Annotated in this window: 400 protein-coding genes, 2 tRNA genes, 2 other RNA genes and 4 pseudogenes (1 of these 408 only partly in view); 218 read left to right on the top strand and 190 right to left on the bottom strand. The window is 60.0% G+C overall.

Annotated features, from left to right (window positions below; translation table 11 throughout):
* The first annotated feature begins 362 nt into the window (after window positions 1-362).
* From RGCCGE502_RS14195 to RGCCGE502_RS14165, 7 genes are all read left to right on the top strand, one after another.
* Window positions 363-818 carry a MarR family winged helix-turn-helix transcriptional regulator gene (locus RGCCGE502_RS14195; protein WP_176705697.1) on the top strand — a complete coding sequence of 152 codons (456 nt, stop codon included), beginning with the start codon at window positions 363-365 and terminating at the stop codon, window positions 816-818.
* Window positions 808-2898: an FUSC family protein gene (locus RGCCGE502_RS14190; protein WP_016554862.1), complete on the top strand. Its 2091-nt coding sequence runs from the start codon at window positions 808-810 to the stop codon at window positions 2896-2898. Before RGCCGE502_RS14195 ends, RGCCGE502_RS14190 begins: the two co-directional genes overlap by 11 nt.
* A complete protein-coding gene (locus RGCCGE502_RS14185) occupies window positions 2895-3104 on the top strand; it encodes a DUF1656 domain-containing protein (RefSeq protein ID WP_016554861.1) in 210 nt (69 codons plus the stop codon). The genes RGCCGE502_RS14190 and RGCCGE502_RS14185 overlap by 4 nt, the downstream gene beginning before the upstream one ends.
* Entirely contained in the window at window positions 3101-3967 is an 867-nt protein-coding gene (locus RGCCGE502_RS14180) for an efflux RND transporter periplasmic adaptor subunit (RefSeq protein ID WP_016554860.1), read from the top strand. The genes RGCCGE502_RS14185 and RGCCGE502_RS14180 overlap by 4 nt, the downstream gene beginning before the upstream one ends.
* Window positions 3968-4092: 125 nt before the next feature.
* Window positions 4093-5301: an adenylate/guanylate cyclase domain-containing protein gene (locus RGCCGE502_RS14175; protein ID WP_016554859.1), complete on the top strand. Its 1209-nt coding sequence runs from the start codon at window positions 4093-4095 to the stop codon at window positions 5299-5301.
* 198 nt (window positions 5302-5499) lie between these two features.
* The gene (locus RGCCGE502_RS14170) at window positions 5500-5790 is read left to right on the top strand and encodes a hypothetical protein (protein ID WP_016554858.1); all 291 of its coding nucleotides are present in this window, start codon (window positions 5500-5502) and stop codon (window positions 5788-5790) included.
* A gap of 133 nt (window positions 5791-5923) precedes the next feature.
* A complete protein-coding gene (locus RGCCGE502_RS14165) occupies window positions 5924-7654 on the top strand; it encodes a tetratricopeptide repeat protein (RefSeq protein ID WP_040674595.1) in 1731 nt (576 codons plus the stop codon).
* Window positions 7655-7783: 129 nt separating this feature from the next.
* Here RGCCGE502_RS14165 and RGCCGE502_RS14160 read toward each other — a convergent pair whose 3' ends face one another.
* The 12 genes from RGCCGE502_RS14160 to RGCCGE502_RS14105 form a co-directional block, all read right to left on the bottom strand.
* A complete protein-coding gene (locus RGCCGE502_RS14160) occupies window positions 7784-8806 on the bottom strand; it encodes an Lnb N-terminal periplasmic domain-containing protein (RefSeq protein ID WP_016554856.1) in 1023 nt (340 codons plus the stop codon).
* Between the two features lie 121 nt (window positions 8807-8927).
* Entirely contained in the window at window positions 8928-9458 is a 531-nt protein-coding gene (locus RGCCGE502_RS14155) for a DUF1269 domain-containing protein (protein ID WP_016554855.1), read from the bottom strand.
* 69 nt (window positions 9459-9527) lie between these two features.
* Window positions 9528-10505: an HAD family hydrolase gene (locus RGCCGE502_RS14150; RefSeq protein WP_016554854.1), complete on the bottom strand. Its 978-nt coding sequence runs from the start codon at window positions 10503-10505 to the stop codon at window positions 9528-9530.
* Window positions 10506-10519: 14 nt separating this feature from the next.
* Complete coding sequence (locus RGCCGE502_RS14145) at window positions 10520-11494, bottom strand: formylglycine-generating enzyme family protein (RefSeq protein ID WP_019279957.1); 975 nt, start codon at window positions 11492-11494, stop codon at window positions 10520-10522.
* Window positions 11495-11608: 114 nt separating this feature from the next.
* A complete protein-coding gene (locus RGCCGE502_RS14140) occupies window positions 11609-12919 on the bottom strand; it encodes a BatD family protein (protein WP_016554852.1) in 1311 nt (436 codons plus the stop codon).
* The gene (locus RGCCGE502_RS14135) at window positions 12916-14475 is read right to left on the bottom strand and encodes a VWA domain-containing protein (protein WP_016554851.1); all 1560 of its coding nucleotides are present in this window, start codon (window positions 14473-14475) and stop codon (window positions 12916-12918) included. The genes RGCCGE502_RS14140 and RGCCGE502_RS14135 overlap by 4 nt, the downstream gene beginning before the upstream one ends.
* A complete protein-coding gene (locus RGCCGE502_RS14130) occupies window positions 14472-15458 on the bottom strand; it encodes a vWA domain-containing protein (RefSeq protein WP_016554850.1) in 987 nt (328 codons plus the stop codon). The genes RGCCGE502_RS14135 and RGCCGE502_RS14130 overlap by 4 nt, the downstream gene beginning before the upstream one ends.
* Complete coding sequence (locus RGCCGE502_RS14125; RefSeq protein WP_016554849.1) at window positions 15445-15975, bottom strand: DUF4381 domain-containing protein; 531 nt, start codon at window positions 15973-15975, stop codon at window positions 15445-15447. Before RGCCGE502_RS14125 ends, RGCCGE502_RS14130 begins: the two co-directional genes overlap by 14 nt.
* Window positions 15972-16922, bottom strand: coding sequence for a DUF58 domain-containing protein (locus RGCCGE502_RS14120; RefSeq protein ID WP_016554848.1), 951 nt, complete (start codon window positions 16920-16922; stop codon window positions 15972-15974). Before RGCCGE502_RS14120 ends, RGCCGE502_RS14125 begins: the two co-directional genes overlap by 4 nt.
* A gap of 10 nt (window positions 16923-16932) precedes the next feature.
* Entirely contained in the window at window positions 16933-17910 is a 978-nt protein-coding gene (locus RGCCGE502_RS14115) for an AAA family ATPase (protein ID WP_016554847.1), read from the bottom strand.
* A gap of 63 nt (window positions 17911-17973) precedes the next feature.
* Window positions 17974-19587 (bottom strand): arylsulfatase, encoded by a 1614-nt coding sequence (locus tag RGCCGE502_RS14110; protein ID WP_016554846.1) that lies wholly within the window; start codon window positions 19585-19587, stop codon window positions 17974-17976.
* Window positions 19588-19783: 196 nt separating this feature from the next.
* Window positions 19784-20926, bottom strand: a complete 1143-nt coding sequence (locus RGCCGE502_RS14105; RefSeq protein ID WP_081647252.1) for an alpha/beta hydrolase — start codon at window positions 20924-20926, stop codon at window positions 19784-19786.
* A gap of 431 nt (window positions 20927-21357) precedes the next feature.
* Between RGCCGE502_RS14105 and RGCCGE502_RS14100 the strand changes: the two genes are divergently transcribed.
* The 5 genes from RGCCGE502_RS14100 to RGCCGE502_RS14080 all read left to right on the top strand — a co-directional run bounded on the left by RGCCGE502_RS14100 (window position 21358) and on the right by RGCCGE502_RS14080 (window position 28087).
* Complete coding sequence (locus RGCCGE502_RS14100) at window positions 21358-22551, top strand: MFS transporter (RefSeq protein ID WP_016554844.1); 1194 nt, start codon at window positions 21358-21360, stop codon at window positions 22549-22551.
* Window positions 22552-22855: 304 nt separating this feature from the next.
* Window positions 22856-23197, top strand: coding sequence for a hypothetical protein (locus tag RGCCGE502_RS14095; protein ID WP_016554843.1), 342 nt, complete (start codon window positions 22856-22858; stop codon window positions 23195-23197).
* A gap of 67 nt (window positions 23198-23264) precedes the next feature.
* Window positions 23265-23540: a DUF982 domain-containing protein gene (locus RGCCGE502_RS35295; RefSeq protein ID WP_341875031.1), complete on the top strand. Its 276-nt coding sequence runs from the start codon at window positions 23265-23267 to the stop codon at window positions 23538-23540.
* A 618-nt stretch (window positions 23541-24158) separates the two neighbouring features.
* Window positions 24159-26606, top strand: a complete 2448-nt coding sequence (locus RGCCGE502_RS14085) for a phosphoketolase family protein (protein ID WP_016554841.1) — start codon at window positions 24159-24161, stop codon at window positions 26604-26606.
* A gap of 161 nt (window positions 26607-26767) precedes the next feature.
* Window positions 26768-28087, top strand: coding sequence for a glucoamylase family protein (locus tag RGCCGE502_RS14080; protein WP_016554840.1), 1320 nt, complete (start codon window positions 26768-26770; stop codon window positions 28085-28087).
* 77 nt (window positions 28088-28164) lie between these two features.
* Here the strand turns inward: RGCCGE502_RS14080 and RGCCGE502_RS14075 are convergent, their stop codons facing one another.
* A complete protein-coding gene (locus tag RGCCGE502_RS14075; RefSeq protein WP_019279954.1) occupies window positions 28165-28455 on the bottom strand; it encodes a hypothetical protein in 291 nt (96 codons plus the stop codon).
* 329 nt (window positions 28456-28784) lie between these two features.
* Here RGCCGE502_RS14075 and RGCCGE502_RS14070 point away from each other — a divergent pair, with 329 nt between their 5' ends.
* A complete protein-coding gene (locus RGCCGE502_RS14070; protein WP_040674585.1) occupies window positions 28785-29978 on the top strand; it encodes a M14 family metallopeptidase in 1194 nt (397 codons plus the stop codon).
* 166 nt (window positions 29979-30144) lie between these two features.
* Here RGCCGE502_RS14070 and RGCCGE502_RS14065 read toward each other — a convergent pair.
* The 4 genes from RGCCGE502_RS14065 to xylF all read right to left on the bottom strand — a co-directional run bounded on the left by RGCCGE502_RS14065 (window position 30145) and on the right by xylF (window position 33750).
* A tRNA-Arg gene (locus RGCCGE502_RS14065) sits at window positions 30145-30221 on the bottom strand.
* A 128-nt stretch (window positions 30222-30349) separates the two neighbouring features.
* Entirely contained in the window at window positions 30350-31132 is a 783-nt protein-coding gene (locus tag RGCCGE502_RS14060; protein WP_016554837.1) for an ATP-binding cassette domain-containing protein, read from the bottom strand.
* A 14-nt stretch (window positions 31133-31146) separates the two neighbouring features.
* A complete protein-coding gene (locus RGCCGE502_RS14055) occupies window positions 31147-32457 on the bottom strand; it encodes a sugar ABC transporter permease (protein WP_016554836.1) in 1311 nt (436 codons plus the stop codon).
* A 252-nt stretch (window positions 32458-32709) separates the two neighbouring features.
* The gene (xylF, locus tag RGCCGE502_RS14050; RefSeq protein ID WP_016554835.1) at window positions 32710-33750 is read right to left on the bottom strand and encodes a D-xylose ABC transporter substrate-binding protein; all 1041 of its coding nucleotides are present in this window, start codon (window positions 33748-33750) and stop codon (window positions 32710-32712) included.
* Window positions 33751-33978: 228 nt separating this feature from the next.
* Between xylF and RGCCGE502_RS14045 the strand changes: the two genes are divergently transcribed.
* Complete coding sequence (locus tag RGCCGE502_RS14045) at window positions 33979-35202, top strand: ROK family transcriptional regulator (RefSeq protein ID WP_016554834.1); 1224 nt, start codon at window positions 33979-33981, stop codon at window positions 35200-35202.
* Between the two features lie 92 nt (window positions 35203-35294).
* On the opposite strand, the gene iolG is transcribed toward RGCCGE502_RS14045, so the two are convergent.
* On the bottom strand, window positions 35295-36287 hold the full coding sequence (gene iolG, locus RGCCGE502_RS14040) for an inositol 2-dehydrogenase (RefSeq protein WP_016554833.1): 993 nt from the start codon (window positions 36285-36287) through the stop codon (window positions 35295-35297).
* A gap of 154 nt (window positions 36288-36441) precedes the next feature.
* Between iolG and RGCCGE502_RS14035 the strand changes: the two genes are divergently transcribed.
* Window positions 36442-36705, top strand: a complete 264-nt coding sequence (locus RGCCGE502_RS14035; RefSeq protein WP_016554832.1) for a hypothetical protein — start codon at window positions 36442-36444, stop codon at window positions 36703-36705.
* Here the strand turns inward: RGCCGE502_RS14035 and RGCCGE502_RS14030 are convergent, their stop codons facing one another.
* Both RGCCGE502_RS14030 and RGCCGE502_RS14025 read right to left on the bottom strand, forming a co-directional pair.
* The gene (locus tag RGCCGE502_RS14030; protein ID WP_016554831.1) at window positions 36706-37182 is read right to left on the bottom strand and encodes a hypothetical protein; all 477 of its coding nucleotides are present in this window, start codon (window positions 37180-37182) and stop codon (window positions 36706-36708) included.
* Between the two features lie 54 nt (window positions 37183-37236).
* A complete protein-coding gene (locus RGCCGE502_RS14025) occupies window positions 37237-38244 on the bottom strand; it encodes a LysR family transcriptional regulator (RefSeq protein WP_016554830.1) in 1008 nt (335 codons plus the stop codon).
* Between the two features lie 273 nt (window positions 38245-38517).
* Between RGCCGE502_RS14025 and chvE the strand changes: the two genes are divergently transcribed.
* The 5 genes from chvE (at window position 38518) to RGCCGE502_RS14000 (ending at window position 45041) form a co-directional block, all read left to right on the top strand.
* The gene (gene chvE, locus RGCCGE502_RS14020) at window positions 38518-39582 is read left to right on the top strand and encodes a multiple monosaccharide ABC transporter substrate-binding protein (protein WP_016554829.1); all 1065 of its coding nucleotides are present in this window, start codon (window positions 38518-38520) and stop codon (window positions 39580-39582) included.
* A gap of 99 nt (window positions 39583-39681) precedes the next feature.
* The gene (mmsA, locus tag RGCCGE502_RS14015) at window positions 39682-41220 is read left to right on the top strand and encodes a multiple monosaccharide ABC transporter ATP-binding protein (RefSeq protein WP_016554828.1); all 1539 of its coding nucleotides are present in this window, start codon (window positions 39682-39684) and stop codon (window positions 41218-41220) included.
* Window positions 41217-42425 (top strand): multiple monosaccharide ABC transporter permease, encoded by a 1209-nt coding sequence (mmsB, locus tag RGCCGE502_RS14010; protein ID WP_016554827.1) that lies wholly within the window; start codon window positions 41217-41219, stop codon window positions 42423-42425. Before mmsA ends, mmsB begins: the two co-directional genes overlap by 4 nt.
* Window positions 42426-42537: 112 nt before the next feature.
* Window positions 42538-43533, top strand: coding sequence for an AraD1 family protein (gene araD1 / locus RGCCGE502_RS14005; protein WP_016554826.1), 996 nt, complete (start codon window positions 42538-42540; stop codon window positions 43531-43533).
* A 74-nt stretch (window positions 43534-43607) separates the two neighbouring features.
* The gene (locus tag RGCCGE502_RS14000) at window positions 43608-45041 is read left to right on the top strand and encodes an aldehyde dehydrogenase family protein (RefSeq protein WP_016554825.1); all 1434 of its coding nucleotides are present in this window, start codon (window positions 43608-43610) and stop codon (window positions 45039-45041) included.
* A gap of 66 nt (window positions 45042-45107) precedes the next feature.
* On the opposite strand, the gene RGCCGE502_RS13995 is transcribed toward RGCCGE502_RS14000, so the two are convergent.
* The 3 genes from RGCCGE502_RS13995 to RGCCGE502_RS13985 are packed head-to-tail and all read right to left on the bottom strand — an operon-like array spanning window position 45108 to window position 48294.
* Window positions 45108-45932: a transglutaminase family protein gene (locus RGCCGE502_RS13995; protein WP_016554824.1), complete on the bottom strand. Its 825-nt coding sequence runs from the start codon at window positions 45930-45932 to the stop codon at window positions 45108-45110.
* Between the two features lie 11 nt (window positions 45933-45943).
* Entirely contained in the window at window positions 45944-46885 is a 942-nt protein-coding gene (locus tag RGCCGE502_RS13990; protein ID WP_016554823.1) for an alpha-E domain-containing protein, read from the bottom strand.
* Window positions 46885-48294 carry a circularly permuted type 2 ATP-grasp protein gene (locus tag RGCCGE502_RS13985; RefSeq protein ID WP_016554822.1) on the bottom strand — a complete coding sequence of 470 codons (1410 nt, stop codon included), beginning with the start codon at window positions 48292-48294 and terminating at the stop codon, window positions 46885-46887. Before RGCCGE502_RS13985 ends, RGCCGE502_RS13990 begins: the two co-directional genes overlap by 1 nt.
* 355 nt (window positions 48295-48649) lie before the next feature.
* Between RGCCGE502_RS13985 and RGCCGE502_RS13980 the strand changes: the two genes are divergently transcribed.
* Window positions 48650-49561, top strand: coding sequence for a DMT family transporter (locus tag RGCCGE502_RS13980; protein WP_016554821.1), 912 nt, complete (start codon window positions 48650-48652; stop codon window positions 49559-49561).
* Here the strand turns inward: RGCCGE502_RS13980 and RGCCGE502_RS13975 are convergent.
* The 3 genes from RGCCGE502_RS13975 to RGCCGE502_RS13965 form a co-directional block, all read right to left on the bottom strand.
* On the bottom strand, window positions 49558-50199 hold the full coding sequence (locus tag RGCCGE502_RS13975) for a bleomycin resistance protein (RefSeq protein WP_016554820.1): 642 nt from the start codon (window positions 50197-50199) through the stop codon (window positions 49558-49560). The genes RGCCGE502_RS13980 and RGCCGE502_RS13975 overlap by 4 nt on opposite strands.
* Window positions 50200-50401: 202 nt before the next feature.
* Window positions 50402-52072: a DEAD/DEAH box helicase gene (locus tag RGCCGE502_RS13970; RefSeq protein WP_016554819.1), complete on the bottom strand. Its 1671-nt coding sequence runs from the start codon at window positions 52070-52072 to the stop codon at window positions 50402-50404.
* A gap of 330 nt (window positions 52073-52402) precedes the next feature.
* On the bottom strand, window positions 52403-52816 hold the full coding sequence (locus RGCCGE502_RS13965) for a hypothetical protein (RefSeq protein WP_016554818.1): 414 nt from the start codon (window positions 52814-52816) through the stop codon (window positions 52403-52405).
* Window positions 52817-53089: 273 nt separating this feature from the next.
* Here RGCCGE502_RS13965 and RGCCGE502_RS13960 point away from each other — a divergent pair, with 273 nt between their 5' ends.
* Window positions 53090-55936, top strand: coding sequence for a response regulator (locus RGCCGE502_RS13960; protein ID WP_016554817.1), 2847 nt, complete (start codon window positions 53090-53092; stop codon window positions 55934-55936).
* Here RGCCGE502_RS13960 and mnmC2 read toward each other — a convergent pair.
* Window positions 55926-56642 carry a tRNA (5-methylaminomethyl-2-thiouridine)(34)-methyltransferase MnmC2 gene (gene mnmC2 / locus RGCCGE502_RS13955; RefSeq protein ID WP_016554816.1) on the bottom strand — a complete coding sequence of 239 codons (717 nt, stop codon included), beginning with the start codon at window positions 56640-56642 and terminating at the stop codon, window positions 55926-55928. The genes RGCCGE502_RS13960 and mnmC2 overlap by 11 nt on opposite strands.
* Here mnmC2 and RGCCGE502_RS13950 point away from each other — a divergent pair.
* From RGCCGE502_RS13950 to uraH, 8 genes are all read left to right on the top strand, one after another.
* Window positions 56641-57819 (top strand): NAD(P)/FAD-dependent oxidoreductase, encoded by a 1179-nt coding sequence (locus tag RGCCGE502_RS13950; RefSeq protein WP_016554815.1) that lies wholly within the window; start codon window positions 56641-56643, stop codon window positions 57817-57819. The two genes, mnmC2 and RGCCGE502_RS13950, sit on opposite strands and share 2 nt — an antisense overlap.
* Window positions 57820-57931: 112 nt before the next feature.
* Window positions 57932-58654, top strand: coding sequence for a DUF1045 domain-containing protein (locus RGCCGE502_RS13945; RefSeq protein WP_016554814.1), 723 nt, complete (start codon window positions 57932-57934; stop codon window positions 58652-58654).
* 99 nt (window positions 58655-58753) lie between these two features.
* Window positions 58754-59677 (top strand): allantoinase PuuE, encoded by a 924-nt coding sequence (puuE, locus tag RGCCGE502_RS13940; RefSeq protein WP_016554813.1) that lies wholly within the window; start codon window positions 58754-58756, stop codon window positions 59675-59677.
* Window positions 59677-60174 (top strand): 2-oxo-4-hydroxy-4-carboxy-5-ureidoimidazoline decarboxylase, encoded by a 498-nt coding sequence (gene uraD / locus RGCCGE502_RS13935; RefSeq protein ID WP_016554812.1) that lies wholly within the window; start codon window positions 59677-59679, stop codon window positions 60172-60174. Before puuE ends, uraD begins: the two co-directional genes overlap by 1 nt.
* 52 nt (window positions 60175-60226) lie before the next feature.
* Window positions 60227-60517, top strand: a complete 291-nt coding sequence (locus RGCCGE502_RS13930; RefSeq protein WP_040674582.1) for a nucleotidyltransferase family protein — start codon at window positions 60227-60229, stop codon at window positions 60515-60517.
* Entirely contained in the window at window positions 60514-60876 is a 363-nt protein-coding gene (locus RGCCGE502_RS13925) for a HepT-like ribonuclease domain-containing protein (protein WP_016554810.1), read from the top strand. Before RGCCGE502_RS13930 ends, RGCCGE502_RS13925 begins: the two co-directional genes overlap by 4 nt.
* A 4-nt stretch (window positions 60877-60880) precedes the next feature.
* Entirely contained in the window at window positions 60881-61381 is a 501-nt protein-coding gene (locus RGCCGE502_RS13920; protein WP_016554809.1) for an ureidoglycolate lyase, read from the top strand.
* Entirely contained in the window at window positions 61378-61734 is a 357-nt protein-coding gene (gene uraH, locus RGCCGE502_RS13915; protein WP_016554808.1) for a hydroxyisourate hydrolase, read from the top strand. The genes RGCCGE502_RS13920 and uraH overlap by 4 nt, the downstream gene beginning before the upstream one ends.
* A gap of 52 nt (window positions 61735-61786) precedes the next feature.
* On the opposite strand, the gene RGCCGE502_RS13910 is transcribed toward uraH, so the two are convergent.
* Window positions 61787-62929, bottom strand: a complete 1143-nt coding sequence (locus RGCCGE502_RS13910; protein ID WP_016554807.1) for an alpha-hydroxy acid oxidase — start codon at window positions 62927-62929, stop codon at window positions 61787-61789.
* A gap of 76 nt (window positions 62930-63005) precedes the next feature.
* Window positions 63006-63974 carry a quinone oxidoreductase family protein gene (locus tag RGCCGE502_RS13905; RefSeq protein WP_016554806.1) on the bottom strand — a complete coding sequence of 323 codons (969 nt, stop codon included), beginning with the start codon at window positions 63972-63974 and terminating at the stop codon, window positions 63006-63008.
* Window positions 63975-64068: 94 nt separating this feature from the next.
* On the opposite strand from RGCCGE502_RS13905, the gene RGCCGE502_RS13900 reads away from it, so the two are divergent.
* The gene (locus tag RGCCGE502_RS13900; protein ID WP_016554805.1) at window positions 64069-64920 is read left to right on the top strand and encodes a LysR family transcriptional regulator; all 852 of its coding nucleotides are present in this window, start codon (window positions 64069-64071) and stop codon (window positions 64918-64920) included.
* A gap of 229 nt (window positions 64921-65149) precedes the next feature.
* Here the strand turns inward: RGCCGE502_RS13900 and RGCCGE502_RS13895 are convergent, their stop codons facing one another.
* Together RGCCGE502_RS13895 and RGCCGE502_RS13890 are read right to left on the bottom strand one after the other, a co-directional pair.
* On the bottom strand, window positions 65150-66139 hold the full coding sequence (locus tag RGCCGE502_RS13895) for an aldo/keto reductase (protein ID WP_016554804.1): 990 nt from the start codon (window positions 66137-66139) through the stop codon (window positions 65150-65152).
* Between the two features lie 14 nt (window positions 66140-66153).
* A pseudogene (locus tag RGCCGE502_RS13890) lies at window positions 66154-66548 on the bottom strand ((R)-mandelonitrile lyase).
* Between the two features lie 123 nt (window positions 66549-66671).
* Here RGCCGE502_RS13890 and RGCCGE502_RS13885 point away from each other — a divergent pair.
* Window positions 66672-67565 carry a LysR family transcriptional regulator gene (locus RGCCGE502_RS13885; protein WP_016554801.1) on the top strand — a complete coding sequence of 298 codons (894 nt, stop codon included), beginning with the start codon at window positions 66672-66674 and terminating at the stop codon, window positions 67563-67565.
* Window positions 67566-67626: 61 nt separating this feature from the next.
* Here the strand turns inward: RGCCGE502_RS13885 and guaD are convergent, their stop codons facing one another.
* From guaD to RGCCGE502_RS13870, 3 genes are read right to left on the bottom strand one after another with little or no spacing between them, the layout of a single operon-like run.
* The gene (gene guaD / locus RGCCGE502_RS13880) at window positions 67627-68934 is read right to left on the bottom strand and encodes a guanine deaminase (RefSeq protein ID WP_016554800.1); all 1308 of its coding nucleotides are present in this window, start codon (window positions 68932-68934) and stop codon (window positions 67627-67629) included.
* A gap of 39 nt (window positions 68935-68973) precedes the next feature.
* Window positions 68974-69405: a COG3650 family protein gene (locus tag RGCCGE502_RS13875; protein WP_016554799.1), complete on the bottom strand. Its 432-nt coding sequence runs from the start codon at window positions 69403-69405 to the stop codon at window positions 68974-68976.
* Complete coding sequence (locus RGCCGE502_RS13870; protein ID WP_016554798.1) at window positions 69402-70640, bottom strand: urate hydroxylase PuuD; 1239 nt, start codon at window positions 70638-70640, stop codon at window positions 69402-69404. The genes RGCCGE502_RS13875 and RGCCGE502_RS13870 overlap by 4 nt, the downstream gene beginning before the upstream one ends.
* 744 nt (window positions 70641-71384) lie before the next feature.
* Here RGCCGE502_RS13870 and RGCCGE502_RS13865 point away from each other — a divergent pair.
* Complete coding sequence (locus RGCCGE502_RS13865) at window positions 71385-71717, top strand: hypothetical protein (protein ID WP_016554797.1); 333 nt, start codon at window positions 71385-71387, stop codon at window positions 71715-71717.
* Here the strand turns inward: RGCCGE502_RS13865 and RGCCGE502_RS13860 are convergent.
* Window positions 71714-72619, bottom strand: a complete 906-nt coding sequence (locus RGCCGE502_RS13860; RefSeq protein ID WP_016554796.1) for a LysR substrate-binding domain-containing protein — start codon at window positions 72617-72619, stop codon at window positions 71714-71716. The genes RGCCGE502_RS13865 and RGCCGE502_RS13860 overlap by 4 nt on opposite strands.
* Before the next feature lie 101 nt (window positions 72620-72720).
* On the opposite strand from RGCCGE502_RS13860, the gene RGCCGE502_RS13855 reads away from it, so the two are divergent.
* Window positions 72721-72924, top strand: coding sequence for a hypothetical protein (locus RGCCGE502_RS13855; RefSeq protein ID WP_016554795.1), 204 nt, complete (start codon window positions 72721-72723; stop codon window positions 72922-72924).
* Window positions 72925-72965: 41 nt separating this feature from the next.
* Here RGCCGE502_RS13855 and xdhB read toward each other — a convergent pair whose 3' ends face one another.
* From xdhB to RGCCGE502_RS13840, 3 genes are read right to left on the bottom strand one after another with little or no spacing between them, the layout of a single operon-like run.
* Window positions 72966-75305, bottom strand: coding sequence for a xanthine dehydrogenase molybdopterin binding subunit (gene xdhB, locus RGCCGE502_RS13850; RefSeq protein ID WP_016554794.1), 2340 nt, complete (start codon window positions 75303-75305; stop codon window positions 72966-72968).
* Entirely contained in the window at window positions 75305-76771 is a 1467-nt protein-coding gene (gene xdhA / locus RGCCGE502_RS13845) for a xanthine dehydrogenase small subunit (protein ID WP_016554793.1), read from the bottom strand. The genes xdhB and xdhA overlap by 1 nt, the downstream gene beginning before the upstream one ends.
* A 33-nt stretch (window positions 76772-76804) precedes the next feature.
* Entirely contained in the window at window positions 76805-77581 is a 777-nt protein-coding gene (locus RGCCGE502_RS13840; RefSeq protein ID WP_016554792.1) for a 3-hydroxybutyrate dehydrogenase, read from the bottom strand.
* 178 nt (window positions 77582-77759) lie between these two features.
* On the opposite strand from RGCCGE502_RS13840, the gene glpK reads away from it, so the two are divergent.
* Complete coding sequence (gene glpK, locus RGCCGE502_RS13835) at window positions 77760-79253, top strand: glycerol kinase GlpK (RefSeq protein ID WP_016554791.1); 1494 nt, start codon at window positions 77760-77762, stop codon at window positions 79251-79253.
* A gap of 36 nt (window positions 79254-79289) precedes the next feature.
* Here the strand turns inward: glpK and RGCCGE502_RS13830 are convergent, their stop codons facing one another.
* Entirely contained in the window at window positions 79290-80372 is a 1083-nt protein-coding gene (locus RGCCGE502_RS13830) for a hypothetical protein (protein WP_019279949.1), read from the bottom strand.
* Window positions 80373-80444: 72 nt separating this feature from the next.
* Between RGCCGE502_RS13830 and RGCCGE502_RS37935 the strand changes: the two are divergent.
* Window positions 80445-80547: pseudogene (locus RGCCGE502_RS37935) on the top strand (OsmC family protein); the annotation flags it as partial.
* 20 nt (window positions 80548-80567) lie between these two features.
* On the opposite strand, the gene RGCCGE502_RS13825 reads toward RGCCGE502_RS37935, so the two are convergent.
* Complete coding sequence (locus RGCCGE502_RS13825) at window positions 80568-81590, bottom strand: acyltransferase family protein (RefSeq protein ID WP_016554789.1); 1023 nt, start codon at window positions 81588-81590, stop codon at window positions 80568-80570.
* 130 nt (window positions 81591-81720) lie between these two features.
* Window positions 81721-82683, bottom strand: a complete 963-nt coding sequence (locus tag RGCCGE502_RS13820) for a hypothetical protein (protein ID WP_016554788.1) — start codon at window positions 82681-82683, stop codon at window positions 81721-81723.
* 218 nt (window positions 82684-82901) lie between these two features.
* Here RGCCGE502_RS13820 and RGCCGE502_RS13815 point away from each other — a divergent pair, with 218 nt between their 5' ends.
* The 8 genes from RGCCGE502_RS13815 to map all read left to right on the top strand — a co-directional run bounded on the left by RGCCGE502_RS13815 (window position 82902) and on the right by map (window position 89754).
* Window positions 82902-83672: an SDR family NAD(P)-dependent oxidoreductase gene (locus RGCCGE502_RS13815; protein WP_016554787.1), complete on the top strand. Its 771-nt coding sequence runs from the start codon at window positions 82902-82904 to the stop codon at window positions 83670-83672.
* Between the two features lie 231 nt (window positions 83673-83903).
* Window positions 83904-84833 carry an MYG1 family protein gene (locus RGCCGE502_RS13810; protein WP_016554786.1) on the top strand — a complete coding sequence of 310 codons (930 nt, stop codon included), beginning with the start codon at window positions 83904-83906 and terminating at the stop codon, window positions 84831-84833.
* 198 nt (window positions 84834-85031) lie between these two features.
* Entirely contained in the window at window positions 85032-85406 is a 375-nt protein-coding gene (locus RGCCGE502_RS13805) for a YciI family protein (protein ID WP_016554785.1), read from the top strand.
* A complete protein-coding gene (locus RGCCGE502_RS13800) occupies window positions 85403-86662 on the top strand; it encodes an RNA polymerase sigma factor (RefSeq protein WP_016554784.1) in 1260 nt (419 codons plus the stop codon). The genes RGCCGE502_RS13805 and RGCCGE502_RS13800 overlap by 4 nt, the downstream gene beginning before the upstream one ends.
* A 101-nt stretch (window positions 86663-86763) precedes the next feature.
* The gene (locus RGCCGE502_RS13795) at window positions 86764-87231 is read left to right on the top strand and encodes an SRPBCC family protein (RefSeq protein WP_016554783.1); all 468 of its coding nucleotides are present in this window, start codon (window positions 86764-86766) and stop codon (window positions 87229-87231) included.
* A gap of 29 nt (window positions 87232-87260) precedes the next feature.
* A complete protein-coding gene (locus RGCCGE502_RS13790; RefSeq protein ID WP_016554782.1) occupies window positions 87261-87677 on the top strand; it encodes a DoxX family protein in 417 nt (138 codons plus the stop codon).
* A 151-nt stretch (window positions 87678-87828) separates the two neighbouring features.
* Window positions 87829-88890 (top strand): LLM class flavin-dependent oxidoreductase, encoded by a 1062-nt coding sequence (locus RGCCGE502_RS13785; protein ID WP_016554781.1) that lies wholly within the window; start codon window positions 87829-87831, stop codon window positions 88888-88890.
* Between the two features lie 105 nt (window positions 88891-88995).
* Window positions 88996-89754 carry a type I methionyl aminopeptidase gene (map, locus tag RGCCGE502_RS13780; RefSeq protein ID WP_016554780.1) on the top strand — a complete coding sequence of 253 codons (759 nt, stop codon included), beginning with the start codon at window positions 88996-88998 and terminating at the stop codon, window positions 89752-89754.
* 4 nt (window positions 89755-89758) lie between these two features.
* On the opposite strand, the gene RGCCGE502_RS13775 is transcribed toward map, so the two are convergent.
* Entirely contained in the window at window positions 89759-90328 is a 570-nt protein-coding gene (locus RGCCGE502_RS13775; protein WP_040674525.1) for a PadR family transcriptional regulator, read from the bottom strand.
* 126 nt (window positions 90329-90454) lie between these two features.
* Between RGCCGE502_RS13775 and RGCCGE502_RS13770 the strand changes: the two genes are divergently transcribed.
* Both RGCCGE502_RS13770 and bacA read left to right on the top strand, forming a co-directional pair.
* Complete coding sequence (locus RGCCGE502_RS13770) at window positions 90455-91663, top strand: YbfB/YjiJ family MFS transporter (protein ID WP_016554778.1); 1209 nt, start codon at window positions 90455-90457, stop codon at window positions 91661-91663.
* Between the two features lie 124 nt (window positions 91664-91787).
* Window positions 91788-93053, top strand: a complete 1266-nt coding sequence (gene bacA / locus RGCCGE502_RS13765) for a bacteroid development protein BacA (RefSeq protein WP_016554777.1) — start codon at window positions 91788-91790, stop codon at window positions 93051-93053.
* A gap of 131 nt (window positions 93054-93184) precedes the next feature.
* Here the strand turns inward: bacA and RGCCGE502_RS13760 are convergent, their stop codons facing one another.
* Both RGCCGE502_RS13760 and RGCCGE502_RS13755 read right to left on the bottom strand, forming a co-directional pair.
* Window positions 93185-93451: a DUF2277 domain-containing protein gene (locus tag RGCCGE502_RS13760; protein ID WP_016554776.1), complete on the bottom strand. Its 267-nt coding sequence runs from the start codon at window positions 93449-93451 to the stop codon at window positions 93185-93187.
* Between the two features lie 211 nt (window positions 93452-93662).
* A complete protein-coding gene (locus RGCCGE502_RS13755) occupies window positions 93663-94607 on the bottom strand; it encodes a polysaccharide deacetylase family protein (RefSeq protein WP_244441700.1) in 945 nt (314 codons plus the stop codon).
* Between RGCCGE502_RS13755 and RGCCGE502_RS37930 the strand changes: the two genes are divergently transcribed.
* From RGCCGE502_RS37930 to der, 4 genes are all read left to right on the top strand, one after another.
* Window positions 94494-94751, top strand: a complete 258-nt coding sequence (locus RGCCGE502_RS37930) for a hypothetical protein (RefSeq protein ID WP_244441701.1) — start codon at window positions 94494-94496, stop codon at window positions 94749-94751. The two genes, RGCCGE502_RS13755 and RGCCGE502_RS37930, sit on opposite strands and share 114 nt — an antisense overlap.
* 27 nt (window positions 94752-94778) lie before the next feature.
* The gene (locus RGCCGE502_RS13750) at window positions 94779-95363 is read left to right on the top strand and encodes an NnrU family protein (RefSeq protein WP_016554774.1); all 585 of its coding nucleotides are present in this window, start codon (window positions 94779-94781) and stop codon (window positions 95361-95363) included.
* A gap of 104 nt (window positions 95364-95467) precedes the next feature.
* Window positions 95468-96151 carry a tetratricopeptide repeat protein gene (locus RGCCGE502_RS13745; protein WP_016554773.1) on the top strand — a complete coding sequence of 228 codons (684 nt, stop codon included), beginning with the start codon at window positions 95468-95470 and terminating at the stop codon, window positions 96149-96151.
* A 15-nt stretch (window positions 96152-96166) separates the two neighbouring features.
* Window positions 96167-97585 carry a ribosome biogenesis GTPase Der gene (gene der / locus RGCCGE502_RS13740; RefSeq protein WP_016554772.1) on the top strand — a complete coding sequence of 473 codons (1419 nt, stop codon included), beginning with the start codon at window positions 96167-96169 and terminating at the stop codon, window positions 97583-97585.
* 7 nt (window positions 97586-97592) lie between these two features.
* Here der and RGCCGE502_RS13735 read toward each other — a convergent pair whose 3' ends face one another.
* Window positions 97593-98030 carry a MarR family winged helix-turn-helix transcriptional regulator gene (locus RGCCGE502_RS13735; RefSeq protein ID WP_016554771.1) on the bottom strand — a complete coding sequence of 146 codons (438 nt, stop codon included), beginning with the start codon at window positions 98028-98030 and terminating at the stop codon, window positions 97593-97595.
* Between the two features lie 161 nt (window positions 98031-98191).
* On the opposite strand from RGCCGE502_RS13735, the gene RGCCGE502_RS13730 reads away from it, so the two are divergent.
* Window positions 98192-99205 carry an alpha/beta hydrolase gene (locus tag RGCCGE502_RS13730; protein ID WP_016554770.1) on the top strand — a complete coding sequence of 338 codons (1014 nt, stop codon included), beginning with the start codon at window positions 98192-98194 and terminating at the stop codon, window positions 99203-99205.
* 5 nt (window positions 99206-99210) lie between these two features.
* Here RGCCGE502_RS13730 and RGCCGE502_RS13725 read toward each other — a convergent pair whose 3' ends face one another.
* Window positions 99211-100377 carry a glycosyltransferase family 4 protein gene (locus RGCCGE502_RS13725; RefSeq protein ID WP_016554769.1) on the bottom strand — a complete coding sequence of 389 codons (1167 nt, stop codon included), beginning with the start codon at window positions 100375-100377 and terminating at the stop codon, window positions 99211-99213.
* A 156-nt stretch (window positions 100378-100533) separates the two neighbouring features.
* Window positions 100534-101454 (bottom strand): sugar kinase, encoded by a 921-nt coding sequence (locus RGCCGE502_RS13720; protein ID WP_016554768.1) that lies wholly within the window; start codon window positions 101452-101454, stop codon window positions 100534-100536.
* A 152-nt stretch (window positions 101455-101606) separates the two neighbouring features.
* On the opposite strand from RGCCGE502_RS13720, the gene RGCCGE502_RS13715 reads away from it, so the two are divergent.
* Together RGCCGE502_RS13715 and bglA are read left to right on the top strand one after the other, a co-directional pair.
* A complete protein-coding gene (locus tag RGCCGE502_RS13715) occupies window positions 101607-101834 on the top strand; it encodes a hypothetical protein (RefSeq protein WP_016554767.1) in 228 nt (75 codons plus the stop codon).
* A 67-nt stretch (window positions 101835-101901) separates the two neighbouring features.
* Entirely contained in the window at window positions 101902-103551 is a 1650-nt protein-coding gene (gene bglA / locus RGCCGE502_RS13710; RefSeq protein WP_016554766.1) for a beta-galactosidase BglA, read from the top strand.
* 3 nt (window positions 103552-103554) lie between these two features.
* Here the strand turns inward: bglA and ade are convergent, their stop codons facing one another.
* The 3 genes from ade to aptA form a co-directional block, all read right to left on the bottom strand.
* Complete coding sequence (gene ade / locus RGCCGE502_RS13705) at window positions 103555-105252, bottom strand: adenine deaminase (RefSeq protein ID WP_016554765.1); 1698 nt, start codon at window positions 105250-105252, stop codon at window positions 103555-103557.
* 137 nt (window positions 105253-105389) lie between these two features.
* The gene (locus RGCCGE502_RS13700) at window positions 105390-106493 is read right to left on the bottom strand and encodes a branched-chain amino acid ABC transporter substrate-binding protein (protein ID WP_016554764.1); all 1104 of its coding nucleotides are present in this window, start codon (window positions 106491-106493) and stop codon (window positions 105390-105392) included.
* Between the two features lie 254 nt (window positions 106494-106747).
* The gene (gene aptA / locus RGCCGE502_RS13695) at window positions 106748-108076 is read right to left on the bottom strand and encodes an omega-aminotransferase AptA (RefSeq protein ID WP_016554763.1); all 1329 of its coding nucleotides are present in this window, start codon (window positions 108074-108076) and stop codon (window positions 106748-106750) included.
* Here aptA and RGCCGE502_RS37250 point away from each other — a divergent pair.
* Complete coding sequence (locus RGCCGE502_RS37250; protein ID WP_019279946.1) at window positions 108075-108227, top strand: hypothetical protein; 153 nt, start codon at window positions 108075-108077, stop codon at window positions 108225-108227. The genes aptA and RGCCGE502_RS37250 overlap by 2 nt on opposite strands.
* 115 nt (window positions 108228-108342) lie before the next feature.
* Here the strand turns inward: RGCCGE502_RS37250 and RGCCGE502_RS13690 are convergent, their stop codons facing one another.
* From RGCCGE502_RS13690 to RGCCGE502_RS13670, 5 genes are all read right to left on the bottom strand, one after another.
* The gene (locus RGCCGE502_RS13690) at window positions 108343-108660 is read right to left on the bottom strand and encodes an ArsR/SmtB family transcription factor (protein WP_016554762.1); all 318 of its coding nucleotides are present in this window, start codon (window positions 108658-108660) and stop codon (window positions 108343-108345) included.
* Window positions 108661-108756: 96 nt separating this feature from the next.
* Window positions 108757-109509: a HugZ family pyridoxamine 5'-phosphate oxidase gene (locus tag RGCCGE502_RS13685; protein ID WP_016554761.1), complete on the bottom strand. Its 753-nt coding sequence runs from the start codon at window positions 109507-109509 to the stop codon at window positions 108757-108759.
* 31 nt (window positions 109510-109540) lie between these two features.
* Window positions 109541-110593 carry a choline ABC transporter ATP-binding protein gene (gene choV / locus RGCCGE502_RS13680; RefSeq protein ID WP_016554760.1) on the bottom strand — a complete coding sequence of 351 codons (1053 nt, stop codon included), beginning with the start codon at window positions 110591-110593 and terminating at the stop codon, window positions 109541-109543.
* The gene (choW, locus tag RGCCGE502_RS13675) at window positions 110590-111435 is read right to left on the bottom strand and encodes a choline ABC transporter permease subunit (protein WP_016554759.1); all 846 of its coding nucleotides are present in this window, start codon (window positions 111433-111435) and stop codon (window positions 110590-110592) included. The genes choV and choW overlap by 4 nt, the downstream gene beginning before the upstream one ends.
* A 75-nt stretch (window positions 111436-111510) precedes the next feature.
* Window positions 111511-112464, bottom strand: coding sequence for a choline ABC transporter substrate-binding protein (locus RGCCGE502_RS13670; RefSeq protein ID WP_016554758.1), 954 nt, complete (start codon window positions 112462-112464; stop codon window positions 111511-111513).
* A gap of 236 nt (window positions 112465-112700) precedes the next feature.
* Here RGCCGE502_RS13670 and RGCCGE502_RS13665 point away from each other — a divergent pair, with 236 nt between their 5' ends.
* From RGCCGE502_RS13665 to RGCCGE502_RS13655, 3 genes are all read left to right on the top strand, one after another.
* Window positions 112701-113303 carry a thymidine kinase gene (locus tag RGCCGE502_RS13665; RefSeq protein ID WP_016554757.1) on the top strand — a complete coding sequence of 201 codons (603 nt, stop codon included), beginning with the start codon at window positions 112701-112703 and terminating at the stop codon, window positions 113301-113303.
* 74 nt (window positions 113304-113377) lie between these two features.
* On the top strand, window positions 113378-114469 hold the full coding sequence (locus RGCCGE502_RS13660) for a hypothetical protein (protein ID WP_016554756.1): 1092 nt from the start codon (window positions 113378-113380) through the stop codon (window positions 114467-114469).
* An 84-nt stretch (window positions 114470-114553) separates the two neighbouring features.
* Window positions 114554-115672 carry a DUF2333 family protein gene (locus RGCCGE502_RS13655; RefSeq protein ID WP_016554755.1) on the top strand — a complete coding sequence of 373 codons (1119 nt, stop codon included), beginning with the start codon at window positions 114554-114556 and terminating at the stop codon, window positions 115670-115672.
* Between the two features lie 10 nt (window positions 115673-115682).
* On the opposite strand, the gene RGCCGE502_RS13650 is transcribed toward RGCCGE502_RS13655, so the two are convergent.
* Both RGCCGE502_RS13650 and RGCCGE502_RS13645 read right to left on the bottom strand, forming a co-directional pair.
* Window positions 115683-116408 (bottom strand): helix-turn-helix transcriptional regulator, encoded by a 726-nt coding sequence (locus RGCCGE502_RS13650; protein ID WP_016554754.1) that lies wholly within the window; start codon window positions 116406-116408, stop codon window positions 115683-115685.
* A gap of 262 nt (window positions 116409-116670) precedes the next feature.
* Entirely contained in the window at window positions 116671-117177 is a 507-nt protein-coding gene (locus tag RGCCGE502_RS13645; protein ID WP_016554753.1) for a TIGR00645 family protein, read from the bottom strand.
* Window positions 117178-117328: 151 nt separating this feature from the next.
* On the opposite strand from RGCCGE502_RS13645, the gene RGCCGE502_RS13640 reads away from it, so the two are divergent.
* Window positions 117329-119008, top strand: coding sequence for a formate--tetrahydrofolate ligase (locus RGCCGE502_RS13640; protein ID WP_016554752.1), 1680 nt, complete (start codon window positions 117329-117331; stop codon window positions 119006-119008).
* A gap of 72 nt (window positions 119009-119080) precedes the next feature.
* Here the strand turns inward: RGCCGE502_RS13640 and RGCCGE502_RS13635 are convergent, their stop codons facing one another.
* A complete protein-coding gene (locus tag RGCCGE502_RS13635) occupies window positions 119081-119932 on the bottom strand; it encodes an extensin-like domain-containing protein (RefSeq protein WP_016554751.1) in 852 nt (283 codons plus the stop codon).
* 264 nt (window positions 119933-120196) lie between these two features.
* Between RGCCGE502_RS13635 and RGCCGE502_RS13630 the strand changes: the two genes are divergently transcribed.
* From RGCCGE502_RS13630 to queF, 9 genes are all read left to right on the top strand, one after another.
* Entirely contained in the window at window positions 120197-122320 is a 2124-nt protein-coding gene (locus tag RGCCGE502_RS13630) for a TonB-dependent receptor domain-containing protein (RefSeq protein ID WP_016554750.1), read from the top strand.
* Window positions 122321-122583: 263 nt separating this feature from the next.
* Complete coding sequence (locus tag RGCCGE502_RS13625; RefSeq protein ID WP_016554749.1) at window positions 122584-124773, top strand: anthranilate synthase; 2190 nt, start codon at window positions 122584-122586, stop codon at window positions 124771-124773.
* A 177-nt stretch (window positions 124774-124950) separates the two neighbouring features.
* The gene (locus RGCCGE502_RS13620) at window positions 124951-125187 is read left to right on the top strand and encodes a hypothetical protein (RefSeq protein WP_016554748.1); all 237 of its coding nucleotides are present in this window, start codon (window positions 124951-124953) and stop codon (window positions 125185-125187) included.
* A gap of 10 nt (window positions 125188-125197) precedes the next feature.
* A complete protein-coding gene (locus tag RGCCGE502_RS13615; protein WP_016554747.1) occupies window positions 125198-125917 on the top strand; it encodes a DUF2161 domain-containing phosphodiesterase in 720 nt (239 codons plus the stop codon).
* Between the two features lie 200 nt (window positions 125918-126117).
* Window positions 126118-126576 (top strand): (2Fe-2S)-binding protein, encoded by a 459-nt coding sequence (locus RGCCGE502_RS13610; protein WP_016554746.1) that lies wholly within the window; start codon window positions 126118-126120, stop codon window positions 126574-126576.
* A 3-nt stretch (window positions 126577-126579) separates the two neighbouring features.
* On the top strand, window positions 126580-128739 hold the full coding sequence (locus RGCCGE502_RS13605; RefSeq protein ID WP_016554745.1) for a xanthine dehydrogenase family protein molybdopterin-binding subunit: 2160 nt from the start codon (window positions 126580-126582) through the stop codon (window positions 128737-128739).
* A 10-nt stretch (window positions 128740-128749) separates the two neighbouring features.
* Window positions 128750-129397 carry a hypothetical protein gene (locus tag RGCCGE502_RS13600; RefSeq protein WP_040674520.1) on the top strand — a complete coding sequence of 216 codons (648 nt, stop codon included), beginning with the start codon at window positions 128750-128752 and terminating at the stop codon, window positions 129395-129397.
* A gap of 238 nt (window positions 129398-129635) precedes the next feature.
* Window positions 129636-130550 (top strand): CDF family cation efflux transporter EmfA, encoded by a 915-nt coding sequence (emfA, locus tag RGCCGE502_RS13595; protein ID WP_016554743.1) that lies wholly within the window; start codon window positions 129636-129638, stop codon window positions 130548-130550.
* Window positions 130551-131015: a preQ(1) synthase gene (gene queF, locus RGCCGE502_RS13590; RefSeq protein WP_016554742.1), complete on the top strand. Its 465-nt coding sequence runs from the start codon at window positions 130551-130553 to the stop codon at window positions 131013-131015. It begins immediately after the preceding gene.
* 24 nt (window positions 131016-131039) lie between these two features.
* Here queF and RGCCGE502_RS13585 read toward each other — a convergent pair whose 3' ends face one another.
* Together RGCCGE502_RS13585 and RGCCGE502_RS13580 are read right to left on the bottom strand one after the other, a co-directional pair.
* Entirely contained in the window at window positions 131040-131843 is an 804-nt protein-coding gene (locus RGCCGE502_RS13585) for a glycosyltransferase family 25 protein (protein WP_040674518.1), read from the bottom strand.
* 180 nt (window positions 131844-132023) lie between these two features.
* On the bottom strand, window positions 132024-132824 hold the full coding sequence (locus tag RGCCGE502_RS13580; protein WP_016554740.1) for a DUF2076 domain-containing protein: 801 nt from the start codon (window positions 132822-132824) through the stop codon (window positions 132024-132026).
* A 214-nt stretch (window positions 132825-133038) separates the two neighbouring features.
* Between RGCCGE502_RS13580 and RGCCGE502_RS13575 the strand changes: the two genes are divergently transcribed.
* The 3 genes from RGCCGE502_RS13575 to leuA all read left to right on the top strand — a co-directional run bounded on the left by RGCCGE502_RS13575 (window position 133039) and on the right by leuA (window position 137072).
* On the top strand, window positions 133039-133626 hold the full coding sequence (locus RGCCGE502_RS13575; protein ID WP_016554739.1) for an ATP-dependent Clp protease proteolytic subunit: 588 nt from the start codon (window positions 133039-133041) through the stop codon (window positions 133624-133626).
* A gap of 215 nt (window positions 133627-133841) precedes the next feature.
* Window positions 133842-135026 carry a benzoate/H(+) symporter BenE family transporter gene (locus RGCCGE502_RS13570; protein ID WP_016554738.1) on the top strand — a complete coding sequence of 395 codons (1185 nt, stop codon included), beginning with the start codon at window positions 133842-133844 and terminating at the stop codon, window positions 135024-135026.
* Window positions 135027-135356: 330 nt separating this feature from the next.
* The gene (leuA, locus tag RGCCGE502_RS13565; protein ID WP_016554737.1) at window positions 135357-137072 is read left to right on the top strand and encodes a 2-isopropylmalate synthase; all 1716 of its coding nucleotides are present in this window, start codon (window positions 135357-135359) and stop codon (window positions 137070-137072) included.
* 104 nt (window positions 137073-137176) lie between these two features.
* On the opposite strand, the gene RGCCGE502_RS13560 is transcribed toward leuA, so the two are convergent.
* The 4 genes from RGCCGE502_RS13560 to RGCCGE502_RS13545 all read right to left on the bottom strand — a co-directional run bounded on the left by RGCCGE502_RS13560 (window position 137177) and on the right by RGCCGE502_RS13545 (window position 140314).
* Window positions 137177-138019 carry an anti-sigma factor family protein gene (locus tag RGCCGE502_RS13560; protein WP_016554736.1) on the bottom strand — a complete coding sequence of 281 codons (843 nt, stop codon included), beginning with the start codon at window positions 138017-138019 and terminating at the stop codon, window positions 137177-137179.
* Window position 138020: 1 nt separating this feature from the next.
* Window positions 138021-138527, bottom strand: coding sequence for an RNA polymerase sigma factor (locus RGCCGE502_RS13555; protein WP_016554735.1), 507 nt, complete (start codon window positions 138525-138527; stop codon window positions 138021-138023).
* Window positions 138528-138695: 168 nt separating this feature from the next.
* Window positions 138696-139256: a tetratricopeptide repeat protein gene (locus RGCCGE502_RS13550; protein ID WP_040674516.1), complete on the bottom strand. Its 561-nt coding sequence runs from the start codon at window positions 139254-139256 to the stop codon at window positions 138696-138698.
* A 149-nt stretch (window positions 139257-139405) separates the two neighbouring features.
* Window positions 139406-140314, bottom strand: coding sequence for a metallophosphoesterase family protein (locus RGCCGE502_RS13545; RefSeq protein ID WP_016554733.1), 909 nt, complete (start codon window positions 140312-140314; stop codon window positions 139406-139408).
* Between the two features lie 113 nt (window positions 140315-140427).
* Between RGCCGE502_RS13545 and RGCCGE502_RS13540 the strand changes: the two genes are divergently transcribed.
* The gene (locus tag RGCCGE502_RS13540; protein WP_051158680.1) at window positions 140428-140865 is read left to right on the top strand and encodes an NUDIX domain-containing protein; all 438 of its coding nucleotides are present in this window, start codon (window positions 140428-140430) and stop codon (window positions 140863-140865) included.
* A 7-nt stretch (window positions 140866-140872) separates the two neighbouring features.
* Here the strand turns inward: RGCCGE502_RS13540 and RGCCGE502_RS13535 are convergent, their stop codons facing one another.
* The gene (locus RGCCGE502_RS13535; protein WP_016554731.1) at window positions 140873-141859 is read right to left on the bottom strand and encodes a glutathione S-transferase family protein; all 987 of its coding nucleotides are present in this window, start codon (window positions 141857-141859) and stop codon (window positions 140873-140875) included.
* Window positions 141860-142129: 270 nt separating this feature from the next.
* Here RGCCGE502_RS13535 and RGCCGE502_RS13530 point away from each other — a divergent pair, with 270 nt between their 5' ends.
* On the top strand, window positions 142130-142630 hold the full coding sequence (locus RGCCGE502_RS13530) for a GNAT family N-acetyltransferase (RefSeq protein WP_019279940.1): 501 nt from the start codon (window positions 142130-142132) through the stop codon (window positions 142628-142630).
* Between the two features lie 73 nt (window positions 142631-142703).
* Window positions 142704-144014 carry an MFS transporter gene (locus tag RGCCGE502_RS13525; RefSeq protein ID WP_016554729.1) on the top strand — a complete coding sequence of 437 codons (1311 nt, stop codon included), beginning with the start codon at window positions 142704-142706 and terminating at the stop codon, window positions 144012-144014.
* On the opposite strand, the gene RGCCGE502_RS13520 is transcribed toward RGCCGE502_RS13525, so the two are convergent.
* The 5 genes from RGCCGE502_RS13520 to RGCCGE502_RS13500 are packed head-to-tail and all read right to left on the bottom strand — an operon-like array spanning window position 144007 to window position 151261.
* Complete coding sequence (locus RGCCGE502_RS13520) at window positions 144007-144435, bottom strand: GNAT family N-acetyltransferase (RefSeq protein ID WP_016554728.1); 429 nt, start codon at window positions 144433-144435, stop codon at window positions 144007-144009. The two genes, RGCCGE502_RS13525 and RGCCGE502_RS13520, sit on opposite strands and share 8 nt — an antisense overlap.
* Window positions 144436-144439: 4 nt before the next feature.
* Window positions 144440-146509 carry a hypothetical protein gene (locus tag RGCCGE502_RS13515; protein ID WP_016554727.1) on the bottom strand — a complete coding sequence of 690 codons (2070 nt, stop codon included), beginning with the start codon at window positions 146507-146509 and terminating at the stop codon, window positions 144440-144442.
* Window position 146510: 1 nt separating this feature from the next.
* Window positions 146511-149321: a DUF4159 domain-containing protein gene (locus tag RGCCGE502_RS13510; protein ID WP_016554726.1), complete on the bottom strand. Its 2811-nt coding sequence runs from the start codon at window positions 149319-149321 to the stop codon at window positions 146511-146513.
* Window positions 149318-150238 carry a DUF58 domain-containing protein gene (locus RGCCGE502_RS13505; protein ID WP_016554725.1) on the bottom strand — a complete coding sequence of 307 codons (921 nt, stop codon included), beginning with the start codon at window positions 150236-150238 and terminating at the stop codon, window positions 149318-149320. The genes RGCCGE502_RS13510 and RGCCGE502_RS13505 overlap by 4 nt, the downstream gene beginning before the upstream one ends.
* 12 nt (window positions 150239-150250) lie before the next feature.
* Window positions 150251-151261, bottom strand: a complete 1011-nt coding sequence (locus tag RGCCGE502_RS13500; protein ID WP_016554724.1) for an AAA family ATPase — start codon at window positions 151259-151261, stop codon at window positions 150251-150253.
* A gap of 158 nt (window positions 151262-151419) precedes the next feature.
* On the opposite strand from RGCCGE502_RS13500, the gene RGCCGE502_RS13495 reads away from it, so the two are divergent.
* The 3 genes from RGCCGE502_RS13495 to RGCCGE502_RS13485 are packed head-to-tail and all read left to right on the top strand — an operon-like array spanning window position 151420 to window position 153940.
* Window positions 151420-152043, top strand: coding sequence for a DUF1285 domain-containing protein (locus tag RGCCGE502_RS13495; protein ID WP_016554723.1), 624 nt, complete (start codon window positions 151420-151422; stop codon window positions 152041-152043).
* Window positions 152040-152690 (top strand): CoA pyrophosphatase, encoded by a 651-nt coding sequence (locus RGCCGE502_RS13490; RefSeq protein ID WP_016554722.1) that lies wholly within the window; start codon window positions 152040-152042, stop codon window positions 152688-152690. The genes RGCCGE502_RS13495 and RGCCGE502_RS13490 overlap by 4 nt, the downstream gene beginning before the upstream one ends.
* Window positions 152687-153940 carry a CCA tRNA nucleotidyltransferase gene (locus RGCCGE502_RS13485; protein ID WP_016554721.1) on the top strand — a complete coding sequence of 418 codons (1254 nt, stop codon included), beginning with the start codon at window positions 152687-152689 and terminating at the stop codon, window positions 153938-153940. The genes RGCCGE502_RS13490 and RGCCGE502_RS13485 overlap by 4 nt, the downstream gene beginning before the upstream one ends.
* A gap of 1 nt (window position 153941) precedes the next feature.
* Here the strand turns inward: RGCCGE502_RS13485 and RGCCGE502_RS13480 are convergent, their stop codons facing one another.
* The 3 genes from RGCCGE502_RS13480 to hemF all read right to left on the bottom strand — a co-directional run bounded on the left by RGCCGE502_RS13480 (window position 153942) and on the right by hemF (window position 155515).
* Window positions 153942-154127, bottom strand: a complete 186-nt coding sequence (locus RGCCGE502_RS13480) for a DUF1059 domain-containing protein (RefSeq protein ID WP_016554720.1) — start codon at window positions 154125-154127, stop codon at window positions 153942-153944.
* 121 nt (window positions 154128-154248) lie between these two features.
* The gene (locus RGCCGE502_RS13475; protein ID WP_016554719.1) at window positions 154249-154509 is read right to left on the bottom strand and encodes a hypothetical protein; all 261 of its coding nucleotides are present in this window, start codon (window positions 154507-154509) and stop codon (window positions 154249-154251) included.
* 91 nt (window positions 154510-154600) lie between these two features.
* Entirely contained in the window at window positions 154601-155515 is a 915-nt protein-coding gene (gene hemF / locus RGCCGE502_RS13470) for an oxygen-dependent coproporphyrinogen oxidase (RefSeq protein WP_016554718.1), read from the bottom strand.
* Window positions 155516-155685: 170 nt separating this feature from the next.
* Here hemF and RGCCGE502_RS13465 point away from each other — a divergent pair, with 170 nt between their 5' ends.
* Window positions 155686-155946: a hypothetical protein gene (locus RGCCGE502_RS13465; RefSeq protein WP_007789934.1), complete on the top strand. Its 261-nt coding sequence runs from the start codon at window positions 155686-155688 to the stop codon at window positions 155944-155946.
* 3 nt (window positions 155947-155949) lie between these two features.
* On the opposite strand, the gene RGCCGE502_RS13460 is transcribed toward RGCCGE502_RS13465, so the two are convergent.
* Both RGCCGE502_RS13460 and RGCCGE502_RS13455 read right to left on the bottom strand, forming a co-directional pair.
* The gene (locus RGCCGE502_RS13460; protein ID WP_016554717.1) at window positions 155950-157596 is read right to left on the bottom strand and encodes a Na/Pi cotransporter family protein; all 1647 of its coding nucleotides are present in this window, start codon (window positions 157594-157596) and stop codon (window positions 155950-155952) included.
* 198 nt (window positions 157597-157794) lie between these two features.
* Complete coding sequence (locus RGCCGE502_RS13455; RefSeq protein WP_016554716.1) at window positions 157795-158256, bottom strand: tRNA (cytidine(34)-2'-O)-methyltransferase; 462 nt, start codon at window positions 158254-158256, stop codon at window positions 157795-157797.
* Between the two features lie 382 nt (window positions 158257-158638).
* Here RGCCGE502_RS13455 and RGCCGE502_RS13450 point away from each other — a divergent pair, with 382 nt between their 5' ends.
* Window positions 158639-160495: an ABC transporter ATP-binding protein gene (locus RGCCGE502_RS13450; protein ID WP_016554715.1), complete on the top strand. Its 1857-nt coding sequence runs from the start codon at window positions 158639-158641 to the stop codon at window positions 160493-160495.
* Window positions 160496-160555: 60 nt separating this feature from the next.
* On the opposite strand, the gene RGCCGE502_RS13445 is transcribed toward RGCCGE502_RS13450, so the two are convergent.
* Entirely contained in the window at window positions 160556-160765 is a 210-nt protein-coding gene (locus RGCCGE502_RS13445) for a hypothetical protein (RefSeq protein ID WP_016554714.1), read from the bottom strand.
* A gap of 182 nt (window positions 160766-160947) precedes the next feature.
* Between RGCCGE502_RS13445 and RGCCGE502_RS13440 the strand changes: the two genes are divergently transcribed.
* On the top strand, window positions 160948-162867 hold the full coding sequence (locus RGCCGE502_RS13440; protein ID WP_016554713.1) for an ABC transporter ATP-binding protein: 1920 nt from the start codon (window positions 160948-160950) through the stop codon (window positions 162865-162867).
* On the opposite strand, the gene RGCCGE502_RS13435 is transcribed toward RGCCGE502_RS13440, so the two are convergent.
* Complete coding sequence (locus RGCCGE502_RS13435) at window positions 162823-163755, bottom strand: endonuclease/exonuclease/phosphatase family protein (RefSeq protein WP_019279939.1); 933 nt, start codon at window positions 163753-163755, stop codon at window positions 162823-162825. The two genes, RGCCGE502_RS13440 and RGCCGE502_RS13435, sit on opposite strands and share 45 nt — an antisense overlap.
* Before the next feature lie 284 nt (window positions 163756-164039).
* Between RGCCGE502_RS13435 and petA the strand changes: the two genes are divergently transcribed.
* The 4 genes from petA to RGCCGE502_RS13415 all read left to right on the top strand — a co-directional run bounded on the left by petA (window position 164040) and on the right by RGCCGE502_RS13415 (window position 167488).
* Complete coding sequence (petA, locus tag RGCCGE502_RS13430; RefSeq protein ID WP_016554711.1) at window positions 164040-164618, top strand: ubiquinol-cytochrome c reductase iron-sulfur subunit; 579 nt, start codon at window positions 164040-164042, stop codon at window positions 164616-164618.
* A 13-nt stretch (window positions 164619-164631) separates the two neighbouring features.
* Entirely contained in the window at window positions 164632-165909 is a 1278-nt protein-coding gene (locus tag RGCCGE502_RS13425) for a cytochrome b (RefSeq protein ID WP_016554710.1), read from the top strand.
* 26 nt (window positions 165910-165935) lie between these two features.
* On the top strand, window positions 165936-166829 hold the full coding sequence (locus tag RGCCGE502_RS13420) for a cytochrome c1 (protein WP_016554709.1): 894 nt from the start codon (window positions 165936-165938) through the stop codon (window positions 166827-166829).
* A 116-nt stretch (window positions 166830-166945) separates the two neighbouring features.
* Entirely contained in the window at window positions 166946-167488 is a 543-nt protein-coding gene (locus RGCCGE502_RS13415; RefSeq protein ID WP_016554708.1) for an adenine phosphoribosyltransferase, read from the top strand.
* Between the two features lie 9 nt (window positions 167489-167497).
* Here the strand turns inward: RGCCGE502_RS13415 and RGCCGE502_RS13410 are convergent, their stop codons facing one another.
* From RGCCGE502_RS13410 to ychF, 3 genes are read right to left on the bottom strand one after another with little or no spacing between them, the layout of a single operon-like run.
* Window positions 167498-167962 carry a MaoC/PaaZ C-terminal domain-containing protein gene (locus RGCCGE502_RS13410; protein WP_016554707.1) on the bottom strand — a complete coding sequence of 155 codons (465 nt, stop codon included), beginning with the start codon at window positions 167960-167962 and terminating at the stop codon, window positions 167498-167500.
* Entirely contained in the window at window positions 167959-168429 is a 471-nt protein-coding gene (locus RGCCGE502_RS13405) for a MaoC family dehydratase (RefSeq protein ID WP_141652323.1), read from the bottom strand. Before RGCCGE502_RS13405 ends, RGCCGE502_RS13410 begins: the two co-directional genes overlap by 4 nt.
* A gap of 19 nt (window positions 168430-168448) precedes the next feature.
* Window positions 168449-169552: a redox-regulated ATPase YchF gene (ychF, locus tag RGCCGE502_RS13400; RefSeq protein WP_016554705.1), complete on the bottom strand. Its 1104-nt coding sequence runs from the start codon at window positions 169550-169552 to the stop codon at window positions 168449-168451.
* A 180-nt stretch (window positions 169553-169732) separates the two neighbouring features.
* Between ychF and clpS the strand changes: the two genes are divergently transcribed.
* Together clpS and RGCCGE502_RS13390 are read left to right on the top strand one after the other, a co-directional pair.
* Complete coding sequence (gene clpS / locus RGCCGE502_RS13395; RefSeq protein ID WP_016554704.1) at window positions 169733-170044, top strand: ATP-dependent Clp protease adapter ClpS; 312 nt, start codon at window positions 169733-169735, stop codon at window positions 170042-170044.
* Between the two features lie 79 nt (window positions 170045-170123).
* Window positions 170124-170507 (top strand): hypothetical protein, encoded by a 384-nt coding sequence (locus RGCCGE502_RS13390; RefSeq protein ID WP_016554703.1) that lies wholly within the window; start codon window positions 170124-170126, stop codon window positions 170505-170507.
* 2 nt (window positions 170508-170509) lie between these two features.
* On the opposite strand, the gene RGCCGE502_RS13385 is transcribed toward RGCCGE502_RS13390, so the two are convergent.
* From RGCCGE502_RS13385 to RGCCGE502_RS13365, 5 genes are all read right to left on the bottom strand, one after another.
* Entirely contained in the window at window positions 170510-170971 is a 462-nt protein-coding gene (locus RGCCGE502_RS13385; RefSeq protein WP_016554702.1) for a GNAT family N-acetyltransferase, read from the bottom strand.
* Window positions 170972-170973: 2 nt separating this feature from the next.
* Complete coding sequence (pth, locus tag RGCCGE502_RS13380; RefSeq protein ID WP_016554701.1) at window positions 170974-171690, bottom strand: aminoacyl-tRNA hydrolase; 717 nt, start codon at window positions 171688-171690, stop codon at window positions 170974-170976.
* Window positions 171691-171781: 91 nt separating this feature from the next.
* Complete coding sequence (locus RGCCGE502_RS13375) at window positions 171782-172501, bottom strand: substrate-binding periplasmic protein (protein ID WP_016554700.1); 720 nt, start codon at window positions 172499-172501, stop codon at window positions 171782-171784.
* A 22-nt stretch (window positions 172502-172523) separates the two neighbouring features.
* Complete coding sequence (locus RGCCGE502_RS13370) at window positions 172524-174884, bottom strand: EAL domain-containing protein (protein WP_016554699.1); 2361 nt, start codon at window positions 174882-174884, stop codon at window positions 172524-172526.
* A gap of 185 nt (window positions 174885-175069) precedes the next feature.
* Window positions 175070-175690, bottom strand: a complete 621-nt coding sequence (locus tag RGCCGE502_RS13365; protein WP_016554698.1) for a 50S ribosomal protein L25/general stress protein Ctc — start codon at window positions 175688-175690, stop codon at window positions 175070-175072.
* A gap of 336 nt (window positions 175691-176026) precedes the next feature.
* Between RGCCGE502_RS13365 and RGCCGE502_RS13360 the strand changes: the two genes are divergently transcribed.
* The 4 genes from RGCCGE502_RS13360 (at window position 176027) to RGCCGE502_RS13345 (ending at window position 183766) form a co-directional block, all read left to right on the top strand.
* Window positions 176027-178093 carry a putative bifunctional diguanylate cyclase/phosphodiesterase gene (locus RGCCGE502_RS13360; RefSeq protein ID WP_019279936.1) on the top strand — a complete coding sequence of 689 codons (2067 nt, stop codon included), beginning with the start codon at window positions 176027-176029 and terminating at the stop codon, window positions 178091-178093.
* A gap of 81 nt (window positions 178094-178174) precedes the next feature.
* Window positions 178175-179629: a hypothetical protein gene (locus RGCCGE502_RS13355; RefSeq protein ID WP_016554696.1), complete on the top strand. Its 1455-nt coding sequence runs from the start codon at window positions 178175-178177 to the stop codon at window positions 179627-179629.
* Between the two features lie 126 nt (window positions 179630-179755).
* Window positions 179756-183001 carry an adenylate/guanylate cyclase domain-containing protein gene (locus RGCCGE502_RS13350; protein WP_016554695.1) on the top strand — a complete coding sequence of 1082 codons (3246 nt, stop codon included), beginning with the start codon at window positions 179756-179758 and terminating at the stop codon, window positions 182999-183001.
* An 87-nt stretch (window positions 183002-183088) separates the two neighbouring features.
* Entirely contained in the window at window positions 183089-183766 is a 678-nt protein-coding gene (locus tag RGCCGE502_RS13345; RefSeq protein ID WP_016554694.1) for a peroxiredoxin-like family protein, read from the top strand.
* 26 nt (window positions 183767-183792) lie between these two features.
* On the opposite strand, the gene RGCCGE502_RS38895 is transcribed toward RGCCGE502_RS13345, so the two are convergent.
* The 7 genes from RGCCGE502_RS38895 to lgt form a co-directional block, all read right to left on the bottom strand.
* Entirely contained in the window at window positions 183793-183951 is a 159-nt protein-coding gene (locus RGCCGE502_RS38895) for a hypothetical protein (RefSeq protein WP_244919814.1), read from the bottom strand.
* 247 nt (window positions 183952-184198) lie between these two features.
* Window positions 184199-185131: a ribose-phosphate pyrophosphokinase gene (locus tag RGCCGE502_RS13340; RefSeq protein WP_016554693.1), complete on the bottom strand. Its 933-nt coding sequence runs from the start codon at window positions 185129-185131 to the stop codon at window positions 184199-184201.
* A gap of 106 nt (window positions 185132-185237) precedes the next feature.
* The gene (locus RGCCGE502_RS13335; RefSeq protein WP_016554692.1) at window positions 185238-186065 is read right to left on the bottom strand and encodes a hypothetical protein; all 828 of its coding nucleotides are present in this window, start codon (window positions 186063-186065) and stop codon (window positions 185238-185240) included.
* Window positions 186066-186213: 148 nt separating this feature from the next.
* Window positions 186214-187365, bottom strand: coding sequence for a M24 family metallopeptidase (locus RGCCGE502_RS13330; protein WP_016554691.1), 1152 nt, complete (start codon window positions 187363-187365; stop codon window positions 186214-186216).
* A gap of 5 nt (window positions 187366-187370) precedes the next feature.
* Window positions 187371-188165 carry a peptidoglycan editing factor PgeF gene (gene pgeF, locus RGCCGE502_RS13325; RefSeq protein WP_016554690.1) on the bottom strand — a complete coding sequence of 265 codons (795 nt, stop codon included), beginning with the start codon at window positions 188163-188165 and terminating at the stop codon, window positions 187371-187373.
* A 90-nt stretch (window positions 188166-188255) separates the two neighbouring features.
* On the bottom strand, window positions 188256-189356 hold the full coding sequence (locus tag RGCCGE502_RS13320) for a class I SAM-dependent methyltransferase (protein ID WP_016554689.1): 1101 nt from the start codon (window positions 189354-189356) through the stop codon (window positions 188256-188258).
* Between the two features lie 25 nt (window positions 189357-189381).
* Window positions 189382-190263: a prolipoprotein diacylglyceryl transferase gene (gene lgt, locus RGCCGE502_RS13315; protein WP_176705695.1), complete on the bottom strand. Its 882-nt coding sequence runs from the start codon at window positions 190261-190263 to the stop codon at window positions 189382-189384.
* A 279-nt stretch (window positions 190264-190542) separates the two neighbouring features.
* Here lgt and RGCCGE502_RS13310 point away from each other — a divergent pair, with 279 nt between their 5' ends.
* From RGCCGE502_RS13310 to RGCCGE502_RS13295, 4 genes are all read left to right on the top strand, one after another.
* On the top strand, window positions 190543-190803 hold the full coding sequence (locus RGCCGE502_RS13310) for an accessory factor UbiK family protein (RefSeq protein ID WP_007534115.1): 261 nt from the start codon (window positions 190543-190545) through the stop codon (window positions 190801-190803).
* Window positions 190804-191195: 392 nt separating this feature from the next.
* The gene (locus RGCCGE502_RS13305; RefSeq protein ID WP_007789996.1) at window positions 191196-191696 is read left to right on the top strand and encodes a type III secretion system chaperone family protein; all 501 of its coding nucleotides are present in this window, start codon (window positions 191196-191198) and stop codon (window positions 191694-191696) included.
* Window positions 191697-192515, top strand: coding sequence for a pyrroline-5-carboxylate reductase (gene proC / locus RGCCGE502_RS13300; RefSeq protein ID WP_016554687.1), 819 nt, complete (start codon window positions 191697-191699; stop codon window positions 192513-192515).
* Window positions 192516-192528: 13 nt separating this feature from the next.
* Window positions 192529-192870: a tRNA-binding protein gene (locus RGCCGE502_RS13295; protein WP_016554686.1), complete on the top strand. Its 342-nt coding sequence runs from the start codon at window positions 192529-192531 to the stop codon at window positions 192868-192870.
* Here RGCCGE502_RS13295 and RGCCGE502_RS13290 read toward each other — a convergent pair whose 3' ends face one another.
* From RGCCGE502_RS13290 to RGCCGE502_RS13265, 6 genes are all read right to left on the bottom strand, one after another.
* Window positions 192871-193446: a DUF1349 domain-containing protein gene (locus tag RGCCGE502_RS13290; RefSeq protein ID WP_016554685.1), complete on the bottom strand. Its 576-nt coding sequence runs from the start codon at window positions 193444-193446 to the stop codon at window positions 192871-192873.
* Between the two features lie 12 nt (window positions 193447-193458).
* Complete coding sequence (locus RGCCGE502_RS13285) at window positions 193459-194838, bottom strand: ATP-binding protein (RefSeq protein ID WP_016554684.1); 1380 nt, start codon at window positions 194836-194838, stop codon at window positions 193459-193461.
* Between the two features lie 28 nt (window positions 194839-194866).
* Window positions 194867-195568 carry a response regulator gene (locus RGCCGE502_RS13280; RefSeq protein ID WP_016554683.1) on the bottom strand — a complete coding sequence of 234 codons (702 nt, stop codon included), beginning with the start codon at window positions 195566-195568 and terminating at the stop codon, window positions 194867-194869.
* Entirely contained in the window at window positions 195569-196066 is a 498-nt protein-coding gene (locus RGCCGE502_RS13275; protein ID WP_016554682.1) for a MarR family winged helix-turn-helix transcriptional regulator, read from the bottom strand.
* Between the two features lie 387 nt (window positions 196067-196453).
* Window positions 196454-196720: a hypothetical protein gene (locus RGCCGE502_RS13270; protein WP_016554681.1), complete on the bottom strand. Its 267-nt coding sequence runs from the start codon at window positions 196718-196720 to the stop codon at window positions 196454-196456.
* A 234-nt stretch (window positions 196721-196954) separates the two neighbouring features.
* Window positions 196955-197563 (bottom strand): DUF1236 domain-containing protein, encoded by a 609-nt coding sequence (locus RGCCGE502_RS13265; RefSeq protein ID WP_016554680.1) that lies wholly within the window; start codon window positions 197561-197563, stop codon window positions 196955-196957.
* A 234-nt stretch (window positions 197564-197797) separates the two neighbouring features.
* Here RGCCGE502_RS13265 and RGCCGE502_RS13260 point away from each other — a divergent pair, with 234 nt between their 5' ends.
* Entirely contained in the window at window positions 197798-198445 is a 648-nt protein-coding gene (locus tag RGCCGE502_RS13260; RefSeq protein WP_016554679.1) for an MBL fold metallo-hydrolase, read from the top strand.
* A gap of 63 nt (window positions 198446-198508) precedes the next feature.
* Here the strand turns inward: RGCCGE502_RS13260 and RGCCGE502_RS13255 are convergent, their stop codons facing one another.
* From RGCCGE502_RS13255 to RGCCGE502_RS13245, 3 genes are all read right to left on the bottom strand, one after another.
* The gene (locus RGCCGE502_RS13255; RefSeq protein WP_016554678.1) at window positions 198509-198919 is read right to left on the bottom strand and encodes a BA14K family protein; all 411 of its coding nucleotides are present in this window, start codon (window positions 198917-198919) and stop codon (window positions 198509-198511) included.
* Window positions 198920-199060: 141 nt separating this feature from the next.
* Entirely contained in the window at window positions 199061-199276 is a 216-nt protein-coding gene (locus RGCCGE502_RS13250) for a cold-shock protein (protein ID WP_007534130.1), read from the bottom strand.
* A 465-nt stretch (window positions 199277-199741) separates the two neighbouring features.
* Window positions 199742-200656: a DMT family transporter gene (locus RGCCGE502_RS13245; RefSeq protein ID WP_016554677.1), complete on the bottom strand. Its 915-nt coding sequence runs from the start codon at window positions 200654-200656 to the stop codon at window positions 199742-199744.
* 105 nt (window positions 200657-200761) lie between these two features.
* Between RGCCGE502_RS13245 and RGCCGE502_RS13240 the strand changes: the two genes are divergently transcribed.
* Entirely contained in the window at window positions 200762-201244 is a 483-nt protein-coding gene (locus tag RGCCGE502_RS13240) for a hypothetical protein (RefSeq protein WP_040674571.1), read from the top strand.
* 8 nt (window positions 201245-201252) lie between these two features.
* Here RGCCGE502_RS13240 and RGCCGE502_RS13235 read toward each other — a convergent pair whose 3' ends face one another.
* Genes RGCCGE502_RS13235 through RGCCGE502_RS13225 form a run of 3 tightly spaced genes read right to left on the bottom strand, consistent with a single transcriptional unit; the run spans window position 201253 to window position 205573 of the window.
* On the bottom strand, window positions 201253-202401 hold the full coding sequence (locus RGCCGE502_RS13235) for a PQQ-dependent sugar dehydrogenase (RefSeq protein WP_016554675.1): 1149 nt from the start codon (window positions 202399-202401) through the stop codon (window positions 201253-201255).
* Window positions 202402-202457: 56 nt separating this feature from the next.
* Window positions 202458-203240, bottom strand: a complete 783-nt coding sequence (locus RGCCGE502_RS13230; protein ID WP_016554674.1) for a class GN sortase — start codon at window positions 203238-203240, stop codon at window positions 202458-202460.
* Complete coding sequence (locus tag RGCCGE502_RS13225; RefSeq protein ID WP_016554673.1) at window positions 203237-205573, bottom strand: marine proteobacterial sortase target protein; 2337 nt, start codon at window positions 205571-205573, stop codon at window positions 203237-203239. Before RGCCGE502_RS13225 ends, RGCCGE502_RS13230 begins: the two co-directional genes overlap by 4 nt.
* 20 nt (window positions 205574-205593) lie before the next feature.
* Between RGCCGE502_RS13225 and RGCCGE502_RS13220 the strand changes: the two genes are divergently transcribed.
* The 3 genes from RGCCGE502_RS13220 (at window position 205594) to RGCCGE502_RS13210 (ending at window position 208442) form a co-directional block, all read left to right on the top strand.
* Entirely contained in the window at window positions 205594-205818 is a 225-nt protein-coding gene (locus tag RGCCGE502_RS13220; RefSeq protein WP_016554672.1) for a hypothetical protein, read from the top strand.
* Between the two features lie 129 nt (window positions 205819-205947).
* A complete protein-coding gene (locus tag RGCCGE502_RS13215; protein ID WP_016554671.1) occupies window positions 205948-207150 on the top strand; it encodes a pyridoxal phosphate-dependent aminotransferase in 1203 nt (400 codons plus the stop codon).
* 137 nt (window positions 207151-207287) lie between these two features.
* Complete coding sequence (locus RGCCGE502_RS13210; RefSeq protein ID WP_016554670.1) at window positions 207288-208442, top strand: GGDEF domain-containing protein; 1155 nt, start codon at window positions 207288-207290, stop codon at window positions 208440-208442.
* A gap of 20 nt (window positions 208443-208462) precedes the next feature.
* Here RGCCGE502_RS13210 and RGCCGE502_RS13205 read toward each other — a convergent pair whose 3' ends face one another.
* Window positions 208463-209560: a calcium:cation antiporter gene (locus tag RGCCGE502_RS13205; RefSeq protein ID WP_040674558.1), complete on the bottom strand. Its 1098-nt coding sequence runs from the start codon at window positions 209558-209560 to the stop codon at window positions 208463-208465.
* A 230-nt stretch (window positions 209561-209790) separates the two neighbouring features.
* Between RGCCGE502_RS13205 and RGCCGE502_RS13200 the strand changes: the two genes are divergently transcribed.
* Complete coding sequence (locus tag RGCCGE502_RS13200) at window positions 209791-210072, top strand: DUF2188 domain-containing protein (RefSeq protein ID WP_016554668.1); 282 nt, start codon at window positions 209791-209793, stop codon at window positions 210070-210072.
* A gap of 27 nt (window positions 210073-210099) precedes the next feature.
* Here RGCCGE502_RS13200 and RGCCGE502_RS13195 read toward each other — a convergent pair whose 3' ends face one another.
* Window positions 210100-211011 carry a LysR family transcriptional regulator gene (locus RGCCGE502_RS13195; protein WP_016554667.1) on the bottom strand — a complete coding sequence of 304 codons (912 nt, stop codon included), beginning with the start codon at window positions 211009-211011 and terminating at the stop codon, window positions 210100-210102.
* A 94-nt stretch (window positions 211012-211105) separates the two neighbouring features.
* Between RGCCGE502_RS13195 and RGCCGE502_RS13190 the strand changes: the two genes are divergently transcribed.
* Window positions 211106-212113 carry an SDR family NAD(P)-dependent oxidoreductase gene (locus RGCCGE502_RS13190; protein WP_040674555.1) on the top strand — a complete coding sequence of 336 codons (1008 nt, stop codon included), beginning with the start codon at window positions 211106-211108 and terminating at the stop codon, window positions 212111-212113.
* 26 nt (window positions 212114-212139) lie between these two features.
* Here RGCCGE502_RS13190 and RGCCGE502_RS13185 read toward each other — a convergent pair whose 3' ends face one another.
* From RGCCGE502_RS13185 to trxB, 5 genes are all read right to left on the bottom strand, one after another.
* Window positions 212140-212943, bottom strand: coding sequence for an aminoglycoside phosphotransferase family protein (locus tag RGCCGE502_RS13185; RefSeq protein WP_016554665.1), 804 nt, complete (start codon window positions 212941-212943; stop codon window positions 212140-212142).
* Window positions 212944-213015: 72 nt separating this feature from the next.
* Window positions 213016-214140, bottom strand: coding sequence for an alkene reductase (locus RGCCGE502_RS13180; RefSeq protein ID WP_016554664.1), 1125 nt, complete (start codon window positions 214138-214140; stop codon window positions 213016-213018).
* Window positions 214141-214339: 199 nt separating this feature from the next.
* Window positions 214340-214633: an ArsR/SmtB family transcription factor gene (locus RGCCGE502_RS13175; protein WP_016554663.1), complete on the bottom strand. Its 294-nt coding sequence runs from the start codon at window positions 214631-214633 to the stop codon at window positions 214340-214342.
* A 540-nt stretch (window positions 214634-215173) separates the two neighbouring features.
* Complete coding sequence (locus tag RGCCGE502_RS13170) at window positions 215174-216070, bottom strand: LysR family transcriptional regulator VtlR (RefSeq protein WP_018857199.1); 897 nt, start codon at window positions 216068-216070, stop codon at window positions 215174-215176.
* A gap of 23 nt (window positions 216071-216093) precedes the next feature.
* Window positions 216094-217068 carry a thioredoxin-disulfide reductase gene (gene trxB / locus RGCCGE502_RS13165; protein WP_016554661.1) on the bottom strand — a complete coding sequence of 325 codons (975 nt, stop codon included), beginning with the start codon at window positions 217066-217068 and terminating at the stop codon, window positions 216094-216096.
* A 234-nt stretch (window positions 217069-217302) separates the two neighbouring features.
* Here trxB and RGCCGE502_RS13160 point away from each other — a divergent pair, with 234 nt between their 5' ends.
* From RGCCGE502_RS13160 to RGCCGE502_RS13145, 4 genes are all read left to right on the top strand, one after another.
* Entirely contained in the window at window positions 217303-217770 is a 468-nt protein-coding gene (locus RGCCGE502_RS13160; RefSeq protein ID WP_007534169.1) for an Lrp/AsnC family transcriptional regulator, read from the top strand.
* Window positions 217771-217862: 92 nt separating this feature from the next.
* Complete coding sequence (locus RGCCGE502_RS13155) at window positions 217863-218672, top strand: glycosyltransferase family 2 protein (protein ID WP_016554660.1); 810 nt, start codon at window positions 217863-217865, stop codon at window positions 218670-218672.
* Window positions 218673-218684: 12 nt separating this feature from the next.
* Complete coding sequence (locus RGCCGE502_RS13150) at window positions 218685-219716, top strand: glycosyltransferase (protein ID WP_016554659.1); 1032 nt, start codon at window positions 218685-218687, stop codon at window positions 219714-219716.
* The gene (locus RGCCGE502_RS13145; protein ID WP_016554658.1) at window positions 219713-220735 is read left to right on the top strand and encodes a glycosyltransferase; all 1023 of its coding nucleotides are present in this window, start codon (window positions 219713-219715) and stop codon (window positions 220733-220735) included. Before RGCCGE502_RS13150 ends, RGCCGE502_RS13145 begins: the two co-directional genes overlap by 4 nt.
* A 9-nt stretch (window positions 220736-220744) precedes the next feature.
* Here the strand turns inward: RGCCGE502_RS13145 and RGCCGE502_RS13140 are convergent, their stop codons facing one another.
* Complete coding sequence (locus RGCCGE502_RS13140) at window positions 220745-221794, bottom strand: glycosyltransferase family 4 protein (RefSeq protein WP_040674553.1); 1050 nt, start codon at window positions 221792-221794, stop codon at window positions 220745-220747.
* Window positions 221795-221825: 31 nt separating this feature from the next.
* On the bottom strand, window positions 221826-222302 hold the full coding sequence (greA, locus tag RGCCGE502_RS13135) for a transcription elongation factor GreA (protein ID WP_016554656.1): 477 nt from the start codon (window positions 222300-222302) through the stop codon (window positions 221826-221828).
* A 223-nt stretch (window positions 222303-222525) separates the two neighbouring features.
* Between greA and RGCCGE502_RS13130 the strand changes: the two genes are divergently transcribed.
* The 3 genes from RGCCGE502_RS13130 to RGCCGE502_RS13120 are packed head-to-tail and all read left to right on the top strand — an operon-like array spanning window position 222526 to window position 226308.
* On the top strand, window positions 222526-223758 hold the full coding sequence (locus RGCCGE502_RS13130; RefSeq protein ID WP_016554655.1) for a putative DNA modification/repair radical SAM protein: 1233 nt from the start codon (window positions 222526-222528) through the stop codon (window positions 223756-223758).
* Window positions 223758-225224, top strand: a complete 1467-nt coding sequence (locus tag RGCCGE502_RS13125) for a UdgX family uracil-DNA binding protein (protein ID WP_016554654.1) — start codon at window positions 223758-223760, stop codon at window positions 225222-225224. Before RGCCGE502_RS13130 ends, RGCCGE502_RS13125 begins: the two co-directional genes overlap by 1 nt.
* A 52-nt stretch (window positions 225225-225276) precedes the next feature.
* On the top strand, window positions 225277-226308 hold the full coding sequence (locus RGCCGE502_RS13120; RefSeq protein ID WP_016554653.1) for an alpha/beta fold hydrolase: 1032 nt from the start codon (window positions 225277-225279) through the stop codon (window positions 226306-226308).
* A gap of 53 nt (window positions 226309-226361) precedes the next feature.
* Here RGCCGE502_RS13120 and carB read toward each other — a convergent pair whose 3' ends face one another.
* Window positions 226362-229847, bottom strand: a complete 3486-nt coding sequence (gene carB, locus RGCCGE502_RS13115) for a carbamoyl-phosphate synthase large subunit (RefSeq protein ID WP_016554652.1) — start codon at window positions 229845-229847, stop codon at window positions 226362-226364.
* Window positions 229848-230018: 171 nt separating this feature from the next.
* Window positions 230019-231047, bottom strand: coding sequence for a zinc-dependent alcohol dehydrogenase family protein (locus RGCCGE502_RS13110; protein ID WP_016554651.1), 1029 nt, complete (start codon window positions 231045-231047; stop codon window positions 230019-230021).
* Between the two features lie 297 nt (window positions 231048-231344).
* Here RGCCGE502_RS13110 and RGCCGE502_RS13105 point away from each other — a divergent pair, with 297 nt between their 5' ends.
* Both RGCCGE502_RS13105 and ypfJ read left to right on the top strand, forming a co-directional pair.
* Window positions 231345-232379 (top strand): phosphatase PAP2 family protein, encoded by a 1035-nt coding sequence (locus RGCCGE502_RS13105; RefSeq protein WP_244441699.1) that lies wholly within the window; start codon window positions 231345-231347, stop codon window positions 232377-232379.
* A gap of 134 nt (window positions 232380-232513) precedes the next feature.
* Window positions 232514-233431: a KPN_02809 family neutral zinc metallopeptidase gene (ypfJ, locus tag RGCCGE502_RS13100; RefSeq protein WP_016554649.1), complete on the top strand. Its 918-nt coding sequence runs from the start codon at window positions 232514-232516 to the stop codon at window positions 233429-233431.
* A gap of 39 nt (window positions 233432-233470) precedes the next feature.
* Here the strand turns inward: ypfJ and RGCCGE502_RS13095 are convergent, their stop codons facing one another.
* On the bottom strand, window positions 233471-234466 hold the full coding sequence (locus tag RGCCGE502_RS13095; protein WP_016554648.1) for an aldo/keto reductase: 996 nt from the start codon (window positions 234464-234466) through the stop codon (window positions 233471-233473).
* Between the two features lie 101 nt (window positions 234467-234567).
* Here RGCCGE502_RS13095 and RGCCGE502_RS13090 point away from each other — a divergent pair, with 101 nt between their 5' ends.
* From RGCCGE502_RS13090 to RGCCGE502_RS13080, 3 genes are all read left to right on the top strand, one after another.
* A complete protein-coding gene (locus tag RGCCGE502_RS13090) occupies window positions 234568-235473 on the top strand; it encodes a LysR family transcriptional regulator (protein ID WP_016554647.1) in 906 nt (301 codons plus the stop codon).
* A gap of 156 nt (window positions 235474-235629) precedes the next feature.
* Window positions 235630-236877, top strand: coding sequence for a TCR/Tet family MFS transporter (locus RGCCGE502_RS13085; protein ID WP_016554646.1), 1248 nt, complete (start codon window positions 235630-235632; stop codon window positions 236875-236877).
* Window positions 236878-237020: 143 nt separating this feature from the next.
* Window positions 237021-238424 (top strand): MATE family efflux transporter, encoded by a 1404-nt coding sequence (locus RGCCGE502_RS13080; protein ID WP_016554645.1) that lies wholly within the window; start codon window positions 237021-237023, stop codon window positions 238422-238424.
* 14 nt (window positions 238425-238438) lie between these two features.
* Here RGCCGE502_RS13080 and RGCCGE502_RS13075 read toward each other — a convergent pair whose 3' ends face one another.
* Complete coding sequence (locus RGCCGE502_RS13075; protein ID WP_016554644.1) at window positions 238439-238759, bottom strand: antibiotic biosynthesis monooxygenase family protein; 321 nt, start codon at window positions 238757-238759, stop codon at window positions 238439-238441.
* 201 nt (window positions 238760-238960) lie between these two features.
* Here RGCCGE502_RS13075 and RGCCGE502_RS13070 point away from each other — a divergent pair, with 201 nt between their 5' ends.
* A complete protein-coding gene (locus tag RGCCGE502_RS13070; RefSeq protein WP_016554643.1) occupies window positions 238961-239491 on the top strand; it encodes a dihydrofolate reductase family protein in 531 nt (176 codons plus the stop codon).
* 53 nt (window positions 239492-239544) lie between these two features.
* Here the strand turns inward: RGCCGE502_RS13070 and RGCCGE502_RS37925 are convergent, their stop codons facing one another.
* Together RGCCGE502_RS37925 and carA are read right to left on the bottom strand one after the other, a co-directional pair.
* Window positions 239545-239838 (bottom strand): hypothetical protein, encoded by a 294-nt coding sequence (locus tag RGCCGE502_RS37925; RefSeq protein ID WP_019279931.1) that lies wholly within the window; start codon window positions 239836-239838, stop codon window positions 239545-239547.
* Window positions 239839-239985: 147 nt separating this feature from the next.
* A complete protein-coding gene (carA, locus tag RGCCGE502_RS13060) occupies window positions 239986-241191 on the bottom strand; it encodes a glutamine-hydrolyzing carbamoyl-phosphate synthase small subunit (protein WP_016554641.1) in 1206 nt (401 codons plus the stop codon).
* Between the two features lie 273 nt (window positions 241192-241464).
* On the opposite strand from carA, the gene RGCCGE502_RS13055 reads away from it, so the two are divergent.
* Window positions 241465-241917, top strand: coding sequence for a GatB/YqeY domain-containing protein (locus RGCCGE502_RS13055; RefSeq protein WP_016554640.1), 453 nt, complete (start codon window positions 241465-241467; stop codon window positions 241915-241917).
* Here RGCCGE502_RS13055 and RGCCGE502_RS13050 read toward each other — a convergent pair whose 3' ends face one another.
* The gene (locus RGCCGE502_RS13050) at window positions 241918-242796 is read right to left on the bottom strand and encodes a hypothetical protein (protein ID WP_016554639.1); all 879 of its coding nucleotides are present in this window, start codon (window positions 242794-242796) and stop codon (window positions 241918-241920) included.
* Window positions 242797-243458: 662 nt separating this feature from the next.
* Here RGCCGE502_RS13050 and dnaG point away from each other — a divergent pair.
* The 15 genes from dnaG to RGCCGE502_RS12980 all read left to right on the top strand — a co-directional run bounded on the left by dnaG (window position 243459) and on the right by RGCCGE502_RS12980 (window position 259014).
* Window positions 243459-245444 (top strand): DNA primase, encoded by a 1986-nt coding sequence (gene dnaG, locus RGCCGE502_RS13045; protein WP_016554638.1) that lies wholly within the window; start codon window positions 243459-243461, stop codon window positions 245442-245444.
* Window positions 245441-247300, top strand: coding sequence for a DNA helicase RecQ (recQ, locus tag RGCCGE502_RS13040; protein ID WP_016554637.1), 1860 nt, complete (start codon window positions 245441-245443; stop codon window positions 247298-247300). The genes dnaG and recQ overlap by 4 nt, the downstream gene beginning before the upstream one ends.
* Before the next feature lie 164 nt (window positions 247301-247464).
* Entirely contained in the window at window positions 247465-248523 is a 1059-nt protein-coding gene (locus tag RGCCGE502_RS13035) for a catalase family peroxidase (RefSeq protein ID WP_016554636.1), read from the top strand.
* Window positions 248520-249056 (top strand): cytochrome b, encoded by a 537-nt coding sequence (locus tag RGCCGE502_RS13030; protein WP_016554635.1) that lies wholly within the window; start codon window positions 248520-248522, stop codon window positions 249054-249056. The genes RGCCGE502_RS13035 and RGCCGE502_RS13030 overlap by 4 nt, the downstream gene beginning before the upstream one ends.
* 99 nt (window positions 249057-249155) lie before the next feature.
* Window positions 249156-249884, top strand: coding sequence for a class I SAM-dependent methyltransferase (locus tag RGCCGE502_RS13025; RefSeq protein WP_016554634.1), 729 nt, complete (start codon window positions 249156-249158; stop codon window positions 249882-249884).
* Window positions 249885-249954: 70 nt separating this feature from the next.
* Window positions 249955-251142 carry a glycine C-acetyltransferase gene (locus RGCCGE502_RS13020; protein ID WP_016554633.1) on the top strand — a complete coding sequence of 396 codons (1188 nt, stop codon included), beginning with the start codon at window positions 249955-249957 and terminating at the stop codon, window positions 251140-251142.
* A gap of 21 nt (window positions 251143-251163) precedes the next feature.
* Window positions 251164-252201, top strand: a complete 1038-nt coding sequence (gene tdh, locus RGCCGE502_RS13015) for an L-threonine 3-dehydrogenase (RefSeq protein WP_019279927.1) — start codon at window positions 251164-251166, stop codon at window positions 252199-252201.
* Between the two features lie 9 nt (window positions 252202-252210).
* The gene (locus tag RGCCGE502_RS13010) at window positions 252211-252558 is read left to right on the top strand and encodes a GFA family protein (protein ID WP_016554631.1); all 348 of its coding nucleotides are present in this window, start codon (window positions 252211-252213) and stop codon (window positions 252556-252558) included.
* Window positions 252537-252854: a hypothetical protein gene (locus RGCCGE502_RS36565; RefSeq protein ID WP_141652322.1), complete on the top strand. Its 318-nt coding sequence runs from the start codon at window positions 252537-252539 to the stop codon at window positions 252852-252854. Before RGCCGE502_RS13010 ends, RGCCGE502_RS36565 begins: the two co-directional genes overlap by 22 nt.
* Before the next feature lie 159 nt (window positions 252855-253013).
* Entirely contained in the window at window positions 253014-255065 is a 2052-nt protein-coding gene (gene rpoD / locus RGCCGE502_RS13000; RefSeq protein ID WP_016554629.1) for an RNA polymerase sigma factor RpoD, read from the top strand.
* Between the two features lie 197 nt (window positions 255066-255262).
* Window positions 255263-255556, top strand: a complete 294-nt coding sequence (locus RGCCGE502_RS12995) for a GYD domain-containing protein (protein WP_016554628.1) — start codon at window positions 255263-255265, stop codon at window positions 255554-255556.
* Window positions 255557-255720: 164 nt separating this feature from the next.
* On the top strand, window positions 255721-256878 hold the full coding sequence (locus RGCCGE502_RS12990; protein WP_016554627.1) for a DUF930 domain-containing protein: 1158 nt from the start codon (window positions 255721-255723) through the stop codon (window positions 256876-256878).
* Window positions 256879-256981: 103 nt separating this feature from the next.
* Window positions 256982-257143: a hypothetical protein gene (locus RGCCGE502_RS37245; RefSeq protein ID WP_016554626.1), complete on the top strand. Its 162-nt coding sequence runs from the start codon at window positions 256982-256984 to the stop codon at window positions 257141-257143.
* A gap of 113 nt (window positions 257144-257256) precedes the next feature.
* On the top strand, window positions 257257-258057 hold the full coding sequence (locus RGCCGE502_RS12985; protein ID WP_016554625.1) for an AraC family transcriptional regulator: 801 nt from the start codon (window positions 257257-257259) through the stop codon (window positions 258055-258057).
* A gap of 69 nt (window positions 258058-258126) precedes the next feature.
* Window positions 258127-259014 carry a DMT family transporter gene (locus RGCCGE502_RS12980; RefSeq protein WP_016554624.1) on the top strand — a complete coding sequence of 296 codons (888 nt, stop codon included), beginning with the start codon at window positions 258127-258129 and terminating at the stop codon, window positions 259012-259014.
* Between the two features lie 18 nt (window positions 259015-259032).
* Here the strand turns inward: RGCCGE502_RS12980 and RGCCGE502_RS12975 are convergent, their stop codons facing one another.
* The gene (locus tag RGCCGE502_RS12975) at window positions 259033-259896 is read right to left on the bottom strand and encodes a helix-turn-helix domain-containing protein (protein ID WP_016554623.1); all 864 of its coding nucleotides are present in this window, start codon (window positions 259894-259896) and stop codon (window positions 259033-259035) included.
* 129 nt (window positions 259897-260025) lie between these two features.
* Between RGCCGE502_RS12975 and RGCCGE502_RS12970 the strand changes: the two genes are divergently transcribed.
* Both RGCCGE502_RS12970 and RGCCGE502_RS12965 read left to right on the top strand, forming a co-directional pair.
* Window positions 260026-260961 (top strand): phytanoyl-CoA dioxygenase family protein, encoded by a 936-nt coding sequence (locus tag RGCCGE502_RS12970; protein WP_016554622.1) that lies wholly within the window; start codon window positions 260026-260028, stop codon window positions 260959-260961.
* An 86-nt stretch (window positions 260962-261047) separates the two neighbouring features.
* The gene (locus RGCCGE502_RS12965) at window positions 261048-261428 is read left to right on the top strand and encodes a DUF427 domain-containing protein (RefSeq protein ID WP_040674550.1); all 381 of its coding nucleotides are present in this window, start codon (window positions 261048-261050) and stop codon (window positions 261426-261428) included.
* A gap of 157 nt (window positions 261429-261585) precedes the next feature.
* Here RGCCGE502_RS12965 and RGCCGE502_RS12960 read toward each other — a convergent pair whose 3' ends face one another.
* Window positions 261586-262611, bottom strand: a complete 1026-nt coding sequence (locus tag RGCCGE502_RS12960; protein ID WP_016554620.1) for a porin — start codon at window positions 262609-262611, stop codon at window positions 261586-261588.
* 486 nt (window positions 262612-263097) lie between these two features.
* On the opposite strand from RGCCGE502_RS12960, the gene RGCCGE502_RS12955 reads away from it, so the two are divergent.
* Entirely contained in the window at window positions 263098-264117 is a 1020-nt protein-coding gene (locus tag RGCCGE502_RS12955; RefSeq protein ID WP_016554619.1) for a LysR substrate-binding domain-containing protein, read from the top strand.
* Here RGCCGE502_RS12955 and RGCCGE502_RS12950 read toward each other — a convergent pair.
* Entirely contained in the window at window positions 264105-264557 is a 453-nt protein-coding gene (locus tag RGCCGE502_RS12950) for a VOC family protein (RefSeq protein WP_016554618.1), read from the bottom strand. The two genes, RGCCGE502_RS12955 and RGCCGE502_RS12950, sit on opposite strands and share 13 nt — an antisense overlap.
* Before the next feature lie 205 nt (window positions 264558-264762).
* Here RGCCGE502_RS12950 and RGCCGE502_RS12945 point away from each other — a divergent pair, with 205 nt between their 5' ends.
* From RGCCGE502_RS12945 to RGCCGE502_RS12930, 4 genes are all read left to right on the top strand, one after another.
* Window positions 264763-265116 carry a DUF1428 domain-containing protein gene (locus RGCCGE502_RS12945; protein WP_016554617.1) on the top strand — a complete coding sequence of 118 codons (354 nt, stop codon included), beginning with the start codon at window positions 264763-264765 and terminating at the stop codon, window positions 265114-265116.
* Window positions 265117-265195: 79 nt separating this feature from the next.
* Window positions 265196-265618, top strand: a complete 423-nt coding sequence (locus tag RGCCGE502_RS12940; RefSeq protein ID WP_016554616.1) for a secondary thiamine-phosphate synthase enzyme YjbQ — start codon at window positions 265196-265198, stop codon at window positions 265616-265618.
* A 103-nt stretch (window positions 265619-265721) separates the two neighbouring features.
* Window positions 265722-266024: a hypothetical protein gene (locus RGCCGE502_RS12935; RefSeq protein ID WP_040674546.1), complete on the top strand. Its 303-nt coding sequence runs from the start codon at window positions 265722-265724 to the stop codon at window positions 266022-266024.
* Between the two features lie 170 nt (window positions 266025-266194).
* A complete protein-coding gene (locus RGCCGE502_RS12930) occupies window positions 266195-266542 on the top strand; it encodes a hypothetical protein (protein ID WP_016554614.1) in 348 nt (115 codons plus the stop codon).
* An 81-nt stretch (window positions 266543-266623) separates the two neighbouring features.
* Here the strand turns inward: RGCCGE502_RS12930 and RGCCGE502_RS12925 are convergent, their stop codons facing one another.
* The 3 genes from RGCCGE502_RS12925 to RGCCGE502_RS12915 all read right to left on the bottom strand — a co-directional run bounded on the left by RGCCGE502_RS12925 (window position 266624) and on the right by RGCCGE502_RS12915 (window position 268531).
* A complete protein-coding gene (locus tag RGCCGE502_RS12925; RefSeq protein WP_016554613.1) occupies window positions 266624-267610 on the bottom strand; it encodes a DMT family transporter in 987 nt (328 codons plus the stop codon).
* Window positions 267611-267723: 113 nt separating this feature from the next.
* Complete coding sequence (locus RGCCGE502_RS12920; protein WP_016554612.1) at window positions 267724-268209, bottom strand: NUDIX hydrolase; 486 nt, start codon at window positions 268207-268209, stop codon at window positions 267724-267726.
* Window positions 268210-268270: 61 nt separating this feature from the next.
* A complete protein-coding gene (locus RGCCGE502_RS12915) occupies window positions 268271-268531 on the bottom strand; it encodes a hypothetical protein (RefSeq protein WP_016554611.1) in 261 nt (86 codons plus the stop codon).
* A 374-nt stretch (window positions 268532-268905) separates the two neighbouring features.
* Here RGCCGE502_RS12915 and RGCCGE502_RS12910 point away from each other — a divergent pair, with 374 nt between their 5' ends.
* Window positions 268906-269394 carry a free L-methionine (R)-S-oxide reductase MsrC gene (locus RGCCGE502_RS12910; protein ID WP_016554610.1) on the top strand — a complete coding sequence of 163 codons (489 nt, stop codon included), beginning with the start codon at window positions 268906-268908 and terminating at the stop codon, window positions 269392-269394.
* 114 nt (window positions 269395-269508) lie between these two features.
* Here RGCCGE502_RS12910 and cydX read toward each other — a convergent pair whose 3' ends face one another.
* The 7 genes from cydX to hemN all read right to left on the bottom strand — a co-directional run bounded on the left by cydX (window position 269509) and on the right by hemN (window position 277904).
* Window positions 269509-269619: a cytochrome bd-I oxidase subunit CydX gene (gene cydX, locus RGCCGE502_RS34935; RefSeq protein ID WP_007790147.1), complete on the bottom strand. Its 111-nt coding sequence runs from the start codon at window positions 269617-269619 to the stop codon at window positions 269509-269511.
* Window positions 269620-269631: 12 nt separating this feature from the next.
* Complete coding sequence (cydB, locus tag RGCCGE502_RS12900; protein WP_016554609.1) at window positions 269632-270786, bottom strand: cytochrome d ubiquinol oxidase subunit II; 1155 nt, start codon at window positions 270784-270786, stop codon at window positions 269632-269634.
* 6 nt (window positions 270787-270792) lie between these two features.
* Window positions 270793-272373 carry a cytochrome ubiquinol oxidase subunit I gene (locus tag RGCCGE502_RS12895; protein WP_016554608.1) on the bottom strand — a complete coding sequence of 527 codons (1581 nt, stop codon included), beginning with the start codon at window positions 272371-272373 and terminating at the stop codon, window positions 270793-270795.
* A gap of 76 nt (window positions 272374-272449) precedes the next feature.
* A complete protein-coding gene (locus RGCCGE502_RS12890; protein ID WP_016554607.1) occupies window positions 272450-274138 on the bottom strand; it encodes an amino acid ABC transporter ATP-binding/permease protein in 1689 nt (562 codons plus the stop codon).
* Window positions 274135-275826: a thiol reductant ABC exporter subunit CydD gene (gene cydD / locus RGCCGE502_RS12885; RefSeq protein WP_016554606.1), complete on the bottom strand. Its 1692-nt coding sequence runs from the start codon at window positions 275824-275826 to the stop codon at window positions 274135-274137. Before cydD ends, RGCCGE502_RS12890 begins: the two co-directional genes overlap by 4 nt.
* Window positions 275827-275830: 4 nt before the next feature.
* Window positions 275831-276409: a GbsR/MarR family transcriptional regulator gene (locus RGCCGE502_RS12880; protein WP_016554605.1), complete on the bottom strand. Its 579-nt coding sequence runs from the start codon at window positions 276407-276409 to the stop codon at window positions 275831-275833.
* A gap of 148 nt (window positions 276410-276557) precedes the next feature.
* Window positions 276558-277904, bottom strand: coding sequence for an oxygen-independent coproporphyrinogen III oxidase (hemN, locus tag RGCCGE502_RS12875; RefSeq protein ID WP_016554604.1), 1347 nt, complete (start codon window positions 277902-277904; stop codon window positions 276558-276560).
* 187 nt (window positions 277905-278091) lie between these two features.
* Here hemN and RGCCGE502_RS12870 point away from each other — a divergent pair, with 187 nt between their 5' ends.
* Both RGCCGE502_RS12870 and RGCCGE502_RS12865 read left to right on the top strand, forming a co-directional pair.
* Window positions 278092-278739, top strand: coding sequence for a Crp/Fnr family transcriptional regulator (locus tag RGCCGE502_RS12870; protein WP_016554603.1), 648 nt, complete (start codon window positions 278092-278094; stop codon window positions 278737-278739).
* A gap of 88 nt (window positions 278740-278827) precedes the next feature.
* The gene (locus RGCCGE502_RS12865; RefSeq protein ID WP_016554602.1) at window positions 278828-279988 is read left to right on the top strand and encodes an aminotransferase; all 1161 of its coding nucleotides are present in this window, start codon (window positions 278828-278830) and stop codon (window positions 279986-279988) included.
* A 58-nt stretch (window positions 279989-280046) separates the two neighbouring features.
* Here RGCCGE502_RS12865 and RGCCGE502_RS12860 read toward each other — a convergent pair whose 3' ends face one another.
* The 6 genes from RGCCGE502_RS12860 to RGCCGE502_RS12835 form a co-directional block, all read right to left on the bottom strand.
* The gene (locus tag RGCCGE502_RS12860; protein WP_016554601.1) at window positions 280047-281153 is read right to left on the bottom strand and encodes a Gfo/Idh/MocA family protein; all 1107 of its coding nucleotides are present in this window, start codon (window positions 281151-281153) and stop codon (window positions 280047-280049) included.
* A gap of 10 nt (window positions 281154-281163) precedes the next feature.
* The gene (locus RGCCGE502_RS12855; protein ID WP_016554600.1) at window positions 281164-281949 is read right to left on the bottom strand and encodes a ThuA domain-containing protein; all 786 of its coding nucleotides are present in this window, start codon (window positions 281947-281949) and stop codon (window positions 281164-281166) included.
* 72 nt (window positions 281950-282021) lie between these two features.
* A complete protein-coding gene (locus tag RGCCGE502_RS12850; protein WP_016554599.1) occupies window positions 282022-283050 on the bottom strand; it encodes an ABC transporter ATP-binding protein in 1029 nt (342 codons plus the stop codon).
* A 12-nt stretch (window positions 283051-283062) separates the two neighbouring features.
* The gene (locus tag RGCCGE502_RS12845) at window positions 283063-283893 is read right to left on the bottom strand and encodes a carbohydrate ABC transporter permease (RefSeq protein WP_016554598.1); all 831 of its coding nucleotides are present in this window, start codon (window positions 283891-283893) and stop codon (window positions 283063-283065) included.
* Window positions 283893-284879: a carbohydrate ABC transporter permease gene (locus RGCCGE502_RS12840; protein WP_016554597.1), complete on the bottom strand. Its 987-nt coding sequence runs from the start codon at window positions 284877-284879 to the stop codon at window positions 283893-283895. Before RGCCGE502_RS12840 ends, RGCCGE502_RS12845 begins: the two co-directional genes overlap by 1 nt.
* A gap of 84 nt (window positions 284880-284963) precedes the next feature.
* The gene (locus tag RGCCGE502_RS12835) at window positions 284964-286229 is read right to left on the bottom strand and encodes an ABC transporter substrate-binding protein (protein WP_016554596.1); all 1266 of its coding nucleotides are present in this window, start codon (window positions 286227-286229) and stop codon (window positions 284964-284966) included.
* 314 nt (window positions 286230-286543) lie between these two features.
* Between RGCCGE502_RS12835 and RGCCGE502_RS12830 the strand changes: the two genes are divergently transcribed.
* The 5 genes from RGCCGE502_RS12830 (at window position 286544) to ligD (ending at window position 292029) form a co-directional block, all read left to right on the top strand.
* The gene (locus RGCCGE502_RS12830; protein WP_016554595.1) at window positions 286544-287569 is read left to right on the top strand and encodes a substrate-binding domain-containing protein; all 1026 of its coding nucleotides are present in this window, start codon (window positions 286544-286546) and stop codon (window positions 287567-287569) included.
* 346 nt (window positions 287570-287915) lie between these two features.
* Window positions 287916-288269, top strand: a complete 354-nt coding sequence (locus RGCCGE502_RS12825) for a hypothetical protein (protein ID WP_016554594.1) — start codon at window positions 287916-287918, stop codon at window positions 288267-288269.
* Window positions 288270-288409: 140 nt separating this feature from the next.
* Window positions 288410-288679 (top strand): hypothetical protein, encoded by a 270-nt coding sequence (locus tag RGCCGE502_RS12820; RefSeq protein WP_040674544.1) that lies wholly within the window; start codon window positions 288410-288412, stop codon window positions 288677-288679.
* A 9-nt stretch (window positions 288680-288688) separates the two neighbouring features.
* Window positions 288689-289513, top strand: coding sequence for a non-homologous end joining protein Ku (gene ku, locus RGCCGE502_RS12815; RefSeq protein WP_016554592.1), 825 nt, complete (start codon window positions 288689-288691; stop codon window positions 289511-289513).
* A 2-nt stretch (window positions 289514-289515) separates the two neighbouring features.
* On the top strand, window positions 289516-292029 hold the full coding sequence (gene ligD / locus RGCCGE502_RS12810) for a DNA ligase D (protein ID WP_016554591.1): 2514 nt from the start codon (window positions 289516-289518) through the stop codon (window positions 292027-292029).
* 21 nt (window positions 292030-292050) lie between these two features.
* On the opposite strand, the gene ku (RGCCGE502_RS12805) is transcribed toward ligD, so the two are convergent.
* The 4 genes from ku (RGCCGE502_RS12805) to RGCCGE502_RS12790 all read right to left on the bottom strand — a co-directional run bounded on the left by ku (RGCCGE502_RS12805) (window position 292051) and on the right by RGCCGE502_RS12790 (window position 295271).
* A complete protein-coding gene (gene ku / locus RGCCGE502_RS12805) occupies window positions 292051-292860 on the bottom strand; it encodes a non-homologous end joining protein Ku (RefSeq protein ID WP_016554590.1) in 810 nt (269 codons plus the stop codon).
* Between the two features lie 127 nt (window positions 292861-292987).
* Window positions 292988-294085, bottom strand: a complete 1098-nt coding sequence (locus RGCCGE502_RS12800) for a DNA topoisomerase IB (RefSeq protein ID WP_016554589.1) — start codon at window positions 294083-294085, stop codon at window positions 292988-292990.
* 77 nt (window positions 294086-294162) lie between these two features.
* Window positions 294163-294492, bottom strand: a complete 330-nt coding sequence (locus tag RGCCGE502_RS12795; RefSeq protein ID WP_016554588.1) for a hypothetical protein — start codon at window positions 294490-294492, stop codon at window positions 294163-294165.
* A complete protein-coding gene (locus RGCCGE502_RS12790) occupies window positions 294489-295271 on the bottom strand; it encodes a DUF2092 domain-containing protein (RefSeq protein ID WP_016554587.1) in 783 nt (260 codons plus the stop codon). Before RGCCGE502_RS12790 ends, RGCCGE502_RS12795 begins: the two co-directional genes overlap by 4 nt.
* A 399-nt stretch (window positions 295272-295670) precedes the next feature.
* On the opposite strand from RGCCGE502_RS12790, the gene RGCCGE502_RS12785 reads away from it, so the two are divergent.
* From RGCCGE502_RS12785 to RGCCGE502_RS12775, 3 genes and pseudogenes are all read left to right on the top strand, one after another.
* A complete protein-coding gene (locus RGCCGE502_RS12785) occupies window positions 295671-296858 on the top strand; it encodes an efflux RND transporter periplasmic adaptor subunit (RefSeq protein ID WP_040674496.1) in 1188 nt (395 codons plus the stop codon).
* Between the two features lie 34 nt (window positions 296859-296892).
* On the top strand, window positions 296893-300045 hold the full coding sequence (locus RGCCGE502_RS12780) for an efflux RND transporter permease subunit (RefSeq protein WP_016554585.1): 3153 nt from the start codon (window positions 296893-296895) through the stop codon (window positions 300043-300045).
* A gap of 320 nt (window positions 300046-300365) precedes the next feature.
* A pseudogene (locus RGCCGE502_RS12775) lies at window positions 300366-300821 on the top strand (hypothetical protein); the annotation flags it as partial.
* Window positions 300822-301204: 383 nt separating this feature from the next.
* On the opposite strand, the gene RGCCGE502_RS12770 reads toward RGCCGE502_RS12775, so the two are convergent.
* The gene (locus RGCCGE502_RS12770; RefSeq protein WP_016554583.1) at window positions 301205-302224 is read right to left on the bottom strand and encodes an alcohol dehydrogenase; all 1020 of its coding nucleotides are present in this window, start codon (window positions 302222-302224) and stop codon (window positions 301205-301207) included.
* A 456-nt stretch (window positions 302225-302680) separates the two neighbouring features.
* Between RGCCGE502_RS12770 and RGCCGE502_RS12765 the strand changes: the two genes are divergently transcribed.
* From RGCCGE502_RS12765 to RGCCGE502_RS12755, 3 genes are all read left to right on the top strand, one after another.
* Window positions 302681-302869: a hypothetical protein gene (locus RGCCGE502_RS12765; RefSeq protein ID WP_016554582.1), complete on the top strand. Its 189-nt coding sequence runs from the start codon at window positions 302681-302683 to the stop codon at window positions 302867-302869.
* Window positions 302870-304153: 1284 nt separating this feature from the next.
* Window positions 304154-304351, top strand: a complete 198-nt coding sequence (locus RGCCGE502_RS12760; protein WP_016554581.1) for a hypothetical protein — start codon at window positions 304154-304156, stop codon at window positions 304349-304351.
* A gap of 97 nt (window positions 304352-304448) precedes the next feature.
* Window positions 304449-304685 carry a hypothetical protein gene (locus RGCCGE502_RS12755; RefSeq protein WP_016554580.1) on the top strand — a complete coding sequence of 79 codons (237 nt, stop codon included), beginning with the start codon at window positions 304449-304451 and terminating at the stop codon, window positions 304683-304685.
* Between the two features lie 175 nt (window positions 304686-304860).
* On the opposite strand, the gene RGCCGE502_RS12750 is transcribed toward RGCCGE502_RS12755, so the two are convergent.
* The gene (locus RGCCGE502_RS12750; RefSeq protein ID WP_016554579.1) at window positions 304861-305703 is read right to left on the bottom strand and encodes an SDR family NAD(P)-dependent oxidoreductase; all 843 of its coding nucleotides are present in this window, start codon (window positions 305701-305703) and stop codon (window positions 304861-304863) included.
* A gap of 188 nt (window positions 305704-305891) precedes the next feature.
* Window positions 305892-305967: transfer RNA gene (locus tag RGCCGE502_RS12745), tRNA-Ile, on the bottom strand.
* A gap of 155 nt (window positions 305968-306122) precedes the next feature.
* Between RGCCGE502_RS12745 and RGCCGE502_RS12740 the strand changes: the two genes are divergently transcribed.
* The 3 genes from RGCCGE502_RS12740 (at window position 306123) to RGCCGE502_RS12730 (ending at window position 308277) form a co-directional block, all read left to right on the top strand.
* Entirely contained in the window at window positions 306123-306866 is a 744-nt protein-coding gene (locus tag RGCCGE502_RS12740) for an SIMPL domain-containing protein (RefSeq protein ID WP_016554578.1), read from the top strand.
* Between the two features lie 249 nt (window positions 306867-307115).
* Window positions 307116-307499 (top strand): BRA0787 family protein, encoded by a 384-nt coding sequence (locus tag RGCCGE502_RS12735; RefSeq protein ID WP_016554577.1) that lies wholly within the window; start codon window positions 307116-307118, stop codon window positions 307497-307499.
* A gap of 286 nt (window positions 307500-307785) precedes the next feature.
* Window positions 307786-308277, top strand: a complete 492-nt coding sequence (locus RGCCGE502_RS12730) for a heme-degrading domain-containing protein (protein WP_016554576.1) — start codon at window positions 307786-307788, stop codon at window positions 308275-308277.
* 110 nt (window positions 308278-308387) lie between these two features.
* Here the strand turns inward: RGCCGE502_RS12730 and RGCCGE502_RS12725 are convergent, their stop codons facing one another.
* Both RGCCGE502_RS12725 and RGCCGE502_RS12720 read right to left on the bottom strand, forming a co-directional pair.
* Window positions 308388-309641 (bottom strand): D-arabinono-1,4-lactone oxidase, encoded by a 1254-nt coding sequence (locus RGCCGE502_RS12725; RefSeq protein ID WP_040674493.1) that lies wholly within the window; start codon window positions 309639-309641, stop codon window positions 308388-308390.
* A 133-nt stretch (window positions 309642-309774) separates the two neighbouring features.
* Window positions 309775-311034, bottom strand: coding sequence for an AGE family epimerase/isomerase (locus tag RGCCGE502_RS12720; RefSeq protein WP_016554574.1), 1260 nt, complete (start codon window positions 311032-311034; stop codon window positions 309775-309777).
* A gap of 172 nt (window positions 311035-311206) precedes the next feature.
* Between RGCCGE502_RS12720 and metH the strand changes: the two genes are divergently transcribed.
* The gene (gene metH / locus RGCCGE502_RS12715) at window positions 311207-314980 is read left to right on the top strand and encodes a methionine synthase (RefSeq protein WP_016554573.1); all 3774 of its coding nucleotides are present in this window, start codon (window positions 311207-311209) and stop codon (window positions 314978-314980) included.
* 89 nt (window positions 314981-315069) lie between these two features.
* Here the strand turns inward: metH and RGCCGE502_RS12710 are convergent, their stop codons facing one another.
* The 3 genes from RGCCGE502_RS12710 to RGCCGE502_RS12700 are packed head-to-tail and all read right to left on the bottom strand — an operon-like array spanning window position 315070 to window position 317640.
* Window positions 315070-315945, bottom strand: a complete 876-nt coding sequence (locus RGCCGE502_RS12710; protein ID WP_016554572.1) for a PP2C family serine/threonine-protein phosphatase — start codon at window positions 315943-315945, stop codon at window positions 315070-315072.
* 49 nt (window positions 315946-315994) lie between these two features.
* Window positions 315995-316759: a GntR family transcriptional regulator gene (locus RGCCGE502_RS12705; protein ID WP_016554571.1), complete on the bottom strand. Its 765-nt coding sequence runs from the start codon at window positions 316757-316759 to the stop codon at window positions 315995-315997.
* Window positions 316756-317640, bottom strand: a complete 885-nt coding sequence (locus tag RGCCGE502_RS12700; protein WP_016554570.1) for a glucosamine kinase nucleotide-binding domain-containing protein — start codon at window positions 317638-317640, stop codon at window positions 316756-316758. Before RGCCGE502_RS12700 ends, RGCCGE502_RS12705 begins: the two co-directional genes overlap by 4 nt.
* Before the next feature lie 528 nt (window positions 317641-318168).
* On the opposite strand from RGCCGE502_RS12700, the gene RGCCGE502_RS12695 reads away from it, so the two are divergent.
* The 5 genes from RGCCGE502_RS12695 to RGCCGE502_RS12675 all read left to right on the top strand — a co-directional run bounded on the left by RGCCGE502_RS12695 (window position 318169) and on the right by RGCCGE502_RS12675 (window position 323508).
* A complete protein-coding gene (locus RGCCGE502_RS12695; protein ID WP_016554569.1) occupies window positions 318169-319428 on the top strand; it encodes an ABC transporter substrate-binding protein in 1260 nt (419 codons plus the stop codon).
* Between the two features lie 186 nt (window positions 319429-319614).
* On the top strand, window positions 319615-320562 hold the full coding sequence (locus RGCCGE502_RS12690; protein WP_016554568.1) for a carbohydrate ABC transporter permease: 948 nt from the start codon (window positions 319615-319617) through the stop codon (window positions 320560-320562).
* A gap of 10 nt (window positions 320563-320572) precedes the next feature.
* On the top strand, window positions 320573-321415 hold the full coding sequence (locus RGCCGE502_RS12685; RefSeq protein ID WP_016554567.1) for a carbohydrate ABC transporter permease: 843 nt from the start codon (window positions 320573-320575) through the stop codon (window positions 321413-321415).
* Window positions 321412-322494 carry a Gfo/Idh/MocA family protein gene (locus RGCCGE502_RS12680; protein ID WP_016554566.1) on the top strand — a complete coding sequence of 361 codons (1083 nt, stop codon included), beginning with the start codon at window positions 321412-321414 and terminating at the stop codon, window positions 322492-322494. The genes RGCCGE502_RS12685 and RGCCGE502_RS12680 overlap by 4 nt, the downstream gene beginning before the upstream one ends.
* Window positions 322495-322506: 12 nt before the next feature.
* Window positions 322507-323508, top strand: coding sequence for an ABC transporter ATP-binding protein (locus RGCCGE502_RS12675; protein WP_016554565.1), 1002 nt, complete (start codon window positions 322507-322509; stop codon window positions 323506-323508).
* Window positions 323509-323565: 57 nt separating this feature from the next.
* Here the strand turns inward: RGCCGE502_RS12675 and RGCCGE502_RS12670 are convergent, their stop codons facing one another.
* The 7 genes from RGCCGE502_RS12670 to RGCCGE502_RS12640 all read right to left on the bottom strand — a co-directional run bounded on the left by RGCCGE502_RS12670 (window position 323566) and on the right by RGCCGE502_RS12640 (window position 330380).
* On the bottom strand, window positions 323566-323871 hold the full coding sequence (locus RGCCGE502_RS12670; protein ID WP_016554564.1) for an NIPSNAP family protein: 306 nt from the start codon (window positions 323869-323871) through the stop codon (window positions 323566-323568).
* A gap of 51 nt (window positions 323872-323922) precedes the next feature.
* The gene (locus RGCCGE502_RS12665; RefSeq protein ID WP_016554563.1) at window positions 323923-325257 is read right to left on the bottom strand and encodes an MFS transporter; all 1335 of its coding nucleotides are present in this window, start codon (window positions 325255-325257) and stop codon (window positions 323923-323925) included.
* Between the two features lie 138 nt (window positions 325258-325395).
* Window positions 325396-326457: an ABC transporter ATP-binding protein gene (locus RGCCGE502_RS12660; RefSeq protein WP_016554562.1), complete on the bottom strand. Its 1062-nt coding sequence runs from the start codon at window positions 326455-326457 to the stop codon at window positions 325396-325398.
* Between the two features lie 14 nt (window positions 326458-326471).
* Entirely contained in the window at window positions 326472-327260 is a 789-nt protein-coding gene (locus RGCCGE502_RS12655; RefSeq protein WP_016554561.1) for an ABC transporter permease, read from the bottom strand.
* Window positions 327257-328150, bottom strand: a complete 894-nt coding sequence (locus tag RGCCGE502_RS12650; protein ID WP_016554560.1) for an ABC transporter permease — start codon at window positions 328148-328150, stop codon at window positions 327257-327259. The genes RGCCGE502_RS12655 and RGCCGE502_RS12650 overlap by 4 nt, the downstream gene beginning before the upstream one ends.
* A gap of 73 nt (window positions 328151-328223) precedes the next feature.
* Window positions 328224-329327 carry an ABC transporter substrate-binding protein gene (locus RGCCGE502_RS12645; RefSeq protein WP_016554559.1) on the bottom strand — a complete coding sequence of 368 codons (1104 nt, stop codon included), beginning with the start codon at window positions 329325-329327 and terminating at the stop codon, window positions 328224-328226.
* Between the two features lie 180 nt (window positions 329328-329507).
* Window positions 329508-330380, bottom strand: coding sequence for a MurR/RpiR family transcriptional regulator (locus RGCCGE502_RS12640; RefSeq protein ID WP_016554558.1), 873 nt, complete (start codon window positions 330378-330380; stop codon window positions 329508-329510).
* Window positions 330381-330556: 176 nt separating this feature from the next.
* On the opposite strand from RGCCGE502_RS12640, the gene RGCCGE502_RS12635 reads away from it, so the two are divergent.
* The 6 genes from RGCCGE502_RS12635 (at window position 330557) to RGCCGE502_RS12610 (ending at window position 338064) form a co-directional block, all read left to right on the top strand.
* Complete coding sequence (locus RGCCGE502_RS12635; protein ID WP_019279918.1) at window positions 330557-331330, top strand: N-formylglutamate amidohydrolase; 774 nt, start codon at window positions 330557-330559, stop codon at window positions 331328-331330.
* Between the two features lie 126 nt (window positions 331331-331456).
* Entirely contained in the window at window positions 331457-333004 is a 1548-nt protein-coding gene (locus tag RGCCGE502_RS12630) for an amino acid permease (RefSeq protein ID WP_016554556.1), read from the top strand.
* Window positions 333005-333149: 145 nt separating this feature from the next.
* Window positions 333150-334517 (top strand): glutamine synthetase family protein, encoded by a 1368-nt coding sequence (locus RGCCGE502_RS12625; protein ID WP_016554555.1) that lies wholly within the window; start codon window positions 333150-333152, stop codon window positions 334515-334517.
* A 105-nt stretch (window positions 334518-334622) separates the two neighbouring features.
* The gene (locus RGCCGE502_RS12620; protein ID WP_016554554.1) at window positions 334623-336008 is read left to right on the top strand and encodes an aldehyde dehydrogenase family protein; all 1386 of its coding nucleotides are present in this window, start codon (window positions 334623-334625) and stop codon (window positions 336006-336008) included.
* Entirely contained in the window at window positions 336005-337150 is a 1146-nt protein-coding gene (locus tag RGCCGE502_RS12615) for an iron-containing alcohol dehydrogenase (protein WP_016554553.1), read from the top strand. Before RGCCGE502_RS12620 ends, RGCCGE502_RS12615 begins: the two co-directional genes overlap by 4 nt.
* A 230-nt stretch (window positions 337151-337380) precedes the next feature.
* Window positions 337381-338064 (top strand): AAA family ATPase, encoded by a 684-nt coding sequence (locus tag RGCCGE502_RS12610; RefSeq protein WP_016554552.1) that lies wholly within the window; start codon window positions 337381-337383, stop codon window positions 338062-338064.
* An 83-nt stretch (window positions 338065-338147) separates the two neighbouring features.
* Here the strand turns inward: RGCCGE502_RS12610 and RGCCGE502_RS12605 are convergent, their stop codons facing one another.
* Complete coding sequence (locus tag RGCCGE502_RS12605) at window positions 338148-339503, bottom strand: L,D-transpeptidase family protein (protein WP_016554551.1); 1356 nt, start codon at window positions 339501-339503, stop codon at window positions 338148-338150.
* A gap of 233 nt (window positions 339504-339736) precedes the next feature.
* On the opposite strand from RGCCGE502_RS12605, the gene RGCCGE502_RS12600 reads away from it, so the two are divergent.
* From RGCCGE502_RS12600 to RGCCGE502_RS12590, 3 genes are all read left to right on the top strand, one after another.
* On the top strand, window positions 339737-340576 hold the full coding sequence (locus RGCCGE502_RS12600; RefSeq protein ID WP_016554550.1) for a DUF4432 family protein: 840 nt from the start codon (window positions 339737-339739) through the stop codon (window positions 340574-340576).
* A 69-nt stretch (window positions 340577-340645) separates the two neighbouring features.
* Window positions 340646-340984, top strand: coding sequence for a protein tyrosine phosphatase family protein (locus RGCCGE502_RS12595; protein WP_016554549.1), 339 nt, complete (start codon window positions 340646-340648; stop codon window positions 340982-340984).
* A 73-nt stretch (window positions 340985-341057) separates the two neighbouring features.
* Window positions 341058-341402 (top strand): RidA family protein, encoded by a 345-nt coding sequence (locus RGCCGE502_RS12590; RefSeq protein WP_016554548.1) that lies wholly within the window; start codon window positions 341058-341060, stop codon window positions 341400-341402.
* A 39-nt stretch (window positions 341403-341441) separates the two neighbouring features.
* Here the strand turns inward: RGCCGE502_RS12590 and RGCCGE502_RS12585 are convergent, their stop codons facing one another.
* The 4 genes from RGCCGE502_RS12585 to RGCCGE502_RS12570 are packed head-to-tail and all read right to left on the bottom strand — an operon-like array spanning window position 341442 to window position 346220.
* Window positions 341442-343100, bottom strand: coding sequence for a thiamine pyrophosphate-binding protein (locus RGCCGE502_RS12585; protein WP_016554547.1), 1659 nt, complete (start codon window positions 343098-343100; stop codon window positions 341442-341444).
* Window positions 343097-344299 carry a succinate--glutarate CoA-transferase gene (caiB, locus tag RGCCGE502_RS12580; RefSeq protein WP_016554546.1) on the bottom strand — a complete coding sequence of 401 codons (1203 nt, stop codon included), beginning with the start codon at window positions 344297-344299 and terminating at the stop codon, window positions 343097-343099. Before caiB ends, RGCCGE502_RS12585 begins: the two co-directional genes overlap by 4 nt.
* An 18-nt stretch (window positions 344300-344317) precedes the next feature.
* Complete coding sequence (locus tag RGCCGE502_RS12575; protein WP_016554545.1) at window positions 344318-345274, bottom strand: DMT family transporter; 957 nt, start codon at window positions 345272-345274, stop codon at window positions 344318-344320.
* Window positions 345275-345290: 16 nt separating this feature from the next.
* Window positions 345291-346220: an alpha/beta hydrolase gene (locus RGCCGE502_RS12570; protein ID WP_016554544.1), complete on the bottom strand. Its 930-nt coding sequence runs from the start codon at window positions 346218-346220 to the stop codon at window positions 345291-345293.
* Window positions 346221-346377: 157 nt separating this feature from the next.
* Here RGCCGE502_RS12570 and RGCCGE502_RS12565 point away from each other — a divergent pair, with 157 nt between their 5' ends.
* The 5 genes from RGCCGE502_RS12565 (at window position 346378) to metF (ending at window position 352867) form a co-directional block, all read left to right on the top strand.
* On the top strand, window positions 346378-347115 hold the full coding sequence (locus RGCCGE502_RS12565; protein ID WP_019279916.1) for a ribonuclease T2 family protein: 738 nt from the start codon (window positions 346378-346380) through the stop codon (window positions 347113-347115).
* Window positions 347116-347188: 73 nt separating this feature from the next.
* Window positions 347189-348994 (top strand): hypothetical protein, encoded by a 1806-nt coding sequence (locus RGCCGE502_RS12560; RefSeq protein WP_016554542.1) that lies wholly within the window; start codon window positions 347189-347191, stop codon window positions 348992-348994.
* 131 nt (window positions 348995-349125) lie between these two features.
* Entirely contained in the window at window positions 349126-350775 is a 1650-nt protein-coding gene (gene ettA / locus RGCCGE502_RS12555) for an energy-dependent translational throttle protein EttA (protein WP_016554541.1), read from the top strand.
* A gap of 165 nt (window positions 350776-350940) precedes the next feature.
* Entirely contained in the window at window positions 350941-351963 is a 1023-nt protein-coding gene (locus tag RGCCGE502_RS12550) for an ArsR/SmtB family transcription factor (protein WP_016554540.1), read from the top strand.
* A gap of 4 nt (window positions 351964-351967) precedes the next feature.
* Window positions 351968-352867: a methylenetetrahydrofolate reductase [NAD(P)H] gene (gene metF, locus RGCCGE502_RS12545; RefSeq protein WP_016554539.1), complete on the top strand. Its 900-nt coding sequence runs from the start codon at window positions 351968-351970 to the stop codon at window positions 352865-352867.
* Window positions 352868-353360: 493 nt separating this feature from the next.
* Here metF and RGCCGE502_RS12540 read toward each other — a convergent pair whose 3' ends face one another.
* The 4 genes from RGCCGE502_RS12540 to RGCCGE502_RS12525 form a co-directional block, all read right to left on the bottom strand.
* Window positions 353361-354593, bottom strand: coding sequence for a lytic murein transglycosylase (locus RGCCGE502_RS12540; RefSeq protein WP_016554538.1), 1233 nt, complete (start codon window positions 354591-354593; stop codon window positions 353361-353363).
* Between the two features lie 83 nt (window positions 354594-354676).
* Window positions 354677-355474 carry a glycoside hydrolase family 25 protein gene (locus RGCCGE502_RS12535; RefSeq protein ID WP_016554537.1) on the bottom strand — a complete coding sequence of 266 codons (798 nt, stop codon included), beginning with the start codon at window positions 355472-355474 and terminating at the stop codon, window positions 354677-354679.
* Window positions 355475-355604: 130 nt separating this feature from the next.
* A complete protein-coding gene (locus RGCCGE502_RS12530; protein ID WP_051158678.1) occupies window positions 355605-356222 on the bottom strand; it encodes a class I SAM-dependent methyltransferase in 618 nt (205 codons plus the stop codon).
* Window positions 356223-356272: 50 nt separating this feature from the next.
* The gene (locus tag RGCCGE502_RS12525) at window positions 356273-357517 is read right to left on the bottom strand and encodes a BtaA family protein (protein ID WP_016554535.1); all 1245 of its coding nucleotides are present in this window, start codon (window positions 357515-357517) and stop codon (window positions 356273-356275) included.
* 169 nt (window positions 357518-357686) lie between these two features.
* Between RGCCGE502_RS12525 and RGCCGE502_RS12520 the strand changes: the two genes are divergently transcribed.
* Window positions 357687-359072: a serine hydrolase domain-containing protein gene (locus RGCCGE502_RS12520; protein ID WP_016554534.1), complete on the top strand. Its 1386-nt coding sequence runs from the start codon at window positions 357687-357689 to the stop codon at window positions 359070-359072.
* On the opposite strand, the gene RGCCGE502_RS12515 is transcribed toward RGCCGE502_RS12520, so the two are convergent.
* From RGCCGE502_RS12515 to RGCCGE502_RS12505, 3 genes are all read right to left on the bottom strand, one after another.
* Complete coding sequence (locus tag RGCCGE502_RS12515) at window positions 359066-360001, bottom strand: lytic transglycosylase domain-containing protein (protein WP_016554533.1); 936 nt, start codon at window positions 359999-360001, stop codon at window positions 359066-359068. The two genes, RGCCGE502_RS12520 and RGCCGE502_RS12515, sit on opposite strands and share 7 nt — an antisense overlap.
* Before the next feature lie 113 nt (window positions 360002-360114).
* Window positions 360115-360750 carry a LysE family translocator gene (locus RGCCGE502_RS12510; protein WP_016554532.1) on the bottom strand — a complete coding sequence of 212 codons (636 nt, stop codon included), beginning with the start codon at window positions 360748-360750 and terminating at the stop codon, window positions 360115-360117.
* Window positions 360751-360808: 58 nt separating this feature from the next.
* A complete protein-coding gene (locus tag RGCCGE502_RS12505; protein WP_016554531.1) occupies window positions 360809-362020 on the bottom strand; it encodes a pyrophosphate--fructose-6-phosphate 1-phosphotransferase in 1212 nt (403 codons plus the stop codon).
* Between the two features lie 412 nt (window positions 362021-362432).
* Here RGCCGE502_RS12505 and RGCCGE502_RS12500 point away from each other — a divergent pair, with 412 nt between their 5' ends.
* The 5 genes from RGCCGE502_RS12500 to rnpB all read left to right on the top strand — a co-directional run bounded on the left by RGCCGE502_RS12500 (window position 362433) and on the right by rnpB (window position 366456).
* Window positions 362433-363140 (top strand): J domain-containing protein, encoded by a 708-nt coding sequence (locus RGCCGE502_RS12500; protein ID WP_016554530.1) that lies wholly within the window; start codon window positions 362433-362435, stop codon window positions 363138-363140.
* Complete coding sequence (locus RGCCGE502_RS12495; RefSeq protein ID WP_016554529.1) at window positions 363137-363901, top strand: N-acetylmuramoyl-L-alanine amidase; 765 nt, start codon at window positions 363137-363139, stop codon at window positions 363899-363901. Before RGCCGE502_RS12500 ends, RGCCGE502_RS12495 begins: the two co-directional genes overlap by 4 nt.
* A gap of 261 nt (window positions 363902-364162) precedes the next feature.
* On the top strand, window positions 364163-364678 hold the full coding sequence (locus tag RGCCGE502_RS12490) for a lytic transglycosylase domain-containing protein (protein WP_016554528.1): 516 nt from the start codon (window positions 364163-364165) through the stop codon (window positions 364676-364678).
* A gap of 101 nt (window positions 364679-364779) precedes the next feature.
* Window positions 364780-365967 carry an FAD-dependent oxidoreductase gene (locus tag RGCCGE502_RS12485; RefSeq protein WP_016554527.1) on the top strand — a complete coding sequence of 396 codons (1188 nt, stop codon included), beginning with the start codon at window positions 364780-364782 and terminating at the stop codon, window positions 365965-365967.
* Between the two features lie 93 nt (window positions 365968-366060).
* Window positions 366061-366456, top strand: an RNA gene (gene rnpB, locus RGCCGE502_RS34480) — RNase P RNA component class A.
* Between the two features lie 42 nt (window positions 366457-366498).
* Here the strand turns inward: rnpB and RGCCGE502_RS12480 are convergent.
* Complete coding sequence (locus RGCCGE502_RS12480; protein WP_016554526.1) at window positions 366499-366693, bottom strand: hypothetical protein; 195 nt, start codon at window positions 366691-366693, stop codon at window positions 366499-366501.
* 579 nt (window positions 366694-367272) lie between these two features.
* On the opposite strand from RGCCGE502_RS12480, the gene mraZ reads away from it, so the two are divergent.
* The 12 genes from mraZ (at window position 367273) to murB (ending at window position 381074) form a co-directional block, all read left to right on the top strand.
* Window positions 367273-367710: a division/cell wall cluster transcriptional repressor MraZ gene (mraZ, locus tag RGCCGE502_RS12475; protein ID WP_016554524.1), complete on the top strand. Its 438-nt coding sequence runs from the start codon at window positions 367273-367275 to the stop codon at window positions 367708-367710.
* Window positions 367711-367727: 17 nt separating this feature from the next.
* Entirely contained in the window at window positions 367728-368753 is a 1026-nt protein-coding gene (gene rsmH / locus RGCCGE502_RS12470) for a 16S rRNA (cytosine(1402)-N(4))-methyltransferase RsmH (protein WP_016554523.1), read from the top strand.
* Between the two features lies 1 nt (window position 368754).
* Window positions 368755-369159: a cell division protein FtsL gene (gene ftsL / locus RGCCGE502_RS12465; RefSeq protein ID WP_016554522.1), complete on the top strand. Its 405-nt coding sequence runs from the start codon at window positions 368755-368757 to the stop codon at window positions 369157-369159.
* A 2-nt stretch (window positions 369160-369161) separates the two neighbouring features.
* Complete coding sequence (locus RGCCGE502_RS12460) at window positions 369162-370904, top strand: peptidoglycan D,D-transpeptidase FtsI family protein (protein WP_016554521.1); 1743 nt, start codon at window positions 369162-369164, stop codon at window positions 370902-370904.
* A 67-nt stretch (window positions 370905-370971) separates the two neighbouring features.
* The gene (locus RGCCGE502_RS12455; protein WP_016554520.1) at window positions 370972-372432 is read left to right on the top strand and encodes a UDP-N-acetylmuramoyl-L-alanyl-D-glutamate--2,6-diaminopimelate ligase; all 1461 of its coding nucleotides are present in this window, start codon (window positions 370972-370974) and stop codon (window positions 372430-372432) included.
* Window positions 372429-373862 (top strand): UDP-N-acetylmuramoylalanyl-D-glutamyl-2,6-diaminopimelate--D-alanyl-D-alanine ligase, encoded by a 1434-nt coding sequence (locus RGCCGE502_RS12450; protein WP_016554519.1) that lies wholly within the window; start codon window positions 372429-372431, stop codon window positions 373860-373862. The genes RGCCGE502_RS12455 and RGCCGE502_RS12450 overlap by 4 nt, the downstream gene beginning before the upstream one ends.
* 22 nt (window positions 373863-373884) lie before the next feature.
* Window positions 373885-374985 (top strand): phospho-N-acetylmuramoyl-pentapeptide-transferase, encoded by a 1101-nt coding sequence (mraY, locus tag RGCCGE502_RS12445; protein WP_016554518.1) that lies wholly within the window; start codon window positions 373885-373887, stop codon window positions 374983-374985.
* 6 nt (window positions 374986-374991) lie between these two features.
* Window positions 374992-376404: a UDP-N-acetylmuramoyl-L-alanine--D-glutamate ligase gene (gene murD / locus RGCCGE502_RS12440; RefSeq protein ID WP_016554517.1), complete on the top strand. Its 1413-nt coding sequence runs from the start codon at window positions 374992-374994 to the stop codon at window positions 376402-376404.
* Window position 376405: 1 nt separating this feature from the next.
* Window positions 376406-377560 carry a putative lipid II flippase FtsW gene (gene ftsW, locus RGCCGE502_RS12435; protein WP_016554516.1) on the top strand — a complete coding sequence of 385 codons (1155 nt, stop codon included), beginning with the start codon at window positions 376406-376408 and terminating at the stop codon, window positions 377558-377560.
* 6 nt (window positions 377561-377566) lie between these two features.
* Window positions 377567-378691 (top strand): undecaprenyldiphospho-muramoylpentapeptide beta-N-acetylglucosaminyltransferase, encoded by a 1125-nt coding sequence (gene murG, locus RGCCGE502_RS12430; protein ID WP_016554515.1) that lies wholly within the window; start codon window positions 377567-377569, stop codon window positions 378689-378691.
* Entirely contained in the window at window positions 378688-380103 is a 1416-nt protein-coding gene (gene murC / locus RGCCGE502_RS12425) for a UDP-N-acetylmuramate--L-alanine ligase (RefSeq protein ID WP_016554514.1), read from the top strand. Before murG ends, murC begins: the two co-directional genes overlap by 4 nt.
* A complete protein-coding gene (murB, locus tag RGCCGE502_RS12420; RefSeq protein WP_016554513.1) occupies window positions 380100-381074 on the top strand; it encodes a UDP-N-acetylmuramate dehydrogenase in 975 nt (324 codons plus the stop codon). Before murC ends, murB begins: the two co-directional genes overlap by 4 nt.
* Window positions 381075-381185: 111 nt before the next feature.
* Here the strand turns inward: murB and RGCCGE502_RS12415 are convergent, their stop codons facing one another.
* Window positions 381186-382490, bottom strand: coding sequence for an MFS transporter (locus tag RGCCGE502_RS12415; protein WP_016554512.1), 1305 nt, complete (start codon window positions 382488-382490; stop codon window positions 381186-381188).
* Between the two features lie 477 nt (window positions 382491-382967).
* On the opposite strand from RGCCGE502_RS12415, the gene RGCCGE502_RS12410 reads away from it, so the two are divergent.
* From RGCCGE502_RS12410 to ligA, 8 genes are all read left to right on the top strand, one after another.
* Complete coding sequence (locus tag RGCCGE502_RS12410; RefSeq protein WP_016554511.1) at window positions 382968-383894, top strand: D-alanine--D-alanine ligase; 927 nt, start codon at window positions 382968-382970, stop codon at window positions 383892-383894.
* Entirely contained in the window at window positions 383882-384814 is a 933-nt protein-coding gene (locus RGCCGE502_RS12405) for a cell division protein FtsQ/DivIB (RefSeq protein ID WP_016554510.1), read from the top strand. The genes RGCCGE502_RS12410 and RGCCGE502_RS12405 overlap by 13 nt, the downstream gene beginning before the upstream one ends.
* Window positions 384811-386142, top strand: coding sequence for a cell division protein FtsA (ftsA, locus tag RGCCGE502_RS12400; protein ID WP_016554509.1), 1332 nt, complete (start codon window positions 384811-384813; stop codon window positions 386140-386142). Before RGCCGE502_RS12405 ends, ftsA begins: the two co-directional genes overlap by 4 nt.
* A 56-nt stretch (window positions 386143-386198) precedes the next feature.
* The gene (ftsZ, locus tag RGCCGE502_RS12395; RefSeq protein ID WP_016554508.1) at window positions 386199-387923 is read left to right on the top strand and encodes a cell division protein FtsZ; all 1725 of its coding nucleotides are present in this window, start codon (window positions 386199-386201) and stop codon (window positions 387921-387923) included.
* A 286-nt stretch (window positions 387924-388209) separates the two neighbouring features.
* On the top strand, window positions 388210-389166 hold the full coding sequence (gene lpxC / locus RGCCGE502_RS12390) for a UDP-3-O-acyl-N-acetylglucosamine deacetylase (protein ID WP_016554507.1): 957 nt from the start codon (window positions 388210-388212) through the stop codon (window positions 389164-389166).
* Between the two features lie 275 nt (window positions 389167-389441).
* Entirely contained in the window at window positions 389442-390311 is an 870-nt protein-coding gene (locus RGCCGE502_RS12385) for an outer membrane protein assembly factor BamD (RefSeq protein WP_016554506.1), read from the top strand.
* A 5-nt stretch (window positions 390312-390316) separates the two neighbouring features.
* Window positions 390317-391990 (top strand): DNA repair protein RecN, encoded by a 1674-nt coding sequence (recN, locus tag RGCCGE502_RS12380; protein WP_016554505.1) that lies wholly within the window; start codon window positions 390317-390319, stop codon window positions 391988-391990.
* A 110-nt stretch (window positions 391991-392100) separates the two neighbouring features.
* On the top strand, window positions 392101-394266 hold the full coding sequence (ligA, locus tag RGCCGE502_RS12375; protein ID WP_016554504.1) for an NAD-dependent DNA ligase LigA: 2166 nt from the start codon (window positions 392101-392103) through the stop codon (window positions 394264-394266).
* 21 nt (window positions 394267-394287) lie between these two features.
* Here ligA and RGCCGE502_RS12370 read toward each other — a convergent pair whose 3' ends face one another.
* Window positions 394288-394815: a GNAT family N-acetyltransferase gene (locus RGCCGE502_RS12370; protein WP_016554503.1), complete on the bottom strand. Its 528-nt coding sequence runs from the start codon at window positions 394813-394815 to the stop codon at window positions 394288-394290.
* Between the two features lie 269 nt (window positions 394816-395084).
* On the opposite strand from RGCCGE502_RS12370, the gene RGCCGE502_RS12365 reads away from it, so the two are divergent.
* The 3 genes from RGCCGE502_RS12365 to RGCCGE502_RS12355 all read left to right on the top strand — a co-directional run bounded on the left by RGCCGE502_RS12365 (window position 395085) and on the right by RGCCGE502_RS12355 (window position 397174).
* Complete coding sequence (locus tag RGCCGE502_RS12365; RefSeq protein WP_016554502.1) at window positions 395085-395675, top strand: 3'-5' exonuclease; 591 nt, start codon at window positions 395085-395087, stop codon at window positions 395673-395675.
* Between the two features lie 62 nt (window positions 395676-395737).
* Window positions 395738-396229: a CreA family protein gene (locus RGCCGE502_RS12360; protein ID WP_016554501.1), complete on the top strand. Its 492-nt coding sequence runs from the start codon at window positions 395738-395740 to the stop codon at window positions 396227-396229.
* A 75-nt stretch (window positions 396230-396304) separates the two neighbouring features.
* The gene (locus tag RGCCGE502_RS12355; RefSeq protein ID WP_016554500.1) at window positions 396305-397174 is read left to right on the top strand and encodes an aldose 1-epimerase family protein; all 870 of its coding nucleotides are present in this window, start codon (window positions 396305-396307) and stop codon (window positions 397172-397174) included.
* Window positions 397175-397288: 114 nt separating this feature from the next.
* Here the strand turns inward: RGCCGE502_RS12355 and RGCCGE502_RS12350 are convergent, their stop codons facing one another.
* Window positions 397289-397759: a chemotaxis protein CheW gene (locus RGCCGE502_RS12350; protein WP_016554499.1), complete on the bottom strand. Its 471-nt coding sequence runs from the start codon at window positions 397757-397759 to the stop codon at window positions 397289-397291.
* A 2-nt stretch (window positions 397760-397761) separates the two neighbouring features.
* Window positions 397762-399726 (bottom strand): methyl-accepting chemotaxis protein, encoded by a 1965-nt coding sequence (locus tag RGCCGE502_RS12345; protein WP_016554498.1) that lies wholly within the window; start codon window positions 399724-399726, stop codon window positions 397762-397764.
* Window positions 399727-400077: 351 nt separating this feature from the next.
* Here RGCCGE502_RS12345 and RGCCGE502_RS12340 point away from each other — a divergent pair, with 351 nt between their 5' ends.
* From RGCCGE502_RS12340 to RGCCGE502_RS12330, 3 genes are read left to right on the top strand one after another with little or no spacing between them, the layout of a single operon-like run.
* Window positions 400078-400680, top strand: a complete 603-nt coding sequence (locus RGCCGE502_RS12340; protein WP_016554497.1) for an SCO family protein — start codon at window positions 400078-400080, stop codon at window positions 400678-400680.
* Between the two features lie 4 nt (window positions 400681-400684).
* Complete coding sequence (locus RGCCGE502_RS12335) at window positions 400685-401812, top strand: FAD-dependent oxidoreductase (RefSeq protein WP_016554496.1); 1128 nt, start codon at window positions 400685-400687, stop codon at window positions 401810-401812.
* A gap of 11 nt (window positions 401813-401823) precedes the next feature.
* Entirely contained in the window at window positions 401824-402702 is an 879-nt protein-coding gene (locus RGCCGE502_RS12330; protein WP_040674484.1) for a 50S ribosomal protein L11 methyltransferase, read from the top strand.
* Window positions 402703-402860: 158 nt separating this feature from the next.
* Here RGCCGE502_RS12330 and RGCCGE502_RS37240 read toward each other — a convergent pair whose 3' ends face one another.
* Complete coding sequence (locus RGCCGE502_RS37240; protein WP_016554494.1) at window positions 402861-403034, bottom strand: hypothetical protein; 174 nt, start codon at window positions 403032-403034, stop codon at window positions 402861-402863.
* A gap of 279 nt (window positions 403035-403313) precedes the next feature.
* On the opposite strand from RGCCGE502_RS37240, the gene RGCCGE502_RS12325 reads away from it, so the two are divergent.
* Complete coding sequence (locus RGCCGE502_RS12325; protein WP_016554493.1) at window positions 403314-405149, top strand: aminopeptidase P family protein; 1836 nt, start codon at window positions 403314-403316, stop codon at window positions 405147-405149.
* Window positions 405150-405164: 15 nt separating this feature from the next.
* On the opposite strand, the gene RGCCGE502_RS12320 is transcribed toward RGCCGE502_RS12325, so the two are convergent.
* Together RGCCGE502_RS12320 and RGCCGE502_RS12315 are read right to left on the bottom strand one after the other, a co-directional pair.
* Entirely contained in the window at window positions 405165-405473 is a 309-nt protein-coding gene (locus tag RGCCGE502_RS12320; protein WP_016554492.1) for an AzlD domain-containing protein, read from the bottom strand.
* Window positions 405474-405475: 2 nt separating this feature from the next.
* Window positions 405476-406192: an AzlC family ABC transporter permease gene (locus RGCCGE502_RS12315; protein WP_016554491.1), complete on the bottom strand. Its 717-nt coding sequence runs from the start codon at window positions 406190-406192 to the stop codon at window positions 405476-405478.
* A 133-nt stretch (window positions 406193-406325) separates the two neighbouring features.
* Between RGCCGE502_RS12315 and RGCCGE502_RS12310 the strand changes: the two genes are divergently transcribed.
* Window positions 406326-406574 carry a DUF2164 domain-containing protein gene (locus RGCCGE502_RS12310; RefSeq protein WP_016554490.1) on the top strand — a complete coding sequence of 83 codons (249 nt, stop codon included), beginning with the start codon at window positions 406326-406328 and terminating at the stop codon, window positions 406572-406574.
* A gap of 13 nt (window positions 406575-406587) precedes the next feature.
* Here the strand turns inward: RGCCGE502_RS12310 and pncA are convergent, their stop codons facing one another.
* The 3 genes and pseudogenes from pncA to RGCCGE502_RS12295 all read right to left on the bottom strand — a co-directional run bounded on the left by pncA (window position 406588) and on the right by RGCCGE502_RS12295 (window position 410197).
* On the bottom strand, window positions 406588-407214 hold the full coding sequence (gene pncA / locus RGCCGE502_RS12305; protein ID WP_016554489.1) for a bifunctional nicotinamidase/pyrazinamidase: 627 nt from the start codon (window positions 407212-407214) through the stop codon (window positions 406588-406590).
* 105 nt (window positions 407215-407319) lie between these two features.
* Entirely contained in the window at window positions 407320-408600 is a 1281-nt protein-coding gene (locus RGCCGE502_RS12300) for a sugar MFS transporter (protein ID WP_016554488.1), read from the bottom strand.
* Window positions 408601-408807: 207 nt separating this feature from the next.
* Window positions 408808-410197, bottom strand: a pseudogene (locus RGCCGE502_RS12295) (sensor domain-containing diguanylate cyclase).
* 199 nt (window positions 410198-410396) lie between these two features.
* Between RGCCGE502_RS12295 and RGCCGE502_RS12290 the strand changes: the two are divergent.
* The 3 genes from RGCCGE502_RS12290 (at window position 410397) to RGCCGE502_RS12280 (ending at window position 412004) form a co-directional block, all read left to right on the top strand.
* On the top strand, window positions 410397-411089 hold the full coding sequence (locus tag RGCCGE502_RS12290) for a methyltransferase family protein (RefSeq protein ID WP_019279907.1): 693 nt from the start codon (window positions 410397-410399) through the stop codon (window positions 411087-411089).
* A 77-nt stretch (window positions 411090-411166) separates the two neighbouring features.
* Window positions 411167-411568 (top strand): DUF488 domain-containing protein, encoded by a 402-nt coding sequence (locus tag RGCCGE502_RS12285; protein ID WP_016554486.1) that lies wholly within the window; start codon window positions 411167-411169, stop codon window positions 411566-411568.
* Window positions 411569-411656: 88 nt separating this feature from the next.
* Entirely contained in the window at window positions 411657-412004 is a 348-nt protein-coding gene (locus tag RGCCGE502_RS12280; protein WP_016554485.1) for a hypothetical protein, read from the top strand.
* Between the two features lie 296 nt (window positions 412005-412300).
* Here the strand turns inward: RGCCGE502_RS12280 and RGCCGE502_RS12275 are convergent, their stop codons facing one another.
* Complete coding sequence (locus tag RGCCGE502_RS12275) at window positions 412301-414784, bottom strand: ATP-dependent helicase (RefSeq protein WP_016554484.1); 2484 nt, start codon at window positions 414782-414784, stop codon at window positions 412301-412303.
* A gap of 410 nt (window positions 414785-415194) precedes the next feature.
* Here RGCCGE502_RS12275 and RGCCGE502_RS12270 point away from each other — a divergent pair, with 410 nt between their 5' ends.
* The 4 genes from RGCCGE502_RS12270 to RGCCGE502_RS12255 all read left to right on the top strand — a co-directional run bounded on the left by RGCCGE502_RS12270 (window position 415195) and on the right by RGCCGE502_RS12255 (window position 421619).
* Window positions 415195-416364 carry an efflux RND transporter periplasmic adaptor subunit gene (locus tag RGCCGE502_RS12270; RefSeq protein ID WP_016554483.1) on the top strand — a complete coding sequence of 390 codons (1170 nt, stop codon included), beginning with the start codon at window positions 415195-415197 and terminating at the stop codon, window positions 416362-416364.
* The gene (locus tag RGCCGE502_RS12265) at window positions 416361-419516 is read left to right on the top strand and encodes an efflux RND transporter permease subunit (protein WP_016554482.1); all 3156 of its coding nucleotides are present in this window, start codon (window positions 416361-416363) and stop codon (window positions 419514-419516) included. The genes RGCCGE502_RS12270 and RGCCGE502_RS12265 overlap by 4 nt, the downstream gene beginning before the upstream one ends.
* A 248-nt stretch (window positions 419517-419764) precedes the next feature.
* Window positions 419765-420760 (top strand): flagellin N-terminal helical domain-containing protein, encoded by a 996-nt coding sequence (locus tag RGCCGE502_RS12260; RefSeq protein ID WP_016554481.1) that lies wholly within the window; start codon window positions 419765-419767, stop codon window positions 420758-420760.
* 193 nt (window positions 420761-420953) lie between these two features.
* Window positions 420954-421619, top strand: coding sequence for a YiaD family glycine zipper/OmpA-like lipoprotein (locus RGCCGE502_RS12255; RefSeq protein WP_016554480.1), 666 nt, complete (start codon window positions 420954-420956; stop codon window positions 421617-421619).
* A gap of 50 nt (window positions 421620-421669) precedes the next feature.
* On the opposite strand, the gene RGCCGE502_RS12250 is transcribed toward RGCCGE502_RS12255, so the two are convergent.
* The gene (locus RGCCGE502_RS12250; RefSeq protein WP_016554479.1) at window positions 421670-422077 is read right to left on the bottom strand and encodes a DUF2000 family protein; all 408 of its coding nucleotides are present in this window, start codon (window positions 422075-422077) and stop codon (window positions 421670-421672) included.
* A gap of 33 nt (window positions 422078-422110) precedes the next feature.
* Here RGCCGE502_RS12250 and RGCCGE502_RS12245 point away from each other — a divergent pair, with 33 nt between their 5' ends.
* On the top strand, window positions 422111-422998 hold the full coding sequence (locus tag RGCCGE502_RS12245; RefSeq protein WP_040674480.1) for an AraC family transcriptional regulator: 888 nt from the start codon (window positions 422111-422113) through the stop codon (window positions 422996-422998).
* Here RGCCGE502_RS12245 and RGCCGE502_RS12240 read toward each other — a convergent pair.
* Together RGCCGE502_RS12240 and RGCCGE502_RS12235 are read right to left on the bottom strand one after the other, a co-directional pair.
* Window positions 422958-424052: an AbrB family transcriptional regulator gene (locus tag RGCCGE502_RS12240; protein ID WP_176705694.1), complete on the bottom strand. Its 1095-nt coding sequence runs from the start codon at window positions 424050-424052 to the stop codon at window positions 422958-422960. The genes RGCCGE502_RS12245 and RGCCGE502_RS12240 overlap by 41 nt on opposite strands.
* Before the next feature lie 160 nt (window positions 424053-424212).
* Window positions 424213-425115, bottom strand: coding sequence for a LysR family transcriptional regulator (locus RGCCGE502_RS12235; RefSeq protein WP_016554476.1), 903 nt, complete (start codon window positions 425113-425115; stop codon window positions 424213-424215).
* 96 nt (window positions 425116-425211) lie between these two features.
* Between RGCCGE502_RS12235 and RGCCGE502_RS12230 the strand changes: the two genes are divergently transcribed.
* The 3 genes from RGCCGE502_RS12230 (at window position 425212) to RGCCGE502_RS12220 (ending at window position 431695) form a co-directional block, all read left to right on the top strand.
* Window positions 425212-426246: an aldo/keto reductase gene (locus tag RGCCGE502_RS12230; RefSeq protein WP_016554475.1), complete on the top strand. Its 1035-nt coding sequence runs from the start codon at window positions 425212-425214 to the stop codon at window positions 426244-426246.
* Between the two features lie 106 nt (window positions 426247-426352).
* Window positions 426353-427765 carry an FAD-binding oxidoreductase gene (locus RGCCGE502_RS12225; RefSeq protein WP_016554474.1) on the top strand — a complete coding sequence of 471 codons (1413 nt, stop codon included), beginning with the start codon at window positions 426353-426355 and terminating at the stop codon, window positions 427763-427765.
* A gap of 183 nt (window positions 427766-427948) precedes the next feature.
* The gene (locus tag RGCCGE502_RS12220; RefSeq protein ID WP_016554473.1) at window positions 427949-431695 is read left to right on the top strand and encodes an AsmA family protein; all 3747 of its coding nucleotides are present in this window, start codon (window positions 427949-427951) and stop codon (window positions 431693-431695) included.
* 149 nt (window positions 431696-431844) lie between these two features.
* Here the strand turns inward: RGCCGE502_RS12220 and RGCCGE502_RS38750 are convergent, their stop codons facing one another.
* The 5 genes from RGCCGE502_RS38750 to ssrA all read right to left on the bottom strand — a co-directional run.
* Window positions 431845-431979, bottom strand: coding sequence for a hypothetical protein (locus tag RGCCGE502_RS38750; RefSeq protein WP_016554472.1), 135 nt, complete (start codon window positions 431977-431979; stop codon window positions 431845-431847).
* Window positions 431980-432017: 38 nt separating this feature from the next.
* Window positions 432018-432233: a ribbon-helix-helix domain-containing protein gene (locus tag RGCCGE502_RS12215; RefSeq protein WP_016554471.1), complete on the bottom strand. Its 216-nt coding sequence runs from the start codon at window positions 432231-432233 to the stop codon at window positions 432018-432020.
* A 97-nt stretch (window positions 432234-432330) separates the two neighbouring features.
* A complete protein-coding gene (locus tag RGCCGE502_RS12210; RefSeq protein WP_016554470.1) occupies window positions 432331-432525 on the bottom strand; it encodes a DUF4169 family protein in 195 nt (64 codons plus the stop codon).
* 50 nt (window positions 432526-432575) lie between these two features.
* A complete protein-coding gene (locus tag RGCCGE502_RS12205) occupies window positions 432576-433085 on the bottom strand; it encodes an SspB family protein (RefSeq protein WP_016554469.1) in 510 nt (169 codons plus the stop codon).
* A 127-nt stretch (window positions 433086-433212) separates the two neighbouring features.
* Window positions 433213-433377: a transfer-messenger RNA gene (ssrA, locus tag RGCCGE502_RS34930) on the bottom strand (it continues 204 nt past the right edge of the window).

Here is a 433377-nt window from a genome sequence, read left to right as displayed (position 1 = left end):
TTGAGACGTCGCCAATGTCCTTGGCGCCACCCTCGCTGAACTTCGCCGGAAGCGGCATCTCCGGAGGAACATGGTCCGGGCCGCTCACACAGCCTGACAGAACAGACAGTGCGGCAAGGATTGCATATCGGCGCATAGGGTCTCCAATGGGATGCTCGCGATTCTCTAACAAACTATTACGGCGCATGGTTAATTTTTCACTTCCTCAATAGGCTTTTCACGGCAGTCCAAAGGGAAAGCGTCATGACCGGCAAGGAGGCGATTGATACCCAACAGGGTCTGCTAGTGACATCATCGCCCCCCAAAAATAATATCATTGTATTCTAATCGATAGGATGTTATCTAATTTCATGACAACGAATCTGAAGCAAACCTGGGCCGAGTTCGCACCCTTGCTTATGATCTGCGGGCGCGGATGGCGTCGGGCTTTGAACGCCGTCCTGACCGATCACAACCTTTCCGACGCCAGCGCAGCGCCGTTGATCGCGCTGCTTCGGCATGGCGACCGGATACCGCAGGGTGTTCTGGCCGAAAGGGTCGGTGTGGAAGGGCCGACCCTCGTGCGGGTTCTCGACAGTTTGGAAAATGACGGCTTGATCTGCAGGGTTCCCGATGAGGCGGACCGCCGCATCAAGCTGGTGCAACTCACCGGAGGAGGCACAGCGGTCGCCGAGCGCGCCGAAAGCTGTGCGGCGGAGCTGCGAGCACAGATCCTAGGCGACCTTGATCCTGAAAAAGTCGAGGCCGCCTTGGAGGTCCTGCGCGCCATCGCGGCGAAAACCGCGGTCCTATCCGGAACACAGGAAAATGACGAATAGAAAGAACGCGACCGATCCCAGCCTGGGAGACGTCGTCTTTTCCATCAAGACCTTCACAGCCGCGATGCTGGCGCTTGGTATTGCGCTTTGCTTCGACCTGCAGAATCCCTATTGGGCGGTTGGTACGGTTTACATCGTGGCTCATCCGCTATCGGGTGCGAGCACATCGAAGGCGCTCTACCGCCTGATCGGCACGGCGCTTGGCGGCGCGGTTACGGTGATCCTGATCCCCAACCTCGTCAATTCGCCTGAAATGCTGACGCTGGCGATCGCGCTGTGGATGGCCTTTTGCCTTGGTGTCAGTCTGCTCGACCGAACACCACGCAGTTACAGTTTCATGCTGGCGGGATATACGACCGCTCTGACCGGCTTCCCGATCGTCGCAAACCCGGATACGGCCTTTACCTACGCAACTGCCCGTGTCGTGGAAATCGCGCTCGGCATCATCTGCGCGGCGGTTGTGAATCGCATCTTCTTTCCGCGACACGCCGGGCCGGTGCTGGCTGCGCGTATCAATGCATGGCTGCGCGACGGCGCTGACCTAGCCATCGGAACCCTGAAGGGTAGGGGCCGCGATCCCGCGCTTCTGGCCGCGGCCCGTCGGCTCGCCGCCGATGCGGTCGATCTCCATAGCTTCACCACCCATGTCGCCTATGACACCTCGGCGCTGCGCGACATCGTCGGTCGCACCCGGACATTGCAGCAGCGCATGGTCGCGATGCTGCCGATCGTTTCGGGGCTAGCGGACGTGTTGCATGCGCTCGAGAAGGCGACAGCGGGCAAGTTCACGCCCGCGATCACGAAGTTGATAGGCGAAGTCACGGCATTGCTCGAAAGCGGTAAGCCGCTTTCCGAGGACAAGCGCCAGCAGCTCCTTGTTCTGATGGTCAAGGCTGAGGAGGAGGGACACGAACAACAGGAGTGGAACGGGCTGCTTGCCCATAACCTCACCGCACGCATCCGAGATCTCGTGCAGATATGGGGAGACTGTCTCAGCCTCAGGCAGGATATCGAATCCGGATCGCATCATGACCTTCGTTGGCGCCGGTTCGGCACGTCCTTCGACCGGGCTCCGATCCACAAGGATTATGGCATGGCCATTCATTCCGGCCTGTCGGTTATGCTGGCGACGTTTATCGCGACAGCCTTCTGGATCTATACGGGTTGGCCCCAGGGCAGCGCGGCTGCGATGATGGCCGGCGTGCTCTGCTGCATCTTCTCGTCGATGGACGATCCGGCGCCGATGATGATCAAGTTCGTGAATGTCGCCATCGTGACCGTCATTGCAGCTTTCGTCTTCGAGTATGGCCTGATGCCGCTGATCCACAGCTACGTCGAACTCGCCGCCGCACTCGGCTTGATGCTGATCCCGGCTGGCCTCTTAATGACGAGGCCGTCCCTTGGTCTTTATGGCATGGGTTTCTGCGTGAATCTGCCGAACATGCTGACCTTGCAGGACCGTCTGAATCTGGATCTCGCCTCTTTCGTCAATTCGAATGCGGCTATGATCATCGGCATGGTGATTGCCTGCGGAACGACGGTCCTCGTTCGCTCGGTCGGCGCTGAGTGGACGGCTTATCGTGTGCTGAGGTCGGGCTGGACCGATATCGTGGCTGCAGCACGTCGCCCCGATGAGGTCGACTTCACGGACTTGCTGTACCGCATGGTTGATCGGCTTGGTCTCGTTGCTCCACGCTTGGCAATGATCCCGGCCGAGTCCGCAGTCGCACAGACCGATATCATGCGTGACCTGCGCAACGGTCTCAACACTCTGGATCTCCAGCGCCACAAGCAATTGGTATCGCGGGACAAACGCGAGCCGATCGAAAACGTGCTTTCGGGTATCGCGGCCCACTATGAGCAGAAGCAGAAGAGCCGGGATGCGCAGCCCAACGAAAACCTGCTGAAGACGCTGGACCAGTCGCTTGCGGCATTCGTAGAGGCGGGCACGTCTTCGGCGATCGAGGGCGCACGCCGCTCGATGACAGCGCTCAGATACACCCTTTACCCTGACGCAGTCTCTCTGCGTGTGGCCGCTGTCGCTGGCGCCGAAGGAACTGCAAAGGAACATGCCGCATGAGGCCTGATATCGACATTTACGGGGTCTTCATCCCGACGCTCGGCGCGATTGCATTCGCAGCCTACCTTCTGAATTCGGTCCTGCGGCGGGTACTGGCGTCCGCCGGCTTCTACCGGTTGGTCTGGCATCGGCCGCTTTTCGACACGGCCATGTATTTCTGCCTGCTTGGCGCCATCGCGCTGTCTCTGAACAAGGTGTCACTATGAAATCGCTTCTCGCTCATTCCGGTCGCTTTGTGCTCACCGGCGTCATGGTTGCCCTGGCGGGAGTGCTCGGCTGGCATCTCTGGGACTACTATATGGACGAGCCCTGGACTCGGGACGGTAAAATTCGTGCGGACGTCGTGCGGCTTGCCGCCGATGTTTCCGGGATCGTCAGCGAAGTGGACGCAAAGGACAATCAGGCCGTCCGGAAAGGCGACGTGATCTTCCGCATCGACCAGGCTCGCTTTTCGCTGGCGCTGCGTCAGGCCGAAGCGCAGATCGAAAGCAGCAAGGCTGCCCTTGATATGGCAAGAAGCGATCTCGAGCTTTATCGCAAATTGGGTGAGAGTTCGGTGACGCGCCAGAAGATCCAGCAAGCTGAAACAACCGTCCAACAGGACGAGGCAGCCTACAGCCAGGCGGTGATCAGCCGCGACACTGCGCAGCTCAACCTCGACCGCTCCGTGGTGAGGGCGCCGGTCAATGGTGTGCTGACCAACTTCTCGATGAAGCCGGGGAACTATGTGACGGCGGGTACCGCGGTTACGGCGTTGATCGATAGCGATTCCTATTACGTCGCGGGCTATTTTGAAGAGAACAAGCTGGACCGCATCCAGGTTGGCGACGCCGCACTCGTTTATCTGATGGGCAGCAAGATACCTCTCAAGGGACACGTCGATGGGGTGGCGGGCGGCATCGAGGATCGGGAGCGAAGCGATACCAGCGCCCAGCTGGCCAACGTAACTCCCACTTTCACATGGGTTCGGCTTGCGCAGCGCGTTCCCGTTCGGGTGGCGCTCGATACGCTGCCTGATGGCACAGCTTTGGTTGCCGGTCGCACGGCAAGCGTCACCATCGTCAATTGATTGGGCGGCTCAAGAGCCGCCTTCGAATACGTCAAGTTCACCGGTCTGGGCGTCCCAGCGATGACTGGGAACGGAGCCGTTCGGCTCGAGAAAAACAAATGGACGCCCGGTTCTAGGAGACAGCCGTGGACGATCGCCACGTCATAGAAATAACCGCTTGGCTCATGCAGAGCGGACTTAAAGGTATGCCGGAAGCAGACCTGCTCGCCGGATTTTGCGAGCGGTGTCGTGCGAATGGACACCCGATCGAGCGTTCCGTCGCGGTCATGGACACGCTTCATCCGGTCTATGAGCGGAGGGCGTTCCGATGGGACAGCCGGGAACCGGTTGAGCGTGTTTCGGAATATGGTTTTTCCGGTCCCGGTGTGACGGCTGACAATTGGCTTCGCTCGGCATTCCATCATCTGGAAACGACGGGGTCCGGAGAGATCCGCAGAAGCCTGACCAAGGAAGATCCTGCCGACTTCTATCTGCTTGACGATCTGAAGGCGGCGGGCTTCACCGACTTCATCGCCATGGCGCATCGGTTCGGCGACACGGGGACGATTGGTGACATCGACTGCTTTTTCTCGCACTTCGCCACCCGATCAAGCGAAGGCTTCGCGGATAGTGACATTGCAGTGTTGCGGGATCTGCTTCCCTGTTTGGCGTTGGCCGTCAAATGCGTGACGATTAGCGGCGTGGCCGGCACGATCGCCAAGGTCTATCTCGGGCAGGATGCAGCAAATCAGGTACTGCACGGCAAGATCACCCGCGGTCAAAGCGACCGCATTTCGGCAGCCCTCTGGTTTTCGGACCTTGCCAATTTCACGCACATCTCGGACACGGTCGATCCAGAGGAAATCATTCCGATGCTCAACGACTACGCCGACGCTGTGATCTCGTCGGTCCAGGAAGCTGGAGGCGAGGTGCTCAAGCTGATGGGCGACGGCACGCTGGCGATCTTCAAGGGCAGGCGATCGAGCGAGGCCTGCTCCGCCGCGCTGACTGCCCGGTCACTGCTCGACAGGCGCCTGCTCGATCTCAATGCGCAACGCCGCATCGAGGGCAGGCCGGTGACTGATGTCTATCTTGGACTTCATCTTGGTGAGGTCTTTTACGGCAACATCGGTAGCGAGGATCGGCTGGACTTCACAGTTATCGGACCCGCGGTTAACGAGGTCAGCCGAATAGTCTCTCTCTGTCGGGCGCTGCAGCGGCGACTTCTGATGTCGGCGAGTTTTGCCGCGATCGTTCCCCCGTCGCAGATCGACAATCTGCATTCGATCGGCCTGCACGTGCTTCGGGGCGTGAACCGTGCCCAGGAACTCTTTACGATGATGCCGGCTGCTTGAACTCTCTTGGCCGCCGAGCACCCAGGCCGAATTCGCAGAATTTCTGTCGATGTCGCGCGGTTGAGCAGCCTAAAACGCCAAGGTAACAAGCAACCAGCGGCAGCCGTTAACGCCGTCTGTTACCGTTACGTACTTCCGTCGTGCCGCCAGCTCGCTAAGATCGCTCAAGCAAAGCCGACTGGAGCCGGGGTGGTCTTCATGGGCAAGGAAAATGATGAGGGCAGAACATCTTCCGATGCAGAGCGGCGAGGGCTGCGTCGCTTGATGCTGAAACTGCCCGCTATCCGCGCACGACTTCAGACGATCGGAGAAAAATCGGAGCCACTTCGCAGCCTCTGTGAAGCGTATGAGGATGCGAGTTCAACGCTCGATCGGCTGAGGAGTGCCGCCGGAGATGAAGACCGCGCCATGGTCCATGAATATGAGATCGTCTGTGCCGAGATCGAGGCCGACGTGATCAAGTACTGTCTCGAGCGCGGTGTCCCGTAACAGGATCGGGTTCGCGCGCATGTTGATCACGTTTTGGTTTTGTTAGCATTTCGTATTGCAACCCCTTGTTTTCTGCGCAATAAACCCATCTGTTCTATTTGGCATTGAGCGTTGCGTAGCAGGGGCGGCAATGATGAAGGCTGAAGAACTGGAAGGCTGGGCTCATGAAATTTCGCGTCCGGAAGCCCGCGCAGAGCTGGAGCGTCTGCTCGCTGACGAGCGGTTCAGAGCGACAGAACGAAGCCGGAGTATTCTCAGATATATCACGAACCAGCAATTCGCCGGTTGTGCCGACGGTGTGAAAGCCTATTCCATCGCCATTGATGTCTTGGGTCGGCAAAGCAGTTTCGATCCGTCGCTCGATCCCATTGTCCGCATCGAGCTGAGCCGATTGCGATCTTCCCTCAGCCAGTATTACGAGGCTTTTGCGGAAGAGGGCGGGGTCACGGTCCAACTCCCGCGAGGGCGCTATATAGCGGTTTTCACGCGGTCTACGGGTGACTTGCCACACACCGGTGATGGAGAACATTCCGCCCCCCCTTCAGCCGTTGCGGCTGAGCAAGCTCCCTCAATGGTTGTGTTGGGCGCCCCAGCGAGGTCCGCGCCGACCTGGTTGCTTGCCACGCTGGCCATGGTGATCGTTGCGGCTGTGGCCGGTGGTGTTGCCGTTTTTGCGTCCCGGCCAGTCACGACCGGCAAGCCTACAGTTGCAGTCACGCTGACTGCGGTCGATGAAGGTTTGCGCGAAGAGGCTTCCGTGACCCGCGACATGCTGCTGACCGCCCTGACGCAATTCCAGACGTTGACGGTTTCCCAGACCCATCGAAATAAAAGGCCGCTCGCCGCGGTGCTTCGTCCGGCGAAATCGAACGCCTACGCAATCGACATGAAATATTATGGGGATGGCGACGATCGCAGCATCTGGTGGCAGATCGTAGACACCGCGACGGGCGACCTTCTCAAGTCCGGCCTCGAAAGGGTCGATACAAGCGGTAAGGCCCCGACGGCGGTTCGGGACGAGCTAGTTGCACAACTCGCGCGCCGCTTCGCAGCGACGCGAGGGGTCATCAACAATATCGAAGCACACGATGCTGCCGAGGATTCGCTTGGCAATGCCTGCGTCCTTCGAGCGGAGTACGAGCTGGATGACGGCCGGGCAGCGGGTGTCGCACGGACAATCAATTGCCTGGAGCGAACGATCGCCGCCAACCGTTATGATGCGGACGCAACCGCAGCGCTGGCGATGTTGCTGGCGGGACAGGCGGAGGCTGCCGACGAGAGCACGATGGCACGAGCCCTCGAGCTTGCCAATCGGGCTGTCCATTTGGCGCCGCTCTCCGACAGTGCATATGTCGCTCTGATGCTGGCGCAATTCTACGGCGGCCGGATTGACGCTGCGCTCGCTGCGGGCAATCGCGCGCTGGCGCTCAGCCCCAACAATCCCGATGTGGCGGCAAAGCTTGGCCTCGTACTGTTTTCGTTAGGCTATTTCGATGCAGGTGTTTCGCTTGCGAGGGACGCCCAAAGGTCCGTCGATGTTGTTCCGCGCGATGCGGTTCTGGTGCTAGCACTCGACGCTTACCGACAAAAGGATTGGTCGGAGGCCTCCCTCCTTGCAGAGCAGGTGACTGACAGAACGTTCCTGATCAACGCCTTGCGGGTGGCGGCACTTGGGCAGCTCGGGTCGAACGAAGCGGGGCAGGGCCTTGCCGAACTTCGGAAACTCACGCCGGAGTTTGAGACAACCTTCCGCCAAAAAATGACACAGCAGCGCTATCAGTCCGCGCTTTCCGCGTCCATCGAAGATGGGCTGGTCAAGGCAGGCGCTCGCTTCAAGATCGAGGGTTTGGCGACTGCGTTTTAGTTGTCGGGTTTAGTCGGTCGCGCCAAGCACGAGATACGTGCGATTGTGAAACTCGTCTTGGCCGGTGCGTCACGCGCCGTTGGCACATGCGTTCCAAGGATACGCACCAAATGGACGCCGTCTGCATTGTCAGCCGCCGTCCGACGTTGATCTAATGACCCTCGAATAGTCACTCGACGTTGGTGCCGCCTGCGCCCGGCTACTGATCTCGGCTTGCTTCCTGATTTCGTCGAGCGGCAGATCGTTTCGGATCAGGTGGCGGTCGTAGAGATAGTCCGGCAGGTAACCGGATACGATGATGCGCCAATCAAGAGGGATGCCGGGATCGATCAGCCGGGCGAGCTTGAAGACGATCGTCGTGCAGTTTGCCGTGATCGTCTGGTAAAATTCGGGCTGTGCCGCCAACGCATTACCCTTATCGAGATAGGACAGAAACAGGGCGCGCGCGACCCGCGGAGAGAGCCGGAGCGGATAAAGCGACACCGTTTCCCGGCGGACGTTGGTTCGCAGGCGAACGATGTCGCTCTCTTCAGCCGCAATCAGAACCAGTTCGAATTCCTTGAAGAAGCCGCCGATCTCCGAGAATGCTTCACCGCGTTCCTTTCGGATTTCGGCCGAAAATACGATGTGGCGGCCATCCGCAAAACCAAAGCTGACGAGCGTGTGGGCGATCGCGGGGTTGCTCCAGACGGAATTCAGGAGGTCTACCGATTGGAGAGAAGAGAGGTCATACTGCTCGGTCTGCCAAACCGGATCGAAGTCTTCTGTCGTCCTCCATTGAAAGTTCCGCACGTTGTGCAGCGTGATCTGATCGCCTGAGATGGTTGCGGTGATGCCATGGGCGACATCGGCGGCCCACTCCCTGTCGTTGCTCGGCTCGATGCTTTTCCACCAAAAGGAAACTGCGAGCATCGTTATCAGCAGCAAAACGCTGGCGAGCAGCGGTCGCCGCCTGACAGCCAGGATGGCGATCAGGCCAACGAAGACGGCGGAGGCTATAATCGGCCATTTCCATCCGGGCGGCGCCTGATAGAAGGCGGCGAGAGCAAACCACCCGACAAAGGCGATGACCACCAATCGGAAAACGAGGCGAGCGGCGACCGCCAGAAAGTGCCATTTCGAGGAGGGAGCCTCGGTGGAGGTGATTGCCATTTTCCGCCCCTCGCAATACGCCCGCTCACCATCAGGAGCGGGCAATATCGCTCAGGCTCACAAGAACCGCAAACGATCGGAGGGGCCGGCGCGATTTTACGATCATCGCGCCGGACATGGATTATGCGGATGCAGCTGTGCTCGAGGAGTCGGAGAGCGCTTTGCGCAACCGCTCCTCCTGTTCCGGGGACAGCGACGTTTTCAGGACGCGACCGCGCAGCCCGTGCAGTTCGGCGAGAACCTTCTCCGGTTGTGCCTTGCGGACAAGGACAAAGAGAGCAGAAGAGGAGTTTGGTATCGTTCCGCCCAGCGACTTGATGAACTCGTCATCGATGCCATAGTCGGCGAGCGAGCCGGAAATCGCGCCGGTGCCGGCCCCAACAAGGCCGCCGATAGCAAAGCCGGCGAGCGGATTGAGGAATAGCAAGCCGACCAGGCCGCCCCAGAGCGAGCCGGACAGCAGGCCGGAGGTGGCGCCGACCGCCGTCAGGTTGAGGCTCTGCTTGAGATGGACCTTGCCGCCCTCGTCGCGAACCACCACGACGGCATCTTCCAGATCGACCAGGTATTCCTTCTTCAGGGTATTCAATTTCAGCAGCACCTTGTCTGCTTCATCCATGGCATCAAAGCCGACAACGATGAGTTCTGACATTGTCCGTTCCTTTCGTTTCACAGCGAGGATATGGAGCGTGACGGCTGGCCGGACGTGTGCCAGCCGGGCCTATTGATCGAATGCGTAGATCTTCTTCCAGTCGGCTTTCATGTCGACGAGTAGCCAATTGCGGGTGGTCGCCTCATCGAGCGCCTTATCCAGCTTCCCGAAGTCCGATTTGCGATCGTAGGCGTATTCCCGATCTGCATCGGTATGATGAACGATCATCGCGAAGTGTGGTCCTTTGCCGGCCATGACCCAGCGCAGCATCTCGTAGTCGCCATCGGAATTGCCGGCTGCAAAGATCGGGCGTCTACCGATGAACTTGTTGATCCCCACCGGCTTGCCGGGGCCATCATCGACGAAATCGATCTTCGGGAGCCGGTTCAGAACAGGCGTATCGCCGACCAGCGCATATTGCGTCGTAATCGTGCTGCCGACCACCTGTTCGGGCGGGATTCCATACGCCTTCTCGGTAATCGGGCGCATGAATTCGACACCGCCGCCGGAGACGATGAAGGTCTTGAAGCCGTTGGCGCGCAAGTAATCCAGAAGCTCGCGCATCGGCAGGAATGTCATCTCGTTATAGGGTTTGCCGGTTTTCGGATGCTTCGCCGTAGCGAACCAGTCGACGACGATCTCGCGGAATTCGTCGGTCGTCATGCCAGCGTGAGTCTCCATCGCCAGTTCGACGATGCCTCGCTCCCCGCTCTTGGCCATGCCCTTGAGGTCGCCGGAAAGGATCGACTTGAAGGGTTCCTTCTCCTTCCATTCAGGATGCTCGGGAGCAAGCGCCTTGACCCGATCCAGAATGAAACCAAGCTGGAAATAGAATGGCTGCTCCGTCCACAGTGTTCCGTCGTTATCGAAGACGGCGATGCGGTCCTCGGGCGCCACGTAGTCGGCGTTTCCCTCGGTCGTCACTTTCTTGACGAATTCGACAATCGCTTGCTTCGACTGGCCGTCATTCCAGGATGGGAGCTCCTGCGCAAATGCGCCCACCGGGAGCAGCAGGAAAAGTAGGAGGAAGCATACACACCGGGACATCGGGACACTCCTGATCAGGTTGCGACACGTTTGATGCAACGAAAGCCGACATGGCTGGTCGAGGTATCTTCCGGCTCGGCGTGACGTGCCGCCGGTCGATAGCGGCGGCAATAATTCGGAGCGCAAAGATGTGAGCCGCCCTTCAGTACGCGCCTCGGAATAAGAATATTCGGCTGGTTGGGATCGTAGCTAGCCTCTCTTGCGCCGCCGCGAGGGTTCTCAGGAATGCAGCAGGCTTTCGCAGCGGGCTCCGGCTGACGTGTTGACCAGTAGTCCGTCGTCCACTCCCAGACATTGCCGATCATGTCATAGGCTCCGTAGCCATTTGGCGGAAAGGTACGTACGGCTGTCGTTCGGTCCTTACCGGCGGGCTTCGTGCTATGGGTCGGAAACGTGCCTTGCCAAGTGTTGGCCATAGCAACACCATCAGGCATCAGTTCGTCTCCCCAGGCAAACTCGGTGTCTTCAAGCCCGCCGCGTGCGGCCAGTTCCCACTCGGCTTCCGTCGGTAGGTCCATGCCGGCCCATTCCGCATAAGCTTTCGCATCGGCATAGGCGACGTGGACGACTGGATGGTCGAGCTTGCCACGAAGATCGCTTAAGCCGCCATACGGACGCCGCCAGTTGGCTCCGAACTTGAATTTCCACCATTGCGAGATGTCGCTACCGGTCACGGATTTGGGCTGCGTGAACACCAGCGACCCGGCTCGCAGCATGTTCGGTAGGGCTCCTGGGTAGTCCTTGGGGTCGGGCGCTTTCTCGGCCACCGTAATGTGGCCGGTCGCTTTGACAAATTCCTGGAACTTGCGGTTTGTCACCGGCGTTGCCTCGATCCAGAAGCCGTCCACGGTAACGGGATGCGCCGGAGCCTCTTCCGGATAGTGGTCGTTGGAACCCATCACAAAAGTCCGTCCGGGTATCCAGACGAGGTCGCCCTGCTCGTGGCCCTGACGTTGCGGCCGGTGTCCGGTATCAAATGCCAATGCCATCATCGCCTCCGAGAGCTTGCCTTGAGTATCGCCGTGCTTTGCCTTTCCCGTAAGTACGTTACGGTAACACGGCTTCCGCAAAACGTTACATTTGCCGGAATCCGATACGTCATCCTATGGGTTCAACTCGGGCAGGGGATGGCCACGCGCAGGGTGCAACGGTTGCACCCGCGCCATCCTGTTTCGGGTAATCGCGGCTGCCAGCGCTGCCCGATCAAGGGTCTCGTTGTGCGAACCGGGCGCGTATAGCAGCCGGTCGAGTTCTTGGACCCGCCGCGAAAGATCGTCGTCGCCGCAGCCTGTTGCCCATGCAGAACCTGTCCGATAGCCGATAGCTCGGCACCAACCATCAAAACAGGCGTAGATGTCCTGCGGGGTCCCGTGCTTGACGGCATCAATGAGCCTGCGGAAAAGCTGCGGTTCGGAAATGGCGCGCATCCGCTGCCGCCGCGCGAACCACTGCTGCACCGGTGGGAACCAATAGCGGATGCCCATGAAGACGGCGCCTAGAGCGATGAGTAACAAGACCGCGACTGCGATCGCGCGCATAGAACGCTGCTGCACGCGGGCTGCGGGATCGCTTGCCTGAACTTGCGGTGCAATGCCCTCGGCCGTTGGCTGCGCGTCGGCTACGGTCACGGCAACGGCAGGCAACGAGGCAGTCTTGGTCGACTTGGCTTCGGTGTCGAACCAATCGAGGGTGATTGGCGGGATCTGAAAGGATCCTGCCGCTGCTGCGACGTAGGTGACAGTCTCCGTTCGCGAGCTTCCCACAGCCCTGTCACGGGTAACCCCATCCCCCAACTGCGGTGATTGCGTATAGGTTTGCAGGCCCGACGCCTGCGCGATCTCCAGCGGCGGGATCATCATCGCCTGAGTGTTTTCAGCAAAGACCACCACGGTTCGCACGATGGCTTCGCCAGCCTTGAGCTTGGCAGGATCACGATCGAAGGATTGGGTGATCGTCACACCGCGGGCGGCGAAAGGTAGTGTGGTGCCGTCGCTGCCGATCGGAGACGCAACCGTAAACTGCGTCGGCGGCAGTTGCGCCGTGCCGCGCACGAACTTGCCGTCATCGGAATAGCTGAATTCGATCTTTGCCGGGGGGAGGGCGAATGTGCCGGCGATCTCGGGCACGATCGCATAGTTTCGTCGAATGCCGGAATATTGCACCCCATCAATCGTTTCGGTGATGTTCTGAGCACGCTCGTCAGGCAGCGTGACGAGTGCGTTCGGAACGTCGAACAGCGGAAACTGCGGCGGTGAGGTGAAGAAATTCGGGGCAAAGACATCGACAGTCACCTGCACCTGTTGTCCCGGCACGATGCTATCGCTGTCGTCGATCGTCACTCGTGCAAAAGGTTCGGCGGCAAGGGCTGCGGATGCCATCGAAGCAAAGGTCAATATAGCCCAGATGATCCTCACGGCTTCTTCTCCTGCACTTCGATCGCGAACTTTCGCGCCATCAAATCGGCGGGGCTAACCTGGAGGTTTTTCATCCACATCTCGGAGGTTTGCTCGGCAACATCGACTTGTCCAGCCTTGCCCTTTTTTCCCTTGTCGTCGAACTTGACCTCGTCCGGCTTCTCGTTCGGATCTTGCTGCTGCTCTTGCTCTTCGTCCTTTTGGGTCGCCAGCAGGTTCTCGGCAATCGCCAGATTGGCCTTCGCCTCCGGCCAATCCTTTCGTTTCTCCAGTGCCTTTTTGTAGGCCGTGACCGCCTCTTCAAACTTCGAAAGAAACAACAGGGAGTTTCCCTGATTGTACCAGCTTTCGGCGCTGTCGACCGCGGCGAACGCATCGACAGCCTCCGCGAATTTGCCGGCGCGATAGAGCGCTACGCCGCGCCACATCGGATCGTGAAAGCGAGTTGCCGCACCATCGTAGTTGCCACGCTCGAACGCAATCCTCCCTTGTTGATCGGGTGTCAACCACATGTCGGCGAAGCCGGCTGCATGTGAAGAAGTCGGCATGAGTACCAGTCTTGCCAAGATAAACGCCGCTCCGAGCCGGACGACCCATCCACTCCGAAAGGTCAGCGCGAAGAGCACCGCTGCCGGTGCAAGCAGCAGCCAGCCGGCATCCTTCCAGCGGTCTCCTTGCTCCGATTTCTTCTGCGCGAAGTTGGTTGCCACCCGCTGCGCGATCCAGCGGACGTCTGCGTCGTCATCGGTGATAGTGGCGACATCAACGCCGGTCAGCGCGTGCAAATTCTTCAGCGCGTCGATATCGAGCTTGGCAAAAACGCGGCTGCCTCCGGTGCCGGTGAGAAAGCCTCCGTCCGCTGTCTTGACAGGACCGCCTTCGGCCGTACCGACGCCGAGGATCAGGATGCCGTTGTCTGATTTCCGCTTGAATGCGTCGAAAGCGTTCTGCTCGACCCCGTCGGTGATGAAGACAACGGTGCCGGCCACGCCACCTTCGGAGAGTGCCTGTTCCGCCGCGGTAAGCGCTGCCGCTGTGTCCTTGCCGTCGACCGGCATTATGCGGGTAGCCAGCGCGTCGGCGTATGTGTCGATCAGTGAGGCGTCGTCGGTCAGCGGGAGGACGAGATGGGCCGATCCGGCATAGGCGATGACGGCAGTCCTGGCGCCCTGCCTCTGGGCGATAATGTCTTTGATTTTCAACTTGGCGCGTTCGAGCCGCGAAGGCGTGAGATCGATCGCGTCCATCGTCGGCGATAGGTCGACGGCGAGCACCAGCGGCGCGGTATCTTCCACAAAGGGTGGTGCCTCGCGCTCCCACGTCGGGCCGGCGACGCCGAACACGGCCAAGGTAAGGACTGCGGAAAGCAACCAAGACGGACGCACGCGAGAGCCCCCAGATGCATCGACGATCAGCTTCTCCAGAAGGTGAGGGGCGATGATATCTTTCCAGCGATTGCGGGCGTTGCCCGAGCGCGAAGCGAGCCACACGATCCCGATCGGTAAGAAGATCGCAAGGAGCCACCAGGGACGAAGGAAATGGAAGTCTTCGATCATGCGGCGGACCTCCGAAGAAGGCCGCCGGCCGCGGCTGCACAGTAATACGGTGCGAGCACTGCGATTGCCGCGCCGAGCGGCCAGTGAAAGAGTTCGATGCGCGGCCGCCACGAGAGGTTCTTCTGATCCTCCGGGGTGATCTTGTCGAGCTCGTCATAGATCGCGGCAAGCTGGCTCTGGTCGCCGCCGAAGAAGTAGCGGCCACCGGTGTCGCTGGCGATCTTTTGCAGGGCTGTGGTGTCCAGTTTTTCTTCGCCGGTTGCGGCCGGATCGCCTATGCCGACCGTATGGATAACCACGCCCTTCTGCTTGGCTATGTCGGCGGCTTTTGCCGGCGGCATCTTGCTGGCCGTGTCGTTGCCGTCGGTCAGGACGATCAGCACTTTTTCAGGCACGGTGGTGTTTTCAAACATCTTGATGGCAAGACCGATCGTATCGCCAAGCGCTGTACGCGGTCCGGCCATCCCGGGTAAGGTTTCGGCAATCATTGCCTGAACCGTACGATGGTCCATCGTGAAGGGGACCAGCGGGTAGGGAGCGTCACCAAAGGCGATCAGGCCGATGCGATCGCCGGGCCTCTTCGCAACGAAATCGGCGACAACGCTCCGGACTGCATCGACGCGCGGATGCGTCGTCCCATCAGGGGCACGGAAGTCGCGGGTATCCATGGATTGCGAAAGATCGAGCGCGAGCATCAGGTCACGCTGCGGTTCGACCTTCTCGATCGGCGGCTCGACGAATTGTGGGCGGGTGAGGGCGAGCACGATAAGGCACCAGGCAAGGGCTTCGGCAATCAGTTGCGGCCAACTGCGCCGGGCGATTACCGAGCCGGAGGTCGGCGTGATGCCGACCGCGCTTGCGACCTGGTCAAAGAAAGGCAAGCGAACGGATGCCGACGTTTCATGGTGGGCGGGCAACAACCACCAGATCATCAGGGGTAGCGGCAGCAACGCCAGCAGCCATGGATGATCAAGCTGATACATGATGACGCTCGATCCAGTTGTGCGCACCGGCAATCAATTCGGCCTCGGTATTCGGTTGCGTCGCGCCGATCCCTTTGCTGGCGTGATATTCGAGATCGTCAAGCACGGCTTGCAGTGCCTGGCTGTTGGTACGATCACCATGGGCTTCGAGAAACTTCACCCAGGCGGCCCCGGCGAGGGATGCAACGTCGGTGCGCGGCCAGCCGGCCAGGGCAACACGCTTTAAGAGCACTGCGAGGTCTTGAACGCCTGACTGCCGTGTTTCGGGATCGCGGATCTTCGCTTCAACGCCGGCAAGCAGCGCCAGCGCCTCGCGCCGGTAGGCGTTGGCGCGATAACGGCGAAGCCAAAGGAGAAACGCCGCGGCAAGGATCAGCGCCAGGATCATCGCTAGGACGGCCCAACCCCATGTCTGAGGCATCCAGGAGACCGCTGGCGGCAAGGCTATGTCCTTGAGCGAGCGGAGCGCGGTTTCGGTCATTGGGTCTAACGGGGTGCCGGCGGGCTCCATGGTCATCGCCTCCTCTGGCGCCAAGCCGTCTGCTCCAGCAGCTTACGAAGTTGCGGGGCTGTCTCCTCCGCCGTCGAGACTGGCAGCATGGGAAGCCCAAGTTCGCGCTGCCATGCGCGCAGTTCCTCACCGCGTTCGCGTGCGAAGCGGTCAATCGCCTGGCGCACGCTGCCCTGCCGAAGTGCGAGTTCCGCCTGGAGGTTGCCGCCGCTGACGACGATGTCGCCGGATTGCGGCAGTTCCAGCATGAAGGGATCGTATACGAGAAGGCAGATGACATCGTTGTGCGCGGAGAGGCGGAGCAGTCTGTCGCGGGTCGCCGCGGTGTGGCCGTCGAAGTCGCTGATAACGATGATAAGATGATCGTGATGTGCGATGCTGGTGACGCGCTCGACAACAGCGTCGAGCGCAGTCGGGGATGATGCTCCGGCAAAATCTGCACTCAACTCGGCATTCTGGGTCGCAATCCGGTCGGCAAAGCCAATCACCGCCTCCCGGCTGCGATGCGGGCGGATTTCATCGATCCGCGTGTCATTAAAGACGAAGCCTCCGACGCGGTCGCCGGAGCCGAGAATGCGCCAGGCGCAGAGCATGGCAGCCTCCGCCGCCGTCACCGACTTCATCGACCGCCGACTGCCGAAGAACATGTTGATGCGCTGATCCACGACGACCAGTGCCGGCCGCTCCTTTTCTTCGGAATAGACGCGGACTGCCGGCTTGGTCGTGCGTGCGGTGACGCGCCAATCGATCGTGCGGATGTCGTCACCCGGCAGATAATCCCGCAATTCCTCGAACGTCAGCCCACGGCCACGCATCGAGGATTGCATGCGACCGGCGAGCAGGCGGTGGCTCTTTGCCTTGTGGACGAAGCTCAGATCACGGGCGCGGCCTTCCAGGGCCACCAACTGGCTGGTAGAGACATGGACACCTTCTGCATCAGGATTTGCCGGCATTGCGCGATCCTCACGAGACGGCCACGAGCTCGACGATGCGATTGATTACCTGGTCAGGCGTCGTGTTCGACGCATGCGCTTCGTAGGATAGAATGAGGCGGTGGCGGAAGACGTCGTTGACGATCGCCTTGACGTCATCGGGCGTCACGTAGTCCCGCCCCTTGAACCAGGCGTAGGATCGCGAAACCTTGTCGAGACCGATGACGCCGCGCGGGCTGATGCCGACCTGCAGCAGCTTCGCCAAGTCCTTGTCGTATTTGTCGGGATAACGCGTCGCGAGCACCAGCGCGACGATGTAAGCCTCGACCGGATCGGAAACCGTAACTGCGCCAATCTCCTTGCGGGCATCGAAGACAGATTGGGGGTTGAGTTTCTGCTGCTCGGCAGGCTTGGTTCCACCGTGCGCTGCATTCTCTTCGTCCCGGTTCAAACGCATGATCGCCGCTTCAGACTTGCCATCGGGGTAGCCGACCTCGACATGCATGAGGAAGCGATCGAGCTGCGCTTCGGGGAGCGGGTAGGTGCCCTCTTGCTCGATCGGGTTCTGCGTTGCCATGACCATGAAGAGGTCAGGCAAGGGATAGCTCTTTCCGCCGACCGTCACCTGCCGCTCCTCCATTGCCTCAAGAAGCGCGGACTGCACCTTGGCCGGTGCGCGATTGACTTCGTCGGCGAGGATCAGGCTGGCGAAGATTGGCCCTTGCTGGAACTTGAACTCACCCTTGCCGCCTTCGCTGAAATAGATCTCCGAGCCGGTAATGTCGGCGGGCAGTAGGTCAGGGGTGAACTGAATACGCGAAAGTTCCGCATCGAGATTCTTTGCCAAGCTCTTGATTGCGCGTGTCTTCGCGAGACCCGGCAAACCTTCGACAAGAAGATGGCCGTTCGCCAGAAGGCCGAGCAACAACCGCTCCACCATCGTCTCCTGGCCAATAATTGACTGCCCGACCCGTTTGCCGAGAGCGAGAATATCGTCGCGTGCCGTCATGACTCCCCCTTACGGACATTGAGCGGGGCCGTTCGAGAGCGACGACCCCGGTCATGATGCCAACTATTTGCCTGCTCCTGGGCTCGCTTCCAGCGAGCTCATGAGAGCGTCGATCATCTGGTCGACGCTGAAGCTTGCTGGCCGCTGACTCGGCGGGTAGTCCTTGAAGGTTTGCAGGAACGGAGCAACCCTCCAGACGCCGTATTGTGCAAGGTACGCATTCTTGGTCATCCAGTCGTAATACTGGTCCGACACGCTGTCGGCGCGTTCGTACGGATCCATCCGGAGATTGAACACCTTGGGGACACGCAGGCTGGTGAAGGGGTTCGCCCAGACCTGGAAGCCGCCCGGTTGGCGTTGTTCCGAGAACACCAGTTTCCAGTCATCCCAGCGATAGGCTACAAGCAGACCGTCGTCGTTGAAGTAGAAGAAGTCACGTCGAGCCGATTTCGGATCCTGTCCAGTCAGATAGGGCAGCTGATTATAGCCGTCCAAATGAACCTTGAACTGGTTTCCGTTGATGGTGGTGCCAGACAACAGCTTGTCCTTCACTTCGCTGTCGCCTGCCGCTGCCAGGAGTGTCGGAAACCAGTCGAGGCCAGACATCATCTGGTTCGAGACTTCACCCGCCTTGATGTGGCCGGGCCACCTGACGATTGCCGGGACACGGAAAGCACCTTCCCAATTCGTATCTTTTTCGCTTCGGAACGGCGTCGTGGCGGCGTCCGGCCATGACCACTGGTTCGGGCCGTTGTCGGTCGTGTACACGACGATCGTGTTGTCCGAGATGTTGAGATCGTCCAGCGCCTTTAGAAGCTTGCCGACGTCGCCATCGTGCTCGAGCATGCCGTCTGCGTAGTCGTTGCCGGCCATGCCGCTTTGACCCTGCATGGACTCACGCACGTGCGTAAATGCGTGCATGCGGGTGGTGTTCATCCAGGTGAAGAAGGGCTTGCCTTCCTTGGTCTGTCGCTGGATGAAATCGATTGCTGCCGCCGTCGTCTCATCGTCGATCGTTTCCATGCGTTTGCGATTGAGGGCGCCGGTGTCGTCGACCCTGCCGTCGGCGAAAGAATGCAACACGCCGCGTGGTGAGTTCGTCTTGACGAACTCCTTGTCATCCTTGGGGTAATAGGGACGCTCGGGTTCCTCTTCGGCATTCAGATGGTAGAGGTTGCCGAAGAACTCGTCGAAGCCGTGCTTTGTAGGCAGGAATTCGTCGCGATCGCCAAGGTGGTTCTTACCGAACTGTCCGGTTGCATAGCCAAGCGGCTTCAGCGCCTGTGCAATGGTAATGTCGCGCGCCTGCAGGCCGACCGTTGCCCCGGGGATGCCGACTTTGCAAAGACCGGTACGAAGGCAAACCTGGCCGGTGATGAATGTGGAGCGACCGGCGGTGCAGCTGTTTTCGGCATAGTAGTCGGTAAACAGCATGCCTTCCTTGGCGATCCTATCGATGTTGGGCGTCTTGTAGCCCATCACGCCCATCGAATAAGCGCTGATGTTCGTTTGACCAATGTCGTCGCCGAAAATGACAAGGATGTTCGGCTTTGCGGTATTCTGGGTCGGCGCCGCCTGCTGCGCATGCGCGGCTGCATAGCTGAGCGAGGTGGAGGCGAGGGCCAAGGCGAGTGCCGCGCCGGCATGCCGAAGTCGCGTGGAGAGAGACGCACTCATCGTGATCTCCCTTGTCTTTTCAGGTCGTTCAACATTTACGCGCTCCTGATCATGGGGCAGGCCGGGCTTTGGCGCTGCAGAAAGCTCGTCGGACTTTTCGACGAGCTTACGTTCCCATTGAAGAGCATCACTCGGTAAGTACGTTACGGTAACAAACGAGCGCCAAAACGTAACAACGAGCGGAAATGCCCCTGGCCTACTGGGTTAAAGGCTGGGGTTTGAGGTCTCCCTGCAGCGTTTCGTCAGCCGGGCGCTTCTTTGCGGTCTGCATTGGCTGCTCGAGAACCGTCACCGGTGCCGCGACCGCTGTGGCTGCGACGGTGCCGATTGTTGTCACAGTGCCTCCGACCACCGCGGTCAGACCCTGGCCGAGAGAGACGTTGGAATCCGTCAGCGTCTGCCCGGTGATGATGCGCTTGCCAATCAGCTGAACGATCTCGGGGCTCTCGGCAAACTTGCCGTGGTTCAGGCCTTCGCCCTTCACCTTGGTAAGATCGATTGCGGTAATGCCCGCAGCTTCCAGTTTGGAGCGATAGGGCTCAACAGTCGGGTCGATCGCGCCCAAACGCGACACCTTGCCGGTGATGAAACTCGAGACGGCAAGCGCCTTGTCATCCTGCGACACGAAGATCGTGAATTTCGGCCTTGGCTCTCCCATCTCGGCAAACTGCTTGGCGAACACCTGGATGTCGATGTCGGGCGAGGCGAGGATGACGTTGTGTATCTTGCTGTTCACGTGTCCGTCGCGGATACCCATCTGCCGCAACGACTCCATGGTCAGCCAGGTGCCCATCGAGTGAGCGAGGATGGTGATGTCCTTGACGTCGGGGTCGGCGGCCAGTGTTCGCAACGCCTGCTCGAACGCCGTGCGTGAGTAGTTGGTGCTTTCCTTGTCGTATTCGTAGGCGGTGAGCTGCGCGCGTGAGGGCCACGTGAAGAGGATGGGGGTCGCGTGCATATCGGAATCGTGGACGATCTGGGCGAGACGGAAAACGGAATCCTCGTATTTGTTATTGAAGCCGTGGACAAAGACGAGTGCGTGCCCGCCCTGGATATTCTGGCGGAACCACGCACGTCCCTGCGGAACGGTGTCGATCTCCTTGACGCTGGTCACGGCAAAGTCGGTCGCCGGATTTGGCGGCAGGCGCTTCGGCCATTGCACCGTGCCGGACTCGCGTTTTGGGGGTATCGAGACATCGACCGCCGTCAAATAGGGCTTTGGACTGCGTTCGCCGTTAAACAGTGTTGCGGGATCGCCGGACGGCTCGCGAGTGGTCGCGACCAGCATGCTGACCTTGGTGGTGTTGGGAGTTGCCGCTGTCAGTGCAACAGGCGTCATGACCCCGTTTGGATGACCACAGCCTGCAAGAAGTGCGGCGACGAGCAACGGTACAAGTGTCCGAACAGTGCGGGCAGCAATCACGTTTCCGGTTCCCTCATTGAAAACGCAAGCACCTTACGGTGACCGGGTTAAAGTGAAAGTACTTTACAGTAACCACACAGATGTTACGTGCAATTCGCGCGAGATGCCCAGACCACGCTAAGAGTTTTGAGCTGGTGTTACCGAACGGCAACGAGCCTTTCGGATTGATCGGTTTCTCAGTGCCTCCGGCCCTCCTTGCGGCCCTGTTTCTTTGTTGTCCTTTCCAGCTTTTGTGAAATCAGTTCACAAATGCATGGAGCAAGTGACTGCTTATCACTTAAGTCCGATGCCTCCATATGTTCGCCAGTCAACCACGCCGGCAGAGCGGCAGTCATTCGAGGCACATCATGCCAATTGCTCTTTTTGCTTTGACGATCGCGGCCTATGCGATCGGAACCACGGAATTCGTCATCGTCGGCCTGTTGCCGACCGTCGCTTCAGATCTCCATATCAGCCTGCCGCTGGCGGGATTGATCGTCAGTGTTTATGCGCTCGGCGTCACGTTCGGGGCACCGGTGCTGACGGCCTTGACCGGACGCATCGAAAGGAAGCCGCTGCTTCTCGGCTTGATGGCGCTGTTCATCATCGGCAACGGCATGGCGGCACTTAGCCCAAGTTATGCACCCTTGCTGGTGGCGCGCGTGCTATCGGCGTTTGCTCACGGTGTCTTCTTCTCGGTCGGATCGACGATCGCGGCCGACCTCGTTCCCGAAAACCGTCGAGCTTCAGCCATTGCGATGATGTTCATGGGATTGACGGTTGCCATCGTCACCGGCGTTCCGCTCGGCACGCTGATTGGCCAGACCTTCGGCTGGCGTGCGACCTTCGCCGCCGTTGCTGGTCTCGGTGCGATCGCCTTCCTCGGGATTGCCGCGCTTTTGCCGTCGAGCCTGAAGAAGGCACCGGCCGCTACCATCGGTGACCAGATCCGCGTGCTTGGAAGCGGACGCCTGCTCATCGTCTTTGCCATGACTGCGCTCGGCTATGGCGGCACCTTCGTTGCCTTTACATTCCTTGCGTCGATCCTGCAGGACATCACCGGCTTTGCGGCCGGCACCGTCAGTCTGATCCTCGTGGTCTACGGTATCGCGATCGCTATCGGCAACATCGCCGGCGGCAGGCTTGCCAACCGCAGCCCAGTTCGCGCTCTGACGGGACTGTTCATCGCCCAGGCGATTGTACTGGTTCTCTTCAGCTTCACGGCCGCATCGCCTTGGCTGGTCGTTCCGACGCTTGCCGCTTTGGGCTTCCTCTCCTTCGCCAATGTGCCAGGCCTGCAAATCTATGTGGTGCAATTGGCAAAGCAGGTTCGCCCTGCCGCTGTCGATGTTGCCTCCGCCCTCAACATTGCGGCCTTCAACCTCGGCATTGCCGCGGGCGCATGGATCGGCGGCATAGTGGTCGAGTCTCCCCTCGGTCTTGGGGCAACACCATGGGTCGGTGCAATCCTGGTTGCCGGCGCCCTTGTTCTCACACTTTGGAGCAGTGCCCTTGATAGCCGCTCCGCACCCGATGCCGTCACTGTGACGCAGGCCGCCTGACCACCGCTGCGGCCCCGCAAATTTCCTTGGAAAGGTGGACGACGCGAGCCTCAATCACGTCGTCCACCGTTGTTTCCTAGGAAGCATCCGGCCCGTCGGGAAGCGCAGTGCGCAGAGCTCGTCAGGTACTTTTGACGAGGCTGCCAAATACTTCTTCTCGCAGTAGAATTTTCTCGCGGGCAAATCACAATTTCCTTGCCTAAAGGCGAGATACTGCGACATACTTATGCAGCTGATACCACCTGAATGCATGCCTCGAAACACCTTGCGATTTCGCACACTTCTCGGAGCTGGGGTTCGATAAATGGTGTATCCGTCGCCTACAACCATCACGTCATTATCCAAGATACTGGCTGCCGCCGCTTTCTGCGCATTTCTGCCGAACCAGGCCGCACAGGCACAAGATCCGCTTGCCGATTTTCCGCTGTTTATCGGGTGCGAGCTGAAGGGCACCTACCATGTGTTCTTTTTGTCCAGGGTGACGAAGGACGGCACCGCCACTTACACTGCTTCGGACCGGATTGCGGGTACGATTACGCTGGATGGCAAGGCAAAGGCCGTAGGGGGAACAGAAGGCGGAGACTGCGTGGGCAAAACCCTCAAGCAACTGCGAGCATCAGGGCAGGCACACGACCTCAAATCTTAGCCCCTCGACATTGAGATTTATGGGCCATGTTGTTTAGCGGACCGGTGAATCGGCCGGAGGCTGATGGGTGCCGTCAATTCAACGGGGGAATTCATGGACGACGTATGTCCTGGCCCTTGGAACGTCTGTGCTCGCGCGCACGGGCAAGAGCGGCGCCCTTGAGTTTATCGGCACGGCCGAGGAGGCGTTGAGGAAACTAAAGAGCGATTGGCCTCGACCTGGGCCGGCGTTCGCGCTGGCGGTGGAAAGCTGTGAGGATGTCGTGCGATCAAAGCGGGGAGGTTCTATCCTACGAGAAGCTTACGATACGACCGGAGCCGGGCGGTTCGCCGTTGTTGCGTGAGCCGACGGTTACCATTCCGCCTCGGACCCGCGTCCTCGTGACCTGCTTACGGGAGGAACAAGGTAGCGCGTTTTTCAGGGCGACCGCGGGCGTTACCTATTCAGGTTCCGGCGGAATTTTACGGTCCGCGGGTAACGGAATACGGTTCCTTCCGCAGCAGTCTTATCTTCCGCCGAGTACGCTTCGACAAGTGATTGTTCCGCCGACGGCGAGCGAAGAAATTCCGAACGAACGAATTTCGATGCTACTTGCCGAATTCGGACTCGATCGCATTTCTAGGGCAGAGGGATTTCAACAAGAAGTGGAATGGCACACGTTTCTGACGCAAAGGGAGCAGCACCTGTTGATGCTGGCGAGCGTATGCGCAGCGAAACCGCGTGTCGTCCTGCTTGAGAGGACTGAGGTTGTGGTGGGCTGGGATCCGCTTTTCCGGATCATCACGCGCTTCGCAGATGACGGTATTGCCTGCGTTCACATCGGGAGCGCCGCCAGCATATCAGCCTATGATGCCATCTTGGACCTCGGCGATAATGGCGCATGGCAGTGGAGGAAACCCGCATAGCCGTCCAAACGGTGGCGGCATGAAAACCGAGACGACAAGTCGATAGGAGGCTGACGATGACGAATGCCGCTCTTTCAACCGACGACAATCAGGCGAAAGCCACTCCGCTGGGAGCCGACGAACTGCGCTTGATGGACGCCTACTGGCGCGCATCGAACTATCTTTCGGTCGGACAGATTTATCTGCTCGACAATCCGCTCCTGAAGGAGCCCCTCAAGCGTGAGCACATTAAGCCAAGGCTGCTTGGCCACTGGGGAACGACGCCGGGCTTGAACATGCTCTACGTGCATTTGAATCGTGTGATCAAACGCGACGACCTCAATATGATCTATGTGATCGGCCCCGGCCATGGTGGGCCGTCACTTGTCGCGCATGCCTATCTGGAAGGGACCTACAGCAAGGTCTACCCGAATATCGGTGAGGACGCGGAAGGGATGAAGGCTCTGTTCAAGCAGTTCAGCTTCCCTGGCGGAATTCCGAGCCATGTCGCTCCCGAAACGCCTGGAAGCATCCACGAGGGTGGCGAACTGGGCTATGCTTTGAGCCACGCCTACGGCGCGGCCTTCGACAATCCCGACCTGATTGTCGCTTGCGTCGTCGGCGACGGCGAGGCGGAAACCGGCCCGCTCGCCACGGGATGGCACGGCAACAAGTTTCTCAATCCGGCCCGCGATGGATGTGTGCTGCCGATCCTGCACCTCAACGGCTACAAGATCGCCAACCCGTGTTTCCTGGCGCGCATTCCCGAGCCCGAACTGAGGAAGTTCTTCGAAGGGATGGGCTATGCGCCGCTGTTCGTCGAGGGGCATGAGCCCGACAAGGTGCAGCAGCAATTGGCGGCCGCCATGGATACAGCCGTCGCCGAGATCAAGCGGATCTGGGCGGAGGCGCGCGACAAAGGCAACCTGAAGCGTCCGGCGTGGCCGATGATCGTCTTCCGGACGCCGAAAGGCTGGACCTGCCCAAGCGAAATCGATGGCAAGAAGTGCGAGGGTTACTGGAGAGCACACCAGGTCCCGATGGGCGAAATGGACAAGCCCGAGCACATCAAGATTCTGCAGCACTGGATGAATACTTACAAGCCAGAGGAACTCTTCGACGAGGGCGGAAAGCTTCGCGCCGAAGTCGCCGCGTTGGCCCCGACGGGTCATCGCCGCATGAGCGACAACCTGCACGCAAACGGTGGGCTGCTGCTGCGAGATCTGAAGATGCCCGACTTCCGCGATTACGCCGTCTCGGTGCCGAGCCCCGGCGCGACAACGACCGAATCCGCGCGAGTCATGGGTAAATTCCTGCGTGACGTCATGAAATTGAACCTGAACAGCAAGAACTTCCGGTTATTCAGCCCCGACGAGAACAACTCCAACCGCTGGCAGGACGTGCTTGAGGTTACGGACCGCTGCTACATGGCGGAGATCTACCCGGAGGACGATCATCTGTCGCCCGACGGGCGCGTCATGGAGGTGTTGAGCGAGCATCAGTGCCAGGGCTGGCTGGAAGGCTACCTCCTGACCGGACGGCACGGCTTCTTCTCCTGCTACGAAGCGTTCATCCACATCATCGATTCGATGTTCAACCAGCACGCTAAGTGGTTGAAGGTCTGCAACGAGATTCCGTGGCGGCGGCCGATCGCGTCGCTCAACTACTTCCTGAGCTCGCATGTCTGGCGCCAGGATCACAATGGCTTCAGCCACCAGGATCCGGGTTTCATCGACCATGTGGTCAACAAGAAAGCCGAAGTGATCCGCGTTTATCTGCCGGCGGACGCCAATACGCTGCTTTCCGTCACTGACCATTGCCTGCGCAGCCGCAACTACGTGAATGTCGTCGTTGCCGGCAAGCAGCCTTCACCGCAGTGGCTGACGATGGATGAGGCGATCAAGCATTGTGCGGAAGGCCTCGGTATCTGGGAATGGGCCAGCTCCGACAAGGGCAGCGAGCCCGATGTCGTCATGGCATGCTGCGGCGACGTCCCGACGCTGGAAACGCTGGCCGCGGTGCAGTTGCTCCGCGAACATTTGCCGGATCTGAAGGTCCGCGTCATCAATGTCGTCAATCTCATGAAGCTGCAGCCGTCGAGCGAGCATCCGCATGGCTTGTCTGACCGCGATTTCGATGCATTCTTCACCAAGGACAAGCCGATCATCTTCGCGTTCCATGGCTATCCCTGGCTGATCCATCGCCTGACCTACCGGCGCACCAACCACGACAATCTGCATGTGCGGGGATACAAGGAGGAGGGTACCACCACGACGCCCTTCGATATGGTCGTCCTGAACGAGCTCGATCGCTTCCACCTCGTTGAGGATGTCATCGATCGATTGCCGCAGCTTGGAGCCAGTGCCGCCTATTTCAAGCAGGCAATCCGCGCGAAGCTGATCGAGCACCGGCAATACATCGAGAAGCATGGCGACGACATGCCCGAAATCAGCGGCTGGAAATGGGGCGTGCGGGGCCAGTCAGCCGGCAAGCAAGGGACGTCGACGGAAGGCGACAATACGTGAGCCGTCAGGCTTGCAAACCTGCCGGAACGCTGACGGGCAGGTTGCGATGAAGCCTACGATATCCAAGCCACTGCCGGCGATGCCGAGGCGATGACTTGAGCTTCGGCAGGGTGCGGCACTGCCAACAAATGGATCGCGAAGCTGTTTCAATAGGTGAAGCTATGGTCGAGGTGCCTTTGACCGCGCCAAATCCGGAAGCCCCTCCGAGCGACGAGGACTTCGAGCGATTGCAGTTCACGACGTTGCTCTACTACCTGCATTGCACCAACCCGGACAACGGGTTGGTGCGCGACAAGACCCAAGACGGCGCACCGGCAAGTATCGCCGCCATTGGCATGGCGCTTGCTACCATTCCCGTCCTGGTGGAATGCGACATCATCATCCGCGAGTTTGCAGCCAAGATCGCCCGACGACGACTGCATTTCTTGATGCGATGCCATCAAGGCCCTGAACCGGATGCGTCGGGCTACAAGGGCTTCTTCTATCATTTCCTTGACATCGAGACGGGGCGGCGGGTCTGGCAGTGCGAATTGTCGACCATCGACTCGGCGTTTCTGTTCGCCGGTGCTCTAACGGCCGCAACCTATTTCGATCGGGACACGGCTGACGAGGCGAAGATCAGGGAGCTTGCGGCGGCGCTCTACGAGCGGGCGGACTGGAACTGGGCGCGTGACCACGGCCCGACGCTGACCCATGGCTGGCGACCGGAAAGCGGCTTCATTCCCTATCGCTGGCGTGGCTACGACGAGGGTCTGCTTCTCTACATACTCGGGCTCGGGTCACCAACGCACCCGCTGCCCCCGGAAAGTTACGCGGCCTATACGGAAAGCTACGAGTGGCGGAACATCTTCGGGCGCGAACTGCTTTATTCCGGTCCACTCTTTACGCACCAGCTTTCACATATGTGGATCGATTTCCGCGACATCCGCGACGAATTCATGCGCGAGCACGGCAGTGACTATTTTCAGAACAGCCGCCAAGCCACGTTTGTGCAGCAGGAATATGCGATCCGAAATCCGATGCAATTCGAGGGCTATGGCGAGCACTGCTGGGGATTTACCGCCTGTGACGGTCCCGGCTGGCGCACCCTTGAAACTGGCGGATATCGCCGAGAGTTCTTCGATTACATAGCGCGCGGGGCACCGTTCGGGCCTGATGACGGGACGGTAGCCCCCTGGGTCGTCGTGGCGTCTCTGCCTTTCGCACCCGAGATCGTCATTCCAACCGTTCGCAATTTCAAGGGCATGCAGCTGGGGATGAGGCGGCTTTACGGTTTCAAGCCATCCTTCAATCAGAGCTTCAAGGACGAAAGCAGTCCGACAGGGTGGTGGATCAGTCCCTATCATTTCGGCATCGACCAGGGGCCGGTGGCCCTGATGATCGAAAACTATCGCACCGGCTTCCTATGGAAACTGATGCGCGATTGCGAGCCGATCGTCCGCGGATTGCGCCGGGCAGGCTTCGACGGTGGCTGGCTGTAACCGGGGGGCATGCGGGGCGGCATTCGGTCTCGAGCGCCTCGTCCGTCGATCATTCACCGTTCGACTGCGGAGCTGGATCAATGGGAGCCGCGGAGCTGATCGTCCTTCAACCAATTTGGGTTGAAGACACTCTTTGCAGCGTCCGTTGCCTCTGATGTGTGGACAATATCGTCCCGCAGCCACCAGTCGATTGACCTGCCGGGTGCCGACAATTCTCCTTGGTCTAGGCTCGCTGTCACGAGGATCGATACCGAGGGGACCCGCGACGATTTCACCGCCGTTTCGGCGGCGGACAATGCGAAGAGCGGCGCGACGATGCCCGTCATGAGCACGGAGGCATAGACTGGGAACGTTTGCGAGTACGACATGACATGCATCCCGCTTGAACTGCAGCGATACTACAATGTCGCAAGTCAAACTCGCAGTCGACTCGGTATTTTGGTGTTGCGCCGAAAGAATGCCTATGACGGAGACAGGAAAGAGACCGTTCTGGCGGCTGTCGGGAGGCCTGCTTTGTGTACTACCTCCGGAATTGCCGAGCGACACAGCAAGTTTGTGTGGTCATCAGAGTTTTGCGGAAATTGTGCAACCTTGCCGGTGCAGCAGCGTACCCTAGTTGAAATCGCGCGGGGTTCTCGCGACCGATGTGCATGCCATTGTTCTAATGCAATTTTTCAAATCACAAAGGGCCTCCATCATGTCGGACAAATCGAAGACAGGCATTGATCGCCGTGATCTCCTAATCGCATCCATTGCCACGGTCGGCGCGTCGGCTGCCCTAGCTGTCAGCGCACGTACCGCGAGTGCCCAGGAGGCAGCGGCGCCTGCTGCTCGTGCCGCATCGGGGACTGTCTATACCGGCGATGTCATCGATGGAAAGAAGGTCGTCAGCGCGCTCGACGTCGATGACCTGGAGCCGGGGCAAAAGCACCTCTTGTATTTTCAGGGGGCACAGATGCCAACGGGGCAGCACTGGCACGTATCCGTAACGGTCGCCAAGGGGGCAAAGCCCGGCAAGCGCGGCGTTCTGACCAGCGGTGTGCATGGCGACGAAATGAGTAACATTCATACTGTCCAGACGGTGATGAACCAGCTCGATCCCGCGCAGATGTCGGGCACGGTGATGGCGGTTACCGACGTGGCGCGCCCGGCCATTGAAGGCATGCAGCGCAGATGGCCCAATCAGGGCAGAGGTATAGATTTGATCGATATGAACCGGGAATGGCCCGGGAATGAGAACGGCGCCACGGCGCCCAGCCGACACGCGGGGCTGCTGTTCAACCGGTTGCTGCGGCCGAACGCCGACTTCGCGATCGACTTTCACACCGGAACAACCGGTTTCGAAGTCACCGCATTCAATATTGGCGGCATGGATGTGCCCGAGGTCAAGGCAATGCTGGAGCTCTATCCCGTCGGCCAGATCTTCGACAACCATGTCTATCCCGGTGTCCTGCACAACGCATTCATGGACGTGGGCATTCCGTCCTTCACGCCGGAGATTGGCGCTGCTCGCGTTCTGGACTTGGAGATGATCGCGCTGTTCGTGGAAGGCACGATGAATGTTCTCAAGCACTACGGCATTGTTGCCGGGGCCATGGGCCGGACGGCCAAGGACGTGAATGTCTTCATCGGCAACAGTGCGTTCCCGATCTTGGCAACCCAGGGCGGGCTCGTCGAGCACTTGGTCAAGCTCAACGACAAGGTTGAACCCGGACAGAAGGTGGCCATTCAGCGCAACAGCTTTGGCGAAGTGGTCGCGGAGTATACAAGCGGCGTGGCTGGAGAGGTAACGGGGCAACGCAGCGATGCAATGTCCGAACCTGGCAATCCTCTGGTATTCATCCTCTTCCACAAAGCGGCGCTGGAGGGCGTTGAGTCCTATCCCGAGTAAGCATCGCACGCGGAATTCTTTGCAAGCCTTAGTGGATTAGCCTTTGTCGCCCGATGTCCGGCCAGCTACATGGCTGAGACACGGGAGTGCGCTCGTCCGCTCAAAAGCGTACCCTGCCTGACTGACTGACTGACGGTACTTTAATCTGAGATGTTGAAGAGATGATTGGCGCACCCGACAGGATTCGAACCTGTGACCTTTGGAATCGGAATCCAACACTCTATCCAGCTGAGCTACGGGTGCATGCCTGAGGCGGGTTGAATCGCCTGTCCGATGGGTGGTTCTTAGCCTAGCTTCTCGCTGGCTTCAATCTACAAAATGAAAAGTCCGCCGTTCTTGAGCGCGGCGGACTTTTATGTCTCACATCCGGATCAGACCTGCATGGCGCCGGGGCCGGGGATGGCCTTTGGTGGCACCTTGCCGAGGATGATCATGCCGAGCACTTCGTCTTTGGTGACGTCCTCGGTGCGGGCGTGGCCGACGACCTGGCCGTTCTTCATCACCGAGACGCGGTCGGCGAGGTCGAAGACGTCGTGGATGTCGTGGCTGATGAGGAAGATGCCGATGCCTTCCTTCTTCAGCTGCTTGATCAGTTCGCCCACTTGCGCCGTTTCCTGGGGACCAAGGGCTGCCGTCGGCTCGTCCATGATCAGGATGCGGGCGTTGAAGAGGATCGCGCGGGCGATCGCCACCGATTGCCGCTGGCCGCCCGAGAGCGCCTTCACCGGCTCCTTGAAACGGCGAAAGTTGGGATTGAGGCGGCCCATTACCTCGCGCGTCGAGGCCTCCATGGCGACATCGTCGAGCGTGCCCCACTTGGTGCGGATCTCGCGGCCCAAATAGAGGTTGGCGGCGGCGTCGACGTTATCGGCGACAGCAAGCGTCTGGTAGATCGTCTCGATGCCGTACTTCTTGGCATCGCGCGGATTGCGGATGTCGGCCGGTTCACCGTTGATCAGGATCTCTCCGCTGTCGCGCTTGTAGGCGCCCGACAGGATCTTGATGAGCGTCGACTTGCCGGCGCCGTTGTGGCCGAGAAGGGCGACGACTTCGCCGGGGTAGAGATCGACCGAAGCGTTGTCCACGGCGTGGATGCCGCCGAAGGAAATCGAGATGTTTTTCAGTTCCACAAGGGGAGCGCGTTGATCAGTCATATCTAGGACTCCTCTTACTTCGACCGCGAGCGATAGACGGTGTCGAGCCAGACGGCAACGACCAGCACGGCGCCCACGACGACATTTTGTATGGGGGTATCGACGTTTGCGAGACCCATGCCCGACTGCAGCGACTGCATGACCAGCGCGCCCAGCATGGCGCCGGCAATCGTGCCGGTGCCGCCGGCAAGCGAGGTGCCGCCGATGACGGCCGCCGCGATGGTATAGAGCTCGTAGGTCGTCCCTTGAGAGTTGGCGGCGGCGTTGAGGCGGGCAGTGGAGATCGCCGCGGCAACGGCGGCCAGGAAGCCCATCAGCGCGAAGATGCGGACCGCGACCCAACGGGTCTTGATGCCGGCGAGTTCTGCCGCTTCAGGGTTGCCGCCGATCGCGAAGACGTAGCGGCCGAAGCGCAGGCGGGTGGCGATGAAGGTCATGACGATACCGACGAGAACGGCGATCAGCACAGGCACGGCGATGCCGTAGGAGATGAACAGCCCCGTTTCCGGCCAGGCGATACCGTTGGCTTCGGCGTATTTCTTGGCGATTGCCACCGGCCAGTAATAGATGGTCGAGACCCAGATGGCGCCGAGCACCAGCGCGCAGCCGAGAATGGCCAGGAAATACTCGGCCCAGAGCGGCCGGCGCGGGAAGTTGAAGCGCTTGCGCTGGTGGCGCGAGCCGATGATGCCGACGATGATCAGCACGCAGGCGACCAGCCCGATGATCCAGCTCCAGGTGGCGCCGACGGAGCCTTCGGCACCGCCGCCCATGATGCGGAAAGTGGTGTCGAGGGGGGCGACCGTCTGGCCCGATGTGACGTACCAGGCAAGACCGCGCCAGGCGAGGAAGCCGCCGAGCGTAACGATGAAGGAGGGGACACCCAGGAAGGCGATGATGACGCCCTGGAAGAGGCCGATCAGCGTTCCGGCGATCAGGCCACAGACCAGCGTGATCAGCCAGGTCCAGGAATTGTCGAAGCCGAGATATTGCGGCAGGAACTTCGCCTGGATGACGCCCATGATCATGGCGACGAGGCCGAGCATCGAGCCGATCGACAGGTCGATGTTGCGGGTGACGATGACGAGCACCATGCCGGTCGCGAGAACCGCGATCTCGGTCGTCTGGACCGAGAGGTTCCAGAGGTTGCGTGGCGTCAGGAAGAGCCCGCCGGTGTAGAGATGAAAGCCGATCCAGATGACGAGAAGTGCTGCGACCATGCCGAGCAGGCGCGTGTCGATCTCGGTTGCGCGCAGGAAGCGCGTGAAAGCGTTGCCCTCTGCCGAGCGCGGATGGCCCGATGAGGATTGCGTGATGTTTGCCATGGGTTTGCCGTTTCCCCCATTGTATGGGCTCTGGCGCGGGTGCCCGAACGCCCTTGCCGAGGTGCCCTGTTCTTCTAATCGACCACCGAGAGACTTCCGAAGCGGCCGCTCGAGAGGCGGCATCGTTGCGGCAGGGAATCAAAGCGTTCGCGGTGCGTTGCGAGGCGGGGAGCGTTCGTGGACGGCTCCATCCGCGTCCGGCGCCGCAGCGTGACCGCTGCGGCGCCGGCATGTTGGTTTACCTGGCGAGGATTAGTCGCAAGCCTTGACGGTGCCAGCCTTGACGCCCTGGCAAGCTTCAGCCTTGGAGATCCAGCCGGCGTCGATGACGACGTTCAGGTTGTCCTTGGTGATTGCTTCCGGCTTCAGGAAGATCGACTGCATCTTCACCTTCTTCGGACCACCTTCGAAGGAAGTTACGCCCTCGATCTTGTCCATCGTCTTGCCGCCAGCGAGGTCGAGCGCGATTTCAGCCGCGCGCTTGCCGAGTTCGCGGCTGTCCTTCCAGACGGAAACCGTCTGCGTGCCGAGCGCGATGCGGTTCAGAGCAGCCTTGTCGGCGTCCTGGCCGGAAACCGGAACGGTGCCAGCCATGCCCTGTGCGTCGAGAGCAGCAACGGCGCCACCGGCGGTGCCGTCGTTGGAAGCAACAACGGCGTCAACCTTGTTGTTGTTGGCGGTCAGGAACTGTTCCATGTTGCGCTGGGCGTTCTGCGGCAGCCAGCCGTCGGTGTAGGCTTCGCCGACATTCTTGATCTTGCCTGCGTCAACAGCAGCCTTCAGGACTTCCATCTGGCCGGCGAACAGGAAGTCCGCGTTCGGGTCGGAAGAAGAGCCCTTGATGAAGACGTAGTTGCCTTCAGGCTTAACCTTGAACACGCCTTCAGCCTGCAGGCGGCCGACTTCCTTGTTGTCGAAGGTGATGTAGAAGGCAGCCGGGTTTTCGATCAGGCGGTCGTAGCCGACGACCGGAATGCCTTCAGCGGCAGCCTTCTCGATGGCAGGACCGATCGCATCCGAGTCCTGAGCGAGAACGATGAGTGCGTTTGCGCCCTGCGAGATCAGCGATTCAACGTCGGTGAGCTGCTTTGCGGCAGACGACTGCGCATCAGCGGAAATGTACTTTGCGCCCTTGGCTTCGAGGGCCTTCTTGATGGCGGCTTCGTCGGTCTTCCAACGCTCTTCCTGGAAATTCGACCAGGAAACGCCGACGACGAGGTCGGCAGCCATTGCGGCGGTATGCACCGACACCAGGATGGCCGCGCCGGCCATCAGCTTCAAAACAGACTTCATAAATATCCTCCCGAGTGAATAGCGGCCAGCCCCAGCCAGTGGTTCCTCCAGCCGCCGCGGTTCGCTGACGAGAAGCTTTGAATTATTTTCTCGACAGTCGAGAAATTTAGTGTCAGAGATTTTTTCAACTGTCAACACTGCACTACCGACGGAATTTTCGTTAGGGAAAACCTGCCGGAGATACAGTGTGAACGAGGGCGGAATGCGAGGGGGAGAGGGCCGGCATATATGCTGACCAAATCGAGCACGGAATTGGTCCGGCAGCGAAATAGCGTCCTCGTGCTCGCCGCGCTTCGAAGGCATGGGGCGTTGGCTCACACCGAAATCGCCGACTTCACCAAGCTGTCCTCCGCCACGATTTCGGCGATCACCGCTGACCTGGAAAAAGCCCAGATCATCGAAAAATCCGAGCACCAGGCAGCAAGCGGACGGGGGCGCCCGCGCGTCTTGTTTCGGCAGCGGCGCGACTGCGGCTACCTCGTCGTCGTGATCATTTCATCGGATGGCGTGCAATATTCGCTGGTCGATTACGCCGGCAAGCTGATCGACCGGTTTAGCGAGGAAAGGTCGCATGATCCCACTGGGGCCGAGCGGTTTGTCGCCTCCATCAAGGAGGGGCTTTTGCGCATTCTGTCGCGCTCAAAGCTTCCCCAGGAAAAGGTGCTGCTGATATCGATCAGTAGCAAGGGGCTCGTGCATCCGACGGAACCGGTGCTGGTTTGGTCGCCGATTTTCGGCAGCAATCAGATCGACTTCGAATCAGCGTTGCGGCCAGATTGGCAAGCCAGGATCCTTCTCGGCAATGAGACGCAGCTTGTTGCAGCGGCCCTCGGTGCGCATGAGGAAAATACGAGGCCGACGGATTTTCGTGCTCTTGCCGCATTGTCGCTCGGACACAGCATCGGCCTTGGCATCGTCCGGCGCACAGGGCAGGGCGAGCGGGAAATCTCCGCACCGAATTTCGGACATATGCTGCACATGCCAAATGGTGGCCTCTGTCGCTGCGGCAGCAGGGGATGCATCGAGGCCTATGCCGGCTTCTACGCCATTTTGCGCATGGCCTTCGAGGTCCCGCTTGATACCATTCCGGCGAAGTTCGTGCCTGTAGCCGAGCTCGATAAGATCGCTGCGCAAGCGCGCCACGGGCATCGCATGTCTGCCTTTGCGTTCAGGCAGGCTGGCATCGCGCTCGGAAACGGACTTTCACGTCTGCTTAGCCTGACGGAGCGCATGCCGATCGCAATCACGGGTCCAGGAACGCGTTACTATGATCTGTTGCGTCAGGGCATCGAGGATGGACTTGGCCAGGCGCATGTCGTGCGGATGGAAGGAATGCCCGAGATTCGCGTTGCGCCTGACGAATCGATCCTTGTCTTCGAGGGGCATCTCGACCGGGCATTGTCCGTGATCGATCAGGAGTTGGTTCTGTCTGGCATTCAGGAGGCGGACTAGCCATGCGGCCAGGGCGACATAAGCGTAAAACGAGAAATGGCCGGGCAGGGACCCGGCCATTTCACAGGTGGCTTTCGGTCGGGAGAGGGCCGTCAGCCAATCTTGATGAGCTTGCCTTCCTTGACGGACTGCACGGCAGCATCTGCCAGCGCCAGAGCAGCGAGACCATCGGCACCCGACGGCGCGATCGTCGCACCCTTTTCGATCGCCGCGATGAAGCTGGCGATCTCATTGGCGTAGGCTTCGGTGTAGCGGGTCATGAAGAAGTCATGCAGCGGCGGGCGGGTGTAGCCGTCGCCGTTGGCAACTTCGATCGAAACAGGGCGCTGATTTTCGGCGGATACCATGCCTTTGGAGCCATGCACTTCGATGCGCTGGTCGTAGCCGTAGGTAGCGCGGCGAGAGTTGGAGATGATCGCCTGCTTGCCGGACGTGGTCTGCAGGATCACCGAAACGCTGTCGTAGTCGCCGGCTTCGCCGATCGCCTTGTCGACAAGGACAGCGGCGGTGGCGCTGACGGCAACCGGCTCTTCGCCGAGCAGGAATCGGGCCATATCGAAGTCGTGGATCGTCATGTCGCGGAAGATGCCGCCCGAACGCTTGATGTAATCAACCGGTGGGGCGCCCGGATCGCGCGAGGTGATCGTGACCATTTCAACGTCGCCGATTCGGCCGTCGTCGATCGTCTTGCGAACGGCCATGAAGTGCGGGTCGAAGCGGCGATTGAAGCCGACCATCAGCTTGCCCTTGGTCTCGTCGACGACCTTGATGCACGCCTTGACGCGGGCAACGTCGAGATCAATCGGCTTTTCGCAGAAGATAGCCTTGCCGGCGCGCGCGAAGCGTTCGATCAGGTCGGCATGGGTATCGGTCGGCGTGCAGATGACCACGGCGTCGATATCCTTGGCGGCTTCGATCGCCTCGATCGTGCGGACCTCGCAGCCATACGCCGAGGCGATGGCTTCGGCCGCCTGCGGGAAGGCGTCGGCGACAGCAACGAGTCTGGCATTGGCATCGCCGCTGACGGCCTTCGCATGAACCTTGCCGATGCGGCCGGCGCCGAGAAGACCAAATCTGACTGTCATGAGAACCTCCCTTGGATTCGGAACAAATGAACCGAATTATGATGCGTGTGGAATTTTCATTCCATTTAATGGTTGCCGCGTCAAGCCCGGCGCCCTTTCACATTTTCAGAATCCATCCTAAAGACATGTGATCGAAATACGGCGCGGGACAATTATGCAGCTTATAGATCCGAACCATCCGGCCTATCGCCCGCTCTGGGCTCGCGTCCTGATCGTGGCCGTTTGCTTCGGCTGGGCACTAGTTGAGATCATCACCGGTGATCCGTTCTGGGCGGTTCTATCGGGCGGTGCGGGCGTCTATGCCGCCTACATGCTGTTCTGGAGCTACAAACCGCAAGCGGTAGAGAGCGTCGCGCCGGCACCTTCCGATGACGATGAAGAAAAAGAAGATCGAGAAGACAAGAAGGACGCCGACTAGTCAGCGACCGAGGCGCCGCAGCGCCTGGTCGATCAGCAAATTCGCGGTCGTCATCCGCTTGGTGGCGTTCTCGCGGAATTGCGGATGAACGCGATCGGGGTGGTTCTTCTTGGCAAAGGCACGACGCTTTTCGCTGAGGCCCTGGGCTGTATCGCGCATGGAAATATCCAGTTCGGCAGCGATATCCTCTGGCGCTACGCGCGTGAGGTGATCTGGCATCACAGGGTCTGGCTCAGGCGAGGTCGGGGGCACGGGTGAGGACTCAGGCGCCGTCTCCGGTGGGGCAAATCCCATTGTCTCCATGTACGCCTGATCGGCCCTGCTTGACTGGGCCGAGATCCCTTCCATGACATCGAAGGCAAGACCGGCGTTGAGGCCGCTCACACGGGCGGTGGGTGCATCCTGCTCGGCTGCCTCATCGTCCTCCGCCTTCAGGCGGTCGAGGACGGACTGGAACACGGATTGGCCAAACAGCATGATTGCCTCCTTAGGAGGCGCGCATTAGACGCGAGCAAGGTGGTGCCGAGCTTGTCAGGCGGCGGCGACTTTTTTGCTCTCGGCCAACACCAGATCATAAAGCAGCCGCGCACTCGGGGGCAGAGCACGGTCCTTCACCGTGATCAGGCTGTACGGCCTGACGTTGATATCGAAGTCGATCGGCAGCACCCGGACATCCGAAGCCTTTGATTTGTGGGACGCCAGGAACTGTGCCACGTCGAGCGCGATCGGTGCGATTGCATCGGTCTGGCAAACTGTCGCGCAGGTAAGCAGCAGCGATGAGGTATTGACGATATTTTCCGGCAGCGACACACCGCGCGCCAGGAACAGGTCCTCGATCGTCCGGCGCAGCAACGTACCTGCAGGCTGGAAGACCCAATCATAACGCGGGAGGTCATCGAGGGACGCCACCTTCTTCTTCAGCAGCGGATGACCGCCCCGGACGATCAGGCAGGCTTTTTCCACGCCGATCTCCTGGACCTGGAACAAGCGCGGATTGAGGTCGTCAGGAATACGGCTGATGATGAAGTCGTGCCGGGCGGCGAGCAGCTCCCGCGCCAGCACGTTGCTCGTTTCGACCTGGATAGTCACCTCGATGCCGGGGAGAGCCGTTCTGACTCGCTTGATCGCCGGCACGACAAGGCTCATTGCCGGCGCCGTAACCGCGCCGATGAAGACCGCGCCGCCCTTGCCCGTCTTCAATTCTGCAATTTCGCGGCCAGCTTCGCGCAGTTCCAGCATGATCTTTCGCGCGCGCCGTGCGAGCGCCTGTCCGAAGGTCGTCAGAACCACACCGCGCGCGATACGCTCATAGAGCGGCGTCTTCACGATCGACTCCATTTCCGACAGGATTCGCGAGGCCGCCGGCTGCGAAATGTTCAGCGCTTCGGCCGCGGCTGAAATTTGACCGCTATCTTCGATTGCGACGATCATCCGCAGGTGATTCAGTTTAAGCCCCGATCTCAGAAGGGCGTCATCACCAAAAATATCGGTGTGAATGTCCACATGGGCATGCGTCTGCGGGTCCGAAATAATCGTCATGGTTGCGGCCTCCCACCCGCGTTCCATCAAAAGTAATACTTTTTAACGATATACCAAAATTGTTATGCACTTTGCCAGTTATTCTATTTGACAGTTATAGGAATCCATACCAGTTTGCCGCCGTGTGCTGGTTGGCACTCAACACGTGTGAGAGCGTGGAGGAGACCTACTTCGTTTCTCACCATCTGAAGTATTATCCAAGACGGAACCTGCCACAGTTTCGGGGCGGGCGATTTTTCGTCCGCGCGTTTATTAACTAAGGGAGAGAGAGATATGAAATCCATTATCTCGTTGATGGCAGCGGCGGCCTTTGGCGTCGCTTCGTTCGTAATGCCGGCTATGGCAGCCGACAAGGGGACTGTCGGCATTGCAATGCCCACGAAGTCGTCCGCTCGCTGGATCGATGACGGTAACAACATCGTCAAGCAGCTCCAGGACGCTGGCTACAGCACCGATTTGCAGTACGCTGACGACGACATTCCGAACCAGCTGTCTCAGATTGAGAACATGGTCACCAAGGGCGTCAAGGTTCTCGTCATCGCCGCTATCGACGGCACGACGCTTTCTGACGTTCTCCAGAAGGCTCACGACGCAGGCATCAAGGTCATCGCTTATGACCGTCTGATCCGCGACTCGGGCAACGTCGACTACTACGCGACGTTCGACAACTTCAAGGTTGGCGTTCTGCAGGCAACCTCCATCGTTGACGCCCTCGGCCTCAAGGATGGCAAGGGCCCGTTCAACATCGAACTCTTCGGCGGTTCGCCTGACGACAACAACGCCTTCTTCTTCTATGACGGCGCAATGTCTGTTCTGCAGCCTTACATCGACAGCGGCAAGCTCGTCGTAAAGTCCGGCCAGACCGGCATGGACAAGGTTGGCACGCTGCGTTGGGACCCGGCCACGGCCCAGGCTCGCATGGACAACCTGCTCTCGGCTAACTACACCGACGCGAAGGTCAATGCAGTTCTGTCGCCTTACGACGGTCTGTCCATCGGCATCATCTCGTCGCTTAAGGGCGTCGGCTACGGCTCTGGCGATCAGCCGCTCCCGGTCGTTTCCGGCCAGGACGCTGAAGTTCCGTCGGTCAAGTCGATCATTGCTGGCGAGCAGCACTCGACGATCTTCAAGGACACCCGTGACCTCGCAAAGGTTACCGTCGGCATGGTCAACGCTCTGATGGAAGGCAAGGAGCCTGAAGTCAACGACACGAAGACCTACGACAACGGCGTCAAGGTCGTTCCGTCCTACCTGCTGACCCCGGTCGCAGTTGACAAGACCAACTACGAGAAGATCCTCGTCGAAGGCGGTTACTACAAGGCTGACCAGCTGAAGTAATAATTGTACCACGTTGGCCGGAACCTGCTGCTTGCGGGTTCCGGTCTTCAATTTTATGATCGCCGCGCCCCTCTCGGCTGCTGGCGCTGGATTTTGACCATGGACAATACAATCCTCGAAATGCGGAACATCACCAAGACGTTCCCAGGCGTAAAGGCGCTTGAGAATGTGAACCTCAAGGTTCGGCAAGGTGAAATCCACGCATTGGTGGGTGAAAACGGGGCCGGAAAGTCGACCCTGATGAAAGTTCTCTCCGGCGTGTACCCGGCCGGAACCTACGACGGTGACATCGTTTATGAAGGCGACGTCCGTCATTTCAAGGCGCTCAAGGACTCCGAGGAAATCGGCATCGTCATCATTCACCAGGAGCTGGCGCTCGTGCCGCTTCTGTCGATCGCCGAAAACATCTTCCTCGGCAACGAGGTCGCCCAGAACGGCATCATCAAGTGGCAGGAAGCCTTCAAGCGCACGAAAGAGCTGCTGAGCAAGGTCGGCCTCAAGGAGTCGCCGGAAACGCTTGTTACCGACATCGGCGTCGGCAAGCAGCAGCTCGTCGAAATCGCCAAGGCGCTTTCGAAGAGCGTGAAGCTGCTCATCCTTGATGAGCCGACAGCGTCGCTCAACGAAAAGGATTCCGATGCGCTGCTCGAGCTCCTCATCGAGTTCCGCAACCAGGGCCTGACGTCGATCATCATCACGCACAAGCTCAACGAGGTGCGCAAGGTCGCCGACCAGATCACGGTTCTGCGCGACGGCATGACGGTCAAGACACTCGACTGTCAGACCGAAGAAATCAGCGAAGACATCATCATCAAGAACATGGTGGGCCGTGAGCTCGCCGATCGTTATCCGCCGCGCTCCGTGCCGATCGGCGAGACGATCCTCGAGGTGAAGAACTGGAACGCTTACCACCAGCATCACCGTGACCGCCAGGTTCTGCACGACATCAACGTCACCGTCCGCAAGGGCGAGGTGGTCGGCATCGCGGGATTGATGGGCGCCGGACGCACTGAATTCGCCATGAGCCTGTTCGGCAAGTCCTACGGTCACAAGATCCACGGCGACGTCTTCATGCACGGCAAGTCCGTCGATGTCAGCACCGTTCGCAGGGCGATCGATGCCGGTCTCGCCTACGTAACCGAGGATCGCAAGCATCTCGGTCTCGTGCTCGGCGAAAACATCGTGCACAACACGACGCTTGCCAATCTGGCTGGCGTATCGAGCGGCACGGTCATCGACACCATCAAGGAATCCAAGATCGCGTCGGACTATCGCTCGAAGCTTCGCATCCGCAGCTCCAGCATCTTCCAGGAGGCGGTCAATCTTTCGGGCGGCAACCAGCAAAAGGTCGTGCTGTCGAAGTGGCTGTTCTCCGATCCCGACGTTTTGATCCTCGACGAGCCCACTCGCGGTATCGATGTCGGTGCAAAATACGAAATCTATACTATCATCAACCAGCTCGCCGCCGATGGCAAAGGCGTTCTGATGATCTCATCGGAAATGCCGGAGCTCCTTGGCACGTGCGACCGCATCTACGTCATGAATGAAGGGCGTATCGTTGCGGAACTGCCAAAGGGAGAGGCGAGCCAAGAAACCATCATGCGCGCTATCATGCGCTCAGGGGAGAAGAAACAATGACCCCGGTCAACCCTTCCGCCACCGAAGAGAGCAACGTCGTTTCCGTTGCGGACTACATCCGCGGTAACATCCGAGAGTACGGCATGCTCATCGCGCTTGTCGCGATCATGGTGTTCTTCCAGTTCTATACAGGCGGCATCCTGTTCAAGCCGGTCAACCTGACGAACCTTGTTCTGCAGAACTCGTTTATCGTCATCATGGCGCTCGGCATGCTGCTTGTCATCGTTGCGGGGCATATCGATCTGTCGGTCGGCTCCATCGTCGCCTTCGTCGGCGCGGTGGCGGCTATCATGACCGTCAACTGGCAGATGAACTTCGTGCTTGCGGGCATTCTCTGCCTGATCATCGGTGGCGCCATCGGCGCCGCGCAGGGCTACTGGATCGCGTATCACCGGATTCCGGCCTTCATCGTCACGCTCGCCGGCATGCTCGTCTTCCGCGGCCTGACGCTGTTCGTTCTCGGCGGCAAGAACATCGGCCCGTTCCCGAAGGATTTCCAGGTCATCTCGACGGGCTTCCTACCGGGCGACATGATCGATATCGGCGGAATTCCGCTGCATTCGACGTCGCTAATCCTGACCGTCCTTGGAACTGTCGTGCTCTTTTATCTCGCCTGGCGTCGCCGCAAGGTCAACGAGAGCCATGGCATCGATGTCGAGCCGATGAGCTTCTTCATCGGTCAGAACCTCATTCTTTCGCTGGCGATCCTGTTCCTCGGCTACCAGCTGTCCAGCTACAAGGGCCTGCCGAACGTTCTCGTCGTCATGCTCGTGCTGATCGCGGCCTACGCCTTCGTGACGCGCCGCACCACCATCGGTCGCCGCATCTACGCCATGGGCGGCAATGAAAAGGCCACCAAGCTTTCGGGCATCAACACCGAGCGCCTGAGCTTCTTCACCTTCGTCAACATGGGCGTTCTGGCCGGTCTCGCCGGCATGATCATCGCGGCCCGCTTGAACTCGGCAACGCCGAAGGCCGGCGTCGGCTTCGAGCTGGACGTTATCGCAGCCTGCTTCATCGGCGGTGCTTCAGCATCCGGCGGCGTTGGCAAGATCACCGGTGCTGTCATCGGCGCGTTCATCATGGGCGTCATGAACAACGGCATGTCGATCGTCGGTCTCGGCATCGACTTCCAGCAGATGGTCAAGGGATTGGTGCTTCTCGCTGCCGTCTTCTTCGACGTCTATAACAAGAACAAGGGCTAAGCGCTTCGGCGCTGCCCAGGCATTCGCAGTCATGTGAACTTACCAATCCGGCGCCTTCAGGGAGCCGGATTGGCGGAGCATTTTCCGCGCAATCGAAAAAAGGATGAAGACCGTGCTCATTTCGCAGATCAAGGGTTCGAACGGAGAGATCGTCGTCGCCGTGCGCGAGCCGGGCGGTACCGCGAAAGCCGTCAAGAATGCCGGCAGTGTCTATGCACTGGCCATGGAAGCCGCAAACGGCGGCAAGTCGCTGCAGCAGGTGATCGAGGCGCATGGCCTCGGCGATGCCGTCGACCTTGAGAAGGCTTATGCTGAAGGCAAGTTTCTGCCGCCGATGACGCATCCTGACGCTGCGCATCTGCACCTGACGGGCACCGGCCTGACGCATCTGGGCTCGGCTGCAACGCGTGACTCCATGCACAAGAAGACCTCCGAGGCGGCTGAAGAAACGCTCACCGACTCAATGAAGATGTTCAAGATGGGTCTTGAGAACGGCAAGCCGAAGGCTGGCGAGAAGGGCGTGCAGCCCGAGTGGTTCTACAAGGGCAATGGTTACGGTTCCGCCGCGCCAGGCACTCCGCTCGTTTCTCCGTCCTTCGCGCTCGATGGCGGCGAAGAGCCTGAGATGGCGGGCATCTACGTCATTGCTGAAGACGGGACGCCTTTCCGGATCGGTTTTGCGCTTTCGAACGAGTTCTCCGACCACGTCACCGAGCGGATCAACTATCTCTACCTCGCGCACTCCAAGCTGCGCCCGGCAAGCTTCGGCCCGGAAATGCGCATCGGCGCCGCGCCGGACGACATCCGCGGCACCTCGCGCATCAAGCGCGGTGACAAGGTGATCTTCGAGAAGCCCTTCCTGTCGGGCGAGGCGAACATGTCGCACACCTTCGCGAACCTCGAATACCACCACTTCAAGTATGGCCTGTTCCGCGTGCCCGGCGACGTCCACGTCCACATGTTCGGCACCGCGACGCTGTCCTTCGCGGAAGGCATCAAGACGGAAGAGGGCGACGTCTTCGAGATCGAAGTCGCCGAGTTCGGCCTGCCGCTGCGGAACCCTCTGAAGATTGCCGCTGAAGAAGAGATTGCGGTCAAGCAGCTCTGATTTCGCAAGGCCCGGCCGCCGCTTCGGCGGCCGGACCGTTTTTCAAAGAACGGTAAGGGAGGCCTCATCGGCCCATGACCATCTATCAAAATCTCATCGCCGGCGAATGGGTCGGCTCGGACGCGACCAAGAACATCAATCCGTCTGACACCAACGAGGTTGTCGGCCTCTATGCTGACGGCACGGCTGAAGACACCAGAAATGCTATCGCGGCCGCCAAGGCAGCCTTTCCTGCCTGGTCGCGCTCCGGCATCTGGGAACGCCACGTCATCCTGAAGAAGGCTGGCGACGAGATCATGGCTCGCAAGGACGAGCTTGGGGCGTTGCTTGCCCGCGAAGAGGGCAAGACGCTTCCGGAAGCGATCGGCGAGACCATCCGCGCCTCACAGATCTTCGAATTCTTTGCAGGCGAGGCGTTGCGGCTTGCAGGCGAGGTTATCCCGTCGGTTCGCCCAAATATCGGCGTCGAGATCACCCGTGATCCGCTCGGCGTGATCGGTATCATCACGCCCTGGAATTTCCCGATCGCCATCCCCGCCTGGAAGATCGCGCCGGCGCTCTGCTATGGCAACACGATCGTCTTCAAGCCGGCCGAACTGGTTCCGGGCTGTTCCTGGGCGATCGTCGACATCCTGCATCGCGCCGGCCTGCCGAAGGGCGTCTTGAACCTCGTCATGGGCAAGGGTTCGTTGGTCGGCCAGGCGATGCTCGACAGCCCCGACGTCACCGGCATCACCTTTACCGGTTCCACCGGAACCGGCCGCCGCGTCGCGAGCGCCTCGATCGAGCATAACCGCAAGTTCCAGCTGGAAATGGGCGGCAAGAACCCGATGGTCGTCCTGGATGACGCCGACCTTGCGGTCGCCGTCGAAGCAGCTGCCAATTCTGGCTTCTTCTCTACCGGCCAGCGCTGCACAGCGTCCTCGCGCCTGATCGTCACCGAAGGCATCCACGACAAGTTCGTCGCGGCGCTGACGGAAAAGCTGAAGACGCTGGTCGTCGACAACGCGATGAAGACGGGCACGCATATCGGCCCTGTCGTCGATGAAAAGCAGCTGAAGACCGATACCGACTACATCGAGATCGGCAGGAAGGAAGGCGCCAAGCTTGCCTTCGGCGGTGAACTCATCACCCGTGAAACGCCTGGCTTCTACCTGCAGCCGACGCTATTTACGGAAGCAACCAACCAGATGCGCATCAGCCGTGAGGAGATCTTCGGACCCGTCGTCTCGCTGATCCGCGTCAAGGACTACGAAGAAGCGCTGGCAACCGCGAACGACACCCCATTCGGCCTGTCAGCCGGTATCGCCACGACGAGCCTTAAGCACGCGACGCATTTCAAGCGTAACTCCGAGGCCGGCATGGTGATGGTCAACCTGCCCACCGCCGGCGTCGACTTCCACGTTCCGTTCGGTGGCCGCAAGGGCTCGTCCTATGGCCCGCGTGAGCAGGGCAAGTACGCAGCCGAGTTCTACACATCGGTCAAGACCGCTTATACGCTGGCGTAGTGATTGCAAGAACGATGCGAGCCGCCATCGGCGGCTCGCATCGTTTACTCTGCCGATTTGAGCCGATCAGCTCTGGCTCTGGCTCTGCATCTGTCCCCGATCCTCTACCTTGACGACGACCGAGAGTTTCTCCCCCGGCGTGCCGATGCGCATGCCCGAAACGGGGGCGGCATCGCGGTAGCAGAGACCGGAGGCGACGCGCACATAGCGTGCATCGGGGCAGATGTTGTTGGCGGGATCGAAGCCTACCCAACCGAGGCCGGCCACGTGCGCCTCGCCCCATGCGTGGGTTGCAGCCTGCTCCACCTTCTCTTCCATCATCAGATAGCCGGAGACGTAGCGAGCCGGCACCCCAAGGCTCCGCGCGGCTGCGACGAAGATATGGGCGTGATCCTGGCAGACACCACTCTTTTTCTCCAGCGCTTGCTCCGCTGTCGTTTCGGTATCGCTGGTGCCGGGTCGGTATGCCACCATTTCGTGGATGCCGGACATCAGCGCGTGCATGCGAGCCAGCTCGTTGTCGCCGCTCACGTTTTTGGTCAGCTCCTTGATCAGCTTTCCAGGCTTCGTCCTTGGCGTCTCGCGCAAGAACAGCCACAGCGGGCAGAAGCCGCTGTGGGGGCCAAGGACGCCGTTTCTATCCTCCGTTTCGACTTCGCCCTCGGCGACGATGCGTGTCGCTTGTTGCTCGCCTTCCAGAGATACGAGGTTGATGTGGTTGCCGAACTGATCATCGTATTCGACCTCCGGCTTGGCGCCTTCGACATGCAGCGACCACTTGAGAACCTTTTGCCCGATCGCGGTCGGCGGTGTCAGTCGCAACCGCTGCAACGAAAAGACGGACGGTTCCTCGTAGTGATATTCGGTAACGTGGCTGATCTTAAGTTTCATGTCGTGCCCGCCTATGCATAGAACCGGTAACCGTCGGATATTTCCATGCCGAGCTGGTTGTTGCGCGTGACGAAATCTTCCAGAAACTCATGCAGGCCCTGATCCATGATCTCCTTGATGGCGCGCGTCTGCAGCGTCCTGCGGATGGCATCTGCCGTGTCGTGTGCCGGTAGCCGCTCGCCGTAGTCCTTGGCGAGATAACCGAGCTCGCTAACGATTTTCTCGTAGCAATAGGCGAGCGAGCGCGGCATCTGGCCGTTGAGGATCAGGAAGTCCGCGATATTCATCGCGCGATACTCGCCGTCATAGGCCCAGCTGTAGGAGCGGTGCGCGGAGACGGAGCGCAGGATTGACTCCCACTGGATGTTGTCGATAGACGTGCCGACAGCGGAGACCGAAGGCAGGAGTACATAGTACTTCACGTCGAGAATGCGGCTCGTATTGTCGGCACGCTCGATGAAGGTGCCGATACGGGCAAAATTGTAGAGCTCGTTTCTGAGCATGGAGCCATGGAAGGCGCCACGGATCAGCCCGGCGCGATGCTTGATGGCATCGATCGCTTCCGGTAGTTCCGCCGCCTTCAGCCGCTTCGACAGAAGGGACTTGAGTTCGATCCAGAACTCGTTCGTCGCTTCCCAGGTTTCCCGGGTCAGTGCCGTGCGCACCATGCGGGCGTTGTTTCGCCCATAGTCGACGCAGGACATGACGCTTGAGGGATTGGAGCGGTCACGCAGCAGGTAGTCGATCGCATCGGCGCTCGTCAGCTTGCTGTGGCCCTCGTCAAAGGTCTCGCGGACTCCGGCGCTTTGCAGGACGCCATCCCAGTCGTCGTCACCGGTCCCGCTTCTGGTCAGCGACATGCGCAGGCCGGCATCGATAAGTCGCGCGATGTTTTCGGCGCGTTCGATGTAACGGAACATCCAGTAGAGTCCGTTTGCAGTTCTTCCGAGCATCAGTCCTCCAATACCCAGGTGTCTTTCGTGCCGCCGCCCTGGCTGGAATTGACTACCAGCGAACCCTCTTTCAGGGCCACGCGCGTCAATCCGCCGGGGATGATCTGCACCTTGTCGGAGACGAGAACATATGGCCGCAAGTCCACGTGGCGCGGCGCAATGCCCTTGTTGACGAGGATCGGCACGGTCGACAGTGAAAGCGTCGGCTGCGCGATATAGTTGGTGGGCTTGGCCTTCAGCTTCTCGGCGAAATCGGCGCGTTCCTTCTTTGTCGCTGTCGGGCCGACCAGCATGCCGTAACCGCCGGAGCCGTGTACCTCCTTGACCACCAGTTCCTCGAGGTGCTCGAGCACGTATTTGAGGCTCTGCGGCTCGGAACAGCGCCAGGTTGGCACGTTTTCGAGGATCGGCTTGCGGCCGGTATAGAACTCCACGATCTCCGGCATGTAGGAGTAGATCGCCTTGTCGTCCGATATGCCGGTGCCAGGCGCATTGGCGATGGTGATGTTGCCGGAACGATAGACGTCCATGATGCCGGGAATGCCGAGCGCTGAATCCGGCCGGAAGGTGAGGGGATCAAGGAAGTCGTCGTCGACCCGGCGGTAGAGCACGTCGATCGCCTCGTAGCCGCGCGTCGTGCGCATCTTCACCTTGCCGTCGATGACGCGCAGATCCGAGCCCTCGACCAGTTCGACGCCCATCGTGTCGGCCAGGAACGAATGCTCGTAATAGGCGGAGTTGTAGATGCCGGGCGTCAGGACAGCGACGCGCGGCTTTCCCTTGCAGCCGGGAGGCGCAAGCGATGCCAGGCTCTGGCGCAGCAGATAGGGATAGTCCTCGACCGGCCGGACCTTGTTGGTATGAAACAGGTCCGGAAACATCTGCATCATCGTTTCCCGGTTCTCCAGCATATAGCTGACACCGGACGGGGTGCGGGCATTGTCTTCCAGCACATAGAATTCATCCTCGCCGGTGCGCACGATATCGGTGCCGACGATGTGGGTGTAAACGCCGCCCGGCGGCCGGAAGCCGATCATTTCGGGCAGGAAAGCATCGTTCCTCTCGATCAGTCCCCGCGGAATACGGCCGGCACGGATGATTTCCTGCTTGTGGTAGATGTCATCGAGGAAGGCGTTGAGAGCGATTACCCGCTGCTCGATCCCCTGGGCGAGCTTGCGCCATTCGCGACCGGAAATGATACGGGGGATGATGTCGAACGGAATGAGCTTTTCGGAGGAGTCTGCGTGTCCGTAGACAGCGAAGGTAATGCCGGTCTTTCGGAAGATGTTCTCCGCGTCCCGGCTCTTGGCGATCAGATGTGCTCGATCTTGGTTACTGTACCACTCAAAGTATTTTTCATATGGCTCTCGCGGGCTTTCGCCCCCGGTGATCATTTCATCAAATGCCAAAGGTGTGGCTCCCCTTTTTTGTTCATTTGAATACAACGCAAATGGCAATGCAAGAACCATGCACAGTTTGAAGGTGAGATTCGTAAACTCCTCGGAGGCGATAAAAAGAGTCGAAAAACTGGGCATTTACGGAAATCGTACTTAGGTCCCGCCGTCATTGATGCCCGGTAGTCGCTCAAAATGTGAGCACCTGGCTATTTTCCGATCGGCGTTCGATTCATTTTCGGCCCGCGCCCGCTCAGCGGCCGACTGCGCGACGATCAACGAAACTTCAGGTAAGCATCAACAGTTCGCTTTTGACGAAGGACCTGTCGGTCGGCTATCAGCGCCCCAATCCATTGCCCCAGGATAACCCATGTCGCTCGATCGCTTCGCTCCCGCCATCTTTGTCCTGCTTTGGTCCACCGGCTGGGTCGTGGCAAAATATGCCGCCATTCATTCGGAGCCCTTCACCTTTCTTGCTGTGCGCTATGCCCTGTCGGGGCTGGCATTCCTCGGGCTTTGTATTGTCATGCGCGCCGTATGGCCGGGCAGGGCGCTCGCCTTTAGAGCGGTCTACTCCGGCCTTTTCCTGCACGGCTTCTATCTGGCAGGCCTCTGGTGGGCGATTGCAAACGGCGTGCCGGCCGGTATCTCGGGCATCATCGCCGCGCTGCAGCCGCTTCTGACGGCGATGGCAGCGCCGTTGCTTGTTGGCGAACGACTGCACGGCATCCAGAAGGCGGGCCTAGTGCTTGGCTTCCTTGGCATCGCTATTGCGATATCGCCGAAGCTCCTCGATCCGGCGACGGCCGATCTCGCCCATGCCGCCGTACCGCTGGCAATCAATCTCATCGCCATGGGCTCCGTCACCTACGGAACGCTTTATCAGAAGAAGCATTTGCAGACCGGCAACCTTCTGCCGATCGCCACGCTGCAATATGTCGGTGCGTTGATCGTCACGTTGCCGCTGATGCTTACCTTCGAGCGCATGCATTTCGACGGATCGGCACAGGCCATCGCGGCGCTCATCTGGTCGGTCTTCGGGCTGTCGATGGGCGGCGTTGGGCTGCTGCTCTATCTCATCCGCCGCGGTCAGGTGTCGCGGGCGGCCTCGCTCATCTATCTGATGCCGCCGACAGTGGCGCTCGAAGCTTTCATCGCCTTCGGCGAGCCGCTGACACTGCCACTGATCCTCGGCACAATCGTTGTCGTGACCGGCGTCTATCTGACGAACCGGCCAGCGAAGGTCCCTCCACACGATACGACCGAGCTGCAGCGGGCCTAGGTAGCCTCGCCTGAAAAAGCGATCAGGTTTCCATCGGGGTCCTGCACGATGAAGGTGCGTGCGCCCCATGGCTCAATCCGCAGAAGCTGATGGAACGCCGCGCCAGAGGCCTGATACTCCAGGAACAACTGCTTCGGATCGTCGACGGTTAACGTTGCGGAGAGGGCGTCGACTTCTCGCGCTCTGAAGCCAGCGTCGAAGACAGGCGGCCCGACCTTTCGCAGGTTCAGGCGTGCACCATCGCGAAACACCTGGGCATAAAATGGCGGCTCTCCGTTCTGGAACGCCACTTCAAACCCCAGTTTCCGAACATAGAACAGGCATGAAACGTTGATATCGGAAACGAAGAGCTGCGGTTCCGCGGAGAGGACGAGCGGATGCCTACTGTCTGATGCTGTCGATTTCGTCATGGTTTCGATCCCTTTGACCAGCGCCGGCCAATCCGCAAAACCATGCTTTCGGGCAACAAGCTCCTGAGCATCGCTGAGCTTGAAGTCGGCGTCCAATATTTCTCGATCGCTTTGATCTCGATATCTGGGCAGGATCCACCTGATCTGCGCCGCAACCGGATAGTACCGTTCGCGATGCCATCGCAGGTATGTCTTGGCTTGCTTTCTGAGGTTTTCGATATTTGGCATGGGCGCGGGCTACGTTTGACTTGTCGTACGTAGGCGGGCAATGCCCCTCCGGCTTGAAGCCGATGCGCCCTACAGCAGCACCAACATTCTAGTGCGAAGGACCAATTGCCACAAGGCGAGATTGTAGGGCCGCGGGATCATTTGGCGTCGTGAGACGCGTATTGCAAAGGGCGGGATTTCTCCCGCCCTTTCTTTTCCTTAATTAGGCGCGTTCACGGCGCTGACCGTTGCCACCGCGCGACGGACCGCCGCGACGGTTTCCGCCGTTGCCTTCGCGACGTTCGCCGCCGCCGTGAGCCTGCGCGCCACGATCTTCGCCGTGCTTGCGGGCCGGGCGGCCGTGCGCATTGCGGGCGCCGCCGCCGGGATGATGGCGGTTCTCGCCGTTGGCATGGTTGCCATGCTGCGGGCGCTGCGGCTTGCGGGCCGGACGGAAGTCCGACGTTGCCGCCAGATCATTATCGGGGCCCGACGTCATCGGCGTAGCCTCGCCACGGCGCTGGCCGCGGAAATCTTCGTTGCGCTGGGTCTGGCGCTCCGGACGGGGACGACGCTCGCGCCGCTCCTCGTTGTTGGCGCGGACTTCGTCGCCAGCCTCAGGGCGCGGACGACGCTCCGGGCGGCCACCTGCACGATGGCCTTCGCCGCCACGACGCTCACCGCCACGGTTTTCACCACCACGACCCTGGCCGCGGTTGCCACCGTTGCCGTTGCCGCGGCGGGGAGCCGCGTTCATGTTGGCCGGGGCCTCACCGCTGGCGACCGCGATGCTGATGTTCATCAGTCGCTCGATGTCACGCAGCAGGCGGGTTTCGTCGGGTGCACAGAAGGCGATTGCGATACCATCGCGACCAGCGCGGGCGGTACGGCCGATGCGGTGGACATAGGCGTCCGGAACTTCCGGCAGGTCGTAGTTGTAGACGTGGCTGACGGCCGGAATGTCGATGCCGCGGGCCGCGACGTCGGTCGCAATCAGCGTCTTGACGTCGCCGTCGCGGAAGGCCTTGAGGGCGCGCTCGCGCTGGCCCTGGCTCTTGTTTCCGTGGATCGAGGTGACTGAATAGCCGACGTGGTCGAGGTGCTTCATCAGCTTCTCCGCGCCGTGCTTGGTGCGCAGGAAGACGATGGCGCGTCCGTCAGGGTTCTCGGTCAGCGACTTCTTCAGGAGATCCGTCTTGTCGTTCTTGCCGTTGACGAAGTGGACGTACTGCTCGACCTTGTCGGCAGCCTTGCCCGGAGGTGTCACTTCGACGGTGACCGGGTCCGTCAGGTATTCGCCGGCGAGGTCGGCGATCGACTTCGGCATGGTTGCCGAAAACAGCATCGTCTGGCGCTTTTTCGGCACCATCTTGGCGATCTTGCGCAGGTCGTGCACGAAGCCGAGGTCGAGCATCTGGTCGGCCTCGTCGAGAACGAGGTAGCGTACGGCGGTGAGGCCGATGGCGCGGCGGGCGACGAGGTCAAGCAGGCGGCCGGGCGTGGCAACGAGAATGTCGGTGCCCTTTTCAAGCTGCAACTGCTGCTTGTTGATCGAGACACCGCCGACGACGACGTTGATGCGCAGGTGCGACTTGCGCAGGAAGTTCTTGAGGTTCTGAGCGATCTGGTTCACCAGTTCGCGGGTCGGGGCGAGGATCAGCGTACGGGTTGTACGGTTGTCCGGACGCCGCTCTTCAGGGATGATCTTTTCGATGATCGGCAGGCCGAAGGCGGCCGTCTTGCCGGTGCCGGTCTGGGCGAGGCCGATAAGGTCGCGGCCTTCGAGAAGAAGCGGAATCGCCTTTTCCTGAATGGGGGTCGGCGTTTCGATGCCGAGCTGGAAAAGTGTGGCGACGATCGGCTTGGAGATCCCAAGCGATTCAAAATTGGTCAAGTCATAACCTTTTTAGGGCGCGCCAAAAAAATCGGCCGGGTCGCAGAGCGCGGCCCGGTGTCATTCTGGCGTCAAGAACCCCGCGTGAAGTGGGAACTTGTCTTGTTGGAAAAAGCTTTCCAGCGCTTCTGCCGCGTCTTGGGGTGCGGTCTATTCGAAATGCGCTTTTGCCCTTCTTCCTGCATCCTATTTACTGGCAGGGGCACGCTCACGCGGCGGCCGGAAGGTGAAAGCTGGCCTGCATTTGGTCTAGTTCAGGGGAAAAGTCAAGGGCACCCGCTCATCGATCATTGGCAGAAGGGGGCGGTGACGCCCCCACCGATGCGGATATCAGTAGCAGACCCTCGTTCTGTAAGCTTCGCCCCAACCGCTGCGACGCCATTCGATATGGCAGCGCGGCGCGTAGTAGGAGTTCGAGTAGTAGGGCCGGTAATAGCTTCTGTAGTAAGGCCTGTAGTACGGGCGGTAGTAAGGCCGGTACCCACCATAATATGCCCCGTACGCGTAGTTAGGCCGATAATACGGTCTGTAGTAGCCGCCGCCGTAGTAGGGGCCGGGGTAGCCGTAGCCGTAATACGGATAGGGCCTGGCGACCTGAGACAGCAGGATGCCGCCAACGGCTCCGGCGGCGACGCCGCCCCAGAAGTCACTGTTGGCGTTTGCAGGCGCTGCCGGGATGACGGGCGCACTCGCCAGGGTCAATGCCATGAAGCCCGCCGCCATGCTTTTATGAAGTACGGACATGATCGTCTCCTTTCGTAGACGAAGCCTATTCTCGAAGCCGTCAGGCGAAACCGTTCGGGTATACGGGCCAACTGAACGAGTTCCTCGTAGAAACGAGTGAAACTATACCACAGTTCCGAGATGTTTGCTTGCCCCGTCCGCATCGGCGGACGACCGGGTTTGGAAAGCTTGCGACCTATTCTCCGCCGCCGGGGAATCATGGTTAATGCGTTGTTAAAGAGGGTGCATCTATTGTCGTTCGATGAATAAGCCACTCTTGACCGGGGAACAGTGTTGACGTCGAACGGGGACCTTCTCGAACTGGCCTGCCGCCGGATCGCGGATCTGGATTGCCCGGCCTACGTCAAGAACAGCGAGCTGCGCTATGTGGCGGTCAACGAGGCCTATGCGTCCTTCTTCGGAAAGGCGATCTCCGATTTCATCGGTCGCCGCAGCCGCGAACTTATCGATACACCGGAGGAGGAGGCTCGCGAGGACAAGGAGAGGCGAGCTCTCGTCTTCGCAAGCGAGGAAAGCGCTGTTTGTTTCGACGCCGGTGGCGTCGAGCACCGGCGTGCGCGGATCGAGAGCTTCTCGCCGTCTGAAGGCCGCGTTTATGTCCTAGGCATCTTCGAAAGGAAGGTTCCACGCAACAATGGCGACCGGTCGATCGCCATTCCGACACCATTGGCATCCGAGGTAGCACGCAGCCAGGCTCTGGCCGAGGACCTGCAAAGCATTCTCCGCGCTCTTCCTGTCGGCGTCATGATCCTCGACGACGCGCGCGATGTTCTCTACGCCAACGACGAGTTCTACGAGGTCTGGGATCTGCCGCGCGACGACCGCTTCGACGGCTGGGCCTTCATCGACGTCATCCGTCGCAACCACCAGCTCGGACGGTACGGTGACAGGCTGACGCCGGAGCAGATTTTTGCCCGACGCGAGGCACATTTTGTCGCTGCGGAACAAGAGCAGCCGGTGGAGCTCGGCTGGGTCAATGGCAAGCGGGTTCTCTTCGAGGGGCGCCGACTTTCCAACGGACGCGTGCTGCTGTCCTATGCCGATGTCACTGCTGTCCGTCAGCGCGAGAAGGAAATCCATGAGACGCGGGCGGCTCTCGCGCGTCTCGGGGACTTGATGGATGATGCGACGAGGGCGATGTCGCAGGGGTTGCTGATTGTTCAGGACGGCAATATCCTGCTTGCCAGCAACCCGCTCAGTGACATCCTTGCCATTCCGCCGGAATACCTTGCCGTTGGCCGGGGATGGATCGATCTCTTCCAGTTCTGCGCCCAGCGAGGAGATTTCCACGGTCAGGAGGACGAGATCCTTACCGGTTGGCGCGACAACATCGCCGCCAAGAAGCCGATCTCTACGCCGTTCCATGTCGCCGGAGAGCGGTGGGTCAATCTGGACGCTACTATCAGCGAGCGGCAGCATTGGATCGCACTGTTCACCGACGTCACCGAAGCGAAGCAGCGCGAGGCCGAGCTCGAGCGTCTGCTGTCTCGTGCTGAGGCTGCCGATCGCGTCAAGTCGGAGTTCCTCGCCAACATGAGCCATGAGATCCGCACGCCGATGAACGGCGTTCTCGGCATGGCTGAATTGCTGGCGAAGACCGATCTCGATACCCGTCAGAAAACCTTTGTCGACATCATCGTCAAATCGGGCAATGCGCTGGTGACGATCATCAATGATATTCTCGACTTCTCGAAGATCGATGCGGGGCAGATGACCCTCCGGCGCACGACGTTCGATCTGGTCGAGGCGATCGAGGACGTCGCGACCCTCCTATCGTCGCCGGCAGCGGAAAAGAACATCGAGCTGTTGGTTCGCGCGGCCCCCGACTTGCCTTCCGCAGTGATTGGCGATGCGGGCCGGTTCCGCCAGATCATCACCAATCTCGTCGGCAACGCAGTGAAATTCACCGAGCGCGGCCACGTTCTGGTGGACGTAGGCTTCGTACTGGGCGCTGAAGACGAAATCATGGCGTGTGTTCGGATCGAGGATACCGGCATCGGCATTCCGCGCGATAAGCTGGAGTCCATTTTCGACAAGTTCTCGCAGATCGATTCATCCTCGACACGACGCCACGAAGGAACCGGACTCGGACTTGCGATCACCGCAGGGCTGGTCGACCTGTTCGGCGGCTATCTCGAGGTCGACAGTCAGCCAGGGGAGGGGTCGGTCTTTACCGTGAACCTGCCTTTCGTCGTCGCTGCGGCGCGACTGGCTCCCAAACCCCTGCCTGTGAATGTCAGGGGAGCACGCGTCCTCCTCGTGGACGACAACACGGTCAATCGCCAGATATTGACCGAGCAATTGGCTCTCTGGGGTTTCGATGGCGCCGCTGCCGAAGATGGTCCAGGAGCATTTGCCGTTCTCGATATGGCGGATGAGCTTGGCATCGAGATCGATGCGGTCGTGCTTGATTACCAGATCCCCGGTATGAACGGCGCTGAGATCGCACGAAAGCTACGGACCGATCGCCGCTTCGAACGTCTGCCGATCATCTTTCTCACCTCGATGGACATTTCCGGCACCGAGAAAGAGTTCGCGGCCCTTAACGGCCAGGCTTATCTGATGAAGCCAGCGCGGGCCAATGTGATGCGGAACACCCTCGTCGACGTCGTGCGTGCGAGCCGGACGAAGAAGATCCCGGCGGCGGCTATTTTGGCTGCCGGGCAGGAGATCGCTACGCCGATGCGCCCTGTGGCGGAAGAAAGAACGCTGGCGGAGTTTATCGACGTGCTGGTCGCGGAAGACAATGAAGTGAACCAGATTGTCTTCACGCAGATATTGCAGGAAACCGGCCTCAGCTTTCTCGTCGTCAATAACGGCCAAGAGGCCGTGGAGGCCTGGGGCCGCCTTTCGCCGCGGATCATCATGATGGACGTTTCGATGCCCGTGATGAACGGCCATGATGCGACGCGCGCGATACGCGAACGAGAGGGCGGCAAGAGCCATCGCGTGCCGATCATCGGGGTGACGGCGCATGCGCTGGACGCCGACCGCGAGCGTTGCATCGATGCAGGCATGGATGATTACCTATCGAAGCCGATCAGCCCCGAGTTGCTCCAAGAGAAATTGGAATTGTGGCTGGGCAAGAACGAGCGAGAGGCGGGTTACTCTAGGACTTGATGCCGCAGAGCATCTCGCGCTTTCCCGCAAAGCCGCTGCGGCGTTCGACGGTGAAGCCCGCCGCGATTAGGTTGCGCCGGACGAAACCGGCGGCCGCATAAGTCGCAAAGGTTCCGTTGATCCTTGACTTTTCATAGACGAGGCGCATCAGTTCCGCAGACCACATGTCGGCATTGCGCGATGGGGCGAAGCCGTCAAGATACCACGCATCGAAGCCTGCCTGAGCAGCTCCGACCTCGTCGAGGGCATTGCCGCGGACGACGCTGAGTGACGTCTGTTCATCCAGTCGTAAGGAGACGGTTGCCGTTGGTGTTTCCGGCCAGGCCGCGGTCAAGGCCAGCCGTTCGGCATCGATTTCGCCCCAGTGCGAAAGCGCGCGGTCGATTTCCCGCCGCCGCATCGGATAGAGTTCGAACGACATGAAGTGCAGTCGCTGCCCGTCGAGCCGGTTGAGTTTCCACTGCCGCCATGTCTCAGCAAAGTTCAGACCCGTACCAAAGCCGAGCTCACCGATCAGGAAATGGCTTTGGTCCTGCCAACGCTGCGGCAGGCCGTTGCCGGCGAGGAAGACGTGTCCACATTCCAGCCGGCCGTCGGTCTGGCAATAAAAGTGGTCGCCAAAGGCCGGTGAATAGGGCATATCGCCGTCGCGCCATTCAAGCGGCTGATGGGCGCCAGCACTGTGTTCAGGATCCGTATCTGTCATGCCACAAGCCGATAGTCCGGCCTTGCCTTCCGGTCAATCATCGACCGCGCTGCTGATCATCGGCGGTGGGATCATGGGGTTGTGGGCGGCGGTTCAGGCGGAGCGTCTGGGCATCGATACATTGCTCATCGATGCCGGAAGGCTTGGCCAAGGCGCCAGTGGCGGCCTGCTCGGCGCGCTGATGCCGCATATGCCGGACAAATGGAATGCGAAGAAGCAGTTTCAGTTCGATTCCCTGGTTTCATTGGAAGCCGAGATCGCGGTTCTGGAACAGCAGACCGGCCTTTCCGCCGGCTACCGACGCTCGGGGCGCCTCATCCCACTGCCGAAGCCGCACCTGCGCGAAATCGCTCTTGGCCATTCGCGGGACGCGGAAGCGCGCTGGATAGCGGGGGAGCGGCATTTCCACTGGCATGTGCTCGACAGGCCTCCCCAGGAGACCTGGATCGATACCGCGGCTGGCGAAAGCGGCTTTGTCTATGACACGCTTGCCGCCAGAGTAGCCCCACGCTCCCTCATCGCGGTCCTGGCGGCCGCGTTGCGCGATGCTCGGCATGTGCGGATTGTCGAGCACCTTGCGGTCGATGATCTCGATCTTGACCGCAACGCAGCAGTGACCCCCAGAGGTGAGATTGCTTTCGGCCGCTGCATTGTCGCAGCCGGCCATCAATCCTTTCCGTTGCTGGGGCGCCGCTCCCACGGTCTTGCGAAACCGCTTGGCCAGCCGGTCAAGGGGCAGGCGGCGCTCTTGAAGGTCGATGTTGATCCGTCCATGCCGACGATTTTTCGTGATGGATTGTATGTCGTTGCGCACGAGGGCGGTCACGTCGCGGTCGGTAGTACGAGCGAGAATCGCTTCGACGAGCCGTTCTCGACCGATGGACAGCTTGATGGGTTGCTTGAAGCGGCTGGACAACTGGTGCCGGCCTTGCAAGGAGCGCCTGTGCTTGAACGTTGGGCCGGCTTGCGACCGAAGGCGATCGATCGCGATCCGATGATCGGCGTACACCTCGACCACGGTAGTCTGATCGCACTGACTGGTGGCTTCAAGGTCAGCTTCGGCCTGGCGCACCGTCTGGCGGGGGCTGCCGTCCATCTCGCGGCCGACCTGCAGCCGCCCTTTGCGCTGCCTGAAAGCTTCCTGCTTGCCCATCACATTCATGTGGCTTCACGCTAAACGTGAATTAGCATTTCCTGCCTTTCGTCAATCTGTCACGCAAATCACCTATCAGCTAGCGCAATCGCGGTGCCGACGGAGGGCGGCGCGGTTTGTCTACGGAGGAGATTTGATGCGCTACGCCATTTGCTTTACGCCCGCTGCGAGCGATCCGCTCTCGCATGTGGCCGCAAATTGGTTGGGTCGGAACGTGTTTTCCGGCGAGGTGGTTGAGCCAACCGCGATTCGCGGCCTGAGTATTCACGAAATCGCCTTCCATACGGCGATGCCTCGCCGCTACGGCTTTCATGGCGTCCTGAAGGCCCCCTTCCGCCTGGCCGCTGATTTGACGGAGGCGCAACTTCTGCGTGATCTTATGCGCTTCTGCGGCACGTTGACACCATTTCACATCAATCGGCTGGAGGTGGCGCGGCTCGGTTCATTCTACAGTCTCGCTCCGTCGCTGCCCTGCGAGCACGTCCACTACCTTGCCTCTTCGGTTATTCAGCAGTTTGACCGCTTCCGCGCGCCGCTGAGTGAAGCCGAGATCGAGCGGACGGATCCGGGCGGTCTGTCGGCGGCGCAGTTCGCTAATCTGCACCGCTGGGGAAGCCCCTATGTGATGGACGAGTTTCGGTTTCACATGCCGCTGACCGGCCCTGTCAGTCATTGCGATATCCCACGGGTCGAACACGCGCTTCGCAACGTCTTCGAGCCAGTGCTTGCCGATCCCGTCAAGGTTGCCAACGTTGCCTTGATGATCGAAGAGGGGAATGGCGGACCGTTTCGGGTGCATTCGTTGCACCCGATGGGCAAAGTCAGCGCCCGGAGGGATCGTGTTCCGGCGCTGGCCTAAGGCTTTGTGCCGCAATGGCAAAACTCTGTTGCGTACTTTCCGTCTCGACATTCCGTCTCCGGATGCTACCGTTTCGCCGACGTTCAGGAAGGTGATTTCATGGTATCCGAGACTTATCCGCGCAATCTCGTCGGCTATGGACGCAATACGCCCGATCCGAAGTGGCCGGGCGATGCGCGTGTGGCAGTCCAGTTTGTCATCAACTACGAGGAGGGCGGCGAAAGCTGCATTCTCGATGGCGATCCGGCCTCTGAAAATTTGTTGTCGGAAATCGTCGGCGCCGCCGCTTGGCCGAGCCAGCGCAACCTGAACATGGAATCGATCTATGAGTATGGCTCGCGCGCCGGTTTTTGGCGCCTGTGGCGGATGTTCACGGAACTCAAGGTTCAGGCGACCGTCTATGGCGTAACACTTGCCATGGCCCGCAACCCGGAGGCGGTCGCGGCCATGAAGGAGGCTGGCTGGGAGATCGCCAGCCACGGGTACCGCTGGCTGGAATACAAGGACTTTCAGGAAGACGTCGAACGCAAGCATATCCAGGAAGCCGTGCGCCTGCACACGGAGTTGACCGGCGAGCGCCCCTACGGGATGTACCAAGGCAAGCCCTCCGACAACACGCTGCGCCTCGTCATGGAGGAGGGCGGTTTTCTTTATTCCTCCGACTCTTACGCCGACGACCTGCCGTTCTGGGTGAAAGGTGTCGATGACGAGCCGTTCCTGATCATCCCTTATACGCTCGAGACCAATGACATGCGTTTCGCGACGCCCCAAGGCTTCAACTCGGGCGATCAGTTCTTCACCTACCTCAAGGATGCCTTCGATACGCTCTATGAAGAAGGCAAGGCCGGCAGCCCGAAGATGATGTCCGTCGGTCTGCATTGCCGCCTCGTTGGTCGTCCTGGCCGCGCTGCGGCGCTGAAGCGCTTCATGGAGTACGTGCTGAAGCACGATAAGGTGTGGATCCCCAGGCGTCTCGAGATCGCGCAACATTGGCATGCCCACCATAAGCCGGAGACGATCTGATGCTTTCGCGTGACGAGTTCGTATCGCGCTATGGCGGTGTTTTTGAACATTCGCCATTCATTGCCGAACGTGCCTATGATGATGGCTTCGTCGGTGACGAATTGACGGTTGATCGTGTCCACACGGCGCTCGTTGCCATCTTCCGGGCGGCGAGCCCGGAGGAGCGGCTGGGAGTGCTGCGTGCCCATCCCGATCTTGCAGGACGCCTCGCGATCGCAGGTGAATTGACCGAGGACAGCAAGAAGGAGCAGGCGGGTGCCGGGCTCGACCGGCTGAATGCGCAGGAGCACGACCGTTTCACTGAGCTTAATACCGCGTATGTCGAGAAGTTCGGCTTTCCGTTCATCATTGCTGTGAAGGGCTTGAACAAGGACGATATTCTGGCGGCGTTCGAAAAGCGCATCGGCAATACGAGCGACGAGGAGTTCGAAACGGCCACCGCTCAGGTCGAGCGCATCGCGTTCCTGCGGCTGGAAACTATGCTGCCGGGACGCTGACGCAAGATTCCTGGTGCTTTTCTCTTTTGCATCCGTGACTTATAGTTGCGTCATGAAACCTTCGGAAGTGCTGGAGAAGAACAGGCAGGCGATCCGCGAAGCCACGAAGCGCTTCAACGCGGCGAACCCGCGTGTCTTCGGTTCGGTCGCGCGCGGTGAGGATCGGCCGGACAGCGATCTGGATATTCTGGTCGATACGTTGCCCGGCACAACTCTATTCGATCTTGGTGGGTTGCTGGAGGAATTGAAGGAAAAGCTCGGTTTAGAGGTCGATCTTGTAACACCCGGAGGGCTGCCGGACAGCATACGCGAACGCGTTCTCTCGGAAGCGATCGTGGTATGACGGTAGAACGGCTGGTGGAGTACGTCGATCGTATGCAGGAGGCGGCCGAGCAGGCACGTACGCTAACCGACGATATGACCGAAAGCGCCTTTCTGACGGATGTCAGAACCCAACTCGCTGTGACAATGTCGCTGGTTCTCTTGGGTGAGGCGGCGGCTCGTATTGGCATGAGCCACCCAGATTTCATTCGCGATCATCCCGAACTTCCTTGGTCAAAGATAAAGGGAATGCGGAATCTAATTGTGCACGGCTACTACTGTGCCGATCTTTCTGCCATTTGGGGTACGGTCAGACGCGATCTGGCGGACCTTATCTCCCAGCTTCAGTCGATACGCCATTGGCGCATCCAAGGCGAATAACGACATGCCTCAATTCCTCGACATCCTTGCCCTAACCAAATCCGCCTTTTCGCCGTTCGGTGATGTGGTCGAAGCCGATCCGGCGACGATGCGTTATATCAACAACGGCACGACGGAACGTTTCCATGCGCTCGCGGCCGCCGAAGCCGTCGGCGAGGGCGCGCGCGTCATCATCAATCTCTTTCGGGGTCAACCGCGAGCGTTTCCGTATGAAATCGGCATGATGGAGCGGCATCCGTTCGGCAGTCAGAGCTTTTCGCCGATCTCGGGTCGGCCCTACCTCGTCGTCGCCTCTGAGGACGAGGGCGGAAGGCCCGGTCGTCCCCGCGTGTTCCTCGCGCGTGGCGATCAGGGCGTGAACTATCGCCGCAATGTCTGGCACCATCCGTTGATGTCGCTCGGCGCCGCCAGCGATTTCCTCGTCGTCGACCGCGACGGCCCGGGCAACAATCTGGAAGAGTACTTTTTCGAAACCCCGTATATTATCAGCGAGCCGAGCCTATGACCGGACTGACCACGCACGTTCTCGATACTGCTTCCGGTAGGCCGGCAGAGGGATTGCGGATCGATCTTTTCCAGCTGGACGGCGATTTTCGCCACCACATCAAGACCGTGCGGACCAATTCCGACGGCCGCGTCGACGGCGGCCCGATCCTGGTTGGCGATGGCTTCAAGGTGGGAACCTACGAATTGCTCTTCCACGCCGGCGACTATCTGCGCGCGATGGGCGTCGCGTTGCCGCACCCGGCGTTTCTGGATCTCGTGCCGATCCGCTTCGGCATCGCCGACCTCAGCGCGCATTATCATGTGCCGCTGTTGATCTCACCCTATGGCTATTCGACCTATCGCGGTAGCTAGGGCGACGCGCCTTGCGCCGTCAGGTTTGTTCGGATGCGACCCGAATGGGTTCTTATTGACGGCCTAGCAGGATCGACGAGTTGACCTCGTTGATGTCGCGCTTGCCGCAGAGTGCCATGGTGATGTCCATCTCCTTGCGGAGGATGCCAAGCGCCAGCGTCACGCCTTCCTTGCCCATGGCGCCGAGGCCGTAGAGGAAGGGGCGGCCTATATAGGTGCCCTTGGCGCCGAGGGCGATTGCCTTCAGCACGTCCTGACCGGAGCGGATGCCGCCGTCCAGATGCACTTCGATCTTGTGGCCGACGGCATCGACGATCGGCTCCAGCATGCTGATCGAGGAGGGAGCGCCGTCAAGCTGGCGACCGCCATGGTTGGAGACGATAATGGCGTCGGCACCGGTCTCTGCTGCGGCCTTGGCGTCCTCGACGTCACAGATGCCTTTGATGATCAGCGGGCCGCCCCATTGCTCCTTGATCCAGGCGACGTCGGCCCAGGAGAGCTGCGGGTCGAACTGTTCAGCCGTCCAAGAGGAGAGCGAGGAGAGGTCGGAGACGTTCTTGGCATGGCCGACGATGTTGCCGAAAGTGCGGCGCTTCGTCTGCAACATGTCCAGGCACCAGAAGGGGCGCGTTGCCATCTGCCAGATATGCTTCGGCGTAAACTTCGGCGGCGCCGAGAGGCCGTTTCGCAGATCCTTGTGGCGCTGGCCGAGGATCTGCAGGTCGGCGGTCAGCACCAGGGCCGAGCACTTTGCCGCCTTGGCGCGGTTGATCAGGTTCAGCACGAAATCCTTGTCGCGCATCACGTAGAGCTGGAACCAGAAGGGTCTTGTCGTGACCGAGGCGACGTCCTCGATCGAGCAGATGCTCATCGTCGACAGGGTGAACGGAACGCCCGCTTCTTCCGCTGCACGAGCGGCCAACATCTCGCCGTCAGCATGCTGCATGCCCGTCAAACCTGTGGGCGCAAGGGCGACGGGCATCGAAACCTTCTGGCCGATCATTGTCGTCTCCAGCGTGCGGTTCGTCATGTCGACGAGCACGCGCTGGCGCAGCTTGATCTTGGCAAAATCGCTCTCATTCGCCTGGTAGGTCGACTCCGTCCAGGCGCCGGAATCCGCATAGTCGAAAAACATCTTCGGGACACGGCGCTGGGCGAGGGTTTTCAGGTCGGCGATCGTGAGAGGCGTGGCCATGGATAAGACTTTCACATCTGAGTAACGCCATGGCCCTTAACATGATTTCCGAGGCTTTGTGTATCTCTTTCCTCGCCTATGGAACAAGAATCAGGCTGCCTGCGGCACGTCCCGCTTCGAGGAATTGCTGAGCTTCTGCAGCCTCCTCCAGCGCGTATTCGCGGGCGATCGTTGCGGTGATGCCAGCTGCCAGCATTTCGACGACGACCTCGGTCGCCGCCAGGTACGCGGACGTGTCGGTGATGTAGGCCATGATGCTTGGATGCGTCAGCGATTTTCCGGGGCGAAGCGCGTCGACGGCGACAGGCGGGATCGGCCCGCCCGCCTGTCCGATCGTCGCCACGACGCCGAACGGACGGACGGATGCGATGGATTTTGCAAGCATGTCGGCGCCGATGCCGTCATAGGCGACGTCGACGCCGCCGTTTTTGGTGAGCGCCTTAACCGCAGCGACGACATCGGCGTCGCGACCGACGATCAGATGGTCCGCGCCGTAGCTGCGGGCGAGATCGGCCTTCTCCTCCGAGCTTACGGTTCCGATGACGGTGGCGCCGAGATGCTTTGCCCATCGCACGAGAATGCTTCCAAGCCCGCCGGCCGCGGCGTGGATCAGCACGATGGTTCCCGGCTCGATACGATAGGTTTTCGTCAGCAGCATGTAGGCCGTCAGCCCCTTCAGCATGGACGCGGCCGCGACCTTTGACGGGACGCTAGCGGGCAGGCGAACGGCGCGGGATACCGGCAGGAGGCGTGTTGCAGCATAGGCGCCAACCGGTGCGCCGGCATAGGCGACGCGGTCGCCGGGCTTCAGGCCGGCGACTGCGCTCCCCACGGCTTCGACGGTGCCGGCGCCTTCTACGCCGAGTATTGCGGGATAGGCCGGCAAGGCGTAGAGCCCGCGCCGGTGGTAGATATCGAGGAAGTTCATGCCGATCGCGTCATGGCGGATGCGGATCTCGTCTGCACCGGGCGCCTGGGGCGCCTGTTCCGAAACCTGCAAGTGTTCGATGCCGCCTGGGGCGAGAAGCGTAACGACCTTATCCATGGGTACTCTCCGATTGCTGTTGCAGGCATCATCGCGCATGGCGTAGTGATCAAAAATTCCCTATTGCTTCTCATCGAATGGGAAAAAATGAACAATGATCGATTGGGAAAGCCTCCGTTATTTCGCAGCGCTCGCTCGCGCCGAAACGTTGCTCGGGGCCGCGCGCGCCCTCGGCGTGGAGCACGCGACCGTCGCCCGCCGGGTTGCGGGCCTCGAGGATCAGATGGGCGTGAAGCTGGTCGACCGGCGCGGGCGCCGTATCGTGCTGACACCGGAGGGTGAGCGGGTCGCCGGGATGGCGGAGCGAATGGGGTTGGAGGCTCAGGCCGTCGAAAGGCTGGGGCTAGCTGCCGGCGCGACGCTTGCCGGAGAGGTCAGGATCAGCGCGCCACCGACACTTGCGGCGGCAAAGCTGCCGACAGCGCTGGTCGCCTTGCGGGTCCGGCATCCTGATATCGGTATCACCATCGTCGGCGAGACGCGCTACGCCTCGCTCGACAGGCGGGAGGCGGATATTGCGGTTCGCATGACGAAGCCGGAGCAGGGCAATTTCGTCATCAGCAAGCTCGGAGATATCGGCTTCGGCTTCTACGCCACGGCCGACTATCTGGCCGCGACGCCCGAGGCGCAGAGAACCTTCATCGCCTATGACGAAACGATGGCAAGCGCACCGCAGTCAATCCAGCTTGCCGAGGCAACCGAGGGGAGGAAGGTGGCGTTAAGAGCCACGACGCTGGAATTTCAGCTGGCGGCGGCGCGCGCCGGCGGTGGCATCGCCATGCTGCCGAACTTCATGCTCGCCGGTGTCGATGATCTCGTCGAGGCGATCCCGCAGCCGCAGCCTCTGATGCGGGAGCTGTGGCTGGTCGTGCACGCCGATATCCGCAACGTGCCGATCATCCGGGTTGTCATGGAGGCGTTGAAATCGATCTCGTGGTCGGGTTGACACCCTTTCGCATTTTGCGGACGGGTTGCGCGGGCGGACGGCGTCACCGTTGAGCTCTTTGCCAGCACGTGCGATAGGCTCGTCTCTGGCCTTGGTGGAGGGATCGAAGGCCGTCGCCGTGTTCGCGGTGCCTTTGGAGCTCGCGGATTAGTGGACTGATCTCGTTGCTGGCCCCGACGGAAAGGCAATCTCCATTGTTACCCTTACCTTCCGCTCGCTTGGTCGCCGCTCAGCGGTCGACCCTTGCCTGGAGATGTGCCGGATAGCGGTCGCCTTCGACCTTTATGCCGGCGAGTGCTGTTTCGATGGCCGCAAGGTCGGCAGCCGTCAGCTGCACGGCGGCGGCGCCGATGTTTTCTTCCAGGCGGTGCATCTTCGTCGTGCCGGGGATCGGAACGATCCAGGGCTTGCGAGCCAGAAGCCAGGCAAGCGCGATCTGCGCCGGCGTCGCGCCCTTTTCGCGGGCGATCTCGCCCAGTCGATCGACGAGCGCCTGATTGGCCTTGCGGGCTTCGGCGGAAAAGCGCGGAACGACGTTGCGGAAGTCCTTGCTGTCGAAGGTGGTCTGCTCGTTGATCGCGCCGGTCAGGAAGCCCTTGCCGAGCGGGCTGAAGGGAACGAAGCCGATGCCAAGCTCCTCGAGCGTTGGCAGGATGTCCTGTTCCGGCTCGCGCCACCACAGCGAATATTCGCTTTGGAGGGCGGCGACCGGCTGCACCGCATGCGCACGGCGGATCGTTCTGGCGCCCGCTTCCGAAAGGCCGAAATGCTTGACCTTGCCCTCGCTGATCAGATCCTTGACCGTGCCGGCGACATCCTCGATCGGTACATCAGGATCGACACGGTGCTGGTAGAAGAGGTCGATCACGTCGGTGTTGAGGCGTTTCAGCGCCGCATCGGCGACCTCCCTGATATGAGCGGGGCGGCTGTTCATGCCGCTTTGGCCACCATCCGGGCCGAAGTTGAAGCCGAACTTGGTGGCTATCACAACCTTGTCGCGGAACGGCGCCAGCGCCTCGCCGAGCAGGGCTTCGTTCTTGTAGGGACCGTAGGCTTCCGCGGTGTCGAACAAGGTGACGCCGCGTTCGAAGGCGGCGCGGATCAACTTGATCGCATCCGCGGTGTCCGTTGCCGGGCCGTAGCCGTAGCTCAGGCCCATGCATCCGAGGCCGAGGGCGGATACTTCGAGGCCGCTTTTTCCGAGTGTGCGCTTCTGCATGGAATTTTCCTTTCCTAGCCCTGGTATTGTTCGTCTGTGACCTTTTCCATCCAGTCGACCACCTTGCCGTCGAGGGCTTCGGCGATCGCGATATGGGTCATGGCTGTCGTTGCGGATGCGCCGTGCCAGTGTTTCTCACCCGGTTCGAACCAGACGATGTCGCCGGTGCGGATGTCTTCGACAGGTCCGCCTTCGCGCTGCGCGCGACCGCTGCCGGAGAGGATGATCAGCGTCTGACCGAGCGGATGGGTATGCCATGCGGTGCGAGCGCCGGGCTCGAAGGTTACCGTTGCACCGCCGACACGCGCCGGTGCCGTCCCGTTGAACGGCGCATCGATGCGGACCGTTCCGGTGAAATAATCCGCCGGTCCTTGGCGGATGGATCGGAGCCGTTTCGCTTGATTTTCATCTTTCGTCCTTTCGTGAGCTCAGGAGCATGGTGCTCGGCTGACGTTCGGAAGAAGATCTAGTGCGGATGCTTTCCTGCGATTAGATGGTATAAACGGTATAAGCTTATGAGTGAGATTCATGAATGACGCGGCAATCGATCAACGACCTCATCGCCTTTCTGGCTGTGGCGCGGGAGAGAAGCTTCACGAAAGCGGCGGCCAAGCTCGGCGTGTCGCAATCGGCGCTCAGCCATACGATCCGCGGCCTTGAAACACGCCTCGGCCTGCGGCTGCTGACGCGCACGACACGCAGCGTGTCGCCGACGGAGGCAGGCGAGCGCCTGCTGAACTCGATAGGGCCGCGTTTCGACGAGATCGAGAGCGAGTTGGCAGCGCTCAGCGAATTTCGCGAGAAGCCTGCTGGTACGATCCGCATCACTGCGGGAGAGCACGCCGCTGACGCTGTACTCTGGCCGGCGCTGGAAAAGCTGCTGCCTGATTATCCCGATATCAATGTCGAGATCATCGTCGATTATGGGCTGACCGACATTGTCGCCGAGCGTTACGATGCCGGGGTGCGGCTTGGCGAGCAGGTGGCGAAGGACATGATCGCCGTACGCATCGGGCCTGACATGCGGATGGCTGTCGTTGGAGCGCCCGTCTATTTCGAGCGGCGACCGAAGCCGCTGATTCCTGCCGATCTCACCGACCACAACTGCATCAACCTGCGCCTGCCGACCTATGGCGGGGTCTATGCCTGGGAGTTCGAGAAGGACGGGCGCGAAGTGAAGGTGCGCGTGGAAGGACAGCTGGTGTTCAACAACGTACAGCTACGGCTGAACGCAGCACTTTCGGGGCTCGGTCTGGCGTTCGTGCCGGAAGTGCTGGTGCGACAGCCTCTGTCCGATGGGCGGCTTACTCGCGTGCTTGAGGATTGGTGCGCGCCGTTCCCCGGATACCACCTCTATTATCCGAGCCGGCGGCAGACCTCACCGGCCTTCGCCTTGCTGGTCAATGCGCTTCGCTACCGGGGGTGATGCGCGCGAAATCCGTCCACTGTTTTTGGGCGGACTGTCGACTTCGGATTATCTCTGAATCTCAGATCGCGCTTTTCGCTGCGACGCCCGCGACGTAGGTCTCCACGATCGCGCGGTCATCACCCATGGTCTGCAGCAGGAAGAGTTCTTCCGGCAGCGTTTTCACGACCTCCATCTTCAGCGCCATGGCGGGCGTCGCGGCGGCGTTGACGACGACGATATCGGCGTCAGAGCCGACATCGAGCGTGCCGATCCGATCGGCAAGCGACAGCGAGCGGGCGTTGCCCAATGTCATGTGGTAGTAGCTTTCCAGCGGGTTCAGGCGTTCGCCGAGCAACTGCTGGATCTTGTAGGCCTCGTCCATGGTGCGCAGCATCGAATAGCTGGAGCCACCGCCGATATCTGTGGCAACGCCGATCCGAACCGGCTTTTCGCGGCGAACGAGTGCCTTCAGCGGGAAGAGACCGGAACCGAGGAAGAGGTTGGATGTCGGGCAATGGACCGCGACCGAGCCCGCCTCGCTCATCGCATCCGCCTCGCGATCCGAGAGATGGATGCAATGGCCGAAAAGCGTCTTGTCGCCGAGCAGACCGTAGCGGGCGTAAATATCGGTGTAGTCGATCGCCTCGGGATAGAGCTCGCAGGTAAACTTGATTTCGTCGTGATTCTCCGAGAGATGCGTCTGGATGTGCAGGTCGGGAAATTCGCGGGCAAGAGCCTGGGTCGCCTCCATCTGTGCCGGTGTCGAGGTAATCGCGAAGCGCGGGGTGATGGCGACGTGGTTGCGGCCCTTGCCGTGCCATTCGGCGATGATCTGGCGGGTCTCGTCGTAGCCCATCTGCGGTGTGTCGAGCAGGCCCTGCGGGGCGTTGCGGTCCATCATCACCTTGCCGCCGATCATACGCATGTTGCGCTTCAGCGCCTCGGCGAAAAAGGCGTCGGCGGAGGTCTTGTGGACGGAGCAGTAGGCGACCGCCGTCGTCGTGCCGTGGCGGATCAGTTCGTCGTAGAAATGCGTGGCGATACGCTCGGCATGTGCGCCTTCGACGAAGCGGCACTCCTCTGGGAAGGTATAGGTGTTCAGCCATTCCAGCAGGTTTGCCGCATAGGAGGCGATCACCTGCATCTGTGGGAAATGCAGGTGCATGTCGATGAAGCCAGGCATGATGAGGTGCGGGCGATGATCGAAGGTCACGGTATCGACTGGGGCTTGCGCGCTGATTTGGTCATAGGGGCCGCGCGCAATGATCAGGCCGTCCTTGATCAGAAGCGCGCCATCGCTTTCGTAGAGATAGCTTCCGGTATCGCCAAGGTCATCAGGCGCACGCAGGAAGGAAAGCAGCCGGCCGCGGAAGAGTGTGTGTGTCATGGCGTTCTGCCTCGATTGTCTTGTCAAGCGGCGTTCGCGTCAGGGCGCCGGCTGGGCGGCAATGGCCGCCGGAGTGTCGGCGCAGCCGTACATGGTCTTGTCTCCGAATACCAGAACCGCGTTCAGTGTGTAGTGGCGATCGGACATGCCGTCCGAGCACTCCCCTTTGGTCAGGGTCAGCTTGAAGGGTGCCGGCCCGTCGGCGATTGTCCAGGTGGCGCGATCGTTCTCTATGACCGGACCGGGGTTGGCGCTTTTGACGTCCTCGATACGTGGACGACTGAACGTGAGCCCGTCGGTGCGGATCTTGATCGCCCAGAAGGGTTCGGTGCCAAGTGCGTTGAGACCGCCGGAAAAATTGCCAGCAGGCGGTTTCGCGCCGCCCTCCGATCCCGAAGCATCCGCACCACTCTGCCCGCAGGCGGTCAGGGTGGAGGCGAGGAGCAGGGCGCGAAGGGCGGCTGAGATCATTCCTGTTTGCCTTCGACTGCGCTTTCGAACCAGGCGACGAGCAGCTTACGCTCGTCCGGCGTGATATCGGTCACGTTGCCGGGCGGCATGGCGTGGCTGCGGCCTGCCTGTATATAGATCTCGCGCGCATGAGCGGCAATTTCGGCATCGGTTTCCAGAACGACATCCTTCGGCGGTCGCGCCAACCCCTCATAGACGGGCTCGGCGGCATGGCACATGGAACAGCGCGTGCCGACAAGCTGCTTGACTGCGGGGAAATGCGCGTCGCCGGCGAATTGCAGGAACGCGGGCGCAACGGCCTGTGCGTCCTTCTCGCCGGTCAGCACCTTCGGCACCGTCGACAGCCACATGATCAGGATGAAGAGGATGACGGTGACGATCCAGGTCCAGGTCGGGCGGCCCTTGCGAGCATGCGTCGTGTTGAACCAGTGGCGGATTGTGACGCCCATCAGGAAGACGAGAGCCGCGATCACCCAGCTATAGGCGGTGCCGAAGGCCAGCGGGTAGTGGTTCGACAACATGAAGAAGATGACGGGCAGCGTCAGGTAGTTGTTGTGAAGCGAGCGCTGTTTGGCAATGGCGCCGTATTTGGCATCAGGCGTGCGCCCGGCGATCAGGTCGGCGACGACGATCTTCTGGTTCGGGATGATGATCATGAAGACGTTGGCCGACATGATCGTTGCCGTAAAAGCGCCGAGATGCAGGAAGGCTGCGCGGCCGGTAAAGAGCTGCGTATAGCCCCAGCCCATGAAGACGATCACGGCGTACAGCACCGCCATCAAGCCCCAGGTGTTCTTGCCGAGCGGCGATTTGCACAAGAGGTCGTAGGCGATCCAACCGACGGCGAGCGAGGCAAGCGAGATCAGGATCGCCAAAGGCGCGCTGATGTCGAGCACATGGCGGTCGATGAGGAAGAGGTCGGCACCACCATAGTAGACGATACAGAGCATCAGGAAGCCGGAGAGCCAGGTGAAATAGCTCTCGTACTTGAACCAGGTGAGGTGTTCCGGCATCTGCGCCGGGGCCACGAGATACTTCTGGATGTGGTAGAAGCCGCCACCGTGCACCTGCCACTCCTCGCCGTAGGCACCGGGCGGAAGATGCGGCCGTTTCACCAAGCCGAGGTCGAGCGCAATAAAATAAAAGGACGAGCCGATCCAGGCAATCGCGGTAATGACGTGGAACCAGCGGGCCGCAAAGGCCAACCATTCCCACGCGATGGCATATTCATACATTGAGTTCCCCTGTACTTCCCTCGACTCATCACATTGCAGAAAGTGGTGTCCTGAGGAAAGGGGATATGCGTCGATCAAGCATCAACAGTAAGCGTCCAGCATCCCTCGCAGTAACGAACTTGTGAAAATGTGCCGCACGGATCGAGTACACACGCAAAGCTCGCAGCGTCCGAGGCACCCACCACTTGCTCGGCGTTCAGGTCCTCCCACCATTCTCACCGTGTTCATTTGCGCCTAGAGACCCAAACAGCACTCGGCGCCCGTCGCCTCCGGCGGCTTGAGGCAGGCATCGGGCCGCTGTCCTACTCCCGGATCAGGCCGAAGGGCCAAGCTTGATCGGCGTTGTAATATGCAAACCTTATCAAGACCCTTGGATTAACCGCTTAGGTGGCGAGCCCGTCGCCATCTTTCGCCCCCAAAAGCCTTTTTCGGGAACAAGTGTTCCTGCACTCCGGGCGGGAGCACGTCAAAAGAATATGTGCCAAGCCAAGATGTCGACGCTTTTGCATCGGATGCTCTCCTGATGGTCGTGATCTCGTCGATCACGAAGCGGGCTTGTGGGCCACCGTTCGCAAGCACGCGGAATGGTAAAGCGCCGTTCAATGTGCGTGTGTCGACGCCGCTTGCAGCATGGAAAGTGGCTTGAAATGTCACGGATCGATTACAATTTCAGTTTTGAGGCCGTCGGAATGAGGTGAGAATCACACCATTCCGACGGCGCATTCATCGACGGAGATGATGCCAATGCGCAGCATTCTTGTGTGTGTGATGATTGCATTTGCATCCTGTGCCTACGCGCACGATGCGCCGTCGGGTTGGAGCTATGAGCCCTTTTGTTGCAATGGCGACAGCGAGAACGGGGACTGCCAGATGATTCCTCCCAAGAGCGTCGCGATCACGCCGCACGGCTATCGGGTCACGCTGCTACCGGGTGATCATAGGCTTGTTACACACGCACATGTCTTCCTTCTTCCCATGGGCAAGGCAATGCGTTCCGGTGATGGCGACTATCACCTTTGTCTGTTCCCGAACGAGGACACGCCGCGCTGCTTCTACGCGCCTCAGATGGGTTATTAGCTGCCGCCGGTCCCGGCGACGTTCATTTCAGCAAGAATCCAGTTTCGGAATGCCTTGATCTTAGGGACGTTGCGGCGGTTCTCCGGATAAGCCAGCCAGTAGCCGCGGCCATCGGTGCATTGAAGCTCGAATGGGCGGATCAGCTTCCCGCTCGCGAGTTCCTCCGGATAGAAGTCAGGTGTCAGGATCGCAACACCCTGGCCGGCCACCGCGGCTGCGGCCTCATAGGCCTGGGCGCCATAAAAGCTCGTGCTTCTCTTCTCGAAGCTGGGAATCGGTACGCCCGCAGCTTCGAGCCATTGGTGCCACCAAGGATCGGTGGGATCGAAAATCCGAAGCGTCAAGAGGTCGGCAGGCTCATGAATCCCGCCAATGCTTTCCGCCAGTGCCGGGCTCAGCATGGGCGTGAAATAGACGTCCATCAGTTTGTCCGCCCGCAGCCCCGGCCATTCGCCCCTGCCTGAGCGGATGCCGACATCGACAGCTTCGCGGCCGAAATCGACCAGCGAATCCGTGGTGCTGAGCCGCACGGCGATATTCGGATTGGCGAGTTGAAAATTGCCGAGCTTGCGCGCAAGCCATTGGGACGCGAACGTCGCCAGGCAGGTGATCTGTAGGGTTACCTCTGTTTCCCCACGCGCCTCGGCCATGGCGAGTTGCAGCATTTCGAAAGCTTCGGTCACCTGCGGGGCCAGCCGTTCTCCGGTCTCGGTCAGACTGATGTGGCGTGGACGACGCAGGAACAGCGGCTCGCCGACATTCTCCTCCAGTAGTTTTACCTGGTAGCTAACGGCGGTCTGCGTCATGCCGAGTTCTTCGCCTGCGCGCGTAAAGCTGCCGAGCCGCGCCACGGCCTCGAAGACCCGCAGGGCGTTCAAAGGAAACTGCTTCGACAGCTTCATGGATAAGTTCTCTTTATGTGTTACGGCAATCGTTCGATTGGAATTCCAGCATTTATTGGCGCAATCTGCAACCCAACGGATCAGATTATTGAGGTGATGTTATGGATTGCACCGTTATCGAGCACGAGAGCCATGTGAGGGTTCCCGAGACTTCCAATTGGCTCTCAGCCCTTGGCCGCAGGCTGCTGCGGCGGGTTTCGGAATGGGACCGGTTGGACCTCGAAGGCATGCCGGATCGCGTCAAGCGCGACCTCGGTTTCCTGGACGGGCGGGAGCCACGTTTCGACAAGGAGTTCTGGCAGTAGGCGTCAACTGAGAAAAGGCAGCACTTGAGTGCTGCCTTTTCTCAGGCCTGCTTCATTCGCTCGACGGCCATCAGCACGCGCTCGGGTGTTGCCGGCGCGTCGAGCCGAGGGCAAACCTTATAGTTCGCAACACTGGCAACAGCCATCGAGAGTGCTTCCAGCACCGAAATCGCCAGCATGAACGGTGGTTCGCCCACTGCCTTTGAGCGGCCGATGGTGGCTTCCGTATTTTCCGACCATTCCGCCAGCCGGACGTTGAAGCTCTTCGGGCGATCGGAGGCGAGGGGAATCTTGTAAGTCGAGGGCGCGTGTGTGCGCAGCCTGCCTTTTTCGTCCCACCACAACTCTTCGGTCGTCAGCCAGCCCATGCCCTGCACGAACGCACCTTCGACCTGGCCGATATCGATCGCCGGGTTCAGCGAGCGCCCGACATCGTGCAGGATATCGACGCGTTCAATCATGTATTCGCCGGTCAGCGTGTCGATCGACACTTCCGAGCAGGCGGCGCCGTAGGAGTAGTAGTAGAACGGAGTGCCTCGGCCAGCCGCGCGATCCCAATGGATCTTAGGCGTCTTGTAAAAGCCCGCAGCGGAAAGCTGAACGCGGGCAAAATATGCCTGCTTGATGAAGTCAGGGAAGGCGAATTCCTTGTCGCCGACCCGGACACGGTTCGGCAGGAAGACGACATCCTTTGGCGGCACCGCCCATTTCTCGGCGGCAAAGGCGACCAGCCGCTCCTTGATCTGGCGGGCGGCATCGTAAGCTGCCATGCCGTTCAGATCCGATCCGGACGACGCCGCCGTTGCCGAGGTATTCGGCACCTTGCCTGTGGTCGTGGCTGTGATCTTCACCCGCTCGATGTCGACCTGGAAGCTGTCGGCCAGCACCTGCGCCACCTTTGTGTAGAGGCCCTGGCCCATCTCTGTGCCACCATGGTTCAGGTGGATCGAGCCATCCTGATAGACATGAACAAGAGCGCCTGCCTGGTTGAAAGCGGTCAGCGTGAAGGAGATGCCGAACTTCACCGGCGTCAGTGCAATGCCCTTGCGGATATAGCGGCTGTTGCGGTTGAACTCGACGATTGCGTTGCGGCGCACCTGATAGTCCGCGCTTTCCTCCAACTCACTGACGATGCGGCCGATGATGTTGTCTTCGACCTCCTGGTGATAGGGGGTGAGCGTGCGACCCGAGCCGGGTTGTCCGTAGAAATTCAGTTTGCGGATCTCGAGCGGATCCTTGCCGACGGCGTAGGCAATTTCTTCAATGAAGCGTTCCGCACCGAGCATGCCTTGCGGGCCGCCGAAGCCGCGGAAGGCGGTGTTCGAGACGGTGTGAGTTTTCAGCGGCTTCGAAGCCAGGTGAACATGCGGATAGAAGTAGCTGGAATCCGCGTGAAACAGCGCGCGGTCGGTCACCGGCCCGGAGAGATCGGAAGAGAAGCCGCAGCGGGCGGCGTAGGTGGCGTCAACGGCGTGGATCCGGCCATCGTCGTCGAAGCCAAGCTCGTAATCGACAAGAAAATCGTGGCGCTTGCCGGTGGCAGCCATATCCTCGTCGCGGTCCGGCCGGAACTTGATGGCACGCTTCAGCTTCTTGGCGGCGATCGCAGCAAGGGCTGCGAACTGGTTGCCCTGCGTTTCCTTGCCGCCGAAGCCGCCACCCATGCGGCGAACGTTCACCGTCACCGCATTCGATGGGATATCGAGGACGTGGCCGACGATGTGCTGGATCTCGCTAGGATGCTGGGTTGACGACCAGACGGTAACCTCGTCGTCCTCGCCCGGGATCGCCATCGCGACATGGCTTTCCAGATAGAAATGCTCCTGGCCGCCGATCCGCATCTGGCCCTTCAGGCGCCGCGCCGCGTTTTCCATTTCCGTTTTCGCATCGCCGCGCTGAAGGGTCATCGGCGTGATGACGAGCGGGCTGCCGTTGGCAAGCGCGCCGTCGATATCGCTCCAATGCGGCAGATCGCGGTACTCGATCTTCGCCTTGCGCGCCGCTCGCCGGGCAATCTCGCGCGTCTCGGCAATAACGGCGAAGATCGGCTGGTTGTGGAATTCGACCTTCTGTTCGGCGAGCAACGGTTCGTCGTGGCTGCCGTTCGAACTGACGTCGTTGACGCCCGGGACGTCCTTGCCGGTGAACACCCAGATGACGCCTGGTGTGGCTTCGACCTCCGAGAGGTCCATGCTGACGATCTCGGCATGCGCCCGGTCTGACAGGCCCAAAGCGCCGTGCAGCAGGTCGACAGGCTCAGGCAGATCGTCGATGTAGTCGGCAGAGCCGGTGACATGCTTGTGTGCGGAATCGTGGCGCTGCGCGTCGTGCATGGCGCCGTTGATGATGAATTTGGGATCGGCGAAGGTCGACTTGTCCATCATGCCACCTCTTCGAAGCGGTGGAGTTCAGCCGGCGTTCCTGATGTTTCCAGGAAAAAGCGCATCAGCAGGTTCTTCGCCGTCAGTTGGCGATATTCGGCCGTTGCACGCCAGTCGGTCAGTGGCTGGAAGTCGGCATCGAACTCGGCACGCACCGCCTCGATCGTCTGTTCGTTCCAAGGTTTGCCCATCAGCGCATTCTCGACGTGCCGCGCGCGCTTCGGCGTTGCTGCCATGCCCCCAAAGGCGATCCGGATGTCGTTGACGTCGCCTTCGCCGTCCAGCGTCAGATAGAAAGCGCCGAGAACCGCGGTGATGTCTTCATCGCGGCGCTTGGTGATCTTGTAGACGGCAAATCGCGTATCCTCGGCGGGATATGGGACGAAGATGCTCTCGACAAATTCGCCGGGACGCCGATCCTGCTTGCCGTAAGCGATGAAGAAGTCCTCGAGCCGTAGCATCCGCGGACCGGCAACAGAGCGCAGCGTCACCGTGGCACCAAGGGCGATCAAGGGTGGTGGCGTGTCGCCGATCGGCGAACCGTTCGCGATATTGCCGCCGATCGTGCCCATGTTGCGGACCTGATCTCCGCCGATACGGTCGATGAGACGGCCAAGTGTGGGCACCTTCTTGGCAATGATCTCGAAGGCGCGGCTGTAGGTGACACCTGCGCCGATTGTGAAGCCGCCTTCGCCCGCGGTGATCGATTGCAAATCGGTCAGATGGTTGATGAAGACAACCGGATCCAAGGCACGCATCTGCTTGGTCACCCAGAGCCCGACATCGGTAGAGCCGGCAACAATGGTGGCGTTTACTTCCTCGGCCAGAACGCGCGCCAGCGCGTCCAGCGAGCCCGGCAGGACCAGCCGGCCCTCTGCCGTGGTGATCGAAATGGTCTGGCTGCTCCGCATCGCCCAGAGACGCGAAATGATCTCGGAGCGGGTTTTCTCGAGCGGGTCGAAGAGTGCGCTCGGGCGGGTGTGGCTCACCTGCTCGGCGGCTTTCACGATCGGCTCGTAACCGGTGCAACGACAGAGATTGCCTTGCAGTGCCTTTTCGATGTCGGCCCGGCTCGGGTTGTCGTTGGAAAGCCAGAGACCATACATCGACATGATGAAGCCCGGCGTGCAGAACCCGCACTGCGAACCGTGGCAATCGACCATTGCCTGCTGTACCGGATGCAGCGTGCCATCCTTGGCGGCCAGATGCTCGACCGTGACGACATGGGTGGCGTTCAGCGATCCCATGAAGCGGATGCAGGCATTGACGGACTCGTAGTGCAGCTTGCCGTCGATCAGCCGTCCGACGAGGACGGTGCAGGCCCCACAATCGCCTTCGGCGCATCCTTCCTTCGTCCCCGTCAGCCGGCGCTTCAACCGGAGATAATCAAGAAGAGTCTCGGTCGGACGGACATCGCTGAGCGTGACGTCCTTGCCATTCAGGATGAAGCGGATGCTGTCGTTCATGTCGTTCCCAGGTTTTTATCTTTGTTTGAATCGTTATGCCGCGGTCCAGCCACCGTCAATCGAGATGTGGGTGCCGGTTACCTGCCGGGCTTCGTCGCTTGCGAGATAGAGAGCCAGCGCGCCAATCTCTTCCGCCTTGACGAATTCATGCGTCGGCTGGGCCTTGAGGATCACGTCAGTCTTGACCTGCTCCTCAGTGATGCCGCGTGCCTTCGCCGTATCCGGTATCTGCTTCTCGACGAGAGGCGTCAGCACGTAGCCCGGGCAGATCGCGTTCACCGTCACGCCGAATTCGGCAAGCTCCAGCGCCGCCGTCTTCGTCAGGCCCAATATACCATGCTTTGCCGCGACATAGGCGGATTTGAATGGCGACGCGACCAGGCCATGCGCAGAGGCGATGTTGATGATGCGGCCCTGTTTTTTTGTCTTCATCAGCGGAATAGCTGCCCGCATTGTATGAAACGAGCTCGACAGGTTGATCGCAATAATCTGGTCCCACTTTTCGATCGGGAAATCCTCGATCTTCTCGACATGCTGAATCCCGGCATTGTTAACCAGCACATCGACGCTGCCGAAGGTCTTGGCGCCTGTTTCGATCAGATCCGCGATTTCAACCGGCTTCGTCATGTCTGCCGGATGGTGGATAACCTTCGCCTCCGAGGTCGATTCAAGTTTCTCGATTATCGCCTTGATTTCCTCAGGCTTTCCGAAGCCGTTGATGACGATATTGTCGCCCTTGCCAGCGAAGGCTGCCGCGATCGCAAGGCCGATGCCGCTGGTGGATCCGGTGACGACGACTGTTCTGGCCATTCTCTTCTCCTCAAGCCATTTTGCGACGCAATAGAGGTGAGGTTATGCGCAAAGCATCGTTGCTGGCAATTGCGCTGATGCCAAATCTCTTGTGTCGAAGAGAGACTGGGTTCTTTCCTCGCTCGCCCTCCTGTCCTATTGATTTCTCCCGACAATCACGATCAGCGGGGGGACAAGCATGAGCGGATATGTTCTGGCAATCGATCAGGGGACGACATCGACGCGGGCGATCGTCTTCGACGGCGAGATGAAGATCGCCGGTGCGGGCCAGAAGGAATTCCGCCAGATCTATCCTCAGTCGGGTTGGGTGGAGCACGATCCGGAGGAAATCTGGGATTCTGTTGTCTCGACGATCAAGATGGCGATCCGCGAAGCCAGGATCGAGGCAAAGGACATCGCTGCGCTCGGGATTACAAACCAGCGTGAGACTGTCGTCGTCTGGGAGCGTGAGAGCGGTAAGCCGATTCATAACGCGATCGTCTGGCAGGATCGCCGCACGGCAAGCTATTGCGACAAGCTGAAGCGGCAGGATCTCGAAAAGACCTTCACCAGGAAGACCGGCCTTCTCCTTGATCCATATTTCTCCGGCACCAAGCTTTCGTGGCTGCTCGCCAACGTCAAGGGTGCGCGGGCACGTGCCGCCAAGGGGGAATTGTGCTTCGGCACGGTCGATACCTTCCTGATCTGGCGGCTGACGGGCGGGAAGGTGTTTGCGACCGATGCGACGAACGCCTCCCGGACGCTGATGTACAACATTGCTGACAACAGCTGGGACAAGGATCTCCTTGATATCCTGCGGGTTCCTGCGGCAATGCTGCCCGAGGTGAAGGACTGCGCAGACGATTTCGGTACAACCGAGAAGCGGATACTTGGGGCGGAGATCCCGATCCTTGGTGTCGCCGGCGACCAGCATGCCGCGACCATCGGGCAGGCCTGCTTCGAGCCCGGCATGATGAAGTCGACCTACGGCACCGGTTGCTTTGCGCTGCTCAACACCGGCAGCGATATGGTTCGCTCGAAGAACCGCCTGCTGACGACGATCGCCTACCGGCTGAACGGCGAGACGACCTACGCGCTCGAGGGTTCGATCTTTATCGCGGGCGCGGCCGTGCAGTGGCTTCGCGACGGGCTCGGCATCATCGATAAGGCCTCGCGCACCGGCGAGCTCGCCGACGCCGCCGATCCGACGCAGGAGGTTTATCTGGTGCCGGCATTCACCGGGCTCGGTGCGCCGCATTGGGATGCAAACGCCCGCGGCGCGATTTTCGGTCTGACGCGCAACAGTGGCCCGAAGGAATTCGCGCGTGCTGCACTCGAAGCGGTTTGCTATCAGTCCCGCGACCTGCTCGATGCCATGCACAAGGATTGGAAAGGCGGTGTGGAGAGCACCGTTCTTCGCGTCGATGGCGGCATGGTCGCGTCCGACTGGACGATGCAGCGTCTTGCCGACATTCTCGACGCGCCGGTCGACCGGCCCGTTATCCTCGAAACCACGGCGCTCGGCGCCGCCTGGCTTGCCGGCAGCAAGGCGGGCGTCTGGCCTGATCGGGGAGGCTTTGCCAAGAGTTGGCAACGCAACCGCCGCTTCGAGCCGGCTATGGACGAGAAGACGCGCGCAGCAAAGCTCAAGGGCTGGCGTAGTGCGGTCAAGCGCACGATCGCCGACGTGTGACGAGCGCGATCGTTTCCGGAGCAGGTAGGCGGGCGTCTATTCCCGTATTTCTCCGGTCGCCCGGCTTATGCGATGTTCCAGAAATGTCAGACGGTTCTCCCTGATGGCCTGCAGAGCCGACATGTCGCTGCCCGCTATTTTCAGGTGAGGCAAATGCTCTCTATAGACGAGCTCGAATATTGCGGCGCGCGTGTCCGGATCGACGGGGTTCGCCTCGTAGACAGGTAGGTCTGCGTGGATTGAAGGTTGGCCCGTGGCCCGGTCGATACGCGTGAAGTAGACCGGCTTGCTCTCGATCCGCGTGGTGGTTACCGCCATGTCGGCGCAGATTTCCAGAGCCTGCAGGACGGTGAACCTCTCCTGCCTTGCGGGCAGGACGAAGCGATGCACAATATCCATCGACCGGCCGCTGTCGCTCAAGTTGGCGATGATGGCGAGATCGCCCAGGCGAACCATGATTGTCTGCGTCTCGTGAACGGTTATAAGATCGAAGTCCTCGCGATAGCGGTCGTCGTCAATCGCCAGGATGACGACCGAACCGAGGACCTCCGGCGAAAGGTGTGCACCGGTGTAGGGAGAGCGGGCGAGGCAATGGATGTGATGGAGCGTCGTCCAGTCGGTATCCTTGTCCTGCATGACGGCCTTTACCCGCTGATCAGGGTTGATTGGGATGGCGCCGTCCTTGATCAGGAACTTCAGGAAGACCCAGGAAAGCCAGGTAAACAGCAGGCGTTGGCCGTTCTCGTCGAGAAGCCGCTGGAGCTTCGCATAGCCCCCTTGTGTCAGTTGCCGCACTGGCTGCTCGAGCTTCTTTCCAAGCAACGAATTGCAATCCTTGCAGCAAGGCATCGTATGGCCGCCGTACTGCCTGGCCTTGTAGTCATGCGGGAGAGTGATTTCCTTGTCGTAAAGGTCGTACTTGCGCAGGATCCATTTGGGCAGGACGTGTTCCCGATTGGCCACTTTGCCGTTGAGAGGTTCGCAGCAGATCAGGCACCTTGTCCTTTTGCTGACGAGATCGATGAAGGTGTCGGTATCGATGTAGACCTTGGGGTTATTCAGATGCGGTGAGGGCGTCATGTCCTTGTCTCCCGTCGGGTCGATGCGCACAATATGCACCGAGTTTCCGGCCACGTCGCCCTAAACTGCGGCGCGTTCGGACCGCCTGGAATTGGTAAGGTTGCGGTGACTGTGGAGTTACGGAATGTCGAGCGGTACGCAGGCGGCGCTGGGATGGGCCGGGTCGCATACCATTGTCGTCGATCGTCGTGACGGGAAAGCGGGCGGGCAGGGAAACGTGCTGCCTAGCTACGATCAAGCGGGAACGGCCTGCCGCTGTCGCCGCGTGGGTGGCGTATAGAGCCAGGCGGCGCCGCTGCGATCGGCGATCGCCCGGATCGCAAGCGAGAGACCGATCGCAAAGACGACCACCAGCGGCGCGGTGATGTAGCCACTTGCAGCGTTGCTTCCAACGATGGTGGCGACCATCGCGACTACAAGCGAGACGATCATGACATGGGTCACGTAGACGGGAAGCGTGTTGCGCCCGAAATAGGCGAAGGCGTGGCGCACCGGCTGCAGGCGCGACATCAGCACGGCCGTTCCGCACAGCCATGCGAGGCCAGCGATGGAAGAGGCCAACGCCCAAGTGCCTTTCTCGATGGCCTGCAGGCGCCAGCGCAGCCCGTAGAGCGCGGTGAAGAGGAGCAAGCCCGCGCAGGCGGTGAGCAGCGGCCGCTCCGTGATCGCGTTGACCACGGATTTTCCGTACCAGCAGCCGAAGAGAAAGAAGACGAAATACTGCAGTATGTTGCGATGGGTGAAGAGATCGATCGGCAGGTACTCGCCGAAGGTCAGGATCGATAGCAGTGCGGCGAGCGCCATTGCGGTCGGATGGTGGACGGAAGAAAGAAGTTTCGTCGTGATCATGAAGATGGCGAGCGCCCAGATGAACCAGATGCCGGTGTTCGGTGCCCACCACATTTCAAGCAATTGATAGGGATCGCTTCCTTCCGCCGGCACCAGGACATTGGTCTGGATGTAACGGAAGAACAGCCAGCGTGCCGTGCTCCAGACTGCGAAGAGATAGACGAGAAGCCAGATCTTGCGGCGCAGGAAGTCCCCCCATGGCGCACGCATGGCGGAGGCTGCGAGAAAGCCGGAGACCGTGAAAAACAACGGCATCCGGATCGGCGTCATGATGCCGCTCAGGCGGACATAAAGGTCGGGCGCGATGTTGTGGAAGTCGTGGTAGAGGAGGGTGTGGTAGATCACCACGAGAATGATGGACATACCCTTGGCGATATCCAGCCAATCGATGCGGGTTTTCTGCTGCAATGACCGCTCTCCGATTTGTGCAATGCAGCGAAATAAATAGGCCAAATACGTCGAAAACGAGGGGTGCGGCAAAAAATGCACCGCGTGGGTGCATTTTTGCGTCGTTAAATGCCGCCGCCCTTCGGCTGCATCAGCGGCGCAGCCACGGTGTTGAGGTGCTCCAGAAGATCACCTCGGCGCCGAGATAATCATCGGCGAAGGCGGTGAATTCCTCCTTGGTGAACGGTTTCTTCGTCTTCGGATTCTTGTAGGTCAAAGTCGGTTCCTGGACGGCGAGGCCGACGAAGGCTAGTTTGCCCTTGTACTTGTTGAAGAACGGATAGGAATTCTTCATCTGGCCCTTGCGGTAGGGAACGATATCCGGTCCGCCAAGGCCGACGCCATTCTTTGCCGCGAACTCGAAAAGCCGCCCCATGTAGTTGTGATCGTTTTCCCATTCGCAGGGCCAGAAATTGACGTATTGAACGACCTTGCTCTTGTTGAAGGCCTTGCGGGCGAGGGCGAGATTTTCCATCTCGCCCTGAAAGTAGGCGTCGCAGCTGTAGCCTTCCGGTTCGTGCTTCGGATCGAGATCGATCGCCGTCTCCGGCAGATTGACGCCGTAGACTTCGCCGTCGAACCTTGCTGCAAGGGCAGCCAGCAGCGCCTGGTAGCGTTGACGAACGGCGGGGTTCCATTGCTGCGCCACCCAGCCGGAGCCAACAGGCTTGTTCTCGCCCGGATTGTCGAATTGCGCGGTGATGCCGCCGCCATAGGCCTTGTCGGCGAGCAGATAGTCGGGGACGTTTCTGGCGTTCGGTTCAAAGAACCGATCCTGGATTTGGATGAAGAGCTTCTTGTTCAGACGCTTGATGGTCGCAAGATCGGCCTCGATTGCAGAGAAATCATATTGCCCTTTTGCCGTCTCGAGCTGGCGCCAGTTGTAGATGATCTGCACACCGCCGATATCGGGCCGGCTGATGAGTTTGATCACCCCTTCGAGATCGCCGGAGCTGGTGTAGATGAAGTTTTCGGGCGCAGAGGCCGCACTTGTCGTGTTGTGCAAGCAAAACAGAAGGGCACAGGCGACAAGCAGGCTGAGGTGAGTCTTCATTCTTGTCTCGACATTTCTCTGGGTTTTGCGCGAGAGGCCGAGCAATCCCGAGCAAAATGGGCGGCTTGATGGCGTCGGCGTGACGTTACTTGAAGCGAGGTTCATGTCCACAGCTGGGATCGCTTGTTGCCTGATGGACTGTTCTCAGCATGCGCGGAACATCTGGCATCCGCGCGCCGACGCTGCCATAAATGAGGTTCGTCGAGGGAGGCATTGTCATGCAGAAGAATGCGCCGGACTTCAGCCTTGCAGGCAAGGTGACTTTGGTGACGGGAGCGAGTCGTGGCATCGGTCGAGCCTGTGCCGCTGCCTGCGCCGCGGCAGGCTCCGATATTGTTTTGGGAGTACGGGATGTCGCTGCCTCGGCGGGCCTTGTTGCCGAACTGGAAGCTGCGGGACGAAAAGTTCTCCCCGTTCGACTGGAGATTCCCAATAAGGCCCATATCGCAGAAGCCGTCGACGCGGCGCTTGCCACGTTCGGTCGGATCGACGTACTCGTCAACAACGTCGGCGTGGCTCCGGGCAATCTCGCGGAACTCGTTGAGGAGAAAGACCTTGACGAGATACTCGACGTCAACATCAAGGGCACATTTTTGATGACGCAGGCAGTCGGTCGTCACATGATCGAGCGCAATGAGGGGCGGATCATCAATATCAGCTCACAGGCCGGTACTGTGGCGCTACGCGGCGAGGCAATCTATTGCATGAGCAAGGCGGCAATCAATCACCTCACACGCTGCCTTGCAGCCGAATGGGCACGCTACAATGTCACCGTAAATACCGTGTCGCCGACGTTCATCCACACGGATGGTACAGCACCGTTCTTGTCCGACACCGACAATCGCAAGGCGACGCTCGATCACATTCCGCTCGGCCGGATCGGTGAAACCGATGATGTCGTGGGCGCCGTCGTCTTCCTTGCATCGCCGGCTGCGAGCCTGATCACCGGAGCGAACCTTTTAGTGGATGGTGGATGGTCCGTCGCCTGAGACCCGGGGCGCCTCACAGCCAAGCCTTCATCAGGCAATAGAGAGTCGCCTTCCGGCCCCGATATGGAAAGGAATGCGTCCCCGGGTAATCCCGCGCAAACAAAAAACCTCAAGAGGCCGTTCCAGGATCAAAGCAAGAGTCGGACCAAGATGGGTTGAGATAGCCACCAGCAAGGGGTATGTGCTGCCGACCGCAAGCGGCTTCCGCAGAACAACAAGGCGCATCCTGGCATGACTCCAGATTTTCTCGTCACTCATTCCGGTGGCTTCCATGCCGATGAAGTGCTGTCGAGTGTCATCCTGACCCGGCTCTTCCCGCAGGCCCGTGTGATCCGGAGCAGGGCGCCGGAGTGGATCAAACCGGCCTCCGATCGGATCATCTATGACGTCGGTGGTGCGTATGATGCCTCTCAGGGCATCTTCGACCACCATCAGCGTGGCGCACCTTTGCGCGATGATGGACAGCCCTACAGCTCGTTCGGCCTGATTTGGAAGCACTACGGTCGCGACTACCTTGTTGCAACAGGCATTCCCGAAGCTCACGTCGAGGCATTGCATGCCTCGTTCGATCTCGCCTTCGTGCTGCCTATCGACCTGACGGACAACGGTGCCCTCAGCCCGTCTGGGCCGTTGGCCGGACTGACGCTGCCGGCTTTGCTCGAAACTTTGAAGCCGGTGTTCGACGACACCGATCCGGATGCCGATGATCGGAGATTTCAGGACGCCGTCGCGATCGCCCGCAGTTTCGTCGAGGCAAAGATCGCCCAAAGCGCTGCCAAATTGCGGGCGGAGACACTTGTCCTTCAGGCCATCGAGCGCACGGGGCAGGGCCGCGTTCTCGAGCTCCCGATGGGAATGCCTTTCCGCCCGGCGATCGTCAAGGCGGGCGCCGATCACCTTCTGCTTGTCGTTCACCCGCGAGAAAAGGACTGGTGTGTTACCGGGATTCGTCGTGGAGACGAGGGGTTTGAGCTTCGCGCGGATCTGCCGGCGGCCTGGGCCGGCCTGACAAACCACGACCTCGAAGCTGTCTGCGGCGTCGAGGGCGCAACCTTCTGTCACAACGGCCGCTTCGTGGCGGCTGCCCGGACTCGCGAGGCCGCATTGGCGATGGCCGAGTTGGCCGTGCAGGAGGCCCTTGCGGTCGGAGCCGCCAGCTGAGACAGGCCTGAAAGGGCTCGCTCTGACAGATGTCTGCCACAACGGCCGCGCAGTGCGTGGCCGTTTGTTTGGCTTGTGCTTCGCTGGCCGCCTTCAGTCGCCGCACGTTTAGCCATCTCCTTCTTCAAGTTGTATTTTTTTGCTGCGTCCTGTCGGATGTCGCGCTACTCCTTCGTCATTCGGGAAGAGGAGTAAGAGATGCTTTATGCAATCCTTTGTTATGCCAATGAAGAAACCGTGTTCTCCTGGACCAAGGAGGAGGAGGACGCCGTGATGGCGAAGCTCTATGCCGTCCAGGCACCCCTGGCCGAGCGTGGCAAGCTTGGTCCAGTCGGTCGGCTGATGCCGACGACGGCGGCGACCACCGTGCGCAAGGGCAAGGAGGAACCGCTCGTTCTCGACGGTCCCTTCGCGGAAACAAAGGAAGCGCTCCTCGGCTTTTACGTGGTTGATTTCGATACTCTGGAGGAGGCTGTTGCCTTTTCGAAAGAGCTGTCTTCGGTCAATCCGGGTTCGACCTCTTACGAAATTCGGCCGTTCTACGTGTTCCGGCCCGGAGACTCTTCGACATGACAGACATTGCCTGGATCGACGTGACGCTTGCTTCGGCCCGGCCGAAGGCGCTTGGCGCGCTGCTCAGATACTTCCGCGATCTTGATATCGCGGAGGAGGCCTTTCAGGAGGCCTGCCTGCGCGCCATCCGCACCTGGCCGGACAAGGGGCCGCCGCGCGATCCGACGGCATGGCTGATCTTCGTCGGCCGCAACAGCGGCATCGACGCCGTCCGCAAGCGTTCGAAGACGCAAGCACTTCCGGACGAGGAGCTGATCTCCGACACCAGTGACGCCGAAAGCGATATCGCCGAACGGCTCGACGATTCCAACTATCGCGACGATATCCTGCGACTGCTGTTCATCTGCTGCCATCCGGATCTGCCGGCCACGCAACAGATCGCACTGGCGCTCCGCATCGTCTCCGGACTTACCGTGCAGCAGATCGCGCGGGCCTTCCTCGTCGGGGAAAGCGCGATGGAGCAGCGGATCACGCGGGCCAAGGCGCGCGTCGCCAAGGCTGGTGTGCCCTTCGAGACGCCGGATGCGCAAGAGCGCGCCGAGCGACTCTCGATCGTCAGCACGATGATCTACCTCATCTTCAACGAGGGCTACAGCCAAGCCGATCCGAAGCACGAAGCCTGCGCCTTCAGCGACGAGGCAATCCGCCTTGCACGGCTTCTGCTGCGCATTTTCCCCGGCGAGCCGGAGCTGATGGGTCTGTTGGCGCTGATGCTGCTGCAGATCTCGCGGCGCCAAGCGCGCTTTAATGGTGAAAACGATATCGTATTGCTCGAGGATCAGGATCGTTCGCTGTGGAACCGCGAGCTGATCAACGAGGCGCTGGCACTGCTCGACAAGGCGATCCGTCATCGCCAACCCGGCCCCTACCAGCTGCAGGCGGCCATTGCCGCGCTGCATTCGCGCGCCAAGCGCGCCGAGGACACGGATTGGGAGGAGATCGAGCTGCTCTATCGGGCGCTCGAGCGCATCCAGCCGTCGCCTGTCATTACGCTCAACCGCGCCGTTGCCGTCTCCAAGCTCAGGGGGCCGGAAGAGGCGCTGGCGCTTGTCGAAACGCTTGGCGAAAAGCTCGACCGCTATTTCTACTATCACGGCCTGCGTGGCGGCCTGCTGAAGCAGCTCGGTCGGGCCCGCGAGGCGCACGAAGCCTTTGATCGCGCCATCGCGCTGGCGCACTCGGCAGCGGAAGCCGCGCATATCCGCCAGCAGATCGACAGCCTCGCCCATGGTGCTGCGCAGCCGATCGCAAAGTAATTCTCAAGATAATCGCACCGGGTTGTCGGAACCGGAAGACCTCTCACGTCCTTGTAACAACCTGATAGAAAACAGGTTTCGTTCAACAGGAGAATGCTGAAATGACCGGGGAAGCTCAACACGAACTGGTTCTCGTGCGTGAATTCGATGCCCCGCGCGAGAAAATTTTCAAAGCCTGGACCGATCCTGTTCTGATGAAGGAATGGTTCGTGCCACGCCCCTGGAGCATTGCTGACGCGCAGATCGATGCACGGCCGGGCGGCTCGAACCTCATCGTCATGCGGAGCCCCGAGGGCCAGGAGTTCCCCAACCGCGGCGTTTATCTCGAGATCGTCGAAAACGAAAAGATCGTCTTCACCGACGCCTTCACGAGTTCCTGGGTTCCGTCCGAAAAGCCGTTCTTCGTCGGCATCATCCTGCTTGAAGACCTGGGCAACGGGCGGACGAAATACACCGCCAAGGCGAGACACTGGACGGCGGCCGACAAGGAGCAGCACGAGCAGATGGGCTTCCACGAGGGCTGGGGCAAATGCGCCGATCAGCTCGCCGAGTTGCTTCCCAGGATCTGAAATCGGAATCGAAACAGGGGGATCGAGCTATGTCTGCAATTGTTGATTCAACTGCCGGGGTTCCGCGCTGGCAGACCGTCACCGGCATTGTCATGAGCGGGTTGATCGTGGCCTTTCTCATTTTCGACGGGGCGATCAAGCTGGTGCCGATCGCGCCGGTCACGGAAACGATGGCTGCGCTCGGCTACTCCGGCGATCCGATGCTAGCTCGCGGTCTCGGTGTCGTGACCCTGTTATGCGCGTTGCTCTACGCCATTCCGCGGACGTCGGTGCTGGGGGCGATCCTGCTCACCGGTTTGCTCGGCGGCGCCATCGCCACGCATCTCCGCGTCGGGAGCCCGATCTTTTCGCACCTGCTGTTCGGCGTCTATCTCGGGCTGATTGCCTGGGGCGGGCTTTATCTCAGATACGAGGCCGTTCGGAAAATGATTCCGCTCAAGCTTTGAAGTTGTTGATTTCAGGATCTAAGTTCGCCGCGATGCCAAGTCGCGGCGGTACTGCTTATCGATATTTTCGAACGATCGGTTCCAGAATTTGTATTTGCGCTGAGGCCGCTCCATCCTTATCTCCATCTTTAGATTCAACGGGATGCGAGCCATGGAATTAGGCCTCTACACCTTTGCCGACGTGAACCCGAATCCCAGCCGTAGCAAGGGTGAGGAAGGGGCAGAACGACTGAAGCATCTGCTTGAGGAAATCGAGCTCGCCGACCAGGTCGGGCTCGATGTCTTCGGGTTGGGCGAGCATCACAGGCCCGACTATGCGGCCTCCGCTCCCGCCGTCGCGCTGGCTGCGGCTGCCGTGAAAACCAGGAACATCCGCCTGACCAGCGCCGTGACGGTCTTGAGCTCGGACGATCCGGTTCGGGTCTTCCAGCAGTTCGCGACACTCGATCTGCTGTCCAATGGTCGCGCCGAGATCATGGCGGGGCGGGGTTCATTCATCGAGTCGTTCCCGCTCTTCGGCTACAATCTGGAGGATTACGATCAGCTGTTCGAGGAAAAGCTCGACTTGCTGATGGCGCTCCGCGATCAGGAAACCGTCACGTGGTCGGGGGAACTGCGTGCCCCTCTCAATGGGCGTGGCGTCTACCCCCGTCCGCTGCAGGACCCGTTGCCCCTGTGGATTGCCGTCGGCGGCACGCCGCAATCGGTTGCCCGCGCCGGCGCTATGGGCTTGCCGGTAGCACTGGCGATCATCGGCGGCGAGCCACGCCGTTTCGCGCCGTTGTTCGATCTCTACCGTGAGGCCGCTCGGCGGGCAGGGCAGGAGGCATCGAAGCTCAAAACCAGCATCAACGTGCACGGGTTCATCGCGGACACAACGGATGCCGCCGCAGATCAGTTTTACGGTCCGCAGGCCGAGGTCATGAACCGGATCGGCCGCGAGCGCGGCTGGGGGCCGACGAACCGGGCGCACTTCGACATGTCGCGCGGACCGAACGGCGCACTCTTCGTGGGCGAGCCGGAACTGGTGGCCGAGAAGATCATCGCGCATCATCGGCTGTTCAAGAACGACCGCTTTCTGCTGCAGATGGCGATCGGCCTCATGCCCCACGACCAGATCATGCGCGGCATCGAGCTGTACGGCACGAAAGTCGCCCCGATCGTCAGAAAGGCATTGACTGAAAGCGGCGAAGGGGCGAAAGCCACCGCCTGAAATTGGAGCATGATGCCGTAAAGGATGAATTGGATTCCGAACGCCGTCATGCTCTCATCTGATCGAGAGCCGGTCGACCGGCCGCAGAGGGCCGGATAGTCATTCATGATCATCGAAAGCGAAGACGAACTCCTCAAGCTCAAGGAAGTCGGCCGGATCTGCGCCAATGCCTTGCAGGTGATGAGCACATCGCTCGAACCGGGCATTACGACACTGGAGCTCGACCAGATCGGGCGGAAGGTGCTCGAGGACGCCGGAGCGCGCTCAGCACCCGAACTTTGCTACCAGTTTCCCGGTGCAACCTGCATCAGCGTCAACGAGGAAATTGCCCACGGTATTCCGGGCTCGCGTGTCATCCGCCCCGGTGATTTGGTCAATATCGACGTCTCTGCCGAGAAGGACGGGTTCTTTTCCGACACCGGCGCGTCGTTCAGCCTGCCGCCGCACAAGTCGAAGATCGAGAAGCTCTGTCGCGATGGCAAGAGGGCGCTGTGGGTTGGCCTCAACCAGGTGAAACCGGGGGAACCGCTCGCCAAGATTGGCCAGGCGGTCGGCGCCTTTGCGCTGAAAAATCGCTATACCCTTGTCGCCAATCTGGCCAGCCACGGGATCGGCCGTTCGCTGCACGAAGAGCCGTCCGAGCTTTCGACCTGGCCGGATCCATCCGAGAAGCGGATGATTACGGAAGGCCTTGTCTTCACAGTCGAGCCATTCCTCTCGCTTGGGGCCACATGGGCGGAGGGAGGCGACGACGCCTGGACACTCTACGCGGACCCGGAGGCTCCGACCGTGCAATATGAGCACACGGTCGTCGCCACGCGAAATGGTCCGCTTATCCTGACGCTGCCGGAAGGCGGCGCCTGAGGCTTCATTCGCCCGAACGTCCTCCGGCAAGAATCTCGCCGGCAGCGCGCTCCAGAATGCCGGCAATGCGTTTGGCCTCGTCCTTCGACCAGGGATAGCGCAGCCGGAGCGCCGATTTCAGCAGCATGCGGGCTGCTCCGACCTCGCTCTTGTCTTCCGGGAAACCGTCCTCGTCCCGATCGCCATTGCGGCTTTCCGGGTCGAAGATCTTGCGCACATGCGCCATCTTCGCGCCGATCTTCTCGAGCTTTCCAAGCGTCATGTCGATCATCGACTGGTTTTCTTCGACAAGCCTGCGGCCGCTCTCCGTGATGCGGTAGAGCTTCTTGGTGCCTTCGCTCTCGACGTCGGCAAGACCGGTTTCTTCCAGGTAAGTCAGCGCCGGATAGATCACGCCGGGGCTCGGAACATAGAAGCCACCCGAACGCTCTTCCAGGAGCTTGATCAGCTCGTAGCCATGGCGTGGCTGTTCCACCAGCAGGGCCAGGATTACCAGTTGCAGGTCGCCCGACGCAAATTTCCGCCCCATGCGAAAACCGCCGCCGCCCATCATGCCGCCTCTAAAACCTCTCATAGGTCACTCCTTTGATATATCTTCACTATGTCGTAAAACATATATCGTAAGATAACCGCTTTCAAGGGGTGCGGCATGATTTCGTGCGATTGATCGTTCGATCAGAAATTCTCGATTGTCGGCGCCATGCTGCAGCGCGATAAGCATTCCATGTTGGCACGCAATGAAACCGTCCCCGAAAATCTGTTTCGAACCGGCCTCGCAGGCGCGATCGCCATGGCCGCCGCCATGGGCTTCGGCCGCTTTTCCTACACCCCGATCCTGCCGAGTATGATCAGCGGCGTGCCGCTGTCCGCCGCCGATGCCGGCTTCATCGCCTCGGCGAATTTCGTCGGCTATCTCGTCGGCGCGGTTCTCGCCGCCTATGGCTGGGCGACAGGACGCGAGCGCAAGGTCGCGCTTCTTGCTCTTGCGGTAACGGCGTTGCTGCTTGCCGCCATGGCGATGACGACATCGGTCATGGTTTTTGCAGTCATTCGCTTCCTCGCCGGCGTAGCGAGTGCCTTTGCCCTTGTCTTCAGCTCGCAGATCGTGCTCAGCCACGGAGCAATGGCCGGAAACGACCATGTCCAGGCGGCGCATTTCGGCGGTCCGGGCGCCGGCATCGCGCTCTCGTCGGTGATGGTGTTGCTGGTCGGGCTGCTGTTTAGCGGAAGCGCAGACGCCTGGCGGGCATCCTGGATCGGCGGCGCGATCTATTCGACGGTCAGCCTGGTGGCAGTCTGGTGGCTATTGCCGACAGGCCCGGCGGCAGCCGCGCAGACCGGCAAGGAGCCGAAGATCGCTTGGAGCCTGCCGATGATCCTCGTGACGGCGTCTTATGGCCTGTTCGGGTTCGGATATGTGATCACCGGCACGTTTCTGGTTACGATCGCCCGCATGGATGCTGCCGGCCCGATCATTGAATTTCTTTGCTGGTTTATCGCCGGATTGACTGCTTCGGTGGCGCTTTTCGCCTGGAAGCCCTTCGTCCGCCCGCTCGGGTTGGGGTGGGTCTACGTGGCTGCGCTCCTCATCGAGGCAGTTGGTGTGCTGGCGACCGTTCTCTTGCCGCATTCGGTGGCGCCGCTGATCGGTGGTGCGCTGTTTGGTGCAACTTTCCTCGCGATCACTGCTTATGGCCTGCAGATCGGTCGCAAGCTATCCCCGGCGAGCCCGCGCAGGATCCTTGCGACGATGACGGCCGCATTTGGCGTCGGGCAGATCATCGGCCCCGTTATCGCAGGCTGGATGGCGGAGCGGACCGGAAGTTTTACGACGCCCACATATGCCGCCGCGGGGGCTTTGCTGGTGTGCGCAATGCTGGTGATACCGGTCGTCAAGAAGCTGTCATAGCGCGTTACAAGTGCGTAACAATGGGGAGAGGCCATTGCCGCTCTTCGCGAACTGCCGTAGTTTTCGCCGCAATTGGTCTGTTTAGAGACTCCGAAGACTCCAGTTCAGGAAAGCAAGCTCTCCCGTGTTCGTATCGTATTTCCCCAAGCCCAGGCTCTTCTTTATCTCAGCTGTTGCTTGGGCGCTTCTTGCCGTTCTCTTTTGGTATTTCGTAGGATCCGGCCTCGGCGCAATCGTTGGCTTGCCGCCGCTGGCGGCGGGCGAGGAATCTCCGATCGGTGTCTCGGTCTTCTGGTCGGCGCCGTTCCTTTGGTTCTACATCTACTACACGGTGGCTGTCGCCCTCTTTGCCGCTTTCTGGTTTACCTACAGCCCGCATCGCTGGCAGATGTGGTCGGTGCTGGGTTCGGCGCTGATCATCTTCAACACGTATTTTTCGGTTCAGGTCAGCGTCGCGATCAACGCATGGTACGGGCCGTTCTATGATCTGATCCAGCAGGCGCTCGCGAAGACGGCACCTGTCACCGCGTCGCAACTCTATCTCGGCATGCTTGGCTTTGCCGGCATTGCCTTCGTGGCGATCACCGTTGGCGTGCTCAATCTGTTCTTCGTCAGCCACTGGATCTTCCGCTGGCGCACGGCAATGAACGAATACTACATGGCGCATTGGCCGAAGCTCCGGCACATCGAAGGCGCTTCGCAGCGCGTTCAGGAAGACACGATGCGCTTCTCCTCAACGGTGGAAAGCCTTGGCGTCAGCCTGGTCAGTTCGGTCATGACGCTGATTGCCTTCCTGCCGGTGCTGTTCAAAATTGGCACCAACATCACGGAACTGCCGCTGATCGGCGAAGTGCCGCATGCGCTGGTCTGGGCCGCACTGTTCTGGTCGATCTTCGGGACGGTTTTCCTTGGTCTGGTCGGTATCAAGCTGCCTGGCCTCGAGTTCCGCAATCAGCGCGTGGAAGCGTCCTACCGCAAGGAACTCGTCTATGGCGAAGACCATGCTGACCGCGCGACGCCGCCGACCGTGGCTGAGCTTTTCGCCAACGTGCGCCGCAACTATTTCCGGCTCTATTTCCACTACATGTATTTCAACGTCGCCCGCATTTTCTACCTGCAGGCCGACAATCTGTTCAGCCTGATCGTGCTGGTGCCATCGATCGTCGCCGGCAAGCTGACGCTCGGCCTGATGACGCAGATCAACAACGTTTTTGATCAGGTGCGCGGCTCGTTCCAGTATCTCGTCAACTCGTGGACGACGATCGTCGAGCTGTTGTCGATCTACAAGCGTCTGCGCACCTTCGAATCCGCGATCGATGGTGAGCCGTTGCCGGATATCGATCAACGCTATCTGGAGCGTGAGGCGGGTATCATCCACGCCGACGGCTAGTGCCTTCGGCTGGAGTATCCAGCCCGCGGCCATCGCCATGCTCTGGCGATGGCTTTCACGGCGACTTGAGCGGCGGTTAGTCACTTGCCCGACGTGTGGGACTGAGACCTTCTGCGTGTGATGGGTTTTGCCTACGCGAACCGCATCGCGGTTCTGGCCCGCGCTTTTGCTGCGACTTCCTCGCGATCACGAGGAGGTTGGGACGTTTCCAGTGAATTGAGCAGTTCTTGGGCGCATTTCGTGATCGAATTGACTGCGCGCTCGAACGCGACCTCGTTGCGTTTCGATGGCTTGGTCGTTCCGCTCAATTTCCGCACGAACTGGAGCGCCGCATCATGGATCTCCTCATCTGTGGCAGGCGGATCGAAATTGAACAGGGGTTTGATGTTTCGGCACATGATTTGCTCCTGGTCTGCTTCTCGCTGCCACTGAGAAGAGTGGCGTCGCTAAAAAGTAGTCGCGCCGGCACTAATTGCAAACGCACCAGAGACGAGCAACCGTGCACCGCAGGAGCAGGTTGCACTTCGGTACTGGTGGATACGACCCAGCGAAAACACCGCGCGTTCAATTGCCCACCCTGAGCAATGGCGAGCGAACGGCAACGCTCGCCTACAGACCCGAGGTTTGCGTCTGCTCCTGCAGCTTGCCGCGCGCCTCGATGATCGGGATCGCCTCGGAATAGCTGACGCATGCGACGTCGGCACGATGGCAGACATCGCTGACAAGTCGGTCGAGCGCGCGCCAGTAGGCGCCGCCGTTCATCTCGACGAAATGGAAACCGAGCTGCAGCGGAATGCGGTTGCCGGTGTATTGTTTGTCGAAGGCTTCCTTGAAGGCGGCGTAGGAGCGGTCTTCGAATGCCTTCGAATCGGCCTTGTCCTCGGTGCCGTTGGAGTGGCGGACGAAAAGGTTGTAGTCCATGCCGATGATCGGCTTCTCGCGGGGGCCCTCAGGAATGAGAGGTAGGCCGAAACGGACGATGTCGGCCTCTTCGACCGGCATGGCGGGACCCTTGGTCACGAGGCTTGCGTCATAGGTGAAGCCGGCCTTCTTCTCCGCAGCGATCATGTCGGCGCCCGGCGTTGCCGAGAGGTAAGGGGCGCGGAAGCCGCGGATGCCATGATCGACCAGATCCTGCCAGCCTTTCGGCTCTTCAAGGTCGACGCTTTTCCAGGCGTTCCGCAGCGTGGCGTGGAAAGTCGCGAACTCCTTGCGCCAGTCGGCTTCGCTCCACTGCCGCCCGTCGAAATGGCCACAGGCATGGCTCGAAATATCGTGGCCCTCGAGATGGGCATGCCAGATATTGCCCAGCCGCTCGCGGATCTCGTCGTCGCTCTGGGCGAAGCCGACGTTGGATTTGCCCATTTTCTGATGCGGCGCCTGATAGGCTTTCTTAGCGGCCTGGTTCATCAGGAAGGTGCAGGAGAGGAAATAGGTGAAATGCGCACCGTTCTTTGCCGCCATCTCACGACTCTTCTGCCAGAGCGCGTTATCGTGCGCACCGTCAAACGAGATAATCACCAGCTGCTTTGGCTGATCGCCGGCACTCGCCACGCTTGGGACGAACAAGGAAAGAGCGAGGGAGGCTTTAAAAAGGGAGCGAAACATGGGCACCGCGACAATTTGTTTGCGGCTTTCCTGTTACAGAAATGCGGCGAAGCTGCGGTGGTGCTGGCGTTTTTCTGTCAGCCCAGCTAAGTCTCGGAAAACGCACAGGAGATCGTCATGGCATTGCTCATCGCCGGCATCATTATTTTCCTCGGGCTTCATCTTATCCGTGTGATCGCCCCCGACCTTCGTCAGTCCATGATCGACAGGCTCGGCGAGAACGGTTGGAAGGGCGTCTATTCGGTCCTCAGTATCTTATCGCTCATCCTGTTGATCTACGGCTTCGGTCAGGCCCGTCAGGTGACCGGCGTGCTTTACACCCCACCGGTCTGGATGGCGCATATCGCCGTTACGCTGATGCTGATCGCCCTTATCTGTCTGGTCGCCTCGCTGCTGCCGGCGGGGCGCATTGCGGTGAAGACGAAGCATCCGATGGTTCTGTCGGTGAAGATCTGGGCCTTCGCACATCTCCTGGCCAACGGCGAGACCTCTTCTGTGCTGTTATTCGGCGCCTTTCTTGCGTGGGGCGTCATCCTGCGAATTGCGCTCAAGCGCCGCGAGCGCGCCGGCGGACTGACGCTCCGTCCCTTCGTCTCGGGGAAGTACGATCTCTATGCTGCGATCATCGGTGTGGTTGTCTGGGCGCTCATCACGTTCAAGCTGCACGAGTTGTTGATCGGTGTAGCCCCGATCGCTATGTGACGAATCTTTTCAATCCCCCTTACAACTGCTGAAAAATGGGGTAGAAGGCCCCACAATGTGCGTGCAACCCGCATGCCGAAGCATATCCGCGGCCGGAGACGAGAATGGCATTCAACGACGACAGCTTCATTCGTGAAGTCAATGAGGAACTGCGTTCCGACCAGGTGAAGGGCGCGTGGCGCCGGTTTGGTCGCTACCTGATTGCGCTCGCCGTCCTGATCGTGCTCGGTACCATCGGCTACAAGGTCTACGAATACTGGGACGACAACCAGTCCTCCGGCACGGGTGACAAGTTCATCGCCGCGATGAAGCTTGCCGACGAGAACAAGAACGACGAGGCGCTGGCAGCGCTCGAGACGTTGGAAAAGGAAGGACATGGTGCCTATCCGATCCTTGCCCGCCTGCGTGCTGCAAGCGTTCTGGCCCAGAAGGGCGACACGGCTGGCGCCGTTGCTGCCTTCGATTTGATCGGCAAGGACAACGCTGCTCCGGCAGCCGTGCGCGATGCCGCCAAGATACGCGCCGGATGGCTGCTGATCGAAGGCGGCACCTACGACCAGGTTTCCGCCCATGTCGAGGAAATGGCTGTTCCCGGTAATGCCTTCCGTCACTCCGCCCGCGAAGCGCTCGGCCTTGCCGCCTACAAGGCTGGCAACATCGCCCAGGCTCGCCAATGGTACCAGGCAATTGCCGACGATGCGCAGAGCCCGCGCAATGTTGCCAATCGTGCCCAGATGATGCTTGATAACATCACCGCATCCGGCAAGGCGCCCGCCGCACAGGGCTGAATGTAAGGAATTTCAATGAGCTTCACGGTCGCCATTGTCGGTCGCCCGAATGTCGGCAAGTCGACGCTTTTCAACCGTCTGGTTGGAAAGAAGCTGGCGCTCGTCGATGACACGCCAGGTGTCACCCGCGACCGTCGTCCGGGCGACGCGCGGCTCATGGGGCTGAACTTCACCATCATCGATACCGCCGGTCTCGAAAAGGCCGAGGCCGAGAGCTTGCAGGGCCGCATGCGCGCCCAGACGGAAGCGGCGATCGACGAAGCGGATATCTCGCTCTTCGTGGTCGATGCCAAGTTCGGCCTGACGCCTGTTGACAAGGAATTGGCCGAAATGCTGCGCCGTCGCGGCAAGCCGGTGGTGCTCGTCGCCAACAAGGCGGAAGCCAAGGGCTCGGACGGCGGCTTCTACGACGCCTATACACTCGGCCTCGGCGAACCGGTGCCGATTTCGGCCGAACACGGGCAGGGCATGCTCGACCTGCGCGATGCAATCGTCGATGCGATCGGCAAGGATCGCGCCTATCCGCCGAAGGAAGACGTCGCGGTCACCAATGTCGATATTCCGCACGAGATGGAAGAAGACGAGGACTACGAACCGGAATATGACGACACCAAGCCGTTGCGCGTGGCGATCATTGGTCGTCCGAATGCCGGCAAGTCGACGCTGATCAACCGCTTCCTCGGCGAAGACCGGCTGCTGACCGGACCGGAAGCGGGCATTACCCGCGACAGCATCTCCGTCGAGTGGGACTGGCGCGGTCGCACCATCAAGATGTTTGATACGGCGGGTATGCGCCGCAAGGCGCGCGTCACTGAAAAGCTCGAGAAGCTGTCGGTCGCCGACTCTCTGCGTTCGATTCGCTTTGCCGAAACCGTGGTCATCGTGTTCGACTCGACCATTCCGTTCGAAAAGCAGGACCTGCAGCTCGTGGATCTGGTAATCCGCGAAGGTCGCGCCGCCGTTCTTGCCTTCAACAAGTGGGACATGATCGAAGAGCCGCAGGCCGTGCTTGCCGATCTTCGAGAAAAGACCGAACGCCTGCTACCGCAGGCGCGCGGCATCCGCGCTGTTCCGATTTCCGGCCAGACGGGCCGCGGTCTCGACAAGCTGATGCAGTCGATCATCGACACCGACAGGGTCTGGAACAAGCGCATCTCGACGGCCCGCCTCAACCGCTGGCTTGAGCAAACGCAAGTGCAGCATCCGCCACCGGCAGTCTCCGGTCGTCGCCTGAAACTCAAGTACATGACGCAGGTGAAGGCTCGTCCGCCGGCCTTCATGATCTCCTGCACGCGTTCCGACGCGCTGCCGGAATCGTACACCCGCTATTTGATCAACGGTCTGCGCAACGATTTCGACATGCCGAGCGTGCCGATCCGGATTCACTATCGCTCGCCGGACAATCCGTACGAGTCGAAGAAGAAGCGGAACTGATTGGCTGTTACGTCACGCGACGCGACAGCGTGTCTCTCAGCGTGAAGACGTCTGCCGCCAGCCGCTTCAGTTCGACAAATTCGCGGCCTGACGCGTCGAGGATGCAGCCAGGAATGGCGGCCGCGCGCTTTCTCAGCTCGCGACCTTGCTCGGTCAGCCGGATGATAACAACACGCTCGTCGTCCTTGCCACGCTCCCGCCTGACATAGCCGGTCGCTTCCAGGCGCTTCAGAAGAGGAGTGAGGGTACTCGACTCGAGGTGCAGCTTCTCGCCGATGCCGCCGACCGTCTGGCCGTCTTCCTTCCAGAGGGTGACCATCACCAGATATTGCGGGTATGTGAGGTCCAGTGCGTCAAGCATTGGCTTGTAGACGCGATTCATTGCGTGGTTCGCAGTGTAGAGGGCGAAGCACATAAAATCGTCGAGGTTGAGATCGTCGCTCATGCCGTGTTTCTCCGAAAGCCGATTAAGTTAAATCGCGCGATAAATAATCGCAACCAAATTTTCTGCAAGGGAGCTATACCTAAGTATTAATCGTACAATAAACAATCGTGCGATAAACAAATTGCGTGTTCACGACAGACCGCAACCGAAAGGACAGGACAATGTCGACCGTAAAGACCGCACTCTCCGCAGCAGCAATCCTCGCAGCCACGACCTTGGGCGCCGCTGCCGATCCGGTACTCGAACCGACGACCCAGAAGTTCATCGACGCGCTGGCTTCCGCCAAGCCAATCTATACGCTCTCTCCTGCCGACGCGCGTGCGGTCCTTGCCGGCGCTCAAAAGGGTGACGTGAAGAAGCTTGCCGCCAAGGAAGAGAACCTGACGATCAAGGCTGGTCCGACCGGCAGCATCAAGCTCCGCGTCGTCCGTCCGGAAGGCGCCAAAGGCAAGCTTCCTGTCGTCATGTATTTCCACGGCGGCGGCTGGGTTCTCGGCGATGCCGATACGCACGACCGGCTCGTTCGCGAGATCGCCAACGGCGCCAAGGCCGCCGTCGTGTTCGTTGATTATGAGCGCTCGCCTGAGGCACGTTATCCGATCGCGATCGAACAGGCTTATGCCGCTACGAAATATGTCACCGAGCATCAGAAGGAATTCAATGTCGACGCCGCCCGCCTGGCGGTGGCCGGCGACAGCGTCGGCGGCAATATGGTGGCGGCGGTTACCTTGCTTGCCAAGGAGCGTGGCGGTCCGGCGATCGATCAGCAGGTCATGTTCTATCCAGTGACGGACGCCAACTTCGAGACCGGCTCCTACAACCAGTTCGCCAATGGTCCCTGGCTGACGAAGGAGGCCATGAAGTGGTTCTGGAACGCCTACCTGCCTGACGAGGCCAAGCGCAAGGAGCCGACTGCCTCGCCGCTCCAGGCATCGCTTGACCAACTGAACGGGCTGCCTCCGGCATTGATCATCACCGATGAAAACGACGTGTTGCGCGACGAAGGCGAGGCCTATGGGCGCAAGTTGAGCCAGGCGGGCGTCAAGGTGACCTCGATTCGCTACAACGGCACTATCCACGACTTCGTGCTTCTGAACGCCATTGCCGAAACGCCGGCGGTGCGCAGCGCAATCTCCGTTGCCAACCAGACGCTGCGCGCCGCGCTCAGCCAATAACTGGTTCAGGTTCCTGACGAGATAGGCCCGGCGGCGTCGCCGGGCTTTTTCGTTCTTGGCAGCGACTTGGCGGCAAATTGCCAGGCCTTTTTCCACTTCGGCGTAATGACACCGTTGGCGGCGCGGATGTTGTTGATGAATTGCGTGGTTGCCGCTTCCCAGGAATATTGGAGCGCGAGTTCGCGTGCTTTCTCGCGGGAAGCAGACAGGGCGGCCAGACAGGCCGTTTTCAGGTTGTCGTCGAGTGCGCCGACTTCGTTGTCGTCTCCGATGATGTCGAGCGGGCCGGTAACAGGGTAGGCGGCCACGGGAACGCCTGACGCGAGGGCCTCGAGGATCGTATTGCCGAACGTATCCGTCAGCGACGGGAAGACGAAGACATCGGCCTGGGCATAGGCCCTTGCCAGCTCCTCGCCGACTTTCAGGCCCGTGAAATGCACATCCGGATAGCGTTTCTCGAGCTCGCCACGAGCCGGCCCGTCACCGACGACGACCTTCGATCCGGGCAGATCGAGATCCAGGAAGGCCGGCAGGTTCTTTTCCAAGGCAACGCGGCCGACTGTCATGAAGATCGGGCGGGCAAGACCGAACGGCGCATCTTCCAGAGGCATGGGGCGGAAATGATCGGCATCGATGCCGCGGCTCCACGGCATGAGGTTGCGAATGCCTTTTTCCGAGAGTTCGCGCGCGAGGCTTGGGGTCGCGACCATGCAGCCCGCGCCCGAGTTGTGAAACCAGCGAACAAAGGCATAGAGCCAGCTCTTCGGGATGGGCAGGCGAGCCGAAACATATTCCGGAAAGCGGGTGTGGTAGCTGGTGGAGAAAGGCATGCGGTTCTTCAGGCACCAGCGCCGCGCCGTCAGCCCCAACGGGCCTTCCGTCGCGATATGAACGTAGGAAGGCATGTGTTTCTTGATCTCGCGCGCGACGCGCCGGTAGCTGGCGATCGAAAGACGAATTTCGGGGTAGGTGGGGCAGGGCACGCTGTGAAAGCCCTGCGGCGTCACCATCGCCACGTCGATGCCCATCTTCGCCAGTTCGCGATTGGTGTTCTCGATCGAACGGACGACGCCGTTGACTTGCGGATGCCAGGCATCGCTGACAATCACCAGCCGTTCCGCCACGCCCAACCGAGAGACGCCTCGGCTTCCGTCGCTTCCAACATCCGACATACGTTGCAGCACGCCCCAATTCCATCCAAGCCGCGCCCGCGGGGGCGGCGGCCCAATTCCGGGCTAGCCCGGAGACTCGATTCCCGCGCTTCTCATTCTGGCGGTCGTCGATGATGGAAATATTACAGTCGCGCTGCGCCGATCGTTCGGTGTTGCTCAGGCCTTGTCGATGCCGAGCTTCTCCCACGCAACGAGGGCCCCGTGTTCGCTGACCACGCGTGCTGCGACCTTTGCAGCAAATGCGGCGGCGGCGGGCGCATCCTTGGTCTCGAGGTAGCGGGCGAGAAATGCGCCGTTGAAACTGTCGCCGGCGCTGGTCGTGTCGACGACCTGCTCGACCTTCTCAGCCGGGACGAAGCTCTCCACGCCGTCGAAGCTCAACGTTGCTCCTTCTGCGCCGTTCTTGACCACCACGTCGGTCGCGCCGAGCGTGCGATAGCGCTGGATCGTTGCTGCTATCGAAACGTCGCCGAAGTGCGTTGCCTCGTCATCAAAACTCGGCAGCACCAGGGAAGAGGCACGCGCACCTTCGCTAATCGTTGTATGCATCATGTCATAGCCCGACCAGAGCCGCGGGCGGATATTGGGATCGAAGGCCACGATCTTGCCGGCGGCCTTGGCGCGGCGGACTTCTGCGAGCAGGGTGTCGGCGTCGTTGCGAGACAGGATCGCAAGTGTGATGCCGGAGAAGTAGACGACGTCGCTGGCCTCGATCGCCTCGCGAAGGAGTTCCGCATCGGCTGCAAGCTGGCGGGCAGCGGAGTTGTCGCGCCAGTAACTAAAGGAGCGCTCGCCGTCCTTCAGGCTGATCATGTAGAGGCCGGGTGCCTTGCCCTTGATGCGCCTGATAAATTCCGTGCCAATGCCAGCCTGCTTGTAGAAGGCGATCATCTCGTCAGACATGGCTTCGTCGCCGAGCGCGGTAAAATACTCGACCGACCAATCTGCCGGCAGGCAGGCGCGGGCGTACCAGGCTGTGTTCAGCGTGTCGCCGGCAAAGCCCTTACGCAGCAAGCCGGCGCCTGCATGAGAAAGCTCTACCATGCATTCACCGATCGATAGAAAACGCCCGCTCACAGAAAGCCTCCCTGAATTTTCCCGCTTTCGCTGATACGCGTAGAGGCTGTTGCTGACAAGCCACGAGCAGCATGTGGCTGCGACTCCAGGCCGGATTGTTGACCTCATCGGCAGGGCGCATAGTGGCACTCGCGCAGTTACGGGGACACACCTTGCAGACGATCTCACTGATTGGTATCTCGCTGGTTGCGGCGCTATCGCTTTCAACCGGTCTCGCTTCCGCACACGGCGGCGGAGGCAAGCGAAAGTGGGATTGTCAGACGCTCGCCTTGCAGGAACGAAACACGGTGGGCGGCAAGCTGCCTAGCAAGGACATCAAGCACCGCGAAAAGCTAAAGCGCAAAATGCAGAAGCTGGGATGTTCGACTGATTTCGGCTGAAGGTTGTTTTTTGTCCCGCCCCCTTTAGTGTTGGCATCATCGAATGAAGGCAGGAGATAAACGGCTGATGTCGGTTGCGGGCAAAACAGCGGACTGGTGGCGAGGTGCAGTTATCTATCAGGTCTATCCACGATCCTTTCAGGATACGAACGGAGATGGCCTCGGAGACCTGAAGGGTATTACCCGGAGATTGCCCCATATCGCCAGCCTCGGCGTAGACGCCATCTGGCTGTCGCCATTCTTCAAGTCACCGATGGCCGATATGGGCTACGACGTGTCCGACTATTGCGACGTCGATCCGATCTTCGGCACGCTTGATGATTTCGACGAGATGATGGCGGCTGCCCACCGTCTCGGAATCAAGATCATCATCGACCAGGTGATCTCTCACACGTCGGATGTTCATCCGTGGTTCGTCGAAAGCCGCTCGAGCCGAACCAATCCCAAGGCCGACTGGTATGTGTGGGCGGATCCGAAGCCAGATGGCACAGCACCCAACAACTGGCTCTCGATCTTCGGCGGGCCTGGATGGGAATGGGATGGCGTGCGCCGGCAATATTACCAGCACAACTTCCTGACCTCGCAGCCGGATCTGAACTTCCACAATCCACAGGTTCAAGATGCAGTGCTTGCCACCGTGAAGTTCTGGCTCGACCGTGGTGTCGATGGCTTCCGCCTTGATACAGTGAACTACTACTTCTGCGACAAGCTTCTTCGCGACAATCCCCCGCATGCGCCCGACGAGAGCGATGCCGGTCTCGATGCGCCCGATACGAACCCTTACGGCATGCAGAACCACCTCTACGACAAGACGCAGCCGGAAAACATCGGCTTCCTCCAGCGCTTCCGGGCCTTGCTCGATCACTACGAGGCGCGCGCGACCGTAGGCGAGGTCGGCGACGGAGCACGCTCGTTGAAGACGGTCGCTGCCTATACCGCGGGGGGCAACAAGCTGAACATGTGCTACACCTTCGACCTGCTCGGGCCGGAGTTTACCGCTACCCATATCCGCAGTTGCGTCGATGCCTTCCAGAAGTCGGTTGCCGATGGCTGGGTCTGCTGGGCCTTCTCGAACCATGACGTCAACCGTCATGTGAGCCGCTTCGCAAAGGCCCCTGAGGAGCGGCCAGTCGTTGCCAAGCTCGCCATGTCGGTGCTGGCGACGCTGCGCGGCTCGATCTGCCTCTATCAAGGCGAGGAACTTGGTCTTCCGGAGGCCGAGTTGGCCTTCGAGGATCTGCGTGATCCCTACGGCATCCGTTTCTGGCCGGCCTTCAAGGGACGCGACGGATGCCGCACGCCGATGCCCTGGGAGGCTGCCAAGGCGCATGCCGGCTTTACCACGGCCGAAAAATCCTGGTTGCCTGTGCCTTACGAGCAGGCAGCACTTTCCGTCGACACGCAGGAGAGCGATCCGCATTCGGTGCTGAACCACTATCGGCAGACGCTCGAATTCCGGAAAGGCCATCCGGCGTTGCTTGACGGCGCGATGGAGTTTATCGGGACCAATCAGGATCTGCTCGCCTTCACGCGCACCAAGGGAAGCGAGACGCTGCTCTTTGTCTTCAACCTGACGCGCAAGCCGGCACAGTTCATTCCGCCGGCGGGAATGGTGATAGGAGAACGGTTGCCTATGCCGGGCTTTGCGGGGGGAGCTGCAACCGGCCCAATCAAGCTTTCGGCACTCGACGCTTTCTGTGCGCGGGTGGCTGGCTAGACGTCAGCCGATCAGCGCAAACTTGTCGACATCGACCATTCCGCGATCCGAGATCTTCAGGTGGGGAATGACGGGGAGCGGCAGGAAGGCGACTTGCAGGAAGGGTTCTTCCAATGTTGTGCCAAGCGCGTAGGCGGCCTTGCGTAGATGGTGGAGCGTGTCGCGCACCGTCTCGTAGGGCTCGAGGCTCATCAGACCGGCAATGGGCAGGGCGATCTCGCCGGTGACCTTGCCATCCTCCACAACCACGAAGCCGCCGTTGATTTCGCCGAGGCGATTGGCAGCGAGCGTCATGTCGTCCTCGCTGACGCCGACGACGCAGATGTTGTGGCTGTCATGGCCGACGGTGGAGGCAATCGCACCCTTCTTCAGGCCGAAGCCCTGGACGAAGCCATTGGCATGGTTGCCGTTCTTGCCGTGCCTTTCGATGACGGCGACCTTGATGATGTCGTTGCCGAGATCGACGTCGGTCTGGTTCCCTTTCACCGGTAGTCGGTAGCGGCGGTGTTCGGTGATGATCTTGCCGGGAGTGACACCGATGACAGGCGTTTCGCCATCGGCCACAGGAACGCCGAAGTGGGCGGCGTTGACAGGCCGGGCCTTGACGCTGTTAAGGCCGACCGGCTCCACGGGCTTGCGCGTGGCGAAAAGCTCCGTGGTCACCTGGCGACCGGCGGCGAAGACGAGGTCTGCTCGGCAGCTTTCAAGGCTGTCGATGACTACGAGGTCTGCGCGCCAGCCTGGGGCGACGAGACCGCGGTCTCTCAGGCCGAAGGCCCGGGCAGCCGAGATCGAGGCGGCACGGTAGATGGCGAGTGGCTCCACGCCGCTTCTGATGGCGGTACGGATCATGTAATCGAGATGCCCTTGTTCGGCGATATCGAGCGGGTTGCGATCGTCAGTGCAGAGCGCAAGGTAGGGCGACAGGCGTTCGGTGATGATGGGCATCAGGGCTGCGAGATCTTTCGAGACGGAGCCCTCGCGCACGAGGATGTGCATGCCCTTGCGGATCTTTTCCAGCGCTTCGGCAGCGGTCGTGCATTCGTGCTCGGTGCGGATGCCGGCGGCGAGGTAGCCGTTCAGGTCGTTGCCCGAGAGCAGCGGGGCGTGGCCGTCGATGTGCTCGCCCTGGAAGGCGTCGAGCTTCGCCATGCAGATCGGATCCTTGTGGATCACGCCGGGGAAGTTCATGAACTCGGCAAGGCCGATCACCTTCGGGTGATGACGGAAGGGAAGAAGCCGCTCGATCGGGAGGTCGGCGCCCGATGTTTCCAGATGCGTCGCGGGCACGCAGGAAGATAGCTGGACGCGGATGTCCATGATCGTTTCGAGCGAAGAATCCAGGAAGTACTGAATGCCTTCGGTGCCGAGAACATTGGCGATCTCGTGCGGGTCGCAGATGACTGTCGTCACGCCATAGGGGAGAACGCAGCGGTCGAATTCGTGTGGCGTCACCAGTGACGACTCGATGTGGAGATGGGTGTCGATGAAGCCCGGCACGACGATCTTGCCGGAGATATCGATTTCGATCTCGCCGTCGTAGCTGCTGCAGGTGCCGACGATGCGATCCTGGGCGATTGCGATATCCGATGCCACCAGTTCACCGGTCACGAGGTCGAAGAAGCGTCCGCCTTTCAGAACGATGTCGGCGGGCAGGCGGCCCGTTCCCTGGTCGATAAGGCGTTCGAGCTTTGCAGTCATGGCATCCTCGTGCTGGCGTTTTATCACTTATAGCCCATGTGCCGGACAAAGCGAGATCGGCTTTGCTGGCCGGTCCACAAACGAAAACCGGGCGCCCCAGAGGGACGCCCGGCGATCGAAATCGGGAGATCGAAGGCTTATTCGGCCGGAACGATCTTGCCGGCTTCCCACTTGTAGAGCGCGAAGCTCTGCGAGGTCAGGTCGCCGGTTTCGCCGTAGGTCAGCTTGCCGATTGCCGTCGGGATCGCTTCGCCGCCCTTCAGCGCCTTCGCGACCGCTTCGGAATCTTCAGCGCTGCCAGCCTTCTCGATACCCGCCTTAAGGACTTCGACTGCGGCGTAGGCGTTGAGCGTGAAGGCTTCGGCCGGGATGCCCTTGGCCTTAAGTGCGTCCGCAGCAGCCTGCGAGTCCGGGCTCTTCGTTGCGTCCATGGCATTGGTGAAGATCGTGCCGCCGGCTGCGTCGGTACCGATGTTCCAGAACTCGCTGTTCGAGAGGCCATCGCCGCCGATGATGACGGCCTTGACGGAGAGGTCATGCAGCTGGCGAGCCAGCAGGCCGCCTTCCGGGTGATAGCCACCAAAATACACGACGTCGACGTTCTCGGCCTTGAGGCGGGTGGTGAGTGCGCTGAAGTCCTTGTCGCCAGGGCTCAGCGAGTCGTCGAGCACTTCCTTGATGCCACCGGCGTTCAGGGTTGCCTTGAACGAGTCTGCCAGACCTTTGCCGTAAGCGCCCTTGTCGTTGATGATCGCGACGCGCTTGTCCTTGAAGTTCTTCAGAACGTAGTTGGCGGCGACTTCGGCCTGCTGGTCGTCGCGACCGCAGGTGCGCAGAACGTTGGCGAGGCCACGCTTGGTGAGATCGGGAGCCGTTGCCGTCGGGGTGACCATCAGCACGCCGTTTTCGGCGAGAACGTCGGAAGCCGGGATGGCGACGCCCGAGGTGACCGGGCCCACGACGAAGCGGATGCCGTCGCCGACGAGTTGGTTCGCCGCGGAAACGCCCTGCTTCGGTTCGCCGGCATCGTCGGCGTATTTGAGGATGACTTTTTCGCCGAGGATGCCGCCCTTCTTGTTGATCTCGTCAACAGCAGCCTGCGCGCCATTCTTCACCTGATCGCCATAGGCGGCAACCGGACCGGTCAGCGGCGCGATGAGGCCGATGGTGATATCTGCATGGGCGAGCGGCGCAAAAGCAAGCGAGGCGACGAGGGCCGCCGACAAAGTCTTCAGACTCATTTTCTTTCTCCTTGGGTGGGTTCCAAACCCGCGATTTAACTACCGCTGCGGCAGGCCCGGATCGTACAACAGCCCTTGCGGGATGCACCAAGAGACGATGAGCAGCCGCGCGGCCGAAGCATCCGCCTGCCATCTTTGGCTTCGGCGAGTGCGCAGCAAGTTTCTTAGGAATTTACCGCTGATTTCGCAAGAAGATAAAGAAACAGGGCCCGTTTTTGCCTGATCTCGCAAAAACGGGGCCTGAAACGCATCGATCAGATGTTGTTTTGAAGGATTTCGCGCAGTTTTCCGAAGAGTTCGTCGATGTGGTGCTTCTCGATGATCAGCGGCGGAGACAGCGCGATGATGTCGCCGGTGGTGCGGATCAGAAGGCCCTTCTCATAGGCCTTCAGGAACGCAGTGAAGGCCCGCTTGGTCGGCTCGCCGGCGATCGGGTCAAGTTCGATGGCACCGATCAGGCCGGTGTTCCTGATGTCGATGACATTCGGGCAATCCTTTAGGGAGTGCAATCCGTCGGCCCAGTAGTCCGCGAGTTCCGCGGCGCGGGTCAACAGCCCTTCTTCCTTGTAGGTGTCGAGCGTGCCAAGAGCTGCGGCGCAGGCGATCGGGTTGCCGGAATAGGTATAGCCGTGGAAGAACTCGATCATGTGTTCCGGACCGCTCATGAACGCATCATGGATCTCGGAGGTCACGAAGACCGCGCCCATCGGGATGACGCCGTTCGTTAGGCCCTTTGCGGTGGTGATCATGTCGGGCTTGACGTCGTAGTACTGCGCGGCAAACGGGGCACCGAGACGACCGAAACCGGTGATGACTTCGTCGAAGATCAACAAGATGCCGTGCTTGGTGCAGATTTCGCGGAGCTTCTGCAGGTAGCCCTTCGGCGGGATCAGGACGCCGGTCGAGCCGGCAATCGGTTCGACGATGACGGCAGCGATCGTCGAGGCGTCGTGCAGGGTGACGATACGCTCGAGCTCGGTCGCGAGATCGCCGCCATGCTCGGGCTGGCCGCGGGTAAAGGCGTTCTTGGCCGGCTGATGGGTGTGCGGCAGGTGGTCGACGCCAGTCAGCAGCGTGCCGAACATCTTGCGGTTGGAGACGATTCCGCCGACGGAGATGCCGCCGAAGTTGACGCCGTGATAGCCGCGTTCGCGGCCGATCAGACGGAAGCGCGAGCCGTTGCCCTTCACGCGATGATAGGCGAGGGCGACCTTCAGAGCCGTTTCGACCGATTCAGATCCCGAGTTGGTGTAGAGAACGTGGTCCATGCCCTCAGGCGCGATGTCGACGAGGCGGTTCGCCAGTTCGAAGGCCTTCGGATGGCCAAGCTGGAAGGCCGGCGCATAGTCGAGTTCGCCAGCCTGTTCGCGGATCGCCTCGGTGATCTTCGGCCGGCAGTGGCCGGCATTGACGCACCAGAGGCCGGCGGTGCCGTCGAGCACCTGGCGGCCGTCGTGGGTCTGGTAGTACATGTCCTTCGCGCCGACAAAGAGACGCGGCTCCTTCTTGAACTGTCGGTTCGCGGTGAAGGGCATCCAAAAGGCCCGGAGGTCGTTTGGCGTGGTATTGAGGCGGTTGGACATGCTGTTCTCCATGGCCGTTTCGGAGGCCGTCCCGTTATTGGCTGAGGCGGTTTTTTTACTGCCCGGTCAAATTATCAGCGCTTGTCCGGGCGTCAAGCGGCTGCCGTTGCCAGCGGGCGCTCGCGCCGGCTGGCGCGGTGCAAAAAAATAGACCGGCATTGCTGCCGGTCTAAGAGTATGAAGACGTACTGAAATAAGGTGCCGCACTGTTCCGGATGCATCCCTCGGCAGTGAGGCTTATAGGCTGACGTTATGTCAGCGCGTCCTTACGCCGCAGACTTTGCGCGGCTTTGAACAGCATAGATGTCGGTGAGGGCTTCGAGGATCTTGAGGACCGGCTCGGAATTGCTTGAATAGTAGATCGTCTGTGCGTCGCGGCGCGTCTTGACCAGCTTCTGGGCGCGCAACTTGGATAGGTGCTGCGACAGCGCCGACTGGCTCAAACCGACTTCTTGTGCCAGCGCGCCGACCGGGATCTCGCCCTTCACCAGGTTGCAGAGGATCAGAAGTCTCTTGGGGTTTGCCATTGCCGACAAAAGGGCAGCTGCAACGTTTGCATTGGCGGTTAAATCGATTGTGTCCATATTTTCTTCCTGGTGTGAAACTAATTTCAAAAACGCGTGTTCCCGCTCAATGCCGGACGGCGAAAACTATCAATACCGCTTCAAGATTGTATATAGCTAAATTTCAGGTATTGCGTATTTCATGTTAGATATATGTGAATAAACATCATCGACCCCCTGTGCGACGGTCTCGAACTCGCAGCGCAGAAGCAAATCACCGGAAATGAGATCGAAACCGGCGCAATCCACTCCACAAATGCGCCAATCGCCATTGCCGGCCTTGAGGCCGGCTGCGGCTGTCGCCGCCAGATCGGGACGCTTGGCTAGCAATTCTCGCACTATCGTGTCGGCCTTAGCTGCTACGGCTTCGTTGCCAGGGGATCGAATCGTGAGATCCTTGCTTTCCAAGACATAGGCGCGACCAAAGCCGCCATTGAGGCTGGCCGATTGCGGCATGAGCCGGAAGAAACGGAAATCCGGAAAATCGATGTAGAGCTTGGCCTTGGCGTGGCGGTTGAGGAAACGGCCGCGAATGCGCGCGTGAGTCTCGCTGTCGCGCTCGACCGGTTCGGCCAGGCATTGGGTCGTCAGGCGGGCGTAGGCAAGCGGATCGCCCTTGCCGGGCTCGCCCGTCAGAAGCGAAGCGCGGCGATCGGCATCGAGCGCACGTGTATGTGTCGACAGGCCCGAGACGAGAATGACGGGTACGCCGTCAATGTCCGTTCCGAGGAGGACCCGGCTGGCAAAGGGAAAGCCGGTCCCGGGATCGAGAACGGCAATTGCGGCATAACGGGCGGAGCGGAGAAGCGTGCGAGCGAGCTTGCGGGCTTCTCCGTCCGTTTCCCTGAGAACGGAAGCTTGATCTTTCATGTCCACTTTTTGGCGGAAGCGGACGCAGGGATCAAGCCTGTTCTTTGCGCCGATGCTGCGTGAGGCCTTCGACGATATCCTGCGCCGAGATGGTCCCAATGATCGCGCCGTTTTCCACGACCCCAATACTGCCGGGCTGGCGCGACAGCGCATCGAGGATGTCGATGAGCGGCGTTTCCGCACGCGCCGTGCCGCTGACGCTTGCACCGGCGGCCGCGTGGCCGAGGCCGCGTTGCATCACATCCTGTGCCGTCAGCATGCTGATCGGGTTCATGTGCTGGACGAAATCGGCGACGTACTGGTCCGCGGGATTCTTCACGATCTCCTGCGGGGTGCCGCACTGGATGATGCGGCCGCCTTCCATGATGGCGATGCGGTTGCCGATACGGAACGCTTCATCGAGATCGTGGCTGACGAAAAGGATGGTCTTCTTCAGGCGACGCTGGAACTCGAGCAGCTCGTCCTGCAGGCGTGTACGGATCAGCGGATCGAGCGCCGAGAACGGTTCATCCATCAGCAGGATCGGCGCACCGGTGGCAAAGGCGCGGGCAAGGCCGACGCGCTGTTGCATGCCGCCGGACAGTTCATTGACCTTGCGGTCAGCCCACTTGGTCAGGTTGACGAGCTCGAGCTGTTCGCCAACGCGCTTCTTGCGTTCGGTCTCAGGCATACCCGCGAGTTCGAGGCCAAAGCCGACGTTTTCCGCGACCGTCCGCCACGGCAGCAGCGCGAACTGCTGGAAGACCATGGAAACGGTGTGCATGCGCAGGTCGCGCAGGCCCTTGGCTGTCGTTTTGTAAGGGCTGCAGGGGCCGTTCGGCGTTGCGACCGACACCTCGCCGCGCACGACGGGCGCCAACCCGTTCACGGCGCGCAACAGGGTTGACTTGCCGGAACCGGAGAGGCCCATAAGGACGAGAATTTCGCCTTCCTGGACGTTCAACGAGGCGTCTGCCACGCCGAGCACGAGTCCGGTTGCGGCGCTGATCTCGTCACGGTTCTTGCCTTGGTCCGCGAGGGTGAGGGCACTCTCCGGCTTGTCGCCGAAGACGATGCTGACGTTGTCGAAACGGACCGCGGTCATGCGCTTTCTCCTTCACCCGTCGCGCGGAACATGCGGTCGAGAATAATTGCGAGGATGACGATACAGAGGCCCGCCTGGAAGCCCATGGAGACGTTAACGGTGTTGAGCGCACGTACCACCGGCTTCCCAAGGCCGTCGGCGCCGACCAGCGCGGCGATGACCACCATCGACAGGGAGAGCATGATCGTCTGTGTCAGGCCGGCCATGATCTGCGGCATGGCAAAGGGAAGCTCGACCTTTCGCAGCACCTGCATCGGTGTCGCGCCAAACGACTCTGCGGCTTCAACGAGGGAGGGCGGCGTCGATATGATGCCGAGGCGCGTCAGGCGGATCGGCGCGGGGATCGCAAAAATCACGGTTGCGATCAGGCCCGGCACCATCCCAAGGCCGAAAAGGATGAGGGCAGGGATCAGATAGACGAAGGTCGGGATGGTCTGCATCAGGTCGAGGACCGGCCGCATGATCGAAAACACCCAGGCGCGCCTCGCACCGGCGATGCCGAGCGGAATGCCGACGGCCATGCTGACGAATGTCGACGCCAGGACGAGTGCCAGGGTTTCCGTCGTTTCCTTCCAATAGCCCTGGTTCATGATCAGCAGCAAGCCGAGCAGGGTGAAGACCGCGACGCCGATGGATCGGCGCAACCAGTATGCGATGCCGACGATCGCGGCCAGCACGATGAGCGGATGCGGGGCCTGCAAAATAAAAAGCAACGCATTGATAACGTGCGATAAAACGAAGGCAAGCTGGTTAAAGAACCATTCGCCGCTCGACGTCAACCAATCGACGGTCGTTTTGGCGAAGGGGCCAATAGGAATTTTATAGTCGGTGATCCAATTCAAGGAGCGCGCCTATCCGAAAGAGCAAAGATCGAGGTGAAACAAGAAGGGGCGGCGCGGGCCGCCCCGTCATCAGTTTCAGAGGCCGAGGCCGGACTTGACGGCGGCAAGGGCGTCCTTGCCATCCTTCGTCGTGACGCCTGCCAGCCACGGATCAACTGCGTTCGGATTTGCCTTCAGCCATTCGGTCGCGGCAACCTGCGGATCCTCACCATCGTTGAGGATCTTGCCCATGATCTGGTTTTCCATTTCCAGATTGAACTTCAGGTTCGAGATGAGCTTGCCGACGTTCGGGCATTCGGTGGTGTAGCCGGCACGGGTATTGGTGTAGACCGTCGCACCGCCGAAGTTCGGGCCGAAGGTGCTGTCACCGCCGGTAAGGTAGGTCATCTTGAAGTTTTCGTTCATGGGGTGGGGCGCCCAACCCAGGAACACGACCGGCTTGCCGTCCTTGTCGGCACGGGCGACCTGCGCGAGCATGCCCTGTTCGGAGGACTCGACGAGTTCGAGCCCGCCCATTCCCATCTCGTTCTTCTCGATCAGCGTCATGACGAGGCGGTTGCCGTCGTTGCCGGGCTCGATCCCGTAGATCTTGCCGTCAAGCTCGTCCTTGTGCTTGCCGATATCGCTGAAATCCTTGATGCCGAGTTCAGCGCCCTTGGCGTTGGTAGCGAGCGTGTACTTGGCCCCTTCGAGATTGACGCCGAGGGAATCAACAGTCTTCTCATCGAGGTAGGGTTGGACGTCCTTCTTCTGCGCCGGCATCCAGTTGCCAAGGAACACGTCGATGTCCTTGTTTTTCAATGACTGATAAGTAACCGGAACCGAGAGAACCTTGATGTCAGGCTCATAGCCGAGGTTCTTCAGAATGACTGCTGTGGCGGCGGTGGTAGCGGTGATATCCGTCCAGCCGACGTCGGAAAGACGGACGGCGGAGCAGCTATCGGGGTCTGCGGCAAATGCTGCTGTTGCAACAGAGAGAGCGGCAACTGCGGTGGCGGTAGTCAGTTTGAATGCGCTTGTCGTTTTCATTTTAGACTCCCAGTCTTACGTTCCCAAGCCAATCACCAATAGCCGAGTTTTACAAGCGACCTGAGTGCGTTTGCGCCGCATTGGAGTACCCGATTGCGACGTAGGGCATTTTTTCGCGGAGTGCCGGGATTTCAAGGGTTTTGGCGATTTTCCGGCGTGAATTTCTTGTGATTATCAAAATGGGGGACTTTTCTTCGCAGTTTCGAGCTTCCAAGAAGCGAAAGACGGAGAAAACAATGGCAAAACTCTATTTCAACTACTCGACCATGAACGCCGGCAAGTCGACGATGCTGCTGCAGGCCTCTTACAATTACGAGGAGCGCGGCATGCGCGTCGTTCTGCTGATCGCGGCCTTCGACGAGCGCGCCGGAAAGGGAATTATCGGCTCCCGGATCGGGCTGCAGGCGAGCGCGATTGCCTTCGAACCGGACGCGGACCTGCAGGCTTTGATCGGCGAGCTCGGCAAGGAAGGGGAGCCAATCGCTTGCGTCTTCGTCGACGAGGCTCACTTCATGACGCGCGAGCAAGTCTGGCAGCTTGCGCGCATCGTCGACCGGATGAACATCCCAGTGATGGTCTACGGCCTGCGGACCGATTTCCAGGGAAAGCTGTTTCCGGCATCGGAAGAACTGCTCGCGATTGCCGACGAGATGCGTGAGGTCAGGACGATCTGCCATTGCGGGCGCAAGGCGACGATGGTGGTGCGCCTCGATGCGGACGGAAAGGTGCTGCACGAAGGCGCACAGATTGACGTCGGTGGCAACGAAAAATACGTGTCGCTCTGCCGGCGTCATTGGGATGACGCCATGAACGGGGAGTGGCGCGCGGAGGCGGTGTAGGCACTCCTCAAATCGATTCCGGTTTGGCGGCTTATGCGCTAGTTTCACGGCAACCGATTCATGGAGGCGTTCCGGTGCGCAAGCCTTTCTCCTTCGACACTCAGCTGGAAGCCGCGCGAGCGCTCGTGGAACAGTTGCGTCTTGAGGCTAGAGTCTGCGTCGATTTCATCAACGAGTTCGCCCGCCAAGGGGCGGCAGTCGACGACGATCGCTTCCTTGTCGAGAACGGCCGCTTCCAGGCATTTGTGGCAAACGGCGCGAGCCTGACCAATCTGCTTGCGGAGCTCGTATCCGTTCTCGACACGCTGACGATCAAGGTTTCGGCGGACCTCGACAGCTTCCGCGGCCTTACCGCCAGCGAGAAATTCATCGGACGCTTTTCTCGCCAGCGGATGTGGCGTCGTCATAGCACGCGGGTGCGCGATGCCCCTGTCGTGGAGCGGCTGCGTGACCTGCTGGTCAAGTCCGATGCCACCGCTGATGTTATCGCGAGCTACCGCACAATCGCGATCGACTTTCACAAGCTGGGAGAGCATGGCCTGATCGGCATCGTCGAACAGCGCCGTCGGCTGGTGGACAAGATTGATATAGCGCGCCTTCGTATCCGGGAATTGAATGCCAAGGCGCTGACCACGCAGGGCAGGATTGGTCTCTACGGCAGCAAAGCCGAATGGGAGCGCATGGAAGAGGAGCGCCGCGCGCTGAAGGCGGACGCCGAGCGCGTTGGCCACGAAGAGCGCGGAATGCGTGAGGATAGCCAGCGCCGCGAGCGCTTCATCAATCTCTTCCAGGTTTTCGTCGATGCACTCAATACCCAGGTTGGTCAGTGCAATGCGCTGACGCGCAAGGTCGTCATCGACACCGAAGAAAGGCTGTTGATTTATCAGGCGCAGGTCGACACCGATATTCCAGGATCGAAGGTCCAGATTTCAGCGGAGCTTTTTCCCGCCATTGCCGGGCCGATCGAACTGTTCGAACGCAATATGCTGGTGCCGCAGGAGTTGGAACATCGCAAGCGGACCGCGGATGCTGTCTTTGCGAGCAAGTTCGAGGCGTTCCGGCCGGATCAGGAAGACAGCTCCGGAGGCCCGGTCATCGATACGACGAAAATCTCCAAGCGGCTGCGCTTGCGCTTTCCGTTCCAGCTCGCGCCGAAGAAACAATAATATCAGCACGATATTGTCCTTGCCGGAGCGAGCGCATATGTCAGTGCGCAGACAATGTTGTTCCATCACGGCAAGGAGAAAACGATGCTCGACCGGATCGCCGGTTTTTTCAGGCTGATCGGCCGTACCATCGGGCGCTGGGTGCGACTCCTGTTCGCCTGGGCTTTCTGGCCATTTATCGCCGCCCGGGGCTGGTACGTTCAGCGAACATGGATGATCCGGTTGCCGATCCTGGGCCTGATCGGGCTGCTTGCCGTTCTTTATTGCTACTTCATCTGGCAGACGCAGGTCTGGTCCGGCTTCAATCCGTCCTTCGTGAATGAGTACCGGCTTTCCGAACGCAAGGTTGCGGCCGGACAGGAATTGCCGGCAACGGACGGCGCGGCGAAGAGCTGCCAGCGCTCGGCCATTGTCGATGTCGCGGCCGATCTGACGGACTTCAACGTCAATCAGAATGCATGGATCTCCTCCATGCTGCTCTACCGTCTTGGCTTCTTCGGCATCGACTGGGACCACACGCCTTTTCTCGACAACAAGGCGTCGTTCCAGCGCGGGGTGAACCAGGCGGTACGCCGCACTTCCGCCGAACTCGTCGACTCGCTGGGACGCGTGCGTGGTACCTCGGGTATCAACAATGATCTGCAAGACGCCCGCGGTAAGCTGCAGTTCGATGAATACAGCTGGTATTTCGGCCTCAATCCGTTCGGACCGAAGACGCCGACGCCGAGCTACTACCGTTCGGCGATTGAAAGCTTGCGCAAGTTCAACACCGATTTGGCCAACTGCAATGCGGTCTTCGATGGCCGTGCAGACAACCTCATTCAGTTCATTGATCGTATTGCCAACGATCTCGGCAGCACATCCGATGTTCTTGCGGACCGCTCGCAGAACCACCATCGCGGCTGGTTCGATACACGCGCCGACGACCGCTTCTGGTTTGCTTTTGGCCAGCTCTATGCCTACTACGCGATCCTTGCCGCCGCGCAGTCCGACTTTTCGCAGGTGGTCGCGGAACGCAACCTGAGCGCCATCTTCGGCGCAACCATGCGGCAGTTCCAAGCGGCGTTGCAGATCCAGCCGGCGATCATTTCCAACGGCCGGGAAGACGGCTGGATCATGCCGAGCCATCTGGCGACGATGGGCTTCTACATTCTCCGCGTGCGGTCGAACCTCGTCGAGACGCGCTCCGTGCTCGATCGATGAAGCAGCGTGCTTAATTGATCAGTTTCATGCGGATCGCCTTGGCGACAAGCTGCGCCCGGTTCACGCAGTCGAGCTTTTTGATGGCGCTCGTCATGTAGGCGTTGACGGTGTGGTCAGACAGCGAAAGGATTTGTCCGATCTCGATCGATGTCTTTCCCTGTGCCGTCCAGCGGACGACCTCGCGTTCGCGCGCAGACAAAGGCGTGTGTTCGACAAGCTTCGACTGCTTCGTGCGGTTATAGGCGTCGAGGAGGTGGAGCGTCACCATCGTCAACTCATTGAGTTCCGTTTGCGCCAGCAGCGGGCGGTCGCCGGCCAGCCAGAACAGGATACGCTCGCCATCGCCTGCATAGGCAGGAACCGCAACGCCCGTCGGCATGCCGAAATTGCGCAGGAGCTCGCTCAACTCATTCGGGAAAACAGCGGCCGAGGAATTGTCGAAAAGGCTCCACGAGCGCGGCAGCGCGGAAACGCCAATTCCTCCAGAAAGTACGGGAAAGCGCATAATTCGAGCGCGGTCGAACTGGTTGAAGTATTGAGATGGTATGGACGTTTCGATGAGTAGAGTTCTGAGAAGGACACTCTCGGGCGTGGGCGCATGCATCAGCGTTATGTGCCGAAAACCGAAGGCGCGAGCCACTTTGACTAGAACTTCTGCGTATTCGGCCCTGGTACAGGCAGCTGAAATCTCCGCGACGAGGGACATCTGCCGTTCCGAGGTAGTCACGTAAGACATCAATGCGTCCCTGCTTACCTTCAAGTTGCCGCGATAAAATATGCAAACTGATATATTTGCTAGTACGAAACGGCCTGGCGCGCAGTGATTAATTTCGATGTATTAATTTAACCACAGAATATCGATCTGCGGTTGTGTTTGAGCTTGCCCGGACCGCAACTCAGGGCGACGAACCTTCGATCGGGAAAGCGAAGATGTCGGCTGCGTGACATAAAACTGGGGGCGCGCAGGGACGCGGCCCCGAATCATATGACAATTAAACCTAGTCTGTCGTTTTGGTCTTTTTAGTCAGTTGCTCGAGAAAGCCGAGCAGTACCGCCGAGACGACGAAGGCGAGATGCATCGCCGTCAGCCACATAATCTTACCGTCGGTGTATTGTTCTGCATTGAGGAAGACCTGCAGCAGGTGGATCGATGAAATGGCCACGATCGACGACGCTACCTTGATCTTGAGGCTGCCGGCGTCGAGCTTGCCGATGAATGAGACATCGGTGTCACTTTCGTCGAAACGGCTGACGAAGTTCTCGTAGCCGGAGATCATCACCATGACGATCAGGCTGGCGACCAGCGCGGCGTCGATCAGCCCGAGCATGGCCAGGATCATTTCACCCTCATCGAGCACGAATACGCCGCCCGCGACCTTCAGGAATTTATAGCCGAATGAGACTGCATAAACGGCCAGCGACAGGGACAGGCCGAGGTAGAAGGCCACGAGTATCCAGCGGCTTGAAAGAATGATGCGCTCGACAATGAGTTCGAGTGATTTCATGGCTTGTCCTCGCGACGTACGGAATCGATGCCTAGAGATAGCGGCTTGGATGAGTCTTGGGCAACCTGCGCACTATCCACAGTCGGCATATTTCGCTATCCCGTTGTAACAAATGGCGCGCCGATCGAGCGCGGAAAACTGGGGAACGGGGATGGCAGCATATAAGTCCGACATCGAGATTGCGCGCGCCGCTGAAAAGAAGCCGATCTTCGAAATCGGTTCAAAGCTCGGGATCCCTCAGGCGCAACTCGCGCCGTATGGCCACGACAAAGCCAAGCTCAGTGCCGAGTTCATCGCGGAGCAGACGGACAAGCCTGATGGCAAGCTGATCCTTGTGACCGCGATCAATCCGACGCCCGCGGGTGAGGGCAAGACGACGACGACGGTCGGTCTTGGCGACGGCTTGAACCGGATCGGCAAGAACGCAATCGTCTGCATCCGCGAGGCCTCGCTCGGGCCGTGCTTCGGCGTGAAGGGCGGAGCTGCCGGCGGCGGCTATGCCCAAGTCATTCCGATGGAAGACATCAACCTGCATTTTACCGGCGACTTCCACGCTATCACATCGGCCCACAATCTGCTCGCCGCGATGATCGACAACCACATCTATTGGGGCAACGAGCAGGATATCGACCTCAGGCGCGTCACATGGCGACGCGTGATGGACATGAACGACCGGGCGCTACGCGAGATGGTCTCGTCGCTTGGTGGTGTCGCCAACGGCTTTCCCCGACAGAACGGTTTCGACATCACCGTGGCTTCCGAGGTGATGGCAATCCTCTGCCTTGCGCGGGATCTCAAGGACCTGGAGGAGCGTCTCGGCAACATCATCGTCGGCTACCGGCGTGACAAAACGGCCGTCTATGCGCGTGATTTTAAAGCGGATGGCGCGATGGCCGTTCTTCTGAAGGACGCCATGCAGCCGAATCTCGTCCAGACGCTGGAAAACAATCCGGCTTTCGTGCACGGCGGTCCCTTCGCCAATATCGCCCACGGTTGCAACTCGGTGATCGCCACGAAGACCGCGTTGAAGCTTGGCGACTATGTTGTGACCGAGGCGGGCTTCGGCGCGGATCTCGGGGCTGAGAAGTTCTTCGATATCAAGTGTCGCAAGGCAGGCCTCAAGCCAGACGCCGCCGTCATCGTTGCGACTGTGCGTGCTCTCAAGATGAATGGCGGTGTGAAGAAGGATGACCTTGGGGCCGAGAACGTCGCCGCGCTGAAGAAGGGCTGCTCGAATCTTGGCCGCCATGTCGCCAATGTTCGCAAGTTCGGCGTTCCCGTCGTTGTCGCCATCAATCACTTCGTCTCGGACACCGACGCGGAAATCATTGCGGTGAAAGAGTATGTCTCGCGGCTGGGAGCAGAGGCGATCCTCTGCCGGCACTGGGCGGAGGGCTCCGCCGGCATCGAAGAGCTCGCCTACAAAGTGGTCGAGCTCGCGGAATCGGGACAGTCGCGATTTGAGCCGCTCTACCCCGACGATGTTTCGCTGTTCGAGAAGATCGAGATCGTGGCTTCGAAGATTTATCATGCGGGTGAGGTGACCGCGGACAAGGCGGTGAGGGATCAACTCGTAGCCTGGGAGGAACAGGGCTACGGGCATCTGCCGGTCTGCATGGCAAAGACGCAGTACTCCTTTTCAACCGATCCGAACCTGCGCGGTGCGCCGGAGGGGCATATTGTCCCGGTTCGCGAGGTGCGCCTTGCGGCGGGCGCTGGTTTTGTCGTCGCCATTACGGGCGAGATCATGACCATGCCCGGCCTGCCGAGGTCGCCGTCGGCGGAGCGGATCTATCTCAACGATCAGGGCTATATCGAGGGACTGTTCTAAGGCCGCGATGTTTCGAAACTGAATCAAGCCGCTGACGGCTTGATTCAGAGGTTTCGCGCAAGTCGCTGAAAATTAATGGCAATACCGATAGCCGCCCTTGCGCTCGAGCACATCGAGATGGAAGTGGGTTTCGTGCGCAGCGTCGCTTTCCGGGTCGAGGACCGTGGTAAAGAAGAGGCAACCTGCGGCGCTCACCGTGCGCTGGAACGCACCGATCAATGTGGAATCCTCGCGTCGCGGTTTGACCGCGATGTCCTTCCCTTTTTCAAAGCTGAAGCTCGCAACGTCAATCGCATTGCCGCGAGCGTGCTCAGACACCTTGCCGGTTTCGGCGCCATTGCGCAGGCGGCAGATATAGGAGGAAGCCTGATTGATCGCTAGGATGTTTCCCTGATCAGGCGCGGCAATACGGGCGGCTGGAATGACGCTTTCTTTCATCCAGTGGGCGAGGGCCAGCGCGACCGGGCAGCGGAAGACGGCGTCCGGCTTTATCTTAACGCCGGGCAGCACCTCGGACACCTTGATCGGTTTGTCGATCCCGCAGCCGTTGCCATCATCGATGCGCGAAATGTCCTTGAAGACGACGCCAAGGCTCTGCAACTCCTTCACGCATTCTGAATGTTCGGCATCACTCTCTGCTGCAATCGTCAGATGCTGTTCTTCCAGCGTTTGCTGTGACGGAAGCTTCGGCCCCTGCTTTTCCGGGATGGCAGAGGAGTTCGGAGAATCCTCTTTGACCGGCGGCGTTTCGGGCTTGCCGCTTTCGGGTTTCTGTTCGGGTATTGGGGGACGTGCGGGTGCGGACGTTGTCGTATTGGATTTACCGGGGCGAACTGCCGGGAGAGGGCCGCTTTCCGGCAGGCGTGCACTGGTCAGGAACCCGATGCCGCTCAGTGCCGCTAAAATCACAACGATGTTCTTCACGCATCCACCCGTTGTACGTTGCCCCGGGACAGAACGCATGGATGCGGATTTCGTTGCAATTTCGCAACGTTGATGTCTATGCTCGAAAAGATGATTTATTAAATCAAGATAACGGCGATCCGATATATTGACAATTTATGTCATGTTTTTTATGCGGCAAAAAGAAGGCGAAAATCTTCGTCTGAAAGCCTAGCCAGCCCATCGAAAGCGCGGACGCGTCACGACCAGCCAGCCCGGTGACATTTCTCTCAAGGGGTTGACTTCATGATCGTCCGGCACTCGCGCTCGGTTCTACTTGCCTGCACGGCACTTGCCATTGTTACGCCTTCCGCCATCGCCTTTGCACAAAGCGCGCCCTCGACTGCCCAGACAGCCGAAGAGCAGAAGGCGGCGCCAGAGGGGGATACTTTCCTCTCGCCCATTATCGTGAAGGGCAGCCGACAGGCGGCCAACGATCCCTACAACAAGCCGGGACCTTCCAGCACCGTCACGGCGGACCAGATCAACCTGCAGGCCGGCCAGGGTACCGATGATCTGCTGCGCAGTGTTCCCGGGACGTCGACGGCCAACAATCCGCAGAACCCCGGTGTTGCCGTCAACATTCGCGGCTTCGAAGGCTCCGGCCGCGTGAACATGTCGATCGACGGCGTTCGCCAGAACTTCCGCTTTACCGGCCACGAGGCGCAGGGCTTCACCTATGTGGACCCGGCGTTCCTGGCGGGCATCGACGTGACCCGCGGTGCAGTTACCGGCATCGGTGGTGGGGCACTTGCCGGGACGGTCAATTTCCGCACCTACGACATCGATGACCTGATTCTGGGTGACAAGAACTACGGCGGTATCGTCTCGGCGACGGTCGGAACCAACGAACTCGGTTGGTCCGAGTCGGCCATCGGCGCTTACCGGTTCAACGATGTCTTTGCTGTTCTCGGCGGCATCAGCAAGAGCGATCCGGGCAACTACGAAAACGGCGATGGCGTTACCGTCCCCTATACCGAGCAGGACCTGCTTTCGGGGATGCTGAAGGCAGAGATTACGCCGAACGCCGAAAACACGATCAAGCTCGGCGGCATCAGCTACGACAACGACTTCCTGGCGAATTCCTATTTCCAAAACGTCAAGAACAAGACATTTGCCGCGAGCTATGCCTATACGCCCGGCGACAACGAACTCATCGATTTCAAGACGAACTTCTACTACAACCGCCTTGAGATGCAGTATGACACGAACGCCACGGGCGGTGGTACGGCCGCCGGTCGCCGGATCACCGATACCGGCATCGGCTTCGACGTCTCCAACACGTCCAAGTTCGATATCGGCGATGTTGCTGTTACCACCAACTACGGTGTCGAATACTTCCACGACAAATATGATGTGATCAACAGCCGGACGCAGCCTTCGGGAGGCGTCAACGGTGATGGCAAGAGCGGCATGCTCGGCGTCTTCGATACGACGACCTTCACCTACGGCATGGCGGATCTGACGCTTGGCCTGCGCTATGACCATTTCGATCTCGACGGCTCGGGCTCCGTCGTTGCCAGCAACCCGCTCGGAATGCCGGCCGGCCCTTACACCGTCGATAAGTCCGATGGGCGTCTGAACCCGAGCGTCACCTTTGCGCTGAATCCTACTGAATGGTTCCAGCCTTATGTGACCTATGCCGAGACGCAGCGCGCACCGACGATTAGCGAAACCTTCGCCGGCGGATCGCATCCAGGCGCTACGGGGCAGGCCTTCTTCCCGAATCCCTTCCTTGAGCCGGAAACCTCCAAGGGCTGGGAAATCGGCGCCAACATCAAGGTGGATGGCATTCTCGATGCCGGCGACAGCTTCCGCTTCAAAGCCAACTACTTCAACGACCGTATCGACAACTACATCACCGGTGCGTTTGCGGGGGGCGGCAGGCAGACCTTCTTCGTCAACAATCCCGGCACGTCGAAGGTGGACGGTATAGAAATCCAGGCCGCCTATGATGCCGGCTTCGTCTTCGGGGAGCTTGCCTACACCCATACAAACACCGACCTGCCTCCGCAGATCAACGGCTTCGGGGTGCAAAGCTTCCTGCCGGAAAACATCTTCAGTGCCACGCTCGGCGGTCGCTTCCTTGAAGATCAACGTCTGACTGTCGGTACACGCCTATTCGCTGCCGGACAGGCAGACATTGGACAAATCAATGCAACGAATGGCGGACGGCCGCGATTCATGAGCGGCTATGGCGTTGTCGATCTCTTCGCCAACTATCAATGGGAGAACGGCCTGGAGTTGACGGCAAGCGTGACCAACGTCTTTGACAAGACCTACACTCCGGCCTCGAGCACGATCCAGACGACGACGATCGATACGGGTCGCGGCCGTACGTTCATGGTGACTGCGAAGGCCAGGTTCTGAACCAGAGTTTGGCGATGATGCGAAGGGCGGCTGTGTGCCGCCCTTTTTCGTTCCCGGATTCGGCACTTGCGCTTGGTCCGATCTCACGCTAACAATTTCGCCCATGAACACGTCCTTGAACATTGCAGTTTGGTGGTGGGCTCGCTGAGGCGGCCTCGACCAATCGTGTCCAAAGACGACGAGTGAGCCGCCCGGAAAACGCCAGGCGGCTTTTTTTGTTTTAAGGCTGCCTGTCATCCGGGCCCCGATAACGGAGTGGAACAATGGTAACGATCCTTCGGGATGACGGAGCGGAAATCTACGAGACCCGAGGTGGCATCACCGTCACCCGGCAGCGGCGGGCGATCCCCTATGGCGATGCGGTCTCGTCCTATGTCGACAAACTCGACGAGCGCCGCGGCGCCGTCTTCTCGTCGAATTACGAATATCCGGGCCGCTACACCCGTTGGGACACCGCCATCGTCGATCCGCCGCTGGGGGTCTCCTGCCATGGCCGCGACGTTTGGATCGAGGCTTACAACGAGCGCGGCGAGGTGATCCTCTCCTTTATCGCCGAGCGGCTGAAGGCGAATTCCGACCTCGTGCTTGGGGCTTCGACGACCCGTCGCGTCGAGCTTACGGTGAAGACGCCGGAACGCGCTTTTACCGAAGAAGAGCGCTCGAAGATTCCAACCGTCTTCACCGTGCTGCGCGCCATCACCGACCTCTTTTATTCGCAGGCGGATGCCAACCTCGGGTTCTACGGTGCCTTTGGCTACGATCTCGCCTTCCAGTTCGATGCGATCAACCTGAAGCTGACGCGCCCGTCGGACCAGCGCGATATGGTGCTTTATCTGCCGGACGAAATTCTCGTCGTCGACAACTACTCGGCCAAGGCCTGGATTGCCCGTTACGATTTTGAAAAGGACGGACTGTCGACAGAGGGCAAGGCCGGCGACATTCCGGCCGAGCCATTCCAGCGCACCGACGCCATTCCGCCGAAGAGCGATCATCGCCCGGGGGAATATGCCGACCTCGTCGTCAAGGCGAAGGAGAGCTTCCGCAAGGGTGACCTTTTCGAGGTGGTGCCTGGGCAGAAGTTCATGGAGCGGTGCGACAGCAAGCCGTCGGACATTTCCAAGCGGTTGAAGGCGATCAATCCGTCGCCCTATTCCTTCTTCATCAATCTTGGGAAGCAGGAATATCTGGTCGGCGCCTCGCCTGAGATGTTCGTACGCGTCTCCGGTCGCCGCATCGAGACCTGCCCGATCTCGGGCACGATCAAGCGCGGCGACGATCCGATCGCCGACAGCGAGCAGATCCTGAAGCTCCTGAACTCCAAGAAGGATGAATCCGAGCTGACGATGTGCTCGGACGTCGACCGCAACGACAAGAGCCGCGTTTGCGAGCCGGGTTCGGTGAAGGTCATCGGTCGCCGCCAGATCGAGATGTATTCGCGATTGATCCACACCGTCGATCATATTGAGGGCCGACTGCGCGACGACATGGATGCCTTTGACGGCTTCCTCAGCCACGCCTGGGCGGTGACTGTCACCGGCGCGCCGAAGCTCTGGGCGATGCGCTTCATCGAAAGCCACGAGAAGAGCCCGCGCGCCTGGTATGGCGGCGCGATCGGCATGGTCGGCTTCAACGGCGACATGAACACCGGTCTGACGCTGCGTACGGTTCGCATCAAGGACGGGATCGCCGAAGTGCGGGCAGGGGCGACCTTGCTCAACGATTCCGATCCGAACGAAGAAGAAGCCGAAACCGAACTGAAGGCCTCCGCCATGCTTTCCGCCATCCGCGATGCCAAGGCCGGTAATTCCAGCAAGGTTAGCCGCGACGTCGCTGCCGTCGGCAAGGGCGTCAAGATCCTGCTCGTCGATCACGAAGACAGCTTCGTCCACACGCTCGCCAATTACTTCCGCCAGACGGGAGCGACGGTTTCGACCGTGCGCACTCCGGTGCCGGAAGAAATTTTCGACCGGTTGGATCCCGATCTCGTTGTACTCTCGCCGGGGCCGGGCAATCCGAAGGACTTCGATTGCAAGGCGACGATCAAGAAGGCGCGGGCGCGCAACCTACCGATTTTCGGCGTCTGCCTTGGCCTGCAGGCATTGGCGGAAGCCTATGGTGGCGAACTCAGGCATCTGGCGCTGCCGATGCACGGCAAGCCGTCGCGCATCCGCGTGTTGGAACCCGGCATCGTGTTTTCGGGTCTCGGCAAGGAAGTGACGGTCGGGCGCTATCACTCGATCTTTGCCGATCCCTCGACGCTGCCGCGTGACTTCATCATCACCGCGGAAAGCGAAGACGGCACGATCATGGGTATCGAGCACGAGAAGGAACCGATCGCCGCGGTGCAGTTCCACCCTGAATCGATCATGACGCTTGGCGGCGATGCCGGTATGCGGATGATCGAAAACGTCGTCGCGCATTTGTCCCGCAAGGCAAAGACCAAGGCCGCGTGAGCGCGACAGCACTCGGGATTTTCTGAGCTGGCAATTTCTGAATTGGGAGATGTGCTTTCCTCTGGTCGAGGAAAGCACATTCGGTCGACGCTCCCAGAGGTCAGTGCCCATGGCGTTACGCGGTTGACTTCTGACGTCAAATCAGAACATTTCAAGAACGATAATGAGGATATCATCGTGGCCAATGCTGAGAAGTTTATCGTCCTCCCGTACCGCAAGAACCGCGGCAACCTCGTGCCAGGCGAGATGCGCCAGGCATCGAACGCGGTCAGCGCGGAAAAGATTGCGACCTCGATGGCCCTGCGCTTCGTCGGTGTTGCGGCCTATGCCGTTATGGTCGACGAGGAGACCGGTGATATGTCGTCGCCGCGGCTGCTTGCCCGGCACGGTGAAATTGCCGACCTCAATTCCTGATTAAAGCGCAATGGAAACCGCGCTCTATCTGCCGGTCAAAGCCTTCCTGGAGGCAGCGGGCTATGTCGTGAAGGGCGAGATCGGCGGATGCGATCTCGTCGGCCTGAGCGAGGGAGAGCCGCCCGTCGTCGTGGTGTGTGAATTGAAGTTGAGTTTCAACCTCGAACTTGTGCTACAGGCGGTCGATCGAGCAGCGGTAAGCGATGAAGTGTGGATCGCCGCCCGCGTTTCCGCCAAGGGACGGGGGCGCGAGGCTGACAAGCGCTATCGCGATCTCTGCCGTCGGCTGGGGATCGGTATGCTCGGTGTCTCCGATGCCGGCGAGGTCAGTGTCATCGTCAGCTCAGTCTCGCCGATGCCGCGCACCAATCCGAAGCGTCGGTCGCGGCTTGTTAGAGAGCATCGGCGTCGGCGCGGTGATCCGGCAGTCGGCGGCGGCTCGCGCGCCCCTGTCATGACCGCCTACCGACAGCGGGCTCTGCTCTGCGCCGCTGCGCTACAGCAAGGGCTGGTGCGGCCCCGCGACATGAAAGCGCTCGCGCCGGATGCGGGCAACATCCTGCTTGGCAATGTCTATGGCTGGTTCGAGCGCCAGGAGAAGGGCGTCTATGCATTGACGCCAGCTGGCGAGGCCGCCCTGCTTCGCTGGCCGCAAACAATCAGCATCGCTGTTGAAAGCAGCTGCATTTCGGTGTCTTTAGGCGCCGTGGGCTCGGCAGAGAGCTCCTGACGACCTTGTCAACTCTGCTCAACTGATCTGGATCGATGTCCACCGCGGAGCTACGCGCTCTCCAGATATGTTGGGTCGGCCTTCGGTAACGCAACCTTTATCGCTAACGCATGGTCAAGCCTCCGTGATGCCCTAGCTTAGCCGTCGTGCGATGCTCGCTGGGCCCGCAGCGGGTCCGGCCGAGAAATTGAGGCTCGACGATGGTTACTTTCACGCTCAATGGACAGACGACAACTTTCGACGGTGATCCGGACACTCCGCTACTTTGGGTCATTCGCGATTTCGAGAAACTGACAGGCACGAAGTACGGCTGCGGCGTGGCCCAATGCGGTGCATGTACCGTTCACATGGACGGCTTTACGCGCCGCTCCTGCATCACGCCGATTTCCGCGGCGGAAGGCTCCGACATCGTTACCGTCGAAGGGGTCGAAGGCAAGGAAGCCGAGGCCGTGAGGGCTGCCTGGATCGCCATCGACGTGCCGCAATGTGGATATTGTCAATCTGGCCAGATCATGTCGGCTGTCTCGCTCCTGCAGAATATTCCGAAGCCGACCGACGAGGACATCGACGGCGCGATGGCCGGAAACATCTGTCGGTGCGCCACCTACCACCGGATACGAGCGGCTATCCACAACGCCGCCGCTTCGATGGAGGGCTGAGCCATGACGATCCAAGCGATTTCAACTACGCGCCGAGCTTTCCTCGCCGGAAGCGGTGGTCTCGTGATCGGATTCACGCTGGTGCCGAAAATTGCCGCCTTTGCCGCCGAAAGCGGCGAGCAAGCTGGCGGACCGGACGAACTGATAGCGCTCAACACTTTCGTAAAAGTCGGAACCGACAATACGGTGACAGTCCTTTCGAAGCATATCGAGATGGGACAAGGGCCATTTACCGGGCTTGCCACGCTCGTTGCTGAAGAACTCGACGCAGACTGGGAACAGATGCGTGCCGTGCACTCGCCCGCCGATGACAAGATCTACGCCAACCTCGCCTTCGGGCTGCAGGGTACAGGCGGCTCGACATCGATCGCCAATTCCTACGAACAGTTCCGCAAGGCTGGAGCCACCGTACGCGCCATGCTTGTGGCGGCCGCTGCCGACGAATGGAGCGTTCCGGCAAGCGAGATTACCGTCGAGAAAGGCCGTGTGAAGCACGCCGGTTCTGGCAGGGAAAGCGGCTTCGGCGCGCTTTCCACGAAGGCCGCGACCATGAAGCCGCCCGTCGATGTCAAACTGAAGGACCCCGCGACATTCACGTTGATCGGGCAGGAATTACCAAAATTAGACACCGTTTCGAAGACCAATGGCAAAGCAATCTTCACGTTGGACATCGTGCCGGACAACTTGCTGGTCGCGGTGGTCGCTCACCCGGACCACTTCGGAGCAGCGGTCAAATCCTTCGACGACAGCGAAACGCGCAAGGTGAAGGGTGTCGTCGACGTCAAGCAATTGCCTCAAGGTGTTGCCGTCTATGCCGACAACACTTTCGCCGCATTGAAGGGGCGTTCGGTTCTGAAGGTCGATTGGGATCTTTCCAATGCGGAGACACGCTCCAGCGAACAGCTCGCTACCGATTATGCCAAAGCTCTGACGGACAAGGGTATCATTGCCGCAGACAAGGGCGATGTCGAGAAGGCCTTCGGCGAAAACGGGCTAAAGATTCTTGAAGCACAGATTGTTTTCCCTTTCCTGGCCCATGCACCGATGGAGCCGCTTGACGCCGTTTTCATCAAGGCCGCCGATGGCAGCCTCGATGTCTACAACGGGGCTCAGTTCCCCGGTATGGATCGGAATACGGCTGCAAAGGTCGTCGGTCTCGATCCATCAAAGGTTCGATTGAATACCCAAATCACCGGCGGAAGCTTCGGGCGTAAGGCTCAGTTCGGCTCACCTTATATGCAGGAAGCTGCGACGGTCTATGCGGCAACCGATCGCTCGCGACCCGTCAAGCACATGTGGACGCGCGAAGATGATATTCGCGGCGGCTACTACCGCCCGATGTATCTTCACAAGATGCGTGGCGCGATCAATGCGGATGGCCGCATCGTTGCCTGGGATCAGGCAATCGTCGGGCAATCGATCCTCGGTAAGGCCGATCTCGACAGCACTTCAGTCGAAGGTGCTTCCGAACTTCCCTATGACGTGCCGAACCTCAGAGTCGTCTCGCATAATGTGAAGCTTGCCGTGCCGCCGCTCTGGTGGCGTTCGGTCGGCCATACGCATACGGGCTTTGCGGTCGAGACCTTCCTTGACGAACTGTTTCAGATGGCGGGCAAGGATCCGGTCGAGGCGCGGCTTCAGCAACTGACGGAAGATCCGCGCTATGCCGGGGTTCTGAAGAAAGCGGCCGAACTTGCCGATTGGGGCGCCAAAGTGCCGGAAGGTCGGCAACGCGGTGTTGCGGTGGTCAAGAGCTTCGGTACCTATGTTGGTCAAGTGGTCGAGGTATCCGCCGGTGCTGACGGCGTGCCTCGGGTACATAAGGTCTGGTGCGCGGTCGATTGCGGCATTGCGATCAATCCGAATGTCATCAAGGCGCAGATGGAAGGCGGCATCGGCTATGGGCTCGGCGCTGTGCTGTTCGACGCGGTGACGCTCGGCAAGGGTGGTTCGATCATGCAGTCCAACTTCCACGACTATCGTTCGATCCGCATAAACGAAATGCCGCATGTGGAGGTGGCTATCATTAAATCCGGCGAGCGTCCCACCGGGGTCGGTGAGCCGGGTGTTCCGCCCGTCGGACCAGCAACGGCGAATGCCTGGAGGCGGCTGACCGGTTCACCGGTTCGTAGTCTCCCAATCGTCGCCGTAGCAACAAGCTGAGGGCGCGGAGATGAAAAGCAGATTGGCGATCGCCTGCATGGCAGGTGGCATGTCCCTTTTTGCGGCTCTGCCGGTTTCGCTCATGGCACTCGCGCAGGTGCCGGCTGAAAAGTCGACGCTTAAGCCGGCAGCTTCCTTCGCCGAGATTACCGATCAGAAGGCGCGGTCGGTCGCGCTCTTCCAGGAAGCCGGCAAGGTGATCGAGCATCCCCGGTGTCTGAATTGTCATCCGGCCGGCGACAGGCCGCTGCAAACGATGGCCATGCATCCGCACCAGCCGCCAGTCACGCGCGGCGAGGGCGGGATGGGTGTGCCTGGCATGATGTGCAACACATGCCATGGAGCCGATAATGCCACCATTGTTGGCCAATCGCCGACGCTCAAAAGCATTCCCGGCAATCCGTCCTGGCATCTTGCGCCGATCGAAATGGCCTGGGTCGGCAAGTCGCTTGGTGAGATATGCGAACAGATCAAGGACCCGAAGCGTAACGGCGGCAAGGATACGAACCAGCTCCTCGAGCACATGGCCCATGACAGCCTCGTCGGTTGGGGCTGGAATCCGGGCGAGGGACGTGAGGCGGCGCCCGGCACCCAAGCGGAGTTCGGCGATTTGATCAGGGCCTGGATTGAAACAGGCGCAGCGTGCCCCGCAAGTTGACGAGGCGCTTGTAACATCCGGCACTTAGCCGCCCAGAGTATTGCGGAAAGTCGGTCAACTTTTCGGTGGAGCGCGGGTTAGGATTTCGCATAGGCTGTTTGACAAAATAAGCATTTTGGCACATATCACCGGCCATTGGCCGCCTGCGCGATTTTCGCGTGGGCGGTTTTGCGTTTGAATGGCATGGTTTCTGCAATTCGTTCGCATCCGCACTGAAGATCGGCGCAGGGGTATCGATATGAACGAAAAAGGAAATCTCACGGTTCGGAGGCTGGCGCTCTGGGGGATCCCGATGTCGCTCGGCGTCATGGGTCTGAAGATGGTTGCATGGTGGGTGACCGGTTCGGTGGCGCTGCTGTCGGACGGACTGGAATCGACGGTGAACGTTGTCGCCGCCTTCATCGCATTCTTCGTTATCCGCTATGCCCAAAAACCGGCCGACCACGATCATCCCTTCGGTCATCATAAGGCGGAATACCTTTCGGCGGTTACCGAGGGCGTGCTGATCGTGGTCGCGGCGCTGTTGATCGTCAATGAGGCGATCGGTCATCTCGCCGAACCACGCATGCTGGATGCGCCGGCACTCGGTCTTGCCATCAACTTTGTGGCCGGCGTGATCAATGCGGTTTGGGCGCAGTTGCTGATCCGGACCGGGCGCAAGTACCGCTCGGCAGCGCTGACAGCGGACGGCCAGCACATCATGTCCGACGTCGTCACGTCCGTCGGAGTCCTCGTCGGTCTGCTGCTGGCGCTGGCCACCGGTTACGCGATCTTCGACCCCGTGCTCGCGATCCTGGTCGCCATCAACATTCTCTATCAGGGCTGGAAGGTCATCTCGCATTCGATTGGCGGGTTGATGGATCAGGCCGTCACACTCGAAGAGGAAGAGGCGATCAAGCAGGCCATTGCCACCCACGCTGCAGGCTCAATCGGGGTTCACGATCTGAAGACCAGGCGCGCGGGCGCCGTCACCTTCGTCGATTTCCATCTTGTCGTGCCCGCCGCCATGTCTGTAAGGCAGGCGCACGATATCTGCGATCGCCTTGAAGATGCCATCCGTACCGTGCATCCGGGCTCCAGCATCGCCATTCACGTGGAACCCGAAGGCGAAAAGGCCCACGGCATTCGCGTCAAAGTCATCAAGGAGGCTTGAATGCCCACAACAGACGTATCCAACCTGTCCATGCTGGGCAGCCAGACGGAATCACCCAAGTCACCCGAGGAAGCGGTGCTGGAGAAGGTGCCCGCGAGCCACGTCGGCACCGACTATGTCGTCCGCTTCACGGCGCCGGAGTTCACGTCGCTTTGCCCGATGACCGGTCAGCCGGATTTCGCCCATATCGTCATCGACTACATCCCGGACGAATGGTTGGTGGAATCGAAGTCGCTGAAACTTTTTCTGCATGCGTTCCGCAACCATGGTGCCTTCCACGAGGATTGCTCGGTCTATATCGCCAAGCGGCTGGTCGAGTTGCTCGATCCGAAGTGGCTGAGGATCGGCGCTTACTGGTATCCGCGCGGGGGCATTCCGATCGACGTCTTCTGGCAGACCGGCAAGCCGCCCGAGGGCGTGTGGCTGCCGGATCAGGGCGTTGCGACCTACCGCGGCCGCGGCTAGCGGCTATGGGGCAGCGGGCAGTGACTAGGCGGAAGCCGTCGCTGCCAGCTCGGCATCGGACACAAAGCTCGCCCGGTCGATCTGCAGCGGGCGCTTTTCGCCGCCGAGCCAGCCTCTGACAAGATTTCTCGCCTTGATGCCTTCAAGCCAGAGCCGCAACAGATTTTTGCGCAGCCTGCTTTGCGGCGTGAAAGCCCGGTCTATCGATTTGCGCACAAACGCCGACCTGTCGGCGCTACCGTCGAGGAATTGCATCTGGACGACGGGTGCCGGCTCGATCTGGTATGCCTTCAGCCATGCGCGATGCCAGAAATAGGCGTCGATGAGGGCGTAGTTCTTGGTGTCTTCCAGCATTTTCGCAGCCGCACGCGGACCGATGATATAGGCGGCGGTGCCGACGCGGTTCTGAAACACCCGCGTCGCGCGATGGATGCCATCAGTCCAAACAGGTGACCTTGCAAGGATATGTGGGCGAGGCGCGAATTCCAGATCGTAGACCCGGTCCCAGTTGTCGCCGCTGCCTTTGATGCTCCTGATCGCGTCAGTAAAGTTCTCGGATAATACCGCGTCGTCTTCGAGGATCAGTGTTCGTTCGTTTCGTTCGATGATGACTTTCCAAGCCATCCTGTGCGAGGTGAAGCAGGCGACATCCTCGCGCAGTGTCGGGCTCGGCCAGGTGTTTGCTGCCTTCTGGCACTCTTCGACGGACAGGTCGCGTGCTTCGAACGCGTCCAGAAACTCGAAATCCAGTCCCAGCTTTTGCATTTGCCGCGATTGAAACTCTCGTCTTTTTTCCTCGGCTTTCCGACTGATAATGAGGATCTTCACCGCTGCTCCGCCTGATAGATCATATCGCCGGACCTTATTCGTCCGCTGCCGGCTTATCAATCGATCTCCAGCCGTGCCCACCGAAACCTTGGCGGGCATCGAACACGCAATCTTATCGCAGACGATACGTGAACGGATCTCACGGTTTCCGGACACTAAGTTCGCGGCGGGCGCGTGTGGTCAAGCGTTGAAGCTGTCGTCATTGCCGAAATCGGACTGATCGTCTTCAGCAACGTCATCGTTGGTGTCGTAGCTGGCTTGCTGCAGACCAGCAGCGTTGTTGTCATCGTTGCTGTTGTTGTTCGTGCTGTCAGCTGCCTGCTGTTTGTCGCCGTCGTTATTGAAATAGTTGTTGATGACGGTCTCTTCGGTCGGCGTGTTGCTGAAGGGATTGCTGCCGGCGAGCGGCGAGCCCCAGCCAAGTGACGATGCGTGGCTGCCGAAAATCCCGCTCAGCGAATTGGCAAGCAACATGCCGCCGGCGACACCGGCTGCGGTTCCGAGCGCGCCTTGCAAGAAGCTGCCACCAGCGGAGGGGCCGGCCGCCGGTGAGTTCCATGGTCCGGTAGGCTGCTGTATTGCGCGAGGCGTGGCATCGAACCCGCGGTCCTGCTGGATTTGCTGCCGCGAGGTGCTTCCCCAAGGACCCGAGGAAGGCGTCGGAGATGCCGGCTGCTGCGGCGTCTGGCTGCTGCCGAAGATCGAACTGAGGAAACCGCCGCCCTGTTCTGCCTTGTGGTATTCGCTTTGGTCGGCCTCGAGCACACGAACGCGCTCTTCCAGTTGCCTGATATGATTGGCTGCCGCTTCTAGCCCCTTTTCCTGCACGATCACGGCCTGTGCGAGATAGTAGGCGGCGTAGGGTTGCTCACGCGTTGCCTGATCAATCAACGCTTCAGCGTCATGGTCACGCGGGGTTGCCGAGGCGGTGCGGACCCGGTCGAAAAGGGCCGTCAACAATTGGCGTTCTTCGGGGGACATGGCCGGTCTCCTTGTTGCTCACGATCGTTCGCTAAGGGATGACGTAGGTATGGATTTCGACTTTTCAAAGCCACGCCAAGTTACATTGCGGTAATCTGGCTTGGCTGCCTAACCATATCTTCACCCGTTCCGTGGCTTGTCTTTTTCCCGCATTGTTTTACGCATGGAGTCGCACTATGTGCGGTGAACCGAATTGGACGTAAGAGAGGTTCGAATGTACGAAGAAGAAGAACAGGACGACAAGACGAAGGAACTGCCGCTCGGCAAGGAAACGGAGGCGAACCTTTTCAAGTCGCGTTCGATCTTCATCTACGGGCCGATCACACAGGAACTCGCGCAGAAGGTCTGCACGCAGCTTGTGGCGCTCGCGGCCGCCAATGACGACGATATTCGCATCTACGTCAATTCACCCGGCGGCCATGTCGAGTCCGGTGATTCGATCCACGACATGATCAAGTTCATCAAGCCGAAGGTTTGGATGATCGGGACCGGCTGGGTCGCCTCGGCCGGCGCGCTGATCTATGTCGCGGCGCCGAAGGAGCAGCGCATTTGCTTGCCGAACACGCGCTTCCTTCTCCACCAGCCGTCCGGTGGCACGCGCGGCATGGCATCCGACATCGAAATCCAGGCTCGCGAGATCATCAAGATGAACGAGCGCCTGAACAAGATTATGTCGGATGCAACGGGGCAGCCTTACGAGAAGATCGCTGCCGATACCGATCGCGACTACTGGCTGTCTGCCGAAGAAGCCAAGGCCTACGGCCTCGTTTCGCGCATCGTAACGTCGCAGTCCGAAATCTGATCTTGAGCTATGAGAAGCGCCCTTGCTTGCCGTAAGGCGGGCGAGGGCGCTTTTTTGCCGTCTAAGTGATAGCGGTGATGCGGTTTGACTGAGCGAGCCGCGGGTCAAGTAGGTAGCGAGCCTGGGCTGATGCAGAACCATATCGGCTCTTTCTGCCCTTGCCTCGCCGCATTCCCTCGTGCTCCATGCGGACTTTCCGCTGCTCGAGCTCCGCCATGCTTAAAGACTTTTCCATTCAGAGCCTGTTCATGGGCATCCTCACCACCTTCGTGGGATTTGCCAGTTCCTTTGCGGTTGTGCTGCACGGCCTGCAGAGTGTCGGCGCGACGGATGCGCAGGCGGCGTCGGGCCTCATGGCTTTGTCGATCGCGCTGGGACTTTGTGCGATCGTGCTCAGCACCGTGACGCGCCTGCCGATCAGTATCGCCTGGTCCACCCCGGGTGGCGCCTTGTTGGCAAGTACCGGCGTTGTCGAGGGTGGGTTCAATGCCGCGGTCGGCGCGTTTCTCATCTGCGCGGTGCTGATTGTCATTGCCGGCCTGTTCAAGCCGCTTGGTCGTGCGGTTGCGGCGATCCCCGCGCCGCTGGCCAACGCGATGCTCGCTGGTGTGCTGATCGGTCTGTGCTTTGCCCCTGTCAGGGCGATCGGTTTCAACCCGCTGCTTGGCTTGCCCATCGTGCTGGCATGGATCGTCGTCGGCGCATTCAAGAGGCTCTGGGCGGTGCCGGCGGCTCTTGCAGCCTTCGTGTTCGTGGTTGCCTTCGGCGTGGACATTCCCGATGGAGCGATCGGTTCGCTGGAACAAGCGCTGCGGCCGCCGGTCGAGTTCGTTATGCCTGTCTTCAATCTGCCGGCTTTCGTCTCCATCGCCCTGCCACTTTTCATCGTGACCATGGCCTCGCAGAACATTCCCGGCATCGCGGTCCTGAAGGTGAACGGCTATGCGCCGAAGCCTGGGCCGCTGTTTTCGGTGACTGGCCTGTTCTCGATCCTCGCGGCGCCGTTCGGCGGTCATGCAGTGAATCTCGCCGCGATCACGGCGGCGATGTGCGCCGGTCAGGATGCGCATCCCGATCCGGCGCGGCGCTATTGGGCCGTTCTCGTCTCGGGCATCTCCTATGTCATTCTTGGGTTGCTCGCGGGTGCGGTGACAACCTTCGTGGCTTTAGCGCCGCCGATCCTGATCCAGGCGGTAGCGGGTCTGGCACTGGTCGGCGCATTTTCGAGTTCTGCCATGTCGGCTTTCCAGGCACCGGAGTCGCGGGAGGCTGCGGCCATCACCTTTCTGGTGACGGCATCGGGCGTGTCGTTCGCCGGTATCTCCGGTGCCTTCTGGGGATTGCTTGCCGGCGGTTTGATGCTGGCGCTGTCGCGTTTTGTGCAAGCGGCGAAAAAATAGACGGAGGGATTGCCAGTTTTTTGTACCCCGGTTATACACGCTGCCATGAAGAACACGGGCATTGTCATTTCTGAGCAGGTTGCTCGCGGGCGCATCGCGCTCCGTAACAACACGCGCGCTCTTACCTCGCTTCTTCTCCTCGGCCTTACGCGCGGTTGCCGGGTCCGTTGAGGAGCGCCCGGCGGCCGAAAGCCCGCCCAGGCCATCGCTCCTCGTGACCACTCCCGAAACTGATCAAGCGGATGCATCGGCACCGGATTCGTCATCGCCAAGCCAGACCCGATACGCTATGACGCGGCTGGCCAGATGACGGGAAGAGGAAGAGAAGACATGGACACGAACACCCGCTCCCAAACCAAAGGCATGCCCGAGGCGGCGATCAAGTATCGCGCCTATCCGCAGGTGAACATCCCTGACCGCACGTGGCCGTCCAAGACGCTGACCAAAGCCCCGGTCTGGTGCTCAGTAGACCTGCGCGACGGCAACCAGGCGTTGGTCGACCCGATGGGCCACGATCGCAAGGCCCGCATGTTCCAGTTGCTGCTCGACATGGGCTTCAAGGAAATCGAGATCGGCTTCCCGTCCGCATCGCAGACCGACTTCGATTTCGCGCGCTGGTGCGTCGAGCAGGGCAACGTGCCTGACGATGTCTCGCTGCAGGTGCTGGTGCAGTGCCGTCCGGAACTGATCACCCGCACGTTCGAAGCGCTGGAAGGCGCGAATCGTCCGATCGTCCACTTCTACAACTCCACCAGCGAACTGCAGCGTCGCGTCGTGTTCGCCAAGGATGTCCAGGGCATCAAGCAGATCGCCGTCGATGCGGCGAAGATGATCTCCGACATGGCGGCGAAGGCCGGCGGCGGCTACCGTTTCGAATACTCCCCGGAAAGCTTCACCGGCACCGAACTCGACGTGGCGCTGGACATCTGTAATGCCGTTATCGAGGTGATGAAGCCGACGCCCGACAACAAGCTGATCATCAACCTGCCGTCGACAGTCGAGATGGCGACGCCGAACGTCTATGCCGACCAGATCGAGTGGATGTGCCGCAATCTCGACAACCGCGAGAACCTGATCATCTCGCTGCACCCGCACAATGACCGAGGCACCGGCATCGCCGCCGCCGAACTGGCGCTGCTCGCGGGCGCTGACCGCGTCGAAGGCACGCTGTTCGGCAACGGCGAGCGCACCGGCAACGTCGACGTTGTGACAATGGCGCTGAACATGTTCACGCAGGGTGTCGATCCTGAGATCGACTGCTCAAACATCGTGCGCATGAAGGAAGTCTTCGAATATTCCAACCAGATGCCGATCGGCGAGCGCCACCCCTATGTCGGCGAACTGGTCTATACGGCGTTCTCCGGTTCGCACCAGGACGCGATCAACAAGGGCATGAAGGCGATCAAGGTTGCCAATCACCCGGTCTGGGAAGTGCCTTACCTGCCGATCGACCCGCAGGACGTCGGTCGCTCCTACGAGGCGATCATCCGTATCAACTCGCAGTCGGGCAAGGGCGGTATCGCTTACATCCTGCAGCAGGATTACGGGCTGAACCTGCCGCGTAACCTGCAGGTCGAGTTCCGCGAAGACATTCAGCGGATCACCGACGAAGAGGGCAAGGAGTTGCCGTCGAAACGGATCTACGACCGTTTCATTGAGCGCTATGTGACGCAGCCGGAAGGCCGCATCAAGTTCGTCGACCACCACACCTATGCCGATCCCGAGCACAAGGGGCAGCGCATCGTTGCGGCCGAGATCACCGATAACGGTGAGACGAAGCGTATCGAGGGCAGGGGCAACGGCCCGGTCGATGGCTTCATAAACGCGCTCTCGCACTATCTCGGCATCGACATGTCGGTCGAGGACTATTCGGAGCATTCGCTGCAGCATGGCTCGAATGCTGCCGCGATCTCCTACGTCGAGACGTCCTATCCTGATGGAAAGCTCTTCGGCGCCGGCATCAGCACCAACATCGTAGGCGCTTCTCTCGAAGCAATTGTGTCTGCAGCGAACCGCGTGCTTGACGTTAAGGCCGGCAAGGCCTGACGCGATCTGTGCAGCGGAGTGTTCCGCTGCACATTCTCGTAAATAGTTTGGAAAAATTGGGCGGCGTCCTTAGGTCGGCCGCTCCGTTGCAGTTCGTCCGGGGATCAGATGGATGTCGCAACCTGCATGGCGAGTTGGTCGAGTGACGCTTCCGACGACGGGCCGACGAGCACATAGGATGTGCCGGCATTATGCCAGGAGACCACGCCAATCTCATCCTTGATTGTTTCCCTGAAGTCGTCGGCCTCCGAGGGCAAGTTGTCCTTGCGGAAGCAGATCGAGGCGAGGTCGCCATCCGAACTCGTGTAGACGAGCTGACCGACCGGCCGGCCGTCGCCGATAAAGACGCGTGCACCCTGGAAGGTCCAGCCCTGGTCTGAAAGGTCGGGGACTCGGAACGCAACGCCCACTGTCGACGTCAGCCAGGTGGAAATTTCTTCCGCCTGCGTCGAGGGAACCTCGACAATATGGCGCGGCTGGCGTGCGACAAGCCGCTGGTTGGCGATAACGTCGATCAACCATTCGCCGGAATCCGGAGCGGCTTCGATGGTTGTTGAGGCGCCCGACTTCATCGCGCCAGTGCTGCCGGCGGCGAAAAAGCCGATGCCACAGCCGGCGATGAAGAGGATGACGGCTGCCGCCAGAGCCTGTGGCCCCGTCGGCGCAAGCTTGAACGAGGGCCGTGAAATGTGCGGTGCGACTGGCGCCTTTGGCGGCTGTGCACTCTTGATCGACCGAACAAGGGCGAGAGGAACCGGTTCCTTGAGAACGTCGTCGAGGCGGTGCTTTCCGAAGTCGGCGCCGTGTCGCAGCTTGTCGTAAAGCCGCTTGGCGCCTTCGTCGGTGGCCAGGCGCTGCTCGAGTTCGTGCTTCTGTTCGGCCGTCGTCTCGCCATCCAGCAGGGCGGCTAGCTGAGCATCGAGCGGCAGTTTTTTGAAATCGAGCAATTCAGTACCTGTGAGGATAATTGTCAGCGACGCTGGCGAAATGGAGTCTTGCCGCGGCCAGCTGGGATACGACGATGTTGATGGTGACACCCATGATGTCGGCTGCCTGCTGATAGCTATGACCTTCGACGACAACCAGCAAAAAGGCGCTGGATGTGCCTTCGGGCATGTCGGCGATCATGCGGTGGATGACATCGGGATCGACGAGGGAAGTGCGATCGCGGTTCGCTTCCCGGATATCAGTGACATTGCTCCTGGAAGCGGGATGCGGCTTGCGTCGGCGATGGTCGTCGCTCCAATGCTGGCGGGCGAGGGCGTATACCCAACTTTCCAGACGGCCTTCGCCATTCCATTGATTGCCCTTTGCAATGGCGCGCTCGCACGCCACCTGCGCGAGTTCGTCCGCACTCGCTGCGTCACCGGCAAGGGTCATCGCGAAACGCCGTAGCCGAGGCAGAAGGCCCACCAGGTCGCGTCTGAGATCGATGGTCGTCACGGGTTGACGCATGGTCTTTCCAGGTAGTGCATGAGTGCTCAGGGAGAGCGCCCAGCAGGAGATCGATTTTATATCGCTTCTGTGTCCTTTATGAAACAAGTAGCTGATGCTTCGCAAGCATCCGGCAGCGTATCCCACGGGTTCTCAAAGCTTTTCTTCGTCAGCAGTGTGGCGGCCACCTCAGTAGGTACGGTAGCCGTTCAATGCCAGTAGCAGCGAGCGATAGGCCCAGGTTTGCTCACCACCTCGATCTCGGATCTCGACGAGCTGGACGCGCGCTCCCTGCAGGTCACCCTGTTCCACCAAAGCTTGTCCCATGTATGACCGTGCGAGAATATAATTCTCGTCCGCCTGCAACGCCTTGCGATAGTACGACATCCCTAGTTCCATTCTGCCCGCCTTGCGGTTGGCATAGCCGAGATAGTTCAGGATGCGCGGATCGTTCTGGTTATTGGCCAGCCGAAGCACGGTCAGGGCGTTGTCGTACTGACCGGCATAGGCGAATTCGCGCGCTGCTTTGTAGAGATCATCGTCGTTGAACGAATTCTTTTTCGGGACCACGCATTCCTTGCGCTTCGCATCCCAGACCTTGCCATCAGCACATTTTGTCGTCGTTTCGGTCTTTGGCGGCGGCTTGGTTTCGTCGCTCTCATCACCGATGGCAAAGGCGGATGAAGAGGCGGCGATGATGAGCGAAGCGGCTAGCGCCACGCCGCGAAGACTGGGGGACGCCATAGGCATGCAATGACTCCGTGAATTGGTGCTGCAGAGACAACAAGTTTACGTGGCAATCGCCACTTGCCAAGTCCTCGGATGCCTTCTGAAATTCAAGATATCGTCATCTTCATTTTCTTAATCAATTTGCCGATGCGATGATTCCGAAAGCAGTGCTAACCTCTGAAAATATCGACACTTTCGCTGCAAACGCTGTCGCCCATGGAGTTGATGCTGAAGCGCTCTCCTGTGAGTTCCCATGCGCCCGGAGAGCCGTCGATCGAGAACAGATTGTAGGCGGCTCGGGGTTTCAATCCTCCCGGCCCCTGCGATGCGGAGGCGATGCCGACCACCGGAACGGGACCAGTCTGGCCGCGCAGCCAGTGAAGCGTATTCAAATGGGTATGGCCGTGGAGCACCAATTCGGCGCCGCCGGTGGAGATCACGGCGCCAAAGCGGCGGATGCCGATCATTCGCTTGTGGAAGGAGGTCGCGCCGCGGATCGGCGGGTGGTGGATCATCACTACTCGAAACAAGCCCGCCTCGCCGGCCGCGCGCAGCATGTTCACGGTGTCACGCGCCTGTCGCTCGCCGAAGAAGCCGCTGGCCGCAAAAGGGGGCGTTGCCACGGCTGTCGAGCAGCCGACAATGGCGACCTTGCCGCGAACGCGGAGGTAAGGAAAGACGTGGCGGTCTTCCTGCCATTCGGGCGGGGCGAGGTCCCCGCGCACATTGTCATACCATGCGCGCACCGATTTTTCGTAGGCGCCAGGGACGTAGGCATCGTGGTTTCCGGGCACGACGGAATTGTCTGCGGGATCGCCGAGTTCCTTCAGCCATGCGGCGGCGGCCCGGATTTCCAGCCCGCTCGCGAGATTCACGAGATCGCCGGTAACCGCCAGATGATCGGCCTGCTTCGTGCGGATGTCCTCGAGCAATACATCCAGCGTGCTGCCGAAAAGGTGCTTGCGCCTGTTGCGATGCCAGTTCACAAAGCCGGTGATGCGTTTGGAGAAGAGCTCGCGCACCGAAAGGCGAGGGAGTGGGCCGAGATGGATATCGGAGATGTGCGCGAGTTTGAACATGCGACGACACATAGCCCAGTAAGTTTGCAATTCAAACACATCTGCTTGAACGGATTAAGGGAATTGGAAAGAGCGTGACCGGAACCATTCGCCCTTGGCAGTCCCGTGTGCTGATGCGCATCGTCCACGTATATTTCGCGGTCGCGCGTGGAATGACGATGGGCGTGCGGGCAGCGTGCTTCGATTCGGCTGGGCGGGTCTTTCTCGTGCGGCACAGCTATGTGCCCGGCTGGCACATGCCGGGCGGCGGGCTCGAGCGCAATGAAACTGCCGAGGAAGCGTTGATCAAAGAACTCCGCGAGGAAGGGAATTTGCGTATTCTCGGACGGCCGCAGCTGTTTCACGTTTATTTCAACAAGGCGGCGAGCCGACGCGACCATGTCCTCTTTTACAAGACGCAGGTAGAGCAAACCGCACCCCGTCCGCCGGATCGCGAAATCGTCGAGTGCGGCTTCTTCGCCATTGATGACCTGCCAGCAGATACCACTGAGGCAACACGCCGCCGGCTGGCGGAACTCGCGGGCGAGCGGGAGCTTGCCCACATGTGGTAGACCAGCGCTAGGCTGCAGCCAATCGCGCCCGACCATGCGGGCGATCGAGATCGAGCAGCGGGCCGACAGGCACGATGCCGGTCGGATTGATAGTCTTGTGGCTGCGGTAATAGTGGTCCTTGATGTGACGGAAGTTGACCGTCTCCTTGACGCCGGGCGTCTGGTAGAGATCGCACAGATAAGCCGACAAATTAGGATAGTCGTCGATGCGGCGGATGTTGCACTTGAAGTGACCGACATAGACGGCATCGAAACGAACCAGCGTCGTGAAGAGCCGCCAGTCGGCCTCGGTCAGCCGATCGCCGAAGAGATAACGACCCTTGCCAAGACGGTGTTCAAGCATATCGAGTGTTTCGAAAAGCTTTACTACATTCTCTCCGTAGGCTTCCTGGGTCGTGGCAAAGCCGGCCTTATAGACACCGTTGTTGACAGTGTCATAGACGACGGAATTGAGCTCATCGATATCGGCGCGCAGGTCTTGCGGATAAAAATCAGCAGTCGAGCCGGTCAAATGATCAAAGGCGCTGTTGAACATCCGGATGATTTCGGACGACTCGTTGTTGACGATCGTGTTGGTCTTCTTGTCCCACAAGACAGGCACGGTGACGCGGCCGGAATAATGTGGGTCGGCCTTCACATAGACTTCCCACAGCGTCTTGGAACCGAAGAGATGATCGCCCGTTGCACCGTCGCCGACCTTGAACTCCCAGCCGTTCGACAACATTAGCGGATCGACGACCGAAACGCTGATAAGATCCTGGAGCTTCTTGAGCTTGCGGAAGATGAGCGTGCGATGCGCCCAAGGGCAGGCAAGCGAAACATAGAGATGGTAACGGCCAGCCTCAGCTTTGAAGCCACCCGTACCGGACGGTCCGGCTGCGCCGTCGGCGGTAATCCAGTTGCGAAACTGGGAAGCGGCGCGCTTGAAGTGCCCCTTGGTTTCTTTCGTATCGTACCAGACGTCATGCCAAACGCCATCAACCAGCATGCCCATATTGTGATCCTTCAATTTTTCCTTGGCCCAGACATATCGCAGGTCCGACGCATTTGCAGGGCGGTAAAGATTGAACAGTGCGTCACGCAGCGTTGCCTTGCGCTAAATTTCCATTGGACGACCGAAATTTTTCCTGCTATCGGCCATTTCACACTTCAGGAACCCGATTTGATGTTTGCACCGAGAAACCTGCGACGACGCTGATGCTCCCGAACGCCGAAGGGCGTGCTCGAGATCCATCAATTCTGTCTACCCGGTTTCCGTCTCATCATGCACAAGCACGATCTGGTCTACCTCACTGAGGATGCGTCGCACGACGCTGCCATCGAACACATCAACGAAGAAGCATTCGGTCCCGGGCGGCATACCCGGGCCGCCGCGCGGATTCGCGAGCAAGGGCCGCACGACCTTTCGCTCTCCTTCATTTGCGCCGACGACGGCGAAACGATTGCATCAGTGCGCATGACGCCCGTCCTGGCGGGCTCGGTCAATGCGCACCTGCTGGGGCCACTGGCCGTGCGACCGTCCCACAAGGGTCGCGGTATCGGGCGGGAACTGGTTCGGATCGCCATTGATGCCGCGCGCCGCAAGGGATCGGAGGCGGTCATCCTCATCGGCGATCCTCCCTACTACTGCCCGCTCGGTTTCGAGAGAGTTGCTCATAACGCACTGGCATTTCCCGGCCCCGTCGATCCGGCCCGCGTATTGGTCGTACCACTCGCCGAGGATGCGCATATCAGGCTCAAGGGAACTATTGGCTGGCGAAAATAGGTCGCGTGCGGTATTGAGCCTTATGCCTGAAGCGCGCTTTGCGTGATCTTTCAGTGGCTTGAAGGGCTAGAGCATGAGCGGCATTTCCATGGACGAGGCGCTGGATCGCGCCGGCACCGGGGCGTTCCAGCGACGCCTGATCGGTATATTCGGTCTTGTGTGGGCGGCGGATGCCATGCAGGTGCTTGCTGTTGGCTTCACCGCAGCTTCTATCGCTGCCACTTTCGGCCTGACCGTTCCGCAAGCCCTGCAGACTGGTACACTATTCTTTCTCGGCATGCTTATCGGAGCCGTCGCCTTCGGGCGGCTTGCCGACAGGGTCGGACGCCGCCAAGTGCTGATCGTGACGGTCGCCTGCGATGCGCTTTTCGGCATTCTTTCTATCTTCGCTCCCAGCTTTGTCGCTCTGCTTGCATTGCGATTCCTCACCGGCATGGCGGTTGGCGGCACGCTGCCGGTGGACTACGCGATGATGGCCGAATTCCTGCCCGCCAAGAGCCGTGGCCGCTGGTTGGTTGCGCTCGAGGGTTTCTGGGCAATCGGAACCCTGATCGTCGCACTGGCCGCCTGGGCTGCGAGCGTTGCCGGAGTGACCGACCCCTGGCGTTATATTTTCGCGGTCACGGCTGTGCCGGCTTTGGTGGGTCTTACGCTGCGCTTCTTTGTTCCTGAATCACCACTTTACCTGTTACGGACCGGACGGACGGCCGAGGCGAAGGTGATCGTCAACAGGATGCTGGCTGTGAATCAGAAAGCGCCCCTGCCGTCGGACGACGAAATCGTCGCAACGCCACATGCAGCGGAAGGCATATTCTCCGACGAGCTGCGCCGCCGCAGCCTGTTGATCCTGGCGATCTGGTTCCTGGTTTCAGTATCCTACTACGGCGTCTTCACGTGGATGCCGGCGAAGCTGGCGGGCGATGGGTTCGGCTTCGTGCGCGGATACGGCTTCCTGGTGTTCGTTGCACTTGCGCAGGTGCCAGGTTATGCGCTTGCCGCCTATGGGGTCGAGGCCTGGGGCCGAAAGCCGACATTGATCGGGTTCTGCTTGCTGTCGGCGCTCGGGTGCTTGCTCTTTGTCGTTTCTCCAAGCGATATGCTTGTCGGCGCGTCGCTGCTGGTCATGAGCTTTGCGCTGCTCGGAACCTGGGGAGCACTCTACGCCTATACGCCGGAACTCTACCCCACCGCATCGCGAGCGACGGGCATGGGATCAGCAGGGGCGATGGCGCGCCTCGGTGGTTTGCTTGCGCCTTCCCTGATGGCATACGTCGTTTCAGGCGGATTGGGCTTGGCCATCGGCCTGTTCGCGGGCCTGTTGGTCGTGGCAGCAATAGCTACGACGGCAATCGATACGGAAACGCGGCTGGCTGCGCTCAGCTAACTTCGGCCAGCACCTTGCGCAGAAATGTGCGCGTTCGGCCTTTTGGAAACTCAGGCAATTCGCCGAATATCTCGTAACCTTGCTGTTGGTATGCCCGTAGCGCTTGCGGATTGAAGGTATCGATCCAGGCACCGTGGCAGCCGCGTGCGATTGCCTCCTCTTCGGCCAGGGCAAGGATCTTGCCTGCCATGCCCTTACCGCGTTCGTTGTCGGGAATGTACAGCAACTGGGTGAAAAGCCAGCCCCAGGCTGTATAGCCCGAGAGCCCACCGGAGACGTTGCCGTCGGTATCGCGGATGAGAACCGCAAGCGGCTGGCGCTCGGCAGGCCCGACGTCATGGACGTTGAAGGCCGAGAGTGCGTCGCCGATCGTCGTGAGATCATCGGCTGCGGGCGAGCCCGTTAGCTCAAATTCGGCCATGCCGCTAACGCCCTTCGCGCCACCACATGGCGCCGAAGGCAAGGAGCAGGATGCCGACGCCGGCAAAACCGGCAAACAGCGGCAGGGTGTTGATGCCCTTCAGCACCGTTTCATTCGTGAGGTGGATCTGCAGACGATCGTTGTCGGCAACGCGGATCTGGCCACGAACCGGCAAGATCGGCGGGATGCTGATCGCGCCGTCATTGTTGGAAACACGGGTGACGAGGCCTTTCGACTTGTCGGCAATGGGCTTCAATGCATCGGTCGTCGAGATCATCGCCTTGAATTCCGGAGCATCGACCGCGCCGACATGAACGAGCGTCGTCATTTCGCCGTTCCTGATTTCGAAGAGGCCGATCTCGTCCATCTTCTTTTCCGCCTTGAAGAGACCAGGCTCGGCTTGCGTCAGCGGCAGTGTTTCCGTCTTGCCCGAGGGGTAGCGGACCGTCGCATCGCCAGGGTTTCCCCCGATCGTCTGCCGCGTAATCTCCAGCGTGCGGCCGGCTGCCCGTGCAGTCAGCGCCTCTTCCTCAAGGGCTGGTTCCTTCATGAGCCAATGCGCGACGCGGCGATAGAGCGACACGTGCGGGCCACCGCCTTCAAAGCCGCGCGCCCAGAGCCAGCCCTGATCGGAGAGCAGCATCGCGACGCGTCCCTGTCCGGCGCGATTGAGAACGAGCAGCGGATGGTTGTCCGCGCCGACCATTACGGTCTGGCCCTGCGGCTGTTCGACATCGACGCTGCGGAACCAGCGGCCCCAATGCGGCGGCTCGTCTGCTGATCCATCGAGACCGCGGGTGACCGGGTGTTTGCGGCCTTCCTCCGAGAGCCTAGGATAGAAAGCCTTTTCGATCATCTGGCCGGTCGGCGCGGCCGGCAGCACAGACGACAGCGGCGTCAGCGCAATCGAATCCTGGCCGGCATGTTCAGGGCCGGCGGCGATCAGCAAGGCGCCACCGTTTTCCACATATTGGGCGATGTAGTCGTAATAGAGGATCGGCAGGACGCCACGATGCTGGTAGCGGTCGAAGATGATCAGGTCGAAGTCCTTGATCTTGTCGACAAACAGCTCGCGGGTCGGGAAGGCAATCAGCGATAGTTCGTTGATCGGCGTGCCGTCCTGCTTTTCCGGCGGACGCAGGATGGTGAAGTGCACCAAATCCACCGAGGCATCCGACTTAAGGAGGTTGCGCCAAGCGCGCTCGCCGGCGTGCGGCTCGCCGGAGACCAACAGAACGCGCAGGTTCTCGCGAATGCCGTCAATCACATGGACGGCGCGGTTGTTCGCCTCGGTAACCTCACCGGGAAGGCCGGCAACCGAAAATTCGAGGACGTTGCTGCCGCCGCGCTCGACCTTGAACGAAAAAGGCGTGTCGCGGCCGGGTGTTGCCTGGAGCGTGGCGATCTCATTGCCGTTAAGCTTCACCGTGACGTCAGCGGTTCCACCGGGGCTCGGGCCATCGTCGAAGACGCGCAGCAGCAATTGCTGCTCCTCGTTGACGATGCCGAAGCGTGGTGCCTTGACGACCTCGATGCGGCGATCGAATTCGTTGGCCTTGCCGGTGATCAGTCCGTGGATCGGCGCGTCGAAGCCGAGCGCCTGGTTGACGCCGGGGACATCGTGGACTTCGCCATCCGTCAGCATGATCGCGCCGCCGATGCGGGCGGGCGGTACATCCGCGACGGCCGCAGACAGTGCATTGAACAGCCGCGTCGATGGCGCGTCGGAGTCTTCTGGTTCGGTCGCGTCGACGTAGCGCGGTTCGACATTGGGGAAGCGGGCGAGGCGCTCCTTCAACTGCGCCAAAGCATCGTCGGTCATCTTGATGCGTTCGGGCGTCTGCTGGCTCTGGCTGCGATCGACGATGACCGGCACGACGGTCGACAGTTGTTCGCGATCCTCCTGCAGCAACAGCGGATTGGCGAGGGCGGCCAGCAAAGCGACGGCGGCGATCGAGCGAACCCAGGCGCCGCGCACGCGGCGCCAAATGGCAAAGCCTGCGGTCACCAGGACAATGATCGCCAGACCCGCCAGGAGCGGCCAAGGAATGAAGGGCGAAAAATCAATCGTCATTTCACTGACCCAACCGTTCCAAGAGAGCGGGAACGTGGACCTGATCGGTCTTGTAGTTGCCAGTCAGCATATACATCATGATGTTGACGCCGCTGCGGTAGGCGTATTCACGCTGTGTCTCATCAGGCGGAACCGTCGGCAGCATAGGCACTCCGTTGTCATCGACGGCCCAGGCGCCAGCAAAGTCGTTGCCCGTGATGAGGATTGGAGAAACGCCATCTGCCGTCGCCGTCGACTTGGCGTTGGCCGCGCGGTTCTCCTGGCGCGCCTCGATCCAGAGCGGGCTTCCGGTGTAACGGCCGGGAAAGCTCGACAGGAGGTAGAAGGACTTCGTCAGCACGTGGTCCGAGGGTACCGGCTCGAGCGGCGGGATATCGAGGTTGGCAAGGATCTGCTGCAGTCGCTCGCCGTTGGCGCTGACCGAGCCGCCGTTGTTGTCGAGCGCGCTGAACTGGTCGCGGGTGTCGAAGAGCACCGTTCCGCCAGCACGCATATAGGCGTCGATCCTGTTGATCGCTGCCGATGAAGGCATGGGGGCGGTTGCTGAAATGGGCCAATAGATGATCGGATAGAAGGAAAGCTCGTCCTTCGTGAGATCCAGACCGACCGGTGGCGACGGTTCCAGCGTGGTACGATAGGTCAGGAAGTCCGTCAGGCCGACAAGCCCTCGTTCGGAGAGCCTATCCACCTCCTGCTCGCCGGTGACCACATAGGCAAGGTGCGTATTGTCAAGACGCTGAAAAATCCGCTCGTCGCCTGGCTTGGCGTCGTCGGCTCGCGATTGCCCGGGTTGGAGGAAGAAGGCAGCGCTGATCGCCATGGCAATAAGCGCTGCCGCGCGGGCTGCTGGCCGAAGGCGCGAAAAGGCACCGCTCATGAACAGCACGATCAGGCTGTCGGCCAACAGGAGCAGGAAGGCAATCAAGAACAGGGCAGGCTTTGCGGACCATGTCTCCCCTCCAATCAACCCTTCGCGCACAACGGTAATGCCCGACGTATCGATAGGCTTCAACTCGGCATCCTTCGGCAACACGTTCAACGCGGTAAAGCCTTCCTCGGAGCCGTAGAGGCCTGGAGGATTGTCAAAGCTCGCAACCGGGGTGATCTTGACGTTAGGGATCAATGGGCGCGCCGTCCCGGTCTCCGTGGTCAACGCGCCTTTGGCGGTCAAGAGGCGGAAGGGCGGCAAGGCTTCTGCCGTGGAAGCACCGGCTTCGGCGGTGACACCACCCGAGCGTGACAGTTGGACGAGGCGGCGCAGCATTTCGACGAAGTTACCCGAGATCGGCAGGTCAGACCACGTCGCCTCGGCACTGACGTGGAAGAGGACAATCCGGCCGGCGTTGATCGGCTTCGTCGTCACCAGCGGCGTACCATCGGCGAGGCTTGCCCAGGTGCGCTCGGCAAGGTCTGGCGTCGGTTCGGCAAGAACCTGGCGTTTGACCGTGACATCCGTGGGTTTTGGCATTCCGGCGAACGGGCCGAAGGTGGGAAACTCCGCCAGCGGCTGCGGCTCGGCCCAGGACAGAGCGCCGCCGAGGGCGCGTTCACCCTGTCGCAATATGACCGGAACCAAAGGGTCGTCAGCGGGAGCAGCGGCAAGACGCGGCCCAGCGAAGCGGACCAACGTGCCGCCGTTGGCGATCCAGCGCTGCAGCGGCTCATAGGTCTGCTGGGGAAGCCGACCGATATCGGCCATGATGATGACGGATGGGTTCTGCGAGAGCAGGTCCGGGATCGAGGTCGCGAGATCGGGTGTGTTCGGCTCGATCAGGTCGGCGTAGGGCTGCAGGGCGCGCTGAATGTAATAGAGCGGCGAAAGCAGTGGCTGGAACGTATCGCCGACTTCACCGGACAGCAGGACGACGCGGCGACGCTTGAAGCCGTCGTCGAGCAGATGCACGGCGCCAGCCGTGGCGTGGTTATCGATGCTGACGCGCGCGAAATCGTTGCGCATTTCGAACGGCGCGGTGATCGATCCGGTCGCGACGCTCTGACCCGATTGGAAATCGATCGCGCCGGCGGCGATCGCACGCCCCTGAGCGTCTTGTGCCGTTATGGGATACGAAGCGGCAGCGGCACTATTGAGGCGGGTTGCGGTGACCGTCATCGCGTCAGCTGCATTGCTGGCTGACGAAATTGCCATCGTCTCGGCCTCGTCACCTGAGACCAAACGCAGTTGAGCAGGCGAGAGATCGGAGAGCTGGCGGACGGTCGCGTCGTTATCGCCCGCGGCCGCCCCATCCGTCAGGAAGGCGAGGGTACCGGGATGTACGCCGTTTAGTGCAGCACGGAGAGCTTCGAAGGCGCGCTGCCGATCCGGCACAAGTGGCTTCGGTTCCGCGGCCCGCAGCTTGTCGCGGGCTGTCGCGGCCGTTCCCGGGACCGCATCATTTGTCGGATCGGCCGTGAAGGCGATGGCCACCGGCGTTCCGGCCGCTTCGGCGTCGTCGATCAGCGCTTCCGCTGTCTTCACGCGGCGATCCCAATCCGGCGATGTGGCCCAGCCATTGTCAACAAACAGCACGAGCGGGCCTCCGGAAGCGATTGAATTCGCCCGCGGATTGAAGACTGGGTCAGCGATCGCCAGAATGACGGCTGTGGCCAACAGCATGCGTAGCAATGTCAACCACCAGGGGCTTTGGGCCGGGGTTTCCTCCCGCTTCAGGACTGTCGCGAGGATTCTGAGGGGCGGGAAGACCTCCGTCTTTGGGCGCGGCGGCGTCAGCCTGAGCAGCCACCAGATAATCGGTAGGGCGAGGAGTGCGCCGAGGATCGCTGGATAGGCGAAAGCGAAGGGGAGCGCGCTCATGACTGCCCTCCATGCGTCGCCTTTGCCGGCATCCCTGACAGATGCATATGGACGGCGACCAGCGCTTCGGAGGCAAGATGATCGGTCCGATGGCTGACAAAGGTCCAGCCCATGTGGCGCAGCGCCTGGCCTAGATCGTACCGACGGCCGAGATAGGCGTGGGTATAGGCCTCGCGAATATGCTCGGCGCGGCCCGAGGTCAGCTTCGAGCCTGTCTCGGGATCAGTGAATTCGGTGCGGCCATCATAGGGGAAAAGTTCTTCGGCCGGGTCGGCGATCTCGATGACGTGGCCGCGCAGACCGCGCCGCGCCAAGGGGCTGATGCGCGCCATGACCGCGGCGGCATCGTCAAGAAAGTCACCAATCAGGACAAGTTCGCTCCAGCCGCGGATCATGGCCGTGTCGGGCAGTCCGCCGCTCAGCGGCGCATGCATCAATGCCGTTGCAAGCCGTTCGGCAGCGTTGCGCGCGGCAATCGGTTCCATGACGCCGGGACACCCGATGCGTTCGCCGGAGCGTGCGAGGATCTCGGCGAGCGCAAGCATGATGACGAGAGCCCGACCTTCCTTGGAGGCGTTTCCAAAGGTCGACTTGTACATCATCGAGGGAGACATGTCGGCCCAGAGCCAGACCGTATGGGCTGCCTCCCACTCGCGGTCACGGATATAGGTGTGGTCGTCGCGTGCCGAGCGCCGCCAATCGATCCGCGACAGGCTCTCGCCTTCGCTATAGGGACGGAACTGCCAGAAGTTCTCGCCGATGCCACGTTTGCGGCGGCCATGCCAGCCTGCGATCACGCTATTCGCGATCCGCTTGGCTTCGACCAGGCAATCCGGCACCAGGCTCGCCCGCTGCCTTGCGCGAGCAAGGGCATCGGTGCCCGAAGTCGGATTGACGATCTGTCCGATGGGTGCCACGCAGACGCTTCCTTATCCCTTAGCCTGCTTGACCAGCCCGCCAATGACATCGCGAACCGACATGCCTTCCGCCCGCGCTGCGAATGTCAGTGCCATGCGGTGCTGCAGAATCGGCTCGGCGAGTGCATGGACGTCGTCAACGGATGGTGCGAGGCGGCCCTCATATAGGGCGCGAGCGCGGGCGCAAAGCATCATCGCCTGGCCAGCACGCGGGCCGGGACCCCAGGCGACGTTTTTGTCAGTAGAGGCGTTGCCCTGGCCTGGGCGGGCGGAGCGGACAAGCGCTAGGATGGCGTCGACAACCGTTTCGCTGACAGGCATTTGGCGGATCAGTGTCTGGATTTCGACAAGGCGCTCTGCATTCAGGATCGCTTGCGGCTTGGTTTCGCCGATGCCGGTCGTCTCAAGCAGGATCTGCCGCTCGGCCGCTAGTTCGGGGTAGTGGACATCGACCTGAAGAAGAAAGCGGTCGAGCTGTGCCTCTGGCAGAGGATAGGTACCTTCCTGTTCCAGCGGGTTTTGGGTGGCAAGAACGTGGAAGGGAGCAGGCAAGTCGTAGCGGTGGCCGGCGACGGTGATATGATATTCCTGCATGGATTGCAGCAAGGCCGATTGCGTGCGCGGCGACGCGCGGTTGATTTCGTCGGCCATCAACAGTTGGGCAAACACCGGACCTTTGACGAAACGGAAGGAGCGGCGGCCGCCGTCATCCTGGTCCATGACCTCAGAACCAAGAATGTCAGAGGGCATGAGGTCTGGTGTAAACTGGATGCGGTTGGAGGCAAGGCCGAGCACTTCGCCGAGCGTTGTGACGAGTTTCGTCTTGGCGAGACCCGGTACGCCGACCAACAGGGCGTGACCGCCCGAGAGAACCGCGAGAAGAGTGTTCTCAACGACGCCTTCCTGGCCGAAGATGACCTTGGAGACTTCGCCCCGAACAGCGGCAATATCTGCAAGGGCCTTCTCGGCCGCGGCGATGATCGCCTTTTCATCGAGGGGGGCTTCGGTCTTCATCATACCCATAAGGCGTCTCCAGCGGCTGATATCATTCGTCGCGAATCGTCAGGCTTACACGCAAGCGTCATACCAGATAGAGTTATGGAGATGTTGCGGGCTGACAAGTTCGTTCCGAATGACTATCTCGTGACCTTCTGGAGTTAAAGACAAACCGGGACAGAAGAATGGCAGCCGAAGAGATCAAGGCGACAACGGACGCGGCCGGTCTTGCCGCGCTGATTGCACGCGCCGCCGGCGATGCCGGGGCCAAAGCCCGGGGTCTTCCGCCAGTCGACAGGTGGAATCCGCCGTTCTGCGGCGACATCGACATGGAAATCCGAGCGGATGGCACGTGGTTCTACATGGGAACGCCGATCGGTCGGGCGCCACTCGTCAGGCTGTTTTCAACGGTCTTGCGCAAGGACGAGGACGGGAAGACTTACCTTGTGACGCCTGTGGAAAGGGTCGGTATCCGCGTTGTGGATGCGCCGTTCGTGGCCGTTGAAATGAATGCCGGTGAAAGGGATGGCGAGCCGCTACTGACCTTCCGGACGAATGTCGGCGACGTCGTCGAAGTCGGGCCGGAGCATCCGCTCCGCTTTGTAATCCACGGCGAAAACAGCGAGTTGAAACCCTATCTTCATGTGCGCGGGCAATTGGAGGCATTGGTCTCCCGCCCCATCATGTACGAACTCGTCGAACGTGGCGAACGTCTCGATATTGATGGCATGACGATGTTCTGCCTTCGCTCCGGCGGAGTCACCTTTCCCGTTATGCCGGCGGATGAACTGGATGCACTCTCCCGATGACCAATGTTCTGACCGAAAACCGTTCGCTCTATTCAGCGGCTGAATTTCGCCGGCGCGCGCTTCACCAGACCGGCGGTCCTGTGGATCTTTCCTGGCGCGATCACGGCGATCATATTCTCAACCCCGACATTATTTCGCAGGTGGAGAGCTTCAAACTTCGCGATGCCGCGGTGCTGGTGCCTGTCATCGACGATGGTGACGATGCGCAGGTGATTTTCACCCAGCGAACGGCGACCCTGCGCAAGCATTCCGGGCAGATCGCGTTTCCGGGTGGGAAGATCGATGCCGTCGACGGCTCTGCCGAAAAGGCTGCGATCAGGGAAACTCACGAGGAGATCGGTATCGACAGTGCCTTTGTCGAGACCGTGGCACGGCTTCCGAACTATCTCGCTTCGACCGGTTTCCGCATTACGCCGGTGCTTGCGGTCGTCCAGCGTGGCTTCGAATTGAAACTCAACCCGGCCGAGGTCGATGAGGTCTTCGAAGTGCCACTGTCTTTTCTGATGGACCCAGCCAACCATAGCCGTGACCGGCGCGTGCTCGACGGACTCGAACGGCATTTCTACCGGATGCCCTATGAAAGCCGGATGATCTGGGGCATTACCGCCGGTATCGTCCGCACCCTCTACGAAAGGCTCTATGCATGACCAACCTTGGCAACGAGCCATGGTTCAAGGACCCGGCACTGACGCGCGTCTTTTCGCTGCTCAACGCCGATGGAGGAGAGGGGCGTGTCGTCGGCGGTGCAGTCCGCAACAGCCTCATGGGTCTCGCCGTGAGCGATATTGACGTGGCGACAACACTGACGCCGGAACAGGTCATCGCGCGCGCGTCGGCTACTGGGATCAAGGCCGTTCCGACCGGTGTTGCACACGGAACGGTGACGCTCGTTGTCGACGGAAAGCCCTTTGAAGTCACGACGCTGAGGGCCGATGTGGAAACCGATGGGCGGCGCGCCAAGGTGGCCTTCAGTTCGGATTGGCAAACGGACGCGGAGCGTCGTGACCTGACGATCAATGCGCTCTATGTCGATGCAGCAGGCGATGTCATCGATCTGGTCGGTGGCCTTGCCGATATCGAGAAGCGCGACATCCGCTTCATCGGTGATGCGCCGACCCGTGTTGCCGAGGACTATCTGCGTATTCTGCGTTTCTTCCGTTTTTTTGCTTACTACGGCACTGGCCGTCCAGACGCCGACGGCTTGAGGGCGTGCGCATCCGCTCGCTCCAAACTGAAGACGCTTTCCGCCGAAAGGGTCTGGTCGGAACTCCGCAAATTGCTGAGCGCCGAGGATCCTGGGCGGGCGCTCCTATGGATGCGGCAGGTCGGCGTGCTCAGTGAAATCCTTCCGGAAACGGAGAAGTGGGGTATCGATACCATTCCGGCATTGATTGACACCGAGAAGGCGCTTGATTGGCGGCCGGATCCGCTTTTGCGCGTCGCCGCCATCGTTCCTCCCGATGCGGAGCGGCTGGAGAAGATGGCAAGCCGCCTGAAGCTCGCCAATGCCGAGGCCGCCTACTTCAAGGCTTGGTCCAAGGTGCCTGTTGTCAATGACGAATTGTCGTTTTCCGCCTTCGCGAGGCTGCTTTATCGATACGGCGCGGAGGGGATCAAGACGCGATTGAAGCTGGCGCTTGCCACGGCGCGCGGCAAAGCTGAAGGCGACATGCAGGAGATGGCTCGTTCGGCAAGGCTTGGCAATCTGCTGAACCAGGCCGAAAACTGGAAGAAACCTCAGTTTCCGATCAATGGCGGCGACGTCATGGATGTAGGCGTGGCGGCCGGGAAGAAGGTGGGCGAGATGCTTTCGTCACTCGAGGACTTCTGGGTCGAGCAAAATTTTTCGCCGGACCGGGCGGCGTTGCTCGCCCGGCTGAAAGATCAGACCAGATAGTTCAGGCCGCAGTCGCTTCGTTGCGGATCCGAGCCTTGATGTTGTCGACCATGTTTTCACGGATGACAGTCTCGCCGTGGGCGCTACGCATGTGCTCAACGACACGACGGACGATTTCGGCATCATCATTCGCCCGGGTATGCCAGTCGCATCCGGGAACGAGCGTGCCACATTCAAAGAGTCTCATTTTTTCCTCCTTCTGTCGGATTTCATGTCATTGCGCAGTGCTGCAATGCGTGAATGTTCGAAACGGTAGGAAGGTTCCGGACCGGCCGGCGCGAAGGACCGGCCGGGTGGTCATTTTATCCTTATTCGGGCATTGCCCAGGATCTGTAGCAATCGGTCGCTGCTTTGTTGTCCTGGCGCGTTGCCAGACGATCGAGTTCTTCCGGCGTCTTGCCACTGGCCAGTTGAAGCTTCACTTGCTGGATAAAGCATGAAAGTGGGAGGTCTGATCCACTCTTTGCCCTGAACCCTTCGGCAATCCGGTATAGAAACTCCGGCGTATCGGCGGGTGGGGGCGGCTCATGGGCAGTCGCGGATGCCGCAGAGCTAGTTTGTATCGTCATGACAATCCTCCTCCGATTGTTACGCGTACACCTTTAGACTTAGTGGTCCAGTCTCCGAATTTAAGCCCCGCGGTCGTCTTTATTTACGCGGTCACGGCCAGCGGACGAGAGGGGGCAGGGATGAGAGAATGGACTCTACGTTTCCTCCTGTCTTAAGGCCAAAGATTGTACCTCGATCGTAGAGGAGATTGAACTCAACATAGCGCCCACGGCGAATCAATTGTTCGTCACGATCCGCGTCTGTCCACTGTTTATTGAAGTTCGAACGAACAATCCGTGGATAAACCATCGCGAAGGCCCGTCCGACGTCGCGGGTGAAGGCAAAATCGGCGTCCCAGCCGCCTGCTTCCTCGCTTGAATGCAGCCAGTCGTAGAAGATGCCGCCGATGCCGCGTGGTTCGTTCCGGTGCTTGAGGAAGAAATACTCGTCGCACCACGTCTTGTAGGCTGCATAGTCGGCGACGCCGGAGTGGCTTCGGCAGGCGATCTCCATCGCTTTGTGGAACAGCTGGCTATCCTCGTCCTCCTGGATGCGGCGGCGATCGAGCACCGGCGTGAGGTCGGCGCCACCGCCGAACCAACGACTGGAGGTCACCACCATGCGCGTGTTCATGTGAACGGCAGGCACGTTCGGGTTGGTCGGGTGGGCGATCAGCGAAATGCCGGAGGCCCAGAAGCGCGGATCCTCCTTGGCGCCCGGCATCTGGGCTCGGAGGTCCGGCGCGAATTCGCCGTATACGGTCGAGGTGTGCACACCAACCTTCTCGAAAACGCGACCGTTCATCATCGACATGCGGCCGCCGCCACCTGCACCGTTTTCGCGGGACCAGTCCTTGGCCACGAAGCGGCCCGGCTCTCTATCCGAAAGCGGGCCGGAGACCTCGTCTTCCAGCGTTTCAAAAGACGCGCAGATGGTGTCGCGGAGACTTTCAAACCACGCCCGGGCAGTCGACTTCTTCTCTTCGATATCGTCAGGCAGGCCAATCGGAAGTTCGGGTCTTTCCATTCTGTTTCTCTCCGAGCGGGTCGACGATCGACTCGTGCCTTCGTCTTTGCTGCTCTGATAGCAGGTAGGGCAGGGTCCTACCAGCGCAGTGGACCGGCCTGAGGCTTCCTCAGATTCGACTCGCAAAAAGCGATTTTCGATATTACCTTTTTTCCCACAGAGGTAGGCTCATGACGAAAATTCCTGGACCTCCGTCGTTCGATGGTCTCAAGCGACGGATTGCTACCCACCGGGCGGAAGGCACACCCCGGAAGAACGATCGTTTCGTGCGACAGACATATTGTCTCAATCTGCTCGATGCCCGCGCTAAGGCGCGCGAATGGTTCGACGAATACCCCAAGGCCGCGTATTGGACGGAAGTCGAGAGCTGGCGACAGCTCGAAGGCGATCAGATCGAATTCACGATGCGGCGGTTGCCATCTGCCGATTGAGCGCTATTCAGCCGCACCTTTCAGTCTGCTTTCAATCAGGAGGCCGCTCTCGTCCAGGATTGGGTGTGCGACGGAAACGATGTGGGCGTTGATCCGCTTCAGGTCGCGCAGCATATCGAGATGGAGCGAGCTTGTTTGAAGGCTGTCGGCGCGACCATCGCGCAAGCGTTCCAGATGCCGCTCCGAGGATTGTTTCTCCATCCGCCTAACCTCGACCTTCACCTCCATCAATTGCCGAGCGAGATTGAAGTCGCCAGTGACGAAGATTGTCTGGGCAATCCGCAGATTGTCGATCGTCAGGTGAAACAGCTTCCTCAGTTCCTCATAGCCTTCTTCGGAGAACTTCAGGCCGAGCGAGAGCTTCTTCGTCACCTGCGGCATGAGGCCCTTTTCGATGATGTCACCGATATGTTCGAGATTGATCGCGTAGTCGATGATCACGATCGAGCGGCGACCGTCCTCTTCGCTCAGACCGGCACGGCCGAGCTTTGAAAGGTAGACCTTTACCTCCTGTTGCAGGCTGTCGACCCGCCTTTCCAGCGACGGGATTTCCTTGAGATTCTCCAGATTGGTGGCCTCGAAGGCATCCGACGCGCGTATCAGCATGCGTTCGATCAGATCGCCGACGCCGAGGACCTCCCTCGTCGCACTGGCAAGCGCAACGACCGGCGTCGCCAGCTCGTGTTGGTCGAGATACCGTGGCCCACCGTCCGGCTGGGCCTCTTCCGGCACCAGTCTCAGCATGAGCCGCGAGAGCGAGCGAGAGAACGGCCAGGCCAGCGCTGCCAGCATAAGGTTGAAAGCGAGATGCGCATCGACCGGTAGTTTCGCCTGCGTCAGCGGCAATGTTCCGAGCAGATCCGCGCCGTAGCCGGCAAGCGGCAATGCGATGAGGCAGCCGATGGCACGCACGATCAGATTGCCGAGCGTGACCCGCTTGGCGGCCGCAGGCCCGGCAAGTGAGGCGATCACGGGCGGAATGGCGCCGCCGAGATTGGCGCCGAGCACCAGCACGATGATCAATCCTGCGGACAGGATGCCCGTCGAAGCCAGCGAGAGAATGAGGACGACGGCGGCAAGGCTCGATGAGGAGATGAAGGCGATGGCGGCGGAAAAGGCCAATGCGACCGGCCAGGCATTGTCGAGCAGGGAGATGAAGGCGCCGAGCGCCGGCGACTGCCGCATCGGTTCGGTGGCGCTGCTCAACAGATGCAGCGACAACAGCATCAGGCCGATACCGATCAGCGCCGTGCCACCGCTCTGGCGCGACGACGAGCCGCTGCGATGCAGGACGGTGCCGGCAAGGATCACCAGCGGCGACAGCCACTCGATGCCGGTGGCGACGATCCAGGCGGTTACGGCGGTTCCGACGTTGGCACCGAGCAGAACGATTTGCGCCATGCGCGGCTTCACCAATTCGCGCTCGACGAAAGAGGCGACCATCAGCGCCGTCGCCGTCGAACTCTGCAGCGCGATTGTTGCGAAGAAGCCCGACACGAACGAGCGGAGGCCGCTGCGCGTGCCGGTGGCAAGGCCGGTGCGCAACCGCGCTCCAAACGCTCGAGAAACACCGTCCTTCACCTGTGCAAGGCCGAACAGCAGCAAAGCTACCGCGCCGAACAGATTGATCATAACGATCGTGGATTCCATGCTGCCTTTTCTCTTGCGTTTTTGACAACAAGCGTCGTTTTTGTTCGAATCTCTCTTTGTCAAGTAATTGAAAACATAGCTTTCCGGACAGTGAGTTCATTGTCCGGCTAAAAACTATACGCCGCTTGGAGAAATTCACAACGCCGTTTGCGACATGTTCTAAGGCTGCATCGGCATTTGCGTCAGCGAGGTCAGAAGTCAACGCCAGACGGTCTGCCGCATGGCCTCTCCGACGATCATCGCAGCCGAGACCGCGACGTTGATGGAGCGTTGGCCTTCCATCATCGGGACAAGTATCCGGGCGTCTGCTGCTGCGTGCACGTGATCGGGGACGCCGGAGCTCTCGCGGCCGAACAGGAGAATGTCGTCGGCGCGGAACTGCAAGTCGGTGTAGCGTTCGGCGGCCTTGGTGGACGCCAGCACCAGACGTCGTCCCGTCGTCTTTCGCCAGTTTTCGAAACGATCCCAATTGACGTGGCGGGTGAGGGCTGCAGCAGCGATATAGTCCATCCCGGCCCGCTTAAGATTGCGATCCGATATGTCAAAGCCCGCAGGCTCGATGATGTCAACGGCAAAGCCGAGGCAGGCGGCAAGCCGCAGGATCGTGCCGGTGTTACCCGGAATGTCAGGCTGATAAAGGGCTAGTCTAAGGTCGGCCATCGCGAATGTCGTCTTTCGGTTTTCTCGAGAGACACCTATTGCAACTGTGATTTTGGCGCAACAAGACGCATTTTGGCCGATAAATGTTCAATTTCCGGCCGGTCGGGACTGGAAATTCAGCTTGTTTCGCGTTAAGGGTGCACATCTTTTAATCGCCAGAAGGGAGCGCCAGATGGAAATGTTGCCGCGTATGCGCTCTCGACGCGTGAACCCGCGAGTGGCGATTTGGCACGCCTAGTGCCATTTCTTTCCTGAATTCCCATTTCTAATCCATTGCGCGGCTGTCGTGGCCTCGCCCCGTGAACGTCCGGTTCCCATATGAGCTCAAGCGCCTTTTTGCGCGAGCCGGGAGGCCGGAACTGCGAAGTTTCGGAGCATTTTCATGTTTGGCTGGTTCGAACAGCGACTCAATCCCTTCCCCAGTGAGGAGCCGGTTGCTCCTCCGAAGGGCCTTTTTGCATTTTGCTGGCACTACACGAAGCCGGCAGCACCGTGGCTCGCCATCATGGCGGTCCTGACGGCGCTGATTGCCGTCGGCGAGGTGGCACTTTTTCAGTTCCTCGGTGACATCGTGGACTGGTTGACCAAGGCGGACAAGGCGACATTCCTGCAGTCGGAGTGGCCGAGGCTTGCCTGGATGGGAGCGTTGATCCTGATCGGTCTGCCGCTGGCAGCCGGCCTGGACTCGCTTATCATGCATCAGGTGCTTCTCGGCAACTATCCGATGATCGCACGCTGGCAGATGCACCGCTTCCTGCTGCGTCACAGCATGACCTTCTTCGCCAATGAATTCGCCGGACGCGTTGCGACAAAGGTGATGCAGACCTCGCTTGCGGTTCGTGAAACGACGATGAAGATCCTCGACGTCTTCGTCTATGTCGTCACCTATTTCCTGTCGATGATCATCGTCATCGCGGCCGCCGACGTGCGGCTGATGGTGCCGATCCTTGTCTGGCTCGCCGTCTATATCGGCATCGTTTCCTACTTCGTGCCGCGGCTTCGCAAGATCGCGGCACAGCAGGCGGACGCGCGCTCGATGATGACCGGTCGGGTGGTCGATAGCTACACGAACATCGCGACGGTCAAGCTGTTCTCACATGCCGGCCGTGAGGAGACCTATGCGCGGAGCGGCATGGAGGAGTTCCTCGGAACCGTCCACTCGCAAATGCGCCGCGTCACGCTGTTTCATATAGCGGTCTATATGAACAACTGCGTGGCCCTCTTCGTGGTGTCGGGCTTGTCCATCTGGTTCTGGCTGAACGGACAAATCTCGGTCGGCGCGATCGCCATCGCCATTGGTCTTGCGATGCGCGTCAACGGCATGTCGCAGTGGATCATGTGGGAAGTCTCGGCGCTGTTCGAGAACATCGGCACGGTCTATGACGGCATGGAGATGATGACGAAGAAACACGACATCGTCGACAAGCCTGACGCGCAGCAACTGTCGGCGAAGAGGGGTGCAATCCACTACGAGCGCATCCGTTTTCACTACGGCAAGGGCAAAGGCGTCATCGACAATCTCTCCCTCGACATCAAGGCGGGCGAGAAGGTTGGTCTTGTCGGTCGCTCCGGCGCGGGCAAAACAACGCTGATGAACCTGCTGCTGCGCTTCTATGACCTGGAGGCGGGCCGGATCACCATCGATGGACAGGACATCTCGGCTGTGTCGCAGGAGAGCCTGCGTGAACTGATCGGCGTCGTGACACAGGATACGTCCCTGTTGCACCGTTCGATTCGGGACAACATTGCCTATGGCCGTCCGGAGGCGAGCGATGCCCAGATCATCGAGGCCGCCAGGCGAGCGAATGCCTGGGAGTTCATCGAAGGGCTCTCCGACATGCAGGGCCGCAAGGGGCTCGACGCGCAGGTCGGCGAGCGTGGCGTGAAGCTCTCCGGCGGTCAGCGCCAGCGCATCGCGATCGCCCGCGTCTTCCTGAAGGACGCGCCGATCCTGGTGCTCGACGAGGCGACATCGGCGCTTGACTCCGAGGTTGAGGCGGCGATCCAGGAGAACCTGTTTGCGTTGATGGAAGGCAAGACGGTGATTGCGATCGCGCATCGTCTGTCGACGCTCACCGAAATGGACCGCCTGATCGTCCTCGACAAGGGCAAGATCATCGAGGCAGGTGCGCATGCCGAGCTTGTCGAACAGGGGGGCGTCTACGCTGACCTCTGGAACCGCCAATCCGGCGGGTTCCTGGCAGATCACTCGGAAGAGACCGAAGAGGCGGCCGAATAAACCAGAAGCCCTCCCTGCGGATGCGGGGAGGGCTTCAATTTTTCGCGCATGGATGTCGGTTCAGAGGCTGTCAGCCCAGTCTTTCACGCGGTTTCCTTCGACAAGCATGCTGTTGGTCGATGCAAGCGCACGCAACGCGAACAGACGTCGCTCTTCCTCGCGATCGACCCACACAGAGATCGCCTCGGCGATGGCCTCGTCGTAAGATATTTCCAGCTGTTCGACGATTGCATCAAGTCGTTCCGCAAGGGGCAGCGGAATACTTGACATGACTGTCTTCCTTGCTTGCATCGCGGCCGTCTCCCGTAAAAACCCATTGTACCCCGAGATTGTGGCGGGGTCAGTCGCATTCAACAGCGATGCCGCTGTTGTTACCGATTGTTACGAAAATATAAGGTTGCGCCCTGGAGCCGTTGCTTTTCTGCTCGGGCCAATAAGCCTATATCGCATTTATGCTGATAAAACGACTCCTCCATGTCTTCGAAAATTGGATTAATCCCTTTGCGCCGCGAGAAAACATTCAGCCGCCGCGCTCAACGCTGGGATTCATTTGGTTCTATATTGGCCAGGCGAAGGCGCCCTTCGTTGCAATGCTCGTGCTCGGCGGGATGTCGGCGGCGATCGAAGCGGCGCTCTTCTGGTTCGTCGGACGGCTCGTAGACATACTTGCGACGATCAAGCCGGCGGAAGGCTGGAGCGGCCTTCTTGCCGCGCATGGCGCCGAACTGTTCGGTATGCTCGTCCTTATCGGTATCGTCCGCTTTGTCGTGGCGCTGCTGATTGCGCTGGTGGACCAGCAGGTGATCACGCCCGGCTTCTACAATCTGGCGCGCTGGCAATCCTACCTGCATGTCTCGCGGCAATCGCTCTCCTTCTTTCAAAGCGATTTCTCCGGCCGCGTTGTCACCAAGGTCTGGTCGGCTGGTCAGGCCACGGGCGACCTGGTGACATCGCTGATGGAGAGCGTCTGGTTCGTCGGTATCTATGCGGCGACGACGCTGGTGCTCGTCGCCCGGCTGGACATCTCACTTGCCGTGGTCGTGCTTTGCTGGCTCGGCGTATTTGGCGTTCTCGCGCGCTATTTCGTGCCGCGCATCCGATTTCATTCCCGGGAAACGGCTGAAGCCGCGTCGATGATCAACGGGCGCATGGTCGATGCCTACAGCAACGTCCAGACCCTCAAGCTGTTTGCGCGGGACGAGGAGAGCGACCGCTATATGCGGGAAGGCTTCGACTTCTATCAGCACACCGTGCTGCGGTTCACGCGCTTCATCACCGGTGTGCGTGCCTCGATGGCGCTACTCTCGGGCATCATGATCGTCATGATGGCCGGCCTCAGCGTGCATCTGTGGTTGGCAGGCCTCGTGAGTTCCGGCGCCGTCGCTTTCTCGCTGGCGCTAGTGCTGCGTCTGAACTTCCTTCTCGGCCGGTTGATGACACAGTTCAACGGCATCATGCGCAACCTCGGCACGATTCAGAATGCCGCCGATTTGATTTCGCAGCCGCTTGGGCTGGTCGATCGGCCCGACGCTCGGGAACTCGTTATCCGACGGCCCGGAATCCGCTTTGAGAATGTCTCTTTTCACTACGGCAGGAAAAGCGGCGTCATCGACGACTTTTCGCTCACTATTGAGCCAGGAGAAAAGGTTGGCATCGTCGGCCGCTCCGGGGCGGGCAAGTCGACGCTCGTAAACCTGTTGTTGCGCCTCTACGACGTCGAAGGTGGACGGATATTGGTCGACGGTCAGGATATCGCCGCCGTCAAGCAGGAATCTCTGCGCATGCAGATCGGGGTTGTCAGCCAGGATACGTCTTTGCTGCACCGTTCGGTTCGCGACAATATCCTGTTCGGTCGCCCTGACGCGGGCGAAGCGCGTCTCGTCGAGGCGGCGCGGCGGGCGGAAGCGCTTGCCTTCATCGAGCGGCTGCAGGATCAAAACGGCCGCAAGGGCTTCGAGGCTCATGTCGGGGAGCGCGGTGTGAAGCTCTCCGGTGGCCAGCGTCAGCGCGTCGCGATTGCGCGCGTGATGCTGAAGGATGCGCCAATTCTCGTTCTGGACGAAGCGACTTCGGCGTTGGATTCCGAGGTCGAAGAGGCGATCCAATCCAATCTGATCGGCCTCATGGAAGGCAAGACGGTACTCGCCATCGCCCATCGGCTTTCAACCATTGCTGCGCTCGATCGATTGATCGTCGTTGACGAGGGCGAGATCATAGAGGAGGGGACGCACGAAGCGCTGTTGAAGCGTGGTGGTCTTTATGCCGAACTCTGGGCCCGGCAATCCGGTGGATTCCTTGCCACCGATCTCGAGGCGCCGCCTCCTGCTTCAGCGGTCGATGGTAAATTCGGCCATGAGGCCAAAGTGGTTTGATCCCATATTGTCTTCGATGCGCTTGACCGACTGCAGCCGCAGCGGCGGGCGGGCGAGAACGTGGTCGATGCTGATGCCGAAGCGGCCCGTCTTGATCGGCCAGCTCGCGGGTTCCGGAAAGGCGGTGTGAAAGCCGGTTCTGCGCATGAAGCGTTGGATGCGGGGATCGACGATCGCCGAATTGAAGTCGCCTGTAAGAACGAGGGGGCCATCGATCGCGTTCGCCACGGATCTGAGATCGAAGAGTTCATCCGTCTGGAAGTCGTCGAAATACGGCTTGGCGAGGTGGGCGACGAGGAAATTGATCTTCGTGCCGTCGAAGTCGATGGCTGAGCGTGTCAGCCGGTTGCGCCATAGCTTGCCCAGGCTGCTCACCTTCTTGTCGGCAAACGGGCGCTTTGAAAGCACGAGCGTGTCGCATTCGTTGGTCTCCGCACCGCAGCCTATATGATAGGGATATGTGGCGGCCAGACGGGCGATGTGAGGGCGAAGCGGCGCGGCTTCCAGGACGTTCACGACGTCTGCGTTCGAGGCGATGATGAAATCCGCAATGCGACCCGCATTGGCGAAATTCTCGTGCTCGATGTTGAAGGACATCAGCTTGAAAAGTGGTCGCGTCTCTGCACTCGCCGTCGTGGCCGCAAATTCTCTCGACATCATCACGCCATGCCCCAGGAGCATCACTGCGATGGTGAGCAGCAGGTAGGCGTACCAATGGCGCTTGAGCAGAAGAAGGACCAAGCAGCCTGCGACTGCGACCAAGGCAAAGTGGATCTGGAAGCTATAGACGAAGGCCAGAAGCCAGGCGTGCGTGACGTAGCGCAGCGACATCAGCGCCAGCAACAGCGAAAGGAGGACACTCGCTATGCGGAATAAAGTGTCTTTCATCGCCAGGCGGGGAGGAGAGGAAGCTTATGACCCGTCGCTAGCATGGGGCACGAATTGGTGCAATGCACAACTGTGGCAAGCATGTGATTGTCTTCGAAAATCATCTGAAAATTCCCGCGACATTGTGCCCACATGGTCTTGCCAAGGCTGGACATAATTTGCGATCAAGCTTAGAACGCGCCGGATTGGTGGGGAATCTATGGTCGAATTGTGTCGCGACAGATTCGCCGCCGTGAGGGGAAGGGCGGAGTTCCGCAAAAATTGCGTAGAGGATGGTTTAAGCCGTGAGCGAACACGAAACGACAAGCGAGATCACGGGTGAGCCCACTCGCCGTGATTTCCTTTATCTCACCACTGGTATGGCGGGCGCTGTTGGCGCCGTTTCGGTCGCATGGCCGTTTATCGATCAGATGCGCCCGGATGCTTCGACATTGGCTCTGGCATCCATCGAGGTCGACGTTTCCAGCCTTGAGCCTGGAATGTCGCTGACCGCCAAGTGGCGCGGCAAGCCGATCTTCATCCGCAACCGTACGCCTGAGGAAGTGAAGGCCGCCGATGAAGTTCCGCTGTCCGATCTGAAGGACCCGGTCGCACGCAACGCCAACCTGCCTTCCGACGCGCAGGCGACGGGCGTCGACCGTTCCGCCGGCAAGGACAAGGAAAACTGGATCGTCATGATCGGCTCGTGCACCCATCTCGGCTGCATCCCGCTCGGCCAAGCTGGCGAATACAATGGTTGGTTCTGTCCCTGCCATGGCTCGGTCTACGATACGGCCGGCCGCATTCGCAAAGGTCCGGCGCCGCAGAACCTGGCGATCCCGACCTATTCATTCATTTCCGATAAAGTAATCAAGATCGGTTGAGGGGGACTGATTTATGAGTGGCCATTCCAGCTACGAGCCATCAACCGGCCTCGAGAAGTGGATCGATTCGCGGCTGCCTTTGCCGCGCATGGTCTACGACAGTTTCGTCGCATATCCGGTTCCGCGGAACCTGAACTATGCCTACACCTTCGGCGCCATGCTCGCGGTCATGCTCGTCGTGCAGATCCTCACCGGCGTCGTGCTCGCCATGCACTACGCCGCCGAAACGACGGTTGCCTTCAACTCCGTCGAAAAGATCATGCGTGACGTGAACCACGGCTGGCTGTTGCGCTACATGCACGCCAACGGCGCGTCGTTCTTCTTCGTTGCCGTTTATCTGCACATCGCCCGTGGTCTCTACTACGGCTCCTACAAGGCTCCGCGCGAAATCCTCTGGATCCTCGGTGTTCTCATCTACCTCCTGATGATGGCGACCGGCTTCATGGGCTACGTTCTGCCCTGGGGTCAGATGTCCTTCTGGGGTGCGACCGTTATCACCGGTTTCTTCTCGGCATTCCCGCTCGTCGGCGAGTGGATCCAGCAGTTCCTGCTCGGTGGCTTCGCCGTCGAAAACCCGACGCTGAACCGCTTCTTCTCGCTGCACTACCTGCTGCCCTTCGTCATTGCCGGCGTCGTGGTCCTGCATATCTGGGCGCTGCACGTTGTTGGTCAGACGAATCCGACAGGCGTCGAGGTGAAGACCAAGACGGATACCGTTCGCTTCACGCCTTACGCGACCCTGAAGGACGCGCTCGGTGTATCGATCTTCCTGCTGGTCTACGCCTACTTCGTCTTCTATATGCCAAACTTCCTCGGCCACCCGGACAACTACATCCCGGCTGATCCGTTGAAGACGCCTGCCCACATCGTCCCGGAGTGGTACTTCCTGCCGTTCTACGCGATGCTGCGTTCGATCACCTTCAACATCGGGCCGATCGACTCGAAGCTCGCAGGCGTTCTGGTCATGTTCGGCGCGATCATCGTGCTGTTCTTCCTGCCCTGGCTCGATACCTCGAAGGTTCGCTCGGCTGCCTATCGCCCGTGGTACAAGCTGTTCTACTGGCTGTTCGTCGCCAATGCGATCGTTCTTGGCTGGCTCGGTTCCCAGCCTGCTGAGGGCCTTTACACCACCATCTCGCAGATCTGCACGCTGCTCTACTTCGCCTTCTTCCTGGTTGCCATGCCGGTTCTCGGCCTCGTCGAGACGCCGCGCCGCTTGCCAAACTCAATTACCGAAGCGGTTCTGGAAAAGCGCAACAAGGCGGCGGCCGCTGAGCCGGTCAAGGCCTGAGCGTGCGACAGGAAGGGAAGAGAAACATGAAAAAGCTTGTTACAAGCCTCCTGTCGCTTGCCGTCGTCGCAGGTTTGAGCGGCGCAGCATTCGCCCAGGAAGCGGCCTCGAACGGTGCCGAGCCGGCGAAACATGCCGAAGGCGAGACGCCACATTTTCCGCTGCTTCATCCGAAGCATGAACATTGGACATTTGCGGGCCCGGTCGGTCACTATGACAAGGGCCAGCTGCAGCGCGGCCTGAAGGTCTACACGGAAGTCTGCGCCGCCTGTCACTCGATGAGCCTTGTGCCCTTCAGAACGCTCGGGGCTCTCGGTTACTCGGATGCCCAGGTGAAGGCCTTTGCCGCCAACTACGAGGTTCAGGACGGTCCGAATGCCAGCGGTGACATGTTCACCCGCAAGGCCATTCCGTCGGACTACTTCCCGTCGCCGTTCCCGAACCACGAAGCGGCGGCAGCGGCCAACAACGGCGCGGCGCCTCCGGACTTCTCGCTGATCGCCAAGGCGCGCGGTATCGAGCGCGGCTTCCCGCAATTCCTATTCGACATGATCCCATTTGTCGGCGGTTATCAGGAAGGTGGTCCCGACTATATCTATTCGCTGCTGACCGGCTACGACCAGCAGCCGCCAGCCAGCGTCCAGGTGGCTCAGGGAACTCACTACAACCCGTACTTCGCAGGCGCTGCCGCACTGGCGATGCCGAAGCCTCTGTCGGACGGCCAGGTCACCTATGACGATGGCGCGCCGGCGACGGTCGACCAGTACGCCAAGGACGTCGCATCGTTCCTGATGTGGGCCGCCGAGCCGCATCTCGAAGAGCGCAAGCGCACCGGCTTCATGGTCCTGGTCTTTCTCGTGATCTTCACGGGACTGATTTACCTGACCAAGCGTTCGGTCTACGCGAACAAGGAACACTAAGCGCTTTGTTCCAGAGCCTAGGGAAAGGCGGCCTTCGGGCCGCCTTTTTTGTTGGTTCCGAGAGTGGCAATTGGTAGGGTGCGCGGAATTGAAGCCCTGCAGAATATGGATAATCCATGAGCAATACGATTTCGGAGCTTGCGGCCAGCATCCGCTCCATCCCGGACTACCCCAAGCCCGGTATCATCTTTCGTGACATTACGACGCTTCTCGGCAATCCACGCGCGTTTCGCCGCGCGGTCGATGAACTGGTCCAGCCCTATGCCGGCATGAAGATCGACAAGATCGCTGGGGCCGAAGCGCGAGGCTTCATTCTGGGTGGTGCGGTTGCCCACCAGCTTTCCGCGGGGTTCGTACCGATCCGCAAAAAAGGAAAACTGCCGCGCGACACGGTGCGCGTCGCCTACAGCCTTGAGTACGGTGTCGACGAGATGGAGATGCACAGGGATGCCGTGGAGCCCGGCGAAAAGGTCATCCTGGTTGATGACCTGATTGCGACCGGCGGAACCGCCGTCGCCGCTACGCAACTCCTCCGCCAGATGGGTGCGGAGGTCGTTTCCGCCTGCTTCGTTATCGACCTGCCGGATCTTGGCGGTCGCAAAAAACTCGAAGACCTTGGCGTGGATGTCCGCACGTTGGTGGAATTTGCGGGCCATTGAGGCCCGCGACTATTCAAATTCGATGACCGTGCTTTCGAACCGCACCACCGGCGTACCGTCGATCGTTCCCTCGCACAGAATAGTGTTCAATCGACGCCCCGGGCGGGACACCAGAGGGCGGCTTGAGAGGAAGGTGACGGAGTAGGTCACTTCTTCGTCGGCGAAGACGGGCCGCAACCATTGCAGCTTCTGGAAACCAGGCGAGGGGCCGAGCGTCGGGGGCTTGATGCCTTCGCTTGCCAGTCGGGCGCTTTCCGCGCTCCAGTAGGCAACGAAGGTCTTCATCCATGCCGCGCAGGTGTGCCATCCCGATGCGCACAGACCACCAAAGAGAGTAGTCTTTGCAGCTTCCGCGTCCAGGTGGAACGGTTGGGGGTCGAAGCGCTCGGCAAAATGGACGATCCGCTCGGCCGTAAACACATAGCTGCCGATTTCAGTCTTTTCACCGCTGGCGTAACGCTCGGCCATGATCATGCTGTTTTCTCCAGCACTTCACGCATGACGAACATGATCGAGTTCTCGGACACGCAGACGAGTTCGTTCTTCTGATTTTCGACCTCGTGGCGGAACTTGACCATGCCGATGCCGGGCTTTGAGCGCAGCGCGCGAGTCTCGACAACCGTCGAATGGCCGGAGAGCGTGTCGCTAGCAAGAACGGGCTTACGCCATTCCATGAAGTCCACGCCGGGGGCGCCTTGGGAGAACGAGTCGACGAGAAAGCTATCCGCCATCATACGCATGAAGAGTGCCGAAGTGTGCCAGCCGGATGCCGCCAAACCACCGAGAATGCTCGCGCGGCCAGCCGCTTCGTCGACATGCATCGGCTGGGGATCGAATTCACGGGCGAACTCGATGATCTCTGCTGCCGTGACCGTCCGCGGGCCGAGCGTAAAACGTCGGCCCAGCTCGAAGTCTTCGTAGGAAAGTTTCATGCGGCCCAATCTCCCCGGCCGTTGCTGATCAGGTGTTGAAGCGGAAATGGATGACGTCGCCGTCCTGAACGACGTATTCCTTGCCTTCGTCGCGGCCCTTGCCTGCTTCCTTGGCGCCGACTTCACCCTTGAAGTTAATGTAATCGTCGTAGGCGATGGTGAAGGCACGGATGAAGCCGCGTTCGAAGTCGGTGTGGATCACGCCGGCCGCCTGCGGTGCCTTGGTGCCGCGTACGATCGTCCAAGCGCGCGTCTCCTTAGGGCCGACGGTGAAATAGGTGATCAAGTCGAGCAGGTGGTAGCCCGCGCGGATAAGCCGGTCGAGGCCGGCTTCCTCGAGGCCGAGCGCCGATAGGAACTCCGTTGCTTCTTCTTCGGGAAGCTGGGCCACCTCCGACTCGATGGCCGCCGAGATAATGACGCATTCGGCGCCTTGCTGTTCAGCCATGGCGGCGACGGCCTTGGTATGCTCGTTGCCGGTCGAAGCGTCGGCTTCGGCAACGTTGCAGACATAGAGCACTGGATGCGACGTCAGCAGGTTGAGGCCTTTGAGGATCTCGATCTCCTCGGGCGCCAGTGTCTTCAAGAGCAGGCGTGCGGGCTTGCCTTCGTTCAGCAGCTTGATGACGGCTTCCATGACCGGCAGCTGCGCTATTGATTCCTTGTCCTTGCCCGTGGCGCGCTTGCGTGTCTGCTCGACGCGGCGCTCGAGGCTCTCGAGGTCGGCGAGCATCAGCTCGGTCTCGATCGTATCGGCATCGCCGACCGGGTTGATGCGGCCCTCGACGTGGGTGATGTCGTCATCCTCGAAGCAGCGCAGCACATGCACGACGGCATCGACTTCGCGGATATTGGCCAGGAACTTGTTGCCGAGACCTTCACCCTTCGAGGCGCCGCGCACCAGGCCGGCGATATCGACGAAGGAGATGCGGGTCGGAATGATTTCCTTGGAGCCGGCGATCGTTGCCAGCTTCTGCATACGGGGATCCGGAACGGCGACTTCGCCGGTGTTCGGTTCGATCGTGCAGAAGGGATAGTTCGCTGCCTGCGCCGCCGCCGTCTTGGTGAGCGCGTTGAAGAGGGTCGATTTGCCGACATTCGGCAGACCGACGATACCGCATTTGAAGCCCATGGCCTGAAACCTGCTGTTCTTGAATTCGTTGGTGCTGGCTATGGGATAAAACGCGCCTTGCGGTCAAGCTTTTCGCGCAACTCTGTTGCATTCCGAGGGTTGAAGGCCAGGCTTCGCGGCGCAATATAGGTATCGGCGAACTGTTCTCGCCTCTCCATGTCATCAACGGGTGGGTTTCCGATGAGTGACAACGATATTACCCTTAAACCGAAGACGAAGTCGAAACCGAAGCTGGATCGGCCGAAGCTCTACAAGGTCATCCTTTTCAACGACGACTACACGCCGCGAGAATTCGTGGTGATGATCCTCAAGGCCGTCTTCCGCATGAGCGAAGAGACTGGCTATCGCGTGATGATGACGGCCCACAAGATGGGATCAAGCGTGGTTGTGATCTGCACCAAGGACATCGCCGAAACCAAGGTGAAGGAAGCGATGGACTACGCCAAGGACGCCGGTTTCCCGTTGATGTTGACGGCTGAGCCCGAGGAATAGCTCGGCAATTTCTTAACCAGCCTCGTTAATTCGACATCCGCTGTTTTCCGGCAGAATGCCCGCATCGGTGGGGGCGCTCATGCAAGGGGAAGCAGCAACATGGCACTATCTCGTGGCCGCAGGGCTTTTTGCGCTTCTTGGTGCGATCGGCCATGTTTGCCGGGCGGTCTTCAACGTTCTGCCTGATCGGGTGACTGACCGGCCGTTGATGGACCTGCCGCTATCGTCCGGTTACGATCTGCCGGATCTGCTCTTCGGGACGGAGTATGACGACGCCGGCTATTATCGTCTCGACAGCCTCAAGAATTTCCGCATTTCCTGCACACTGAGCGTCGTTGGCGGGCTGTTGGCCATGCTGTTTTCCCCAGGCGTTTCCATTGCCGTGGCCTGGTTGATCGACAGCAGTCTTCTTTGGATTTGGAACCTTTTCGTGTTCAGGCTCCACGCAGTTGGGTTGCTGTAAGCTCAGTTGTCCGCCGGTCGCCGGATCTGGTAGCCAGTCTTGTCCTGTGTGAAGCCGCAGTTCTCGTAGAAGCGTAGCGTTGCCGGATCCTTCGAGCCGGTCAAAAGCATCACCTTGTAGCAGCCAGCCTTCCACGCGGCTTCAATCGCATGCCCGATCAGGGCTTTGCCGTAGCCGCGCTGCCTGTGGCCGGCGGCGGTAACAACGTTCTCGATTAAGGCATAAGACGCGCCGTTCCGGGTCAGATTGGGAACGATGATCAGCGTCACCGACGATGCGAGCGCTTGACCCGCGACTCCGAGGAGAACCGTCATGCCAGGCTGTGCGAGGATCGCTTGGAACCGCTCTGCGGCATGCGCGCGATCCATTGCCGGATCAGCTGGGTTGAGCTCGTGGTAAAGGGCAAGCAGATCCGGAAGATCGCCAATCTCGGCGGTGCGGATGACGAGTTCGCCGGCAGGCATATTCAGTCGCCTTTGCCGCCGAACATCTTCTTGAGCATTTCCGCCATCGGCCCGGTTGCAGGCAGCTTAGGCTGATTGTGATTGCGAGCTTGGTGGATGTGGGACTTCGCCGCCGGTTTTTTTTCGGGCTTGGGCTTCTCATCCTCGGCCTTGCCGCCGAGCGCAAGCGCCAGCTTGTTCATCAGCTGCGAGTCTTCCTTGCGAACAAGCATGTCAGCGTTGTCGGCGAGTGCATCGAGCAGCGGCTCAAGCCATGCCTGGTCGGCCTTGGCGAAGTCGCCGAGGACGTGGTGCTGCACCAGTTCCTTGACGCCCGGGTGGCCGACGCCAAGGCGCAGGCGGCGGTAGTCCTTGCCGCAATGGGCGTCCAGCGACTTGATACCGTTGTGGCCGCCATGGCCGCCACCCGTCTTCAGGCGCGCCTTGCCCGACGGCAGGTCGAGCTCATCATAGATCGCCACCAGGTCGGCGGGCTGCAGTTTGTAGAAGCGCATGGCTTCGCCGACAGCTTCGCCGGAGAGGTTCATATAGGTCTGCGGCTTGATGAGCAGCACCCTTTCACCCGCAATCTCGCCCTCGGCGATCTCGGCCTTGAACTTCTTCGACCAAGGCGAAAAATTGTGGCGGCGATGGATCGCTTCCACCGCCATGAAGCCGATGTTGTGGCGGTTTCCGGCGTATTTTCCACCGGGATTGCCGAGGCCCGCGATAATCAGCATGGCTCGTCTATTTCCTTGCAAATGTGCTTTATGCGTTCACCATCGCGAAATGATGCCAAAGTCAAGGCGAAGCCGCCATAAACGCGGAAAATTAGTCCGCGGAGCTCAAGCCGTACTTGATGAAGATGGTTTTCTGTGTGCCGCTGGCAATTAGCCTGTCCAGTGCAGCCTGCATCTTGGTCAACAAATCGCTTGGGAAGTTCTTCTCGCAGGCAATCCCCATTTGCTGTGAGGACAGCACCGTCACCTTGTCCAATGGCTGTTCCGCCTTGAGTTTGGCGAAATAGATCTCAGAGATCGGCATCATGTCGATGCGGCCGTTGAGGAGCTTGCGCAATGTGGCGTTGAAATCGGTGGCGACGTCCAGCTTGGTGAAGCCGTTCTCCTTCAGCGTTGTCTCCGTGTAGTCCTCGCGCTGGGTCCCGATCGTGTACTTCTTGGCCTCTTCCAGGTCGCTTGCCACGACGCCGGAGCCTGATCGGGTGATGAGGATGTTGCGATCAACCAGAAGGGGTTCGACCCATCTAAACATAGGGTCGCGCTTCGCATTGTGAGCGGTCGTGAAGACGCAGCTCAAAGGTGTCGTCTGGGCGAGATTATAAGCCCTGGCCCAAGGCATCATCTCGATCTTGTAATCGATCCCAGCGTCCTTCATCAGTTTGTCGACTTGTTCGACCGAGGCGCCTTTGATCGCCTTGCCGTCGCGATAGCTGAAGGGAGGGTATTCTTCGGTGGCGAGCGTGACGCTGGCGGCAATGGCGTGGGTCGCGGCAGCGAAGCCCAGAAGAGTGAAAAACAGCAGTTTCTTCATGGTGTTGCCTTTCCTTGGCCGCTCAGGAGGCGCGCGCGATGGGCTGTTCTGCCGTTGACAGGCGCTCGATCAGAGCGGCGGCATGCTGGGGGCGATGGAACAGGTATCCCTGGCCGAAGTCGAGGCCCATTTCGTGAAGCGTCTGGCATTCGTCCTCGGTCTCAATACCTTCGGCAATGACAGTGCAGCCCATTTTGTGGGATAGCGTCGCGATGCTTTCCACCAGAGTTCGGCTCTTTTCGCGCACCTCGTCGTTGCCATCGTTGATCGACCGGGTGAAGGACTGGTCGATCTTGATGATGTCGACTGGGAAGCGATTGAGATAGCTCAGCGAGGAATAGCCCGTACCGAAGTCGTCGAGGGCAATCCGGCAACCGAAACGGCGCATCTCGGCGACAACGGTGCGAATTTGCGGATTGTTGTGCATCAGCACCGCCTCGGTGATTTCCACGACGATGCGCTGGGGGCGGATACCATGACGGCCAAGCAGTGCGGCAAGGCGCGCGGGCAGGGTGGTTTCGAATTGTAGCGGCGAGAAGTTGATGGCGAGATAGCTGTCTTGCATTCCTGGGAGACGGGAAATGGCTGCAAGATGTGCGATCGCCTTCTCCATGACAACGTTGCCGACGCGTACGATCTTCGCCGTTTCCTCGGCGACGTTGATGATCTCGGCCGGTGCCATCAAGCCCCGTTGCGGATGGTTCAATCGCATCAAGGCCTCGAAACCGGCGATATCGCGGCCGTTCAGGCTGACGATCGGCTGCAGGTAGGCGTCGAACCAATCCTCGGCGAGACCGGTCTCAATATAGTTCTCGATCTCGGCGCGAGCCCGAGTGTGGTCCATCATGCCGTTGTCGAACAGTTGTGCGCCGTTCTTGCCATCGCGCTTCTTCGCGTACATGGCCATGTCGGATTTCTGCAAAAGCTCTGCCGCGTTCGCTGCATGGCGCGGATAAATGGCGATGCCGACGCTGGCGCTCAGATGCAGGTCTGGGCCGAACGGCTCGACGAAGATGGAGGCGATCTGCTCGGCCATTGCGCTAGCCCGCCGGGTGGCATCCTTTGCAGGCAGAAGGATAGCAAATTCGTCACCACCAAGACGCGCAGCCTGATCCGATGGGGCCAGATGCGTCTTCAGACGGCTGACAAACTCTCGCAGTGCCCTGTCGCCTTCGGCATGCCCGAGGTTGTCGTTGATCCACTTGAAGCGATCGAGGTCCACGAAAAGGCAGGCCAGTTCCTGGGTTGCTGCGTCTGCTTCGCGGATTTTGGCGTCCAACACAGCTTCGAAACCCTGGCGGTTCAGGAGGCCGGTCAAGTGGTCCCTGATCGCCTGCTGATGGTTGCGGGCTTCCGAGGCCTTCAGCTCGGTTACATCGGTCATGACAGAAAGGGAGAGCCGGTTGTGACCCGCCGAAGCTGCTGTCGACTCCAGAATGAGTACGTCCATGATGTTGCCGTCGGTGCACATGAACTTGACCGTAACGTCAAGAGCGGCGCCGCCGTCGAGTTCGTTCTTGCGCTTCAGGAAGGCTTCGCGCGTATCTGATGTCACGAGGTCCGCGAACCTCCGGCCGATCACGCGGGGCCGATCGTAGCCGGTCGCGACGAGCCAATAGTCGCTGACTGCTGTTATGCGGTCAGCCTCATCGAGCGAGAACAGCATGGCAGGCGTCAGGTCGTAGATGTCGACGGCGCGGCGATGCGCGAGCTTCAGTTCGCGTTCCTCGCTTTCGAGCTTCGATTGCATCTCGTTGAAGCCCCGGGCCAGGCGTCCCATCTCGTCGTTCGACTGCCAGTTGACGTGATGGCGCGACCCGAGTTGGCGTGTCGCCTCGACTGCGGCCGTCAGGCGCATCAACGGGCGGATGATTAAGATTCGATTGCCGACCAAAGCCGCGGTGAATACGGCAAGCACAGCGAAGATGAAGATCGACATGAAGACGATTTCTTCGTGCTTGAGGCCGGAGAAGAGACCGAGCGCCGGATAGAAGACCGAGATGGTACCCAGATTCTTTGGGCCATCGATCGTGTTGTATATGATCGCGCGCGAGACCTGGACAAGATTGCCATTGAATGACTTCGGTATGGTCGACTGTGTAACGTCGAGCTGGCCCGATTGATCGCGAACCTGAACCTTGACGATGGCACCCTGCGAAACGATCGTCGCGCTGATCTGGGTCACGCTGTCGTCGTCGAGGTCCCAGAGCGGCTTTGCGAGCGCCTGAGAATTGGCGACAAGAAGAACGGAGATGTGGTCGCGTATTTCCTTATCCGCACGCTCGGACGAAAGAAAAAGGAACAGCACGAACAGTGGAGCAACGAAGAGGAGCAACGCTCCGCAAATAATTGCCAAAAAACGATTTTCAACGGAATTACTCATCGTTCCGTTTGCTCCCCGCCGCACTTCCTACACCCGCGGTTTCTACGCCCGCGGGTCTCTAAAAACGTACCGGCATGGTTCCATGAAATGTATTAAATGTTGCTGAAACAGGACCTTTGCGCGCAATTGAAAAGGCCCGCTTTCGGGAGAAAGCGGGCCCTATACTTTACAAATTATGGAAGCGATTAAGCTTCAGCTTCGCCTTCGCCAGCTTCTACAGCGGTTTCATCGACGCCACCTGCCGGAGCAATGATCGTGGCGACCGTGAAGTCACGGTCTGCGATGACGAGCGACACGCCCTTCGGCAGGGTCACGTCGGAAATGTGGATGCTGTCGCCGATCTTCTTGCCGTTGAGGTCAACGTTGAAGAATTCCGGGATCGCATCGGCCGGGCAATGAACTTCGATTTCGTGACGAACGATGTTCAGAACGCCGCCAGCCTTGAGGCCCTGGGACTTTTCTTCGTTGATGAAGTGAACCGGGATCTCAACGGTAACCTGGGTGTTGCCGGATACGCGCAGGAAATCCACGTGCATCGTGAAGTCACGGACGGGATCCAGCTGGTAGTCCTTCGGCAGAACCTTGTACTTCTTGCCGTCGACTTCGATGGTCGCGATCGTGGTCATGAAACCACCGGCATGAATGCGCTTCGTCACCTCATTGGTGCTGAGAGCGATAGAAATGGGGGCCTGCTTGTCACCATAGATGACAGCCGGGATGAGACCATTGCGGCGAAGTTCACGGGCGGACCCCTTACCAACCCGTTCGCGCGCCTCGGCCTTGAGCTCGTAGCTTTCGTGGCTCATGACTTTTCCTTCCGAGGTTATTTGGAGAGCTCGGCGCAGGCATTGCCTGTCGCTGAACTGGAGGCGGGTTTCCCCATCCTCATCCGCATTGCCTCCAAGGGTGTCTGTGCGGACGCGTGCGCTATAGTATAGATGTGGCGGAAACGCAAGCTGATCGCCTGATGCTGGCGATGGTTATGGCTCGGGACAAGCTGATGGCGAGCAATACGGGCGCAGCATTTCCAGAAGTTGAGAGCAATCGCGAAGGCTTAACCATATAGCTGGGTTTTCCGCCAGATTAAGTAATACAAAATGTTGCTGCAGATATGAAGGCCAAAACGCAACTTGGTCCTCCCGATGCCTCGTCTCCTTACCTGCATTGTCGCTGAACACAGCTGGCCGCATCTGATCTTTGCAACGGTGATTTGCCTGCTTGGCTGCTTGCTCACCGTGCGGCTTTTCTCGCGAGTTCGGCGCACCCAAGGACTGCAGAAATTCAATTGGCTTTTTCTATCGGGCTTCGTTGGCGGCGCGACGATTTGGACAACCCATTTCATTGCCATGCTTGGCTTTCGCGCGCCGACGCTCAGCGGCTATGAGCCGGATCTCACGCTGCTCTCGCTTTTCATCGGCGTCGCTTCGGCGATGATCGGCTTTACGATTGCCTCGGTGCGTAGCCAGGATGCGCTGGTCGAAGCTGGGGGCGCGATCGTCGGTCTTGGCGTAGCGGCGATGCACTACGTCGGCATTGCCGGCTACAGGGTGGCAGGCGACATTCAGTGGGACAGCGCTTATGTGATCACTTCGCTGATTGCGGCAGCTGGCTTCGGCGCGCTGATGGCAACCCGTGTTGCGCGACCGACGGCGCGCTTCAGCCCGGTCGGCGCGGCGTTGCCGCTCATCCTGGCGATCGTTTCAACGCATTTTCTCGCCATGGCCGGCATGACGATCGTGCCGGATACCACGGTCGCCGTTCCGCGTGAAATTCTTTCCGTGGGCGTGATGACCAGCCTGGTCGGTGCGGTGATGATCATCATCTTACTCCTCGGCGCGTCTACCTACATCATCGACATGCAGTCGACGGAAGCGGCGGTCGCTCGCTACCGCCATCTGTCGCTTCATGACCCGCTGACGAACCTTGCGAACCGCTCCGCGCTCAACGAACATCTCGCCGCAGCTACCAAGAGCACCCATGAAATCGGCTGGAACGTCGCGGTCCTTTGCTTCGACCTCGATCGCTTCAAGGAAATCAACGACGTCCACGGTCATGCGGCTGGCGATGCGGTGCTGCGTGCGATCGGCGAGCGACTGGCAAAGGTCATGCAGAAGGGCCAATTTGTGGCCCGCGTCGGCGGTGATGAATTTGTCGTTGTGATGCGAGATCACGTTGGCCGTTCGGAGACGAAGATCGGGGCCCAGCGTCTGCTCGACGAAATTGAACGGCCAGTGGAGTGGAACGGCCAGTCGCTGAGCGTCGGCTCCAGCATCGGTATTTCCAGCTATCCAGACAGGGCGCGCACCGTCGATGACCTGCTCTCGCAGGCCGATGTCGCGATGTACCGTGCCAAGACGACGGCCGGCAGCAGCATCTGCTTCTACGATCCCTCGATGGACGAGGCTGCGCGGGAACGAAGCGCGCTGGCGATGGAGATGCGTGAAGGGTTGAAGAACGGCGAATTCCAACTTTTCTATCAACAGCAGAACGATACCGTTACACGCGAGGTGCTCGGCTTCGAGGTTTTGCTACGCTGGAAGCATCCGACGCGCGGCTACATCTCGCCGGCTGAATTCATTCCGATCGCCGAAAAGACCGGTTTCATCATGGAACTTGGGGAATGGGTGCTGCGCAGCGCCTGCGCGGAGGCCGCCAGCTGGAAGAATCCCTTGGGGATCGCGGTCAACGTGGCTGCCCAACAGCTCGCCGACAGTCGCTTGCCGCAGATCGTACAGCAGATCCTGCAGGAGACCGGCCTGGCAGCGTCGCGGCTCGAGCTCGAGATCACCGAATCCGGCATTATCGCCGACCACGGCCACGCGCTGAACGCCATCCGCCGGCTGAAGGCATTGGGCGTCAAGGTGGCCATGGACGACTACGGAACCGGCTATTCCTCGCTATCCACCCTGCAAAGCTTCCCATTCGACAAGATCAAGATCGACCGCGCCTTCGTCGACGGCGTCGTTACCAACAAGCAGTCGGCGGCCATCGTTCGCTCGACGCTCATTCTTGCGCAGAGTCTTGATATTCCGGTGCTGGCAGAAGGTGTGGAGCGGGAGGAGCACATCGAGTTTCTTCGCCGCGAAGGCTGCTTGCAGGTCCAGGGCTTTCTGTTCGGGAAGCCCATGCCGCGTCTCGACATCGAGGCGTTCGTCAATACTGACGGTAATGGCCCGACGGACGCCGCGAGGACCGACGCGGCAGCCTGACCGCGGCGTTGCAACCCGGCTTGACATTGGCCCTGCGGAAACCTCACATGCTCGCAAACTCAACCGGCGGAGGAATTCAGTATGCGGCTCAATCTCATTGCGGCAACGAGCACGATCGCGATCGTACTGGCATCTTCCGCCTATGCCGTCGACATCAATCAGGCGGGGGCGAAACAGCTCGAGGAAAGCCTGACAAAGGTCGTGCCGGAGAGCGTGGCAAAAGATGGCTTCGTGACCGTAAAACCGGCGGGCACACGCTATGAGATCATTTATGACTTCGCAAAGCTTCTGAAGAAGATCGAACCGGGCACCTTTGCAATCACCGGCCTGACCCCGTGGTCGATGTTCGCAACGCCACTGGAAACTGGTCTATGGAGCATGGAGGGGAACAATTCCCTCAATGTTTCCGGGAATTTCAAGGCGCCGGGACAACCGAAGACGGATTTCACCTACGCCATCGATGCCTTCCTCTTCAGCGGCGTCTTCGACCCGGCGATCAGTTATTTTCGCTCAGGCGATTTCTCAACAAAGGCCGTGAACTTTTCGTCGAAGACCGAAGCCGAGGAAGTCAGTGCCAGCTTTGACGGCATGAAGTACAAGCTGACCTCGTCTGAGGGTGCCACTGCTGGTACTACCAATTTCGCCACCAGTGGCTCCGCTTCGGGATTCTTGGAAAAGATCAGCAGCCGTGAGGTGCCACCGGTCGAAATTCGCGCCGACGCGATCGATTTCGCAGCGGCGGTGAACGGCCTGCCAGCAAGCAAAGTTCGCGACATTATCATGTTCGCGGTCGACCACGCCGACGACAAGAAGCTTGCCGTGGCGGATAGCGACAAGTTGAAGGGAATGCTTCGCGACGCGTTCCCGTTGCTCACGAGCTTCAACGAAACCATCGACTTCAACAATCTGACCGTCTCCAGCGCTGCGGGCAACGGCGGTGCGAAGAACGTCAACTATGCAATTACGCTTGACGGCCCGACTGATGCGACGCGTTTCGGGGTTGGCGTGACAGCGGAGCAAATCAGTTTCGCCAGCGCGATCGTTCCGGCTGCCTATTCTGCATTCGTGCCTCATGAGTTTCAGCTGCAGTTCGCCATTGCCGACATGGATTTCGCGGCCTTCGGGGACGAGTTTCTCAAGGTTGATTTCAGCGGCGACACTTCATCGGAGGATAGCGGCAAGAAGGCGGCTGAGCGGCTCTTCAAGGGTGGCGAGTTGGTCATGGATTTCCCGAAGATCAGCGCAGTCTCGGGTGTTTACGACGCCGAGTTTTCCGGACAGATCCGCGGGCGAATTGACACGTCCAAGGACTATTCCATGGATGCAACAGTTTTGGCACGCGATCTGGACAAGACCATCGCCGCCGTTCAGGAACTTGCAAAGACCAATGCCGATCTCAACCAGGTATCGTTCGGCCTGATGATGGCCAAGGGCTTTGCCAAGACAGATCCGGATGGGCGCCAGCGCTGGGATATCAGCGTTGCGCGCAACGGATCCGTGACGATCAACGGCCAGGTCATCAAGGGCGCTGACTGACGCTATCGCAGCGTTGCCGCCCTCAGTGCTGGGCGGAGACCACTTGCGGGCAATCAATGTCCGGTTCATGCTGTCTTGGCAGCGCAAGGCTAAGTGAGGGCCACTGCGCTGCCGAGGGGCGGGCCGATGAATTGTGCTGCCTGTGGTTTTGCGATCGAGAGCAGTTTTGCGTTCTGCCCGAAGTGCGGCGCGAGACAGCCTATCGTCTGCGCCTCCTGTGGCGAGGCCTGCCAACCCGATTTCGCCTTTTGTCCGAAGTGTGGAACACCCCTTGGCCGAGGCGAGGTTCGTGCGCTTCCCGTCGAGCCGCTACCGCATCCATCTACGCCTGACGATGCCGCCGACCGGCGCCCGTTGACCGTGCTCTTTGCTGATCTTTGCGGTTTCACAACGCTCAGCGAGAAACTAGATCCCGAGTTCATGCGCTCTCTGCAGAACGAGCTGTTCGAGGAACTGACGCGTGCAGTGGAGGCTTATGGTGGCTTCGTCGACAAGTTTGTGGGCGATGCGCTGCTGGCGCTGTTTGGGGCGCCGACGGCGCACGAGGACGATCCCGATCGTGCTCTTTGCGCAGCGCTCGAGATGATTGCGGGGGCGGAGCGCCCCGGTGCCAAATGGGTGGACCTGGCCGGTGGCGATCCCCTGCAGCTCCATGTCGGTATCAACACAGGGCCAGTGGTAACAGGCGGCTTTGGTGCTGCTGCCGCCCGGTCGTACTCCGTGACCGGCGATACCGTGAACACCGCGCAGCGGCTGCAAAGCTTGGCCGGCCCGGGCGAAATCCTGGTCGGCCCGGTGACCTACCGCCTGACGCGGCATGCGTTCGCGTTCGAAAATCTCGGCTCTCTGGTCCTTCGCGGGAGGACGGGCAATGTGCAGGTGCATCGTCTGATCGGGCGCATGGAGACACCGCACACTGCGCGCGGATTGGAGAGCTTGGGCCTCCACGCCGAACTCATCGGGCGCGACGCGGAACTGTCGCGGATGTCCGATTGCCTGGATTCTGCCTGCGGCGGCAACGCCCAACTCGTCCAGCTCATCGGGGAAGCCGGCATCGGCAAGTCAAGGCTGGTTCGTGAGCTCCTGGAGAGGGTCAGTCAAGCCGAGCGGTTCGGAGAGGTTGTAGTGCGCCGTGCCGTCTGCTCGCCGCTTGGGGAGCAATCCTACGGCACGCTCGCATCAGTGTTGCGCAGCGCCTATGGAATCGCCGAGCGGGAAACTGCCGAGCGGACGGCGGAACTATTGACGTCTGGACTGATCGACCTGGGCTTCAGCGAGAGCGAGGTTGCCGGCCTTACGCCGGTTCTCTCGTATGTGTTTGGCCTCGGCGATCCCGATGGCGCACTGCGCCACGTCGAGCCGGAGCAGCTGCGGCGACAGATTTTCTATGCTACGCGCACCATTTTTGAGCAGCGGCTGTCGCTCAGCCCGCTGTTGTTGGTTGTGGAAGACCTCCACTGGGCCGATGCTGCTTCGATCGAGGCGCTGCGGTTTGTGCTGGACAGGCTCGAACGAACACGCCTGATGATGCTAACGACCGGGCGCTCCGTTGCCGAAGGCGAAGGCCTGGAATCGAGCCGGATCAACCGCACGCTGATGCGGCTTGCGCCGCTTTCGGTTCAGGATGGCCAGGAGCTACTTAGCCAATTCTTCGGCACGGACAGTTCGGTACCCGCGGAAATGCGCTCGCGAATTCTCGCACGAGCGGGTGGCAATCCGCTCTTCATCGAGGAGATCGTCCGGGCCCTGATCGAAACAGGTGCGCTTTATTCCGAGGGCGGATCCTGGTGTATCGCCAGCGCTGAGATGGGAACCGAGATACCGATGAACCTGCAGGCGATGCTGCTTGCGCGTGTCGACCGTTTGCCGCCCGACGTCAAGCTGTTGGCGCAGGAGGCTGCGGTCATTGGCCCGCGTTTCGATCTTGCGCTGCTTCGTGCGGTTGCGTCGGATGCCGCGCGCATCGAACTAGGGCTGGACTATCTCTGCGAGGCAGAGATTCTCGAGGAGACGCCCCGTTCTACCTCGGCAAATGCGATCTCCTATCGCTTTCCACAGCAACTTCTGCACGATGCCATCTATGGCAACCTCTTGCTACAGCGCCGCAAGCAGTTGCACGCGCGCATCGGCGCGGCCATCGAGCGGATGCATCACGGCATACCCTCTCGGCTTGAGGACATCGCACAACTCGGTCGTCATTATTGCCGAGCCGACGAGTCGGGAAAGGGTATCCGGTACCTCATGGCTGCTGGCGATCTTGCCCGCCAGACCTACGCCAATGACGATGCGATGCGCCTCTACCGCGAAGCGCTTGCGGCGATTCCGGATCATCCGAAGACCACTTTGGAGTTGGTTACCCTCTATGAGCGATTTGCCGATCTCTGTGGCCCGGCGGGCGAGCGGGAGGCGGCACGCGATCACTACGGGCGTGCGCTGGCCATCTTCAAAAAGAGCGATGATCAGACTGGGGCGGCGCGAATTCTCCGCAAGCTCGGTCGTCTCAATCTCGCAGCCGGCAGATCCGATCTTGCAGACGCCGACTATGCGCAGGCCGCGTCGTTGCTGAGTGAGAGCAATGCGCCTATCGAACTTGCCCACCTGCTTCAGGAGCGCGGGCATCTTGCCTTCCGCATGGGCGACCAGAACGCGGCTGCGCGCTGGGCTGACGACGCGCTATCCTGCCTCAGCACGGCGGCCTTTGATCAAAGTGGTCCGGTCGCAAGGGACGCAGCACAAGTGCGCGCGGAGGCGCTGAATACGAAGGGAGTGGCATTGGCCCGACTCGGGCAGCATCGCGAAGCTGTAAGGGAAGTCGAACGAAGTCTGGAGGTCGCCGAAACGGCGGGTCTTCTTGGGGCAGCCTGCCGCGCCTATTCCAATCTTGGGGTGCTCTATACGATCGTCGATCCTGGGCGCGCCATTCATGTTTGCCGCCGCGGCCTCGACGTTGCTACCCGCATTTCCGATCTAGGCTTTCAAGCCCGGCTGTTCGCCAATCTCGCTGTTGCCTGCTGCACCTTCACCGACAATTGCGCCAAGGAGGGGGTGCCTGCGGCGGAGAAGGCCATCGAGATCGACCGGGCTCTGGATCAGCGCGATCACTTGGCGGTGCCGCTCATCGTGCTTGGGCAGATTCATCAATGTCACGGCAAACCGGCCTTGGCCTTGACCTATTATGAGGAGGCGCTTCAGCTGGCGCGTGAAATCGGCGAACCACAGCTTCTGTTTCCATGCTATGATGGGCTGGCCACTTTGAACCTGGAAAGAGACGACATGGCCGAGGCCGAGCGATACTTTTCGCTCGCCCAGGACGTTTGTGTCAGGCACGGGCTGGATCCCGATGCGCTTGTCGTGCTGCCTTTCCTGGATTGATTCAATGCCGCCACGTAAGGTGTTGAGTTTTCGCTATTTTGTTCTTCCGCTCGGCGTTTCGCCGACGTGCAAGTGAGGGAGGGTGTCATGCCCGCAAATCGAAGCGAAAGACCGTTGCAGCCCGGCGATCGCGCGCCGAATATCGTTCTCGATGCGATCACCCGTCAGGGCAAGATCTCGATTGACGACTTCCGCGGGCAGAAGCCCGTGCTGGTCGGCCTGTTTCGGGGGCTCCACTGTCCGTTCTGCCGGCGGCAAATTGCCTCAATGGCGAGCCTTGCGGGTGAACTCCAGCAGAAGGGCGTCGAGAGCCTGACGATCGTCAACACTCCCATCGACCGAGCCCGCCTGTATTTCCGCTATCACCCCTTGCCCAATCTGGTGGCGGCGTCCGATCCCGACAGGGTATCGCATCGCGCCTTTGGGCTCCCCAACATAGAATTCACGCAATCAGAGACAGTCTGGCCATACAAAGTCAGTCTCGATGCGCTCACCTCCATGCGCGTCGACATCCCGGATTTGCCTGAGCCGATGGCGCCGATGGCGGCTGTCGAATTCCTCGACAATGCCGATGGCTACGAATTCACCGACGACGACAAGCGCATGATCGCAACAGGCGAAGGTCAGTTGGTTGGCGAATTCCTGCTCGACCGCGATGGCGTTGTAAGATGGTGCTTCACCGAGGTTGCCGACGAGGGACGCCATATGTTCGGTGTGCCGGCTCCAGAGGAGGTCATGTCGGCCGCGTCCCATATCGCTGCCTAGAGTTCGACAGCGTCATACCCGCAGGTTCACATAGCATTCGGCTGCGCTGGACGCAACGTGATGCCCGGCTGTCTGCGGCACTGGCCGCGATTGATGACGGTGAAATTGGCTGCACGCGCCTGACACGCATTCGAGAATGTCCGGACACTTGGCCCGCGCTGGCCGCAGACTGGAGCATATTCCATCGTGCATATCTGCGGGTTGGCCGGCGGGCGAGGAGGGGGTATTGATGGGCGCGAATAACTAGGCCCTACGTCTGCCGTGCAGGCAGAAAGAAGCGGGATGAGCGACAGCACGGCGAACTTGCGCGTCAATAGGAATCCGGCGAGCGTCATGACTCTTCCCCACGGCTGGATTTCTTACCAAATCGTAGCGCAAGTTGCATTTGCGGGGAAGTTTAAACGTCAGAGGCAGCTGAGAATCTGTAACGGCTCAGTCAAACAGGCTTGAAACAGACTCTTCCTGGCTCGTGCGGTTGATCGCTTCGCCGATCAGGCTTGCCGTGCTCAGAACACGGATGTTGTGGGCCGACTGTACAGCCGTGGTCGGCTGGATCGAGTCGGTGATGACGAGTTCGCGAAGCTTCGACGAGGTGATGCGGGTAACCGCGCCGCCGGAGAGAACACCATGCGTGATATAGGCCGTAACGCTAGCGGCGCCCTGAGCGAGCAGGGCATCGGCTGCATTGCAGAGCGTGCCGCCGGAATCGACGATGTCGTCGATCAAGATGCAGTCCTTGCCTTCGACTTCGCCGATGATATTCATCACTTCGGACTCACCTGGGCGGTCGCGGCGCTTGTCCACGATCGCCAGCAGACAGTCGAGGCGTTTGGCTAGCGCGCGGGCGCGCACGACGCCGCCGACGTCTGGTGAGACGACCATGACGTTGCTGATATCGTGGTTCGCCTTGATGTCGCGGGTCAGGACCGGCACGGCATAGAGGTTGTCGGTCGGAATGTCGAAAAAGCCCTGGATCTGACCGGCATGCAGATCGAGCGTCAGAACGCGGTCGGCACCGGCTTCGGTAATCAGGTTGGCGACGAGCTTCGCCGAGATCGGAGTGCGGCCTGAGGCACGACGATCCTGACGGGCATAACCAAAATAGGGAAGAACGGCCGTGATACGACGCGCGGACGAGCGTCGCATCGCATCGATCATGATAAGCAGTTCCATCAGATGATCGTTCGTCGGGAACGACGTGGACTGAAAGACGAATACGTCTTCGCCGCGAACATTTTCCTGAATTTCGACAAAGATTTCCTGATCGGCAAATCTTCTGACGCTGGCTTTGCCCAAGGGCACATTGAGATAGCTGCAGATCGCTTCGGCGAGATGCCGGTTCGAATTGCCTGCGAAAACCTTCATCTTGGTCCGCCTATTTCCTGCTGATAGCCGCGCTTTTTAGCCAGCTTGCTCCTGAATGCAAGGGCTAACGCGTCATCTGCGCTCATATTTCTAAAAACCTTGTGGCTTAGCCGTCACGGGCGTCACGCCAGGTGGAGAATTCGGTGATGGTTTTTGAGGCGATTTGCTGCATCACAGACGCGGGAACGGCGGCCCAGGGATCCTGCGCATCCGAGGGAATGCTTTCCTGGCCCTGGATGCGGTGCAGGCGAGCGCCGCCGCCGTCCAGAACGTCCCAAACATAGACGACGGTGACCTTGCCGCTGTCGGAAAAGGCCGAGAGGTAACCCTTCAGAATGTAGGCAGTGGAGCCGTCGTTCGAGCTCTTGATCGAGAGACCGTGCGAGCGCGCTTCCGCTCCGAGCTGGCGCGATAGCGGCGTAACGGCTTGGACGGGCGCGCCGATGATCGGCAGGAAGCGAACGGTCGAGCCGCGCGACGATGAGCTGGCGGTCAGCGCCGCCGTCTGGGTCTGCTGCCGCGGTGGCTCGCGAGTAGGCACTTCCACCATATCCTCTTCCTCGGCCTGAGCGTTGGATATGGGCTCAGGCAGCGCCGGCGCCTTTATCGGCGCGGAAGCCACGGGAGAGGACCCGTTGCTGTCGAGCGCCATGGCCTGGGCTTCCATGGTTGTCGGGGGCGAGCCGGAACCCCGGCGGTAAGTCATCTGGTTGTAAGCTGGATGATATCCGTTCGATCGCTGCTGAGAGGCAAAAGTCTGCTGGCGCGGCGGCGTGCCTGCCATGCGTTCCGCGTCGCCCTGCGTTACCGGCGATGAACGCATATTTGTGGAGGAATCGCCAATGTCGACCAGCGGAACGAGCGCGTCGGTGGTGTTGCAAGCGGATAGGGCAAAGCAGGCAAGGAGCATCGGCGCAGTCGCAACTCGCGTCATCCCTTGTTTCATCCTTCCCAGTGCGGGCCCCGTGCACTTTATGAAGGCCGGCGCCGGTCTGTGTCAATTCCGGATTCTTGTCCGCAATGGTTTGCGCCGGATTAGGATGACTGGCTCTCTGAGCTGTCCACGCTTCTCCGTCTCCCGCCTAGACGTTGATGAAGTCTAGCGAGTGACGGGAAAGCGCGCGGGGTGCGTCGTCGGTCGTCAGATAGGTCTGCCCGAGAGTCATCGCCGTGCCAGTGTCGGAATCCATGATGATCATGTGCACGAAGAGCGACATATTAGGCTCGATCGCTTGCGGATTGCCGACATGGAACATCTGGTGCTCCATCCAGGACGGCGAGAAACGGGCGCCGAGTGAATAGCCGCAGGCATTGAGGCGATGGCGCGATAGGCCGCGCTCATCCATGATTTTCGCATGCTTATCGAAGACATCGCCGAAGCTGTAGCTCGGCTTCAGTACCGTCTCGATCGCCTGGATCGTCTCAAAGCAGGCATTGTAGAGCTCGCGATGGCGGTAGCTCGGCTCGCCGATGACGACAGTGCGCATCATTCCTGCATGATAGTGCGCAAATGTACCAGCCCATTCGAGCGTCAGCTGATCGTTCGCGTCGAGCTTGCGTCGACCGGCCTTGTAGCGGCAGAGCAGCGCATCCTCGGCGGATCCGACAATGAACTCGTTGGCGGGATAGTCGCCGCCGCCAGTAAAGACCGCGCCTTGCATGGCAGCGAGAATGTCCGCTTCGTCAGCGCCGGGCTTGGCCAGCCCGAGCGCCGCATCGAGAGCATCGTCGGCGAGCACTGCGGCGCGTTCCACATAGGCCACCTCGGCCGGGCTCTTGACCAGTCTCAGGCGGCTGACGAGATAGGATGCGTCGACGATCTGGCCGAAGGACGTCAGTTGCGCATCCAGCATTCGGGCAACGCGGCCGGTCATGCCATGCGTATCGTATTCGACACCGATTCTGGCGCCGAGCAGATCCATCTCGACCAGCAGGTTCCGGAGGTCGACGGTCGGGTCGGCATTCACGCGGTCGACCCAGATGTGGACGTTTTCCAAGATTGAGGTGTGCTTGGCCTGACGCAGATCGGCGGAGCGGGTGAGCAGGGCCATCGTCCCGTCGGACTTGACGACAAGGGTCTGGAAGAAGCAGTAGCCGAAGGTATCGTATCCGGTCAGCCAGTACATGCTTTCCTGGGCGAAGAGCAGCAGGGCATCCAGTTTCTCTTCGCGCATTTTGTCAGTCAGACGCGCGAGGCGGACGGCGAATTCGGGTCTGTCGAAGTGCAGGGCCATGCCGCTCAAATCTCCCTGATTGCGATTGCTGAAATCTGCCGGCCGTAGTCCGGCTCCTTATTATGTGTGGTCCGCCGATACGAGAAGAAACGTTCGGCGTCCGGATAAGTGCAGAGACCTAAGCTCTCGGCCCGGACGCCAGTGGCGCGCAGTCGATCGACGGTGAGGGCCTGCAGGTCGAACATCGCGTGGCCCGGCTTTTCGGAGGGTTCGAAGTAGCGCTCGTACGTTGGATCCTGCACGACAAAGCGCTCCACGAATTCCGGGCCAACCTCATAGCTCGCCTGGCTGATCGACGGGCCAAGGCAGGCAACAATTGCGTCCCGCTTCGCGCCCAGTTGGACCATGGCGTCGATGGTGTTCTCCAGCACGCCGGTAAGGGCGCCTTTCCAACCGGCATGCGCGGCGCCGATAACGCCGTTTTGCGGATCGGCGAAGAGAATAGGTCCGCAATCGGCTGCCAGCACCCCAAGCGCTATGCCCGGAGTTGCCGTTACCAGCGCATCTGCTGCCGGGCGGGCGCCGTCATAATCCTTATCGACGATGACGACGTCGGGCGAATGGACCTGGTGCACGGTAGCGAGACGCTCGACCGGCAACTCAAACCAGTTTGCCACGCGGCGGCGGTTTTCCTGGACCTTCACGCGCTCATCATTTGAGCCAAGGCCGACGTTCAAGCCGCGATAAATGCCATCCGAGACGCCGCCCTGCCGGGTGAAATAGCCATGGAGAATGGCGTCACCGGTTGCCTCTTTCAGCAGCGCGCTTTGGATCGGTGCCGGAGATGCTGCTTCATTCATTCGAAATTCCAAGATTGATTGTTGTGCGCATTGCTCGATGGCGAGACCTAGTCGGTTGTGCTGAATGTTGGCCCAGCGGCGCTCGCGCTGTCAATCCACAGAACGGAAAGGCATCAAATCCACGGCCGGGTCGGAGACCGCCAGGACCTTGAAGAGTTCGCCCATGCGCCCTTCACCTTCGCCGGCCAGTCGATCGACTGCTGCCTGGATAATCTGTCGCGTATGTGCCTCACGGTCACGGCCAAGGGCGGCTGCGCGATCGAGAATGCCGAGGCCGACGAGAAAGTCGCCTTGATGCACCATACCGTTCAGGTGAACACCGGCGGAAGCAGCGGCTTGTGCCAGTGCCTGAAAGTCGACGTGGCTCGTCAGGTCCGCTTCGCCCGGATTCGCCAACGGTGGATCATACTCGTGCATGCGCACTGCTTGCAGCGTATCGCCGTAGCCGCTCACAAGGTGTCCGTAGTCGATGGCGACAGCGGTTCCGCCAAATGCCTTCAACCGATCGCAGATCGCAATCATCACCGACTGGCGAGCCGGCGAGACTTCAAACACTGTTCCCGGAAGCACGTCCTCTTCCGGCCATGGCAGGAGGCTGGAATCGATCCCAGCCACGCCGGCGCCGAACGTTAGTTCGCCCGCGGCGTCGATGCCGACCATTCTTTCACGGAAGCCCGCCGGCGTTCTCACGAACTGACGGATCGGGATCGCATCGAACAACTCATTCGCCGCGATGAGCGCAAATCCCGGCGGCACCTCATCGAAACCCTGATGCCAATTGACCTTGTCGCCATGAGACGCCAGCGTTTCTCGTTGGATATCGCGCAGGCGCTCGCTCGTTTCGACGAGGTGCACCGTCATGTCCTCGAAAAGCGGCGGCGCGATGCGGAAGATGACGCGCAGCATATCCGACATCATGGTGCCGCGACCGGGGCCGATCTCGACGAGGCGGACACCGGCAGGCGTTCCGTGGCGCTGCCAGGCATGGACAACGAAGACGCCGATCATTTCGCCAAAAAGCTGGCTGACCTCCGGCGCGGTCACGAAGTCGCCCGAGCGCCCGAAAGGCTCGCGGGTCCTGTAATACCCATATTCGGGATCGGCGAGGCACAGCGAGAAAAAGTCCGTGACGCTGATCGGGCCGTTCGCCTCTATGATGGCCTTGATCTTCTCACCGAGCGCGGTGCTCATGGATCCCCCTCTTGTCCAGCTGCGGTCAGTGCTGCAGGGCAGCCTGACGGCGAGCGCGAAGCATGGCCCAGATTCCCAGCAGAACCATCGGCGTGGAAAGCACCATGCCCATGGTCAGCCAATTGGTGCCCAGCAGGTAGCCCAGCTGTGCATCCGGTTCACGGAAGAATTCGACGAAAATGCGAGAGAGCGCGTAGCCGCAGACGAAGACGCCGGTGATGAAGCCAGGGCTCTTCAGGGCGCGGAAACCGTAAATCAGAACAGCAAGCACGAGCAGGAGCACGATGCCTTCCAGGCCGGCTTCATATAGCTGGCTCGGGTGGCGAACGAAGTCGCCGCCAGGGCAATAGCCATTGTTCCTCTCGATGTATTGGTTGCAGAAAACCATGCCCCAGGGCGCATCCGTCAGGCGACCCCACAATTCACCATTGATGAAGTTGGCGATGCGGCCGCAGAACAGGCCAATCGGCACGACCGCTGCCACGATATCGAATAGGCTCCAGATCGGTACGCTGTTGCGACGGGCGAAGATCGCCATGGCGATGGTGGTGCCCATCAGTCCGCCATGGAACGACATGCCGCCGTTCCATATCTGGATCGCGCGGATCGGGTTCTCGATCACCGCCGGCATATCGTAGAAGAGGATATAGCCGATGCGGCCTCCGAGAACGATGCCGAGCGCGACCCAGATGATGAAATCGTCGAGCTGAACCTTGGTGATAGGCGAAACATCGCCCGGCCACAGCTTGTTGTTTCCAGCGATCTGACGCGCATAGTACCAGCCGAGCATGATGCCGGCGACATAGGCAAGTCCGTACCAGTGAATTGAGAGGGGGCCGAGCGAAAAGGCGATCGGATCGATCTCGGGGAACGGCATGATCGCCATGAGATTGGCTACTGTCGGCAAGGGTTTCCCATTCGCTGGCGCAAGCCCGAGGTATGGAATCGGGCGTCTGACGCGGTTCTGTTCAAGGCGTCCTTTGCGACTTTCTGAAGGCGCGCCAAGCTCGATGTGGGCGGAAGATGGCGCTGCGATCAAAAGCGGTCAAGTCGATTGTTGGCGATCGCGAAAGGGCGGACCGGCTTATCCAGAGTAAAGCGCTTGCATCCTTACTGGCGAAGCCCTACCTCATTCCCTGAAAGGCCTAACGGTCGTAATTGTATGTTGCAAAGGGAGAAAACCGCCATGACGACTGGAGCAAACCGCATCATGGACGAGTTCGCCAAGCTGATGACGGACGCGGCCGGTGCCGCCCAGGGCGTGCGCAAGGAAATCGAGACGGCCTTCAATGCGCAGGCGGAGCGCTGGCTGAACACACTCGATATCGTCAAGCGCGAGGAATTCGAGGTCGTGCGCGAGATGGCGATCAAGGCGCGTGATGAAAACGATGCGCTGCTGGCACGCATAGCAGCCCTTGAAGAGAAGCTTGCAGCCAAGGGCAAGTAATTCCCGTTGTAAGACAGGCCGTGGTGTGACCTTTATGAGACACGCCGCGGCTGCGACCTAAAAACCAGGTGCCGTTATCCACCTGTGGACACTGCCAAAAAGATCAATGGGCAGAGTCATTTAAACCCTCCTTCTGAATGGAAATCCGAAAAGCTTTCCACAGTGCCGTTCCCTAAAACGGCGCTAAGGGGCTGGCGTGTCGCCTAGCCCATTATACACTGATTTTAAATGATGATTCGAAGCGGTTGGTAAGCTCCAGGCAGGTTTGACTGCGTTAAGTCTGGTAGCGGTTCAACGGTCATCAGGGTTGGTGGTTCCGGCTGTTGCGTGTGTTCTCCTTGTGTCTCGTTGACGAAGTTGGTTCGCATTCACTCCGGTCAAGAAGGTGCTGCATGAGCCTCATGGAATTGGAAGTCGAGCGTCAGTCGAACCCGGTCGATATGATCGAGTACGTCGCCGCCAATAACGACTGGTCTTTCGAGCGGTCGGGCGATGACGAGATTGCGATGACGGTTGAAGGGAAGTGGACCGACTACCACGTTTCCTTTTCCTGGATGGAAGAATTCGAGGCGCTGCATCTGGGCTGCGCCTTCGACGTCAAGGTTCCCGAACAGCGTGTCAATGAAGTCACCAAGCTTTTGGCGGCAATCAATGGCCAGGTGCTGATGGGACACTTCGATCTGTGGCGTCAGGAAGATGTCATCATTTTCCGTCAGTCGCTGCTGCTTGCCGGCGGTGCCGAGCCGACGAATCGACAGGTCGAAGTTCTGCTCGCTAGTGCGCTGGACACATGCGAAGCGTATTATCAAGCTTTCCAGTTCGTGATCTGGTCCGGCATGGATGCGAACCGCGCGATGGAAGCGGTTCTCTTCGAAACCGTCGGCGAGGCGTAAATGTCATCCGCAGCTTCAGGTCCTGTCGTTCTCATCGGTGCCGGCAACATGGGGGGCGCTATGCTCTCCGGCTGGCTGAAGAACGGCGTGCCCGGTTCTTCTATCGTCGTTATCGACCCGGGTCCCTCGGACCAGATGCTGAAGACGATCACCGATGCCGGTGCGACCCATGTCACCTCGGCCCCGGCCGGATTGACGGCCGGCGTTCTGTTCCTCGCGGTCAAGCCGCAGGTGATTGATGCCGTTCTGCCTCCGGTCAAGGAAACGGTGGGGCAGGAAACCGTCGTTGTTTCAGTGGCTGCCGGCAAGACGCTGTCGTTCCTTGAAAAGCATCTCGGCGAGTCCGCGATGGTGCGCGCCATGCCCAACACCCCGGCCATGGTCGGTCGTGGTATCACGGGTGCGTTTGCCAATGCGCGCGTCACTGATGCGCAGCGCGAACAGGTTCATTCTCTCTTGCGTGTATCCGGTCCGGTCGAATGGGTCCCCACTGAAGCTGACATCGACGCCGTGACGGCGCTGTCGGGTAGCGGACCGGCCTATGTGTTCTATCTCGTCGAGTGTATGGCAGAGGCAGGCCGTAAACTTGGCTTGCAGGCGGACCTTGCCATGCGCCTTGCACGGGAAACAGTCGCGGGGGCTGGTGAGCTTTTGCACCAGTCCCCCGACGACGCCTCGCGGCTCCGGCAGAACGTGACATCGCCGGGCGGTACGACGGCTGCCGCGCTTTCCGTGCTGATGGCCGACGATGCGATGCAGCCGCTTTTCGACAAGGCCCTTGCCGCAGCGCGCAAGCGCGCCGAAGAGCTTGCTGGCTGAGGACACCAAGACGATGGCTGACGAAATCAACTATGCCGACTTCGAGCGTGTCGACATTCGCGTTGGTACGATCGTTGAGGCAAGTCCATTTCCGGAAGCGCGTAAGCCGGCTTTCAAACTGCTGATCGACTTCGGTCCCGAAATCGGCCTCAAGAAGTCGTCAGCCCAGATCACGGTTCACTACACGCCCGAGAGCCTTGTCGGTCGGCAGGTTCTTGGTGTGGTAAACTTCCCTCCACGCCAGATCGGTCCGGTTCGCTCGGAAGTCCTGACGCTCGGTTTCGGAGATGAAGCGGGTGCGATCGTACTTGCTGCGACCGACAGGCCGGTGCCAAACGGCCAGAAGCTCATGTGATCAATGGATCTCGCGCGACAACGGGTCAGCCAGCGCGAAATCGTGGAATACCGCTTCGAAGCCTGCGCGTTGCGGTGAGCAGAATACTGGCCCGACGGCGACCTCCGCAAATGTCGGATCGAACCACGCAAGGCGTGCCATGCGCCAGTCTTCCATGCGAACCGTCCTGTATTGAATGAACAGCGCATCGCCATTCCGGGTCACCCGCACGCTCATGCGCTCGAATGTGTGGTCGACCTGGAAGGCTGACCAATCGGAGTTGCCGTTGGTCACGACGACGCTGAAATGCATGGCGCCATCGGTATATTCGATCCCGCACTTCATCCAATGCGCCGCATCAGCCCGCACCATGAGGCCCGCCTGGTCGTAGAGATGTTGGTAGTGTCCCGAGAAGCAGACTTCGGCGGTGAAATCACCTTGTCTTTGCTGGTGCAAGAAATGTCCATCGTCGCGATGGAAGCCGTAATAAGTTCCCTGCCAGAAATCGGTCTTTGATCCCGACCATACATGCAAATCCTCGCCGCGCATCTCGAAGCGGGGCGGCGGGTTCAGCCATGTCATTGAGTTCGTGTTCATGGTCATCTTTCCTCACGCGGGCAGGCGGACGGTCGCCCGCAGACCGCCGAGAGGGCTATCGCCGAGCGTGACATTGCCGCCGTGGCTTCGCGCAATGTCGCGGGCGATTGCCAGGCCGAGGCCTGTGCCCGAGGCATCGAGATTTCGCGCTTCGTCGAGCCGGAAGAACGGCTTGAAGACATCCTCGCGGTTCTTCTCGGGAATGCCCGGGCCATCATCATCAAAAGTGATCGTCAGCCACTTGGCGCTGTGCTTGGCGTTGATGTCCAGGGTATTGGCGTAACGTCGGGCATTGGAGGCGAGGTTGGTCACAAGGCGCGTGAAGGCGTTCGGGCGAACCGAGATCTCATCGTCTCCCTCGATCGCGTATGTAATTTCCTTGCCCTCGTGAAGTTCGAAGTCTGCCTCCACTCGCGCGAAAAGGTCGCTGAGCTTCATGTCGCCGACATCCTCTTCGACCTCGCTTCGGGCGAATGCCATGTAGGCCTCAAGCATCGACTGCATATCGTTGACGTCGTCGTTCAGACCGTGCAGATCGGGATTTTCGCCGGCAAGCGCCAGCTGCAGCTTGAAGCGGGTCAGGATCGTGCGCAGATCGTGACTCACTCCGGTCAGCATCGCCGTGCGCTGCTCGAGCTGGCGTTCGATGCGCTCGCGCATCAGAATGAAGGCGAGGCCGGCACGGCGAACCTCGTCCGCTCCGCGCGGGTGGAAATTGTCAGCCTTCTGGCCCTTGCCGAAGCTTTCGGCCGCGTTCGCAAGCGCAAGGATCGGACGGATCTGTCCGCGCAGGAAAAGAATAGATATGCCGATCAATACCAGCGAAGCACCGACCATCCAGACAATGAAGATGTGAGTGTTGGAAGCGTAGGTCGAACTGCGTCTTGCCAATACGCGGAGGATCTTGTCCTCGAGCTTTATGCGGACCTCGACGAGGTTGGAATCGCCCAACGTATCGATCCAGAACGGGCGCTTGATCTGGTCGCTGAGTTCGTCGCTGAGGATTCCGTCGAGAATGGAGAAGAAAGGCTTGGTGCGCGGCGTCGGCAGATCGCCATCCGGCTCTATTGATATCTGCAGGTTCAACTGGTCGCGGGCTATCCGCGTGATTTCGCTATAATCCGTATCCTGCGGGTAGGTCTCGATGATCTGGATCACCGCCGCAATGTCGCGCGTGACCGCTGCAGAGAGGCGCTGCGTCACCATCTGCCAGTGGCGCTCCATGAACAGAGCGGCAACGACAGACTGCAGCAGCACCATCGGGATAATGATGATGAGCAACGAGCGAACGTAGAGTCCTGTCGGCAGATAGAACCGAAATCTGCGCAACATCGCCCGCCAACCGCGGGCGGGCGAGCGGTCGTCGCGCCGAAGGGAGTCGAATGTCACCATATGGTCGCTGATCCTGGGGTTGCGACTGTCAATCGATGCTCAGCCGGTATCCTATACCACGAACCGTCTGCAGCCAGACCGGATTTGCGGGATCGTCCTCGATCTTGCGTCGCAGACGATTGATCTGCACATCGATGGTGCGCTCGCCGACCTCGACATCGTTGCCGATGAGCTCATGCCGCGGAATGGTATCGCCGGCGCGCTTGGCGAACAGCAGCATGATTTCCTGCTCGCGATCCGTCAGCCGCACGACTTCGGAGGCCTTCTTCAGTTCCTTGCGTGTCAGGGAGAATGTGTATGGTCCGAACATCACTTGTTCGATCTTCGGCGCATCGCTCGAGATATTCCGGCGCAGGATATTGTTGACGCGCAAAACGAGTTCGCGCGGATCGAAGGGCTTGGCCAGATAATCGTCGGCACCAGCCTCCAGCCCGGCGATACGGCTGCCCGATTCCGCCAGCGCTGTCAGCATGATGATCGGCACGCTCTTGATCGTGCGCAGACCCTTGGTCACTTCGATGCCTGAATCACCCGGCATCATGACGTCCATGATGATGAGGTCGAAATCCAAACCGGCGAGCTTGCGCTGGGCCTCAGCGCCATCCGCGGCCACCGTCACCCTGAAGCCGTTCTCGGTCAAATAGCGGTTGAGCAGGGCGCGGATACGCGTGTCGTCATCCACAACAAGCAAGTGCGCAGCGTCGTCCGAAATCACTGTCTTTGTCGCCATTCAATCTGCTCTCGAGTTTGGTCTGTTCCGCATACCCCTGAGGAAGGCCTTTATTCCTTCCCGTACCTCCGGAGAAGCACCGTCGAATGCTCTCTCAATACGGCGCGATTGCGGCTCTGCCAGAGCAAGAGCAAGCTCGCGCCCTAGCTTGGTAGGATAGAGCTTGCGCTGCCGCCTGTCTTCGGGCCCCGCAATCTGACGAATATACCCCGAATCGATGAGTTGTTTGAGCACTCTTGCAAGACTCTGCTTGGTAATCTTCAACGTATCCAGCAGATCGGCAACTGTCATGCCCGGGTTGCGGTTAACGAAATGAACGACACGGTGGTGCGCCCGCCCGAAGCCGATTTCCGCCAAGATGGCGTCGGGATCGGAAACGAAGTCACGATAGGAAAAGAACAGAAGCTCGATGATCTCAAAATCGATGGTTTCCGTGTTCTCCATCGGCAGTTTCAACGGTTCGGGCTTGCCCGCCTTCGGGCTCGTCTGGCGTGCCAATTTGGCATTTCCTTTCTTGTTGCGCACCTTGTGGGAAGCTCTCGTGAATATGTCAGTATCGGCGACATATCTTCGCGCGCTGCTAGCTTCCCCACGCGTTGCGAAGACGGAAGAAGACGCCATTCCACCGGAATTTGGACCGACTTCGCAAACTTCACAACAATGCGTAATTTCCCCTACGTGAGTGGATAAAACGTATTGGGGACAACAATCAACAGCAATGGCGTGCGGGCGCAGGGCGCGCGAGATGGATGAAGTTCGCGACGATCACGAACCGTTGACGAACGCCACATGAAAGGAATGTACTCGGCCGCGGTAGCGGCCGAGTGATCTGATGGCAAGAGAGCGGCCGATTTCCTGGAGGCTCGACCGTTTTCGTTGCTCTGTCTACCTGGCGCGAGCGGCTACCGCGCCGACGATCGTCGACAGGATACCACCGCCGATCAGGCCGCCGATACCATCGGCGATCAGGCCGGTCATTGCCGCTTCGCCGCCGACCATGCTGAGCAGCATGCCGCCGCCGATGCCACCGATTGCACCGGCGATCGTCCGGGCAACGGCATTGATTGCAACCTGCTTCAACGCGCCGCTTGCGACATTGCCGCCGACGGCGCCTGCGATCACTTGTGTGATGATAGGCAATAAGGCTTCCACGATTTCCCTCCTTCGCGTTTCCTCAAAACGCCTCTGCCGGCTGCGCGGTCTGAAAAGATCGCCAGCCATACAGGCGATCCGACGTCCGACCGGGAGCAGGGATATCGTCTGAATTTCAGTATCTTATCATGACTGAATGTAATTTGAAATGGAAAGCAACTCCTGCGGGAAGCTTCCTTGCGTCCGTCAACAAAAAAGGCGCCCGAAAGCGCCTTTTCATCTTGTGCATCGCGGTCAGTTGTAGACGTAGACGATGCGACGGGTGCCGGGATCGACAAGAACCGGGCGATCATTGATGCGGACATATCGATACTGATAGTCCGGAATTTCCTGGAACGTCACGTCATTGGGCACCGAGGCGCCGACCACGACATCACCGCCAAGACGCACGGTCTGGGCCGGGTTGGTTTGGACGTAGGTCGTGACTGTTTCCGGCGGGCTAATCGCCTCGACGGAACCGACTGGTCCAAGCAGCTCGTCACCGGGCGCCGGATCGGCAGCAACGCTTGCGGTGGTTTCATAGGTCACGACAGGAACGCCAAGTTCCGACTGGTGCTGCTCGACGACGACCGTGCTGCCAGCCTGCTCGACTTGCAGATACTGCGCATAGACCCAGCCGCGGACGCCGCCGACGTCAACCCGGCACCAGCGGCTTCCCTGGATGCAGCCATCCAACATTGCCTGCGAGCCGCGCGGCGCTACGCCGACAGCGGGATACTGAGGGCCAGGGCCGGCACGAACGTTCAGATCGTTGATGGCCGTCGCAACCATTTCCGCCTGGGCAAAACCGGCGCTTCCCACGACGATCGCGCCAGCCAGGAATAGATTTCGCTTGAAGGTCATCTCGTTTCTCCTTGTCTCATACAGGCAGGTAACGTTTGGAGTATGGCGAGGTTCCCCTTGCTTGCCCTTCGCCGGTAAACGATTGTATCGACGTGTTAAACTCCATCGCGACTGGTGACTGAACGCTGAATGGAGTAAGCCTCCCGTGACCTGACGCTGCGCCCAATAAATCGCGGCTGCGCGTCGCGACGTTTCGGACTATACGGACGCGGGATAGAGACAAGCGAGGCACTCATGGGCATGCTCCAGGCCGGTATTATTCCGGTGACACCCTTTCAGCAAAACTGCACGATCCTATTTGATCCGGAAACCAAGGAAGGCGTTGTGGTCGATCCCGGTGGGGACGTCCCAGCAATCCTGCAGGCCATCACGGCGAACGCGCTCAACATCAAGGCGATTTGGCTGACACACGGTCACCTCGACCACGCCGGCGGGGCAAAGGAACTCAAGGAGGCCTTAGGCATCGAGATCGTTGGTCCACACGAGGACGACCTTCCACTGCTGCAGCGGATTGAGATGCAGGCGCAGAAGTATGGTTTACCGCCCGGTATGCAGGACGTCGTTCCGGATCGCTGGCTGAAGGATGGCGACAAGGTTTCCTTCGGCAGCCACGAGTTCGAGGTGTATCACACTCCGGGTCACGCACCGGGGCATGTCATCTACTTCAATCGCGCGCAGAATTTCGCTCATCTGGGCGATGTCCTTTTCAACGGCTCGATCGGTCGAACGGATCTGCCGGGAGGCAATCACCAGCAACTAATCGACTCCATCCGGGACAAAGTTTTACCGCTCGGCGACGACGTCGGCTTCATTTGCGGTCACGGGCCAGGCAGCCGGATTGGCGACGAACGCCGCAGCAACCCCTTCCTGCAGGGGATCTGATCACCAAAAAACAAAAGCGCCGCTGGGAGGCGGCGCTTCGTGTTCGATTATGTAGCTAGTCGATCAGCCAGCTGTGCAGAAATGGCTGCGACCGTCGTAGCCGATATAGGTGCCGCTGCGCGGGTCGAAGGAGCGGTAGCGGTAAGAGCAATAACGCTCCCACTGCGGGGTCCATGGCTCGACGTCGGCAACCGGACGATAATAGCGAGCCGGGGCAGCGCGATAGACGGGAGCGTCTTCGTATGCCGGCTCATAAGGCGGGTCGATGTAGCGCGGCTCGTCGTAGCGCGGGGCGCTGGCAATAGCAGAGCCAACGATCAGACCGGTTGCAAGACCGACAGCGCCGCCAACGAGCGCGTCGTCGCCGCCGTGATGATGGCGATGCCAATCACCAGCCGATGCAACGCCAATCGATGACACCGTGAGGGCAGCAGCAGTTGCCGTCATGAGGAGCGCCTTGGCAAACCTATTCATTTGTCTTTCCCTGTTTTAACCGATTCCGGTTCTGCACCTTGATGATGGCAAGGTAAGGGCCGCGAGGTGAATGCAGGCTGAATGACAAAACCCGGCATCGCTGCCGGGCTTCAACTCGAATTGACAGCGTTGGCTGGAGGCTCAGCCTGCAATCTGCAGGTTGACAGCCTTGGGGCCCTTGCCGCGGCGGTCCGGCTCCGTGTCGAAGCTAACCTTCTGATTTTCCGTCAGTCCGGCCAAGCCAGAAGCCTGGACGGCAGAAATGTGTACAAAGATGTCCGCGCCGCCCTTGTCCGGCTTGATAAAGCCAAAACCTTTGTCGGTGTTGAAGAATTTTACTGTGCCAGTCTCGGCCATGCGTCAGGTCCTTTTATCTCTGCCCGCCATCCACACGGGCAGCATCACTGATATTGCCTCCTCACGGAGACGTTAGCAGGCAATTATTGAAATGTGAGAAAAAGGTCCCCTCTAGCACAACCAAGCTCACCACGGGACTGACGCCCGCTTTCTCGGAACTGGTTGACCGGAATTTTAGCGTCTCCGGCGCGCACATTCTCAAGGACTTCCCATGCTCGCAAAATGCCCGAACACGGCGAGAGTGCTGCGATTATTAAATTTTGGCAAGCAAAAGTTTTTTAACGCCTCTGTGCCGAGAAGCCCCTCTGGGCGGCATTTTCACGCCCTTAAAGCAAAAAATCGGTCGTTAGGCGCCAGAGTTTAACGGTTTACATCGTTAGCAATATAATTTGGGAGCAGATTTTCCCAAAAATGCAACGTTAACGCGACTGCGTAAAAGCTAAAGTTTTTTTCTTTTCCGGGCGTTCAACCCAAATTTGGGCTCGGTTTCAACCTGTCGGAAGCGCGACGGCGCGCTATTTCGGGCACCACTTCAACCAATAGCATCGCTGTAAACATCAGCGCGCAGCCGACATAGCCGAGTGGCGGCATGGTTTCGCCCAGCAGCAGGGCGCCAAGCGAGGCGCCAAAAAGCGCTTCGGCGGACAAGAAGATCGCCGCCTGTGAAGGGGTGGTGTAGCGTTGGCCGATAATCTGAAGCGAGAAGGCGACACCCGAGGAGAATATCCCGACATAGAGGATCTCGGGGGCAGCGGCCCATATCGCCGCCCAGCTGATTGGCTCGCTAACCACAGCGATGGCGAGGGCGCAGGCGCCGGTGATGGCAAACTGGGTCGTTGAGAGCGCCAGCGGGCGCCCGGTCTCGGACACCGTGATCCCGGCCAGCGTGATCTGTCCGGCCCAGAATATTGCGCAAACGACTGTTAGCAGGTCGCCCGTCGTCATTGCCGAGAGTTGCCCGCCGGATAGCAGGTAGATACCTGAAACGGCCATGAGCGCACCCGGCCAGATGATCCAGTGCGGAGAACGGCGTAGGAAAACGACGGCGATCAATGGCACGATGACGACATAGAGACCGGTGATGAAGCTCGAATTCGTCACCGTCGTTGTCTGCAGGCCGATCTGTTGGGTAGCGGCGCCCCCGAACAGCGCAAGGCCGGTCAGCAGATAGAGCTTGAGATGCCGCGGCGCGGTCGCAACCGGCGCCTTGCGTGCCTCGAACAGCATGAACGGCAGAACCGCTACGGCGGCGATCATAAAGCGCAGGCCAATGAACCAGAACGGGCCGATCGCCTTCATTGCCGTGGACTGCGCGACAAAGCCGCCGCCCCAGATGGCAGCTGCAAGCAATAGAAGGAGGTTCGCCTGAATGCGCGTCATTTCGTTCTCGGTTCGGGAGAGAGTGTGGCCGAGCGTTAGCAGTTGCCTTTCGTTTGAGCAAGGGTGAAGAATGTCGCTATTCCTTGCAGCGCAGAGAGCAAACGGATTACCACGAAAGCGGTTTCATCGCTGGACGAAAAAGCTGCGGCACGGCAGCAGGGCGATGCGCCGGCGGGATATTCGGGCAGATCGCTCACGCGAAAGCTGGGCTTGAGGGCGGGGCAGGCGACATTGCTGATCGGCGTGCCCGAGATTGCCGAGATAGAAACCTTTGGGCATTTCTCCTCGATCGAGACAGCGTTGCCATCAGGGGTCGAGCGTCGCTTCGACTACATCCACGTTTTCGAAACGGGCCGGCCAGTCCTGGAGGATATGGCTTTAGCTCTCTCAACCGCTGTGAAACCGGACGGGATGCTATGGATTTCCTGGCCCAAGAAAGCCGCGCGGGTTTCGACGACGGTCACCGAAGACGTGCTGCGAACGATCTTCCTGCCTCTGGGCATGGTCGACGTCAAAGTCTGCGCTATTGACAAGACATGGTCCGGCTTGAAGTTCGTGATCCGAAAGGACCTGCGCGCCGGGCTATAGGCCTCCCACTAGCCATTGTTGGCTGGCGCTCGGGAGATTCTCAGCAACGAACCATCGTCCTCGTCCGTAAGGATCAGCAAAGCGCCGTCAGGGGCAACGACCACATCCCGCATCCGGCCATAGGAACCGTCGAACATTCGCTCCTCGGCGACGAAAGCGCCGGTACCGTCGCGCTGCATTCGCGAAAGCAGCTGGAATTTCAGCGCGGCGACCAGAAAGTTGCCGTCCCATTCGGGAAACATCTTGCCGCGATAAATTGCCAGGGCACCCGGCGCTATGGACGGGTCCCAATAGTAGAGAGGTTGCTCAAGTCCTTCCTTGGCAGTGCCTTCGCCGATCTCCGCTCCGGAATAGTCGCGGCCATAGGTTATGATTGGCCAGCCATAGTTCTTGCCCGGCTCGATGGCGTTGATCTCATCACCGCCGCGGGCGCCGTGCTCAACGGTGTAAAGCTTGCCGTCGGCGGCATCAAAAGCGATGCCCTGCGGATTGCGGTGGCCTTTCGACCAGATTTCCGGGAGCGCCTTGGCGCCATCCTTGAAGGGATTGTCATCGGGAATGCTGCCATCGGCATTGAGGTGGATGATGGAGCCGGCGTCATCCTTCCAGTCCTGGGAACGATCCCGGTCGCCGCGGTCACCGATGCTGATGAACAGCGAGCCATCCTTGGCGAAGGCGATGCGGGAGCCGTACTGGATATTGCCGCTGGTGAAGCGCTTCATCGCGAAGATGGATTTGACGTCATTCAGCCTTGTGCCGTCTTTTGACAGCGTGGCACTGAACACCTCCGTGCCAGAGCCGCCTTTGGCTCTTGTCGCAGCCGTCAGGAATATCTTTCGGCTTGTTGCGAAATCAGGCGCGAGCGCAACGTCCATCAGGCCGCCTTGGCTGCGGGCGCTGACCTCAGGGACGCCGGCAATGGGGGCGGAGAGCTTGCCGTCACGGACGATGCGCAGCCGTCCCGGTCTCTCGGTGACGAGATACGAGGCGTCGGGGAGCACCTCCACTGCCCAGGGGTGTTCAAGCCCTGTTGCAATCGTATCGACCTGCACCTCGACCGCTTTCGTCTTGACGATATCGGCCGCAAGGCCTGCGGAGGCGGCAAAGATCGCGGTTGCCAAGAGAAATCCGAATTGAAGCTTTGGAGGTGCTGTCATGGTTCGTCCCGTTGCCTGTCCCAGTCAACGTGGAGCGCCGCGCACCTGCTTCAACCTCACTCCACTTGGAATAACGGCTTTGTGTTTGTCGACGATATCGCGCCGGTCGGCCGTGGATCGACGAGTTCCGCCTCGACGATATAGCGCAAAGGACCGCGTTCGGTCGCACCGAATGGCCAGCAGGTCGCAAGCACGAGATGGCGGCCTTGCGCTGCCGGGTCGATGCCGCTCTGATCCCAGGGCACGATACGGCCTTCGCCTGCCTTGAAGGTCAGGACTTTGCCGTCGCGCCGTGTGACCTCGATCTCGTCGCCCGGTTTGACGTCCTTCAGCCATCGGAAGTGGGTGTCGCGATGGGCGGCGATGACGGAGGTTCCCTCGTCGCCGGGTTGGGGCGTATTGGCGAGCCAGGCGGGACCGAAAGCCAGCGCCTCTCCGGAAGCTCCAGAAAGAACAATCGCATGCTTGCCGAGGCGCGGCGCGGTTACCTCTGCCTCGGTCGTGAAATCCGCCCAGGGCCAGGGTTTGGTGTCTTCGCCGCGAAGCTCGGCAGCAAAGGCGCGCTTCAGGAGGATTTGCGACAGTTCGGCCTTGGCCTTGATGTAGACTCCGTCGGCAACCAACACCGTTCCGTAGAGTGCGAGCGCTGCGATGCCGGCGGCAATGGCTTTTTCGACCATAGAAAGACGCGGTAGCAGCGCGCGGCTTTTTTGCTCGCTCGTCACATCGTAAGCGGTCGCTGCCGCTGTCGCCATGGCGAGCTCGAGATAGGTTGGAAGTGGGCCGAATTCGTCCGCTTCCTGGTTTCGCAGCCCGGCTCGCGACATCATACGCGTCATGATTTGGCTCCTGCAAAGATGCCTCGTACGCGGCGGCGCCAGATGGCAAGCCCGCTTGCCGCAATCAGCGCGGTGAGAAGCATGACGATTCCTTTCAGGATCTGTTCGTCCGCGCGCGTTGCCGTTTGCGGCAGCTTTACCGAAGCGGATTTCTGGGCGATCAAGCCAGCTGCCTTTGCCGTCGGGGCGGCGGCCATTCGGGATGCTGTCAGCTGCGCAAACTGCTGTTGGGGCGCTGCCATCGCGTGATCGGGCGGGCTCGCAGGTGCGGGCAGGGCTTCTTCTCCTACGACCTTTTCGAAATCCCATCCATCGGGCAGGTTGAGCGGCAGCTTTGCCGAGCCGACGGGTTCGCCGGCCGGACGGGACGGCGTGACGTCGACCGCGACAAGGCTGGTCACACGTGAGACGAGGTGATGGGCGAGCGCTACCGTCTCGATGTCCTTGTCGAGCGACGCGCGGTCCTGCCTCTCGTAGGCAAGGGCTTCGAGATCATCGATCTTGCGCCGCGCCCAGAGCTTCGAAATGCCTTCGCCATTGGCGGCGTTGGCGATATCCATGTCGATGCGCCAAGGCTGAATGCCGGTTTTGCCTATGATCTGCAGTTTACCCGCGGGCTTTTCCTCCGGCAGTTCGGCAGTGAGGATGACCGGCTCACCCGTGTAGAGGTCAGGCATAGGGTTCGGCGTGATATCCTCGGCCCTTATGCCGTCGAACGTAGCTGCAATATCGGTCATCGCCGGGTTCTGAAGCTTTGCGAACAACTCTCCCATGCGGCTTGCGACCTGATCCGTCGAGCCGATCTGGGTGAACGTGCCGCGTCCTGTTTCGGCAGCCTTGGTCATGAAGTAGGAGTTCGGCGCCGAGCCGATGCCGACGGTGAAGACGCGGGCGTCGCCGCGGTTCTGGTTGATCTCGGCGAAGAGCTGCTGCTCGTTGCCGATTGCGCCGTCCGTCAGGAACACGACCTGACGAAGCGCTCCGTTTGCGACCGGACCTTGGTTGCGCAGGGCATCCTGCAGTGCCGGCAACATTTCGGTGCCGCCGTCGGCGGTCAGCCCGCGCACGTAGGCAATGGCTTTCTCGCGATTGTCGGGCGAGGCGGCGACGAGACCGTTGAAGTAATCAGTCATGGTGTCGTCGAAGCGGATGACATTGAAGCGGTCATCCGGATTGAGCTTCGAGATTGCGAGTGCCAGGCTTTCCTTGGCCTGCTCGATCGCCGGGCCTGACATGGAGCCGGAATTGTCGATGACGAAGACGACCTCGCGCTTGGCCGTAGGCTGGGATGCATCCAGTATTGCCGGTGGTGTCACGAAGGCGAGCAAATAGGTCTTACCATTGACGACCTCGCGGAAAAGCCCGGCGCTCGGCGTCTTGCCTGGCGCGGCCTTCCAGGTGAGCTCGAAGTCCTTGTCAGCAGCAACGCTTTCACCTTTGAGCGAGATCATACGGTTCTGGTCACCGTCCTGCTTGATGTCGACGTCGTGGAACGAAGACTTCACGTCGCCAAGCGGGAAGCCGGCCTTGAGATCGACGGTGAGCGCGACGGGATTGATCTTTGCATTCTCGTGTGGATCGAGGATAGGCGCTTCGATCTTCTCGCGATTTTCCACCGGATCAACGGGGGCCGCAAAACCTGCGCCATTGTTGAACTCCACGGCCTGGACAATCGGCGCAGGATTGTAGCGCGGGGCGACGACCATCGGAAAGCGCAGCGAGAATTCGCCGCCGGACTGATGGATCGCCTGCTGGTATTCGATCTGCACGACAATCGTTTCGCCCGGGCCGATGTTGGCGACCTGGTTGGTGAAGATGTTTGGGCGCTGCTGCTCGAGCAGAGCGGCCTTCTTGCCTTCGGCCTTTGCCTGTTCGTAGATTTCGCGCGCTTCCTGGCGCGGCTTGATCTGCCCTTCGATGAAGCGTTCGCCGATCTGCATCTTCAGCACGTCGACGGCGGAGTTTTCCGGCAGCGGAAAGACGTAGGTGCCCTCAACCCAGCCCTTACTCGGGTTCTGGAAACGTTGCGTGACCTTGACACGAGCAATGGGGCCGGAAACATCCACATGCACATCGGTCTTCAGGCGCGGGGCCTCGACGAAGAAACCGGGCTCCTTGGCTGGAAAGAGCAGCGAGCCGCTATTGACGTCGTTCGGTCGAACGAGTCCGGCGAGTTGCTCGACCTTCTGCTGGCTTTCTTCGGCATAAACCGTCGTGACGAGCCCGAATGTCATAAGGATCGACGCGGCGAGCGCTACGAATGCAACCAGCAATGAGATGGATACGCGGCGGGCGCGGAGGCGCCTTATGACGAACTCGTCTTCCAGAAACATGGGTATGCCCTCAATAACCAATGTCGGATGCCACAAAATGCGGCTTCGATCTCGGCGCGCTCGCGACCGAATTGCGGCATGCCGCGGCATTTGTTGCGGCCAATTCGTGGCAAAGTCGGAAAATGGCGAAGTTTTTGATTTCAGGGCGTAAATCCGGCTGTCTTCAGAAGCTGAATCAACTTCTTCGCAAAATGATTCAGCAGGCTGCGGGGATGATGTCGCGAATCGGCGATTTTGTGAGCTGACTGATCACGAAGAATCATCGGCGCCATCACGCCTTTGCGCTTGAAATGCCTGCTTACATTGGACATAGAGCTTAGCGCAGAATTCCGGTCCCGGCCTTCTGCCCAAATCAACCGTATAGGACCGATATCATGGCCTTTCTTGCCGATGCTCTTTCCCGTGTGAAGCCTTCAGCCACCATCGCCGTTTCCCAGAAAGCGCGCGAGCTGAAAGCGAAAGGACGCGATGTGATCGGCCTTGGTGCCGGAGAGCCGGATTTCGATACGCCTGACAATATCAAGAAGGCTGCCATCGACGCGATCAATCGCGGCGAGACGAAGTACACGCCGGTCTCCGGTATCCCTGAGCTGCGCAAGGCAATTGCCGCGAAGTTCAAGCGCGAGAATGGCCTGGAATATTCCTGGGAGCAGACGATCGTCGGCACGGGTGGTAAGCAGATCCTGTTCAACGCCTTCATGGCGACGCTGAACCCGGGCGACGAAGTCGTGATCCCGGCGCCATACTGGGTGTCCTACCCGGAGATGGTTGCGCTGTGCGGTGGTACCCCGGTAATCGTCTCGGCGACGCAGGAAAACAACTTCAAGCTCCAGGCTGCCGACCTCGACAAGGCGATCACGCCGAAGACGAAGTGGTTCATCTTCAACTCGCCGTCCAACCCATCGGGTGCTGCCTATACGCATGACGAACTCAAGGCTCTGACCGACGTGCTCCTGAAGCATCCGCATGTCTGGGTGCTGACCGACGACATGTATGAGCATCTGACCTATGGCGACTTCAAGTTCGTCACGCCCGTCGAAGTCGAGCCGAAGCTCTACGACCGCACGCTGACGATGAACGGCGTCTCCAAGGCATACGCGATGACCGGCTGGCGTATCGGCTATGCAGCTGGCCCGATCGAGCTGATCAAGGCGATGGACATGATCCAGGGCCAGCAGACCTCGGGTGCGACGTCAATCGCCCAGTGGGCCGCCGTCGAGGCGCTCAACGGTACGCAGGATTTCATCCCTGTGAACAAGAAGATCTTCGAAGGTCGCCGTGACCTCGTCGTCTCGATGCTGAACCAGGCGAAGGGGATCACCTGCCCGTCGCCGGAAGGCGCCTTCTACGTGTATCCGTCCTGCGCCGGCCTGATCGGCAAGACCGCACCATCGGGCAAGGTGATCGAGACCGACGAAGATTTCGTTTCGGAGCTGCTGGAAAGCGAAGGCGTTGCCGTCGTTCATGGCTCGGCCTTCGGCCTCGGCCCCAACTTCCGCATCTCCTACGCGACCTCGGAAGCGTTGCTCGAGGAAGCCTGCAAGCGCATCCAGCGCTTCTGCGGCGCTTGCAAGTAAGCTTCGATCTGCGCGCTGATGTGTTAGAACCCGCCAGAAACGGCGGGTTCTTTTTTGCAGGCTAGCAATTCAATCTTCGCTAACAACTGTCGCTTATCTGTCGGGCGAATTTCCTTGGCTCTGATGTTTTCGGGATCATGACCATCCATCTCGATTTGGCGACTGTTCTCCTGCTGCACCAATGTTCCTTTCTGGTCGGTGCAGTCTGCTTCGTTTACATGCGCATTCAATCGCGGGGCGGCGAAGGCTTAGGGGCACTCGCGGCGGGCTATTTTGCGCTTGCTCTGGCCTCGGCTCTGGCCGGATTGGGCGAGCAGCATTTGTTGTCGGTTCCGGTTTGGGGTTTCGGCAGCATCGTCCTCGGCATGACGGGGTACGCACTCTTCTGGATCGGCATCCGCCGGCTGAGCAGCAGCAAGTTTCGGCGCATGGATTGGGCAGCGCTTGCCATTCCGCCCCTGGCGGCCGTTGTTGCGGTGGCAACGCAATTTCACGTTACAAGCTATTTGCGGGGCAGTGTCGGCAACGCTTTTGCGTTCGCGTCGCTAATGGCTTCTGCCGTTTGTGTGCTGGGGGATGGCGCGCGTGAGCGGTTGCCAGCGCGGATACCGCTCGCCGCCTCGATTGGCCTGGGTGGGCTGCTTGCATTGATGGTAGTCGTCGGTCTCCTCGCACGCGACGTCGCGCCGATGACACCTATATGGGCCTTCTTCTTGCGGATCATGTCGCAATTCGCGGTCGCGCTATTCGTTGTCATCCTTGCCACGGAGCGAACCGAAGCAGAGTTGCGGCGTGTCGCCGAAACGGACATGCTGACCGGCATCGGCAATCGGCGCTGGTTCATGTCACGGCTACCACGCACGGCGCTGAAAGGCAGCGCGTTACTGCTGATGGATCTGGATTTCTTCAAACAGGTGAACGACCGTTTCGGTCATGATGCCGGCGATACGGTACTCGTATCGTTTGCAGGAGCGATCAGCCGCACCATGCGGGCGGGCGACAGCTTCGGTCGGCTGGGTGGAGAAGAATTCGGCGTGTACTTGCCAAAGGCTGCGCCCAGTGAAGCACTCGCTATAGCGGAGAGCATTCGCAAAGTCGTGCGTACTCTTGTCGTTGAATGTGGCGGCGAACAGATATCGCTTACGGTGAGTATCGGCGTCGCTGCCGTAGAGGAAAGCCAACCTTCCTTGACTGATTTGATCAAGACGGCCGACGCCGCGCTCTACGCGGCGAAGGATTCTGGGCGCGATCGTTCAGTTCTATTCGAGCCCGGCATTCGTGCCGCTGCCTGACGATCTGTCGTTTAGTTCGTTCAGAGACCGAGCGCCGATAGCATCAGGAACGTCGCGAAAAGAATGAAGTGCGTCATGCCTTCGATGGCGTTGGTTTCGCCGTCGTTGAGATTAATCGCCGCCGCAATCAGCGTAATCGCTACCATAACGGTCTGTACCGGCGTCATCGCCATGATGAAAGGCTGGCCGGTGTAGAGGGCGATCGCCTCCATGACAGGGACCGTCAGGATGACGGTGGACAACGAGGCGCCCATGGCGATGTTCACGGTCGCCTGCATGCGGTTGCGCAGAGCGGCACGGAGCGCGGTGAGGATTTCGGGCGCAGCCGAAATCGCAGCCACAACGATGGCGGTAAGCGCGACTGGGGCGCCAGTGTCTCGCAAGCCTTCCGTCATGAAAGTCGACATGAATTCCGCCAGGAGGCCGATGATGACGACCCCGATCAGGATTGTTGCAATCGAGACCATCGTGGAGTCTTCGGCCGAGTGTTCCTCGGCGTCCGTCTTCTTCCGCTCTCCCCGCGGGTAGGCATAGCTGAAGAAGTAGCTGTGCTGACCGACTTGCATACGCAGGAACAAGCCGTAAAGCGCGATCATCGCCACGATGGTGAAGGCGGAATAATAGTGCCATTTGTCGTCGGGCACGAATTCCGGAACGATCATCGAGATGCCCATGGCGGTGAGAATCATGACGCCGTAGGTTTTGCCAGAATTGTCGTTGTAGGGTTGCTCGCCGTGCTTCAAGCCGCCGAGCAGAGCGGCGAGGCCGAGAATGCCGTTGATGTCGAGCATAAGGGCAGCGTAGATTGTATCGCGAACGAGGGTAGGGGAGCTTTCGCCGCTCATCATGATTGCGAGGATGATGACCTCTACGGCAACCGCCGACAGCGTCAGGATCATCGTTCCGTAGGGATCACCGACCTTGATTGCCAGGATCTCGGCATGATGGGCGACGCGAACGGAGGCGACGACGATCGTGGCAACAAGCGCTACGGCCGCGATCAGCGACATGCCACGCCCCATTTCAAGGACGGTATGTTCCGAGAAATACGCGACGACGGCGACGGCCATTGCCAACACAAGGAACATTTCGTCTTTCAGTCGCGACACGATTTGCACGAAAAGCTCCGACTTTGATTCATCCAAGAAGTCTAAAGCGATGATTTTGCATGGCAAGCGAGCATGGTAGCCAGTGCGTTTGCAGTCTTGAGAATTTAATGGAATACTAACGCATCGGTCAGCCGGAAGCACATCGCGGCGCCCACTCGTCTCTTGCAACGCGGCCCGCGCAGAACTGGATGCATCCGGTCCGCATTGGAGCGCGAACAAGAAGAAGAGGAGTGAAATGCATGGTCAAGGTGGTCTACGAGGTCGTGCCTCACGACGGGGGCTGGGCCTACCGGTTGGGTGGTGTGTATTCCGAAGCATTCCCGACACATTCCGAAGCGCTCGAAGCAGCCCGTATCGTTGCGGCCGAACAGCAGGTCGGCGGTGATTCCGCAGAAATCAGCTGGCAGGATGACAAGGGAAAATGGCATGAGGAGTACGCCGAAGGCGGGGACCGGCCAGAGACCGAGGTGGTCGACGGAACGTGGAAAAGCCATTCCAGCGAAACTTCGCCGCGCGCATGACATGGTGCCTGATCGCCAATGCGATGATCAGCGCCGGCGCTTGCGCGCCGTTTCTCCCACGTAATTCATCAGGCCGTCTACAAGCGCGTCGAACGTGACGCGGTAGCGGCGTGCGGTCTTCGTTCCCTCGTGCATGACGACCCATGTGTCGAGCGGTATGCGGAAATGCTCCTGCAGGACGGGCAAAAGATCCGGGTCCCTGGCAGCAAGCCCCGCCTGGCAAATTCCTATCCCCATGCCGGCGCGAATAGCAGAGATCTGCGCAAGCGGGTTGTCGCTCTTGAAGGTGAAGGTGAGCCCCTCAGGAATAGGAAAGCGCGTTATCATGGTTCTGATGTAGGCCGTCGGGCGGTCGAAACCGACAAAGCGATGTCGTGTCAGGTCGGCCATCTCCTGCGGCACTCCGTGTCGCTCGAGATAGCGACGGTGGGCGTGGAGGCCCAGCGGTATCTCCCCTATATGGCGGGCGACAAGCTGATCCTGGACTGGCTCCGCCATCCGAACGGCGATATCTGCCTCGCGGGTAAGAAGGTCCTCGATGGCATCCGACGCAGAGAGTTCGATGTTGAGGTCGGGGTAAGCCGCGACGAGTGGTGCAAGAATGGGCGGAAGCACTTCCACGCCGATCACTTCGCTGGCACTTATCCGGACAGTGCCGGCAACTCGCTCCCGATGTCCCGAGGCCGTGCGCAGCAGCGCGGCCGATGTTACGGCCAGGGCTTCGGCGTAAGGCTTCAATTCAAGGGCTGCGTCGGTGGGCAAGAGACCGTTCGGCGAGCGGACGAAGAGTTGTGAGCCGATTGCCTCCTCGAGAGCATCGATGTGGCGCCCAACCGTCGGCTGCGTGAGGCCCAGATTGCGGGCTGCTGCCGAAAGCGATCCGTATTCGAGAACGGCGAGCAAGGTTCGGTAGAAATGCCAGTCGGGTTCCTTGTTCATGGATTTATGTATAGCGGCAGCACGAATTTCGTCAATTTCGTTTATGTGGGAATATCTGCATGATCTTGTCAGTTCAAAAATGACGGAGATCATCGTGACGGAACAGAACAAACAAGTTGCGCTGGTGCTGGGTGCGAGCGGCGGAATCGGCGGCGAGGTCGCACGAAAGCTCGCCGCGCGTGGCTGGCGGGTGAGGGCGCTGAACCGGGACGTATCAAGGGCTCGCTCGAAGGCGCCGACCTTCCAGTGGATCCAGGGCGATGCGATGAATGCCGCCGATCTCATGGCGGCCGCGCAAGGCGTCAGCCTTATCATCCATGCCGTCAATCCACCGGGTTATCGTGACTGGGAGAAGCTCGTTCTCCCGATGCTTGACAACGCGATCGCTGCCGCCCGCTCGGTCGGCGCCCGCATCGTCTTGCCAGGAACAGTCTATAATTTCGGACCAGATGCCTTTCCCATGCTTCGGGAAAACAGCCCACAGCATCCGGTGACGAAGAAGGGGGCGATCCGCGTCGAAATGGAACGACGTCTGGAGGTTGCCTCGCGGACCGGCGTGCCGGTCATCATCGTCCGCGCGGGCGATTTCTTCGGACCGGGGGCCGCGAGCAGCTGGTTCTCGCAAGGCATGGTCACGCCCGGAAAACCGGTGCAGACGATCAAGAATCCGGCCCGGCGCGGTATCGGGCATCAATGGGCCTATCTGCCCGACGTTGCGGAGACGATGATCCGTCTCGTCGAACGCGGCGATCGCCTGCCATCCTTTGCGGTCTATCACATGGACGGCTTCTGGGATGCAGATGGTGGCCAGATGGCCGCCGCGATTGAGCGGGTCGCCGGCAAAGAGATAAAGACACGCACCTTTCCGTGGTGGATCGTGCCGCTGTCGGCGCCGTTCATCACCTTCATGCGAGAGTTGAAAGAGATGCGTTATCTCTGGCGGGAGCCTTTGCGGATGTCGAATGAACGATTGGTCGCCGAGCTCGGTAGCGAGCCGCATACGGCCATCGACGAAGCTGTTCGTGCCTCGCTGGTTTCGCTCGGTTGCCTGCCCGGGGGGCCACAAATCGAAGCGGCTGCTTCGGTGCAAGCGGTGCTTTAGCACCGGCTTAGGATTGCATTGATCGTCTAAGCCTGCTGCAGTTCGGCCAGTGCGATACGCGCCACGGCGAGGGGACTTTCGGCCTGTCCCGTCGATCCATCGCCAAGAAACCAGGCCGCCGACAGGCCGGAATAGGCTACAATCCATTGCAACAGGCGTTTTGGCTCAAGGCCGGCCTTGCTCACGACGATCCGGAGTTGTCTCTGCAGACGGCCCGAGGCCGTTATCGTCGGAAGGTCTTCGTTGGCAAAGATGTTGGCATAGTCAAAACCGCGTTCGCCGACCAGTCCCTTGGGGTCGATTGCCAGCCAGCCATGCTGTTGGAAATCGAGGATGTTGCTGTGGTGAATGTCGCCGTGGAGGACGACGGGATCTGTGGCGCCCGCAAGCAGGCTTTCAGCAATGCTGTGGCAGTGAGCCAATGTGCCGCCGTGAGCTCGGGCAGTCGGTTCCAGCTCGCGAAACCAAAGCGCTAGCGGAATGAGGTTTGGCAATGCCTGCCTGCGTGGGGCATGAAGCTTGGCTACGGTGCTGCACATAATGCGGGTTGCCGCATCGTCGGCGCCGTCCATAGCCATTGCAAGCAGTGACTGACTGCCCATTGCTCGCTCGAGCAGAACGGCCTCGCCGTCGTGTGCGTAGACCTTGGCAGCGCCGATGCCATCCCACCATTGCATCAGGGCGCCGCCGGCTCGCTCGGCCTCATCCTGGGAGAGTTTCAGCATCGCAGCTTTTCCGTCCCAGAGGACAGGCAACAGGTGGCTGGAATGGGTGATGATCGGTTGACCGTCGACGGTCAGTCGCCAGCGGTTGATATGGGATTCGAACATGGCCGCATCCTAACGGCGTCAGGAGAAAAGGAAATCCCGCCTAAGGCGGGATCTCACATCATGCTCTTGAGGTTAGGCGGCTTTTTCCACCACGGGGTAGTCGATGTAACCCTTTGGCCCACCACCGTAGAAGGTTGCCTGTTGCGGCGCGTTCAGCGGCAGGTTCTTTTCCAGGCGTTCGACCAAATCCGGATTGGCGATGAACGGTTTGCCGAAAGCGACAAGATCGGCGCGGCCGCTCTCGACGGCATCGATCGCCATTTCCCGGTCATAGCCGTTGTTGACCATCCAGTTCGCCTTGCCGCCAGCCTTCTCGTAAGCCTGGCGCAGAGCTGCATAGTCGAAGGCGGGGTTTGTGCCCTGCATGAAATCGCGATCACCGCCGGTCTGACCTTCGATGACGTGAATATAGGCGAGATCATATCTTGCCAGACCCTCGACCAAATGGGTGAAGAGGACCTGGGGGGCAGAATCGTAGCTTTCTCCAGAAGGCGTGACCGGCGAAATGCGGATTGCGGTGCTTCCGGCACCGATTTCCTTGGTCACGGCATCTACCACTTCAAAGGTGAAGCGCGCCCGGTTTTCGATCGAGCCGCCATACTGGTCGTTTCGGTCGTTCACACCGTCACGCAGGAATTGATCGAGCAGGTAGCCGTTTGCGCCGTGAATTTCGACACCGTCGAAGCCAGCGTCGATCGCGGCACGCGCCGCTTTGCGATAATCTTCAACGATACCCGGAATTTCCGAGGTTTCAAGGGCGCGCGGCTCGGAGGTATCGGCAAACGCGCCGGAGCCGTCGTTATCGACAAGGTAGGTCTTGGCCTTGGCAATGCGGTTGGTAGAGGAAACGGGCTTGCCGCCGTTCGGCTGCAGTGTCGTGTGCGAGATACGGCCGACATGCCACATCTGCACGACGATCTTGCCTCCCGCGGCGTGGACAGCATCGGTGACACGCTTCCACCCGTCGAGTGCTTCCTTTTTGTAAAGGCCCGGAACGTCGGCATAGCCCTGACCTTGATGGGTGATTGCGGTTGCCTCAGTGATAATGAGACCGGCCGTGGCACGCTGACGGTAATACTCGACGTTGAGATCATTCGGGATCGCGCCCGGCGATCGGTTGCGAGTCAGCGGCGCCATCACGATGTGATTCCTAACGGAAATATCGCCAACCTTGGTGGGGTCGAAAAGCTTGCTCATGTAGGTCCTTTCTCAGTGGGAAGATCACTTGGCCGAAGCGGATGCTATTCGGCGGAGGATTGGGTGAGGGTGGTATCGGTCGCGGGGAGCACCGCTGACGTGAAATGGAGACACGGCCTGCTCACGCCGACCGGGTCTTGTTTTGCCCAACCGGACGCCGATCTGCCGGAGGCGGAAGGCCAGGAAGCCGACGGCATCTTTATAGGTCCATGGCAAGTTGCTTCAGGAATGCCGCGATAGTCTCCTCGTTGCGCTTGTAAAAGATCCACTGGCCGACGCGCCGTGTCGTCACGAGACCCGCGCGGCTCAATGTCCCGAGATGCGCCGAGACTGTCGACTGTGAGAGACCGCAGCGCTCGAACTGACTGGCACACACGCCCATCTCAAACGGATGCTCCTGCGAGGCGAAGTGCTCTTCGGGATTCTTCAACCAGTTGAGGATCTCCATCCGCGTAGGATGAGCGATTGCTTTCAATATCTCGTCTTTTTCCATCGCCGTTATTCGAATTATAAATCGTTTCTAAACGATATATGGATCGGCAATTTCCGATATGCAAGTCACGACGGCGTGAGCTGCGGACTTTCGCGAGGTGGCTAGATTTTGGGCAAAAAAAGAGGGCCACCGAAAGATCGGGGCCCTTTAAGGTATGAAGGTCAATAAACCTCCAGAGGGGAACAGCTAACGCGGTGGCACTGGGAGAGAAGCCACGAAATGCATCAGCTGAATTGGATATGATGCTTTGAGAGGCAGATTACAATGCACGTTTGCGCATGCCTGCTATGCGCTGCACAATTTTCTGCTGCAGTGCAAAAAAATCGGGCAAAAAAAGAGGGCCACCGAAAGATCGGGGCCCTTATAGGTGTGAAGGTCAAAACCTCCAGAGGGGAACAGCTAATGCGGTGGAACTGGGAGGAAAAGCCACCGTGTGCATCAGCTATGTGCGATATGGTGTTTTAATGAGCAAACGGCAACCCCGATTTATGCATGCCAGACATGCATACGTTGCACGGCTTGTATTTCTGATGGAGGCAACTAGAAGTTCCAGTTGCGCGCCTTGCTGACGATGAAGTCGCGGAAGGCCTTCAGCTTGGCCGCATTCTTCATTTCGTCCGGATAGCAGAAGTAGGTATCGAAGGACGGCACGTCCGCATTGATCGGTAGCTGGATCAAGCCAGGGTCACGTCCGACGATGTAGTCGGGCATACAGGCGACGCCCATGCCGAGAAGGCAGGCGCGTTTGATCGAGGTTTGGCTATTGATCTGCAGATGAGGGATTCGCTTGTTGTCGGACGAGCGCCCGGCGACTTCAAGCCAGTTGACGTCGAGCAGGTAGCTTGGGGCGGGCTCGCCAAATGTGATAATGCGATGATTGTCGAGGTCTTCGACCGTTTGCGGCTCGCCATGGCGATTAATGTAGGAGGGGGCCGCATAGACGTGCATGTGGACGGTGAACAGCTTACGCTGGATGAGATCGGACTGCACCGGTTGGCGCAAGCGGATGGCGCAATCCGCGTAGCGCATGTTGACGTCCACCTCCTCGTTGTCGAGGATCAGCTGGATCTGGACGTCAGGATAGAGCTGCATGAACTCCTGGATCTTGTCCGTCAACCAGCCCTGTCCGAGGCCGACGGTCGTCGTGACGCGGAGCTTGCCTGTCGGCGTTTCCGTCGTTTCGGTCAGCTGCATCTTCACGGTTTCGAGCTTCAGCAGCACGTCGTGGGCGGTGCGATACAGCAGCTCACCCTGTTCCGTCAGGATCAGGCCGCGCGCATGGCGGTGGAAGAGCTTGGTGCCGACATCCTGTTCAAGCGCGCTGACCTGACGGCTGATCGCGGACTGGGACAGATGCAGTTTATCCGCCGCATGCGTGAACGAACCCGCTTCGGCAGCTGCGTGAAAGATACGCAGCTTGTCCCAATCCAATGGCATTCCCCCACCCCTCATAGCCGATCCTACTCCGCGGCCACGGCAACGGGCATGTGGCCCGTCAGATATCGTTCGGCTTCGAGAGCAGCCATGCATCCCAGGCCGGCGGCTGTGATCGCCTGGCGGAAGGTGTCGTCGGTCACGTCACCGGCGGCATAAACGCCTTCCAGGCTGGTCGCCGTCGAATCGGGGGCGGTCCACAGATAGCCATTGTCCTTCAGCTTCAGCTTGCCCTTGAAGAGTTCGGTCGCCGGGGCGTGGCCGATCGCCACAAAGACGCCGTCGACTGTAACCTCGGTGATCGCACCCGTGCGCGTGTCGCGCAGGCGAGCGCCCGTAACCGACGGCGGCATTGGCGGCTTGGCCGGCGTGCCAGTGATCTCGGCGATCTCGGTGTTCCAGAGGACCTTGATGTTCTCCTTCGAGAACAGGCGTTCCTGCAGGATTTTCTCCGAACGGAAGCTGTCGCGGCGGTGAACGACCGTTACGGACTTCGCGATGTTGGAGAGGTAGAGCGCTTCCTCGACAGCACTGTTACCGCCGCCGACAACAATCACATCCTTGTTACGGTAGAAGAAGCCGTCGCAGGTCGCGCAGGCGGAAACGCCGAAGCCCTGGAAATGCTGCTCGCTTTCGATGCCGAGCCACTTTGCCTTGGCGCCGGTTGCGATGATCAGCGTATCAGCCGTCCAGACCTGACCACTATCCGTGCGCGCTACGAACGGGCGCTGATTCAGCTCGACTTCGGTGACGATATCGTTGACGATCTCGGCGCCGACATGCTTTGCCTGCTGCAGCATCTGATCCATCAGCCATGGTCCCTGGATCGGATCGGCAAAGCCCGGATAATTTTCCACGTCGGTGGTGATCATCAGCTGTCCGCCTTGATCGAGGCCGGCGATCAGAACGGGCTTCAGCATTGCACGGGCTGCATAGACGGCAGCCGTGTAGCCGGCAGGGCCGGAGCCGATAATGAGCACCTTGGTGTGGCGGGCGGACATGGGTATTTCCTTTCAACTGTCAGGAGGGCGGCGGCTAAGTGGCGAATGCGGCCGTTCCGCGATCCATTCGCCATTTATGAACGTCCAGTGCTTTTATTCAAGGGCAGCCCTGCGTTACCAACAAGGCTTTCTCGGCTGCCGGTGCAACAATCCGTCGCCGAGCTGAAACTTTCTTGCGAATTCCGTCGCTTTATATAGAAGCTGGCAATCACGAATTAAAGGAAGGGCAGGATTGTGCTGCGCGCCGAACTTGATGCCATCGATATAAAGATACTGCGGGAGTTGCAGGCAGACGGGCGGATGACCAATGTCGAGCTCGCCGACCGTGTCGGCATTTCGGCGCCGCCTTGCCTGCGGCGCGTGCGAAAGCTTGAAGAGACCGGCGTCATCGAAGGCTATCACGCGATGCTGAACAGCCCGAAGCTTGGCTTCGATCTCGTCGCCTTCTGCATGGTCGGGCTCAAGCACCAGTCGGAAGCCAACCTGAAGGCGTTTGCCGCAGCGACGGCGCAATGGCCGCTGGTGCGTCAGGCCTGGATGGTTTCGGGCGACAGTGACTTCCTCTTGCATTGCGTTGCCGAGAACCTGACGCGTTTCCAGGACTTCGTTATCGAGGTGCTGACAGCAAACGAGCACGTGGACACGGTGCGAACGATGCTGACGATCCGACAGGTCAAGCGGGTGGGTCTGGTCGAAGTCTGAGCGCAGCTAAGCTCTATGAATTGAGCGGCTTATGCCTTATTGAAGGCGCTTTGTGAGCCGTTTGCTGCGGAAGAAGACACGAAGATCGTTCAATGACCAAGTTGCCTATTTCCGCGTTCATCATTTGCTTGAACGAAGAAGCATATCTCGGCAATTGCATCGAGAGCTTGGATAAGTGCGCGGAGATTGTGGTCGTTGACTCCGGCTCGACGGATGGCACCGTTGCCTTGCTGCAATCCTATATCGACAAGGGGTGGCCGATCCGGTTGTTTCACGAGAGGTGGCGTGGCTACGCAGGGCAGAAGCAGTTTGCGCTCGACCAATGCACGCAGCCCTGGCGCTTGAATATTGATTCCGATGAAAGGCTCGATGCGCCATTGAGAAAGCTTTTGCCGAAGCTCATCGTGGCGCCGGACGATGTTGTTGGCTGGCGTGTTGCGCGTCGGCCGTATCTGATCGGCTACGGCTACACGCCTGAGCGCGTGCACGAGCGGAAGAATCTGCGGCTTATCCGTAAAGGCAGAGGCGCTTATGACCTGACGCAAACCGTTCACGAAGGTATCGTGCCGACCGGTCGGGTTCAGGATGCCTCGTCCGGGAGCCTGCTTCACTACCGGCCACTGGTCATCGACGAACAGATCCTCAAAGAGAACAAATATTCGACTTTGAAGGCTGATCAGCATTTCGCCTTAGGCGAGGGCACGACCTTTCTCAGGCTGATCTTCAGCCCGCTGCTCTATTTCTGGCGTCTCTATTTTCACAACGGTTTGTGGCGCTGTGGGCAGTCGGGCTTTATCGAGGCGATGACCGGCGCAGTCTACGCGTTTCTTACGCAGGCAAAGTTGTACCAGCGCAGGGCTGCTGAGAAGCATCCGAGCTTTGACGACGCAGGAAAGCACTAAGGTCCAATCGCGATGAAAGTGATGCATATCCATTTCGGCAAGGAGGGCGGAGCTGAACGCTTCTTTGTCAACCTCGTCAATGCGCTCCACGATCGTGGCGTAGAGCAGCGTGCGCTCATTCGTCCCGATCGCAGCTGGCGCAAGGACATTGAAAAATGCGGTGAGGTTTATGAGGGGACGTTCCGGCGCATTTCGCTCTCGCGCTTTATCTTGTCGGCGCGCATGCGCGCTATCCTGAACGATTTTCAGCCTGATGTAATCATGTCATGGCAATTGCGCGCGAGCCGCTTCATGCCGCGGTACAAGAACGCTCGACGCATTTCGCGGCTCGGTGATTATCCAGAGCACCTCGGCTACTATCGCAATTCCGAAACGCTCGTCTGCATTACACCCGATATAGGCAAGCGGGTGCGCGAACTCGGCTGGACGCGGGGCGTGGAAGTCATTGCAAACTTTACCCGCTCGACCCCAAGCGAGCCGATTGCCCGGGAATCACTGCAAACACCCGCCGAAGCTTTCGTCGTCATCGGCATGGGTCGCTTCGTTAAGCGGAAGGGCTTCGATGTGCTGATCAAGGCCATCGCAAAGACGCAAGGCGCATTTCTGTGGCTGCTGGGGGATGGGCCGGAGCGCGAAAACCTTGAAAAGCTAACCGACGAACTCGGCCTGCGGGAGCGTGTTCGCTTTGCGGGATGGCAGACCAATGCCTACGCCTATCTTGCGTCCGCCGATGTATTCACCGTGACGTCGCTGCACGAGCCACTCGGCAATGTATGCCTTGAAGGGTGGGGCGCTGGCAAGCCAACGATTGGTTCTCGCGCCGAGGGCCCGAGCTGGGTGATGACAGACGGCAAGGATGCCCTGATGGTTGATTGCGGCGATGTCGACGGTCTCGCGAACGCGATCGCACGCGTTCGCGATGAGCCTGACCTGCGCACCGCATTGATCGAAGGCGGTCAGGAGACGCTTAAGAACCGGTTTTCCGAAGAAGCGATCACGCAGGCCTACATCCGTTTGTTCGAGACGGGGACAAGTGCGCCGTGAAGGTGATGCATTTCCACTTTGGCAAGGATGGCGGGGCCGAACGGTTCTTCGTGCACCTCGTCAACGCCTTGGCTCGGCGCGGTGTCGAGCAGAGCGCAGTCATTCGACCGAACAGGATCTGGCGCAAGGACATGCCGGCTTCGGTCGCGATCGTGGAAAGCAATTTTCGAAATGTTTCGCTGGATCGGATCCTGTTGCCGCTGAAAGTCGCCTTTAGTGCGCGACGGCTTCGGCCGGATGCAATCATGGCCTGGGCGCCACGCGCGAGCGAATTGATGCCGAACTACAAGGGATGCATCAAGATCTCCAGGTTGGGAGATTATCCGACCGATCTGAAGTATTTCAAGAACTCCGACATTCTCGTCTGCAATACACCCGGCATTGCCGACCATGTGCGCGAAATCGGCTGGACGCGTAGGGTTGAGGTAATCTCGAACTTCACGAGCACCGAGCAAGTGGCCCCGGTCGATCGTGCCGTGTTCGACACGCCACGAGACGCGCCCGTCGTCATGTCCATGGGGCGTTTCGTGCCGCGGAAAGAGTTTGCGTTATTGACGGCAGCGGTGGCGAAGCTGCCGGACGTCTATCTTTGGCTCGCCGGCGAGGGCGAGGAACTGGAAAACGTCAAGAAAGTTGCATCAGATCTCGGTGTAACGGACCGTGTGCGGTTTCTCGGATGGCAGAAAGACACGCGGCCGTTTGTGGCGGCTGCCGACATCTTCGTCATGCCCTCGAACCATGAGCCGCTTGGCAACGTCATTCTGGAGGCTTGGGCGCAGGGTAAACCCGTCGTTTCCAGCCGCTCAGAGGGGCCGTCGTGGTTCATGAGGGACGGCGAGAATGGACTTCTTGTTGAGATCGGCGACACTGACGGGTTTTCGAAGGCGATTGAGCGTTTGATCAATGATCCCTTGCTGGCGGCAAAGGTGACTGGCGGTGGACGGGAGACGTTGATGGGGCAGTTTTCTGAAGACGCTGTTACCGACGCCTATCTTGAACTCTTCAAGCGCAAGCCTTGACGGCCCCGGTCATAGGGCCGTGTAGACCGCGCCAAGTCGCCGGGCCTCGCCTTCAATGCTGAAGGCGCTTATCGCGCGGCTCCTCGCGCGGAGTGATGCGTCTTGGCGACGGGCGTCGTCATCCATGAAATGTGCAGCGGCCCGTACCATCTCATCGAGATCGTCACGCGGAATGATTATCCCGGTTTCCTGGTCACCGGTGAGCAGCAGTTCCGGAAAGGCTCCGACGTCCGTCGCGACAACGGGAACGGCGGTCGCCATCGCTTCGAGCGGCGTCAGGCCGAAGCCTTCCCAGCGTTGCGGCGCGACAAACATATCGAGTGCACGATACCAGTCGTTGATGTTGGTGTGCTCACCTACGAATAGTATGCGATCGGACAGACCGGCAGAGGCAACCCGCGCCTTCAGTTCGTTTTCAAACTCGACGTGTTGTGCCGTGGCGCGTCCGGCAACGATGGCGATCCAGTCGGGCCGGGACGGCAGCAGACGGATCATGCTGTCGACGAAAAGGTCCGTGCCCTTCTGATGGCGAACGCGACCGAAGCAGCCGGCGATCTTCTTCGTCTCGTCGAGACCAAGCAGCCGTTTGGCCGCTGCCTTATCATCTGTCGGCGAAAAACGGGTTGTGTCTATCCCGTGGAGAACGACGGTGCTCGGCACTTCGAGATAATTCGCCGTCTTGCCGCTGGTTGCTATTACCGCGTCCATCTTCGAAATCAGCCATTTCGTCCAGCCGGAGTGGCGGCGCTGGGAGGCTGAGGTGAAGACGATCTTCAGCGGCATGCGCAAGACATCGCGCATCAGGATGGCAGGCAGCATTTCGATGTTGCGACGGGCGTGCCATATGCGAAAACGTTTGCCGCGCGGCGCCTGCCATAGCTTCAGCAAGTCACGAAAACGGATGTGCGGCAAGGATGCCGGAAGACCCGGTCCAAGGGTTGCAATCTTCTCGCCGAGTGCACGCTGGACCGGGATCAACTGGATGATGGTGGACGTGACGCCGGAGAGCCGCTTCTTGAAGTTCGGCGCAATAATCTCGACGTCACTGAAATTGACGATAGCCGGTTGGCCACGACCGTCCACGGATCAATCAGCCCCAGGAAATGGCAAGGACTTCGTAGGCCCTGGAGCCGCCAGGTGCATTGACCTCGATGGAGTCACCGACTTCTTTACCGATCAGCGCGCGCGCGATCGGGGAAGAAATGGAAATACGTCCGGCCTTAACGTCGGCTTCCTGATCGCCGACAATCTGATAGGTCTTTTCTTCTTCGGTATCCTCGTCGACGAGCTTTACCTTCGCGCCGAACTTGATCTTGTCGCCGGACATCTTCGACAGGTCGATGACCTCGGCACGCGCGGTCAGGTCCTCGAGCTCGCTGATACGGCCTTCGTTGTGGCTCTGAGCTTCCTTCGCAGCATGGTATTCGGCGTTTTCCGAGAGGTCACCATGCGCACGGGCTTCGGCGATTGCCTCGATGATCCGGGGACGCTCCTCCTGCTGACGCCAGCGCAGTTCTTCCTGCAGCTTGACGAAACCACCCTGCGTCATCGGTACCTTATCAACCATTTTTTTGTCCTTCACTCCCCGTATCCACATAGCCGCGGACACAAAAGAAAACAGGTCCCGAGGGGGAACCTCGGAACCGTGCAACAATCCTAACTTTTGCGGTTATAGCAGATCGCCACCGCTGATTTCCATAAAATTCGTATCGCTGGCCGGAGACCGGTCGGAGTGGCTGGAAACCAACTTCGATTGACTTTTTGAATAAGAACATATAGTGAACATAAAGATGAGGAAGTCTCTAAAAGAACGATTGGCAATTCTCTCGGATGCAGCCAAATATGACGCATCCTGCGCTTCCAGCGGAACCCAAAAGCGCGATTCGGCGAAAAGTGGCGGCCTTGGCTCCACGGAGGGATCCGGCATCTGCCACGCCTATGCGCCCGATGGACGCTGCATATCGCTATTGAAAGTCCTCCTGACGAACTTCTGCATTTACGATTGTGCGTATTGCATCAATCGGTCCTCTAGCAATGTCGAACGGGCGCGCTTCACACCGGAGGAAGTGGTTTGGTTGACGTTGGAATTCTATCGCCGCAACTATATCGAGGGGTTGTTTCTCTCGTCGGGCATCATCCGCTCCCCGGATCATACAATGGAGCAAATGGTCCGTGTCGTTCGCGAACTACGCGTCTCCCATGACTTCCGCGGTTATGTACACCTGAAGTCGATTCCAGAGGCGTCGGCCCATCTCATTGAAGAGGCAGGACTTTACGCGGATCGACTGTCGTTGAACATCGAGCTTCCGACGGACAGCGGCATTGCGCGCCTTGCGCCGGAAAAAAGGCCCTCACACATCCGCCGTTCGATGGGGGACCTGCGATTGAAGATAGAGGCGGCCGACGAGCCGACGCTCCAATCGAAGACGCGCAAGCGTTTTGTGCCGGCCGGCCAGAGCACGCAAATGATTGTTGGTGCCGATGGGGCAAACGATGCCACGATCCTTGGGACGAGCGCGCAGCTCTATGGCAGCTATAGCCTGAAGCGGGTCTACTATTCTGCCTTCAGTCCCATTCCGGACTCCTCGAAGAACCTGCCGCTGATCAAGCCGCCACTGATGCGTGAACACCGACTTTACCAGGCAGACTGGCTATATCGCTTCTACGGTTTCGGGATCGAGGAGATCACCGCGACGCGGCCCGGCGGAATGCTGGATCTCAACCTCGATCCCAAGCTTGCATGGGCGCTCGGCCATCGCGCCGACTTTCCAGTAGACGTCAACAAGGCGGAGCGAGAACGGCTGCTTCGCGTGCCGGGGCTCGGAACCAAAACGGTGAAGGCGATCCTTTCGGCCCGTCGCTTCCGGAGGCTGCGTTTGGACGACCTCTCCAGACTCGGTGTCTCGATCAAGAAAGTGCAGGCTTTTGTGACGGCAGAGGGCTGGACGCCACGTCAATTGGCGGATCGAGCGGATTTGCGGACGATGTTCGAGCCGCCGCCCGAGCAATTGACGCTGCTCTGATGCGCCGCGTGGTTTTGAAGGGCAGGGGCGGCTTCGATGAGTGGCGGGATGCTGCCCGCGCGCTGGCCTGCGCCGGCATCGCGCCGGAGGACATAGAATGGCGTGAAGAAGGCGGTGACAAGCAGCTCTTCTGGGAGCGCGACGCGTTGCCTCCGCAACCCGTGTCCGGCAGTCGGTCGATGACGGTGCCTCCGGCGTTTATTGACCTTGCTTCAGCGGTGATTTGCCATTCCGATCCCGTTCGGTTCTTTCTTCTCTATCGGCTACTGTGGCGGCTTCAGTCAGACAAGTCGCTGCTATCGGTGGCGTCCGACGAAGACGTTTCCGTTGCGCGGCTGATGGAAAAAAGTGTGCGCCGTGATGCCCACAAGATGACGGCGTTCCTTCGGTTCAAGGAAGTCGGATCCGGCATTTCAGTGAATGGCCGTCGGAAATTTCTCGCCTGGTTCGAACCGGACCATCACATCGTCATGCGCAAGGCGCCATTCTTTCAGCGCCGGTTCAACGACATGGACTGGGTGATCCTGACGCCAAAAGGCTCGGCGAGCTGGGATGGCGTGAGCTTGTCACTCAGCGTCGAGCCCTGCACCAAGCCTGATCTTACCGATCCCGCTGATGAACTTTGGAAGACCTATTTTGCCAATATTTTCAATCCTGCGCGTCTGAAGATTAAGGCGATGCAGGCGGAGATGCCGAAGAAATACTGGAAGAACATGCCCGAAGCGGAGTTGATTCCCAACCTAATCGCCAACGCCGAGGAGCGGGTGCTGGCGATGGCCAAGCATGAGGCGACGATGCCACCTGCTTTCCATTACAGGCTTCAGGAGGCTACCCGGAACTCGACAACGGCGCCGTCTGCTATTGAAGGGACATGGGAGGCGCTTCGCGAACAGGCGGCAGTCTGCAGCCGCTGCTCGTTGCATGCCAAGGCGACACAGACGGTCTTCGGGGAGGGGCCGCAGGACGCGGAAATCATGTTTGTCGGCGAGCAGCCCGGCGACCAGGAGGATCTTGCCGGACGTCCCTTTGTTGGTCCGGCGGGGAGGGTTTTCGACGAGGCTTTGTCAGCGGCGGGCATGGATCGCACGAAGCTTTATGTCACCAACGCAGTCAAGCACTTCAAATACGAGCCGCGTGGGAAGCGGCGCATTCACCAGAAGCCAAACCGGGGAGAAGTAGAGCATTGCCGCTGGTGGCTCGACCGGGAATTGGAGCAAGTCAAGCCGAAGCTGGTGGTCGCAATGGGAGCGACGGCACTCTTTGCGCTCACGGGTTTGCAACAGAGGCTTGAGGAGGTGCGGGGCGAGTTCATACCGCTTGAGGGCGGTCGGCAACTGTTCGTCACCGTCCATCCCTCCTATCTGCTGCGATTGCCGGATGAAGGTCTGCGGCGGCAGGAGCTCGAGCGGTTCCGTCGGGATATTGCCGCATCGGTGCAAAATTGGCGTCTTCGAGTTGAATCTTGAAGCTGATATGATCGCCTAAGGCGGTATGGGCTGGTTGGCGCAGGAGGGGAAGATGAGCGACGACTATATCATCAGTGCCAGAAAGCGTTCAGGCGATGCGTTGATTGCCGAGCCTGGACCGATCAAGTTTCTGAAGGTGCCCGCCGGGCTCGACAGCTACGATGCACGCCAGGCCGTGTCCAGCGCGAAGGACTGGGTCGCGGAGGTGCAGGGGCTCGCGGATGGCGACGAAAACCCGAACTCGATTGGTCCCCGCGGCGACGTACTCATCTTCGTGCACGGCTACAACAACGACATTCCGACCGTTCTGAAGCGCATCCGGCAGCTTCGCGCCGATATGCGCGCGGAAGGCTGGCGTGGCGAGATCGTAGCTTTCGACTGGCCGAGCGACAATCAGACACTGAATTATCTGGAAGACCGATCGGATGCCGCGGCTGTCGCGAGCGAGCTTGTGACGAAAGGCATCCGGCTCCTGAAGCAGAGCCAGCAGTCCGGCTGTGAAACCAATGTGCATCTGTTGGGTCATTCAACCGGCTGTTACGTGATCATGGATGCCTTTGCGCAGTCGGACAAGCACGGCGATCTCTTCAAGGCGGACTGGCGCATCGGCCAGGTCGCCTTCATCGGCGGCGATGTCTCAACAAGCAGCCTGTCGCTTGCGAGCGACTGGAATCAGCCGATGTTCCGCCGGATCATGCGGCTCACCAACTACTCGAATCCCTTCGATTCGGTCCTTGCCGTTTCAAACGCGAAGAGGCTTGGTGTTGCGCCGCGCGTCGGTCGCGTTGGGCTGCCCGCGGACATCAACGCCAAAGCGGTGGACGTCAACTGCGGTGAGTATTTCAAGACGGTTGACCCTGCGTCGCAGCCGCAGATTGGTTCCTGGACACACTCATGGCACATCGGCAATCGGGTTTTTGCCCGTGACCTTGCCATGACGCTGGAAGGCGCGGTCGATCGTCACGCCATTCCGACGCGCCGCGAAGAAGGAGGAAAGCTGATTTTGCAGGATCGGCCGCGACCGGCATTTCAGGATGCCTGGAACGTCAAGGCGGACGCACAGGATGCGAGAGCGCGAATCTAGCGGTTCTGCCTGTTCGAAAAAAGAAAGGCCGGCGCAACGGCCGGCCCTCCGTATCAGAAGTAGCTTTGCAGGGGGCGAACTTCGAGGTTGCCCGCCCGCAGCGCCTTGATGGCTTGGGCGGCTGCCTCGGCGCCGGCCATCGTGGTGTAGTAAGGGACCTTCTGCATCAGCGTCGCGCGACGAAGCGACTTGGAGTCCGAGATCGCCTTGTTGCCGTCGGTCGTGTTGATCACGAGCTGAACCTGGCGGTTACGGATCGCGTCCTCGATATGCGGACGACCTTCCAGAACCTTATTGATCTTCGTTGCCGTGATACCGTTTTCGGCGAGGAAGCGCTGCGTGCCGCCGGTTGCCAAAACCTTGAAGCCTTCGCCGACGAGAACACGGATTGCCGGCAGCACGCGCGGCTTGTCCGCGTCGCGCACCGAAACGAAGACCGTTCCGTCACGCGGCAGTTCGACGCCGGCGCCGAGCTGCGACTTGGCGAAGGCCAGCGCGAAATCGGTGTCGAGGCCGATGACTTCGCCGGTCGAGCGCATTTCCGGGCCGAGCAGCGTGTCGACGCCGGGGAAGCGGGCGAACGGGAAGACGGCTTCCTTGACGGCGATGTGCTGGAGGTTGCGCGGGTCCGGCTTCTCGCCATAAGCCGCAAACAGCGGGTCAAGCTTTTCGCCGGCCATGGCGCGGGCGGCGATCTTGGCGATCGGGGCGCCGATGGTCTTCGCCACAAAGGGAACGGTACGCGAAGCGCGCGGGTTCACTTCGAGAACGTAGACGGTACCGTCCTTGATGGCGAACTGGACATTCATGAGGCCGACGACGTTGAGAGCCTTGGCCATCGACTTCGCCTGACGCTCGAGTTCGTCGATCATCTCTGCTGACAGCGTGCGCGGGGGCAGCGAGCAGGCCGAGTCACCGGAATGAATGCCCGCTTCCTCGATGTGCTCCATGATGCCGGCAATGAAGGCGTCGTTGCCGTCGGAGAGGCAGTCGACATCGACTTCGATGGCGTTCGACAGGTAGCTGTCGAAGAGCAGCGGGTTCTTGCCGAGCAGGGTGTTGATCTGGCCGGTCTTGTCGTTCGGATAGCGCTGCTTGATGTCTTCAGGCACCAGCTCCGGAACGGTGTCGAGCAGGTAAGTCTGCAGCTGGCTCTCGGCATGGATGATCTGCATGGCACGGCCGCCGAGAACGTAGGACGGGCGAACGACCAGCGGGAAGCCGATTTCAGTGGCCACCAGGCGGGCCTGCTCGACCGAGTAGGCGATGCCGTTGTTCGGCTGCGTCAAGTCGAGCTTGATCAAAAGCTTCTGGAAGCGGTCGCGGTCTTCGGCAAGGTCGATCATATCAGGCGCGGTGCCGAGGATCGGGATGCCGTTCTTCTCGAGCGCTTCGGCGAGCTTCAGTGGGGTCTGGCCGCCGAACTGCACGATGACGCCGACGACTTCGCCCTTTTCCTGCTCCGCGCGCAGGATTTCGATCACGTCTTCGGCCGTCAGCGGCTCGAAGTAGAGGCGATCGGAGGTATCGTAGTCGGTCGAGACCGTTTCCGGGTTGCAGTTGATCATGATCGCTTCATAGCCGGCGTCGCGCAGGGCGAATGCGGCATGGCAGCAGCAATAATCGAACTCGATGCCCTGGCCGATACGGTTCGGACCGCCGCCGAGGATGACAACCTTCTTGGCGGCGGAGACTTCGGCTTCAGAGCGTAGTTCACCGACAAAAGGCGTTTCGTAGGTCGAGTACATGTAGGCGGTCGGCGAGGCGAACTCGGCAGCGCAGGTGTCGATGCGCTTGAAGACCGGGCGTACGTTCAGGCTGTTGCGGAGCTCGGCGACTTCCTTCGGGCGCTTGCCGGTCAGCGTGGCGAGGCGGGCGTCGGAGAAGCCCATTGCCTTCAGCTTACGCAGGTTGGCGGCATCTGCAGGCAGGCCGTGCTCGCGGATGCGGGCTTCCATGTCGACGATCGCCTTGAACTGGGCGATGAACCACGGGTCGATCTTGCAGCCTTCGTGGACCTCCTCGGGGCTCATGCCCTGGCGCAGTGCCTGGGCGACCATGCGCAGGCGATCCGGCGTCGGCGTGCCGATGGCGGCGCGGATCGCGTTCTGGCTGGATTCGCCTTCCTCGACGCCGGGGATTTCGATCTCATCGAGGCCGGTCAGGCCAGTCTCGAGGCCACGCAGCGCCTTCTGCAGCGATTCCGCGAAGGTGCGGCCGATCGCCATGACTTCGCCGACCGACTTCATGGCCGTGGTGAGAACAGGCGAGGCGCCCGGGAACTTCTCGAAGGCGAAACGCGGGATCTTGGTGACGACGTAGTCGATCGACGGTTCGAACGAGGCAGGCGTCGCGCCACCGGTGATGTCGTTGTCGAGTTCGTCGAGCGTGTAGCCGATGGCAAGCTTGGCGGCGACCTTGGCGATCGGGAAGCCGGTGGCCTTTGAGGCCAGCGCCGACGAGCGCGAGACGCGCGGGTTCATTTCGATGACGACGAGGCGGCCGTCCTTCGGGTTGACGGCGAACTGGACGTTCGAGCCGCCGGTTTCAACACCGATCTCGCGCAGGACCGCGATCGAGGCGTTGCGCATCATCTGGTATTCCTTGTCGGTCAGCGTCAGGGCCGGTGCGACGGTGATGGAATCGCCCGTGTGGACGCCCATCGGGTCGATGTTTTCGATCGAGCAGATGATGATGCAGTTGTCCGCCTTGTCGCGGACGACTTCCATTTCATATTCCTTCCAGCCGAGAACCGATTCCTCGATCAGGACTTCCGTCGTCGGCGAGGCATCGAGGCCGCCGCCGATGATTTCGAAGAACTCCGAGCGGTTATAGGCAATGCCGCCGCCGGTGCCGCCCATGGTGAAGGAGGGGCGGATGATGGCGGGCAGGCCGACGACGTCGATCGCCTGGGCGGCAATCGCCATGGCGTGGCTGATATAGCGCTGCTTGCGGTCGGTCTCGCCGAGGTTCCACTGGTTTTCCAGTTCGTCGAGCGCCTTGTCGAGCTCGGCCCCGGAGAGGCTTTCCTTCAGCTTGTTGCGCTCGGCTTCATGCGTCTTGCGGTCGGCATCCTTGATGTCGGTGGCGTTGGCGAGCATCGAGCGCGGGGTTTCGAGGCCGATCTTTTCCATCGCCTCGCGGAAGAGGGCGCGGTCTTCGGCCTTGTCGATGGCGGCCGGCTTGGCGCCGATCATCTCGACATTGTAGCGGTCGAGAACGCCCATGCGCTTCAGGGAAAGCGCGGTGTTGAGCGCCGTCTGGCCGCCCATGGTCGGGAGCAGCGCGTCGGGGCGCTCCTTGGCGATGATCTTGGCGACGACCTCAGGGGTGATCGGCTCGACGTAGGTTGCGTCGGCGAGGCCTGGGTCGGTCATGATCGTTGCCGGGTTGGAGTTGACGAGGATGACGCGGTAGCCTTCCTCCTTCAGCGCCTTGCAGGCCTGGGTGCCGGAGTAGTCGAATTCGCAAGCCTGGCCAATGACGATCGGTCCTGCGCCGATGATGAGGATCGATTTGATGTCTTGGCGCTTCGGCATGGGCGTTTTCCGTTTCCTAGCTGCGCAGAAAGCCGGCCAGGGTGGGAGGCACCGGCCGGGTCGCGCGTATGATGGTCTTTTCAGGCTAGAAGCGGCTTATAGGCAAATGTATTTGTAAACGGAACCCCATAAATTGCGGAATCGACAGGAATTGGCTCGGCTTGCGAGACCTTAGCCCAGACCGGGAATGACAAGTGCCCTGATCTCTCCGCCGCGGGCGGGATTGGAGATCGCTTGAACGGCTTCACTGAAGCCAATCCGACGGGAGATCAGCGATTCGACCTTGATGGTTCCAGAAGCGATGAGATCGGCCGCGCGCCGGTGGGTGAACGGGTTGATAAAGGAGCTCATGAGCTTGATCTCGCGAAAGAGCAGATCGAAGGGCTCGATTTCGACTTTGACGCCCTGCGGCATGACCCCGAGGATAACAACGGTGCCGCCGCGACGTGCGAGGCTTGCTGCCTGCTCGATCGTCTCGGCAACGCCGGCGCATTCGATCACGACGTCTGCGCCGCCGGGCAGCACGCCGTCTAGCGCCGTCAGGCGCGCGACGATGTCACCCGTCGAAGGGTCTGCACTTGCGGTCGCTCCGAGCTTCTCGGCGAGCCGACGCTTCTCCTCGCCGCGGGTCACGAGGACGACATTGGTTGCTCCCGCCAGCCGGGCCAACTGGACGACCAGCAAGCCGATCACACCGCCGCCGAGCACGATGACGGAAGAGCCGGTGCGGATTTCGGCGAGGTCGACACCGTGGATGCAGCATGCAAGCGGTTCGCAAAAGGCGCCGTAGAGAGGGGGCAGCGCATCAGGCAGCTCAAAGGCCTGCTGCTGCGGGATGCAAACATACTCCGCAAACCCGCCGTCGCGATGGATGCCGATCGCCTGCAATTTGCGGCACAGATTGACGCGGCCGCGCTGGCATTCGGGGCAGCGGCCGCAGGCAATGTTGGGATCGCCGGTGACGCGCATGCCTTCGCGAAAGCCGCTGACACTGCCGCCTATCTTTTCGATGATCCCGGTGAACTCGTGGCCGAGCGTGACTGGTGGATTGGAAGGAAACTCTCCCTTGAACAGATGGCGATCGGTCCCGCAGATGCCGCAGGCCTCCACGCGGACAAGCAATTCGCCTTTAGCCGGTTCTGGCCGTTCCACCTCGCACAGAGCCAGCTTCCCGGGCGCTTCGAGCCGCACCGCCTTCATCGCCTGTCTCCTCCTCAGACTTCGTTGTGCAAGGAGGCCCGATTGTCGGGGTGTCGTCAAGGAGCGATGCCCTGGAAGTACTCCTTGGCTTCCATACGAAAATATTCGTCCGGTTGACGTTTTTTAACGGTGCTGGTTCGTGAAAATTAATACTTAGGGTGCTTTCTATTTGGCACTGCAGACCAAAAGGCGGTTTGCTTGCGGGCATCCAGAATCACAATGGCTGATCGTGACAAAGCACTTGCAAATTCGAGAGCTTGGACTTTCGAGTTGCTGCCGCATGTCCGCCACCGATTGATGGCGGACGGTTGGCTCTATCTGGTGGCTCTGTTTTACTTCGTACTTGGTGTCCTGTTGCTGGTTGCATACGGCCATGCCGAGATGATGTCCTTCGGGCTGTATTTTGACCAATGGACCTATCTGTTTCTGTTCTTCATGCCGCTCATGGCCGGCATTTTTGACTACGCACGGATCTTGCTTCGCTTTGGGGCGAAAAGATCGCTGGCGACACGAAGAGTGTTCTCACCCCATCGGTTAGCTCATCTTCTTTCAGGCATGGCTTTGCTGATGGCGCTGATGGTCTTTCAGGGCACGTTCACATCAATCAAGAATTTGTTGCCGGTTATTCGAGGCGGCTTTCTCTACGACCAATGGCTTGCAAAGACGGATGCACTGCTATCGTTTGGCCCAGACCCCTGGAAGATCCTACTGTCGATTGGGGGGCACCATGCGATCGTCAAGCTCGTGGATTGGAATTACAGCGTATTGTGGTTCGCGGTTTGCTTCGGAACGCTGTTCTACGTAGCAACCTCGCCGCGAGCCGCTCCGGTACGCGTCCGCTATATTGGCATGTTCATGCTGGTCTGGGTGGTCTGCGGAAACATTCTCGCTGGTCTTTTCATGTCCGCCGGGCCAGTGTTCTACGGGGCAGTTACCGGCGACACCCAGCGCTTTGCGGAACTGTTGAGCTTCCTGGCATCGCCTGATGGCCCCACGACCACCAGCATGGTTCAAAGCTACCTTTGGTCTCTTCATACGCACCATGCACCGGGGCTCGGTTCCGGCATCTCAGCGTTTCCCAGCGTGCACGTGGGCTTGGTTGCGCTGAATGCATTTTTCGCGGCGGAGATTTCGCGCCGTCTGGGTATCATCGCCTTCTGTTACACCGCGTTCGTCATGTTCAGCTCCGTCTATCTGGGTTGGCACTACGCGGTTGATGGCTATGCGTCACTACTCGTCGTGGGCACCAGCCACTTTGCGCTTAAATGGATGTTGGAACGCGACCGCGGACCAGTCGCGGACGCCCCTGAGGCAGCTGTCGCAATCGCCTGACTACGCGCAGATACAAAATCTAGCGAACGATCGACCTGCCGTTTTCGACAAGGCTGCCGCCGCGAGATAGCTGGAATTTCCTGATCGCCGAGATATATAGATAACGACCGAAGGTTTAGTCCGGGAGAACCATTATGGAATGGAAAGGCCGGCGCCAGTCCGACAATATCGAAGATCGCCGTGGCGATCCCTCCATGGGCGGATTGGGCAGAGGAGGCGGCTTCAGTTTTCCGTCGGGCGGCGGCATGGGCCGGCGCGGCGGCGGCTTGAGCATCGGCACCATCATCTTCCTCGTCGTTATCTACCTTATCCTGAAGGCCATGGGTATCGACCTGTTACAGATCATGGATGGCGGCATGACGACCGGTGGCCCGGGCTACGAGCAGAGCGAGTCGGGCGAGCAGGCGCCCGCCAACGATGAGATGACGGCCTTCGTTCGCACCGTCCTTGCCGAGACCGAGGATACATGGAACGGCATCTTCCAGTCTCAGGGCCGTCAATACGAGGAACCTCGCCTTGTGCTCTTCTCCGGACAGACGCAATCGGCCTGCGGTTTTGCCTCGGCGGCGACCGGGCCGTTCTACTGCCCTAGCGACCACAAGGTCTATCTCGACACTGCCTTCTTCAACCAACTGAGCCGCCAGTTCGGCGCCTCTGGCGATTTTGCAGAGGCTTACGTGGTTGCCCACGAGGTCGGCCATCATGTTCAGAATCTGCTCGGCATCCTGCCGAAGTTCAACGAGGCGCGTCAGCGCATGAGCGAGACGGAGGCGAACAAGTTGTCGGTCCGTGTCGAGTTGCAGGCCGATTGCTTCGCCGGAATCTGGGGCAAATTCACCCAGCAGAAAGGCATTCTCGAAGCCGGCGACCTCGAGGAGGCATTGAACGCCGCCCAGAAGATTGGCGACGACACGCTGCAGAAGCGCAGCCAGGGCTACGTCGTGCCTGAAAGCTTCAACCACGGCACGTCGGAGCAACGGGCGCGGTGGTTCAAACGCGGCTTCGACAGTGGGCAGTTGTCCGCCTGCGATACGTTCTCAGGGCCGGTATGAGTTTAGGCAGCCTCTCCGTGGGGAGAGGCTGGACCAAGATCACTTTTCACTGTCCATGTGCTTGAGCTGGGCTTCGGGATAGCGGGCGCCGGCTGCAGCATCCTTCGGGACGGCTCGTTCGATGGCTGCCATGTCTTCGGCTGACAATTGCACGGCGCGTGAGCCGAGTGCTTCCGTCAGCCTGTCACGTCGGCGTGCACCTATGAGTGGTACGATGTCCTGTCCTTGAGCCGCCACCCAGGCGATGGCGATCTGCGCAACCGATACCTGCTTCGTCTGCGCGATCTTTCGCAACTCCTCCACGAGCGCGAGGTTCTGATCGATATTGCCGTCCTGGAAGCGCGGGCTCATGCCGCGGAAATCGCCGGTGCCGCCTCCTTGTCCCTTCTGCCAATGCCCGCTGATCAGGCCACGGGAGAGAACGCCGTACGCGGTAACGGCAATGCCGAGCTCGCGGCAGGTCGGCAGGATCTGATCCTCTATGCCGCGTGAGATCAAGGAGTACTCGATCTGCAGATCGCAGATCGGATGAGTGCTCGCCGCCCGGTGAATGGTGTCCGCGCCGACTTCGGACAGGCCGACATGCCTTATGTAACCGGCCTTGATCATGTCGCCGATCGTGCCCACCGTCTCCTCAATCGGAATATTGGGATCCAGGCGCGCAGGGCGGTAGACATCGATGTAGTCGACGTCGAGGCGTTTCAGCGTATAGGCGAGGAAGTTCTTGATCGCCGCAGGGCGGGAGTCGTAACCGCTCCAATTGCCGGCCGGATCGCGTAGCGCTCCGAATTTGACGCTGATGACGACCTCATCCCGCCTACGGCCCTTCAGCGCTTCGCCTATCAACATTTCGTTATGGCCCATGCCATAGAAATCGCCGGTATCAAGCAGATTGATGCCGACGTCGAGAGCCGCGTGGATCGTCGCGATGCTTTCGCTGCGGTCGGATGGTCCGTACATGCCGGACATGCCCATGCAGCCGAGCCCGATCACCGACACCATGGGACCGGTTTTCCCCAATCGATGCATCTCCATTTCTTTCTCCATCGTGCGTTGATGTTCGAGCGAGTTTTAGCGCGCCGGCCTTCGTGCGATAATCCATGCAAATGCGAACGGGCTGTACGGGAAAATGCACGATGGAAGACCTTCCCCTCAATGATCTGGATGCCTTCACAGCCATTGCAAGGGAGCGCAGTTTTCGTGCCGCCGCTCGAAAGCGTGGCGTCTCGGCTTCGTCGCTCAGCGACTCTCTGCGGCGACTGGAGGAGCGCGTTGGAGTTCGCCTGCTCAACCGAACGACGCGCAGCGTTACGCCGACGGAGGCGGGGGAACGTCTGCTCGAGCGGCTTGCGCCGGCTTTGGGGGAGGTTTCCGAGGCGCTTCAACAGCTCGACACATTTCGCGACAGCCCGAGCGGGACGTTGCGGCTTAACGTGCCGACGATTGCCGTGCGGCTGTTTCTGCCCGATCTCGCCAATCGATTTTTGAAGCGCTATCCGCAGATCTCGCTTGAGATCGTCGGCGAAGACTCATTCGTTAATGTGCTTGCGGCCGGGTATGACGCCGGTATTCGCTATGACGAGCGTCTGGAGCGCGACATGATTGCTGTGCCGATCGGGCCGCGCAGGCAGAGATATGTCACGGCGGCCGCGCCGGACTATCTGGCGCGGCGCGGTGTTCCCAAGCATCCGCGCGATCTGCTGGAGCACGATTGCGTCCGGCACCGCTTCCTGAGCGGAACTGCGTTGACATGGGAGTTCGAGCGCGGCGATGAAACCTTGATGATTACGCCGAAGGGGCCGATTATCGCCAATGCAATCGATATGGAAGTTTCTGCCGCCGTTGCGGGACTTGGGATCATACGCACGTTCGAGGAGGTCGTCTCCCCCGCCATCGAAACGGGTGCGTTGACGCCGATCCTAGAAGAATGGGTGAGTGAATTCTCCGGGCCATTTCTCTACTATGCCGGTCGTAAGCATTTGCCACCGGCGCTTCGCGCTTTTGTCGACTTCGTCAAAGGCCAACGGGTCAAAGGCGGCTAGAATCCGCCTTTGTTCCGCTTCTCCATCAACAGAAGTCGTGCGCCTATCAAAAGATTTGAAATGTTCACGGATTGTTTCGCTAATATGCGTGAGCTATGTAACATGATCGGCGACGAGTTCGTCTTTCCAGAAAGCAACCTACTGTAGAGTTCTCTGATGCTCGATCCGAAATTCGTTCGTCGTGGCCTCTTCCTCGTCTTCATGATCCTGTTTCTCGACGTGATCGGGATCGCGATCATCATGCCGGTACTGCCGGCGTATTTGGAGCAATTGACGGGTGGCTCGGTAAGCGATGCAGCCCTCGACGGCGGGTGGCTGCTCGTCGTTTATGCGGGCATGCAATTCCTGTTTGCGCCATTTCTCGGCAATCTCAGCGATCGTTTCGGGCGACGTCCGATCCTGCTGCTGTCGGTGCTGACTTTTGCGATCGACAATTTCATCTGTGCGGTGGCAACCAGCTTCTGGATGCTGTTCGTTGGCCGGGCGCTGGCCGGCCTTAGCGGCGGCAGTTTTGCGACCTGTTCCGCCTACATTGCCGATATCAGCAATGATGAGAATCGAGCCAAGAATTTCGGGCTGATCGGCATCGCCTTCGGCGTCGGTTTCACGATCGGACCGGTCATTGGCGGCGTCCTCGGCGAATTCGGACCGCGGGTGCCGTTCCTCGGAGCCGCGGCGCTCTCATTCGCAAATTTCGTTGCGGCCTACTTCCTGTTGCCCGAGACCTTGGACGCTAGGCACCGTCGGACCTTCGAATGGAAGCGCGCCAATCCGCTCGGCACGCTGAAGCAGATGCGGAGCTATCCGGGGATTGGGCCGATCTGCGCCGTCATGTTCCTCTTCTGGCTGGCGCATGCCGTCTATCCGGCTGTCTGGTCCTTCGTGTCGACCTACCGCTATGGCTGGAGCGAGGGGCAGATCGGCCTGTCGCTCGGCATCTATGGGATCGGTGCGGCCTTCGTCATGGCTGTCATCTTGCCGAGGATTGTGCCGGTGCTTGGCGAGTGGAAGACGGCTGTGCTTGGCTTATCCTTTTCCGTTGTCGGCCTGACCGGCTACGCCTTCGCGTGGGAGGGCTGGATGGTCTATACAGTTATCGTGCTGACCGTGATGGAGAACGTCGCCGATCCGCCGCTCAGAAGTATTGCTGCAGCCAAGGTGCCGCCGTCGGCTCAGGGAGAGTTACAGGGGGCGCTGACCAGCCTCAGCAGCATCACGACAATTGTAGGACCACTGATCTTTACCCAGCTGTTCGGCTACTTCACGCGGCCAGAGGCCCCGGTGCGCTTCGCCGGAGCCCCATTTCTGCTCGCGGCCGTCATCATCCTGATTGCAGCCCTCGTGTTTTTAGCGAGGGTGCGCACGGTCAAAGCCGCCGAGGTCGTGGAACAGCCAGCGGAGTGAGCCATCAGAATTCGTGATGCGATGATGAATTTTTCATCATTTGCATAGTTTTGCGTAGTTCTTTGCCGGGCTTTGAACTAAGCCCTGTTGATTACTTTGCCGCAAGTTGCGGCCATCAGCGATTCAATCACAGGAACAGTGTCATGGACACGCCGATCGACGCGCGCAAGCTTGCGCCGAAAACCGATAACCATTGGGCTGCGCATTTCCGCGCGACGCTGGCGCTCGGCATCCCGCTGATCGGCGCGCAGCTTGCCCAGCTCGGCATCAACACGACCGATGTAATGATCGTCGGCCGTCTCGGTGCGGAGAATCTGGCTGCAATGGTATTGTCGGCGCAGTTCCTTTTCACGATCCTCGTCTTCGGGTCGGGCTTTGCCATTGCTGTCATACCGATGGTCGCGCAGGCCTACGGCAAGGGCGACGTCGTCAGTGTGCGCCGCTCGCTGCGCATGGGTCTATGGGTCGTGCTGGCATATTGGGTGATCATGCTGCCGGCGTTCTTCAACTCCGAGCGGATATTGCTCGCCGCCGGGCAGAAGCCTGAGGTGGCGGCGCTGGCGCATGGTTACATCCTGATCGGTCAGTTCGGCGTGCTACCAGGGCTGCTCTACAACGTCATGCGCGCGCTGGTTAGCGCCATCGGGCGTGCAGCCGTCATTCTGAACGTGACAGTCGCAATGCTGGTGCTGAATGCCTTCTTCGCCTATGCGTTGGTACTCGGCCATTTCGGCTTCCCGGCGATGGGCCTGGAGGGCGCGGCGATCGTTTCAGTGGTCGTCCAGGTTGCCGGCTTCCTGTTCATCGTTGGCTATGTCCAGAGCAGGGAGGAGACGCGACGCTACGAAATTTTCGTGCGGTTCTGGCGTCCCGACTGGAAGGCATTCTGGGAGGTCGTCCGTCTCGGTCTGCCGATCAGCATCACGATCCTGGCCGAAGTAAGCCTTTTTACCGTGGCGTCACTGCTGATGGGGCATATCGGAACGATCGAGCTTGCCGCTCACGGCATCGCGCTGCAATGGGCCTCGATCGCCTTTATGATCCCGCTCGGCTTGTCGCAGGCGGCAACCGTTCGGGTTGGTGTGGCGCATGGGCAAGGTGATTACACTGCAGTCGTTCGGGCCTCGATCGCTGTCGTCGTCATCGCCTGTGTGATTGCTGTCGCCGGTAGCATTCTGTTTGCGGCGGTTCCTGAGTTCCTGGGAAGCTGGTTTCTCGATACCAAGCTACCGGAGGCGCCGCAGGTGCTTGCCTATGCCGGGCCGCTGATCGTTGTGGCGGGACTGTTCCAGTTGGTCGACGGCCTTCAGGCAATCGCCAACGGACTGTTGCGTGGTTTGAAGGATGCCCGCGTGCCGATGATCTTGGCGCTGATTGCCTATTGGCCGATCGGATTCTTCCTCGCCTGGGCCTTTGCGTTCCCGCTTGGCTTTGGTGGCATCGGCATCTGGTTCGGCTTCCTCGTCGGACTTGCGGCGGCAGCCGTGATGCTTTGCGGACGTTTCTACCTCCTTGTCCGCCGCGAGAAGAACTTGGCCGGCGTCTAGCCGGCCATTCGGAATCATGCGGCGATCGGCTTGTAGTTGGCAATGTCGGCGCGAATGCCGAGGCGATGAAACAGCGCCTGCGGATCGAAGTTTCGGGCGCGATGGGCGGCTTGCACCGCAGCCTTCACCCGTTCGATCACCTCGGCGCTTTCCCATTGGGCAATCGTCACGAAATTGAATTCGCCCGGGCCGGAAACCTGCTCCAGCACCTGATGGCTGATAAAACCTTCCTGCGCCTGCAGTACCTCGTGCGTCTTCAGCACGTTCATCAGAAACTCCTCGCGCGCAGCCTCCGGAACCGCAAACTTGTCGATCCGGTAAAACTCTCCGTTCATCCTCATCTCCTTTGTTTTGGATGTCACCAACGCGGGTGTAATTCCTCAAGTTAAGTTGAGGTCAATAGGCCGAAACAACAATGTCCACTGGAGAGCATTGGGCGAATGGACGACTCTCCGAGCGGTCTCGGATTGTAGCCACCTTCATTTCTGCGTAGCATCGGCCAAGCCGTATTCAGCAACTTGGGGGAGAGCCGCAGCATGGCGAAGCTCGTATTTGCTTTGAACCAGTCCCTTGATGGTTACGTCGACCATACGGAATTTTCGCCTGATCCCGTGCTCTTTCGTCACTTCATCGATGACGTGCGCGGCCTTGCCGGCAGCCTGTACGGTCGTCGCATGTACGAAGTGATGCGGTACTGGGACGAAGACCGTTCCGAGTGGGACGAGGCGAAGCGCGACTATGCAGCGGCATGGCGGCGCCAACCGAAATGGGTTGTGTCGCGCTCGCTGCAATCAGTAGGGCCGAACGCCACCCTTGTCATGGATGACGTTGAGACGACGATACGCGGGCTGAAAGCGCGACTGGATGGGGACATTGAAGTTTCCGGGCCTGAGTTGGCGCGAAGTCTGACCGATCTCGGTCTGGTCGATGAGTATCGGCTGTATCTCCATCCCGTCGTGCTTGGTCGCGGCAAACCGCTTTTTGCCGGCCCGCGGCCGCCGCTGCGCCTAGTGGCGAGCGATCGAATCGGCGCAGACGTGATCAGGTTGACATACGTTCCAGCGTAGGCGCGCCACCAACCCGACGGCCTGCTTGCCTCGGGGCCCCAGTGGCCTGCAGCCTAGTAGTTATACATCGACATCGGATCATTGACGCAGGCGTAATCCAGCAGACACTGTCTCCCGCTGCCGTCACGCAAACTTGCCGTACTCAGCTTGTCGCCAGGCCCACACTGCGCTGGTGGATAGCGAAAGTTGCGGCCGCCGAAGCCGAGACGGACATAGACCTTTTTGGATTGGCGTATGATCTGCGCGAGCTGCGCGCAGCTGTAATCTTTTGCATCGACTTTCACGGGCCCGGCGGCAAGAGATACCGTCGGGAGCAAGCACGCAACTGCTAGTATCAAGCACCTCATGGCTGCCTCCCTCACTGAAATGCAGTAAATCAGCAGTTGCGGCACCTTTCAAACGGATATCGCGCGGCAGCGGTCGCAGCTGCGCGTAATAGCTGCAAAAAATAAAAAAGCCCGCCGGAGCGGGCTTTAGAATTGCCGGAATGCGTCTCAGCGCTCTGCGAGGGCTTCCTCGCCCTTCTTCTCGCGCACCAGGTTGATGAAGCGGCGGAAGAGATAGTGGCTGTCCTGCGGGCCAGGGGAAGCTTCCGGGTGATGCTGAACCGAGAAGATCGACTTGCCGGCGACGCGCAGGCCGCAATTGGTGCCGTCGAAGAGGGAAACGTGAGTCTCTTCAACGCCATCGGGCAGAGACTTCGTGTCGACCGCGAAGCCGTGGTTCATCGAGACGATCTCGACCTTGCCCGTGGTGTGGTCCTTGACCGGATGGTTGGCGCCGTGGTGGCCCTGGTGCATCTTCTCGGTCTTGGCACCGAGCGCCAGGCCGAGCATCTGATGGCCGAGGCAGATGCCGAAAACCGGGATATCGGTCTTGATCAGCTTCTGGATGACAGGAACGGCGTATTCGCCAGTGGCCGCCGGGTCGCCCGGGCCGTTTGACAGGAAGATGCCGTCGGGCTGCATGGCGAGGACTTCCTCGGCGCTTGTCGTTGCCGGCATGACGGTGACCTTGCAGTCGAGGCCGGCAAACAGGCGCAGGATGTTGCGCTTTACGCCGTAGTCGAGGCAGACGACGTGGTACTTGGCGTCTTCGGCCTTCAGTTCGCCGTAGCCCTCGTTCCAGATCCACGGGGTCTGCGACCACTGCGACGACTGGCCCGACGAAGCGATCTTGGCGAGGTCGAGACCTTCTAGGCCGCTCCATGCCTTGGCTTCCGCCTTCAGAGTCTCGACGTCGAAGACGCCGTTCGGATCGTGGGCGATGACTGCGTTCGGCGAACCGTTTTCGCGGATCCAGGCGGTCAGCGCGCGCGTGTCGATGCCGCAGAGGCCGATGATGCCGCGAGCCTTCAGCCAGGCATCGAGGTGCTTGACGGCGCGGTAGTTGGACGGATCGGTGATGTCGGCCTTGAAGATGACGCCGACCGCGCCGTGGCGTGCTGCCGGCGTCAGGTCTTCGATGTCTTCTTCGTTGGTGCCGATGTTGCCGATATGCGGGAAGGTGAAGGTGACGATCTGGCCGAGATAGGAGGGATCCGTCAGGATCTCTTCGTAGCCTGTCAGCGCCGTGTTGAAGACGACCTCGGCCTGGACCTTGCCGGTCGCGCCGATGCCCTTGCCTTCAATGACGGTTCCGTCTGCAAGAACGAGCAGGGCGGTCGGCTTTTCGGTTGTCCAGGGTGCTGTCGCGGTCATCTTCATCCCGTTTCCGGCGGCCACACGTCCTTGGGCAACGTTGGCCGGCCATTTGGTTCGCAAGCATACGCACGCGGCAAGACGCGCGCTCTCAGGCCTGATCACGAATTTTGGTGCAGGTGGCGGTAAATAGCCACGCTATTGCGCGAGGTCAATCTTTGTACCGCACATTCTGCCGGTTTTCTCGCGCTTTCTGCCGTCGTTTTCCGCAATTTATTTGATCCCATGCATTCGCGTGGTTTATGAAGCGGCATTCAAACAGGAGTGATTATGATGTTGCGCGATCAACTCGCCGCCGCCCTCAAGGATGCCATGAAGTCCAAGAACGCCGAGCGTCTCTCGACCGTTCGCCTGATTCAGGCCGGGATCAAGGACCGGGACATCGCCAATCGCGGCGTCGGCAAGGAGGAGGCCAGCGACGACGAGATTCTGCAGATCCTCGCCAAGATGGTGAAGCAGCGCGACGAATCGGCGAAGATCTACGAAGAAAACGCCCGGCCGGAGCTGGCTGCCAAGGAGCGCGCCGAGATCACCGTGCTGCAGGACTTCCTGCCGAAACAGCTCTCCGACGCGGAAGTCCGCAGCAACATTGCGGCGATCATCGCCGAGACCGGTGCTGCCGGGCCGAAGGACATGGGCAAGGTGATGGCGGTGCTCAAGGAGCGCTATGCCGGCCAGATGGATTTCTCCAAGGCCTCCGGCGCGGTCAAGGAGCAGCTGAACTGATCAGCGCAGGCTCGCCGTCTTCCTGGCGGCGGGCCCCAGGACCGCCTCCGCGGCAGCGTCGACAACGACGAACTTGGCTGCTTGGTAGCCCCAATATTCCATGACAAAACCCTGCGAAAGCCAGGTATCGCCTTTGTAGGGCGGCTGAGTCCAACCGACGCTTCCCATTTCCGAGGCCTGTGTCAGCAGCCGCTTCAGATGCGTGTTGGAGATCATGAACTGGTCACGGATGTCCTTTAGCGACAATGGCCCGATGTCGACCCGATCCGATCTGCGATCGAAGGTGTCGATGCGGCTCATGAGATAGTCCATGATCAGGCCGCCGGAATTGGCCCAGTTGAACAAATTGTATGTTGCTCCGGGATCACGCACGGCATCGCTATCGATGATCGCCTTGGAAATCAGCGGCTGCATCTTACGGAATGCAGACGGATCGGCGTTGATCCGATCCAGCCGATTGCCGCCGTCCAGACTATCAAGAATGAAAAGGTGGGTGGCGAGCCACCTGAAAAAGTGTTCTTGGGCGGTCTCGGTCGGCTCCAACAGGCGCGTGCGCTTGTCGCTTGCGCTCTCGACGGGGCGAAGAAACCTGTAGGCGAGCATTTCCTGGATGAAGGCAGCGGCGGTATTACGGCTTGCAATCTTGTTCGCCACAACGAAGGCGATGAAACGGCCCGAATAGAGGCCGAGCTTCGGTTCGCCGGGATAGCCGAAATGAAGGGCGAAACCGGCATGGGCCATCAGCCAGCGCTGTTGAGCGGCGAAGATCGAAGCGATACGGGGGCTTTCGCGATAGATCGCCAGCATTTCGCGGGCGCAATGCAATACGGCCACAAAGAAGGCATCGCTTTCTAAAAAATCTTCAACTCTATGTGGCATTCGACCATCCCGCTGTCTCGCTTCATTAGGCATCGTGCGATAACTGTCAATGCCTTCTGCGGTCGCTGGTGACGACGAAAATATCAAAAATGAAACCTAGGGGCGAAATTAAAGAAGGCAGGAGCTGGGGGTGCTCCTGCCTTCTTGCTCTTTGCTTCCGGTGGCGACGCAGGACCGAGATCCAAGCCAGCGGGTACTCGCAAAGGCACCCTCGCGAGGCGGCGCCGGGGGTAGGGATGGTGCCTCGCTTGGGGATCGCTTTGTTGACCCTGAGGTTATTGCGGCGCGGCAAGTGATTCAAATTACAAAAAAATAATGATTGGCGCCGGAGGCTGCCTCAGGTGTGGCATTCGCGCTAATGATTGTGACTTCGGTGCATGAAAACGCCGTTCAGAGCGGTCCCGAAGCCGTTGTTCTGCCATCGATTTTTGACGACCGGCAAGAAATTCGTCGCTCCCGATGCTGACGTTGCATACACGTAAAACGCGGGCTCAGGCTGTCAGTGTCGCACCCCCTGTCGCAGGGGTGGTAACGCATTTTTGAAGGCGCTGATGGGGCAATTTCCGACGGCGCGACGATCCTGTGAATAGCGCGTCCTTTGGGCAAATGCCGTGGCATGTGCTGACGAACCTGCTTATATGGACCCCAATCAAGAGGTTCCAATGCGCTTTTCCAACTCCTTTCTCGACGAGATACGTGATCGCGTGCCGATTTCGGACGTGATCGGCCGTCGCGTGAGCTGGGACAAGCGCAAAACCAATGTTTCCCGCGGGGACTATTGGGCCTGCTGCCCGTTTCATGGGGAGAAGTCGCCGAGCTTTCACTGTGAGGACCGCAAGGGACGCTACCACTGCTTCGGCTGTGGCGTCACCGGCGACCACTTCCGCTTCCTGACCGACCTTGAAGGATTGAGTTTTCCAGAGGCCGTGCAGCAGATCGCGGACATGGCGGGTGTCGCCATGCCGATTGCCGACCCGGTCATGGAGAAGCGCGAGAAGGAGCGTACCTCGCTTCTCGACGTGATGGAGCTCGCGACCACGTTCTTCCAGGATCAGTTGCAGACGGCGAATGGCGCGCGGGCGCGCGCCTATCTCCGTGATCGCGGGCTGACGGGGCGGACGATTGAGACGTTCCGGCTTGGCTTCGCGCCTGATAGCCGCAATGCCCTGAAAGAGTTTCTGGCGGGAAAGGGTGTTGCCAAGGAGCAGATCGAGGCTTGCGGTCTGGTCGTCCATGGTCCCGATATTCCGGTTTCTTATGATCGATTCCGCGACCGCATCATGTTTCCGATCCTGTCGTCTCGCGAGAAGGTCATCGCCTTCGGCGGCCGCGCCATGTCGCCGGATGCTCCCGCAAAGTACCTCAATTCCAACGAGACGGAGCTCTTCCATAAGGGCAATGTGCTTTATAACTTCGCGCGCGCCCGCCGTGCGACGCAGGGTGCGAGCGGTGAGGGCACGATCATCGCCGTCGAAGGCTATATGGACGTGATCGCGCTGCATCAGGCCGGTGTGGAGAATGCCGTGGCGCCGCTCGGCACGGCGCTGACCGAGAACCAGCTCGAACTCCTCTGGAAGATGACGCAACAGCCGGTGCTTTGCTTCGATGGGGACGGTGCCGGCATTCGCGCCGCCAATCGCGCCGCCGATCTTGCGCTCCCGCACATCAAGCCGGGGCGTACCGTGCGCTTTGCTCTCCTCCCAGACGGCAAGGATCCGGACGATCTCGTCCGCGACGAGGGCCGCGCACCCTTCGATAAGGTCATGAGCCAAGCGAAGCCTCTGGCAGAAATGATCTGGAGCCGTGAGATCAATACCGGGCAGTTCGAGACGCCCGAAGGCAAAGCGGAGCTCGAAGCGCGGTTGAAGCAGCTGGTTGCCGTCATTGCGGATGAAAATGTGCGCCGGCACTACCAGCAGGATATGCGCGACCGCCTGAACAGCTTCTTTCAGCCGCAATTCCAGAATCGCGGCAATGAGCGGCGAAGCTTTGATCGTGGCTCTGGCCAATCGCGTGGCCGAGGCAACGAAGGCCCGCGTGGTCCGCGGCTTTCCGGAGGCGGCATTTCCGACCGGCTGGCACGCTCGGGCCTGGTGAAGGGCCACCAGGAAACACCGGCGTTGCGCGAGAGCGTGTTGGCGCTCACCGTCATCAATCACCCGGCCTTGATGCAGGACGAATATGACGAGATTGCCTCCATCGACTACGACAACCGCGAACTGCAGCGGCTTTGGTCGGTGATGCTTGGCGCTGCCGCAGCCGTCGCCGGGCCGCACCTGACGCGCGAATACCTGCTGGAGCGTATGGAGGAGCAGGGGTTTGGCGCGCTGCTGCAGGGGCTTGAGCAGCAGATCCGCAACGCCCGGCTTTGGATTGCCACATCAGAGGCGGCGATGGAGGATGCACGCGAAGGCTACCGGCAGGCGCTCGCCTTCCACAAACGCGCCAAGGCTTTGCGCTTCCAGAAGATCGAACTTGAGCGTGAGATCGCCGCAGCGACCGAGGCCGGCAACGGCGACGTGATCGACCAGCTGATGCGCGCGCTCCAGGAGGTCCATTTCGAAGGGCTTCGCCTCGAGAACCAGGAAGCGATCATCGATGGTTTCGGCGTGCTCTCCGGTCGCGTCAAGGGAGCGGCGAGCCATTGAGGGATCCGAAGAACCGAGAATTTTCCGCTGGCGACGCGTTGTTCGGCGCCGAGCGGTCGCCACTTGCTATTCTCAACCGCGTCTACGGCTATCCTGCTTTTCGTGGCAAGCAGCAGCAAGTGGTCGATCATGTCGTCTCGGGCGGCGATGCCGTCGTTCTTTTCCCTACTGGGGCCGGCAAGTCGCTCTGCTTCCAGATTCCGGCGCTGTGCCGCGAGGGTATCGGCATTGTCGTTTCGCCGCTAATTGCGCTGATGCGCGATCAGGTGGAAGCGATGAAGCAGCTCGGCATCAGGGCGGCGGCGCTGAATTCCACGCTGTCGCGCGAGGAGTTCATCGACGTTCGCCGCGCGATTTCCACGGGCAAGCTTGATCTCCTCTACGTCACACCGGAGCGCATTCTTCTGGATGGATTTCGCGATACGATTGGTAACGCGAGAATTTCGCTTTTCGCTATCGACGAGGCGCATTGTGTTTCCCAGTGGGGACATGATTTTCGCCCCGAGTATCGCGAGCTCGGCAAGCTTGCCGAACAGTTTCCGGGTGTGCCGCGCATCGCGCTAACGGCGACGGCAGACCCGCATACCCGCGAGGATATCGTCGAGCGCCTGGCGCTGAACAATGCCAAGGTCTTCACGACCAGCTTTGACCGGCCGAACATTTCCTATGAGATCGTCGAGCGGGACCAGCCGCGCCAGCAGTTGCTGCGGTTTATCGCCGGCCACAAGGGCAACAGCGGCATCGTCTATTGTCTGTCGCGCGCCAAGGTCGAGGATACGGCCGAGTGGTTGAACGGCCAGGGCATCCGGGCGCTGCCCTACCACGCAGGCATGGACCGGGCACTTCGGGACGCCAATCAGGATGCCTTTCTGAAAGAGGAAGAGCTTTGTCTCGTTGCAACTGTCGCCTTCGGCATGGGGATCGATAAGCCGAACGTTCGCTACGTCGCGCATCTAGACCTGCCGGGCTCGGTCGAGGCCTATTATCAGGAGACCGGTCGCGCCGGGCGTGACGGCCTGCCGTCCGAAGTCTGGATGGCGTACGGCATGGCCGATGTCATCCAGCGGCGGCGGATGATCGACGAGGGTGGAGCGGCTGACGATATCAAACGTGTGGAGCGTTCCAAGCTCAATGCGCTGCTGGCAATCTGCGAAACTGCTTCGTGTCGGCGTCAGGCGATCCTTGCGCATTTCGGCGAGGCGTATGCCGGCAAGTGCAGCGGCTGCGATACCTGCCTGAAGCCGGTCGAAACCTGGGACGGTACCGAGGCCGCGATCAAGGCGCTCGCAGCGATCTATCGCACGGGCGAGCGATTCGGCACCGGGCATGTGGTCGATGTCCTGCTCGGCAACGTCAACGAGAAGACGGAGCGCTTCGGCCACACGACGATGCCGGTCTTCGGCGCGGGCAACGATCTGCCGGCGCGCACCTGGCAATCGGTCTTCCGGCAATTGCTCGCCATGGGGCTGGTCAGGGTCGATCAGCAGGCCTTCGGCGCCTTGAAACTGGAGCCGGAAGCCCGCGCCGTGTTCAAGCATGAACGGCCAGTCTTCTTTCGCAAGGATCGCCCGGTTGCCGAACGCCGCTCGAAGCGCGTGGCGCAGGCCGAGCGCCGGTCGGTTCTGGCCGGTGACGACAACGTTCTTTTTGAAGCGCTGCGTGGAGAGCGGACAGCCATTGCCCGTTCGTTCGGCGTGCCGCCTTATGTCGTCTTCCCGGATACGACGCTGATCGCCTTCGCGACGCAGCGGCCGCGCACGCATAAGGAAATGCTCGGTATCTCCGGCGTCGGCCAGTCGAAGCTTGAGCGCTACGGAGACGCGTTTCTGGACGTGATCCTCAGCCACGACAGCTAGGCATTTGACCTCATGGCGCAACGGTGCCATCTTTCGCAACGGAAATAATGGGATAGCCGCCCAGTTAGTGCGCTCGGTGCGGCTGTTCGGCTTACGTGAACCGACCTCCCAGCATTGCAGAGAACTGCCCACAGTACCCCGATTGACAAAACGGAGAGTGTTGGATGCCAGGCCCGTCGCCATCGCAGCAGCGTTCAGCGCTAGGATCTTTGGTGTTAATTGCTGCCGTGGTGGCCTTTGGCGCCGGCGCTTTTGCGTACACAGCCGGGTGGCTTTCCCCGGGTCGCCTTACCTCCACAAAGCTTGTCAGTGCCCTGGCGCCTCCCGGCGGACCCGCTCTTGGACATCGGCGAAATCACGCGAAGGGCGTCTGCTTCACTGGCGTATTCGAAGCGAACGGCAATGGTGTCGCGCTGTCGCGGGCGACTGTATTTGCGGCCGGACAATATCCGGTTGTCGGACGCTTTAATCTGGCGACACCTGACCCGAACGCGGCCGATCCCACTGTTCGAGTGCGCGGACTCGGCGTGCAGATTTCGACGCCAGACGGGGAGGTCTGGCGGATGGCGATGATCGATCCGCCGGTCTTTGCCGTCTCCACGCCGCAGGGATTCTACGAGTTGCTGCAGGCGGCGGGGAGCAAGGATCCCGCGGCAATGAAAACCTTCGTGGGGGCTCATCCGGAGTTCGCCGCGTTCGGCGAATGGGCAACGAAGGCTCCCTGGACTGCCAGCTACGCGGAAGTAACCTTCAACGGCCTCAATGCATTCATTTTCACGGATGTCTCGGGCAATGCGCACGCCGTTCGCTGGTCATTGCGCGCAGACGCGCAAGCGATGCCGATCACGAGTGAGGATTTTGCCAAGCTCGGCCCCAATCATCTCGAAGGCGAGATTGCCGAACGTGTCGCGAAGTCGCCCCAACGCTGGACGCTCGTGCTGACGGTCGCCGAACCATCCGATCCGACGTCCGATCCGACAAAGGCCTGGCCGCCGGAACGGCGAACCGTTGAAGCCGGTACGCTGGTCGTGCAGAAAATAGAGCCGGAGGCCGACGGCCCGTGTCGGGACATCAATTTCGATCCGACCGTTCTGCCTGATGGCATCACGGTTTCCGACGATCCGTTCCCGGCGGCCCGGTCGGCCGCCTATGCCAAATCTTTCGATCTGCGCACCTCGGAAGCAAGCCATTATCCCCGAACAGCAGCGAGCACAAAGCCATGACAGGTCCAACCACGCACTTCAGCACTCTCCAGCGTTTGTTGCATTGGCTGATGGCGATCGGCATCCTGACTATGCTCTTCGTTGGCGTCGGGATGGTGTCCACCATCGGACGGCAATACGTGCCGCTGCTGGTGACGCACAAGACGCTAGGCATTGCCATTCTCGTTCTTGCCTTGGTTCGCCTTGTGGTTCGCTTCATATCGGGCGCGCCGCCTTTGCCTGCCGATCTGCCGGAGCCGATGAAGCTTGCGGCTTATCTGTCTCATGTCGCGTTGTATGCGCTGATGATCGGTATGCCTTTAATCGGTTGGGCCATGATGTCGGCGGCCGGCTACCCCATCGTGCTGTACGGCGGGTTGCGGCTTCCGGCGATCGTGCCGCAGAGCGACAGCCTTCATGCGCTTCTTTGGAGCGCGCATTTCTATCTAGCCTTCGCCTTCTTCGCTCTCGTCTTGATGCACCTTGCGGCGGCGCTCTTTCACGGGCTCGTGCGTCGCGATGGCGTCCTTCAGACGATGCTGCCGGGCAAATAACGGCGGCGTGCGCCAATAGCCGCCGCGGTGTGAGGCTATCAATAAAACATTGAGACTGGGCGAGGTGTGTCTATATGGGCCGGCTGAAAGGATACGGTCATGGCCCAAAATATCTACGACAAGCCTGAATTCTTTGAAGGATACAGCCAGCTTTCGCGCTCGCTCCACGGGCTCGATGGCGCGGCGGAGTGGGAGTCCATCCAGGCGGTGCTGCCGGCTTTGTCAGGCAAGCGCGTCGTCGATCTCGGTTGCGGCTTCGGCTGGTTTGCCCGCTACGCTGCGGGGCAGGGTGCAAGAAGCGTCCTCGGCTTTGACATCTCGGAGCGAATGATCGATCGGGCCAAACGGGAGACCGTCGACTCCACCGTTCGTTACGAGATTGCAGACCTCGAAACGCTCGAATTGCCACCGGCATCATTCGATCTCGCCTACAGTTCCTTGGCATTTCACTACATCGAGGATTTCAGCCGCTTGGCTGCCACCATCCACAGCGCGCTTGTGCCGGGGGGCGATTTCGTCTTCACGATCGAGCATCCGATCTATATGGCGCCGGCCAATCCCGGCTGGACGACGGATCGCGAGGGGCGGCGGATCTGGCCGCTTGACGGCTATTCACGCGAAGGCAAGCGCACAACGGACTGGCTCGCAAAGGGCGTCGTGAAGTATCACCGTACGCTTGGAACAACCCTCAACTCCCTGATCGCAAATGGCTTTTCGATCCGCCACGTGGAGGAATGGCGGCCGGGCGACGAGCAGCTTCGCGATCATCCCGAGTGGGCCGAAGAGATGGATAGGCCGATGTTCCTGCTGATCGTCGTGCAACGTTGAGGACGGCAAGACAGGCGCTTGGCTATGTGCTAGTGCAGGGCATCGGGAAACATCACAAGAAGGGCATTCAATGACCTCGCAATTTCTCTCCCACCTCCGCACCGAACTCGCCGCACTGAAGGATGCCGGGCTTTACAAGTCCGAGCGTGTCATCACGTCAAAGCAGGCGGGCGAGATCGCCGTTGCGTCCGGCGAGCGGGTGCTGAACTTCTGCGCCAACAACTATCTCGGGCTCGCCGACAACGAGGAGCTTGCCGACGCCGGGAAGAAGGCGCTCGACCGCTATGGCTATGGCATGGCCTCGGTACGCTTCATCTGCGGTACGCAGGAGGAGCACAAGCAGCTCGAGGCGCGTATTTCCTCCTTCCTCGGCATGGAAGACACGATCCTCTATTCCTCCTGTTTCGACGCCAATGGCGGTCTCTTCGAGACACTGCTCGGCGAGGAGGATGCGATCATCTCCGACGCGTTGAACCACGCCTCGATCATCGATGGCGTGCGACTCTCCAAAGCCAAGCGCTTCCGTTATGCCAACAATGACATGAAGGCGTTGGAAGAAGAGCTGAAGAAGGCCGAGGGCAGTCGCTTCAAGCTGATTGCCACCGATGGCGTCTTCTCGATGGACGGCATCATCGCCAACCTGCAGGGCGTCTGCGACCTCGCCGACAAGTATGGCGCGATGGTCATGGTCGATGATAGCCACGCCGTTGGCTTCGTCGGCAAGCATGGACGTGGCTCTCCAGAGCATTGCGGTGTCGAGGGGCGGATCGACATCATCACCGGCACGCTCGGGAAGGCGCTTGGGGGGGCTTCCGGCGGCTATACCTCGGCAAAGGCAGAAACCATCGACTGGTTGAGGCAGCGATCGCGGCCCTATCTGTTCTCGAACACGCTGGCGCCGGTCATTGCTGCCGCGTCGCTGAAGGTCTTCGATCTCATCGAGAACGGCGCTGCGCTGCGCGAGCGGTTGTCAGCCAATGCGACGTTGTTCCGATCCGAAATGACGAAGCTTGGCTTTACGCTGGCGGGCGAGGGGCATCCAATCATTCCCGTCATGCTCGGCGACGCCAAGCTGGCGCAGGACATGGCGGCACTGATGTTGAAGAAGGGTGTCTATGTGATCGGCTTCTCCTTCCCTGTCGTGCCGAAGGGACAGGCGCGCATCCGCACGCAGATGTCTGCCGCACATTCACGCGCGGATGTCGAGCGGACGATCGCGGCATTTGCCGAGGCCGGTCGTGAACTTGGAGTCATTTGAAGGGTTTCGGAGAGTAAGATCATGTCGAATATGATGAAGGCGCTGGTCAAGGCGAAGCCGGAGGTCGGGCTGTGGATGGAGCATGTCCCGGTTCCCGAGGTCGGGCCGAACGACGTGCTGATCAAGGTGAAAAAGTCAGCGATCTGCGGCACGGATGTCCATATCTGGAACTGGGATCAGTGGGCGCAGAAGACAATTCCGGTGCCGATGGTCGTCGGCCACGAATTCTGCGGCGAGATTGCTCAAATAGGCTCTGCGGTAACGAAATATCGTGTCGGCGAGCGCGTCTCCGGCGAGGGACATATCGTCTGCGGCAAGTGCCGTAACTGCCGCGCAGGCAGGGGACATCTCTGCCGCAACACGCTCGGAGTCGGCGTCAACCGCCCCGGTTCCTTCGGAGAGTTCGTCTGCATTCCGGAAGCGAACGTCGTGCCGATCCCGGACGACATTCCGGATGAGATCGCCGCGATCTTCGATCCGTTCGGCAATGCGGTGCACACGGCGCTGTCCTTCGACCTCGTCGGGGAGGATGTCCTGGTTACCGGGGCGGGGCCGATCGGCATCATGGGCGCGCTGGTCGCGAAGCGTTCGGGCGCCCGCAAGGTGGTCATAACGGACATCAATCCGCATCGGCTGGATCTCGCCCGCAAGCTCGGCATCGACTATGTCGTCGACGCATCGAAGGAGAACCTCACCGACGTGATGAAGTCGATCGGAATGACCGAGGGCTTCGATGTCGGCTTGGAGATGTCGGGAGCTGCACCGGCCTTCCGCGACATGATCGACAAGATGAACAATGGTGGCAAGATCGCCATCCTCGGCATTGCGCCCGCCGGCTTCGAGATCGACTGGAACAAAGTCATCTTCAAGATGCTTAACCTGAAGGGCATCTACGGCCGCGAGATGTTCGAGACCTGGTACAAGATGATCGCTTTCGTGCAGGGCGGGCTGGATTTGTCGCCCGTCATCACGCACCGGATCGGAATTGATGACTTCCGCGAAGGGTTCGAGGCGATGCGCTCCGGCAACTCCGGCAAGGTGGTCATGGATTGGAATTGAGGAGGTTCGATGCTCTACGAAGGAAGCTGCCATTGCGGCAAGATCGAATTTGAAGTGGAGGGGGAGTTGACCTCCGCCCTCGACTGCAATTGTTCGCTTTGCCGACGGCGTGGGGGACTGTTGGCCTTCGTGCCGCGCGACAAGTTCACGCTGAAAACGCCGCGCGAGAACCTGTCGACCTATACGTTCAACACGCATACGATCCAACACCGCTTCTGCGGCACGTGCGGCATCGCTCCCTTCGCGGAAGCGCAAATGCCTGACGGTGCCGAGATGGCCTGCATCAACGTCCGCTGCATTCCCGCGGTCGATCTGGCAAGTCTTGAGATTCAACATTGGGATGGGCAGTCTCACTAAGCTTTGGCGTGGCGCAAACAACTAGTGGCGGGCATGACGAATCTTGGGGCAACTTTGCCGTTCAAGAAGAATGCTGGCCGCTCTTGTCTTCTTGCGGTGACATCCTATCTATGCTTGGCAATCGCTTGAGCGGTTCCGGGCCTGTGGATAAGGCTTTTTCCGGGTTTTCTGAGGCTTTTTTTCTGGAAAAGCTTGACGAGAACAAAAAATATGGGAATCACCGTTCGACTTGGAAAGCGGTGAACTGGGTCAAGGGCGGATCGCACAACCATGGCCGGACATTCGATGACTTTTAAGCTCTGTCGTCCGGCGCCGGCAATCGTGGTTAATCAGGCATTAAATCTCATCCCGTTAGGTGAGAGTTGGTGATTCGAGACGGTCGTTTGCGGCGTATCGGCTGCGTGCGGCCGTTCACTGCGGCGAGTTTGAATAGCGTCAGGAAGGCGACGACATAAATGGCAACCAAGGTCAAAGAGAACGAAGAAGCGGAAGTCGAACGCGACGGCGGCACCGACGGCCCTCTTCTTGATCTTTCCGATGACGCGGTCAAGAAGATGATCAAGGCCGCGAAGAAGCGCGGCTATGTGACGATGGACGAGCTTAACGCCGTCCTGCCGTCCGAAGAGGTAACCTCCGAGCAGATCGAAGACACGATGTCGATGCTGTCGGACATGGGCATCAACGTCATCGAGGACGAAGAAGCCGAGGAAGCCACTGCTAGCAGCGACGACGATGACTCCGGCTCCGACGACGAGAGCGAAGGCGGCGAACTCGCGCCTTCCGGCGGCACCGCCCTTGCTACCGCCAAGAAGAAGGAACCGACCGACCGCACTGACGATCCGGTTCGTATGTATCTGCGCGAAATGGGCTCGGTGGAGCTTCTGTCGCGTGAAGGCGAAATTGCGATCGCCAAGCGTATTGAGGCCGGCCGCGAAACGATGATCGGTGGTCTCTGTGAGAGCCCGCTGACATTCCAGGCGCTGATCATCTGGCGCGACGAACTCAACGAAGGCACGACGCTGCTTCGAGAGATCATCGACCTCGAAACGACCTATTCTGGTCCGGAAGCGAAGGCTGCACCGCAGTTCCAGAGCCCCGAGAAGATTGAGGCTGACCGGAAGGCAGCCGAAGAGAAGGAAAAGACGCGCCGCGTCCGTTCCGGCGACGACGACATCACCAATGTCGGCGGCGAGGGCCTGCCTCCGGAAGAGGAAGAAGAAGACGAAGACGAGTCCAACCTGTCGCTGGCCGCCATGGAAGCGGAACTGCGCCCGCAGGTCATGGAAACGCTCGACATCATCGCCGAGACCTACAAGAAGCTGCGCAAGCTTCAGGACCAGCAGGTCGAGCAGCGGCTTGCCGCTACCGGCACGCTGTCGTCCGCCCAGGAGCGCCGCTACAAGGAGCTCAAGGATGAGCTCATCAAGGCCGTCAAGTCTCTGTCGCTGAACCAGAACCGCATCGACGCCCTCGTCGAGCAGCTCTACGACATCAACAAGCGCCTCGTGCAGAACGAAGGTCGCCTGCTGCGTCTGGCTGAATCCTACGGCGTCAAGCGCGACTCCTTCCTCGAACAGTACCAGGGCGCCGAGCTCGATCCGAACTGGATGAAGTCGATCGGCAATCTGGCTGCTCGTGGCTGGAAGGAATTCGCCAAGGGCGAAAACACGACAATCCGCGATATCCGCCAGGAGATCCAGAACCTCGCAACGGAAACCGGCATCTCGATCTCGGAATTCCGCCGCATCGTGCACATGGTGCAGAAGGGCGAGCGCGAGGCGCGCATCGCCAAGAAGGAAATGGTCGAAGCGAACCTTCGTCTCGTTATCTCCATCGCCAAGAAGTACACGAACCGCGGTCTGCAGTTCCTCGACCTCATTCAGGAAGGCAACATCGGCCTGATGAAGGCGGTCGACAAGTTCGAATACCGTCGCGGTTACAAGTTCTCGACCTATGCGACGTGGTGGATTCGTCAGGCGATTACCCGCTCGATCGCCGACCAGGCCCGCACGATCCGTATTCCGGTGCATATGATCGAAACGATCAACAAGATCGTTCGTACGTCGCGCCAGATGCTGCACGAGATTGGCCGCGAGCCGACGCCGGAAGAACTGGCTGAAAAGCTCGCTATGCCGCTCGAAAAGGTCCGCAAGGTCCTGAAGATCGCTAAGGAGCCGATCTCGCTCGAAACGCCTGTCGGTGACGAAGAAGATTCGCACCTCGGCGATTTCATCGAGGACAAGAACGCGCTGCTGCCGATCGACGCCGCCATCCAGGCGAACCTGCGCGAGACGACGACGCGTGTTCTGGCATCGCTGACGCCGCGCGAAGAGCGCGTCCTGCGCATGCGCTTCGGCATCGGCATGAACACTGACCATACGCTTGAAGAGGTCGGCCAGCAGTTCTCGGTTACCCGCGAACGTATCCGCCAGATCGAAGCGAAGGCGCTGCGCAAGCTGAAGCATCCGAGCCGCTCCAGAAAGCTCCGCAGCTTCCTCGACAGCTAAGCTTCCACCTTCGATAAGAAACACCGAGAGCCGGGCCTTGTGCCCGGCTTTTGCTTTCCGCTGGCTGCGGTGTTCCTTGTTGTCGAATGGGGACAGGAGTAAGGTATCGGCCACGGGGGAAGGGACCGACCACAGCGCATGAGCGAGGGTCGCCATAGCCTGTTGCGAGACCAAGACCCTCCGTCGGGAGGTGCGCAATGACCACTTACATCGTGCTTATCAACTGGACGGATCAAGGCATTCGCAACGTTCGCGACTCGGCAAAGCGCCTGGACGCGGCCAAGAAGCTGCTCGGTGATATGGGTGGCTCGTTCCAGCAGTTCTTCCTCACCTTGGGCGATCACGACATGGTTGCCGTCTGCGATGCGCCTGACGATGCCGTCATGGCGCGCTTCGGTCTGTCGCTCGGAATGGCGGGCAATGTGCGCACCAAGACTTTGAAGGCATTTCCGGAGGCTGCCTATCGCGAGATCATAGGCTCGCTCGGATAGTTCTGCGGTTCCTCTTGGAGAGGGCGATTGCTGGCAATCATGTGGACGATGTGCCATGCGCGCACGGTTGTGCGCGTGTACGTGAGGCTTTTTTGTTTTACGGCTTGATGATGCCTTCTTAAAAGGCCACATCGGTAGCGTGGCGCAGGGCATCGTTCGCAGGCATGCAGCAGGTTTCGACAAAGAAATGGGGAGCATTCGGCTGGGGCATTTTCGCCTCTGTGCTTTTGCACGTTGCCATCGTCGCGTTCTTCCTCGTGAAGTTGCCTTTACCTGCTCCTCAGCCGGAAGAAGAAACAGTCAGCGTCGACCTCGTGCCTCCACCGGAGGAAAAGAAACCCGAGGAGAAACCTCCCGAACTGAAGGTACCGGAACAGCCGAAACCCGAGGAGAAAAAACCGGAGGAGAAAAAGGCAGAGGAAAAACCGACCGAGAAGCCCGCGGAACCGCCGAAGGAAGAAAAGGCCGAGCAACCGCCTCCGCCTCCGCCTGAACAGGCAAAGCCGCCGGAAGAGAAACCGCCCGAAGCAGCTGCAAAGGATGCCGAGTCCAAGGAACCGGCCGGCAAGGGGCAGCCTATGCCGGTGCTGCGCCCGGTAACGGAATTTGGCGACAAGGATACCGGACCGGAGAAATCGACTGAGGGTGATGCTTCCGTCGCCGGTGTGAAGTCGGATACGCCGAAGCCTTCACCGGAGCCCAAACCGGCACCCCCGGAGGATCAGGCGAGGCCGGAGGAAACGGCAGATGCGGCCAAGGCCCCCGAAAGCAAGGAGCCTCCTGCCACTCCGGTTCCGCAGGATGTCGAACTGCCCCAGGTCGACTTGGCGGATAGTCATGCCGAGAAGAACGGCCCTGCATCAGGAGCCGAGAACGAAGCCAAAACGAGTTTCGAGCAAGCAAAGCCGCCCAAAGCAACAAAGCCCGATGCGACCGCAACCGCCCAGGCGGACAAGCCCGTCGAATTGACGGAGGCGAAGACGCTGTTTTCGCAGAGTATGACGAACGATCCGGTGGCAAGAACCGCCATGGGAGATATGCCACGCGGTGCCCGCGTGGCGGAACTGTGCAGCACGGAGCTTAGGCAGCAGTTGATACACGGATCTCCAGCATATCGACCGGAAATCCTGCCATCCTACAGTCTTAAGAAGGGTACGATCCTTCAAGCCAGCAATGCGTTTCGGGCATCTGGTCGGTGGTATGATGTCAGCTTCCGTTGCGAGGTGGACGACGGGGCGACAAAGGTTAAATCCTTCAGCTTTGCTGTGGGAAATCCCGTTCCGAAGAGCCAGTGGAAGAGTCGTGGGCTTCCAAGCTTCTAGCTGCCGGAAAGGCCGCTACAGAACTGGCACCAGTTCGGCACAAGACAACCGGAATAGCCTCGTCTCATCGCCACATGTCGGTGGCGCGGGAAAGGACAATGAGATGTCGAACGAAATCGAGCGCTTCTTCGAACTTCAGGATGAGGCGACCAAGGCCGCCTTCGTCGAGAACCGTGGCGACGAGCTCACCGACATCCTGGTCGCAGCGCTTGAGGATGTATTTGTGATTCTCGGCGGCGGCGATTCTCTCGAAACAATCCATTGATCCGCCGAGCCGATCAATCGCTGCCGTAACACCCTGAACCGGGCGAATTTTCTCTGCGTTGTTTTGAGCAGCCTGGGCTGGCATTATGCGGCATCACGTCCGGAAGCGCACGCATGGCCCGCAGTCAGTTTTGCATGTTCAAGTCAGCAATTTCCGGTGTCGAGGCCGTGGCTGCTGATAGCAGCCAGAGTTTTGCACGGCACACGCACGAGCAGTTTGGCATCGGGCTGGTCTCGTCGGGCGCACAGAAATCTCTGAGCGGACGGGGCATGGTCGAGGCGGGTGCCGGCGATATCATCACCGTCAATCCGAACGAAGTGCATGATGGCATGCCGATCGGCGAGGGGAGATCCTGGCGAATCCTCTACTTCGATCCTGAGATAGTCGCGACCAACGTGTCCGATATCACGGAGGGGCGGCGATCTGCTGTCGAGATAGAACACCCTGTACTGCACGACAAAGCGATCGCCGCGCAGTTCGAGGCGGCGTTTGCACTCGTGGTGGGTACAGGCGAGCATCGGCTACAGCGGGAGAAAGCTCTCCTCGTACTCATCGCGCATGTGGTGTCGGAGGCCGTCGCAAATGATGCGCAGGCGGCGCCGCGGGCCATCCGGATCGCGCAGGAGATGATTGACTGCGATCCGACTGCGGCCATCTCCCTCTCCGACTTGGCCCGCGCCAGCCAGCTCAGCCGGTTCCAGGTGCTGCGTGGTTTTGCCAAGGCGACCGGCATGACGCCACATGCCTATCTTGTCCAGCGCCGCATCCATCTTGCCCGGCGTCTGATCGCCGGCGGTGTGGCCTTGGCGGAGGCGGCCCTTGCCAGCGGCTTTGCCGACCAAAGCCACATGACTCGCGTTTTCGTCCGGAAGTACGGGATCTCTCCGCGCACCTATGCCAACGCCGTCGCCTGACTGCAGTGCAATTTCATACAAGATCGCCCGGCGGTTTTCGTCTTTCCTCTGCGCAAACAGGAGAGGGCGATGCAGCGACACTTACAGGGTTATGTCTATCTGACGTTGGCGATGATGACGGTCGGCAGCACCGTCGTTGCAAGCCGCGTCATTGCGTCAGGCATGCCGCCGTTCACAGCGACGGCCCTTCGCTTCGCCGTTGCTTTCCCGTTCTTTTTGCTGTTGATGCGCCTGACCGGAAAGCGCCTACCAAGCCTGCCGTCTCGCGATTGGATCATCCTTCTCGTTCAGGCTGGTGCGGGTAGCGTTGGTTACACGACCCTGCTGATTTCGGGCCTGCGGTTGACCACTGCCGCCGACGCTGGCGTCATCATCGGAACGCTGCCTGTGGTCGCCGGGGCGCTTTCCATTCTCGTCCTGCGCGAGAGGCCACATTCGTCGATGGTGCTGGCGATTGCGTTGGCGACGGCCGGTGTTCTCTTTATCGCCTTTTCGCCCGATGCTGGAGAGGGATCGCTGCTTGGCAATATGTTGGTATTCGGTGCCGTCATCTGCGAAAGCCTATTCATTCTCCTCAACAAGAAGCTCAGCACAAAGATTCCGGCGCTGACACAGTCGGCGGTGATGACGGGACTTGGATTTATTGTGGCGATGGTCGCGGCGTTGGTGACGGAGGGCGTTCCGGGCGAATTTCCCGCGGGCGCAATGTCGGCGGTGATCTATTACGCGCTTGTGCCGACCGTTGCCGGCTTTGTTCTCTGGTACGCGGGAGCGGAGCGTGTCAGCGGAATTGAGGCTTCGCTTTTCACGGCAGTCGCACCGGTCTCCGCGCTCTTGATGGCATTCGTCCTGCTCGGTGAGCCTTTGCATTTCCGTCAGATCGCCGGCGTTGCCTGCGTGCTCGCGGCAGTCCTCGGCCTTGGCCTGTTTCGGCGGCGCGAGATGAAGGCAGAATAGCAATGCGGTGCTACGGCATTACCAATGCTGGAAGAGAGCGCGATAATCCCGTGGGGTCATGCCTTTCAGTGCTCGGAACTGCCTGTTGAAGTTTGCGAGCGAACCATAACCGGCCGCGTCGGCGACAACAGCGATGGGCTGCCTCGTGCCCGACAGGCGAGCGCAGGCATCGCCAATCCTGATATGGATGAGGTAGTCTGAAATCGTCTTGCCCGTGTGTTTGAGGAATAGTCGATGGAGCCCTGAAAGGCTGAGGGCCGCGATATCGGCGAGTTCGGCAAGAGCGATGGGCCTGCCGTAATTCATGTGAATGTGGTTGAGCAGCCGATCGATCCGCTCGCGATTCTCGCCGGCTGTTTCGCGCGGCGGCGATGTCGTTGCCAACGGCTGCGATGATGTATCCCCGGATAGTTGGTGCAGAATAGCGAGCAGGGTGAAGAAGCGTTCGGTCGGTGCAGCAACGAACAGGCTTTCGTACAGTGGGCGAATCGCGATTGCGGCGCCGCAGCTGAACTGGAGCCCCCGATCGGCGCGGGCAAGCATGGCCTCGATGGCGCGGAGCTCGACAGAGGTCTGCGCCAGCCGTTGCGTCCAATCGGGATGAAACCATGTTACGAGCGCTACATGCGGCTCGGATGGAGCGATCTTCTCCCGCGAGGACCATGTGTGTGGCAGGTTCGGACCAACCAGTACAAGGTCACCATCGTCATACTCCCCGACATGATCGCCAATGAAGCGCTGGCCTCGCGAGTTCAGCGTCAGGGTCAATTCGAACTCGGGGTGGTGATGCCACTGGAAGGGAATGGAATCGTCCAGACGCCTGTTCAGGCGGCTAAGAGAGCTCTCCGGTTCTTGTATCAGTTTTTCGAGATATGGTCTCATCCGGCGCCCGCACTTTTGATGGCGCCAGAATAGTATCAGTATTTGCCAGGCCGCGACAACATCCGACTATCTGGCTTGGTATTCTCGTCATCACCTGAGGAACAGGGATTGGCTCGATGGAGGATAAATATGCAGCAGTCACTCAAGCGGGACGCGCACCCGACAACGTCAACGACGGCGACCCAACTCAAGGATATCAAGAAGACGTTGCCGCTTCGCGTGCTATCGGAGGCGGACTGGCAACATTGGATTACGAAAGGTTATGTCATCGTTCGCCAGGCCGTCCCTGCGGCGAATGTCGAGCGGCTTGTCGAAGTGCTCTGGCGCTTTGACGAGAAGGACCCGAACGACGCATCCACGTGGTATGCGCCGCAGCGCCGTGAGCACAAGATGAAAGAGCTCAACAACACCGGCATGCTGGAAATCTATAATCACCAGGCGCTGTGGGATAACCGTATGGAGCCGCGCGTCTACGGCGCTTTCGTCGATATCTGGGACCGGGAGGATCTTTGGGTGACCATCGATCGCGCCAATCTCAATCCGCCAAGGAAAGTCAAAGGTAATCCGAACGGCTTCATTCATTGGGACGTCGACACCTCGATCCGGCCGTTGCCGATCGGTGTGCAGGGCGTGCTCAGCCTGAAGAAGCAGGATGGCGATGTCGGTGGGTTCCAGTGCGTTCCAGAGCTCTTTCAGCATTTCGAGGAATGGGAGAAGACGCAGCCGGCAGACCGCGACCCCATGCACCCTGATATGACTGGGCTGGCGATCGTCAATATCGACATGGAGCCGGGAGATTTGATGATCTTCAATTCGCTGCTCGCGCATGGCGTGCGACCGAACCACTCGACCGATCGAGCCCGGATGGCTCAATATATCTCGATGCATCCCGCGGAATACGACGACGTCGGCGAGCGGGAGGAGCGCATCCGCCTGTGGCGCGAACGTGACCACCCTAAGCGCGACGCCTTCCCCGGTGATCCGCGCGAATGGGAGAGATACAATACGGCGACGGCAGAGCTTTCGCCGCTTGGAGGCAAGCTGCTTGGGCTAGAACGCTGGTAGTTCCGAAATACGCGGAAGCCGGGCCCGGCTCCTGCAATATGATACAGCGGCTCCTATATCTGGTTTCTGGCCGAAAGGAGCTGCTGATGTCCGCACACCCCATGAAAGTCCCAGGTCCCGATCACCCGATTACCGTCAGGCCTAATCCAGCCCGCGTCGTCGTGAAGCTGCGTGGGCAGGTTATTGCCGACAGCCGCAAAGCGTTAACACTGAAGGAAGCCTCTTATCCTGCCGTGCTGTACGTACCGCGTGCCGATGTCGACATGGCGCTTCTCACGCGAAGTGATCACCACACCTATTGCCCCTACAAGGGGGAGGCATCGTATTTCAACATCATGATGGGTGAAGAAGATTTCGCGAATGCGATCTGGACCTATGAAAGTCCGTACGCGGCGGTCAGCGAGATCAAGGATCATCTCGCCTTCTATCCCGATCGGGTCGATTCAATCGAGGAGTTGCCGGACTGATACCGCGGAAGTGCGGTGGCATGCTTGGGAGGAGAAAACAAGGACGGTCCGGCAGGGAAACCGGACCAGTCCCCGTAACTGATCGGAGGTCAATCGGATCAGAAAACGCGATACACACGGCGCCCAAGGTTGATCCAGGGCGCCGGGATTTTTTGGATTAGAACGCGCGCTGCAGACGGAAGAAGCCCTTCGTCACTTCGTCAGCGTCATCCGGGTCGGTATAGTCGACAGTCGCCTTGGCGTAGAGGTTGTCTACGATCTGATAGTCGACCGTGATGCCGACGTTCCAAGCGTCGCCCAGGCCGTCGAACGAGTCGCCGTGGAAGTTGTCGAGATCAGGCACGTAATTGCCGAAGTACTGGGCTTCCGGGGTGATGGTCCACTTGTCGGTCGCCTTGATCGCGTATTCGGCAGCAACGGTCCATTCCGACTGAGAGTAGTAGGAGTTCGGACCAGACGCGTAAACAGCTGCCAGGCCGAGCGTGCCCGGACCGATGTCGGCGAAGATCATGCCGCGAACAGCACCTTCTTCATTGTCGGTGTCGTAACCGCCGATGAGCTGATAGCTGACCACGCCAGCCTTGCCGCCAACGCCGAGGGCAACGCCGACGTTGTTCGGGTTTTCACCGTCCTTGTAGTAGCCGTCTTCCAGCTCGTCTACGCTGATGCCGGCGTAGAAATCGCCATTTTCATACTGGTAGCGGATGGAGTTGTGCAGGGTTTGAAAGCTCGACAGAACGTCAGGCTCGCCCGAAAGGTCGTCATCCCACCAGCTGTAGAACAGACCAGCGCGGAAGCCGGCGATGTCGATGTAGGCCGAGTCCAGGGTCGAGTTCGTCGAAGTGTTGTCGCCGTTGTTACGAAGAACGATTACGCCGGTAAGCGGGCCATATTCCGTGTCGCTCTTGGCCGTGAACTGAACCTGAGCACGCGTACGGGCGTTCCAGTCCGAGGTGTCCTTCTCGTTCGGGCCGCCGTAAACTTCAAAACGCAGGTAACCGCTGACCTTGAGGCAGGTTTCGGTGCCCGGGATGTAAAAGTAACCTGTGCCGTACGCGTCGCAGACGCGGACGTATTCAACCGGCTCGGGTTCAGCTGCGACGATTGCATCAGCAGCGAAGACCGGCGTGGACGCAGCAGCAAATGCTGCGGCGGAGGTCAACAAAGCCATCCGTATGTTCATTTGAAATCCATTTCCTTTTCGATTGAACAGCCGCCATGGGAGACGGGGCCGTTCCGATAGTTTGCCTTTCGGCTGGCGGATCAGCGAACCGCTGAAGCCTTAATTTCATCCTTGATTAAATCTATCAATTCTCCCGGTATCAAAATGCCTCCTCGTGACGGTTCTTTGGTTTTCTGTGTGGTTTTTATGTAACAATATCAAATACATAGGCGAAAAATCACACTGCGCCGCAGTGCTGCGGGCATTGGAACGGCTAAGACTGTTTTCGGAGGCTCGTAAGGAGCGCGTCTGGCGCCACCATTGCAATGGCGCCAAAGGAAATCTCCCCGCAGATAATCCCGCCATTCTCGGAATTGAAGGGCAGGGATTGGAACGCAGTGTTCCAAATTTGGAACGAAAACTTCTGTAGGACGGTTGGCATTGCCCGCCGCGAGCGGTAATCGGTAGCGATCGCAGGCCTATCGCTTTATGGAAAGAGGTTCCCCGATGCTCAACGCAGAGGGCGTTTTTCAGGATCTGAACGATTTCGTCTATTTTGCCGCAGTTGTTCGCCACAACGGTTTCTCCGCCGCAGGGCGGGTACTCAGCATGCCGAAATCCAAGCTCAGCCGGCATATCACTGCGCTCGAGACGCGGCTTGGAGTCAGGCTGCTTGAGCGGACAGTCAATCGGTTCCGGGTGACGGAAGTCGGGCGCGCTTTTTACAATCACTGTGAAAATATGCTGCGTGAAGCGGATCGCGCGGCGAAGGCGATCAACGATGCCACGGGAGAGCCGCAGGGACAGATCCGCATAAGTGTGCCACACGGACTGCTGGATGGTTCGCTTGGCACCATGATCCCGGAGTTTCTCAATCGATACCCCAAGGTTCAGCTGCAGATACTCACCACGGATCGACGGGTCGACATCATCGACGAGCGCCTCGACCTTGCTGTTCGCGCACAATTGACCGAGGAGACCGATTCTGAGCTGACGATGCGTGTGCTTAGCAAGGTGGATCTGATCCTTGTTGCAAACCAGAAGGTTGCAAGCTCGCTGCCGTCGATCGAAGGTATCGACTGTCTCGTCGATGCGCCAACGGTATCGTTTGCCGGACCGCTGACGGAATGGCAGGACTTGGATATATGGGAATTCACTGGACCCGACGGCACCCGGTACCGGCACCAGCACAAACCGCGCATGAGCTGCCGCAGCGTCTCCGCAGTGCTTGAGGCTATCTATGCCGGTGTAGGGGTCGGGCTCTTGCCAGACCATATTTGCGCCGAAGGAATACGCGACGGCCGGCTGGTTCGCCTCCTACCAGATCATCAGATGTCCCAGGCGACGATCTATCTCGTCTTCACTGCATCGCGAGGACTGCCGACGGCTGTTCGGGCGCTCGTGGACTTCCTCGTGGAACAGTTCCGCACGCTGCGCGTCACCACGCAGTGCCAGGAAGCCGAGATGCAAGCGCAATTGAAGGATCGGATACCGCTTGTTGCGCTGTCCGGAGGTCAACCCGCGTAGGCCTCGTCGAGCGTCGCGACATCGATCTTCACCATCTGCATCATCGCGGCCTGCACGCGCATGGCTTTTTCGCTGTCCGCATCGTTGAGATAGCGCATCAGCGCGTCGGGGATGATCTGCCAGGAGAGGCCGAAGCGGTCCTTCAGCCAGCCGCACTGCTGCGGCTTGCCGCCATCGAGCAGCCTTTCCCAGTAGTAGTCGACCTCGGCTTGGTCCTTGCAGCGGACGAAGAATGAGATGGCCTCGCTGAACTTGAACTGAGGGCCGCCATTCAGTCCCATGAACTGCTGGCCTTCCAGTTCGAACGTGGCAGCAAATGCTCTTCCATCCGGGCCTCGTTTCACCTGCGGATCCCCGGCGCTCTTGAATATCGCGCTATAGAAGCTGATGGCTTCATCGAGTTGGTTGTCGAACCAAAGGAAAGGCGTGATCTTCTGCATCGCTTGTTCTCCTGGGCGGTTAATCTGTGGCAAGGACGCCAAAAGAGGAGAGCTGCCGACAATCGAAGGCGAATTTTCCCGACGGGAAGTTGGCCGCACATCCTTGCCTGTCGTCGATCCCGCCTAGTTTTAGTTCGAAGAGGGATGTCGGTCCAAGCCAACCCCGTTCGTCCTTGGACGTGCAACAACGCAAAGGGAGTAAAACATGTCCTATGTCGATGGGTTCGTCGTGGCCGTGCCGCAGAAGAACATCGAGGCCTATAAAGCCTTTTCCGCTACGACCGGCGCTGTCTGGAAGGCCCATGGTGCCAAAGAATATGTGGAATGCATCGCCGACGATGTCCCCTATGGTGAACTGACCTCGTTTCCTCGTGCAGTCCAGGCGGCCGACGACGAGGTCGTTGTCTTCTCCTGGATCGTCTACGGTTCACGCCAGGAGCGGGATGAAATCATGACAAAGGTGATGGCCGATCCGCGTCTGCAAGGCGACGAGTGGAAGTCGATCTTCGACGGCAAGCGCATGATTTTCGGCGGCTTTGTTCCGTTCCTGCAGCTTTGAGCAGCGCGGGAAGCCTGCATTGACATGAGGGCAGCGCGACGCCACGTCTCATAACAGAGACGCAAGCGGAATCGTGGCGATGGCCCAGAAGATCATCAGCATTTCCACCCGAGGCCAGGGCCTTTACGAATTTACTGCGGAAGCGGCCTCCTTCGTTCGCGCCAACGGCGCGGCCGAAGGGCTTCTGACCGTTTTCGTGCGCCATACGTCTTGCTCACTACTCATCCAGGAAAATGCGGATCCGGACGTCCGGACAGACCTCGATGTATTTTTCCGCCGATTGGTTCCCCCTAGCTCCGACCCGTCAATGCATTGGATTGTTCATACGACCGAGGGAGCCGACGATATGCCCGCGCATATCAAGGCCGCGTTGACGCAGGTTTCCATCGGCATTCCCATTATCGGCGGTCGGTTGGCACTCGGTACCTGGCAGGGGATTTACCTTTTCGAACATCGCGACAGACCACACCGACGTGAGATCGTGCTGCATCTGAGCGCCTGAACCTGATCTGAACGAACGGTTCGAAGATCATTCATTTTCATAGGGTTATGGTTCGAACAATCCCGAACGGGAGATGTAAGAAATCGTTTTAGAGAGTAGTATGATGACCCATTTTCTCGCCAAGGCTTCGTTCGCAGCCCTTATCGCATTGGCTTCGATTCCGCTCACTGCGCCGAACGCGTCTGCTTCCGAATGGGACCGTCTGCCGGTCGCCAGTGTCCAATATCGTCCCGTCTACGCCTGCTCGCCCGTACAGGCTGTTCAGAAGGCGCGCTGGACAGGTCTGCGCTATGCGCGCGTCACCAATGTCACGCCGCGTCGGGTTGTCGTCTCTGGCCGGAATTACCGGGGCTGGGACCAGATGGTGTTCGCCAACGTTCGTGGTTGCCCGCTGATCCGCCGGTAAATCGCTTCGTCCACAATGGCGCCCTCGGCTTGCCTTGGCGACGCCATTTTCAGCCTGCTTTGTGCGAATCGCATATGAATGCGTAAATCCGGAAAGGTTGGACCTGAGCTTTTCCGGCAAGAGTGTATCGAATGGGACGGTCGTTTCCGTGCCCTGATGGAGAACTTTCGATGATGCAATTTCTGGCCAAAGCGGGCCTCGCGACGCTGCTCGCTGCCGGCACGGTTGCCGGAGCGGTTGCACCGGCTTCCGCCCAGGTAGACGTCTACATTGGCAGCGGTCGCCCGCCACCGCCTCCCGGCTACTATCGCCCGCCACCGCCTGACTATTATCGCCCGCCGCCGCGTCCGCGTGGTTGCGACCCGCGGCTTGCGGAAGACATCGCACGCGACTACGGCTTCCGCCGTGCCCGCGTGGTGGACGTCACGCCTCGCCGTGTGATCGTGACGGGCTGGACGCGTCGTGGTGCTGACGAAATCAGCTTCGGCAACGTCCGTGGCTGCCCGGTCCTGCGCTAACAAATCGCAGCCGCCAGACTCCGAGACAATAGCAAACCGCCTTTTCTACGGGCTTTCGAGTTCGGCAAAGGCGGTTTCTTTTTAGGCGTGGGAAGTTGCCGGCGAGGCGCTTTGAGCCGGGCGTTCCGCGGCGCTGGTCTCTTCCGCCGAGGTTGCAAGCGGCGCCTGGTTGTCAGCCGAAACGACGGCGCGGGGCAACGGCGTGCCGCGCTTCTTTTCACGTGCCAGCGTCAACAAGCCGGAACAGACGATGAGAACGATACCGGCAGCCATCGGCAGGTCGATGCTGTCGTCGAAGATCAGATATCCGAACGCGATTGCCCACAGCATCTGACTGTACTGAGGCGGGGCAACGAGATTGGCCGGGGCGAGCCGGGCGGCCGTCATCAGCATGACGTTGCCAGCCGCGCCGAGCAGGCCGTAGCTTGCAATGAACAGCCATTGGCGTGGCGTCGGCACGACCATCTCGGACAGCATGAGGATGCCGCTGACGGCGATCGTGCCCAGCAGTGCTGCACCGTATAGCGACAGGCGCTTTTCAGCTGGCCCCATCTTACGCATCACGACAATCGAGATTGCAGCAACGAGACCGCCGATCGCCGCGGCCAGATGACCGGCGGACAGTTCGCGGAAGCCCGGTCGCAGCACGACCAGAACGCCGAGGAAGCCGATGATGACGGCTGCCCAGCGCTGCCAGCGGACATCTTCCCTGAGGAAGATTACCGACAGGATGGTCACGAACGAGGGCAGGAGAAACAGCAAGCAGAAGGCCTCGGCCATCGGCAGCTTCGTAAACGTGATGATCGACGCGATCGCACCTATCGCGCCGCAGACGAACCTCAGTAGCCATAGAGGGCGGTTCGTGCTTCTGACAACATCGAACCAGGAATCGCCCCTTGCTTTGATGAAGGGCAGGGCAGCGCCGCCGAAGAGCGCGCCGATAAAAGCGATCTGGTAAGCTGGCACGCCGCCATGCAGGATCTTGATGGATGCACCGCTGAAGGCAAACACGGCATAGGCACCAAACGCGACGAGAACACCGCGCAGTGCAGAAGAGGGGGCTGTCATGAGTCAGATTCGTCCGGAAGAGGGTCTTGTAATCTTTACGGATTGCTGACGGCAAAGCGACAGCCGATTGCGAATAGCTGCCATGCACAATCGCTGGCCAGCGTTCCCCGACCTTAGGTCACATATACCTCTAATGGGCTCTGCGACCGCCTCCGGAGGAAATCCGCGAGCAGGGGCTGTTGGCCTTTCAGAATCTTTCGCTCGGCATCCGAAAATGTGAACCATTCGGCCCGGTCGACTTCCGGAAACTCCGCCATCACCCCAGAGCGCGGCGGCCACTCCATCCGAAAGTTATTGCTGGCCACCGCTTCCAGGTCGATGTCAGCCTCAACGGCCCAGGCAGCAACGATCTTGCCACCGGGTTGCTTGTAGTCACCGAGATGATGAAAGCTGCCTTCGACTTCAATCCCGAGTTCTTCGCGGGCTTCACGCCTTGCTGCGTCCAGTTCATCTTCGTCTTCGTTGACGAGGCCCTTGGGGATCGACCAGGCGCCGATATCCTTCTTGGCCCAATAGGGTCCCCCCGGGTGCACCAGGAGTACCTCGTACTCATCATCATGGAGGCGGTAGATCAACAGACCTGCACTTCGCTTCGCCATATCGACTGCATCCTTCGCTTATCGGGAGGAGCGCTGGGCGGGAGGCGCCCAGCGCGCTGTCTCAATTCGGAGTCTGGCGAAGCGCCGCGCCGTAGTCGCGGTAAACGCTCAGGCAATCGGTATAGCTAAGCGAGCCGTTGTCGCCGTAAATGACATGGGCGCTGGATGCGCTGGTCGCCGCTTCTTCCGAAACGAAGAGGATCGCCTCGCCAAGCGATTTTCCCATGATCGGCTCCTCAGTGCCGTCTTCCTGCATGATGCCTTCAATAATTGCGGCGATCTGGCGGTGGCTAAAGACCGCCCGTCTGTCTTCCGGTGTCATCGTTCTTACCTCTGCGTGAAATCAATGCATCTATCTGCCCAGCCGAAGCGGTTCATGACTTCCTGCGCAGCCGTGGTCGAGTTGGCTGCTCCGCTCGTCGGAATGCCCTAACAATGAGGGGCGGCAGGCGCTTTACCTAACCGTCCGTATCGCCGTGCGCGCAAACCGCAGCTGCCGGCCGACTTAAGTCGCGATCCGCAATAGGTCGCAACAAGGCTGTAAATAGAGTCGGATTGCCGACCGACAAGGTGGGAGCTGATAACTATCACCATCTAGTGACACGGCGGTTCGTCTCGCTCTTCACGATTGGATTTGGCAAGTGAGATGCGTGCGACTATATCGTCGCTGATGAGACAAACAGAGCGATAACGGACATGTTTCAAGCCGCGACGATAAATTCTGCCAACAAGGCAGATTTCTACAAAGAGCTTTGCCAGCAATTGCAGGGGCTTCTGCATGGCGAGAGCGATGCGATCGCCAATGCTGCGAATACCTCGGCGCTCATGTTCGAAATGATGCCTGATCTGAACTGGGCGGGCTTCTACTTCCTCAAATCGGACAGCGAGCTGGTTCTCGGACCGTTCCAGGGCCGGCCGGCGTGCGTGCGCATCGCGGTTGGCCGCGGGGTCTGTGGGACGGCCGTCGAAAAAGGGGCATCAATCCTCGTCGAGGACGTGCATGCGTTTCCGGGACACATCGCCTGTGATGCAGCTTCGCGTTCGGAACTCGTCGTGCCGCTTCGTCACGACGGCAAGATCCTCGGCGTTATCGATCTCGACAGCCCGACGGCGGCGAGATTCGACACCGAGGACCAAGCTGGCGTTGAGGCGCTGGCTCGGATCTTTGTCGCCGCAAGCTACTGAAGTCTGCCAGGGTTAAGGAATACAGCAGCGGAAGCGCTGCTATCCCGCTAACGAAAAGGGACGGTCCCTCGAAGGACCGTCCCTTTGTCGTTCTCAAATCGAGACCGGAGCGCGTTACTGCTTTCGCTTCTTCGCCTCGTCATCCATCAGTTCGTACCACATCGCGTTGAGGACTGCGAAGGCGGCGGCCAAGGGCAGGCCAAGTATCCATGCGAAATACCACATTGTTGTTCTCCTTCAGTAGGCGTGGCCGCTCTTGTCGGTGACCGTCTTCTCGTCGACCTTTCCCCAGAGCACTTTGTAGACCCAGGCGGTGTAGGCGAAGATGATAGGCAGGAAGATCACCGAGACAACGAGCATGGTGAACAGGGTGGAATGGCTCGACGATGCATCCCATACCGTCAGGCTCGAGTTGGGCTCTAGCGACGAGGGCAGGATGAACGGGAACATCGAAAGGCCGACGGTGGAAATGATGCCAAAGATCGACAGCTTGCTGAAGAGCAGAGCCGCAACCTCCCACCTTGCCCGCAGCGCGAGGAAGGCAGCGGCGGCTCCAGCGAAGCCGAGGATCGGGGCGATCAGCATCCACGGATGAGTGCCGTAGTTGGCGAGCCACGAGCCGTCATGAGTGGCCGTCTTGAAGAGCGGGTTCGACGGGCCGGCAGGGTTGATCTCACTGGTGATGCTGTAGCCGTTCACCCCGATCGCCAGGAAGATTCCGCCAAGCGCAAAGAGAACGATCACGGCGAGCGAAGCAAGGCTGCCATAGGTTCTTGCTCGCTCGGCAACCGGGCCGCTCGCCTTAAGAACCAGCCAGGCAGCGCCGTGAAGAACGAGCATGGCGACGGATAGCAGTCCACAAAGCAGGGCATAGGGGTTCAGCAGTCCGAAGAACGTCCCCTCGTAGAAGATTCGCATATCAGCGGGATCGAAGCGGAAGGGTACGCCCTGCAGCACGTTGCCGACGGCCACGCCGAAGATCAGGGACGGCACGAAGCCGCCGATGAACAGCGCCCAATCCCAGTTGTTGCGCCAGCGTGCGCTCTCTCGCTTCGAGCGGTATTTGAAGCCGACCGGGCGCAGAATGAGTGCAAGGAGGATCGCGAACATCGCAAGATAGAAGCCCGAGAACGAGACCGCGTAGAGCGGCGGCCAGGCAGCAAAGATGGCGCCGCCACCGAGGATTAGCCAGACCTGGTTTCCTTCCCAGACGGGGCCGATCGTGTTGATGGCGACGCGGCGCTCCGTGTCCGTCTTGGCGACAAAGGGAAGCAGCGTACCAACACCGAGGTCAAAGCCGTCCGTGGCGGCGAAGGCGATCAGCAGCACCCCGAGGAGCAGCCACCAGATCACGCGCAGGATTTCGTAATCTATGAGTTCGTGCAGGATCATGATGGATCACTCCGCTGCGGGGACGAGGGTTTCGGAGATGAGTTCGGCTTCCGGCTCGTTGTCGGGGTCCGGCCCCTTCTGGATGGCTCGGATCATCAGCGTCATCTCGACGACGATCAGGGCGGTATAGAGAACGGCAAAGCCAATGATCGTAAGCAGAACGGTGCTTGCGCCGAGGCTCGATACCGCCATTGCCGTCGGCAGCACGCCTTCGATGACCCACGGCTGGCGTCCGATTTCTGCGACGATCCAGCCGGCTTCGATGGCAATCCAGGGAAGTGGAATGGCAAAGACAGCGATTTTCAGCAGCAATGGGTACTTGTCTAGGTGACGCCGCGCCGACAGCCAGAAGAAGGTTGCCGTCAGGACGATGAAGAACATGCCCAGCCCGACCATGATGCGGAACGACCAGAAGAGCGTCGGCACATGCGGAACAGTATCGCGTGCGGCTTGGGTGATCTGCGCGTCGGTCGCCTGGCGTGGATCATCGACATAGCGCTTCAGAAGGAGAGCATAGCCAAGCTCGTGCCCGATTTCCTCGAAGGAACTGCGCAGCTGGGGTGCGATCGCATCCGGCGTTGCGGCCGCGCGGATCTGCATCAGCGCGTCGTAAGCCTTGATACCGTCGCGGATACGAGCCTCAGCCTTCTGTTCCAGTTGGTCGATGCCGGGGATTTCCGTTGTCAGGGAGCGGGTGCCGATCAGGCCCATTACCCAGGGAATATGAACGGCGAAATGCGTTTCGCGAGCTTCCTGATCCGGGAAGCCGAAGGCCGTAAAGGCAGCCGGTGCCGGTTCCGTCTTCCACATGGCCTCGATGGCGGCAAGCTTCATCTTCTGGTTTTCAGTTGCGAGGTAGCCGCTTTCATCGCCGAGGACGACGACCGAAAGCGCCGATGCCAGACCGAAAGATGCGGCAACCGTCATCGAGCGCTTGGCCATTTCGAGGTGGCGACCCTTCAATATGTACCAAGCGGAAACGCCGAGCACGAAGATCGAGGCGCAGACATAGCCGGCCGAGACGGTGTGGACGAACTTCGCCTGAGCGACGGGGTTGAAGACCACGTCGAAGAAGCTGGTGACCTCCATCCGCATCGTTTGCGGATTGAGCGCCGAACCGACCGGGTTCTGCATCCAGCCGTTGGCGATGAGAATCCAGAGCGCCGAGAAGTTGGAGCCAAGCGCCACGCACCATGTCGCCACCAGGTGACCGACCTTTGACAGCTTGTCCCATCCGAAGAAGAACAGGCCGACGAAGGTCGCCTCGAGGAAGAAAGCCATCAGCCCCTCGATCGCGAGCGGAGCGCCGAAGATATCGCCGACATAGTAGCTGTAGTAGCTCCAATTCATGCCGAACTGGAATTCCATGACGATGCCGGTGGCGACGCCGATCGCAAAGTTGATACCGAAGAGTATGCCCCAGAACTTCGTCATCTGCCGCCAGATCTGGCGGCCGGTCATGACGTAGACCGTCTCCATGATAGCGAGCAATACGGAGAGCCCTAACGTCAAAGGTACGAATAAAAAGTGGTAAAGCGCAGTCAGCGCAAATTGGAAGCGCGATAGCGCAACTATGTCCAGTTCCATTGTCTTTCTCCCACGGTCCCACGGGATATGAAGAGTCTCCGCCAAGCCGGATTGCCGGGCGGCCATGCGGTGTGGCTCAGTCCGGTCTCAGCCGGTTCAAAGCCTTTTCGAACGCCGCCTCTCCGCGGCGTGAAACTTCTACGATGCGCCCATCCTCCATGACGGCGATGACATCCGCGATTGCTGCTTCGCGACGGATATGCGTGGCGATGACGAGCGAGCGCCCCACGGCTTGCTCGGCCAGACGTTGCATGACGTCGCGCGCGGTTGCGCCATCGAGGCCCTCCGTAGGCTCGTCCAGCAACCAGAGCGGTGTGTCGCGGAGAAAGAGGCGGGCAAGGGCGAGGCGGCGCGATTGCCCGCCGGAGAGCCCCATGCCGCCTTCGCCAAGTTGGGTGTCGAGGCCGCGCGGCAGGGCGGCGACGTCCTGCAGGAGGCCTGCGGTGGTAAGCGCCTCGCGCAGTGCGGCATCCGTTGCATCGGGGCTTGCGAGTTGGAGATTGCCGCGAACGCTATCTTGGAAGAGCTCCGTCCGTTGCGTCAGCAGCGTGGCGTCCAGTCCTTCGATGGTTCCTTCGGTTGGGCACATTTCGGCTGCGAGGAGCGATAGAAGTGTCGACTTACCTGCACCGCTGGCGCCGACCAGGGCTAGCTTCGCGCCTGCCGGTAGGTTGAGGTCGATCTCGTGAAGGACAGGCGTTCCCGCGTCATATCCTCCGCTAACGCGATCCAGGCGAAACGCAAATCCGGGACGCGGAGTCGCGTTGCTGTGCAGGTCTTCGTTTGCCGACAGGCGAGGCGCGATGCGGCGGGCAGCAAGAAGCGTGCGGCCAAGTTCCATCGCTCCGCGACGCAGCGCACCGAAGGGTTCGACCGCGGCGAATGCGATCAGGATACCCAGCGTGGCAACCGCTGGGCTGATTGCTTGCGCTCGGGCCAATGCCGCAACGGCAAGTAGCGAACCGGCCAGAAGAGCGGTCGTCGCTAGGCCGAAACCGAAGGTAACACCGGTTTCGATGCGGTTCAGGCGATCATCGGCAGAGGCTGCGTAACGGTCAGCGTCGGCAATCGCAGCCCGTTGGGCGTCGAGGCGTCCGGCCATCAACAAGTCGGTTTGCCCAGCGACGAGATCGATGGTGCGGGCGCGAATGGCTTCGATGCCGTAGGTACGGCGGCGGGCATGCTCTGTTGCCCGGTGTCCGGCCAACAGCGGAATGCCGAGCCCCGTGCCGAGGAGGGTGGCACCGACGGCCAGCCCGAAGAGCGGGTTCATTAGGCCGAGCGCGATGCTTGCGGAAAGTGCCGCGATGATTGCCACGCCGGTCGGAACCAGCACGCGTAGATAAAGGGAATCCAGCGCGTCGATGTCGCCGGTCAGACGGAAAAGTAGGCGGGCGGGCCGGCGTGCGAGTTCGCGTGCGGCGCCGGGTGCTGCCCATCCACGAAATAGGCGCTCGCGCAGGGCGGCGAGCACGCTCAGCGTCGCGTCGTGAGTGGTTAGCCGCTCGCCGTAGCGCGAGGCGGTCCGGCCGAGTGCAAGCAGGCGGATGCCGGCCGACGGCATGAAGACGTCGAACGTAGCGACCGCCGCTGAGGAAAGTCCGGCAATGCCGGTGGCGGTGATGAACCATCCGGAGAGACCAAGCAGGGCAATTCCTGCCGACACCGTGGTCGCCGAAAGCGCAGCTCCGAGGAGCAGGCCGTGGCGGCGTTCGGCAAGGAAAAGCTTGGCGATCGGCCTGAGGGTGGAAAACGATGCGCTCATTCGGCGGCCTCCCGCAAGGTTTCGGGATTGAGCACGATTGTGCGATCCATGCGGGCAGCAAGCCGCGGGTCATGGGTTGCGACGACAAGCGTGCGGCCCTTGGCAAGAGCGATCAGGCTCTCGGTGATGTCGCTGGCGGTTTCTGCGTCAAGGTGTGCGGTCGGCTCGTCGGCGAGTACGATCCTGGCGTTGGGATTGCAAGCGGCGCGGGCGATGGCGAGGCGCAGCGCTTCGCCGCCCGATACTCCCAAGCCACCGTCGCCAAGAGGACGGCGGGCGTGGCTGCGGGCGAAACGGTTGAGCTTTGCGAAATTGAGTGATTCTGCCACGGATTCCATGGAAACGTTCGGTCGGCCGAGCGAAATGTTGCCCGCGATGGTGCCGGCAAATATGTGCGGCTTCTGGCCGACCCAGGCAATCTTGTCATGAAGGGCAGAGCTGACCGGCTGTCCGTCGATCGTGACGCTGCCGGTGTCGCCCGTCGCGTGACCAGCGATCAGCGCGAGCAGGGTCGATTTGCCAGAGCCGCTGGGGCCGAGAAGCGCAACATGCTCGCCAGCACGGACGCTCAAATCAAATCCATCGATGGCGGCGTTGCTGTCCTTGCCGTAGCGGAAGCCGACATTGGCCAAGCGAATGGCGCCGGCCGTTGCCACGGCGGGTGCGTCGCTTGCGGCGGGCAGTTGAAGGCCCTCCACATTTAAGGCGTTGATTGCCTTCATGGCGGCTTCGCCGGCGGCGCGATCATGCCAGACGGCAGAGAGCTCCCGCAGCGGCTCAAAGAACGCAGGTGCAAGCAGCAGCACGAAGAGGCCGCTCGTCAGATCGAGGCCTCCGGCCCAGGCGCCGAAACGGGTTTCGCCGAGCAGCGAGAAGCCGACGTAGACGGCGACCAGAGCGACGCCCAGCGCTGCGAAAAGCTCCAGAACAGCCGACGACAGGAAGGCGATCTTCAGGACCGCCATCGTCCGGGTTTTCAGCGACTCAGCGTCTGCCCTGAGCCTCGTCGCGGTCGCATCGACGGCGCCAAGCGAACGGATCGTCGCCATGCCACGCAGGCGATCGAGGAGGAAACCGTTGAGGCCTCCGGTCGCGGCCAGCTGCTTCTCGCTGGCTGCCTGCGCGCGCCAGCCGATCAGCGCCATGAAGACGGGAATAAGCGGCATGGCAAACAGGAGAATGAGGGCGGCAATCCACGAAATCGGGAAGATGCAGGCAAGGATGATTGATGGTACGGCGCTCGCCTTGAAGCGCGCCGGCTGAAAGCGCGAGAGATAGGGAACGATCATCTCAGCCTGTTCGCCGATGACGCTTGCGGCCTCGCCGGAACTCGGTCTCGTGCTGTCGATCGGCGAGCGCCTGGCGACGGCTGCTGTGGCGAGTTCGCGCCGGGCCGTCAATTCGGTTCGGGCGGCGCGAAATGCCATGCGGCCGCCAGCCGCTTCGAGACAGCTTTTAGCTATCCCAAACAGAGCGATATAAACGGCGAGCCCGAAGACGTCGTTGAAGCCGCCGCCGTCTGCGATCCGGCCGACTGCGGTGGCGAGAATGGCCGCCTGCGGTATCCAGATCAGCGATGCCAGCGTCTGGACGGCTGCTGCCTTTCTAAGCCCGCGATGTCTGGGCACAGGTTTTTCCGGCTTGCCGAAAGCCTGCTTTCCACTTGCGTCTAAGTAAGCACTCCCCATAGCGCTAACTCTTGTTCGCAGGATTGGGCCGGCGGCTGCGGCCGAGCGAAACGACTCGGTCCTTGGCCTCCAACAGCTTCGTCACTTTCGCACCTAAAGAGAGTAACGTTGCAAGGCGCTCGGTTTCAAGTTGTTTTACGTCTTCATACCAATGCGTTAGCTGCTCGATCAGCGCGTGCATCTCGCTCATGCGCTCTTGCGCATGGCGCTCGGCTTCGCTTGCCGGCCGCTGCATCAGGATTTCGCGAAGGACCGAGAGCGTCGGGTCTACCTCGCGCTTCTTGCGCTCTTCGGCCAGAGTGCGCAGGATCTGCCAGACATCGTCGGGCGTGGTGAAGAAGTCGCGCCGGTCGTCCGGCTTGTGCTTCAGCAGCACCAGGTTCCAGGTCTGAAGTTCGCGCAGGCTCATCGAGACGTTCGAGCGCGAGATGCTGAGGGCATCGGCGATTTCCTCGGCGCAGAGCGGCGAAGGGGATACGTAGAGCAACGCATAGATCTGGCCGACCGTGCGGTTGATGCCCCAGCGCGAGCCCATTTCACCGAAGTGGAGAACGAAGGATTGAACAAGCGGCGGAAGGTTCATCGGAGTTTCCGTTATGTCTGTGATTTCAGAAATTTCTGAAATTACTACAACTGGCTTGGCTCTATGGGCAATCGGGGAATAAAGGCTGCGGCAATTTGGTGTCGCGGCAAGTCATAGGAAGATTCGCCGCGACAGAACTTGATCTGGATCAAACGGCGATCGAATGTTTCGCCCGCCCCTGGTCGAGATAACGATCGAATTTCGCAGCGATCGCCCGCACGAAGGGCCGGCCTTTCGTCGTGATCGCGAAGGTGTTGCCGTCGAACGTCGTCAGATCATCCTCGTTGAAGACATGCGCTCGCATGGCATCGGTAACGACAGCGTCAGCGGCGCGTCCAAAGCGTGATCGGAGATCGGAGACAGAGAAGGAGTAGCGGCACATCAGATCCTCGATGGCGGACGCAGCGGCGCGGTCGCTGTCAGAGAGGGAAAAGCCGCGAGCAACAGGTAGACGACCGTCCAGGATTGCCCGGCAGTATTGCCCCGTCGCCGTGATGTTCTGCGCATAGCCCTGCGGCAGCCGCCCGATCGAGGACGCGCCGAAACCGATCAACGCGTCCGCCTCGTCGGTGGTGTAGCCCTGGAAATTGCGTCGAAGCGTGCCGTGGGAAAGCTTCTGCGCCATGCAATCACCCGGCTTTGCAAAATGATCGATGCCGACAGCCACATAGTCGGCGGCAAGAATGGCCTCGGCACCGGCAGCCGCCATCTCGAAGCGTTCCACCGGACCGGCCAAAGTTGCGGCATCAATCTGCGATTGGTGCTTCTTCATCCAGGGGACATGGGCATATCCGAACATGGCGATCCGATCGGGCGCCATGGAGAGACATTGTTCGATCGTTCTCAACAGCATTGCTTTGTTTTGGTGCGGCAGGCCATAGACGATATCGAGATTGATCGAGGAGACGCCGAGATCTCTTAGCGTGATCACGACGTCAGCCGTCTCCTCGAAGCTTTGCGGGCGGTTGATCGCGGTCTGTACGATCGGCTCGAAATCCTGCACGCCGACACTTGCCCGCGTTATGCCCAGAGATCTCCATGCCTGCAGGCGCGCGGCGTCGACATGGGTCGGGTCGATCTCGACGCTGATCTCGGCGTTCGGTGCAATATCGAAATGTCGATCCAGCGTGTCGTGCAATCTCTGCAGGTCTATTGGGTTCACGATCGTCGGCGAACCGCCGCCGAAATGGATCGCGCTGACTTTGTACTGCTCGCGCAGGCACTCGGCAACAAGCTCGATCTCCCTGTTGAGAGCATCGAGATAGGCGGCGATCGGGTCGTACCGGCGCACCTGCTTGGTATGGCAGCCGCAATAGAAGCAGAGCCGATCGCAAAACGGGATATGCAGATAGAGCGACAGCGGGCCATCGGACCGCTGTCCGAGCCACTCTCGATAAACGGCTTGATCGACGCCGTCGTGGAAGTGCGGAGCTGTGGGATAGCCGGTGTAGCGCGGTACCGGAGCGGCGTAGCGGGCGATGAGTTCGGCGTTCATGAGATGTCCTTTTCGGGGAGCCATAGCCGGCCCAAAACGGTGACACTTTGATCTCGATCAAGAAAACGCTGTTCTCCCGCTGCGGCTGTAGTCTATGCTTTTGCGCGGAGCTGATTTGATGCGCAAAGACATACATAATTCAAACATCCCAGTACGTTGCATGAGCTGCGAGGTTCGCCATAAGGGCATGTGCGGTGCGCTCAGCGCCGATGAATTGCTGGCGCTTTCCGCGCATACGCGCCTGGTCAACCACGAATCCGGCGATGAGCTCGCCGGCGAGAAGATGCCGGCCGAATCCTACGCTACCGTCATCCGCGGCGTCGTGAAGCTCACGAAGACGCTGGAGGACGGGCGTCAGCAGATCGTCGGCCTGCAGTTCGCGCCCGATCTTCTCGGCAGGCTGAATGCGAATGAGAATGCGGTGTCTGTGGAAGCGGCGTCCGACGTCAACCTCTGTCGTATTCCGAAGGCCGCGCTGGAGCGTATGGTCAAGAGCAACCCGGCGCTCGCCGAACGCCTGATGTCGCAGACGCTGCGTGAGCTCGACGAAGCCCGCGACTGGATGGTGACGCTTGGACGCAAGACGGCGGCGGAGAAGGTCGCAAGCTTCCTCCTTCTGATCGCGACACATCTCGATCCCGAGGCTGTCGGCGAAAAGCGCAAGTTCGATCTGCCGCTGTCGCGGGCCGACATTGCCGACTTTCTGGGGCTGACGATCGAGACAGTCTCTCGCCAGATGTCGAAGCTGAAGGCCGATGGGGTGATCTCAATCGTTGCAAACCGGCATATCGAGGTGCCGAAGCTCTCGAAGCTCAAGGCCTGCTGCGGCTCGTGACGATCCCTGTGCGGCATTGTTTGCCGGTTGCCGAGGAAGCCCATTCCGTGCAGGAGTGAGGGTTCACCTCGTTCGAGAAGAGAGCTGCATGTCTGCCTTCGCCAATCCGCTTGTTTCCCGCCTGTCTCCGCCTCCCATTCCCTCGGTGCTCGCCTGGGCTCGCGAATACAAGGGCGGCAAGGGGCCGTTGGTCGATCTTTCGCAGGCGGTACCCGGCTATCCGGCCCATCCCGAAATGTTGCGGTTGCTTGGCGAAGCGGCATCGTCGCCGGAGACGACGGGCTACGGTCCGATCGAGGGGGAGTGCGTGCTGAGAGACGCCTATGCCCGGCATATGTCCGAGGTCTACGGGGCGTCCGTTTCCGCAGCCAACATCCATGTCACCGCGGGCTGCAACCAGGCCTTCATGTCGGCAGCAATTGCGCTTGCCGGCTCCGGCGATAGTGTGGCGCTGACCAATCCGTTCTATTTCAATCAGGAGACGACGCTGTCGATGCTCGGCATCAAGCGCGTTCTGGTCGAGTGCGACGCGGAGAATGGCTTCCTGCCGGAGGTTCAATCGGCCGAGAAGGCGCTGCTGAGTGGTGCCAAGGTGCTGGCGGTGGTGACGCCGAACAATCCGACCGGCGCGGTCTATCCGCCTGAATTGCTGGTCGAGTTGTTCAACCTCTGCCGCAAGCATGGGGCGTGGCTGATCGTCGACGAGACTTATCGCGACTTCCTTCCCGATGGCTACGGCGCTCCGCATCCGCTACTCACGATTCAGGGGTGGGAAGACACGCTGATCCTGCTCTACAGCTTCTCGAAGTCCTTCTGCATTCCTGGCCATCGCCTCGGGGCGATCACTGCCGGGGCCAACGTCGTTGCCGAGATCGCGAAGGTCATGGACAACATGCAGATCTGCGCGCCACGCGCAGCCCAGGTCGCCGTTGCCGCGGCGATGCCGATCCTGGCCGACTGGCAGGCGGAAAATCGCCTGGAGATTGCGCGCCGTGCGGATGCCTTGCGGGCCGTGATGTCAGGGTTGCCCGGCTGGGAGATCGGTGCGCTTGGCGCTTATTTTGCGTTCATCCGCCACCCCTTCGCCGAGCTCAGCTCAACCGCCGTCGCGGAGCGTCTTGCGAAGGAGGCCGGTGTGGTCTGCCTGCCGGGAAGCTATTTCGGGGAAGGGCAGGAGCACTATCTCAGGCTCGCCTTCGCCAATGCCGACGCTGCTTCGATCGGCTTACTCGCGGACCGTCTTCGGTAGCTTGAAATGACAAAGGCCCGCATCGGCGGGCCTTTATTCTTTCTGGCTGGTTGTCGTATCAGACGACGACGGTCAGCGGCGGTATCCGCTTGTCTGCCGGGTTACCCTGCTCGGAGGCCTCCAGCAGATTGAGCTCCCGCCGCTCCTTCTCCGACACGATCGCAAGGTCGAGGACCTTCTGCAGGTTTGCGGCGTGGCGGAAGGTCGGGTCGTCCTGCTTTCCGGTTCTGACGGCTTCTGCAAAGCGCTGATAGTTCGTCAGCACGGCAGGGACCTCGATGTCGCGCCAGGTGGCGGTTTCGATGTCCTCGCCGAAGCAGCCGCGCAGTTCGGAGCCATCCGGGCGATGAATGACCTCGAGGCTGCCCTTTTCGCCATAGATGCGAAGCTTCAGCTCGTTGAGATGGCCGGTTGCCCAACGGGTCGCGTGGATGACGCCGAGCGCACCGTTGGTGAAGTCGACAGACATCGTGAAGCTGTCGTTGGCATCCAGCAGATATTCGCCGATCTGGCCGCCAGGAGCCTTGTTGAAGGTCTTCAGGCGGGCAAAGACGTGGTCGATATCGGTCGCCGCGCCATAGGCGGCGAAGTCGAGGATGTGGATGCCGACGTCGCCGAGCACGCCGTTCGAACCGTGACCGGTCGACAGGCGCCACAGCCAGCGCGATTCCGTGCGCCAGTCTCCCCATGCGCGCGAGACCAGCCAGCTTTGCAGGTAGGAGGCTTCAACGTGTCTGATGGTGCCGAGCTCGCCAGCCAACACCATCTCGCGGGCGCGCTGCAGAGGCGCGACGTTGCGATAGGTGAGGTTGACCATGTTGATGACGCCGGCAGCTTCGGCGGCTTCCGTCATCTCCAATGCGTGGTCGTAGTGCTCGGCCAGCGGCTTTTCGCAGAAGACGTGCTTGCCGGCGGCGATGAGCGCCAGGCTGGTCGCGTGGTGGATGCGATCAGGTGTGACGTTGGTGGCCGCGTCGAAATCACCCCATGCGATCGCTTCCTCGAGTGTGAGGAAGCGCTTCTCGATGTGGAAGTGATCGGCAAATTCGGCCAGGCGCGCCGGGTCGGTATCGACGGCGCCGACAACTTCCACGCCGTCGATGGCGAGGAAGTTGGCTACCTGGTTTCTGGCCATCGAGCCTGTGCCAAGAACGAGTAGACGCATATTGTGCTCCTCAGCGATAACCGGCTTCGCCGGCCTGATGCAGTCGTGGGCCGCGTTCAACGATCGGCTCGAGAGCCTTTTCGACCGGCACATTCGGGGCATCGGTGATGCTCTTCAGATCGCCCTGCGGGTTATAGGCCCATTTCACGCCGTTGATGAGTACCTTCTGAACGTTGGCATCATGATAGGTCGGATAGGTTTCGTGGCCAGGGCGGAAGTAGAAAATGTTGCCGGCACCGCGGCGCCAGGTGAGGCCCGAGCGGAAGACTTCGCCGCCCTGGAACCAGGAGATGAAGACGGTTTCCAGCGGCTCCGGCACGGAGAACTGCTCGCCATACATTTCCTCGTTTTCGAGAACGAAGTTCTCGTCGAGGCCGGCGGCGATCGGGTGACGCGGGTTGATCGTCCACAGACGCTCGCGTTCACCGGCTTCGCGCCACTTCAGCGCGCAGGGCGTGCCCATCAGGCGCTTGAAGATCTTCGAGAAGTGGCCGGAGTGCAGGACCAGCAGGCCCATGCCTTCCCAGACGCGCTTTGCGACGCGCTCGACGACGACGTCGGAGACCGCGCCGTGGTCCTTGTGGCCCCACCAGGTGAGGACGTCGGTTTCGGCAAGGCGGGCTTCCGTCAGGCCGTGCTCGGGCTCCTGCAGCGTCGCCGTCGTCGCCTGGATCGCCGGATCGGTGTTCAGCGCGTTGGCGATGGTGGTGTGCATGCCTTCGGGATAGATGCCCCGAACGATGGCATTGGTGGTTTCGTGGATGTTTTCACCCCAGACAATGGTGCGAATAGCCAAGTGATTGCTCCTTCATGCGAATGGTGGACCGGAACCGATGGGAAGCGGCCAGATCCTGTGGTTTGGGTGGTGTCAGGCCGCGCCCTTGAGGGGGACCCTCTCGAGCGCGCGTCCGGATTGGTCGAAACGGTGAATTGAGCCCTGAACCGGGGCGACGCCCAGTTTCTGGCCGGGTTGATGGCTCGATACGCCGGTCTCGCGAACGACGAGCGGTTCCGAGGTGCCGATGTCGAGGTAGACGAAACTGTCCGAGCCGAGGATTTCGGAATGGATGACGGTGCCCGTCCAGGCAGGCGCCTGTTGGACGATCTCCATGTGCTCTGCGCGAACGCCGATGGTGTGGGCATTGTATGGCGCCGAGAACTCACCGGTCAGGAAGTTCATTTTCGGCGAGCCGATGAAGCCGGCGACGAAAACGGAATTCGGCGTTTCGTAAAGTTCGAGCGGGGTGCCGACCTGCTCGACGACGCCATCCCGCAGAACGCAGATGCGGTCGGCGAGCGTCATCGCCTCGACCTGGTCGTGGGTGACGTAGATCATCGTCGTGCCGTGCATGCTGCGGTGAAGCTTGGCGATCTCCAGACGCGTTGCGACGCGCAGCGCCGCATCGAGGTTCGACAGCGGCTCGTCGAACAGGAAAACCTTGGGATCGCGGACGATGGCGCGGCCGATCGCGACACGCTGGCGCTGGCCGCCCGATAGCTGGCGGGGCAGGCGTTCGAGATAGGGCGACAGCTGCAGCATACCGGCTGCCTGCTCGACGCGGGCCTTGCACTCTTCCTTTGTACGTCCTGACAGTTTCATCCCGAAGGCCATGTTCTCGAACACGGTCATATGCGGGTAGAGCGCATAGGATTGGAACACCATCGCAATGCCGCGCTTCGACGGCGCGTAGCGGTTGACCGCCTCGCCATCGAAGGAAAGCGTGCCCGAGGTTATGTCCTCCAGCCCGGAAATCAGCCGCAGCAGCGTGGACTTGCCGCAGCCGGACGGGCCGACGAAGACCATGAACTCGCCCTTGCGGATATCGAGCGAGACGCCCTTGATGACTTCAAGCGCACCGAAGCTCTTTCTTACATTATCGAGTCGAATCTGTGCCATATCGTGCTTTCTTCAACCTTTGACGCCGCCGGCTGTCAGGCCGGAAATGATGCGCCGCTGGAATATCAGGACCAGGACAACGACAGGGACCGTAACGATGACGGATGCTGCCATGATGTTGCCCCACGGGATTTCGAACTGGCTGCCGCCGGAAAGCAGGGCAATGGCAACCGGCACCGTTCGCTGAGCGTCCGATGAGGTGAATGTTAGGGCGAAGAGGAATTCGTTCCAGGCCGTAATGAAGGCAAGCAGGCCTGTGGTGACCAGAGCCGGCCACATCAGCGGCATGAAAACCTGCGTGATGATGACCCACGGCGAGGCGCCATCAACGATCGCCGCTTCCTCGATTTCGATAGGTAGATCGCGCATGAAGGTGGTCAGAACCCAGACCGTGAAGGGCAGGGTAAAGATCATGTAGGAGAAGATCAGCGCGAAGGGCGTGTTGAAGATGCCGATCCAGCGGATCAGCTCGAACAGGCCGGCGAGCACGGCGATCTGCGGGAACATCGACACCGACAGGATCGTCAGCATCAGCAGCGCGCGACCGCGGAAATTGACGCGGGCAAGCGCATAGGATGCCGTCACCGCAAGGAGCAGCGAGGCGGCGACCACTAGGACGGCGACGAGCAAGGAGTTGCCGAGGCTGCGGATGAAGCTGCCTGTCGTCAGGACCGTCGTATAGTTGGTGAGCGAGATCGAAGTCGGCCAGTAATTGACCTCGAAGAGGGCGGTACCGGCTTTGAAGCTCGTCAGGATCGCATAGTAGAACGGGAATACCGCGATGATGACGATGATGGCGACGAGCAGGTAGAAGAGGGTGTTCTTCGTGGCGGTAAGCAGCATCAGCGTTCACTCCCGCCAAGCTTGACACGACCGAGCCACATGTAGAGCACGGTGATCGTCGCGATGATCAGGAAGAGCACGGTCGAGGCCGTCGCCCCGTAGGCGAACTTGTCGAAGTCGAAGAGGTTCTCGCGCGCCATGACCGACATGGTCTTGGTCTGCGCATTGTTCGGCGTCAGCACGTAGATCAGGTCGAAGATGCGCAGGGCGTCGAGCATGCGGAAAATCACGGCGACCATGATTGCGGGACGCACCAGCGGCAGGGTGAGGCGCCAGAACACCTTGATCGGGTTGATGCCGTCGATCTTGGCGGCTTCGTAGATATCGGCCGGGACCATCTGCAGGCCGGCAAGAATGAGCAGCGCCATGAAGGGCGTCGTCTTCCAGACGTCGACGATCAGGACGGCAATCATCGCCGTCTCCGGATTGGCGGTCCAGGCGATCTTCTGGGTGATCAGGCCCGCGCCGAGCAGGATGTCGTTCAGGATGCCGAACTGGTCGTTGAGCATCCAGGCCCACATCTTGGCGGACACGATGGTCGGGATTGCCCATGGAATGAGAATGGCGGCGCGGACGATGCCGCGGCCAGCGAAGTTCGCGTTCAGTACCAGGGCGACGACGAGGCCGAGAATGGTTTCGATGGTCACGGACAGAAGCGCGAACTTCATCGTGTTCAAGACCGCTTTCCACCAGTTGGGATCGGCGAGCAGGCCGTTATAGACCGTGCGACCGCTCTTCAGCGTGACCCAGGAGAGGTAGTTCTTGAAGCCGACAAACTCGGCGCCGCCGAGATTGGTGAGCGATGCGTTCGTGAAGCTGAAATAGATCGTTCTGAAAAGCGGCCATCCGGCAACGACGGCCAGGATGAACAGGGTGGGGGCCAGGAATATCCAGGCGGAACGGATGCGCTCGGAGCGCAAGTCCGACGAGGTATTGACGGCGCGCGCTCGCGATCCGACGCTTGAGGAAACTGCGGCTTCAGTCATGAGGTACCCGCTTCTTGAGGCGATTTGACGGTGGCATCTTCGGGAAAGGCAGCGGCGGACGCCCGCCGCTGCCGATGCCGTCGGTTACCAGTTTTCGCCCTTGAGCGTCGTCAGGTCGGCCTCGAGAAGCTCGAGGTTTTCTGCGGAGGTGCCGTTGCCCGAAAGCGAGTTGTGAACGGCGGTCCAGAACTTCGAGGAGACCTCGTTGTACTTGACCTTGGCGGATGCCGACGGACGCGGAACGGCGTTCTGGAAGATCGGCTTCCAGTTCGGCATGAACGGCGCTGCGGCCGCGATGTCCTTCTCGTCGTAGAGCGCAGACAGCGTCGGCAGGTTGGAGAGCTCGATGGCGCGCTGCTTCTGGCTTTCCTTGGAGGTCAGGAACTTGACGAGTGCGATTGCGACATCCGGGTTCTGTGAGTACTTCGAGACGGCAAGGTTCCAGCCGCCGAGCGTCGAGGATGGTGTGTCGCCTTCCTTGGCAACCGGAAGCGTCGTTACGTCGAACTTGCCCTTGACGGCGCTGTCTCCGCCATTGCCGAGAGCGTAGGCATAGGGCCAGTTGCGCATAAAGACGGCATTGCCGGTCTGCCAGACGCCGCGGGACTCTTCTTCCTGGTAGGCGAGCACGCCGCCGGGCGAAATCGTTCCGACCCAACCCTTGGCGCGGTCGATCGCTGCTGCTGCCTTCTCGTTGTTGATGGAGATGGTGCCATCCGGCTCGATGATCTGGCCGCCGCCCGACGATTTGACCCATTCGAGCGCATTGCAGGTCAGACCTTCATAGGCGTTGCCCTGGAAGACATAGCCCCAGAGATCCTTCTGGCCGGCTGCGCGTTCCTTTTCCTGGATTTCCTTGGCGGTTGCCGCCATTTCGTCCCAGGTCTTCGGCGGCTGCTTGCCGTACTTGTCGAGAAGGTCCTTGCGGTAGAAGAGCGCCGGCGCGTCGGTATAGAGCGGCATGGCGACGAGGCGACCGTTGACGGTCTGCGAAGCGATGATCGACGGGAAGAAATCGCCGACGACATCCTTTGCGGCATCCTTGAGGTCGACGAACTGGTCGGCGAGCTGCGGTGCCCAGATAACGTCGGTCTGGTAGACGTCGACGTCCTTATTGCCGGCGGCGAGCCACAGGCGATACTGCGAGAACTGCTCCGTCGAAGACGACGGCATGGTCACGATGCTGACCTTGTTGCCGGTTGCCTTCTCGAACTCGTCGAGCTGCTTGCGGAACAGGTCGAGGTTCTTGCCGGTCGAGCTTGCGGAAATACTGATGTTGGCGGCGAACGAGGGCTGTGCGACACCGAGCAGCGCGGCCGCGACGGCGACCGCTGTGAAATGAAACTTCATATCTTCCTCCCAAAAGAACCAAACATTGGAAAAATTGAAAACGGTTTGGCTGGAAAAAATTGTCAGAAGGTCGATATTGAGTCAAGCGGGCACTCGTGTCAAAGTCGCACAACCGCGATCACATATTGATAACAAAGAAAAATCATAGGGATGGCGGTGGTTTGGGTTGTGGGAAAAAGAGACAAGCTCACTCAAAGGAATATCTAAAATTGAAAACGGTTTGGCTATTTGCGAACTGATGCGCTTAGGCCATAAGGGAGAAAGCACCTGTTGGCGTCCAGCCAGCCAGGTCAGGACGAAAGACGCACTGTCGGATGAAGCTTAAAGAGTTCGCGAAGAAGGTAGGATTGTCCCCGACAACGGTCAGTCGGGCGCTGAGCGGCTACCCCGAAGTGAGCGAGACCACGCGCGCCCGTGTGGCGGAAGCTGCTATGCGGCTGGGTTACAGTCCGAACGTCAATGCTGTGCGGCTGAAAACCGGTCGGGCAGGGGCTATCGGCGTAGTGATGGGGCGCGCCGGCGAATTTCACTTCGCGGAATTCATGGCCGGCATGGCGGAGCGGCTGGTGGCGGAGGAGACCGACATTCTAGTCATCCCGATGGCGGATCCCAACCATGAGGATGAGATGCAGCTCTACCGTCGACTCGTGGAGAGCCGGCGCGTCGACGCGATCATCGTGCACTCGCCCAAACCCAATGACGAGCGCATTGCGCTGCTCCACGAACTCGGCATGCCGTTCCTCGTGCACGGGCGGTCGGCCATCGATGTGCCGCATGCCTGGCTCGACATCGACAACGAAGCTGCGATCAAGCGCGCCACGTCGCACCTGATCGATCTTGGTCATCGGCGCATTGCAATGATCAATGGCCGACCCGGTGCGACCTATGCACTTCATCGAGACAGTGGGTATCGCATGGCTCTTCAAAGCCATGGCATAGAGCCTGATGCGCAGTTGATCGCGAACGGAAACTTCACGGACGAGCTCGGTTTTCGGTTTGCGCGGTCCTTCCTGGAGCAACCGAACCCACCAACAGCCTTTGTGGCGGGATCTATGATGACGGCGCTCGGTGTCTATCGCGCGGTCCGATCGCTTGGGATGCAGATCGGGCGCGATGTCTCGGTCATCGCCCACGACGACGTCTTTCCGTATCTCACCGCCGACAACATGGTGCCGTCACTTTCGGCAACACGGTCCTCGATGCGGGCGGCTGGAACGCGTTGTGCGGATCTTGTCCTGCAACTGCTGTCGGGTCGGTCTCCATTGGAAATCCACGAGCTCTGGCCCGTCGAACTCATTCTGCGCGAATCGACCGGACCCGCGAGACCGTCCAGCCCTTAATGTTCCTCGTCGGGCGCGCGGTGTACAGAGCTGCTTCGGGCAGCTTGCGAGTAGGATATCGCGCGGTTTCGCAGGAATCTGGAAAGTTGATTTCCTCAGGCAGCAGATTTCGGTGCGTCGTTGATTGAGCCGACGGCGCCAAAGCCGCATATTGCCAGCAGTTGCTGAGGCATGTCGGCCATCCTCCCGGTCGATGAAGCAACTGTTCCCTCTGGAGGTTTTTACCTCACATCTCGGCCACCGCGTGAGCGGTGGTTTTTTTTGTGCGCAACTCCACTCGCTGCTACTTGGAACATTCGGTTGTCGCTTCCGTTCCTTCAAAGGCGAGATGTTTAAGGAGAGCGTCATGCAAGTCGTCGGTACACAGGTGATTCCCGAAATGGGTGGCAAACGGGGCTTTACCATCGAATTCGTCGGCGATGGCGGAGAGGTGGTTTCCGTGCTGTTGCGCAACGACGAGACGCAATCGGTCAACCCAAGAAATGCGGTCGAACGCGCCAAGGCGGTGATGCTAGAGATCGCCGCCGCGACCGACGAGGCTACTTCCGATCCCGTGACAGCGCGGCCCAGCGCTCGTGCGTCGGGTGATCAAAGTACAATGGAAGAACAGCTCGACGAGGGACTGGAAGGCACATTCCCGGCGAGCGATCCGGTTTCGGCAACTGGCTCCACGGTCCCGAGGGGGCCGGCAAAACATTGAGCGGGCAAGGAGAAGATCGGCTTCTCCGTTCGCCGGGTGGCTTTTAGCAAAAAAAAAGCGAGCGGAGGCCCCGGATTCCCGGAACTTTTTCGCCTTTGATCTGTTGAATCCCTTCGTTGCAAACGCGGGCGGGTGACACGGTGCCTCACATCCCAAAAATCGATCGCAAGAACGGGCGGATGGATGCGCGAGACAGGTTGATCATCGCGCTGTATGCGCAGCTCAAAGCCGAGCGCCAGACACGCGAAACCCTTGAATGGGTGATCCGCAACGGAGGACTGTCGACTGACGTGCTTGAAGCGATCGCCGCAGATCCCGTTCCGGTGGTGACGAGCGACGACGTCGCGGCCGTCGAGAAGATCGTAGCCTTGGACGAAAGACGGCGGCGCAAACTGCAGAGCCACAACTGAGGGAACGTCATGGCAGCTCGGGCAAGCTGGAAGGGTCATCTGAAAGTCGGGGATCTCGTTTGCGCGGTCGGATTGTACACCGCCGTTTCCACCTCCGATCGCATTTCGTTCAACATCATCAGTCGAAAAACCGGCCATCGCGTCGAGCGGCAGTTCGTCGACAGCGAGACTGGCAAGGCCGTCGAACGTGATGATCAGGTCAAGGGATACCAGCTGGACAACGGCGAATACATCGTGATCGAAGGCGACGAGATTGCGGGCGTCATGCCTGAGAGCGACAAGGTACTGAACGTCCAGAACTTCGTGCCCTACAACGAAATCAACAAGCTCTATTTCGATAAGCCCTATTACTTGGCGCCCGTCAGCGGGGATGACGGGGAGGCGCTCGGGCTGATCGCCCGTGCGATGCGCGATCAGAGGGTGGCGGCGATTGCCGAGGCGGTGCTGTTCCGCCGTAACCGCACAGTTCTGATCCGGCCGCAGGACGACTATATCGTCGCCACCACGCTGAGCTTCGACTACGAGGTCCGCAAGCCCGATACGGTCTTCAAGGACATTCCGGAGATGAAGTTCGACAAGGAAATGCTTGAGTTGGCCGGCCACATCATCGGTACCAAAAAGGGTGCCTTCAACCCGCAGGAATATGAGGATCGCTACGAGACGGCGCTGGCGGAGCTTGTGAAGGCGAAGATCGAGGGCCGGGAACTGCCAAAGGCAAAACCAAAGCCGCAGGGCAAGGTCATCGACCTCATGGACGCTCTGCGCCAAAGTGCCAAGCTGAGCGCCAAGCCACGGGCCGCGAAGCGCGCCTCTAGCGAAACGAAGGCGAGCTAAGCATGGCTTTGGAGGCTTACCAGGCGAAACGCAACTTCAAGGTGACGCCGGAGCCAAGTGGAAGCCGGCGTTCCACCAGATCCGCAGCACCGGCCACCCTCAGTTTCGTGATTCAAAAGCACGACGCGTCGCGGCTTCACTATGACTTCCGGCTGGAACTCGATGGTGTGCTGAAAAGCTGGGCCGTCACCCGCGGCCCAAGCCTCAATCCAGATGAAAAGCGGCTTGCCGTGCATGTCGAGGATCATCCGCTGGACTACGGCGACTTCGAAGGCACCATCCCGAAGGGGCAATACGGCGGGGGCACGGTTCTTCTCTGGGATCGCGGAACGTGGACGCCGAATGGCGATCCGCACAAGGGCTACAAGAAGGGCCACCTGGAGTTTGACCTCGAAGGCGAGAAACTCAGCGGTCGGTGGCACCTGGTTCGCATGCATGGCAAGCCGGGCGAAAAGCAGGAGAACTGGCTGCTGATCAAGGCAGAGGACGAGGACGCGCGCCGCAAAGGCGATATCCTGAAGCAGCGGCCGGAATCGGTGAAAAGCGGCCGCAAGATTGAAGAGGTGACAAAGCACCCCGACGCCACCTGGGACTCCCGTCCCAAGGGTGCATCGAAGCCCGCTGCAAAGACCGTGTCGACCCGGGCGAAGCCGCAACGCCGAGATTGGCCGAAGGGTTCCGAAAAGGCCGCGATGCCTGACTTCGTCGAGCCTGAGCTTGCCAAGCTGAAGGCGAAGGCGCCGTCAAGCAAAGGCTGGATCCACGAGATCAAGTTCGACGGATACCGGCTTCAGGTACGGCTTGAAAACGGCAAGGCAGTGCTGCTGACACGCAGCGGGCTCGACTGGACCGAGAAGTTCGGCCGGGAGATTGCCGATGCCTTCGCGGCGCTGCCGGCAAGGTCGGCGATCCTTGATGGAGAAATCGTCGTCGAGCGGGAAAACGGCGCCTCGGATTTTTCGGCGCTGCAAAGCGATCTCAGCGAAAGGCGGCATGATCGGTTCGTCTTTTATGCGTTCGACCTCTTGTATCTCGACGGCTATGATTTGCGACAGGCAAAGGTGACTGACCGGAAGCGGCTGCTGGAGGCGCTACTCGCGGGCGACGCCGGAATGATCCGCTACAGCCAGCATTTTACCGAAAGCGGCACAGTGGTTCTGGAGCATGCCCGCCAGCTTGGTCTTGAAGGCATTGTGTCAAAATTGGCTGACAGCGAATACGTTTCGGGACGCACCGGCGACTGGGTGAAATCGAAATGCCTGGAGAGACAGGAATTTGTTATCGGCGGCTATGTGCCCTCGACCGCGATGAAGAACGCAATCGGCTCGCTGGCCATGGGCGTTTACCGTAAGGGCAAGCTCGCGCATGTCGGCCGGGTAGGGACGGGCTTCAGCGTCAATGTTGCCCAAGAACTCTATCGGACGCTGTCGGCAATGGAGCAAAAAGACAACTCCTTCGACGATGATCTCACCACCGAAGAGCGCCGTGGGCTGGTCTATGTCACGCCAAAGCTCGTCGCCGAGGTTGAATTTCAGGCATGGTCGGCTGACGGCAACTTGCGGCATGCTGCATTTCGTGGACTGAGGGAAGACAAGGCGCCAGAGGATGTGATGCCGGAACTAATAAACATACCTGCTCGGGAACTGCCTCAGTCTAGCGTGACGCTCACCCATCCGGATCGCATCTATTGGCCCGATGAGGGCGTCACCAAACAGGGATTGGCGAGTTACTATGCGCGGGTATGGCGCTTTATCGAACCCTATGTGACGAAGCGGCCACTTGCTCTGTTGCGCTGCCCCGATGGCATCGCCGGCCACCAGCGGTTTTTCCAGAAGCACTCCTGGAAAGGCATGAATCCAAACATCGAACAGATCACCGATCCGAAGGACAAGGGCGGCGAGAAATTGCTGCGCATCATGGACTTCGACGGGATGGTGGCGCTCGTCCAGTCCGCCGTGCTGGAAATCCACCCCTGGGGTGCCACGACTGACAGCTGGGAGCGACCGGACATGATCACCATGGATCTTGATCCGGCCGATGGCGTCAGCTGGTCGGATATCATCGCTGCCGCCAACGAGTTGAAGAAGCGTCTCGAAGCGGCGGGCTTGGCGGCCTTCGTCAAGACCTCCGGCGGCAAGGGGCTGCATGTCGTCACACCGCTAAAACCGAAGGCCAGCTGGGTAGAGGTCAAGGCCTTCGCCAAAGCGCTCGCCGATGGGATGTCAAAAGATCAGCCGGATAAGTATCTTGCGACCGCTACGAAAGCGAAGCGGACCGGCAAGATCTTCATCGACTATCTGCGCAATGGGCGTGGCAACACGGCCGTCGCCGCCTACTCCACCCGCGCCCGGCCAGGTGCTGCTGTCTCCATGCCACTTGAGTGGACCGAGCTGACCGAGGAAATCGGTCCGGCCTATTTCACCGTCGACAACGCTCCGGCGCGTCTCGATGGCTTGCGGAGCGATCCGTGGGCGGACTTCTTCGCCGCCGCCGTTCCGCTGGAGAAGCAAAAGTAAGGGACGGTCGCTTGCGATCTCTCAGTGAGATTTCGGACGTCCCGTTTCCTTGGCGAGGCTTTTCTTCAGCGCGTCCATGATGTTGACGACGTTGCCTGTCGGTTTTGTTGTCGGCCTCTTGGAGGATGGCGGTGTGGCTTTGACGAGGCTCTTTTGCTTCGCGCGGATCATCGCTTTCAGGCGTTTCTGGATAGGATCCTGCACCATGGTCGGTTGCCATTCCTCGGTCCGGTCCTTGACGAGTTTCGTCATCAGGGAAAGCACGGTGGCATCGACCTTACCATCACCGTCGAGCGTGGCTGCCGGCGGACGAACTTCGTCGCCGAAGTGCAGTGTCCAAAGGATGATACCCTTGCCCTGAGGCTCCAGCAGGACGGCCCGCTCACGCCGGTAAAGGACGAGCCGGGCAATACCGACCACATCGTTTGCCTTCATCGATTCGCGGATCACGCAGAATGCCTCCGTACCGACCTTGTCCTCCGGTGTTAGGAAGTGCGGCTTGTCGTACCAGATCCAGTCGATCGAGCCGCGTGGCACGAATGTGTCGATGTCGATGGTCTTGGTGCTTTCCAGTCCGACCTCTTCGAGTTCCTTGTCCTCGAGAATGACGTAGTCGTCTTCGCCGCGCGGATATCCCCGGGCTTGATCCTTGTCGGCAATTGGCTTGTGGGTGACGCTGTCGAAGTAGCGGCTTTCGACGCGATTCTTTGTCTTTCGGTTCAACACGTGAAATCGAAGCTGGTTGCTGTCCGTCGTCGCCGGGGTGAGCGACACCGCGGCGGTGACGAGTGACAGCTTGAGATAACCCTTCCAATAGGTCTGACGTGCCATTTGCGCCCTGGCGCCCTGGCGCCATCTCCCGTGGCCGCATTCGCGGCGATTTCCCATAACGGCCTGGGGCGCGGTTTGGTTCCATCGCGATCGTCGCGAAGCGGCGAATGTATGAAAGCGGTTGCCCTCAGCGCCCGTTCAGGCCTTTCAGCCAGCGCAGCACAGCGATTTCACCCTGGTCCATCCAGCGCAGCAATCTGGCGCTTCGGCTCGGCCGGGCGGCAGCGAGCTTGGCAAGCTCACCTGCTTCGAAGCTCTCGAATACCTTCGGATGGATGTAGGACGACCTGCAGACCGCGCGCGTGTTGACCAAGCGTGCGGCGACTGCATCGACGATCTCGTTCATTTGTCGCGCGCGCCCGCGCTGGCTTTGCTCCGGCTCAAGCGCGGCGAGCGCGATTGCTGCCATCTGTGTTGCGCCCCATGTGCGGAATAGCCGGGACGTGAAGTCGGTTCCTGACGCTTCCCTTAAGTAGGCGTTGACGTCCTGCGACTGGATCGGATGAGAGGCGCCGCTGTCATCGATATACTGGAACAGCTGCTGGCCGGGCAATTCCTGGAGCATGCGCACGGCGCGGGTGATGCGACGGTCGCTGTGGCTGAGGCGCCATTCCTTCCCGGACTTGCCCTTGAAGCGGAAGTGGATGCTCGAGCCTGAGATTTTCACATGCCGGTTTGGGAGTGTTGTCAGGCCGTAGGAGGCGTTGTCTGCGGCGTAACTCGCATTGCCGACGCGGATATAGAGATTGTCCAGAAGCCAGACGATGGTCGCCAGCGCCTTGTCAATATTGGGCGTCCGGCGCCGAAGGTCGGAGTCTACCTTCTTGCGGATCGCAGGAAGCGCCGAGCCGAAATCGGCAAGCCGCTCGAACTTGCTTCTTTCTCGCTCAGCCGTCCATTTGGAATGGTAACGGTACTGCTTGCGGCCGCGCGCATCACGGCCGGTAGCCTGCAGATGAGAATTCGGGTCGGCGGAGATGAGAACCTCCGTGTAGGCGGGCGGAATGGCCAGCGCCGAGATTCGCTCAAGCTCCGTCGGGTCGGCGATGCGCGCGCCCTGGGCGTCGTGGTAGACAAATCCGTTCTTGACGGCTCGCCTTGTTATGCCCGTCTCCAGGTTCGCAATGAAGACGATACCGCCGGGTGCCGGTGGCTCGATGAGCGCAGCCGCCAGTTTCTCGTCAAGTTGCTGTTTATAGGTCGCTCTCTGGTCCACAGTGAGCATGAAACGCCGTTGCCGTCGGTAGGTTCCGATTCAGCCCGACAGCCTACCAACAGCCACCCAAAAGCTCCACAATCCCGCTATTCGATGACCACCTGAACGTAGGTGGCGCCGCTCTTGGCGTAGTAGAGCGATCCACACCGGTAGTAGTAGCCCCCGTAGTACGGCCCGTAGACGCAGCCTGCCGGCAGCGTGTTCACGTAGACGGTCGTTCTGCGCACGACGCGGCGTGTCGTTCGACGAGCGGCACCCGCATAGGACAGCGGTGTCAGGGGGCGGCCGATCTCGGCTTGTGCCGGGGTGGATGCGCTGATGGCCACCGTGGCTAGGTCGTTCCCCTCCATGCTGACATCGAGGGAGGCGAACGCAACTGCGAGCGCAATAGCGAAAATCCGTACGGAGGTTTTCATTGCGCGTCTCCCATCTCTGTCGGCGCCGGCAGTTCATCGATCTGACCCAGTTCGCTGAGATCAACCTTCTTGGCATCGCCGGGAATTTCGATCGCAAAGTTTGCCACCTTCACATCTTCTCCTGTGCGGAAGTTCCGGACCTCGAGCATGTATTCCGGCGCCTGCACCACGTGCTTGCTGGTCACCACATAGCGCTTCGGGACAGGCTTCGCCCCCGATTCTATCCATATCTGCCAGTCGACATCATTCTTCCGGAATGTCAGGTATTCGCATTCCACACCGTCGACGACAGCGCTTGAAATGTGCTTGGATTCCGTGACGCCGTCCATCAGTGTATCGAAGCTGTTCGAGAGCAACAGATCGGAGCCTGGGATTTCTGCGCCGGCGTTCTGAAGTCGGTCGAAAAGTTCGTCGAGGCTGCCCTTTGCGTCGATCTGGGCGTAGGCGTCGAGGTTCTTTCCGTGAACCGTGAACTTCGTACCGTCAAAGCTGACGTCAAGATCGGCAAAACCTCCGGTGCGCGTCACCCGGATTTTGTCCGGCCGGCCGACCGTTGCTGTACCGGAGCTGACGAATTGCAGCTTCTCGAAGGTCGGCGTCACAGCTCCCACCGAAGAGACATAGTCGAAGGAGAATGTCTTTTGAGCCGCCATATAGTCGGACATTGCCTTCAGCAATTCCTTCGAGTCGTCCGCCCACGCCGGGCCGCTAAATCCGGCGGTTATTGCGCCCAAGGCGACCAATACCTTGAAGCGTGTCGCTAACATCAATTTCGCCATGTCACGGCCCTCACTTTCGCAACGGTTGATTGGGTACGCGTTGAATGCAGGGTACGATAAGGTCGCCGGCGGCATTGCCATCGCCAGAAAGGCGTAGGCAGGGCTACGCCTTTGGACGTGCCTTCGAGACATCAAAAAGCCGCGCAGACCGTCGGATTCGAGGGAAGCTCGGCTACTGTACGTTTCTTTTTCTTGCTGCCGAAATGTAACTGCAAGTTCATCTTTTGTCACACATTTCGGTCCGTATCGCCAACTATTTATCGAGCGCGCCGCTATTGCTTTTCGCGGAAATGCGGAAATATTGTTTCATACTACAGCCGGCCTTGGCGTCTGAAGTGTTGGGATCAGCCAGCGGCACACATTGAAATCCGAAGTTCGTGCATGCATCGGGGCAGGAAAATGCGCGATAGTTCGTACCGAGGGCTACATCTTATCGGAATTTTGACGGTGGTTGCTGCGTTATCGGCATGCGACAGCGGGAACAACGCCTATGTGCCGCCGCCGCCGCCGAAGGTGAACGTGGCGCAGCCGTTACAGCAGCCGGTGGTTGAATATTTTGAGCTAACCGGCAACACGGATGCTATAAACGCGGTCGACATTGAAGCCCGCGTGCAGGGCTTTCTGGAGACCATAGACTACAAGGACGGTACCGCGGTGAAGAAGGGCGACAAGCTCTTCACCATCCAGCGGGACACCTATAAGGCGCAGGTCGATCAGGCACAGGCGCAGCTGGCCTCGCAACAGGCGTCGCAGGTTGGGGCGAAACAGGAATACGACCGGCAGGTCAACCTGATGAAGCAGGAAGTGACGACGCAGACAGCCGTCGACAGCGCCAAGGCGACGCTCGATGAGGCAAACGCAAACATTCTGAACGCGCAGGCGAGCCTCGATCTTGCGAACATCAACCTCGGATACACAGAGGTGGTCGCGCCCTTCGACGGAACGGTGACGGACCATCTCGTTGATATCGGTGCGCTGGTCGGCGTGTCCGGCCCGACAAAGCTTGCCACGATCGTTCAGACCGACCCACTTTATGTCTACTTCAACGTCAGCGAAGCGCAGGTGCTGATGATCAAGCAGAGCCTTGCAAAGGCAGGACGCAAGCTGACGCAGGCCGACCTTCCCAGCATCCCGGTGGAAATCGGGTTGGGCGACGAAGAGGGGTATCCGCACAAGGGTCATCTCGACTATGTCGCTCCGCAGGTCGATGCCTCGACAGGAACGCTCTCTGTTCGAGGTATCATCGACAACAAGGAACACGCCCTCCTTCCGGGCCTTTTCGTCCGCGTTCGTGTTCCGGTCGCCCACCAGGACAAGGCGCTTCTCGTTCGCGATGATGCGATCGGCACCAACCAACAAGGCAATTATGTGCTGGTGCTCGGGAAGGACGACGTGATCGAGCAGAAGGTCGTCAAGATAGGCCACCGCAACGGCTCGATGCGGGTGATCGAATCCGGCCTCGACGCCGGGGACTGGGTCGTCATGGCCGGGATACAACGGGCCGTACCCGATATGAAGGTCACACCTGAGAAAATCACGTTGGAGGCCGCGGCAACAGGGGATCCGAGCGGATCGAAGGTCCCATGAACCGGCACCGGATCAGCTCCAGGAGGCGAAACGGATGATCTCGCGCTTCTTCATCGAGCGGCCGGTACTCTCGAATGTTCTGGCGCTGGTTTTCGTCCTGATCGGCGCCGTCGCACTGTTTCAGCTGCCGGTTGCCCAGTACCCTAACGTAGTTCCGCCGACCGTTCAGGTAACGACGCGCTATCCGGGCGCGAGCGCCAAGACGCTGATCGATACCGTCGCATTGCCGATCGAGTTGCAGGTCAACGGCGTCGAGAACATGATTTACATGCAATCGACCAGTGCCAGCGACGGCACCTATTCGTTGACGGTCACATTCGCAATCGGCACTGATCCCGATCAGGCGCAGGTTCTGGTTCAGAACCGCGTCGCCATCGCGATGCCGTCATTGCCGCAGGCCGTTCAGGTTCAAGGCGTGACGACGCAGAAGAAGTCGACATCGATCCTGGGCTTCGTCAGTCTGACCTCGCCGGACAGCCGCTACGACAGCCTGTTTCTGTCGAACTACGCGGTCATCAACCTTCAGAACGAGCTCGCCCGGCTTCCCGGCGTCGGCAATGTCAGCGTCTTTGGCGCGGGCCAGTATGCGATGCGTATCTGGATGGATCCGGATCTCTTGCAAGCCCGAGGACTGACGCCACAGGACATCGTCAATACCGTGCAGCAGCAGAGCCAGGAGGTCACGGCAGGGCAGGTGGGATTGCCGCCCGTGCCGAGCGGGCAGGATTTTCAGTACACGCTCAATGTCAGCGGTCGGCTTAACGACGCTCCCGACTTCGAGGACATTATCGTCAAGGTCGATTCCGCGGATGGCGGTCGGATAACGCGAATACGCGACATCGGCCGTGTCGAACTCGGCGCGCAGACCTACAGCCAGTCATTCTTGCAGAATCGGCACCCAGCAACCGGTATCGGCATTTTCCAGCTGCCCGAGGCAAATGCCATCGCGGTTGCGCAATCTGTCAGGGTTAAGATGGCGGAGCTTTCGAAGAGCTTCCCGCCTGGCCTCGAATACGGCATGCCGTTCGATACAACAAAATTCGTGCAGGCGTCGATCAACGAAGTCTACAAGACGCTGATCGAGGCCGGTGTTCTGGTTCTGATCGTGATCCTGCTGTTTCTGCAGGATTGGCGAGCCATGCTGGTGCCGGCGACGACCGTCCCGGTGACAATTATTGGCGCGTTTGCCGCAATGGCGGCCCTTGGTTTTACGGTCAATCTGTCGACGTTGTTTGCCATCGTCCTTGCGATCGGCATCGTCGTTGATGATGCGATTGTCATCGTCGAGGGTGTTTCGCGCCATGTCGAGGAGGGGATGCCGGGCAGGCAGGCGGCTGAGAAGGCTATGGACGAGCTTCTCGGCCCCGTCATCGGGATTACGCTCGTCCTCATGGCGGTCTTTATTCCTGCCGCCTTCCTTCCGGGATTGACCGGGCAACTCTACCGGCAGTTCGCGCTCGTCATTGCCGCAACGGCGCTGATCAGTGCGATCAACGCGATCACGCTAAAACCGACACAATGCGCCCTCTGGCTGCGGCCACCCGTGCCGCCTGAGAGGCGCAACTTCTTCTATCGCGGCTTCAATCGAGTTTACGATGCGGCAGAGAATGGTTATTCGCGGCTTGTCGGCGGTCTGGTGCGCAACAGCGCGATCGCAGTCCTGGCGGGTCTGGTGCTGATCGGTGTCGCCTTCTGGGGATTGAGCCGGCTTCCGACGGCCTTTCTTCCTATCGAGGATCAGGGCTACGTCCTCATCAGCGCGCAGCTGCCGGACGGTGCCTCGAAAGAGCGCACGGATGCGGTCATGCAGCGGGTCAGCGAGATCGCCGAGGCGACCCCCGGTGTCGATCAGGTGCTGTCGATCAGTGGGATATCGGTGCTGGACAACAGCGCGAGCCTGCCGAACGCCGGTGTCGCCTATGTCATTCTCAAGGACTGGGACGTGCGTGGAAAGGAAAAGGGCCAGGACCTGCTGTCGATATACCAGCACCTGAACAGCGCGCTGGATAGCATCCTGACGGCAAAGACGCTTGTCCTTGTTCCACCTGCGATCCAGGGTATCGGCAATGCCAGCGGGTTCACCATGCAGGTGCTCCTCAAGGACGGCAGCTTCGATTTCGCACTGCTGCAAACACTGGCCAATACGATCGTCGAGCGCGGCAACGCGCAGTCCTCGCTGCAGCGGCTGCAGACTTCGTTCCGAGCGGATGCTCCGCAGCTCGAGGTCTCGGTCGATCGCATCAAGGCCGAGATGCTCGGCGTCACCGTCGGGCAGGTGTTCTCGGCGCTTTCGGGCTACGTCGGATCGAGCTATGTGACACAGTTCAACAAGTTTGGCCGCACCTTCCAGGTCTATGTGCAGGCGTCGCCGGACTTCCGCGTGCGGCCGGACGACATCCGCAATCTAAAAGTGAAGGCGGGCGATGGCACCATGGTGCCGCTGGGTACAGTAATCGACGTCACGAGCGTGCCGGGACCGTCGCTGATCAGCCTCTACAATCTTTATCCCACCGCCACGATCGTTGGCGGTGCCGCGACCGGCTTCAGTTCGGGGCAGGCGCTCAATGTTATGGAGCAGATCGCGGATCAGACATTGCCAACCGGGGCCGGCTTTGAATGGACCGCCTTGTCCTACCAGGAGAAGGCAGTCGGCGCGCAGATCTACTACGTTTTCGGCCTCGCCATTCTGCTGGTCTATTTCGTTCTGGCCGGCCAGTACGAAAGCTGGATATTGCCTTTTGCGGTCATTCTCGCGGTTCCTCTTGCGCTCCTCGGCACGGTCGGCGCCCTGACGGCGCTCGGCGTCGCCAACAATCTCTATACGCAGATCGGCCTCATTCTGCTTATCGCGCTGTCCTCGAAGAATGCCATTCTGATCGTTGAATACGCACGTGAAAAGCGAATGCAGGGGATGGAAATTGCCGCCGCGGCAGTGCTTGCGGCGCGATTGCGTTTCCGGCCGATCCTGATGACGTCGTTTGCCTTCATTCTCGGCGTTTTGCCCCTCGTGCTTGCGACTGGTGCCGGGGCCAATGCGCGCCGGTCCATCGGTATCTCAGTCTTCAGCGGCATGATCGCGTCGACTTGCCTCGCGGTTTTGCTGGTGCCGTCCTTCTATGTGATCCTGCAACGCTTCGAGGAATATCGAAAGCGCCGCACTGCCGCGGTGCCGGATGCACAGACATAAATGCCGCGACGTCAGAGACCGAACTAGGTCGTTGACCAGAACTGACGCCCGCACTTGAGGATTTGTTGTCCGAGGCAGGAGCCGATGGCTGTCGTGCTCGATCTTCGCCGGGACAGCAAGGGCGCCCTCGATGAAGGGGGCTTTAAGAGCAGCCTCACGATGCCGACATGGTCGACACTGTGATTTCCGCAGGGAGAGGAACTATGAAGGATTTCTCGTCGTCATCATTGGAAGTCGCATCCACGAAACATGGCCTATGGAGAACGGGAATTGGCCTGCCGCTGCTTTGCGCAGCCGCTCTGTTTGCGGGCGCGACAGTTGCGCAACAGCCGACGGACGCACAGCGCAATGCCATCAAGTCTGCCTGCCGCAGCGATTTCCTATCGAATTGCTCCGGCGTCACGCCCGGCGGCAAGGAGGCGCTTGCCTGCCTCCAGCAGCATGATGCGTCTCTGTCGTCGGGATGCAAGCAGGCACTCAGCGCACTCGGCGGAAGCGGCAAGGCCGCCACGCCGAAATCATCGTCCGATGCGTCGACCGCACCGGCGGCACCCGACACTGGCGCGACACAAAAGGCCGCAGCTCCAGCAGCAGCCGCCGCACCGGAGCTTTCGCCGCGCGAGGAGATGGTTATCGCTCGTGAAGCCTGCGGGCCGGACTTTCGCTCCTATTGCCGCGCCGTTCCGCTCGGCGGTGGTCGCGGCATCGCCTGCCTGAGGGAAAACATGCAGCGCCTGTCACCGGGCTGCCAGAAGGTCTTGGCGCACGGGCTCTAATTCGTCGCGTGTCCCATTTCCGGAACCGGTGCGCAGATGCGCCCGATTCGCAGCTTGGCCACAAAGTCGTCAGACCTAAGTCCGACTAGCCAAGCGGACTGTCGGCACTAACTGACCCTTGTCCTTCTGCCCCGAAGGATGAGGGAGGCTTTGGGATGTCGCGGACCAACCCTCCTTCAGCCTCCCTCTTTTCGATCGGACCTTTGTCCAACTTCCCAAGTTGGTTCACTCAGCCTAAGTTATTATTGTCCTTCCGCCAAAAAGGACGCACAGGGGTGCCTTCGGGTCCCTGAGGGCTCGAGAGGATCACCGCGGGTAGGCTGACCTCTCGGCTCTCCCGCTCTCGCATGCAAACGCGAAGTTTCGAGCTCGCCCAACCTCAGCTATTTGCCGGTTGTTATGACCATCCGGAACCGCGCCGCCCCACTCATCATCCGCTCATAAGCCTCTGCGGCCCGCTCCAGCGGCATTGTTTCGATCATCGGACGAACATTTGCGAGAGCGCTGAATGCGAGCGTGTCTTCCGAGTCGCTCGATGTCCCAGAGGGCCATCCCTGAATTCCGCGACGACCGCCAATCAAGAGGAATGGCGAGACTTCAATCGGCTCGGATGAAGCGCCAAGCACGATCATCTTTCCATTGACTGCCAATCCACCAAGCACCGCGCTCATCGCCTGCGAATTGGTGACGGTCGACAGGATCACGCGGGCTCCGCCGAGCTTGCTCAATTCGGCGGCGACATCCTGGGTGGTGCTGTCAAGATAGCGATGAGCTCCGAGCTCACGCGCCAACGGCTCCTTGTCGGCACCCCGCGCAATGGCGATCGTGCGACAGCCCATTTTCGCGGCGAATTGCACGCCAAGGTGGCCGAGCCCGCCGACACCAAGGACGGCAACCGTATCGCCCGCCCGAACGCCGCTGTTGCGCAATGCGTTGTAAGTGGTGATCCCGGCGCACAGAAGGGGCGCGGCCTCGGCGGCTTTGAGTTCATCAGGGATTGCGGCCAAGGCTTCAAACGGTGCGACCATATACTCCGCATAACCGCCGTCATAACTGATCCCCGGAATTTGTGCCGTCTCACAGGTCACGAAATCGCCCCGGCGGCAGGAGGAGCAGTGCCCACAATGACCGCCGTGCCAGCCAACTCCGACGCGTTGGCCCGCCTTCCAACGCGGCACGCGTTCGCCGACTTGGTCGATAACGCCGACGACCTCGTGGCCGGGTATGCGCGGGTAGGCGATGCCGGGAAAGGCTCCCAATACGGTGAAGGCATCGCTATGGCAGACTCCGCACGCCTGAACCTTGATCAAGACCTGGCCGGCAGCGGGGGTCGGAATCTCGCGTTCGACCAGTTGCAAAGGCGCATTGGCATTTCTTACTTCGACAGCGCGCATGCTCGGCATGGAATCCTCCTCAGATTTCGTTACCTCTCGTTCAGCGGGCATTGCCATTCGTATCACCGCGGCAGGCTTTCGCATGCGTGGCCGCATCTAGTGCGGTGGAGGTGTTCTTCAATCCGCTCAACCAACCGAGCATAGGGCAGGGCGGGGGGGCAATGAGGAGCATCGCAAGAGAGGCGGCTGAGTCCGACTGCGCGCTCTTCTTGTCTCTTGATCAGACGTGTGAGGAAGCCAGGCAGGCGGGCGACGTGCTGAAGGCTGAGACGCCGGGGGAAACATTACAGAATGATGGTTTTCGCCTGGCGTGGGTCAACCAAATCCAGCGTGCCGCCGTGTCGGAGGTCAATGGTACGTTCCCACCAACTGCGTGGTGGTTTTCTCTCACAAGATCACGGGATCGTTGCGATAGTTGCGTTTTCTCAGGTCGTCTAGAATTGCCCGGCCTACTGGAGTCGTGTCGTGACCGAGACAATTGTGCAGCAACTGATCTTTACATTGGGCGTCGCCCGCGAAATGGCATCCTGGGAAAGTCCTGACTACGATTTTGTCATACTTCTTATCCAGCAGGCTTTGCGGGCAGCCGAGGAAGAGGCGTTGCGTCACGGTATCGTCACCGATTTTGATGCTGCATCCGAGCACCAACAGTAATCGGCAGCGTACGGCCGGAACCAATTCGCCAAAGGCGCCAACCGTACGCTCGTCGATCCGGGAGAGGCTGGGGTCGGCTCCAGGATCGACCCAACGAAAACTAGGGGAGCGCAGGCGGACTGGTATTTGCGTCTTTGCTGATGTTTCGATTTTTGTTCTTGCGCGAATTGGATGTCTTCTGATCGCAAGCGCTCAAGTCTACTCTCAAGGACGGCTCGCGACGCGAGAATGAGGGCAATGCCTGAGAGCGAACTCATTGAGCTGATTTTGCACTTTGCTTTGCGCGCGAAATCGCCTCGCGCCAAAGAACGAGCTCGTCATCTATCGTATCGACCAGGCTCTTCGCCTCGCCAGGGAGGATGCCCTAAGCCGTGGCATTGCGATCGCCATTGATCGCACCGACGTGAACTAGGTTTAGAACTCTTAATAGCTAATACCATCCTTTGAATGCTCTCGCCGAGAACCATCTGAACGCTCAGCTTCTCATCCAGAGCAAAGGGGATTGTGACGTTCTCGAGGGATAGAACTGCGCTTAAATTCATCGCGTGCTCCTTGGCATTTGGCAAGAGCACGTAAAATCTCTCAAGCGGCCCAGCCGACAAGGGGGACCGATCACAACAAACGCGTGTAGATCGACAACGTTCCCCTCATATGCGGCAAGCGAAGAAAAAGCCCCGCAGTCGCGGGTGCGGGGGCAGAGGCGCGAGTTGGACTTTGAGGGGTTTCACTTCTCAAAGCATAGCCAAAACACTGCGGGTCGGATTTTGTTCCTGGCGTGTCCCCAAAAACAGAGGCCCGCATCGTTGCCGTTCAGGCAGTCGATCGATCGGCGGAAGCGCAGGTGGTCGCCAAGTCTTACCGCTGACGAAGCCTGGACATGTCTCGATGGAGGCTTTCCCCCCCGACATCGCGGTCCTTCATTCCTTCGAACTCTTGTGCATGAGCGACGCACGTACGTCATTTCGGCTTCGCACATGCGGTAATTGTCATATGATTCGAAATGCTAAAAAATCACAAAAATCAGTTGCTTGCCTTGGTTTTCTCGAATACGTTCACTTCACAAGCCAGTTCCCACTAACAATACTTCCGGCAGCACTCCGCGGCGCTTGACCTCACTCGAGGAGGGTGATGACGTTGTTTCTACGACTTCGTTTCTTCGCAACGGCTCAACGAGTGCGTGATCTCATGTCGATCCGATACCGACCGACGACGACAAGCTGACTCCGTCGTCAATCCTTGATCCAATTGCTTGATGGTGCGTGCGCCCACGCCCGAGGTTTGTCTATGCGAAAGCAAGCTGTCGTATTCAACGGTCAGGAAGTCGGGATTGCGGTTCCCGTCGAAAACCGCCTCAAGTTCATCGCTGTCCGGTTCAATGTCATTGACCTCGACAACAGGCTTTTCGATACGGTCACGGAAATCCGGCGCGCGATCACTGAACATCTCGCGTCAAGCGGTCGTCGCGCCGTCGCTTCACACTGAATGCCAAGCCGCAATCTTCGGCATCGGCTCAACAGAGATTGCAGGCTTACAAATGAGGGGCTGTTAAAGCGTCGCCTTAATCTGGGGGAGATCAGGAATGCTAGTCACGAGTATCCTTGAAACCGAATTGGCCGTGCTCTCGCTGTCCGTTCAGTCTTGGTACAGGCATTACAAGGCCAAACCGGACGACAAGAGATCGGAGATGATCTGCAGCGCGGCGCTCGACCTCTTCAATCGCGGTCATCGCACCCAGGAGGAACTCACTGGTATGCTGATCGCGCGGTTTCCTCTGGCAACCGTGGATATTTTCATCGCTCCGGCATGCCTCCACTAGTCCCAACGGCCGATCAAGCATTGCTATGGTGCCGTTTACACAGGGGTTCCACCCAATGCGAGGGCGCCGAAACGATGAAGCGGCTCAAACTTTTCCGGGTGCTCGACATCGCCGATCTATGCGCACGACGCCGTAGCGGACAGGCCGTCGAGGCTGTGCAAAGGCAGACGCGAGTTCAGCTCTTTGCAAAGTCCGCCGCTGTGAGGGGAACAGGTCGGTAGCCGTCGATGTCAGCTATGTCGTATTGCCGGCCCAGCTCTGCCGCGACCAAGGCGTGCCCGGATTTCGACATCAGCGCAGGGTCTCGCCAAAGTCCGGCAATGACGTGCCCGATAAACCTGGGGGACTCGGAGTTGGACAAGTCGAAATAATCTGCGTTCCGCATGACCGCTTCGGTGCGGACCAGGCCAGGATAGAGTGCGACGGCGGCAACGTTGTGGGGACGCAGCTCGTGCGCGAAATCTGCAACCATCTTGTCGGCAGCAGCTTTGGCGATTCCATAGATCGCATTCCCCTCGTAGAGTTGAGCTGCCCAGAATGAAATATTGACGATTAGACCGAGATGGGACGAGATCATCATCGGCGCCACTTCCCGCGACATCATGAAAGCAGCTTTCAGTGCGGTGCCGATCATGGCGTCCCATCGCCGGCTTGGTTGCTCCCAGAACGGTCGAGGCCAGGTGAATTCACCATCCTCGACCATGCCTTCATAGCCGGGCCACGCATTGTTCACCAGAATATCCAGCCCGCCGCCGGCTCGGATCCCCGCGGCCACACGTTCGGTTTCGGCGTCGTTGCTGTGGTCACAGTGATGAATGACAACTCGTCCGGGTAGGTTCGCGGCCTCAAGCTCCAGCCCTTGGAGCGATCCCGCGCGGTTACCCTCGGGACCCACCTCTGCCTCGGAAAACGTCCTGCCGGTAACGTGTACCGTGGCACCCTCGGTGAGCAAAGCAAGCGCAATCCCGCGGCCGACGCCGCGGCTTCCGCCCGTCACCAGTGCGACGACATCTTTCATGTTGGATAGCCTCCCTCTTGCTCGGGAGCTTTTGTGCGCGAGCGCGTTTGAACAGTCAACGACAGCGCGTGAAGGCCACTCCATCTTGGCCGATGTGGACGTTCCTATTAACGCAGCGCATGGGTTTCGATCCGTCGCCCAAAAAGGCACAGGCGATACGGGCCGCACGGCGCAAAACCTGGAAAAAGTGGTGGGCCCGGAGGGACTCGAACCCCCAACCAAGCGGTTATGAGCCGCCGGCTCTAACCATTGAGCTACAGGCCCGGCGGCAACGTCGCTGCCGTGTCCGGCGCAATGGTTCCCCGGAACGGGTTTCGCTCTAACGCAATTCTGCAGCGGTCACAAGAGACTGCCGCAATAGCTTCACAATCAATCGGCAAGACGACAAGCGAGACTTCACAATCACGGAGTGAAATATCGTGCTGCCGAACACCAGAACAATCGCCTTCAGCCTTCTGCTGAGCCTTCCGACCGCTGCTGCCACGGCACTGCCGACGCTGGCTGCCGATTCCCAGTCGCGCGAGCCCGTGATTTCCGTTAGCGGCGAGGGCCAGGCCAGCGTGGCGCCCGACATGGCGGTGCTCAACCTTTCCGTTGTGAAGCAGGCAAAAACCGCACGCGAAGCGCTCGACGAAAACAATAAAGCGATGAGCGAGGTGCTGGCTGCGCTGAAAAAGGCAGGCATTGCCGAGCGGGATCTCCAGACCTCCGGCTTTTCCGTGCAACCGCAATTCAATTATCCGCAATCCAACGATGGCCAGCCCAAGCCGCCGGAGTTGGTCGCATACCAGGTGTCCAATTCGCTGAGCGTGCGTATCCGCGACCTGTCCAAGCTCGGCGCCATCCTCGACGAGGCGGTTGCGCTCGGCGTCAACCAGGGCGGCGACATCCAGTTCACCAACGACAAGCCGGAGAAAGCGATGGAGGAGGCACGCAAGAATGCCGTTGCCAATGCCATCGCGAAGGCGAAGACGCTTGCCGAAGCCGCCGATGTCCAGCTCGGCCGCGTGGTCGAGATCACCGAGACCCTGCCGCGCCCGCAGCCGGTGCCGGTTTTTCGGGCAGCAATGATGAAGGAGGGGGCCGACTCAGCCGTTCCCATCCAGGGCGGTGAGACCAGCTACAACATTACCGTCAACGTGACGTTTTCGATCGCGCAATGATCGTCGGGTGGCTCGGCCACCTTCCATTTGAGATTAAAAGGCCATTGATATTCGCTGCAATATCAATGGCCTATTTCTTTTCCACGGCGCACGGGAACCGTGAGGCCGATAAAAGGCTTTCTCACGCATATATTACACTATAACATAGATCGTGTTATTCGGTCCCGCAGGGGAAACCTGAGTTCTGCTTCCCACGTAGCTGCCCGGCCGAAAAGGAGGAATGGCACTAGCCCTAAAGAGGAGACAGACATGACGAATGCCTTGCCGCCGCTTCACAATGGACACGCCCCGTTCACCCTTCAGGAACTCTTCCGCGAAGCACTCTATGCCTTCGAAGAGTGGGATGCGGAACTCACGGAACCAATCGTCACCTTCGAAGGACGCGTTGTTCCCATCAGCCAGGTCTTTGAAGCGATGCGTCAATGCGACGATATCGTTCCGATGAACATCGTCGGAGCCGTCACCGAACGGCTGACAAAGCCTTGGGAAGGCGAGGGACCGCTCGACCAAATGAGTTTCTCGACCGCCGCCCGCGTCATGGGCGTCCTGGTTCGCAAGCGCCTTCTGGCCAACGGCGTGCCTGAAATCGCCGCCGTTGCGGAACAGACAGCTGAACGCCACTCCGATAGTTGACCGGCGGACTGCGGTGATCCATCCCGCTTCCGGCATGAAAATCACAGGGGCATGAAGGACTGCTTGAGGCCGGCGCAATTGTCTGCGCCGGCCTCCGGCGCGTTATGTGGGCGTCTACCCCTTGAGTGTCGATGTCACCGGCGGCGATGCGATTGCGCAAGACCGCGATGCCGACAATCCGCGATCATTCACAATGCTAGCTCTCGGGTATCGCCACGATTCTGCTTTACTTTTCCCTTCCGCTTGCATTTGTTCAGAAAAAAGCATTGCAGGAGAGGAAACAGACATGACCATGCCCGATGAAGACCTCGGACGGATCGCCGACCAGGAGAGGGTGCTAAGCTTCGACACCTTCGATCTCACGACGGCATGGCAGCTCGGCAGGCTCCTGCAGGAACTCGCGAGCGAACGCGGTCTCGGCGTCGCGATCGATATCACTCTGCATGCAATGCCGGTTTTCTATGCCGCGCTCCCGGGCGTTACGCCGGATAACGTTCAATGGGTGCGGCGCAAGCGCAACCTGGTGCTACGCTATTTCAGAAGCAGCTATGCAATCGGCCTCGACCTCAAGCAGAAGGGCAAGACGGTTGCCGATAACGGCCTGTCGGATGCTGACTATGCGCCGCACGGCGGCAGCTTTCCGATCAATGTAAAGGGCACCGGCTGCATTGGAGCGGTTACCGTCTCCGGCTTGCCACAGCGCGACGACCACAACCTTGTGGTCGAGGCGCTCGCCCTGATGCTGGCGAAGGATCTCGACGCGTTGCGCCTGGCATGATTGGCATTCCAGCTGGCGTAGTTTGAAGCGCCAGCCTATCCTGCCAGCGATCCCTTCCGGAAAAGTTGCAGTTCGATCAGGTCGAGCCGAACCTCATTCGCGGCCAGCGCTTAGCCCTCACCTGAGCCGAATACGACGTTTTCCAACCACGGGTTGGAGAACGTCCGCTCCGGATCCATCCGGTCTCGGAGGCGGCCAAATTCGACAAGCTTCTCATATTTGCCGCCGATGTGGTGGCCCGTAAAGACCTTGCCCCAGTGCGGCAGGGGCGCGAAGGGCGACAGCGCCTGCTCAATGTGCCTCGCAGCCGCGTTCACCGCGTCTTGATCCCGAGTCCAGGTAAAGTGGATCGAGAGCGTGTCGCGGCGATACTGAGGGCTGAGCCACAGTTCATCTGCCGCAACTGTCCGGAATTCGGCTGCTTGAACCAGATGGGCAAACTTCTCACGGATCGACAGCAGCGCGTCGATCGCAGCCACCCCGTATTCCCGGGGAATGTGGAACTCGGACTGTATCTCCTCGCCGTTGCTCGGCGTGAAGCCCATCTTGAAATGCGGAAGCCTGTCGGACCAGCGCCCGTATTGCCCCAGTTGTTCGGTGGAGTTTTGCGCGTCCAATCCGCTTATCGGATGCCTGTTGAGCATTGCGCGCGTTGCACCGTGGACTTCGGCGGGCCACTCGTCGGTCGATGCGGTTCTCTTGACCCAGATCGATCCCGCTTGTTGACCCCATTGCGTGAACACACTGACGCTGTAGCCCAAGGCCATGATCTCATCGAGGTTGGCCAACAGCTTGTCCCAGGCCAAGCCGTCGTAGACGCACTGCGCGACCTGAAATTCCGGCTGAACATCAAGCGTCACACGCGTAACGACACCAAGGGCGCCGAGGTGCACGACCATGCCAGCGAAATCGGCGTCGCCGCGAGTAACTTTCATCAGGCGGCCGTCGCCCGAGACAATTTCGAGTCCCGAGACCGCCGTCGCCAGGTTGCCGTTCCGGTTGCCCGAGCCATGGGTCGCGGTCGCAATCGCTCCGGCAATCGAAATGTGGGGAAGGGAGGCCAGATTGTGAATGGCCAGACGATGGCGATGGAGGAAAAGCGCAAGCTCGCCATAGGTGCAATGACCAGCAACGGAAACCTGTCTTCCGTCGTTTTCAACAACAGGGTTGATCGGCAGATCGGTAAGCGACAGAGCGACTTCGCCATCCGCGATCGCATTGAACGAGTGGCCTGATCCCACCGTCTTTATCCTTGGCGATCGCGCCACGATTTCGCAAACCGCGTCCAGGGAAGACGGGTATAGGCAGTCTCGGAAGCCATAGTGAAAGCTGGCTGCCCAATTGGTCGTTGGTATCAGCGTCATACAAAACCTCGCACCGATCTGTTTTTCAGCGCACAGTCATTCCGGCTGCCTGTCGTCGCTTGGCGACAGTGGGTCAGCGTGGCTCGCGCTCGAAAATAATGGTCAAGCGCCACGAAGGTGGCGCTTGCTCAAATCAGATTTTGCCGCCCGCTTCCGCGATGACTTTGGTCAGGCTGCCGTTCGCCGGGAAGAGAGGGATCAGGCAGGCCTGCAGGGCGTGATAGATGTCGCCCTTGCCGGGGAACAGGCTGTGCGAGGGAACGAGATCCTCCGTCAGTTCCTCATGCCAGCCGCCGTTCTTGTGATCGATGAACGAGCGCTCGATCACGTTCCAGATCCGGCGGTAGTGTTCCTCGTGGTAGTCGCTCGGCAGGTGCTCGTTGAGGAAGTGCGCCGCGCCGGCACCTTCGCAGGCCGGCCACCACAGCTTGTTGCGCTTGGCGGGCTTGTCGTCCCAGTCGAGCGTATAGAAGAAGCCACCCTTGTCGTCGTCCCAGCCGAGCGCGATCGACTGCGAGAACAGGCTCTTGGCCGCATCCGGCATCCATTCCTGCTTCTTGCCGCCGAGCACCCAGAGCTGCAGGAGGAGACGTGCCCATTCCAGCCAGTGGCCCGGCGTCGTGCCCGCGGGACGGAACATTTCGTTCGGATGGTAGTAATCCTTGTCGAGACCCCAATCGGTGGTGAAGTGTTCGGCAACGCGCCAGCCGACGGAACCGGCCGCGCGACGGATGACGAGGTCGGCAATGCTTTCGGCCTTGGCGAGATAATCGCGGTCGCCGGTTGCCTCGAAGGCAGCCATCAGCGCTTCGGTCAGGTGCATGTTGGAGTTTTGGCCGCGGTAGTTGCCGCCGTCGAGCGCTTGCCAGTCGGCGGTGAACTCTTCGGCAATGGCGCCGTGCTTGGCTTCCCAGAACTTCGTGTTCAGGACTTCGGTGATGTCAGCCAGCATGCCGTCGGCCAGCGGATGGCCGATTGTCTTGGCGGAAGATGCCGCGAGCAGGACGAAGGCGTGGCCGTACCCCTGCTTGTTTGAATCAACAGGACCGTTGTCATCGAGCGACCAGAAATAACCGCTATTCCTGGTGTCGCGGTGATGGTTCCAGATGTACCGCATGCCGTGATCGACAACGTCGGCGGCGCCGGGGCGACCGAGAAGCGTGCCGATCGCAAAGCAATGAACGGCGCGTGACGTGATGTGGATCGGGCGGACCTGACCGGCGGCATTGAGTGGCTTGCCGGTGTCGTCGAGATCGAAGAAGCCGCCCTTGGGGTTGATGGAGTTGTGCTGGAAGAAATCGAAGAGCCCGTTTGCCTGTGCAAGAAGCCAGTTGCGGTGATAGCTGCGGGTGGTCCAGTTTCCGAGCGCGGCGTCGCCGTTTGCAGGTGCCATGATACTCCTCCGATTTCGTGCACAAAGCCTTCGCAACCGCCTATATAGGGGCCGCTCGAGTCTGTCATCTGCCCAGCGCCGCAAAGGCGCCACATGAGATGGATATATTGACATAAAGATATCTTTATGTGATTGGACCATTTGGTCTGCAACGACGTCAAGGAGTCCGCCCGTGTTTGATACTCTGTTTGGTTCCGAAGGGGCAAAGCGCGACGGTAGTGAAGTGTTTGCTGCGCTCAAGAAAGCCGCCAGCGAACGCATCCTCGTTCTTGACGGTGCCATGGGCACACAGATCCAGGGGCTGGGCTTCGATGAAGACCATTTCCGCGGCGATCGTTTCATCGGCTGTGCCTGCCACCAGAAGGGAAACAACGACCTTCTGATCCTGTCGCAGCCGGATGCGATCGAAGAGATCCATTACAAATACGCCAAGGCCGGCGCCGATATCCTTGAGACCAATACGTTCTCGTCGACCCGCATCGCGCAGGCCGATTATGCGATGGAAGGCGAGGTCTACGCGCTCAACAAGGAAGGCGCCGAGATCGTGCGCCGTGCTTGCATCCGCGCCGAGCGCGAGGATGGCCGCCGCCGTTTCGTGGCCGGCGCCATCGGCCCGACCAACCGCACGGCATCGATCTCCCCTGACGTCAACAATCCGGGCTTTCGCGCCGTCACCTTCGACGACCTGCGCATGGCCTATGCCGAACAGATCGACGGGCTGATAGATGGTGGCGCCGATATCATCCTGATCGAGACGATCTTTGATACGCTGAACGCCAAGGCGGCGATCTTTGCTTGCGAGGAGCGCTTCGAGGCCAAGGGCATCCGCCTTCCCGTCATGATCTCGGGTACGATCACCGACCTTTCCGGCCGCACGCTGTCGGGCCAGACGCCGTCGGCGTTCTGGAACTCCGTGCGCCATGCCAACCCGTTTACGATCGGCCTCAACTGCGCGCTCGGCGCCAACGCCATGCGTCCGCACCTGCAGGAGCTGTCCGGCGTTGCCGACACCTTTATCTGCGCCTATCCGAACGCCGGCCTGCCGAACGAGTTCGGCCAGTATGACGAGACGCCAGAGCTGATGGCGGCGCAGATCGACGAGTTCGCCCGCGAAGGCCTCGTCAACATCGTCGGTGGCTGCTGCGGCTCGACGCCGGAGCACATCAAGGCGATCGCCGAGGTCGTCGCCAAGTACAAGCCGCGTCCGATCCCCGAGCATCGGCCGTTCATGTCGCTGTCGGGCCTCGAGCCCTTCGAGCTGACCAAGGACATTCCCTTTGTGAACGTCGGCGAGCGCACCAACGTCACGGGCTCGGCACGCTTCCGCAAGCTGATCACCAATGCCGACTACACCGCAGCGCTCGATGTGGCGCGCGACCAGGTGGAGAACGGCGCGCAGATCATCGACATCAACATGGACGAAGGCCTGATCGATTCCGAAAAGGCGATGGTCGAGTTCTTGAACCTGATCGCCGCCGAGCCGGATATCGCTCGCGTGCCCGTCATGATCGACTCGTCCAAGTTCTCGATCATTGAATCTGGCTTGAAGCGGGTGCAGGGCAAGCCGATCGTCAACTCGATTTCGCTGAAGGAAGGCGAAGAGAACTTCCTGGCGCAAGCGAAGCTGCTGCATGCCTATGGCGCAGCCGTGGTCGTCATGGCCTTCGACGAGACGGGGCAGGCGGATACCTATGACCGCAAGGTCGAGATCTGCACGCGCGCCTACAAGCTCTTGACCGAAAAGGCGGGCTTCCCACCCGAAGACATCATCTTCGACCCGAACGTCTTTGCGGTCGCGACCGGCATCGAAGAGCACAACAATTACGGCGTCGACTTCATCGAGGCGACGCGCACGATCCGCCAGAAGATGCCGCTCGTGCATATCTCGGGCGGCGTTTCGAACCTCTCCTTCTCGTTCCGCGGCAACGAGCCGGTGCGCGAGGCGATGCATGCCGTGTTCCTCTACCACGCCATCCAGGCGGGCATGGACATGGGCATCGTCAATGCTGGCCAGCTCGCCGTCTATGACCAGATCGACGCCGAGCTGCGCGAGGCGTGCGAGGACGTGGTGCTGAACCGCCGTGCCGATGCGACCGAGCGTCTGCTCGAAGTGGCCGAGAAGTTCCGCGGCGGAGCCGCACGCGAAGGACGCGTGCAGGACCTCTCCTGGCGCGAATGGTCGGTCGAGAAGCGGCTTGAACATGCGCTGGTCAACGGCATTACCGAATATATCGATGCCGATACCGAAGAGGCGCGCCAGAAGGCGGAGCGTCCGCTGCACGTCATCGAAGGCCCGCTGATGGCCGGCATGAACGTGGTCGGCGACCTGTTCGGATCGGGTAAGATGTTCCTGCCGCAGGTTGTCAAGTCGGCGCGCGTGATGAAGCAGGCCGTGGCCGTGCTTCTGCCTTACATGGAAGAGGAGAAGCGCCAGAACGGCGGCGATGACCGCAAGGCTGCCGGCAAGATCCTGATGGCGACCGTCAAGGGCGACGTCCACGATATCGGCAAGAACATCGTCGGCGTCGTGCTCGCCTGCAACAACTACGAGATCATCGACCTCGGCGTCATGGTGCCGGCGACGAAGATCCTCGAGACCGCCGTTGCCGAGAAGGTTGACGTCATAGGCCTTTCCGGCCTGATCACGCCGTCGCTCGACGAGATGGTGCATGTCGCCGCCGAGATGGAGCGTCAGGGTCTGGACCTGCCATTGCTGATTGGTGGCGCGACGACGAGCCGTGTCCACACGGCCGTCAAGATCCATCCGGGCTACAACAAGGGCCAGGCCGTCTATGTGACGGATGCCAGCCGGGCCGTCGGTGTGGTCTCGACGCTGCTGTCGCCTGACAATCGCGATGGCTATGTGGCCGATATCCGTGCCGAATACGCCAAGGTGGCGGCGGCGCATGCGCGTAGCGAGGCCGAGAAGGTGCGTCTGCCGCTCGCCCGTGCCCGCGAAAATGCGCAGCAGGTCGATTGGGCGGCCTATAAGCCGACCAAGCCGAGCTTCCTCGGCACCAAGGTGTTCGACGGCTACGATCTCGCTGATATCGCCAAGTACATCGACTGGACGCCGTTCTTCCAGACCTGGGAGTTGCGTGGCCGGTTCCCAGCCATTCTCGAGGACGAGAAGCAAGGCGAGGCCGCTCGTGCGCTTTGGGCCGATGCGCAGGCGATGCTGAAGCAGATCATCGACGAGAAGTGGTTCCACCCGCGCGCCGTCATCGGCTTCTGGCCAGCGAACGCAGTTGGCGACGATATCCGCCTGTTCAAGGACGAGAGCCGCAAGGACGAGCTTGCCACCTTCTTCACGCTGCGCCAGCAGCTGTCGAAGCGTGACGGCCGGCCGAACGTGGCGCTGTCGGACTTCGTTGCGTCGGTCGAAAGCGGCGTTCAGGACTATGTTGGCGGTTTCGTCGTCACGGCCGGTATCGAAGAGGTCGCAATTGCCGAACGCTTCGAACGCGCCAATGACGACTATTCGTCGATCCTCGTGAAGGCGTTGGCCGATCGCTTCGCCGAAGCCTTTGCCGAGCGCATGCACTTACAGGTACGTCGCGAATATTGGGGCTACGCCAAGGACGAGCATCTCAGTAACGAGCAGCTCATCACCGAGGAATATGCCGGTATCCGTCCGGCACCGGGCTATCCGGCGCAGCCCGACCATACCGAAAAGAAGACGCTGTTCGGCCTGCTCGATGCGGAGAAGACGGCAGGTGTGACGCTCACCGAGAGCTACGCGATGTGGCCGGGCTCTTCCGTTTCGGGCATCTATATCGGCCACCCCGATTCCTACTACTTCGGCGTCGCCAAGGTGGAGCGGGATCAGGTCGAGGATTACGCGAACCGCAAGGGCATGGACGTTGCCGAGGTCGAGCGTTGGCTGGGGCCGGTTCTCAACTACGTGCCGCGCAAGCGCGACGAGCAAATCGACGACGCGGCCTGACCGGCTGCGTCTTCAATGTTTGATGCAACGGCTGCATTGATTGGTTCAGGTTTTCGGCGCAACGCGCTGACCCGGAATCGAAAATCGCTTCAGGCGTCGAGCGTCAATTCGACAAGCAGGGCCGTAGTGTCGTCGCTCTGCTTGAAGCGTGGATAGCGTAGACCTTCTGGATCGATCTCACGTTCGAGGTGCCTGAGTTCATCAAGCATTGGCCGCAATCCTCTATTTCGTGCGGTGCGTACGAGGCTCGCTGAATCATAAGCTGCGTAAAGGACCGCCAGGTCCGAAAGGCCGTCGCTGCAGACGATGGCGTGCGCCTTGCTTCTGACATTCAGCCGTTCAGAAATCAGGTGGTCGGCTGCCTCCGGCACGAGGCCGAGGGTCCAGACCCCGCTCTCCGGCGTATTCTGCCGTTCGCGGTGCTGGCGCAACAAGGCGAGGGTCTCGGTATTGCCGAGCGCGCCACCTTCCTTGGTGATGCCGCCCGTGCGCGCAATGTGTTTTCGCGCCTGGTTCTGCTCATATTGATAGGCACCCGGGATTGCCATGTGCATGGTGGCGGAGCCGTCTTCCTGTAGCAGGAAGACGCAGGAGTCGCCGAGGCCGATGAAGTGGAAGCCATTGCGTGTTTGATGCAGCATCGCGAATGCGGTCAATGGCCAGGCATAACGCGGCACGTTCTCGTTGTGTCGGAGAAAAGCCGCCCGGGCTGCGACCGACAGGTCGCGCGCAACCTCCGAGATGCTGGACTCACGGGTGATCTGATCCTCAAAGCCGCGAGCGAAATGCTGGGCGATCCAGGCGGCGTCACTGCCCGCCACATCCATATATTGGCGGTCTCCGAGCCCCGTCGCACCGTCGATGACGAAGGCGCAGGACTCGTTGCAGCCGAAGCTGTCGTCATTCGGCTTTGCGGGATTTCCGGGATCGGAGATGCTGTCGAGGAGTGTGATGCGAGCTGTCATGGGTACATGGAATAGACGCCATTCGCCGTCTCTTCAATGCGACCAGGCATCACGGCACGCCGATCGTCAGTTCAGCGACAAAATCATAGGCATCGCCGCGATAGAGCGAGCGCGTAAATTCAACCGCTCGCCCGGAGCCGAGATAGGAGATACGCTCGATCGACAGCCCTGCAGCGCCGACAGGTACGCCAAGCAGATGGGCGTCGGCTTCCTTCATGTTGGTAGCGGAAATCCGCTGCACGGCGCGGACCGGGCGGACCTGACGGCGCTCGAGTTCGGCATAAAGCGACGTTGTCACGACAAAGGGATCGGGCAGGAATTCTCCGGAGACGCTGGCGTTTTCTATGGCCAGCGGCTGGTCATCAGCGATGCGCAATCGGCTGAGCCGTGAAACCCTGACATCCGTCGCGAGACCGAGAATCATCATTTCATCCGGCGAGGGCGTGTGGATGCCCTTGTGCAACCATTCGGATCGCGAGGTCATGCCGCGGCGCGCCATATCCTCGGTAAAGGAGGTAAGCTGCGAGAGACGTTGCTCGACCTTCGACACCGGCTTCGTCACAAAGGTGCCGGAGCCGTGGCGGCGCACCAGCAGGCCGTCGGCAACCAGCTCATCGATCGCTTTGCGCACAGTCACCCGGCTGACCGTTGCAAATTCCGCGATGTCACGCTCGGGTGGCAGAGCGTCGCCATGGCCAAGCGTGCCTGTGCGAATGGCATCTTCCAGCGTGCGCCGCAGTTTGACGTAGAGCGGGCCGGTGCCGCCAGCCTGAAGGCGCTCGGGGGAAAGGAGGCTTGCAAAATCGTCGGTCATGCCGCGCTTGTTCCTTCCTCGTGCAGAAACTTCACAGCGAGATCGATGGCGCCCTGCAGGACGTCGCCGCGCGGCTCGCGCAGCAGAGCAACGTGACGTTCTGCGAGCCACGGACGATAGGCGTTCGCCAGCCCGCCCAACAGGCAGATCGCCTCGCATTCCGGCCAGAGCAGTGCATCAAGGCTCTCGCCGATCGAGGCTGCTGCGTTCCGAACGATTGCCGTCGCAACCGGGTCGCCCTTGGCTGCAGCTTCGAAAACGACAGGTGCATAGCGGGCAAAGTCATTGGGACGGGACACATGGGCAAACTCGACGACCCGTTCGGGATCGTCGCCATACTCGGCCATGACGGTCTGGGTCACGGGCGAGGACGGGCGCACCCCGTCACGCGCAAGCAGGGACTGCTCCAAGAGGTCGCGGCCGAGGCGAGCGCCGCTTGCCTGATCACCGACAACGAACCCCCAGCCTCCGATGCCGTAGATCTTGCCGTTGCGGCGCGCACTGTAAACGGAGCCTGTGCCGAATGCGCCGATCACGCCGTCGTAATCGCCGAGAGCTCCTTGCAGGGCTGTCGTTGCATCGGTGACAACCCGGCGTCTGGCAAAGGGCAGAACGCGTTCGATGCGTTCTGCATAGTCGCCGACATTCGCGCCGGCGACGCCGACAACGGCCGCCACGCTGGAAACGGATTCAGGGGAAAGGCCGGCGTCGCTCAAGGCGTTCTTCGCTGACGCCACAATGTTGATCAACGAATTGTCGAGGTCGGAGAGGATGTTCGACGGACCGGCCGTGCCACGGCCGAGGATGCGCCCCGCCGCATTCGTGACCGCGGCGCGGCAACTGGAGCCGCCGCCATCAATGCCGATCGCAAGTTCTGTCATTGAGCCACCAAAAATCCACTCATTCCCCTTGTTTTCACTATAATACCAAAAAAATACCATTTACCAAGTACAAAGCGCGGCAAAAATTCATCTTTTTATATCATTGATTTTGAACGATAAAATTTTTAATTCGGCATTTCCGTCGTGCAGATGTTAAAATTGGCTGGACAATTGGTATTTTTTTGGCCTTAATTCAACTCAAAGGGAACAGCGCATCGGGCAGCGACAAACCGGCAGGACATACATAAGCCGGGCCACTCGATGAAATGCGGAATCGGTCGTGGCGGCTTGTCGCCTTCAAGCCGTTCTCGCCATCGGTTTCCCTTTCATGGCTGTGCCGGATCGGTTTCTTGTTCGGGTACGCTGTCTGGTCGACGGGTGTTGGTTAGGCCTCGTCGCGCCGATCGAGCTTTCGGGCCGGCAGTTGTTGACGGCCCTCAGGAGAGCGTTGCGTGTCACCTCGTGCATGCAGTCGCTCGTTTCAGGTCAAGAACGGCGCCTTATCGGCGCTCAAAACAGGAGAGGGAAATGAGACACACTGCACTGAAAGGCTTCCTGCTGGCTTCGAGCCTGCTGACATCCGTCGGCTTTGCTCATGCCGCCGACGTCACGCTGACGGTCGAAAGCTGGCGTAACGACGACCTGCAGATCTGGCAGGAAAAGATCATCCCGGCGTTCGAAGCCAAGAACCCGGGCATCAAGATCGTCTTCTCGCCGACCGCGCCGACGGAATACAACGCTTCGCTGAATGCCAAGCTCGATGCGGGCTCCGCAGGCGATATCATCACCTGCCGTCCGTTCGATACATCTCTTGAACTCTTCAAGAAGCAGCAGCTCGCCGACCTCACCAGCCTGTCTGGCATGGAGAATTTCACGCCGGTTGCCAAGGCTGCCTGGTCGACCGACGACGGCAAGTCCACCTTCTGCGTGCCGATGGCTTCGGTCATCCACGGCTTCATCTACAACAAGGACGCCTTTGACAAGCTCGGCATCTCCGTTCCGAAGACGGAAGATGAATTCTTCGCAGCTCTGGAGAAGATCAAGGCAGACGGTACCTATATCCCGCTCGCCATGGGCACCAAGGACCTCTGGGAAGCCGCAACCATGGGCTACCAGAACATCGGCCCAAACTACTGGAAGGGTGAAGACGGTCGTTTGGCGCTGATCGAAGGCAAGCAGAAGCTGACGGATGCCGACTGGGTTAAGCCGTATGAAGAGCTCGCCAAGTGGAAGCCGTACCTCGGCGATGGCTTCGAAGCTCAGACCTATTCGGATAGCCAGAACCTCTTCACGCTCGGTCGTGCGGCGATCTACCCGGCCGGTTCCTGGGAAATCGCACTGTTCAACAGCCAGGCGCAGTTCAAGATGGGCGCCTTCCCACCGCCGGTTCCGAAGGCTGGCGACCAGGGCTACATCTCCGACCATCCGGATATTGGCGTCGCGCTGAATGCCAAGAGCACGCATGCCGAAGAAGCCAAGAAGTTCCTGTCGTGGGTTGCCTCCGGCGAATTCGCCGACATCTACGCGAACTCGCTGCCGGGCTTCTTCAGCCTGAACTCCAACCCGGTGAAGATGAGCGATCCGCTGGCTCAGGAGTTCGTTTCCTGGCGCGGCCCGTACAAGTCGACGATCCGTTCGACCTATCAGATCCTCGGGCGCGGCACTCCAAACCTCGAAAACGAGACCTGGATTGAGTCGGCGAACGTCATCAACGGCACCGACACGCCGCAGGCAGCTGCCGACAAGCTCCAGAAGGGCCTCGACGGCTGGTACAAGCCAGGCAAGTAATGAAAGCCGAGGGGCGGCGTCAGCCGCCCCTCACTCCGGCTCAAAGCCAATTTCGTATCCGCTTTTCCTCTCCCCGCCGCCTTCGAAACCCGAGGGGACGGGGAGACGGTTAGAGGAAAGGGCGTTCCGCCCGCCGTGTCAGATGCGCTGCGCCGCAGGCGCCGCCAAGAAGAACAGGCAAAAGCCATGAGCGAAGCCCTATCCGCTGTCGATGTCGTTCCCATCAAGCGCCCCGTGCGCTGGCACATCGGCGTCTTTCTTTTCCCGGCATTCGTCGTCTACTCGGCGATCATGATCCTGCCGCTGATCGAAACGCTGAGGCTTTCGTTCTACAACACCGTCGATGGCGCGCCTGCCTTCGTCGGTCTCGCGAACTACAAGGTGCTGTTCGGCGATGCGCGCTGGGCCCGTGACTTCTGGAACGCGCTGGTCAACAACTTCATCTTCTTCCTCATTCACATGTGCGTGCAGAATCCGATCGGCATCGCGCTGGCCGCGCTGCTGTCGACGCCGCGGCTGCGCTTCGTGGCGTTCTACCGCACCGCGATGTTCCTGCCGACGCTGCTCTCCTTCGTGATCGTCGGCTTCATCTGGAAGCTTATCCTGTCGCCGATCTGGGGCGTTGCGCCGTGGCTGATGAGCCTTGTTGGCATGAAGTCGCTCTTCGCTCCATGGCTCGGACAATCCGGACCGGCGCTGATTGCCGTGTCGCTGATCTCGAATTGGCAGTACATCGGCATTCCGATGATGCTGATCTACGCGGCGCTTCTCAGCATCCCGGAAGAGGTGATCGAAGCCGCCGAGTGCGACGGCATCACCGGCTGGGCACAATTCTGGAAGATCAAGCTGCCGCTCATCCTGCCGGCGATTGGCATCATCTCGATCCTGACGTTCGTCGGAAATTTCAACGCCTTCGACCTGGTTTATACAGTGCAAGGTGCGCTTGCCGGGCCCGATATGTCGACCGACATCCTTGGTACGCTGCTCTATCGCACGTTCTTCGGTTTCCAGCTGCAGCTCGGTGACCGCTCGATGGGGGCGACGATCGCGACGGTGATGTTCCTGATCATCCTCGCCGGCGTGTCCTTCTATCTCTTTGCCATCCAGCGGCGCATGCGCCGGTACCAGTTCTGAGGAGGGTGCCATGTCCAACAGAGCACGCACATCCCCAATCCGCACCGGTCTCGTTCACCTGGCACTTATCGGCTATACGCTGGTTGCCATCTTCCCGGTGTTCCTCACGATCATCAACTCGTTCAAGGACCGCAACGCGATCTTCCGTTCGCCGATGCAGGTGCCGACGCCCTCCACATTCAGCCTTGTCGGGTACCAGACCGTGCTGGGGCAGGGCGACTTTGCCACCTATTTCCAGAACAGCTTCATCGTCACGGTCGTTTCGATCTTCTTCGTGCTGTTGTTCGGCGCGATGGCAGCCTTTGCTCTCTCCGAATACAAGTTCAAGGGCAACACGCTGACTGGCCTCTATATGGCGATCGGCATCATGATCCCGATCCGCCTCGGCACGGTCGCCATCCTGCAAGGGATGGTGGCAGCCGGCCTCGTCAACACGCTGACGGCGCTGATCCTCGTCTATACCGCGCAGGGTATTCCGCTGGCGATCTTCATCCTCTCGGAATTCATGCGCACTGTCTCCGATGACCTGAAGAATGCAGGCCGTATCGACGGGCTCTCGGAATATTCGATCTTCTTCCGGCTGGTGCTGCCGCTGGTGCGCCCGGCTATGGCCACCGTCGCCGTCTTCACGATGATCCCGATCTGGAACGATCTCTGGTTCCCGCTGATCCTGGCGCCGTCTGAAGCGACGAAGACCGTCACCCTCGGATCGCAGATCTTCATCGGTCAGTTCGTCACCAATTGGAACGCAGTGCTTGCGGCACTTTCGCTGGCGATCCTGCCGATCCTCGTTCTCTACGTCATCTTCTCGCGGCAGCTGATCCGCGGCATTACTTCGGGAGCGGTCAAGTGAGTGCGACGACCAAGCCAATCCGCGTTCTCGTCGCCGGCCTCGGCAATATGGGACGCAGCCACGCGCTCGCCTACCACAACAATCCCGGTTTCGAGATTGTCGGGCTGGTCAACCGGTCGAAACCAAAGCTGCCGGAAGAATTGCAGAGCTGCGAGATCTACTCGGACTTCCATGCGGCGCTTGCCGAGCTGAAGCCGGATCTCTGTGCAGTCTGCACCTATTCGGATACGCACGCCGACTACGCGGTCGCTGCCTTCGAGGCAGGTTGCGACGTCTTCGTCGAAAAGCCGCTCGCGACAACAGTCGCCGATGCGGAGCGCGTCGTCGCGGCGGCGAAGAGGGCCGGTCGGAAGCTGGTGATCGGCTACATCCTTCGTCATCACCCGTCCTGGATGCGATTGATCGAGGAGGCCCGAAAGCTCGGCGGCCCTTATGTCTTCCGCATGAACCTCAACCAGCAGTCCAGTGGTCCGACGTGGGAGACGCACAAATCGCTGATGCAGACGACGTCGCCGATCGTCGATTGCGGCGTGCACTATGTCGATGTCATGTGCCAGATCACCGATGCCAAGCCGGTGGAGGTGCGTGGCATGGGACTGCGGCTGTCCGACGAAGTCGCACCGGACATGTATAACTACGGCCAACTTCAGGTGCTGTTCGAGGATGGTTCCGTCGGCTGGTATGAGGCCGGCTGGGGGCCGATGATCTCGGAAACGGCGTTCTTCGTGAAGGACATCATGTCGCCGAAGGGATCGGTCTCGATCGTCATGGACCCGAACGCCAAGTCCGACGATATCGACGCTCACACCAAGACCTCGGTTATCCGCCTGCACACCGCGGAGACGGCCCCCGACGGCAAGTTCATCCGGGCTGACCAGGACATGACGATGGCGGGCGAGCCCGGCCATCAGGAACTCTGCGACCGCGAGCAGGCCTTCATGCTGAAGGCCATTCGCGAGGACATCGACCTCAACCGCCACATGGCAGACGCCGTCGCTTCGCTGCGCATCTGCCTCGCCGCCGACGAAAGCGTGCGTACCGGCCAGGCCGTCAAGCTCCAAGAGCCGGTCAAACTGTAAGGAATACGACTAGTGGGATCGCTTCAACTCAAATCCATCCGCAAGACCTACGGCACGCATGAGGTGCTCAAGGGCATCGACCTGGAGGTCAAGGACGGCGAGTTCGTCATTTTTGTCGGACCTTCGGGTTGCGGCAAATCTACCCTCTTGCGCAGCATTGCCGGATTGGAAGACGTCACCTCGGGTGCTGTTCTCATCAATGGCAAGGACGAGACGCTGACGCCTCCCGCCAAGCGCGGCATCGCGATGGTGTTCCAGTCCTACGCGCTCTATCCGCACCTGACGGTCAAGGACAACATGGGCCTTGGCCTCAAGCAGGCCGGCACGCCGAAGGACGAGATAGAGACGCTCGTCAAGAAGGCCTCCTCGATGCTGTCGCTTGAACCGTATCTCGCGCGGCGCCCGGCGGAGCTTTCTGGTGGCCAGCGCCAGCGCGTCGCCATTGGCCGGGCGATCGTGCGCGAGCCGGCGCTCTTCCTTTTCGACGAACCGTTGTCGAACCTCGACGCAGCCTTGCGTGTCCAGACACGCCTCGAAATCGCCCGCCTGCACCGCAGCCTCAAGGCGACGATGATCTACGTCACCCACGACCAGGTCGAGGCGATGACGCTCGCCGATAAGATCGTGGTTCTGAATGCCGGCGCGATCGAGCAGGTCGGTTCACCAATGGAACTCTACAACCGTCCCGCAAACACCTTCGTTGCGGGATTCATCGGTTCGCCGATGATGAACTTCATTCCGGGTGACAAGGTTGGCGATGCGGGCGCAAAGACCGTCGGCGTGCGCCCAGAGCATCTGACCCTTTCGCGCGAGCAGGGCACTTGGCGGGCGAAGGTCGTCCACGTTGAACATCTCGGCGCGGACACGATCATCTATCTCGAATCCGAGCAGTGCGGCCTGATCACGGCGCGCCTGTTCGGCGAGCACAAATACGAGCCCGATGAGATCGTCTATGCGACGCCGGACACGGCCCACATGCATCGGTTCGATGCAAATGACAAGGCAATCCGCTAGAGCCCGACGTTCAAACTGAAAGCCCCGCCATAGAGCGGGCCTTTCCATTTTTATCGATCAGCCAAGGACAGGGCGCATGAAACTGCGGTCGTAGCTGATGATGCTGCGATTTCGTTTGTCGAGATCGAACGCGGCCTGGCATTCGGGATCGCTTGCCATGCGCGTGCGATAATCTTCGTAGGCCGCGAGGCTCGGGAACGAAAACAGCGCAATGGCAATGTTGTTCGCGCCCTCGGACGGCAGGAAATAGCCGTGATGCGTGCCTCCCATTCGATTGACGATCGGAATCCAGAGGCGCGCATATTCCTCGAATTCGGCGACCTTGTATGGGTCGATCATGTAACGCAGATAGCAAGTAATCATTGAAGCATTCCTTTGAAGCAAAGCCGGACGGTGGCCACACGCCTCCGACAGCTAGGCGGCTAGGCGCTCGGTGAGTTCCTCGATGCCGACGTCTGCCTCGACACTGTCTCCCTTGGCGATCAGATAGAGCCCTAGCGCAAAGGCGAGGGCGGCGATGAAGAGCAGGTAGTAGGCATGAGCCATCGGATTGATTGGCAGCAGCGATGCGACTGCAAGAGGCGTCAGGCCGCCGAAAATCGCATAGGAGACGTTGTAGGAGAAGGAGAGGCCGCTGAAACGAACGCGGGCCGGGAAGGCGCGGACCATGACGTAGGGTACTGCTCCAACCATGCCGACTGAAAGCCCCATGATAGCGTAGAGCGTGAAGAGGACGGTCAGCGAAACGCCCGCGTAGGTATAGAAGGCGAAGGTTGCCGCACCGAAGAAGATGCTGGAGACAACAAAGAAACGGCCCGAGCCAACCCGATCGACGATTGCGCCGGCAGCGGCGGTACCGAAGATCAGGAAGAGTGTGCCGAAGCTGGTGGCCGCAAGCGACTGCTGAGCGGTGTAGCCATAGAGCTTCTGCAGGAAGGTCGCTGTCATTAGCGTCGTCACGACGATGCCGGCCGACAGGATCCATGTCAGCAGCATGGAAATGACAACGCCGCGCGGGTAGTCGCGCAGAACGGCTTTCAGCGGCAACTCCGGAACGAGTGAGCGGGCTTGCTTCATCTCCGCAAAGATCGGTGTCTCCTGCAACCAGCGGCGCAGATAGACGGCAACGAGGCCGAAGATGCCGCCCAGGAAGAAAGGGATGCGCCACGCATAGGCGGCGACATCATCTGGCGTGAAGACTGAGTTGATGATCGTTGCGACGAAGGATCCGAGCAGGATGCCAAGCGTCAGGCCGGAGCAGAGAAAGCCACAGGCGAAACCGACCCGGCGGAAAGGAACGTGTTCGGCCACGAAGGTCCATGCGCCGGGCACTTCACCGCCGATCGCCGCACCCTGCAGGATGCGCATGAGCACAAGCAGGATCGGAGCGGCAATGCCGATGGTCGCATAGGTCGGCATCGCCGCCATGCCGAGCGTAGAGAGCGCCATCAGCAGGATCGAGAAGGCAAAAACGCGCTTGCGGCCAAAGAGGTCACCGAAATGGGCGAGGATGATGCCGCCGAGCGGACGCACCAGATAGCCGGCGGCGAAGATCCCGAACGTCTGGATCGTTATCAGCCATTCCGGCATGTCGGCTGGAAAGAACAGCTTGCCAATCACCGCCGCGAAGAAGACGAAGATGATGAAGTCGTAGAACTCAAGCGCACCCCCGAGAGCAGAAAGACCGAGTGTACGAAAATCCTGCGAGGTGAGGCGGCGAGGCGCGGAGGCGGTCGTGGTAGGAGACATGATGCTGACTTTGCTTAACGAAAACGTTCAGCCGTCGTTGCGCATCGACGTCGCCATTTCAAGCAATTTCCGGCGCCTCAGCTGTAGCGCCGGAAATGCGGAAACGAGTGTGGCAAAACCGCAAAGGTTAGGGTGCGCTCAGTCACGGATGACGAGCAGGTCCGCTGCCATGAAGCGGAGCGTTACGGTTTCTCCGGCTTGTGGCGGGGTTACGCCGGGGCTGTTGAACATGTCAAAGGAAATGACGTTGCCGCCGACGTTCATGCGGGTGCGGATGACCGAACCGAGGAAGTGCGCGGAGACGACCTGACCGGTCAGCTTCGTGTCGCATGGTGCGCTCTCGGCCAACGATCCAGCTTCCGGACGCAGCGCCAGAGACACCGTATCGCCCGCTTTGAAAGCCGCGACGGACTGCTTCAGCGTGACCCCCTGATCGCCGATCTGGATACGGTTGACGGCGGGATCGACAACCTTCGCCTCGATCATGTTGAGGGTGCCGACGAAGGAGGCGACGAAACGCGTGGCCGGCGTGTTGTAGATCTCGAAGGGTGTGCCGATCTGGTCGGCGCGGCCGGCGTTCATGACGACGATGCGGTCGGAGATCGACAGAGCCTCTTCCTGGTCGTGCGTCACGAAGACGGTGGTGATGCCGAGCTTCTGCTGGATCGCGCGGATTTCCTCGCGCAGGGATACGCGGATCTTGGCGTCGAGGGCAGACAGCGGCTCGTCGAGCAACAGCACCTGTGGGCGCACCGCCAGCGCACGTGCCAGCGCCACGCGCTGCTGTTGGCCACCTGAGAGCTGATAGGGGTAGCGGTCGGCAAGGTGGTCGAGCTTGATCAGCCCGAGCATTTCCTTGACCCGCTGATCGATTTCGGTTGCCTGCTCACCGGCGACCTTCAAGCCGAAGGCGACGTTGTCGTGAACGGTCATGTTGGGGAACAGCGCATAGGCCTGGAAGACCATGCCGATATTGCGCTTGTTGGGCTTCAGATTGTTCTGTTCCTTGCCGCCGATGGCGATGCGGCCGGCGGAGGGCGTTTCGAAGCCTGCGATCATGCGCAGGACGGTCGTCTTACCGCAGCCTGAGGGGCCGAGGAAGGAAATGAATTCACCCTTCTCGATCTGCATGTTGAAGTCATGCACGACCTGCGTTGCGCCGAAGGATTTCTTGAGGTTTGCGAGTTCGAGGAAAGCCATGAAAACCAGATACCTTACGACTTGGCCGGAGCGGCTCGGTGAAAGCGGGAGGCGAGATTGAGCAGGCCCATGCTGAGCCAGGTGATCGAGAAGGCGATGACCGCCAGCGCCGACGGCTCGTAAGCGCGGTTAGCGCCGACCAGCTGCAGGTAGGGGCCGAAGGCCGGGCGATTGAGGAGAGCCGCCATGGTGAATTCGCCCATAACGATCGCGAGCGTGATGAAGGCGCCCGAGAGCACGCCGCTCATGACGTTCGGGAAGATGCACTTGAACATGATCGTCGTCCAGCTGGCGCCGAGGCTCTCGGCCGCCTCCGTCAAGGTGCGGACGTCGATTGCGCGCATCGCCGTGTCGACGGCACGGTACATGTAAGGCAGTGACAGCGTCATGTAGGAAAGCACGAGCAGGACGTTGGTGCCTGACGTCGATCCTGTCAGCGGCAGGATCGAGGACGAATTGTACATTCTGAGATAGCCGAAGACGATCACGATGGCCGGGATGACGAGGGGCAGCAGCGTGATGAACTCGACGACCGGGCGGATCTGCGGCAGGCGCAAGCGTACCCAGTAGGCGGTCGGTACCACAAGCAGCATGCCGAAGATGATCGTCAGCAGCGCCATCAGCATCGAATAGCCGAAGGTTTCGCGGAACTGCGCATCGGAAAAAACCGAGGCGTAGGCGTCGAAACTGTATGCGCCGCGGCGCATACGCAGCGAGAATTCGATCGTGGCAATGAGCGGCAGCAGAAAGTAAATCGAGCCGAACGCAATGGCGATCCAGGCTCCAAGGCGTGAAGTCTTCATTTTTGCCACCGTTCGGCGCGCATGCGCAGCAGGATGTAGAGGAGATTAGAGAGGCCGGTGATGACGATCATGCCCAGCGCCAGCGCATAGCCGAGGTTGGCATTGTGAAGCACGTCGCCGCGGATTTGCGCATAAAGCAGGATCGGCACGATGTTCAGTGAACTGCCGGTCAGCGCGTAGGCGGTCGCAATGGCACCGAAAGCGTTTGCAAAGAGCAGCAGCGTCGTGCCCATCAGGCTCGGCCAGAGGATTGGGAAGGCGACCATGCGCCAATACTGGCCATTGGTTGCACCGAGGATCTGTGCGGCTTCCTTCCATTCCTTCTTCATGCCATCGAGCGCCGGCGTCAGGATCAGCACCATCAGCGGAATCTGGAAGTACATGTAGGTGAGGGTGAGCCCGAAGAAGCTCAGCAGATTGAAACCCGTGGAATAAAGATTGAAGCCGAACCAATCGCGCAGAAGCACGGTCACGAGACCAGTGCGTCCGAGGGTGGCCAGGAACGCAAAGGCGAGCGGCACGCCGGCGAAGTTGGATGCGACCCCGGAAAACGTCAGAAGGCCGGAACGGACCCACGTAGGAAGACCGCCGAGTACAACAGCCCAGGCCAGGAAGAAGCCGATCAGCGCGCCGCCCAGGGCCGATGCCACGGATACCTTGATGCTGATCCAATAGGCGCTGAGGATCGATGGCGTGAAGAGATCGACGATATTCTTGAGGGTTAGGTCGCCTTCGGGTGTCAGGAATGCGCCGGCGACCAGATAAAGCGTCGGTATGATGAGGAACATCGCCGCAAAGATCATGAACGGCGCGATGCCGAGCCAGTCTACGATCCTGTCGCGGTTTATCATGGGCGTGGCCGGGGCCGCAGATGTTGAAACAGTGGTCATAGACGACAGCCTTATCGGGGCAATAGAGAATAAAACCTCTCCGCCAAGGGGCGGAGAGGCCTTGCGTCAGTGATTACTTGACGTTGGCGCCGACGACGCTATCCCACTTGGTGGTGATAGCGGCCTTGCCTGCAGCCTGCTCGTCGAGGGTCGGGAATACTGCCTTTTCATAGGCAGCAGCCGGCGGCAGCTTGTCGAGAAGTTCCTGCGGGATCTTCTTGTTGGCTGCCAGGTCGTTGAAGCGGATCGGGTGGCAATAACCCTTCAGCCAGCCGAGCTGACCTTCGTCCGAATAGAGGTATTCCATCCAGAGCTTTGCAGCGTTCGGATGCGGAGCGAAGGCGGAGATCGCCTGGACGTAGACGCCAGCGTTAACGCCCGATGCCGGAACGACGACTTCAACCGGCGGGTTGCCCTTCAGCGTGTCGCGCCAGGACAGGCCGTTGTAATCCCAGGCGACGACGATCGGCGTCGAACCCTGAGCGAGCGAAGCCGACTTGCCGATGACCGGAACGAGGTTGCCGGCCTTGTTGAGCTCGGCGAAGTAGGCGAGACCGGCTTCACCAGCCTTGGTCGCATCCTTTTCACCGGCTGCGATACCCGCGGCGTAAACTGCCTGGACAGCCTGGTTCGACGCGCGTGGATCACCAGCGAGGGCGATGCTGTTGGCGTAGTCCGACTTCTTCAGGTCGGCCCAGTCCTTCGGGACTTCCTTGACGATGTCGGTGTTCACGACAAACGAGAGGACGCCGTAGTAGTCACCGTACCAGAAGCCGTCAGCATCCTTGGCGCTATCCGGGATCGAATCCCAGGTGGAGACCTTGTAGGGCTGGATCAGGCCGTCGGCCTTTGCTGACGGACCAAAGGAGAGGCCGACGTCGATCACGTCTGGAGCCTGCGGGCCGGTGTTGCCCTTGTTGGCCTTGATGGCTTCGATTTCATCGCCCGAACCGGCGTCCGGGTTCAGCTCGTTGACTTCGAGACCGTACTTGGCCTTGAAGCCGGCAATGACGTCGCCGTAGCCGCACCAGTCGTGTGGAAGCGCGATGGTGGTCAGCGTACCTTCCTTCTTGGCGGCAGCGATGAGTTCAGCGCTCGGTTCAGCGGCTGCGATTGCAGTCGAAGCAACAACAATTGCAGTAGAAAGTGAAAGAATTCTAGAAATATTAGAGATCACTGTTGTTCTCCTTCGTGGTTCAGTGTCTGACGATGCTGTTACTGACGTTACGTGAAGCTTTCGTGACAGTTTGATGACCTTATTTTTTCTTTGTATAGCAGGCAGTTGGCGGCGGTGTTTCATTTACGACACGTTGTTCACTCAAGCGCGGCCTGTCATCTCTCTGTCGTATTTTCCCTCCTAACTGAGTTTGCGGAAGAGCCTGGTTTGTTCGAACAGACCCTCCAGCGTTTTCATGCGTTCTTTCGTTTCGTCCCATGTCGAACTCTGAACGGCTTCGATCAGCGCTTCGACAATAAAGAGAGTGACGACTGATGAATCCCAGGCCGACGGGGCCTCGATCTGTATGCGAAACGTGTGGCGCGCGAGCTTGGCGGCAGGCGATCCCCATTGATCCGTAAACACGACAATCTCGGCTCCGCGCTTGCGGGCCGCGGTCGCGAGGCTAACCATCTCCTGCTCGTAGCGGCGGATATCGAAGATGACCAACAGATCGCCGGGATTCATGTTGAGGACATATTGCGGCCAACTGCTCGAATTCGATGAGAGCAGAGCGGTGTTCGGGCGAATGACCTGCATATGCGTGAAGAAGTATTCGGCCAACGCGCCTGTGATACGCCCGCCGACGAAGTAGAGGCTGCGTTTGCGGTCGGAGAGGAGGGAGGCGACGCTGTCAAACGTCGCTGTATCGAGCGCGCTTAGCGTCTGGCGCAGATTGCCCATGATCGCGTCGGCAAAGCGGTTCAGAATATGCGTGCCCGGGGCATTGGAGGCCCAGCGGTCATGCTTGGCGATAGGGTTTGAAATCGTTGCTTCGACTTCCTGATGGAGATGCGCCTGAAAGTCGGGATAGCCCTTGAACCCAAGCTTCTGGACCATGCGCACGACCGTTGGCGTTGACACACCGGCGTTCTCAGCAATCGTCGTTATGCTTCCCAGCCCGGAGACAGGGTAGTTGTCCAGAAGGCTCTCGGCCAATTGCTTTTCAGCCCGCGTCAGCGTGCCAAAATGCGAATGGATTACGTCCGAAACTGTCTTCGACGCAGCGGTCACGCGATCATGCTCCCCGGGATTGGTCTTGTGCCACTTTCCCACTGAAAGTTAACAACGCTGTCACAATCCATGTCAACTACTGTCATGAAAAGAAATTTTCAGAGTGCGCTTGACAGTCGTCGAAACGTGAAGAATTCTTTTCTTATACATATTTTATTAATGATCGGGATGCGCCTGTGGTGGCTGCTCAGTTCAAGGTCCTAAGCGAAGCGGAAGGCGAATGCGTTTCGGTCGAGCGACCGAACGGCAAGAGCTCGTTGCTGCTGATCTGCGAGCATGCATCCCGATTGCTGCCTGAGCGGTACGGAACACTCGGTCTCTCCGATGAAGCGCTGGAAAGTCATATTGCCTGGGATCCGGGCGCTTTGGCCGTGGCCCGCGGGATTTCGGAGGCTCTCGACGCCCCGCTCATCTACCAGCGATTTTCTCGGCTGATCTACGATTGCAACAGGCCACCGGAGTCAACCGGAGCCATGCCGGAAAAGAGCGAAGTCTACGAGATACCGGGCAATGCCCATCTCAGCGCGGAAGAACGCCTCGCGCGGACAGAAGCGTTGTATATTCCTTTCCACGACGCCATTCGCGCACTGATTCGCGATCGCAAGGCGAGGGGGCAGGAGACGGTGATTGCAACGGTCCACAGCTTCACTCCGGTGTACCACGGCAAGACGCGCGCTGTGGAAATTGGTATACTGCACGACGAAGACAGCCGCTTTGCAGACAGCGTTTTGAACGCCGCATCGTCCGGCTCGCCTCTCTACAAAATCGAACGCAACGAGCCCTATGGCCCTGCGGATGGTGTGACCCACACGCTGATCCTGCATGGGCTGTCCAACGGGCTCCGCAATGTAATGATCGAGGTCCGCAACGACCTCATCTCAGACGAAGACGGTCAAGGGGTCGTGGCCGACTATCTGACAGGGCTTCTCCAGAAAAGCCTGGACGCCTGACAACGAAGAAAAAGACCCCAGGGAGCAGTCTAACTGCGATCCGCCCGTAGGCGAAAACGTCACGGGCACTTTGGCACTGGATGATCATTCGCAATCCCGCGGGTGATCGCTAAACAGGGGGAAGTCATGTCCGATTACACGGATCACGACAAGAAGCAGGATATGCATATCCTGCACTCCATGGGCTACGCCCAGGAGCTGGAACGGCGGATGAGCTCGTTCTCGAACTTTGCCGTTTCGTTTTCCATTATTTGCATCCTCTCCGGCGGCATCAACTCACTGGCGCAAGCCACGGCGGGTGCCGGCGGTGCGGCGATCGGCATCGGTTGGCCGGTCGGTTGCTTCGTCTCGCTGGTGTTCGCCGTCGCGATGGCGCAGATCAGCTCGGCCTATCCGACCGCGGGCGGCCTCTACCACTGGGGCTCGATCCTCGGCAACCGCTTCACCGGCTGGGTGACCGCATGGTTCAACCTGCTCGGTCTCGTCACGGTTCTCGGCGCGATCAACGTCGGCACCTATTACTTCTTCATGGGCGCGTTCGGGACAAGCTACTTCGGCCTCACGGACACGACAACGGTCCGTATCGTCTTCCTGGTTATCATTACCGGGGCGCAGGCGCTCGTCAACCACATGGGGATTGGGTTGACGGCGAAGCTGACGGACTTCTCCGGTTATCTGATCTTTGCGACGGCGATCGTACTGGCCGCTGTCTGCCTGTTGGCTGCCCCTTCCTACGACATTGCTCGCCTCTTCACCTTCGCCAACTATTCCGGCGAGGCGGGCGGTAACGTGTGGCCGTCGACCTCGGGCGCCTGGGTGTTCCTGCTCGGTCTGCTGCTACCGATCTACACGATCACCGGCTATGACGCTTCGGCGCATACCTCGGAAGAAACGGTCAAGGCCGCGCATTCCGTGCCACGCGGCATGGTTTCCTCGGTCCTGTGGTCGGCGCTCTTCGGTTACATCATGCTGTGCGCCTTCGTGCTGATGCTGCCGAATATGGACGATGCAGCAAAGCAGGGCTGGAACGTGTTCTTCTGGGCCATGGACAGCCAGGTGAACCCTGTTGTCAAAGATCTGCTCTACCTCGCCATCTTCGTCAGCCAGTGGCTGTGCGGCTTGGCAACGGTGACCTCGGTCTCGCGTATGATCTTCGCCTTCTCGCGTGATGGCGGTCTGCCGGCATCGAAGGCGCTGTCGAAGGTCAGCCCGAAGTATCGCACTCCGGTCGCGGCCATCTGGACCGGATCGATCCTCGCGGTCCTTTTCGTCTGGGGCTCGTCGCTCGTTTCGATCGGTGAGACGCCGGTTTACACGATCGTCGTATCGTGCACGGTCATCTTCCTGTTCTTCTCCTTCGCGATCCCGATCACCCTCGGTCTCTTCGCGTGGGGTACATCGAAGTGGGACAAGATGGGGCCGTGGAACCTCGGCGAGGGCATGTTCAAGCTGTTCGCGATCCTGTCGATCCTGGCAATGGTGCTGATCTTCGTCCTCGGCATCCAGCCTCCCAACGATTGGGCTCTCTACATCACCGTCGGCTTCCTCGTGCTGACTGCGATCGTATGGTTCGGCTTCGAAAACCGTCGCTTCAAGGGACCGCCGATCGGCGACGAAGTTGCGCGCCGTCAGGCGGAGATCGCAGCGGCCGAAAAGGCCGTCGGCGAAGCCTGAGGTTTTCGACTTCCCTCTCCGACTCCGGGGCCGCGATGGCGGCCCCGTTCTCCGGATCAACGAAAACGCATCAGGGGCGGCTCACTCGTTTCACGGCATGCTCTTTCGTTGCACCGATTCCAGTTCAAGTTCAGGCGGATTCACCATGAGCATCTATACCCTCGACGATCTCAAGCAGGATGTAGCCGACGGGCGCATCGATACGGTTCTGGCGTGCCAGGTGGACATGCAGGGCCGCCTGATGGGCAAGCGCTTTCAGGCCGAATACTTCCTGGAAAGCGCTTGGAAGGAAACGCATAGCTGCAACTATCTCGTTGCCACCGACATGGAGATGGAAACCGTCTCCGGTTACAAGGCGACAAGCTGGGAAAAAGGCTATGGCGACTACACGATGAAGCCCGATCTTTCGACGCTGCGCCGTATCCCATGGCTCGAAGGCACCGCGCTCGTGCTCTGCGACCTCCTTGACCACCACACGCATGAAGAAGTACCGCATTCGCCGCGCGCGATCCTGAAAAAGCAGGTCAAGCGACTGGAAGACATGGGCATGAAGGCGTTCATGGCCTCGGAACTGGAATTCTTCCTGTTCGACCAGACCTATGAATCTGCACACGCATCCGGCTATCGCAACCTCAAGCTCGCCAGCGCCTACAACGAGGACTACCACATCTTCCAGACAACCAAGGAAGAGGAGGTCATGCGGGCAATCCGCACCGGTCTTCAGGGTGCCGGTATTCCGGTCGAGAACTCGAAGGGCGAGGCGTCCGCGGGCCAGGAGGAAATCAACGTCCGCTATGCCGACGCGCTTACCATGGCCGACCGCCACTCCATCATCAAGAACGGCTGCAAGGAGATCGCCTGGTCGAAGGGCAAGGCGATCACGTTCCTCGCGAAGTGGCACTACAATGCCGCTGGTAGCTCGTCGCACATCCATCAGTCGCTCTGGAGCGCCGACGGCAAGACGCCGCTTTTCTACGAGGAAGGCGGCAAGTACGGCATGTCACCGTTGATGAACAACTATGTGGCCGGTCTTCTCGCACACGCCAGCGAGATCACTTATTTCCTTGCGCCTTACATCAACTCGTACAAGCGCTTCATGGCTGGCACGTTCGCGCCGACGAAGGCGATCTGGAGCAAGGACAACCGCACCGCCGGCTATCGCCTCTGCGGCGACGATACCCGCGCGATCCGTATCGAGTGCCGTGTCGGCGGCTCCGACCTCAATCCCTATCTCGCCTTTGCGGCACTCCTCGCTGCCGGAATCGACGGCATTGAGAAGAAGATGGAGCTGGAGGCGCCGTTCGTTGGCGACGCCTACGGCGCTCGCAGCGTCCGCGAGATCCCGCGCACTCTGCGTGCGGCAACCGCTGCCATGACGGAATCGAAGATGCTGCGTAGCGCCTTCGGCGATGACGTTATCGATCACTATACCCGTGCTGCCGAGTGGGAGCAGGAAGAATACGATCGTCGCGTTACCGACTGGGAAGTGGCGCGCGGTTTCGAAAGAGCATAAAGCGTAGCCAAGGCCGGACGGCGTCCTGTCACACGATTTCCATATCTCGGGAGATTGTTTGGGGCGTCCGCCGGTTTCGGCATGCCAAAACATAGGATGAAGATCATGGGAATGATCCAATGCATTTCACCGATCGACGGATCGGTTTACGCCGAGCGTCCGGCGCTGTCGCTCGACGCGGCGAAGGACGTTGTGGCGCGCGCTCGCAAGGCGCAGAAGTCCTGGGCAAAGCGGCCGCTGGAACAGCGCGTTCAGCTGGTGTTGAAGGGCGTTGCGCGGCTCAATGAAATGTCCGACGTCGTCGTGCCGGAGCTTGCCTGGCAGATGGGCCGACCGATCCGCTACGGCGGCGAGTACAAGGGCTTCAACGAGCGCTCCAACTACGTCGCCTCGATTGCCGCCGATGCGCTGGCGCCGCTGGTCGTCGAAGAAAGCGACAAGTTCGAGCGCCGCATCGAGCGCGAGGCGCATGGCGTCGTCTTCGTCGTGGCGCCTTGGAACTATCCCTACATGACGGCGATCAATACGATCGCGCCGGCGCTCATGGCGGGCAACACCGTTGTTCTGAAGCATGCGTCGCAGACGCTTCTCGTCGGTGAGCGGCTGGTGCAGGCGTTCGTCGAGGCCGGCGTTCCCGAGGACGTCTTCCAGAATGTGTTCCTCGACCACGAGACGACCTCTGCACTGATTGCCGCCGGCAGCTTCAACTTCGTGAACTTCACCGGTTCGGTAGAAGGCGGACGGTCAATGGAGCGTGCGGCGGCCGGCACGTTTACCGGTCTTGGCCTCGAGCTCGGCGGCAAGGATCCAGGCTACGTCATGGAAGACGCTGACCTCGATGCGGCCGTCGATACGCTGATGGACGGCGCGACCTATAATTCCGGTCAGTGCTGCTGCGGTATCGAGCGCATCTATGTGCATGAATCGCTGTACGACAGCTTCGTCGAGAAGTCGGTCGCTTGGGTGTCGAACTACAAGCTCGGCAATCCGCTCGATCCGGAAACATCGCTCGGGCCGATGGCAAACAAGCGTTTCGCCAAGGTCGTGCGCGAGCAGATCGCCGATGCGGTCTCCAAGGGTGCCAAGGCGTTGGTGGATCCGAAGCTTTTCCCGCAAGACGATGGTGGCGCCTATCTTGCGCCGCAGATCCTCGTCAACGTCGATCACTCGATGGCCTTCATGCGCGAAGAAACCTTCGGTCCTGCCGTCGGCATCATGAAGGTGAAGAGCGACGACGAGGCAGTCGCCCTGATGAACGACAGCCAGTACGGCCTCACGGCATCGCTGTGGACGCAGGACGCGGAGCGGGCAGGGCGGCTTGGTCGTGAGATCGAAACCGGTACCGTGTTCATGAACCGCGCGGACTATCTCGATCCGGCGCTTTGCTGGACCGGCGTCAAGGAAACCGGCCGTGGCGGCTCATTGTCGATCATCGGCTTCCAGAACCTCACGCGCCCGAAATCCTACCATCTGAAGAAAGTCACAGCATGAACATCACAGCCAACTGGAGCTATCCGACCGCCTTCAAGCTCGGCCGGGGCCGCATCAAGGAACTGGCGGACGCCTGCAAGAGCCTTGGCATGAAGAAGCCGCTGCTGATCACCGATCGCGGCCTGGCGTCGATGGCGATCACCAAGACGGCGCTCGACATTCTGGAAGAGGCCGGTCTCGGCCGTGCGATCTTCGCCGACGTCGATCCGAACCCGAACGAGAAGAACCTCGACGCCGGCGTCAAGGCGTTCAAGGATGGTGGCCATGACGGCGTTGTGGCCTTTGGCGGCGGTTCGGGGCTCGACCTCGGCAAATGCGTGGCCTTCATGGCCGGCCAGACGCGACCCGTCTGGGACTTCGAGGATATCGGCGACTGGTGGACGCGTGCCAGCGTCGAAGGGATCGCTCCGATCGTTGCCGTGCCGACGACGGCGGGCACCGGCTCGGAAGTCGGCCGCGCCAGCGTCATCACCAATTCCGAAACGCATGTGAAGAAGATCATCTTCCATCCGAAGTTTCTGCCGGGCGTTGTCATCGCCGACCCGGAACTGACGGTCGGTATGCCGAAGATCATCACCGCCGGCACCGGCATGGATGCCTTCGCGCACTGCCTGGAAGCCTATTCCTCGCCCTTCTACCACCCGATGTCGGCAGGCATTGCGCTGGAGGGCATGCGCCTCGTCAAGGAATACCTGCCGCGCGCCTACAAGGAAGGCACGGATCTTGAAGCGCGGGCCAACATGATGTCGGCGGCGGCGATGGGTGCTGTCGCGTTCCAGAAGGGTCTCGGCGCCATTCATGCGCTGTCGCACCCGATCGGTGCCGTCTACAACACCCACCACGGCATGACGAATGCGGTGGTGATGCCGGCCGTGCTGCGTTTCAATCGTTCAGCGATCGAGGACAAGATCGCGCGCGCTGCTGCCTATCTCGGCATTTCCGGCGGCTTCGACGGTTTTTACGATTACGTGCTGCAGCTTCGCTCCGAGCTTGGCGTTCCCGACAGCCTGTCTGCGATGGGAATCAAGCCCGATCGAATCGATGAGCTTTCGGCCATGGCGATCGAAGATCCGAGCGCTGGCGGCAATCCGGTGAAGATGACGCTCGAAAATACCAAGGCACTCTTTAAGGATTGCTTCTGAACTTAGAGAAGAAGGCGGACCTGAACTAGCCCGGAAAGCCCAGGCTTTCCGGGCTTTTTTATGCGCGCGTGTCGCGATTTCGCCTGAGTGCAAGAAATGTCGGCCGCAATTTCAGGTGTCGCGTTTAGAAGTTGTTAACCATGATTAGAAAGGATGCATTAACCGCACGATGCTTCCGAGAGTGCGCGACAGAGCCATAGAGCGGCTCACTTTCCCTTCGAGGACCGATCATGCCAGTCATCACTTTCGCAAACACCAAGGGCGGCGCCGGCAAGACGACAGCCGTTCTTCTCCTTGCCACCGAGCTCGCCCAGAAGGGCTATCGGGTGACCATCCTGGATGCCGATCCGCAGCACTGGATCACGCGATGGCATGAGGTGTCCGGCCACGTGGCCAACATCTCGGTGATCGACTTCGTCACATCGGCGTCCCTGCCGCTGCACATTTCGGAAAACAAGCACAATACGGATTACTTCATCATCGATCTCCCAGGCGCGCGCAATCCGCTGTTGGCGACGGCCATCGGGCTTTCAGACCACGTGCTCATCCCGATCCAGGGCTGCGCCATGGACGCGCGCGGCGGTGCTCAGGTGCTCGAGCTGCTGCAATATCTCGATGAGAAGGCGGGTATCCGCATCGGGCACTCGGTTGTCCTGACGCGCGTCAACTCGATGGTAACGACGCGGGCGCTCTCGATTGTCAAGTCGCTGCTGAGCGAGCGCCAGGTGCCGGTGCTCGATACCGCGATCATCGAACGCTCAGCCTTCCGCGATCTTTTCGACTGCGGCGGTACGCTGCATTCCCTCGATGCAGCCCGTGTCAGCAACCTCGACAAGGCGCGTGAGAACGCGCGCTGTTTCGCTGAAGAGATCATGGCAAAGGTGCCGAGCCAACGCGCAGCACCGGTCCTCTGATCCGCTCGGCTGCTTGAACAAAACTTGATCGACAAAAAAATGCGCCCGAAGGGGCGCATTTTTTATTGGCGCTGGCCGAGGGATCAATCGACGAATTCGACCGTCACGCCGGACTTGACCATCTTCGCGAGCTCGGTGGCATCCCAGTTCGTCAGACGGATGCAGCCGTGGCTCTGCGTGCGGCCGATCTTCGACGGCTCCGGCGTTCCGTGGATGCCGTAGGTCGGCTTCGAGAGCGCCATCCAGACCGTACCGACAGGCCCGTTGGGACCCGGTGGGATATTCAGGATCTTGTCGTTGGCGCCCTGCTGAAAGTTGATCTTCGGATTGTAGGTGTAGCCCGGGTTCAAGGCGACGCGTTCGACCGTGACTGTGCCGGACGGCGAGGGCGTGTCCGTCGATCCGATCGAAGCCGGGTAAGCGGCAATCAAGTTGCCATTGTTGCCATAGGCGAAGACCTGCTTGCGACCCTTGTCTGCCACGATGCGCGCAACTGCCCCGGCCTTTGCGTCGCCCGGATTAACGACCTTGATGATGGTGCCTGGAACCGTGAAATCCACGCCCGGGTTGATCTCCTTCAGGAAGCCTTCGTCCATGTGGAAGCGCTCGGCAAGCATCTCGGTCGTCGAGGTGTAGCCCAGAGATGACAGGGCGGCCTTGTGCGCGTAGTCCTCCGGGATTTCCGCCACGTAGGGGCCGGCGGCATCCGCCGGCGTAATCGTGTAGCTGACGAGCGGTAGGCCGCCGGTCATGCGCAACTGCTCGAGAATGGCATCCGTGTTGTTGGGGTCAAGCGTCTCGCCCGCCATCTGTTGGTAGGCATAGATTGCCTTGGTGACGTTGGCGCCCATGCGCCCATCGATGGCGCCGGGAGACACGCCAGCGCGATCAAGGAAAACCTGCAGCGCGACAATTTCGGACTTCGACTTGTTCTTGAGCGTGATCACCGGCTCCTGCGGTGGCTTCGGCTCCAACATCTCAGGCGTCTGCTGATCCTGCTCGATCGACGCATAGTTATCGCCGCCCGGCGGGTAAGGCTGATCGTCAAGCGGCTGTCGGTCGATCGCAGCGTCGCGCGGGATCGAGCCGGTGACCGCACCGCGCTCAGAGTAACGCGCATCGCCGTACGGATCGTCTCCGTAGTAGCCATCGCTATTGTAGGCGTCGCGCACCGGCGGGCGCGGGTAATAGCCGCGCGCACGCATCTCGGTTGCGATCACATTGCCGTAGGGATCGATAAGGACACGGTTGCCGCGCCGGTCGCGTGCGTAGGCTGCGCCCGACGGGACGTAGTCAAGGATATCGCCGTTTGGCGCCACGAAGACGACGTCGCGTTGGCGACCATTATAAAACTGTTGTGCCTCGGCAGAAGGCGTCGCGACAGCGATGGCCAGCAGGGCTGCTGCGGCAGACAATCCCGATATTACAAAGCGATTCACGTCTTCAGACCCTTCAGTGACTTGGCCGACACACACCTGCGAATTTTGACGCTAGTGTGGAATTTATGAAATCGTCCTGAACAAAAGATAAAAATTCCGTGATTTCTCCTTTGGTCATAAACATCTGGGGGCGTCGGTCGGTTCCGATGCGCCCGGCGCGCGGTCACGATTGACGAATTCGACGGCGCGACATAACCGTGCGCAGGTGGTCAGAACCGGGAGGAAGTTGGACGATGATCGAGTTTGCCGCCGCCAAAGGGCCGAAACTGATGCTCGACGAGACGTCGCTGATGGATATAGGCGGATGTGTCGTCAACGGCGTCGACCTTTCTCCTAAGGAGGCGGTTCCGGATGACGGCGATGCGCGCATTTGGCATTCCGTGCGGGGCTTCCTCTTTACCTGCGGACCGGATCATATCCGTCATCGTGAGCCCATACCCGGCCGCGCCGACGGGAAGGTGTATCCCTTGCATGGATCGGGCCCCGGCCATGCAGCCAAAGTTCTCTGGACGAAGTTCGATAATGGCAATGCCGAGTGCAGGGCGGACATCGATATCGTAACCGTCGAAGGCTTGCCGGCGCGCATCGAGCGCCATTGGTTCATCAACGGCGGGACAGGCGAAGTCAGTCTCAGAGACAAGGTCGTCAACACAAGCGACAAGGTCGTTCCGACCTTCCTGATGTACCATATGAATATCGGTGGCAAGTGGTTCGACGCCGGCACGCGCCTCGAAGGCAAGATGCTCGATGGCGGTGGCTTCCCCTGGAATTTCGGCGAGGAACCGGGCGGCATCTTCTGCGTGGAGGCGCCGGCAACGGAGGGCGGCTTTGCCGAGGTACGGCTTGGCCCGATTGCTGCCACTGGTGGCAAGGTTCTCAGGGTACGTATTCTTGCCGAGACGCTGCCGCACCTGCAGGTCTGGCGCAATCAGAAGGCGCCTGCCGACGTTCTTGGCATCGAGCCGGTGTCGCATCGGTGGGTATCGCGCTCCGAACTGGAGGCATCGGACGAATTCGTCATGCTGAAGCCCGGCGAGAGCCGCGATTATGCGCTCAGCTTCGCCTTCGTTTGAGCGATCTGCGGTTGACGCTGCGCATAGGGCGGCGTAGTCATTCACCCCACGATTTCAGGAGGATTAGCGATGGACATTCGCCAGATCGACGACGAATATTCCGTTTCCGGGCAGATTTCGGTCGAGGATCTCGATCAGATCAAGGCCTTGGGTTTCAAATCGATCGTCTGCCATCGTCCGGACGATGAAAGCTCCGACCAGACGCCGTATGCGCTGGTAGCCGCGCGCGCCAAGGAACTCGGTCTCGATATCGCGCATGTGCCGGTCGGCCCGATGGGCGTCAATGAGGAGGCTGTCACCGGTATGGTCGATGCCCTGGATGAGTTTCCGCGTCCGATGCTCGGCTACTGCCGTTCCGGCGCGCGTTCGACCGCGATCTATCAGAAGACGCACCACATCCGCGCATAAGAACGATCACTGATCCAGGTTCGACGCCGCTTCAACCCAGCGGCGTCTTTCATTTCATCAATAGGAGACAATCATGAGCATCAAGCGCATCGACGTCGGCGCCCGCATGAGCGGCGCAGTCATCCACGGCAACACCGTCTACCTCGCTGGCCAGGTGGGCGAAGGCGAAAGCGTCACGGAACAGTGCAAGTCGGCGCTCGCCGAAGTCGATCGTCTGCTTGCTGCAGCCGGCTCGAACAAGTCGAAGATCCTGCAGACGCTGATCTATCTTTCCGACATGTCCTACTTCGCAGAAATGAACGCTGCCTGGGAAGCCTGGGTCGATCCGGCGAACACGCCGGCTCGCGCAACCAGCGAAGCCAAGCTTGCCGCGCCGAAGTACAAGGTTGAGTTCACGGTTACAGCCGCTCTCGACTAAGTCGACAGCACCGCGATTTGTATGGCCGGTGAGTTTCGCTCACCGGCTTTTTGTTTGGGCGATTTCGGAGAGCGTGCGCGTCGGCGTAATGGCTTCCGGGTCGAGCTTTACCTCGATGATCGAGGGTTTGCCGCTCGCCCTTGCACGCTCGAAGGCGGCTGCGAAGCTTTCCGTCGTCTCGACCGTCTCCCCATGGCCACCGTAAGCGCGTGCAAGCGCGGCAAAGTCCGGGTTGGTCAGATCGGTGCCGCTGACGCGGCCCGGATACTCGCGCTCCTGATGCATGCGGATGGTGCCGTAGATGCCGTTGTTGATGACAATGGCGATGATCGGCAGGTTATAGCGCACGGCGGTCGCAAATTCCTGGCCGTGCATCAGGAAGCAGCCGTCTCCGGCGAAACAGATGACCTCGCGTTCGGGAAAGAGCTGCTTGGCGGCGACTGCGGCGGGCAGGCCGTAACCCATGGAGCCGGACGCCGGCGCCGCCTGGGTGTTGAACTGGCGGAATCGATGGAAGCGGTGCAGCCAGGTGGCATAGTTACCGGCGCCGTTGGTGAAGATTGTGTCGGGGCGGGTGTTTGCCTCGATCCACTCCATGACCGGTCCCATATGGACCGGGCCGGGACCGGTTTGCGGTGGCGTCGACCATGCCATGTAGGTCTGATGCATCCGTTCGGTTCGTTCCGCCCATCTGAGTTCGCTGGGCGCCTCAAGATCAGCAAGATCCGCAACGAAGTCGCTCGGGCTCGCGCTGATTGCGAGGTCGGGTCGGTAGACACGGCCAAGCTCTGACGGATCCGGATGAATGTGGACGAGTGATTGCTGCGGGTAGGGGATGTCGATCAGTGTATAGCCGGAGGAGGGCATTTCCGACATCCGTCCGCCGAGCAGAATCAGCAGATCGCTCTCCTTGATCTCCTTAGCCAGCGCTGGGTTGATGCCGATGCCGACATCCCCGGCGTAGTTTGGATGCAGATGGTCGAACAACATCTGTCGACGGAACGAGCAGCCGACAGGGAGGGCGAAGCGTTCCGAGAAGGCCTTCAGGTCGGCAACCGCATCCGCATCCCAACGCGTGCCGCCGACGATGACCATCGGTCGCTCGGCCTTCAGTAGCCGCAAGTAAAAGTCGTCAATCTGGCGGCGGCCGGGATGAGCTTCGACGCGCGAGTAGCGCTTGGCGCGGGGCGCCTCTACCTCGTCTCGGAGCATGTCTTCGGGCAGTGACAGGACGACGGGGCCGGGACGGCCGGATGTTGCAATTGCAAAGGCACGGGTGACGAATTCCGGGATGCGTGCCGCGTCGTCGATCTCGCCTACCCATTTGCTGAACTCCGTCAGCGCACGGCGGAACTCGACCTCCTGAAAGGCCTCGCGTTCCCTTGCATCGCGTTGGACTTGGCCGATGAACAGGATCATCGGAATAGAATCCTGCCTGGCGATATGCAGCCCTGCGGTGGCATTCGTAGCGCCTGGGCCGCGGGTTACCATGCAGATACCGGGCTCGCCGGTGAGCCTGCCCCATGCGTCTGCCATCATGGCCGCGCCGCCTTCCTGACGGCAGACCATCACGTCTATGTCGCTATCGTAGAGCGCGTCGAGCACGGCAAGGAAACTCTCGCCGGGCACGCAGGAGAGGCGTTTCACCCCATTCGCTTTCAGGGCCTCGACGATCAGTTCTCCGCCAGTCTTTTTCATGATGGTCTTTTCCCCTCCAGTTCGGCGAGTTCCGCCAGAACCTCCTCCTGATGTTCTCCCAGCCGCGGGCTCGGCCGCTCATAACGCAACGGCGTCTGCGACAGCACCACCGGCGTCCTCACGCCCGGAATGACGGTACCCTTTGCGTCGGCGAGATCTACCCGCATTCCTCGCGCCTGGATTTGCGGATCCTCAAACATTTCCTCGATGGTGTTGATCGCACCGGCCGGAACGGCATTGGCCTCACAGGCTTTTAAAAGGTCGGCTTTCTGCCATTTCAGCGTTTCGGTGGAAACGAGCCTGCGGACCTCGTCACGGTTCGCGACACGCGCCTTGTTCGCCGAAAAACGTGGATCGTCAGCAGTACTCTCGAGACCGAGGATCGCACATAGGCGGCGGAACTGGCCGTCGTTGCCGACCGCGAGGATCAGATAGCCATCGGCGGTTGGGACGACTTCATAGGGCGAGATATTCGGATGTGCGTTTCCAAGCCGTGTCGGGGCGCGACCGGAAACCAGATAGTTCATGTTCTGGTTGGCCAGTACGGCTGACTGGACATCGAGCAGCGCCATATCGACCAATTGCCCTTCGCCGGTCCTCTGAGCGTGAATCAGCGCTGCCTCTATGGCTGCGACCGCATAAATGCCGGTAAAGATGTCGGCGATCGCAACGCCCGCCTTCATCGGCTGTCCGTCGGGCTCACCGGTGACCGACATGAAACCCGACATGCCCTGAACGATATAGTCATAACCTGCCAGGCTGGCATAGGGACCGTTCTGGCCGAAACCGGTGATCGAGCAATAAACAAGCTTCGGGTTGATCTTCTTCAGGCTCTCGTAATCGAGGCCGTATTTCACGAGCCCGCCGAGCTTGAAGTTCTCGATGACCACATCGGCCGTGGCAATGAGGCGGCGAACCAGCGCCTGGTCTTCCTCGCGCTTCAGATCGGCAGTGATCGAGCGCTTGCCGCGGTTGGCAGAGTGATAGTAGGCAGCGGAGAGGTTTTCGCCGTCGGCACCCTCGACAAAGGGCGGGCCCCAGTGCCGGGTGTCATCGCCCCCATCCGGGTTTTCGACCTTGATCACATCGGCGCCGAGATCGGCCAGCATCTGGCCGGCCCATGGGCCGGCAAGCACGCGTGCGAGCTCGATGACGCGGATGCCGGACAGCGGCGGCTTTTGGGGCTGATTGTCCGTCATGTTCCTCCCACGAGCAGATCAGGGCGCCAGGGCCGATTGAGGTGTATCGGATACGGGCTTCGATGCAAAGCGCCGCTCGCGCCATATGATGTACAGGCCCGAGGCGATGATGATGAAGATGCCGAGCCACTTGAGCGCATCCGGGAAGTCGCCGAAGACGAGCCAGGCAAAGATGGTTGCCGACACGATCTCGAAATACTGAAGGGGCGCCAATGTCGAGGCGGGCGCGGCGCGGTAGGCATAGACACCGAAGATGCCGGCAATGGCCGCCGTGACGCCGACGCCGACCAGGTAGAGGTAGCCACGGCCATCCGGCATCACTGAGTCAAAGACGTCGGAACCCGTGCCGTTGCCGAGCGCGAGCAGGATGGCGCAGAACAGCAAACCCCAGATGCCCATCTGAAGCTGCATCGCCCACGGGTCTTCCCGGTGCGACAGCACGCGCGTCATCAAGGCGAAGATGGCGATGCAGAAGGCGCTGACAACAGGCAGAAGGGCGACGTAGCCGACTTCCTGGAAGCTTGGCTGGATAATCAGCATCGCGCCGAAGAAGCCGACGCCGCAAGCCGTGTAGCGGCGCCAACCGATTGTTTCCTTGAGGAAGATGCTGCTCAGGATCGTCAATATGATCGGCTCGACGAAGAAGATCGCGATGGCGTCGGCGACCGGCATGTACTTCAGCGTCGTGACAAAGGAGACCATGGAGATCGTTATGATGGCGCCGCGCATGGCATGAAAGATGTTGGCGCGCCACGAGAAGCCCTTCCAGCTTCCGCGCCAGACAACGATCGGCAGCATGCAGAGGGCCTGGACAACAAACCGCGCAGCCGTGATTTCCGCCGCGGGAATCGTGGCGATCGCGAGCTTGGAGAAGATGTCGATGATCGGAGACACGAGCACCGACAGGAACATCAGCAGAATGCCGGTCGAAACCTCTGAAGCAGAAACGGGACGGGAAGAAATACCATGGCTCATCGCGAAATCCTTCGGTTCAGGATCTCGCGATCGCTTCGTCGCACCAGTCGGCGAATGCGGCGATGGCCGCGTCCGCTCCAATTTCATTCAGCGTTTCGTGGCGCATGTCCTGATATATCTGTGTCGTGATACGGGAGAAGCCATGCGCTTTCAAATGGTTTGAAAGCCAGATCACCGCTTTTCCGCCGTCCGTCGCCGGATCCTGCCCGCCACCAACAAGATGGATCGGTGTCTGCTTCGGCAGACGATCCAGATGCGGCGTTTGCGGGGCGCGAAACGTCAGTTCGAAGATATCGAGCCAGAGGGAAACGGAGGCATCGAAGCCGCACAGCGGGTCGGCGATGTACTTGTCGACCTCGACAGGGTCGCGGCTTAACCAGTCGAACTCCGTTCGACGATTGGCAATGGACTTTCCCCAAGTGCCGAAGGTGAGCTTCGGCAAAATACCGCTTGGCACATCGGAGCCTTTCAAGGCCCGTTCGGCCAACAGGATCGCTTGTGCTGCCCGCCCTGCGACGCCTGGGTTGAAGTTGGAGTTCCAGACGGCGACGGCGTCATATTTCTCGGGATGGGTCACAGCAGCATTCAGCGCGATGAGACCGCCCATCGAATGCCCGAAAACGATGACTGGCAGGCCGGGATACTGTGCCGCAGCGCGGTCGCGTACGGCAGAGACGTCATCGATCACCTGCCTGACACCATCGCGGCGGGCAAAGCGTCCGATCGGAGCATCCGCAGCAGTCGTCTCGCCATGTCCACGGTGATCGAAGGCAAAGACATGATAACCACGCGTCGCCATCGCCGCCGCAAAACCGGCGTAGCGCTTGGAATGCTCGGCCAACCCATGGGAGACAACGATAATACCGCGTGCCTCGGATTGCGCCGCTTCATAATGAAAGCCAAGCGAGGCGTTCGCCGTTTCAAGGCGTTGCGTATCTGCAAACATTAAATCCTCCCGTCGGCGCGAGAAGATCAGATCGTCCGTGAAATGCAACACATCCCAATATTTATGCGACGGGATTTTAGCACCCTAGGGATTGAGGGTTGTGAAAACAGACTCACCATGATTTCTTGTTCATGAATTGTTCCTGGGAGGGATGAAGATGAGCAATCCATTTCTGCGCACGGCTTTGTTCCTGATTGCGGTCACGGCTGCTGGCACTGCTGGAGCCCAGGATGCGGGTGGAAGGACGCGCTTCATTTTGGCAGCCAGCTGGCAACCGGCCTTCTGTGAAACCAACCAGCGGAAGCCGGAATGCAGCAGTCAGACCAAGGACAGATTTGATGCGACCAATTTCTCGCTGCACGGGCTTTGGCCGATGCGCAAGGACTATTGTGACGTCTCGGGCACGCTGCGGACCGCGGACAAGGAAGGCGACTGGAAGAAACTGCCTGAGGTAGAGCTTTCGGCGGAGACCAAAGTCGCGCTTGAGAAGGCGATGCCCGGAACGCAATCCGGGCTGGAGCGCCATGAGTGGATCAAACACGGTACTTGCACAAAGATGAGTGCCAACGACTATTTTGCGACGTCGGTTCGCCTCATCGATGAGCTGAATGCCTCGCCAGTCCGCGATCTTTTCGCGGCCAACGTCGGCAAGTCGCTGACAGCGGAGGCGATCAAGGCTGCGTTCGACAAGAGCTTCGGTCCGGGCGCCGGCGATCGGGTCAAGATGAGTTGTCGGCGCGCCGGCGGAGGAAACCGCGTCATTGACGAGCTCACGATCGGCCTGTCGGAGGATGCCACCTCGAATGACGGAGCGAGCCTGCGCGACCTCATTCAAGGGGCCGGGCGAACCTCGTTCGGCTGCGATCAGGGTGTCGTGGACGCTGCTGGTTTTTAGTCTTTTTGCTAATAGCCGAATATTAATCGGATTGGACTAATGTCTGGCCGCTGTTTGCTGGGGCGAGTGCGGAATGGATGCAGTTCTATCGCGAGCCGACTTGAAGGTCTTGCCTGACAGCAGGTCATTTCTGCGCACCTTTCTCACAGTCTACATCACTGGGCTTGCCATTGTTCTGTTCGATCTCGCCGACGGGGTGCTGTTCGTCGGTGATAGCGATGACCAGATGCGTGAGTTGCAGATCCGGTATCTGATGTCGCCGGATGGTCGGTGGTTCGATCTTACGCTGCCATTCATTTCAATGCCCGAAACTTACGTTTCGCCCTGGTCGAGATTGATCGATCTACCTTACGCGGCGATAGCGACGTTGCTGCGGCCGTTCATGCCCATCGATCAGGCTCTCTCCTTCGCTTTCCGCATCTGGCCGCCGTTGATGCTCGCCCTTTTCTGCCTGCCGGTTGCCTCCACCGTGAAACGGTTGATGGCGGATCAGCCGACGTCGCGCTTGTCGTCGTTACTGATGTTGATGCTGATGACAATTCTCATGGCGGTTGCCGTGTTCGAATTCTCGCCGGGCCGCATTGACCACCACGATGGCCAACTGGTCGCGATGATGCTTATGGTGTCCGGTCTTGTTCGCTGGGATCGGTTCGGCGGCGCGCTCGTGGGGGGCGCTGCCGCGCTCTCCGTCGTCATCGGACTGGAATGCCTGCCGCTGGTCGTTGTTGCCTACGCCGGGCTGGTCCTCTGCTACATTGCCGGCGTCAGGGATGCCCGCGCGATGATTATTGCCAGCGGCGCCGGAATGAGTATCGTCGTCGTTGCTGCCTCGCTTGCCTTCATTGGCCCGGACGGCATCGTTTCGACGCAATGCGATGCCTTTTCCGCACCCTATCTGTTTTTGTTGATCGGAATGTCCGCCACCCTGTCCTGCGTGGTTTGGGTGGTGCCGGATCGCTCATCGATCTTCGCAAAAACCCTGTGGCTGGGCCTGCCAAGTGCATTCGTCCTTGGCTTGGCTGCGTGGTGTTTTCCACGCTGTCTCGGCGGCCCCTACCAGATGATCGATCCGGTATCGCGCGCGTTTTGGTTCTCTCGCATTTGGCAGGAGAACAGCTTCCTCTACCTTTACGAGAGTGCGCAATACTCCACCGTTGCGCTGCTGGCGCTTTCCACTTGCGGTGCCCTTCTGGCTGCACCTTACGTCGCCGCGGAGATACGACGGCAAAAGTTCGGCGTGGGGGTTGCATTCGCCGTTGGTCTCGCCTCCCTGCTTCTGACGTTTGACGTCTTGCGGAACATCCGCTTTCCGATTGCGCTCATACCGCCGTTTCTGCCGGCGGCGATTGCCTATTATCTAAATGCCCGATCGCCAACGCGAGGAGTGCGAGTGGCTGTCGGATTTGCCCTTGCCTCCGTCCTTGCGCCAGCGGTTCTTTGCCTTGTCATCCGACCGCCGACGCACGTATTCGATGCGGTCGATTACATGTCGGCCAGCGACTGCGACGGTGAGGATTTCGGTGTTCTGAATTCGGTCGCCGCGGGACGAATTGCGCTTCCTCAGGGCATCGCGTTGCCCGTGTTATTCGCACGTCCTGCAGGATTTTCCGTCGGCGCAGTGCCATTCCACCGCGCGTCGCCCGGTATGAGACGCATGTTCGAGGCCTTCACCTCATCTGACGCGGCGGTCCGCCGCGCGGCGTTGGAGCCCTTCGACTATGTGGCTGTATGCCGATTTCCGCTGGCGGCCGATCTACAGCAGGCTCCGCTCTATGCGGCCTTGGCGGCTGGGAAAAGTTGGCCGGGTCTCGAGAGGGTTCCCTATGCGAAGCCGAGCGATTTCCAACTCTTTCGCATAGATCACGCGAAGCTTTGGTAGTGACGCCGTCTCTCTGCAAAATACCCCCAAGGCCACAAAAGCCTCTGGTTTTTAGCCTTCGCGCGTTGCTCCTTGAGCCCAATTCGCCTACATAGCGGCAAACTTAAATCCCGCCCCGGAGCGAACAATCAATGGCACGTCAGTTCATCTATCATATGGCCGGCCTCAACAAGGCGTACGGCAACAAGAAGGTGCTGGAGAACATCCACCTTTCTTTCTATCCGGATGCCAAGATTGGTATCCTCGGACCAAACGGTGCCGGTAAGTCGACCGTTCTGCGCATCATGGCCGGTCTCGACAAGGAATACACCGGCGAGGCCTGGCTTGCTGAAGGCGCGACACTCGGCTACCTGGCGCAGGAGCCGCAGCTCGATGCGTCCAAGACCGTGCTCGAAAACGTCATGGAAGGCGTTGCGCCGAAGAAGGCGATCCTCGATCGCTATAACGAGCTGATGATGAATTATTCCGACGAGACGGCGGAAGAGGGCGCCAAGCTCCAGGACGTCATTGACAGCCAGAACCTCTGGGACCTCGAAAGCCAGGTCGAAATGGCCATGGACGCACTGCGCTGCCCGCCAGGCGACTCTTCGGTCGAGAAGCTCTCCGGCGGCGAAAAGCGCCGTGTAGCGCTCTGCCGCCTGTTGCTGGCGCAGCCCGACCTGCTGCTGCTCGACGAACCAACCAACCACCTCGACGCCGAGACGATTGCCTGGCTTGAAAAGCATTTGCGCCAGTACCCCGGCTCGGTCCTGATGATCACTCACGATCGCTACTTCCTCGACAACGTCACGGGCTGGATCCTCGAACTCGACCGTGGTCGTGGTATCCCGTACGAGGGCAATTACTCCGCCTATCTTCAATCGAAGGCCAAGCGCATGCAGCAGGAGGGCCGCGAAGAAGCCTCCCGCCAGAAGGCGATCAGCCGCGAGCAGGAATGGATGGCCGCCAGCCCGAAGGCCCGCCAGGCAAAGTCCAAGGCGCGTATCCGTGCCTATGACGAGTTGGTCGCGGCGGCAGAGGCCCGTCGTCCCGGCGATGCGCAGATTGTCATCCCGGTCGGCGAGCGTCTTGGCCAGGTGGTCATCGAAGCCGAGAACCTCACCAAGGGCTATGGCGATACGATGCTCATCGAAAACCTCACCTTCAAGCTGCCGCCCGGCGGCATTGTCGGTGTCATCGGTCCGAACGGCGCCGGCAAAACGACGTTGTTCCGCATGATCACCGGCCAGGAAAAGCCCGATAGCGGCGATATCCGGATCGGCGAGACTGTCGATCTCGGCTATGTCGACCAGAGCCGCGATGCGCTCGACGGCAACAAGACCGTCTGGGAGGAAATCTCCGGCGGCAACGACATCATCAAGCTCGGCAAGCACGAAGTGAATTCGCGCGCCTATTGCGGCGCTTTCAACTTCAAGGGCGGCGACCAGCAGCAGAAGGTCGGCACGCTTTCCGGCGGTCAGCGCAACCGTGTCCACCTTGCCAAGATGTTGAAGGCCGGTGGCAACGTCATCCTGCTCGACGAACCGACCAACGACCTCGATACGGAAACGCTCGCAGCCCTCGAGGACGCGCTCGAAAGCTTTGCCGGCTGCGCTGTCATCATCAGCCACGATCGCATGTTCCTCGACCGGCTGGCGACGCATATCCTCGCCTTTGAAGGCGACAGCCATGTCGAATGGTTCGAGGGCAACTTCGAGGACTACGAGAAGGACAAGATGCGCCGTCTCGGCGTCGACTCGATCAATCCGCACCGGGTGACCTATAAGCGCCTAACCCGCTGATCGCAAAAGCGACTCCAGCTATAGGAAAGCCCCGGTTCGCCGGGGCTTTTTTGCGCGCACCTATGTCGTGATCCGAGCAGCTAATTTCGTGAATGGATGGAATTCCAGCTTGCCACACTTGTTCAAATCACATAAAGATATCTTTATATGTTGATTGGATCGGGTATGGGTGAGCCTATCAGACTTGGATTGGATGCTTTGGTGGACGTCCTCAGGGCGGCCGGCGAGCCGACGCGTCTGCGTCTTCTGGCTCTGCTGGCGGCTGGAGACCTGACAGTGACCGATCTTACCGAAATCCTTGGCCAGTCCCAACCGCGTATTTCTCGTCACCTCAAGCTGCTGGGCGAAGCGGATCTGATCGACCGCTACCAGGAGGGCGCCTGGGCGTATTTCCGGCTTCGGCAGGATGGCAAGGCAGCCGCTTTCGTGCGCAGCCTGCTGGCGCATGCCTCCGAGAACGACCCCGTCGTCCTTCGGGACAGCGAACGACTGGCGACGGTCAAGCGTCAGCGGGCCGAGCGCGCACAGGCCTATTTCAGCCGCAACGCGGCGGAATGGGACGAGCTTCGCCGCCTGCACGCCGCCGATGAAGAGGTCGATGCCGCCGTCATACGGTTGCTCGGCAGCCAGCCGATCGACTCGCTTCTCGATCTGGGCACCGGGACAGGGCGCATCCTCGAGCTTCTGTCTGGCCTCTATCGCCGGGCAATCGGCGTCGACGCCAGCCGTGACATGCTGAGCGTGGCGCGCGCCAATCTCGACAAGTCAGGGATCACCAAGGCATCCGTCCGTCACGCCGATATCCTGAACCTGCCGTTCGAGGCGCAGGATTTCGACGTCGTGACGATCCATCAGGTACTGCATTTCTTCGATCAGCCGGAGATCGCGATCGGCGAGGCAGCGCGCATGCTGCGACCGGGCGGAAGGCTGCTTATCATCGATCTTGCCCCGCACGGGCTGGAATACCTTCGCGACGAGCACGCGCATGTTCGCCTCGGCTTCTCGCATCAGTCGATGTCCGACTGGTTGCGCAAGGCCGGGCTGGATGTCGAGCAGGTCGTCGATCTTCACCCGGGTCATCAAAGCGGGCAGGGGCTCACCGTCACTGTCTGGCTTGCGCGCGACCCTCGGCGCCTCATGGCCTCGGCTGTGAGTGAAGGCGTCGTACCCATACTTGCCGGGAGATAATGACATGGCTTTGAACAGCGACGCGCGCCGCAAGATCGGCATTTCCTTCGAGTTCTTTCCGCCGAAGTCGGAAGAGATGGAAGGACAGCTGTGGAACGCGGTCAACGAGCTGCAGGACTGGAACCCGGACTTTGTATCGGTGACCTATGGCGCTGGTGGGACTACAAAGGCACCAACGTTGGCGACCGTGTCGCGCTTCCTCGCTGAAACCCCACTTGCTACGGCGTCGCATCTCACCTGCGTCGGCGCGACGAAGGACGAAACGCACAGCGTGATCGACAGCTTCCGCAAGGTTGGCGTCAAGCACTTCGTGGCGCTTCGAGGCGATGCCCCTGGCGGCGTCGGCGCACCCTACCAGCCGCATCCCGGCGGCTATGCGAATGCAGCAGCGCTGGTTGCCGGACTGCGTGAAATCGGCGACTTCGAGATTTCGGTCTCGGCCTACCCCGAAAAGCATCCGGAGAGCCGTGATACCGCCGCCGACATCGATATGCTGAAACAAAAGGCGGACAACGGCGCGACCCGCGCGCTGACGCAGTTCTTCTTCGACAACGACAATTTCGAGCGCTATCTGGAGAAGGTGCGGGCTGCCGGCGTCAATATTCCTATTGTGCCGGGTATCATGCCAATCCAGAACCTGACGCAGCTGAAGCGGTTTGCCGGCGCTTGCGGCACCGTGATACCGGCGTTTCTGGATGAGCGCTTTGCGGGCTTCGACGACAAGCCGGAAGAGAGAGCAAAGGTTGCCGCCGAGGTTGCGGCCGAACAGATCGAAGACCTCGCTCGTCGCGGGCTCACCGATTTCCATCTGTATACGATGAATCGCTCGCCTCTCGTGTCGGCAGTACTGACCAATCTCGGCTTTACCCGGGAAGGGGCCAGAAAGGCCGGCGCTGCCGCGTAGGCTGGCCGAGATTAGAGGACAAAAAGAAAAGCGCATCTCCGTGGGATGCGCTTTTCCGATTCATTGAACTGTTTCGCTACTCAGGAGTCTCGGCACTGTTCAATCGGCACGACGTTTAGATGAAAAGCATTGTCAATACGAATGCAAACGCCGCGCTGACCAAAAGGACATTCAAGGATTGTGTAAGTCCCATGTCTGTCTCCTTGCGTTAACGCCGCGATAATATGTCGCGAATGTGTCGCTTGGAAAGCAGATTTTATACTGCGCTGCGGCGAAAATGTCACATCGACAATGCTGGCCTGCGGGCAACGTGATGAAATCACTGACAAAATTGCGACGGAAAAATATTCACAGATTTTAACCTCGCGTTAAAGTCGGCGATCCCGCGTTCACACATGCGGCAAGATGAAGGCTTCAGGCGAAGTCTCTGAAACCATGGAACAAATGAAAAAGCCGGGTCTGAGACCCGGCTTTAAGCATGCTGAATCAGTAATCAGAGGGAATTCAGAAGTGTCGGCGTTGCCCAGCCGTCGGCCGGCATGCCGAGGCGCTGCTGCTCCTTCTGGATGGCTACGCGCGTGCCCGAACCCAGGATGCCGTCGACCTTGCCGACGTCGTGGCCGAGGGTTCCGAGCTTGGTTTGCAGTTCCTTCATCTGGTCGCTGGAAAGACCCTGCTCCGGCGTGCCCTTGAGGTAGGTCTCCGCACCAGCAAGACGGGTCGCGAAGTAGGCTGCCGACGTCGTGTAGATGAACGACTTGTTCCATTCGAGATAGATCTGGAAATTCGGGTAGGCGATGAAGGTCGGTCCGAGGCGGCCCTGCGGGAGGATCAAGTCGGCGTGCAGGTTACCGAAGTTGGTGTTGCCATCCCGCGGCTTGACGCCGAGGGCAAACCATTCGCCGGCCGTCAGGGGGCCGCCGATGCCCGACTTCTCCCAGGGCAGGGCTTCGGGAAGGGTCACTTCCTGGATCCACGGCTGGCCCTTCTGGAAGCCGAGATGCTGAATGAACTTTGCTGCCGTCAGAATGGCGTCCGGGCTGCTCTGCTTGAGGCGTACGTGACCATCACCGTCACCGTCCATGCCGTAGGCAACGATATCGCGGGGCAACATCTGCACCTGACCGATCTCGCCGGCCCAGGCGCCGGTATTGGTCGCCGGGTCGAGGTCACCATGCTGGACCATTTCAATAAGGGCGATCAGCTGCGGGCGGAACAGCTCCGGCCGCCGGCAATCGTGAGCGAGGGTGACGAGGGCGTTGCGGGTGTTGAAGTCCCCCTGCACGGCGCCGAAATCAGTTTCCATGGCCCAGAAGGCGGTGATGACCCCGGCGGGCACCCCAAACTCTTGCTCGGCGCGGGCGAAGACATCAGCATATTGCTTCATCTTCTGGCGGCCGATATCGAGGCGAGCCTGGCTGACGGTGCGCTGCGAGAACTCCAGGAAGGTCTGCTTGAACACGCCTTGAGCGCGGTCGCGGCTCAAGACCTTCTGGTCGATCTGCGCGCCTTCCAGCGCCTTGTCTGCCGCCTCGGCCGATGCACCGGCGGCAATTGCGTCGGCCTTCACGCCGGCGAGAAAGTCCGTGAGGTCGCCGTCACATGCCGGGGCTGCTGCCTGTGAAGCCAGTGCACTCGATGCCGGCGTCTCAGCGGCAGCGCCTGTGGCGAGACCAGCGGCAAAAAGGAGTGCAAGTGCCGTGCGGCTTGCGGGCGAGCGGTACATAGTTTCGATCCTCGTCATCAAATGGAATTTCAGTCGATTTCCCAAATGATTGTGACGGAAGCAAGAAAGACCGACGGACGTTGCTAAGAATTTGTGTCCTTCGATACCGTCGCCACCCAGTTGTGCCAGTTCTGCGTCGATCCGGCGAAAACATTGATGTCCGTCGGTCCCTTAATGCCGGGGATGACGCCCGTCGACGTGTACTGCCAGAAGGCCCAACGGCGGTCGGCATAGGTAACCTCGGGATGCTTCGCGGTGGAGCGTACCCAGAAGTGATAATCCTGGAAATAGCCAACGAGATTGTCGCGGTGGAAGTCGACCGATGTATAGATGATAGGCCGCTTGCCGTAGTAGGCCTCGAGGCGATCCATAAATCGCTGAAGCTGGGCGCGGACCGTCGCCGGATCCGGGCGAAGGCGGCATGTCTTCGATTCTGCATTCCATTCGGCGTCGAGGACCGGCGGCAAGCGCATCGATTCCTTTGGCACGTTACGGATGAACCAGTCAGCCTGTTCGTCGGGCGTCGAGCAGAAATAGTAGAAATGATAGGGCGCGTGAGGAATGCCGACGGCGCGGGCGCGTTGCCAGTACTCGTTGAAACGCGGATCGATGCGATCCTTGCCTTCGGTCGCCTTGATGAATGCAAAGGCAACACCAGAGCCCTTGACCGTCTGCCAGTCGATATTGCCCTGCCACTTGGAAACGTCGATGCCGTGGATCGGCTGCTGCTCCGGATGCTTTGCTCCGAAGTCCTGCGGATCGGTGTCCTTGAAACGCGTTTTCGGCTTTACAGACGCTGTTTCGAGATAGTCGTAGCCCGACGACGTGCATCCGGCGAGCATGATAGCCAACGGCAAAACGCAAAACAGAAGCCGGCGCATAGGTGTTCCGTCGCGAAACGAATGGATTTTTTGCCCCACAGCTCGACCTTCGTGAAAGACGTGTCCAGCGAGGAATGTCCCCTCTATTTCCCATATCAACGTAAAAATTCGGTTAGTTTCAAGCGAAATGTCAAGCTTTGGTCACAATGACAGCCCGCCAGGCATACCCGCCGCCCATGGTTTCGAATATTAGTCGTGCTTGATTTTCAGAGGCTTGAGACTCGAGAACCTGTCGCAAATCGGCGCGCGGCGAGACATGAAATTTTCGCAGCCATGCCCTGAGAAAGCGCGCAAACCAGGCGGGCAGACGCTCCTGCTGACCAAAATCGACGATGTGCAACTCGCCGCCAGGGGCAAGAGCGGCGATGGCTGAGTCGACGGCGCACTCCCAATCAGGAATCATCGACAGTGCGTAGGAGATCAGGATCCGATCGAAGCCGCTGACGCCGAATTCGCGAGGCGTGAATGCCGTCGCGTCGGCGACGCGGAAGTCCGGGATCGTGGCCTTGTTTTCGAATGTCTTGCGCGCGGAGATCAGCATCTCCTGTGAGATGTCGAGGCCGTAGAGCCGGGCCTGCGGATAATGTTTATGGGCCAGCGCCATGTTGCGACCGGTGCCGCAACCGACTTCCAGCAAGGTGCCGCCCACCGGCACATTCAGATCGCGGATCGCCTGATCACGGCCAAGCAGGTAGTATTTGCGCGTCAGATCATAGATGTGGCGCTGGTAGCGGTACATGCCATCCATCAAGGCGGCATGGCCGTCGTCTTTGGCCACCGGGCTCGTGTCGACCCCGCTCACGCCGTCTTCCTGTAAATATGGAAGCCGCCGTAGATTGCCGAGCGATCGAGCGCCGTCAGCTCGAGGGAACGTTCCTCCATGTAGGTCCACTGATCACGGATGGCCGGCGACAGACGCCCTTCGATGATGCTCTTTTCCGCGGCGGTGCGGAAAATCACCCGAGCACCTTCACGGGCCGTGCGGCTGATTTCCGCCCAGAGATCATTGAGCTGCTCGTCTGTCATCCAATCCTGCGCATCGAGGAGGATGTAGCGATCGCGCGAGGCAGCCGGCTCTCCTGAAAGGAGCTCGGTGAAGCTTGCGTGATGGACGTTGACGCGATCGACATTCGCGCGGATCACCTCGTAGTTTGCTGGCTCGAGATAGGTCGGAAGCGGGCCTTCGCCTTCGGGGGCGTAGCGGCGACCGAAGGCCTGCCAGGCAAAATAGTTCTCCTGCATCGGGAAGTGGCATGCCAGCTTCTCAAGACGATGACGTAGAACCGGCGCGATCGACTGATCGGCCGCGAGGCTCGCCAGTTCGTCGTACTGCTGTGGCGGGATGCCGAGGCCGAATAGCGAGCTTTTGCGTCCGGTAATCCAGCGCACGACCGGTTTGTCGAACAGCGGTGCGATCCTCTCATCGAAGAACTGGCGCTGCTCGCGTAGCGAACACGCCTTTGTCATCTCCGTCAGGTCGACGCCGTGCAGGCGGGCAAGAAGATGAGCCGCGCCGATAAACCGTCCAAGCAGACCGGTTTCGTAGATGTTGCGGTCGAAAACAGTGACGCGCCGGCGACCGAACTTGCGACTATTCCAGTAGTTCCGGGTCGCATCGTCGAGATTTGCTGCGAGGAACTGGTCGAACGCATGGCTGTTCGACGTTTCACGCGGCTTTGCGAGAAAGCGAACGAGGTCCGAGTGACCGGGAAGGTGACGGAATGCGGCAAGCTTCAGCCGATTGAGGGCGATATGATGCGGATTAAGGTCCACCACATCGATCGACGCTGGACGCTTGCAGAGATAGGCGAGCATGTTGCAGCCGCCGGAGCCGATTGTCACGACGCGATGATGGGGCTGAAGCTCCATCGCCAGCATATCGAGATCGGGATCCTCCCAGATTTGCGGATAGACCAAGCCGGAGAACAAAAGGCCAAAGAGCCGTTCAGAAAAGCCTGCCTTTGAGAAGGCGTTGTGGCGGAGTAGGGCTGCCTTGAGTTTCCGGTTCTTGCGGAAGCCGGCATCCGGTGCAAATTCCGTCATATGAGTCTTTCACCCTTTTAGCGTTCAGGGCGTTTAGCGCGTCGTGACTACAGTTTGATGACGCGGGCTGTGGGCAGAACGGCGGACGACAGGAAATGCAGGCCAGCCGCACCCGGGTCTTTCGCTGCACGGGCTTTCCTGCTTCTCTTGCACGCAGGGAGGACCGTACATGCGATTTGTGCTGCGTGTCGTAAAATCACTTGCTCTTCTGCTGGTCGTGATTGTCGCCATGGGCGGGGCCTGGCTCTATGTCAACCCGCCGGAATTGCTGCGCGTGGGGGATGGCTATGCGGCCAAGATCGTTTGCTCGAACGTCTTTCTCGCGGGAAGGGATCCTGAACAGGTGCTCTATGAAGACGTGCAGGCGCCGGGAAACCCGCTGCTGCGTCTGGTGCGTGTGGCTGTCGACCGGCAGGAAAAGCGGGTTACTGCCCGCATCCTTGGGCTTTTCGCACCCGGTTATGCAATCTATCGCGGCGCGCTCGGCTGTAGCAGCGTGCCGGACGGCGACTTCGTAGCGGCAGCGCGCGCGGTGCCTGACGGGCCGGAAGCTCAAAGCTCGCCAAATGAGGCGATATGGCCGGAGGGTAACGCCGTCGCTGATGTCCATGATAGCGGTGTCGATGCGCTGCTTGCGGACAAAGATTTGCTCGGCCCTGCCATGCGCGCAGTCGTCGTCGTTCACAATGGCCGCATCATCGCCGAGCGCTATGGCGACGGCTTCAGTCCAACGACGCCGCTGACAGGCTGGTCCATGACAAAGACCGTCAATGCTGCGATTGTCGGGCGGCTGATGCTCGACAACAGAATAACATTTGATGACATAGCGCTCCTGCCGCAGTGGCAGGGTGGTGACCACTCGACAATCAAGCTCAGCGACCTCATGGGCATGCAGAGCGGCCTAGCCTTTAACGAGAGCTATGGCACGGTCGCTGACGTCACTCGGATGCTTTATCTCGATGCGGATATGACGGCACTGCCAGCGAGCCTCCCATTGGAGGCCAGTCCTGGCGAGCGCTTCAACTACTCCAGCGGCACATCGGTTCTGATCTCGAAGATATGGATGGATCGCATCGGCAACATGCAGACAGCGCTTGCCTACCCCAAGATGGCCCTGTTCGATCCGATCGGCATGTCGAGCGCGGTTCTGGAGGTCGACGCACGCGGCACATTCGCGGGCAGTTCCTATCTCTACGCCACCGCTCGGGACTGGGCCCGTTTCGGGCAGTTCCTTCTTCAGGATGGCGTCTGGAATGGGGAGCGGCTGCTGCCGGAACGCTTCATGACGGCGATGAGGACGCCGACGGCATCCTCAGGCGGCAAGTATACGAAGGCGCAAGCCTGGTTAGCTGCGCCAGGCGGCGATAGCAGCACCACTGCTGGCCTTCCTGAAGATACATTCTGGATGGAAGGGCACGACGGGCAAAGTGTGGCGATTGTGCCGTCGGCAAAACTCGTCGTCGTCAGGCTTGGATTGACCCCAAGCTGGCTTCGCTACAAGCCGCAGATGCTCGTGAAAGAGATTTTGGCTGCGCTGCCGGGCAGCGATCAGTAGTTGCCCTGGGCGACGTCGTTCATGCCTTTGCGCTTGGCGTCATAGTAGTAGCCACGGGCGTAAAGGCGGATGGCATCGTCTTCACTGCTGTCGGACACAAGCCAGGCGCCGCGAAGATACTTGGCGGCGTACTTGATGTTGGTCTCGGCGTCGAACAGGCCGGCCGGTTCGCCTTCGTAGCCCATCGATTTGGCGGTGTTGTACTTGATCTGCATCAGGCCGAAGTAGCCGCGCTTGTTATAGGCCTTCGCATTGTATCGACTTTCGCGGTGGACGACGCGGTGAAGCAGCGAGGCTGGCACCTCGTACATCTTCGAATACTTGTCGATGATCTTGGTGATCGCGCTCTTTTCCACGGTCGGTGCGCCGTCGTCGTCGCTGTCACTGAACATCGGCGGAGCAGCCGGCGGGTCGGAGGGGCCTGAAGTGTCGAAGCCGTAGTCCATCATCGGGTGCGGCGTGGTGTCAATCGCGGAAAGCGCAGCAATGGCGCCGCTGCCGGTCTGCGGCGTTGCCGCAAAGGCGAGCTGCGTCGACGGCGACGGGGTGCCTGGGCGCGGGGTGGGTATGACAGACTGAATCGCCGTCATCTCGGGAGTAAGCGGAATCTGCGCATAGCCCGTCGCGGCGGTGGGCTCGATCTGACCGTTCGGTTGCGAAGGCGCCGCGGTCGGCATGGCTGGGGCTGCGAGAGCAGCCGCTGTCGGGTCCGTGGCAGCGACCATCACCGTTTCAGTGCTGCCTTCGCCCGCAGGCACGGCGGCAAGTGTGGCATCTTCGCCCGGCTTCGGTGTCGGTACAACTGTCTGGAGAGCGGTCAATTCTGCCTGCGACGTGTATTCGACGCTCGTGCATCCAGCAACAACGCCGCAGAGCATCGTCGAAACGACGAGACTGCGTTTCAGGCCGGAAAAACCGATCGCTACCATACTCTCACTTTCGTGAACGCGCCGCCCCGGCAGCGTTAGAAGTTACCAAAAACCTTAAGCCCGAATTCCGCCATTAACGTATTCGTTGCTTTGCTGCAACCCGCCGAAAATATTTACGCGGCGATGCGGCGATAGCCGGCCGTTACGGCGCCCGCGGCAATGAGCAAAGTGCCGCCGGTACGGTTGACAGCGCGTTGAACGCTCGCCTTACGGATGAGCCCGCGCGCCGCGTTTGCTGCCAACGCATAAGTAGAGGCATTAATGGTGGCGAGCACCAGGAAGGTGGCTTCCATGATGAGCATCTGGCCGAAGAACGGCTGAGACGGATTCAAGAACTGCGGAACGAATGCGACAAAGAAGACGATGCTCTTCGGGTTGAGAGCCGTGACGACATAGGCGTGGAGGAAAACCTTGAGGGATTTCTTTTCGGGCAGGTTGTCATTGTCTGCCATCGGTTCGGAAATCACCGGCGCCCGCCAGAGCTTGATCCCGAGCCAGATCAGGTAGGCGCCGCCGATCCACTTCAGCACCGTGAACAGGGTTGCGGAGGCCGCGAGCACGGCCCCCAATCCGAACAATGATGCCGTCATCGCCGTGAAGTCGCCGAGGGCAACGCCGGTTACCGTCGCAAGTGCCGTCTTGCGTCCGTGTCCGAGCGCATAGGAAACGACGAGGAGAATCGTCGGGCCGGGGATGGCCAGCATGATTGCTGACGCAGCGGCAAAAGCGAACCAGGCTTCGAGCGACATGGAATCTCCTCCTATTCCCTAGGACAAAAGCAAAGACACCATATCAACACTCAGTCAATCATGCTGCCCGGTATTTCTGGCCAATCGTGTCCATGACATCGCCGAACCACTTGGTGGAGGTGTCGAAGGCCTTGCCGCCCTTGATGCGCGGGAACTCGATCGTCCTCAGCTTGCCGTTTTGCGCTTCATCATGGCCGGTCACGCCGGACACCTTGTTGAGGGCGCTTTCGACAGCGAGATCGGTCATGCTCTGGATGAGACGAAGGTCGTCACCGTTGGCGGGCGCCGAGCGCGCAAAATAGCCGGACTTCTGGACGAGCGAGCGCTCGGCATTGATGAGGCCCGCGAACTGCTTCTGAAACCAGCCGCCGACATTGATCGTGTCGATCTTGACGTGTCCGAAAGCGTCGCGCTTGACGGTCTCGCCGGCGGCTTCGCGTTCCGCGACGATGGCATCGAGGCAGGCGCCTTCCGAGACAAACACGGTCGCATGGCCGGTGCGATCGATGATTTCCTTCAGGCGAGCCGCTTCCGCATCGAGGTCGAATGCCATTTCCGGCAAATAGACCGCATCGATGCCTTTCATCTTGGCGTTCGTCATGAAACCGCCAACGTACTCGTAGTTCTTCGTCCGCTGCAAATAGGCACGCGCGGTCGCGGCCGTCAGCCAGCCGCAGTGGCGCCCCATGACTTCATGGATGATCAAGGTGCGTGGTGCTGCCGTCTGCTCGTTGCTGACGTTGTCGAAGAAATGCGCTCCGACTTCGGCCGCCGTCCACGCGCCGAGTGACTGCCGGATAGGAACCACGTCGTTGTCCACCGTCTTCGGGAGGCCGACGACCGTCAGATTGTAGCCGTTTGCAGCCAGATATGCCGCGAGATCGGCGGCGGTCGTGTTTGTGTCGTCGCCACCGATCGTGTGAAGGATGGTGACGCCATCGTTGGCGAGGCGCTCGGCGGCAACGCGCAGCGGATTTTCGCCTTCCTTGACCAGGCCGCGCTTCACGCAATCGGCTGCGTTGGTCAGCTTGACGCGGCTATTGCCGATCGGCGAACCGCCGTAGCGATGCAGAAGCGGCGCCTTCTGGCGCATGTCTGCGTTGATCTTGATGCTGTCGCCGAGAAGTACGCCCTGATAGCCGGAGCGATAGGCGACGAGCTCGATGTCGGGCGCGACATCGCTATAGCGTTCGATCAGCCCGCCAACCGCGGACGACAGACAGGGCGCCAGGCCTCCAGCCGTGAGCATTGCGACTTTCTGTTTGGCCATGATCCCTCCATCGTGTCTCTTATCACTGCACCTGCGTGCTGCTTACCTAACGCATGGATGCGACAGGGAAAGGGGCATGTAAAGTGTAGTTATTGTGAAAATCCTGCACCAAAACGGCGAAGATAGGCGGAACCACGATATAATCGTTTCAAGCTTCGAATAGCCGTTGAGATCGATTGTGGAAATCCCGAGCGCGCGGAGGCTGCCGGTGTGACGGGCGCCGTGCCGCCGTAACCGCAGCCTATCCTTTGGTGTCATATGAGGCAATGCGAATGCGGCGTATGCTTCAGCATCGGGGCGACAATTACCGAAATGTGAAAGCTGTATTCGCTCCTACGACCAATCGCCGCCTTGCAAACGCAGGCTTTATTTGGTCAAGGTGTCTAACCTATTTGCGCTGCGAGAGACTTTTATGTCCTTCTGGGAAAAACTGCTGAATGCCATTGGCAATACCGCGGGCAACGTCCTTTCGGCGGTGGTCGAGGCTATCCGGACAGTTTTCGAGGGAGACCCCGAGACGCGCCGCAAGGTGGCCTTCTCGGTCGCCATCATCGCTCTGTCGGCAAAAATGGCCAAGGCCGATGGAATTGTGAGCGAGCGGGAGGTGGACGCCTTTCGCGAGATCTTCGAGTTTCCGCCGGAGCAGGCAAAGAATGTCGCACGCCTCTACAATCTGGCGCGTCAAGACGTCGCCGGTTATGAAGCCTATGCGGAGCGCCTGTCATCCTTGTGCGTGACGTGCGCGGCCAATTGCCCGGTGCTAGAAGAGGTGCTGGACGGTCTCTTCCATATCGCCAAAGCGGATGGGGTCATCCATGAGAAGGAATTGGCGTTCCTGCGGCATGTGAGCGAGATCTTCCATATGAATGAAGATCATTTCGAACGAATTGCAGCGCGGCATGTTTCCATGGGCCGCGATCCCTACAAGGTGCTCGGCGTTTCGCCCTCCGACGACTTCACGACGATCCGTCGCCGCTATCATGGGCTTGTCAGCGAACATCATCCTGATCGGCTGATTTCGCGAGGCGTGCCGGCCGAGTTCCATGCGATTGCCAATGAGCGCATGGCTGCGCTGAATGCAGCCTACGAGGCAATCGAGAAGGAACGCCGCGCAGCATGACCTCGTTCGAGGCCGACTACCGGAAAGCGACCGTTCGCCCATCGCCAAATCACGGCGAACGTGCTGATGGGCGCAGGCCAGACATGATCCTTCTTCACTATACAGGCATGCCGACGCCTGACAGAGCCTTGGAGTGGCTCTGTCAGGACGAAAGTCAGGTCTCGAGCCACTACTTCGTCGGTGAAGATGGCGAGGTTCTGCAGCTCGTCCCCGAGAACCGCCGTGCCTGGCACGCCGGCAAAAGTTACTGGCGGGGGGAGACCGATATCAACTCTTTGTCGATCGGAATCGAGATCGCCAATGCGGGTCATCCCGGAGGGCTCCCCGAGTATCCTCAAGAACAAATTCAAGCGGTCATCGAATTGTGTCGCGATTGCGGCCAACGTTGGTCCATTGCCCCCGAAAGGGTGCTCGGGCACTCCGATGTAGCACCGATTCGGAAGGTTGACCCAGGAGAAAAATTTCCTTGGTCAGAGCTCCACAAGGCCGGTGTGGGGCACTGGGTTGAGCCAGCTGCGATCTCCGGTGGAAGATTTTTCCAACGCGGCGACAGCGGCCAGCCGGTCGAGGCCCTACAGTCGATGCTCTCGCTTTATGGCTATGCGACTGAGATCACAGGCCAATTCTCCGACAAGATGGCTGGCGATATCGAGGCCTTCCAGCGCCATTTTCGGCCCGCTCGAATCGACGGGATCGCGGATTTTTCGACGATCGACACGCTGCACCGTTTGCTGGCGTCGCTGCCGCGTTACTCCGCATAAGTAGTACTTTTAGAGGGGCGTGGATTCTCAGGATTTTGAGAGTCTGCTGCGTCGCCACATCATTTCCCTATTATCTCCTCATTGCGGTGGTCTAACGCCAATCGTCGAACGGCGCCGCTTGTGTTGTTTGGGGTTTCTAGCGGCCGTCAATTGAAACAAAAAGAATTGCTGCAGAATATATAATATATATCTGCTGCATACGACCGGATTGTTATTTCAACTGCGATCCGGAAATTCTTTGGGTCGGAGTAATTAGACTAAATGAAGAAGATTATTTCTGCTGCAGTGTGCGCCAGCGCACTGTTGATGGGTATCAACTGCGCCTTCGCGGGCGAATGGGGCGCAAGATCTCAGACAATCCCCTTGAAGACCGTTGACCGCACCAGCGGTTATGCAATGCCGGATTTCACAGCCAACAAATATTCCGCGATCATCGTCAAGTATGCCAACCAGTACAACGTCCCCGTTGAGCTCGCTCGTGCGGTCGTGCGCGTCGAGAGCAATTTCAATCCGAATGCACGCGGCAGCGCGGGCGAAATCGGCCTCATGCAGATCAAGCCGGCGACGGCACGCATGATGGGCTACTCGGGCCCTGCGAAGGGCTTGTTCGACCCTGAGACGAACATCAAGTTCGGCATGAAGTATCTGGCTGCAGCACATCAGCTAGGCGGTGGCGAAACTTGCGGTACGATCCTGAAGTACAATGCCGGCCATGGCGCAACCCGCATGAACCCGGTTTCGAAGGCTTACTGCGGCAAGGTCCTGGCGATGCTTTGATCGCATGAAAGTGCTTGTTCGAGAATCGCTTCGAGCTGGCACTTAACAATATGATTCAACGTGGCGCCTGTGTTATCCGACCTCGGAAAATGAGGTGACATATGGCAGTTGATTTCAAGGTGATCATCGTCGGACGCGGAATGATGGGCGCGGCTGCTGCCCGCCATCTTTCCGGTATGATCGAGGGCGTTGCGCTTATCGGCCCCAGCGAGCCGGCCGAGCGCAAGAACCATCACGGCGTGTTTGCCAGCCACTACGACGAGGCTCGCATTACGCGGTCCTTCGACGACAATAAGGTCTGGGCGACCCTCGCGGCACGTTCGCTCGATCGCTACGGGGAGATGGAAGCGAAAAGCGGTATCTCCTTTTTCTCGGAAGCGGGTTGTCTGTTTACCGGACCGCCCGCGCGGCCGGGCGAGGGGTTTCTCGGGCGGGCGCTGCAGGTCAGCGAAACCCTCGGTCTTGACGTTGAAGCGCTTACGCCGGCAGCGTTGCGTGAGCGCTTTCCTCAGTTCTCCTTCGATCCGTCCCACAACGGCTATTTCGAAGAGCGGCGGGCGGGGCACATCAATCCGCGCGCTTTGGTTCGGGCGCAAACCATGCTTGCCGAGCAGGCAGGCGCAACGGTCGTAGGTGCAACTGTTACCTCGGTTCGCGACCGAGGCCCATCTGTCGAAGTTGAGGCTGGTGGCAAGAGCTATACTGCGGAGCGCGTGCTGGTTGCCGCTGGCGGTTTCAGTAATTTCAACGATCTCCTGCCAGCTCCGATCGACATCAGAATTGCCGCCCGCACCGTTGCCTTCTTTGAGCTTGGCGAAGGGGAGATGGCGACTTTCTCCGGCATGCCTTCGACGATTGTCTTCGGCGATCGCGATGAGGACCACGTCTATATCCTGCCACCGGTGCGATACCCCGATGGTCGGACCTACCTGAAGCTCGGCGGCGATCTGGAGGCGCGGTCATTCGAGACGCTCGGGGATATCGGAACGTGGTTTCGCTCGGACGGCGATCTACTTGAGCGCGACAGTCTGGTCTCAACGGCGCTGCGGCTGATGCCGGCCTTGGCTGGCTGCCCAACGACCTCCGCGCCGTGTGTGTCAACCTTCACGACGACCGCGTATCCTTATGTCGGCTATACGGATTCACCGCGGATCGCTGTCCTGGCTGGTGGCAATTTCGTTGCCGCGAAATCGTCCGACGAACTCGGCCGGCTAGGGGCCGTCGTCATGACGCAGGGCTGGCTCGGGGCAGAGGACTTCGGCCGGGAACTGACACCGGTTTTCCGCTAGGCATAGAGTCTTGTCACTGGACAGAGCTTTGTCGGCGCGAAGCCGGCAATATTTCGGTGGCATTCGCTCCGTGTCTCCGCTAAGGGAGCCTTGCCAGTTGGCCGGGCAGCCGCGCTTTACCAATGCCGAAAGGCGGTAGGGTGAGGAAAGTCCGGGCTCCAAGGAAACACGGTGCCGGATAACGTCCGGCGAGGGCGACCTCAGGGAAAGTGCCACAGAAAGCAAACCGCCTGCCTCGGCAGGTAAGGGTGAAAGGGTGGGGTAAGAGCCCACCGCATTTCCGGTAACGGCGATGGCAAGGTAAACCCCACCGGGAGCAAGACCGAATAGGGATGACGTGGGAGGCGAAAGCCTTCCGGCCGGTTTCCAGGTCAGTCATCCGGGTGGGTTGCGTGAGGCAGCGTGCGAACGCTGTCCCAGAGGAATGGCTGCCACGTTCCGGCTTCGGCCGGGGCCATACAGAACCCGGCTTACAGGCCAGCTGGCGAACTACCCCTTGCGGAAGCATGTCTTTGTGATTGCCGTCGATTGCTAGTGGGCGGTCGGCGCCTTCGCCAGACATTCCTCGCAGGTCGTGCTGCTGCGGGCGAGAATGGACCAGCGCTTGAAAATCTTGCCGCAGGAATCGCATTGGATGTCAGTCGTCATTCCCGACTGCGACAGCGGAATACGTTTTTCCGGCTCAAAGCGTCCGTAAAGAAGTCCCTTTAATGTGAAGTTTGTCATAGTGTTACTCCACGGTTGCTTATTTAGCTTCAATTAATATGCGGCAGCGGTGAGCTAATTCAATTCTCCGGCCGTTCATTATTTTGCACGTGGCAGCAGCCGAATGGCTCGGCCTATTACTTCAAAGGAGATAGAGGCTGCATACCTCTTCGTGCGAGCGTTCGAGACGGGTGCTGCCACTCTTGAAGAGGATGCATTAAGCCTCTGTATAGAAGCGCATATTTTGCTGTGCCAATTTGAGCCACATGTGGCCTTTGAGGGCGCTCCGGCGGTTAGGCTGTCCGGTGTCCGCAAGCTCGATCCTAACCCTTTGTTAAACTTAACAGCTTATAAATTTCGGATACTTCGCTCATCGTGAGACGGGCGTTTCCCATTGACGCCCATATGGTCCCATGTTATCCCATTCATGCACTGCGCAAGGGCAAGTAGGTGCCCAACAATCGCAAAGCCAAGGCGTCTTCCGCTCCGAAGGCGCCGGATGGGATCTTGCCCATTCGGCTCGCGAAGCTGTGCCTGAATTTAGAGATTCCGGGCTCCTGAGTTCAGTCCGGGCTCTTTCGGGAACGGATGTTTCGTGTCATGAGCCGCTTCCTTTCAAATGCGACCAACAGAATCGATTCCAAGGGCAGGGTTTCCGTGCCGGCGGCGTTTCGATCCGTGCTGGCGCAGCGCAATGTTCAGGAGCTCTATTGCTTCCAGGACTTTGTGTTTCCGGCGATCAGCGTCGGCGGTCCGGATCTCCTGGAGAGGTTCGAGCGTCAGATTTCTGCGGAGGATCCGTTTTCGCCGGACGCGAACGAGATGTCGCTTCTCATCCACGGGGGCGGTATCTTCATGAGGCTCGATGCGGAGGGTCGGCTGATGGTCACGGATTTCATCCGCGACTTCACCGGTATCTCGGACGAGGTGACCTTCGTCGGTCGGGCGGATCATTTTCAGCTGTGGCAGCCGCAGGCATTTCAGGCTGCCCAGATGCAGGCACGAGGAGGGCGTCGGCTGGCGGGCAGGCGTTCCTAACGGTACGAGGGAACGGAATGGCGGCGAATCCTGGCGGAGATTCAACTGATGCCGGTGGCGGACCGGTTCGCCACATTCCGGTTCTTCTCAACGAGGTTCTTGCTGCACTGGAGCCGTCGCCCGGCAAGATCATTCTCGACGGCACCTTTGGTGCGGGCGGCTATACCTCTGCCATTCTGGGTGCCGGCGCCAATGTTGTCGCCCTGGATCGCGATCCGACCGCCATCGAAGCCGGTCGAGCTCTTGTCGCTGAAAGCCAGGGTCGCTTGAAGCTCGTACATTCACAGTTCTCTCAATTGGCTGATGCGGCTCCATCCGGCGGACTGGATGGAGTTGTGCTCGATATCGGCGTGTCCTCGATGCAGATCGACGAGGCCGATCGCGGCTTCTCGTTCCAGAAGAATGGTCCGCTGGACATGCGCATGTCGGCGGCAGGTGTTTCCGCGGCCGATGTGATCAATCGCGCCAAGGTGGCCGATCTCATCCGCATCTTTCATTTTCTCGGAGAGGAAAGTCAGTCGCCGCGCATCGCGCACGCGATTGAAAAGCGGCGGGCGGAAAAACCGTTCGAGACGACGCGCGATCTGGCCGGCCTGATCGAACTCGTCACGCCGCGCAAGATGAAGGACAAGATCCATCCGGCGACCCGCGTCTTCCAGGCGTTGCGAATCTTTGTCAACGATGAACTTGGCGAATTGGCGCAGGCGCTGTTTGCCGCCGAGCATGTGCTGAAGCCCGGCGGGTGTCTCGTCGTTGTTACCTTCCATTCGCTCGAGGACCGGATCGTCAAGACGTTCTTCTCCGATCGTGCCGGCAAGGCTTCGGGCTCTCGTCATCTGCCTGTCGCGCACGAACGTGCAGCGACCTTCGAACGGATCGGCAAGCCGATGGTTGCTGCGACCGAGGCGGAAGCGCAGGCAAACCCGCGGGCGCGATCTGCCAAGCTGCGGGCAGGGCTGCGCACTGCTGCGCCTGCCGAAGCGGCAGATATTTCCATCTTCGGATTGCCGAATCTGGCGAGTCTCGGAAAGCTCGGAGCCTGACATGCTGAGAACCTTGGACCTCATCCTCGTCGGTGTCATGACAGCCGCTGCTGCTGTCACTTACACCATCAAGCACCATGCCGAGCTCAAACTTGAGGAAGTTCACCGCCTCGAGGCCGAGATCAAGCTCGAGAGGGACACGATCGACCTGTTGAAAGCGGATTGGGCTCTACTCTCCCAGCCGAACAGGCTCGAGCGGCTCGTCAACAACTACAATGGTGAGCTTCAGCTGCAGCCGACGGCGTCCACATCGCTGGTTCACGCCAAGGAACTGCCGATGCTGAAATCGCAGGTTCCTGCTCCCGAGATTACAGAAGCGAAAGCCGGTTCGGGCAAGGCAAAGCCAAAGCCAGCGACGCCTGAACCCGAAGAAGAAGACATGATGGCAACCGGATCGGTGGAGTAGAGATGTCGTTTCTTTCACGCATCATGGTCTTGAAGAGCCAGGCGCATTTCTCCGCCGGCACCAATAACCGCCTCGGCGGCAATAGGCCGATCGAGGGATCGCGAAAGAAGAAGGCGGGACAGGCGAAGAGCCGCGTCGGGCTTCTGATCGTCGGATTCGTTGCCGTTTATTGCGTGATCGGCGGGCGTCTCGTCGAATACGCAGTCCGCGACCCCGATGTCGTGTCCAGCATTCTGCCGCCGGATCGTCTGATGGCCTCGCGTCCGGATATCCTGGACCGAAACGGCGAAGTGATGGCGACCGATATCCGGACGGTCTCGCTTTTTGCCGAGCCGAACAAGGTGGTCGACCCAGACGAGGCGGTCGAGAAGCTCGCGACGGTTCTGCCCGACCTCGACATGAAAGGCACCTACAAGAAGCTCGCGAACCGCACATCTCACTTCGCCTGGCTGCGACGCCAGTTGACGCCGAAGCAGCAGAGCCAGATTCTGGCGCTCGGCATTCCCGGGATCGGCTTCCGCCCTGAGAAGCGCCGCTTCTATCCGGGTGGCGCGACCGCAGCGCATATCCTCGGCTACGTCAACATCGACAACCGCGGCGTTGCCGGCATGGAGAAATACATTGACGATCAGGGCCTTGCCGACCTCGCTTCAGTCGGCATGACAAGCGACCAGCCGCTTGAGCCCGTTCGCCTGTCGATTGACGTCCGCGTCCAGAACATCGTGCGCGATGTCGTCGTCAACGCCGTCAAGAACTACGAGGCAAAGGGCGCCGGCGCCGTCATCCTCGATATTCATACCGGCGAAGTGCTCGGAATGGCATCGGCCCCGGACTTCGATCCGAACAACCCGCTGGAGGGCGCCAAGGAAGGCTGGCTGAACCGCATGTCGAACGGCACGTTCGAGATGGGCTCCACCTTCAAGACCTTTTCGCTCGCCATGGCGCTCGACACCGGCAAGGTCAGCCTCAACGACAGCTTCGACGCGACGCAGCCGATCCGCATCGGCGGCTTCACCATTCACGACTTCCACGGCCAGCGCCGTTGGCTGACGCTGCCGGAGGTGTTCCAGTATTCGTCCAATGTCGGTACCGCCCGCATCATCGACATCGTTGGCATCGACGCGCAGAAGGACTACCTGACCAAACTTGGCCTGCTGACAAAGATGCAGACCGAGCTTCCCGAGGTGAAAATGCCGAGCCAGCCGAAGGTCTGGAAGAAGATCAACTCGGTGACGATCTCCTTTGGTCACGGTGTTTCCACGACGCCGCTGCAGACGGCGGTTGCCGGCGCGGCGCTCGTCAACGGCGGCAAGCTCATCGAGCCGACCTTCCTGCCGCGCAACCGCGAGCAGGCAGACGAAGTTGCGGAAGTGGTCGTCAAGAAGACCACCAGCGATGACGTTCGCTATCTCTTCAAGCTGAACGGCATCAAGGGCTCTGGGCGCAATGCCGACGTGCCCGGCTTTAACGTCGGCGGCAAGACCGGCACGGCTGACAAGGTGGTCAATGGCCGCTACGCGACGAACCTCAATTTCAATGCGTTCCTCGCGGCTTTTCCGATCGACGATCCGAAGTATGTCGTGCTGACGTTCTGCGATGAGCCGCACAATGGCGAGAAGGGCCAGAACATTGCAGCGTACACGGCAGCGCCGATGGTGAAGAACATCATCGCCCGCGCAGCCCCAATTCTCGGTGTGGAACCCAAGTTCGGTGACGACGGATCGGCCATGTTGGTGTCTTATTGAGTCTGAATGAATGTCGGAGCCGATTCGCCACGGGGGCGCGGCGGCTCGAGAGAGAAAAGTACATTCGATGAACTTGCGAGACATCGCCGGAGATGCATTTCCGGAACTTGAAGATCAATTGGCCGGGTCTGTCGGGGCGCTGGCGGTTTCGGGTATCTCGTCCGACAGCCGCAAGATCGAACGCGGCATGGTGTTTGTGGCTGTCGCCGGGACGAAAGCCGATGGAGCAGGCTTTGTCGCCGACGCGGCGGCGCGCGGTGCTGTCGTGGCCATTGCGTCCCATAGTGTTGATGCTTCCATACCTGTTCTCGTCGTGACCGATCCGCGCCGCTTCCTGTCGATCGCGGCCTCTCATTTCTATGGCAAGCAGCCGGAAACGATGGTTGCCGTGACCGGTACCGCCGGCAAGACGTCGGTTGCTTCCTTCACCCGGCAGATCTGGGCCTATGCCGGACATCCGGCGGCGATGATCGGCACCACTGGCGTCGTCTCTCCGACACGCAATGAATATGGTTCGCTGACGACCCCGGATCCGGTTTCGCTCCACAAATTGCTCGCGGAGCTTTCCGACGAGGGCGTCACGCATGCCTCGATGGAGGCCTCCAGCCATGGCCTCGATCAGGGCCGTCTCGATGGCGTCAAGCTCGCAGCAGCTGCCTTTACCAATCTCGGCCGCGATCACATGGACTACCATCCGACGATCGAAAGCTACATGGCCGCGAAGATGCGGCTGTTCGATACGCTGCTGCCGAAGGGCGCACCGGCCGTGATCTTCGCCGACGATGCGTGGTCAGAGCAAGCCGTCAAGGCGGCACGCGACGCGGGTCACGACGTTCGCACCGTCGGTCGCAAGGGCGACTACCTTACGCTGAAGCGCGTCGAGCATTTCCGGCACAAGCAGGTGGCTGAAATCCACGCCGAGGGAGAGATCTTCGAGGTCGATATTCCGCTTGCAGGGGACTTCCAGGTGGCCAACGCGCTCGTGGCGGCAGGTCTCGCCATGTCGACGGGCGTGCCGGCGAAGGTCGCCATGGCGGCCCTTGAAAAGCTGCAGGGCGCATCCGGTCGTCTCGAATTGGTGGGCCATACCAAGGACGGTGCGCTTGCTTATGTCGACTATGCCCATAAGCCCGACGCGCTTGCCAATGTTTTGGAGTCCGTTCGTCCGTTTACGACGGGCCGCGTCATCGTCGTGTTTGGCTGCGGCGGCGACCGCGATCGCGGCAAGCGGCCGATCATGGGCGAGATCGCCTGCCGTCTGGCCGATGTGGTGATTGTCACCGACGACAATCCACGCTCGGAGGAGCCGGCGGCCATTCGCGCCGAGATCATGGCGGCCGCAGGCTGCGCGAGCGAAATTGGCGACCGTGCCGAGGCGATCAGAACGGCGGTTGCCATGCTGACATCCGGCGATACGCTGATCGTCGCCGGCAAGGGACACGAGGAAGGGCAGACGATCGGGAGCGTCACCCTGCCGTTTTCGGATCACGCCGAATTGCGTAAGGCTTTGGAGGAGCTGAAACCGTGAACTGGCTTTGGACGACGGAAGACATGATTGCCGCCATGGCAGGGCGGCCGTTCGGAACTTTGCCTGAGGGCATTACCGGGATTTCCATCGACAGCCGCTCCATTGCGCCCGGCGAGGCCTTCTTCGCTATCAAGGGTGACCGCGTTGACGGTCATGACTTTGCTTCGATGGCGATGGCAAACGGGGCTACTCTGCTCGTCGTCAGCGAAGCGCGCCTCCCAGCCATGGGACGGCTTACCGTTCCTGTCATCGTCGTCGAGGACGTGTTGGCTGCACTCGGCAAGCTCGCGATTGCCTCACGTGCGCGTTCGCGCGCCCAGATCATTGCCGTGACCGGTTCAGTCGGAAAGACCACGACTAAGGAGATGTTGCGGCGTGTCTTGTCCCCATCGGGCAAGGTGCATGCTTCGGTGGCCTCGTTCAACAATCACTGGGGCGTGCCTTTGACGCTCGCCCGGATGCCGCTCGATACCTATTTCGGCGTTTTCGAAGTGGGGATGAACCATCCGGACGAGATCCGTCCGCTGGTCAAGATGATCAGGCCGCATGTTGCCGTGGTGACAACGATTGCACCGGCTCACCTCGGCAATTTCAAGAGCATACGAGAGATTGCGACAGCGAAGGCCGAGATTTTTGAAGGTGTCGTGCCGGGCGGGCAGGTCGTGCTCAACAGGGACAACGACCAGTTCAATTTCCTTGAGCGTACGGCGCAGGCCTGTGGCATCCAGCACATTCATTCGTTCGGTCAGCATGCGAAAGCCGATTTCCGCCTCGCGGAGTTCAATGGCTCCGACCAGAGTTCGACGTTGTGGATCACCATCGATGGCGACACCAAGGAGGTCGCGATCGGCGCGCCGGGGCGGCACATTGCCGAGAATGCACTGGCCACCCTTGGTGTCGTCAAGCTTGTCGGTGCGGACATGCATCAGGCAATCACCTCCCTTTCGACGCTGCAGCCGGAAAAGGGCAGGGGACGGCGTCACCGCCTGGGAATCGACCGCAGCGCCTTCACGGTCATCGACGAAAGCTACAACGCCAATCCCGCTTCGATGCGTGCCGCGCTATCTGTGCTTGCGAGTTCCGTTCCGACAGGTGCTGGGCGGCGCGTTGCCGTGCTCGGCGACATGCTGGAGATGGGTGAGTACGCGGAGAAAGTCCATTCGGATCTGGCGGGGCCTTTGCTCGCTGCTGGTATAGAGCATGTCTGGCTCGCGGGGCCTGAAATGGTTGCGCTGAAAGAATCGCTCCCCGAGGGCGTGCAGGTCATCCACTATGAGAAGACCGAAGAACTATCAGAATATGTATTGAACGCTGTCGCGGCTGGCGACGTGCTGATGGTAAAATCGTCACTGGGCATAGGTTTCGGCAAGATCGTTGCCGCGCTCCTTGACAAGTTCCCGCCATTTGCCGACACGCAACGCGATTTTTGAGCGGGTAAACAAGGGGCCCTGAATGCTGATTTGGCTTGTCGAACTGTCGGAACACCTGAAATTCTTGAATCTGTTCAGGTACATTACCTTCCGCACGGGCGCTTCCCTGTTTACGTCCGCCTTCATCGTGTTCCTGTTCGGACCGATGATCATCAGATCCTTGCGCATCCGCCAGGGCAAGGGGCAGCCGATCCGCGCCGACGGTCCGCAGACGCATTTCAAGAAGGCAGGCACACCAACCATGGGCGGCCTGATGATCCTCGCGGGCATCGTCGGATCGTCGCTGCTGTGGGCTGATCTTTCGAATGTCTACGTGGTTGCCACGCTGCTCGTGACCCTCGGCTTCGGCGCGATCGGCTTCTATGACGACTACCTCAAGGTTACCAAGCAAAGCCACAAGGGCTTCTCCGGCAAGGCCCGCCTTGGCATCGAGTTCGTCATTGCCGGTATTGCCGTCTACTTCATGATGCGCACGGCGCTAGCGTCCGGAACCGCGGGTTCGACCTTCGGGTCTTCGGTCGCATTCCCGTTCTTCAAGGACTTCATGATCAATCTCGGGATCATGTTCGTCGTTTTCGGCGGCTTCGTGATTGTTGGCGCCGGCAATGCCGTGAACCTGACCGATGGCCTTGATGGCCTTGCGATCGTTCCTGTGATGATTGCTGCCGCGTCGTTTGGTGTGATTGCCTACCTCGCGGGTAATGCAGTCTTTGCAAACTATCTGCAGATCAACTTCGTACCGGGCACGGGCGAGCTTTCAGTCGTTCTCGGCGCGGTTATCGGCGCCGGTCTCGGCTTTCTTTGGTTCAATGCGCCGCCTGCCGCTATCTTCATGGGTGACACCGGCTCGTTGGCGCTCGGCGGCACGATCGGCACTGTTGCCGTGGCCACCAAGCATGAGATCGTCATGGCGATCATCGGTGGCTTGTTCGTGATGGAGACTTTGTCGGTCATCATTCAGGTCGGCTATTTCAAGATGACGGGCCGGCGTGTCTTCCTGATGGCGCCGATCCATCACCATTTCGAGAAAAAGGGCTGGACTGAAAGCCAGGTGGTGATCCGCTTCTGGATCATTGCGGGCGGCCTCGCCCTGCTTGGTCTCTCGACCCTGAAGCTGCGGTAAGCGGCGATGATTCCCGTCACAACACTCTCGGGAAAGAAGGTCGCGCTCTTCGGGCTCGGCGGTTCCGGTTTTGCTACTGCGCGAGCTCTGAAACTGGGCGGAGCCGAGGTGACGGCATGGGACGACAATCCCGATAGTGTCACCAAAGCCTCTGCCGAGGGAATCCATACGGCTGATCTGCGTTCCCTCGACTGGAGCGCACAATCGCTCTTCGTGCTTTCGCCGGGCGTTCCCCTGACGCATCCGAAACCACACTGGACCGTCGATCTCGCTCGCGCCGCCGGCGTTGATATCGTTGGCGACGTCGAACTTTTCGTGCGCGAGCGCCGGGCGCACGCGCCGGATTGCCCGTTTATTGCCATTACCGGCACCAACGGCAAATCGACCACGACAGCGCTGATCGCGCACATCCTGAAGTCGAGCGGGCGCGACACGCAGCTCGGCGGCAATATCGGGACGGCTGTCCTGACGCTCGATCCGCCGAAGGATGGGCGCTTCTACGTTGTCGAGTGCTCATCCTATCAGATCGACCTCGCGCCGACGCTCAATCCGTCGGCGGGCATTCTGCTCAACCTGACGCCGGATCATCTCGATCGTCACGGCACGATGCAGCACTATGCCGACATCAAGGAGCGTCTGGTCGCCGGCAGTGGTGTGGCTGTGGTCGGCGTGGATGACAGCCACTGCGAGATGATCGCGGATCGCATCGAGCGAGCCGGCGGCAAGGTCACGCGGATTTCCCGCCGCCATGCGCTTCCCTATGGCATTTATGCGGAAGGAACGAAGCTCATCCAGGCTTCAGGAGGTGCGACGAAGCCGATCGCCGATCTTGAGGGCATCCAGACACTGCGCGGCGGCCATAACGCGCAGAATGCCGCTGCGGCGGTTGCCGCATGCCTTGCGGTCGGCGTCTCCGACGCTGAGATCCGCGCTGGACTTGCGTCCTTCCCTGGCCTCAAGCACCGGATGCAGCCGGTTGGTCGTCGTGGCAATGTCGTTTTCGTCAACGACTCGAAGGCCACGAACGCGGACGCGGCCGCTCCCGCACTGTCGAGCTACGACCGCATCTACTGGATTGCCGGTGGGTTGCCTAAGGCTGGCGGCATAAGCTCGCTGACCGGATTCTTCCCTCGTATTGCCAAGGCCTATCTGATTGGCGAGGCGGCGGCGGAATTTGCCGCAACACTCGGCGAGGCCGTACCCTACGAAATATCAGGGACATTAGAGCGCGCCGTCGCTCACGCAGCTGCCGACGCCGAAAAAGATGAAAGCGGCCCGTTGGCGGTGATGTTGTCCCCGGCTTGCGCAAGCTTCGACCAGTATAAGAACTTCGAAGTCAGGGGCGATGCATTTGTCAGCCATGTGGCAGCGCTCGACGGAATCACCATGCTGATCGGTTCGGCAACAGGAGATAAATGACATGGTAAGCCGCGCGGAACGTGGGCCTCTGGCCGATTGGTTTTGGACCATCGACCGCTTCTTCCTGGCGATGTTCGTCTTCCTGATGGGCATCGGCTTCATGCTGTCGTTTGCCGCGTCGCCCGCGGTTGCGGAGCGCATCGGGCTGGAGCCGTTCCACTTCGTCAAACGACACGCGGCTTTCATGATCCCGTCTCTCGCGGTCATGATCGGTCTCTCGTTCCTGACGCCCCGCCAAGTGCGGCGAACGGCGATCATTCTGTTGATCGTCGCTCTCGGCATGATGTTGCTGGCGTTGTTTTTCGGCGTCGAGGTCAAGGGCTCCCGCCGCTGGGTCACCCTTGCCGGCATCTCTATCCAGCCCTCCGAATTCATGAAGCCGGCCTTTGTCGTTGTCTGTGCCTGGCTCTTTGCCGAGCACGCAAGGCAGCCGGAGATACCGGGTAACCTGTTTGCCATCATCCTCTTCGGCATTGTCGCTGCACTTCTGGTCGCGCAGCCCGACCTTGGGCAAACGATCCTGACGACGGCCGTGTGGGGCGGCATGTTCTTCATGGCCGGCATGCCGTGGATCTGGATCATTCTGCTCGGTGCAGGCGGTGTCGGCGGTCTTGTCAGCGCCTATTACATCTTCCCTCACGTGGCGCTGCGCATCGACAAGTTCCTGACCGGTGAAGGCGATACCTTTCAGATCGACACGGCGCGCGAAGCCATCATTCGCGGCGATTGGTTCGGCCAGGGACCGGGCGAGGGCATCGTCAAGCGGATCATCCCCGACGCGCATACCGACTTCATCTTCTCGGTCGCGGCCGAAGAGTTCGGCATCGTCTTCTGCATGGCGCTCGTCGCGCTGTTTTCCGTCCTCGTGCTGCGCGGTCTCTCGCATGCCTACAAGGAGCGGAACGACTTCAACCGCTTTGCCGTCGCTGGCCTCGTGCTGCAGATCGGCATACAGTCCATCATCAACGTGGGCGTCAACCTCGAACTGCTGCCGGCGAAGGGCATGACCCTGCCGCTGATTTCCTACGGCGGTTCGTCCATGGTCGCCATCTGCGTCACCGCCGGGTTTATTCTCGCGCTGACGCGCCACAGGCCGGAAAAACGTGCGCAGGACCGGAGCCTCTTCCGCGTCGCGCACGGAATGCCGGCGGAGTAAGAGTTCATGAGCAAAGGCATCGTCCTGCTTGCCGCCGGGGGGACCGGCGGCCATGTGTTTCCGGCGGAGGCTCTGGCCTACAAGCTGAAGGAACGCGGTTATTCTGTGCATCTCGTGACTGATAGCCGGGCCGAGCGCTATGCAGGCAAATTTCCGGCCGATGAGATCCATGTCGTGCCATCGGCGACGATCGGCTCCAAGAATCCGGTTGCCGTTGCGCGGTCGCTGTGGACGCTTTGGAGCGGCATGCGCGCGGCCAAGAAGCTCATTTCACGGCTGAAGCCTGTTGTCGTCGTTGGTTTTGGCGGCTATCCGACCGTCCCACCGCTGCTGGCGGCGACGCGCCTTGGCGTACCCGCCATGATCCACGAACAGAATGCGGTGATGGGACGCGCTAACAAGGCGCTGGCGAGCCGGGTGCAGGCGATTGCCGGCGGCTTCCTGCCTGAAGGCGGCGGTCAGTTTCCTGACAAGACGGTTACGACAGGCAATCCAGTGCGCCCGGCGATCATCGATGCGGCGAAGGTGCCGTACTCTCCGTCCAAGTCCGGCGAGCCTTTCAATCTTGTCGTTTTTGGCGGCAGTCAAGGCGCGCAATATTTTTCCAAGGCGATGCCGACCGCCATCAGTTTGCTCGATGACGAGCTTCGCGACCGCCTGCGCATTACCCAGCAGGTGCGACGGGAAGACACCGAGATGATGAGCGTATGCGTCGCTCGCCTGAAGATGGCGGCTAATACGGCACCGTTCTTTACTGACATGGCCGAGCGGCTTGCCGCCGCCCATCTTGTCATCTGCCGTTCAGGAGCCTCGACCGTTTCGGAGATCTCGGTGATCGGACGTCCGGCAATCCTCGTGCCTTATCCGCATGCGTTGGATCACGACCAGGCGGCCAACGCGGCAGCGCTGGCTGCGACCGGTGGCGCCAAAGTGATAACCCAGGCGGAACTCTTGCCCGAGAAGATCGCATCGATCCTGACCCATGTGATGAACGATCCGGAAAAGCTTGCCCGGATGGCGGCTGCCGCCAAGCAAGCGGGCAAACCCGACGCTGCGAACTTGCTTGCCGACATGGTAGAGGCTATTGCGGCACGACGGACAATTGCAGAGTTCAAGGGGAAACGCGCATGAAAATGCCGAAGGCCATCGGCCTCGTTCATTTCATCGGCATCGGCGGCATCGGCATGAGCGGCATTGCCGAGGTGCTCCACAATCTCGGCCATCGCGTGCAGGGATCGGACCAGGCTGACAGCGCCAACGTGCAACGCTTGCGCGACAAGGGCATCGAAGTCTTCGTCGGCCACAAGGCGGAGAACCTTGGTGACGCCGAAGTCGTGGTCGTCTCGACGGCGATCAAGAAGAACAACCCGGAGCTAGTTGCGGCGCGCGAAAAGCTGCTGCCGGTCGTGCGACGGGCCGAGATGCTCGCCGAGCTGATGCGGTTCCGGAATGCGATCGCGATCGGCGGTACGCATGGCAAGACGACGACGACGTCACTCGTGGCAACGTTGCTGGAGGCGGGCGGTCTCGATCCCACTGTCATCAATGGCGGTATCATCAATGCTTACGGCACCAACGCCCGCATGGGCGAGGGCGAGTGGATGGTGGTTGAGGCTGACGAATCCGACGGCACCTTCCTGAAGCTTCCCGCCGACGTTGCTGTCATCACCAACATCGACCCCGAGCATCTCGACCACTACGGTAACTTCGATGCCGTGCGCGCCGCGTTCCGCCAGTTCGTCGAGAACGTGCCGTTCTACGGCTTCGGCGTGCTCTGCCTCGACCATCCGGAAGTCCAGGCGCTCGTCGGCCGCATCGAGGATCGGAAGATCGTCACCTATGGCGAGAACCCTCAGGCCGACGTTCGCTTCATGAATGTCCGCATTGATGGTCCGCGTTCGATTTTCGACGTCGAGATCCGCCGCCGGCGCACCGGGCAGGTGATCAAGCTCGACAATCTCGTCATGCCGATGCCCGGACGTCACAACATCTCGAATGCGACCGCCGCGATTGCGGTCGCCAACCGTCTCGGCATGTCGAGTGAAGACATCGCCAAGGGGCTGGCCTCTTTCGGCGGCGTCAAGCGTCGCTTCACGCTGACCGGCGAATGGAACGGCGTGCAGATCTTCGACGACTACGGACACCATCCGGTCGAGATCAAGGCTGTGCTGCGGGCCGCGCGCGAAGCCTGCAAGGGTCGCGTGATTGCGGTTCACCAGCCGCATCGCTATTCGCGGCTGTCCAGCCTCTTCGAGGAGTTCGCGTCCTGCTTCAATGATGCGGATAGCATTTTCCTTGCTCCGGTCTATGCCGCGGGTGAAGATCCCATTGAAGGAGCGAACTCGGAGGCGCTGGTGTCGCGGATCAAATCCGGCGGTCACCGCGATGCCCGCTTCCTGTCATCCCCAGAGCTTTTGCCTGAAATGGTCGCAGAGATTGCAAAGCCGGGGGATTTTGTGGTTCTGTTGGGGGCTGGGAGCATCACGTACTGGGCGGCGGCGCTGCCCAAGCAATTGCAAAGCCTTTCGGGAATATCTGCATGAAACAGGTGAATGGGGAAAAGCTTCTTGCGTCGCTTGGCGACGGCGTAAAGGACATCCGTGGAAGGATCACGCCGGATGCGCCGATGGACCGCGTCACCTGGTTCCACGCCGGCGGTCTGGCCGAGCTGATGTTCCAGCCGCATGACGAGGAAGACCTCATTGCCTTCCTCAAGCTTCTGCCGGAAGAGGTGCCGATCACTGTTGTCGGTGTTGGATCCAACATTCTCGTACGTGATGGCGGCATTCCCGGCGTTGTCCTGCGGCTTTCGGCGAAGGGCTTCGGCTCGGTCGAGCTTGCCGGCGAGAATCGTATCCGTGCCGGGGCAATCTGCCCCGACAAGCATGTCGCGGCGATGGCAATGGACAACGGCATCGGCGGCTTCCATTTCTACTACGGCATTCCCGGCAGCATCGGCGGCGCCGCGCGCATGAACGCGGGGGCCAATGGCGGAGAGACACGCGAACGCCTCGTCGAAGTGAATGCGGTTGATCGCAAGGGCAACAAGCACGTTCTGTCGAACGCGGATATGGGCTATTCCTACCGTCATTCGTCGGTACCAAGCGATCTGATTTTTACGTCGGTGCTTTTCGAAGGATACAGCGAAGATCGCGCCAAGATCCGCGCCGAGATGGATGCCGTTCGCAGCCATCGCGAAACGGTCCAGCCGATTCGCGAAAAGACCGGCGGCTCGACCTTCAAGAACCCCGAAGGCCATTCGGCATGGAAGCTCATCGATGAGGCCGGATGCCGCGGATTGGTCATCGGCGGCGCGCAGATGTCTTCGCTTCACTGCAACTTCATGATCAACATGGGGCAGGCAACCGGCTATGATCTCGAATATCTCGGCGAACAGGTCCGCCGTGAAGTCTTCGAAAAGTCCGGCATCAAGCTCGAGTGGGAGATCAAGCGTCTCGGCGTCTTCATGCCGGGACGCGAAGTGCGCTCCTTCCAAGGTGTCACCAGCGAATAGCGGGTGGTGACATTCCTGGCTTACAGGAACAGCCTTCTTAATTTGTCTAAGAACTAGAAAGGCCGCGAAACATGTGTTTCGCGGCCTTTCTGTTTTCAGTCGCAGTAAACCTCAGACTTCGTCGCGGCCGGAGGCCAGGATGCAGATCAAGGTAATGACTGCAGAGAGGCCGAGATAGTAACCGACATACTGCATGCCGTAGTTCGCCTGCAGCCAGGTGGCGATGTATGGCGCCAGCGAGGCGCCGAAGATGCCGGCAAGGTTGAAGGTGATCGACGAGCCGGTATAGCGGACTGCCGTCGGGAAGGGGGCGGCAAGCGCAGTACCGATCAGACCATAGGTCATCCCCATCAGCGCCATGGCGACGATCGCGAAGACCACGATGCTACCTTCGCCGCCCGTCATCAGGCCGGGCAGGAAGAACGAGAAGATGCCGATCAGGACGGTGGTCAGAATCAGCACTTCGCGACGGCCGAAGCGCTCGGCGAGCTTGCCCACGATCGGGATGAAGACGCCGAAGGCGATCGAGCCGACGATCTGGATTTCAAGCGCGTCGAGGAACGGGATCTTCAGAACCTTGACGTTGTAGGACAGCAGGTAAGCCGAGCCGATGTAGAACAGCACGAAGGTCGCCAGCGCCACGAAAGTGCCGAGGAACAGGCTGCGCTTGTGCTTGCGGAAGAGTTCGGCAACCGGAACGGCCACGCGCTCCCGCTTGTCGATGGCCTTTTGGAAGGCCGGCGTTTCGGTGATCGAAAGGCGGACCCAGAGGCCGATGACGATCAGCAGGATCGACGAGATAAACGGCACGCGCCAGCCCCAGCTCAGAAGCGCATCCTGCGACATGACCTGCAACAGCAGCCAGAAGATGCCAGAAGAAAGGAACAGGCCGACGGGCGCCCCCAGCTGCGGGAACATGCCGTACCAGCTGCGTTTGCCCTCCGGCGCATTCTCGGTGGCGAGCAGAACGGCGCCGCCCCATTCGCCGCCGAGGCCGAAGCCCTGGCCGAAGCGGCAAAGGGCTAGGAGCAGCGGCGCGAGGACGCCGATCGATTCGTACGAGGGCAGAAGGCCGATCACGACCGTCGAAATGCCCATGGTGAGCAGGGCGGCAACGAGCGTCGTCTTGCGGCCGATTCTGTCACCGAAATGGCCGAAGACCACGGCACCGAGCGGACGGGCGAAGAAGGCGATCGAGAAGGTTGCAAAAGAAGCAAGCAGCGCGGTCGTCGGGTCGCTATTCGGGAAGAATAGCGTCGGGAAAACCAGCACGGCGGCGGTTGCATAGACGTAGAAGTCGAAGAATTCGATCGTGGTGCCGACGAGGCTCGCGATCAGAACGCGCGCCGGCGAGTTGACTTGCGCACTGTTCGATGAAGCGGGGGTCGGCGATACTCTGGATATCGCGTCTGACATTTTCATTCCAATCGGGATTGTAGCTGCGCCTTGGGAAGGCAGGCGGCTCTTAACGCAATTTTAATTCGGCGGAAATGGTCATCACGTAAGAAACGGAAAAAAGATTAGCGTGCTTTGCATTTTTTTGCCGCCCATCAGTTTGCTCGATCAGAATCACCAATACCTCGAACGCGGACTTGGATCATTGATCGCGCCGATCTCGGCGGCGCCAGGTCGGAAAGTTAACGTTCCAAGAAACCCCGAGCTGGCTCAACTTCTTGATGAAACCCCGTGTGCTATGGCTTGGCGCTGCTGGTTTCTTTGCGTCCGGCGCGGTTCCGTCGAGATGGTCGCGAGAGGCAAAAATTAACGAAAGTAAACACTTCATTAACCATAATCGGGCTCTAATACATCTGCATCACCGAGCGAGATTCGGACGAGAAACAAGCTTGGTGCAAGCGTCGGAACTCAGAGTGCAGGTTATTTTTGGGGGTGTTGATGAGTCGCAAGCATGTCGCTGTCCTGATGGGCGGGTTTTCCTCGGAGAGGCCGGTAAGCCTTTCTTCCGGGACGGCGTGCGCGGATGCTCTCGAGGCTGAGGGTTTCCAAGTGACGCGGATCGACGTAGATCGCGATGTGTCCGCAAAGCTTGCCGCGTTGCGACCGGACGTCGTCTTCAATGCGCTGCATGGCCCGTTCGGTGAGGATGGCACGATCCAGGGGGTCCTCGAATATCTCGAGATCCCCTATACGCATTCCGGTGTGCTGGCGTCGGCGCTTGCCATGGATAAGGAAAAGGCAAAGGGAGTTGCTGCCGCTGCGGGTATTCCTGTTGCTCAGTCCGAGGTGATCAATCGATTCGCCTTTCCGGCGGAGCACCCAATGAAGCCGCCCTACGTCGTGAAGCCTGTCCGTGAAGGTTCGAGCTTCGGCGTAGTGATCGTTCAGGAAGATCAATCCCACCCGCCGCAGATCATCAGTTCCCCGGAATGGCGCTACGGCGAACAGGTTCTCGTCGAGCGCTACATCTATGGTCGGGAACTGACCTGCGGCGTTATGGGGGGGCAAGTGCTCGGCGTGACCGAGGTGGTGCCGATGGGACACGGCTTCTACGATTATGATGCCAAGTACGTCGCCGGTGGATCGAAACACGTCATCCCGGCGGAAATTTCACCGAATATTTACCAAAAAATACAATCATTGGCGTTAAGGGCGCATCAAGCAATTGGTTGCCGTGGCGTCAGTCGCTCCGACTTTCGTTACGACGATCGCTTCTCCGAAGATGGCGAGATCATCTGGCTGGAAATCAACACTCAGCCGGGCATGACGCCAACCTCCTTGGTGCCCGAAATGGCCGGTCATGCCGGCTACTCGTTTGGGGAATTTCTCCGTTGGATGGTGGAGGACGCTTCTTGTTCTCGGTGACGGTCAAAAGGATAGGGCGCCCAAGTCATCAGGCTGAGCCTTCGTATCCCGAGGGTGATGGTCGGCTGGTTCTGCCGCGGCCGTTGCGTCGCGTGGTGCGCTTTCTTGTCAGCCTCGGAAGCGGTCGTATCCATATTCCGGCTCATGTCGGAACGGTCTCCGCCCTGGCTTTCTTTGCTGCGACCGGCCTCTATGGCATGTCGCTCGGTGGCCACACCGAAGCGGTTGCTCAGGCAACGACAACCGCTGCTGGCTTTGCGATCGACGATGTGAAGGTTTCCGGCAACGCCGAGACTTCCGAAATCGAGATTCTGCAGTTGCTGGGGCTTGACGGTACGACCTCTCTGGTCGCTCTCGACGTCGATGCTGCGCGCCAGAAGATTGCGAAGCTCCCCTGGGTCGAGAACGTAGAGGTCCGCAAGATCTATCCGAAGACGATCGAGGTGAAGCTCAAGGAGCGTCAGGCTTACGCCATCTGGCAGCATGGCCAGGAGCTCTCTCTCGTGGAGAAGGGCGGCTCGGTCATCGCGCCCCTACGCGACAACAAATTTTCGCAGTTGCCTCTGGTTGTTGGTCGCGGTGCGGAAGTTGCGGCAACTTCGCTCGAAACCGAGTTTGCAAAGTGGCCGGAGATCAAGGCGCGCGTGAGGGCTTACGTCTGGGTTTCGGGCCGTCGCTGGGACCTGCATATGGATAACGGCGTTGCGGTGAAGCTGCCGGAAGACGATGTCGATCCGGCTCTGGCGCGTCTGGCGAAGTTCATGAAGGAGCAGGATCTTCTGGACCGCGATATCGCAGCCGTCGATCTGAGGCTGGCCGACCGTACGGCAATTCAGTTGACGCCGGAAGCGATGGCGCGCCGGCAGCTTGTGCTCGATCAGCGGGCTAAGGATTTGAAGAAGGCGGGGCAAAATATATGAGCTTTTTCGGTTCGTCCCATTTCGGATTGCCGCGCCTGAAGCCGCTTTCGTCGAAGCGGTCCCACGTCGTTTCGGTGCTCGACATCGGATCGACGAAGGTCGTCTGCATGATCGGTCGCCTGACACCTCGCGAGGAAAGCCAGGTGCTGCCCGGTCGCACGCACAACATTGAAATCATCGGGATTGGCCATCAGCGCTCGCGTGGCATCAAGACCGGCGCGATTTCCGACCTCGATGCGCTGGAAAGCGTGATCCGCCTTGCCGTCGACGCGGCCGAGCGTATGGCGGGCCTGACCGTTGAGAGCCTGATTGTCAATGTCACGGCGGGCCGCCTGACAAGCGATATCTACACTGCAACCATTGATCTCGGTGGACAGGAAGTTGAGCTGAACGATCTGAAGAAGGTTCTGTCGGCAGCTTGCCAACAGTCGCTGCGACAGGATCGCGCCGTACTGCATTCGCTGGCGACCGGCTTCTCGCTCGACGGCGAACGAGGCATTCGCGATCCGCTGTCGATGTACGGCGACGTTCTCGGTGTCGACATGCATGTCGTCACCGCTGAGCGCACCGCGCTGAAGAATCTCGAGTTGAGCGTCAATCGTGCGCACCTCTCTGTTGAGGGAATCGTTGCAACACCGTACGCTTCGGGTCTGGCCGCGCTTGTCGATGACGAAGTCGAACTTGGCTGCGCGGCGATCGACATGGGGGGCGGAACGACGACGATTTCGGTCTTTGCAGAGGGTAAGCTGGTGCACACGGACGCCGTCAGCCTCGGTGGCCATCACGTCACGACTGACCTGGCACGCGGTCTTTCGACCCGGATCGAAGATGCCGAGCGCCTCAAGGTCGTTCACGCTTCCGCAATGCCGAACTCCTCCGACGAACGCGAGTTGATCTCGATCCCGCCGATCGGCGAAGACGAACGCGATCTGCCGACGCAGGTGCCGCGCGCCTTGGTGTCGCGTATCGTCAGCGCCCGTATCGAGGAAACGATGGAATTGATCCGCGACCGCATCCAGCGCTCGGGCTTCAGCCCGATCGTCGGCAAGCGTGTCGTGTTGACGGGTGGTGCGAGCCAGCTGACCGGCCTTGCCGAAGTTGCGCGCCGCATTCTTGCCCGCAACGTCAGAATCGGTCGTCCGATGGGCGTCTCGGGCCTGCCGACTGCAGCGAAAGGCCCCGCCTTTTCGACGGCCGTCGGTCTGATGATCTATCCGCAGGTCGCGGACCAGGAAACACATGCGTCACAGAGCGGTCTGCTCATGTCGCTTGGGGGAAATACCAGCCGCTTTGCCCGCATGGGGCAGTGGTTGAAAGAAAGCTTCTGACAATTGAGTGAATTGGCCGGCGTGGCGATGCGGCCATAAAGAGAAGGAACGGTAACATGACTATCAAGCTGCAAAAGCCGGATATCACTGAGCTTAAGCCGCGTATCACCGTGTTCGGTGTTGGCGGTGGCGGTGGCAACGCTGTCAACAACATGATCTCCGCTGGCCTCCAGGGCGTCGACTTCGTCGTTGCCAACACGGATGCCCAGGCCCTGACGATGACCAAGGCAGAGCGCATCATCCAGCTCGGCGCCAACGTCACGGAAGGTCTCGGTGCTGGCTCGCAGCCGGAAGTCGGTCGTGCGGCCGCCGAAGAGTGCATCGATGAAATCATCGATCATCTGAACGGAACGCATATGTGCTTCGTTACCGCCGGCATGGGCGGCGGCACGGGTACGGGCGCTGCTCCGGTTGTTGCCCAGGCAGCCCGCAACAAGGGCATCCTGACGGTGGGCGTCGTTACCAAGCCGTTCCACTTCGAAGGCGGTCGCCGTATGCGGCTTGCCGAACAGGGCATCGAGGAGCTGCAGAAGTCGGTCGATACGCTGATCGTTATCCCGAACCAGAACCTCTTCCGCATCGCCAACGACAAGACGACTTTTGCCGACGCTTTCGCGATGGCTGACCAGGTTCTTTATTCTGGTGTCGCTTGCATCACCGACCTGATGGTGAAGGAAGGTCTCATCAACCTCGACTTCGCCGACGTCCGTTCGGTCATGCGCGAAATGGGTCGTGCGATGATGGGCACCGGCGAAGCATCCGGTCAGGGCCGCGCGATGCAGGCTGCCGAAGCTGCTATCGCCAACCCGCTGCTCGACGAAACCTCGATGAAGGGTGCACAGGGCCTCCTGATCTCGATCACGGGCGGTCGCGACCTGACCCTCTTCGAAGTCGACGAAGCTGCGACCCGTATCCGCGAAGAAGTCGATCCGGATGCGAACATCATCCTCGGCGCGACGTTCGACGAATCGCTCGAAGGCATCATCCGCGTTTCCGTCGTTGCGACCGGCATCGATCGCGCGATCAACGCAGCGGCAGGCAAGACCTTCCAGCCGGCGGCAAAGCCGATCGTGCGTCCTTCCGCGGCCGTTGCTCCGGCGCCGGCCGCAGTTCAGCCTGCACCTGTCATGCAGCAGGCACCCAAGCCCGTCGACACGGTTGCTCAGGCCATTCGCACGGCCGAAGCCGAAATGGAACGCGAACTTGAAATCCATGCTCCGCGTGCTGCTGCTCCGGTTCAGCAGCCTGCCATGCAGGAGACTTTCCGTCCGCAGAGCAAGATCTTCGCTGCTCCTGAGGCCGCTCCGATCATCCGTCCGGCTCCGGTCCAGCAGGCTCCCGTTCACGCACCTGTCATGAGCCAGCCGGTTCATCAGCCGGTCATCAGCCAGCCGGCTCCGGTCATGCAGCAGCCGATGGTCGCCCAGCAGGCTGTTCGCATGCCGAAGGTGGAGGATTTCCCACCGGTGGTTCAGGCTGAGATCGACCATCGCTCGCAGCCGGCTGCTCCGTCGCACGCCCATGAAGAGCGTGGTCCGATGGGTCTCCTGAAGCGGATTACCAGCTCGCTTGGTCGCCGCGAGGAGGAAGTCGCTCCGGAGATGACCTCGGCCCCGGCCGCCGCATCGCAGCAGCGTCGTCCGCTTTCTCCCGAAGCAAGCCTCTATGCGCCGCGCCGCGGGAACCTGGACGATCAGGGCCGCAGCGTTCCGCAGGCTCGCATGATGCAGGAAGACGATCAGCTTGAAATTCCTGCGTTCCTGCGCCGCCAGTCGAACTGAGGCAAGGACGGAATCGCCACAAGGATGCCCGGGAGTACGCTCCCGGGCATTGCTGTTTCTGGCCGTAAAAATTGGCGCAAATTATACAGTTATTTCAATGGCATGCTTTCGTAACAAAGCGAAAGAAACAGTGATTTGGAATGGAACCCCCGCGCACGTATGTATGTGCTGATGAAACCGTCTTCGTGCGCTTTATGGTGCGAGTTTGACGGAGTGAAATGAACCCTGGCGGATGGCCGGCATGTTAGCCGCGACGGATCATCAGGGGATAATAAAGGCAAAATTTATGGTTATTGGCATGTTGGGTTTTCAGACGACGGTATCACGTCCGATCACGCTCTCGGGCATCGGCGTCCATTCCGGTGCTGACGTTTCGATTACCTTCAACCCGGCGGAAGCCGACACTGGCGTCGTCTTCAATCGCATGCACGAGAACGCCGAGGTTTCCGAATACCGCGCTGTGTCTTCGCAGGTTGGCAATACGGATCTCTGCACGGTTCTTGGCTTTTCGCCGGCGCGCTCGGTCGCGACGATCGAACACGTCATGGCTGCTGTTTATGCGCTTGGTCTCGACAATGTGGTGATCGAGGTTGACGGGGCCGAAATGCCGATCATGGACGGCAGCTCGATGCCGTTCATCGAAGCGATCGAACAGGTTGGTCTGGTGTCGCTTGGCGTGAAGCGCCGCTATATCCGCATCACCAAGCCGGTTCGCATCGAGCATGGCGGCTCGTGGAGTGAGTTCCGTCCCTATGACGGTATGCGCTTCGAGGTCGAGATCGATTTCGACTGCCCGTTGATCGGCCGCCAGAAGTGGGAAGGCGACATGACTGCCGCGACGTTCAAGTCGGAGCTGTCGCGTGCTCGTACCTTCGGCTTCATGCGGGATGTCGAGCGTCTCTGGGCCTCCGGCCATGCGCTTGGTTCGTCGCTTGAAAATTCGGTCGTCATCTCGGACGACAACACCGTCATCAACGTTGAAGGTCTGCGTTACGCCAAGGACGAATTCGTGCGCCACAAGACGCTCGATGCCGTCGGTGACCTCGCGCTTGCCGGTGCTCCGTTTATCGGCTGCTATCGCTCCTATCGTGGCGGCCACAAGATGAATGCCAATGCTCTCAAGGCGTTGCTCAGCGATCCGACCGCCTATGAAGTGGTCGAGACGTCTGCGCCGCGCCAGCGTGTTGCTCCCCGGGATTTCATCCGGGTCAACGCACCGGAATTTGCTCCCTGGTCGGCATGACCTCCATCGCAGTTTTTAGGCCAGGGCCGCCTCCTTCGGGAGGCGGTTTCTTTATGGGCTGTGAGCTGTCGGCGAATCCTGGATAGGTGTTTTGCCGCAGATGTTTAGAGGCAACAGTTGCAGCTTTCCCGGTGCAAAACTGGCGATTATGGCCCGCCTCGCCACAAAAATGCGTTAATGCATCATCATTGCGTTGCTCTGGCTCCACATTTGTGGCTAGAAACGCCAGCAGGGCGCGGCTGCCGTTGAGGGATGGCGGCGTTGGGATTGTTCCGATGGGTTATGCAGGGTCTGAAAGTATGATGAAGACAACGCGCGCTTTGTTCGCATCGCTCTTGGTGCTGAGCGCAGGTGCCTTAATTTCTGGATGCCAGTCTGACCCCGATATCGACATCACCAAGCTCGGCCTCGAGAATGATCCGCCGGATGTTCTCTATACGCAGGGTCTCGCCAATATGAAGGCCGGCAACATGGCCGAAGCGGCGCGCAAATTCGACGCGATCGACCGCGAGAATCCGTTTTCCGAATGGGCGCGCAAGGCCCTCGTGATGAGCACCTTCGTCAAGTACCGCCAGGGCCGTCTCGATGACGCGCTTGCTTCGGGTAACCGCTATATGGCGCAGTATCCGAAGTCCAAGGATGCGCCTTACGTCCAGTATTTGATCGGCCTGACTTATTCCAAGCAGATCGTTGACGTCACGCAGGATCAGCGCGCATCGGCCAAGACCGTCGAGGCCATGCAGGCGGTCATCGACAACTACCCGGATTCCGAATACGTCGACGACGCGCAGGCGAAAATCCGCTTCGCACGCGACCAGATGGCCGGCAAGGAAATGCAGGTCGGCCGCTATTATATGGAACGCAAGGAATACCTTGCTGCGATCTCGCGCTTCCGCACGGTGGTCGAGAAGTATCCGAATACCAACCAGATCGAAGAAGCCCTTGCTCGCCTTGTAGAAGCCTACTACGCGATGGGGATCGTCGACGAGGCGCAAACCGCTGCGGCGGTTCTCGGCCACAACTACCCTGACAGCCAGTGGTACGCGGATTCCTTCAAGCTCCTGAAGAGCGGTGGCACCGAGCCGCGTGAAAATCCGGGCTCCTGGATCGCTGCCGCAGGCAAGAAACTCCTGCTCGGTACCTGAGGCCAATGCTGATCCAGCTTTCGATCCGCGATATCGTTTTGATCGAGCGGCTGGATCTTGCCTTCGAGACCGGCCTCTCGGTGCTGACCGGTGAAACCGGCGCTGGCAAATCCATCCTCCTCGACAGCCTTTCCCTTGCCCTTGGGGGACGCGGTGACGGCGGCCTTGTTCGCCACGGTGAAGACAAAGGGCAGGTTACGGCCGTCTTCGACGTTGGCCCGGATCACGGTGCCCGCAAGCTGCTGCGTGAAAACGGCATCGATGATGACGGCGATCTGATTTTCCGCCGTGTTCAGAATTCCGATGGGCGTACCAAGGCCTATGTCAACGACCAGCCGCTCAGCGTTCAGCTGATGCGTCAGGCCGGACAAATGCTCGTCGAGATCCACGGCCAGCACGATGATCGCGCTCTCGTTGATGCTCATGCGCACAGGATCCTGCTCGATGCCTTCGCGGGCGCGAACGAAGACGCTGCGGCCGTTTCCAACCTCTACCGCATCTGGCGCGATACTGAGCGAACGCTGAAGAAACAACGCGAGAAGGTCGAGAATGCCGCCCGCGAGGCCGATTACCTGCGCTCTTCCGTGGAGGAGTTGGAGAAGCTTTCGCCGCACGATGGCGAAGAGGACGAACTCGCAGACCGTCGCCAGAAGATGATGAAGGCTGAGCGGATCGCCGGCGATATCGCCGAAGCGTCCGAGTTCCTCAATGGCAATGCCTCTCCGGTGCCGCACATCGCCTCGCTGGTGCGCCGGCTGGAGCGCAAGAGCCACGAAGCCCCGGGCTTGCTGGAAGATACGGTGGCGCTCCTGGACGCTGCTCTCGATCAGCTTTCCAATGCGCAGATGGAAGTCGAGGCTGCGCTCAGGAAGACGGAATACGATCCGAAGGAATTGGAGCGTGTCGAAGAGCGCCTGTTTGCCCTGCGCGCCGCTTCGCGCAAATACTCCGTTCCGGTGACCGAACTGCCGGCGCTCGCCGTTCGCATGATCAGCGATCTTGCGGACCTCGACGCCGGCGAGGAAAGGCTCGCCAAGCTTGAGGCCGAAGTTAATGTCACCAAGGCGAATTACCACGCCGCGGCCCGCTCGCTTTCCGATAAGCGCCATCATGCCGGCGACGCCCTGGCTGCTGCCGTGATGGCGGAATTACCTGCACTGAAGCTCGAGCGGGCGCGGTTCATGGTGGAGATCACCACCAATCCCGAGGATGCGACATCCGAGGGCATCGACATTGTCGAGTTCCATGTTCAGACCAATCCGGGTACACGTCCGGGCTCGATCATGAAGGTCGCATCCGGCGGTGAACTTTCGCGGTTCCTGCTCGCCCTGAAGGTGGCGCTTGCCGATCGCGGCTCGGCACCGACGCTTGTTTTCGACGAAATCGATACCGGTGTCGGCGGGGCGGTTGCGGATGCGATCGGTCAGCGGCTTAAACGCCTTTCCGACCGCGTGCAGGTCCTCTCCGTCACGCATGCGCCACAAGTTGCCGCACGCGCAGCGACGCATCTTCTTATCTCGAAGGGGCCAACCGCCGAGGGCTCCGAAAAGATCGCGACGCGCGTCGCGACGATGGCGCCCGGCGATCGTACCGAGGAGATCGCTCGCATGCTGGCGGGGGCTTCGGTGACCGAAGAGGCGAGGGCCGCTGCTGCCCGGTTGCTGGCCGGCAACGGCTGATTCCGCGGCTCTTCGAAATGGGGAGCAGACACGGCTAACGATCCCTCCCGCTCTTTCAATCCATACGTTTTGCTCTAAAACCGACTCCAGATTCGTGGAGCGAGAGCCGTATGTCGACTGAAGCCATAGCCGTTGATGCCCTGACGATCGAAGATGCCGCAGCCGAGCTTGAGCGGCTTGCCAGAGAGATCGCCCGCAACGACGAGCTCTATCATGGCGCGGACCGTCCGGCGATTTCGGACGCCGAGTATGATGCGCTGAAGCGACGCAACGACGCGATTGAGGCGCGTTTCCCTGAGCTCATCCGCGAGGACAGCCCGTCGCGGCGCGTCGGCGCGGCACCTTCGGTGACCTTCGCGCCGGTTGTGCATGCACGGCCGATGCTGTCGCTCGACAACACCTTCTCGCAAGACGATGTGCAGGACTTCGTGGCGAGCGTCTATCGTTTCCTCGGCCGCTTGCCGGACCAGTCGATCGCGTTTACGGCAGAGCCGAAGATCGATGGCCTCTCCATGTCGATCCGTTACGAGAACCGCAAGATGGTAAGCGCTGCAACCCGCGGCGACGGTACGACCGGCGAAAACGTCACCGCCAACATCCGGACGATCAAGGAAATTCCTCAAACCCTTCCTGCGAGCGCGCCAGCAGTCGTCGAGGTGCGCGGCGAAGTCTATATGGCCAAGAGCGACTTTCTGGCGTTGAACAAGCAGATGGAAGCCGAGGGGAAGCAGACCTACGTCAATCCGCGCAACACGGCGGCGGGTTCGCTGCGTCAGCTTGACGCCAAGGTGACGGCAAGCCGCAAGCTGAAGTTCTTCGCCTATGCCTGGGGCGAGATATCCGACATGCCTTCCGACACGCAGTTTGGCATGGTCGAGGTATTCCAGAGTTGGGGATTCCCGATCAATCCGCTGATGAAGCGGCTGAATTCGGTCGCCGATATTCTGGCCCATTACGATGAGATCGGCCTGAAGCGCCCGGATCTAGATTACGATATCGACGGCGTCGTCTACAAGGTCGACAGCCTTGAGCTACAGGCTCGCCTTGGCTTCCGCTCGCGCAGTCCACGTTGGGCGACAGCCCACAAGTTCCCAGCAGAGCAGGCGTTCACGACGGTCGAAAATATCGATATCCAGGTCGGCCGCACCGGTGCGCTCACTCCGGTTGCGCGGTTGACGCCGATTACGGTCGGCGGCGTCGTTGTGACCAATGCGACGCTGCACAACGCTGATTATATCGAAGGTATCGGCAATTCGGGCGAACGCATCCGTGAAGTCGGGCATGATATCAGGATCGGTGATACCGTTATCGTGCAGCGGGCAGGCGACGTCATCCCGCAGGTGCTCGATGTTGTCATGGAGAAGCGGCCCACAGACGCTACCCGCTACGATTTCCCTCAAAAATGCCCGGTCTGCGGCAGCCATGCGGTGCGGGAGAAGAACGAGAAGACAGGCAAGCTCGATTCGGTCACGCGCTGCACCGGCGGCTTCATTTGCCGTGCACAGGCCACCGAGCATCTGAAGCACTTCGTCTCCCGCAATGCCTTCGATATCGAGGGCCTGGGGTCGAAGCAGGTCGACTTCTTCTTTGAGAGCGACGATCCTGCCCTGCAGATCCGCACTGCACCCGATATTTTCACGCTGGAGAAGCGGCAGGCGAACTCGCTGACCAAGCTTGAGAACATCGAAGGCTTCGGCAAGGTCAGCGTCGGAAAGCTCTATGCGGCGATCAACGAGCGACGCAGCATTGCGCTGCATCGGTTCATCTATGCCCTCGGCATCCGCCACATTGGCGAAACGACGGCGAAGCTGCTGGCGCGTTCCTATGGCACCTATGCCGATTTCGAGGCGGCGATGAAGGATGCTGCGCCGCTGTCCGGCGATGCCTGGAACGACCTCAACGCAATTGAAGGCATCGGTGAGATCGTGGCGCGCGCCATCGTCGAATTCTACAAGGAGCCGCGCAATGTCGAGGTCATCTCGCGGTTGCTTGCCGAACTGAACGACGGTACACCCCTGGCGGCAGAAAAGGTCGCGGCTTCCAACAGCCCTGTTGTCGGCAAGACTGTTGTCTTCACCGGCTCGCTGGAGAAGTTTACCCGCGACGAGGCCAAGGCGCGGGCCGAGAGCCTCGGGGCCAAGGTTGCCGGTTCGGTATCGAAGAAGACCGATATCGTCGTCGCGGGGCCCGGAGCCGGCTCGAAGCTCGACAAAGCGCGTGAGCTTGGCGTTCAGACGATGGACGAGGACGAGTGGCTGGCACTGATCAGTGGGTGAGGGCGCCAGCCATCGCCTCTTCTACAGCCTGACCCGGGCCATCGTGTACGCGTCGACATAGGTGCCGTCTCGAAAGCCGAAGGCCTTTAACAGGCCCTCCGTCTCGAAACCGAACTTCTTGTAGAGCGCAAGGGCGGCAGCATTGTCAGTGTAGACCGTGAGTTCCAGCCGCTTGATATCAAGCCAATTGTCCGCTGTATCGACAATCGCCTGCATCAACGCGCTGCCGACGCCTTTTCCGGTGAAATCATCGTGCACGCCCATGCCGATGCTCGCCGCGTGGCTGCGCCGCCCCTGAAGGCGCATGAGATGCGCGTCGCCGACCGGCACCCCGTCGAACTCCGCGACAATGCTCACGTTGCCCTGCGGCATCGACTCGAAACGTTTCCGTGTTTCCTCGACGCTCTGATAGGGAAGGCGAAGCGTGCCGTGGCGAAAGCCTGGTAGGTTGAGCATGGCGGTTACCGCTTCGATGTCGCTTGCGCGCATCGCACGGATCGTCACGCCCGTCGCGGGCGGTTTGAGTGGCTTTTCTTCCGGATTATCCAAAACGCTCTCCTTGAGTTGTTGGAGGAGAGCAAGCTTCGAAAACCCTGCTCACCTCGGCAGGGTCTTCGGGATCGATCGGTCGATTAACGCGCCAATGCTCCCGCGAGCCCTGCATGGGCCGTGGTGTGATGCATGGTCGTAAGAATTGCGCGTGATCCGATCATGCGAGGAAAGTCGTTGATGGCGGCGCTTGAGTCAAGCAGGGGTGTTTACCTCCGACGCCCTGCAACGCTAAATCGGTGAAAAGATACCGACTCGCGGATGCCTCGTTGAAGACCATCGCCATTGACTTCGAAACAGCCAACGAACAGCGCGGCAGCGCCTGTTCGGTCGGTCTGGCATGGATCGAGGATGGTAAGGTCACCCGCGTCGAGGAGCGTTTGATCCGGCCGAAGGAAATGCGGTTTTCCGGCATGAACATCGCCATTCACGGCATTCGTCCGGAGCATGTCGTGGACGCGCCGGACTTTCCCGAGGTTATGGACGAGTTCCACGATGATTTCCGCAGCGCTACCATGATCGCGCACAATGCGGCTTTCGATTTCAGTGTCTGGCGCGCAAGCCTCGATCTCTATCGGCAATCCTATCCGGAACTGACCTATCTCTGCAGCTTGAAGATGGCTCAGCGGATTTGGCCGCATTTCTTGTCGCATCGGCTGAACATCGTCGCCGAGCACCTTGGCCTGCGCTTTGCGCATCACAACGCTGCCGAAGACGCAGCCGTCTGCGCGCATGCGGCGCTGGCGATGGCAAAGGCCGTCGGTGCGGCTGCCGTCAATGCCATTCCCGCTCTGATCGGGATGAAGCCGGGAAAGCTTACACCGCAAGGGTATGAGGCCTGTACCTGCCGGAAGGCGTGAAGGTTCCTTGTAAAGGCATCCGTCGGACTTACCTTAGAATCGGATGTAACCAAGGAAACACCATGTCCGGAAAATGCTGCATCATTCTCGCTGCCTCGCTCGTCGGCCTCTGCGCCGGCACGGCATCGGCTGACCAAGTCGGCAAGGTTGGTGTCGACTGGATCGGCAACGACATCATCATCGACGCGGTGGCCGACCCGCAGGTGAAGGGCGTGACCTGCCACGTCACCTATTTCGACCGCAGCGTCATCGACCGCGTGAAGAACGGTAACTGGTTTGAGGATCCGTCGAACAATTCTATTTCCTGCCGCCAGACCGGGCCGATCGAGATCGGTGACATCAACCTCTCGAAAGGCGGCGACGAGGTCTTCAAGACAGGCATGTCGCTGATCTGGAAGAAGCTGGTCGTCAACCGGATCTACGACAAGGAAAACGACACGCTGATCTATCTCGCGCACTCCCGCGAGTTGACCGATGGTTCGGCCAAAATGGCGATCTCGACGATCCCGCTTTACGGCCAGAACGTCACGTGGAAAAACGGCAAGCCGCAATAACGCCTGCACGTCGGTTCTGAGCCGGCGGCAGGCCTAGATAGGGTCCGATGACGGACCAAACCGAAGGGAACGCTCATGCCAAGCCACGCGCGGATCGGCAACCAATATCTGACTGTCGATGTCTCCTCGCTCGGAGCCGAGATGCAGTCGCTTGCAACAAGCGACGGCCGTTCGTGGTTGTGGAACGGAGATGCCGCTTTCTGGAGCGGGCGGTCGCCGGTGCTATTTCCGATTGTCGGCAAGGCGCCTGAGGACATGGTGGCGATCGACGGCGAGACCTATCCGATGGGGCAGCATGGATTCGCACGCCGGACGGAATTTGCCCTTGCCTCGGCGGACGCAACGACATGCCGGTACGAACTCGCCTCGTCGCCGACGACACGGGCCGTCTACCCGTTCGACTTCCTGTTGGCGGTGGAACATGCGCTGGAGGGACGGGCACTGACCGTCGCCGCCGAGGTCACAAATCGCGACAGCCGGTCGTTGCCCTTCGGCCTCGGCTTTCATCCCGCCTTCGTCTGGCCATTGCCGGGATCTGCCGGGCGCGATCACGTCATCACGCTCGACAATCAGGGAGAGCCAGGTTTAGTACGATTGGAGGGCGGGTTGATCTCGCCCGCGAAGCTGGCGTCCCCATTCACGGCGGGACGGCTTGTGCTGGATCGCAGCATGTTCGAGCAGGACGCCATGATCTTTCCCGAAGGGGCGGGGAAGGGGTTAAGCTACGGCGTCGATGGCGGACCGGCGATGCATTTCCGTTTTGAAAATCTGCCCAATCTGGCGCTCTGGCAGAAACCGGGCGCACCGTTCATTTGTATCGAACCCTGGCATGGAACGGCCGCCCAGAAGGACGGCTCCAACGAGCTTGCAAAGCGCCCGTACAGCCTGTCATTGCCTCCCGGCGAAACCCGCCGCTTCGCATTCACGGTCGAGATCGTCGGGTAGCCTGTCTGCTAGGCCGCAATAGCTTTCAACGCTCCCATAACGAAATCCGCCTGCAAGTTGTCTTGCAGGCGGCGCGGTGGTCGGTTTGAGGTGGCGCTGCGAGACGCGTTGCTGCTAGGCGGCTTCGCGCGTCAATTCGTCGGCGATGACCGTGTCGAGGTTCAGGAAGCAGACCATGGTCTTTTCAAGGGCCACGATACCACGGCAGAAGGCGCGTTGGGCTTCCGGGATGATTTCCGGGGCCGGCTGCAGGTCTTCGCTCTTGATGGTCATCATGTCGGAGACTTGCTCGACCAGCAGGCCGACCAGCTTGCCGGCGATATCGGTGACGATGATGGCGGAGCGCTCGGATGGCTCGGTCATCTTCATGCCGAGGCGGCAGGCCATGTCGATAACAGGGATCACAGCGCCACGCAGGTTGATGAGGCCGAGCACGTAAGGTGGCGTGTGCGGCATCGGCGTCACCGGCGCCCAACCGCGAATTTCGCGGATCGCCATGATGTCGATGCAGAACTCCTGCTCACCGAGATGGAAGGAGACGATCTCGAGATGCGATCCGGTCTGGTTGATGATGGTATTGTTCATGATCAGAATTCTTCCCAGTTGTCTCCGGCCGGTACGGCCATGGCTCTGGCGGTTGCGCCGCCGCTGAATGCGCCCGCGACCTTGCCCATCAGGCTTCGTGCGGGAGATGGTTTCGGGTGCGAGACTGCGGTGGCTTCCCGCGGCGTGGAACGGGCATTCATGCCCTCGCCGATCTTGAACGTCCGGATCAGGTGGATCAGGCTATCGGCATCGGTGGCGAGCGCATGGCTGGCTGCGTTCGTCTCCTCCACCATGGCCGCGTTCTTCTGCGTGACCTGGTCCATCTGGCTGATGGCCGTATTGATTTCGTTCAATCCGGTGGATTGTTCGCGTGCAGAGGTTACGATTGATTTAACATGTTCGTCGATGCGCAAAACATCTTCGCCAATCTGGCGTAGCGCTTCACCGGCTGCCGTCACGAGTTCACCGCCAGCCTTCACCTCGGTGTTGGATTTTCCGATCAAGGCTTTGATATCCTTGGCGGCGCCTGCTGCACGACCGGCGAGTTCACGAACTTCCTGCGCAACGACCGCAAAGCCCTTGCCGGCTTCGCCCGCGCGGGCTGCCTCGACGCCAGCGTTCAGTGCAAGCAGGTTGGTCTGGAAGGCGATCTCGTCGATGACGTTGATGATGGTGCCGATCTCACGCGAGGCCGCAGCGATTCGCTCCATGGCGGCCATGGCGTCGGTGACGACCACATCTGATTTCGTCGTGTTCTGTCGGGTATGGGCAACCATGTGGCCGACTTCTTCGGCGCGGTTGGTCGCGTTGCGGACCGTTGCCGTGATCTGATCGAGCGCAGCGGACGTTTCCTCAAGCGATGCCGCTTGTTGTTCCGTGCGCTTTGCGAGATCGTCGGCGGCTGCACGCATCTGCTGGCTACTTGCCTGGATGGACGTGCCGTTCTGTGAAATGCCTGACATCGTCTGGCGGAGTGTTGCCGTGGTCAGATTGAAGTCGCTGCGCAGGCGCTCCAGTTCGGGCTTGAACGGCTGATCGATGGTGACCGTCACGTCGCCGCCGGCGAGTCGCGTGAGGCCCTGGCCTAGCGCCTTTACTGCATTGTCGAGTGCTTCGGCATCTGCCAGTTTTGCTGCTTCGCGACTGCGACGCTCGGCATCGCTTTGCTGACGCTCGCTATCACTCCGCGCCTGGAGTTCCAACTTGTCGATTGCGGCAAGTCGGAAGCTCTCAGCCGCGCGTGCCATGTCGCCGATCTCGTCGCCACGCTCGGTGGCCGGGACGTGGCTGTCGAGATCGCCCCGCATGATCGCGTGCATGCTTTTGCGGACGGCCTCGATGCCGCGGCGAATGGAGCCGCCATGGACGTACTGCAGGATCGCCATTGCCAGGATGGCAACGATGCCAAGTGCAAGCTGGATGTGGATTGCTCGCTGAGAGATCGCATTGGCCTCGTCTATTCGAGCCTTGGCGAGTTCGCCACCATCGCGCGCGAGCTTGTCCAATGTCGCGCCCACCTTGTCGCCACCACCGTCGATGGCATCGTCGAGCCTGTCGAATTCGCTATCGGGCGCGCCGGATTCGACGGCTGCCTTCAAGTCACCAACAACATTCTGCCCGAGCGTCGCGACGTCTGCATCATACGTGGACAGCAGGTTTCCAGCCTTCAACTCGTCCGCCAGACCGTGCAATTCCTTGGAGCTCTCCTGCAGCCCGCCAATTGCGTCGTTCATCAGCTTCAGGCGCTCAGGCATCACTGCGCGATCGCCGCGATCGACGATGGTGTCCATGGCGGCGAGGATCAAAGTGAGGTTGGCGGCGCGCATCTCGTTGATGTGGTCGACACTGGCCTGGATCTCGTTGGCGTGTCTCAGGCCGGCATCAGCGCTTGAATTCTGGTACCAGCCAACCGCGATCATTGAGCCGAAGCCGATAAACGCAGCGCCAGCAAGGGTGCCGAGCCTCTGGCCCACAGAGAGGCTCTTGCGCACTTTCATATCAGTCATGTGACGATTATCCCCTCCGCGATGAGACGCGGTATTTATTTTGCGCTCACGCGGATAGCCGGGATGGAGATGCCAGGCAGACGTCATGTCATCAGAACGGCGAACGTTCTATCCAGTGCTAAATATAGATGTGCATTTTTAAGTATTTGCTAACCCTCAAAAATTGTAGAGGACCTAGTCGTTTCGCGCATGCATTTGTAAGTCCTATAAATTTCTATTTTGATTGCGCCTTTTCAGTGTGCCGGTGGGGCAATCGGTCGCCGGCGGAAACGTCTTGTTGAATTGCGCAGCGAGGAATGAGGCGATATCACGCGCAGACTGGGAATGGTCCCGATGTCAGAGGTTCGATCGATGAAGACTGTCCGCATTGCGGTCTGGGTTGCGGTGCTGTTGATGGCCGGGATTCTTGGATGGTTGACCCTCAATGTCACCAAGACGAAAGACGCGGTGTCCGAGGGACCGTTCGGCGTACCATTCACACTGGTCGCCCAGAACGGCCAGCCGATCACCGAGCAGGCCTTCCGCGGCAAGCCAACGGCGCTGTTCTTTGGGTTCACACATTGCCCGGAAGTCTGCCCGACAACGCTGTTCGAAATGAATGGTTGGCTGGAGAAGGTCGACCCCGAGGGCAAGAAGCTTCAAGCGTATTTTGTGACCGTCGATCCGGAGCGTGACACGCCCGAGGTGATGAACCAATACGTCTCCAATGTCTCCAAGCGAATCGTCGGTATTTCGGGCGCGCCCGACAAGGTCGCCGATGTCATCAAGGGCTACCGGGTCTACGCCAAAAAAGTGCCGGTCGACGAGAGCAAGCCGGACGGCGACTACACGATGGATCACACGGCTTCCGTCTTTCTGCTCGACGCGGCGGGGCGCTTCGCCGGCACCATCGCCTATGGCGAAAATCCCGATACGGCGGTAAAGAAATTGGAGAACCTCGTCAGCAAGGGATGACGGCATGGCGTCAGGGCATCGCAGCATTTTGATCGCCGGCGCCGGCGCGACCGGCCTGACTGCTGCCCTCGAACTTGCCCGGCGCGGGCACGTTCCGCGTATCGTCGACAGTGACGCCGGCCCTGTGCCGTTGGCGGAAAGCCGGGCTCTCGGCATTAATGCGAGAACGCTGGCATTGCTTTCGCCTTCACGTGTCACCGACGCCATCCTGCAGGAAGCGCAGCGGATTGCGCATTTCCGCATCGTTTCCGGGAACAGGCTGCTTGCCGACGTCGACACGACAACCGTGCCCGGTCCATACAGTGCTATGCAGGTGCTGGCACAGGGACATACCGAGCGGCTGCTGTTGGGCAAGCTTTCCGATTTTGAGGTTGCTCCCGAATGGCAGACCGTGGTGGAGACGGTTTCGCACGATCCCTCGAAGCCGCGCGTAACTCTAAGGAGGGCCGACGGATCGGTAGAAACGGCGGATTTTGACATCGTCATTGGCGCCGATGGCGCTCATTCGACGGTACGCAAGGCCGTCGGCATCGATTTCCCCGGGCAGGCGTTGGAGAGCAGCTTTTATCTCGCGGATTTCCGTTATGCCGAACCTATCGGTACCGGCTCTGTCGAGATCAATCTGTTCGATCCAGGGATGATCGGGTGTCTCCCTGTTACCCGCGATGTCCTGCGCTACATCTCGACGCTTCCCGATTTCGAGAGCCGCATCCGGCATCCTGCACGGGTCGCAGAGCGCGTCTGGGCTTCCGATTTTCGCATTCACTTCCGTCGCGCTTCCGAGATGGCAAGGGGTAACGTGTTTCTCGCTGGTGACGCGGCGCATATTCACTCGCCGGCGGGCGCGCGCGGGATGAACCTCGGCATAGAGGATGCGTGCTGGCTCGGCTGGTTGATCTCCGAGGGACGGGAACGCGAATACGCGGCTCTGAGGATGCCGGCGGTGCAGACGGTGCTGAAACAGACCCATCAACTAACCTCGCTGATTGCCATGAAGAATCCGATGGCGATTGCAGTCCGCAACCTTGCCGTCCCCTTCCTTTTGCGAATACCTGCCTTCCGACAAAAATTGCTTCACGGCGTGTCGGGATATGATACGCAGTCGCCGCCCTGGATCGCTGGCGCGTTATAGAAGAAAGACCGATTGTGGAAATACGCCTCTATGTGACGACAACCGAAGTGCTGGCCGGAGAGATCCTGGACCTGCTGTCCGATGTCTTTGGCGAAGAAGACTTCGCAATCGCGACCACCGAGATCGACGAGAAGAAGGACATTTGGGAAGCTTCGGTCTACATGATGCGTGAAGACGAGGCGGAGGTCCGGGCTCGTGTCGAGGAGGCGCTGAAGGCGACCTTTCCCGACGCCAAGGTCGAGCGCGAGGTCATTCCTGATGTCGATTGGGTCGCAAAATCACTTGAGGGGCTGAAGCCGGTTCGGGCAGGGCGGTTTCTCGTCCACGGCTCGCACGACCGCGACAAGGTGCGGCCTGGCGACATTGCCATTGAGATCGATGCGGGCCAGGCGTTTGGTACCGGTCACCATGGCACGACGGCCGGCTGCCTGGAGACGATCGATCGCGTTCTTCGTTCCCGTCCGGTGCGCAATGCGCTCGACCTCGGAACCGGCAGCGGCGTTCTGGCGATTGCCGTGCGGAAGCTCCGGAACATTCCAGTTCTCGCCACTGATATCGATCCGATCGCAACGAAGGTTGCGGCCGAGAACGTCAGAAGCAATGGAATTGCGTCAGGCATTTCGACGGCAACGGCCCCGGGCTTTCACTCGACCGCATTTTCTGCTCATGGCCCCTTCGATCTGATCATTGCCAATATCCTGGCGCGGCCACTGATCAAGATGGCGCCGCAACTCGTTAATCATCTGGCGCCCGGCGGTTCGGTCGTTCTCTCCGGAATTCTTGCCGCGCAACGCTGGAAGGTGCTGGCGGCCTATAACGGTGCGCATCTGCGGCATGTGCGCACCATCTGGCGCAACGGCTGGGTGACGATCCATCTCGACCGCCCTTGAGGTGAAGGCAAAAGAAAAGGCGGTGCCAATGGCACCGCCTTCGGACCAGTTTCCCGGTCATGCCCGCGAGCTCGAAGGAGGAGGAGCGCTCGAGCGGGCTTCTACTGGTTCTGATCGCCGGTCCCGTGAGGGAGGAGGAGAAGGGAGCGGCGAGTTGCTCAGAACGCGTAGCTGGTTGCGACCTGATGGCGCGTTACCTTTTGGCCGGCGCCGAGCAGGTTGAGGGTATCCGCATGCAGCGGACGGCGCGAGCCGATGATGTGACGCACAGTCTGGCGCTCGCCAGCCTGTACCGGGCTGCTGTAAGCGAAGCGCGACAGAGGGGCAGTCATATCTGAATTCCTTTTGTTTCGTTTCAGGTTCGTCTCGAACCCGTTTGATGGCGCCTATATAGCGATTTAGAAAAGCTGAGGGAGAGGGTTTCGTTCATGGGAGCCATGCGCTGAATGCATAAAGCGTGCCAGTTTGTGAATCGCCGCCTCATTTCCGCCGAATTATTGGGCGGCTTTTGCTCAGGCATCACTTTGCGGATTTCTCGTATTCCTCTGAAATTCCGATAACATAGCCGAATCCTTTTGCTAAGGGATTCGCACAAAACCGGGTTATTGAACATGTTCCAGTCTTTTGAAGTCACTTCGACGCCACAATTCGGCCGCGATCGCGTCTCGGCTTTGCGCGCAAGTTTTGATGCGCTTGGCATCGACGCCTTTCTGGTGCCGCGCGCCGACGAGTTCAACGGCGAATATGTCCCCGCTTGTTCGGAGCGTTTGTCCTGGTTGACGGGCTTTACGGGATCTGCGGGCATCGCGCTCGTGACGCGTTCGGCGGCGATTGTCTTCGTGGATGGGCGCTACGTGACGCAGCTTGCCGAGCAAGTGGACAATTCCGTCTTTACCGGCGGAGACCTTGTGAACGAACCGCCTCACGCTTGGCTTGCGAAGAATGGTTCCAAGGGCCTGCGCCTCGGCATCGATCCTTGGCTGCATTCGGGCGCGGAGGTGCGGCGGCTAGAAAAGGCGCTCGCCGAAATTGGTGGTTTGCTTGTCGTCCTACCCCACAATCCCCTCGATAAGCTCTGGAGCGACCGACCGCAGGAGCCGCTGGGGCAGGTGGCGATCCAGAACGTCGTGCAGGCGGGCATACTCGCAACCGAGAAGATTGGAACGATCGCAGCCGATCTGGCGAAGAAGAGCTTGAAGGCGGCCCTGATCGCGGATCCGTCTTCGGTCGCCTGGACCTTCAATATTCGCGGCGCCGACGTGCCGCACACGCCGCACCCGCTGGCGCGTGCGATCATCCATGCCGACGGCAAGGCCGATCTCTTCCTCGACAAGCGCAAGACCGGCATCGAGGCGGAAGCCTATCTTGCACAGATGTGCGTTCAACTTCCGCCGTCGGAGCTCGACAAGAAGCTATCGGCTGTAGCCAAGGATGGTGGCCGCATCCTGGTCGATCCGGACCTCACCTCGTATGCCCTGGCGGAGATCATTCGCAAGGCGGGTGGCGAGGTCGTGGAAGGCAATGATCCCGCGAAGCTGCCACGGGCCGTCAAAAACGGCGTGGAGATCAATGGTTCTGCTGCGGCACACTTGCAGGATGGCGCGGCCATGGTGGAGTTTCTCTACTGGCTGTCGCAGACCAAGCCGGGGACGGTGACCGAAATCGAGGTGGCGGAGAAGCTGGAAGCGGCACGCGCTCGCGTCGGCCAGAACATGCAGAACCCACTCAAGGACATCTCCTTCGATACGATCTCCGGTGCGGGTGAGCATGCGGCGATCATGCACTACCGCGTGACAACGGAGACAAACCGCAAGCTTCGAGCCGGCGAACTCTTTCTGATCGATTCCGGCGCCCAGTACATCAACGGCACGACCGACATTACCCGTACCGTCGGTATCGGCTCGGTCACCGAGGAGCACAAGCGCTTCTTCACGCTGGTGCTGAAGGGCATGATCCAGATCAGCACCGCGCGCTTTCCCAAGGGCACGCGCGGCTGCGACCTCGATCCGCTGGCCCGCATCGCGCTTTGGCGAGCCGGCGCTGATTTCGCACACGGCACCGGCCACGGGGTCGGGTCCTATCTTTCCGTGCATGAGGGGCCGCAACGTATCGCCAGACTTTCAACGCAGGAGCTGTTGCCAGGGATGATTCTCTCGAACGAGCCTGGCTACTATAGGCCAGGCGCTTTCGGGATTCGCATCGAGAACCTGATCTATGTCCGCGAGGCAGAGGCGATCGACGGCGGTGATATGCCGATGCTCGGCTTCGAGACGCTGACCTTCTGCCCGATCGACCGGAGCCTGATCATTCCGGAACTTCTGACGCATGACGAATTGCATTGGCTCAACGCCTATCACGAACGCACGCGTGAGGCGCTGATGCCGCTGATCCACGACCATGACGTCAAGGCGTGGCTGGAGAATGCCACCTTGCCGCTCGAATATTGACTAGCGCCGGCGGCGTCACATGCCGATGGTGTGACGCCAGGCCATCACGACGAGCCATGCGACAATCAACATCCAAGTGTGCGAGGCCCGCAGGCCGACGACGAGCGCTGCCAGCAGGGCGAGCTTCGACTCCCAGCCGCCGGTGAAGAAGGCCGGCGCGACAAGCGTCGTCAACACCGCGGCGGGAACTGCGGCAAGTGCTGCCTCCATGCGCGGCGGGATGCGCTTCATTGTCGTGATGAGGATATAGCCACCGATGCGCGTCGCGTAGGTCGCAGCCGCTGCCGCCAGGATCACGAGCGCCATGTGAAGATCGAAGGCCATCGTCATACCTCGTGCAGATCGGATTCGAGTTCCTGTTCATGTGGCGGGGGCGGGAACAGGGCGGCAAGTACGATGCCGGCAGCGGCGCCAAGGCTTACATGCCAAGGCGAACCGACATAGTGATAGGCGATCACAGAGGCGACAGCGCTAACGGCTGCGACCGGCAGAAAATTGTCGCGGTGGCGGAAATCGAGGACGATGCCGAGGAAATAGGCTGGCAGCAGGATGTCCAGTCCGATCGATTTGGGGTCGCCGATGTAGCTTCCGAGCATGCCGCCCAGCAGGCTGACGAAGACCCAGGGCACGTAGATTATGATGCCAAAGCCGAGATACCAGACGAAGGTGACCGGCTTGCCGGCTTCGCCGCGTTTGACCGTTTCAGCAAACTGCGGATCAACCAGAAGGAAGAAGGTGAAGAACTTCTGGAGCGGCGAAAAGTGCTTGATGTAAGGCGCGATCGCCGCCGAATAGAGGACATGACGGAAGTTGACGGCGAGGATCGAGGCTACAATCAGCCACGCCTGGACATCGTGACCGAAGAGCTCGATACCGACCATCTGGCTCGCGCCGGCATAGACGGTGGCACTCATGAAGGTCACCTCCGCAAGTGACATGCCGTTATCGACCGCGAGCGCTCCAAACAAGGCCCCGAACGGGGCCGAGGCTAGCGCGATGGCCGAGCCACCGCGCAAACCGTCGAAAAAATCAGCGCGACTCATCGGCGACAATCCTTCTGGAATTTTGCCTTCCGTGTAAGGAGGGGTAGTACCTGCCGCAAGCAAATTTCCTTGATTGAACGATCGATTTCGCTGAACGATGCGGTCGCGACTGATTGCCGTTCGGGGAGGAAACATGAACCAGATCGAATTTTCGAAGGAAGAGAAGGCCGAACTTCTTGCGCGGATTCAGCACTATTTCAGCAGCGAACTGGACCAGCCTATCGGCGTCCTGAAAGCGGAATTCGTGCTCGAGTTCTTTGCGAAGGAAGTTGGAGCCGCCCACTACAAGAAGGGGCTGGAAGATGCGCAAGTCGCGCTCGCCAGACGCATCGACGACTTTTCCGAGGACGTCTACCAATTGCAACGGAATGCGACGGCGTAGCTGGGTCCCCACCCTAGCCGTCGAGAACCTGCCGGCTGGTGATGATATCGATGCCATGCTCGCGCATCTCCTCGATCGCCGCCGCAACGCCCTCAGGCGATATGCCGCGGCTGGCGTCTTCGATGAAGCGAACCCGCACGCCGGGCATCATTTCGGTCGCATCCAATGCCGAGAACTTCACGCAGTAGTCGGTTGCGAGGCCGCAAACGTCCAGATCGGTCACCTCCTGGCCCTCGAGGAAATGGGCAAGACCCGTCAGCGCGTCCTGATCGTTGTCGCGAAACGCGGAGTAGCTGTCGACACTGTGATTCTCGCCCTTTTGCAGGATGAGATCGATCTTGCCCATCTTGAGGTCCGGATGCAGTTCCGCGTCCGTCGTGCCCTGAACGCAGTGGTCCGGCCACATCATCTGCGGCTTGCCCGACAGCGTGCCGAGTTCGAAGGGCTGCTTTCCCGGGTGAGAGGAAGCGAAGCTGCCGTGACCGGCCGGATGCCAGTCCTGCGAGGCAACGATCAGATCATATTTGCCGCTCTCGATCAGACGATTCGCGATGGGGACCACCTCGTGGCCATCCAGCACCGGAAGGTTGCCGCCTGGGCAGAAGCCATTTTGAATATCGACCAGCAACAAGGCTTTCATCGGTGCGATTCCCTCGAGTTGTGCGCTGCACCATGCCAAGGGTGAAGGGATGGCGCAAGCGCCAAGACACTTCGCCGCAGATCGGCGAAGTGCGCCTTGAAAGGGTCAGCTCGGCCGGTGCCCTTTCAGGCCGTAAAAGGCGATGTAAGCATAACACAGAACCGGCATCAGGAAGGCAAGATGAATGCCGATCGTGTCTGCGAGCGCGCCCTGAACGAGCGGAAGCAAGGCGCCGCCGACGATTGCCAGGCACAGGATACCGGAGCCCTGGCTCGTGTATTTTCCAAGACCGTAGAGGGCCAGACTGAAGATCGTCGGGAACATGATCGAGTTGAAGAGTCCGATCGCCAAGACCGACCACATGGCGACGTGACCGCTCGAGAAGACCGTAAGCAGCAGCAGTGCGATCACGACAAGAGCATTGAACGCAAGCGCCTTGCCGTCGTCGACATAGCGCATCACGACAGCGCCGACAAAGCGACCGATCATCGCGCCGCCCCAGAAATAGGACACGTGATGCGCGGCCTCGGCTTCTGAAAAGCCAGCGATATCAGGCTGGCTCATGAAGTTGACGAGGAAACTGCCGATGCTGACTTCGGCACCGACGTAGACGAAGATGCCGACGGCGCCGAGCACCAAGTGGCGATACTGCCACGCAGAGCCGCCGCCGGTGATCGGCTCGATCTCTTCGGCACCGTCAACATGCGGCAGCTTCAGGGCTGCAAAGAGCGCTGCCAATACCAGGAAGGCGATGGCCAGGAGCATGTAGGGAAACTTCACGGCGCCCGCTTCGGCGAGCCTCATGGCATCGAGTTGTTCGGGTGTGGCGCCGACGACGGCGGCGGTCGTAGCGGACAGGATCAGGAACGCACCGAACATGGGAGCAAGCGTGGTGCCCAGAGAGTTGAATGCCTGCGTCAGGGTCAGGCGGCTTGCGGCCGTGTCGGGTGGACCGAGCACGGTGACATAGGGATTGGCGGCGACTTGAAGCAGAGTGATCCCGGTTGCCAGGACGAAAAAGGCTCCGAGGAAGAGCGCGTAGACGCGGTAGCTCGCTGCCGGAATGAATAGCGCGCAGCCGACCGCCGCGATGAGGAGGCCGGTTACGATGCCCCACTTGTAGCTGATGCGCTTGACCAGCGCGCCGGCGGGCAAGGAGATGATGAAGTACGCGCCGAAGAAGCAGAACTGAATCAGCATGGACTGCGTGTAATTCAGTTGGAAGACGTTCTTCAGATGCGGAATGAGAATGTCGTTCAGGCAGGTGATGAAGCCCCACATGAAAAACAGCGACGTCAGCGCCACGAGGGCAAATCGATAGTTCGCTGCTGGGGAAGTCGTCGCCGGGCGTGTCGTCGCGGCGTTGTTGGTGATGATACCAGCCACTGTCTTGTACCTCTTGTTCTTGTTGCGCCGGAAACTTCCCTCGGAGCTATCAAGGCAATGGGCCGGCGGTGGCTCGGCAGAGCGCTTGGGAGGAGGCGTGCAGCAAGCCACAAGGCTTCATATATTCATTTGGAGTCGAATTGGTAGTATTCAATCTATTTTATTGCGCGGTTGATCGGAGGTTCTCGATCGCGAATTGGACGGGTCTTAGGCCGCGGAAGCGGATTTCGCGCCTGCCTGTTCTTCTGCCGTGCGACTGGCGTGATAGGCGCGCTTCTGTGCGTACATGGCAATGTCGGCACGCCGCACCATCGACTCCATCGTTTCCCCGGGCTCGCTTGTCGAGACACCGAGAGAAATGCTCAGCGGTGCATTGGAATAGAACTGGTTGTTGATCTTCAGAAGTTCGCCGATCGTCTCGACCATCGTGGCGACGGCCTGCTTGTCAGCGCCAGGCATGAGAACTGCAAACTCGTCGCCGCCGATTCGGGCCGCATGGTTGGGTTGTGCGACAGCGCCGCCCAGAACTTCGCCCAGTCGACGCAGCAGCGCGTCGCCTGCGTCATGCCCGAGCTGGTCGTTTGCTTCCTTCAGGCCGTTGAGATCGATGATAACCGCGGAGGCCGGACGCAGCGACTTGCGCTCCAGCCTGTTCAGTTCGTCGACGTAGAAGGCGCGATTGTGGAGCTTGGTCAGCACGTCGTGCTTGCCGAGGTATTCGAGATAGGCCTCGGCCTTCTTGCGCGCGGTGATGTCGGTGAGCGCTACCTGCACCAATGCCCAGTCCGCCTCGTGGCCGGGCAAAACCGAGAACTGAAGGAGGACATAGCGCTCGGAGCCGTCAAGCGCGTAGTTCACGACTTCACGCTGGTGGAATAGACGGCCATGCCACAACTCGATCAGCTGTTCGCGGAAATGCTTTTCCATGTCATCGCGAAAGACGTCGCCGATACGGTGCATCAGCGTGCGGCGGTCCGGTGCGCAGAACAGGTCTAGTGTCGCCTGGTTGACGTCGATGACACGAATCTCGCTCATGCACTGGCGCACGAATTCCGGGTGGACATCGGTGAACACCCTGAAATCGTCGATACCGCGATCGCGAACACTCTGCAGCAGCAGCTTGATTCGGCTGAAATCCTCGACCCAAAGCGAAACCGGCGACATCTTCGGTCGTGAGCATCACTTGTGTAAGCGGTTGCTCGTGCCCTGGCAGCACCGAGCCGCGCAGCTGGATATCGAGCCGGCGTCCGGACAGTGTGTAGTTGACGGCGCTGCTCGTGAACTCCGTCTTGCCGTCCCAGAGTTCGGCCAGTTCGTTGACGTGGCTTTCGAGCATCTCATCGCGAAAGACCGAACCGAGATTTGCTACTAAGTGGTCGAGGTCGTTGGCTTCGAAGAGTTCGAGTGTCTTGCGGTTGACGCGCAGTACGCGGATCAGTTGCGAGCAGGAGGCGACGCGTCTCGTGTCCTCCCTCAGATAGGCTCTGATATCTTCGACGCCTTCGGCGCGCCAGCGATCGAATTGTGTCTTAACACCGCTGAAATCCTCGATCCACATCGCGATAGGTGAGAGGTCAAAGATATCGGAATCGCTCATGACAGGACTTTCGATTGTTGAGTGCGCGGCGTTACCTCACGGATCTTTAAGGATGATTCGTAAACCTTCGCTTGACGCGGCGATACCAGGTTGCGCTGTCTTGACGCCGTGGTTTCTCTTCCGCGCCATTGACGCGCGCGTCGTCAGGCCAATCTAACGTGATGGGATCTCGCGGCACCAAACACGCGAGAGTGTGACAATGGTGAGTAGCGTTCAGAGTATCGGGCGGCAAGCGACGGTGGCGACTGTGAAGTTTTGCCTCGTCATGCTGGTGATAACCTTCGTTATCGCGGGTTCCCTGTCTTATTGGCAAGGATGGCTGTTTCTTGCGAATTTCTGCGGGTGGTCCGCGGCCCTTACCGTATATTTCGTCAATCACGATCCGAAACTGGTTGAACAGCGTCTCCACGTCGGGCCGACGGCTGAACGTGAGCCATCGCAGAAGCGCATACAATCCTTCAACAGCGTTGCAATTATTGCGCTCTTCGTCGTCTCGACGCTCGACTACCGGTATGGTTGGTCGGGCTCCGTTCCCGTCGCCGTCGTCGTTCTCGGCAACCTGTTGATCGCTGCCGGCTACATCGGGTTCTTCTTTGTGTTCCGGCAGAACTCGTTTGCGGCGGCGACCGTCGGCGTGACCGCTGAGCAGCGAGTGATCTCGACGGGTCTCTATAGTCTTGTGCGTCATCCGATGTATGCGTCAGCCTTGCCGATGTTTCTCGGCGTACCCTTGGCGCTCGGCTCTTACTGGGGCGTGCTCGTGGTGCTGCCGATCCTGGGCGGCCTTATTGCGCGGCTGCTCGACGAGGAAAAACACCTCGTGCGGGATCTGCCGGGTTATGGCGCTTACCGCAAGGAGGTCAGGTGGCGCCTTTGCCCGGGTCTCTGGTAGACACGACCAGCTTGCTGCTGCTGGTGAGAGCGCGGCGTTTGCTGTAGATATCGCGGCGGGTCGATGGAGAGGCTGCAGTGGCTATTAGTGTCGTGAAATTGGGGTCGCCGAGGGGAGAGGGTGAGGGCGTGCGGATCGGCACTGTCCGCCGGCCGCCGCGGGGCGTGCCGAAGGAAGAGTTTGCCAGCCGCAACTACTATGACGTCTGGCTGCCAATCCTTTCGCCGAGCCAGGCACTTGTAACCGAAGCGAAGGCGGCAGCCACCGACGCCGAGTGGACGGCCTTCGTGCGCAGCTTCACCAAGGAAATGAAAGTGCCGGAGGCGAGCCATGTGCTCGACCTGCTGGCGGCGCTTTCCCATGCCAGCCAGTTTTCGATCGGCTGCTACTGCGAGAGCGAAAGCAGATGCCATCGAAGCGTCCTGCGACGCCTGCTTGAAGAGCGGGGCGCAAGGTTTGCGGCTGAAGCCTGCGCGTAGTGTCCATAGGATCTGCGGCGAGCCGTGGTCTTGCCGATTCCGGGAATCTCTGCCTTTCTTTGCCGAAGGATCACCCGGAGCCCAAGCCATGACCGAGCCCGGTCCAGAAGAGAAGATCGACGCGACGTTCCGCAACGGCTCGCTGACGGCAGCCGGCATCATCCTCGGCTTTTCCCTGAGCTTCATCAGCCGCTGGGTCTCGAATCCAAACGATTGGAGCCGGATCGACATCCTGCCGATGCTGCTGCTGACAGTGGGAATTGCGCTGCAGGTCAAGGTTTTTGCCGACCTGCTTGCGCGGGACTCACTGGTTGCGGCCAAGTACGACCGGGCAAGGCGGCTATTTCTGATCGGGATTGCGTTTGTTGCCGCCGGCATCGCCTTGGCGTTGCTCAATGACATATTGGGCTTGGGGTCGATGCCGATCCTGGGATGAGCGGGCGCCACGCCCGCTCATGAATTCTGATTTCCAGCCGCAAATGCGGCTGCGCAAACGCCTGTCGATCTCAGGTTCCGAGAATGATGTTGTTGCAGGCGAATGCGATGCCCGGATTGCTCAACACGGCAACCATGAGCGAGGCTGCGATCAGAGATAGCGAATAGCGTTTCATCTGCGTCCTCCTTCTCTCCCGCGATCAGTGCGCGCGGGAGGCGGTAGTATGCGGGAGGCGGCACGGGAAGCGAAGTCACGAATGGGTGAGGGGTGCCGCGGGCATTTGTTGGTGGTTTGCCTTACGAAACCCGCTCGACAAACCCATCCAAGACCCGCTTCTGCCCGGCACGGTCGAACTCGATCGTCAGCTTGTTGCCTTCAATCTCGACGATGTTGCCGTTGCCGAACTTCAAGTGGAAGACGCGGTCGCCGGTCTTGAACTTCGACGGTTCCGTGGCGGTCGATTTCGCCACCAGTTCGCCATCGATGGTGCGACCGCGCGGGCCGCTTTCGCCGTAGCCGATGTGTTCGACGGCGTGGCCGGAGCGGGTGCCCCAGTTGTCGCGGGTGGCGTCCGTCTTGTTCTGCTGGGCACGCTTCCAGCCGGGTGTCGAATAAGAATTGGCGAAGGGATCGGCCTTGTCGAAGCGCGATTGGCCGTAGCCTCCGCCGCGACCGTAGCCGCCGTAGCTCTGTTCCGTTTCCGCAACCTCGACATGCGTTTCCGGCAGTTCATCGAGGAAGCGCGACGGAATGGTCGACTGCCACAGGCCATGAATGCGACGGTTGGAGACGAACCAGATGTGGCAACGGTGTTTGGCACGGGTGATGCCGACATAAGCAAGGCGGCGTTCCTCCTCGAGACCGGCACGGCCGCTTTCGTCGAGCGAACGCTGGTGCGGGAACAAGCCTTCCTCCCAACCCGGCAGGAAGACGGTGTCGAATTCCAAACCTTTGGCGGAGTGCAGTGTCATGATCGAGACGGCGTCGAGGTTTTCGTTTTGCTCTGCGTCCATCACCAGCGCGACGTGCTCGAGGAAGCCGCGCATCGACTCGAAGCTTTCCATCGAGCGGATGAGTTCCTTGAGGTTTTCGAGACGGGTCGGCGCATCGGCCGATTTGTCGTTCTTCCACATGTCGGTGTAGCCCGACTCCTCGAGGATCTGCTCGGCAAGCTCGGTATGCGGCGTGCTCTCGAGCATCTCCTGCCAACGGCGGAATGATTGAACGACGTCGAAGAGGGCTTTGCGCGCTTTCGGCTTCAGCTCGTCAGTCTCGATCATGTCGGCGGCCGCCGCCAGCATCGGAATGTCGCGAGCGCGGGCGTAATCGTGAAGCGCGCGCACGGTCGTATCGCCGAGGCCGCGCTTCGGGGTGTTGATGATGCGTTCGAAGGCAAGATCGTCGGCAGGTTGGGCGACGAGGCGGAAATAGGCCATCGCATCGCGGATCTCGAGGCGCTCGTAGAACCGGGGGCCGCCGATGACGCGGTAGTTGAGGCCAAGCGTGACGAAGCGGTCTTCGAATTCGCGCATCTGGAACGAGGCGCGAACCAGGATTGCCATGTCGTTCAGCAGATGCCGCTTGCCGGTAGCGTCGCCACGCTGAAGCTGCTCGATTTCCTCGCCGATAGCGCGGGCCTCTTCCTCGGAATCCCACGAGGCGTGCACCTGCACCTTGATATCCTCGGGATCTCTACGGTCGGTGAAAAGCGTCTTGCCGAGGCGGCCTTCGTTGTGGGCGATCAGGTGACCGGCGGCACCGAGAATATGCGCCGTCGAGCGATAGTTGCGCTCAAGCTTGATCACCTTGGCGCCCGGAAAATCCTTCTCGAAGCGGAGGATGTTGTCCACCTCGGCGCCGCGCCAGCCGTAGATCGACTGGTCGTCGTCGCCGACGCAGCAGACGTTCTGCAGTTCGCCCTTCGGACGCTGCGCAAGCAGCCGCAGCCACATGTACTGGGCGGTGTTCGTATCCTGATACTCGTCGACGAGGATGTAACGGAAGCGGCCGTGATACTCCTTGAGAAGATCCGGATGCTTCCGGAAGATCGCGATCGGGTGCATCAGGAGATCGCCGAAGTCGCAGGCGTTCAGCGTCGACAGCCGTTGCTGGTAGGCGAAGTAGAGTTCGCGGCCCTTGCCATTGGCGAAGGCGCGGGCGTCGCCTTCCGGAATATCTCCCGGTCCAAGGCCCTTGTTCTTCCACGTATCGATCATGCCGGCGAACTGCTTGGCAGGCCAGCGCTTGTCATCGAGGCCTTCTGCCTGGATGAGCTGTTTGATCAAACGCACGACGTCGTCGGTGTCGAGAATGGTGAAATCGGAGCGCAGCCCGACCAGCTCGGCGTGGCGGCGCAGAAGCTTGACGCCGATCGAGTGGAATGTGCCGAGCCACGGCATGCCCTCGACCGCGCCGCCGACGAGCACGGCGATGCGCTCCTTCATCTCGCGGGCGGCCTTGTTGGTGAAGGTCACGGCAAGAATCTGCGAGGGAAATGCGCGGCCGGTGTTGAGGATATGGGCGATGCGCGTCGTCAGAACGCGCGTCTTGCCGGTACCCGCGCCCGCGAGCACGAGAACGGGGCCTTCCAGCGTTTCGACGGCTTCGGTTTGCTCAGGGTTCAAACCAGAAAGATAATCGGGGCGCTTGCCGCCATCGCGCGCAGCCATGGCGCGGGCGGCGAGCCCTCCGGCGGCAGGAGCGGCGGGAGCCGGCTGCTTGCGCGGCGGCTCATCCGGCTCTTCATCGAAGAAGGGGATATCGTCGAAACTATTGCTCATGGCGCGTAATGTAGTGATTCGGGATGGAAAGGCCAGAAAAGATGTTCTGCTTTCATTCCCCTAAGGCTAGCTTTCCTCAGCTTGCGCAGGGCATTCGGGGGAGCCGGCTGCGGGAACTGCCCGAATGGATGGGAAGAGACTGCCGCGGTTGTGCGCAAGCATCGTCAATAGACGTTAGAAAACAAAACCGTCATTTGACGTTGAGGACGAAATTCTACAACAGGGTCAAGAGGGTTGAGGGTTGCCATAACAGTAACTCAGTCTTGATATTACAATTCAGTAATGCGGGACCAATTCGCTTGCCGGTGGTCAGCAAAGAGACAATATTGTCGCAGACGCGCGGCAATTTGTCCTGCGAACGCCTCTTTCGATAGACCCTGGACTAGCCTCGAGTCCCTCTGGAGACGTGAATGCCATTTTGGAAGCAGTTTTTAGTTTGCCTTGTCGTAATTGCGGCCGGCTTTGCCGGATGGGTTTACTTTGTGCCTGGGGCTGGCGAGACACTGCGTAAGGCCGGGTTTTCAGAAGCTTCAAAATTGGCCCCCACTGAGGCTGCGTCGCAGCCCGCTGCCGGTGGAGAGGGACAATCGCGGCGTCGTGGCGGTGGCGGCGCCAATGCTCCGGTTCTCGTCGCCACTCAAGCTGTCGTTCGCGGCGTCGTCAACGACCGGTTGAGCGCCATCGGGACGGGCGATGCCATTCGTTCGGTGGTGGTCATGCCGCAGGCGAGCGGCACGATCCGCGAGATTCTGATCAAGTCGGGCGACAGGATCACCAAGGGGCAGGTTCTGGCAAAGCTGGACAGCGAAGAGCAAGTCATCGCTCGCGGCCAGGCTGATGTCGCATTGAAAAGCGCCGTCGAGAAATCCAGCCTCTACCACAACATCAAATCCAGCGTGTCACGCATGGATGTCTTCGATGCCGAGATCGCGGAGCAGGGTGCACGCTTGCAGTTGCAGGCAGCCGAGCTCAATCTTGAGCGCCGCAGCATCGTTGCGCCGATCGATGGTATTGTCGGAATCATCCCGGTCAACATCGGCGACAACGTTTCGACGACCACACCGGTTGCGACGCTCGACGACCGGACCGAAATCCTCGTCGACTACTGGGTGCCTGAACGCTTCGCCAACACCATCACGGTAGGCCAGCCGGTTGAGGCAACGTCGGTCGCCCGACCCGGACGCGTATTTTCAGGTGTGGTCGAAGCAATCGACAACCGTATCGACGCCGCAAGTCGGACGATGCGCGTGCGGGCCCGGATCGACAACGCCTCCGACGAGTTGCGCGCGGGCATGTCCTTCAATGTCGGAATGAAATTCGGCGGCGACCGATATCCGGCGGTTGATCCGCTTTCAGTCCAATGGGACTCGCAAGGGGCATTTGTTTGGCAAGTCGTCGATGGCAAGTCCGGCAAAGTGCGGGTCAGTATCGTGCAGCGCAATCCAGACTATATTCTCGTTAAGGCTGATCTGAAGGATGGCGACGCCATCGTTACCGAGGGCCTGCAGCGTGTCCGTGAAGGCGGCGCAGTGCGGGTTGCCGGCGAAGTCGCGGCGAATTCGGAGCCCGTCACGCAATGAACGTGATTGAAATGCAGGACAAGCCGGCTTCCGGCAAACAGACATTTACCGCGCTGTTCGTCCGGCGCCCGATCCTTGCGCTGGTTTTCAATGCCCTGATGATCGTCGCCGGCCTTGCAGCCTATGCCGGGATCGAAGTGCGCGAACTGCCTGATGTAGATCGGCCGGTCGTCACTGTTCGCACGACGTTCGACGGCGCCTCGCCACAAACCATCGACCAGGAACTGACGAAGGTGATCGAGGGCGCGGCCGCCCGCGTCAGCGGCCTCAAGTCGATTTCCTCCAGTTCGCAGTTCGGCCAGAGCCGGGTGACGCTGGAATTCTCCGATTCCGTCGATCTCGCGGTCGCTGCAAACGATGTGCGCGATGCCATCGGTCGTATCGCCGATCGCCTGCCCGAAGAGGCCGATGCGCCACAGATCGTCAAGGCGGATTCGGATTCCCAACCGATCATGCGCCTTGCAGTCACCTCGTCCAAACTCAACATGGACGATCTGACCCTTCTCGTCGAAAACCAGGTCATCGATCGCCTCGCTTCGGTTGACGGCGTGGCCGATGTCGAAGCCTATGGCGACCAGGAGAAGGTCTTCCGCGTTGACGTCAACCAGAGTGAGCTTGCGAGCCGAGGGCTGACCGTCGGTGATCTCACGAAGGCGCTGTCAAGCGCGGCTCTTGACGTGCCTGCCGGATCGCTGAAGAGCCCGACGCAGACGATCGTCGTGCGTGCGATGGCAAGCCTGCAGACACCGGAAGATTTCTCCAACGTCATCCTGCAGAACCACGTGCGCCTTGGCGACGTGGCGAACGTCACGCTTGGGCCGCGCGACGGGCAGACGGCGCTGCGCTCCAACGGCGTCCCTGGCATCGGTCTCGGGATCATTCGCCAGGCGCAGTCGAACACGCTGAACATCTCGAACGGCATCAAGGATGCTGTTGCCGAGCTGTCAAAAACGCTGCCGGAGGGGACGCGGATCGCTATCACCAGCGATGATGCCGTGTTCATCCAGGGCGCGATTCATGAGGTCGTGCTGGCGCTGATCCTGGCCGCTGTCATCGTCACCGCCGTCATCTATCTCTTCCTCAGGGATTGGCGCGCAACGATCATTCCGGCGGTCAGCATGCCGGTGGCTTTGATCGGGACGCTGGCGGCTGTCTATCTCGTTGGCTTTTCCATCAACATCCTGACGCTGCTTGCGATCGTGCTGGCGACTGGTCTCGTTGTCGACGACGCCATCGTCGTTCTCGAAAACATCGTGCGTCGCCGTTCCGAAGGCATGGGGCCACGGGCGGCCGCCGTGCTTGGCACGCGCGAGGTGTTCTTTGCAGTCATCGCGACGACCGCAACGCTTGCCGCGGTCTTCATACCTTTGTCCTTCCTGCCGGGGCAGGTGGGTGGGCTGTTCCGGGAATTCGGTTTCGTGCTCGCTTTCTCCGTCGGCCTTTCGTCGATCGTCGCCTTGACGTTGTGCCCAATGCTGGCCTCGCGGATATTGACCAAGGAGATGCTCGAAGATCACGGCCTTCTCGGACGTTTCGGCACATGGTTCGCCGATGCCTACCGTTGGTCGCTGCATGCTTGCCTGAATGCGCCGCTGGTCGTCATCGTCGCTTGCCTGATTTTCGCGGGTGGGGCGGTCCTTGCGTTCCAGACGGTCAGAAGCGAGTTGACGCCGAATGAAGACCGGGCGCTGGTGATGATGCGCCTGACGACGCCCCAGGGTTCCAGTCTCGAATACACGCGCGACAAGATGCAGCTCGTCGAGGAGTATCTCAAGCCGCTCGTCGACAGTGGCGACATCAGCAACATCTTTTCCATCTCCGGGCAGGGCGGACAGGTCAACAGCGGCTTCATGGTGCTGACATTGGCGCCTTGGGGCGAGCGGCAACGTACGCAGGCGGAGATCGTGGCCGACATCAATCGCACGGCTGCGAGGGTCCCGGCGCTCCGTGGCAACGCCATCCAGTCGAACAGCCTGCGCATTCGCGGCGCCGGCAACGGCCTGCAGATGGCTTTGGTCGGTAACGATCACGAGGCGCTGACCACTGCGGCTGCCCAATTGGTCCAGGCGCTCGATGCAACGGGCCATTACGATACGCCGAGATTGACCAACGAGCCGACCCAGGCCCAGGTGTCGGTGACGATCGACCGTGAGCGTGCCTCGGATCTCGGGATCGACATTACCGGCCTTTCGACGGCCATGCAGTCGCTACTGGAAGGGCGCTCTGTCGTCGACGTCTTCGTCAAGGGGGAAGCCTATCCGGTACTGCTCACGTCGAACACGCGACCGCTCGACGACCCGACGGATCTCGAGAACGTCTTCCTGAAGACGGGTGATGGCAAGATCGTTCCGATGTCGGTCATCGCGTCGCTGACGGAAAGCTCCGTCGCACCGCAGCTCAACCGCGAACAGCAACTTGCTTCGGTTGCGATCACTGCGGGCTTGAAGGGCGGCCTATCGCTCGGAGATGCCGTCAAGGAGGCAACTGGGATCTCCAAGTCGATCCTGCCCGCCGGCGCCCGCCTTGTGCCTCTCGCGGAGGCCGCAACGCTTGAGGAAAACTCGAGCGGCATGGCGCTGACCTTCGGCTTTGCCATCGTCATCATCTTTCTGGTTCTGGCCGCACAGTTCGAGAGCGTCCTGTCCTCGATCATCATCATGTCGACGGTGCCGCTCGGGCTTGCATGCGCCGTGTTCGCGCTTGTTATCACCGGGTCCAGCCTCAACATCTACAGCCAGATTGGGCTGGTGTTGCTCGTCGGCGTCATGGCGAAGAACGGCATTCTGATCGTCGAATTTGCGAATCAGCTGCGGGATCGTGGCGAGGAGGTGCGCGCGGCGATCGAAAAGGCGTGTGCGTTGCGCCTGCGACCTGTGATGATGACCATGATCGCAACCATCCTCGGCGGTGTACCGCTGGTGTTCGCGCATGGCGCCGGGGCGGAAGCGCGCATTGCTCTCGGCTGGGTGATTGTCGGCGGCCTCGGCTTTGCGACGCTGGTGACGCTTTACATTACACCGGTCGCCTACTTGCTCATCGCGCGCTTTGCGAAGCCGCATGCTCATGAAGAGGAGCGGCTACACGAAGAAATGGCTCACGCCTCCCGTCCGCGCCCTGCCGCCAAGGCAGGACGGCTTCAGGCGGCCGAGTGAACGAAGCGCGCCTTCAGCGCGTAAAATCCTGCGAGTTATAGCTTATAAAAAGTTGTAGGATTGGATGAATTTCCTCTCAATTTTAGATATTTTTTAAGTATGAGCGGTAATCATTCAGACAGAAGCCGATAGGTCCTCCAGCGTTTTGAGAGGATCGCCCTGGCGCCTCGTTCAGGCGCTCCCGGACATGATCGTTCGCGGTACGGTTTGTTTGTATCAGTGTATTGTTGTGTTCGGAGTACAGTACCTTGAGCATTTATCGGCGCACTTCGGTGGATGCCGCGCTGTATGTATTGCGCGACATTGGTCGTGATATGACAAAGACCCAGAGGCAGGTGTCCACCGGCCTCAGAGTGGAAAAGGCGTCCGACAACGGTGCCTATTGGGCGATCAGTTCAACGCTGAAAACCGATCAGAAAGCCCAATCAGCCATTCGCGACGCTCTCGGTCTTGCGGCTGCCACCATGGGCACAGCCTACAACGCCGTCGACAACGCGATCGATCTCGTGAGCGAGATCAAGGCAAAGCTGGTCGCGGCGACCGAGTCCGGCGTGGACAAGGACAAGATCAACACGGACATTGCACACCTCAAGGATCAGCTGCGGTCGGTTGCGCAGTCTGCGGAGTTCAACGGTGACAACTGGGTTGCGATCGACGATTCAGCTGATCCCTCCAAACCAAGGGAGATCCCATCTTCCTTCATCCGCTATTCCGACGGGACGGTGAAGGTCGACATGCTGAGCTATGAGGTCGATCTTGCCCCAGTTGGGGCGACGACATCGAAGGATGCCCGCTACCTGATCGACGATCGGACAACGGGCTCCGGTGAATATGGCGCTCTTACCTCCCAGTATTTCGCGACAGAGGCAGGAGCCTCACAAAACTACGTGATGTTGAAGGGCGCGGGCAATACGGCCGGGCAGGTCGAAATTGGTGTTTCGAGCAGCACGACGCAGGCGCAGGTGAAAGAGATGATCACCGTCGTCGACATGATGCTGAACCAGATGACGACGGTGGGCTCGGCCTTCGGCGCGCTCGAAAAGCGCATCAGCATCCAGAGCGATTTCGCGCAGTCGTTGGACGATTCATACGCCCGCGGCATCAGCCGCCTGATCGATGCCGACATGGAGGAGCAGTCGAGCCGGCTGCGTGCCCTTCAGACCCAAGAGCAGCTTGGCCTACAGTCGCTGAACATCGCCAACGCCAGCTATGACACAGTTCGCCAGCTCTTCCAGAACTTCTGATCGGTCGTCTTGCGATACAACGTCGCCCGGATTCCGACGGGCGACGCGGCCACCTGGCTCATCGCTGTTGCTTGCGATCTGCAGTAGTTGTGTAATTTGCCCGATTTCCAGTGTCTGAAAGCGTCGGTTTCATCTTGTTGCCGCAATCCTTAATACTGGTCGCATCAACACCGAACTGGAGATCCGCCTGTCCATGATCAAGAAATTCATACTTTTGGCTGTTGCTGCAACGTACCTTAGCGCCTGCACCACGACCGACCCCTATACGGGCGAACAGAAGATGTCGAATACGTCGGGCGGCGCGCTGCTCGGTGCCGGCGTTGGCGCGCTTGCTGGTCTCGCTGTCGGCGGCTCGCCGGTCGGACGTCGCAATGCCGCGCTGATCGGCGCCGGCGTCGGTGCGCTCGCAGGCGGCGCGATCGGCAACTATATGGACCAGCAGGAATCGGAACTGCGCGCCCAGCTTCAGGGAACTGGTATCTCGGTGACCCGGCGCGGCGACAACATCATCCTCAACATGCCGTCCAACATCACGTTCGATGTCGATCAGGATGCCGTAAAGTCTGGCTTCTATCCGACGCTGAATTCTGTGGCGATCGTCCTGCGCAAGTTCAACCGCACCTTGATCGATGTGAACGGCCACACCGATTCCACCGGCAGCCTGCAGCACAACCAGGACCTGTCGCAGCGCCGCGCGATGTCGGTTGCCGATTATCTCGGCACGCAGGGCATCGATCCGCGCCGCGTTTCGGCCGTCGGCTTCGGTCCGTCGCAGCCGGTCGCTTCGAATGCGACGGAAGCTGGTCGCGCACAGAACCGCCGCGTCGAAGTTCAGATCGCGCCCGTCACGCAGAGCTGATCCAGGCTTCAGTTAAGAGAAACGGCCGGGCCAACGCCCGGCCGTTTTCGTTATTGATGCATCGTCGCGCCCTTGGTGATTTTGTCTACGATCTTCTTCTCTGCCCGGATGGCGATGCCGACAACCTTGGCATCGTCAGGTGCGTATTCTGCAAAGACGGCCCGGTTGGCAACGTCGTGGCCGGTTGCGAACATCTCTTCGATGAACAGCGATGAAGTTACGCCGCGCTCTAGGGAGCGGCGATGGATCGCCGACATCGTCTCGTCCTCGGCCGACAGGACGATGATCGGCTGGATGGAAAGTGGATTATAGAGATTGCCGGCGCGGTCCTTGTAGGCCTCGCCGATCATCTCGGGGTGCTGTCCGGCGATGCCGCTCATCAGAAAGGCCGTGACGTTCAGCTTCTGCCAGGATGCAAGATTGTTTCGCAGGACGATCGCAATTTTGGTATCAAACATGCCAGTCTCTTTCATACGGGTTCGGAAGTCGCGTTGGACCAGGATGTAAACAGTCACGCCTTCGAGGGTCTTGAACGTTTGTGCGCCGAGCCCGGCGCAGACGGGATCGTGATTGCGCCGGCCTTTCCCGGAATCGAGCGGATGGAAGCGCAGTTTTCCGGCAAGGCGTTCGAGCCTCATCGCCACGATACCTACGCTCTTGGTGTGACGATGAAGGGCGTGCAGACTTTTTCGTATCGTGGCCAGCGGCGGTTCAGTATGCCGGGGCAGGTGCTCGTACTCCACCCGGATGAGGAGCACGACGGTGGAGCTGGTACTGACGACGGGCTGCAATATCGCATGCTCTATCTTGAACCAGCGCTACTGCTCGAATGCCTTGACGCCGAGAAGATCGGGCTGCCTTTCGTTGACGAGCCTGTCATCCGGGATCCGGTCCTTGCAGGTACGCTGCTCGGAGCCCTTACCGAGCTGGATCGCGAGCTCGATGAGTTGTTCGTCGACGATTTCGTTTCGCGTGTTGCGGGCGGACTTGCAAAGCATGCGAAGGCCTCACAGCGGCCGCTCGGCAACGTGGCATGGCAGCGCGCAAGATTGGCGCGCGATTATCTCGAAGCGCATGCCACGGAGGCCGTGCGATCCGGCGAGCTGGAGATTGTCACCGGTCTCGACCGCTTTTCTCTCTCCCGGCACTTTAGGGCGGCTTTTGCAACAAGCCCGCATCGCTATCTGCTCATGCGGCGGCTGCAGCAGGCGCGTGCGATGATCGGCGCAGGCGACGGGCTTTCTGATGTTGCGGCGGCGACCGGCTTTGCCGACCAGAGCCATCTCACCCGCCATTTCAAAAAGGCCTATGGCATGACACCCGGCCAATGGGCGAGCCTTAGACGGACTTCTCCGCAAGGCCGGAGCGGCGCGCGATGAAGCGTGCCAGCATTGGGCCGGTGAATAGGATCACCAGGAACCGACCGGTTTGCATCGCCATGACGAAGGGCACGTCGACATCGCTCGAGGCTGCGATGATTGCCACAGAATCGGCGCCGCCGGGGCTTGTCGCCAGATAGGCCGTGAGCGGATCGACACCTGCGAATTTGTGCAAGGCGAAGGCCATGCAGCCGCAGATCGACATCAACAGCAGGATAGAGGCAGCGACGCGGGGCAGCGCGCGAGCGGCGTGCATTACGATCCCGCGGGTGAAACGCAGCCCGATACTCCAGCCGATCAAGGCATAGCTGATCGCCAGCAGCCAGAGCGGAAGTTCGATCTTGAGCAGACCGAAGCCTTGAAGCAGCGCGCCGAGCACCAGCGGCACCGTGATCGTACCGCCCTGAATGCGAAAACGCGCCGCAAGGTAGGCGGACAGGCAGGTGAGCGCGACAGTAGCAGCCAGCGCCTGCCAGTCGACCGGCGGGAAGAGGATGAACGGCGGCGGTTCACCACCATCGGCGGCAACCCAGAGCCGCGAGACGACCGAGGCCGCCACGGCGACGAAGACCACCCGGAGGTATTGCATGAACGCGACGAGACGGGCGTCGGCACCGTAGGCTTCGGACATGATCACCATCGCCGAAGCCGCGCCCGGTGAAGAGCCCCAAACCGCGGTCGTTCCGGGCAGAACCTGCCAGCGCGTCAGCAACCAACCGAGAGCGGCCGCGGCGACGATGACGGAGAGGATCATCGCGAGAAAGAGCGGTGCATCGGTCGCCATGGTCTTCAGAATGTCGACGGTGATGGCGCGCGCCATCAAAAAACCGACGAGCGCCTGTCCGAATAGGAGTGGCCAGCGCGGGACCTTGAGCGATCCCTGGCCGATCGAAAGGGCAAGGACAATCGCGGCCACCATCGGGCCGATAAGCAGCGAGGCCGGCAGTCCAAGCATTTCGAGCCCGACCACAAGCAGGGTCGAGACGCTGAGCAGGAGGATCCACCGCGGCAGGTTGGCGTGTCGAAAGGAACGGCTGGCGTCGTGCAACGGCATGATTCCCATGCATGTCTTGCCAATGCTGGAACTGCGATCAGTCGAAGCAGGAGAGCAGCGCTGGCTGGCAAAAGAGGCCGGCTAGAGAGACCGGAGGATATGCGTCGATATAGGCGCCGGCCGGGGAAGGGGTCAATTGCGAAATCCTGCAGACGCGATGTCAGAGGCTGACGCGCTCCGCGAGGAAGTCGAGCAGCGCTCGGACGCGAGCCGGCAGCGGACCGCCCTGGCCAATGTAGACGGCGTAGAATTCTTCGATGTCGCCGGGATTGATGTCCTCAAGAACCGGGACCAGCCGCCCGGCCTCGATATCGGCGCGAACGGTGAAGGTGGCGAGGCGGACCAGGCCTGCGCCTGACAGCGCCATATATCGCATCGCTTCGCCGTCGCCCACCTGGACGCCTGGCGTAATCGGCAACGCAATGGTCTCGCCGCCATCGAGCAACGGCCATCCCTGAACGCTGCGCGCATAAGAGAAGCCAACACGGCGATGGTGCTTCAGGTCGGTAATGGTTTTCGGCTCGCCTTCGCGCTTCAAGTAGTCCGGTGATGCCACGATGACGTTGCCGGTGAAGCCAAGCTTGCGCGCAATGAGGCTGGAGCTCTTCAACGGTCCGGCGCGGATCGCGACATCGGCTCGATCCTCGACGAGATCGACGATGGCGTCTGTGTGTGAGATGTCGAGCGTGACGGCGGGATTGAGCGCCAGAAATTCGGAAACGAGTGGCGCGAGGATATGATGGCCGAAGGAGGCACTGGTGTTGATGCGTATAGGCCCGGTGGCCTGTTCTCCTGATGATGCGTAGCGTTCGGCCTCCGCTATATCCGCAAGGATGGAAACGCTGCGCTCGTAAAAGGCGGATCCCTCAGGCGTCAGATGCAGCTTGCGGGTCGAACGGTTGACGAGGCGAGCGCCGAGGCGTGCCTCAAGGCGGGCGATAAGCTTGCTTACTGCAGACGGAGTCATTCGGCAGGCACGCGCCGCGGCCGTGAAGCCGCCGAGTTCGACGGCGCGCACGAAGACTTCCATTTCGCCGGAGCGATTGATGTCCTGCCTGCTCATGATGACTTCAATTCACGGATAGTTTTCCTTCCGGCAATCTATATCACGGTAGATTCAGTGTCTATCTCTTCTGAAGTCCACAACAGGAGACCGATCATGGAATACAGAAATCTCGGCGCGTCAGGCCTCAGGGTGCCGGTTTTGAGCTTCGGCGCGGGAACATTCGGAGGCTCGGGCCCGCTCTTCGGCGCATGGGGAACTACGGACGCAGCCGAAGCCCGGCGCCTGGTCGACATTTTGTTGGAAGCGGGCGTCAACCTTTTCGATACCGCAGACGTCTATTCGGCCGGGGCCTCCGAGGAGGTCCTCGGCCAGGCGATCGCCGGTCGGCGCGACGCTGTGCTGATCTCAACCAAGATCGCGTTGCCGATGGGCGATGGACCGGCGGATTGGGGAACGTCGCGCTCGCGCCTCATACGTTCGACGGAGGAGGCGTTGAAGCGCCTCGGCACGGACTACATCGACCTGCTGCAGCTTCATGCATTCGATGCCTCGACTCCCATCGAAGAGGTGCTAGCAACGCTGGATGGGCTGATTGCTGCAGGGAAAATTAGCTATGTCGGCGTCTCGAATTTCGCGGGATGGCAGTTGATGAAATCGCTCGGGATTGCGGAGCAGCATGGCTATCCGCGCTATGTTGCGCATCAGGTCTATTACTCGCTGGCTGGTCGTGACTACGAATGGGAACTGATGCCGCTCGCCGCCGATCAGGGCGTCGGCGCATTGGTCTGGAGCCCGCTTGCCTGGGGCCGTCTCACCGGCAAGATCAGGCGCGGCCAGCCGTTGCCTGAGGGAAGTCGGCTGCACCAGACGGCAGAATACGGGCCGCCGGTCGATGACGAGAAGCTCTACGATATCGTCGATGCACTGTTCGAGGTTTCCGAAGAGACGGGCAAGACTGTCCCGCAGATCGCCCTCAATTGGCTTATCGGCCGCCCAACCGTTTCCAGTGTCATCATCGGCGCGCGCAACGAGGAGCAGCTGCGACAGAATCTCGGAGCTGTCGGCTGGTCATTGTCGAAGGAGCAGGTGGAAAAGCTCGACAAAGCGAGTGTCGTTACCGCGCCATATCCCTACTTCCCATACCGCAGGCAGGAAGCTTTTGCGCGGCTCAACCCGCCGGTGGTCTAAGGGCGCACGATAGGGGACGGTTCTCCCCGACCATGCACTAGACAGGCGCCATCTCTTGTCTCATACCAACCTGCCTCCGGGTGTGAAGGTGAAGGAGATCAAAGAGATGGCGCTCAAAGATGCAAAATCCGGAACACGCAACGAGGTAGGCATCGCCGCCGTTCTTGGTATTCTGAAACAGAGCTTCGGTGAGCGCTTCCAGACCGGCGAGGCGTTCCGCGCACAGCACGCGCATACCACTACCTACATCCCGGCTCAGCTGCCCGATGGCGTGCTCTTTGCAGAGAGTGCCGACGATGTGAAGGCTGCGGTCAAGATTTGCGCCGAGCACAAGGTGCCGGTCATTGGCTTCGGCACTGGCTCGTCGCTGGAAGGGCAGGTCAATGCGCCGAATGGCGGTATATCGATCGATTTCAGCCGAATGAATCGGATTCTTGAAGTCAATGCTGAAGATCTTGACTGCACCGTCGAGCCCGGTGTGACGCGTGAGGAATTGAACACTTATCTCCGTGATACTGGTCTGTTCTTTCCAATCGATCCCGGAGCAAACGCTTCGATCGGTGGCATGACTTCCACGCGGGCCTCCGGAACAAATGCCGTGCGTTACGGCACGATGAAGGACAATGTGCTCGCTGTCACGGCGGTGACAGCAAATGGCGAGGAAGTCCGCACTGCGCGACGTGCACGCAAGTCGTCCGCCGGCTACGACATGACCCGGCTGTTCGTCGGCGCGGAAGGCACGCTTGGCATATTGACGTCGGTGACGTTGAGGCTGCAGGGCATCCCGCAGAAGATCGGCGGTGGCGTTTGTGCCTTTCCGACCATTCGAGCCGCCTGCGACGCCGTCATCATGACCATCCAGATGGGCATTCCCGTCGCCCGCATCGAACTTTTGGATGCCTTGCAAATTCGCGCCTGCAATGCCTATTCGAAGCTGAATTACGAGGAGAAGCCGACGCTCTTCCTCGAATTTCATGGCACGGATGAGACCGTTGCCCTGCAATCGGAACAGTTTGCCGAGATCGCCTCCGAATGCGGGGGTGGCGCGTTTTCATGGACGGTCAACGCCGAGGAGCGCAGCAGGCTCTGGAAGGCAAGGCACGATGCTTATTGGGCATCGCGTGCGCTGGCGCCTGAGATGGCTGCGCTCTCGACGGATGTCTGCGTGCCGATTTCCCGTCTTGCCGATTGCATCGGCGAGACGCAGGCCGATATAGAGGAACATGGCCTGTTGGCGATGATCGTCGGACATGCCGGCGATGGGAATTTCCATGTGCTCCTGTTGTTCGACGACAAGACCGACGAAGGTATTGCTGTCGCTGAGACCTTTGTCGGCAGGCTCAATGCGCGCGCTTTGGCGATGGACGGCACCTGCACCGGCGAACACGGCATCGGCCAAGGCAAGATGGCGTTCCTCGAAGAGGAGCTTGGTGGCACGGTCGACCTCATGCGGCAGGTCAAGAAGGCGCTCGATCCGGACGATATCTTCAATCCCGGAAAGATATTCCATATTGCCTGAAAACGAACACTCTGTTGCGCTTGTCTACCAGACGAGACCGACCGAGAGGCAAATAACCGGGCATGAGGAGAATTCATCTCGGAATCAAGTAAATAGAGCACGATGTTGCCGGAAAGCGGCTTCACAGCTTTCGGTATGATGCTCTAGTGTCCGCGATGGATTCCCAAATGGAGAATTGTTGAGTTGGTAGGCCGGTTCCTCGTCTTTCTAGGCGGAGTGATTGTCGTAGCGCTGTTCGTGGCGCTGCTGGCGCCATTGTTTATCGACTGGACGGACTTCCGAAAGAATTTCGAGGATCAAGCAAGTCGGATCATCGGCAAGAAAGTCGTCGTCCACGGTGCGGTGGATGCGCGCCTGCTGCCGTTTCCATCGGTGACACTGCATGACGTGCGCGTCGGGCAGGAACTCGACGGGTCGCCGCTTGTGCAGGTCGAGCAGTTTTCGATGGATGCCGAACTCGCGCCGTTCCTCTCCGGCGAGGCGTTGATCTTCGACATGCGCGTGGTCAACCCGAAGGTAAAGCTGCGGCTGCTGAAAGACGGCACGCTCGACTGGACACGCGGCAGCCAGCCCGAAATTCCGGCCAGGACGGTTGTTCTTGAGAACGTCCATGTCAGCGGCGGCGATGTTCAATTTATCGACGACCAGTCCGGACGCACAAGGCACGTTACCGGCCTGAATGCCGAAATGTCGGCCAAGTCGCTTGCCGGTCCATGGCGGATCGAAGGTGATGCGGCCCTCGATGGCGCGCATGGCAACTTCACGATCGCCAGCAATCAGCCGGACGAGAACGGAATCCTGCGGATGCGGACGCGGCTGCAGCCCGACAAGCAGCCGGTGACGGTCGATCTCGACGGAGAGCTGAAGCTCGTCGATCGCCGGCCGAACTATCAGGGAACGGTATCGGCTTCGATTGAGAACCGGGATGGCAAGAAGACCGCCAAGGGCGATCTGCCTCCACGCCTAAAGGGAAAGTTCGAACTTACCAACGAGAGCGTCCGGATACCGGAATATCGGCTGGAGGTCGGGGCGACAGACGATCCCTATGTCGTCACCGGCGAGGCGACGCTCGATACGGGAAGCAAGCCGCAGTTCCTGCTGATCGCAAACGGCCAGCAGATCGATGTCAATCGCATCGGCAATCAGGGCGCGAACGGCAAGACGACCCGCGATGCCGGCCTCTCAGCGCGACAGCGATTGAACGCGCTGATCCAGATCGTTTCACAGGTGCCGGTACCGCAGGTGCCAGGGAAGGCGAGCGTTCGCTTGCCGGCTATCGTTGCTGGCGACACGACGATCCGCGACATTCAGCTCGATGTCCAGCCCGCTGGCAGCGGCTGGACGATCGACAATGCGGTTGGCACGCTTCCCGGTCGCACGCAGGTCGAAGGCCAAGGCAAGCTCAATCTGCAAGGACAGCCGTCCTTCGTTGGGCAGATGACAGTGGCGTCCAATCAGCCCACAGGTCTTGCGGCCTGGCTTGCCGGTTCTGTCGATCCGGCGATCCGCCAGCTGAGGCAAGCGGGTTTTTCCGCCGATGTCAGCCTCACCCACGACCGCCAGACGTTCGACAACCTGGAGATTGCCGTCGGGCAGGCGACGCTTAAGGGCAGGCTGGATCGCCAGGCTGCGGCCAATCAGACCCCGACGCTGAATGTCGCGCTTGCCGGCGACGCGCTCGATCTGGATGCGCTGCGTGCGCTGACAGGATTGCTTACCGGTCAGGACGCAGGCGACAATGTGCTTGATCACAAAATCACGGCACGGCTGAAGGCCGACAAATTCACCGCCTTCGGCGTCGAAGCGGCCGATGTCGAGACAAACTTTACAATTGCCGATGGCGCTTTGGCGGTCGAGAAACTTGCTGTGAAGAACCTGGCAGGGGCCGAGGTGACTGCGACCGGTCGCGCCGAGGGGTCGCTGCTCGATTACAAGGGCTCGGGGGAAATCACCTTCAAATCAGCCGATCCGGGCTCCTTCTTCACCATGCTCAAGCAACACCTCCCGCAGCACCCGGTCATGGATCGGCTCGTGCGCAATGCCGCGTGGTACACGAATACTGCCTTGCGTGGTGCCCTGACACTTGGCGGGGAGGAGGGCGATGGTCTGACCCTGACATTGGCTGGCGTGAGCAATGGCAGCCGCGTCAACCTCGACTACCGCATGTCGGACCTTCTGGCGCTGACAGGCAAGGGTACTACCAGCCTGGAGGCGACGCTCGAGAACAGCGTCACCTCCATCCTGTTCGGGCAGGCCGGCCTTGATCCGTTGCCGGTTGAAGCCGACGCCAACGGGCGTATGACCCTCAAGGTGCAGGCGGAGGGAACGGAGCCTGCTGACGCGCAGCTGACGTTTGCCACCGACCGCACCTCGTTTACCGCGGGCGGTAAGGTCGACGTTCGCCCGCAAACCTTCATGAATGGACAGCTTGCGGTTTCGCTGGAGAGCGCGGACCTCGATCCGTACCTTGTCATGAACGGCATCGCTGTCCCGCAAATGGGTACGGGCTTGCCGTTCAAGTTGACGACAAACGCGACGATCGACGATGACAAGATTGCTCTTTCTGACGTGGCCGGCCATGCCGCCGACAACGAGTTCAGCGGCGCGCTAACAGTTGACCGCAAGGCCGAGAAGACCACGGCAAGCGGCGCATTGGCGCTTTCAAAGGCTGATGCCGCCTGGCTCGGGGAAGCCATCTACGGGCCAATGACGGATGCGGCGACCGGCAACCTGTCAGCGGGGGGGCTCGGCTTGCCGGTCTTCAAGGACATGGACGTCAGCCTCAAGCTCTCCGCCAAAGAATTCTGGCCAGGCTGGTCGGGCGCTATTTCGGATTTCACATCTGATGTGGCGTACAAGGGCGACGAACTACAATTGAACAACATCAAGGGCGCATGGGACGGCGGCAGCCTCGACGGCAGTCTCCTCTTTACCAATGCCAATGGGACGGGCTTCTTCCAGACGAAGCTGGCGCTGGCGAACGCGGACCTTGCCGCTGTGGTGTGGCCGCGCGACGGCGCGCCCGTGGCCAGCGGCAAGTTCGGACTGGGGCTCTCCATGGAAGCGTCCGGCAAATCCATGAAGGATATCGCCGGTTCGCTGAACGGCTCCGGAGAGCTTCGGCTCGGCGAAACGAGCGTTCGCGGGCTCAATCTTGGGATGTTGGCGCCATTGCTGGCAGCCACCGATCCGATGCAGGATCAGCTGAATGCCGGCAAGGTCCATCCGATCGTCGAGACCTTGCTCAACAACGGCGAAGCGAAGCTGCCGCCGACTGCCATCCCGTTCAACGTGACAGATGGTGTGCTGCGCTTTCAGAACGTCAGCGTGACGACCGATCAGGCGAAGGTGGTTGGCAACGGCCAGATCGACCTGCCGCAAGAGCGTATCAATGCATCACTCAACATTGCGCTCAATCCAGGCGGTGAGGTGCTTCCAGGTGCCGAACCTGCGATCCGTCTGGACTTTTCGGGGCTGCTCGCGTCGCCTGGCCGAACCATGGACGTCACCGATATCACCGGCTTCCTGTCCTTGCGTGCCTTCGAGCGTGAGCGCCGGCGCGTCGAGCGCCTGCAGTCAAACGTGCTGGAAAAGCAGCGACTGCGCCGCGAAGTTGCTCTCTTCAAGTTCAATGATCTGGAACGCCAAAAGGCCGCAGCCTTCGAAGCGCAGCAGCAGGCCGAAGAGCAGCGTTTAAGAGATCTGGCGGCCGCCCAGGCAGAGCGTGAGAGGCAAGCGGCCGAAGCGAAAGCAAAGGCTGAGGCGGAGGCAAAGGCGAAAGCCGATGCAGCAGCACGCGTGAAGGCGGCGGAAGAAAAGGCCGCCGCGGATGCGGCGCGACGCGCACAGGAGCAGCTTTCCGTTCCCCCAGAAAACTCGCTCAACTTCGAACCTGTACCGGGGTTGCCCGGTGTGCAGATGCCGCAGTAATTGCGGCGGCCACATCAGGGAAATCACCGTAGATTCGAGCGCGTTGTCATTGTAGACGCTCGATCACCCGTTGCTCCAGGTGGATTGCCGTTTGACTTGCTTTGCTTTGGTGGCTCTCCCAATCGTCATCAATCAGACCAAGATATCCATCACGAGCGTAAGCCAGCACGCTGAAGGCCGCTGGAGACCGCCGATCCGCGCAGGTAGACCAGCAGCAACGTCTCCGCAAAGAGTGCCTTTGCGATATCCAATACGGCAAGCGCTTGATCCGCTGTTTTTATCATTGTCCAGCGGGACTATCCCATTGTTGCTGTGTGCTAACTCACGGCCCCTCGGCTTTCAACCAATGTAGGACGTAGACACGAAGGGCCGAAGAAAGGTTGCTTTCGGGCTGACGCTGATCATCAATGTCGGAAATCAGAGCTGCGAGTGGAATGTCGCGCGCCCTGGCAATCCTGTTCAGCTCGGCCCAGAATTCGTCTTCCAGAGAAAAGCTGGTGCGGTGTCCGTGTAGTGTGGCCGAGTGCTTGCGGATCATCGCAAGGCTTCAGAATTCGATTCAAGCAGCTGATGATCTGAATCCGGACAGCCGTTCAAGTGATTGATCCGGGGATCTTTTTCATTTTCCCGGATGGTCATTTATCGTCGTCGGATTTCTCGATGTGGCCCTGCTGATGAGAGCGTTCGGCTTTCTCGTTGAGCGCCTTGGTGAGCTGCTTCTCAACCTTGGTACGGCCGAAGGAAATGCGGTTTTGCTCGGCCTGCTTTTCCTTATCGGCGCGGGCCTGCTTCTTTTTGAACTGGCGGAGATTGACGACTTCGGCGGTCACGGCTGGCCCCGATCGGAATTGAAAAAGGGAAGCAGTTGCTTCCCTTGGTTTTACTGCTTCTTTCGGAAGGCGTCGAGCGAGACGACCGAACCGGGCTTCTTTTCCTCGCCGTCGGCTTTGGCGGCGGGCGTTTCCTCCGACTTCTCGGATGCCACGGGATAAGCAGTGATCTCTGCTGCGGGAAGCTCGTCGCTGTCGGCGAGAGGCACGTCGAATTCGAGCTCGAAGTTCACCGAGGGATCGTAGAAGCCGCGGATCGCATTGAATGGAATGAAGAGCTTTTCCGGAACATCAGAGAAGGAAAGGCCGATCTCGAACGTCGTCTCAGTGATCTTCAATTCCCAGAACTGGTGCTGGATGACGATGGTCATCTGTTCCGGATACTTTGCTTTCAGGTGCTGCGAGATGCGAACACCCGGAGCGCCGGTAAGGAAGGTGATGAAGAAATGATGCTCGCCCGGCAGGCGGCCCGTCGCGGCAACTTCGGACAATACCTTGCGGATGACGCCACGCAGTGCGTCCTGTGCCAGAATGTCGTAACGGATGTGATCCTGCCCCATGCTTTCCTGTCTTTCGTTAGGTTCGGACTCGTTTCCCAAGGCTGTATGGCATGCCAAGACGCCCTGGAAAAGGCCTGAGCCGAGTCATGCTTGACCAAACCATACATGATTTGCGCGCAAGGGAGAAGGTGAAGGCTTCTGTTGCCAGGTGCCTTCGGACCCCGCCTAGAGGTGCGAACCACTAGGGCTTTATTTGAAGTGTCACACCGCGATTAAGCAGCGAGACGAGCTTCCGCATAGTTGTCGTTTGCAACTACAATTTTAGCCCGATAACGGCGGTACAATGCCGAGC

Origin of the sequence: Rhizobium grahamii CCGE 502, from assembly GCF_000298315.2 — a bacterium.
GTDB lineage: Bacteria > Pseudomonadota > Alphaproteobacteria > Rhizobiales > Rhizobiaceae > Rhizobium > Rhizobium grahamii.
This window is presented reverse-complemented; position numbering and strand designations above follow the sequence as displayed.

Bases quoted from the DNA above. Each gene is read 5' to 3' on its own strand.
- RGCCGE502_RS14190 (WP_016554862.1), top strand. From the start codon at position 808: ATGACGAATAGAAAGAACGCGACCGATCCCAGCCTGGGAGACGTCGTC.
- RGCCGE502_RS14185 (WP_016554861.1), top strand. From the start codon at position 2,895: ATGAGGCCTGATATCGACATTTACGGGGTCTTCATCCCGACGCTCGGC.
- RGCCGE502_RS14180 (WP_016554860.1), top strand. From the start codon at position 3,101: ATGAAATCGCTTCTCGCTCATTCCGGTCGCTTTGTGCTCACCGGCGTC.
- RGCCGE502_RS14170 (WP_016554858.1), top strand. From the start codon at position 5,500: ATGGGCAAGGAAAATGATGAGGGCAGAACATCTTCCGATGCAGAGCGG.
- RGCCGE502_RS14165 (WP_040674595.1), top strand. From the start codon at position 5,924: ATGAAGGCTGAAGAACTGGAAGGCTGGGCTCATGAAATTTCGCGTCCG.
- RGCCGE502_RS14160 (WP_016554856.1), bottom strand. From the start codon at position 8,806: ATGGCAATCACCTCCACCGAGGCTCCCTCCTCGAAATGGCACTTTCTG.
- RGCCGE502_RS14155 (WP_016554855.1), bottom strand. From the start codon at position 9,458: ATGTCAGAACTCATCGTTGTCGGCTTTGATGCCATGGATGAAGCAGAC.
- RGCCGE502_RS14150 (WP_016554854.1), bottom strand. From the start codon at position 10,505: ATGTCCCGGTGTGTATGCTTCCTCCTACTTTTCCTGCTGCTCCCGGTG.
- RGCCGE502_RS14145 (WP_019279957.1), bottom strand. From the start codon at position 11,494: ATGGCATTGGCATTTGATACCGGACACCGGCCGCAACGTCAGGGCCAC.
- RGCCGE502_RS14135 (WP_016554851.1), bottom strand. From the start codon at position 14,475: ATGATCGAAGACTTCCATTTCCTTCGTCCCTGGTGGCTCCTTGCGATC.
- RGCCGE502_RS14130 (WP_016554850.1), bottom strand. From the start codon at position 15,458: ATGTATCAGCTTGATCATCCATGGCTGCTGGCGTTGCTGCCGCTACCC.
- RGCCGE502_RS14125 (WP_016554849.1), bottom strand. From the start codon at position 15,975: ATGACCATGGAGCCCGCCGGCACCCCGTTAGACCCAATGACCGAAACC.
- RGCCGE502_RS14120 (WP_016554848.1), bottom strand. From the start codon at position 16,922: ATGCCGGCAAATCCTGATGCAGAAGGTGTCCATGTCTCTACCAGCCAG.
- RGCCGE502_RS14115 (WP_016554847.1), bottom strand. From the start codon at position 17,910: ATGACGGCACGCGACGATATTCTCGCTCTCGGCAAACGGGTCGGGCAG.
- RGCCGE502_RS14110 (WP_016554846.1), bottom strand. From the start codon at position 19,587: ATGAGTGCGTCTCTCTCCACGCGACTTCGGCATGCCGGCGCGGCACTC.
- RGCCGE502_RS14105 (WP_081647252.1), bottom strand. From the start codon at position 20,926: ATGACGCCTGTTGCACTGACAGCGGCAACTCCCAACACCACCAAGGTC.
- RGCCGE502_RS14100 (WP_016554844.1), top strand. From the start codon at position 21,358: ATGCCAATTGCTCTTTTTGCTTTGACGATCGCGGCCTATGCGATCGGA.
- RGCCGE502_RS14095 (WP_016554843.1), top strand. From the start codon at position 22,856: ATGGTGTATCCGTCGCCTACAACCATCACGTCATTATCCAAGATACTG.
- RGCCGE502_RS14085 (WP_016554841.1), top strand. From the start codon at position 24,159: ATGACGAATGCCGCTCTTTCAACCGACGACAATCAGGCGAAAGCCACT.
- RGCCGE502_RS14080 (WP_016554840.1), top strand. From the start codon at position 26,768: ATGGTCGAGGTGCCTTTGACCGCGCCAAATCCGGAAGCCCCTCCGAGC.
- RGCCGE502_RS14075 (WP_019279954.1), bottom strand. From the start codon at position 28,455: ATGTCGTACTCGCAAACGTTCCCAGTCTATGCCTCCGTGCTCATGACG.
- RGCCGE502_RS14070 (WP_040674585.1), top strand. From the start codon at position 28,785: ATGTCGGACAAATCGAAGACAGGCATTGATCGCCGTGATCTCCTAATC.
- RGCCGE502_RS14060 (WP_016554837.1), bottom strand. From the start codon at position 31,132: ATGACTGATCAACGCGCTCCCCTTGTGGAACTGAAAAACATCTCGATT.
- RGCCGE502_RS14055 (WP_016554836.1), bottom strand. From the start codon at position 32,457: ATGGCAAACATCACGCAATCCTCATCGGGCCATCCGCGCTCGGCAGAG.
- xylF (WP_016554835.1), bottom strand. From the start codon at position 33,750: ATGAAGTCTGTTTTGAAGCTGATGGCCGGCGCGGCCATCCTGGTGTCG.
- RGCCGE502_RS14045 (WP_016554834.1), top strand. From the start codon at position 33,979: ATGCTGACCAAATCGAGCACGGAATTGGTCCGGCAGCGAAATAGCGTC.
- iolG (WP_016554833.1), bottom strand. From the start codon at position 36,287: ATGACAGTCAGATTTGGTCTTCTCGGCGCCGGCCGCATCGGCAAGGTT.
- RGCCGE502_RS14035 (WP_016554832.1), top strand. From the start codon at position 36,442: ATGCAGCTTATAGATCCGAACCATCCGGCCTATCGCCCGCTCTGGGCT.
- RGCCGE502_RS14030 (WP_016554831.1), bottom strand. From the start codon at position 37,182: ATGCTGTTTGGCCAATCCGTGTTCCAGTCCGTCCTCGACCGCCTGAAG.
- RGCCGE502_RS14025 (WP_016554830.1), bottom strand. From the start codon at position 38,244: ATGACGATTATTTCGGACCCGCAGACGCATGCCCATGTGGACATTCAC.
- chvE (WP_016554829.1), top strand. From the start codon at position 38,518: ATGAAATCCATTATCTCGTTGATGGCAGCGGCGGCCTTTGGCGTCGCT.
- mmsA (WP_016554828.1), top strand. From the start codon at position 39,682: ATGGACAATACAATCCTCGAAATGCGGAACATCACCAAGACGTTCCCA.
- mmsB (WP_016554827.1), top strand. From the start codon at position 41,217: ATGACCCCGGTCAACCCTTCCGCCACCGAAGAGAGCAACGTCGTTTCC.
- RGCCGE502_RS14000 (WP_016554825.1), top strand. From the start codon at position 43,608: ATGACCATCTATCAAAATCTCATCGCCGGCGAATGGGTCGGCTCGGAC.
- RGCCGE502_RS13995 (WP_016554824.1), bottom strand. From the start codon at position 45,932: ATGAAACTTAAGATCAGCCACGTTACCGAATATCACTACGAGGAACCG.
- RGCCGE502_RS13990 (WP_016554823.1), bottom strand. From the start codon at position 46,885: ATGCTCGGAAGAACTGCAAACGGACTCTACTGGATGTTCCGTTACATC.
- RGCCGE502_RS13980 (WP_016554821.1), top strand. From the start codon at position 48,650: ATGTCGCTCGATCGCTTCGCTCCCGCCATCTTTGTCCTGCTTTGGTCC.
- RGCCGE502_RS13975 (WP_016554820.1), bottom strand. From the start codon at position 50,199: ATGCCAAATATCGAAAACCTCAGAAAGCAAGCCAAGACATACCTGCGA.
- RGCCGE502_RS13965 (WP_016554818.1), bottom strand. From the start codon at position 52,816: ATGTCCGTACTTCATAAAAGCATGGCGGCGGGCTTCATGGCATTGACC.
- RGCCGE502_RS13950 (WP_016554815.1), top strand. From the start codon at position 56,641: ATGCCACAAGCCGATAGTCCGGCCTTGCCTTCCGGTCAATCATCGACC.
- mnmC2 (WP_016554816.1), bottom strand. From the start codon at position 56,642: ATGACAGATACGGATCCTGAACACAGTGCTGGCGCCCATCAGCCGCTT.
- RGCCGE502_RS13945 (WP_016554814.1), top strand. From the start codon at position 57,932: ATGCGCTACGCCATTTGCTTTACGCCCGCTGCGAGCGATCCGCTCTCG.
- puuE (WP_016554813.1), top strand. From the start codon at position 58,754: ATGGTATCCGAGACTTATCCGCGCAATCTCGTCGGCTATGGACGCAAT.
- uraD (WP_016554812.1), top strand. From the start codon at position 59,677: ATGCTTTCGCGTGACGAGTTCGTATCGCGCTATGGCGGTGTTTTTGAA.
- RGCCGE502_RS13930 (WP_040674582.1), top strand. From the start codon at position 60,227: ATGAAACCTTCGGAAGTGCTGGAGAAGAACAGGCAGGCGATCCGCGAA.
- RGCCGE502_RS13925 (WP_016554810.1), top strand. From the start codon at position 60,514: ATGACGGTAGAACGGCTGGTGGAGTACGTCGATCGTATGCAGGAGGCG.
- RGCCGE502_RS13920 (WP_016554809.1), top strand. From the start codon at position 60,881: ATGCCTCAATTCCTCGACATCCTTGCCCTAACCAAATCCGCCTTTTCG.
- uraH (WP_016554808.1), top strand. From the start codon at position 61,378: ATGACCGGACTGACCACGCACGTTCTCGATACTGCTTCCGGTAGGCCG.
- RGCCGE502_RS13910 (WP_016554807.1), bottom strand. From the start codon at position 62,929: ATGGCCACGCCTCTCACGATCGCCGACCTGAAAACCCTCGCCCAGCGC.
- RGCCGE502_RS13905 (WP_016554806.1), bottom strand. From the start codon at position 63,974: ATGGATAAGGTCGTTACGCTTCTCGCCCCAGGCGGCATCGAACACTTG.
- RGCCGE502_RS13900 (WP_016554805.1), top strand. From the start codon at position 64,069: ATGATCGATTGGGAAAGCCTCCGTTATTTCGCAGCGCTCGCTCGCGCC.
- RGCCGE502_RS13895 (WP_016554804.1), bottom strand. From the start codon at position 66,139: ATGCAGAAGCGCACACTCGGAAAAAGCGGCCTCGAAGTATCCGCCCTC.
- RGCCGE502_RS13885 (WP_016554801.1), top strand. From the start codon at position 66,672: ATGACGCGGCAATCGATCAACGACCTCATCGCCTTTCTGGCTGTGGCG.
- guaD (WP_016554800.1), bottom strand. From the start codon at position 68,934: ATGACACACACACTCTTCCGCGGCCGGCTGCTTTCCTTCCTGCGTGCG.
- RGCCGE502_RS13875 (WP_016554799.1), bottom strand. From the start codon at position 69,405: ATGATCTCAGCCGCCCTTCGCGCCCTGCTCCTCGCCTCCACCCTGACC.
- RGCCGE502_RS13870 (WP_016554798.1), bottom strand. From the start codon at position 70,640: ATGTATGAATATGCCATCGCGTGGGAATGGTTGGCCTTTGCGGCCCGC.
- RGCCGE502_RS13865 (WP_016554797.1), top strand. From the start codon at position 71,385: ATGCGCAGCATTCTTGTGTGTGTGATGATTGCATTTGCATCCTGTGCC.
- RGCCGE502_RS13860 (WP_016554796.1), bottom strand. From the start codon at position 72,619: ATGAAGCTGTCGAAGCAGTTTCCTTTGAACGCCCTGCGGGTCTTCGAG.
- RGCCGE502_RS13855 (WP_016554795.1), top strand. From the start codon at position 72,721: ATGGATTGCACCGTTATCGAGCACGAGAGCCATGTGAGGGTTCCCGAG.
- xdhB (WP_016554794.1), bottom strand. From the start codon at position 75,305: ATGGACAAGTCGACCTTCGCCGATCCCAAATTCATCATCAACGGCGCC.
- xdhA (WP_016554793.1), bottom strand. From the start codon at position 76,771: ATGAACGACAGCATCCGCTTCATCCTGAATGGCAAGGACGTCACGCTC.
- RGCCGE502_RS13840 (WP_016554792.1), bottom strand. From the start codon at position 77,581: ATGGCCAGAACAGTCGTCGTCACCGGATCCACCAGCGGCATCGGCCTT.
- glpK (WP_016554791.1), top strand. From the start codon at position 77,760: ATGAGCGGATATGTTCTGGCAATCGATCAGGGGACGACATCGACGCGG.
- RGCCGE502_RS13820 (WP_016554788.1), bottom strand. From the start codon at position 82,683: ATGAAGACTCACCTCAGCCTGCTTGTCGCCTGTGCCCTTCTGTTTTGC.
- RGCCGE502_RS13815 (WP_016554787.1), top strand. From the start codon at position 82,902: ATGCAGAAGAATGCGCCGGACTTCAGCCTTGCAGGCAAGGTGACTTTG.
- RGCCGE502_RS13810 (WP_016554786.1), top strand. From the start codon at position 83,904: ATGACTCCAGATTTTCTCGTCACTCATTCCGGTGGCTTCCATGCCGAT.
- RGCCGE502_RS13805 (WP_016554785.1), top strand. From the start codon at position 85,032: ATGCTTTATGCAATCCTTTGTTATGCCAATGAAGAAACCGTGTTCTCC.
- RGCCGE502_RS13800 (WP_016554784.1), top strand. From the start codon at position 85,403: ATGACAGACATTGCCTGGATCGACGTGACGCTTGCTTCGGCCCGGCCG.
- RGCCGE502_RS13795 (WP_016554783.1), top strand. From the start codon at position 86,764: ATGACCGGGGAAGCTCAACACGAACTGGTTCTCGTGCGTGAATTCGAT.
- RGCCGE502_RS13790 (WP_016554782.1), top strand. From the start codon at position 87,261: ATGTCTGCAATTGTTGATTCAACTGCCGGGGTTCCGCGCTGGCAGACC.
- RGCCGE502_RS13785 (WP_016554781.1), top strand. From the start codon at position 87,829: ATGGAATTAGGCCTCTACACCTTTGCCGACGTGAACCCGAATCCCAGC.
- map (WP_016554780.1), top strand. From the start codon at position 88,996: ATGATCATCGAAAGCGAAGACGAACTCCTCAAGCTCAAGGAAGTCGGC.
- RGCCGE502_RS13775 (WP_040674525.1), bottom strand. From the start codon at position 90,328: ATGAGAGGTTTTAGAGGCGGCATGATGGGCGGCGGCGGTTTTCGCATG.
- RGCCGE502_RS13770 (WP_016554778.1), top strand. From the start codon at position 90,455: ATGCTGCAGCGCGATAAGCATTCCATGTTGGCACGCAATGAAACCGTC.
- RGCCGE502_RS13760 (WP_016554776.1), bottom strand. From the start codon at position 93,451: ATGTGCCGAAACATCAAACCCCTGTTCAATTTCGATCCGCCTGCCACA.
- RGCCGE502_RS37930 (WP_244441701.1), top strand. From the start codon at position 94,494: ATGCGCACCGTTCTTTGCCGCCATCTCACGACTCTTCTGCCAGAGCGC.
- RGCCGE502_RS13750 (WP_016554774.1), top strand. From the start codon at position 94,779: ATGGCATTGCTCATCGCCGGCATCATTATTTTCCTCGGGCTTCATCTT.
- RGCCGE502_RS13745 (WP_016554773.1), top strand. From the start codon at position 95,468: ATGGCATTCAACGACGACAGCTTCATTCGTGAAGTCAATGAGGAACTG.
- der (WP_016554772.1), top strand. From the start codon at position 96,167: ATGAGCTTCACGGTCGCCATTGTCGGTCGCCCGAATGTCGGCAAGTCG.
- RGCCGE502_RS13735 (WP_016554771.1), bottom strand. From the start codon at position 98,030: ATGAGCGACGATCTCAACCTCGACGATTTTATGTGCTTCGCCCTCTAC.
- RGCCGE502_RS13730 (WP_016554770.1), top strand. From the start codon at position 98,192: ATGTCGACCGTAAAGACCGCACTCTCCGCAGCAGCAATCCTCGCAGCC.
- RGCCGE502_RS13725 (WP_016554769.1), bottom strand. From the start codon at position 100,377: ATGTCGGATGTTGGAAGCGACGGAAGCCGAGGCGTCTCTCGGTTGGGC.
- bglA (WP_016554766.1), top strand. From the start codon at position 101,902: ATGTCGGTTGCGGGCAAAACAGCGGACTGGTGGCGAGGTGCAGTTATC.
- ade (WP_016554765.1), bottom strand. From the start codon at position 105,252: ATGACTGCAAAGCTCGAACGCCTTATCGACCAGGGAACGGGCCGCCTG.
- RGCCGE502_RS13700 (WP_016554764.1), bottom strand. From the start codon at position 106,493: ATGAGTCTGAAGACTTTGTCGGCGGCCCTCGTCGCCTCGCTTGCTTTT.
- RGCCGE502_RS37250 (WP_019279946.1), top strand. From the start codon at position 108,075: ATGCTGTTCTCCATGGCCGTTTCGGAGGCCGTCCCGTTATTGGCTGAG.
- aptA (WP_016554763.1), bottom strand. From the start codon at position 108,076: ATGTCCAACCGCCTCAATACCACGCCAAACGACCTCCGGGCCTTTTGG.
- RGCCGE502_RS13690 (WP_016554762.1), bottom strand. From the start codon at position 108,660: ATGGACACAATCGATTTAACCGCCAATGCAAACGTTGCAGCTGCCCTT.
- RGCCGE502_RS13685 (WP_016554761.1), bottom strand. From the start codon at position 109,509: ATGAAAGATCAAGCTTCCGTTCTCAGGGAAACGGACGGAGAAGCCCGC.
- choV (WP_016554760.1), bottom strand. From the start codon at position 110,593: ATGACCGCGGTCCGTTTCGACAACGTCAGCATCGTCTTCGGCGACAAG.
- RGCCGE502_RS13670 (WP_016554758.1), bottom strand. From the start codon at position 112,464: ATGAAAACGACAAGCGCATTCAAACTGACTACCGCCACCGCAGTTGCC.
- RGCCGE502_RS13665 (WP_016554757.1), top strand. From the start codon at position 112,701: ATGGCAAAACTCTATTTCAACTACTCGACCATGAACGCCGGCAAGTCG.
- RGCCGE502_RS13655 (WP_016554755.1), top strand. From the start codon at position 114,554: ATGCTCGACCGGATCGCCGGTTTTTTCAGGCTGATCGGCCGTACCATC.
- RGCCGE502_RS13650 (WP_016554754.1), bottom strand. From the start codon at position 116,408: ATGTCTTACGTGACTACCTCGGAACGGCAGATGTCCCTCGTCGCGGAG.
- RGCCGE502_RS13645 (WP_016554753.1), bottom strand. From the start codon at position 117,177: ATGAAATCACTCGAACTCATTGTCGAGCGCATCATTCTTTCAAGCCGC.
- RGCCGE502_RS13640 (WP_016554752.1), top strand. From the start codon at position 117,329: ATGGCAGCATATAAGTCCGACATCGAGATTGCGCGCGCCGCTGAAAAG.
- RGCCGE502_RS13630 (WP_016554750.1), top strand. From the start codon at position 120,197: ATGATCGTCCGGCACTCGCGCTCGGTTCTACTTGCCTGCACGGCACTT.
- RGCCGE502_RS13625 (WP_016554749.1), top strand. From the start codon at position 122,584: ATGGTAACGATCCTTCGGGATGACGGAGCGGAAATCTACGAGACCCGA.
- RGCCGE502_RS13615 (WP_016554747.1), top strand. From the start codon at position 125,198: ATGGAAACCGCGCTCTATCTGCCGGTCAAAGCCTTCCTGGAGGCAGCG.
- RGCCGE502_RS13610 (WP_016554746.1), top strand. From the start codon at position 126,118: ATGGTTACTTTCACGCTCAATGGACAGACGACAACTTTCGACGGTGAT.
- RGCCGE502_RS13605 (WP_016554745.1), top strand. From the start codon at position 126,580: ATGACGATCCAAGCGATTTCAACTACGCGCCGAGCTTTCCTCGCCGGA.
- RGCCGE502_RS13600 (WP_040674520.1), top strand. From the start codon at position 128,750: ATGAAAAGCAGATTGGCGATCGCCTGCATGGCAGGTGGCATGTCCCTT.
- emfA (WP_016554743.1), top strand. From the start codon at position 129,636: ATGAACGAAAAAGGAAATCTCACGGTTCGGAGGCTGGCGCTCTGGGGG.
- queF (WP_016554742.1), top strand. From the start codon at position 130,551: ATGCCCACAACAGACGTATCCAACCTGTCCATGCTGGGCAGCCAGACG.
- RGCCGE502_RS13580 (WP_016554740.1), bottom strand. From the start codon at position 132,824: ATGTCCCCCGAAGAACGCCAATTGTTGACGGCCCTTTTCGACCGGGTC.
- RGCCGE502_RS13575 (WP_016554739.1), top strand. From the start codon at position 133,039: ATGTACGAAGAAGAAGAACAGGACGACAAGACGAAGGAACTGCCGCTC.
- RGCCGE502_RS13570 (WP_016554738.1), top strand. From the start codon at position 133,842: ATGCTTAAAGACTTTTCCATTCAGAGCCTGTTCATGGGCATCCTCACC.
- leuA (WP_016554737.1), top strand. From the start codon at position 135,357: ATGGACACGAACACCCGCTCCCAAACCAAAGGCATGCCCGAGGCGGCG.
- RGCCGE502_RS13555 (WP_016554735.1), bottom strand. From the start codon at position 138,527: ATGCGTCAACCCGTGACGACCATCGATCTCAGACGCGACCTGGTGGGC.
- RGCCGE502_RS13550 (WP_040674516.1), bottom strand. From the start codon at position 139,256: ATGCCTATGGCGTCCCCCAGTCTTCGCGGCGTGGCGCTAGCCGCTTCG.
- RGCCGE502_RS13545 (WP_016554733.1), bottom strand. From the start codon at position 140,314: ATGTTCAAACTCGCGCACATCTCCGATATCCATCTCGGCCCACTCCCT.
- RGCCGE502_RS13540 (WP_051158680.1), top strand. From the start codon at position 140,428: ATGCGCATCGTCCACGTATATTTCGCGGTCGCGCGTGGAATGACGATG.
- RGCCGE502_RS13535 (WP_016554731.1), bottom strand. From the start codon at position 141,859: ATGGGCATGCTGGTTGATGGCGTTTGGCATGACGTCTGGTACGATACG.
- RGCCGE502_RS13530 (WP_019279940.1), top strand. From the start codon at position 142,130: ATGCACAAGCACGATCTGGTCTACCTCACTGAGGATGCGTCGCACGAC.
- RGCCGE502_RS13525 (WP_016554729.1), top strand. From the start codon at position 142,704: ATGAGCGGCATTTCCATGGACGAGGCGCTGGATCGCGCCGGCACCGGG.
- RGCCGE502_RS13520 (WP_016554728.1), bottom strand. From the start codon at position 144,435: ATGGCCGAATTTGAGCTAACGGGCTCGCCCGCAGCCGATGATCTCACG.
- RGCCGE502_RS13515 (WP_016554727.1), bottom strand. From the start codon at position 146,509: ATGACGATTGATTTTTCGCCCTTCATTCCTTGGCCGCTCCTGGCGGGT.
- RGCCGE502_RS13510 (WP_016554726.1), bottom strand. From the start codon at position 149,321: ATGAGCGCGCTCCCCTTCGCTTTCGCCTATCCAGCGATCCTCGGCGCA.
- RGCCGE502_RS13500 (WP_016554724.1), bottom strand. From the start codon at position 151,261: ATGGGTATGATGAAGACCGAAGCCCCCCTCGATGAAAAGGCGATCATC.
- RGCCGE502_RS13495 (WP_016554723.1), top strand. From the start codon at position 151,420: ATGGCAGCCGAAGAGATCAAGGCGACAACGGACGCGGCCGGTCTTGCC.
- RGCCGE502_RS13490 (WP_016554722.1), top strand. From the start codon at position 152,040: ATGACCAATGTTCTGACCGAAAACCGTTCGCTCTATTCAGCGGCTGAA.
- RGCCGE502_RS13485 (WP_016554721.1), top strand. From the start codon at position 152,687: ATGACCAACCTTGGCAACGAGCCATGGTTCAAGGACCCGGCACTGACG.
- RGCCGE502_RS13480 (WP_016554720.1), bottom strand. From the start codon at position 154,127: ATGAGACTCTTTGAATGTGGCACGCTCGTTCCCGGATGCGACTGGCAT.
- RGCCGE502_RS13475 (WP_016554719.1), bottom strand. From the start codon at position 154,509: ATGACGATACAAACTAGCTCTGCGGCATCCGCGACTGCCCATGAGCCG.
- hemF (WP_016554718.1), bottom strand. From the start codon at position 155,515: ATGGAAAGACCCGAACTTCCGATTGGCCTGCCTGACGATATCGAAGAG.
- RGCCGE502_RS13465 (WP_007789934.1), top strand. From the start codon at position 155,686: ATGACGAAAATTCCTGGACCTCCGTCGTTCGATGGTCTCAAGCGACGG.
- RGCCGE502_RS13460 (WP_016554717.1), bottom strand. From the start codon at position 157,596: ATGGAATCCACGATCGTTATGATCAATCTGTTCGGCGCGGTAGCTTTG.
- RGCCGE502_RS13455 (WP_016554716.1), bottom strand. From the start codon at position 158,256: ATGGCCGACCTTAGACTAGCCCTTTATCAGCCTGACATTCCGGGTAAC.
- RGCCGE502_RS13450 (WP_016554715.1), top strand. From the start codon at position 158,639: ATGTTTGGCTGGTTCGAACAGCGACTCAATCCCTTCCCCAGTGAGGAG.
- RGCCGE502_RS13445 (WP_016554714.1), bottom strand. From the start codon at position 160,765: ATGTCAAGTATTCCGCTGCCCCTTGCGGAACGACTTGATGCAATCGTC.
- RGCCGE502_RS13440 (WP_016554713.1), top strand. From the start codon at position 160,948: ATGCTGATAAAACGACTCCTCCATGTCTTCGAAAATTGGATTAATCCC.
- RGCCGE502_RS13435 (WP_019279939.1), bottom strand. From the start codon at position 163,755: ATGAAAGACACTTTATTCCGCATAGCGAGTGTCCTCCTTTCGCTGTTG.
- RGCCGE502_RS13425 (WP_016554710.1), top strand. From the start codon at position 164,632: ATGAGTGGCCATTCCAGCTACGAGCCATCAACCGGCCTCGAGAAGTGG.
- RGCCGE502_RS13420 (WP_016554709.1), top strand. From the start codon at position 165,936: ATGAAAAAGCTTGTTACAAGCCTCCTGTCGCTTGCCGTCGTCGCAGGT.
- RGCCGE502_RS13415 (WP_016554708.1), top strand. From the start codon at position 166,946: ATGAGCAATACGATTTCGGAGCTTGCGGCCAGCATCCGCTCCATCCCG.
- RGCCGE502_RS13410 (WP_016554707.1), bottom strand. From the start codon at position 167,962: ATGATCATGGCCGAGCGTTACGCCAGCGGTGAAAAGACTGAAATCGGC.
- ychF (WP_016554705.1), bottom strand. From the start codon at position 169,552: ATGGGCTTCAAATGCGGTATCGTCGGTCTGCCGAATGTCGGCAAATCG.
- clpS (WP_016554704.1), top strand. From the start codon at position 169,733: ATGAGTGACAACGATATTACCCTTAAACCGAAGACGAAGTCGAAACCG.
- RGCCGE502_RS13390 (WP_016554703.1), top strand. From the start codon at position 170,124: ATGCAAGGGGAAGCAGCAACATGGCACTATCTCGTGGCCGCAGGGCTT.
- RGCCGE502_RS13385 (WP_016554702.1), bottom strand. From the start codon at position 170,971: ATGCCTGCCGGCGAACTCGTCATCCGCACCGCCGAGATTGGCGATCTT.
- pth (WP_016554701.1), bottom strand. From the start codon at position 171,690: ATGCTGATTATCGCGGGCCTCGGCAATCCCGGTGGAAAATACGCCGGA.
- RGCCGE502_RS13375 (WP_016554700.1), bottom strand. From the start codon at position 172,501: ATGAAGAAACTGCTGTTTTTCACTCTTCTGGGCTTCGCTGCCGCGACC.
- RGCCGE502_RS13370 (WP_016554699.1), bottom strand. From the start codon at position 174,884: ATGAGTAATTCCGTTGAAAATCGTTTTTTGGCAATTATTTGCGGAGCG.
- RGCCGE502_RS13365 (WP_016554698.1), bottom strand. From the start codon at position 175,690: ATGAGCCACGAAAGCTACGAGCTCAAGGCCGAGGCGCGCGAACGGGTT.
- RGCCGE502_RS13360 (WP_019279936.1), top strand. From the start codon at position 176,027: ATGCCTCGTCTCCTTACCTGCATTGTCGCTGAACACAGCTGGCCGCAT.
- RGCCGE502_RS13355 (WP_016554696.1), top strand. From the start codon at position 178,175: ATGCGGCTCAATCTCATTGCGGCAACGAGCACGATCGCGATCGTACTG.
- RGCCGE502_RS13350 (WP_016554695.1), top strand. From the start codon at position 179,756: ATGAATTGTGCTGCCTGTGGTTTTGCGATCGAGAGCAGTTTTGCGTTC.
- RGCCGE502_RS13345 (WP_016554694.1), top strand. From the start codon at position 183,089: ATGCCCGCAAATCGAAGCGAAAGACCGTTGCAGCCCGGCGATCGCGCG.
- RGCCGE502_RS38895 (WP_244919814.1), bottom strand. From the start codon at position 183,951: ATGGAATATGCTCCAGTCTGCGGCCAGCGCGGGCCAAGTGTCCGGACA.
- RGCCGE502_RS13340 (WP_016554693.1), bottom strand. From the start codon at position 185,131: ATGAAGGTTTTCGCAGGCAATTCGAACCGGCATCTCGCCGAAGCGATC.
- RGCCGE502_RS13335 (WP_016554692.1), bottom strand. From the start codon at position 186,065: ATGACGCGAGTTGCGACTGCGCCGATGCTCCTTGCCTGCTTTGCCCTA.
- RGCCGE502_RS13330 (WP_016554691.1), bottom strand. From the start codon at position 187,365: ATGGCCCTGCACTTCGACAGACCCGAATTCGCCGTCCGCCTCGCGCGT.
- pgeF (WP_016554690.1), bottom strand. From the start codon at position 188,165: ATGAATGAAGCAGCATCTCCGGCACCGATCCAAAGCGCGCTGCTGAAA.
- RGCCGE502_RS13320 (WP_016554689.1), bottom strand. From the start codon at position 189,356: ATGAGCACCGCGCTCGGTGAGAAGATCAAGGCCATCATAGAGGCGAAC.
- RGCCGE502_RS13310 (WP_007534115.1), top strand. From the start codon at position 190,543: ATGACGACTGGAGCAAACCGCATCATGGACGAGTTCGCCAAGCTGATG.
- RGCCGE502_RS13305 (WP_007789996.1), top strand. From the start codon at position 191,196: ATGAGCCTCATGGAATTGGAAGTCGAGCGTCAGTCGAACCCGGTCGAT.
- proC (WP_016554687.1), top strand. From the start codon at position 191,697: ATGTCATCCGCAGCTTCAGGTCCTGTCGTTCTCATCGGTGCCGGCAAC.
- RGCCGE502_RS13295 (WP_016554686.1), top strand. From the start codon at position 192,529: ATGGCTGACGAAATCAACTATGCCGACTTCGAGCGTGTCGACATTCGC.
- RGCCGE502_RS13290 (WP_016554685.1), bottom strand. From the start codon at position 193,446: ATGAACACGAACTCAATGACATGGCTGAACCCGCCGCCCCGCTTCGAG.
- RGCCGE502_RS13285 (WP_016554684.1), bottom strand. From the start codon at position 194,838: ATGGTGACATTCGACTCCCTTCGGCGCGACGACCGCTCGCCCGCCCGC.
- RGCCGE502_RS13280 (WP_016554683.1), bottom strand. From the start codon at position 195,568: ATGGCGACAAAGACAGTGATTTCGGACGACGCTGCGCACTTGCTTGTT.
- RGCCGE502_RS13265 (WP_016554680.1), bottom strand. From the start codon at position 197,563: ATGACCTTCAAGCGAAATCTATTCCTGGCTGGCGCGATCGTCGTGGGA.
- RGCCGE502_RS13260 (WP_016554679.1), top strand. From the start codon at position 197,798: ATGGGCATGCTCCAGGCCGGTATTATTCCGGTGACACCCTTTCAGCAA.
- RGCCGE502_RS13255 (WP_016554678.1), bottom strand. From the start codon at position 198,919: ATGAATAGGTTTGCCAAGGCGCTCCTCATGACGGCAACTGCTGCTGCC.
- RGCCGE502_RS13250 (WP_007534130.1), bottom strand. From the start codon at position 199,276: ATGGCCGAGACTGGCACAGTAAAATTCTTCAACACCGACAAAGGTTTT.
- RGCCGE502_RS13245 (WP_016554677.1), bottom strand. From the start codon at position 200,656: ATGACGCGCATTCAGGCGAACCTCCTTCTATTGCTTGCAGCTGCCATC.
- RGCCGE502_RS13235 (WP_016554675.1), bottom strand. From the start codon at position 202,401: ATGACAGCACCTCCAAAGCTTCAATTCGGATTTCTCTTGGCAACCGCG.
- RGCCGE502_RS13230 (WP_016554674.1), bottom strand. From the start codon at position 203,240: ATGACGCGTATGATGTCGCGAGCCGGGCTGCGAAACCAGGAAGCGGAC.
- RGCCGE502_RS13225 (WP_016554673.1), bottom strand. From the start codon at position 205,573: ATGTTTCTGGAAGACGAGTTCGTCATAAGGCGCCTCCGCGCCCGCCGC.
- RGCCGE502_RS13220 (WP_016554672.1), top strand. From the start codon at position 205,594: ATGTCGGATGCCACAAAATGCGGCTTCGATCTCGGCGCGCTCGCGACC.
- RGCCGE502_RS13215 (WP_016554671.1), top strand. From the start codon at position 205,948: ATGGCCTTTCTTGCCGATGCTCTTTCCCGTGTGAAGCCTTCAGCCACC.
- RGCCGE502_RS13210 (WP_016554670.1), top strand. From the start codon at position 207,288: ATGACCATCCATCTCGATTTGGCGACTGTTCTCCTGCTGCACCAATGT.
- RGCCGE502_RS13200 (WP_016554668.1), top strand. From the start codon at position 209,791: ATGGTCAAGGTGGTCTACGAGGTCGTGCCTCACGACGGGGGCTGGGCC.
- RGCCGE502_RS13195 (WP_016554667.1), bottom strand. From the start codon at position 211,011: ATGAACAAGGAACCCGACTGGCATTTCTACCGAACCTTGCTCGCCGTT.
- RGCCGE502_RS13185 (WP_016554665.1), bottom strand. From the start codon at position 212,943: ATGTTCGAATCCCATATCAACCGCTGGCGACTGACCGTCGACGGTCAA.
- RGCCGE502_RS13180 (WP_016554664.1), bottom strand. From the start codon at position 214,140: ATGAGCAAGCTTTTCGACCCCACCAAGGTTGGCGATATTTCCGTTAGG.
- RGCCGE502_RS13175 (WP_016554663.1), bottom strand. From the start codon at position 214,633: ATGGAAAAAGACGAGATATTGAAAGCAATCGCTCATCCTACGCGGATG.
- RGCCGE502_RS13170 (WP_018857199.1), bottom strand. From the start codon at position 216,070: ATGCCATTGGATTGGGACAAGCTGCGTATCTTTCACGCAGCTGCCGAA.
- trxB (WP_016554661.1), bottom strand. From the start codon at position 217,068: ATGTCCGCCCGCCACACCAAGGTGCTCATTATCGGCTCCGGCCCTGCC.
- RGCCGE502_RS13155 (WP_016554660.1), top strand. From the start codon at position 217,863: ATGACCAAGTTGCCTATTTCCGCGTTCATCATTTGCTTGAACGAAGAA.
- RGCCGE502_RS13150 (WP_016554659.1), top strand. From the start codon at position 218,685: ATGAAAGTGATGCATATCCATTTCGGCAAGGAGGGCGGAGCTGAACGC.
- greA (WP_016554656.1), bottom strand. From the start codon at position 222,302: ATGGTTGATAAGGTACCGATGACGCAGGGTGGTTTCGTCAAGCTGCAG.
- RGCCGE502_RS13130 (WP_016554655.1), top strand. From the start codon at position 222,526: ATGAGGAAGTCTCTAAAAGAACGATTGGCAATTCTCTCGGATGCAGCC.
- RGCCGE502_RS13125 (WP_016554654.1), top strand. From the start codon at position 223,758: ATGCGCCGCGTGGTTTTGAAGGGCAGGGGCGGCTTCGATGAGTGGCGG.
- RGCCGE502_RS13120 (WP_016554653.1), top strand. From the start codon at position 225,277: ATGAGCGACGACTATATCATCAGTGCCAGAAAGCGTTCAGGCGATGCG.
- carB (WP_016554652.1), bottom strand. From the start codon at position 229,847: ATGCCGAAGCGCCAAGACATCAAATCGATCCTCATCATCGGCGCAGGA.
- RGCCGE502_RS13110 (WP_016554651.1), bottom strand. From the start codon at position 231,047: ATGAAGGCGGTGCGGCTCGAAGCGCCCGGGAAGCTGGCTCTGTGCGAG.
- RGCCGE502_RS13105 (WP_244441699.1), top strand. From the start codon at position 231,345: ATGGCGGACGGTTGGCTCTATCTGGTGGCTCTGTTTTACTTCGTACTT.
- ypfJ (WP_016554649.1), top strand. From the start codon at position 232,514: ATGGAATGGAAAGGCCGGCGCCAGTCCGACAATATCGAAGATCGCCGT.
- RGCCGE502_RS13095 (WP_016554648.1), bottom strand. From the start codon at position 234,466: ATGGAGATGCATCGATTGGGGAAAACCGGTCCCATGGTGTCGGTGATC.
- RGCCGE502_RS13090 (WP_016554647.1), top strand. From the start codon at position 234,568: ATGGAAGACCTTCCCCTCAATGATCTGGATGCCTTCACAGCCATTGCA.
- RGCCGE502_RS13085 (WP_016554646.1), top strand. From the start codon at position 235,630: ATGCTCGATCCGAAATTCGTTCGTCGTGGCCTCTTCCTCGTCTTCATG.
- RGCCGE502_RS13080 (WP_016554645.1), top strand. From the start codon at position 237,021: ATGGACACGCCGATCGACGCGCGCAAGCTTGCGCCGAAAACCGATAAC.
- RGCCGE502_RS13075 (WP_016554644.1), bottom strand. From the start codon at position 238,759: ATGAACGGAGAGTTTTACCGGATCGACAAGTTTGCGGTTCCGGAGGCT.
- RGCCGE502_RS13070 (WP_016554643.1), top strand. From the start codon at position 238,961: ATGGCGAAGCTCGTATTTGCTTTGAACCAGTCCCTTGATGGTTACGTC.
- RGCCGE502_RS37925 (WP_019279931.1), bottom strand. From the start codon at position 239,838: ATGAGGTGCTTGATACTAGCAGTTGCGTGCTTGCTCCCGACGGTATCT.
- carA (WP_016554641.1), bottom strand. From the start codon at position 241,191: ATGACCGCGACAGCACCCTGGACAACCGAAAAGCCGACCGCCCTGCTC.
- RGCCGE502_RS13055 (WP_016554640.1), top strand. From the start codon at position 241,465: ATGTTGCGCGATCAACTCGCCGCCGCCCTCAAGGATGCCATGAAGTCC.
- RGCCGE502_RS13050 (WP_016554639.1), bottom strand. From the start codon at position 242,796: ATGCCACATAGAGTTGAAGATTTTTTAGAAAGCGATGCCTTCTTTGTG.
- dnaG (WP_016554638.1), top strand. From the start codon at position 243,459: ATGCGCTTTTCCAACTCCTTTCTCGACGAGATACGTGATCGCGTGCCG.
- RGCCGE502_RS13035 (WP_016554636.1), top strand. From the start codon at position 247,465: ATGCCAGGCCCGTCGCCATCGCAGCAGCGTTCAGCGCTAGGATCTTTG.
- RGCCGE502_RS13030 (WP_016554635.1), top strand. From the start codon at position 248,520: ATGACAGGTCCAACCACGCACTTCAGCACTCTCCAGCGTTTGTTGCAT.
- RGCCGE502_RS13025 (WP_016554634.1), top strand. From the start codon at position 249,156: ATGGCCCAAAATATCTACGACAAGCCTGAATTCTTTGAAGGATACAGC.
- RGCCGE502_RS13020 (WP_016554633.1), top strand. From the start codon at position 249,955: ATGACCTCGCAATTTCTCTCCCACCTCCGCACCGAACTCGCCGCACTG.
- tdh (WP_019279927.1), top strand. From the start codon at position 251,164: ATGTCGAATATGATGAAGGCGCTGGTCAAGGCGAAGCCGGAGGTCGGG.
- RGCCGE502_RS13010 (WP_016554631.1), top strand. From the start codon at position 252,211: ATGCTCTACGAAGGAAGCTGCCATTGCGGCAAGATCGAATTTGAAGTG.
- rpoD (WP_016554629.1), top strand. From the start codon at position 253,014: ATGGCAACCAAGGTCAAAGAGAACGAAGAAGCGGAAGTCGAACGCGAC.
- RGCCGE502_RS12995 (WP_016554628.1), top strand. From the start codon at position 255,263: ATGACCACTTACATCGTGCTTATCAACTGGACGGATCAAGGCATTCGC.
- RGCCGE502_RS12990 (WP_016554627.1), top strand. From the start codon at position 255,721: ATGCAGCAGGTTTCGACAAAGAAATGGGGAGCATTCGGCTGGGGCATT.
- RGCCGE502_RS37245 (WP_016554626.1), top strand. From the start codon at position 256,982: ATGTCGAACGAAATCGAGCGCTTCTTCGAACTTCAGGATGAGGCGACC.
- RGCCGE502_RS12985 (WP_016554625.1), top strand. From the start codon at position 257,257: ATGGCCCGCAGTCAGTTTTGCATGTTCAAGTCAGCAATTTCCGGTGTC.
- RGCCGE502_RS12980 (WP_016554624.1), top strand. From the start codon at position 258,127: ATGCAGCGACACTTACAGGGTTATGTCTATCTGACGTTGGCGATGATG.
- RGCCGE502_RS12975 (WP_016554623.1), bottom strand. From the start codon at position 259,896: ATGAGACCATATCTCGAAAAACTGATACAAGAACCGGAGAGCTCTCTT.
- RGCCGE502_RS12970 (WP_016554622.1), top strand. From the start codon at position 260,026: ATGCAGCAGTCACTCAAGCGGGACGCGCACCCGACAACGTCAACGACG.
- RGCCGE502_RS12965 (WP_040674550.1), top strand. From the start codon at position 261,048: ATGTCCGCACACCCCATGAAAGTCCCAGGTCCCGATCACCCGATTACC.
- RGCCGE502_RS12960 (WP_016554620.1), bottom strand. From the start codon at position 262,611: ATGAACATACGGATGGCTTTGTTGACCTCCGCCGCAGCATTTGCTGCT.
- RGCCGE502_RS12955 (WP_016554619.1), top strand. From the start codon at position 263,098: ATGCTCAACGCAGAGGGCGTTTTTCAGGATCTGAACGATTTCGTCTAT.
- RGCCGE502_RS12950 (WP_016554618.1), bottom strand. From the start codon at position 264,557: ATGCAGAAGATCACGCCTTTCCTTTGGTTCGACAACCAACTCGATGAA.
- RGCCGE502_RS12945 (WP_016554617.1), top strand. From the start codon at position 264,763: ATGTCCTATGTCGATGGGTTCGTCGTGGCCGTGCCGCAGAAGAACATC.
- RGCCGE502_RS12940 (WP_016554616.1), top strand. From the start codon at position 265,196: ATGGCCCAGAAGATCATCAGCATTTCCACCCGAGGCCAGGGCCTTTAC.
- RGCCGE502_RS12935 (WP_040674546.1), top strand. From the start codon at position 265,722: ATGACCCATTTTCTCGCCAAGGCTTCGTTCGCAGCCCTTATCGCATTG.
- RGCCGE502_RS12930 (WP_016554614.1), top strand. From the start codon at position 266,195: ATGATGCAATTTCTGGCCAAAGCGGGCCTCGCGACGCTGCTCGCTGCC.
- RGCCGE502_RS12925 (WP_016554613.1), bottom strand. From the start codon at position 267,610: ATGACAGCCCCCTCTTCTGCACTGCGCGGTGTTCTCGTCGCGTTTGGT.
- RGCCGE502_RS12920 (WP_016554612.1), bottom strand. From the start codon at position 268,209: ATGGCGAAGCGAAGTGCAGGTCTGTTGATCTACCGCCTCCATGATGAT.
- RGCCGE502_RS12915 (WP_016554611.1), bottom strand. From the start codon at position 268,531: ATGACACCGGAAGACAGACGGGCGGTCTTTAGCCACCGCCAGATCGCC.
- RGCCGE502_RS12910 (WP_016554610.1), top strand. From the start codon at position 268,906: ATGTTTCAAGCCGCGACGATAAATTCTGCCAACAAGGCAGATTTCTAC.
- cydX (WP_007790147.1), bottom strand. From the start codon at position 269,619: ATGTGGTATTTCGCATGGATACTTGGCCTGCCCTTGGCCGCCGCCTTC.
- cydB (WP_016554609.1), bottom strand. From the start codon at position 270,786: ATGATCCTGCACGAACTCATAGATTACGAAATCCTGCGCGTGATCTGG.
- RGCCGE502_RS12895 (WP_016554608.1), bottom strand. From the start codon at position 272,373: ATGGAACTGGACATAGTTGCGCTATCGCGCTTCCAATTTGCGCTGACT.
- RGCCGE502_RS12890 (WP_016554607.1), bottom strand. From the start codon at position 274,138: ATGAGCGCATCGTTTTCCACCCTCAGGCCGATCGCCAAGCTTTTCCTT.
- cydD (WP_016554606.1), bottom strand. From the start codon at position 275,826: ATGGGGAGTGCTTACTTAGACGCAAGTGGAAAGCAGGCTTTCGGCAAG.
- RGCCGE502_RS12880 (WP_016554605.1), bottom strand. From the start codon at position 276,409: ATGAACCTTCCGCCGCTTGTTCAATCCTTCGTTCTCCACTTCGGTGAA.
- hemN (WP_016554604.1), bottom strand. From the start codon at position 277,904: ATGAACGCCGAACTCATCGCCCGCTACGCCGCTCCGGTACCGCGCTAC.
- RGCCGE502_RS12870 (WP_016554603.1), top strand. From the start codon at position 278,092: ATGTGCGGTGCGCTCAGCGCCGATGAATTGCTGGCGCTTTCCGCGCAT.
- RGCCGE502_RS12865 (WP_016554602.1), top strand. From the start codon at position 278,828: ATGTCTGCCTTCGCCAATCCGCTTGTTTCCCGCCTGTCTCCGCCTCCC.
- RGCCGE502_RS12860 (WP_016554601.1), bottom strand. From the start codon at position 281,153: ATGCGTCTACTCGTTCTTGGCACAGGCTCGATGGCCAGAAACCAGGTA.
- RGCCGE502_RS12850 (WP_016554599.1), bottom strand. From the start codon at position 283,050: ATGGCACAGATTCGACTCGATAATGTAAGAAAGAGCTTCGGTGCGCTT.
- RGCCGE502_RS12845 (WP_016554598.1), bottom strand. From the start codon at position 283,893: ATGCTGCTTACCGCCACGAAGAACACCCTCTTCTACCTGCTCGTCGCC.
- RGCCGE502_RS12840 (WP_016554597.1), bottom strand. From the start codon at position 284,879: ATGACTGAAGCCGCAGTTTCCTCAAGCGTCGGATCGCGAGCGCGCGCC.
- RGCCGE502_RS12835 (WP_016554596.1), bottom strand. From the start codon at position 286,229: ATGAAGTTTCATTTCACAGCGGTCGCCGTCGCGGCCGCGCTGCTCGGT.
- RGCCGE502_RS12830 (WP_016554595.1), top strand. From the start codon at position 286,544: ATGAAGCTTAAAGAGTTCGCGAAGAAGGTAGGATTGTCCCCGACAACG.
- RGCCGE502_RS12825 (WP_016554594.1), top strand. From the start codon at position 287,916: ATGCAAGTCGTCGGTACACAGGTGATTCCCGAAATGGGTGGCAAACGG.
- ku (WP_016554592.1), top strand. From the start codon at position 288,689: ATGGCAGCTCGGGCAAGCTGGAAGGGTCATCTGAAAGTCGGGGATCTC.
- ligD (WP_016554591.1), top strand. From the start codon at position 289,516: ATGGCTTTGGAGGCTTACCAGGCGAAACGCAACTTCAAGGTGACGCCG.
- ku (WP_016554590.1), bottom strand. From the start codon at position 292,860: ATGGCACGTCAGACCTATTGGAAGGGTTATCTCAAGCTGTCACTCGTC.
- RGCCGE502_RS12800 (WP_016554589.1), bottom strand. From the start codon at position 294,085: ATGCTCACTGTGGACCAGAGAGCGACCTATAAACAGCAACTTGACGAG.
- RGCCGE502_RS12795 (WP_016554588.1), bottom strand. From the start codon at position 294,492: ATGAAAACCTCCGTACGGATTTTCGCTATTGCGCTCGCAGTTGCGTTC.
- RGCCGE502_RS12790 (WP_016554587.1), bottom strand. From the start codon at position 295,271: ATGGCGAAATTGATGTTAGCGACACGCTTCAAGGTATTGGTCGCCTTG.
- RGCCGE502_RS12785 (WP_040674496.1), top strand. From the start codon at position 295,671: ATGCGCGATAGTTCGTACCGAGGGCTACATCTTATCGGAATTTTGACG.
- RGCCGE502_RS12780 (WP_016554585.1), top strand. From the start codon at position 296,893: ATGATCTCGCGCTTCTTCATCGAGCGGCCGGTACTCTCGAATGTTCTG.
- RGCCGE502_RS12770 (WP_016554583.1), bottom strand. From the start codon at position 302,224: ATGCCGAGCATGCGCGCTGTCGAAGTAAGAAATGCCAATGCGCCTTTG.
- RGCCGE502_RS12760 (WP_016554581.1), top strand. From the start codon at position 304,154: ATGCGAAAGCAAGCTGTCGTATTCAACGGTCAGGAAGTCGGGATTGCG.
- RGCCGE502_RS12755 (WP_016554580.1), top strand. From the start codon at position 304,449: ATGCTAGTCACGAGTATCCTTGAAACCGAATTGGCCGTGCTCTCGCTG.
- RGCCGE502_RS12750 (WP_016554579.1), bottom strand. From the start codon at position 305,703: ATGAAAGATGTCGTCGCACTGGTGACGGGCGGAAGCCGCGGCGTCGGC.
- RGCCGE502_RS12735 (WP_016554577.1), top strand. From the start codon at position 307,116: ATGACGAATGCCTTGCCGCCGCTTCACAATGGACACGCCCCGTTCACC.
- RGCCGE502_RS12730 (WP_016554576.1), top strand. From the start codon at position 307,786: ATGACCATGCCCGATGAAGACCTCGGACGGATCGCCGACCAGGAGAGG.
- RGCCGE502_RS12725 (WP_040674493.1), bottom strand. From the start codon at position 309,641: ATGACGCTGATACCAACGACCAATTGGGCAGCCAGCTTTCACTATGGC.
- RGCCGE502_RS12720 (WP_016554574.1), bottom strand. From the start codon at position 311,034: ATGGCACCTGCAAACGGCGACGCCGCGCTCGGAAACTGGACCACCCGC.
- RGCCGE502_RS12710 (WP_016554572.1), bottom strand. From the start codon at position 315,945: ATGACAGCTCGCATCACACTCCTCGACAGCATCTCCGATCCCGGAAAT.
- RGCCGE502_RS12705 (WP_016554571.1), bottom strand. From the start codon at position 316,759: ATGACCGACGATTTTGCAAGCCTCCTTTCCCCCGAGCGCCTTCAGGCT.
- RGCCGE502_RS12700 (WP_016554570.1), bottom strand. From the start codon at position 317,640: ATGACAGAACTTGCGATCGGCATTGATGGCGGCGGCTCCAGTTGCCGC.
- RGCCGE502_RS12695 (WP_016554569.1), top strand. From the start codon at position 318,169: ATGAGACACACTGCACTGAAAGGCTTCCTGCTGGCTTCGAGCCTGCTG.
- RGCCGE502_RS12690 (WP_016554568.1), top strand. From the start codon at position 319,615: ATGAGCGAAGCCCTATCCGCTGTCGATGTCGTTCCCATCAAGCGCCCC.
- RGCCGE502_RS12685 (WP_016554567.1), top strand. From the start codon at position 320,573: ATGTCCAACAGAGCACGCACATCCCCAATCCGCACCGGTCTCGTTCAC.
- RGCCGE502_RS12670 (WP_016554564.1), bottom strand. From the start codon at position 323,871: ATGATTACTTGCTATCTGCGTTACATGATCGACCCATACAAGGTCGCC.
- RGCCGE502_RS12665 (WP_016554563.1), bottom strand. From the start codon at position 325,257: ATGTCTCCTACCACGACCGCCTCCGCGCCTCGCCGCCTCACCTCGCAG.
- RGCCGE502_RS12660 (WP_016554562.1), bottom strand. From the start codon at position 326,457: ATGGCTTTCCTCGAACTCGCAAACCTCAAGAAATCCTTCGGCGCAACG.
- RGCCGE502_RS12655 (WP_016554561.1), bottom strand. From the start codon at position 327,260: ATGAAGACTTCACGCCTTGGAGCCTGGATCGCCATTGCGTTCGGCTCG.
- RGCCGE502_RS12650 (WP_016554560.1), bottom strand. From the start codon at position 328,150: ATGACCACTGTTTCAACATCTGCGGCCCCGGCCACGCCCATGATAAAC.
- RGCCGE502_RS12630 (WP_016554556.1), top strand. From the start codon at position 331,457: ATGTCCGATTACACGGATCACGACAAGAAGCAGGATATGCATATCCTG.
- RGCCGE502_RS12625 (WP_016554555.1), top strand. From the start codon at position 333,150: ATGAGCATCTATACCCTCGACGATCTCAAGCAGGATGTAGCCGACGGG.
- RGCCGE502_RS12620 (WP_016554554.1), top strand. From the start codon at position 334,623: ATGGGAATGATCCAATGCATTTCACCGATCGACGGATCGGTTTACGCC.
- RGCCGE502_RS12615 (WP_016554553.1), top strand. From the start codon at position 336,005: ATGAACATCACAGCCAACTGGAGCTATCCGACCGCCTTCAAGCTCGGC.
- RGCCGE502_RS12610 (WP_016554552.1), top strand. From the start codon at position 337,381: ATGCCAGTCATCACTTTCGCAAACACCAAGGGCGGCGCCGGCAAGACG.
- RGCCGE502_RS12600 (WP_016554550.1), top strand. From the start codon at position 339,737: ATGATCGAGTTTGCCGCCGCCAAAGGGCCGAAACTGATGCTCGACGAG.
- RGCCGE502_RS12595 (WP_016554549.1), top strand. From the start codon at position 340,646: ATGGACATTCGCCAGATCGACGACGAATATTCCGTTTCCGGGCAGATT.
- RGCCGE502_RS12590 (WP_016554548.1), top strand. From the start codon at position 341,058: ATGAGCATCAAGCGCATCGACGTCGGCGCCCGCATGAGCGGCGCAGTC.
- RGCCGE502_RS12585 (WP_016554547.1), bottom strand. From the start codon at position 343,100: ATGAAAAAGACTGGCGGAGAACTGATCGTCGAGGCCCTGAAAGCGAAT.
- caiB (WP_016554546.1), bottom strand. From the start codon at position 344,299: ATGACGGACAATCAGCCCCAAAAGCCGCCGCTGTCCGGCATCCGCGTC.
- RGCCGE502_RS12575 (WP_016554545.1), bottom strand. From the start codon at position 345,274: ATGAGCCATGGTATTTCTTCCCGTCCCGTTTCTGCTTCAGAGGTTTCG.
- RGCCGE502_RS12570 (WP_016554544.1), bottom strand. From the start codon at position 346,220: ATGTTTGCAGATACGCAACGCCTTGAAACGGCGAACGCCTCGCTTGGC.
- RGCCGE502_RS12565 (WP_019279916.1), top strand. From the start codon at position 346,378: ATGAGCAATCCATTTCTGCGCACGGCTTTGTTCCTGATTGCGGTCACG.
- RGCCGE502_RS12560 (WP_016554542.1), top strand. From the start codon at position 347,189: ATGGATGCAGTTCTATCGCGAGCCGACTTGAAGGTCTTGCCTGACAGC.
- ettA (WP_016554541.1), top strand. From the start codon at position 349,126: ATGGCACGTCAGTTCATCTATCATATGGCCGGCCTCAACAAGGCGTAC.
- RGCCGE502_RS12550 (WP_016554540.1), top strand. From the start codon at position 350,941: ATGGGTGAGCCTATCAGACTTGGATTGGATGCTTTGGTGGACGTCCTC.
- metF (WP_016554539.1), top strand. From the start codon at position 351,968: ATGGCTTTGAACAGCGACGCGCGCCGCAAGATCGGCATTTCCTTCGAG.
- RGCCGE502_RS12540 (WP_016554538.1), bottom strand. From the start codon at position 354,593: ATGTACCGCTCGCCCGCAAGCCGCACGGCACTTGCACTCCTTTTTGCC.
- RGCCGE502_RS12535 (WP_016554537.1), bottom strand. From the start codon at position 355,474: ATGCGCCGGCTTCTGTTTTGCGTTTTGCCGTTGGCTATCATGCTCGCC.
- RGCCGE502_RS12530 (WP_051158678.1), bottom strand. From the start codon at position 356,222: ATGGATGGCATGTACCGCTACCAGCGCCACATCTATGATCTGACGCGC.
- RGCCGE502_RS12525 (WP_016554535.1), bottom strand. From the start codon at position 357,517: ATGACGGAATTTGCACCGGATGCCGGCTTCCGCAAGAACCGGAAACTC.
- RGCCGE502_RS12520 (WP_016554534.1), top strand. From the start codon at position 357,687: ATGCGATTTGTGCTGCGTGTCGTAAAATCACTTGCTCTTCTGCTGGTC.
- RGCCGE502_RS12515 (WP_016554533.1), bottom strand. From the start codon at position 360,001: ATGGTAGCGATCGGTTTTTCCGGCCTGAAACGCAGTCTCGTCGTTTCG.
- RGCCGE502_RS12510 (WP_016554532.1), bottom strand. From the start codon at position 360,750: ATGTCGCTCGAAGCCTGGTTCGCTTTTGCCGCTGCGTCAGCAATCATG.
- RGCCGE502_RS12505 (WP_016554531.1), bottom strand. From the start codon at position 362,020: ATGGCCAAACAGAAAGTCGCAATGCTCACGGCTGGAGGCCTGGCGCCC.
- RGCCGE502_RS12500 (WP_016554530.1), top strand. From the start codon at position 362,433: ATGTCCTTCTGGGAAAAACTGCTGAATGCCATTGGCAATACCGCGGGC.
- RGCCGE502_RS12495 (WP_016554529.1), top strand. From the start codon at position 363,137: ATGACCTCGTTCGAGGCCGACTACCGGAAAGCGACCGTTCGCCCATCG.
- RGCCGE502_RS12490 (WP_016554528.1), top strand. From the start codon at position 364,163: ATGAAGAAGATTATTTCTGCTGCAGTGTGCGCCAGCGCACTGTTGATG.
- RGCCGE502_RS12485 (WP_016554527.1), top strand. From the start codon at position 364,780: ATGGCAGTTGATTTCAAGGTGATCATCGTCGGACGCGGAATGATGGGC.
- RGCCGE502_RS12480 (WP_016554526.1), bottom strand. From the start codon at position 366,693: ATGACAAACTTCACATTAAAGGGACTTCTTTACGGACGCTTTGAGCCG.
- mraZ (WP_016554524.1), top strand. From the start codon at position 367,273: ATGAGCCGCTTCCTTTCAAATGCGACCAACAGAATCGATTCCAAGGGC.
- rsmH (WP_016554523.1), top strand. From the start codon at position 367,728: ATGGCGGCGAATCCTGGCGGAGATTCAACTGATGCCGGTGGCGGACCG.
- ftsL (WP_016554522.1), top strand. From the start codon at position 368,755: ATGCTGAGAACCTTGGACCTCATCCTCGTCGGTGTCATGACAGCCGCT.
- RGCCGE502_RS12460 (WP_016554521.1), top strand. From the start codon at position 369,162: ATGTCGTTTCTTTCACGCATCATGGTCTTGAAGAGCCAGGCGCATTTC.
- RGCCGE502_RS12455 (WP_016554520.1), top strand. From the start codon at position 370,972: ATGAACTTGCGAGACATCGCCGGAGATGCATTTCCGGAACTTGAAGAT.
- mraY (WP_016554518.1), top strand. From the start codon at position 373,885: ATGCTGATTTGGCTTGTCGAACTGTCGGAACACCTGAAATTCTTGAAT.
- murD (WP_016554517.1), top strand. From the start codon at position 374,992: ATGATTCCCGTCACAACACTCTCGGGAAAGAAGGTCGCGCTCTTCGGG.
- ftsW (WP_016554516.1), top strand. From the start codon at position 376,406: ATGGTAAGCCGCGCGGAACGTGGGCCTCTGGCCGATTGGTTTTGGACC.
- murG (WP_016554515.1), top strand. From the start codon at position 377,567: ATGAGCAAAGGCATCGTCCTGCTTGCCGCCGGGGGGACCGGCGGCCAT.
- murC (WP_016554514.1), top strand. From the start codon at position 378,688: ATGAAAATGCCGAAGGCCATCGGCCTCGTTCATTTCATCGGCATCGGC.
- murB (WP_016554513.1), top strand. From the start codon at position 380,100: ATGAAACAGGTGAATGGGGAAAAGCTTCTTGCGTCGCTTGGCGACGGC.
- RGCCGE502_RS12415 (WP_016554512.1), bottom strand. From the start codon at position 382,490: ATGTCAGACGCGATATCCAGAGTATCGCCGACCCCCGCTTCATCGAAC.
- RGCCGE502_RS12410 (WP_016554511.1), top strand. From the start codon at position 382,968: ATGAGTCGCAAGCATGTCGCTGTCCTGATGGGCGGGTTTTCCTCGGAG.
- ftsA (WP_016554509.1), top strand. From the start codon at position 384,811: ATGAGCTTTTTCGGTTCGTCCCATTTCGGATTGCCGCGCCTGAAGCCG.
- ftsZ (WP_016554508.1), top strand. From the start codon at position 386,199: ATGACTATCAAGCTGCAAAAGCCGGATATCACTGAGCTTAAGCCGCGT.
- lpxC (WP_016554507.1), top strand. From the start codon at position 388,210: ATGGTTATTGGCATGTTGGGTTTTCAGACGACGGTATCACGTCCGATC.
- RGCCGE502_RS12385 (WP_016554506.1), top strand. From the start codon at position 389,442: ATGGGTTATGCAGGGTCTGAAAGTATGATGAAGACAACGCGCGCTTTG.
- recN (WP_016554505.1), top strand. From the start codon at position 390,317: ATGCTGATCCAGCTTTCGATCCGCGATATCGTTTTGATCGAGCGGCTG.
- ligA (WP_016554504.1), top strand. From the start codon at position 392,101: ATGTCGACTGAAGCCATAGCCGTTGATGCCCTGACGATCGAAGATGCC.
- RGCCGE502_RS12360 (WP_016554501.1), top strand. From the start codon at position 395,738: ATGTCCGGAAAATGCTGCATCATTCTCGCTGCCTCGCTCGTCGGCCTC.
- RGCCGE502_RS12355 (WP_016554500.1), top strand. From the start codon at position 396,305: ATGCCAAGCCACGCGCGGATCGGCAACCAATATCTGACTGTCGATGTC.
- RGCCGE502_RS12350 (WP_016554499.1), bottom strand. From the start codon at position 397,759: ATGAACAATACCATCATCAACCAGACCGGATCGCATCTCGAGATCGTC.
- RGCCGE502_RS12345 (WP_016554498.1), bottom strand. From the start codon at position 399,726: ATGACTGATATGAAAGTGCGCAAGAGCCTCTCTGTGGGCCAGAGGCTC.
- RGCCGE502_RS12340 (WP_016554497.1), top strand. From the start codon at position 400,078: ATGAAGACTGTCCGCATTGCGGTCTGGGTTGCGGTGCTGTTGATGGCC.
- RGCCGE502_RS12335 (WP_016554496.1), top strand. From the start codon at position 400,685: ATGGCGTCAGGGCATCGCAGCATTTTGATCGCCGGCGCCGGCGCGACC.
- RGCCGE502_RS37240 (WP_016554494.1), bottom strand. From the start codon at position 403,034: ATGACTGCCCCTCTGTCGCGCTTCGCTTACAGCAGCCCGGTACAGGCT.
- RGCCGE502_RS12325 (WP_016554493.1), top strand. From the start codon at position 403,314: ATGTTCCAGTCTTTTGAAGTCACTTCGACGCCACAATTCGGCCGCGAT.
- RGCCGE502_RS12320 (WP_016554492.1), bottom strand. From the start codon at position 405,473: ATGGCCTTCGATCTTCACATGGCGCTCGTGATCCTGGCGGCAGCGGCT.
- RGCCGE502_RS12315 (WP_016554491.1), bottom strand. From the start codon at position 406,192: ATGAGTCGCGCTGATTTTTTCGACGGTTTGCGCGGTGGCTCGGCCATC.
- RGCCGE502_RS12310 (WP_016554490.1), top strand. From the start codon at position 406,326: ATGAACCAGATCGAATTTTCGAAGGAAGAGAAGGCCGAACTTCTTGCG.
- pncA (WP_016554489.1), bottom strand. From the start codon at position 407,214: ATGAAAGCCTTGTTGCTGGTCGATATTCAAAATGGCTTCTGCCCAGGC.
- RGCCGE502_RS12290 (WP_019279907.1), top strand. From the start codon at position 410,397: ATGGTGAGTAGCGTTCAGAGTATCGGGCGGCAAGCGACGGTGGCGACT.
- RGCCGE502_RS12280 (WP_016554485.1), top strand. From the start codon at position 411,657: ATGACCGAGCCCGGTCCAGAAGAGAAGATCGACGCGACGTTCCGCAAC.
- RGCCGE502_RS12275 (WP_016554484.1), bottom strand. From the start codon at position 414,784: ATGAGCAATAGTTTCGACGATATCCCCTTCTTCGATGAAGAGCCGGAT.
- RGCCGE502_RS12270 (WP_016554483.1), top strand. From the start codon at position 415,195: ATGCCATTTTGGAAGCAGTTTTTAGTTTGCCTTGTCGTAATTGCGGCC.
- RGCCGE502_RS12265 (WP_016554482.1), top strand. From the start codon at position 416,361: ATGAACGTGATTGAAATGCAGGACAAGCCGGCTTCCGGCAAACAGACA.
- RGCCGE502_RS12255 (WP_016554480.1), top strand. From the start codon at position 420,954: ATGATCAAGAAATTCATACTTTTGGCTGTTGCTGCAACGTACCTTAGC.
- RGCCGE502_RS12250 (WP_016554479.1), bottom strand. From the start codon at position 422,077: ATGTTTGATACCAAAATTGCGATCGTCCTGCGAAACAATCTTGCATCC.
- RGCCGE502_RS12240 (WP_176705694.1), bottom strand. From the start codon at position 424,052: ATGCCGTTGCACGACGCCAGCCGTTCCTTTCGACACGCCAACCTGCCG.
- RGCCGE502_RS12235 (WP_016554476.1), bottom strand. From the start codon at position 425,115: ATGAGCAGGCAGGACATCAATCGCTCCGGCGAAATGGAAGTCTTCGTG.
- RGCCGE502_RS12230 (WP_016554475.1), top strand. From the start codon at position 425,212: ATGGAATACAGAAATCTCGGCGCGTCAGGCCTCAGGGTGCCGGTTTTG.
- RGCCGE502_RS12225 (WP_016554474.1), top strand. From the start codon at position 426,353: ATGGCGCTCAAAGATGCAAAATCCGGAACACGCAACGAGGTAGGCATC.
- RGCCGE502_RS38750 (WP_016554472.1), bottom strand. From the start codon at position 431,979: ATGATAAAAACAGCGGATCAAGCGCTTGCCGTATTGGATATCGCAAAG.
- RGCCGE502_RS12215 (WP_016554471.1), bottom strand. From the start codon at position 432,233: ATGATCCGCAAGCACTCGGCCACACTACACGGACACCGCACCAGCTTT.
- RGCCGE502_RS12205 (WP_016554469.1), bottom strand. From the start codon at position 433,085: ATGGGGCAGGATCACATCCGTTACGACATTCTGGCACAGGACGCACTG.